This window comes from Agromyces sp. CF514, from assembly GCF_900113185.1.
Lineage (GTDB): Bacteria > Actinomycetota > Actinomycetes > Actinomycetales > Microbacteriaceae > Agromyces.
On the sequence record NZ_FOZD01000002.1, the window covers coordinates 516,199 to 976,004 of the forward strand.

At 71.0% G+C, this 459,806-nt stretch carries 414 protein-coding genes, 2 tRNA genes, 1 pseudogene and 1 riboswitch (2 of these 418 only partly in view); of the genes and pseudogenes, 272 read left to right on the forward strand and 145 right to left on the reverse strand.

The window, feature by feature from the left end:
- Window positions 1-639: the 5' portion of a LysR family transcriptional regulator substrate-binding protein gene (locus BM342_RS15150; RefSeq protein ID WP_092967636.1), read on the reverse strand. 81 nt of this gene lie to the left of the window's left edge; 639 of the gene's 720 nt are visible here — the first part of the coding sequence; its start codon is at window positions 637-639; its stop codon lies beyond the left edge, outside the window.
- A 125-nt stretch (window positions 640-764) separates the two neighbouring features.
- On the opposite strand from BM342_RS15150, the gene BM342_RS15155 reads away from it, so the two are divergent.
- On the forward strand, window positions 765-1,175 hold the full coding sequence (locus BM342_RS15155; RefSeq protein WP_092968723.1) for a DUF5997 family protein: 411 nt from the start codon (window positions 765-767) through the stop codon (window positions 1,173-1,175).
- 21 nt (window positions 1,176-1,196) lie between these two features.
- Here the strand turns inward: BM342_RS15155 and BM342_RS15160 are convergent, their stop codons facing one another.
- A complete protein-coding gene (locus BM342_RS15160; RefSeq protein ID WP_092967638.1) occupies window positions 1,197-1,850 on the reverse strand; it encodes an alpha/beta hydrolase in 654 nt (217 codons plus the stop codon).
- Window positions 1,851-1,885: 35 nt separating this feature from the next.
- On the opposite strand from BM342_RS15160, the gene BM342_RS15165 reads away from it, so the two are divergent.
- Window positions 1,886-2,473, forward strand: coding sequence for an NUDIX hydrolase family protein (locus BM342_RS15165; RefSeq protein WP_092967640.1), 588 nt, complete (start codon window positions 1,886-1,888; stop codon window positions 2,471-2,473).
- Window positions 2,474-2,480: 7 nt separating this feature from the next.
- Here BM342_RS15165 and BM342_RS15170 read toward each other — a convergent pair whose 3' ends face one another.
- Together BM342_RS15170 and BM342_RS15175 are read right to left on the reverse strand one after the other, a co-directional pair.
- Window positions 2,481-2,969, reverse strand: a complete 489-nt coding sequence (locus BM342_RS15170; RefSeq protein ID WP_092967642.1) for a nitroreductase/quinone reductase family protein — start codon at window positions 2,967-2,969, stop codon at window positions 2,481-2,483.
- A gap of 156 nt (window positions 2,970-3,125) precedes the next feature.
- Window positions 3,126-4,169 carry a LacI family DNA-binding transcriptional regulator gene (locus BM342_RS15175; protein WP_092967644.1) on the reverse strand — a complete coding sequence of 348 codons (1,044 nt, stop codon included), beginning with the start codon at window positions 4,167-4,169 and terminating at the stop codon, window positions 3,126-3,128.
- Window positions 4,170-4,617: 448 nt separating this feature from the next.
- Between BM342_RS15175 and BM342_RS15180 the strand changes: the two genes are divergently transcribed.
- The 3 genes from BM342_RS15180 (at window position 4,618) to BM342_RS15190 (ending at window position 10,787) form a co-directional block, all read left to right on the forward strand.
- Window positions 4,618-6,870 (forward strand): discoidin domain-containing protein, encoded by a 2,253-nt coding sequence (locus tag BM342_RS15180; protein WP_255368841.1) that lies wholly within the window; start codon window positions 4,618-4,620, stop codon window positions 6,868-6,870.
- Between the two features lie 240 nt (window positions 6,871-7,110).
- The gene (locus BM342_RS15185; protein ID WP_092967648.1) at window positions 7,111-8,556 is read left to right on the forward strand and encodes a DUF1996 domain-containing protein; all 1,446 of its coding nucleotides are present in this window, start codon (window positions 7,111-7,113) and stop codon (window positions 8,554-8,556) included.
- A 41-nt stretch (window positions 8,557-8,597) separates the two neighbouring features.
- A complete protein-coding gene (locus BM342_RS15190) occupies window positions 8,598-10,787 on the forward strand; it encodes a discoidin domain-containing protein (protein WP_255368842.1) in 2,190 nt (729 codons plus the stop codon).
- 184 nt (window positions 10,788-10,971) lie between these two features.
- Here the strand turns inward: BM342_RS15190 and BM342_RS15195 are convergent, their stop codons facing one another.
- The 5 genes from BM342_RS15195 to BM342_RS15215 form a co-directional block, all read right to left on the reverse strand.
- On the reverse strand, window positions 10,972-11,931 hold the full coding sequence (locus BM342_RS15195; RefSeq protein ID WP_092967652.1) for a nucleoside hydrolase: 960 nt from the start codon (window positions 11,929-11,931) through the stop codon (window positions 10,972-10,974).
- A 57-nt stretch (window positions 11,932-11,988) separates the two neighbouring features.
- Complete coding sequence (locus tag BM342_RS15200) at window positions 11,989-12,495, reverse strand: GNAT family N-acetyltransferase (protein WP_092967654.1); 507 nt, start codon at window positions 12,493-12,495, stop codon at window positions 11,989-11,991.
- Between the two features lie 150 nt (window positions 12,496-12,645).
- Window positions 12,646-14,211, reverse strand: a complete 1,566-nt coding sequence (locus BM342_RS15205) for a DEAD/DEAH box helicase (protein ID WP_092967656.1) — start codon at window positions 14,209-14,211, stop codon at window positions 12,646-12,648.
- A gap of 274 nt (window positions 14,212-14,485) precedes the next feature.
- Complete coding sequence (locus tag BM342_RS15210) at window positions 14,486-15,115, reverse strand: DUF1684 domain-containing protein (protein ID WP_092967658.1); 630 nt, start codon at window positions 15,113-15,115, stop codon at window positions 14,486-14,488.
- Complete coding sequence (locus BM342_RS15215; RefSeq protein ID WP_177232219.1) at window positions 15,112-15,687, reverse strand: hypothetical protein; 576 nt, start codon at window positions 15,685-15,687, stop codon at window positions 15,112-15,114. Before BM342_RS15215 ends, BM342_RS15210 begins: the two co-directional genes overlap by 4 nt.
- 228 nt (window positions 15,688-15,915) lie before the next feature.
- Here BM342_RS15215 and BM342_RS15220 point away from each other — a divergent pair, with 228 nt between their 5' ends.
- Entirely contained in the window at window positions 15,916-17,286 is a 1,371-nt protein-coding gene (locus BM342_RS15220) for a hypothetical protein (protein WP_092967660.1), read from the forward strand.
- Window positions 17,287-17,364: 78 nt separating this feature from the next.
- A complete protein-coding gene (locus BM342_RS15225) occupies window positions 17,365-18,051 on the forward strand; it encodes a 2-phosphosulfolactate phosphatase (RefSeq protein WP_092967662.1) in 687 nt (228 codons plus the stop codon).
- 96 nt (window positions 18,052-18,147) lie between these two features.
- On the opposite strand, the gene BM342_RS15230 is transcribed toward BM342_RS15225, so the two are convergent.
- The 3 genes from BM342_RS15230 to BM342_RS15240 all read right to left on the reverse strand — a co-directional run bounded on the left by BM342_RS15230 (window position 18,148) and on the right by BM342_RS15240 (window position 20,764).
- Window positions 18,148-18,825, reverse strand: coding sequence for a CGNR zinc finger domain-containing protein (locus BM342_RS15230; RefSeq protein ID WP_255368843.1), 678 nt, complete (start codon window positions 18,823-18,825; stop codon window positions 18,148-18,150).
- Window positions 18,826-18,930: 105 nt separating this feature from the next.
- Window positions 18,931-19,428, reverse strand: coding sequence for a SprT-like domain-containing protein (locus BM342_RS15235; RefSeq protein ID WP_092967664.1), 498 nt, complete (start codon window positions 19,426-19,428; stop codon window positions 18,931-18,933).
- A gap of 115 nt (window positions 19,429-19,543) precedes the next feature.
- A complete protein-coding gene (locus BM342_RS15240; RefSeq protein ID WP_092967666.1) occupies window positions 19,544-20,764 on the reverse strand; it encodes a PQQ-dependent sugar dehydrogenase in 1,221 nt (406 codons plus the stop codon).
- 52 nt (window positions 20,765-20,816) lie between these two features.
- Between BM342_RS15240 and BM342_RS15245 the strand changes: the two genes are divergently transcribed.
- The 3 genes from BM342_RS15245 to BM342_RS15255 are packed head-to-tail and all read left to right on the forward strand — an operon-like array spanning window position 20,817 to window position 23,064.
- Window positions 20,817-21,578 (forward strand): LamB/YcsF family protein, encoded by a 762-nt coding sequence (locus tag BM342_RS15245; RefSeq protein ID WP_092968727.1) that lies wholly within the window; start codon window positions 20,817-20,819, stop codon window positions 21,576-21,578.
- Complete coding sequence (locus BM342_RS15250; protein ID WP_092967668.1) at window positions 21,575-22,198, forward strand: 5-oxoprolinase subunit B family protein; 624 nt, start codon at window positions 21,575-21,577, stop codon at window positions 22,196-22,198. The genes BM342_RS15245 and BM342_RS15250 overlap by 4 nt, the downstream gene beginning before the upstream one ends.
- Entirely contained in the window at window positions 22,198-23,064 is an 867-nt protein-coding gene (locus BM342_RS15255) for a 5-oxoprolinase subunit C family protein (RefSeq protein ID WP_092967670.1), read from the forward strand. Before BM342_RS15250 ends, BM342_RS15255 begins: the two co-directional genes overlap by 1 nt.
- 54 nt (window positions 23,065-23,118) lie before the next feature.
- Here the strand turns inward: BM342_RS15255 and BM342_RS15260 are convergent, their stop codons facing one another.
- The 3 genes from BM342_RS15260 to BM342_RS15270 are packed head-to-tail and all read right to left on the reverse strand — an operon-like array spanning window position 23,119 to window position 25,708.
- On the reverse strand, window positions 23,119-23,979 hold the full coding sequence (locus BM342_RS15260) for a spermidine synthase (protein WP_092967672.1): 861 nt from the start codon (window positions 23,977-23,979) through the stop codon (window positions 23,119-23,121).
- 56 nt (window positions 23,980-24,035) lie between these two features.
- Entirely contained in the window at window positions 24,036-24,791 is a 756-nt protein-coding gene (locus tag BM342_RS15265; protein ID WP_092967674.1) for a spermidine synthase, read from the reverse strand.
- A 38-nt stretch (window positions 24,792-24,829) separates the two neighbouring features.
- Window positions 24,830-25,708 (reverse strand): hypothetical protein, encoded by an 879-nt coding sequence (locus BM342_RS15270; protein WP_092967676.1) that lies wholly within the window; start codon window positions 25,706-25,708, stop codon window positions 24,830-24,832.
- Window positions 25,709-26,012: 304 nt separating this feature from the next.
- Between BM342_RS15270 and rpoB the strand changes: the two genes are divergently transcribed.
- The 17 genes from rpoB to BM342_RS15355 all read left to right on the forward strand — a co-directional run bounded on the left by rpoB (window position 26,013) and on the right by BM342_RS15355 (window position 49,588).
- On the forward strand, window positions 26,013-29,501 hold the full coding sequence (gene rpoB / locus BM342_RS15275; RefSeq protein ID WP_092967678.1) for a DNA-directed RNA polymerase subunit beta: 3,489 nt from the start codon (window positions 26,013-26,015) through the stop codon (window positions 29,499-29,501).
- A gap of 43 nt (window positions 29,502-29,544) precedes the next feature.
- Complete coding sequence (gene rpoC / locus BM342_RS15280; RefSeq protein WP_092967680.1) at window positions 29,545-33,441, forward strand: DNA-directed RNA polymerase subunit beta'; 3,897 nt, start codon at window positions 29,545-29,547, stop codon at window positions 33,439-33,441.
- Window positions 33,442-33,605: 164 nt separating this feature from the next.
- Entirely contained in the window at window positions 33,606-34,790 is a 1,185-nt protein-coding gene (locus BM342_RS15285; protein ID WP_092967682.1) for a hypothetical protein, read from the forward strand.
- A 161-nt stretch (window positions 34,791-34,951) separates the two neighbouring features.
- Complete coding sequence (locus tag BM342_RS15290; RefSeq protein WP_092967684.1) at window positions 34,952-36,193, forward strand: RDD family protein; 1,242 nt, start codon at window positions 34,952-34,954, stop codon at window positions 36,191-36,193.
- A 3-nt stretch (window positions 36,194-36,196) separates the two neighbouring features.
- Window positions 36,197-40,708 carry an FtsK/SpoIIIE domain-containing protein gene (locus tag BM342_RS15295; RefSeq protein ID WP_092967686.1) on the forward strand — a complete coding sequence of 1,504 codons (4,512 nt, stop codon included), beginning with the start codon at window positions 36,197-36,199 and terminating at the stop codon, window positions 40,706-40,708.
- A 93-nt stretch (window positions 40,709-40,801) separates the two neighbouring features.
- Window positions 40,802-41,089 carry a WXG100 family type VII secretion target gene (locus tag BM342_RS15300; RefSeq protein WP_055860250.1) on the forward strand — a complete coding sequence of 96 codons (288 nt, stop codon included), beginning with the start codon at window positions 40,802-40,804 and terminating at the stop codon, window positions 41,087-41,089.
- Window positions 41,090-41,195: 106 nt separating this feature from the next.
- Window positions 41,196-41,531: a WXG100 family type VII secretion target gene (locus BM342_RS15305; RefSeq protein WP_092967688.1), complete on the forward strand. Its 336-nt coding sequence runs from the start codon at window positions 41,196-41,198 to the stop codon at window positions 41,529-41,531.
- A gap of 34 nt (window positions 41,532-41,565) precedes the next feature.
- On the forward strand, window positions 41,566-42,957 hold the full coding sequence (locus BM342_RS15310; RefSeq protein WP_092967690.1) for a hypothetical protein: 1,392 nt from the start codon (window positions 41,566-41,568) through the stop codon (window positions 42,955-42,957).
- 64 nt (window positions 42,958-43,021) lie between these two features.
- Window positions 43,022-43,600: a hypothetical protein gene (locus BM342_RS15315; protein WP_143109903.1), complete on the forward strand. Its 579-nt coding sequence runs from the start codon at window positions 43,022-43,024 to the stop codon at window positions 43,598-43,600.
- On the forward strand, window positions 43,597-44,211 hold the full coding sequence (locus BM342_RS15320) for a hypothetical protein (protein ID WP_143109904.1): 615 nt from the start codon (window positions 43,597-43,599) through the stop codon (window positions 44,209-44,211). Before BM342_RS15315 ends, BM342_RS15320 begins: the two co-directional genes overlap by 4 nt.
- Window positions 44,208-45,098 (forward strand): hypothetical protein, encoded by an 891-nt coding sequence (locus BM342_RS15325; RefSeq protein ID WP_092967696.1) that lies wholly within the window; start codon window positions 44,208-44,210, stop codon window positions 45,096-45,098. The genes BM342_RS15320 and BM342_RS15325 overlap by 4 nt, the downstream gene beginning before the upstream one ends.
- A complete protein-coding gene (locus BM342_RS15330; RefSeq protein ID WP_092967698.1) occupies window positions 45,095-45,562 on the forward strand; it encodes a hypothetical protein in 468 nt (155 codons plus the stop codon). The genes BM342_RS15325 and BM342_RS15330 overlap by 4 nt, the downstream gene beginning before the upstream one ends.
- A 57-nt stretch (window positions 45,563-45,619) precedes the next feature.
- Complete coding sequence (locus BM342_RS15335) at window positions 45,620-45,904, forward strand: hypothetical protein (protein ID WP_092967700.1); 285 nt, start codon at window positions 45,620-45,622, stop codon at window positions 45,902-45,904.
- Window positions 45,904-47,727: an alpha/beta hydrolase gene (locus tag BM342_RS15340; RefSeq protein ID WP_092967702.1), complete on the forward strand. Its 1,824-nt coding sequence runs from the start codon at window positions 45,904-45,906 to the stop codon at window positions 47,725-47,727. The genes BM342_RS15335 and BM342_RS15340 overlap by 1 nt, the downstream gene beginning before the upstream one ends.
- Window positions 47,728-47,741: 14 nt before the next feature.
- Window positions 47,742-48,176 (forward strand): hypothetical protein, encoded by a 435-nt coding sequence (locus BM342_RS15345; protein ID WP_092967704.1) that lies wholly within the window; start codon window positions 47,742-47,744, stop codon window positions 48,174-48,176.
- Between the two features lie 81 nt (window positions 48,177-48,257).
- Complete coding sequence (locus BM342_RS15350) at window positions 48,258-48,998, forward strand: hypothetical protein (protein ID WP_092967706.1); 741 nt, start codon at window positions 48,258-48,260, stop codon at window positions 48,996-48,998.
- Window positions 48,999-49,111: 113 nt separating this feature from the next.
- The gene (locus BM342_RS15355) at window positions 49,112-49,588 is read left to right on the forward strand and encodes a DUF6121 family protein (protein ID WP_092967708.1); all 477 of its coding nucleotides are present in this window, start codon (window positions 49,112-49,114) and stop codon (window positions 49,586-49,588) included.
- A gap of 11 nt (window positions 49,589-49,599) precedes the next feature.
- On the opposite strand, the gene BM342_RS15360 is transcribed toward BM342_RS15355, so the two are convergent.
- Window positions 49,600-50,241: a YigZ family protein gene (locus tag BM342_RS15360; RefSeq protein WP_092967710.1), complete on the reverse strand. Its 642-nt coding sequence runs from the start codon at window positions 50,239-50,241 to the stop codon at window positions 49,600-49,602.
- Window positions 50,242-50,355: 114 nt separating this feature from the next.
- On the opposite strand from BM342_RS15360, the gene BM342_RS15365 reads away from it, so the two are divergent.
- The 6 genes from BM342_RS15365 (at window position 50,356) to BM342_RS15390 (ending at window position 56,973) form a co-directional block, all read left to right on the forward strand.
- Window positions 50,356-51,003 carry a spermidine/putrescine ABC transporter substrate-binding protein gene (locus tag BM342_RS15365; RefSeq protein WP_092968728.1) on the forward strand — a complete coding sequence of 216 codons (648 nt, stop codon included), beginning with the start codon at window positions 50,356-50,358 and terminating at the stop codon, window positions 51,001-51,003.
- 232 nt (window positions 51,004-51,235) lie between these two features.
- Window positions 51,236-51,610: a 30S ribosomal protein S12 gene (gene rpsL, locus BM342_RS15370; RefSeq protein WP_022889720.1), complete on the forward strand. Its 375-nt coding sequence runs from the start codon at window positions 51,236-51,238 to the stop codon at window positions 51,608-51,610.
- A complete protein-coding gene (gene rpsG / locus BM342_RS15375) occupies window positions 51,610-52,080 on the forward strand; it encodes a 30S ribosomal protein S7 (protein WP_022889721.1) in 471 nt (156 codons plus the stop codon). Before rpsL ends, rpsG begins: the two co-directional genes overlap by 1 nt.
- An 86-nt stretch (window positions 52,081-52,166) precedes the next feature.
- Window positions 52,167-54,281, forward strand: a complete 2,115-nt coding sequence (gene fusA, locus BM342_RS15380) for an elongation factor G (RefSeq protein WP_092967712.1) — start codon at window positions 52,167-52,169, stop codon at window positions 54,279-54,281.
- Between the two features lie 134 nt (window positions 54,282-54,415).
- The gene (gene tuf, locus BM342_RS15385) at window positions 54,416-55,606 is read left to right on the forward strand and encodes an elongation factor Tu (protein WP_092967714.1); all 1,191 of its coding nucleotides are present in this window, start codon (window positions 54,416-54,418) and stop codon (window positions 55,604-55,606) included.
- A 140-nt stretch (window positions 55,607-55,746) separates the two neighbouring features.
- A complete protein-coding gene (locus BM342_RS15390; RefSeq protein ID WP_092967716.1) occupies window positions 55,747-56,973 on the forward strand; it encodes an acyltransferase family protein in 1,227 nt (408 codons plus the stop codon).
- A gap of 90 nt (window positions 56,974-57,063) precedes the next feature.
- Here BM342_RS15390 and BM342_RS15395 read toward each other — a convergent pair whose 3' ends face one another.
- Entirely contained in the window at window positions 57,064-57,528 is a 465-nt protein-coding gene (locus BM342_RS15395; protein WP_092967718.1) for an OsmC family protein, read from the reverse strand.
- Window positions 57,529-58,138: 610 nt separating this feature from the next.
- Here BM342_RS15395 and rpsJ point away from each other — a divergent pair.
- The 34 genes from rpsJ (at window position 58,139) to glmM (ending at window position 79,380) form a co-directional block, all read left to right on the forward strand.
- The gene (rpsJ, locus tag BM342_RS15400; RefSeq protein ID WP_017201594.1) at window positions 58,139-58,447 is read left to right on the forward strand and encodes a 30S ribosomal protein S10; all 309 of its coding nucleotides are present in this window, start codon (window positions 58,139-58,141) and stop codon (window positions 58,445-58,447) included.
- A gap of 8 nt (window positions 58,448-58,455) precedes the next feature.
- Window positions 58,456-59,112: a 50S ribosomal protein L3 gene (rplC, locus tag BM342_RS15405; RefSeq protein ID WP_092967720.1), complete on the forward strand. Its 657-nt coding sequence runs from the start codon at window positions 58,456-58,458 to the stop codon at window positions 59,110-59,112.
- Between the two features lie 3 nt (window positions 59,113-59,115).
- A complete protein-coding gene (gene rplD / locus BM342_RS15410; RefSeq protein ID WP_092967722.1) occupies window positions 59,116-59,778 on the forward strand; it encodes a 50S ribosomal protein L4 in 663 nt (220 codons plus the stop codon).
- Complete coding sequence (rplW, locus tag BM342_RS15415) at window positions 59,775-60,077, forward strand: 50S ribosomal protein L23 (protein WP_022889726.1); 303 nt, start codon at window positions 59,775-59,777, stop codon at window positions 60,075-60,077. Before rplD ends, rplW begins: the two co-directional genes overlap by 4 nt.
- A gap of 16 nt (window positions 60,078-60,093) precedes the next feature.
- On the forward strand, window positions 60,094-60,933 hold the full coding sequence (gene rplB, locus BM342_RS15420) for a 50S ribosomal protein L2 (protein WP_092967724.1): 840 nt from the start codon (window positions 60,094-60,096) through the stop codon (window positions 60,931-60,933).
- A gap of 12 nt (window positions 60,934-60,945) precedes the next feature.
- Complete coding sequence (rpsS, locus tag BM342_RS15425; protein WP_022889728.1) at window positions 60,946-61,227, forward strand: 30S ribosomal protein S19; 282 nt, start codon at window positions 60,946-60,948, stop codon at window positions 61,225-61,227.
- Between the two features lie 25 nt (window positions 61,228-61,252).
- Window positions 61,253-61,618, forward strand: a complete 366-nt coding sequence (gene rplV, locus BM342_RS15430; protein WP_092967726.1) for a 50S ribosomal protein L22 — start codon at window positions 61,253-61,255, stop codon at window positions 61,616-61,618.
- Entirely contained in the window at window positions 61,618-62,370 is a 753-nt protein-coding gene (gene rpsC, locus BM342_RS15435) for a 30S ribosomal protein S3 (RefSeq protein ID WP_092967728.1), read from the forward strand. Before rplV ends, rpsC begins: the two co-directional genes overlap by 1 nt.
- A 2-nt stretch (window positions 62,371-62,372) precedes the next feature.
- A complete protein-coding gene (rplP, locus tag BM342_RS15440) occupies window positions 62,373-62,792 on the forward strand; it encodes a 50S ribosomal protein L16 (protein WP_092967730.1) in 420 nt (139 codons plus the stop codon).
- Window positions 62,792-63,115 carry a 50S ribosomal protein L29 gene (gene rpmC, locus BM342_RS15445; protein WP_092967732.1) on the forward strand — a complete coding sequence of 108 codons (324 nt, stop codon included), beginning with the start codon at window positions 62,792-62,794 and terminating at the stop codon, window positions 63,113-63,115. The genes rplP and rpmC overlap by 1 nt, the downstream gene beginning before the upstream one ends.
- A 2-nt stretch (window positions 63,116-63,117) precedes the next feature.
- Entirely contained in the window at window positions 63,118-63,423 is a 306-nt protein-coding gene (gene rpsQ, locus BM342_RS15450) for a 30S ribosomal protein S17 (protein ID WP_067878910.1), read from the forward strand.
- 32 nt (window positions 63,424-63,455) lie between these two features.
- Window positions 63,456-63,824 carry a 50S ribosomal protein L14 gene (gene rplN / locus BM342_RS15455; RefSeq protein ID WP_055860166.1) on the forward strand — a complete coding sequence of 123 codons (369 nt, stop codon included), beginning with the start codon at window positions 63,456-63,458 and terminating at the stop codon, window positions 63,822-63,824.
- 2 nt (window positions 63,825-63,826) lie between these two features.
- Window positions 63,827-64,186: a 50S ribosomal protein L24 gene (gene rplX, locus BM342_RS15460; RefSeq protein WP_055860164.1), complete on the forward strand. Its 360-nt coding sequence runs from the start codon at window positions 63,827-63,829 to the stop codon at window positions 64,184-64,186.
- Window positions 64,186-64,773 (forward strand): 50S ribosomal protein L5, encoded by a 588-nt coding sequence (gene rplE, locus BM342_RS15465; RefSeq protein ID WP_092967734.1) that lies wholly within the window; start codon window positions 64,186-64,188, stop codon window positions 64,771-64,773. The genes rplX and rplE overlap by 1 nt, the downstream gene beginning before the upstream one ends.
- A gap of 167 nt (window positions 64,774-64,940) precedes the next feature.
- Entirely contained in the window at window positions 64,941-65,339 is a 399-nt protein-coding gene (rpsH, locus tag BM342_RS15470) for a 30S ribosomal protein S8 (protein ID WP_092967736.1), read from the forward strand.
- Window positions 65,340-65,343: 4 nt separating this feature from the next.
- Window positions 65,344-65,880, forward strand: a complete 537-nt coding sequence (gene rplF, locus BM342_RS15475) for a 50S ribosomal protein L6 (RefSeq protein ID WP_092967738.1) — start codon at window positions 65,344-65,346, stop codon at window positions 65,878-65,880.
- Between the two features lie 2 nt (window positions 65,881-65,882).
- On the forward strand, window positions 65,883-66,242 hold the full coding sequence (gene rplR, locus BM342_RS15480; RefSeq protein WP_092967740.1) for a 50S ribosomal protein L18: 360 nt from the start codon (window positions 65,883-65,885) through the stop codon (window positions 66,240-66,242).
- A gap of 26 nt (window positions 66,243-66,268) precedes the next feature.
- Window positions 66,269-66,940, forward strand: coding sequence for a 30S ribosomal protein S5 (rpsE, locus tag BM342_RS15485; RefSeq protein ID WP_255368844.1), 672 nt, complete (start codon window positions 66,269-66,271; stop codon window positions 66,938-66,940).
- On the forward strand, window positions 66,940-67,125 hold the full coding sequence (gene rpmD, locus BM342_RS15490) for a 50S ribosomal protein L30 (protein WP_055860148.1): 186 nt from the start codon (window positions 66,940-66,942) through the stop codon (window positions 67,123-67,125). The genes rpsE and rpmD overlap by 1 nt, the downstream gene beginning before the upstream one ends.
- A complete protein-coding gene (gene rplO, locus BM342_RS20085) occupies window positions 67,125-67,796 on the forward strand; it encodes a 50S ribosomal protein L15 (protein WP_092967744.1) in 672 nt (223 codons plus the stop codon). The genes rpmD and rplO overlap by 1 nt, the downstream gene beginning before the upstream one ends.
- 116 nt (window positions 67,797-67,912) lie before the next feature.
- A complete protein-coding gene (gene secY, locus BM342_RS15500; protein WP_092967746.1) occupies window positions 67,913-69,232 on the forward strand; it encodes a preprotein translocase subunit SecY in 1,320 nt (439 codons plus the stop codon).
- Entirely contained in the window at window positions 69,229-69,861 is a 633-nt protein-coding gene (locus BM342_RS15505; RefSeq protein WP_092967748.1) for an adenylate kinase, read from the forward strand. The genes secY and BM342_RS15505 overlap by 4 nt, the downstream gene beginning before the upstream one ends.
- A 6-nt stretch (window positions 69,862-69,867) precedes the next feature.
- A complete protein-coding gene (map, locus tag BM342_RS15510) occupies window positions 69,868-70,695 on the forward strand; it encodes a type I methionyl aminopeptidase (RefSeq protein WP_092967750.1) in 828 nt (275 codons plus the stop codon).
- A gap of 183 nt (window positions 70,696-70,878) precedes the next feature.
- Entirely contained in the window at window positions 70,879-72,573 is a 1,695-nt protein-coding gene (gene ptsP, locus BM342_RS15515; protein ID WP_092967752.1) for a phosphoenolpyruvate--protein phosphotransferase, read from the forward strand.
- 125 nt (window positions 72,574-72,698) lie between these two features.
- On the forward strand, window positions 72,699-72,920 hold the full coding sequence (gene infA / locus BM342_RS15520) for a translation initiation factor IF-1 (RefSeq protein WP_011186713.1): 222 nt from the start codon (window positions 72,699-72,701) through the stop codon (window positions 72,918-72,920).
- Window positions 72,921-72,987: 67 nt separating this feature from the next.
- Window positions 72,988-73,101, forward strand: a complete 114-nt coding sequence (rpmJ, locus tag BM342_RS15525; RefSeq protein WP_047561540.1) for a 50S ribosomal protein L36 — start codon at window positions 72,988-72,990, stop codon at window positions 73,099-73,101.
- A 170-nt stretch (window positions 73,102-73,271) separates the two neighbouring features.
- Window positions 73,272-73,652, forward strand: a complete 381-nt coding sequence (gene rpsM / locus BM342_RS15530; protein WP_055860129.1) for a 30S ribosomal protein S13 — start codon at window positions 73,272-73,274, stop codon at window positions 73,650-73,652.
- A 32-nt stretch (window positions 73,653-73,684) separates the two neighbouring features.
- A complete protein-coding gene (gene rpsK / locus BM342_RS15535; protein WP_055860122.1) occupies window positions 73,685-74,083 on the forward strand; it encodes a 30S ribosomal protein S11 in 399 nt (132 codons plus the stop codon).
- Window positions 74,084-74,257: 174 nt separating this feature from the next.
- Complete coding sequence (locus BM342_RS15540) at window positions 74,258-75,244, forward strand: DNA-directed RNA polymerase subunit alpha (protein WP_055860115.1); 987 nt, start codon at window positions 74,258-74,260, stop codon at window positions 75,242-75,244.
- 48 nt (window positions 75,245-75,292) lie between these two features.
- Complete coding sequence (rplQ, locus tag BM342_RS15545) at window positions 75,293-75,826, forward strand: 50S ribosomal protein L17 (RefSeq protein WP_092967754.1); 534 nt, start codon at window positions 75,293-75,295, stop codon at window positions 75,824-75,826.
- 123 nt (window positions 75,827-75,949) lie between these two features.
- Window positions 75,950-76,888 carry a tRNA pseudouridine synthase A gene (locus tag BM342_RS15550; protein WP_092967756.1) on the forward strand — a complete coding sequence of 313 codons (939 nt, stop codon included), beginning with the start codon at window positions 75,950-75,952 and terminating at the stop codon, window positions 76,886-76,888.
- A 135-nt stretch (window positions 76,889-77,023) separates the two neighbouring features.
- Entirely contained in the window at window positions 77,024-77,470 is a 447-nt protein-coding gene (rplM, locus tag BM342_RS15555; RefSeq protein ID WP_092967758.1) for a 50S ribosomal protein L13, read from the forward strand.
- Window positions 77,471-77,511: 41 nt separating this feature from the next.
- Window positions 77,512-77,997: a 30S ribosomal protein S9 gene (rpsI, locus tag BM342_RS15560; RefSeq protein WP_092967760.1), complete on the forward strand. Its 486-nt coding sequence runs from the start codon at window positions 77,512-77,514 to the stop codon at window positions 77,995-77,997.
- Between the two features lie 15 nt (window positions 77,998-78,012).
- Window positions 78,013-79,380 carry a phosphoglucosamine mutase gene (gene glmM / locus BM342_RS15565; RefSeq protein ID WP_092967762.1) on the forward strand — a complete coding sequence of 456 codons (1,368 nt, stop codon included), beginning with the start codon at window positions 78,013-78,015 and terminating at the stop codon, window positions 79,378-79,380.
- 110 nt (window positions 79,381-79,490) lie between these two features.
- On the opposite strand, the gene coaA is transcribed toward glmM, so the two are convergent.
- Window positions 79,491-80,396, reverse strand: coding sequence for a type I pantothenate kinase (coaA, locus tag BM342_RS15570; protein WP_218154964.1), 906 nt, complete (start codon window positions 80,394-80,396; stop codon window positions 79,491-79,493).
- Window positions 80,397-80,582: 186 nt separating this feature from the next.
- Between coaA and glmS the strand changes: the two genes are divergently transcribed.
- From glmS to BM342_RS15625, 10 genes are all read left to right on the forward strand, one after another.
- A complete protein-coding gene (gene glmS / locus BM342_RS15575; protein ID WP_092967764.1) occupies window positions 80,583-82,433 on the forward strand; it encodes a glutamine--fructose-6-phosphate transaminase (isomerizing) in 1,851 nt (616 codons plus the stop codon).
- A 16-nt stretch (window positions 82,434-82,449) separates the two neighbouring features.
- Window positions 82,450-82,815 (forward strand): holo-ACP synthase, encoded by a 366-nt coding sequence (locus BM342_RS15580; RefSeq protein ID WP_092967766.1) that lies wholly within the window; start codon window positions 82,450-82,452, stop codon window positions 82,813-82,815.
- Entirely contained in the window at window positions 82,812-83,960 is a 1,149-nt protein-coding gene (gene alr, locus BM342_RS15585) for an alanine racemase (RefSeq protein WP_092967768.1), read from the forward strand. The genes BM342_RS15580 and alr overlap by 4 nt, the downstream gene beginning before the upstream one ends.
- On the forward strand, window positions 83,957-84,478 hold the full coding sequence (gene tsaE / locus BM342_RS15590; protein ID WP_092967769.1) for a tRNA (adenosine(37)-N6)-threonylcarbamoyltransferase complex ATPase subunit type 1 TsaE: 522 nt from the start codon (window positions 83,957-83,959) through the stop codon (window positions 84,476-84,478). Before alr ends, tsaE begins: the two co-directional genes overlap by 4 nt.
- 9 nt (window positions 84,479-84,487) lie before the next feature.
- Window positions 84,488-85,108, forward strand: a complete 621-nt coding sequence (gene tsaB / locus BM342_RS15595) for a tRNA (adenosine(37)-N6)-threonylcarbamoyltransferase complex dimerization subunit type 1 TsaB (RefSeq protein ID WP_092967771.1) — start codon at window positions 84,488-84,490, stop codon at window positions 85,106-85,108.
- Window positions 85,105-85,686 carry a ribosomal protein S18-alanine N-acetyltransferase gene (rimI, locus tag BM342_RS15600; protein ID WP_092967773.1) on the forward strand — a complete coding sequence of 194 codons (582 nt, stop codon included), beginning with the start codon at window positions 85,105-85,107 and terminating at the stop codon, window positions 85,684-85,686. The genes tsaB and rimI overlap by 4 nt, the downstream gene beginning before the upstream one ends.
- Window positions 85,683-86,738, forward strand: coding sequence for a tRNA (adenosine(37)-N6)-threonylcarbamoyltransferase complex transferase subunit TsaD (gene tsaD / locus BM342_RS15605; RefSeq protein WP_092967775.1), 1,056 nt, complete (start codon window positions 85,683-85,685; stop codon window positions 86,736-86,738). The genes rimI and tsaD overlap by 4 nt, the downstream gene beginning before the upstream one ends.
- Before the next feature lie 154 nt (window positions 86,739-86,892).
- Complete coding sequence (locus BM342_RS19685; RefSeq protein WP_143109905.1) at window positions 86,893-87,342, forward strand: DUF4190 domain-containing protein; 450 nt, start codon at window positions 86,893-86,895, stop codon at window positions 87,340-87,342.
- 28 nt (window positions 87,343-87,370) lie between these two features.
- Complete coding sequence (locus tag BM342_RS15620; RefSeq protein WP_092967781.1) at window positions 87,371-88,051, forward strand: DUF4190 domain-containing protein; 681 nt, start codon at window positions 87,371-87,373, stop codon at window positions 88,049-88,051.
- 2 nt (window positions 88,052-88,053) lie between these two features.
- The gene (locus tag BM342_RS15625; protein ID WP_092967783.1) at window positions 88,054-88,584 is read left to right on the forward strand and encodes a DUF4190 domain-containing protein; all 531 of its coding nucleotides are present in this window, start codon (window positions 88,054-88,056) and stop codon (window positions 88,582-88,584) included.
- Here BM342_RS15625 and BM342_RS15630 read toward each other — a convergent pair.
- Window positions 88,575-89,783, reverse strand: coding sequence for a class I SAM-dependent methyltransferase (locus tag BM342_RS15630; protein WP_092967785.1), 1,209 nt, complete (start codon window positions 89,781-89,783; stop codon window positions 88,575-88,577). The two genes, BM342_RS15625 and BM342_RS15630, sit on opposite strands and share 10 nt — an antisense overlap.
- Window positions 89,784-89,928: 145 nt before the next feature.
- On the opposite strand from BM342_RS15630, the gene groES reads away from it, so the two are divergent.
- The 3 genes from groES (at window position 89,929) to BM342_RS15645 (ending at window position 92,923) form a co-directional block, all read left to right on the forward strand.
- Complete coding sequence (gene groES, locus BM342_RS15635; RefSeq protein ID WP_022889766.1) at window positions 89,929-90,225, forward strand: co-chaperone GroES; 297 nt, start codon at window positions 89,929-89,931, stop codon at window positions 90,223-90,225.
- Between the two features lie 165 nt (window positions 90,226-90,390).
- Window positions 90,391-91,323 carry an EamA family transporter RarD gene (rarD, locus tag BM342_RS15640; protein ID WP_092968730.1) on the forward strand — a complete coding sequence of 311 codons (933 nt, stop codon included), beginning with the start codon at window positions 90,391-90,393 and terminating at the stop codon, window positions 91,321-91,323.
- Window positions 91,324-91,636: 313 nt separating this feature from the next.
- Window positions 91,637-92,923: an ABC transporter substrate-binding protein gene (locus BM342_RS15645; protein WP_092967787.1), complete on the forward strand. Its 1,287-nt coding sequence runs from the start codon at window positions 91,637-91,639 to the stop codon at window positions 92,921-92,923.
- A 606-nt stretch (window positions 92,924-93,529) separates the two neighbouring features.
- Here the strand turns inward: BM342_RS15645 and BM342_RS15650 are convergent.
- The 4 genes from BM342_RS15650 to BM342_RS15665 form a co-directional block, all read right to left on the reverse strand.
- Window positions 93,530-94,270 (reverse strand): ABC transporter ATP-binding protein, encoded by a 741-nt coding sequence (locus BM342_RS15650; protein WP_092967789.1) that lies wholly within the window; start codon window positions 94,268-94,270, stop codon window positions 93,530-93,532.
- Complete coding sequence (locus BM342_RS15655) at window positions 94,267-95,226, reverse strand: ABC transporter ATP-binding protein (protein WP_092968731.1); 960 nt, start codon at window positions 95,224-95,226, stop codon at window positions 94,267-94,269. Before BM342_RS15655 ends, BM342_RS15650 begins: the two co-directional genes overlap by 4 nt.
- 91 nt (window positions 95,227-95,317) lie before the next feature.
- Window positions 95,318-96,298, reverse strand: a complete 981-nt coding sequence (locus BM342_RS15660; RefSeq protein WP_092967791.1) for a branched-chain amino acid ABC transporter permease — start codon at window positions 96,296-96,298, stop codon at window positions 95,318-95,320.
- Between the two features lie 9 nt (window positions 96,299-96,307).
- Complete coding sequence (locus BM342_RS15665) at window positions 96,308-97,591, reverse strand: branched-chain amino acid ABC transporter permease (RefSeq protein ID WP_092967793.1); 1,284 nt, start codon at window positions 97,589-97,591, stop codon at window positions 96,308-96,310.
- Between the two features lie 376 nt (window positions 97,592-97,967).
- Here BM342_RS15665 and guaB point away from each other — a divergent pair, with 376 nt between their 5' ends.
- Window positions 97,968-99,470 (forward strand): IMP dehydrogenase, encoded by a 1,503-nt coding sequence (gene guaB / locus BM342_RS15670; RefSeq protein ID WP_092967795.1) that lies wholly within the window; start codon window positions 97,968-97,970, stop codon window positions 99,468-99,470.
- A 168-nt stretch (window positions 99,471-99,638) separates the two neighbouring features.
- On the opposite strand, the gene BM342_RS15675 is transcribed toward guaB, so the two are convergent.
- The gene (locus tag BM342_RS15675; protein ID WP_092967797.1) at window positions 99,639-100,811 is read right to left on the reverse strand and encodes a MalY/PatB family protein; all 1,173 of its coding nucleotides are present in this window, start codon (window positions 100,809-100,811) and stop codon (window positions 99,639-99,641) included.
- Window positions 100,812-100,979: 168 nt separating this feature from the next.
- Here BM342_RS15675 and BM342_RS15680 point away from each other — a divergent pair, with 168 nt between their 5' ends.
- The 7 genes and pseudogenes from BM342_RS15680 (at window position 100,980) to BM342_RS15705 (ending at window position 110,701) form a co-directional block, all read left to right on the forward strand.
- Window positions 100,980-102,719 (forward strand): ABC-F family ATP-binding cassette domain-containing protein, encoded by a 1,740-nt coding sequence (locus tag BM342_RS15680; RefSeq protein WP_092967799.1) that lies wholly within the window; start codon window positions 100,980-100,982, stop codon window positions 102,717-102,719.
- A gap of 55 nt (window positions 102,720-102,774) precedes the next feature.
- Entirely contained in the window at window positions 102,775-103,902 is a 1,128-nt protein-coding gene (locus BM342_RS15685; RefSeq protein WP_092967801.1) for a GuaB3 family IMP dehydrogenase-related protein, read from the forward strand.
- Between the two features lie 112 nt (window positions 103,903-104,014).
- A complete protein-coding gene (locus BM342_RS15690; RefSeq protein WP_092967803.1) occupies window positions 104,015-105,817 on the forward strand; it encodes a glycerol-3-phosphate dehydrogenase/oxidase in 1,803 nt (600 codons plus the stop codon).
- 158 nt (window positions 105,818-105,975) lie between these two features.
- Window positions 105,976-106,842, forward strand: coding sequence for a glycosyltransferase family protein (locus tag BM342_RS19690; protein WP_177232220.1), 867 nt, complete (start codon window positions 105,976-105,978; stop codon window positions 106,840-106,842).
- Window positions 106,843-106,892: 50 nt separating this feature from the next.
- Window positions 106,893-108,191 (forward strand): annotated as a pseudogene (locus BM342_RS15695) (methyltransferase domain-containing protein); the annotation flags it as partial.
- Between the two features lie 467 nt (window positions 108,192-108,658).
- Window positions 108,659-109,834, forward strand: coding sequence for an acyltransferase family protein (locus tag BM342_RS15700; protein WP_092967807.1), 1,176 nt, complete (start codon window positions 108,659-108,661; stop codon window positions 109,832-109,834).
- Window positions 109,835-109,891: 57 nt separating this feature from the next.
- Window positions 109,892-110,701 carry an SURF1 family cytochrome oxidase biogenesis protein gene (locus BM342_RS15705; RefSeq protein ID WP_092967809.1) on the forward strand — a complete coding sequence of 270 codons (810 nt, stop codon included), beginning with the start codon at window positions 109,892-109,894 and terminating at the stop codon, window positions 110,699-110,701.
- Between the two features lie 40 nt (window positions 110,702-110,741).
- Here the strand turns inward: BM342_RS15705 and BM342_RS15710 are convergent, their stop codons facing one another.
- Window positions 110,742-111,149, reverse strand: a complete 408-nt coding sequence (locus BM342_RS15710; RefSeq protein ID WP_255368849.1) for a VOC family protein — start codon at window positions 111,147-111,149, stop codon at window positions 110,742-110,744.
- 148 nt (window positions 111,150-111,297) lie between these two features.
- Between BM342_RS15710 and BM342_RS15715 the strand changes: the two genes are divergently transcribed.
- The 4 genes from BM342_RS15715 to BM342_RS15730 all read left to right on the forward strand — a co-directional run bounded on the left by BM342_RS15715 (window position 111,298) and on the right by BM342_RS15730 (window position 115,122).
- On the forward strand, window positions 111,298-111,966 hold the full coding sequence (locus BM342_RS15715; RefSeq protein ID WP_092967813.1) for a TetR/AcrR family transcriptional regulator: 669 nt from the start codon (window positions 111,298-111,300) through the stop codon (window positions 111,964-111,966).
- A 9-nt stretch (window positions 111,967-111,975) separates the two neighbouring features.
- A complete protein-coding gene (locus tag BM342_RS15720) occupies window positions 111,976-112,470 on the forward strand; it encodes a DUF3817 domain-containing protein (RefSeq protein ID WP_092967815.1) in 495 nt (164 codons plus the stop codon).
- Window positions 112,467-114,050 carry a glutamine-hydrolyzing GMP synthase gene (gene guaA / locus BM342_RS15725; protein ID WP_092967817.1) on the forward strand — a complete coding sequence of 528 codons (1,584 nt, stop codon included), beginning with the start codon at window positions 112,467-112,469 and terminating at the stop codon, window positions 114,048-114,050. The genes BM342_RS15720 and guaA overlap by 4 nt, the downstream gene beginning before the upstream one ends.
- A 124-nt stretch (window positions 114,051-114,174) precedes the next feature.
- Window positions 114,175-115,122 carry an L-lactate dehydrogenase gene (locus BM342_RS15730; protein WP_255368851.1) on the forward strand — a complete coding sequence of 316 codons (948 nt, stop codon included), beginning with the start codon at window positions 114,175-114,177 and terminating at the stop codon, window positions 115,120-115,122.
- 99 nt (window positions 115,123-115,221) lie between these two features.
- Here the strand turns inward: BM342_RS15730 and BM342_RS15735 are convergent, their stop codons facing one another.
- The gene (locus BM342_RS15735; RefSeq protein WP_092967819.1) at window positions 115,222-116,028 is read right to left on the reverse strand and encodes a Bax inhibitor-1/YccA family protein; all 807 of its coding nucleotides are present in this window, start codon (window positions 116,026-116,028) and stop codon (window positions 115,222-115,224) included.
- Between the two features lie 156 nt (window positions 116,029-116,184).
- Here BM342_RS15735 and BM342_RS15740 point away from each other — a divergent pair, with 156 nt between their 5' ends.
- Entirely contained in the window at window positions 116,185-117,261 is a 1,077-nt protein-coding gene (locus BM342_RS15740) for a glycerophosphodiester phosphodiesterase family protein (protein WP_092967821.1), read from the forward strand.
- Between the two features lie 95 nt (window positions 117,262-117,356).
- Here the strand turns inward: BM342_RS15740 and acs are convergent, their stop codons facing one another.
- A complete protein-coding gene (acs, locus tag BM342_RS15745) occupies window positions 117,357-119,312 on the reverse strand; it encodes an acetate--CoA ligase (RefSeq protein ID WP_092967823.1) in 1,956 nt (651 codons plus the stop codon).
- Between the two features lie 582 nt (window positions 119,313-119,894).
- Between acs and BM342_RS15750 the strand changes: the two genes are divergently transcribed.
- Genes BM342_RS15750 through BM342_RS15770 form a run of 5 tightly spaced genes read left to right on the forward strand, consistent with a single transcriptional unit; the run spans window position 119,895 to window position 123,110 of the window.
- Window positions 119,895-120,911, forward strand: coding sequence for a TadA family conjugal transfer-associated ATPase (locus BM342_RS15750; RefSeq protein WP_255368852.1), 1,017 nt, complete (start codon window positions 119,895-119,897; stop codon window positions 120,909-120,911).
- Window positions 120,908-122,014 carry a type II secretion system F family protein gene (locus BM342_RS15755; protein WP_255368853.1) on the forward strand — a complete coding sequence of 369 codons (1,107 nt, stop codon included), beginning with the start codon at window positions 120,908-120,910 and terminating at the stop codon, window positions 122,012-122,014. The genes BM342_RS15750 and BM342_RS15755 overlap by 4 nt, the downstream gene beginning before the upstream one ends.
- A gap of 58 nt (window positions 122,015-122,072) precedes the next feature.
- The gene (locus BM342_RS15760; protein WP_092967827.1) at window positions 122,073-122,390 is read left to right on the forward strand and encodes a DUF4244 domain-containing protein; all 318 of its coding nucleotides are present in this window, start codon (window positions 122,073-122,075) and stop codon (window positions 122,388-122,390) included.
- Between the two features lie 16 nt (window positions 122,391-122,406).
- Window positions 122,407-122,715, forward strand: a complete 309-nt coding sequence (locus BM342_RS15765; protein WP_143109908.1) for a TadE family type IV pilus minor pilin — start codon at window positions 122,407-122,409, stop codon at window positions 122,713-122,715.
- A complete protein-coding gene (locus BM342_RS15770; RefSeq protein WP_092967831.1) occupies window positions 122,715-123,110 on the forward strand; it encodes an Rv3654c family TadE-like protein in 396 nt (131 codons plus the stop codon). The genes BM342_RS15765 and BM342_RS15770 overlap by 1 nt, the downstream gene beginning before the upstream one ends.
- A gap of 61 nt (window positions 123,111-123,171) precedes the next feature.
- Here the strand turns inward: BM342_RS15770 and BM342_RS15775 are convergent, their stop codons facing one another.
- Window positions 123,172-123,408, reverse strand: coding sequence for a hypothetical protein (locus BM342_RS15775; protein ID WP_092967833.1), 237 nt, complete (start codon window positions 123,406-123,408; stop codon window positions 123,172-123,174).
- A 208-nt stretch (window positions 123,409-123,616) separates the two neighbouring features.
- Here BM342_RS15775 and topA point away from each other — a divergent pair, with 208 nt between their 5' ends.
- The 13 genes from topA (at window position 123,617) to BM342_RS15840 (ending at window position 136,797) form a co-directional block, all read left to right on the forward strand.
- On the forward strand, window positions 123,617-126,538 hold the full coding sequence (topA, locus tag BM342_RS15780; protein WP_092967835.1) for a type I DNA topoisomerase: 2,922 nt from the start codon (window positions 123,617-123,619) through the stop codon (window positions 126,536-126,538).
- Window positions 126,535-127,155, forward strand: coding sequence for a dTMP kinase (gene tmk, locus BM342_RS15785; RefSeq protein WP_092967837.1), 621 nt, complete (start codon window positions 126,535-126,537; stop codon window positions 127,153-127,155). The genes topA and tmk overlap by 4 nt, the downstream gene beginning before the upstream one ends.
- A 108-nt stretch (window positions 127,156-127,263) precedes the next feature.
- Window positions 127,264-128,442, forward strand: coding sequence for a DNA polymerase III subunit delta' (locus tag BM342_RS15790; RefSeq protein WP_092967839.1), 1,179 nt, complete (start codon window positions 127,264-127,266; stop codon window positions 128,440-128,442).
- A complete protein-coding gene (locus tag BM342_RS15795) occupies window positions 128,439-130,007 on the forward strand; it encodes an alpha/beta hydrolase (RefSeq protein WP_092967841.1) in 1,569 nt (522 codons plus the stop codon). The genes BM342_RS15790 and BM342_RS15795 overlap by 4 nt, the downstream gene beginning before the upstream one ends.
- A 77-nt stretch (window positions 130,008-130,084) precedes the next feature.
- A tRNA-Thr gene (locus tag BM342_RS15800) sits at window positions 130,085-130,160 on the forward strand.
- A 53-nt stretch (window positions 130,161-130,213) separates the two neighbouring features.
- Complete coding sequence (locus tag BM342_RS15805; RefSeq protein WP_092967843.1) at window positions 130,214-130,603, forward strand: PPOX class F420-dependent oxidoreductase; 390 nt, start codon at window positions 130,214-130,216, stop codon at window positions 130,601-130,603.
- Between the two features lie 60 nt (window positions 130,604-130,663).
- Window positions 130,664-131,182, forward strand: a complete 519-nt coding sequence (locus BM342_RS15810; protein ID WP_143109909.1) for a hypothetical protein — start codon at window positions 130,664-130,666, stop codon at window positions 131,180-131,182.
- Window positions 131,183-131,195: 13 nt separating this feature from the next.
- The gene (locus BM342_RS15815) at window positions 131,196-131,600 is read left to right on the forward strand and encodes a DMT family transporter (RefSeq protein ID WP_092967847.1); all 405 of its coding nucleotides are present in this window, start codon (window positions 131,196-131,198) and stop codon (window positions 131,598-131,600) included.
- Window positions 131,597-131,929: a DMT family transporter gene (locus tag BM342_RS15820; RefSeq protein ID WP_092967849.1), complete on the forward strand. Its 333-nt coding sequence runs from the start codon at window positions 131,597-131,599 to the stop codon at window positions 131,927-131,929. Before BM342_RS15815 ends, BM342_RS15820 begins: the two co-directional genes overlap by 4 nt.
- A gap of 122 nt (window positions 131,930-132,051) precedes the next feature.
- Window positions 132,052-133,035, forward strand: coding sequence for a Gfo/Idh/MocA family protein (locus BM342_RS15825; protein ID WP_092967851.1), 984 nt, complete (start codon window positions 132,052-132,054; stop codon window positions 133,033-133,035).
- 91 nt (window positions 133,036-133,126) lie between these two features.
- Complete coding sequence (locus tag BM342_RS15830; protein ID WP_255368858.1) at window positions 133,127-134,908, forward strand: D-alanyl-D-alanine carboxypeptidase/D-alanyl-D-alanine-endopeptidase; 1,782 nt, start codon at window positions 133,127-133,129, stop codon at window positions 134,906-134,908.
- Window positions 134,909-135,052: 144 nt separating this feature from the next.
- Window positions 135,053-135,625: an isochorismatase family protein gene (locus tag BM342_RS15835; protein ID WP_092967853.1), complete on the forward strand. Its 573-nt coding sequence runs from the start codon at window positions 135,053-135,055 to the stop codon at window positions 135,623-135,625.
- 257 nt (window positions 135,626-135,882) lie between these two features.
- Window positions 135,883-136,797 carry a type IV toxin-antitoxin system AbiEi family antitoxin domain-containing protein gene (locus tag BM342_RS15840; RefSeq protein ID WP_177232221.1) on the forward strand — a complete coding sequence of 305 codons (915 nt, stop codon included), beginning with the start codon at window positions 135,883-135,885 and terminating at the stop codon, window positions 136,795-136,797.
- Window positions 136,798-136,889: 92 nt separating this feature from the next.
- Here BM342_RS15840 and BM342_RS15845 read toward each other — a convergent pair whose 3' ends face one another.
- Entirely contained in the window at window positions 136,890-137,861 is a 972-nt protein-coding gene (locus tag BM342_RS15845) for an AraC-like ligand-binding domain-containing protein (RefSeq protein ID WP_092967857.1), read from the reverse strand.
- A gap of 206 nt (window positions 137,862-138,067) precedes the next feature.
- On the opposite strand from BM342_RS15845, the gene BM342_RS15850 reads away from it, so the two are divergent.
- A complete protein-coding gene (locus BM342_RS15850; protein ID WP_092967859.1) occupies window positions 138,068-139,591 on the forward strand; it encodes an APC family permease in 1,524 nt (507 codons plus the stop codon).
- Between the two features lie 44 nt (window positions 139,592-139,635).
- Here the strand turns inward: BM342_RS15850 and BM342_RS15855 are convergent, their stop codons facing one another.
- Window positions 139,636-140,208 carry a hypothetical protein gene (locus tag BM342_RS15855; RefSeq protein WP_092967861.1) on the reverse strand — a complete coding sequence of 191 codons (573 nt, stop codon included), beginning with the start codon at window positions 140,206-140,208 and terminating at the stop codon, window positions 139,636-139,638.
- A 74-nt stretch (window positions 140,209-140,282) separates the two neighbouring features.
- Here BM342_RS15855 and BM342_RS15860 point away from each other — a divergent pair, with 74 nt between their 5' ends.
- Window positions 140,283-142,325, forward strand: a complete 2,043-nt coding sequence (locus tag BM342_RS15860; protein WP_092967863.1) for a primary-amine oxidase — start codon at window positions 140,283-140,285, stop codon at window positions 142,323-142,325.
- A gap of 112 nt (window positions 142,326-142,437) precedes the next feature.
- Here BM342_RS15860 and BM342_RS15865 read toward each other — a convergent pair whose 3' ends face one another.
- The 10 genes from BM342_RS15865 to BM342_RS15910 form a co-directional block, all read right to left on the reverse strand.
- Window positions 142,438-143,025, reverse strand: a complete 588-nt coding sequence (locus BM342_RS15865; RefSeq protein WP_092967865.1) for a TetR/AcrR family transcriptional regulator — start codon at window positions 143,023-143,025, stop codon at window positions 142,438-142,440.
- 142 nt (window positions 143,026-143,167) lie between these two features.
- A complete protein-coding gene (locus tag BM342_RS15870) occupies window positions 143,168-144,601 on the reverse strand; it encodes an aldehyde dehydrogenase family protein (protein WP_092967867.1) in 1,434 nt (477 codons plus the stop codon).
- Between the two features lie 283 nt (window positions 144,602-144,884).
- Complete coding sequence (hpaD, locus tag BM342_RS15875) at window positions 144,885-146,045, reverse strand: 3,4-dihydroxyphenylacetate 2,3-dioxygenase (protein ID WP_092967869.1); 1,161 nt, start codon at window positions 146,043-146,045, stop codon at window positions 144,885-144,887.
- A 66-nt stretch (window positions 146,046-146,111) separates the two neighbouring features.
- Window positions 146,112-147,620 (reverse strand): 5-carboxymethyl-2-hydroxymuconate semialdehyde dehydrogenase, encoded by a 1,509-nt coding sequence (hpaE, locus tag BM342_RS15880; protein WP_092967871.1) that lies wholly within the window; start codon window positions 147,618-147,620, stop codon window positions 146,112-146,114.
- Between the two features lie 92 nt (window positions 147,621-147,712).
- On the reverse strand, window positions 147,713-148,387 hold the full coding sequence (locus BM342_RS15885; RefSeq protein WP_092967873.1) for a GntR family transcriptional regulator: 675 nt from the start codon (window positions 148,385-148,387) through the stop codon (window positions 147,713-147,715).
- Complete coding sequence (locus BM342_RS15890) at window positions 148,384-149,922, reverse strand: fumarylacetoacetate hydrolase family protein (RefSeq protein WP_092967875.1); 1,539 nt, start codon at window positions 149,920-149,922, stop codon at window positions 148,384-148,386. Before BM342_RS15890 ends, BM342_RS15885 begins: the two co-directional genes overlap by 4 nt.
- Window positions 149,923-150,004: 82 nt before the next feature.
- A complete protein-coding gene (locus BM342_RS15895) occupies window positions 150,005-150,835 on the reverse strand; it encodes an HpcH/HpaI aldolase family protein (protein ID WP_092967877.1) in 831 nt (276 codons plus the stop codon).
- Entirely contained in the window at window positions 150,820-151,605 is a 786-nt protein-coding gene (gene hpaH / locus BM342_RS15900) for a 2-oxo-hept-4-ene-1,7-dioate hydratase (protein ID WP_092967879.1), read from the reverse strand. The genes BM342_RS15895 and hpaH overlap by 16 nt, the downstream gene beginning before the upstream one ends.
- 132 nt (window positions 151,606-151,737) lie before the next feature.
- Entirely contained in the window at window positions 151,738-153,408 is a 1,671-nt protein-coding gene (locus BM342_RS15905; RefSeq protein WP_092967881.1) for a thiamine pyrophosphate-binding protein, read from the reverse strand.
- A 177-nt stretch (window positions 153,409-153,585) separates the two neighbouring features.
- Window positions 153,586-154,854, reverse strand: a complete 1,269-nt coding sequence (locus tag BM342_RS15910) for an acyl-CoA thioesterase/BAAT N-terminal domain-containing protein (protein ID WP_092967883.1) — start codon at window positions 154,852-154,854, stop codon at window positions 153,586-153,588.
- Window positions 154,855-154,917: 63 nt separating this feature from the next.
- Here BM342_RS15910 and BM342_RS15915 point away from each other — a divergent pair, with 63 nt between their 5' ends.
- Window positions 154,918-155,232, forward strand: a complete 315-nt coding sequence (locus BM342_RS15915; RefSeq protein ID WP_092968737.1) for a hypothetical protein — start codon at window positions 154,918-154,920, stop codon at window positions 155,230-155,232.
- On the opposite strand, the gene BM342_RS15920 is transcribed toward BM342_RS15915, so the two are convergent.
- A complete protein-coding gene (locus BM342_RS15920) occupies window positions 155,220-156,371 on the reverse strand; it encodes a VanZ family protein (RefSeq protein ID WP_092967885.1) in 1,152 nt (383 codons plus the stop codon). The genes BM342_RS15915 and BM342_RS15920 overlap by 13 nt on opposite strands.
- A gap of 82 nt (window positions 156,372-156,453) precedes the next feature.
- Entirely contained in the window at window positions 156,454-157,662 is a 1,209-nt protein-coding gene (locus BM342_RS15925; RefSeq protein ID WP_092967887.1) for an FAD-dependent oxidoreductase, read from the reverse strand.
- 90 nt (window positions 157,663-157,752) lie between these two features.
- On the opposite strand from BM342_RS15925, the gene BM342_RS15930 reads away from it, so the two are divergent.
- Entirely contained in the window at window positions 157,753-158,382 is a 630-nt protein-coding gene (locus tag BM342_RS15930) for a PadR family transcriptional regulator (protein WP_092967889.1), read from the forward strand.
- Between the two features lie 220 nt (window positions 158,383-158,602).
- Entirely contained in the window at window positions 158,603-160,162 is a 1,560-nt protein-coding gene (locus BM342_RS15935) for a glyceraldehyde-3-phosphate dehydrogenase (RefSeq protein ID WP_255368861.1), read from the forward strand.
- Between the two features lie 68 nt (window positions 160,163-160,230).
- On the opposite strand, the gene BM342_RS15940 is transcribed toward BM342_RS15935, so the two are convergent.
- The gene (locus BM342_RS15940) at window positions 160,231-162,231 is read right to left on the reverse strand and encodes a hypothetical protein (protein WP_092967891.1); all 2,001 of its coding nucleotides are present in this window, start codon (window positions 162,229-162,231) and stop codon (window positions 160,231-160,233) included.
- Between the two features lie 101 nt (window positions 162,232-162,332).
- Between BM342_RS15940 and BM342_RS15945 the strand changes: the two genes are divergently transcribed.
- Together BM342_RS15945 and BM342_RS15950 are read left to right on the forward strand one after the other, a co-directional pair.
- The gene (locus BM342_RS15945) at window positions 162,333-163,508 is read left to right on the forward strand and encodes a thiolase family protein (protein WP_092967893.1); all 1,176 of its coding nucleotides are present in this window, start codon (window positions 162,333-162,335) and stop codon (window positions 163,506-163,508) included.
- Window positions 163,509-163,674: 166 nt separating this feature from the next.
- The gene (locus BM342_RS15950) at window positions 163,675-164,463 is read left to right on the forward strand and encodes an SDR family NAD(P)-dependent oxidoreductase (RefSeq protein ID WP_092967895.1); all 789 of its coding nucleotides are present in this window, start codon (window positions 163,675-163,677) and stop codon (window positions 164,461-164,463) included.
- A gap of 174 nt (window positions 164,464-164,637) precedes the next feature.
- Here the strand turns inward: BM342_RS15950 and BM342_RS15955 are convergent, their stop codons facing one another.
- The 3 genes from BM342_RS15955 to BM342_RS15965 all read right to left on the reverse strand — a co-directional run bounded on the left by BM342_RS15955 (window position 164,638) and on the right by BM342_RS15965 (window position 167,545).
- Window positions 164,638-165,657 carry a permease prefix domain 1-containing protein gene (locus BM342_RS15955; protein WP_092967897.1) on the reverse strand — a complete coding sequence of 340 codons (1,020 nt, stop codon included), beginning with the start codon at window positions 165,655-165,657 and terminating at the stop codon, window positions 164,638-164,640.
- Window positions 165,654-166,028: a PadR family transcriptional regulator gene (locus BM342_RS15960; protein WP_092967899.1), complete on the reverse strand. Its 375-nt coding sequence runs from the start codon at window positions 166,026-166,028 to the stop codon at window positions 165,654-165,656. The genes BM342_RS15955 and BM342_RS15960 overlap by 4 nt, the downstream gene beginning before the upstream one ends.
- A 74-nt stretch (window positions 166,029-166,102) precedes the next feature.
- Window positions 166,103-167,545, reverse strand: a complete 1,443-nt coding sequence (locus BM342_RS15965) for a helix-turn-helix transcriptional regulator (protein WP_092967901.1) — start codon at window positions 167,543-167,545, stop codon at window positions 166,103-166,105.
- A 138-nt stretch (window positions 167,546-167,683) separates the two neighbouring features.
- Between BM342_RS15965 and BM342_RS15970 the strand changes: the two genes are divergently transcribed.
- Together BM342_RS15970 and BM342_RS15975 are read left to right on the forward strand one after the other, a co-directional pair.
- Complete coding sequence (locus BM342_RS15970; protein ID WP_092967903.1) at window positions 167,684-169,552, forward strand: phosphoenolpyruvate carboxykinase (GTP); 1,869 nt, start codon at window positions 167,684-167,686, stop codon at window positions 169,550-169,552.
- A gap of 262 nt (window positions 169,553-169,814) precedes the next feature.
- Complete coding sequence (locus BM342_RS15975) at window positions 169,815-170,231, forward strand: DUF1622 domain-containing protein (protein ID WP_092967905.1); 417 nt, start codon at window positions 169,815-169,817, stop codon at window positions 170,229-170,231.
- A 280-nt stretch (window positions 170,232-170,511) separates the two neighbouring features.
- Here the strand turns inward: BM342_RS15975 and BM342_RS15980 are convergent, their stop codons facing one another.
- From BM342_RS15980 to BM342_RS16005, 6 genes are all read right to left on the reverse strand, one after another.
- The gene (locus BM342_RS15980; protein ID WP_092967907.1) at window positions 170,512-171,336 is read right to left on the reverse strand and encodes a hypothetical protein; all 825 of its coding nucleotides are present in this window, start codon (window positions 171,334-171,336) and stop codon (window positions 170,512-170,514) included.
- A gap of 173 nt (window positions 171,337-171,509) precedes the next feature.
- Window positions 171,510-171,980: a GNAT family N-acetyltransferase gene (locus BM342_RS15985; protein WP_092967909.1), complete on the reverse strand. Its 471-nt coding sequence runs from the start codon at window positions 171,978-171,980 to the stop codon at window positions 171,510-171,512.
- A gap of 154 nt (window positions 171,981-172,134) precedes the next feature.
- Entirely contained in the window at window positions 172,135-174,021 is a 1,887-nt protein-coding gene (locus tag BM342_RS15990; RefSeq protein WP_092967911.1) for an ABC transporter ATP-binding protein, read from the reverse strand.
- Window positions 174,022-174,133: 112 nt separating this feature from the next.
- A complete protein-coding gene (locus tag BM342_RS15995; RefSeq protein ID WP_092967913.1) occupies window positions 174,134-174,361 on the reverse strand; it encodes a hypothetical protein in 228 nt (75 codons plus the stop codon).
- 33 nt (window positions 174,362-174,394) lie between these two features.
- Window positions 174,395-175,330 (reverse strand): carbohydrate kinase family protein, encoded by a 936-nt coding sequence (locus tag BM342_RS16000; protein WP_255368862.1) that lies wholly within the window; start codon window positions 175,328-175,330, stop codon window positions 174,395-174,397.
- Window positions 175,331-175,334: 4 nt separating this feature from the next.
- Window positions 175,335-176,252, reverse strand: a complete 918-nt coding sequence (locus BM342_RS16005) for a pseudouridine-5'-phosphate glycosidase (protein WP_092968743.1) — start codon at window positions 176,250-176,252, stop codon at window positions 175,335-175,337.
- A gap of 143 nt (window positions 176,253-176,395) precedes the next feature.
- Between BM342_RS16005 and BM342_RS16010 the strand changes: the two genes are divergently transcribed.
- A complete protein-coding gene (locus BM342_RS16010; protein ID WP_092967915.1) occupies window positions 176,396-176,749 on the forward strand; it encodes a hypothetical protein in 354 nt (117 codons plus the stop codon).
- Between the two features lie 58 nt (window positions 176,750-176,807).
- Here the strand turns inward: BM342_RS16010 and BM342_RS20020 are convergent, their stop codons facing one another.
- A complete protein-coding gene (locus BM342_RS20020) occupies window positions 176,808-177,017 on the reverse strand; it encodes a four-helix bundle copper-binding protein (RefSeq protein WP_177232222.1) in 210 nt (69 codons plus the stop codon).
- Here BM342_RS20020 and BM342_RS20025 point away from each other — a divergent pair.
- On the forward strand, window positions 177,004-177,357 hold the full coding sequence (locus tag BM342_RS20025; protein ID WP_177232223.1) for a hypothetical protein: 354 nt from the start codon (window positions 177,004-177,006) through the stop codon (window positions 177,355-177,357). The genes BM342_RS20020 and BM342_RS20025 overlap by 14 nt on opposite strands.
- Window positions 177,358-177,463: 106 nt before the next feature.
- On the opposite strand, the gene BM342_RS16020 is transcribed toward BM342_RS20025, so the two are convergent.
- The 7 genes from BM342_RS16020 to BM342_RS16050 all read right to left on the reverse strand — a co-directional run bounded on the left by BM342_RS16020 (window position 177,464) and on the right by BM342_RS16050 (window position 184,427).
- The gene (locus tag BM342_RS16020; RefSeq protein WP_092967917.1) at window positions 177,464-178,837 is read right to left on the reverse strand and encodes an MFS transporter; all 1,374 of its coding nucleotides are present in this window, start codon (window positions 178,835-178,837) and stop codon (window positions 177,464-177,466) included.
- A gap of 275 nt (window positions 178,838-179,112) precedes the next feature.
- Entirely contained in the window at window positions 179,113-179,466 is a 354-nt protein-coding gene (locus BM342_RS16025) for a Fe-S protein (protein WP_092967919.1), read from the reverse strand.
- A 71-nt stretch (window positions 179,467-179,537) separates the two neighbouring features.
- Window positions 179,538-180,008: a 6,7-dimethyl-8-ribityllumazine synthase gene (gene ribH, locus BM342_RS16030; RefSeq protein WP_092967921.1), complete on the reverse strand. Its 471-nt coding sequence runs from the start codon at window positions 180,006-180,008 to the stop codon at window positions 179,538-179,540.
- Window positions 180,005-181,309, reverse strand: coding sequence for a GTP cyclohydrolase II (gene ribA / locus BM342_RS16035; protein ID WP_092967923.1), 1,305 nt, complete (start codon window positions 181,307-181,309; stop codon window positions 180,005-180,007). Before ribA ends, ribH begins: the two co-directional genes overlap by 4 nt.
- Window positions 181,306-182,004, reverse strand: a complete 699-nt coding sequence (locus BM342_RS16040; RefSeq protein WP_092967925.1) for a riboflavin synthase — start codon at window positions 182,002-182,004, stop codon at window positions 181,306-181,308. Before BM342_RS16040 ends, ribA begins: the two co-directional genes overlap by 4 nt.
- A gap of 1 nt (window position 182,005) precedes the next feature.
- The gene (gene ribD, locus BM342_RS16045) at window positions 182,006-183,121 is read right to left on the reverse strand and encodes a bifunctional diaminohydroxyphosphoribosylaminopyrimidine deaminase/5-amino-6-(5-phosphoribosylamino)uracil reductase RibD (RefSeq protein ID WP_369823177.1); all 1,116 of its coding nucleotides are present in this window, start codon (window positions 183,119-183,121) and stop codon (window positions 182,006-182,008) included.
- A gap of 72 nt (window positions 183,122-183,193) precedes the next feature.
- Window positions 183,194-183,338: riboswitch (FMN riboswitch) on the reverse strand.
- A gap of 96 nt (window positions 183,339-183,434) precedes the next feature.
- Complete coding sequence (locus BM342_RS16050) at window positions 183,435-184,427, reverse strand: sugar-binding transcriptional regulator (protein ID WP_092967927.1); 993 nt, start codon at window positions 184,425-184,427, stop codon at window positions 183,435-183,437.
- A 129-nt stretch (window positions 184,428-184,556) separates the two neighbouring features.
- Between BM342_RS16050 and BM342_RS16055 the strand changes: the two genes are divergently transcribed.
- The 3 genes from BM342_RS16055 to glpK all read left to right on the forward strand — a co-directional run bounded on the left by BM342_RS16055 (window position 184,557) and on the right by glpK (window position 188,796).
- Window positions 184,557-186,344 (forward strand): glycerol-3-phosphate dehydrogenase/oxidase, encoded by a 1,788-nt coding sequence (locus BM342_RS16055; protein WP_092967929.1) that lies wholly within the window; start codon window positions 184,557-184,559, stop codon window positions 186,342-186,344.
- 183 nt (window positions 186,345-186,527) lie between these two features.
- Window positions 186,528-187,229, forward strand: coding sequence for an MIP/aquaporin family protein (locus BM342_RS16060; protein WP_369823198.1), 702 nt, complete (start codon window positions 186,528-186,530; stop codon window positions 187,227-187,229).
- 52 nt (window positions 187,230-187,281) lie between these two features.
- Complete coding sequence (gene glpK, locus BM342_RS16065; RefSeq protein WP_092967933.1) at window positions 187,282-188,796, forward strand: glycerol kinase GlpK; 1,515 nt, start codon at window positions 187,282-187,284, stop codon at window positions 188,794-188,796.
- A gap of 214 nt (window positions 188,797-189,010) precedes the next feature.
- Here glpK and BM342_RS16070 read toward each other — a convergent pair whose 3' ends face one another.
- From BM342_RS16070 to BM342_RS16090, 5 genes are all read right to left on the reverse strand, one after another.
- Window positions 189,011-189,778: an HAD family hydrolase gene (locus tag BM342_RS16070; protein WP_255368866.1), complete on the reverse strand. Its 768-nt coding sequence runs from the start codon at window positions 189,776-189,778 to the stop codon at window positions 189,011-189,013.
- Window positions 189,775-190,368 carry a GNAT family N-acetyltransferase gene (locus BM342_RS16075; RefSeq protein WP_092967935.1) on the reverse strand — a complete coding sequence of 198 codons (594 nt, stop codon included), beginning with the start codon at window positions 190,366-190,368 and terminating at the stop codon, window positions 189,775-189,777. The genes BM342_RS16070 and BM342_RS16075 overlap by 4 nt, the downstream gene beginning before the upstream one ends.
- Entirely contained in the window at window positions 190,368-191,378 is a 1,011-nt protein-coding gene (gene trpS, locus BM342_RS16080) for a tryptophan--tRNA ligase (protein WP_092967937.1), read from the reverse strand. Before trpS ends, BM342_RS16075 begins: the two co-directional genes overlap by 1 nt.
- An 81-nt stretch (window positions 191,379-191,459) precedes the next feature.
- Window positions 191,460-192,287 (reverse strand): exodeoxyribonuclease III, encoded by an 828-nt coding sequence (locus BM342_RS16085; RefSeq protein WP_092967939.1) that lies wholly within the window; start codon window positions 192,285-192,287, stop codon window positions 191,460-191,462.
- Between the two features lie 36 nt (window positions 192,288-192,323).
- Window positions 192,324-193,631 carry a YihY/virulence factor BrkB family protein gene (locus tag BM342_RS16090; RefSeq protein WP_177232224.1) on the reverse strand — a complete coding sequence of 436 codons (1,308 nt, stop codon included), beginning with the start codon at window positions 193,629-193,631 and terminating at the stop codon, window positions 192,324-192,326.
- Window positions 193,632-194,014: 383 nt separating this feature from the next.
- Here BM342_RS16090 and BM342_RS16095 point away from each other — a divergent pair, with 383 nt between their 5' ends.
- On the forward strand, window positions 194,015-203,152 hold the full coding sequence (locus tag BM342_RS16095; RefSeq protein WP_092967943.1) for a VWA domain-containing protein: 9,138 nt from the start codon (window positions 194,015-194,017) through the stop codon (window positions 203,150-203,152).
- Between the two features lie 146 nt (window positions 203,153-203,298).
- Here the strand turns inward: BM342_RS16095 and BM342_RS16100 are convergent, their stop codons facing one another.
- From BM342_RS16100 to sdhC, 4 genes are read right to left on the reverse strand one after another with little or no spacing between them, the layout of a single operon-like run.
- Window positions 203,299-204,060 (reverse strand): succinate dehydrogenase iron-sulfur subunit, encoded by a 762-nt coding sequence (locus BM342_RS16100; protein ID WP_092967945.1) that lies wholly within the window; start codon window positions 204,058-204,060, stop codon window positions 203,299-203,301.
- Between the two features lie 2 nt (window positions 204,061-204,062).
- The gene (sdhA, locus tag BM342_RS16105) at window positions 204,063-205,874 is read right to left on the reverse strand and encodes a succinate dehydrogenase flavoprotein subunit (RefSeq protein ID WP_092967947.1); all 1,812 of its coding nucleotides are present in this window, start codon (window positions 205,872-205,874) and stop codon (window positions 204,063-204,065) included.
- A 7-nt stretch (window positions 205,875-205,881) separates the two neighbouring features.
- Entirely contained in the window at window positions 205,882-206,328 is a 447-nt protein-coding gene (locus BM342_RS16110; RefSeq protein WP_092967949.1) for a succinate dehydrogenase hydrophobic membrane anchor subunit, read from the reverse strand.
- Window positions 206,329-206,340: 12 nt separating this feature from the next.
- Window positions 206,341-206,763, reverse strand: a complete 423-nt coding sequence (gene sdhC, locus BM342_RS16115) for a succinate dehydrogenase, cytochrome b556 subunit (protein WP_092967951.1) — start codon at window positions 206,761-206,763, stop codon at window positions 206,341-206,343.
- Window positions 206,764-206,963: 200 nt separating this feature from the next.
- On the opposite strand from sdhC, the gene BM342_RS16120 reads away from it, so the two are divergent.
- The 11 genes from BM342_RS16120 (at window position 206,964) to BM342_RS16170 (ending at window position 218,666) form a co-directional block, all read left to right on the forward strand.
- Window positions 206,964-208,088, forward strand: a complete 1,125-nt coding sequence (locus tag BM342_RS16120) for a mannose-1-phosphate guanylyltransferase (protein ID WP_092967953.1) — start codon at window positions 206,964-206,966, stop codon at window positions 208,086-208,088.
- A gap of 58 nt (window positions 208,089-208,146) precedes the next feature.
- The gene (locus tag BM342_RS16125; RefSeq protein ID WP_092967955.1) at window positions 208,147-209,202 is read left to right on the forward strand and encodes a BMP family lipoprotein; all 1,056 of its coding nucleotides are present in this window, start codon (window positions 208,147-208,149) and stop codon (window positions 209,200-209,202) included.
- Between the two features lie 188 nt (window positions 209,203-209,390).
- Window positions 209,391-210,491 (forward strand): BMP family lipoprotein, encoded by a 1,101-nt coding sequence (locus BM342_RS16130; protein ID WP_092967957.1) that lies wholly within the window; start codon window positions 209,391-209,393, stop codon window positions 210,489-210,491.
- A 182-nt stretch (window positions 210,492-210,673) separates the two neighbouring features.
- A complete protein-coding gene (locus BM342_RS16135; protein WP_092967959.1) occupies window positions 210,674-212,191 on the forward strand; it encodes an ABC transporter ATP-binding protein in 1,518 nt (505 codons plus the stop codon).
- Window positions 212,188-213,513: an ABC transporter permease gene (locus BM342_RS16140; protein ID WP_092967961.1), complete on the forward strand. Its 1,326-nt coding sequence runs from the start codon at window positions 212,188-212,190 to the stop codon at window positions 213,511-213,513. Before BM342_RS16135 ends, BM342_RS16140 begins: the two co-directional genes overlap by 4 nt.
- On the forward strand, window positions 213,510-214,826 hold the full coding sequence (locus tag BM342_RS16145; protein WP_092967963.1) for an ABC transporter permease: 1,317 nt from the start codon (window positions 213,510-213,512) through the stop codon (window positions 214,824-214,826). Before BM342_RS16140 ends, BM342_RS16145 begins: the two co-directional genes overlap by 4 nt.
- 54 nt (window positions 214,827-214,880) lie before the next feature.
- Window positions 214,881-215,300 carry a cytidine deaminase gene (locus tag BM342_RS16150; protein ID WP_092967965.1) on the forward strand — a complete coding sequence of 140 codons (420 nt, stop codon included), beginning with the start codon at window positions 214,881-214,883 and terminating at the stop codon, window positions 215,298-215,300.
- The gene (locus BM342_RS16155; protein ID WP_092967967.1) at window positions 215,297-216,598 is read left to right on the forward strand and encodes a thymidine phosphorylase; all 1,302 of its coding nucleotides are present in this window, start codon (window positions 215,297-215,299) and stop codon (window positions 216,596-216,598) included. Before BM342_RS16150 ends, BM342_RS16155 begins: the two co-directional genes overlap by 4 nt.
- 97 nt (window positions 216,599-216,695) lie before the next feature.
- Window positions 216,696-217,808, forward strand: a complete 1,113-nt coding sequence (locus tag BM342_RS16160; RefSeq protein ID WP_092968746.1) for an adenosine deaminase — start codon at window positions 216,696-216,698, stop codon at window positions 217,806-217,808.
- Between the two features lie 118 nt (window positions 217,809-217,926).
- On the forward strand, window positions 217,927-218,385 hold the full coding sequence (locus BM342_RS16165; protein WP_092967969.1) for a PTS sugar transporter subunit IIA: 459 nt from the start codon (window positions 217,927-217,929) through the stop codon (window positions 218,383-218,385).
- Complete coding sequence (locus BM342_RS16170; protein WP_092967971.1) at window positions 218,382-218,666, forward strand: PTS sugar transporter subunit IIB; 285 nt, start codon at window positions 218,382-218,384, stop codon at window positions 218,664-218,666. The genes BM342_RS16165 and BM342_RS16170 overlap by 4 nt, the downstream gene beginning before the upstream one ends.
- Before the next feature lie 57 nt (window positions 218,667-218,723).
- On the opposite strand, the gene BM342_RS16175 is transcribed toward BM342_RS16170, so the two are convergent.
- Both BM342_RS16175 and BM342_RS16180 read right to left on the reverse strand, forming a co-directional pair.
- Window positions 218,724-220,475: a phospho-sugar mutase gene (locus BM342_RS16175; protein WP_092967973.1), complete on the reverse strand. Its 1,752-nt coding sequence runs from the start codon at window positions 220,473-220,475 to the stop codon at window positions 218,724-218,726.
- 9 nt (window positions 220,476-220,484) lie between these two features.
- Window positions 220,485-221,312 (reverse strand): purine-nucleoside phosphorylase, encoded by an 828-nt coding sequence (locus BM342_RS16180; RefSeq protein WP_092967975.1) that lies wholly within the window; start codon window positions 221,310-221,312, stop codon window positions 220,485-220,487.
- An 85-nt stretch (window positions 221,313-221,397) separates the two neighbouring features.
- Here BM342_RS16180 and BM342_RS16185 point away from each other — a divergent pair, with 85 nt between their 5' ends.
- Complete coding sequence (locus BM342_RS16185; protein WP_092968747.1) at window positions 221,398-222,828, forward strand: NAD(P)H-quinone dehydrogenase; 1,431 nt, start codon at window positions 221,398-221,400, stop codon at window positions 222,826-222,828.
- 42 nt (window positions 222,829-222,870) lie between these two features.
- A complete protein-coding gene (locus BM342_RS16190; RefSeq protein WP_092967977.1) occupies window positions 222,871-224,382 on the forward strand; it encodes an APC family permease in 1,512 nt (503 codons plus the stop codon).
- 45 nt (window positions 224,383-224,427) lie between these two features.
- On the opposite strand, the gene BM342_RS16195 is transcribed toward BM342_RS16190, so the two are convergent.
- Both BM342_RS16195 and BM342_RS16200 read right to left on the reverse strand, forming a co-directional pair.
- Entirely contained in the window at window positions 224,428-226,197 is a 1,770-nt protein-coding gene (locus BM342_RS16195) for an acetyl/propionyl/methylcrotonyl-CoA carboxylase subunit alpha (RefSeq protein ID WP_092967979.1), read from the reverse strand.
- Between the two features lie 106 nt (window positions 226,198-226,303).
- The gene (locus BM342_RS16200) at window positions 226,304-226,945 is read right to left on the reverse strand and encodes a Maf family protein (RefSeq protein ID WP_092967981.1); all 642 of its coding nucleotides are present in this window, start codon (window positions 226,943-226,945) and stop codon (window positions 226,304-226,306) included.
- 45 nt (window positions 226,946-226,990) lie between these two features.
- Here BM342_RS16200 and BM342_RS16205 point away from each other — a divergent pair, with 45 nt between their 5' ends.
- The 4 genes from BM342_RS16205 to BM342_RS16220 are packed head-to-tail and all read left to right on the forward strand — an operon-like array spanning window position 226,991 to window position 231,328.
- Window positions 226,991-228,367, forward strand: coding sequence for a class I SAM-dependent RNA methyltransferase (locus BM342_RS16205; RefSeq protein WP_143109910.1), 1,377 nt, complete (start codon window positions 226,991-226,993; stop codon window positions 228,365-228,367).
- Window positions 228,368-228,391: 24 nt separating this feature from the next.
- The gene (locus BM342_RS16210) at window positions 228,392-229,084 is read left to right on the forward strand and encodes a response regulator transcription factor (RefSeq protein ID WP_255368871.1); all 693 of its coding nucleotides are present in this window, start codon (window positions 228,392-228,394) and stop codon (window positions 229,082-229,084) included.
- 40 nt (window positions 229,085-229,124) lie between these two features.
- Window positions 229,125-230,306, forward strand: coding sequence for a sensor histidine kinase (locus BM342_RS16215; protein WP_143109911.1), 1,182 nt, complete (start codon window positions 229,125-229,127; stop codon window positions 230,304-230,306).
- The gene (locus tag BM342_RS16220) at window positions 230,303-231,328 is read left to right on the forward strand and encodes a hypothetical protein (protein ID WP_092967987.1); all 1,026 of its coding nucleotides are present in this window, start codon (window positions 230,303-230,305) and stop codon (window positions 231,326-231,328) included. Before BM342_RS16215 ends, BM342_RS16220 begins: the two co-directional genes overlap by 4 nt.
- A gap of 326 nt (window positions 231,329-231,654) precedes the next feature.
- On the opposite strand, the gene BM342_RS16225 is transcribed toward BM342_RS16220, so the two are convergent.
- Window positions 231,655-231,903, reverse strand: a complete 249-nt coding sequence (locus tag BM342_RS16225) for an acyl-CoA carboxylase epsilon subunit (protein ID WP_092967989.1) — start codon at window positions 231,901-231,903, stop codon at window positions 231,655-231,657.
- Between the two features lie 8 nt (window positions 231,904-231,911).
- Window positions 231,912-233,534, reverse strand: a complete 1,623-nt coding sequence (locus tag BM342_RS16230) for an acyl-CoA carboxylase subunit beta (RefSeq protein WP_092967991.1) — start codon at window positions 233,532-233,534, stop codon at window positions 231,912-231,914.
- Window positions 233,535-233,618: 84 nt separating this feature from the next.
- Here BM342_RS16230 and BM342_RS16235 point away from each other — a divergent pair, with 84 nt between their 5' ends.
- The 3 genes from BM342_RS16235 to BM342_RS16245 all read left to right on the forward strand — a co-directional run bounded on the left by BM342_RS16235 (window position 233,619) and on the right by BM342_RS16245 (window position 236,210).
- Complete coding sequence (locus BM342_RS16235) at window positions 233,619-234,470, forward strand: biotin--[acetyl-CoA-carboxylase] ligase (RefSeq protein WP_092967993.1); 852 nt, start codon at window positions 233,619-233,621, stop codon at window positions 234,468-234,470.
- 34 nt (window positions 234,471-234,504) lie between these two features.
- On the forward strand, window positions 234,505-235,206 hold the full coding sequence (locus tag BM342_RS16240; protein ID WP_143109912.1) for a PH domain-containing protein: 702 nt from the start codon (window positions 234,505-234,507) through the stop codon (window positions 235,204-235,206).
- Window positions 235,207-235,391: 185 nt separating this feature from the next.
- Window positions 235,392-236,210 (forward strand): DarT ssDNA thymidine ADP-ribosyltransferase family protein, encoded by an 819-nt coding sequence (locus BM342_RS16245; protein ID WP_092967997.1) that lies wholly within the window; start codon window positions 235,392-235,394, stop codon window positions 236,208-236,210.
- On the opposite strand, the gene BM342_RS16250 is transcribed toward BM342_RS16245, so the two are convergent.
- Window positions 236,197-236,814, reverse strand: coding sequence for a GtrA family protein (locus BM342_RS16250; RefSeq protein ID WP_255368873.1), 618 nt, complete (start codon window positions 236,812-236,814; stop codon window positions 236,197-236,199). The two genes, BM342_RS16245 and BM342_RS16250, sit on opposite strands and share 14 nt — an antisense overlap.
- A gap of 102 nt (window positions 236,815-236,916) precedes the next feature.
- On the opposite strand from BM342_RS16250, the gene BM342_RS16255 reads away from it, so the two are divergent.
- From BM342_RS16255 to BM342_RS16265, 3 genes are all read left to right on the forward strand, one after another.
- Window positions 236,917-238,068 (forward strand): 5-(carboxyamino)imidazole ribonucleotide synthase, encoded by a 1,152-nt coding sequence (locus BM342_RS16255; RefSeq protein ID WP_092968751.1) that lies wholly within the window; start codon window positions 236,917-236,919, stop codon window positions 238,066-238,068.
- Window positions 238,069-238,221: 153 nt separating this feature from the next.
- The gene (purE, locus tag BM342_RS16260) at window positions 238,222-238,689 is read left to right on the forward strand and encodes a 5-(carboxyamino)imidazole ribonucleotide mutase (protein ID WP_092968753.1); all 468 of its coding nucleotides are present in this window, start codon (window positions 238,222-238,224) and stop codon (window positions 238,687-238,689) included.
- Window positions 238,686-240,047 (forward strand): LCP family protein, encoded by a 1,362-nt coding sequence (locus BM342_RS16265; protein WP_092967999.1) that lies wholly within the window; start codon window positions 238,686-238,688, stop codon window positions 240,045-240,047. The genes purE and BM342_RS16265 overlap by 4 nt, the downstream gene beginning before the upstream one ends.
- A 57-nt stretch (window positions 240,048-240,104) precedes the next feature.
- Here the strand turns inward: BM342_RS16265 and BM342_RS16270 are convergent, their stop codons facing one another.
- Together BM342_RS16270 and BM342_RS16275 are read right to left on the reverse strand one after the other, a co-directional pair.
- Window positions 240,105-241,241 (reverse strand): glycosyltransferase family 4 protein, encoded by a 1,137-nt coding sequence (locus BM342_RS16270; protein WP_177232225.1) that lies wholly within the window; start codon window positions 241,239-241,241, stop codon window positions 240,105-240,107.
- A 58-nt stretch (window positions 241,242-241,299) separates the two neighbouring features.
- Window positions 241,300-242,250, reverse strand: a complete 951-nt coding sequence (locus tag BM342_RS16275) for a glycosyltransferase (RefSeq protein ID WP_092968755.1) — start codon at window positions 242,248-242,250, stop codon at window positions 241,300-241,302.
- 83 nt (window positions 242,251-242,333) lie between these two features.
- Between BM342_RS16275 and BM342_RS20030 the strand changes: the two genes are divergently transcribed.
- Entirely contained in the window at window positions 242,334-242,573 is a 240-nt protein-coding gene (locus tag BM342_RS20030; RefSeq protein WP_177232226.1) for a hypothetical protein, read from the forward strand.
- Window positions 242,570-244,075, forward strand: a complete 1,506-nt coding sequence (locus BM342_RS16280) for a glycosyltransferase family 2 protein (protein ID WP_177232227.1) — start codon at window positions 242,570-242,572, stop codon at window positions 244,073-244,075. Before BM342_RS20030 ends, BM342_RS16280 begins: the two co-directional genes overlap by 4 nt.
- 103 nt (window positions 244,076-244,178) lie before the next feature.
- Here BM342_RS16280 and rfbD read toward each other — a convergent pair whose 3' ends face one another.
- The 3 genes from rfbD to BM342_RS16295 are packed head-to-tail and all read right to left on the reverse strand — an operon-like array spanning window position 244,179 to window position 246,783.
- Window positions 244,179-245,024 (reverse strand): dTDP-4-dehydrorhamnose reductase, encoded by an 846-nt coding sequence (rfbD, locus tag BM342_RS16285; protein ID WP_092968005.1) that lies wholly within the window; start codon window positions 245,022-245,024, stop codon window positions 244,179-244,181.
- 4 nt (window positions 245,025-245,028) lie between these two features.
- On the reverse strand, window positions 245,029-246,027 hold the full coding sequence (rfbB, locus tag BM342_RS16290; RefSeq protein WP_092968007.1) for a dTDP-glucose 4,6-dehydratase: 999 nt from the start codon (window positions 246,025-246,027) through the stop codon (window positions 245,029-245,031).
- A gap of 9 nt (window positions 246,028-246,036) precedes the next feature.
- The gene (locus tag BM342_RS16295) at window positions 246,037-246,783 is read right to left on the reverse strand and encodes a class I SAM-dependent methyltransferase (RefSeq protein WP_092968009.1); all 747 of its coding nucleotides are present in this window, start codon (window positions 246,781-246,783) and stop codon (window positions 246,037-246,039) included.
- 106 nt (window positions 246,784-246,889) lie between these two features.
- On the opposite strand from BM342_RS16295, the gene BM342_RS16300 reads away from it, so the two are divergent.
- Window positions 246,890-248,041: a glycosyltransferase gene (locus BM342_RS16300; RefSeq protein WP_092968011.1), complete on the forward strand. Its 1,152-nt coding sequence runs from the start codon at window positions 246,890-246,892 to the stop codon at window positions 248,039-248,041.
- Here BM342_RS16300 and BM342_RS19695 read toward each other — a convergent pair.
- Both BM342_RS19695 and BM342_RS16310 read right to left on the reverse strand, forming a co-directional pair.
- Window positions 247,934-248,896 (reverse strand): hypothetical protein, encoded by a 963-nt coding sequence (locus BM342_RS19695; RefSeq protein WP_143109913.1) that lies wholly within the window; start codon window positions 248,894-248,896, stop codon window positions 247,934-247,936. The genes BM342_RS16300 and BM342_RS19695 overlap by 108 nt on opposite strands.
- The gene (locus BM342_RS16310; RefSeq protein ID WP_092968757.1) at window positions 248,877-249,818 is read right to left on the reverse strand and encodes a glycosyltransferase family 2 protein; all 942 of its coding nucleotides are present in this window, start codon (window positions 249,816-249,818) and stop codon (window positions 248,877-248,879) included. Before BM342_RS16310 ends, BM342_RS19695 begins: the two co-directional genes overlap by 20 nt.
- A gap of 220 nt (window positions 249,819-250,038) precedes the next feature.
- On the opposite strand from BM342_RS16310, the gene BM342_RS16315 reads away from it, so the two are divergent.
- Window positions 250,039-252,822, forward strand: a complete 2,784-nt coding sequence (locus tag BM342_RS16315; protein WP_092968014.1) for a hypothetical protein — start codon at window positions 250,039-250,041, stop codon at window positions 252,820-252,822.
- Window positions 252,823-252,906: 84 nt separating this feature from the next.
- On the opposite strand, the gene BM342_RS16320 is transcribed toward BM342_RS16315, so the two are convergent.
- A complete protein-coding gene (locus BM342_RS16320; RefSeq protein ID WP_092968758.1) occupies window positions 252,907-253,752 on the reverse strand; it encodes a glycosyltransferase family 2 protein in 846 nt (281 codons plus the stop codon).
- A gap of 132 nt (window positions 253,753-253,884) precedes the next feature.
- On the opposite strand from BM342_RS16320, the gene BM342_RS16325 reads away from it, so the two are divergent.
- The gene (locus BM342_RS16325) at window positions 253,885-254,493 is read left to right on the forward strand and encodes a dTDP-4-dehydrorhamnose 3,5-epimerase family protein (protein ID WP_092968016.1); all 609 of its coding nucleotides are present in this window, start codon (window positions 253,885-253,887) and stop codon (window positions 254,491-254,493) included.
- A complete protein-coding gene (gene rfbA, locus BM342_RS16330) occupies window positions 254,493-255,368 on the forward strand; it encodes a glucose-1-phosphate thymidylyltransferase RfbA (protein WP_092968018.1) in 876 nt (291 codons plus the stop codon). Before BM342_RS16325 ends, rfbA begins: the two co-directional genes overlap by 1 nt.
- A 114-nt stretch (window positions 255,369-255,482) precedes the next feature.
- On the opposite strand, the gene BM342_RS16335 is transcribed toward rfbA, so the two are convergent.
- Both BM342_RS16335 and BM342_RS16340 read right to left on the reverse strand, forming a co-directional pair.
- Entirely contained in the window at window positions 255,483-256,730 is a 1,248-nt protein-coding gene (locus BM342_RS16335; RefSeq protein ID WP_092968020.1) for an ABC transporter ATP-binding protein, read from the reverse strand.
- 4 nt (window positions 256,731-256,734) lie between these two features.
- Window positions 256,735-257,616, reverse strand: a complete 882-nt coding sequence (locus BM342_RS16340) for an ABC transporter permease (protein WP_255368874.1) — start codon at window positions 257,614-257,616, stop codon at window positions 256,735-256,737.
- A 210-nt stretch (window positions 257,617-257,826) separates the two neighbouring features.
- On the opposite strand from BM342_RS16340, the gene BM342_RS16345 reads away from it, so the two are divergent.
- Window positions 257,827-259,863 carry a DUF7657 domain-containing protein gene (locus BM342_RS16345; RefSeq protein ID WP_092968024.1) on the forward strand — a complete coding sequence of 679 codons (2,037 nt, stop codon included), beginning with the start codon at window positions 257,827-257,829 and terminating at the stop codon, window positions 259,861-259,863.
- A gap of 12 nt (window positions 259,864-259,875) precedes the next feature.
- On the opposite strand, the gene BM342_RS16350 is transcribed toward BM342_RS16345, so the two are convergent.
- Together BM342_RS16350 and BM342_RS16355 are read right to left on the reverse strand one after the other, a co-directional pair.
- The gene (locus BM342_RS16350; protein ID WP_092968026.1) at window positions 259,876-262,800 is read right to left on the reverse strand and encodes a hypothetical protein; all 2,925 of its coding nucleotides are present in this window, start codon (window positions 262,798-262,800) and stop codon (window positions 259,876-259,878) included.
- Between the two features lie 177 nt (window positions 262,801-262,977).
- Entirely contained in the window at window positions 262,978-263,853 is an 876-nt protein-coding gene (locus BM342_RS16355; protein ID WP_092968763.1) for a glycosyltransferase family 2 protein, read from the reverse strand.
- A 75-nt stretch (window positions 263,854-263,928) separates the two neighbouring features.
- Between BM342_RS16355 and BM342_RS16360 the strand changes: the two genes are divergently transcribed.
- From BM342_RS16360 to BM342_RS16370, 3 genes are read left to right on the forward strand one after another with little or no spacing between them, the layout of a single operon-like run.
- Window positions 263,929-265,251 carry a lipopolysaccharide biosynthesis protein gene (locus BM342_RS16360; protein ID WP_092968028.1) on the forward strand — a complete coding sequence of 441 codons (1,323 nt, stop codon included), beginning with the start codon at window positions 263,929-263,931 and terminating at the stop codon, window positions 265,249-265,251.
- A gap of 28 nt (window positions 265,252-265,279) precedes the next feature.
- On the forward strand, window positions 265,280-266,446 hold the full coding sequence (locus BM342_RS16365) for a glycosyltransferase family 2 protein (protein ID WP_092968030.1): 1,167 nt from the start codon (window positions 265,280-265,282) through the stop codon (window positions 266,444-266,446).
- Window positions 266,443-267,420 (forward strand): glycosyltransferase, encoded by a 978-nt coding sequence (locus BM342_RS16370; RefSeq protein ID WP_092968032.1) that lies wholly within the window; start codon window positions 266,443-266,445, stop codon window positions 267,418-267,420. The genes BM342_RS16365 and BM342_RS16370 overlap by 4 nt, the downstream gene beginning before the upstream one ends.
- 58 nt (window positions 267,421-267,478) lie before the next feature.
- Here the strand turns inward: BM342_RS16370 and BM342_RS16375 are convergent, their stop codons facing one another.
- The 3 genes from BM342_RS16375 to BM342_RS16385 all read right to left on the reverse strand — a co-directional run bounded on the left by BM342_RS16375 (window position 267,479) and on the right by BM342_RS16385 (window position 271,430).
- Window positions 267,479-268,750, reverse strand: a complete 1,272-nt coding sequence (locus BM342_RS16375) for an O-antigen ligase family protein (protein ID WP_092968764.1) — start codon at window positions 268,748-268,750, stop codon at window positions 267,479-267,481.
- On the reverse strand, window positions 268,747-270,132 hold the full coding sequence (locus BM342_RS16380; protein ID WP_092968034.1) for an O-antigen ligase family protein: 1,386 nt from the start codon (window positions 270,130-270,132) through the stop codon (window positions 268,747-268,749). The genes BM342_RS16375 and BM342_RS16380 overlap by 4 nt, the downstream gene beginning before the upstream one ends.
- Before the next feature lie 119 nt (window positions 270,133-270,251).
- Window positions 270,252-271,430, reverse strand: a complete 1,179-nt coding sequence (locus BM342_RS16385) for an acyl-CoA dehydrogenase family protein (RefSeq protein ID WP_092968036.1) — start codon at window positions 271,428-271,430, stop codon at window positions 270,252-270,254.
- Window positions 271,431-271,534: 104 nt separating this feature from the next.
- Between BM342_RS16385 and manA the strand changes: the two genes are divergently transcribed.
- Window positions 271,535-272,788 (forward strand): mannose-6-phosphate isomerase, class I, encoded by a 1,254-nt coding sequence (gene manA / locus BM342_RS16390; protein ID WP_092968038.1) that lies wholly within the window; start codon window positions 271,535-271,537, stop codon window positions 272,786-272,788.
- Between the two features lie 19 nt (window positions 272,789-272,807).
- Here the strand turns inward: manA and BM342_RS16395 are convergent, their stop codons facing one another.
- Window positions 272,808-273,794: a GlxA family transcriptional regulator gene (locus tag BM342_RS16395; protein WP_092968040.1), complete on the reverse strand. Its 987-nt coding sequence runs from the start codon at window positions 273,792-273,794 to the stop codon at window positions 272,808-272,810.
- A gap of 82 nt (window positions 273,795-273,876) precedes the next feature.
- Between BM342_RS16395 and BM342_RS20035 the strand changes: the two genes are divergently transcribed.
- From BM342_RS20035 to BM342_RS16415, 5 genes are all read left to right on the forward strand, one after another.
- Complete coding sequence (locus BM342_RS20035) at window positions 273,877-274,017, forward strand: hypothetical protein (protein WP_177232228.1); 141 nt, start codon at window positions 273,877-273,879, stop codon at window positions 274,015-274,017.
- Between the two features lie 35 nt (window positions 274,018-274,052).
- Window positions 274,053-275,021, forward strand: a complete 969-nt coding sequence (gene galE, locus BM342_RS16400) for a UDP-glucose 4-epimerase GalE (protein ID WP_092968042.1) — start codon at window positions 274,053-274,055, stop codon at window positions 275,019-275,021.
- Between the two features lie 191 nt (window positions 275,022-275,212).
- A complete protein-coding gene (locus tag BM342_RS16405) occupies window positions 275,213-275,533 on the forward strand; it encodes a WhiB family transcriptional regulator (protein ID WP_082462249.1) in 321 nt (106 codons plus the stop codon).
- Window positions 275,534-275,655: 122 nt separating this feature from the next.
- Window positions 275,656-278,853 (forward strand): glycosyltransferase, encoded by a 3,198-nt coding sequence (locus tag BM342_RS16410; protein ID WP_092968044.1) that lies wholly within the window; start codon window positions 275,656-275,658, stop codon window positions 278,851-278,853.
- A complete protein-coding gene (locus tag BM342_RS16415) occupies window positions 278,843-280,300 on the forward strand; it encodes a DUF5719 family protein (RefSeq protein WP_092968046.1) in 1,458 nt (485 codons plus the stop codon). The genes BM342_RS16410 and BM342_RS16415 overlap by 11 nt, the downstream gene beginning before the upstream one ends.
- A 39-nt stretch (window positions 280,301-280,339) precedes the next feature.
- Here the strand turns inward: BM342_RS16415 and BM342_RS16420 are convergent, their stop codons facing one another.
- Window positions 280,340-280,780 (reverse strand): hypothetical protein, encoded by a 441-nt coding sequence (locus BM342_RS16420; RefSeq protein WP_092968765.1) that lies wholly within the window; start codon window positions 280,778-280,780, stop codon window positions 280,340-280,342.
- Between the two features lie 45 nt (window positions 280,781-280,825).
- On the opposite strand from BM342_RS16420, the gene BM342_RS16425 reads away from it, so the two are divergent.
- From BM342_RS16425 to ahcY, 3 genes are all read left to right on the forward strand, one after another.
- The gene (locus tag BM342_RS16425; RefSeq protein WP_092968048.1) at window positions 280,826-281,044 is read left to right on the forward strand and encodes a DUF3499 family protein; all 219 of its coding nucleotides are present in this window, start codon (window positions 280,826-280,828) and stop codon (window positions 281,042-281,044) included.
- Window positions 281,041-282,474, forward strand: a complete 1,434-nt coding sequence (locus tag BM342_RS16430) for a phosphomannomutase/phosphoglucomutase (protein ID WP_092968050.1) — start codon at window positions 281,041-281,043, stop codon at window positions 282,472-282,474. The genes BM342_RS16425 and BM342_RS16430 overlap by 4 nt, the downstream gene beginning before the upstream one ends.
- A 168-nt stretch (window positions 282,475-282,642) precedes the next feature.
- Complete coding sequence (gene ahcY / locus BM342_RS16435) at window positions 282,643-284,121, forward strand: adenosylhomocysteinase (RefSeq protein WP_092968052.1); 1,479 nt, start codon at window positions 282,643-282,645, stop codon at window positions 284,119-284,121.
- Window positions 284,122-284,265: 144 nt separating this feature from the next.
- Here the strand turns inward: ahcY and BM342_RS16440 are convergent, their stop codons facing one another.
- Window positions 284,266-285,114 (reverse strand): RDD family protein, encoded by an 849-nt coding sequence (locus tag BM342_RS16440; RefSeq protein ID WP_092968054.1) that lies wholly within the window; start codon window positions 285,112-285,114, stop codon window positions 284,266-284,268.
- Window positions 285,115-285,131: 17 nt separating this feature from the next.
- Here BM342_RS16440 and BM342_RS16445 point away from each other — a divergent pair, with 17 nt between their 5' ends.
- Entirely contained in the window at window positions 285,132-286,127 is a 996-nt protein-coding gene (locus BM342_RS16445) for a stage II sporulation protein M (RefSeq protein ID WP_092968056.1), read from the forward strand.
- Between the two features lie 93 nt (window positions 286,128-286,220).
- Here the strand turns inward: BM342_RS16445 and BM342_RS16450 are convergent, their stop codons facing one another.
- The 6 genes from BM342_RS16450 to BM342_RS16475 all read right to left on the reverse strand — a co-directional run bounded on the left by BM342_RS16450 (window position 286,221) and on the right by BM342_RS16475 (window position 292,885).
- Entirely contained in the window at window positions 286,221-287,000 is a 780-nt protein-coding gene (locus BM342_RS16450) for an aquaporin (RefSeq protein WP_092968058.1), read from the reverse strand.
- 202 nt (window positions 287,001-287,202) lie between these two features.
- Entirely contained in the window at window positions 287,203-288,540 is a 1,338-nt protein-coding gene (locus BM342_RS16455) for a DUF58 domain-containing protein (protein ID WP_092968060.1), read from the reverse strand.
- A gap of 1 nt (window position 288,541) precedes the next feature.
- Entirely contained in the window at window positions 288,542-289,525 is a 984-nt protein-coding gene (locus BM342_RS16460; protein ID WP_092968062.1) for an AAA family ATPase, read from the reverse strand.
- Window positions 289,522-290,880, reverse strand: a complete 1,359-nt coding sequence (locus BM342_RS16465) for a DUF4350 domain-containing protein (RefSeq protein ID WP_092968064.1) — start codon at window positions 290,878-290,880, stop codon at window positions 289,522-289,524. The genes BM342_RS16460 and BM342_RS16465 overlap by 4 nt, the downstream gene beginning before the upstream one ends.
- The gene (locus BM342_RS16470; protein WP_143109914.1) at window positions 290,877-291,581 is read right to left on the reverse strand and encodes a DUF4129 domain-containing protein; all 705 of its coding nucleotides are present in this window, start codon (window positions 291,579-291,581) and stop codon (window positions 290,877-290,879) included. Before BM342_RS16470 ends, BM342_RS16465 begins: the two co-directional genes overlap by 4 nt.
- The gene (locus tag BM342_RS16475) at window positions 291,578-292,885 is read right to left on the reverse strand and encodes a hypothetical protein (RefSeq protein WP_092968066.1); all 1,308 of its coding nucleotides are present in this window, start codon (window positions 292,883-292,885) and stop codon (window positions 291,578-291,580) included. The genes BM342_RS16470 and BM342_RS16475 overlap by 4 nt, the downstream gene beginning before the upstream one ends.
- A gap of 196 nt (window positions 292,886-293,081) precedes the next feature.
- Here BM342_RS16475 and mtrA point away from each other — a divergent pair, with 196 nt between their 5' ends.
- The 6 genes from mtrA (at window position 293,082) to secA (ending at window position 301,986) form a co-directional block, all read left to right on the forward strand.
- Window positions 293,082-293,762, forward strand: a complete 681-nt coding sequence (gene mtrA, locus BM342_RS16480; protein WP_092968068.1) for an MtrAB system response regulator MtrA — start codon at window positions 293,082-293,084, stop codon at window positions 293,760-293,762.
- A 5-nt stretch (window positions 293,763-293,767) separates the two neighbouring features.
- Window positions 293,768-295,465, forward strand: coding sequence for an MtrAB system histidine kinase MtrB (gene mtrB, locus BM342_RS16485; RefSeq protein ID WP_092968070.1), 1,698 nt, complete (start codon window positions 293,768-293,770; stop codon window positions 295,463-295,465).
- Window positions 295,458-297,146 (forward strand): GerMN domain-containing protein, encoded by a 1,689-nt coding sequence (locus BM342_RS16490; protein ID WP_143109915.1) that lies wholly within the window; start codon window positions 295,458-295,460, stop codon window positions 297,144-297,146. The genes mtrB and BM342_RS16490 overlap by 8 nt, the downstream gene beginning before the upstream one ends.
- A gap of 112 nt (window positions 297,147-297,258) precedes the next feature.
- Window positions 297,259-298,074 carry a ComF family protein gene (locus BM342_RS16495; RefSeq protein WP_143109916.1) on the forward strand — a complete coding sequence of 272 codons (816 nt, stop codon included), beginning with the start codon at window positions 297,259-297,261 and terminating at the stop codon, window positions 298,072-298,074.
- A 101-nt stretch (window positions 298,075-298,175) separates the two neighbouring features.
- Window positions 298,176-298,877 carry a ribosome hibernation-promoting factor, HPF/YfiA family gene (gene hpf / locus BM342_RS16500; RefSeq protein WP_092968075.1) on the forward strand — a complete coding sequence of 234 codons (702 nt, stop codon included), beginning with the start codon at window positions 298,176-298,178 and terminating at the stop codon, window positions 298,875-298,877.
- Between the two features lie 322 nt (window positions 298,878-299,199).
- Window positions 299,200-301,986 (forward strand): preprotein translocase subunit SecA, encoded by a 2,787-nt coding sequence (gene secA / locus BM342_RS16505; RefSeq protein WP_092968077.1) that lies wholly within the window; start codon window positions 299,200-299,202, stop codon window positions 301,984-301,986.
- A 108-nt stretch (window positions 301,987-302,094) separates the two neighbouring features.
- Here secA and BM342_RS16510 read toward each other — a convergent pair whose 3' ends face one another.
- Complete coding sequence (locus BM342_RS16510; RefSeq protein ID WP_092968079.1) at window positions 302,095-302,532, reverse strand: Rv3235 family protein; 438 nt, start codon at window positions 302,530-302,532, stop codon at window positions 302,095-302,097.
- Between the two features lie 181 nt (window positions 302,533-302,713).
- Between BM342_RS16510 and BM342_RS16515 the strand changes: the two genes are divergently transcribed.
- Entirely contained in the window at window positions 302,714-303,322 is a 609-nt protein-coding gene (locus tag BM342_RS16515; RefSeq protein ID WP_092968081.1) for a hypothetical protein, read from the forward strand.
- 78 nt (window positions 303,323-303,400) lie between these two features.
- Here BM342_RS16515 and BM342_RS16520 read toward each other — a convergent pair whose 3' ends face one another.
- Complete coding sequence (locus BM342_RS16520; protein ID WP_092968083.1) at window positions 303,401-303,694, reverse strand: helix-turn-helix domain-containing protein; 294 nt, start codon at window positions 303,692-303,694, stop codon at window positions 303,401-303,403.
- Between the two features lie 120 nt (window positions 303,695-303,814).
- Between BM342_RS16520 and BM342_RS16525 the strand changes: the two genes are divergently transcribed.
- From BM342_RS16525 to BM342_RS16535, 3 genes are all read left to right on the forward strand, one after another.
- Window positions 303,815-304,438 (forward strand): flagella basal body P-ring formation protein FlgA, encoded by a 624-nt coding sequence (locus BM342_RS16525; RefSeq protein ID WP_143109917.1) that lies wholly within the window; start codon window positions 303,815-303,817, stop codon window positions 304,436-304,438.
- Window positions 304,435-305,697, forward strand: coding sequence for an AAA family ATPase (locus BM342_RS16530; protein WP_092968087.1), 1,263 nt, complete (start codon window positions 304,435-304,437; stop codon window positions 305,695-305,697). Before BM342_RS16525 ends, BM342_RS16530 begins: the two co-directional genes overlap by 4 nt.
- A gap of 81 nt (window positions 305,698-305,778) precedes the next feature.
- Window positions 305,779-307,272: a sensor histidine kinase gene (locus BM342_RS16535; protein WP_092968089.1), complete on the forward strand. Its 1,494-nt coding sequence runs from the start codon at window positions 305,779-305,781 to the stop codon at window positions 307,270-307,272.
- Between the two features lie 237 nt (window positions 307,273-307,509).
- Here BM342_RS16535 and BM342_RS16540 read toward each other — a convergent pair whose 3' ends face one another.
- Window positions 307,510-307,758, reverse strand: coding sequence for a WhiB family transcriptional regulator (locus BM342_RS16540; protein WP_055859573.1), 249 nt, complete (start codon window positions 307,756-307,758; stop codon window positions 307,510-307,512).
- Between the two features lie 203 nt (window positions 307,759-307,961).
- Here BM342_RS16540 and BM342_RS16545 point away from each other — a divergent pair, with 203 nt between their 5' ends.
- Complete coding sequence (locus BM342_RS16545; RefSeq protein WP_255368877.1) at window positions 307,962-308,420, forward strand: hypothetical protein; 459 nt, start codon at window positions 307,962-307,964, stop codon at window positions 308,418-308,420.
- Window positions 308,421-308,487: 67 nt separating this feature from the next.
- Here the strand turns inward: BM342_RS16545 and bcp are convergent, their stop codons facing one another.
- The 3 genes from bcp to aroA form a co-directional block, all read right to left on the reverse strand.
- Window positions 308,488-308,964: a thioredoxin-dependent thiol peroxidase gene (bcp, locus tag BM342_RS16550; protein WP_092968091.1), complete on the reverse strand. Its 477-nt coding sequence runs from the start codon at window positions 308,962-308,964 to the stop codon at window positions 308,488-308,490.
- Between the two features lie 139 nt (window positions 308,965-309,103).
- Window positions 309,104-310,138, reverse strand: coding sequence for a ribosome small subunit-dependent GTPase A (rsgA, locus tag BM342_RS16555; protein WP_092968092.1), 1,035 nt, complete (start codon window positions 310,136-310,138; stop codon window positions 309,104-309,106).
- Window positions 310,135-311,505, reverse strand: a complete 1,371-nt coding sequence (gene aroA, locus BM342_RS16560) for a 3-phosphoshikimate 1-carboxyvinyltransferase (RefSeq protein ID WP_092968094.1) — start codon at window positions 311,503-311,505, stop codon at window positions 310,135-310,137. Before aroA ends, rsgA begins: the two co-directional genes overlap by 4 nt.
- 154 nt (window positions 311,506-311,659) lie before the next feature.
- Between aroA and BM342_RS16565 the strand changes: the two genes are divergently transcribed.
- From BM342_RS16565 to BM342_RS16575, 3 genes are all read left to right on the forward strand, one after another.
- Entirely contained in the window at window positions 311,660-312,304 is a 645-nt protein-coding gene (locus BM342_RS16565) for a sigma-70 family RNA polymerase sigma factor (RefSeq protein WP_177232229.1), read from the forward strand.
- Window positions 312,301-312,558: a zf-HC2 domain-containing protein gene (locus BM342_RS16570; protein ID WP_067878250.1), complete on the forward strand. Its 258-nt coding sequence runs from the start codon at window positions 312,301-312,303 to the stop codon at window positions 312,556-312,558. The genes BM342_RS16565 and BM342_RS16570 overlap by 4 nt, the downstream gene beginning before the upstream one ends.
- A 133-nt stretch (window positions 312,559-312,691) precedes the next feature.
- Window positions 312,692-314,998, forward strand: a complete 2,307-nt coding sequence (locus BM342_RS16575; protein WP_092968096.1) for an MMPL family transporter — start codon at window positions 312,692-312,694, stop codon at window positions 314,996-314,998.
- A gap of 133 nt (window positions 314,999-315,131) precedes the next feature.
- Here BM342_RS16575 and BM342_RS16580 read toward each other — a convergent pair whose 3' ends face one another.
- A complete protein-coding gene (locus BM342_RS16580; RefSeq protein WP_092968098.1) occupies window positions 315,132-318,896 on the reverse strand; it encodes a multifunctional oxoglutarate decarboxylase/oxoglutarate dehydrogenase thiamine pyrophosphate-binding subunit/dihydrolipoyllysine-residue succinyltransferase subunit in 3,765 nt (1,254 codons plus the stop codon).
- A gap of 144 nt (window positions 318,897-319,040) precedes the next feature.
- Here BM342_RS16580 and BM342_RS16585 point away from each other — a divergent pair, with 144 nt between their 5' ends.
- From BM342_RS16585 to BM342_RS16600, 4 genes are all read left to right on the forward strand, one after another.
- Entirely contained in the window at window positions 319,041-320,480 is a 1,440-nt protein-coding gene (locus BM342_RS16585; protein ID WP_092968100.1) for a GMP reductase, read from the forward strand.
- Between the two features lie 113 nt (window positions 320,481-320,593).
- Window positions 320,594-321,922, forward strand: a complete 1,329-nt coding sequence (locus BM342_RS16590) for a hemolysin family protein (RefSeq protein ID WP_092968102.1) — start codon at window positions 320,594-320,596, stop codon at window positions 321,920-321,922.
- The gene (locus tag BM342_RS16595; RefSeq protein ID WP_092968104.1) at window positions 321,919-322,956 is read left to right on the forward strand and encodes a hemolysin family protein; all 1,038 of its coding nucleotides are present in this window, start codon (window positions 321,919-321,921) and stop codon (window positions 322,954-322,956) included. Before BM342_RS16590 ends, BM342_RS16595 begins: the two co-directional genes overlap by 4 nt.
- A 156-nt stretch (window positions 322,957-323,112) precedes the next feature.
- On the forward strand, window positions 323,113-323,547 hold the full coding sequence (locus BM342_RS16600) for a VOC family protein (RefSeq protein ID WP_177232230.1): 435 nt from the start codon (window positions 323,113-323,115) through the stop codon (window positions 323,545-323,547).
- A 54-nt stretch (window positions 323,548-323,601) separates the two neighbouring features.
- Here BM342_RS16600 and BM342_RS16605 read toward each other — a convergent pair whose 3' ends face one another.
- Both BM342_RS16605 and BM342_RS16610 read right to left on the reverse strand, forming a co-directional pair.
- On the reverse strand, window positions 323,602-324,735 hold the full coding sequence (locus tag BM342_RS16605; protein WP_092968106.1) for an NADH:flavin oxidoreductase/NADH oxidase: 1,134 nt from the start codon (window positions 324,733-324,735) through the stop codon (window positions 323,602-323,604).
- Window positions 324,732-325,373 carry an HAD family hydrolase gene (locus BM342_RS16610; RefSeq protein WP_092968770.1) on the reverse strand — a complete coding sequence of 214 codons (642 nt, stop codon included), beginning with the start codon at window positions 325,371-325,373 and terminating at the stop codon, window positions 324,732-324,734. The genes BM342_RS16605 and BM342_RS16610 overlap by 4 nt, the downstream gene beginning before the upstream one ends.
- 24 nt (window positions 325,374-325,397) lie before the next feature.
- On the opposite strand from BM342_RS16610, the gene BM342_RS16615 reads away from it, so the two are divergent.
- Complete coding sequence (locus tag BM342_RS16615) at window positions 325,398-326,255, forward strand: ADP-dependent NAD(P)H-hydrate dehydratase (protein ID WP_092968108.1); 858 nt, start codon at window positions 325,398-325,400, stop codon at window positions 326,253-326,255.
- A 64-nt stretch (window positions 326,256-326,319) separates the two neighbouring features.
- On the opposite strand, the gene BM342_RS16620 is transcribed toward BM342_RS16615, so the two are convergent.
- The 3 genes from BM342_RS16620 to BM342_RS16630 form a co-directional block, all read right to left on the reverse strand.
- Entirely contained in the window at window positions 326,320-327,111 is a 792-nt protein-coding gene (locus tag BM342_RS16620; RefSeq protein WP_218154952.1) for an amino acid ABC transporter ATP-binding protein, read from the reverse strand.
- A complete protein-coding gene (locus BM342_RS16625; RefSeq protein WP_369823184.1) occupies window positions 327,108-328,025 on the reverse strand; it encodes an amino acid ABC transporter permease in 918 nt (305 codons plus the stop codon). The genes BM342_RS16620 and BM342_RS16625 overlap by 4 nt, the downstream gene beginning before the upstream one ends.
- A gap of 72 nt (window positions 328,026-328,097) precedes the next feature.
- The gene (locus BM342_RS16630) at window positions 328,098-328,940 is read right to left on the reverse strand and encodes an ABC transporter substrate-binding protein (RefSeq protein ID WP_092968112.1); all 843 of its coding nucleotides are present in this window, start codon (window positions 328,938-328,940) and stop codon (window positions 328,098-328,100) included.
- A 96-nt stretch (window positions 328,941-329,036) separates the two neighbouring features.
- On the opposite strand from BM342_RS16630, the gene BM342_RS16635 reads away from it, so the two are divergent.
- The 4 genes from BM342_RS16635 (at window position 329,037) to BM342_RS16650 (ending at window position 333,081) form a co-directional block, all read left to right on the forward strand.
- The gene (locus tag BM342_RS16635; RefSeq protein WP_092968114.1) at window positions 329,037-330,296 is read left to right on the forward strand and encodes a glycosyltransferase 87 family protein; all 1,260 of its coding nucleotides are present in this window, start codon (window positions 329,037-329,039) and stop codon (window positions 330,294-330,296) included.
- Window positions 330,297-330,318: 22 nt separating this feature from the next.
- Entirely contained in the window at window positions 330,319-330,633 is a 315-nt protein-coding gene (locus BM342_RS16640) for a thiamine-binding protein (protein ID WP_092968116.1), read from the forward strand.
- A gap of 169 nt (window positions 330,634-330,802) precedes the next feature.
- The gene (locus BM342_RS16645) at window positions 330,803-331,669 is read left to right on the forward strand and encodes a CPBP family glutamic-type intramembrane protease (protein WP_092968118.1); all 867 of its coding nucleotides are present in this window, start codon (window positions 330,803-330,805) and stop codon (window positions 331,667-331,669) included.
- A 137-nt stretch (window positions 331,670-331,806) separates the two neighbouring features.
- Entirely contained in the window at window positions 331,807-333,081 is a 1,275-nt protein-coding gene (locus tag BM342_RS16650) for an MFS transporter (protein ID WP_092968120.1), read from the forward strand.
- Between the two features lie 60 nt (window positions 333,082-333,141).
- On the opposite strand, the gene BM342_RS16655 is transcribed toward BM342_RS16650, so the two are convergent.
- The 6 genes from BM342_RS16655 to BM342_RS16680 form a co-directional block, all read right to left on the reverse strand.
- Window positions 333,142-333,792 (reverse strand): response regulator transcription factor, encoded by a 651-nt coding sequence (locus BM342_RS16655; RefSeq protein ID WP_092968122.1) that lies wholly within the window; start codon window positions 333,790-333,792, stop codon window positions 333,142-333,144.
- Window positions 333,785-335,089, reverse strand: coding sequence for a hypothetical protein (locus tag BM342_RS16660; protein WP_092968124.1), 1,305 nt, complete (start codon window positions 335,087-335,089; stop codon window positions 333,785-333,787). The genes BM342_RS16655 and BM342_RS16660 overlap by 8 nt, the downstream gene beginning before the upstream one ends.
- A complete protein-coding gene (locus tag BM342_RS16665; protein WP_092968126.1) occupies window positions 335,086-336,246 on the reverse strand; it encodes a sensor histidine kinase in 1,161 nt (386 codons plus the stop codon). The genes BM342_RS16660 and BM342_RS16665 overlap by 4 nt, the downstream gene beginning before the upstream one ends.
- A 132-nt stretch (window positions 336,247-336,378) precedes the next feature.
- Window positions 336,379-337,584: a homoserine O-acetyltransferase MetX gene (locus tag BM342_RS16670; protein WP_092968128.1), complete on the reverse strand. Its 1,206-nt coding sequence runs from the start codon at window positions 337,582-337,584 to the stop codon at window positions 336,379-336,381.
- A 214-nt stretch (window positions 337,585-337,798) separates the two neighbouring features.
- Window positions 337,799-339,124, reverse strand: coding sequence for a bifunctional o-acetylhomoserine/o-acetylserine sulfhydrylase (locus BM342_RS16675; RefSeq protein ID WP_092968130.1), 1,326 nt, complete (start codon window positions 339,122-339,124; stop codon window positions 337,799-337,801).
- A 170-nt stretch (window positions 339,125-339,294) separates the two neighbouring features.
- Complete coding sequence (locus BM342_RS16680) at window positions 339,295-340,395, reverse strand: acyltransferase family protein (protein ID WP_092968132.1); 1,101 nt, start codon at window positions 340,393-340,395, stop codon at window positions 339,295-339,297.
- Window positions 340,396-340,559: 164 nt separating this feature from the next.
- Between BM342_RS16680 and BM342_RS16685 the strand changes: the two genes are divergently transcribed.
- The 6 genes from BM342_RS16685 (at window position 340,560) to BM342_RS16710 (ending at window position 344,831) form a co-directional block, all read left to right on the forward strand.
- On the forward strand, window positions 340,560-341,342 hold the full coding sequence (locus BM342_RS16685; protein ID WP_177232231.1) for an SDR family NAD(P)-dependent oxidoreductase: 783 nt from the start codon (window positions 340,560-340,562) through the stop codon (window positions 341,340-341,342).
- The gene (locus tag BM342_RS16690; RefSeq protein WP_092968134.1) at window positions 341,342-342,109 is read left to right on the forward strand and encodes a potassium channel family protein; all 768 of its coding nucleotides are present in this window, start codon (window positions 341,342-341,344) and stop codon (window positions 342,107-342,109) included. Before BM342_RS16685 ends, BM342_RS16690 begins: the two co-directional genes overlap by 1 nt.
- A gap of 9 nt (window positions 342,110-342,118) precedes the next feature.
- Complete coding sequence (locus tag BM342_RS16695; RefSeq protein WP_092968136.1) at window positions 342,119-342,670, forward strand: phosphoribosyltransferase; 552 nt, start codon at window positions 342,119-342,121, stop codon at window positions 342,668-342,670.
- The gene (locus BM342_RS16700; protein WP_092968138.1) at window positions 342,667-343,383 is read left to right on the forward strand and encodes a Type 1 glutamine amidotransferase-like domain-containing protein; all 717 of its coding nucleotides are present in this window, start codon (window positions 342,667-342,669) and stop codon (window positions 343,381-343,383) included. The genes BM342_RS16695 and BM342_RS16700 overlap by 4 nt, the downstream gene beginning before the upstream one ends.
- 94 nt (window positions 343,384-343,477) lie before the next feature.
- Window positions 343,478-344,182 (forward strand): uracil-DNA glycosylase, encoded by a 705-nt coding sequence (locus BM342_RS16705; protein ID WP_092968774.1) that lies wholly within the window; start codon window positions 343,478-343,480, stop codon window positions 344,180-344,182.
- Between the two features lie 70 nt (window positions 344,183-344,252).
- Window positions 344,253-344,831 carry a GNAT family N-acetyltransferase gene (locus tag BM342_RS16710; RefSeq protein ID WP_092968776.1) on the forward strand — a complete coding sequence of 193 codons (579 nt, stop codon included), beginning with the start codon at window positions 344,253-344,255 and terminating at the stop codon, window positions 344,829-344,831.
- 45 nt (window positions 344,832-344,876) lie between these two features.
- Here the strand turns inward: BM342_RS16710 and BM342_RS16715 are convergent, their stop codons facing one another.
- Window positions 344,877-345,521 carry a hypothetical protein gene (locus tag BM342_RS16715; RefSeq protein ID WP_092968140.1) on the reverse strand — a complete coding sequence of 215 codons (645 nt, stop codon included), beginning with the start codon at window positions 345,519-345,521 and terminating at the stop codon, window positions 344,877-344,879.
- Window positions 345,522-345,568: 47 nt separating this feature from the next.
- Between BM342_RS16715 and BM342_RS16720 the strand changes: the two genes are divergently transcribed.
- From BM342_RS16720 to BM342_RS16745, 6 genes are all read left to right on the forward strand, one after another.
- Window positions 345,569-346,990 (forward strand): amidase, encoded by a 1,422-nt coding sequence (locus BM342_RS16720; RefSeq protein ID WP_092968142.1) that lies wholly within the window; start codon window positions 345,569-345,571, stop codon window positions 346,988-346,990.
- 49 nt (window positions 346,991-347,039) lie between these two features.
- Window positions 347,040-348,026: a siderophore-interacting protein gene (locus BM342_RS16725; RefSeq protein WP_092968144.1), complete on the forward strand. Its 987-nt coding sequence runs from the start codon at window positions 347,040-347,042 to the stop codon at window positions 348,024-348,026.
- Between the two features lie 14 nt (window positions 348,027-348,040).
- Window positions 348,041-349,135: a FecCD family ABC transporter permease gene (locus BM342_RS16730; protein ID WP_255368882.1), complete on the forward strand. Its 1,095-nt coding sequence runs from the start codon at window positions 348,041-348,043 to the stop codon at window positions 349,133-349,135.
- Window positions 349,135-350,229 carry a FecCD family ABC transporter permease gene (locus tag BM342_RS16735; RefSeq protein WP_092968146.1) on the forward strand — a complete coding sequence of 365 codons (1,095 nt, stop codon included), beginning with the start codon at window positions 349,135-349,137 and terminating at the stop codon, window positions 350,227-350,229. The genes BM342_RS16730 and BM342_RS16735 overlap by 1 nt, the downstream gene beginning before the upstream one ends.
- A complete protein-coding gene (locus BM342_RS16740; RefSeq protein WP_092968148.1) occupies window positions 350,226-351,113 on the forward strand; it encodes an ABC transporter ATP-binding protein in 888 nt (295 codons plus the stop codon). Before BM342_RS16735 ends, BM342_RS16740 begins: the two co-directional genes overlap by 4 nt.
- Before the next feature lie 107 nt (window positions 351,114-351,220).
- Complete coding sequence (locus BM342_RS16745; RefSeq protein WP_092968150.1) at window positions 351,221-352,252, forward strand: iron-siderophore ABC transporter substrate-binding protein; 1,032 nt, start codon at window positions 351,221-351,223, stop codon at window positions 352,250-352,252.
- A 68-nt stretch (window positions 352,253-352,320) separates the two neighbouring features.
- On the opposite strand, the gene BM342_RS16750 is transcribed toward BM342_RS16745, so the two are convergent.
- The 10 genes from BM342_RS16750 to BM342_RS16795 all read right to left on the reverse strand — a co-directional run bounded on the left by BM342_RS16750 (window position 352,321) and on the right by BM342_RS16795 (window position 362,001).
- Window positions 352,321-352,728 (reverse strand): Fe-S oxidoreductase, encoded by a 408-nt coding sequence (locus tag BM342_RS16750; protein ID WP_092968152.1) that lies wholly within the window; start codon window positions 352,726-352,728, stop codon window positions 352,321-352,323.
- Window positions 352,725-354,218, reverse strand: coding sequence for a dihydrolipoyl dehydrogenase family protein (locus tag BM342_RS16755; protein WP_092968154.1), 1,494 nt, complete (start codon window positions 354,216-354,218; stop codon window positions 352,725-352,727). Before BM342_RS16755 ends, BM342_RS16750 begins: the two co-directional genes overlap by 4 nt.
- 238 nt (window positions 354,219-354,456) lie before the next feature.
- Complete coding sequence (locus BM342_RS16760) at window positions 354,457-355,347, reverse strand: arginase family protein (protein ID WP_092968156.1); 891 nt, start codon at window positions 355,345-355,347, stop codon at window positions 354,457-354,459.
- Between the two features lie 113 nt (window positions 355,348-355,460).
- Window positions 355,461-356,195, reverse strand: coding sequence for a PspA/IM30 family protein (locus tag BM342_RS16765; protein ID WP_092968158.1), 735 nt, complete (start codon window positions 356,193-356,195; stop codon window positions 355,461-355,463).
- 114 nt (window positions 356,196-356,309) lie between these two features.
- Window positions 356,310-358,334: a TPM domain-containing protein gene (locus tag BM342_RS16770; protein WP_092968160.1), complete on the reverse strand. Its 2,025-nt coding sequence runs from the start codon at window positions 358,332-358,334 to the stop codon at window positions 356,310-356,312.
- Window positions 358,335-358,421: 87 nt separating this feature from the next.
- Window positions 358,422-359,264 carry a hypothetical protein gene (locus BM342_RS16775; protein WP_092968162.1) on the reverse strand — a complete coding sequence of 281 codons (843 nt, stop codon included), beginning with the start codon at window positions 359,262-359,264 and terminating at the stop codon, window positions 358,422-358,424.
- Entirely contained in the window at window positions 359,254-359,799 is a 546-nt protein-coding gene (locus BM342_RS16780; protein ID WP_092968164.1) for a sigma-70 family RNA polymerase sigma factor, read from the reverse strand. Before BM342_RS16780 ends, BM342_RS16775 begins: the two co-directional genes overlap by 11 nt.
- 97 nt (window positions 359,800-359,896) lie before the next feature.
- Window positions 359,897-359,969: transfer RNA gene (locus tag BM342_RS16785), tRNA-Arg, on the reverse strand.
- A 160-nt stretch (window positions 359,970-360,129) separates the two neighbouring features.
- Window positions 360,130-361,323, reverse strand: coding sequence for an ROK family transcriptional regulator (locus BM342_RS16790; RefSeq protein ID WP_092968166.1), 1,194 nt, complete (start codon window positions 361,321-361,323; stop codon window positions 360,130-360,132).
- Window positions 361,324-361,353: 30 nt separating this feature from the next.
- Window positions 361,354-362,001: a hypothetical protein gene (locus BM342_RS16795; RefSeq protein WP_092968168.1), complete on the reverse strand. Its 648-nt coding sequence runs from the start codon at window positions 361,999-362,001 to the stop codon at window positions 361,354-361,356.
- Between the two features lie 37 nt (window positions 362,002-362,038).
- On the opposite strand from BM342_RS16795, the gene BM342_RS16800 reads away from it, so the two are divergent.
- From BM342_RS16800 to prfA, 8 genes are all read left to right on the forward strand, one after another.
- Window positions 362,039-363,712, forward strand: coding sequence for an arginine--tRNA ligase (locus BM342_RS16800; protein ID WP_092968170.1), 1,674 nt, complete (start codon window positions 362,039-362,041; stop codon window positions 363,710-363,712).
- A gap of 55 nt (window positions 363,713-363,767) precedes the next feature.
- Window positions 363,768-364,820, forward strand: coding sequence for an LmeA family phospholipid-binding protein (locus BM342_RS16805; RefSeq protein ID WP_177232232.1), 1,053 nt, complete (start codon window positions 363,768-363,770; stop codon window positions 364,818-364,820).
- A 155-nt stretch (window positions 364,821-364,975) separates the two neighbouring features.
- Entirely contained in the window at window positions 364,976-366,412 is a 1,437-nt protein-coding gene (gene lysA / locus BM342_RS16810) for a diaminopimelate decarboxylase (RefSeq protein ID WP_092968174.1), read from the forward strand.
- Entirely contained in the window at window positions 366,409-367,719 is a 1,311-nt protein-coding gene (locus tag BM342_RS16815; protein WP_092968176.1) for a homoserine dehydrogenase, read from the forward strand. Before lysA ends, BM342_RS16815 begins: the two co-directional genes overlap by 4 nt.
- Window positions 367,716-368,816 (forward strand): threonine synthase, encoded by a 1,101-nt coding sequence (gene thrC / locus BM342_RS16820; protein WP_255368883.1) that lies wholly within the window; start codon window positions 367,716-367,718, stop codon window positions 368,814-368,816. Before BM342_RS16815 ends, thrC begins: the two co-directional genes overlap by 4 nt.
- Window positions 368,813-369,772: a homoserine kinase gene (gene thrB, locus BM342_RS16825; protein WP_092968178.1), complete on the forward strand. Its 960-nt coding sequence runs from the start codon at window positions 368,813-368,815 to the stop codon at window positions 369,770-369,772. Before thrC ends, thrB begins: the two co-directional genes overlap by 4 nt.
- A 255-nt stretch (window positions 369,773-370,027) precedes the next feature.
- Window positions 370,028-372,172, forward strand: a complete 2,145-nt coding sequence (gene rho, locus BM342_RS16830; RefSeq protein ID WP_092968180.1) for a transcription termination factor Rho — start codon at window positions 370,028-370,030, stop codon at window positions 372,170-372,172.
- A 7-nt stretch (window positions 372,173-372,179) separates the two neighbouring features.
- Window positions 372,180-373,256, forward strand: coding sequence for a peptide chain release factor 1 (gene prfA, locus BM342_RS16835; protein WP_092968182.1), 1,077 nt, complete (start codon window positions 372,180-372,182; stop codon window positions 373,254-373,256).
- A gap of 217 nt (window positions 373,257-373,473) precedes the next feature.
- Here the strand turns inward: prfA and epsC are convergent, their stop codons facing one another.
- On the reverse strand, window positions 373,474-374,052 hold the full coding sequence (gene epsC / locus BM342_RS16840) for a serine O-acetyltransferase EpsC (RefSeq protein ID WP_092968184.1): 579 nt from the start codon (window positions 374,050-374,052) through the stop codon (window positions 373,474-373,476).
- A gap of 4 nt (window positions 374,053-374,056) precedes the next feature.
- Window positions 374,057-374,992 (reverse strand): cysteine synthase A, encoded by a 936-nt coding sequence (cysK, locus tag BM342_RS16845; protein WP_092968186.1) that lies wholly within the window; start codon window positions 374,990-374,992, stop codon window positions 374,057-374,059.
- Between the two features lie 96 nt (window positions 374,993-375,088).
- Between cysK and prmC the strand changes: the two genes are divergently transcribed.
- Window positions 375,089-375,973, forward strand: a complete 885-nt coding sequence (gene prmC, locus BM342_RS16850; RefSeq protein WP_369823187.1) for a peptide chain release factor N(5)-glutamine methyltransferase — start codon at window positions 375,089-375,091, stop codon at window positions 375,971-375,973.
- Window positions 375,974-376,039: 66 nt separating this feature from the next.
- Here the strand turns inward: prmC and BM342_RS16855 are convergent, their stop codons facing one another.
- Window positions 376,040-377,077, reverse strand: a complete 1,038-nt coding sequence (locus BM342_RS16855) for a TetR/AcrR family transcriptional regulator (RefSeq protein WP_092968190.1) — start codon at window positions 377,075-377,077, stop codon at window positions 376,040-376,042.
- Window positions 377,078-377,201: 124 nt separating this feature from the next.
- On the opposite strand from BM342_RS16855, the gene BM342_RS16860 reads away from it, so the two are divergent.
- From BM342_RS16860 to BM342_RS16930, 15 genes are all read left to right on the forward strand, one after another.
- Complete coding sequence (locus BM342_RS16860) at window positions 377,202-378,143, forward strand: ATP-binding cassette domain-containing protein (protein WP_092968192.1); 942 nt, start codon at window positions 377,202-377,204, stop codon at window positions 378,141-378,143.
- Between the two features lie 5 nt (window positions 378,144-378,148).
- Window positions 378,149-378,985, forward strand: a complete 837-nt coding sequence (locus tag BM342_RS16865; RefSeq protein ID WP_092968782.1) for an ABC transporter permease — start codon at window positions 378,149-378,151, stop codon at window positions 378,983-378,985.
- A 124-nt stretch (window positions 378,986-379,109) separates the two neighbouring features.
- The gene (locus tag BM342_RS16870; protein ID WP_092968194.1) at window positions 379,110-379,955 is read left to right on the forward strand and encodes an L-threonylcarbamoyladenylate synthase; all 846 of its coding nucleotides are present in this window, start codon (window positions 379,110-379,112) and stop codon (window positions 379,953-379,955) included.
- A complete protein-coding gene (locus BM342_RS16875) occupies window positions 379,952-381,304 on the forward strand; it encodes an MraY family glycosyltransferase (protein WP_092968196.1) in 1,353 nt (450 codons plus the stop codon). The genes BM342_RS16870 and BM342_RS16875 overlap by 4 nt, the downstream gene beginning before the upstream one ends.
- A 31-nt stretch (window positions 381,305-381,335) precedes the next feature.
- Window positions 381,336-381,806, forward strand: coding sequence for a hypothetical protein (locus BM342_RS16880; protein WP_092968198.1), 471 nt, complete (start codon window positions 381,336-381,338; stop codon window positions 381,804-381,806).
- Window positions 381,807-382,001: 195 nt separating this feature from the next.
- Window positions 382,002-382,799: a F0F1 ATP synthase subunit A gene (gene atpB, locus BM342_RS16885; RefSeq protein WP_092968784.1), complete on the forward strand. Its 798-nt coding sequence runs from the start codon at window positions 382,002-382,004 to the stop codon at window positions 382,797-382,799.
- A 45-nt stretch (window positions 382,800-382,844) separates the two neighbouring features.
- A complete protein-coding gene (atpE, locus tag BM342_RS16890) occupies window positions 382,845-383,078 on the forward strand; it encodes an ATP synthase F0 subunit C (RefSeq protein ID WP_022888426.1) in 234 nt (77 codons plus the stop codon).
- A gap of 28 nt (window positions 383,079-383,106) precedes the next feature.
- On the forward strand, window positions 383,107-383,673 hold the full coding sequence (locus tag BM342_RS16895) for a F0F1 ATP synthase subunit B (RefSeq protein ID WP_092968200.1): 567 nt from the start codon (window positions 383,107-383,109) through the stop codon (window positions 383,671-383,673).
- A gap of 3 nt (window positions 383,674-383,676) precedes the next feature.
- Entirely contained in the window at window positions 383,677-384,474 is a 798-nt protein-coding gene (locus tag BM342_RS16900; RefSeq protein ID WP_092968202.1) for a F0F1 ATP synthase subunit delta, read from the forward strand.
- A gap of 77 nt (window positions 384,475-384,551) precedes the next feature.
- Window positions 384,552-386,192: a F0F1 ATP synthase subunit alpha gene (atpA, locus tag BM342_RS16905; protein ID WP_092968204.1), complete on the forward strand. Its 1,641-nt coding sequence runs from the start codon at window positions 384,552-384,554 to the stop codon at window positions 386,190-386,192.
- A 47-nt stretch (window positions 386,193-386,239) separates the two neighbouring features.
- Window positions 386,240-387,136: a F0F1 ATP synthase subunit gamma gene (locus tag BM342_RS16910; RefSeq protein WP_092968206.1), complete on the forward strand. Its 897-nt coding sequence runs from the start codon at window positions 386,240-386,242 to the stop codon at window positions 387,134-387,136.
- A 23-nt stretch (window positions 387,137-387,159) separates the two neighbouring features.
- A complete protein-coding gene (gene atpD, locus BM342_RS16915) occupies window positions 387,160-388,620 on the forward strand; it encodes a F0F1 ATP synthase subunit beta (RefSeq protein ID WP_092968208.1) in 1,461 nt (486 codons plus the stop codon).
- A gap of 2 nt (window positions 388,621-388,622) precedes the next feature.
- Window positions 388,623-388,883: a F0F1 ATP synthase subunit epsilon gene (locus BM342_RS16920; RefSeq protein ID WP_092968210.1), complete on the forward strand. Its 261-nt coding sequence runs from the start codon at window positions 388,623-388,625 to the stop codon at window positions 388,881-388,883.
- Window positions 388,884-388,894: 11 nt separating this feature from the next.
- Complete coding sequence (locus BM342_RS16925) at window positions 388,895-389,467, forward strand: P-loop nucleotide/nucleoside kinase family protein (RefSeq protein WP_092968212.1); 573 nt, start codon at window positions 388,895-388,897, stop codon at window positions 389,465-389,467.
- Window positions 389,468-390,226 carry a YaaA family protein gene (locus tag BM342_RS16930; protein ID WP_092968214.1) on the forward strand — a complete coding sequence of 253 codons (759 nt, stop codon included), beginning with the start codon at window positions 389,468-389,470 and terminating at the stop codon, window positions 390,224-390,226.
- A gap of 107 nt (window positions 390,227-390,333) precedes the next feature.
- On the opposite strand, the gene BM342_RS16935 is transcribed toward BM342_RS16930, so the two are convergent.
- Window positions 390,334-390,942: a DNA-3-methyladenine glycosylase I gene (locus tag BM342_RS16935; RefSeq protein ID WP_092968786.1), complete on the reverse strand. Its 609-nt coding sequence runs from the start codon at window positions 390,940-390,942 to the stop codon at window positions 390,334-390,336.
- Between the two features lie 5 nt (window positions 390,943-390,947).
- Window positions 390,948-391,439 carry a methylated-DNA--[protein]-cysteine S-methyltransferase gene (locus tag BM342_RS16940; RefSeq protein WP_092968216.1) on the reverse strand — a complete coding sequence of 164 codons (492 nt, stop codon included), beginning with the start codon at window positions 391,437-391,439 and terminating at the stop codon, window positions 390,948-390,950.
- 188 nt (window positions 391,440-391,627) lie between these two features.
- Between BM342_RS16940 and BM342_RS16945 the strand changes: the two genes are divergently transcribed.
- A complete protein-coding gene (locus BM342_RS16945; RefSeq protein ID WP_143109918.1) occupies window positions 391,628-392,791 on the forward strand; it encodes a DUF4192 family protein in 1,164 nt (387 codons plus the stop codon).
- A 59-nt stretch (window positions 392,792-392,850) separates the two neighbouring features.
- Here BM342_RS16945 and BM342_RS16950 read toward each other — a convergent pair whose 3' ends face one another.
- Window positions 392,851-394,239: an aspartate aminotransferase family protein gene (locus BM342_RS16950; protein ID WP_092968220.1), complete on the reverse strand. Its 1,389-nt coding sequence runs from the start codon at window positions 394,237-394,239 to the stop codon at window positions 392,851-392,853.
- A gap of 12 nt (window positions 394,240-394,251) precedes the next feature.
- Window positions 394,252-394,734 carry an Lrp/AsnC family transcriptional regulator gene (locus BM342_RS16955; RefSeq protein ID WP_092968222.1) on the reverse strand — a complete coding sequence of 161 codons (483 nt, stop codon included), beginning with the start codon at window positions 394,732-394,734 and terminating at the stop codon, window positions 394,252-394,254.
- A gap of 156 nt (window positions 394,735-394,890) precedes the next feature.
- Between BM342_RS16955 and BM342_RS16960 the strand changes: the two genes are divergently transcribed.
- From BM342_RS16960 to BM342_RS17020, 13 genes are all read left to right on the forward strand, one after another.
- Window positions 394,891-395,994 carry an FHA domain-containing protein gene (locus tag BM342_RS16960; RefSeq protein WP_092968224.1) on the forward strand — a complete coding sequence of 368 codons (1,104 nt, stop codon included), beginning with the start codon at window positions 394,891-394,893 and terminating at the stop codon, window positions 395,992-395,994.
- Entirely contained in the window at window positions 395,991-396,821 is an 831-nt protein-coding gene (locus BM342_RS16965; protein WP_092968226.1) for a PP2C family protein-serine/threonine phosphatase, read from the forward strand. The genes BM342_RS16960 and BM342_RS16965 overlap by 4 nt, the downstream gene beginning before the upstream one ends.
- Before the next feature lie 164 nt (window positions 396,822-396,985).
- Window positions 396,986-398,392 carry a serine/threonine-protein kinase gene (locus BM342_RS16970; protein ID WP_218154953.1) on the forward strand — a complete coding sequence of 469 codons (1,407 nt, stop codon included), beginning with the start codon at window positions 396,986-396,988 and terminating at the stop codon, window positions 398,390-398,392.
- Window positions 398,392-404,256, forward strand: a complete 5,865-nt coding sequence (locus BM342_RS16975; RefSeq protein WP_092968228.1) for an Ig-like domain-containing protein — start codon at window positions 398,392-398,394, stop codon at window positions 404,254-404,256. The genes BM342_RS16970 and BM342_RS16975 overlap by 1 nt, the downstream gene beginning before the upstream one ends.
- Window positions 404,257-404,273: 17 nt before the next feature.
- Window positions 404,274-405,245: an AAA family ATPase gene (locus BM342_RS16980; protein WP_092968230.1), complete on the forward strand. Its 972-nt coding sequence runs from the start codon at window positions 404,274-404,276 to the stop codon at window positions 405,243-405,245.
- Window positions 405,242-406,666, forward strand: a complete 1,425-nt coding sequence (locus BM342_RS16985) for a DUF58 domain-containing protein (RefSeq protein WP_092968232.1) — start codon at window positions 405,242-405,244, stop codon at window positions 406,664-406,666. Before BM342_RS16980 ends, BM342_RS16985 begins: the two co-directional genes overlap by 4 nt.
- Window positions 406,663-409,095 carry a transglutaminase TgpA family protein gene (locus BM342_RS16990; RefSeq protein WP_092968233.1) on the forward strand — a complete coding sequence of 811 codons (2,433 nt, stop codon included), beginning with the start codon at window positions 406,663-406,665 and terminating at the stop codon, window positions 409,093-409,095. The genes BM342_RS16985 and BM342_RS16990 overlap by 4 nt, the downstream gene beginning before the upstream one ends.
- Window positions 409,092-409,757 carry a zinc-ribbon domain-containing protein gene (locus tag BM342_RS16995; RefSeq protein WP_143109919.1) on the forward strand — a complete coding sequence of 222 codons (666 nt, stop codon included), beginning with the start codon at window positions 409,092-409,094 and terminating at the stop codon, window positions 409,755-409,757. The genes BM342_RS16990 and BM342_RS16995 overlap by 4 nt, the downstream gene beginning before the upstream one ends.
- A gap of 123 nt (window positions 409,758-409,880) precedes the next feature.
- The gene (locus BM342_RS17000) at window positions 409,881-412,880 is read left to right on the forward strand and encodes an FtsK/SpoIIIE domain-containing protein (RefSeq protein WP_092968237.1); all 3,000 of its coding nucleotides are present in this window, start codon (window positions 409,881-409,883) and stop codon (window positions 412,878-412,880) included.
- Between the two features lie 187 nt (window positions 412,881-413,067).
- Window positions 413,068-414,213 carry an ABC transporter substrate-binding protein gene (locus BM342_RS17005; RefSeq protein WP_255368887.1) on the forward strand — a complete coding sequence of 382 codons (1,146 nt, stop codon included), beginning with the start codon at window positions 413,068-413,070 and terminating at the stop codon, window positions 414,211-414,213.
- Window positions 414,214-414,227: 14 nt separating this feature from the next.
- Window positions 414,228-415,427 (forward strand): ABC transporter ATP-binding protein, encoded by a 1,200-nt coding sequence (locus BM342_RS17010; RefSeq protein WP_092968241.1) that lies wholly within the window; start codon window positions 414,228-414,230, stop codon window positions 415,425-415,427.
- A gap of 2 nt (window positions 415,428-415,429) precedes the next feature.
- Window positions 415,430-416,341 (forward strand): ABC transporter permease, encoded by a 912-nt coding sequence (locus BM342_RS17015; RefSeq protein ID WP_092968243.1) that lies wholly within the window; start codon window positions 415,430-415,432, stop codon window positions 416,339-416,341.
- Window positions 416,342-416,454: 113 nt separating this feature from the next.
- Complete coding sequence (locus BM342_RS17020; RefSeq protein ID WP_255368926.1) at window positions 416,455-417,237, forward strand: ABC transporter permease; 783 nt, start codon at window positions 416,455-416,457, stop codon at window positions 417,235-417,237.
- A 114-nt stretch (window positions 417,238-417,351) separates the two neighbouring features.
- Here the strand turns inward: BM342_RS17020 and BM342_RS17025 are convergent, their stop codons facing one another.
- Window positions 417,352-418,341, reverse strand: a complete 990-nt coding sequence (locus BM342_RS17025) for an asparaginase (protein ID WP_092968245.1) — start codon at window positions 418,339-418,341, stop codon at window positions 417,352-417,354.
- Window positions 418,338-419,714, reverse strand: coding sequence for a 4-aminobutyrate--2-oxoglutarate transaminase (gene gabT / locus BM342_RS17030; protein ID WP_092968247.1), 1,377 nt, complete (start codon window positions 419,712-419,714; stop codon window positions 418,338-418,340). Before gabT ends, BM342_RS17025 begins: the two co-directional genes overlap by 4 nt.
- A 113-nt stretch (window positions 419,715-419,827) precedes the next feature.
- Between gabT and BM342_RS17035 the strand changes: the two genes are divergently transcribed.
- Window positions 419,828-420,307 (forward strand): OsmC family protein, encoded by a 480-nt coding sequence (locus tag BM342_RS17035; RefSeq protein WP_092968249.1) that lies wholly within the window; start codon window positions 419,828-419,830, stop codon window positions 420,305-420,307.
- Between the two features lie 93 nt (window positions 420,308-420,400).
- On the opposite strand, the gene BM342_RS17040 is transcribed toward BM342_RS17035, so the two are convergent.
- Both BM342_RS17040 and BM342_RS17045 read right to left on the reverse strand, forming a co-directional pair.
- Complete coding sequence (locus BM342_RS17040) at window positions 420,401-421,300, reverse strand: hypothetical protein (RefSeq protein ID WP_092968251.1); 900 nt, start codon at window positions 421,298-421,300, stop codon at window positions 420,401-420,403.
- Between the two features lie 65 nt (window positions 421,301-421,365).
- Window positions 421,366-422,142, reverse strand: a complete 777-nt coding sequence (locus BM342_RS17045; RefSeq protein ID WP_092968253.1) for a lysophospholipid acyltransferase family protein — start codon at window positions 422,140-422,142, stop codon at window positions 421,366-421,368.
- 72 nt (window positions 422,143-422,214) lie between these two features.
- Between BM342_RS17045 and BM342_RS17050 the strand changes: the two genes are divergently transcribed.
- From BM342_RS17050 to BM342_RS17075, 6 genes are all read left to right on the forward strand, one after another.
- Window positions 422,215-422,862, forward strand: coding sequence for a 4'-phosphopantetheinyl transferase family protein (locus tag BM342_RS17050; RefSeq protein ID WP_092968255.1), 648 nt, complete (start codon window positions 422,215-422,217; stop codon window positions 422,860-422,862).
- 53 nt (window positions 422,863-422,915) lie between these two features.
- Entirely contained in the window at window positions 422,916-424,001 is a 1,086-nt protein-coding gene (gene dxr / locus BM342_RS17055) for a 1-deoxy-D-xylulose-5-phosphate reductoisomerase (protein ID WP_092968257.1), read from the forward strand.
- Between the two features lie 120 nt (window positions 424,002-424,121).
- On the forward strand, window positions 424,122-425,447 hold the full coding sequence (locus BM342_RS17060) for a M50 family metallopeptidase (protein ID WP_177232234.1): 1,326 nt from the start codon (window positions 424,122-424,124) through the stop codon (window positions 425,445-425,447).
- Between the two features lie 118 nt (window positions 425,448-425,565).
- A complete protein-coding gene (locus tag BM342_RS17065) occupies window positions 425,566-426,780 on the forward strand; it encodes a sensor histidine kinase (protein WP_143109920.1) in 1,215 nt (404 codons plus the stop codon).
- Window positions 426,777-427,445, forward strand: a complete 669-nt coding sequence (locus tag BM342_RS17070; protein ID WP_092968794.1) for a response regulator — start codon at window positions 426,777-426,779, stop codon at window positions 427,443-427,445. The genes BM342_RS17065 and BM342_RS17070 overlap by 4 nt, the downstream gene beginning before the upstream one ends.
- Window positions 427,446-427,575: 130 nt before the next feature.
- The gene (locus BM342_RS17075; protein ID WP_092968261.1) at window positions 427,576-427,881 is read left to right on the forward strand and encodes an SHOCT domain-containing protein; all 306 of its coding nucleotides are present in this window, start codon (window positions 427,576-427,578) and stop codon (window positions 427,879-427,881) included.
- A 62-nt stretch (window positions 427,882-427,943) separates the two neighbouring features.
- Here BM342_RS17075 and BM342_RS17080 read toward each other — a convergent pair whose 3' ends face one another.
- Window positions 427,944-429,197 (reverse strand): low temperature requirement protein A, encoded by a 1,254-nt coding sequence (locus BM342_RS17080; RefSeq protein ID WP_218154954.1) that lies wholly within the window; start codon window positions 429,195-429,197, stop codon window positions 427,944-427,946.
- A gap of 101 nt (window positions 429,198-429,298) precedes the next feature.
- Window positions 429,299-430,483 carry an acetyl-CoA C-acetyltransferase gene (locus tag BM342_RS17085; protein WP_092968263.1) on the reverse strand — a complete coding sequence of 395 codons (1,185 nt, stop codon included), beginning with the start codon at window positions 430,481-430,483 and terminating at the stop codon, window positions 429,299-429,301.
- 137 nt (window positions 430,484-430,620) lie between these two features.
- On the opposite strand from BM342_RS17085, the gene BM342_RS17090 reads away from it, so the two are divergent.
- From BM342_RS17090 to ispG, 13 genes are all read left to right on the forward strand, one after another.
- A complete protein-coding gene (locus BM342_RS17090; protein ID WP_092968265.1) occupies window positions 430,621-431,823 on the forward strand; it encodes a substrate-binding domain-containing protein in 1,203 nt (400 codons plus the stop codon).
- Window positions 431,824-431,923: 100 nt separating this feature from the next.
- Entirely contained in the window at window positions 431,924-432,679 is a 756-nt protein-coding gene (locus BM342_RS20215) for an ABC transporter ATP-binding protein (RefSeq protein ID WP_092968267.1), read from the forward strand.
- The gene (locus BM342_RS20220; protein WP_092968269.1) at window positions 432,676-433,470 is read left to right on the forward strand and encodes an ABC transporter ATP-binding protein; all 795 of its coding nucleotides are present in this window, start codon (window positions 432,676-432,678) and stop codon (window positions 433,468-433,470) included. Before BM342_RS20215 ends, BM342_RS20220 begins: the two co-directional genes overlap by 4 nt.
- On the forward strand, window positions 433,467-434,342 hold the full coding sequence (locus BM342_RS17105; protein WP_092968271.1) for a branched-chain amino acid ABC transporter permease: 876 nt from the start codon (window positions 433,467-433,469) through the stop codon (window positions 434,340-434,342). The genes BM342_RS20220 and BM342_RS17105 overlap by 4 nt, the downstream gene beginning before the upstream one ends.
- Window positions 434,342-435,616, forward strand: coding sequence for a branched-chain amino acid ABC transporter permease (locus tag BM342_RS17110; RefSeq protein ID WP_092968273.1), 1,275 nt, complete (start codon window positions 434,342-434,344; stop codon window positions 435,614-435,616). The genes BM342_RS17105 and BM342_RS17110 overlap by 1 nt, the downstream gene beginning before the upstream one ends.
- A complete protein-coding gene (locus BM342_RS17115) occupies window positions 435,609-437,234 on the forward strand; it encodes a class I adenylate-forming enzyme family protein (protein ID WP_092968275.1) in 1,626 nt (541 codons plus the stop codon). The genes BM342_RS17110 and BM342_RS17115 overlap by 8 nt, the downstream gene beginning before the upstream one ends.
- On the forward strand, window positions 437,231-437,926 hold the full coding sequence (locus BM342_RS17120) for a TetR/AcrR family transcriptional regulator (protein WP_092968277.1): 696 nt from the start codon (window positions 437,231-437,233) through the stop codon (window positions 437,924-437,926). The genes BM342_RS17115 and BM342_RS17120 overlap by 4 nt, the downstream gene beginning before the upstream one ends.
- Window positions 437,923-438,669: a 3-hydroxybutyrate dehydrogenase gene (locus BM342_RS17125; RefSeq protein WP_092968279.1), complete on the forward strand. Its 747-nt coding sequence runs from the start codon at window positions 437,923-437,925 to the stop codon at window positions 438,667-438,669. Before BM342_RS17120 ends, BM342_RS17125 begins: the two co-directional genes overlap by 4 nt.
- The gene (locus tag BM342_RS17130; protein WP_255368889.1) at window positions 438,666-439,577 is read left to right on the forward strand and encodes an alpha/beta fold hydrolase; all 912 of its coding nucleotides are present in this window, start codon (window positions 438,666-438,668) and stop codon (window positions 439,575-439,577) included. Before BM342_RS17125 ends, BM342_RS17130 begins: the two co-directional genes overlap by 4 nt.
- Window positions 439,574-440,347, forward strand: a complete 774-nt coding sequence (locus tag BM342_RS17135; protein ID WP_092968283.1) for a CoA transferase subunit A — start codon at window positions 439,574-439,576, stop codon at window positions 440,345-440,347. Before BM342_RS17130 ends, BM342_RS17135 begins: the two co-directional genes overlap by 4 nt.
- A 1-nt stretch (window position 440,348) precedes the next feature.
- On the forward strand, window positions 440,349-440,990 hold the full coding sequence (locus BM342_RS17140) for a CoA transferase subunit B (RefSeq protein WP_177232235.1): 642 nt from the start codon (window positions 440,349-440,351) through the stop codon (window positions 440,988-440,990).
- A 1-nt stretch (window position 440,991) separates the two neighbouring features.
- Complete coding sequence (locus BM342_RS17145; RefSeq protein ID WP_092968285.1) at window positions 440,992-442,047, forward strand: alpha/beta fold hydrolase; 1,056 nt, start codon at window positions 440,992-440,994, stop codon at window positions 442,045-442,047.
- 175 nt (window positions 442,048-442,222) lie between these two features.
- Window positions 442,223-443,353 (forward strand): flavodoxin-dependent (E)-4-hydroxy-3-methylbut-2-enyl-diphosphate synthase, encoded by a 1,131-nt coding sequence (ispG, locus tag BM342_RS17150; protein ID WP_092968287.1) that lies wholly within the window; start codon window positions 442,223-442,225, stop codon window positions 443,351-443,353.
- A 9-nt stretch (window positions 443,354-443,362) separates the two neighbouring features.
- On the opposite strand, the gene BM342_RS17155 is transcribed toward ispG, so the two are convergent.
- Window positions 443,363-444,622 (reverse strand): FAD-dependent oxidoreductase, encoded by a 1,260-nt coding sequence (locus tag BM342_RS17155; protein WP_092968289.1) that lies wholly within the window; start codon window positions 444,620-444,622, stop codon window positions 443,363-443,365.
- 237 nt (window positions 444,623-444,859) lie between these two features.
- On the opposite strand from BM342_RS17155, the gene BM342_RS17160 reads away from it, so the two are divergent.
- The 4 genes from BM342_RS17160 to BM342_RS17175 all read left to right on the forward strand — a co-directional run bounded on the left by BM342_RS17160 (window position 444,860) and on the right by BM342_RS17175 (window position 449,582).
- On the forward strand, window positions 444,860-445,450 hold the full coding sequence (locus BM342_RS17160) for a PadR family transcriptional regulator (protein ID WP_092968799.1): 591 nt from the start codon (window positions 444,860-444,862) through the stop codon (window positions 445,448-445,450).
- A gap of 159 nt (window positions 445,451-445,609) precedes the next feature.
- The gene (locus BM342_RS17165; RefSeq protein ID WP_092968291.1) at window positions 445,610-446,623 is read left to right on the forward strand and encodes a hypothetical protein; all 1,014 of its coding nucleotides are present in this window, start codon (window positions 445,610-445,612) and stop codon (window positions 446,621-446,623) included.
- A gap of 56 nt (window positions 446,624-446,679) precedes the next feature.
- Window positions 446,680-448,446, forward strand: coding sequence for a proline--tRNA ligase (locus tag BM342_RS17170; protein WP_092968293.1), 1,767 nt, complete (start codon window positions 446,680-446,682; stop codon window positions 448,444-448,446).
- 113 nt (window positions 448,447-448,559) lie between these two features.
- Window positions 448,560-449,582: an LOG family protein gene (locus BM342_RS17175; protein WP_092968800.1), complete on the forward strand. Its 1,023-nt coding sequence runs from the start codon at window positions 448,560-448,562 to the stop codon at window positions 449,580-449,582.
- 25 nt (window positions 449,583-449,607) lie between these two features.
- On the opposite strand, the gene BM342_RS17180 is transcribed toward BM342_RS17175, so the two are convergent.
- Entirely contained in the window at window positions 449,608-450,417 is an 810-nt protein-coding gene (locus BM342_RS17180) for a DUF1206 domain-containing protein (protein WP_177232236.1), read from the reverse strand.
- A 224-nt stretch (window positions 450,418-450,641) separates the two neighbouring features.
- Here BM342_RS17180 and nusA point away from each other — a divergent pair, with 224 nt between their 5' ends.
- From nusA to rbfA, 4 genes are all read left to right on the forward strand, one after another.
- Complete coding sequence (gene nusA, locus BM342_RS17185) at window positions 450,642-451,640, forward strand: transcription termination factor NusA (RefSeq protein WP_092968295.1); 999 nt, start codon at window positions 450,642-450,644, stop codon at window positions 451,638-451,640.
- Window positions 451,641-451,724: 84 nt separating this feature from the next.
- Window positions 451,725-451,988 carry a YlxR family protein gene (locus BM342_RS17190; RefSeq protein ID WP_092968297.1) on the forward strand — a complete coding sequence of 88 codons (264 nt, stop codon included), beginning with the start codon at window positions 451,725-451,727 and terminating at the stop codon, window positions 451,986-451,988.
- Window positions 451,989-452,071: 83 nt separating this feature from the next.
- Window positions 452,072-454,885 (forward strand): translation initiation factor IF-2, encoded by a 2,814-nt coding sequence (infB, locus tag BM342_RS17195; RefSeq protein ID WP_092968299.1) that lies wholly within the window; start codon window positions 452,072-452,074, stop codon window positions 454,883-454,885.
- Window positions 454,886-454,945: 60 nt separating this feature from the next.
- A complete protein-coding gene (gene rbfA, locus BM342_RS17200; RefSeq protein WP_092968301.1) occupies window positions 454,946-455,428 on the forward strand; it encodes a 30S ribosome-binding factor RbfA in 483 nt (160 codons plus the stop codon).
- A 178-nt stretch (window positions 455,429-455,606) separates the two neighbouring features.
- Here rbfA and BM342_RS17205 read toward each other — a convergent pair whose 3' ends face one another.
- Window positions 455,607-456,485 (reverse strand): HhH-GPD family protein, encoded by an 879-nt coding sequence (locus tag BM342_RS17205; RefSeq protein ID WP_092968303.1) that lies wholly within the window; start codon window positions 456,483-456,485, stop codon window positions 455,607-455,609.
- 56 nt (window positions 456,486-456,541) lie between these two features.
- Here BM342_RS17205 and BM342_RS17210 point away from each other — a divergent pair, with 56 nt between their 5' ends.
- Entirely contained in the window at window positions 456,542-457,144 is a 603-nt protein-coding gene (locus BM342_RS17210) for a nucleoside/nucleotide kinase family protein (protein ID WP_092968305.1), read from the forward strand.
- 312 nt (window positions 457,145-457,456) lie between these two features.
- Window positions 457,457-459,806, forward strand: partial view of a hypothetical protein gene (locus BM342_RS20225; protein WP_255368891.1) — the 5' portion only. 524 nt of this gene lie beyond the right edge of the window; the window shows 2,350 of its 2,874 coding nt (coding positions 1-2,350); the start codon lies at window positions 457,457-457,459; its stop codon lies off the right edge, out of view.

Below are 459,806 nucleotides of genomic sequence, written 5' to 3' on the forward strand. Positions count from 1 at the left end.
ACCCTTGCCGGAGCCCTTGCCGCCCTTCGCGGCCTCGGCGGCCCGGCGTTCCGCCGCGGCCTTCTTCGCGGCCTTCGCGGGGGAGAGCGCGGGTTCGTCGTCGGCCTGTCCGCGCGAGCTCTGCGCCTTGCGTCCGCGCACGACCCCCACGAACTCCTGGATGTCCGCGTCGTCGCGCTCGAGGGTCCAGACGAGCGCGATGCGGGTCGTCGCGGCATCCGTCACCGGGATCGCGACCACGTCCTTGCGGGCGTGCAGGCGCGCGACGCCGTGCGGCACGAGGGCCATGCCCGTGCCCGCGGCGACGAGCTCGATCGTCATCGCGACGTCGTCCTGCACAGGGGCATGGGGCTCGTCGGCCAGGTCGGCGAGCGTGAGCGACGCCTCGTCGGCGAACGCGTGCTCCTTCGCGAGCACGGCGACCGGCTGCTCCTCCCAGAGGGCGATGACGTGCAGTCCGTCGGTCTCGACGGGCAGGCGCACGAACGCGAGGTCGACCTCGCCCTCGCGCACGCCGTCGAGCTGCGCGGATTCGTCGACGCGTTCGGCGGCGAGCGGCAGGTCGGGTCGGCGTTCGGCCCAGACCCGGAGCCACTTCGCGGGACTCACTCCGGCGACGTAGCGCAACTGCAGGGTCATCTCGCCCCCTCCTGTCGCACGGAATCGCCCAGGACAGGCTATCGTGACCGGCTGCGCCGCACGGGCGCGCGGATGCCGCACACAGGCGGACCGGCTAACGTGTGAGGGTGAACGCCTCCCAGTCGATGAAACCCGAGACCGCCGCCAAGAAGCTCGGGATCCTCCTCGACGCGACCCCTGAGGAGTTCCGCGAGGGCACCGTCACGCGCGACGAGGTCGCCAAGCTGCAGGCCGACCCGCCCGAGTGGCTCGAGACGCTGCGTCGCGAGGGCCCGCACCCGCGCACCGTCGTGGCCGCGAGGCTCGGCGTCTCGAACTCCGGCCTCGCCCGCGGCGGCGTCACCGAACCCCTGACCAGCGCCGAGATCAAGGCGCTGCTCGAGGCTCCGCCCGCCTGGCTCGTGCAGGAGCGCGCCACGCAGGCCGCCGTTCGCGCCGAGAAGATCCGCGTCGCCGAGCGCGACAAGGAGCGCGCCGCGCGTTGGGCCGCCGAGGGGCGCGCCCCTGGCGGCGGTGGAGCGGGCTCCGGCGTCTGACGCCCGGCGGTCCGTTCGGCGCTAGGCGCCCGGCGCGACCTGCGTGCGCACGAACGCCGCGACATCCGCGAGCTCGCGCTCCGAGACCGAGTGCGCGACGCCCTCGTAGATGCGCTCGTCGAGCGTCGAGTGCGACGGCAGCCACGCGCGCGTGCGCTCGACCGAGGCATCCGGGATCACCTGATCGGCCGTGCCGCGACCCCAGAACACCGGCGGCAGCGCATCGGCGAGCCGTTCGTCGCCGTCACCGGCGCGCTCGCCCGGCAGCACGAATCCGGCGAGGTTGACCACGTACGCGAACCGCTCGGGCGTGCGTCGCAGCAGCTCGAGCGAGATCGCGCCGCCCTGCGAGAAGCCGAGCAGTCCCACGGATGTCACGCCCGCCGCCACGCGGTCGAGCCAGTCGAGCAGCGCGTCGACCGCGGCATCCGCACCCTCGACGGCCTCGTCGACGCCCTGCGCGAGCAGCGGGAACCACGCGTACCCGTACCCGGCGTCGATCGGGGCGCGCACCGACGCGACGACCGGCTCGAGCGGCAGGTAGGGCGAGAGGCCGAACAGGTCGCCCTCGTTGGAGTTGTAGCCGTGCAGGAGCACGAGCAGCGGCCGCCCTTCGCGGTCGGCCTCCGAAGCCGACCAGAGCACGGCCTCGTCGTCGATCTGCACACGCGTCATGTCTCAACGCTAGCGTCGTGGGGCAGAATCGAGGCATGAGCGTGCGCACCCCCGACCCCGACTGGAACGGCGACGACGAGCCGACGGGCACGCCGGCGCCCAACACGAACCCCGGGTGGCTCAGCGATCTCGAGCTCGCAGAGATCCGCGGACGCCTGCCGCTGCTCTACGTCGAGGCCGTTCCGGTGCGCGTCGACGGGCTCGGGCAGGTGACCGAGGTCGGCGTGCTGCTGCGTGCCAACGCGGTCGGCGAGATGACCCGCACGCTCGTCTCCGGACGCGTGATGTACGGAGAGACGGTGCGCGACGCGCTGTTCCGCCACCTCGAGAAGGACCTCGGGCCGATGGCGTTCCCGCTGCTTCCCGCGAGCGCGGTGCCCTTCACCGTGGCCGAGTACTTTCCGCTGCCCGGCATCTCACCGTTCACCGACGACCGCCAGCACGCCGTCTCACTCGCGTTCGTCGTCCCGGTCACCGGAACATGCGAGCCGCGGCAGGACGCGCTCGAGGTCACGTGGATGACGCCGACCGAGGCTGCATCCGACGCCGTGGCCGACGAGATGGAGGGCGGTCGCGGGCTCCTCGTGCGCCAGGCCCTCGCCTCGGTGGGCGCGCTGCGCTGATCGTCGGTCAGCGCGGTTCGAGCACGACGACCGCGGTCTCGCGCGTGCGCCGCGCCGCGAGGCCGTCGACGTCGTCGCCGAACGTGCGCCACGCGGCCCACAGCCGTTCGCGCTCGACCCCGGTCGCGGCGTGCGCCCGGACCTCGCGAGGCCCGGTCGGCAGCATGACGCGAGCCTCGGGATCGGCCAGCAGGTTGAGCCACCAGGCCGGTTCGGGCTCGGCCCAGCCGTTCATCGCGAGGGTGACGAGGTTCGGGCCGTCCTCGAAGTACGCGACGATGACCGCCCGCTCCCGGCCCGTGCGGCGGCCCGTCGTCGTGAGCTGCATCGCCCCCCAGCGCTCCGGCCGTGCCGCCCAGAGACCTCTCCGTCCGCGCGTCGCCCGGTAGAGCCCGCGGTGCACGACCCAAGCGGTGCGCACGAACCATCGCGGAGGGATACGCGGCGGCCGTGACGTCGCCGGCGTGGTCGGGTCGAGCTTGCTCGGGTCGTCCATCGTGCACCGTTCCTGCCCGGGTTCGGCGGGCGCACCCAACGCTCGTCGAACGGGCGTGGCGCGTCAATCGGCCGATCGGCCGAATCGTGGCGGTCGCCTCGACCGATCGGCGGAGCGGCACGGCCTCGTCGCGTCGACGCGATCGGCGTCTGCGCGTCAGGCGCTGCCGCGCGTCACGAGCACCGGATCGAAGATCACCGAGGAGGGCCGCAGGGTCGGATCGTTGATCTGGGCGACGAGGATGCGCGCCATCTGCGCGGCCATCTCCTCGATCGGCTGGCGCACGGTCGTGAGGGCCGGGCGGGCGATCGTGGCGATCACGGAGTCGTCGAAGCCGACGATCGCGACGTCGCCGGGTACGCGCCGGCCCCGCGCCTGCAGCTCGTGCATCGCGCCGAGCGCCATCAGGTCGTTCGCGGCGAAGACGCCGTCGACGTCGGGGGCCTGCGCGAGGATCTCGGCCATCGCGCGCTCCCCGCTCTCGAGCGTGAAGTCGCCGTACGCGGTCGGGGGGAACGCCTGTCCGCGACGGGCCATGGTGTCGCGGAATCCGCGCGCTCGGTCCTGCGCGCTCGGCACGTCGTCGGGCCCCGCGATGAGGGCGACGCGCTGGGCGCCCGTGGCCGCCAGGTGCTCGGCGGCCAGGCGTCCGCCGTCGTGGTTCGCGATGTCGACGAAGCTGAGCGGCGCGCCGCTCGCCGGCCGGGCGAAGGTCACGGCGGGCAGGCCGGCCGCGGCGAATGCGGCGGGGAGGGGGTCGTCGGAGTGGGTCGACACGAGGAGCGCGCCGTCGGCCGCGCCCTGGCGGACGTTCGCGAGCACGTCGGCGCGATCGGTGTCGCTCTCGACGAGCAGCAGCACGGGCTGCGTGTCGAGCGTGCGCAGCGTGCGCACGACGCCGCTGATGACGCGGCTGAAGAACGGATCGGCGAAGACGTCGGTCTCTGCGACCCCGCCCTGCTCGGCGTCGGTGCCCGAGACGGCGACGAGCACGCTGCCGGTGCGGCCGCTCGCGAGCGATCTGGCCGCCCGGTTCGGCACGTACCCGGTCTCGACGATCGCGCGCCCGACGACCTCCTTCAGCTCGGCGGCGACGCCTCGCGTGTCGCGGATGGCGCGCGAGACCGTCGCCCTGGAGACGCCGGCGACTCGGGCGACGTCGTCGAGGGTCGGGGTTCGTACCTCAGTGGGCTTGTCCACGCGACGACCCTAGCACCGAAGGGATCGCGCTCTCCGAGGATCGCCGTCGAACGCGAACGTTTCGGGAACGGTTCCCGGACTTCGCGGTCGATTCACGGTGGATTCGGCCGATTGTGCATGATTCCGGGTCTTCCAACCGGCGTCCAGAGAGCGCTATCCCGATCGCGAGCGAGATGCTGGGCGGAGTCATCTCGTACGCCGTGTGCCGTCGCGATGCCCGAAATCTCGCGGAATGTCGGGTGTCCTATGTGGGACTCCGCGCCGACGCAGCCGGCGAACCGTGACGAATGCCCCCTTGACAGGGGACAAAACCTCGGACGATACTCGGTCGCGCTGGTGTAAGAGCGCTATCCAAGGCATCACGAGTGCCGCGGGCGTGCTGCTCGATGACGAGACGACCAGCCGATCGCGTTCGCGCGGATCGGCGCGACCAGAGGAGACCCTCACCGTGATTTCCCATCCGCCGATCCAGGCGAGGCGCCGTGCGCCGATCCGCCTGCTCGCGCTCGGCGCCGCGATCGCCGCGACGCTCGTCGCGAGCGTGCTCGCGGCACCCCCGCAGGCGGCCTTCGCCGCCCCGGTCAACCTCTCGCAGGGACATCCGGCGACCGCCTCATCGGTCGAGAGCGCCGACTACACGCCCGCGTCGGCCGCGTTCGACGGCGACCCCGGCACGCGCTGGTCGAGCGTCTGGAGCGACCCCCAGTGGATCCAGGTCGATCTCGGCCAGCGCTCGAGCATCGACCGCATCGAGCTCCGCTGGGAGGGCGCCTACGCGAAGGCGTACGAGATCCAGGTCTCCGACACGGGCACCGGCGGATGGACCACCATCCACTCGACCACCACTGGCCCCGGCGGCAACGAGACACTCGACGTCGACGGCACCGGGCGCTACGTGCGCATGCACGGCACGACCCGCGCGAACGGCTACGGCTACTCGCTCTGGGAGTTCCAGGTCTTCGGCACCGCCGGTGAAACGGACCCCGGCACCGACCCGGGCACCGACCCCGAGCCCGGCGAGGTCGACCCCGGCTACCCCAACGAGCCCGGTCCGTTCACGACCCCGAGCGTCGTGAAGGTCGCCGGCGGCAACGGCAACTGGTCGCTGCAGGTGAACGGCAAGCCGTACACGGTCAAGGGCTTCACGTGGGGCCCCTCGTTCGCCGAGGCCGACACCTACATGCCCGGCCTGACCGGGATGGGCGCGAACACCACCCGCACCTGGGGAACCGGCGCCGACACGAAGACGCTCCTCGATTCCGCGGCCAAGCACGGCGTGCGCGTCATCAACGGCTTCTGGCTGCTGCCCGGCGGTGGCCCCGGGTCGGGCGGATGCATCAACTACACGACCGACGCGAACTACAAGTCCACGACGAAGGCCGACATCCTGAACTGGGTGAACGTCTACAAGTCGCACCCCGCGACCCTCATGTGGAGCGTGGGCAACGAGTCGCTCCTCGGCCTGCAGAACTGCTTCTCGGGCGCCGTGCTCGAGGCCGAGCGCAACGCCTACGCGGCGTTCGTCAACGAGGTCGCCGTGGCGATCAAGCAGATCGACCCGAACCACCCGGTCACCTCGACCGATGCCTGGACCGGTTCGTGGCCGTACTACAAGGCCAACACCCCGGCGCTCGACCTGCTCGCGGTGAACTCCTACGGCGACGTCTGCAACATCCGCCAGACCTGGGAGGACGGTGACTACAACTGGCCGTACATCGTGACCGAGGGCGGCGCGGCCGGTGAGTGGGAGGTCCCCGACGACGCGAACGGCGTTCCCGACGAACCCACCGACATCGAGAAGGGCGAGGCGCTCCGCGACTCCTGGCGCTGCATCTCCGAGCACAAGGGCGTCGGCCTCGGCGCGACGTTCTTCCACTACGGACTCGAGGGCGACTTCGGCGGCGTGTGGTTCAACGTGAACCCGGGCGGCAACAAGCGACTCGGGTACTACACGGTCGCCGACATGTGGAACGGCTCCGCGGCCGGCGGCAACACGCCGCCGCGCATCAGCTCGATGTCGATCCCGGGTTCCGGCTCGATCGTGGCCGGTCAGCCGTTCACGTTCAACCTCTCGGTGACCGACCCCGACGGCGACGCCCTGAAGTACGTCACGTTCTTCAACTCGAAGTACATCGACGGCAACGGCGGCGTGCAGTACGTCGAGCACCAGCGCAGCGGCGACTCGATCACCGTGGTCGCGCCGCAGAAGCTCGGCGTCTGGAAGGCGTACGTCTTCGTCGAGGACGGCAAGGGCAACGTGGGCGTCGAGACGCGCTCCTTCAAGGTCGTACCCCCGGCCGTGCCCGGCACGAACGTCGCACTCGGCAAGCCCGCGACCGCGTCGAGCTTCCAGACGTGGGGCGACAACTACACGCCCGGACAGGCGTTCGACGGCAACACCGCGACCCGCTGGTCGGGCGAGTGGGCGCCGACCGGATGGATCCAGGTCGACCTCGGATCACCGAAGGCGTTCGACCGGTTCCAGCTCGTCTGGGAGGCCGCCTACGCGAAGTCGTACGAGGTGCAGACCTCCAACGACGGCTCGAACTGGTCGACCATCAAGACGGTGACCGGCGGCGACGGGGGCATCGATACGTTCGATGCCGCGGGCACCGCGCGCTACGTGCGCCTGAACCTCACCGAGCGCGGCACCGAATGGGGCTACTCGCTCTTCGAGGTCGGCATCTACGACCTGCCCTGACCGCCGCACCCGATCGGCTGCCCTGACCGGCAGCCCGACCGTCCACCCGGGCCGGTGTCCTCTCCTCGCCGGCCCGGGTTCCCCCGGCATCCCCGCGAGTCGGGCGACCTCCGACGTCGCCCGACCCGTCACAGGCGCGCCCGCGCGCCATCCCGAGCCCGATCCCACGGGATCGCAACGCTTCGGCCGCGCCCGACCCGGCGCGCCCGGACCATCCGTCGAATCGAAGGACGTGCATCGATGTTCCCCCTTCCCACCCGCCGGCCGACGCCGGCCCCCGCTGAAGGCGAGCGCACGGCGCCGTCGTCGCGGACCGAACCCATCCGCCGGCCGCTGCCCTTCGCGATCGCACTGAGCGGCCTCGCGGCGCTCGGCCTCGTCGCGGGCTCGCTCGTGGCCGCGAACGCCGCGAACGCGGCATCCGGAACGCTGCTCTCGAAGGGTGCGCTCACGAGCGCCTCGAGCTCCGAGTCGGGCGGCCTCGGCCCCCGCTTCGCGGTCGACGGCGACCGCTCGACCCGCTGGGCGAGCAACCCCACCGACGACGAATGGCTCAGGATCGACCTGGGCGCGAGCCATCCGCTCGAGCGCGTCGTGCTCGACTGGGAGGCCGCGTACGGTTCCGCGTTCACCGTCGAGGTCTCCGACGACGGGCAGTCGTGGGACACGGTCGCCGCCGTCACCGCCGGGACCGGCGGGGTGCAGACCCTCGAGTTCACGGGCGCCGGCCGCTACGTGCAGTTCGTCGGATCCGACCGCGGAACCGGGTACGGCTACTCGCTGTACGAGTTCTCGGTCTACGGCGACGGCGAGGTCGTCGACCCCGAGGACCCGCCCGTGTTCAACGACGAGGTCACGCACCACGAGTTCCAGGCGAACTGCACGTTCTCGCACAACCGCCCCGACGACCCGATCGTCTTCCCCGGGCAGCCGGGCGCGTCGCACCTGCACACCTTCGTGGGCAACCGGTCCACCGACGCGTTCACGACGACCGACTCGCTGCTCGCGAACGCCGGCTCGACGTGCACCGTGCCGCAGGACCACTCGTCGTACTGGTTCCCGGCGCTCTACAAGGGCACCCAGGTGATCGAGCCCGACATCCCGATGACGATCTACTACAAGTCGGGCATCGACGACTATCGCAAGGTGCAGCCGTTCCCGCAGGGGCTCCGCTTCGTCGCGGGCGACATGAAGGCCACCGTCGACCAGTTCCGCACCGCGCCCGGCGCGGTCGAGGGCTGGGAGTGCGGCGGCATCTCGAAGAGCTGGGAGATCCCCGACTACTGCGACCCGGGCACCGAGCTCAACATCCGCTACCAGGCGCCGTCGTGCTGGGACGGCATGCACCTCACGCCGCAGGCCGCGAAGGAGATGGGCCACGGCCCGCACATGGCGTACCCCGTGAACGGGCAGTGCCCCATGACGCATCCGATCGCCGTGCCCATGATCGAGTTCAAGATCGCCTGGCCGGTGAGCGGAGACATGTCGGACGTCCGGCTCGCGAGCGGATCCGACCAGTCGTGGCACTACGACTTCTTCAACGCGTGGGAGCCCGAGGTGCTCGACCGTCTCGTCGAGCAGTGCATCAACGGCGGACTGCAGTGCAACCCGCGCGGGTACGACCTGTACAAGCCGCACCGCGGCGCCGTGCTCGACGAGCAGTACCGACTGATTCCGAAGGCGTGATGACGATGACACGAGACATGACACGAGACATGACACGAGACATGACACGACGACCGGCGGGCATCCGGCGACGAGGTGCGCGGGCCAGGGCGCTCGCGGCGCTCGCCACGGCGGGCATCCTGGGCGGCGGGCTCGCGCTCGCGGGCCCGGGCGCCGCGAACGCCGCCGACTGCGACGCGCTGCCGGCGGGTGCCGCCACGGCGACGGCCTCGAGCTCCGAGGGCCCGTTCACCGCGAACCTCGCGGTCGACGGCAATCCGCAGACCCGGTGGGGTTCCGCGTTCAAGGACGCCGAGTGGCTCGCGCTCGACCTCGGCGAGGACCGCGACATCTGCTCGGTGCAGATCGCGTGGGAGGCCGCCTACGGGCGCGGCTACCGCGTGCAGGTCTCCGACGACGGCTCGAACTGGACCACGGCGGCGACGGTCACGGCGGGCGACGGCGGTTCCGATACCGTCGAGGTCGGTGCGCACGGCCGGTGGCTCAGGATCGACGGCACCCAGCGAGGCACCGGATACGGCTACTCGATCTTCGAACTGGAGGTACTCGTGGGAGAAGGCGGCGACCCGCCCGTCGGCGAGATCCCCGGAGGTGGCGACCTCGGGCCGAACGTGCACGTGTACGACGACCAGACGCCCGACTCCACGATCCAGGCCGAACTCGACGCGGCGTTCACCGCGCAGGAGACCGACCAGTTCGGGCCCGCGCGGTCGCAGTTCCTGTTCAAGCCCGGCAGCTACGACGTGCACGCGCACGTCGGGTTCAACACGTCGATCAGCGGCGCGGGGCGCAACCCCGACGACGTGACGATCAACGGCGGCGTCTGGGCCGACGCGCAGTGGTTCGGCGGCAACGCCACGCAGAACTTCTGGCGCTCGGTCGAGAACCTCGCGATCGTGCCGCACACGGGCGAGGCGAGGTGGGCGGTCTCGCAGGCCGCGCCCATGCGTCGCGTGCACGTGAAGGGCGCGCTCAACCTCGCGCCCTCCAGCTACGGCTGGGCGAGCGGCGGGTTCATCGCCGACTCGAAGGTCGACGGCGCGGTGCGCTCGTACTCGCAGCAGCAGTGGCTGAGCCGGGACTCGACCTTCGGCTCGTGGGAGGGCTCGGTCTGGAACATGGTGTTCTCGGGTGTCGAGGGCTCCCCGGCCCCGCACTTCCCGAACCCGTCGCACACCGTGCTCGACACGAGCCCGGTGACGCGCGAGAAGCCGTACCTCTACTGGGCCGGCGACGACTGGGCCGTCTTCGTGCCGAGCCTCGCGACGAACACGCGCGGCACCACGTGGGAGGGCGGGCAGACGCCCGGCGAGTCGATCCCGATCGACGAGTTCTACGTGGCGAAGCCCGGCGACTCGGCCGAGCGCATCAACCAGGCGCTCGCGCAGGGGCTCAACCTGCTGCTGACCCCTGGCATCTACCACGTCGACGAGACGATCGAGGTCGACCGGGCGGGCACCGTCGTGCTCGGGCTCGGGTACGCGACGATCGTGAACGACGGCGGGGTCGCCGCGATGCGCGTCGCCGACGTCGACGGCGTCAAGCTCGCGGGCGTGCTCTTCGACGCGGGCACCACGCACGCGCCGGTGCTGCTCGAGGTCGGCGAGCCCGGGGCATCCGCCGATCACTCCGACGACCCGATCTCGCTGCACGACGTGTTCCTGCGCGTCGGCGGCGCGGTCGCCGGCAAGGTCGACGACGCGCTCGTGGTGCACGCCGACGACACGATCGTCGACCACATCTGGTCGTGGCGAGGCGACCACGGCGAGGGCATCGGCTGGAACCTGAACACCGCCGATCGCGGCCTCGTCGTGACCGGCGACGACGTCATCGCGTACGGGCTGTTCGTCGAGCACTTCCAGCAGTACAACACCGTGTGGAGCGGCGAGCGCGGGCGCACGGTGTTCTACCAGTCGGAGCTCGCCTACGACCCGCCGAACCAGGCGGCGTGGATGAACGGCGCCACGCTCGGCTGGGCGGGCTACAAGGTGGCCGACCAGGTCGACCAGCACCAGGCCTGGGGCGTCGGCGTCTACTCGTACAACAACGTCGATCCGAGCATCGTCACGCACAGCGCGATCGAGGCTCCCGACAAGCCGGGGATCCGTCTCCGCAACCTCCTCGCGGTGTCGCTGGGCGGCAACGGCATCATCAGCCACGTCGTCAACGACCTCGGCGACGAGGCGAGCGGAACCGACACGATCCCGAGTTACCTGGCCTCATTCAACTGACCAGGACCAGCAGGACGGGCGGCGCGGTGATCCCGCGTCGCCCGTTCGTCATGCCGGTGGCGGATGCCGCGGCATCCGCTGCGCCGGTGTGTGCCGGTGTTCCGGTGTGTCGCTGTGCCGGTGCTCCGGTGCCTCGCGCGCGCCGCACCGGCAGGGCGCGAGGTCCCGGATGTCGCGGAACGGGCTACGGCGCTGCGGGAAGCCCGATCGACTCGAGGAACACGCGCACGAGCCGAGGCGCGTCGACCGTGAGCGCGACCTCGACGGGCGTCCACTCGACGGCGAGGCCGTGCACGAGGTCCTCGCCCGGACGTGTGCGCAGGTCGACCAAGGTCTGCCCGCGTGCGTACCCGGCGAGCTCGACGTGCACCGGCAGGAGCCGGGTGCCGAGCGCGCCGGGGTCGACGAGGGAGCACACCGCACCGGCGTCGCCGATGAGCCCGCTGTACTCGGGCTCGCCGCCGTGGGCGCTCGAGACGCGGTTGCCGAGCAGTGCCCCGACGACGCGGCCCAGCGGGTCGTCGCCCGACGCGAGGCATGCCGCGTGGTCCTGCGCCACGGCGACCGCGTTGAAGACGTCGAGGCCGTACATGTAGGTCGGCACGCCGGAGTCGAGCACGATCGCCGCCGCCTCGGGGTCGTGCCACACGTTGAACTCGGCGACGGCCGTCGCGTTGCCGACCGAAGCCGATCCGCCCATGAAGACGATGCGCTCGATGCGATCGACGACCTCGGGATGCGTGCGGAGCAGCAGCGCGAGGTTGGTCTGCGGCGCGAGGGCGACGAGCGTGATGCGGTCGGGCGACGCGAGGATCGTGCGGCGCAGGAACTCCACGGCGTGGTCGGGTTCGACTCGGCGCGGGGAGGGTTCGAGCGCGACTCCGCCGAGCCCGTCGATGCCGTGCACGGTCGCCGCGCGAGGCGCCTCGATGAGCGGGCGTCGTGCGCCGGCGGCCACCGGCACGTCGGTGCGTCCGGCGGCGGCGAGCACGCGCAGGGTGTTCTCGACGACGCGGTCGAGCGAGACGTTGCCGGCGACGCAGCTCACGCCGAGCAGGTCGAGACCGGGATGGCGTGCCGCGACCAGCAGGGCGAGGGCGTCGTCGACCCCGGTGTCGACGTCGAGGATGACGGGAATGGGCATCCCGTCAGAGTAGCGGTGCACGACCCGTGGTCGGCCGTGCCCGCTCCCTGGTTCGCGTCAGCGCACCATCCGGATCTCGTGGATCGTCTCGCCGAGGAACGGCTCGTCGTGCGACGCGCCGTCGGCCGTGAAGCCGTTGCGCTCGTAGAACCCGATGGCGTGCGTGTTGGCCGAGGGCACCCAGAGGGTGACGGCGTCGTCGCCGACGGTGGCGTCGAAGAGCTTCTGCCCGATGCCGTGGCCGTGGTGGGAGTCGAGCAGGTGGATGAAGAACAGCTCGTGCTCGCGGGGGGCGTCGTCGTCGCGAGCGGGCCCGGCACCGGCGAACCCGACGATCTCGCCGTCGACGAGGGCGGCGAAGTACGTGTGGTCCTCGTTCGACCCGAGGCGGTGGGCCCATAGCTCGGCCATGCGGCGGGGCGAGAGGTTCGCGAGGGTGGCCTGGTCGACCAGCTGGTCGTAGTCTTCGTGCCAGCACTGGGCATGCACGCGCCCCAGCGCTTCGGCGTCGGAATCGCGGACCGGACGGATCACAAGGGCTTCGGCAACGACTTCGGTGCTCATACCCAGAGGCTAAGCCAGGGTGCGGCCAGCGACAAATCGAGGCGATCGTGCCTCCCGATCGTTGTACATCGGTGACAGTCACGGGGCCCGGCGAACGACGAGAACGGCCCCGACGAGCGGGTGCTCGTCGGGGCCGTCTGGAAGCGGGCGTCAGCCCTGCGCGCGACGGTTCGTGCGTGCGTTCTGGTTCACGAGGCTGCCGACGCGGAGCGGCTGCTTCGCGGGGCGACCGGATGCTCCGCGCTGCGCGCCCGTGGTCTGCGCGCCACGGCTGTGGCCCGAGCTCTGCTTGGGGGCGTTCGCCTTGGCCTCGGCGGGGCGGCCGGACCGGTCGCGCCGCGGAGCGCCGGGAGCGACGTCCGAAGAACCGGCGCCGCCGTTGCCGCGTCCGCGACGACGGCGTCCGCCGCCCTCGGTGCGGGCCTCGCCCGACTGGGGAGCGCCGTCGCGAACCGCGCGCTTGCGCTGCGCGTTCGCGCCCTGCGAGCGACCGCCGCCGCCCTGCTGCTGCACGGCAGCGCGGGGCAGGGGCTTGACGTACGCGGCGACCTCGCCGATGAGCGCGACGACCTGCGGCGACTTCGCGGTCACGCGCTCGGGCACGACCTGGATCGCGGCCTTGCGCAGCAGGGTCTTGAGGTCCTGCTTCTGCGAGGGGAGGCAGATGGTGACGACGTCGCCCTCGCTGCCGGCGCGGGCCGTGCGGCCCGAGCGGTGCAGGTACGCCTTGTGCTCCATGGGCGGGTCGACGTGGATCACGAGCTCGACGTTGTCGACGTGCACGCCGCGAGCCGCGACATCCGTCGCCACGAGGACCTTGGCCGAGCCGTCGGCGAATGCGGCGAGGTTGCGGTCGCGCTGCGGCTGCGAGAGGTTGCCGTGCAGGTCGACCGCGGGGATGCCCTGCTCGGTGAGCTTCTTCGCGAGCTTCTTGGCGTGGTGCTTGGTGCGCATGAAGAGGATGCGGCGGCCGGTGCCCGAGGCGAGGGCCGTGATGAGGTCGTTCTTCGCGTCGACGTCGTCGACCTCGAACACGTGGTGGGTCATGGCGGCGACGTGCGAGGTGGCCTCGTCGACCGAGTGCAGCACCTCGTTGTGGAGGAAGCGCTTGACGAGCTTGTCGACGCCGTTGTCGAGCGTCGCCGAGAAGAGCAGACGCTGGCCGGACTGGGGGGTCTTGTCCATGATGCGCGTGACGACGGGCAGGAACCCGAGGTCGGCCATGTGGTCGGCCTCGTCGAGCACGGTGATCTCGACGGCGTCGAGGGTCACGTGGCCCTGCTTCATGAGGTCCTCGAGGCGGCCGGGGCAGGCCACGACGATGTCGACGCCGGCGCGCAGGGCGTCGACCTGGCGCTTCTGGTTGATGCCGCCGAAGATCGTGGTGGTGGTCATGCCGTACGCCTTGGCGAGCGGGGCGAGCACGGCGTCGATCTGGGTGGCGAGCTCGCGCGTGGGGGCGAGCACGAGGCCGAGGGGGCGGCCCGGGCGACGACGACCGCCGGAGAGCTCGCCGCCGAGGCGCGCGGCCATCGGGATCGAGAATGCGAGGGTCTTGCCCGAGCCGGTCTTGCCGCGGCCGAGCACGTCGCGTCCGGCGAGCGTGTCGGGCAGGGTGTCGACCTGGATCGGGAACGGGCTGGTCTTGCCGTCGGCGGCGAGGCTCGCGACGATCGGCGCGGGAACGCCGAGGTTTGCGAAGGTGGTGTCTGTCATGGGTGCCTTTCGGGGCAGGGCGCACCGCACGGGGAAATGCCGCTGCACGGCGTTCGCAAGCTGCGTTGCGCGGTGCGGCGGTCTCGGCCCGGCGGTGGGAGTGGCGAAGGCGCCGGTCGGCGCATCCGTTCGCCGTATGAGAGTCAACGGGCGCTCGGTGAGGAGTCGGCCCGGAAAGCGTTTCTACGACGCAGGCGGCGCGTTCGTCGCGCACACCGTCCATCAGCATAGCGGATGCCGCGGGGCGGCGGCTGTGAGTCCGGTGCCGCGGGGCTCAGCGCGGCAGGCGCTCGCCGACCGGCACCTCCTCGCGCAGGGTGTTGCCCGGCTGCGCGAGCGGGCACGACCACGAGGGATCGTAGGCGCACGACGGGTTGTAGGCGAAGTTGAAGTCGACGATGAGCGTGTCGAGCCCGGCGCCGGGTCCGAGATCGGCGCCCTTGATCGTGTCGAGCAGGTAGCGCCCGCCGCCGTACGTGCCGCCCGGCGCACCCGCGAGCCGGTCCTTCACGGGCAGGAACAGCCCGCCCGCGTACTGCGTGAGCCGCCAGACGTCGAGCGTGCCGAGGTAGGGCACGCGCACGGTGCCCACGAGCGAGAATCGGATCTTGCCGTCGGTCGCGCTCTCGACGACGAGCCTCTGCGGCTCCTCGGGGCGGCGCACCTCGAGCTCGAAGCGCCAGTCGGGGTCGTAGCGCGCGATCGTGAGGCCCGTGAAGGAGGCCCGGTCGTCGGGCAGCAGCGGCGACTGGGGGTGGCCCGCGAAGAGCTCGTCGCGGCCGGACTTCCACAGCTCGTGCCCTGCAGCAGGGTCGTGCGCGCTGAGCTGACGCACGCCTGCGTACAGGCCGGACACGCGCCGTCGCCAGTCGGCGAGCTGGAGCGACGGGTTCGAGCTGGTCATGCGGTGCTCCCTTCAGGGCGAGCGGATGCCGCGGGCGGCCCGTCTGCAGTCGGGCGGGCCGCCGCGGCATCCGCTCCGGCATCCGCCGTGCCCGGCGGGTCGAACGCCCACGTCGGTGCGAGTCGTCGCAGGCGGGCACCGCGCCACTGCCAGAACGCCCAGGTCGGATACCACGCGAGCGCGCCGAGGGTGCCCGCGTCGAAGCGCAGCCGGTCGCGGTAGAGCGTGCGGCCGTCGGGCAGGGCGGAGACGGCCATGCGGTGGTCCCATCGGTCGAACATCGCGAACGGGCCGGTGAGCGCGCCACCGCCGTCGCGCAGCATGCGCACGCCGGGAGGCAGGCCTCCGGGATGGCTGAGGTCGACGACCTCCTCCCCGACGGGCAGGAGGCCGAAGGCGAGCGGCTGCAGGCGATGCCGCCCCTCGGACCACGCCGTCGGCAGTCCGCCGGGTTCGAGCGACGCGAAGTCGAGCCAGGGCGCCACGACCTCGCGCAGCACGGCGGGACTGTGGAGCGCCCGCCACGCGGCATCCGGCGTGCAGTCGAGCTCGAGCTTCAACATGACCCGCATGAGCCGACACTAGGACCGACGGATGCCGCAGCCAAGCAACTTCGCCGCATTCCCGGCGTGCTGGTCGCCGTGTGCGGCCTGACGGGTGCGTCCGACATGCCGGCGCGACGCTGCCGCGCGAAAATCAGGAGATCCCGGACTCGGGCGTCGTGTGGAGAGCCCGGAGGCCGACTCCTCCTGAATTTCGGGACCGGGGTGTTCGCAACTGCACCGCCTAGACTCCGGCGCATGTCCGACGGACTCTGGTGGGTGCCCTCGCTCGTGGTGGCCGGGGTCGCCGTCGCTGCCCTCGTCGGGGCCGTGCTCGGCTTCCGGAGGCTCGGGCACCAGCGCGAGCAGGCCGCGCTCGCCGCGTCGCGCCCGCTCGAGATCGAGGCGAAGTCGCTCATCGTGCAGGCTGACACCGCAGTGCGCGACGGACTCGCCGAGGTCGCCTACGCCGAGGCCCAGTTCGACGAGCCGACCGCGCGCACGGTGCGCGCTGCCGTGGATTCCGCGCAGCGGTGGCTGCGTGAGGCGTTCCTGCTGCAGCAGCGCCTCGACGACGCCGATCCGGACACGGCGGCCGAGCGCCGAACGTGGAGCGCTCGCATCGTCGACCTCTGCCGGCAGGCGCTGCGCACCCTCGACGAAGCGGATGCCGCGCTCGCCGCACGGCGTCGCGCCGAGCACGGCGCGAGCGTCGAGGGTCCGGCGATGCAGGCTCGGGCACGCGAACTCGCCATGCGCAGGCGCGAGGCGGCCGGGACCCTCGAACGTCTCGCACGGAGGTATGCGCGCTCGGCACTCGGCGGCGCGTACGGCGACCTCCAGCGGGCGGATCTCGCGCTCGCCGCAGCCGACGAGCGCCTGGCCGAGGCCGCCGCGGCGATCGCCGGAGCCCGACCGGCCGCCGCCGCGAGCGCCGGAGCCGCCGAGGCCCTCGACCGGGCCGAGCGGGCGCTCGGCGCGGTCGACGCCGTCGAGGCCGAGCTCGCGGCAGCGACCGAGGCGGAGTCCGAACTCGCGCGACGCCTCGAACTGGAGGCGTCGGCCGCGCGCGCCGAGCGGGACGGGGCCGTGCGAGATGCCGCCGGTCGCGACGCCGCCGGTCGAGATGCCGCGCGGGGGAGTGGGGCGGCCGAGGGCGCCGGCCCCGGCGGGACGCCACGCGCCGCCGCCCGGTCGCCGATCGACGCCGGCGCGGGCGACGCCCTCGCGACCGCGATCGCGGAGGCGAACGCCGCGCTCGCCTCCCGTGCACAACGCGCGGCGGACCCGTTCGCAGCGCGCGACCGACTCCGCATCGCCCATGATCGACTCGATGCGGCCCGGGCCGCGGCGCGGGCGGCGCAGTCGAGGCTCGACGGGGCCACCCGTGCACTCGGCGGCGCCCTCGCGATCGCCGAGAGCCAGCTCCGTGCGGCCGACGCGGCGATCGCCCACGGCGGAACTCGCGTCGGCGCAGACGCGCGCACGCGCCTCGCGGAGGCCGAACGCCAGCTCGCGATCGCCCGTCGGGAACCCGACCCGGTCGCGGCACTCGACGCCGCGCGTCGCGCGACCTCTCGTGCGAGCGACGCCGAGGCGCTCGCCGCGTACGACGCCATGCAGGGCTGACCCACCCCGCCTGCCGTACGGCGTCACGAACTCCCACGCGGGTTCGAGACCGGCACCCGACGGCGCTAGCCTGTCGCGGTGAGCGATTCGACGAACGCCCTCGGGCAGGCGAAGTACCAGGTCCGGTTCGACTGGGGCCGCGACGGCGCCGCGCGCCTGCTTCCGGGCGCGCACGTCGTCGTGCTCGTCGACGCGCTGCTCGTCACCACGCAGGCCGTGCTCGCCGCCGAACACGGCGGCTCGCTCCCGATCGCCGACGGCGCGGCACCGGATGTCGCCGCCACCGAGACGGCCGAACTCGCCCGGGAACTCGGCGCCCACGACGTCGTCGTGCTCGCCGCGTCGCTTCGCAACCGCGAGGCGGTCGCCCGCCGCATCCTCGCACTGCAGGAGGCGCGCGGCGAACGCCTGTTCGTCGCCGTCGTGGCTGCGGGCGAACGAGCGGGCGAGCGAGCCGCCGAGCCGGGGGAGCGGTCCGATGGGGCGCCCGCCGCCGGCATCCGCTTCGCGATCGAGGACCAGCTCACGGCGGGTGCGGTCATCGACGCCCTCGTCCGGCTCGGCATCGACCACACCTCGCCAGAGGCCGCGGTCGCGTGCGCCGCGTTCGAGGGCCTGCGGCACGCCGCCGTGCACCTCATCGGAGCTGCGGGAACCGGGGCCGGGCTCACCGCCGACGGGCGCCGTGACGAGGTGCGTCAGGCGACGCAGCGCGACGTGACCGACGTCGTGCCGGTGCTGCGCGACGGCGTGTTCGGGCCGTAGACCCCGACCGGACCGCCGAGCAGCGACAACGGCGACCGCACCGGCCCGTGAGCGGACTGGCCAGCAACGTACCGGCCCGCGACGGACCGGCCGGTGTCAGGCCGCGGTCTGGTCGAGCTCGACGCGTCCGTTCGCGCTCGCCTTGCGGGCACGGTGCGCGCGCACCTTCGCGCGGTTGCCGCAGCGCTGCATCGAGCACCAGCGACGGGTGGCGGCGCGCGAGGTGTCGAGGTAGATCATGTGGCAGTCGGGGCCGTCGCATTCGCGGAGACGGCCGGCGTTCTCGGCCGAGAACACGTCGACGGCGTCGCGCGCGATCGTCGCGAGCGCCTGCGGCACGGTGTGCACCGAGCGGCCGGCCTGACGGGTGCCCCCTCCGAGCGACGGCGGGATGTCGGGGGTGGCCGCATAGAGGTTGACGACGTCGACGTCGGAGCCCCGCAACTCCTCGCCGTGCGCGGCCGCGCGGGCCATGCGCACGATCGCGTCGCGCAGCGACACCGCGTCGAACAGGTCGCGCGAGCGCGCCGACCCGACGGCCACCGGGAAGCGCTCGCGCAGCCACCCGGTCAGGTCGTCGGGTGCGTGCAGCCGCTCGTTCGCCGGCGCGCCGTTGGCCGTCGGGTTCGAGGTGCCCGATGCGCCGGCCGGTTCGCCGAGCGCGCCGGTCACGGCGAAGTCGAGTGCGAACGACCCGGAGTCGAACCACCAGCGCACGCCCTCGAGGGAGACGAGCCATTGTCCGACGGGGATCGACACGGTTGAGACGGGCACCCGGCAATGCTAGCGGGCCGGACGGCCGTCGGATGTCGCGATCCGCTCTCGTTCGCACGAGCGTTTGTGGTCGCCCCGACCTCGTATGCCGGTCGGCGTATGCGCTCAGTCGGCTGCGGCGCTCGCGGCTCGTCGTCGCACGGCGGCCGTGATCTCGCGGCGGTGCCACACGATGAGGTTGGCGCGGTCGAATCCGCGGTGGCAGACCCCGCAGCTGAGCGGCCGCGTCGGTGCGCGGTAGCGGAAGTGCTCGTGGCCCGCCGGGCATCGCCCGACCCACGGTGCGAGCTCGTGCGCGACCTCGCCGTCGTGCGTGCGGCGCCCGACGTAGCCGATCTCCGCCGCGGTGCGGCGCCACTTCGGACCGTGTCCGGCACGGGGTCCGGCCATGGCGTGCGCGACCTCGTGCAGCAGGATCTGGTGGATCTCGTCGTCGTCGTACCTGGCGGCGAGGTAGCGCGACACCGAGATGCGCTTCGAGGTGTAGTTGCAGAGCCCGGCGCGCTTCTTGGCATTGTCGAAGCCGAAGCTCCAGACCTGCTCGTCGAGGTGCAGCACGATGAGCGCGTCGGCCCACCGTCGCACCCGTTCGAGATCCGCCATGAGTCAGAGAATAGTCCCGGATGACGCGCGAGCGGCAGGTTCCGGGCGCCTGCGTCCGGCGCGGTTCGAGTCCGTTCCGCCCGCCCGCCCGTGCCATGCACGCCGTGCGTCGGCCTCAGCCGGCCGGCGCGAGCCGCACGCGGAGCAGCCGGTCGTCGCCCGTGCCCGGCGACCCGCGGCCGTCGGTGTTGTTCGTGAGCATCCAGAGCTCGCCGTCGGGCCCGGGTGCCACGTCGCGGATCCGGCCGAACTCGCCGACGAACCATGAGGTGGACGGCAGCAGGCCGCTCGACGCCGGCGCTGCGACGAGCAGTCGTTCGCCGCGGAGCGCCGCGAGGAACAGCGTGTCGCCGACGACCGCGAGCCCGCTCGGGCTCGCCTCCGAGGTCGGCCACTGCAGCACGGGGTCGACGTATCCTGCGACGCCGCCCCGCCCCTCGACGACCGGCCAGCCGTAGTTCGCGCCGGGGGTGATGCGGTTCAGCTCGTCCCACGTGTTCTGGCCGAACTCGGCCGCCCACATGGCGCCGGTCGCATCCCACGCGAGGCCCTGCGGGTTGCGGTGCCCCATCGAGTAGACGAGCGAGCCGAACGGATTGCCCGGCGCCGGCTTCCCCTCGGAGGTCATGCGCAGGATCTTGCCCGCGAGCGAGGCGGGGTCCTGCGCCGGGTCGCGGCGTCCGCCGTCGCCGACGGTCGCGTAGAGGAATCCGTCGGGCCCGAACGCGATGCGCCCGCCCTGGTGGTTCGCGTCTCCGCGCGGGATGCCGGCGAGCACGGTCGTCGGCGCGCCGAGCGCGTACGAGCCGGGTGCGCCCGACAGCGGCATCCGCACGATGCGGTTCTCGGATGCCGCGGTGAGGTATGCGTAGACGTAGGCGGGCGCACCGCGCCCGGCCGGCAGGTGCGCGAGGCCGAGCAGCCCGCCCTCGGCGCCGGTGACGACGTCGGGGACGGTCGCGGCGACCCGCAGGGATCCGTCGGCGTTCACCTCGACGATCCGCGCGGTGTCGCGTTCGCTCACGAGCGTTCCCCCGTCCGGCAGGCGCAGGATCGACCAGGGTGCCTGCAGTCCTTCGGCCATGGTCTCGACGACGCCGGTCGGCACCATCACGACCGGCGCCGCCTGCGGGGTGGGCGTGGGCGTGGGCGCCGGTCCGGTCGCCGACGGCGACGGGGTCGGCGTGCCGGGCGGGCTCGACGGGGGCGCAGTCCGCGACGCCGGCGCGGAGCACGACGCGAGGGCGAGTGCCGCTGCGAGGGCGAGTGCCGCCGCGGGCGCGAACACGTTCGTCGCCCCGCTGCCGGCCACGCGACCGCCCGCCCTGGTACGCATACCCCTAGTCTGTGCCGCGCTCCGGGAGAACGGAACCGGCAGAATGGATCGCATGCAGCCGACGATCGACCTGAACAGCGACCTCGGCGAGAGCTTCGGGGCATGGCGCGTCGGCGACGACGACGCGATGTTCCGCGTGGTCACGAGCGCGAACGTGGCTTGCGGGTTCCATGCGGGCGACGCGCTCACGATGGCGCGCAGCACCGCGTCGGCCGCGCGCGAGGGCGTGACGCTCGGCGCGCATCCGGGCTACCGGGACCTCGCCGGGTTCGGTCGCCGTGCGCTCGACACGAGCCCAGCCGAGATCGCGGCCGAGCTGCTCGTGCAGCTCGGGGCGCTCGACGGCGTCGCCAGGGCCTCGGGCATCCGGGTGCGGTACGTGAAGGCGCACGGTGCGCTGTACCACCGGCTCGCGTCCGACGCGGCGGCCGCCCGCGCGTTCGCCGAGGCGGTCGCGGCGTACGACCCGACGCTGCCCGTGCTCGGCCCGCCGACGAGCGAGATCGAACGGGCGACGGATGCCGCGGGGCTGCGGTTCGCGCGAGAGGCCTTCGTCGACCGGGGCTACGCCGCCGACGGCTCGCTCGTGCCGCGCGGCGAACCCGGAGCCGTGATCGACGACCCCGCGGCCGCCGCGGAACGCGCGCTCGAGCTCGTCGAGACCGGAGGCATCCGCGCCGACGACGGCAGCCGGGTCGAGCTCGCGCCCGACTCGCTGTGCCTGCACGGCGACACCCCGGGCTCGGTGGCGATCGCTCGAGCGGTGCGCTCGGCCCTCGAGGGCGCCGGAGTCGCGATCGAGGCCTTCGCATGACCCGGCGCCTGCTGCCGAGCGGCGAGGCGGCGCTGCTCGTGGAGTGCGACTCGCTCGACGAGGTGCTCGCCCTGCACGACGCGCTCGAAGAGGCGCGGCCCGCCGGCGTCGTCGAGCTCGTGCCCGCCGCTCGCACGCTGCTCGTCGCGGTCGACCCAGAGCGCATGCCGCTCGAGTCCGCGGCGACCTGGGTGCGCCGCATCCCCGCCGAGGCGGGTTCCCGGCTCGCCGGCGCGCACGCCGAGGTCGTGCACATCCCCGTGTCCTACGACGGCGACGACCTCGCGAGCACGGCGGCGCTCCTCGACGTCTCGATCGAAGCGCTCGTCGCACAGCATTCGGGCATCGAGTGGAGGGTCGCGTTCGGCGGCTTCGCCCCCGGATTCGGGTACCTCGTGAGCGACGCGTGGCCGTTCGAGGTTCCGCGCCTCGAGGCGCCGCGGGCGCGCGTGCCCGCGGGGTCCGTGGCCGTCGCCGGAGCGTTCGGCGGCGTCTACCCCCGGCAGAGCCCAGGCGGCTGGCGGCTGCTCGGGCGCACCGACGCGACGCTGTGGAACCCGGCATCCGACGATCCGGCCGCGCTCGCGCCCGGCCGCCGGGTCAGGTTCGAGTCAGCCTGATGGTCGCGCCCACGCTCACCGTCGAGCAGCCGGGAGCCCTCGCCCTGCTCGAGGACCTGGGCCGACCCGGCCTCGCGCACCTCGGCGTCTCGTCGTCGGGTGCCCTCGACCGCGGCGCCCTCGCCCTCGCGAACCGTCTCGTCGGCAACCCCGCGTCGTCGGCCGGGCTCGAGGTCGTCATGGGCGGCCTCCGCGCCCGCTTCGACGCGGAGACGTGGTTCGCGGTCGCGGGCGCATGGGGCGAGCTGCGCCTCGACGGGCGCCGCATCGCGCCCTACACGGCCGTCCGTGCGCGGCCCGGCTCGGTGCTCGAACTCGGGATCGCGACGCGCGGCGTCCGATACGTGCTCGCCGTGCGCGGCGGCTTCGACGCCGCCCCCGTGCTCGGCTCGCGGTCGCGCGACACGCTCGCCGGGCTCGGACCGGCGCCCGTGCAGGCGGGCGATGCGCTGCGCATCGGCGCCGAGCCCGCGGCATCCGTCCCCCTGCTCGATCAGGAGGCCGCGTTCCCGCCGCGCGAGGGCGTCGTGACGCTGGGCCTGCTGCCGGGCCCGCGCGCCGACTGGTTCACGGATGCCGCGCACGCCCGCCTCTTCGACGGCGCCTGGCGCCTCTCGGAGCAGGCCGACCGCATCGGCGCGCGCCTGCTCGGCGACCCGCTCGAACGCCGAGTGCCCGGCGAGCTGCCGAGCGAGGCGACCGTGCCCGGATCGATGCAGGTCGCGGGCGACGGCCTGCCGACGATCCTGCTCGCCGACCGCCCGGTCACCGGCGGGTACCCCGTCATCGCGATCGTCGCGTCGGCCTCGCTCGACGCGCTCGCGCAGGTGCGGCCGGGGCAGGCAGTGCGGTTCCGGCACGCGTGAGGCGCGGCATCCGCTCGACCGGAGACCTGGGAGCGGATGCCGGCGGCCGGCGCGTCAGCGCTTGAGGAACACCGACCGGGCGGGTGGCGGCGAGGGCACCGCGGTCGCGTCGGTGACCGCGGGCGCCCCGGCGATGAAGCGGCGCAGCTCCTCGCCCTCGACGAGGCGCGCGGGGGCCGGATCGCTCGCGAGGCGTCGCGGCAGGCCCGCGAACGGCAGCTCCGCGTGCGACGCGTACATGACGACGTTGCCGAACCGGCGACCCTTCAGCATCGACGCGTCGGCCGCGATCGCGACGTGTTCGAACAGTTGCGACAGCGTCGCCGCCTGCGCCCTGGCGAACGCGAGCCCCGCACCGTCGGCGACGTTGGCCGCGACGATGCCGTGCGGGGCGAGCCGGCGCTCGAGCAGTTCGTAGAACTCGAGGCTCGTGACGTGCGCGGGCGTGCGTGCACCGGAGAAGATGTCGACGACGGCGAGGTCGACCGCGCCGTCCAGGCCGGCCGGGAGCTTCGCGAGCACCTCCCGGGCATCGCCGTGGCGCACGCGCACCTGCGCACCGCGCGGAAGCGGCAGGTACTCGCGCACGAGGTCGACCAGGTCGGACTCGAGCTCGACGACCTGCTGGCGCGAGCCCGGCCGGGTCGCCGCGACGTACCGGGGGAGGGTGAGCGCGCCGCCGCCGAGGTGCAGCGCGGTGATCGCCTCGCCTTCGGGGCGCACGAGGTCGATCGCGTGGCCGATGCGCCGCACGTACTCGAAGCCGAGCCAGTCTGGGCGGTCGAGCTCGACGTGCGACTGGGGCGTGCCGTCGACGATCAGGGTCCACGAACCCGGCACCTGGCGCGACTCCTCGAGCCGGGCGAGGTGGCCGCTGATCGAGAGGCGGCGTTCTGGCGAGAGGTCTTCGGGCACGTGGCCACGCTACCCCGCGCCCGTCGGGTCGTTCCCGCGCCGGAGCGGTCAGGCGTTCAGCAGGCGCCCCAGAGCGCGAAGTCGAGGTCGGCGCCGGCCAGGACGGTGGCGGGGAAGGGCCCGCCCGCCTCGAGCCGGGCGACGACCGACGCGGGCATCGGCCCGGATGCCGCGACGAGCACCGTGTTGCCCTCCTCGCTGCCGTCGACCACGTGAGCGTCGCCCGCCACGACGAGCGCGGCGCCCGGATCGGCCCTGGCGAACGCACGCGCCGAGGTCCGCAGCCTCGCGAGCCCCGCGGCATCCGCGATGTTGACCGCGACGACCCCGCCCTCGCGCAGCAGGCCGAGGCAGGAGGCGAGGAAGCCGTGGTCGTCGACGAACGCCGGCGCGTCGAGGTGCGTGTACACGTCGATGACGACGAGGTCGTACCGCTCGCCACGGTCGCTCGCTTCGCGCACGGCATCCGCCGCGTCGGCGATGCGCACCTCGATCCCCGATGCCGGCCAGGGCGCCTTCGCCCGCACGACCTCGATGAGCTCGGCGTCGTGGTCGACGACGATCTGCACCGAGCCCGGGCGCATCGCGTCGATGTAGCGGGGGAGCGTGAGCGCCCCGCCGCCGAGGTGCAGCACGGCGATCGGCGCGCCGGGCAGCGCGATCGCGTCGACGACGTGGCCGATGCGCCGGAGGTACTCGAAGAACAGCCTGGTGGGGTCTGAGAGGTCGACGTGCGACTGCGCGGAGCCGTCGACGAGCAGGGTCAACCCGTGCGGGCTGAACACGTCGGCCTCGAACTCGATGCGGGTCATGCAGGCATCGTCCCACGCACCGGCGGGCGGCGGCGGCTTCAGCCGCGGTCGGGGTCGATGCGCGCCTCGAATGCGTCGAGGGCGGCGCCGATCAGCGCCGCACGCTCGAGTCCGGTGCGTGCGGCCAGCTCGGCGATGCGCTGTTCGAGCGCGTCGGGGGCGGATGCCGCGGCCGGGCCGTCCGTCGCAGCAGGCGCGGCCTCGAGCACCGTCGCCGTCGCGGGCTGCTCGCGGATGAGGAGGGCGACCACCGGGAGCACGATGGTGCCGAGCGCGTCGACGATCGCGATCACGCCGAACCACCGCCAGTACGTCTCGCCCTCGTCGCCCGGGACATTCCAGTCGGTCAGCAGCGGGATCACCAGCATCACCGCGACGACCGCGATCGCCGCGAGCGTGATCCAGAGGGAGACGCGGACGGCTCGGCGACGCCGGCCCGAGAGCTGCAGGAGCAGGTTCGCATGCGCGAGGCTCACCGCGACGATCGACGTGATGCCGAACCATCGCCAGAGCTCGGCGGGCCATCCGCCGCCGTTGTCGTACCAGGGGGTCCAGATGAGCACCAGGCCGATGACGAGCACGACCGCGCTCGCCGCGAGTCCGACGAAGCCGACGACGCGGACGGGGCGTGCGAGGACGGTGAGGTGGCAGAGGGCGAGGATGCTCGCGCCCGCGATGAGGAGCGTCGTGCCGAGCACCCGGCCCTGCACCTCGCCGAAGTCGCCGCTCAGGAGCGTCACGATGCCCACGACGGCCGTGATCGACAGCGAGGCCACGAGCACCACGATCGCCGTTCGGCGGTAGCCCCGAAGGGTCTTCGCCGCAGGCGTCGCTCGCGGCGTCGGCGCGTCGATCGGCTCCTCGGCCGGTGCCGCGGGCGCTGCCGCGTCCGGTCGGTCGGGGGTGTTCGGGCTCACTCGGACCTCCTCGTCGATGGGGTCAGCATAGGGGCCTGATCAGCGGGTTTGCGCGTGCGCGACGTGCGCCGCGGCATCCGGAAGCTGGGTTATACCTGAGTCCGGCGAACAAATCAAGAATCAGCTGGACACGGCGGGTCGCAAAGTATATGGTTAACCTTTGCGCTCCCAGACCCACTATGCCTTCATATTGCGGTCGGCTTCGCATGTCGGGTTCATTCCCCGGCATCGGCACGCGTCTCGGGGCTTTTCTCACCGCTACCGACAGTGAACCGGCCCGACGGGGCCGATGGAGGTTATTCACTTGGCTGCTGCGCGCAACGCGACCACGCCCACTCCCAAGAACGGACGCGGTGCAAGCCGTCTCTCGTTCGCCAAGGTCACCGACACCCTCACCGTACCCGACCTGCTCGCCCTGCAGACCGAGTCCTTCGACTGGCTCGTCGGCAACGACGCATGGAAGGCACGTGTCGAGGAGGCCGTCGAGGCCGGCCGCAAGGACCTGCCCGAGGCGACCGGTCTTGAAGAGATCTTCGAGGAGATCTCCCCGATCGAGGACCTCGGCGAGACCATGCAGCTCTCGTTCACGAACCCCGAGCTCGAGCCGCCGAAGTACACGATCGACGAGTGCAAGGAGAAGGGCAAGACCTACTCCGCACCGCTCTACGTGAACGCCGAGTTCATGAACCACCTCACCGGCGAGATCAAGACGCAGACCGTCTTCATGGGCGACTTCCCGCTCATGACCGCGCGCGGCACGTTCGTCATCAACGGCACCGAGCGCGTCGTAGTCTCGCAGCTCGTGCGTTCGCCCGGCGTCTACTTCGAGCGCACCCCCGAGAAGACCTCCGACAAGGACATCTACTCGGCCCGCGTCATCCCGAGCCGTGGCGCATGGCTCGAGTTCGAGATCGACAAGCGCGACCAGGTCGGCGTGCGCATCGACCGCAAGCGCAAGCAGTCGGTCACGGTCTTCCTGAAGGCCCTCGGCCTCACGAGCGAGGAGATCCTCGAGCAGTTCGCCGGCTACGAGTCGATCGCCCTCACCCTCGAGAAGGACAACATCCTCACGAAGGAAGAGGCGCTCAAGGACATCTACCGCAAGCTCCGTCCGGGCGAGCAGGTCGCAGCCGAGGCCGCACGTGCGCTCCTCGACAACTTCTACTTCAACCCGAAGCGCTACGATCTCGCCAAGGTCGGCCGCTACAAGATCAACACCAAGCTCGGCCTCGAGGCTCCCCTCACCGACTCGGTGCTGACGGTCGAAGACATCGTCGCGACGATCAAGTACCTCGTCGCCCTGCACGACGAGCGCACCACGCTGCCCGGCCGTCGCAACGGCCAGGCGATCGAGCTGCGCCTCGACGTCGACGACATCGACAACTTCGGCAACCGTCGCATCCGCGCGGTCGGCGAGCTGATCCAGAACCAGGTCCGCACCGGCCTCTCGCGCATGGAGCGCGTCGTCCGCGAGCGCATGACCACGCAGGACATCGAGGCGATCACGCCCCAGACCCTGATCAACGTGCGACCCGTCGTCGCGGCGATCAAGGAGTTCTTCGGAACGTCGCAGCTGTCGCAGTTCATGGACCAGAACAACCCGCTCGCGGGCCTGACCCACAAGCGTCGCCTCTCGGCGCTCGGCCCCGGCGGTCTCTCGCGAGACCGCGCCGGCGTCGAGGTCCGTGACGTCCACCCCTCGCACTACGGCCGCATGTGCCCGATCGAGACCCCTGAAGGCCCGAACATCGGCCTGATCGGCTCGCTCGCGTCGTTCGCGCGCATCAACTCGTTCGGTTTCATCGAGACGCCGTACCGCAAGGTCGTCGGCGGCAAGGTCACCGACGAGATCGAGTACCTCACCGCCATGGAGGAGAACGGCGTCGTCGTCGCACAGGCGAACGCACCGCTCAAGTCCGACGGGCACTTCTCCGAGGAGCGCGTGCTCGCACGTGAGGCCGGCGGCGAGGTCGACATGGTCCCCGCCGACGAGATCAGCTACATGGACGTCTCGCCGCGCCAGATGGTGTCGGTCGGCACCTCGCTCATCCCCTTCCTCGAGCACGACGACGCGAACCGCGCCCTCATGGGTGCGAACATGCAGCGTCAGGCCGTGCCGCTGCTCCGCAGCGACTCGCCGTTCGTCGGCACCGGCATGGAGGGCTACGCGGCCATCGACGCCGGTGACGTGGTCACCGCCGACAAGCCCGGTGTCGTCACCGAGGTCTCGGCCGACTCGGTCACCGTGCAGCTCGACGAGGGCGGCACGCAGACCTACTGGCTGCGCAAGTTCGACCGCTCCAACCAGGGCACGTCGTACAACAACCGCGTCATCGTGACCGCGGGCGAGCGCATCGAGGCCGGCGAGGTCATCGCCGACGGTCCCGCGACCGACAACGGCGAGCTCGCGCTCGGCAAGAACCTGCTCGTGGCGTTCATGCCGTGGGAGGGCCACAACTTCGAAGACGCGATCATCCTCAGCCAGAACCTGGTGAAGGACGACGTGCTCTCCTCGATCCACATCGAGGAGTACGAGGTCGACGCCCGCGACACGAAGCTCGGCAAGGAGGAGATCACGCGTGACCTCCCCAACGTCAGCCCCGACCTGCTCTCCGACCTCGACGAGCGCGGCATCATCCGCATCGGCGCCGAGGTCCGCCCCGGCGACATCCTCGTCGGCAAGGTCACGCCGAAGGGCGAGACCGAGCTGTCGGCAGAGGAGCGACTCCTCCGCGCGATCTTCAACGAGAAGAGCCGCGAGGTCCGCGACACGTCCCTGAAGGTGCCTCACGGCGAGCAGGGCACGATCATCGCGGTCAAGGAGTTCTCGGCCGAGAACGACGACGAGCTCGGCTCGGGCGTCAACCAGCGCGTGGTCGTCTACATCGCCCAGAAGCGCAAGATCACCGAGGGCGACAAGCTCGCCGGCCGCCACGGCAACAAGGGCGTCATCTCGAAGATCCTGCCGGTCGAGGACATGCCGTTCCTCGCCGACGGCACCCCCGTCGACGTGATCCTCAACCCGCTCGGCATCCCGGGCCGAATGAACTTCGGCCAGGTGCTCGAGACCCACCTCGGATGGGTCGCCAAGCAGGGCTGGAAGGTCGAGGGCAACCCGGCCTGGGCCAAGAAGCTCCCGAAGGACGCGCACGAGGCCGCGCCCGGCACCAAGGTCGCGACCCCCGTCTTCGACGGCGCCCTCGAAGAGGAGATCGCGGGTCTGCTCGACTCGACGCTCCCCAACCGCGACGGCGAGCGCCTCATCGACTCGAGCGGCAAGACGCAGCTCTTCGACGGCCGCTCGGGCGAGCCCTTCCCGTACCCGGTCTCGGTCGGCTACATGTACATCCTGAAGCTGCACCACCTCGTCGACGACAAGATCCACGCGCGTTCGACGGGCCCGTACTCGATGATCACCCAGCAGCCGCTCGGTGGTAAGGCGCAGTTCGGTGGACAGCGATTCGGTGAGATGGAGGTGTGGGCCCTCGAGGCCTACGGCGCCGCATACGCGCTCCAGGAGCTCCTCACGATCAAGTCCGACGACATCCTCGGCCGCGTCAAGGTGTACGAGGCGATCGTCAAGGGCGAGAACATCCAGGAGCCCGGCATCCCCGAGTCCTTCAAGGTGCTCATGAAGGAGATGCAGTCGCTCTGCCTGAACGTCGAGGTCCTCTCGGCCGACGGCACCGCGGTCTCGCTCCGCGACACCGACGACGAGGCCTTCCGCGCAGCGGAAGAGCTCGGCATCAACATCTCCGCGCGCTTCGAGTCGTCGAACATCGACGAGATCTAAGCCTGGCCAGTAGACGACTACAGAGACTTTCCAAGGAGAGAAATTGCTCGACGCAACCACATTTGACGAGCTTCGCATTGGCCTCGCGACCGCAGACGACATCCGCAAGTGGTCCTACGGTGAGGTCAAGAAGCCCGAGACCATCAACTACCGCACCCTGAAGCCCGAGAAGGACGGTCTGTTCGGTGAGCAGATCTTCGGACCGAGCCGCGACTGGGAGTGCGCGTGCGGCAAGTACAAGCGCGTGCGCTTCAAGGGCATCGTGTGCGAGCGCTGCGGCGTGGAGGTCACCAAGTCCTCCGTCCGTCGTGAGCGCATGGGCCACATCGAGCTCGCCGCTCCCGTGACCCACATCTGGTACTTCAAGGGCGTCCCCTCGCGCCTCGGCTACCTGCTCGACATGGCGCCGAAGGACCTCGAGAAGGTCATCTACTTCGCGGCCTACATGGTCATCGACGTCGACGACGAGGGTCGTCACGCCGACATGCCCGGCCTCGAGAACGAGATCCGTCTCGAGATCAAGACCATCGGCGACCAGCGCGATGCCCGCATCGCGACGCTCATGGCCCGCAAGGAGGAGGAGCTCGCAGCCCTCGAGGCCGACGGCGCCAAGTCCGACGTGCGCAAGCGCGCCGAGGCGGCCGCCGACAAGGAGATGGCCGGCGTGCGCAAGTCCGCCGACGAGCAGGTCGCGCACCTCGAGCGCGTGTGGGAGGACTTCCGCACCCTCAAGGTCGGCGACCTCAAGCCTGAAGACGCCGTGTTCCACGAGCTCCAGGACCGCTACAGCATGTACTTCACCGCCTTCATGGGCGCTGAGGCCATCAAGAAGCGCCTCCTCGCGTTCGACCTGGCCGCCGAGGCCGAGGACCTGCGCCTGCAGATCGCCGAGGGCAAGGGTCAGAAGAAGATCCGCGCCATCAAGCGACTGCGCGTCGTGAGCTCCTTCCTGCAGACGGGCAACTCCCCGGCTGCGATGGTGCTCGACGTGGTTCCGGTGATCCCGCCGGAGCTGCGCCCGATGGTGCAGCTCGACGGTGGCCGCTTCGCGACCTCCGACCTCAACGACCTCTACCGTCGTGTGATCAACCGCAACAACCGACTTCGTCGTCTGCTCGACCTCGGCGCCCCCGAGATCATCGTCAACAACGAGAAGCGGATGCTGCAGGAGGCCGTCGACGCGCTGTTCGACAACGGTCGTCGCGGCCGCCCGGTCACCGGTACTGGCAACCGCGCCCTCAAGTCCCTGAGCGACATGCTCAAGGGCAAGCAGGGTCGCTTCCGTCAGAACCTGCTCGGCAAGCGCGTCGACTACTCGGGCCGTTCGGTCATCGTCGTCGGCCCGCAGCTGAAGCTGCACCAGTGCGGTCTGCCCAAGCAGATGGCGCTCGAGCTCTTCAAGCCGTTCGTGATCAAGCGCCTGATCGACCTGAGCCACGCTCAGAACATCAAGGCCGCAAAGCGCATGGTCGAGCGTTCGAACCCGCACGTGTGGGACGTGCTCGAGGAGATCATCCGCGAGCGTCCCGTGCTGCTGAACCGTGCACCCACGCTGCACCGTCTCGGCATCCAGGCGTTCGAGCCGCAGCTCGTCGAGGGCAAGGCCATCCAGCTCCACCCGCTCGTCTGCGCGGCGTTCAACGCCGACTTCGACGGCGACCAGATGGCCGTGCACCTGCCGCTCTCGGTCGAGGCCCAGGCCGAGGCGCGCATCCTGATGCTCGCGTCGAACAACATCCTGAAGCCGTCCGACGGCCGTCCGGTGACCCTGCCCACGCAGGACATGATCATCGGTCTGCACCACCTGACGACCGAGAAGCCGGGCGCGGCAGGCGAGGGCCGTGCGTTCTCGTCGATTTCCGAGGCGATCCTCGCGTTCGACCAGAACAAGCCGGGCGACATCGCGCTCGACCTCAACGCGAAGGTGCGCATCCGTCTCGACGGCGTGCACTTCGCCGAGGGCGAGGCTCCCGAGAACTTCGTCGAGGGCAAGCCGTACCTCATCGAGACCACGCTCGGCCGTGCGCTCTTCAACGAGGCGCTTCCGGTGGACTACCCGTTCTTCAACGAGCAGGCCGGCAAGGGCCAGATCTCGGCGATCGTCAACGACCTCGCCGAGCGCTACCCGAAGACCGAGGTGGCTGCGACCCTCGACCGGATCAAGGACGCCGGCTTCCGCTGGGCGACCCGTTCCGGCGTGACCGTCGCGCTCTCCGACATCCTGACGCCGCCCAACAAGGGCGAGATCGTCTCGAAGTACGAGAAGCTCGCCACGAAGGTGCAGTCGCAGTTCGAGAAGGGTCTCACGACCGACCTCGAGCGTCGTCAGGAGCTCATCCAGATCTGGACCAAGGCCACCGACGAGGTCGCCAAGGCCATGCAGGAGAACTTCCCGACCGACAACACCATCAACCGCATGGTCACGTCGGGCGCCCGTGGTAACTGGCTCCAGGTTCGCAACATCGCCGGTATGCGCGGTCTCGTGAACAACCCGAAGGGTGAGATCATCCCGCGCCCGATCATCTCCTCGTACCGCGAGGGGCTGTCGGTGGCGGAGTACTTCATCGCGACGCACGGTGCCCGCAAGGGTCTGGCCGACACGGCCCTCCGTACCGCCGACTCGGGTTACCTCACGCGTCGTCTCGTCGACGTCTCGCAGGATGTCATCATCCGCGAGGAGGACTGCGGCACCGGCAAGGGCCTCGAGCTCCCGATCGGCACGGTCGACGCCGCGGGCGAGCTCGTGCGCGACCCCAACGTCGAGAACTCGGTCTTCGCCCGTTCGCTCGCGGCAGACGCCGTGAACGACAAGGGCGAGGTCGTCGCCGAGGCCGGCGAAGACGTGGGCGACGTGCTCATCGACAAGCTCATCGCAGCGGGCGTCGGAACCATCAAGGTCCGCTCCGTCCTCACCTGCGAGTCGGCCGTCGGTGTCTGCGCGAAGTGCTACGGCCGTTCGCTCGCGACCGGCAAGCTCGTCGACATCGGCGAGGCCGTCGGCATCATCGCGGCCCAGTCGATCGGCGAGCCCGGTACGCAGCTCACCATGCGTACCTTCCACACCGGTGGTTCGGCCTCGGCCGACGACATCACGCAGGGTCTTCCCCGCGTGCAGGAGCTCTTCGAGGCCCGCACCCCCAAGGGTGCGTCGCCGATCGTCGAGGCCGCGGGTCGCATCACGATCGACGAGACCGACCGTCAGCGCAAGGTCATCCTCACGCCCGACAACGGCGACGAGCCGATCGCGTACAACGTGCTCAAGCGTTCGACCCTCCTGGTCGAAGACGGACAGCACGTCGAGCTCGGCCAGCAGCTGATCGTCGGCGCCGTCGACCCCAAGGAGGTCCTCCGGGTCAAGGGCGTGCGCGAGGTGCAGAAGCACCTCGTCAACGGCGTGCAGGACGTCTACCGTTCGCAGGGCGTGCCGATCCACGACAAGCACATCGAGGTCATCGTGCGCCAGATGCTGCGCAAGGTCACCGTCGTCGACCACGGCGACACCGACCTGCTTCCGGGTGAGCTGGTCGACCGGTCGAAGTACCAGGAGATCAACCGCGCCACGATCACCGAGGGCAAGAAGACCGCCTCGGCTCGTCAGGAGGTCATGGGTATCACCAAGGCCTCGCTCGCGACCGAGTCGTGGCTGTCGGCCGCGTCCTTCCAGGAGACGACCCGCGTGCTCACGCAGGCCGCCATGGAGGGCAAGTCCGACCCGCTGGTCGGCCTCAAGGAGAACGTGATCATCGGAAAGCTGATCCCCGCTGGCACCGGTCTGAACAAGTACCGGAACGTCGCGGTCGAGGCCACCGACGAGGCGAAGGCGGAGCGCTACCCGAACCGCATCTTCACCGACGACGCGGCCTTCACCGAGGGCGACCTGAGCTTCGTCGACTTCGACGCGTTCTCGAACGACGACTTCACGCCCGGCAACTACAGCTAGGCGCGAATCGCTCCACGAACGGCCCCCGATCCCCTGCGGATCGGGGGCCGTTCGGCGATTCGGACTTCCACGAAATGCACCGCGCGCGCTCCCGGGTTCGCGCGGTGCTCGTTGTTAGCATGAGCCAACGACCGCGGGTGCGTGGCGCCCGGAAGGAGCGCATCATGAGCGACACGACGAAGGGCCCAGACGAGACGGGTGCCGCCGCGTCCGACGAGGCCGATGTGAACGTGCCCGATGGCGAGGCTGCCGCCGACGCTCCCGTCGAAGACGAGCCGACCACGGATGCCGCGGGCGAGGCGCCCGTGGCGGACGAGCCGATCGCGGAGCCCGAGCCCGAGCCGGCGCTCCCTGCGGCCACGGCCGCGGACGACGTGCCCGTGCCCGCCGCGGCTCCCGTCGCACCGCCCGCACCGCCTGCGCCGCCTGCGCCGCCTGCGCCCGAGCCCGTCGCGCCGGAGCCGCCCGTCGATGCGGAGGCGGCCCGCACGGCCCGGCTCGACGAGGCCGTCGAGCGCGCGAACGCCGGCACCGCGACATCCGCCGGCTCCGACTCCGACGACTTCGACCCGAGCCTGTACGAGGCGGCACCCTCCGTGACCCCGTCGGAGCCCGTGCACGAGCACGACGCGACGGCCGAGCCGTTGCCCGAGCCGATCGCGGCGGGCAGCGTGCGCCGCGAGACGTACGTGCCGCCGGAGCCGGCCGCCGTCGCCGCCGCGGCCGGTGCCGCGACCCTCGCGCCCGAGCCGCAGTACGCGCCGGCGGCGGTTCCCCAGACCGTCTACGTGCAGGCGCCGACCCCGCCGAAGAACGCGGGCAACCGCGGGTTCGGGGTGCTGGTCGCGGCGATCGGCGCGGTCGCGTTCGCGTTGCTCTACGCAGGGGTGACCTACCTGCTGCTGCTCGGCCGCGGCGACCAGTCGGCCGCGACCGAGGAGTTCCTGAAGTTCCTCGGCGGGCCGTACTGGGCGCTGTTCTGGGTGCCCACGATCGCCGTCTTTGTGGGTTTCGCGCTGCTCGCCGCGATCATCAACCGCGGGCCCTGGTGGACGTATGCGGTCTTCGGCCTGCTCGTGGGCGTGCTGGTCTACTTCTCGTACATCGGCGCGTCGCTGCTCGCCGTGCAGGCGTGGACCCTCACGTTCGCCGAGGCCCAGAAGTTCATCGGCGACCGCTGGCTCGACCCGTTCGCGATCGTCGCGGGCGTCATCGCACGCGAGATCCCGATCTGGTTCGGCGGATGGATCGCCGCACGCGGCCGCACCGTGACCGAACGCAACCGGCTCGCGCTCGAGGCCTACGACCGCGAGCTCGCCGCGGGTCCGCGACCCGTCGTCACCGGCTGAGGAGGATGCGGCGGCGCCGGGTCGTGCACAGGGTGCACCCCCGGCGCCGACACTCGTTTAGGGTTGTGCGGAGACGGACGCCGCCATGGTGACCACTCCCCATCGACAGCACCCGCCTGATCGGGTTTGCTGACTCGTTGACCCTGCGCACGAGGAGCCCTGTGAGCATCACGATGCACGTCGACGACGAGCCCACGCCCGGACTCGGCGCCGACGGACGACCCGATCCCGCCTACGCGGCCGCCCTCGGCCTGATCCCGGCACCGAGCGGGCGCCGGGCGGCGGCGTTCGCGCTCGACGCCGCGATCTGGGTCGTGCTCGCCCTGCCGACGGTGTTCGGGGTCGTCGCACTGGCGAACGCGCTCGTCGCCGCCGGAGCCTCGTCGGCGACCGATCTCGCGGCGCTCGGGCCGGGCGAGCTCGCCGGGCCGTTCATCGCGATCGCCGTCGGGCAGGCCCTCACGGGCGTCTTCGGAGTCGTGCAGCTGGTCACGCACGGGTTGCGCGGCGTCACGGTCGGCAAGGCCTCGTTCGGCGTCCGCTCGGTCAGCGTGGTCGACTTCGGCAAGGCCGGGTTCTGGCGCATCGTGCTCCGTGCCCTCGTGCTCTGGGCGAGCTGGGTCGTGCTGCTCGTCATCGGCCCGGCGCTCATGTTCCTCTCTGGCAACTGGGATCCCGAGCAGCGGGGGCGCTCCTGGCTCGACCGCATCGGCCGCTGCTACGCGGTCGACAGCCGACGCGGTCTCGACCCGTTCGACGCGAAGGCGATCCGCCACGCGCGCCGACTCCTCGCCTCCTCGCCCGACGCGGGCGCTGCGAAGCCGCCGTCGCTCGCCAGCGACCGGCCCGCCGGCGAGTTCCTCATCCCCTCGCAGCGCTCGAGCTCTGGCGTGGTCTCGGCCGGCGGTTCCGTCGAGACCGGGCAGTGGACCCCGCCGCCCGTCGGTACGACGGCACCGCCCGTGCAGACCGTGCCCCTGCCGCCCACGGCGCCCGCACCGGCCGCCGCACCGGCGCCCGCGCCGGCCGCTCCTCGGCCTTCCGATTCCGTCCCGGCGCCGGCATCCGACCGCATCGTGCTCGTCTTCGACGACGGCACGCGCGTCGCCCCGGCCGAGTACGGCCTGATCGGCCGTGCGCCAGGCGGAGGCTCAGGCGACGGCGCCCAGCTCGTGCCGCTCGCCGACCCGTCGATGCTGATCTCGAAGGTGCACGCCGAGTTCGGCGTCGACGCCTCGGGCTTCTGGATCGCCGACCGCGGCTCCACGAACGGCACCGACGTGCGGCATCCCGACGGTCGGGACGAGACGCTGCCCGGCGGCGTGCGCACCCCGCTCGCCGTCGGCAGCGTGGTCGCGGTCGGCGGCCGCAGCTTCACGATCGCACGCGAATCCGGAAGGTAGGGCATGAAGCTCAAAGTCGGACTCCGGCGCCAGCAGGGGGCGCCCGTCGACCTCGTCATCACGACGGATGCCACCGCCACCGTCGGCGACGTCGCCACCGCGATCGCGCACAACGACCCGGCTTCTGCCGGACTGCGCGGTGCGACGGGCCTCAGCCTCGCGGTCGCGCCGCCGACCTCGAGCGAGCCGATCGTGCTCGACCCGCAGGTGCTCATCGGCGATGCCGCGATCGGCTCCGGCTTCAACGCGGCGGTCGTCGCCGGCCATGCCGCGGGTTCGCAGGGCGGACAGCCAGGGGTCGGCGCCGTGCTGCGCGTGCACAACGGTCCCGACGCCGGCCGCGACTACCCGCTGCCGCGAGGTGCGAGCATCATCGGCCGCGCCGCAGGGGCGGACATCGTGCTGGTCGACGCGCTCGCCTCCAAGCGCCACGCGCGCGTCGAGGTCGACCAGTCCTCGATCGAGCTCGTCGACCTGAACTCGGCCAACGGGCTCGTCGTCGACGGCGGTCTCGTGCAGCGCGTCCGCGTGATCCCCGGCCAGAAGATCACGATCGGCGACACCGACATCTCCTTCTCGCTCGTCGCCCCGAGCGACGCCGCCCCAGCGGCCGACCCGGTGCTCGAACGCGGCGGGTCGCTCATGTTCAACCGTTCGCCGCGCGTCGAGGAGCGCTACCCGGGCACCGAGCACCGGCATCCGACCGTTCCGAACGAGTCCGAGCCACGCCTGTTCCCGTGGCCCATGATCGTCGCGCCCGTCATGCTCGGCTTCGCGATGTACGTCATCACCGGGCGCGCGACATCGCTCATCATCGTCGCCATGTCACCGCTCATGATGCTCGGCAACTTCATCGGCCAGCGCACCCAGCAGGGCAAGAAGCTGCGGCTCGAGATCGACACGTTCGAGACGCAGATCGAGGACCTCGAGGAGAGGCTCGCGAAGGAGACCGTGGTCGAGCGTGCGCGACGCCATGAGGAGTCGCCCGCAGTCGCCTCCGTCTACGAACAGGCCATGCGCCTCGGCCCGCTGCTCTGGACCCGTCGCCCCGAGCACTGGAACTTCCTCGCGCTGCGACTCGGCGTCGGGCGTGCCCGCAGCCGCAACACGGTCGCGCAGTCCAACGAGCTCAAGGGCATCGCCCGGTTCGCGCGCCAGGTCGACGTGCTGCGCGACCGGCACGAGTTCATCGACGACGTCCCGCTCGTCGAGATGCTGCCGAGCTCGGGCGCCATCGGCATCGCAGGCCCCCGTCATCTCGCGGCCGACGTGCTGCGCGGCCTCGGAGTGCAGCTGTTCGGCCTGCACGCGCCGAACGAACTCATCACCGCGGCGATCGTCGACCCCGCGTGGGCGCGTGAGATCGAGTGGATGAAGTGGCTCCCGCACACCACGAGCCCGAAGTCGCCGTTCGCCGACCTCGCCCTCGCCGACAGCCAATCCGCGGGCACCGCCCTGCTCAATGCGCTCGAAGAGACGATCCTCGGGCGGCTCTCGGGCACCGCGAGCCGCCGCGGGCCGCTCAGCACCGACGACTCGACCATGTCGCTCGGCGCCCGTGTCGGCGGCTCGGGCGGCTCGCCGGGCGATCTCGACGGCGACCTCGCCCTCGTGCTCATCGTCACCAACGACGCCCCCGTCGACCGGCCCCGCCTCACCCAGGTCATCGAGCGCGGTGCGGATGCCGGCATCTTCACGATCTTCCTCGCGCCCACCGTCGAGTCGCTGCCCGCCGCGTGCCGCACGTTCATCGACGCGACCGACGGACTCGAGCACGCCCGCGTCGGCTACGTGCGCGCGGGCGAGGACTATCGCGAGGCGGTCATCGAGGGCGTCTCGAACCAGTACGCAGAGGTCTTCGCGAAGCGGCTCGCGCCCGTCGTCGACTCGAGCTCGGTCACCGCCGACTCGACCGACCTGCCGCGCAGCGTCTCGCTGCTGCGCCTGCTCGGCACCGACCTCGCGGCGCAGCCCTCGACCGCGGTCGAGCGCTGGCGGCAGAACAACTCGATCCTCGACCGCACGCGCGGCACCCGACCGCGCCTGAAGCGCGCCGGCACGCTCAAGGCCTTCATCGGCCAAGGCAGTCCCGACGCGATGTCGCTCGACCTGCGCACCCAGGGTCCGCACGCGCTCGTCGGCGGCACCACGGGTTCGGGCAAGTCCGAGTTCCTGCAGGCGTGGGTGCTCGGCATGGCCGCCGAGTACAGCCCCGACCGGGTCACGTTCCTCTTCGTCGACTACAAGGGCGGGTCCGCGTTCGCCGACTGCGTCGAGCTGCCGCACTGCGTCGGGCTCGTGACCGACCTGAGCCCCCACCTCGTCCGCCGCGCGCTCACGAGCCTCCGGGCCGAGCTGCACCACCGCGAGCACCTGTTCAACCGCAAGAAGGCGAAGGACCTCCTCGAGCTCGAGAAGCGCCAGGATCCCGAGACGCCCCCGGCGCTCGTGCTCGTCATCGACGAGTTCGCGGCCCTCGCGGGCGAGGTGCCCGAGTTCGTCGACGGCGTCGTCGACATCGCGCAGCGCGGTCGCTCGCTCGGCATCCACCTGATCATGGCCACCCAGCGGCCCGCCGGCGTCATCAAGGACAACCTGCGCGCCAACACGAACCTCAGGGTCGCGCTGCGCATGGCGGATGTCTCCGACTCGAACGACGTCGTCGGCGACCCCGTCGCGGGCACGTTCGATCCCTCGATCCCGGGTCGCGGCATCGCCAAGACCGGGCCAGGGCGACTCGTGCCGTTCCAGTCCGGCTACGCCGGCGGATGGACGAGCGAGGCGCCGGAGGTCGCGCAGGCGAAGGTCGCCGAACTCCGGTTCGGCGGCGCGATCGTGTGGGAGGGCGAGGCCGAGGGCGAGTCCGACACCCACGATGAGGACCTCGGCCCGAACGACCAGAAGCGGCTCGTGAAGAACCTCATCGCCGCGGCGTCCGAGGCTCGGATCCCGGCTCCTCGCCGGCCGTGGCTCGACGACCTGGCGACCACCGTCGACCTGCGCGCGCTGCCGCAGGACGGCGACTCCCGGATCCCGCTCGGCCTCGCCGACATCCCCGAGCGCCAGCTCCAGGAGCCGATGTACTTCACGCCCGACACCGACGGCCACATGCTCGTCTACGGCACGAGCGGTGCCGGCAAGTCCACCGCACTGCGCTCGATCGCGATCGCCGTCGGTGCGCGGCCCGACCTGTCGCGCGCAGTGGTCTACGGCCTCGACTTCGGCACCGGATCCCTGCGCGCGATCGAGGACCTGCCGCACGTCGGCTCGATCGTGCCCGGCGACGACGCCGAGCGCGTGCAGCGGCTGCTCCGCAACATCCGATCGGTGCTCGATGAACGCGCCAAGCGGTTCTCGGCCGTGAACGCTGCGACACTCTCCGAGTACCGGGCCATCACGGGCCGCACCGACGAGTCGCGCATCCTGCTGCTCATCGACGGCTTCGGCACCTTCAAGCAGGAGTGGGAGACCACGTCGGCGCGTTCGCCGTTCTACGCGATCTTCATGCGACTGCTCGGCGAGGGGCGCCCGCTCGGCATCCACGCCATCGTCACGGCCGACCGCTACGGCGCCGTGCCGACCGCGGTCAGCGCGAACGTGTCCAAGCGCATCATCCTGCGGATGTCGGATGACGGCGCGTACGCGATCCTCGGTGCCCCGAAAGACGTGCTCAACGAGCGCAGCGCCCCGGGGCGCGCCATCGTCGACGGGTTCGAGACGCAGATCGCGGCCATCGGCGGCACCGCGAACGTCGCCGAGCAGACGAGCGCCATGCAGGAGTTCGCGGCAGCGCTCCGCGCACGCGGAGCCGTCGAGGCGTCCGAGATCGGCGCGCTGCCGACTTCGCTGGTGCCGACCGAACTGCCCGACCAGGTCGACGGGCAACCCGTCATCGGCGTCTCCGACGACCTGCTCGGTCCCAAGGGCTTCGAGCCGATCGGCACGTTCGTGATCGCCGGACCGCCGAAGAGCGGCAAGTCGAACGCGCTGCGCGCGCTCGTGACGTCGATGCGGCGGTTCGACCCGGCGGCCGAGCTGTTCCACTTCGGCGGACGCCGGGCGGTGCTGCGCGAGTTCGCGCCGTGGCGGCGTTCGGCGACGAACATCGAAGACGCCAGGGCGCTCGCGAAGGAACTCGTGGGCATCGTCGGCGACGAGTCGATCCCCGGCCGCATCATGATCGTCGTCGAGAACGTCACCGAGTTCGGCGACACCGACGCCGAGCGCCCCCTCAAGGAGCTGTTCCAGGCGATCAACCGCAGCGACCACTTCCTCGTCGGCGACGGGGACGTGTCGCAGCTCAGCTCGGGGTACGGCCTCGTGGGCGAGCTCAAGGCCGGTCGTCGCGGCATCGCGCTCCGCCCCGAGACCTACGACGGTGACTCGCTGTTCAAGGTGCCCTTCCCGAAGGTCGCCCGCCACGAGTACCCGGAGGGCCGTGGCATCTTCGTCGAGAACGGCGCATTCGTGACCGTGCAGCTGCCGCTCGTGGGCGAGCAGCCGCTCGGTGGGTAGTCCTCCCCATTGGGTGCGTCACCGGGATGCACCTATCTTGGGGGAGGCAGGGCGCGCCGAGGCGGGCCGAGACATCAAGGAAAAGGGTGCAAGATGGCAGACTTCAAGGCTTCTTACGGCGAGATGGAATCGATGGCCGGCAAGCTCGACAGCGGTCGTGAGGACATCGGCGACGTGCTCCGCCGCCTGAAGGACGACGTCGACCGCCTGCTCGGCGACGACTTCAAGACGCAGCACGCGTCGGGCAAGTTCGGCGAGGGCTACACCGAGCTGACCACCGGCCTCGAGAAGGCGATCGAGGGCATCAGCGACATGGGCGACTCGCTCCGCAAGATGATGCAGGCGATCAAGGACACCGACCAGGCGCTCGCCGGCAACTGATCATTCGCTGCGCCCGAGGGCGACGCGCGACAGGGGAGGGCCGTTCGGTCCTCCCCTCGGCAGCCCCCGGAGTGCCTGAACGACTCCGAGCGGAAGGAACGAGCACATGGCCGGACCCGATGTCGACCTCGACTTCGACGATCTCAAGCAGATGACGTCCGATCTCGGCACGTTCGTGACGGAGTTCGAGAACATCGGCGATGCGACCGACGACGTGCAGGACGCGGTCGGTCAGCCGCAGGGGCGCGGAACCCTTCGCAGCCGCGTCGGCGACTTCGAGAGCGGGTGGAACGGCAATCGCGAGGTCATCCTCGAAGGGCTCACCAACATCCGCGACCACCTCAAGGCCATCGTCGACGGGTTCACGGAGACCGATGTGAAGCTCGCGACCCCGTCGCCGTCGCCCGGCCCTGCGCCGACCCCCGCGGGCGGACCGCGATGACGATCGACGACCACACCAGACGCGGAGGCATCCGATGACCTACGGCGGAACGCTTCGCTCCCCGAACCGGCACTACCTGCTCTCCGAGCTCGACGGCTCGCCCTCGAAGATCGAGGCCGCGGGCAACCACTACATCGAGATCGGCGAGCGCATGTCGGCCACCGCCGACGAGTTGAAGAAGCTCGGCGACGGCGAGAAGTACAAGGCCGAGAGCCTCGACAAGGTGCGTGAGTCCGCCCGGGAGATGCAGGGCGAACTGCGCAAGGTCGGCGCCCGCTACGAGAAGACGGGCCCGGTGCTGGTCACGTACGCCGGCGCGCTGCGCACCGCGCGGAACACCACGGTCGACCCGTACGTCGAGCGCATTGCCGCCGCGCATCAGGCGCACCTCGACGCCGAGGCCGATCGCCGCCACGCGCAGGGCGAGGTCGACGACAACAACACGACGTGGGTCTGGGAGCAGGAGGCGACCGACCAGCAGAAGGCCGTCGCCAACGCCGCACTGGCCGAGGCCAAGGGTGCGGCCAAGGCGGCGGAGCACGCCCTCGAAGACCTGTGGGAGTCGTTCGAGAGCGGCTTCTCGGCCTGGGACGAGGCGTACGACAGGGCCGTCGGCGGCATCGAAGACGCGATGGAGGCCTCCGGGGTCGACGACAGCTGGTGGGAGGACCTGCTCGACGGCATCGCGACCGTCGCGACCGTCGTCGCCACCGTCGCCGTCATCGCGGCCCTGATCATCGGCGGCCCGATCACGCTCATCGTCGCGACCATCGCGGGCATCGTCGCCCTCGCCGCGCATTGCATCATGATGGCGGCCGGCTCCAAGCGCGTGAGTTGGACCGACATCGCGTTCGACCTGATCGGCGTGCTCCCGTTCCTCGGCGCGTTCGGAAAGGGACTCAAGGCCGGGCAGGGCGCCCTCGGAGCGTTCAAGGCCGGACTCGGCTTCGGCGGCACCGCGAAGGGCTTCCTGGCGATCGGGCGCAACGCCGTCGTCCGCGACCTCCGCACCGTCGTGGGTGCCGGCCGAGGCGCGGGCAACCGCGCACTGCGCGAGGCGATGGCGTCGGGTCTCGCCGACGACATCCTGAAGGGCACCCGCGGCACCTGGTACGGCAACGCGTGGAACGCGCTCCGCAGCGGGGGCTCGCGCTTCGACGGCGAGGCGTACACGGTCAGCCAGCGGCTCGCGACCGCGTGGACGGGCGGCGGCGTCATGCCGACCGGCGGCCGTGCCGTGACCTGGGCTGCGCAGTACAGTGCGATGCCCTCGATCGCCGGGCAGGGCCTCAACCTCTGGAACACCGGTTACGGTGGGTACCAGACCCTGCAGGCCGCGCAGGTCCCGTTGCCCGACATCCCCGACTTCGTCGGCGCGGGGTTCGACCTGATCGGCGATGGCATCGACGCGATCCGCGGCCGCTGACCTGCACCAGAACCGCTGAAAGACGAGGGCCCGCTTGAGCTCGCTGCGCGATGAACTCACCGGCGTGACGGCACCGAAGGTGTCGTACACGCTGCTGTGCCCGCCCGGATGGACCAAGGTGCCGCCGGCCGCGCTCACCGACGAGGCGGTCTCCGCGCACGCGCTGAACGCCATGAGGGGTGCCGGCCGTGCGGATCTCGTGCTCGAGTTCCGCACGATGCTGTCGCAGCTCAAGTCCTCGCTCCGCGAGCGCGGCGTGTTCGAGGTGTACGTCGCACCCGAGCGCGAGGGCGTGCCCATGCCCGCGATGATCGCGGTCTCGCCGTTCGTCCTCCCGTCGGGCGTGACGTGGGATGCAGCGCTGGCTCGCCTCGCGAAGGGCGGCGAGGTCGAGGTCGCCCCCGCCGACGTCGTCATGCACCTCATCCGCCGCCGTTCCGAGTTCCGCGACGCGTCGGCGGCGGTGAAGACCGACGAGCTCATGTACGTCGTGCCCGTGCCGGGCGGCGACGGGCGTCGATCGCTCGTCTTCCAGGTCTCGGTGCTCTCGGTCGACGACGAGAACTCCGCCGAGCTCGCCAAGGGCCTCGTCTTCGCATGCGAGGCGATCATGTCGACCTTCGCGTGGGTGACCGCGGCATGACGACGAACGCCTTCCCGATCTCGTTCGACGCCGAACGGTGGATCCGCGTACCCGTCGCGTTCGCCGACGAGCAGTGGGCCTCCGGCGCGGAGTGGGCCGAGTGGATCGCCGACGAGGTCACGCAGGGCCGCGAATCGGCGGCCGGGTTCCGCGACCCGATCCGCGATCAGGCGGCCGCGATCGCCGCGTTCCCGACCGAGCACGTGAGCGCACGGTTCTGGTGGTTCCCGGTCGACGGCGATCCTGCCGGATGGGTCGACGTCTACGTGCAGCAGCGCGACCACGACGGTGCGGCTGCCGCCTCCCTGCTGCCAGACGCCGGTCGCACGCTCATCGAGCCCGCCGTCGAGCCGCTCACCGGGCCGTTCGACGACGCCGTTCGCCGGCTCTCGCTGGCGCCGGTGGCACCGGCGGTCGATGCCGAGCCGGATGCACGCCCTGGCGTGCTCGCGAAGGGCGAGTGGGCTGCGGTCGTCGACGACTGGGCGGTCTACCTCGTCTCGATCGACGAGGATCCCCGCGTGCTCACCCGGAGGCTCGACGACATCGACGCGTTGCTCTCGGGCATCGACCCACGTGCCGCCGCCGCGATGGACGGGGACATCCGATGACCGATCGCGGAGCCCCGACCGACGCGACGCACGCTCGACTGGTCGAAGCGGTGCGCGGGCTGCCCGCGGATGTCTCGGCCGACGAGGCGCTCGACCGGATTCCGGTCATGGCGCTCGTCGCAAGTCACGAGGACGCGGCGAAGGCCTATGCCGGGGTCGTCTCCACCCTCGAGCGCGCAGAGCTCGATCGGGTGCGCCCGATGCCCGACGCGGCGCCGAAGAAGACCTCTCGTGCGTACCGGTGGTGGAGCGTCATCGCGATGATCCTCGCCTTGATCGCGCCGGCGCTGCTGATGACGAGCCGCACGGGCGACGCGGCGTTCGACCCGGTCGTGGGTGCGCTGCCGTCGGGTGTCCTGATGGCGGTCTCGCTCGGGCTCTTCGCGTTCCTCGAGCCCAAGCGCACCTCGAATCCCCTCTTCCATCGCGGAGACTTCGGCGCCGCGATGTTCGTGTTCTTCCCGGTGCTCTGGGCGATCGCCGCGTTCGTCGTGGCCGGTGCGGGTGAAGAGCTGGCGTACGAGCCCCTTGCGGTGATCGGCCTGGTGCTGCAGATCGTGTCCATCGTCGGATGCCTCGTGCTCGCCGTGTTCGCGTTCCGCCATGACCGCGAGCGGCCGCAGTGGGCCGAGGGTCGCAAGGTGCGGGAGGCGACCGCGCTGCCCGCCGACATCGCCGCGTCGCCCGAGTACCGGGCAAAGCTCGACCGCCGCCTCACCGAGTGGCGTCGCCATGTCTACCGGGTGAGCACGGCCGACGAACGGGCGGCGTTGCTCGCCGCCGAACTCGAGGCCGTGCGGCTGCTCGCCGAACGCGGGACGCTCGACCCCGCGGCCCGGGCGCAGGCGGAGCAGGTCGTCCGCTCGCGGTCCGCGTGGGTCGGATGACGGCCGCCGGTTCGGGGCGCGAGCGCACCCGCCGTTCCGACCCGACCGTCGAGCAGCAGGCGCGGAACTTCCTGTTCGACGCCGTCGGCGGTTTCGCCGCAGCCGGGGCTGCCGTGCTCGCGGTCGACGCCGGACGGCAATCCGGCGGATGGACGCAGCAGCCCGATGTGCTCGCGCCGCTGGTCTCCGGGCTCCTGGTCGTGGCGATGCTCGCGCATGCCGTCGCCCAGGTGCTCGGCCGACGCTCAGGCCACGCGGCATCCGGGTCGCGATTCATCCTGCTGCTCACCGGCGGCTTCGCGATCGTCGCCGGCGCCGCGCTCGCGATCCGCGCGGCGACGGGCCAGGAGCTCGAGTGGCTCGCGGCGGCCGTGTGCATCGCCGCCGGTGCCGCCGTCCTCGCCGCGGTGCTGTGGTGGCGCAGGGGAGCGGTACCCATTCCGCGGCCTCCGAGCGCGCCGTAGGGTCTTCAGAGTCCGGAGTCCCCAGACGAGCACCGAGCGACCGAAAGGCGAACGCGCATGGCCGACATGGTGTCCCTCGACCTGAGTGCGATCGGGGGTGCCGCGAGCGACGCCCGCACGATCAAGCGGGTGTTCGAGCAGAGCGAGCACACGGCGCAGGCCGCGGCCGCGGCCGCCGGCCACGCCGATCTCGCGCACGCGATCGAGCGGTTCGCGTCGACCTGGGACGACCGCCGCCGAGACTTCGCCGAGAACCTCGGCAGGCTCGCGGGGGTGCTCAGCGAGATCGATCGCGCCTTCTCCGAGCTCGACCGTTCGCTCGCCACTCGTGAGGAGCACTGATGCACCCGCTCGCCGGTGACCCCGTCGTGCTGCGCCGCACCGGCCAGCGCTACGCGGAGACCGCTTCCGCGATCCGCGACGCGGTCGCGACGCTCGATCGCATCGCCGAGCCGTCGGCGATGGTGAGCGTCGCCGTCGACCGCGTCCGAGCGGATGCCGAGCGCCTCTCCCACGACATCGCGGCCGCCGAGCGGCGTTACGGCGAGACCGGCGACGCGCTCGTCGACTACGCGGCCGCCCTCGAGCGCGCGCAGGACGACGCCGATCGCGCGATCCACGACGCCCAGGACGCCCAGGAGCACTCGGCGGGGCTCCAGGCACGCGAGCGCGCGCTGCAGTCGAAGTCCCGCGCCCTGCCCGACGACGCGCCGGATGCCGACCTGCGCGCGCTCCAACGCTCGATCAGCTCGGTCGGCGCCGATCTCGATCGGAGCGAAGCCGCCGCGGAGTCGGCTCGTCGACGCTGGGAGGAGGCGGTCGCCGATCGGGATCGCGCTGCCCGGATCGCGATCGACCGCATCCGCGGGGTCGTCGACGGCAGCGACCTGAACGACTCGTTCTGGGATGACCTGAAGGGCACGATCGGCGCGGTGTTCGAGGCCATCGGCGACGTGCTCAGGGTGATCGCGGCCGCTGTGGTCGCGGCGGTCATGGCCGTCGTCGAGGCCGTCATCGTGCTCGTCGCGGCCGTGCTCGTGGTGATCGCCGCGATCGTGCTCCTCGGTCTCGCGGTGGTCGCCGCGCTCATCGTCGCGGCGCTGGCGATCGCGGCGCTGCTCGTCGTCGTCGTCGCGGCGGCGCTGCTCGCGTTCGTCGCGATCGCGCTGATCGCCGGCCTCCTGCTCGTCACGGCCGCGCTCGTGCTGCTCGTGGCTGCAGCCATCGCGGTGATCCTCGCTGCGGTCGTCGGCCTCGCCGTGCTGCTGCTCAGCAGCCCGCTCTTCTGGGCGCTCGTGCTCTCGGCGGTGACGCTCCTCGGACTCGTGCTCGCGTGGCGCGTGGCGATCGAGATCTTCGCGCCGACGCCGGAGGTCACGCCGTTCGAGCCCGGCTCCGACGAGAGCCGGGAGTCGCACGCGGCATGGGAGGACGCGAACGCGGTCACCGAGATCGACAGCCTCGACGACCTCGTCATGCTCGAGGGGCTCTCGGATTCGATGGGCGGTGAATCGCAGACCGTCGTGGACATCGTCCGCATGGAGGGCGAGCCGGCGCGCTACATCGTGACCCTGCCGAGCACGCAGGACTGGCAGGTCGCCGGCGTCTTCTTCGGTCAGGACATGAACGGCGACGGCGCCGTCAACGACCTCGACACCAACATCGTGCTCCGTCTGTTCCCCGATGTGCGCACGCAGTACGAGCGTGCCGTGCTCGATGCGATGACGAAGGCCGGCATCGGGCCCGACGACCCCGTGCTGCTCGTCGGGTTCAGCCAGGGCGGCATCCTCGCCGGCCACCTCGCGGCGAACCGGTCCGACGCGTTCAACTTCGAGGGCGTGGTCGCCTACGGCGCCCCGATCGACGACATGGCGATCCCGTCGAAGACGACGGTCGTCTCGATGCAGCACGAGGGCGACATCGTGCATCAGCTCGACCTCACGGGGCCGCCTCGAGCGACCGATACGTGGACCACCTATTCCCGCGACGTGCCGCCCGGGGTCAATCCGTCGACCGGGGAGCCCTACTCGGCCCAGCCGCACAACAACGTCGCCTACCAGCAGACCGCGCGCGACCTCCTGGTCGAGGATCCGACGATCGACGACGGGCTCGCGCAGTTCTTCGGCACGGTCGACGACAGCGCGCAGTACACGTTCGCGGAGTAGATAGGGTGCTCAGCATGGTGAATCGTCTCGGCAGGGTCGCGTTCGGCGGCATCGTGGTCGCCCTGGTGCTGGCGCTCGGCGCGTGCGCAGCCCGGCCGAGCGGAGCCGAGGCCCACGACGAGGTCGCCGACGCCGTGCGCGACGCGTCGCCCGAGATCGCGGACGTCGTCGTCGAAGACGGTGTCGACGGCCTCTCCCGCTACCTCTTCGTCGAGCTCGACATGGCCGGCGACATCCTGCCCGCCGATGCCCTGACGGCCGCCCTCGGCGCGGTCGGGGCGACGGTGCCGGAGCAGTACGAGACGGTACGGGTGGTCGCCCGCACGGCATCGGGTGATCGCCTCGAACTCGAGGAGCCGATGCAGCAGACGGGGGTCGACGGCGTGTTCATGATCAACCCGCGGCTCGCGAGCGTCCAGGCTGCCGCACTGCGCGGCCTGGACGGGTGAGGGTCGGCGCATGATGAGTCGTTCCGACAGCCTCGTCGCGCTCCGCGACGCAGTGCGCGAACCGCGGGTCCTCGGCTGATCGTGGCCGACTCGACCGCAGCCCGACTCGAGTTCGCACTGCCGGGCGACTGGTGGCGTGCGCCGCTCGAAGCCGACCCCGAGACCCGAGCCCGGGCGATCGCCGAGTTCGTCCGCGCCCGGTACGGCCGTCGCGACGACCTCGCGCGAACGCGCGCCGAACACCGTGCGCGGCTGGCCGGCTCGCTCGACGCGGCGGTTCGCGCCGGTGCCACGGCGATGCACGTCTCCGAGTCCAACGACGGCGGAATCGCGTTCGCATCGACGCTCACCGAGTACGCCCTCCCCGGAGTCTTCGGGTCGAGTCCCGAGCCGGCGGTGCTCGCCGACCGCGTGGTCGGGGCGGTGACGCGCGCCGCCGGGGCTTCGACGTCCGACCCGTGGTCGGCGTTCGCGGCCGAGGGCGGCGTCGCGTTCGCGAAGGGCGAGTCGATCGTGCTGCGTCGCGTCGTGCGGCGAGGGCCCGCCGACGCTGCCGATGCCGCGACAGCCGATGCTGCGACAGCCGATGCCGCGACATCCCATCCTGCGGGCCCCGATGCCACGACCTCCGCGGCCGTCGAATCCCTCACCGCCGACTACTGGATCACGGTTCCCGGCAGGCCCGAGGTCGTGCTCGTGAGCCTGTCGACCGCGCTCGGCCCGCTCGAACCCCTCATGCTCGAGCTCTTCGACCGCGTCATCGCTGCGGCGACCTGGCGCGCGGCGCCGTCGTTGCGCGACGAGCTGACGGACGCTCGCTGACGGACGCCGGCTGAGGGCGCCCGGCGCTGACGGCGCTGACGGCGCTGACGGCCCACGCCGACCGCGACCAGCCGACGGCGCACGCCGACCCGCCGGCGCGTACGCTCGAACACATGGACCCCCGACGCACGGCCTGGGTCGTCGCCGGGTTCGCGGCGGCGCTCTACGTCGCCGTCGTCGTCTGCGCCTACGGGTTCGTGAGCCTGCTGGCCGACGTCGAGGTCGTCGCCGACCCGCAGGTCGGGGTGCTCGTCGTGCCCGTCGCGGTCGGGGCATCCGCCCTGGCGCTGCTGCTGACGCTCGGCCTGCGCCTGGCGCGCCCCGAGCGCATGTCGGCGACCGTCGTGCTCGCCGCGTTCGCGAGCTGGGCGACGCTCGTGGTCGTCGCCGTCATCGGGCACGTGGCCGCCTCGACGGGCGACGTGCTCGAGAGCGTGGCGTTCGGCATTCTGTTCGGGCTGGGCTGGTTCGGCCTGCTCGTGCCGGTCGCGGCTGCGGTCGTCACGGGGTTCGCGGTGCTCGTGGCCCGGGGCCGCGACCACGGCATGCGACGTCCGCGCTGGCCGTGGGAGCACGACGACGAGGAATGACGGATGCCGCGTCAGGCCGGGTCGTCGACGTAGACCGTGCCGCGGGGCACTGCACGTGCCGCGCCACCCGTGAGCTCGGCGACGCGCGCGACGAAGGCGTCGGTCGCCGAGGGCGGCACGCCGACGTCGATGCGCATGCCGTCGCCGTACTCGACGTGCAGCGGAGGGTGCCCGATCCGGCGGAGCTCGGCCTCGAGCGCAGGCCCGCGCTCGTAGTCGGCGTGCACCTCGACCGTCGTGCGCAGGCTGCGCGTGACGCGCACCGCGGCCCTCGCCGACTCCTGCACCGACGCGGTGTACGCGCGCACGAGCCCGCCCGTGCCGAGCAGCACGCCGCCGAAGTACCGGCTGACGACGGCCACGACGTCGGAGAGCCCCTCGCCCCGCAGCGCCTCGAGCATGGGCTGCCCGGCCGTGCCGGACGGCTCGCCGTCGTCGCTCGACCTCGCGAGCTCGCCGCGGGCTCCGATGACGAACGCCGTGCAGTGGTGCCGCGCCTTGGGCTCGGCCGACCGCACGGCCGCGACCACCGCACGCGCGGCATCCTCGTCGCCCGCGCGATCGAGCACGCAGATGAACCGCGAGCGCTCGATCTCGAGCTCCGTCCGAACGCGCGCCGCGACGGTCGTGTAGGCCCCGGATGTCGCGTGCATGCCGCCATTCTCCCCGAGCGCGCAGCCCGAGTGCTCGACCGGGCGGGCTCGGCCCGGCGCCGACCGTTCGCCCGACGGCGACGCCGCGGCATCCTGCGCAGTATCGTGAACCACGTGGAGGGATCGGTCGAGGCGCGCGTGAGCCACGAGGTCGACCGCTGGCTGCAGTGGCTGCCGCGGTGGCGCCCGGGCACGCATCGCTCGCGCGTGCGCCTGTGCCAGCGCTGCTTCGGCTCGCCGATCCTGGCCGCAGCCGGCCTCGACGTCGACGTGCCGCATCCGGTGCAGCACTCGTTCTCGATGCGCATGAAGGGCGTGATCGACCTCGCGGTCGACGACTACACGGCTCGCAACCTGCCGATGCTGCACCGGGAGATCCGCCTCGCCGAGGAACGCAAGGCGCGCCGCCCGTACCGCGCCGGCGAAGGACTCGACCCCGAGTTCGCCGGCCTCGAGGTCGACCCCGAGCCGGTCGCCGACCAGCCGTTCCTGTTCACGCTCGGCGGACTCGAGCAGGAGACCGCGGCCGAGGCGGCCGAGCCCGCGCCGAGGCCCTTCACGCCCGACGAGAAGGACGCGCTCCGCGAGGAGGTGCGCCTGGCCGACGAGTTCGCGAAGCAGCTCGGACGCCGCATCTGCGTCGAGCTCGCGCAGCACCGGTACCGCATCGGCAACGCGATCGAGCGGCTGGTCGAACCGCAGGTCGCCGAGATGCTGGCCGACCTCGACCGGGAGCTCGACGCGCCGGGCTGGCCGAGCTGAGCAACACCTGCGAGAACGCTTCGGGGCCGCCCGCGGCATCCGCCGTCATTTGACCGCAACGTTACGCGGCATTACCATAGATCGGGTGTGCGCGTTTCGACGTGCGCATTCAGGGCGTCTCGCCCCCACGGCATACCCACCACACCAAGACTGCGCGGCTTCGTGCAGTCGGTGGGTCGTGATGTGAAATCCATCAAACGCTGTCACCGTGCAGCACCAACAAGGAGAAGCAGTGCCAACGATTCAGCAGTTGGTCCGCAAGGGTCGCTCGCCGAAGGTCACCAAGACCAAGGCTCCCGCCCTGAAGGCCAACCCCCAGCAGCGCGGCGTGTGCACGCGCGTGTACACCACCACCCCGAAGAAGCCGAACTCCGCGCTCCGCAAGGTCGCCCGTGTGAAGCTCTCCAACGGCACCGAGGTCACCGCCTACATCCCCGGTGAGGGCCACAACCTGCAGGAGCACTCGATGGTGCTCGTTCGCGGCGGTCGTGTGAAGGACCTCCCGGGTGTCCGTTACAAGATCATCCGCGGCGCCCTCGACACGCAGGCCGTGAAGAACCGCAAGCAGGCTCGCAGCCGCTACGGCGCGAAGATGGAGAAGAAGTAATGCCTCGCAAGGGACCCGCTCCGAAGCGCCCCGTCGTCGCAGACCCCGTCTACGGCTCGCCGGTCGTCAGCCAGCTCGTCAACAAGATCCTCGTCGACGGCAAGAAGGACCTCGCTCAGCGCATCGTGTACGAGGCGCTCGAGAACGTGGCCGCCAAGTCCGGCCAGGACGCCGTCGCCACCCTCAAGAAGGCGCTCGACAACGTGCGCCCCACCCTCGAGGTGCGCTCGCGCCGCGTCGGCGGTTCGACCTACCAGGTCCCCGTCGAGGTCAAGCCGCACCGCGCCAACACCCTCGCCCTCCGCTGGCTCACGAGCTACGCGAAGGCCCGTCGCGAGAAGACGATGACCGAGCGTCTCACCAACGAGATCCTCGACGCGTCGAACAGCCTCGGTGCAGCCGTCAAGCGTCGTGAAGACACGCACAAGATGGCCGAGTCGAACCGCGCATTCGCCCACTACCGCTGGTAGCAGGCCGAGCGGATGCCGCGGCCGAGCGTCGCGGCATCCGCTCCACCCCTTCCCCCTTCCGTTCCTGAACATCCGGAGGAACCCCCGTGGCACAAGACGTGCTCACCGACCTGAGCAAGGTCCGCAACATCGGCATCATGGCCCACATCGATGCCGGCAAGACCACCACCACTGAGCGCATCCTGTTCTACACGGGCGTCAACCACAAGATCGGCGAGACCCACGACGGCGCCTCGACGACCGACTGGATGGAGCAGGAGAAGGAGCGCGGCATCACGATCACGTCTGCCGCCGTGACCTGCTTCTGGAACAAGAACCAGATCAACATCATCGACACCCCCGGCCACGTGGACTTCACGGTCGAGGTCGAGCGCTCGCTCCGCGTGCTCGACGGTGCGGTCGCCGTCTTCGACGGCAAGGAGGGCGTCGAGCCCCAGTCCGAGACCGTGTGGCGTCAGGCCGACAAGTACAACGTCCCCCGCATCTGCTTCGTCAACAAGATGGACAAGCTCGGCGCGGACTTCTACTTCACGGTCGACACGATCATCAGCCGTCTCGGCGCCAAGCCGCTCGTGCTGCAGCTCCCCATCGGGTCCGAGTCGCAGTTCGAGGGCGTCGTCGACCTCATCGAGATGCGCGCGCTCACGTGGCGCGGCGATGCCAAGGGTGACGTCCAGATGGGCGCCAAGTACGAGATCGAGCCCATTCCGGCCGACCTCGTCGAGAAGGCCGAGGAGTACCGCACCGCGCTGCTCGAGGTCGTCGCCGAGTCCGACGACGCGCTGCTCGAGAAGTACTTCGGCGGCGAGGAGCTCACGATCGCCGAGATCAAGGGCGCGATTCGCAAGATGACCGTCAACTCCGAGATCTACCCCGTGCTGTGCGGCTCCGCGTTCAAGAACCGCGGCGTGCAGCCGATGCTCGACGCCGTCATCGACTTCCTGCCGTCGCCGCTCGACGTGCCCGCAGTCGAGGGCCGCAACCCGCGCAACGAAGACGAGGTCATCGAGCGTCACGCCGACGCCAACGACCCGTTCTCGGCGCTGGCCTTCAAGGTCGCCGTGCACCCGTTCTTCGGCCGCCTCACCTACGTGCGCGTCTACTCGGGTCACCTCGACTCCGGTGCCCAGGTCATCAACTCGACCAAGGGCAAGAAGGAGCGCATCGGCAAGATCTTCCAGATGCACGCCAACAAGGAGAACCCGGTCGACTCGGTCACCGCCGGCAACATCTACGCCGTCATCGGTCTGAAGGACACGACGACCGGCGACACGCTCTGCGACCCCGACAACCAGGTCGTGCTCGAGTCGATGACCTTCCCCGACCCCGTGATCGAGGTCGCCATCGAGCCGAAGACCAAGGCCGACCAGGAGAAGCTCGGCACCGCGATCCAGAAGCTCGCCGAAGAGGACCCGACGTTCCGCACCGAGCTCAACCCCGAGACCGGCCAGACCGTCATCAAGGGCATGGGCGAGCTGCACCTCGACATCCTCGTCGACCGCATGAAGCGCGAGTTCAACGTCGAGGCCAACGTGGGCAAGCCCCAGGTCGCGTACCGCGAGACCATCAAGCGCGCGGTCGAGAAGCACGACTACACCCACAAGAAGCAGACGGGTGGTTCGGGCCAGTTCGCGAAGATCCAGTTCGCGATCGAGCCGCTCGAGGTCACGGCCGAGAAGACGTACGAGTTCGAGAACAAGGTCACCGGTGGCCGCGTTCCCCGTGAGTACATCCCCTCGGTCGACGCCGGATTCCAGGACGCCATGCAGTACGGCATCCTCGCCGGTTACCCGATGGTCGGCGTCAAGGCCATGCTCCTTGACGGCGCCGCTCACGACGTCGACTCCTCGGAGATGGCGTTCAAGATCGCCGGCTCGATGGGCTTCAAGGAAGCCGCTCGGAAGGCGAACCCGGTTCTGCTCGAGCCGCTCATGTCCGTCGAGGTCCGCACCCCTGAGGAATACATGGGTGATGTCATCGGCGACCTGAACTCGCGTCGCGGTCAGATCCAGTCGATGGAGGATGCCGCAGGCGTGAAGGTCGTGCGTGCGCACGTCCCGCTCTCGGAGATGTTCGGCTACATCGGCGACCTGCGGTCGAAGACCTCGGGCCGCGCGGTGTACTCGATGGAGTTCGAGAGCTACGCGGAGGTCCCGAAGGCTGTCGCCGACGAGATCGTCCAGAAGAACAAGGGCGAATAACCTCCCTGGCGGGGGCCTTGGCCCTCTCCGACGCACGAGCCAGCCGGTTCGCGTAACATATCTACAAACCCCGTAGCACGCCGGTCGCAATCCAGCGCCCGGAGGTTCTACACGAGTCCTGAGGAGGACCCACAGTGGCTAAGGCCAAGTTCGAGCGGACCAAGCCGCACGTCAACATCGGAACGATCGGTCACGTCGACCACGGCAAGACCACGCTCACCGCGGCGATCTCGAAGGTGCTTGCTGACAAGTACCCCTCGGCGACCAACGTTCAGCGCGACTTCGCGTCGATCGACTCGGCTCCCGAAGAGCGTCAGCGCGGCATCACGATCAACATCTCGCACGTCGAGTACGAGACGCCGAAGCGCCACTACGCGCACGTCGACGCTCCTGGTCACGCCGACTACATCAAGAACATGATCACCGGTGCGGCTCAGATGGACGGCGCGATCCTCGTGGTCGCCGCCACCGACGGCCCGATGGCTCAGACGCGTGAGCACGTGCTGCTCGCCAAGCAGGTCGGCGTGCCCTACCTGCTCGTCGCGCTGAACAAGTCCGACATGGTCGACGACGAGGAGATCCTGGAGCTCGTCGAGCTCGAGGTCTCCGAGCTGCTCGCCAGCCAGGGCTTCGCCGAGGACGCCCCCGTCGTTCGCGTCTCGGGCCTCAAGGCTCTCGAGGGCGACGAGAAGTGGGTCGAGTCGATCGTCGAGCTCATGGACAAGGTCGACGAGTTCATCCCGGACCCGATCCGCGACAAGGACAAGCCCTTCCTCATGCCCGTCGAGGACGTCTTCACGATCACCGGTCGTGGCACCGTCGTCACGGGTCGCGCCGAGCGTGGCACGCTGAAGATCAACTCCGAGGTCGAGATCGTCGGCATCCGCCCGACGCAGAAGACCACGGTCACGGGTATCGAGATGTTCCACAAGCAGCTCGACGAGGCATGGGCCGGCGAGAACTGCGGTCTCCTGCTCCGTGGTACCAAGCGTGAGGACGTCGAGCGCGGCCAGGTCGTCGTGGCCCCCGGCTCGGTCACCCCCCACACGGACTTCGAGGGCACCGCGTACATCCTGTCCAAGGATGAGGGTGGGCGTCACAACCCGTTCTACGCGAACTACCGTCCGCAGTTCTACTTCCGCACCACCGACGTCACCGGCGTCATCACGCTGCCCGAGGGCACCGAGATGGTCATGCCCGGCGACACCACCGACATGACGGTCGAGCTGATCCAGCCGATCGCCATGGAGGAGGGCCTCGGCTTCGCCATCCGCGAGGGTGGCCGCACCGTCGGCGCCGGTACCGTCACGAAGATCGTCAAGTAACGACTTCGCGACAGCGACCTTGAACGGGGTCGGACCTTCGGGTCCGGCCCCGTTCTGTCGTTCCGCTCGGATGGGATGCACGGGGTCGCGTAACCCCCTCGACATGTACCGGACCCCCCGAGCGGGTTACGCTGGGTCGGATGGCATCGTCCCCTGCGGTACCGAGCACGACCACGGTGCGGCCCGAGATCCAAGCACTCCGGGCCGTCGCCGTCGCCGCCGTGGTGCTGCATCACGGCTGGCCGGCGGTCGCACCCGCGGGCTACATGGGCGTCGACGTGTTCTTCGTCGTCTCGGGCTACCTGATCACGGCCCTGCTCCTGCGTGAGGTCCATCGCACGGGCGGCATCTCGTTGCGCGAGTTCTACGTGCGTCGAGCCCGACGCATCCTGCCGGCCGCGATGGCCGTGCTGCTCGCCGTCTCGGCCGCGACGCTCGCATTCGCGCCGTACCGCGACTGGGCGGCGTTCTTCCGCGAGATCGTGGCGAGCGCCTTCTACGTCGAGAACTGGCGCCTCGCCGCGGACTCCCAGTCGCCGGCCTCCGCCGATCTCGAGTCGACGCCCGTGCAGCACTTCTGGTCGCTCTCGGTCGAGGAGCAGTTCTACCTGGCCTGGCCGCTGCTGATCCTCCTCGCGCTGTGGATCTTCCATCGTCGGGGCGCCCCGCTGCAGCGAATCCTGTGGATCGTGCTCGGGACGGTGTCCGTGCTGTCGTTCGCCTGGTCGCTCGTGCTGACGGTCGACGATCACAACCTCGCCTACTTCTCGACGCTCTCGCGAGCGTGGGAGTTCGGCGCGGGCGGGCTGCTCGCGCTGCTCGCGACCAGGGTCGCGCGCGCCACCGGCGCGCACTGGAAGATCGCACGCTCCTGGGCGTCGTGGACCGGGATCGCCCTCATCGCGGTGCCCATCATCACGTTCCAGGACACCGAGGCGTTCCCGGGCCTGTGGGTGCTGCTTCCGGTCGCGGGCACGCTCGCGATCATCTGGGCCGGCATGCCCGAGATGCGCTGGTCGACCGCGCGGCTCGTGGGCCTGCGGCCGGTGCAGTGGGTCGGCGACATCTCGTACTCGCTGTACCTCTGGCACTGGCCGATCTTCATGTTCGCGCCGATGATCACCGGCGTGCCGAGTCCGCCCGCGCTCATGGTCGCGCTCGTCGGGTTCGCGCTCGTCGTCTCCGCCCTGTCGAAGCGGTTCATCGAGGACCCGTTCCGGCGACGCGTGGGACCGGTCGGGTCGCACCCCCGGGTGCTCGCGGGGGCCCTGGCCTTCGCGCTCGCCGGCGTCGTCACGCTCGGCTCGGTCGCGCCCGGCATCGCGGCCGAGGAGCTCGTGTGCCGCGGGCAGGGTCCGCGCGACTGACCGAGCGGATGCCTCGCGGCGGCCCTCGGCGCGCGGCATCGGCCCAGGCATCCGTCGTCCGTGAAGCGGGGAGCGGATGCCGCGGGCGGCTCACTCGCCCACGTCGACGATCTCCTTCGCGATGTCGATGTCCTGCTCGACGCTGCGCGCCACGGTGCAGCTCCTGGCGATGGAGGCGTCGATGAGCTTCGCGAGCTTCGCGCGCTCGTCGTCGGTGAGCCCGGCGAGCGGGATCAGGAGCTCCTCGTCGATCCGGTCGTAGCGGTTGTCGGGCTCCGAGTCGCCGTGCGCCCAGACAGTGAACGCGACGTCGTCGCCGAGCCGGCGCGAGATGACGGCGTCCGCGCTCATGCCCGAGCACGCCGCCAGGGCCAGCTTGAGCAGCTCGCCGGGGGAGAAGTGGCCCGGAGTGCCCATCGGGCCGACGTTGACGCTCGCACCCGAGGCATTGCGTCCCTCGAAGGTGCGTACGCCGGTGCGCGCGGCCGAGACGCTGCCGGCGACGGCGCGCGCGCTCTCTCGGTGGTGGATGCCGGTGGCGGGAGTCTTCGTCATACCGACATCCTCCTCGTCGGACCGTGCTCGCGGGAAGGCGGCGCCCGATGCCCGGAAGACTCTCAGGCCCTCGTGGGACCATGGAGGTGCACCGAGGATGCAGGGGTTCGCACCCGCTCGATCGGGGCGACGCGTTTCCGGCTTTCGCCCGGAATCATGCGCGACACGCCCGGGTTGCAGCAACGTGCCGAATATGGCAAACTTGGTGAGTTCAACATTTCGGGCGTGCGCTCTGCGTGCGTCCGGATCACTGCCAGGCAGTGCATAACCACCCGCGCAGCAGCGCCGAGGGCCTCGAGCTCTCCGGTCACCGCGCGCCAGGGGTCAGGTTAGGCCGCGGGCAGCAGAACACGACTGAACCGAAACCAACACAGCCTTGGGCGAATCATGTCTTCCGCGAGGACGACACGCCCGAGCGCGGGGGTCGGGGATTGGCTCGCGGTCGAGCGTGCCGAGGTCACCGAAGTGCAGATGCGAATCCGTGCGGTGGTTTCGACAGGCTCGATCACGGGCATTGACAGAAGAACAGTGGTTGCTTCACCAGAAGTCGCTACGCGGCGTCCGATGCCCTCGGAAGGGGTAAGACGCCTTGACAGAGAGAGAGTTCGACATGGCGGGACAGAAGATCCGCATTCGACTGAAGTCGTATGACCACGAGGTCATCGACACCTCGGCGCGCAAGATCGTCGACACGGTGACCCGCGCGGGCGCCACGGTCGTCGGCCCCGTGCCGCTTCCGACCGAGAAGAACGTGGTGTGCGTCATCCGTTCGCCCCACAAGTACAAGGACAGCCGCGAGCACTTCGAGATGCGCACCCACAAGCGTCTCATCGACATCGTGGACCCGACGCCCAAGGCCGTCGACTCGCTCATGCGTCTCGACCTCCCGGCCGACGTCAACATCGAGATCAAGCTCTGAGGTACCCGATGTCTTCCGCTACCAAGAACGTGAAGGGTCTGCTCGGCACCAAGCTCGGCATGACCCAGGTGTGGGACGAGAACAACAAGCTCGTGCCCGTGACCGTCATCGAGATCGCCCCCAACGTGGTCACCCAGCTCCGCACCGTCGAGAACGACGGCTACGAGGCTGTGCAGATCGCCGCCGGCGCCATCGACCCCCGCAAGGTCAACCAGCCCGCAGCCGGCCACTTCGCCGCCGCAGGTGTGACCCCCCGCCGCCACGTGACCGAGGTCCGCACCGCGGACGCCGCGTCGTACGCGCTCGGCCAGGAGCTCCCCGTCGAGGGTGCCTTCGAGGCCGGCCAGCTCGTCGACGTCGTCGGCACGAGCAAGGGCAAGGGCTTCGCCGGTGTCATGAAGCGCCACAACTTCAAGGGCGTCTCCGCTTCGCACGGTTCGCACCGCAACCACCGCAAGCCCGGTTCCATCGGTGCCTCGTCGACGCCCAGCCGCGTCTTCAAGGGCATGCGCATGGCCGGCCGCATGGGTGGCGAGCGCGTGACCGTGCTCAACCTCCGCGTGCACGCCGTCGACGCCGAGAAGGGCCTGCTGCTCGTCAAGGGCGCCGTCCCCGGTGCGCGTGGCCGTCTCGTTTTCGTCCGCAACGCAGTGAAGGGGGCGTAGTCCATGGCTACCGCGACCAACACCATCGACACCCTCGACGTCACCGGCAAGAAGTCCGGCACGGTTGAGCTCCCCGCCGAGCTCTTCGACGTGCAGACCAACGTGCCGCTGATCCACCAGGTCGTCGTCGCCCAGCTCGCCGCAGCGCGTCAGGGCACCCACAAGACCAAGACCCGTGGTGAGGTCTCCGGCGCCGGCCGCAAGCCGTTCAAGCAGAAGGGCACCGGCCGCGCTCGTCAGGGCTCGATCCGCGCTCCTCAGATGACCGGTGGTGGCATCGTCCACGGCCCGCAGCCGCGTGACTACTCGCAGCGCACCCCCAAGAAGATGATCGCCGCCGCTCTGCTCGGCTCGCTGTCCGACCGCGCACGCGGTGGCCGCGTCCACGCAGTCGAGGGCTTCGTCGCCGGCGACGTCGCGAAGACGAAGGACGCCCTCGCGCTCCTCACGTCGATCGCGCCGGCCAAGCGCTACCTCGTGGTGCTGACCCGCGGCGAGGAGCTCTCCGAGCGCGCCGTGCGCAACATCCCGACCGTGCACGTGCTGCCGGTCGACCAGCTGAACGCCTACGACGTGCTCGTCTCCGACGACATCGTCTTCAGCACCGCTGCGCTCGAGGCGTTCGTCGCCTCGAAGACGGCGAAGAAGGAAGAGGTCGCCGCATGAGCGCCGCACACAACAAGGACCCGCGCGACATCATCATCGCGCCGGTCGTCTCGGAGAAGAGCTACGGCCTGATCGACGAGGGCAAGTACACGTTCACCGTGGACCCCCGCTCGAACAAGACCGAGATCAAGCTCGCCATCGAGAAGATCTTCAACGTCCAGGTGGCGTCGATCAACACCCTGAACCGTCAGGGCAAGACCCGCCGTACCCGGTTCGGCATGGGCAAGCGCAAGGACACCAAGCGCGCGATCGTCACCCTCAAGTCCGGCTCGATCGACATCTTCACGGCTGTCGGCTAAGGAGCAGAGGAAGAACATGGCTATTCGTAAGTACAAGCCGACGACCCCGGGTCGTCGCGGTTCGTCCGTCGCCGACTTCGCTGAGATCACGCGGTCGACGCCCGAGAAGTCGCTGCTCAAGCCGCTCTCGAAGACCGGTGGTCGCAACAACCAGGGTCGCATCACGACCCGTCACATCGGTGGTGGCCACAAGCGCCAGTACCGTGTGATCGACTTCCGTCGCAACGACAAGGACGGCGTGCCCGCCAAGGTCGCTCACATCGAGTACGACCCCAACCGCACCGCCCGCATCGCGCTGCTGCACTTCGCAGACGGCACGAAGCGCTACATCCTCGCACCGGCCAAGCTGCAGCAGGGCGACCCGATCGAGTCGGGCCCCGGCGCCGACATCAAGCCGGGCAACAACCTGCCGCTGAAGAACATCCCGACCGGTACCGTCGTGCACGCCATCGAGCTGCGCCCCGGTGGCGGCGCGAAGATGGCCCGCTCGGCCGGCGCCTCGGTGCGTCTCGTCGCCAAGGACGGCCCCTACGCGCAGCTCCGTCTGCCGTCGGGCGAGATCCGCAACGTCGACGCGCGCTGCCGCGCGACCGTCGGCGAGGTCGGCAACGCCGAGCAGTCGAACATCAACTGGGGCAAGGCCGGCCGCAAGCGCTGGAAGGGCGTCCGCCCGACCGTGCGTGGTGTCGCCATGAACCCGGTCGACCACCCGCACGGTGGTGGCGAGGGCAAGACGTCCGGTGGTCGTCACCCGGTCAGCCCCTGGGGCAAGGCCGAGGGCCGCACGCGTCGCCCCAACAAGGAAAGCGACAAGCTCATCGTCCGTCGTCGCACCGTCGGCAAGAAGCGCAAGTAGGAGTAAGAGAAGATGCCTCGCAGTCTTAAGAAGGGCCCCTTCGTCGACGAGCACCTGCTTCGCAAGGTCGTCGTCCAGAACGAAGCCGGTTCCAAGAACGTCATCAAGACGTGGTCCCGTCGCTCGATGATCATCCCGGCCATGCTCGGGCACACGATCGCCGTGCACGATGGCCGCAAGCACATCCCGGTGTTCGTCACCGAGACCATGGTGGGTCACAAGCTCGGAGAGTTCGCCCCCACCCGCACCTTCCGTGGACACGTGAAGGACGACAAGAAGGGTCGCCGCCGCTGACGCGGGGGCGAAAAGGAGGAGAGAAATGGTGGAGTCGATCGCACGCGTGCGTCACATCCGCGTGACCCCCATGAAGGCCCGTCGCGTCGTCAACCTGATCCGCGGCAAGCAGGCACAGGAGGCACTCGCCATCCTGAAGTTCGCACCCCAGAGTGCGAGCGAGCCGGTGTACAAGCTCGTCGCCTCGGCCATCGCGAACGCTCGCGTCAAGGCCGATGCAACGAACACCTACCTGGACGAGCAGGACCTCTACGTCAGCCGCGCATTCGTCGATGAGGGCACCACCCTCAAGCGTTTCCAGCCGCGTGCGCAGGGTCGTGCCTTCCGCATCAACAAGCGAACGAGCCACATCACCGTCGTGCTCGCCACGCCCGAGGAGGGTACGAAGTAATGGGTCAGAAAGTAAACCCGTACGGCTTCCGTCTCGGCATCACCACCGACCATGTGTCGCGGTGGTTCTCCGACTCGACCAAGCCCGGACAGCGCTACGCCGACTACCTCGCCGAGGACGTCAAGATCCGTCGCCTGCTCCAGACGTCGCTCGACCGCGCGGGAGTCTCGCGCATCGAGATCGAGCGCACCCGTGACCGCGTGCGTGTGGACATCCACACCGCGCGTCCCGGCATCGTGATCGGCCGCCGCGGCGCCGAGGCCGAGCGCATCCGCGCCGACCTCGAGAAGCTGAGCGGCAAGCAGATCCAGCTCAACATCCTCGAGGTCAAGAACCCCGAGGCCGACGCTCAGCTCGTCGCGCAGGGCATCGCCGAGCAGCTCTCCGCACGTGTGGCCTTCCGCCGCGCGATGCGCAAGGGCCTGCAGGGCGCCCAGCGCGCCGGCGCCAAGGGCGTCCGCATCCAGGTCTCCGGCCGCCTCGGCGGCGCCGAGATGAGCCGTTCGGAGTTCTACCGCGAAGGCCGTGTGCCCCTGCACACGCTCCGCGCGAACATCGACTACGGCTTCTACGAGGCGAAGACCACCTTCGGCCGCATCGGCGTGAAGGTCTGGATCTACAAGGGCGACATCACCAACAAGGAGCTCGCCCGCGAGCAGGCTTCGCAGAAGTCGTCCCGTGGCGACCGCAATGACCGTCCCCGCCGTGCGCCCAAGGCGCAGGAGCCGGTGGCAGCAGGAGTTGAGGCATAACCATGTTGATTCCCCGTCGAGTCAAGTACCGCAAGCAGCACCACCCCGGCCGCTCGGGCCAGGCCACCGGTGGCACCAAGGTGTCGTTCGGTGAGTACGGCATCCAGGCGCTGACGCCCGCTTACGTGACCAACCGTCAGATCGAGTCCGCTCGTATCGCCATGACGCGTCACATCAAGCGTGGCGGCAAGGTGTGGATCAACATCTACCCCGACCGTCCGCTCACGAAGAAGCCCGCCGAGACCCGCATGGGTTCCGGTAAGGGTTCGCCCGAGTGGTGGGTCGCGAACGTCAAGCCGGGTCGCGTCCTCTTCGAGGTCTCGGGCGTCTCCGAGGAGCTCGCCCGCGAGGCCCTGACCCGTGCCATCCACAAGCTGCCGCTCAAGGCACGCATCATCAAGCGCGAGGAGGGCGACGCATAATGTCCGTCGGAACGAAGGAGCTCGCCACCGTCGAGCTCGACACCTTTGAAGACGAGCGACTCGTCGACGAGCTGAAGAAGGCCAAGGAAGAGCTGTTCAACCTGCGCTTCCAGTCGGCCACCGGCCAGCTCGAGAGCCACGGCCGCCTCCGTGCGGTCAAGCGCGACATCGCCCGCATCTACACGGTCATCCGTGAGCGCGAGCTCGGCATCCGTGCCACTCCCGCACCGGTCGAGGCTCCGGCCAAGGCTGAGAAGAAGACGAAGAAGGCCAAGGCCGAGGCTGCTGCCCCGGCCGAGGCCGAAGAGACGAAGGAGGCCTGATCATGGCTGAGACCAAGAAGGCTGCTGCAGCCGAGGTCGCCGAGTCGGCCGAACTCGTTCGCGGGTACCGCAAGGTGCGTCGTGGCTACGTCGTCAGCGACAAGATGGACAAGACCATCGTCGTCGAGGTCGAGGACCGCGTGAAGCACCCCCTGTACGGCAAGGTCATCCGCCGGACCTCGAAGATCAAGGCTCACGATGAGGCGAACTCCGCCGGCATCGGCGACCTCGTCGTGATCTCCGAGACCCGTCCGCTCTCCGCCACGAAGCGCTGGCGCCTCGTCGAGATCGCCGAGAAGGCCAAGTAAGCCTCTGGCTTGCTTGAGAGAAGGAGACAACAGTGCTTCAGCAGGAATCACGAGTCAAGGTCGCCGACAACACCGGCGCCAAGGAGCTGCTCACCATTCGCGTGCTCGGCGGGTCGAAGCGTCGCTACGCCGGCCTGGGTGACGTCATCGTCGCCACGGTCAAGGACGCGATCCCCGGCGGCAACGTCAAGAAGGGCGATGTGGTCAAGGCCGTCATCGTCCGCACCGTCAAGGAGACCCGTCGTCCCGACGGCTCGTACATCAAGTTCGACGAGAACGCCGCGGTGATCCTGAAGAACGATGGTGAACCCCGTGGCACCCGTATCTTCGGACCGGTCGGTCGCGAGCTTCGCGACAAGAAGTTCATGAAGATCATCTCGCTGGCACCGGAGGTTATCTAGTCATGGCCAACATCAAGAAGGGTGACCTCGTTCAGGTCATCTCGGGCCGCAGCCAGGCCCGCGGCGGAGACCGCGGCAAGCAGGGCAAGGTCATCGAGGTGCTCGTCGCCGAGAACCGCGTCGTCGTGCAGGGTGTGAACTTCGTCACCAAGCACGTGCGCGTCGGCCAGACGCAGCGCGGTTCGAAGACCGGCGGCATCGAGACCCACGAGGCTCCCATCCACGTCTCGAACGTCGCGCTCGTCGACCCCGAGACGAAGAAGCCGACGCGTGTCGGCTTCCGCGAAGAGCAGATCACGAAGGACGGCGTCACCAAGACGGTCCGCGTTCGTTACGCAAAGAAGTCAGGCAAGGACATCTGATGACCGACACGGCTACGCAGGCTGGCAAAATCCAGCCGCGACTGAAGACCAAGTACCGCACCGAGATCGCCAAGGCCCTCACCGAGGAGCACGGCTACACCAACGTGCACCAGGTTCCGGGTCTCGTGAAGGTCGTCGTGAACATGGGTGTCGGCGAGGCAGCACGCGATGGCAAGGTCATCGACGGCGCGATCGCCGATCTCACCAAGATCACCGGCCAGAAGCCGCAGGTCACCAAGGCCCGCAAGTCCATCGCGCAGTTCAAGCTGCGCGAGGGCCAGGCGATCGGCACGCACGTCACGCTGCGCGGCGACCGCATGTGGGAGTTCCTCGACCGCCTGATCTCGCTCGCCCTGCCCCGTATCCGCGACTTCCGCGGCCTCTCGGACGCGCAGTTCGACGGCAACGGCAACTACACCTTCGGTCTCACGGAGCAGTCCGTGTTCCACGAGATCGACCAGGACAAGATCGACCGCGTTCGCGGCATGGACATCACTGTGGTGACCACTGCCAAGACCGACGCCGAGGGCCGCTCGCTGCTCAAGCAGCTGGGCTTCCCCTTCCGGTCGAACGAGGCCGCTCAGTAATTCGTAGTAGAATCTACGGGTTTGCGCCAGAGCCGGCGGGCCTCGGAGTCATCCGAGGCCCCGCCGGCACCGGCGTTCGGCGGATCGCACCCGCGTTCCGCCACCACCACAGGTCAACACTCGTGTAACGGGTGCTGAAACCTGGTGAACGTAAGGAAACATCTGACATGACGATGACCGACCCGGTCGCTGACATGCTGACCCGCCTTCGCAACGCGAACTCGGCGCACCACGACTCCGTGACGATGCCGAACTCCAAGCTCAAGGCGCACATCGCCGAGATCCTCACCAAAGAGGGTTACATCACCGGCTTCGAGGTGACCGACGCACGCGTCGGCAAGGACCTCACACTGACTCTCAAGTTCGGCCCGAACCGCGAGCGCTCGATCGTGGGCATCAAGCGCGTCTCGAAGCCCGGCCTCCGCGTCTACGCGAAGTCCACCGAGATCCCCAAGGTGCTCGGCGGCCTCGGCGTCGCGATCCTGTCCACCTCCAGCGGTCTTCTGACCGACCGCCAGGCCGAGAAGAAGGGCGTGGGTGGGGAAGTCCTCGCCTACGTGTGGTAATTCCATGTCACGAATCGGACGACTCCCCATCGACATCCCCGCGGGTGTCGAGGTCAAGGTCGACGGCTCCGCCGTCGCCGTCAAGGGCCCCAAGGGCGAGCTCGCGCTCGTCGTTGCCTCGCCCATCGAGGTCAAGGTCGAGGCGAACCAGGTGCTCGTCACCCGCCCCGACGACGAGCGCGCCTCGCGTTCGCTGCACGGCCTGACCCGCACGCTCATCGCGAACCAGATCATCGGCGTCACTGAGGGCTACTCCAAGGGCCTCGAGATCGTCGGTACCGGTTACCGCGTCGCGCAGAAGGGTTCCGCGATCGAGTTCGCGCTCGGTTTCTCGCACCCCGTCACCGTCGAGGCGCCTGCCGGCATCACGCTGACCGTCGAGGGCAACAACAAGCTCACGGTCGCGGGTATCGACAAGCAGGCCGTCGGCGAGACCGCCGCGAACATCCGCAAGATCAAGAAGCCCGAGCCTTACAAGGGCAAGGGCATCCGCTACGCCGGCGAGGTCGTGCGTCGCAAGGCCGGAAAGTCAGGTAAGTAATCATGGCTGTGAAGACCAAGACGGCAGCGCGTTCGCGCCGCCACACCCGCCTTCGCAAGAAGGTCGTCGGCACCGAGCTGCGCCCGCGCCTCGTCGTCACGCGTTCGGCCCGTCACGTGTTCGTGCAGGTCGTCGACGACAGCAAGGGCCTGACGGTCGCCAGCGCCTCGACCATGGAGGCAGACCTCCGCGTGTTCGACGGTGACAAGACCGCCAAGGCCAAGAAGGTCGGCGAGCTCGTCGCAGAGCGCGCGAAGCAGGCCGGCGTCGAGTCGGTCGTCTTCGACCGCGGCGGCAACAAGTACGCCGGTCGTGTCGCAGCGATCGCCGATGGAGCGCGAGAGGCAGGGCTCAACCTGTGAGTGAGAACACCGTTAAGGAGACCGAGGTGACTGCAGAGGCACCCGTCGAGACGGCTGCTGCCTCTGAGCCGGCTCGCAACGAGCGCGACAACCGCCGTGGCGGCGGTCGCGACCGCAACCAGGGTGGCCGCGACCGCGGTGGCCGCGACGCCGAGAAGAGCCAGTTCCTCGAGCGCGTCGTGACCATCAACCGCGTGTCGAAGGTCGTCAAGGGCGGTCGTCGCTTCAGCTTCACGGCGCTCGTCGTCGTGGGCGACGGCAACGGCCTCGTGGGCGTCGGCTACGGCAAGGCCCGCGAAGTCCCGACCGCGATCTCGAAGGGCGTCGAGGAGGCGAAGAAGAACTTCTTCCGCGTCCCGCGCGTCGGCGCGACCGTTCCCCACCCCGTCCAGGGTGAGGCTGCGGCCGGTGTCGTGCTGCTTCGTCCGGCCTCGCCCGGTACCGGTGTCATCGCCGGTGGTCCGGTGCGTGCCGTGCTCGAGTGCGCCGGCATCCACGACGTCCTGAGCAAGTCGCTCGGTTCGTCGAACACGATCAACATCGTGCACGCCACGGTCGAGGCGCTCAAGCAGCTCGAAGAGCCGCGCGCCGTCGCCGCCCGTCGTGGTCTCGACTACGACGAGGTCGCACCGGCCCGTCTGCTGCGTGCCGAGGCTCAGGCGGCCGAGGCCGCCGCAGCAGCGAAGGCAGGTGCCTGATGGCCAAGCAGCTCAAGGTGACCCAGATCAAGTCCAAGGTGAGCGAGAAGCAGTACCAGCGTGACACGCTGCGCAGCCTCGGGCTCAAGCGAATCGGCCAGTCGGTCGTGCGTGAAGACAACCCGCAGAACCGCGGGTACGTCAACACGGTCGCGCACCTCGTGAAGGTTGAGGAGATTGACTAATGGCTGACGAGAACATCGACGCCACCGCAGAGGCCCCCAAGAAGGCTCCCGCGAAGAAGGCTGCGGCCAAGCCCGCCGCCGAGAAGGCTGCAGCTCCCAAGGCTGCCGCCGCGAAGAAGGCGCCGGCCAAGGCCGCCGCTTCGAAGGCCGACGACGCGGCTGCCGAGAAGGCTCCCGCGAAGAAGGCCCCCGCGAAGAAGGCCGCTCCCAAGGCCGACGTCGCCGAGGCGCGCGAGAACGTGCTGAAGGTGCACCACCTTCGCCCGGCTCCCGGTGCCAAGAAGGACAAGACCCGCGTCGGACGCGGTGAGGGTTCGAAGGGCAAGACGGCCGGTCGCGGCACCAAGGGCTCGAAGGCCCGCAACAACATCCGCCCCGGTTTCGAGGGTGGACAGCTTCCGTACCACATGCGTGCGCCGAAGCTGCGCGGCTTCAAGAACCCGTTCCGCGTGGAGTACCAGGTCGTGAACCTGGAGAAGCTGGCCGAGCTCTACCCGAAGGGCGGCGATGTCACCATCGCCGATCTCGTCGAGAAGGGCGCAGTCCGCAAGAACGAGCGCGTCAAGGTGCTCGGCAACGGCGACATCCAGGTCAAGCTGACCGTGGCTGTCGACAAGGTCTCCGGCTCGGCTGAGCAGAAGATCGTCGCCGCCGGCGGCTCGGTCAAGTAAGACCAAAGCACCACAAGCGGTTCGAGCCTGTCGGGACCTCGCGTATGATTCACGGGGGTCTCGACAGGCTCGAGCCATATTTGGACTGACTCCACGACGGAGCAACAGGAGGACGAGTGTTCAACGCCATCGGGCGGATCTTCCGCACGCCGGATCTTCGCCGCAAGCTCGGGTTCACGCTGGGCATCGTCGCCCTGTTCCGACTCGGCTCGTTCATCCCGGCGCCGTTCGTGGATTTCGGCAACGTGCAGGCATGCCTCGCGGCCAGCCAGAGCACCACGGGCCTCTACGAACTCGTGAACCTGTTCTCGGGCGGAGCGCTGCTCCAGCTGTCGATCTTCGCGCTGGGCATCATGCCGTACATCACGGCCTCGATCATCGTGCAGCTGCTGCGCGTGGTCATCCCCCACTTCGAGACCCTCTACAAGGAGGGCCAGGCGGGCCAGGGCAAGCTCACGCAGTACACGCGCTACCTGACCATCGCCCTCGGCGTGCTCCAGTCGACCACGCTCATCACCGTCGCCCGCTCGGGCGCGCTGTTCCCGTCGGGTGACCCGTCGTGCTCGCAGCTGATCACGAACGACGCCTGGTACGCGATCCTGCTCATGGTCATCACCATGACCGCCGGCACCGGCCTCATCATGTGGATGGGCGAGCTCATCACCGAGCGCGGCATCGGCAACGGCATGTCGCTGCTCATCTTCACGTCGATCGCCTCGACGTTCCCCGGCTCGCTGTGGTCGATCGCCCAGGCCCGCGGCCTCGACACGTTCTTCGTGGTACTCGCGGTCGGACTCCTCGTGGTCGTCGCGGTCGTGTTCGTCGAGCAGTCGCAGCGGCGCGTGCCGGTGCAGTACGCCAAGCGCATGGTGGGCCGTCGCACGTACGGCGGCAACAACACGTACATCCCGATCAAGGTCAACATGGCCGGTGTCGTGCCCGTGATCTTCGCGTCGTCGCTGCTCTACCTGCCGGCCCTGATCGCGCAGTTCAACCAGCCCGCGCAGGGCGAGGAACCGCAGGCGTGGGTCGTCTGGATCACCAACTACCTGACCAAGGGCGACCACCCGCTGTACATGCTCCTGTACTTCGTCCTCATCGTCGGATTCACGTACTTCTACGTCGCGATCACGTTCAACCCCGACGAGGTGGCCGAGAACATGAAGAAGTACGGCGGCTTCATCCCGGGCATCCGTGCCGGGCGCCCGACGGCCGAGTACCTCGACTACGTGCTCACGCGCATCACGCTCCCGGGCTCGCTGTACCTCGGTCTGATCGCCCTGCTGCCGTTGATCGCCCTCTCGGCGTTCGGCGCGAACCAGAACTTCCCGTTCGGCGGCGCATCCATCCTCATCATCGTGGGCGTCGGCCTCGAGACCGTGAAGCAGATCGACGCGCAGCTGCAGCAGCGCCACTACGAAGGGCTCCTCCGATGACGGCCGAATCGACCGCCTCCGCCCGACTGCTCATCGTCGGTCCGCAGGGTTCCGGCAAGGGCACGCAGGGCGAGCTCGTCGCCGAGGCCTTCGGTGTTCCCCAGGTCGCCACGGGCGACATCTTCCGGGCGAACGTCTCCGGCGGTACCGAGCTCGGCAAGCGGGTGCAGGCGATCATCGAAGCCGGCGACCTGGTTCCCGACGCGCTCACGAGCGAGCTCGTGCGCGATCGCCTCGAGCAGCCCGACGCCGCATCCGGGTTCCTCCTCGACGGCTACCCCCGCAACCGCGGGCAGGTCGACGACCTCGCGGGCTTCCTCGCAGGCCGCGGCGAGGCCCTCGACGCCGTGATCGAGCTCGAGGTCCCGCGCGACGAGAGCATCGCCCGCCTGCACGACCGCGCGGTCAAGCAGGGGCGCACCGATGACACCGAAGAGGTCATCGCGAACCGCCTGGCGATCTACGAGCGCGAGACCGCTCCCATCCTCGACGTCTACCGCGCTCAGGGCCTCGTGCTCACGATCGACGGCGTCGGCACGCTCGACGAGGTGACCCGCCGCATCTTCGACGCGCTCGCGGGACGCGGGCTCGTCGCCCAGGGCGACGGCGGCAACGGCGCGGCAGCCTGACCCGGCGTGTTCCGGCGTTCGATCTACAAGTCCGCGCAGGAACTCCGGGCGATGCGTCCGGCCGGAGCGGCGACCGCCGCGGCCCTGGCCGAGGCGCGCCGCCTCATCGTGCCCGGCGCGAGCGGACTCGAGCTCGACTCCGCAGCTGAGCGCGTGATCGCGGACCTCGGCGGGCGCCCGAACTTCAAGCTCGAGCCGGGCTACCGTCACACGCTCTGCGTGTCGGTCGACGACGACGTCGTGCACGGCATCCCGACCGACCGGCCGTTCCGGCCGGGTGCGATCGTGTCGGTCGACGGCGGTGCAGAGCTCGACGGCTGGAACGGCGATGCGGCGTTCACCGTCGTGATCCCCGACCCGGCGAGACCCGACGTCGTCGCGGCACGCGCCAGGCTCAGCCAGGTCACCGAGGGATCGCTCTGGTGCGGCATCGCCGCGTTGGCCGGAGCACGTCGGCTCAACGAGGTCGGCGACGCGATCGAGGAGTACGTCGAGGACGCGGGGGAGTACGGCATCCTCACGGACTACGTCGGTCACGGCATCGGCCGGTCGATGCACGAGGAGCCCCCGGTCTTCAACTACCGGGTCGACCGGCGCGGTCCGGCCGTGCGCCCCGGGCTGGTCGTGGCGATCGAGCCGATGGTCGTCGCCGGATCGATCGAGACCTTCGTGCGCGATGACGGCTGGACCGTCACGACCGCCGACGGCGCCAACTCCGCGCACTGGGAGCATTCCGTCGCCGTCCACGACGAAGGCGTCTGGGTCCTGACCGCCGAAGACGGCGGCGCCGCCGGTCTGGCGCCGTTCGGCGTCGTGCCCGTACCGATCCCGTGACCCCGCGCCGCGGCATCCGCTGAGATGCTTCGAGGCCCTCGCCAGCCCGTCGCCAGCACCGCGACCGCCACGGAAACCGCCCCCGACGGCATCGCCTGTCGCGGCCGCGCTGGGTAGGGTGAAAGGCGGGGAGTCACCGGAGCTGGTGCAGCGCCGGTCGACCGTGACGGGGAGGAGCGGGGCATGCAGCTCAGGGGAACCGGGGTCGGGGGCGGCATCGCGGTCGGCACGGTGGTGCGCATGTCGGATCCGCTGCCGGAGCCGCCCGACCGGCCGAGCGGGCTCACCCCCGAGGCGGAGCTCGAGCGGGCTCGGACATCGCTCGCCGCGACCGCGGCCGATCTCGCCGAGCGCGGCCGCGAAGCCGGCGGCGCGGCGAAGGACGTGCTCGAGGCGCACGCGCTCATGGCTGCCGATCCCTCGCTCGCGACCGAGGTCGAGACCCGTGTGCGCAGCGGGTCGACGGCCGAGCGCGCCGTCTTCGACGCGTTCGTCGGGTATCGCGACATGCTCGCCGGCATGGGCGGTTACCTCGCCGAGCGCGCTGCCGATCTCGACGACGTGTCGCAGCGCGTGCGCGCCCACCTGGCAGGCGTGCAGGCGCCGGGGGTGCCGGCCCCGGGGCATCCGTTCGTGCTCGTCGCACGCGATCTCTCGCCGGCCGACACCGCGACCCTCGACCTCGAGCAGGTGCAGGCGCTCGTGACCGCCGAGGGCGGGCCGACCTCGCACACGGCGATCCTCGCGAGGGAGAAGTCGATCGTCGCCGTCGTCGGCGTGGCCCAGGCGCTCAGCCTCTCCGACGGCGACCTCGTCGTGGTCGACGCCGGCTCCGACACCGTCATCGCCTCTCCCGACCCCGAGGAGCTCGCCGAGGCCGAGCGGCGCATCGGGGCCCGTGCCGCACGCGCCGAAGCGCCCATCGAGCCGGGGCGCCTGTCCGACGGCACGCCGGTGCCGTTGCTCGCGAACCTCGGGTCTGCAGACGGCGCAGCCGAGGCGGTGCGACTCGGCGCCGAGGGCGTCGGCCTGTTCCGCACCGAGTTCCTCTTCCTCGACGCCGACCGGGCGCCGACCGTCGACGAGCAGCGATCCGAGTACGTGCGCCTGCTCTCCGCGTTCCCGGGGCGCAAGGTCGTCGTGCGGGTGCTCGACGCGGGCGCCGACAAGCCGCTGGCGTTCGTGAACGACGACGTCGAGCCGAACCCGGCGCTCGGGCTCAGGGGCATCCGCGCGCTCCGGGTCGCCGAGGCGGTGCTGCGCGACCAACTGACCGCGCTCGCCCAGGCGGACGCCGAGACCGAGGCCGAGCTCCAGGTCATGGCGCCCATGATCGCGACCGTCGAGGAGACCGGGTTCTTCGTCGGGCTCGCGCGCGAACTCGGCGTCGGCGTGGCCGGCGTCATGGTCGAGACGCCCTCGGCCGCGCTGATCGCCGATCGCGTGCTCGCCATCGCCGACTTCGCCTCGATCGGCACGAACGACCTGACGCAGTACACGATGGCCGCCGACCGGCTGCTCGGTTCGGTGGCGTCACTGCAGGACCCGTGGCATCCCGCGGTGCTGAGGCTGATCGGCGAGGTCGGCGATGCGGGCGCGAAGGCCGGCCGACCCGTCGGCATCTGCGGCGAGGCCGCCGCGGATCCGCTGCTGGCGCTCGTGCTCGTCGGGCTCGGCGCGACGTCGCTCTCGATGTCGCCGTCGGCCATCGCCGACGTGCGTGCGTCGTTGCTCGAATTCGATCGAGCGGATGTCGCGAGCCTCGCTCGCACGGCACTCGCGGCCGACGGTGCGGCCGAGGCGAGGGCGGCTGTGCGGGCCGCCGCGGACGCACTTCGGGCGGGGGCCGAGCTCGGTTCGCTTAATCACGCGGAATGACGTAATGTTGACCCTTGGTGCTCTGCACGTGCGCCTTGGCATGCCCGACGTCCCGTCGAGCGGACCGGGCCATTCCGAGCATCATCGCACGACCAGCATCCAAAACTCCAAGCGATAGTGAGGCTATGGCCAAGAAAGACGGCGTCATCGAGATCGAGGGCTCGGTCATCGAGGCTCTCCCGAACGCGATGTTCCGGGTTGAGCTCACGAACGGGCACAAGGTTCTCGCACACATCTCAGGCAAGATGCGTCAGCACTACATCCGAATCCTCCCCGAGGACCGCGTGATCGTGGAGTTGAGCCCCTACGACCTGACGCGCGGACGCATCGTCTACCGCTACAAGTAAGCCTGCTGGAAAGTAACGGCCCGAGGCACCCCACGGGCACGAAGACAGCGAAATCAAGGAACCACTCATGAAGGTCAACCCCTCCGTCAAGCCCATCTGCGACAAGTGCAAGGTCATCCGCCGCCACGGCAACGTCATGGTGATCTGCGAGAACCCGCGCCACAAGCAGCGCCAGGGCTAGTCAGAAGACTTCGAGCCGACCCTCGGGACCGGCTCGCTCCCCATAACTGAACACTGCATTCGGCAACACCAGAACCGAGGCATCTCCGGATGCCGCGGGGACACCTCGGGGCGGAGGCCCGGGCACCGGTGTTGCTCCACACCTCCACTCGAACACAGGAGAAGCCGAACATGGCACGTCTTGCAGGAGTCGACATCCCGCGCGAGAAGCGCGTGGAGATCGCACTCACCTACATCTACGGCGTCGGCCGCACGCGCGCGCTCGAGACGCTCGCGGAGACCGGTATCGACGGGAACATCCGCGTCAAGGACCTCAGCGACGACCAGCTCGTCGCGCTGCGCGACTACATCGAGGGCAACTACAAGGTTGAGGGCGACCTCCGCCGCGAGGTCGCCGCCGACATCCGCCGCAAGGTCGAGATCGGCTCGTACGAGGGCATCCGCCACCGTCGCGGCCTCCCGGTCCGCGGTCAGCGCACCAAGACCAACGCTCGTACCCGCAAGGGCCCGAAGCGCACCGTCGCCGGCAAGAAGAAGCCCGGCCGCAAGTAACCGCTCGTCGCCAGATCTAGGAGATTTCACACATGGCAGCATCCAAGGCGGCTACTCGCAAGCCGCGCAAGAAGGAAAAGAAGAACATCGCCGTGGGCCAGGCCCACATCAAGTCGACGTTCAACAACACGATCGTCTCGATCACCGACACCAACGGTGCCGTGATCAGCTGGGCCTCCTCCGGTGGCGTCGGCTTCAAGGGCTCGCGCAAGTCGACCCCGTTCGCCGCGCAGCTGGCCGCCGAGTCGGCCGCCCGCCAGGCGCAGGAGCACGGCATGAAGAAGGTCGACGTCTTCGTCAAGGGCCCCGGCTCGGGCCGTGAGACCGCGATCCGCTCGCTCCAGGCCGCGGGCCTCGAGGTCGGCAGCATCAACGACGTGACGCCGCAGGCTCACAACGGCTGCCGCCCGCCGAAGCGCCGCCGCGTCTAAGCACTCCTCGTCGGTCGAGCAGGGCGCATCGCGCCCGTGTCGGACCCCGCGGCATCCGCGAGTCCCGATACGGCGTGGGCGCCCTGCCCGGCCGGCGGACCAGTTCTCTCACAACTCAAGATCCTCGAACTCGCAGGTGTCATATAGCGGACACCCTGCCGAAAGGAATCCACAGTGCTGATCGCACAGCGTCCGACGCTCACCGAAGAGAACATCTCGGAGTTCCGTTCGCGTTTCGTGATCGAGCCCCTCGAGCCGGGCTTCGGTTACACCCTGGGCAACTCGCTCCGGCGTACGCTCCTCTCGTCCATCCCCGGCGCGGCCGTCACCAGCATCCGCATCGACGGCGTGCTGCACGAGTTCTCGACCGTTCCCGGTGTGCGTGAAGACGTCACCGAGATCATCCTGAACATCAAGAACCTGGTCGTCTCGAGCGAGCACGACGAGCCCATCACGGCCTACCTGCGCAAGCAGGGTGCCGGCGAGGTCACCGCGGCGGACATCTCCGCTCCGGCCGGCGTCGAGGTGCACAACCCCGAGCTCGTCATCGCCACGCTCAACGAGTCGGCGAAGTTCGAGCTCGAGCTGACCATCGAGCGCGGCCGCGGCTACGTCTCGGCCAGCCAGAACCGCAACGAGTACTCCGAGGCCGGCCAGATCCCGGTCGACTCGATCTACTCGCCGGTGCTCAAGGTCACCTACCGCGTCGAGGCCACCCGTGCCGGCGAGCGCACCGACTTCGACCGCCTCGTGGTCGATGTCGAGTCCAAGCCCGCCATCAGCCCGCGTGACGCCATCGCGTCGGCCGGCCGTACGCTCACCGAGCTGTTCGGCCTCGCCCGCGAGCTCAACGTGGCGGCGGAAGGCATCGAGATCGGCCCCGCGCCGGTCGACGCCGTGCTCTCGAGCGAGCTCTCGATCCCGATCGAGGACCTCGACCTCTCGGTGCGCAGCTACAACTGCCTCAAGCGCGAGGGCATCAACACCGTGTCCGAGCTCGTCGCCCTCTCGGAGTCGCAGCTCATGAACATCCGCAACTTCGGTCAGAAGTCGGTGGATGAGGTCAAGGACAAGCTCACCGAGATGGGTCTTTCGCTGAAGGACTCCGTTCCCGGTTTCGACGGCGCCCACTTCTACACGGGCTTCGAAGAAGAGAACTAGTCCTCCGCGCCCGCCGCACTGAACCCCCACTACTGGAGATAACGAACCATGCCGAAGCCCACCAAGGGCCCCCGTCTCGGAGGCGGACCCTCGCACGAGCGGCTCATGCTTGCGAACCTCGCAGCTGCGCTGTACACGCACAAGTCGATCACCACGACCGAGACCAAGGCGAAGCGCCTTCGTCCGCTCGCCGAGCGTCTCATCACGTTCGCCAAGCGCGGCGACCTGCACGCCCGTCGTCGCGTGCTCGCCGTGATCGGCGACAAGGCCGTCGTCCACGAGCTGTTCACGGTCATCGCTCCCCAGGTCGCCGACCGTGAGGGCGGGTACACCCGCATCACGAAGATCGGCAACCGCAAGGGCGACAACGCGCCCATGGCGGTCATCGAGCTCGTCCTCGAGCCCGTGACCCCGAAGGTGCGCGCCGCGAAGCCGGCCGCCGCTGCGCCGGTCGCCGAAGAGGCCCCCGTGGCCGAGGAGACCGTCGAGGTCGCCGAGGTCGAGGAGACCGCTGAGGTCGAGGCCGCCGAGGTCGAGGTCGCTGACGAGGCTCCCGCCGAGGAGTCCGCCGACGCCAAGTAGTCGACGCTGCTGTTCGGAAGGCCCCGGTGCACCCGCACCGGGGCCTTTCGCTGTCCCCAGTGCGGGGCGCAAGCGGCCGTCGGCGGCATGGACGGGCTCGTGGCTCGTTCTAGGCTGGTCGGCATGACCCGTGACGACGAGCAGGCGCCCGCGGTCGCGGAGGGCGCGACTGCGGACTCCGTCGTGCGCATCCGTCTCGGCATCGCCTACGACGGCACCGACTTCAGCGGCTGGAGCCGACAGCCGTCGCTGCGCACGGTGCAGGGCGTCATCGAGGAGGCCCTCTCGACGCTGTTCCGGCGAACGGGAGTCGCCCCGCGGCTCACCGTGGCCGGGCGCACCGACGCCGGCGTGCACGCTCGCGGCCAGGTCGCCCATCTCGACGTGCCCGAGGCCGCGCTCAGTTCGGTGACGAAGGGCCGTCGCGGCCATGCGGGCGAATCGTCGACGCCTGCCGGGGTGCTCGCGCGCCGTCTCACGGGCATCATCGGCGCCGATGCCGACGTCGTGATCACGTGGGCGGACGTCGCTCCCGCCGGGTTCGACGCTCGCTTCTCGGCCGTCTGGCGGCGCTACGAGTACACCGTGGCCGATTCGGAGGCCTCGCGCGATCCGCTCGTCAGGCGGTCGACCGTCGCCCATCCGCGGGTGCTCGACGTCGAGGCGATGGATGCCGCGGCCGGTTCGCTGCTCGGCCTCCACGACTTCGCGACGTACTGCAGGCCGCGCGAGGAGGCCACGACGATCCGCACGCTCCAGCACTACGGCTGGCGCAGGCGGGCCGACGGCGTGCTCGTGGCCTCGCTGCAGGCCGACGCGTTCTGCCACTCGATGGTGCGCGGGCTCGTCGGAGCATGCGTGGCGGTCGGCGAGGGGCGGCTCGAGGCATCCGATCCGCTGGCGCTGCTGCGCGCCGCCGAGCGGACGAGCGCATTCAAGGTGATGCCTGCGAAGGGACTCGTGCTGACCGAGGTCGGCTACCCGGCCGACGATGAGCTCGAGGCTCGCGCGATGCAGACGCGGGCACGGCGCGAATTGCATGTCGAAGGGGTCATCGGCTAGGCTGACTCTTTGGTGCCGCCATCTGCGCCGGCACCCGAAGTTGAGCCCTCCACCGGGCGGCTCGTCCGCATCGCGGTCGAACACCCACGGAGTGGGATTCACGAACCCCTCACTCGATCAGAAAGCAGCACGACAGTGACGCGCACCTACACCCCCAAGGCGAACGAGATCCAGCGCGACTGGGTCATCATCGACGCCACCGACATCGTTCTCGGCCGCCTTGCGAGCCACACCGCAGCCCTGCTGCGCGGCAAGCACAAGCCGACCTTCGCGAACCACATGGACACCGGTGACTTCGTCATCATCGTCAACGCCGAGAAGGTGGCCCTCACCGGCCAGAAGCTCCTCCAGAAGAAGGCGTACCGCCACTCGGGCTACCCGGGCGGACTCAAGGCGGTCGGCTACGCCGAGCTCCTCGAGAAGAACCCCGTCCGCGCCGTCGAGAAGGCGATCCGCGGCATGCTCCCGAAGAACTCGCTCGGCCGCGCCCAGCTCAAGAAGCTGAAGGTCTACGCAGGCTCGGAGCACCCGCACGCGGCTCAGCAGCCCAAGCCGTACACCCTCACCCAGGTCGCCCAGTAATTCCGGCACCCTCGACGTTCTCGAAAAGGATTCACACCACCATGGCGAAGATCGCAGACCAGCTCGACGCGGCTCCGGAGAGCTACACCACCGAGAGCGCCCCCGCGGCAGCTCCCACGACCCCCCGTGCCGTCCTCAACGTGTCCGGCGCAGCCGTCGGCCGTCGCAAGCAGGCCATCGCCCGCGTGCGCGTCGTTCCCGGCAACGGCGACATCAAGGTCAACGGCCGCGCGTTCGCGGACTACTTCCCGAACAAGCTGCACCAGCAGCTCATCACCGACCCGTTCACCGTGCTCGAGCTCACCGGCTCGTACGACGTGATCGGCAAGATCACCGGCGGCGGCCCCTCGGGCCAGGCCGGCGCGCTGCGCCTCGCCATCGCGCGTGCGCTCAACGAGATCGACCGCGAGAACAACCGCCCGACCCTGAAGAAGGCCGGCTTCCTCACCCGTGACGCCCGCGTCATCGAGCGCAAGAAGGCCGGTCTCAAGAAGGCCCGCAAGGCTCCCCAGTTCTCGAAGCGCTAAGCTTCGGAACCCTGGATGCCTCGGCTCTTCGGAACCGACGGGGTCCGGGGCCTGGCCAACCGTGAACTCACGGCTGACCTGGCCCTGGGCCTCGCCCAGGCGGCTGCCGCCGTGCTCACGCAGGGACGGCACGCCGATGAACTCCGCGCAGCGGGTCGTCGACCCGTCGCGGTGGTCGCGCGCGATCCGCGCGTCTCCGGTGAGTTCCTCACCGCCGCCGTCTCGGCCGGCCTCGCGAGCTCCGGTGTCGACGTCCTCGACGCCGGTGTGATCCCGACGCCCGCCACGGCGTTCCTCATCGACTCGATCGACGCCGACTTCGGCGTCATGATCTCGGCGTCGCACAACCCGGCGCCCGACAACGGCATCAAGTTCTTCTCGTTCGGCGGCACGAAGCTCCCCGACGAGGTCGAGGACCGCATCGAGTCCTATCTCGGTCGTCAGAAGCTCGCGCCCATCGGCGGCGGTGTCGGCCGGATCCGTCGGTTCGCCGACGCCGAGGACCGATACGTCGTGCACCTGCTCGGCACGCTCCCGAATCGTCTCGACGGCATCCACGTCGTGCTCGACTGCGCCCACGGCGCGGCGGCCGGCGTCTCGCCCGAGACCTTCCGCGACGCGGGCGCCAAGGTCACCGTGATCGGCGCCGACCCCGACGGCCTGAACATCAACGACGGCGTCGGCTCGACGCACCTCGACCACCTCGCCGCCGCCGTGCTCGAGCACGGCGCAGACCTGGGCATCGCGCACGACGGCGACGCCGACCGCTGCCTCGCCGTCGACGCCGACGGCAACGTCATCGACGGCGACATGATCATGGCGATCCTCGCCGTGGCCATGCACGAGCGCGGTGCGCTCACCGACGACACGCTCGTCGTCACGGTCATGTCGAACCTCGGCCTGCGCCGGGCGATGGCCGAGCGCGGCATCCGCGTCGTCGAGACCAAGGTGGGCGACCGGTACGTGCTCGAGGCGCTCGCGGCCGAGGGCCTCGCGCTCGGCGGCGAGCAGTCGGGCCACGTCATCATGAGCGAGTTCGCGACGACCGGCGACGGCGTGCTCACCGGGTTGCACCTCGTCGCGGAGATGGCGCGCACGGGAAAGACCCTCGCGGAGCTCGCGTCGGTGATGACCGTCTACCCCCAGGTGCTCGTGAACGTTCGCGGCGTCGACCACCACGCGCTCGCCGGCGACGACGAGATCGCCGCCGCCGTGGCCGCCGCCGAGGCCGAGCTCGGCGAGTCCGGCCGCGTGCTGCTCCGCCCGTCGGGCACCGAGCCGATGGTGCGCGTCATGGTCGAGGCCCTCAGCCAAGACGACGCCGAGCGCCACGCGGCATCCCTCGCGGCGATCGTCGAATCGCGCCTCGCGCTCTCGAGCTGACGCCTGCGGCGATCGGCTCACGCTCGCGCGCACACTGAGACGGCCGCACGCGGCATCCGATTCGGATCATCCCGACCGCCGGATGCCGCGTGCGGCCGTGCGGCTTCGCCTCAGAGCTTGCGCAGCAGCACGGTCGACACGGTGTGGTCGGCGCTCTTGCGGAGCACGAGCGAGGCTCGCGACCGGGTGGGCCGCACGTTCTGGAGCAGGTTGGGCTCGTTGATGCTGCGCCAGATCTCGCTCGCGCGGGCGCGGGCCTCGTCTTCGGTGAGACTCGCGTAGCGGTGGAAGTACGAGCGCGGGTTCGTGAAGGCGCCGCGCTGGAGCTTGAGGAACCGCTCCTCGTACCAGCGCGCGATGTCGCTCGTGCGCGCGTCGACGTAGATCGAGAAGTCGAAGAGGTCGCTCACGGCGAGGCGGTGGCCGGGCCCGGGGGGCTGGAGCACGTTGAGGCCCTCGACGATGAGCACATCGGGTCGGCGCACCGTGATCTGCGCGTCGGGCACGATGTCGTAGGCCAGGTGCGAGTAGAAGGGGGCCCGCACCTCGGGGGCGCCGGCCTTCACCTCGCTGACGAAGCGCAGCAGCGCGCGACGGTCGTACGACTCGGGGAAGCCCTTGCGCGCCATGAGCCCGCGACGCTCGAGCTCGGCGTTCGGGAACAGGAACCCGTCGGTCGTGATGAGCTCGACGCGGGGCGTGTGCTCCCAACGGGCCAGGAGCTCGCGCAGCACGCGCGCGATGGTCGACTTGCCCACCGCGACCGAACCGGCGACGCCGATGACGAAGGGCGTGGTCTCGACGCGTTCGCGCAGGAACTCGCCGGTCGCGTTGCGCAGGGCCTTCGTGCCGCCGACGTAGAGGTTCAGCAACCGGCTGAGGGGCAGGTAGACCTCGGAGATCTCGCGCAGGTCGAGCGGTTCGCCGAGCCCGCGGAGCTGCACGATCTCGGTCTCGCTGAGCGGGGCGGGCACGGACGGCGCGAGCGCGGACCAGTCGGCGCGGGGGAGTTCCATGAACGGCGAGATCTGCGCGATGGGAGTCGACGAGGTCTGCGGATCCGGCACCCGCACAGTCTACTGTCGGCGTGCGCTCGCCCCGTGGCGGGGTGCTCGGGGCGCGTCCTCGGGCGCCCGCCCGCGGCATCCGCTCGCCGTGCTCGTGGAGCGACCGCTGAGCAGGCCCGACGTAGAATCGAGCCCATGTGTGGAATTGTCGGCTACGTCGGGCAGCGCAACAGCGTCGACGTGCTCATGGGAGGCCTGAAGCGCCTCGAGTATCGCGGTTACGACTCGGCGGGAGTGGCCGTCGTCGATGACGACGGTGCGATCGAGACGGCCAAGCGGGCCGGCAAGCTGCAGGTGCTCGCCGACGAGCTCGCCGCCCACCCGCTGCACGAGGGCCGCACCGGCATCGGGCACACGCGGTGGGCGACCCACGGGGGGCCGACGGACCGCAACGCGCATCCGCACCTCGGCGACGAGGGGCGCCTCGCGCTCATCCACAACGGCATCATCGAGAACTTCGCCGAGCTCAAGCAGGAGCTCCTCGACGAGGGCTTCGCGTTCGAGTCCGAGACCGACACCGAGGTCGCCGCCGTGCTGCTCGGCCGCGAGATGCACCGCACGGGTGACCTGCGCGAGGCGTTCCGGCACGTCGTGAACCGCCTCGAGGGCGCGTTCACCCTGCTCGCCGTGCATCGCGACGCCCCCGGTCTCGTCGTCGGCGCGCGCCGCAACTCGCCGCTCGTGATCGGCCTCGGCGAGGGCGAGAACTTCTTCGGGTCGGATGTCGCGGCCTTCGTCGAGTACACGAAGCGCGCCGTGGCGATCGGGCAGGACCAGATCGTCGCGATCACGGCCGACGACGTGGTCGTCACCGACTTCGACGGCGCACCCGTCGAGGTGGAGCCGTTCGACGTCGCGTGGGACGCCTCGGCCGCCGAGAAGGGCGGCTGGTCCTCGTTCATGCGCAAGGAGGTCGCCGAGCAGCCCGATGCGGTCGCGAACACCGTCCGCGGGCGCATCGTCGACGGCGAGGTGCACATTCCGGAGCTCGAGTCGTTCGGCGACGACGAGCTCCGCGGCATCCGTCGCATCACGATCATCGCGTGCGGCACCGCGTCGTACGCGGGCCAGGTCGCGAAGTACGCGATCGAGCAGTGGGCGCGCGTTCCGGTCGAGGTCGAGCTCAGCCACGAGTTCCGCTACCGCGAGCCGGTCATCGACGACGACACGCTCGTGCTCTCGATCAGCCAGTCGGGCGAGACGATGGACACGCTCATGGCCGTGAAGTACGCCCGTGAGCAGGGCGCCCGCACGATCTCGATCTGCAACACGCAGGGCGCGACGATCCCGCGGGAGTCCGACGCGGTCGTGTACACGCATGCCGGCCCCGAGGTCGCGGTCGCGTCGACCAAGGCGTTCGTCGCCCAGATCACGGCGCTCTACCTCTTCGGCCTGCACCTGGCGCGCGTGCGCGGCACGATCCCGTCCGACGTGCTCGCGGCGGCACTGGGCGAGCTGCAGGCGGTCCCGGCCAAGCTCGAGACCGCGCTCGGCCAGTCGGCGCGGGTCGCCGAGCTCGCGCACTGGATGGCCGACACGCGATCGGTGCTCTTCCTCGGTCGCCATGTGGGCTATCCGATCGCGATGGAGGGTGCGCTGAAGCTCAAGGAGCTCGCGTACATCCACGCCGAGGGCTTCGCCGCGGGCGAGTTGAAGCACGGCCCCATCGCGCTGATCGAACCGGGCCAGCCGGTGTTCGTGATCGTGCCGAGCCCGCGGGGTTCGGCGAACCTGCACTCGAAGGTCGTCTCGAACATCCAGGAGATCCGGGCGCGCGGTGCCCGGGTCATCGCGATCGCCGAAGAGGGTGACGCAGCGGTGCTCCCGTACGCCGACGAGGTCATCCGGATCCCGCTCGCGGCGCCCCTGTTCGAACCGCTGCTCGCGGTCGTGCCACTGCAGGTGTTCGCGATGGAGCTCTCGCAGGCGAAGGGCCTCGACGTCGACCAGCCGCGCAACCTCGCCAAGTCGGTGACGGTGGAGTGACGTCGGGGGTGTTCGCGTGATCGTCGGCATCGGCATCGACGTGGTCGACATCGTCCGCTTCGAGCGGTCGATCGCGCGGACCCCCGCGCTCGTCGATCGCCTGTTCGCCGAGAGCGAACGCGGCAGGCCGGCGCGGTCCCTGGCCGCCCGGTTCGCGGCCAAGGAGTCGCTCATCAAGGCGCTCGGCGGCCACGCCGTCGTGCGCTGGCACGAGATGAAGGTCGTCCAGGACGCCGAGGGCAACCCCGACTTCGAGCTCAGCGGGGGCCTCGCCGATCACGTCGCCGCGCTCGGCATCGACCGCGTGCACCTGTCGATGAGCCACGACGCGGGCATCGCGAGCGCCTTCGTGATCCTCGAGTCGAGCGGAGCCGCCGCATGAACGAGCACGCCGCGAACGCATCCTTCCGCGAGGCCGTCGTCGACCTCGACGCCGTGCGCGCGAACGTCGCGACGCTCGCCGCGCAGGTCGCCCCTGCCGAGATCATGGCCGTCGTGAAGGCGAACGCGTACGGCCACGGCGCCGTGCCGGTCGCGCACGCGGCCCTCGACGGCGGCGCGACCTGGCTCGGCGTCGCCGACCTCGACGAGGCCTTCGAACTGCGCGCCGCGGGCATCACCGCGCCCGTGCTCGCGTGGCTGCACGGACCCGACGCATCGTTCGCCGAGGCGATCGCGGGCGACGTCGACCTCGGCGTGTCGTCGATCGACCAGCTCCGACGCATCTCGGATGCCGCGGGCGGCCACGGCCCGTCGGGCGGGCGCGCCTCGGTGCACCTGAAGATCGACACGGGGCTCAGCCGGAACGGCGTGCCCCCCGAGGAGTGGGTCGAGGCGGTGGCGTTCGCCGCGATCCTCGAGGCGCAGGGCCGCATCCGCGTGCGTGGCGTCTTCAGCCACCTCGCCAACACCGACGACGCCGCCGACCGCGCGCAGCTCGCCGCCTTCGACGACGCGCTCGCCGCGGCATCCGCTGCCGGGCTCGACCCCGAGCTGCGACACCTGGCCTCGACGGCCGCAGCCCTGCGCATGCCCGCCTCGCGATTCGACCTCGTGCGAGCGGGCATCGGCACCTACGGCATCCCGCCCTACGGCGACGGCACCACCTCGGCCGACCTCGGCCTGCGCCCCGTGATGACCCTGCGCGCGTGCGTCGCCGCGGTGCGCCGCGTCGAGGCGGGCGTCGGCGTCTCGTACAGCCACACGTGGCGCGCCGAATGCCCCACGACCCTCGCCCTCGTGCCGCTCGGCTATGCGGACGGCATCCCGCGTCAGGCGTCGGGCCGCGCCGAGGTGCTCCTCGCGGGTCGACGGCGGCCGATCGTCGGACGCATCGCGATGGACCAGTTCGTGGTCGACGCCGGCGACGCCGAGGTCGCGGTGGGCGACGAGGTCGTGCTGTTCGGCGACCCGCAGACGGGTGCGCCCTCGGCCGACGACTGGGCCGACGCCGCCGACACGATCGGCTACGAGATCGTCACGCGCATCGGCCATCGCGTGCCCCGCACCTACACGGGGCGCGCATGAGGCGCATCGAGGTCGCGGATGCCGCGGCCATGGAGGAGTTCGGCCGCGAGCTCGGCGCCGGGCTGACGGCCGGCGACCTGCTCGTGCTCTCCGGGCCGCTCGGCGCGGGCAAGACGACCCTGACCCGCGGGCTCGGCGCCGGCCTCGGCGTGCGCGGACCCGTGCAGTCGCCGACCTTCGTGCTCGCCCGCACCCATCCGAGCCTCGTGGGCGGGGCGCCGCTCGTGCACGTCGATGCCTACCGACTCGGCAGCGCCGAGCTCGTCGAGGACCTCGACCTCGACTTCGCGCGCTCGGTCGTGGTCGTCGAGTGGGGCTCCGGCCTCGTCGACGACGTGAGTGAGTCGTGGCTCGAGGTCGACATCGAGCGGCCGCAGGGTGCGGCCGTGACGGAGGCCGGCACCGGCGCAGGCAGCGACTCCGACGCCGAGCTCCTGGGCGCCGACGAGCCCCGCGTCGTCACGGTGCGCGGCTTCGGACCGCGCTGGGCGGGCACCGCCTACGCCGACGCTCGGTAGGCTTGGACCATGCTGCTCGCGATCGACACCTCGACGGGCACGAGCGTCGCCGTCGTCGACCACGACGCCGGGGTGATCGCCGAGGTCGGCACGGCCGACACCATGCGGCACGCCGAGGTCGTTGGCGAACTCATCCGCGAGGCGCTCGAGTTCGCGCACGTCCGGCCGGGCCGGCTCTCGGGCGTCGCCGCCGGCATGGGGCCGGGGCCGTTCACCGGTCTGCGCGTCGGCATCGCCGCGGCGCACGCGTTCGCGGTCGGCATCCGCAAGCCCTTCGTGCCCGTGGTGAGCCACGACGCAGTGGCGTTCACGTGGTACCGCGACGGTGGTTCGGGCCCGATGCAGGTCGTGACCGACGCTCGCCGCCGCGAGTTCGCGGTGTCCGCGTACGACGGCCTCGATGCCGACGGGCTGCCGATCCGCGTGCACGGGCCTGCCCTGCACCCTCGTGACGACGTGCCCGAGCGCACGGGCACGCGCCTCGACGCCGCCATCGTCTCTGCAGGCGGCATCGGCATGGTCGCCGAGCTGGCCTTCGCCGCCGGGCGCCTGCCGCTCACGGGCGACGCGCCGCTCTACCTCAGGGCGCCCGACGTGACGCCCTCCGCCGGGAAGCGCGTGCTGCGATGAGCGTGTTCATGCGGCGCGCGCGCCTTTCCGACGTCGATGCGATCATGCTGCTCGAGCGCGCGACGTTCATCACCGACGCCTGGTCCGAGGACCTGATGCGGGCCGAGATCTCGGGCGAGCACGGCTACTACCTCGTCGCCGTCGACGAGGAGGCCGAGCCCGAACGGCGCCTCATGGGGTATGCGGGCCTGTATGCCCCGGCGGGCACGGGCGACGCCGACGTGCAGACCATCGCGGTCGCACCGTTCACACGCGGCGTCGGGCTCGGGCGCGGCCTCATGCACGCGCTCATCACGCACGCCCGCCGCGTGCACGTCTCGCGGGTCTTCCTCGAGGTGCGCGCCGACAACCCGATCGCCAAGGCGCTCTACGAGTCGCTCGGCTTCGTCGAGATCGGGGTGCGCAAGGGCTACTACCAGCCCGACGGCGTCGATGCGATCAGCATGCGGCTCGACGTGCCCGAGGCGGTGGCGCAGCCCGCCGCGGGCGGAAGCGGCGCCCGGCACGGCCGCCCCGCGGCATCCGGGCCCGCATCGAAGCCGGCGAACCCCGCGTCGCCCGCCGGAGGAGCGAGATGAACCGCGAAGCCCCCCTCGTGCTCGGCATCGAGACCTCGTGCGACGAGACCGGCATCGGCATCGTCCGCGGCACCGAGCTGCTCGCGAACGTCATCGCCTCGTCGATGGACGAGCACGCGCGCTACGGCGGCGTCGTGCCCGAGGTCGCGGCCCGCGCCCACCTCGAGGCGCTCGGGCCGAGCATCGAGGCCGCGCTCGAGGCATCCGGAGTCTCCCTCGACGAGCTCGACGCCGTGGCCGTCACCAGCGGACCCGGCCTCGCCGGAGCGCTCATGGTCGGCGTCGGCGCGGCCAAGGCGCTCGCGCTCGCGCTCGAGAAGCCGATCTACGCCGTCAACCACCTCGTCGGACACGTCGGCGCCGACCTGCTCGATGCCGAGGCGCCCCTCGAGACGCCCACGGTCGCGTTGCTGGTGTCCGGCGGGCACACCTCGCTGCTGCTCGTGCGCGACCTCGTCTCGGACGTGGAGCTGCTGGGCGAGACGATCGACGATGCCGCGGGCGAGGCCTTCGACAAGGTCGCGCGCGTGCTCGGGCTGCCCTACCCGGGCGGGCCCGAGATCGACCGCGCCGCGATCGGCGGCGACCCGAACGCGATCCGCTTCCCGCGAGGCCTCACACAGCCGAAGGACCAGGCGGCGCATCGCTACGACTTCAGCTTCTCGGGCCTGAAGACCGCGGTGGCGCGCTGGGTCGAGCAGCGCGAGGCGGCCGGCGAGCCCGTGCCCGTCGCCGATGTCGCCGCGAGCTTCCGCGAGGCCGTCGCCGACGTGCTCGTGACCAAGGCGATCGCCGCATGCACCGAGCTCGGGGTGCCGCGCCTGCTGCTCGGCGGCGGCGTGGTCGCCAACGCCCGTCTCCGCGAGCTCGCGCAGGAGCGGGCGGATGCCGCGGGCGTAGCGCTGCGCGTCCCGCCGCTCTCGCTCTGCACCGACAACGGGGCGATGATCGCCGCGCTCGGGTCGCAGCTCATCATGGCCGGGCACGACCCGTCGGGACTCGCGTTCGGCGCCGACTCGACGCTGCCGGCGACCGAGATCCAGGTCGCCTGAGCCGCGCCCGACCGCGCCATGCGGTCGGCGGCATGGGGTGTGCTCGATCCTGCGACAGCGCTAAAGTGGCGAACGGGGGCGGATGTCGCTCCTGCACGCATTCGAGCCGACACGGTTGTCCCATCGTGGCCGGTACAGCATCGAGGAGATCACCGTGAGCGATCCGAACCTTCCCAACCAGTCCGACCCGACGCCCGAGGTTCCGGCAGCGCCTCCCGCACCGCCTGCCCCGCCCGCGTACACGGCCCCCGCGGCTCCGGCTGCGCCCGCGGCTCCGGCTGCGCCCGCGTACGGCGCACCCGCCTACGACGCCTCGGCGCCCGCCTACGGCGCACCGACGCCGGCCAAGACCAACGTGCTCGCGATCGTCTCGCTCGTCGCCTCGCTCGTGGGCTTCTTCACGGGCATCGGCTTCCTCGTCGGCATCGTCTGCGGCCACATCTCGATCAGCCAGATCAAGAAGACCGCCGAGCAGGGCCGCGGCATGGCCGTCGCCGGCCTCGTGATCGGGTACATCGGCCTCGTGATCTCGATCATCCTCACGATCGTGTTCATCGTGCTCATCGCGATCGCGGCGTCGTACGACTCCTACAGCACGTACTGATCCGCCTCCCCTCACGAAAGGTCGAACCATGAGCGATCCGAACCCTCCGGCCGACGGGGCCGACGCGAAGGCCCCCGGCGGTCCCGACGCTGCGGCCGCGGCGCCCGGGGCCGCTGCATCCACGCCGTCCGAGGCTGCGGCGTCCACGCCCGACGTGCCCGAGGTTCCGAGCGTGCCAGAGGTTCCCGGCGCGCCGACGACGCCGGCTGCGCCCGAGCCTCCGGCGCCGCCCGCACCGCCGGCTCCGCCCGCACCGCCGGCCTACGGCGCGCCCGTGGCGCCGCCTGCCGCCCAGCCGCCCTACGGCGGCGCACCCTCGGCGCCTCCCGCCTACGGTGCAGCGGTGCCGCCCGCCGCGGCTCCCGCGTACGGTGCTCCGGCGGCGGCCCCGGCTGCCAACGCCTATCAGTCGGGTGCGCCCGCGAAGCCCACGCCCGTGTACAGCCTCATCTCGCTCATCGCGGGAATCGTGGGCCTCGTGGGCTTCTTCGTGGTGTTCATCCCCTTCGTCGGCGGCATCATGCAGCTGCTCATCCCGGCCGCCGCAGTCGTGCTCGGCTTCATCGGCCGCAAGCGCGAGCCCGCGGCGAAGGGCATGTGGCTCACCGGCATCATCCTCGGGTTCGTCGGCGTCGCGATCGGCCTCATCTCGTTGCTGTTCTGGGCGATCATCTTCGCCTCCGCGTCGAACTCGGTCTACTACTACTGACCGTGACCGACCTGCCCGCTGAACCACCGCGACCCGGTCCGGTCCCGGATGCCTCGCCCGAGGCATCCGGGACCGAACCGGCGCGGCCGCCCATCGACGAGTCGGCGCTCCGGGCCGCCGCGCCGTCGACCGATGGGGTGACCCTGCCGATGGCCGTCGCGCCGCGCCAGTGGGACATGCCGCTCGACACCGGTGAGCTGCGCACCGTCCCGACGGGTCAGCTGCTCATCGTGCACCGACCCGAGGCGTTCGCCGAGGCATCCGAAGAGGTCGAAGAAGAGGAGACCCAGCGGCGGGTCTACAGCTGGGTCGGTGCCGTCCTGGGCGTGATCGGCGCGGCGGCTTCGCTCTTCGTCGGGTGGATGCTGCCCCTCTCGATCGTCGCGATCATCTTCGGCGTGCTCGGTCTGCGGCGCGAGGAGACGGGGCGCACGCTCGCGTTCGTCGCGATCGGCACCGGAGTCGGCGGACTCGTGTTCTCGGCCGTCTGGATCGGCTACTACGCGATCGTGTTCGGCACGCTTCAGATCTGAGCGCCGCCGCGGGGCAGCCGCTCGACGAGCAGTGCCACGTGGCGCCCCTCTTCACGGGTCAGCACGAGCGTCGCGGATGCCTCGCCCTGCAGCTTGAGCTTCGTGCGAAGCACCGCGGGGTCGACGTCGATGCCGCGCTTCTTGATCTCGAGCGTGCCGATGCTGCGCGCGCGCAGCGCCTGTCGCAGTTGGCGTTCATCGACCGGCAGGCGCTCGATCACCCGGAATCCCTGCGCGAACGGGGAGTCGAACGCGGTGTCGCCCGTGAGGTACGCGATGCCCTCCGAGAGCATCCACGCGCCGTGCGCGCGCGCGAGGTCGCCGATGAGCCGGGCGCGGATCACGGCCCCGTCGGGCTCGTAGAGGTACTCGCCGAGCGGTCCGACGGGTGCGTCCTCGCTGTCGGCGGCGGCGGTGAGCTCGTCGGCGCCGCGCTCGCCGACGACGAGCGCCGCGCGGCGGATGCCGGGGCGCGCGACCTGGCCGAACCAGACCCCGAGCTCGACGACGTCGCCGCCGACCGAGACCCACTGCGCCTCGGCGCCGGCCGGGATCACGCCGCGATCGGTGCCGGGGCCGAGCTTGACCCCGACGGCCATGCGGTCGGCCAGTCCGAACGCGAAGTCGAGGCTCGGCGTGTAGTCCGCGGCATCCGCGAGCCTGCGCGTGCGCCCGCCGCTCGTGACCCGACGCGCGGGGTCGAGCCACGCGCCGCCGATGCCGCCGAGGTGCACCTCTTCGGCGGTGGTGTGCAGCACGCGCGCCTGCTCGAAGGGGGCCAGGTTGAACGCGGCGATCGTCGCGGTGACCTCGTCGGCCTCGGCGGCGGTGACCTCGAGGTCGACGGCGGAGAGCGCGAGCGAGTCGCCGCCGATGCCGCAGCCGAGGTCGGCGACGTGACGGATGCCTGCGCGGGCGAACCGACCCGCGTGCAGGGCGGCCACCTGCAGCCTGGTGGCCTGTTCGAGGCCCGCCTCGGTGAAGAGCATGCGCTCGGCGAACTCGCCGAACTTGCCGCGGGCCTTGGCGCGGAGCTTGGACTGCGTGAGCACCGCGGCCACGAGCGAGGGGGAGTGGCCCTGGCGCCGCAGGTCGGACACGACGGCGACGATGTCGGTCTTGGCGTGCCATTCGGGCAGCGAGTCGAGCAGTCGCAGCCCTTCGGGAGAGAGGAGTTCGACGAGCTCGGAGCGGTCCACCCGGCCACGCTAGCACCCTGCCCCTCGGCGTTGGCACTCACGTTGCACGAGTGCCAAATCGCGCCTAGACTCGCTTTAGCACTCTCGCTCTGAGGCTGCTAATCAGTCTTCTGAAGACAGTCCTTCATCAAGAAAGAGGTCAACCGTGTCGGTTTCCATCAAGCCGCTCGAGGATCGCATCGTCATCAAGCAGGTCGAGGCCGAGCAGACCACCGCTTCCGGTCTGGTCATCCCCGACACCGCCAAGGAGAAGCCCCAGGAGGGCGAGGTCGTGGCAGTGGGCCCCGGCCGCATCGACGACAACGGCAACCGCGTTCCGCTCGACGTCGCCGTCGGCGACAAGGTGATCTACTCGAAGTACGGCGGCACCGAGGTCAAGTTCGGCGGCGAGGACTTCCTCGTGCTGTCGGCTCGCGACGTGCTCGCGGTCGTCGTCCGCTAGTCGACCCGCACTTCCGAGGCCCGGATGCCAGACGGCATCCGGGCCTCGTCGCGTCTGCGGGCCTCGTCTGCGGCGGGATCTCGTCGGAGGACGGCAGTCGCGCAGCGTCGTCGGGTCGGCGGGCGGGCGTACGGTTGACCGGTGAGCTCCAGCACCGAACCCGCGATCGCCGACACCGCCTCGACGGGCAGCGGGCTCAGCCGGCCCGGCCTCGCATACGCGATCGGCTCGTACGTGCTCTGGGGGTTCCTGCCGATCTACTTCATCGCGCTCGCGCCGTCCGGGCCGTTCGAGATCGTCGGATGGCGCGTCGTGCTCTCGCTCGTCTTCTGCGCGCTGCTGCTCACCGCGACGCGCGCGTGGCGGCCGTTCGTCGCGCTGCTCGGCGACCGGCGCATCGTGCTCACCATGGGCCTCGCCGGTGCGCTCATCTACGTCAACTGGCAGACCTACGTCTACGCGACCGTCTCCGGCCAGGTGGTCGAAGCGGCGCTGGGCTACTTCATCAACCCGATCGTCACGGTGTTCCTGGGCGTGCTCGTGCTGCGCGAACGCCTGAACACGACCCAGTGGGTCGCGGTCGGCATCTCGATCGTCGCGGTCGTGGTGCTCGCCATCGGCTACGGCCAACTGCCGTGGATCGCGCTCGTGCTCGCGTTCTCGTTCGGCACGTACGGACTCATCAAGAAGCGCGTGGGCCCGAAGGTCGACGCCGTTTCGGGGCTCACGCTCGAGACGGCCTGGCTCACTCCGATCGCCGCCGTCATCCTCATCGTGGTCGGCTCGACGACGGGCCTCACCCTCGGCAGCTCGGGCACGTGGCATGCGGTGCTCCTGCTCTGCGCTGGAGCGGCCACCGCGGTGCCGCTGCTCCTGTTCGCGGCGGCGGCCCGCCGCCTGCCGCTCATCTACATGGGGTTCATCCAGTACTTCGCCCCCTTCATCCAGTTCATCGTCGGCGTCGTGGTGCTGCAGGAGCCGATGCCCGCCGAACGCTGGGTGGGCTTCGGACTCGTCTGGCTCGCGCTCGTCGTGCTGACCTTCGACCTCGTGCGCGGTGCGCGCGCGGCGAGGCGCCAGGTCGTCGACCTGACCTGAGCGACGGATGCCGCGTGGCGGCCGTTCGCGCCGGCTCGCGCAGCTCGGGGCCGGCGGCGCGGCGCCCGCCCGCCGACCGGACTGCTGGGCGCGTCACCCCCGAATCGGGGCCGTCGATCCCCGCGCAGACGGTGGAATCCTGCGTGAAAAGGCCCCGAGACGGTCGAATTGTGACGGTGAGGTAACACTTCGGACAGTGTTATCGGGTTGTGACCGGGATTCCTTTGCACGGGGCCGCTCGCCGAATACTGTGACAGAACGGCGAGCCTCAGCCCGCTGGTTTGAAACATTTCCTTCAGTCCCAAGGAGCAACATGAGCGTATTCGGCACGTCCCGACCCGCTCGTTCGCGCGGCAAGGTCTGGGCAGGGGTCGCGGTCGCCGCGACGAGCGCCCTCCTCCTCTCCGCCTGCGCGAGCGGCGAGACCGATTCCGGATCGGACGGCGGCTCGGGCCAGCGCGACGAGCTGGCCCTCACCATCGGCACGGCCCTGCCCCAGACCGGCAACCTGGCCTTCCTCGGCCCGCCCGAAGAGGCCGGCGTCGCCTACGCGACGTCGCAGATCAACGCCGCGACGGCCGACACCGGGCTGACCCTCGACGTCGTCTACGGCGACTCGGGCGACACCGACAACAAGGCCTACGAGACCGAGATTCCCCGCCTCCTCGGCGAAGACGTCTCCGCCATCATCGGCGCCGCGTCGTCGGGCACCTCGCTCCAGTTCATCGACCAGGTCGTCGGTGCGGGCGTCATCCAGTTCTCGCCGGCGAACACGTCCGACGCGTTCACCACGTACGACGACAACGGCCTGTACTTCCGTACGGCTCCGTCCGACGTGCTCCAGGGCGAGGTCCTCGGCAACCTGATCGCCGAAGACGGCAACCAGACGCTCGGCCTCATCGTGCTGAACGACTCGTACGGCACCGGCCTCGCGAAGTACATCACCGAGGCCTTCGAGGCCGCCGGTGGCGAGGTCGTCGCAGCACCCACGTACAACACGGGTGACACGACGTTCGACGCACAGGTCAGCGAGGTCCTCGCGGCCGACCCCGACGCCATCGCACTGGTGACGTTCGACGAGGTCTCGACCATCCTCCCCAGCCTCTTCGGGGCGTTCCCGGCCGACAAGCTCTACTTCGTCGACGGCAACCTGAAGAACTTCGCCGACGCGTTCCCCGCCGGCTCCCTCACGGGCGCCAAGGGCACGCTGCCGGGTCTGACGATCGACTCGATCTCGGACTTCACCGGTGAGCTCGACGCGTTCCTCGAAGAAGAAGGCACCCCGGCACTCGAGGACTACAGCTACGCTGCCGAGTCCTTCGACGCCACGGTGCTGCTGGCCCTCGCATCGCTCGCTGCGAACTCGACCGACCCGGCCGACATCGCAGAGAAGCTCATCGAGGTCTCCGGCGGCTCGGGCGACGGCGAGAAGTGCTCCACGTACGCAGAGTGCGCGGACATCATCGTCGGTGGCGGCACGGCCGACTACGACGGCATCTCGGGCCCGATCACCTTCGACGAGGTCGGCGACCCGACCGAGGCGTCGATCGGCATCTACCAGTACGGCGACGACAACAACTACGTCGCGTACGAGGGCTGAGTCCGACTCAGTCCGACCCGAACACGGAAGGGCCCCGGTCTTCGGACCGGGGCCCTTTCGTGTCCCCTGGTGGTGCTCGGCCGAGCACCACCAGCTCGCCACGCGGTGTCGACGTGCGGTGTCGACGTTCGTGCCAATGCGCCGAGCCCGCGCGAAGGGTCACGCGTGCGTCTTCACGGCGGCCTTGCCGTCCGGCACGCACGCTGGCGTGACCCGAGCGCCCTCGCGGGCGGCACTCGGAGGGCGCAGCAGCCGGCCCTGCGGCCCTGGCCCTGCTGCGCCGGCGTCCCGTTCGGGCGGGACGTTCGCGCCCGTCTCGCGCACCGGTCACGGGGCCGATCTCTCCGAGCGCGGTGAGACAGCAGGACGCGATCGCTGGGGCCTGAGCGCACGCGCGGTGTCGCGCTGCGTCGCTCGCCAGGTGCGGCGGGCACCGCTCGAACGGTACGTGCCGAGCACGTTCGAAGGGGCGGGAACCTCGATCGGGCGCTCGTTCGGCAAGCCCTGCGAGCCGAGCCGAGCCGAGCCGAGCCGGATGTCATGCGGCACACGAAACGGGCGGGCCCTCGCGCTCGCGAGGACCCGCCCGTTCGGTGCGGCTGCCGGCTACTTGCCGAGTGTTCCGAGGTAGAGCTCGGTGACCTTCGGGTCGTTCAGCAGTTCACGACCGGTGCCCGTGTAGGCGTCGCGGCCCTGGTCGAGCACATAGCCGCGGTCGCAGATCTGCAGGCATCGACGAGCGTTCTGCTCGACCATGATGCAGGTCACGCCCGCCTTGTTGATCTCGGACACCCGGATGAACGCCTCGTCCTGTCGCACGGGCGACAGGCCGGCCGAGGGCTCGTCGAGCAGCAGCACCTTCGGGTCCATCATGAGCGCGCGGCTCATGGCGACCATCTGGCGCTCACCGCCCGAGAGCGACCCGGCGCGCTGCTTCAGGCGCTTGCCGAGCTCCGAGAAGATGCCCGTGACGAACTCGAGGCGTTCCTTGTACATGCCGGGGGCCTGGAAGAGCCCCATCTGCAGGTTCTCCTCGATGGTCAGGCTCGGGAACACGTTGTTCGTCTGGGGGATGAACCCGACGCCTCGTGCCACCAGCTTGTTCGCCTTGAGGCCCGTGATGTCCTCGCCCTCGAGCGAGACCGTGCCCTGTCGGATGTTGACCTGGCCGAAGATCGCCTTGAGCAGCGTCGACTTGCCGGCGCCGTTCGGGCCGATGATGCCGATGAGCTCGCCCTGTTCGGCGACGAGGGAGCATCCGTTCAGGATGTTGACCCCGGGCAGGTAGCCGGCGTGCACGTCGTCGATGAAGACGACGGGCGTGCTGGTCGCAGTCGCGTTGCTCACTGGTCCTTCTCCTTGCTGTCGGCTCCGAACTCCGCCTCGGCCTCGGCGATGCCCGCGTTCGCGAGGTCTTCCGCGTCGACCGACACGGATGCGGAGGCATCCGTCGTCGGGTCGGCCTCCTCTGCGGTCACACGACCGGTCACGACGCCGAGGTCGAGCTCCTGGTGCGCACCGAGGTAGGCGTCGATGACGGCGGGATCCTGCATGACGGTGTACGGGTCGCCTTCGGCGACCACGCGGCCCTCGGCCATGACGACGACCCAGTCCGCGATGTGGCGGACCATGTGCATGTCGTGCTCGACGAAGAGCACGGTCATGCCCTCGTCCTTCAGATCGAGGATGTGGTCGAGCAGCGACTGCGTGAGCGCCGGGTTGACGCCGGCCATCGGCTCGTCGAGCATCACGAGCTTGGGCTCGCTCATGAGCGCCCGCGCCATCTCGAGCAGCTTGCGCTGACCGCCCGACAGGCTCGCGGCGAAGTCGGGGGCCTTCGTGTCGAGCTTGAACTTGGCGAGCAGCTCCATCGCGCGCTTCTCGATCTGGGTGTCCTGCCCGCGCCAGGCTGCAGGGATCAGGCTCTGCCAGAACCGTTCTCCGCGCTGGCCCTTGGCGCCGAGCTTCATGTTGTCGAGCACCGTGAGCAGGCCGAGGGCCTTGGTCAGCTGGAACGTGCGCACCTGGCCCATTCGGGCCATCTTGAACGCGGGCACGCCCGAGATCGAGCGGCCGTCGAAGGTCCAGGCGCCCTCATTGGGCTTGTCGAACCCGGTTAACAGGTTGAACAGCGTGGTCTTTCCGGCGCCGTTCGGGCCGATGAGGGCCGTGATGACCCCTCGCGGGATCTCGAGGTGCTCGACGTCGACGGCCGTGAGGCCGCCGAAGGTGCGGCGCACGCCGTCGACCACGATGATCGGGTCGACCTTGGCCACGCCGGGCTTGGCGTCTCCGACGTGCAGGCCCGTCGACTTGGGGCGGGCGACGGGCGCCGATGCGGTCGAGGTGTCGGCCGCGGCATCCGTCGTCGTGGGCTCGGTGGGAGCCGGGATCTCACTTGACAAAGGTCAGCTCCTTCTTGTTGCCGAGGAGGCCCTGCGGCATGAAGATCACGAGCAGCATCAGCGCGACACCCACGAGGATGAAGCGCAGCGTGCCCGCCTGGATCTGCGTCATGAACGGCAGCACGCCGGCCTGCACGAGTGCGGGCAGGAAGTTGCTGAGGAAGGTCTGCAGGACCCAGAAGATGAGCGAGCCGAGCAGCGGGCCGAAGACCGTCGCCGCGCCGCCCAGCAGCAGGGCCGTCCAGACGAAGAACGTGAGCGAGGTCACGTAGACGCCGGGGCTGACCGCGGAGGGCAGCGCGTAGACGATGCCGCCCGCTGCGGCGAGGACACCGCCGAGCACGAGCGCCTGCAGCTTGTAGGCGAATGCGTTCTTGCCGAGGGCGCGCACGGCGTCTTCGTCTTCGCGGATGCCCTTGAGCACGCGGCCCCAGGGACTGCGCATGAGCATCCAGACGACGAGCACGGCGATCGCGAGCGTGGCCAGGCCGAGGATGCGGACCCACCAGTCGTTCGCGTTGTAGACCCACGGGCCGAACCCGTACGTGCCTTCGGGGATCGGGTTCGAGGCGCGGAAGCTCTGGTGGTAGCCGCTGAGTCCGTCGGCGGAACCCGTGACCTCGTCGAACGCCGTCGTCAGGAACAGGAGCCTGACGACCTCGGCCGCCGCGATCGTCACGATCGCGAGGTAGTCGCCTCGCAGTCGCAGGGTCGGCACACCGAGGATGAGGGCGAACACCGCGGCAGCCGCCAGGCCGATCATCGCCGCCAGCCACCAGGGCAGGTCGAACGTCAGAATCGAGATCGCGTAGCCGTAGGCGCCGATGGCCATGAAGCCCGCGATGCCCATGTTGAGCAGGCCGGCGTATCCGAAGTGCACCGCGAGGCCGAGGGCCGCCAGTGCGTAGCCGATCGTGGCGGGGCTGAGGATCGACGATGCCGTATTGGAGAAGATCTGAATCCAGTCCATGATGCGCGCCTAACCGATTCTCTCTCGTCGGCCCAGGATGCCCTGTGGCCGGAACAGCAGGATGACGATGAGGATGACGAGAGCACCCGCGTACTTGAGGTCGTCGGGGATCCAGAGGCCGGACACCTCGACGATCACGCCCACGATGAGCGAGCCGATGAGGGCGCCATAAGCCGTGCCGAGACCGCCGAGGGTGACCGCGGCGAACATGAGCAGCAGCACCTGCGCGCCCATGTCCCACTTGATGCCCGGTCGGTAGTACGCGTACAGGATGCCGGCGAGGCCCGCGAGCGCGCCTGCGATGATCCAGACCACGCGCACGACGTGGTCGACGTCGATGCCGGATGCCGATGCGAGGGACGGGTTGTCGCTGATGGCGCGCGTGGCCTTGCCGAGCCGGGAGCTCGTGAGCCAGATCGCGAAGCCGACGATCACGATGATCGAGATCGCGATCGACGCGATGTCGATGCCGCTCAGCTGGATCGGTCCGAACGACATCTTCGGTGCCGTCGCGTAGGGCAGCTGGGTCGTGCCGCCGCCGATGAAGAACTGGAAGGTGTAGCGCATGGCGAGCGAGAGGCCGATGCTCACGATCATGAGCTGCACGACGCCGACGCGCTTGCGCCGCAGTGGTCGCCACAGGATCACGTCGAGCAGGAGCCCGAGACCCGCGCTCAGGACGACGGCGAGCGGGAGGCCGATCCAGAGCGGCAGCGCCATGGACCCCGCGCTCACCAGGAAGGACGCCGCGACCGCGCCGAACGTGACCATCTCGCCGTGCGCGAAGTTGGAGATGCCCGTCGTGCCGAACACGAGCGAGAGGCCGACCGCCGCGAGTGCGAGCATCAGGCCGAAGTTGATGCCCTGCACGAAGCGCTGGATGAACTGGTCCCAGATGCTCGTGACGTTGCGCTCGCCCTCGCCGATGAAGAAGTTGACGGTCACGCGCCCACCGGCGCCCACCGTGACCTCCTTCTCGTTCGGGCTGTCGTCTTCGGGGTCGACGACCGCGATGCCCTCGGGCAGGGTGTCCTCGTCGAGCGTCACGGTGTAGTCGTCCTTCTCGGGGACGCTCACCTTCCACTGGCCGTTCTCGTCGGTCTCGACCTCTTGCTCACCGCCCGGACCGTCGATCGTGAGCTTCACGCCTTCGAGCGGCTCTCCGTCGAGTTGGACGTTGCCGCTGATGCGATACGGATCGCCCTCGGCGGCCATGGCCGGTGATGCGGACAGTGCGAGGACGCCGAGCAGGACCGCGACGACGGCGAGGAACACGCCGATCAGTCGGATCATGCGCCCGGGCGGGTACGCGACGACAGGGGATGGGGATCTCACGAAACCTCCAGGTTGGGACACCACGGCGACAGGAGTCCCATCGACCGTGAAGGAGACGTTATGAGCGTAGTGTGTCGTCCGTGTTTCGCATCCCCCACGTTCGGGAACCGCAGCCGAATCGTGAGAAACGCAACGGAAATGCGGTCCGAGGGGGATACCGCGCACGAGACCTGCGTGCACCGCTCGCGCGCACGCGCGTGTGCGCCCCCGGGCGCGGATGCGCGCGGGGAATACTCTCAGCGCCGCCTCGATTAGACTCGGTAGACACCGTGCAAGGCCCTTCGCGCCGGCGGTGCACTTCGATGCCGACCACGCGATAAAAGGGGCGCCCCACATGGAACAGCACGATCCGTTCGGATTCATCGGACTCACGTACGACGACGTGCTGCTGCTGCCCGGGCCCACCGACGTCATCCCGAGCGAGGCCGACACGAGCTCGCGCCTCACGCGTCGCATCACGGTGGCCACTCCGCTGCTGTCGGCGGCCATGGACACCGTGACCGAGGCGCGGATGGCGATCGCCATGGCCAGGCAGGGCGGCATCGGCATCCTGCACCGCAACCTCTCGATCGCCGACCAGGCCGACATGGTCGACCGCGTCAAGCGCAGCGAGTCGGGCATGGTCTCCAACCCCGTCACGACGACGCCCGACGCGACCGTGGCCGAGGTCGACGCGCTGTGCGCGACCTACCGGGTCAGCGGCCTGCCCGTGGTCGACGAGGGCGGCATCCTCGTCGGCATCATCTCGAACCGCGACATGCGGTTCGTCTCCGAGTTCGAGAAGTCGAGCACGAAGGTCGCCGACGTCATGACGAAGGCGCCGCTCATCACGGGCAGGGTCGGAATGAACCCCGACGAGGCCCTCGCGATCTTCGCGAAGCACAAGGTCGAGAAGCTGCCCCTCGTCGACGACGACGGACGCCTCACGGGCCTCATCACGGTGAAGGACTTCGACAAGTCCGAGCAGTACCCGAACGCCACGAAGGACAGCGAGGGCCGCCTGCGCGTCGGCGCCGCGATCGGCTTCTTCGGCGACGCATGGGAGCGCGCCGAGGCGCTGCGCGATGCAGGCGTCGACGTGATCGTCGTCGACACCGCCAACGGCCACTCCGCGGGCGTCATCGAGATGGTGCGTCGCATCAAGTCCGACCCCACGTTCGCGCACATCGACGTGATCGGCGGCCAGGCGGCCACCCGCGAGGGCGCGCAGGCGCTCATCGACGCGGGCGTCGACGCCGTCAAGGTCGGCGTCGGCCCGGGTTCGATCTGCACCACCCGCATCGTCGCGGGCGTCGGCGTGCCCCAGATCACCGCGATCTACGAGTCGTACCTCGCCGCGCGCGAGGCCGGCGTGCCGATCATCGCCGACGGGGGCCTGCAGTACTCGGGCGACATCGCGAAGGCGCTGGTCGCGGGTGCCGACACCGTCATGATCGGTTCGCTGCTCGCGGGCACCGACGAGTCGCCCGGCGACGTGGTGTTCCAGGGCGGCAAGCAGTTCAAGCTCTACCGCGGCATGGGCTCGCTCGGGGCCATGCAGACGCGCGGCAAGAACACCTCGTACTCGAAGGACCGCTACTTCCAGGCCGACGTGCCGAGCGACGACAAGCTGATCCCCGAGGGCATCGAGGGCCAGGTCGCCTACCGCGGTTCCGTCGCGGCGGTGACGCACCAGCTCATCGGCGGGCTGCGCCAGTCGATGTTCTACGTCGGCGGCCGCACCATCGCCGAGCTCAAGGCGAAGGGCAAGTTCGTGCGCATCACGGCTGCGGGGCTCAAGGAGTCGCACCCGCACGACGTGCAGATCGTCGTCGAGGCGCCGAACTACAAGCGCTGACGGTCAGCGCTGCAGGTCAGTGTGGCGCGGAGCGACGCACTTCCTGCAGAAAGGCGGCAGCCGTAGCGTCGCGGCGCGTACGGCGGAAGTGTGCATGACGCGAGCCCCGCGGCCGCGAAGCGCCGGCGTGCCAGCGCCGCGACTGGTCTCGATACGGCGCTGGCGCGCCTACTCGACCGGCGAGCGAGCGTCGGCCAGTCGCGTGATCGCCTCGCCGAGCACCTCGGGCGAGCAGGCGAAGTTGAGGCGCGCGTGCCCGCGTCCGACCTCGGCGCCGAACGCGGGTCCGCTCATGAGGGCGACCTTCGCCCGTTCGAGGGCGACGGCCGCTGGGTCGTCGCCCCAGCCGAGAGCCGAGAGGTCGAGCCACGCGAGGTAGGTGGCATCCGGAATCCGGTAGCCGACGCCGGGCAGCTCCTCGGCGAGCAGGTCGGCGAGCAGTCGCCGATTGTCGTCGAGGCTGCCGAGCACGCCGTCGAGCCACGGCCCGCCGTCGGCGAAGGCGGCGACGGTCGCGATCGAGCCGAACTGGCTCATGCGCCACGACACCTCGTAGGGCATCGTGGCGCGGAGGCGGTCGCCCCGCTCGCTCGCGGTGATGATGAGTGCGGCCTTCAGCCCGGCGATGTTGAACGCCTTGGTCGCCGCGGTGACGGCGACCCCGTGCTCGCGCGCGGCATCCGACACCGTGAGGAACGGCGTGTAGGGCGTCGCGGGCTGCGCGAGCGGGCCGTGCACCTCGTCGCTCACGACGGTCGCGCCGAATGCGGCGGCGAGCTCGGCGAGGGGCGCGAGGTCGTCGCGGGTCGGCACCCAGCCGATCGGGTTGTGCGGGTTGCAGAGCAGCATCGCGCGCACGCCGGAGGCGAAGGCCGCCTCGATCGCGTCGAGGTCGAGCGACCAGCCGTCTCGGATGCCGCCGCTCATCGGGATCTCGGCCACGACGCCGCCGGCCTCGGTGACGAGGTCGAAGAACGGCGGGTAGATCGGCGAGGTCACGATCACGCGATCGCCGGGTGCGATCACCTGCCGCAGCACCTCGACGAGGCCCATCGACACGTCGGCCGTGCAGGTCACGCGCGTGGGATCGAGCTCCCAGCCGAAGCGTGCCGCGGCGAAGCCTTGGAACGCCTGCGCGACGGCGTCGGGCCCGGCGTTGTACCCCGTGTCGGAGCGGTCGATCGCCCGGTGCAGGGCGTTCGCGATCGGCTCGGCGAGCGGGTAGTCCATCTCGGCGACCGGCAGCGGCAGCACGTCGGCGTCGTACGAGCGCCACTTCGCGCTCGTGCGCGTGCGCAGCAGGTCGATCGGGTCGGCTTCGATGCGGTGCAGGCTCTGCATGCCTCCAGCATGCTCCATCTCCGCGGCGCGCGCTCGAGCACGTACCCGGGGCGCGCAGGGCGGACTCCGGGTGCGTCATCCGCCCACGGCATGTATCCTGATCGGCTGCCTCGGCGCCGCGACGCGTGTCGGAACGACATCGGTCGCGAATCGGAAACGGATCGCCCCATGGGTTTCATCGACGTCAACGGCGTCTCCTTCTCGCTGCCCGACGGCAGGCCGCTGCTCGCCGACCTCGCGTTCCGCGTCGTCGACGGGCGCACGACCGCGCTCATCGGCGCGAACGGTGCGGGCAAGTCGACCCTGCTGCGGATCATCCGCGGCGACCTCCGCCCCGACGAGGGCAGCGTGCAGGTCGACGGCGGCCTCGGCGTCATGGACCAGTTCATCGGGCGGACGCCCTCCGAGTCTGTCGGAGCGCCGGATGCCGCCGGCGGCACGACTGCGGCGGACACCCCGTCCACCGTGGCCGGCCTGCTCGTCTCGGTCGCGCCGACGCGCATCCGTGCCGCGGCGCTCGAGCTCGAGGCATCCGAGAACGCGCTCATCGAAGCGGATGACACGGCGAACCAGATGCGGTACGCGACCGCGCTCGCCGAGTACGCCGAGGCGGGCGGGTACGAGCAGGAGGTCGTGTGGGACCACTGCACGTCGGCCGCGCTCGGCATCCCGTTCGAGCAGGCCAGGTGGCGCGAGCTGTCGACGCTCTCGGGGGGAGAGCAGAAGCGGCTCGCGCTCGAGGCGCTGCTGCGCGGACCCGAGCAGGTGCTGCTGCTCGACGAGCCCGACAACTCGCTCGACGTGCCGGGCAAGCGCTGGCTCGAGGCGGCGCTGCGGGCGACGCCGAAGACGGTGCTGCTGGTGTCGCACGACCGCGAGCTGCTCGCGCGCGCCGCGGACCGCATCGTGACGCTCGAGGCGTCGCCCGCGGGCAGCAGCGCGTGGGTGCACGGCGGCGGCTTCACCGGGTACCACGCCGCGCGCGAGGAGCGCTTCGAGCGGCTCGACGAGCTGCGTCGCCGATGGGACGAGCAGCACCTCGCACTGAAGACGCTCGTGAACACGCTCAAGGTCAAGGCCACGTACAACGACGGCATGGCCTCGCGGTACCAGGCCGCGGTCACGCGACTGCGCAAGTTCGAGGAGGCTGGCCCGCCCGAGGAGCGCCCGCCCGCTCAGGCGGTCTCGATGCGCCTGCGCGGTTCGCGCACCGGCAAGCGCTCGGTCGTGTGCGAGCAGCTCGAGCTCAGCGGACTCATGAAGCCGTTCGACCTCGAGGTCTGGTACGGAGACCGGGTCGCGGTGCTCGGCTCGAACGGGTCGGGCAAGTCGCACTTCCTGCGCCTGCTGGCCGGCGGCGGCACCGAGCCCGATCGCACCCTCGGACACGTCACGAGCGTGGGGGAGGCGCTCGCGCGCGTGCTGCACGAGGGGCGGGCGGTGCTCGGCGCTCGCGTCGTGCCCGGATGGTTCGCGCAGAACCACCAGCACCCCGAGTTCCGGGGGCGCACGCTGCTCGACATCCTGCACCGCGGCGACGCGAACCGCGACGGCATGGCGCGCGAGGCGGCGAGCTCTGCGCTCGACCGGTACGGTCTCGCGGGCGCGGCGCTGCAGCGGTTCGACGAGCTCTCGGGCGGGCAGCAGGCGCGCCTGCAGATCCTGCTGCTCGAGCTCTCGGGCGCGACGCTGCTGCTGCTCGACGAGCCGACCGACAACCTCGACCTCGTCTCGGCCGAGGCGCTCGAGGACGCGCTCTCGCGCTTCGACGGCACCGTGCTCGCGGTGACGCACGACCGTTGGTTCACGCGGAGCTTCGACCGGTTCGTCGTGTTCCGCTCCGACGGGCGGGTCGAGGAGACGGATGCGCCGGTGTGGGACGAGGGTCGGGTCGAGCGGGTTCGGTGAGCGGGCGCCCGCGGGCGGCGTCCGTTCGCCCGCGGCATCCGTTCGGTAGGCTGTCATGGTGACTCAGGAGATCGAGATCGGCCGTTCCAAGCGGGGCCGTCGTGTCTACGCATTCGACGACATCGCCATCGTGCCGAGCCGGCGCACGCGCGATCCAGAGGATGTCTCGGTCGCCTGGTCGATCGACGCCTACCAGTTCGACATCCCGTTCATCGCGGCGCCCATGGACTCGGTCGTGTCGCCGCAGACCGCGATCATGATGGGCCAGCTCGGCGGCCTCGGCGTGCTCGACCTCGAGGGCCTCTGGACCAGGTACGAAGACCCCGAGCCCGTGCTCGCCGAGATCCGCAACCTCGCGCCCGAGCAGGCGACGGCGCGCATGCAGCAGCTGTACTCCGAGCCGATCAAGCCCGAGCTCGTGACCGCGCGTCTCGCCGAGATCCGCGCCGCGGGCGTCACCGTCGCGGGCGCGCTGTCGCCCCAGCGCACGCAGGAGCTCTACGAGACCGTCGTCGCCGCGGGCGTCGACCTCTTCGTCATCCGCGGCACGACCGTCTCGGCTGAGCACGTCTCCAAGAACGTCGAGCCCCTGAACCTCAAGAAGTTCATCTACGAGCTCGACGTACCCGTCATCGTCGGCGGCGCGTCGACCTACACGGCCGCACTGCACCTCATGCGCACGGGCGCCGCGGGTGTGCTCGTCGGCTTCGGCGGCGGCGCTGCGTCGACCACGCGCGCGACGCTCGGCATCCACGCGCCCATGGCCACGGCGGTGGCGGATGTCGCGGGCGCGCGTCGCGACTACCTCGACGAGTCGGGCGGCCGCTACGTGCACGTCATCGCCGACGGCGGCCTCGGCACGTCGGGCGACGTCGTGAAGGCCATCGCCTGCGGCGCCGACGCGGTCATGCTCGGAGCAGCGCTCGCGCGGGCGACCGACGCCCCGGGCGGCGGGTACCACTGGGGCGCGGAGGCGCACCACGCCAAGCTGCCGCGCGGCCGTCGCGTGCACGTCGGCCAGATCGGCGCGCTCGAAGAGGTGCTCTACGGTCCGGCCCCCGGGGCCGACGGCAGCGCGAACCTCGTCGGCGCGCTGCGTCGCTCGATGGCGACCACGGGCTACTCAGACCTCAAGGAGTTCCAGCGCGTCGAGGTCGTCGTCGCGCCGTACCAGTCGGTCTGATCGCCGTTTCCCGCGATCGCGCTGTGAACCCCTCCTGATCGGGCCGACGCTCGGGTAGCGTTGAACCTGGATCACGCGGTCGCCGTCTGCGATCGCGAGGATGGGGACGACGATGGCGACACAGAAGTCCGAAGCGGCGGGGCCCGCGACGAAGTCGAGGGCGAACGCGGGGGCGAAGGCGACGACGGAGGCTCCGGCATCCGTCGCCCGCTCGACCAAGCTCGGCCCCGACGAACGCGATGCGGCGATCGCGCGTCTGAAGGAGAAAGAGCTCGACATCCTCGTGGTCGGCGGCGGCATCGTCGGCACCGGTGCCGCGCTCGACGCCGTCACGCGAGGGCTCTCGACCGGCCTGCTCGAGGCCCGCGACTGGGCGTCGGGCACCTCGAGCCGATCGTCGAAACTCGTGCACGGCGGCATCCGCTATCTCGAGCAGCTCGACTTCAGGCTCGTGCGCGAGGCGCTCATCGAACGCGGACTCCTGCTGCAGCGCATCGCGCCGCACCTCGTCAAGCCCGTGCGCTTCCTCTACCCGCTGAAGAAGCGCGTGTTCGAACGCCTCTACATCGGTGCGGGCATGCTGCTGTACGACGTCTTCAGCTACACCGGCGGTCGGCCTCCGGGGGTTCCGCACCACCGCCACCTCTCGAAGCGCCAGGTCATGCGGGCGATCCCGTCGCTCTCGAACGACGCGCTCGTCGGCGGGCTCACGTACTACGACGCGCAGGTCGACGACGCCCGGTACGTGGCATCCCTCGCCCGAACCGCCTCGTCGTACGGCGCGCACGTGGCGTCGCGCGTCAAGGTCGAGGGATTCATCAAGGTCGGCGAACGGGTGGTCGGCGTGAAGGCGCACGACCTGCAGACCGACGAGCACTTCGAGATCCGTGCCAAGCAGGTCGTGAACGCGACCGGCGTCTGGACCGACGACACGCAGCGCATGGTCGGCGAGCGGGGCACGTTCAAGGTGCGCGCCTCCAAGGGCATCCACCTCGTCGTGCCGCGCGACCGCATCCAGTCGGCCATGGGCATGATCTTCCGCACCGAGAAGAGCGTGCTCTTCATCATCCCGTGGGGCCGGCACTGGCTCATCGGCACGACCGACACCGACTGGAACCTCGACAAGGCCCACCCGGCCGCGACGGCCGCCGACATCGACTACCTGCTCGAGCACGTGAACGCGCTGCTCGCCATTCCGCTGACGCGTGAAGACGTCGAGGGCGTCTATGCGGGCCTGCGCCCGCTGCTCGCGGGCGAGAGCGACCAGACGTCGAAGCTGTCGCGCGAGCACATCGTCGCGCACACGGTGCCCGGGCTCGTGGTCGTCGCGGGCGGCAAGTGGACCACGTACCGCATCATGGCGAAAGACGCGATCGACGCGGCCGCCGATGCGCTCGACGGCCGCGTGCCCAAGTCCACGACGCAGGACATCGCGCTGCTCGGCGCCGAGGGCTACCAGGCGGCGTGGAACAAGCGGGCGAAGATCGCACGTGCGTTCGACGTGCACAAGGTCCGCATCGAGCACCTCCTGAACCGCTACGGCACCCTGACCGACGAACTGCTCGACCTGATCAGGGCGGATGCCTCGCTCGGCGAACCGCTGCCCGGCGCCGACGACTACCTGGCCGCAGAGGTCGTGTACGCGGCATCCCACGAGGGCGCATTGCATCTCGACGACGTGCTCGCCCGCCGCACACGCATCTCGATCGAGGCGTGGGACCGCGGGGTCTCCGCCGCTCCGGTCGCCGCGAAGCTCATGGCGGGCGTGCTCGGCTGGGATGCCGCGCGCGAGCAGCTCGAGGTCGAGCGGTACCTCGAGCGCGTGGCCGCCGAACGCGACTCGCAGCTGCAGCCCGACGACGAGTCCGCCGACCGCGTGAGGCTCGGCGCGCCCGACATCGTCAAGGTCGACTGACACCCGGTTCGGCGCATACCACCTGGGGAACGTAGTATGCAGGTTCATGTGCGCCGCTGAACGGCCGAGGGTCTTCAGCGCGCTCTCGCCGTTCGCCCACGATCCGATGGACACCGATGCCAGCCCAACGTGAACAGCCGTCGATCACCATCCAATCGGTGTTGTTCCATACGCGTCCGGATGCCCTCGAGCGTGCGCTCGGATCGATCAACCGCGCGGCCGAGTACGGCTGGCAGCACGGGACGACGAGCGTCGTGCGGGTCTCGTACGGCGATTGCTCGCCGACGCCGATGGTCGATGAGGAACTGCTCGAGAGCTGGCGCGCGCGATTCGAGGCGATCGAGCGCATCGACGTCGCCTTCTTCGGCGAGAACCTGGGGCACGGCGGGGCGCAGAATCGCGTGTTCGACACCACGGAGACCGACCTGATGGTCATCGCCAACCCCGATGTCGTCGCGTCCGCCGACGCGCTCAGCGGACTGGCCGAGGTCCTCCGCGATCCGACGGTCGGCATCGTCGAGGCGAAGCAGCTGCCCATCGAGCACCCGAAGGACTACGACTCCCGCACCGGCGCGACATCCTGGTGCTCGGGCGCGTTCTCGATGCTCCGGACCTCGACGTACCGCGAGGTGGGCGGGTTCGACGCCGAGCGTTTCTTCATGTACGGCGACGACGTCGACCTGTCGTGGCGGATCCGGCTGGGCGGTCTGGGCGCGGTCGTGCAGCCCGCGGCCGCGGTGTTCCACGACAAGCGCCTGACTCACGACGGGTCGTGGAACCCGACCGATGCCGAGCGGTACTACTCAGCCGAGGCCGCGTTGATCCTCGCCCAGCGCTGGTCGCGCTTCGACATCGTCGACGACCTGGTCGCGCAATTCGAGCACGGCGGCCCGATCGAACGCCGCGCACTCGCGGAGTTCAGACGGCGGCTCCTGGACGGTTCGATGCAGGAGTCGTTGGATCCCCATCACCAGACCGCCGACTTCACCGATGGCACCTATGGAAGGCACCGGTACGCGCTGTGAGCAGGGCCCGTTACGACACCAGCTTCGGCGTGAACACCGTGCACGCGAACGTGCTCCGATTGGTCGGACGCTACGCCGACCCGTCCCGACCGGGCCTCGTCCTCGACCTCGCAGCCGGCTACGGCGCGATCGCCGCGGAGCTCGATCGGGAGGGCATCGGATACGTCGGGGTCGACATCGAGTCGCGATCGGTGGAGACGCTCCGCGACCAGGGGGTGGAGGCGCATACGGTCGACCTCTCCGCCGACGACGTCCTCGATTCGCTCCGGCGGATTCTCGGCTCCCGCCGAGTGGCGGCCATCACGATGCTCGACGGCCTCGAGCACCTGTCGCCTCCGCACGGCATGCTCGATGTGATCGCGGAACTGGCGCGGGAGCACAACGCGATCGTCGTGCTGAGCGTCCCGAACGTGACGCACCACGATCTCGGCGTGAAGCTGGCCTTCGGCCGCTGGGACTACACCCCGACGGGCCTCCTCGACGAGACGCACGTCAAGTTCTTCAGCGAGGCCGAGCTGACCGCGTCGCTCGAGGCGGCAGGCCTCCACCGCGTCGCCCGCGACGACTTCGTGCTGTATCGGAGCGACCAGCACTTCCCATCGGATCACCCCGCACTGTCCGCCTCGACGAGCCTCGGGAAGTTCCTCAGACGACGACGGGATGCCGCCGAGCCGAACGGCTCGGTGAACCAGTTCGTCTGGGCCTGCGTCCCGGGGCCCGTCGTCGAGCGGCAGGCACCCGCGCCCGAGGTCCCCGCACCGTTCGTGAGCGTGATCGTCCGCACCCAGGGGCGGCGCGAGAGGGAGCTCGGCGAGGCCCTCACCTGCCTCGCCAGCCAGACGAGCGCGGACTTCGAGGTCCTGATCGTGGCGCACGACGTGAACGAAGGACAGCGCGCGATCATCGATCGCGTCGTCGACGAGTGCCCGTCGGACCTCCGCAGCAGATGTCGGGTCATCCCGGTCGACGGCGGCAATCGCGCGCGACCGCTCAACGTGGGCTTCGGCGCGGCGGTGGGAGAGTACGTCGTCGTGCTCGACGACGACGACCTGGTGTTCGCGCACTGGATCGAGGTCTTCGGCGGCCTTCGCCGGAAGCACGACGGCAAGCTGCTCCGCTCGCGGGCCAGCGTGCAGGAGAGCGAGCGGCTCGCGGTTCGGGATGCGCCGGGCACGAGGGGCGTCGGCACCCACCAGACGCCGCACGAGCGCGAGTTCTCGTTCGTGACGCACCTCTACGCGAACCAGACCCCGTTCATGACGGTCGCGTTCCCGCGCGGCGTCTTCCACGATCTCGGCGAGCGGTTCGACGAGACCCTGACGACGACCGAGGACTGGGACTACCTGCTGCGGGCCGCATCCCTCCTCGGCGTCGCGGACAGCCCCGAGATCACCGCCGTATACCGTCGGTGGCCACGCGAGGATTCGTCTGCGACCGAGCACGACGCCGACGAGTGGCGCCTGAACATGTTCGAGGTGTTCCGCAAACTCGACAGCCAGCCGGTGCTCCTCCCCGCCGGGGAGACGCGGGCGATCCGCCACCTCGCCCAGCGGCCTGTGGCGGCGGCGGCGATCGATCGATCCGACCCGTTCGAGCCATCGCGGGAGGACCTCGTTCGCGCGCTCGCCATCCTCGAGTCCAACTCGTGGCGCATCACCGCGCTCGGGCGACGGTTCATGACCGCCGTCCGGCGTGGAGCCCCCGTCACGGCGACCCAGCTCGCCATGATGAACTCCGACGAACTGCGAGGCGCGGTGCAGAGCCTCGAGGGGTCCCGTTCGTGGCGGTACGCGCGGGTCTTCCGCCGAGGCAGGCGATGAGGCAGGCTGCTCCGCCCCGCAACAACTTCAGCTTCGTGCTCGTCGTGGCATCGCTGCTCATCGTGGTCCGGCACTCGGCGATCCTCCTCGGCGCCGACGCCGCGACCGGCCAGCTCATCTCGCCGCCGTTCGGGGTGTTCGCCCTGTTCGCGGCGAGCGGCTACCTCGTCGTCCCGAGCTGGCAGCGACGCCCGAAGCTCGGTCGGTACGTCACCGATCGGGTCGCGCGCCTCCTGCCCGGACTCTTCGCCACCGTCATCCTCACCATCTGCATCGTCGGTGCGCTCGCGACCACGCTCCCGCTCCGCGAGTACTTCAGCGATCCGCTCACGCGTCGTTACCTGCTCAACCTGCTGCTGAATCCCCAGTACTCGCTTCCGGGGGTCTTCGTCGACAACCCGGTCAGCTCGGCGGTGAACGGCACGCTCTGGTCGCTTCCCGCGCAGTTCGCCGCATACCTCGCCGTTCCGCTCGTCGCGCTCCTTCCGTCTCGATGGGTTCGTGGGATCGGCTGGATCGCGATGGCGGTCGTCGCGGCATGGGGTTCGGGCCTCGAGAGCTCGTCCGAGGTCGTCTTCTGGGGCAGCCAGCTCTCGCAGTGGCTGACCGTGCTGCCCTGCTTCTTCGTCGGTGCCGCCGTCCGTGAGCTGATGCCGAAGCCGCATGCCCTGATCGGCCCGATCGGGTTGGTCGTGGTCGTGATGGTCGCGATCCTGGCACCCCAGTGGTCGATGGTCGCGAACTGGAGCCTCGTGCCCCTGGCGACGATCGCGATCGGAGCCGCGGCGACGCCCGTGCTCCGCGACTTCGGCAGATGGGGCACCCCGTCGTACGGCGTCTTCCTGGTCGGATTCCCGGTCCAGCAGTTCCTCATCGCCGGCTTCGGCATCGATCACGCCTGGGTCAGCATGGTCGCGACCGTCCTGATCAGCCTCCTGCTCGCGTTCGCCTCCCTCCGCCTGGTGGAGGCGCCTGCGCTCACGTTCGTCCACCGGTGGACGCGACCGTCGAACGCGGCGCCCGAGCCGAACCGCACCGTGGTGCCGTCGGCCGAGGCCGACGCCGAGGCCGACGCCGATGCCGGTGCCGGCGGAGCCGAGGCGGGTGCCGGACCCCTGGCCCCGACGTCGCACACGCCGTCCATGGACGATGCCCGCAGCGCCGCGACGTAGACTTGACGGCATGCCCGAAGCCCAGTCCGCCGACCATGCGCGAGGCATCGGGAACTGATGCTGCAGATGATGCTGCGCCCCAGGTGGGTGCTCGCGCTCCTCTTCGCCCTCGCCGTGGCAGCCGCCTTCGCGCTGCTCGGTCAGTGGCAGATCGAACGCGCGGTCGAGCAGTCGACGACCGTCGACCGACCCACTGAAGACGTGCTCCCGCTCGGTGACCTCGTGCAGCCCGACACCGCGACCGAGCAGGTCGCCACGGCGCAGCGCGTCGAGGTGCGGGGCATCTACGTCCCGGGTGACACCGTGCTCGTCGAGGGGCGCCTCAACGACGGCGTCGCGGGGTACTGGGTCGTCGCCCACCTCGAGGTGACGGATGCCGCGCCGGGCGGCCTGCCCGTGGCCCTCGGCTGGGCGGCCGACCGTGACCGGGCACAGGCCGCCGCCGACGCGTTCGAGGCCGACGTCGTGGCAGGCGGGGGCGTCGAGGCGCACGTCGTCGGACGCTTCCTTCCGAGTGAGGCGCCCGTCGCCCCCGACGAAGACGGTGACCCGTTCGCGATGACGACCGTCGCGGTCGCGCAGCTCATCAACGTGTGGGCCGACTACGACGACCGCCCCGTCTACTTCGGCTACGTCACGGCGACGGATGCCGCGCCCGGCCTCGAGGTGATCGCCTCGCCGGCGCCCGAGCAGACGTTCGAGCTCAACTGGCTGAACGTCTTCTACGCGGTCGAGTGGGCGGTGTTCGCGGGCTTCGCGGTGTACCTCTGGTACCGCCTCGTGCGCGACGCGGTCGAGCGCGAGGAGCAGGAGGCCGAAGAGGCCGCCCAGGCAGCCGCCGGCGCCGAAGAGCCCGCCGCGCACTGACCCTCGACGCTGCGCGGCGTGCGACGCGGTGCCGGTGCGGTCACGCCGGCGACGCGAAGGCGTCGACGTACTCCGCCGAGGGCGGGATCTCGGTGATGACATCCACGAGCACGCCCCCGGGGTCGCGCACGATCACGTGCCGCTGTCCGAAGGCCTCGCTTCGCAGCGCCTGCACGACCGGCACGCCCGCGGCGTCGAGACGGGCGGCGATCTCGTCGACGTCGTCGACCTCGATGTTCACGAGCGTGCCGCGGGCGCGCTCCCGGTAGCCCTCGGGGATCGAGGGGTGCTCATCGTCGAGGAGTGCGATCTCGGCGTGCGGCGCGAGCGGATGCCGCAGGCTCACGTACCAGTCGGCTTCGAACGTCGGCGCGAAGCCGAAGTGCTCGCGGTAGAAGCCGGCGCTCGCGGCGACATCCGCCGTCTGGAGCACGGGGTAGAGGTTCACGGCGACTCCTTCGATGCGTCGGCGGAACGCGCCGCCGTGGCCGATCGACCGACGCAGATAGATACGTACAGTGTGTATGTATTGTGAATCCCGTACAGTGTGCATGTCAAGTCCCCGGGATGGCACTCGAGCGCGCGAACGGAGCACCATGGCGACCAAGGCGGAGCAGCGGGAACGCACGCGCGCGGCGATCATCGAGATCGCCGGGCGCCGGTTCGCCGACGACGGCTACGCCGGCGTCGCGCTCGAAGACGTCGTCGCCGAGGCGGGCCTCACGCGGGGCGCGATCTACCACCACTTCGGCAGCAAGGAGGGACTCTTCCGTGCGGTCGTCGAGCACGCGCAACGAGGGGTCGCCGAGCGCGTCGAGCACGCGGCATCCGTCGACGCCGACCCGCTCGTCGCGTTCCTCGCCGGCTGCCGGGCCTTCCTCGAGGCGAGCCTCGCCCCGCGCGTGCGACGGATCCTGCTGATCGACGGCCCGGCGGTGCTCGGCTGGGGGGAGTGGCGCGAGGGCGATCTCGACACGAGCGTCCGTCTGCTCGACGAGGGCGTGGCCGAGCTGGCCGCGGCCGGGGCGATCCGCGACGAACGCCTCGGAACGCTCGCGACCATGATCTCCGGCGCACTGAACGAGGCCGCGATCGCGAACGCCGGAGCTGCGGATGCCGCGGCGGAGGTCGACGCCGTGATCGAGGTCCTCGGGCGGCTGCTCTCGGGGCTGGCGCCTCGAGACGCCCGACCCCGGGCGGTGCCGGCGGCCCGACGTCGGGCCGTCGCCCACGGGGCGGCCTCGTCCGCTGCCGAGGGCACGTAGACTGATCCCATGCCCCTCGAGCCGAAATCCGCCGATCTGCCGCGCATTCGCGGGGCGCTGAAGCTCTACAAGGTCACCTCGGTCATCACCGGCGTGATGCTGCTGCTGCTCTGCGCCGAGATGATCCTGAAGTACGTGTTCCACTACGAGCTCTTCGGGTTCGGCCCGACCGGCTTCCTCACCTTCGCGCCCGTCGTCGAGACGCCCGCCGGGCTCGTCTCCACGGGCGAGGGCGTGAACCTCTCGACCGGCATCCTCATCGCGCACGGCTGGTTCTACGTGCTCTACCTCTTCAGCGACTTCCGGCTCTGGAGCCTGATGCGCTGGCCGTTCTCGAAGTTCCTGCTCATCGCGCTCGGCGGCATCATCCCGTTCCTGTCGTTCTTCCTCGAGGTGCGCATCGCCCGCGAGGTGACGGGCTACCTCGACTCGCGCGAGGCCCGTGAGGCCGAGGCCGCCGTTCTTCCCGCATCCGACGCCGACCCCGTGGAGGCCCAGCCGTGACCGACCAGCCCACCGAGCAGCGCCCAGTCCTCGTCGTCGACTTCGGCGCGCAGTACGCGCAGCTGATCGCGCGACGCGTGCGCGAGGCATCCGTCTACTCCGAGATCGTGCCGCACACGATCACGGCCGAAGAGGTGCGTGCGCGCAACCCGATCGGTATCGTCCTCTCCGGCGGCCCGTCGTCGGTCTACGAAGCGGGCGCACCCTCGCTCGACGAGGGCATCCTGCAGCTCGGCGTGCCCACGCTCGGCATCTGCTACGGCTTCCAGGTCATGGCGCAGCAGCTCGGCGGCGAGGTCGCGCACACCGGTCACCGCGAGTACGGCGCGACCGAGACCACGCTCCGCACCGACGACGAGAACGCGCTGCTCGGCGGCCAGCCCGACCACCAGGTCGTGTGGATGAGCCACGGCGACTCCGTCGCGGTCGCCCCCGAGGGCTTCGAGGTGCTCGCCTCGACCGCGACGACCCCCGTCGCAGCCTTCGCGAACGACGAGCAGGGCTTCTACGGCGTGCAGTGGCACCCCGAGGTCAAGCACTCGCAGTTCGGCCAGCAGGTCATCGAGAACTTCCTGCACCGCGCTGCGGGCATCCCCGCCGACTGGAACTCGGGCAACGTCATCGCCGAGCAGGTCGCCCGCATCCGCGAACAGGTCGGCGACGCCCGCGTCATCTCGGCGCTGTCTGGCGGCGTCGACTCGGCCGTCTCGACCGCGCTCGTGCAGCAGGCCGTCGGCGACCAGCTCACCGCCGTGTTCGTCGACCACGGGCTCCTCCGCCAGGGCGAGCGCGAGCAGGTGCAGAACGACTACGTCGCCGCGACGGGCGTCCGCCTCGTCACGGTCGACGCCGAGGACACCTTCCTCGACGCGCTCGCCGGAGTCACCGACCCCGAAGAGAAGCGAAAGATCATCGGCCGCGAGTTCATCCGCGCGTTCGAGCAGGCGGAGCGCGACCTGATCGCCGAGGCCGCCGCCGACGGACGGCCGATCAAGTTCCTCGTGCAGGGCACGCTCTACCCCGACGTCGTCGAGTCCGGCGGGGGCACGGGCACGGCGAACATCAAGAGCCACCACAACGTGGGCGGCCTGCCAGAAGACCTGCAGTTCGAGCTCGTCGAGCCGCTGCGCCCGCTCTTCAAGGACGAGGTGCGTGCCATCGGCCGCGAGCTCGGCCTGCCCGAAGAGATCGTGGGGCGCCAGCCGTTTCCGGGGCCAGGCCTCGGAATCCGCATCGTGGGCGAGGTCACCCGTGATCGTCTCGATCTGCTCCGCCAGGCCGATGCCATCGCGCGCGCCGAGCTGAGCGCGGCAGGGCTCGACGCGGAGATCTGGCAGTGCCCCGTGGTGCTGCTCGCCGACGTGCGATCGGTCGGCGTGCAGGGCGACGGCCGCACCTACGGACACCCCATCGTGCTGCGCCCCGTCTCGTCCGAAGACGCGATGACCGCAGACTGGACGCGGATTCCGTACGACGTGCTCGCGAAGATCTCGAACCGCATCACGAACGAGGTGCGCGAGGTCAACCGCGTCGTGCTCGACGTCACGTCGAAGCCGCCGGGAACCATCGAGTGGGAGTGATCGTTCCCTGATGCGCGAAGGGCGCCGACCGAACAGGGTCGGCGCCCTTCGGCTTTCCGGGAGTGCCCTGCGAGAGGACCGGGGGCGCTTGACGCTGTCGATGCCGCCTCGGGAGTATGGCAACGTGACTGCGAACCGGGGAACCAAACTGACCGTCGTCGGCGCTGGCAGCGTCGGCTCGAGCCTCGCCTATGCCGCGCTCATCCGCGGCTCGGCCCACGAGGTGGCGCTCTACGACATCGCGACGGCCAAGGTCGAGGCCGAGGTGCTCGACCTCGCGCACGGCACGCCGTTCACGGAGTCGAGCATCAGCGGCGGCGACGACATCGCGGTCGCCGAGGGCAGCGATGTCATCGTCATCACGGCGGGCGCCAAGCAGCAGCCCGGCCAGACGCGCATGGACCTGCTCGCGACGAACGTGCGGATCCTCGATAGCCTGCTGCCGCCGCTCGTCGAGCGTGCGCCCGACGCGACCATCGTGCTCGTCACCAATCCGGTCGACGTGCTCACGGTGGTGGCCCAGCAGATCACCGGCCTGCCGAGCACGCGCGTGTTCGGGTCGGGCACCGTGCTCGACACCGCGCGCCTGCGCTGGTTGCTCGGGCGTCGGCTCGGGGTCGCGACGTCGAGCGTGCACGCCCACATCGTCGGCGAGCACGGCGACACCGAGTTCCCGCTCTGGTCGAGTGCCACGATTGGGCCGGTGCCCTTGCTCGAGTGGCACGCCGCCGTGCCCATCACGACCGACGAGCTCGACCGCATCGCCGTCGACGTGCGCGATGCCGCGTACAAGGTCATCGAGGGCAAGGGCGCGACGAACTACGCGATCGGGCTCTCGGGCGCGCGCATCGTCGAGGGCCTGCTGCGCGACGAGCGCGCGGTGCTTCCCGTGAGCACCGTGCTCGACGACTACCGGGGCATCTCGGGCGTCGCGATGTCGGTGCCGTCGATCGTGGGTGCGAGCGGCCCCGTGCCGGTCGAGGGCACGCCGTTCTCCGCCGAAGAGGATGCCAAGCTGCACGCCTCGGCCGAGGCGATCGCCGGCGCGCTGGCCAAGCTCGGCGCGAACTGACCCGAAGATCACCGAACGCCGCCTCGCGGCATCCGCCCTGACATGCAGAACGGGCCGCTCCCTTGAAGGGAGCGGCCCGTTCTCGTCGTGCTGAGGGCGCTAGTCGCGCGCGATGGCGAGGAAGCGCAGGATCTCGAGGTAGAGCCAGATGACGGTGACCATGATGCCGAACGCACCGGTCCAGCCGTACTTCTTGGGTGCGCGGTTGCGGACGCCCTGCTGGATCGCGTCGAAGTCGAGCACGAGCGAGTAGGCGCCCATGAGGATCACGAGCACGCCGACGATGAGGCCGAGCGGGATGCCGGCGATCTGCAGGCCGAGCAGGCCCCACGGGTCGTTGTTGATGCCGGTCCACATGAGGATCATGTTGACGAGCGAGAACACGAGGTAGCCGACCATCGCGACGAGGAAGATCTTCGTGGCCTTCTTCGATGCGCGCACCTTGCCGCTCGCGAAGAGCGCCAGGGTCACGCCGACCACCGCGAGCGTGCCGATGACGGCCTGCGCGACGATGCCCTGGTAGGCGGACTCGAACATGAGCGAGATGCCGCCGAGGAACACGCCCTGTGCAGCGGCGTAGGCGAGGATCAGGGCCGGCGACGGCTCCTTCTTGAAGATGTTGACGAGCGCGAGCACGAAGCCGACGAGCGAGGCGATCCAGAACAGCGCGGGCATGGCCGGGGTCACGGTCCAGCCGATCGCGGCCGTCACGAGGAGCACGGCGAACGCGCCGACGGTCTTCGCGATGGTGTTCTCGTAGGTCATGACCTCGCGGTCGGGCAGCGTCGCGGGCTGGTTGTAGATCTCCTGCAGCTGCTGTGCCGACATGTCTTGCGCGACGGCCACGGCTCCCTGCTTGGAAGAGAAGGCGGCACTCCGCGAGAAGGCGGGATTGTCGAGAGCCATGGGGTGTTCCTCTGCTTTCGGCTGTCGTCGGTGCGGGGGAAGGTTCGGATGCGGGATCCGGTGCTCGTTTCAATCTAGTCGAGAATGCCGTGATCACGCCGAGAGTTCACCCAAGGCGAAGCAGATCTCATCCTCACGACGGATACGCTGAGGCGCATGCCGCCCCAGACGACGCCGCATCCGCTCGTGATCGGCCACCGCGGTGCATCGGGCTATCGACCCGAGCACACCAGGTCGGCCTACGAGCTCGCGTTCGCGCTCGGCGCCGACGCGGTCGAGCCCGACCTGGTCGCCACGCGCGACGGCGTGCTCGTGCTGCGCCACGAGAACGAGATCTCGGGAACGACGGATGTCTCCTCCCGACCGGAGTTCGCCGGCCGGCGAACGACCCGCGAGATCGACGGCACGCCGCTCACCGGCTGGTTCACCGAGGACTTCACGTGGGCGGAGCTCTCGACGCTGCGCGCGACCGAGCGGCTCGGCGCGCTGCGCGGGTCCAGCGCGAGCTTCGACGGCCGGTACCCGGTGATCCGTTTGCGCGACCTGTTCGAGATCATCGACCGTGCGACCGCCGAGCGGGCGCGAACGCTGCGCATGGTCGCCGAGTTCAAGCACGCGTCGTACTTCGCGGGCATCGGGCTGCCGCTCGACGAGCTGTTCGCGGCCGAACTCGACGCGGCCGGCTGGGGCGACGGTGGTGAGCGCCTCATCATGGAGGCGTTCGAGCCGACCGTGCTCGATGCCCTCACGGCGCGCGGCATCCGCGGCCCCAAGGTGCTGCTCGTCGAGAACTCGGGCGCGCCGGCCGACCTCGTGCGCACCGACGGCGCCGCCGCACCCGCCTACGACTCCTTCGTCACCGGGGTCGGGCTGCGGACGCTCGTGGGCCGGTTCGACGGGGTGAGCGTCGGCGTGCCGAGACTGCTCGAGGCGGATGCCGCGGGCGGGCGCGGCGGCGGTGCCTCGCGAGGTGACGGCTCGCCCGCCGAGACCCCGCTGCGGGGTTCGGCGCTCGTCGAGGCCGCGCATGCGGCCGGGCTCACGGTCTTCACCTGGACGCTCCGCCCCGAGAACAAGTTCCTGCCCGCCCGCTTCCGCCGGGGCAAGGGCAAGGGCACGTGGGGCGACTGGCAGGGCGCGTTCGGCGAGGTGCTCGCCACGGGCGTCGACGGCATCTTCGTCGACCAGCCCGACCTCGGGGTCGAGCTCCGCGACGGGCTCTCGGCCGAGTAGCCGGCCCGCCCGCCCATGGGCGACCTCGCCGGCCACGGACGACGGATGCCGCGGCGGGATCGCTCCCGCCGCGGCATCCGTCGTTCGAATCGGCGTTACTTCACCTGGTCGCTGATGACCTGCATGATCGAGGTGTCGGCGAGCGTGGTGGTGTCGCCGACCTCGCGGCCCTCTGCGAGGTCGCGCAGCAGGCGCCGCATGATCTTGCCCGAGCGGGTCTTCGGCAGCTCGTTGACGATGAACACCTGACGCGGGCGGGCGATGGCGCCGATCTGCCCGGCGACGTGCTTGCGCAGTTCTTCGCTCGCGGCGGCGACGTCGGTGACCTGCGCGGCCTGGCTGGCCTTCAGGATCACGAACGCGACGACGGCCTGGCCCGTGGTCTCGTCGGCGGCGCCCACGACGGCCGCCTCGGCGGTCCAGGGGTGCGCGACGAGCGAGGACTCGATCTCGGCGGTCGAGAGGCGGTGGCCCGACACGTTCATGACGTCGTCGACGCGGCCGAGCAGCCAGATGTCACCGTCGGCGTCGCGCCGGGCTCCGTCGCCGGCGAAGTACTTGTCGCCGAACTTCTCCCAGTACGTCTCCTTGAAGCGCTCGGGGTCGCCCCAGATGCCGCGGAGCATCGACGGCCACGGCTCGGTGACGACGAGCAGGCCGCCGTCCTCGCCCTCGACGGGCGTGCCGTCGTCGGCGAGGATGTCGATCGAGATGCCGGGCACCGCGACCTGCGCGCTACCGGGCTTGAGGTCGGTCACGCCGGGCAGCGCCGAGATCATGATCGCGCCGGTCTCGGTCTGCCACCACGTGTCGACGACCGGGATCGAGCCGCCGCCGATGACGTGGCGGTACCAGATCCAGGCCTCGGGGTTGATGGGTTCGCCGACCGAGCCGAGCAGGCGCAGCGAGCGCAGGTTGAACGCGTGCGGGATCTGCCGGCCGAGCTTCATGAACGAGCGGATGGCGGTGGGCGCCGTGTACAGGATCGAGACCTTGTACTGCTCGACGATCTCCCACCAGCGGCCGGGGTGCGGCGTGTCTGGCGTGCCCTCGTAGAGCACCTGCGTGGCGCCGTTCGCGAGCGGGCCGTAGACGACGTACGAGTGGCCGGTGATCCAGCCGACGTCTGCCGTGCACCAGTAGACGTCGGTCTCGGGGTGCAGGTCGAACACGTTCTTGTGCGTGAACGCGGCCTGGGTGAGGTAGCCGCCGCTCGTGTGCAGGATGCCCTTGGGCTTTCCGGTGGTGCCCGACGTGTAGAGGATGAAGAGCGGGTGCTCGGCCTCGAACGCCTGGGCTTCGTGCTCGCTCGACGCGGTCGCGACCGTGTCGTGCCACCAGAGGTCGCGGCCCTCGGCCCACTCGACCTCGTTCTCGCCGCGCTTGACGACGAGCACGTTGCGCACGCTGCCGCCGACCGACTTGGTCAGGGCGTCGTCGACGACGGGCTTGAGGGGGAACACCTTGCCCTTGCGGTACCCGCCGTCGGCGGTGATGACGACGGATGCCTCGGCGTCGTCGATGCGCGACGCGAGGCTGTCGGCGCTGAAGCCGCCGAACACGACCGAGTGGATCGCGCCGATGCGGGCCACGGCCAGCATCGAGACGACGGCCTCGGGGATCATCGGCAGGTAGATGGCGACGCGGTCGCCCGAGCCGACGCCGAGGTCGGTGAGCACGTTCGCGGCGCGCTTGACCTCGTCGGTCAGCTCGGCGTACGTGATGTCGCGGGTGTCACCCGGCTCGCCGACCCAGTGCAGCGCGACGCGGTCGCCGTTGCCGGCTTCGACGTGGCGGTCGAGGCAGTTGACGGCGACGTTCAGCTCGCCGTCCTCGAACCACTTCGCGAACGGCGGGTTGGTCCAGTCGAGGGTCTTGGTGAAGGGCTTGTCCCAGTGCAGCAGCTCGCGCGACTGGTCGGCCCAGAAGCCGAGCCGATCGGCGTGGGCGGCCTCGTAGAGACCGGCGTCGGCGACGGCGTTGGCGGCGAACTCGGGGCTCGGGCGGAATCGCCTGATCTCCTCGAGCGCGTGATCGATCTGAACGGTCATGGTTCTTCAGTCGCTCCTTCGCGATATGGATCATCGGTGGGTCGCCTGCCCCAAGAGCACCCTACCTTCCACATGAGGGACCCACGACTTCGCGCATGACGGCGTGCGTCACACAGCCTTTCCTTGTGGAGAATCGGGCGTTACTGTGCCTTTGCGCAGAGAAATCTGTGTGTCCGCACAAATGAGGACAAAAAGTACTTGCGAATGCATCCGCAGGCCCTATGCTGAATACCGCCCGATCATTCGTTTTCGTGGCCTGCAGCGCCTGCGATTCCCCCCAATCCTTGCGCTGCCGAGGCGGCACCTGTTCCCCCCAATGGGTGCCGCCCCCTTTCGTTAAGGGGTACCGCTCGCGAGCGGTGCTGCACGATCGAGTCCTCCTCCACAACGGCGTGGGGGAGGCTCTTTCCATTTCCGCAGCAGAACGGATGCCGCGGGCGGGCGTCGCTCCGTAGCGTCGCCGTCATGTCCGCCGCACCGTTCGTCGCCAGCCCTTCGTGGCAGCATCCGCCAGCGCCGTCGTCCGTGCCCGTCCCGGCTCTGGTGCCTGCGCCGGCGCCGGTGGCTGCGCCGGCGCTGCCTGTGCCCCTGCCTGCGATCGATCCGGGTCTCCAGCGCGCGGGGGCCGACGACGCGTCGCCCGGTGGCGCGGCCGACGGCGTCGACCACGATCTCGGCGACCTGGGCCCGCTCGCCCGATTCGCGGCATCCGGCGACGTCACCGATCTCTTCCTCAACGGCTCCATGGGGCTCTGGGTCGATCGCGGAGCGGGACCCGAGCGAGAACCCGGCTGGGTCGCCGACGAACCGGAGGTGCGCGCGCTCGCCGTGCGGCTCATCGCGCGCGGCGGCCGGCACATCGACGAGGCGACGCCGGCCGTCGACGTGCGGCTCGGCCGGGGCATCCGGGTCCACGCCGTGCTTCCCCCGGTGTCGACCACCGGAACCCTGCTGTCGATCCGCATCCCGCGCGCGAGCGGCGTCCGCCTCGACGGGCTCGCGCGATCGGGCATGCTCTCGCCCGACGACGAGCTCGTGCTGCGCGCGGCGGTCCGCGATCGACAGAACCTGCTCATCACGGGCGCCGGCGGCACCGGCAAGACCACGTTGCTCGCGGCGCTGCTCGCCGAGGCGCCGGCGCATGAGCGCATCGTGGTCATCGAAGACGTCGCAGAACTGCAGGTCTCGCATCCGCATGTGGTCGCGCTCGAGGCCAGGCAGCCGAACCTCGAGGGCACCGGTCGCATCGGTCTCGATGCCCTGCTGCGCGAGGCCCTGCGCATGCGCCCCGACCGCCTCGTGGTCGGCGAATGCCGGGGGCCCGAACTGCGCGAACTCCTCGGTGCGCTGAACACGGGGCACGACGGCGGGGCGGGCACGCTCCACGCCAACTCGCTCGACGACGTCGCCGCGCGGCTCGAGGCGCTCGGCGCTGCGGCCGGGCTCTCGCCCGAGGCGGTCGCACGCCAGGCGGCCAGCGCGTTCGACCTCGTCGTGCACCTCGAACGTGCCGATGGGCTTCGCAGGGTGGCCGGGCTCGGTCGTCCCAGGCTCGTCGACGGCGCCCTGACGATCGAGCGGGTCGGGGCGCCGGCATGAGCGCGCGCCCCGACGGGCCTTCGGGTGCACTGCCCGTCGCCGTCGCGAGTGCGGTCGAGGCCGTGCGTGCGCGTGCGCCGATGCTTCGCAGGAGCCCCGATGCCGCGGCCGGCATCGATCACGTCGCGGGCGTCGTCGAACGGTTGGCGGTGCTGCTGTCCGCGGGCGTGGCGGCCTCCGCGGCCTGGCGTCATCTCGCCGAGTCGGGCGAGCGCGACCCGGTGCTCGTCGCCGCCGCCGAAGCAGGCGAGCAGGGCGCGCCGATCGCCGAGGCGATCGCGAAGGCGCGTGCGGGCCTTCCTGCAGAGGGCGGATGGGCGGTGCTCGCTGCGGCGTGGCAGGTCGCGAGCACCGCAGGCGCGCCCCTCACGGTGAGCCTGCGAGACCTCGCGGCGGCGATGCGCGACGAGGCGCAGGTGCGACGCGAGGTGCGCACCTCGCTCGCGGGGCCGGCCGCCAGCGCGCGCATGGTGCTCGCGCTGCCGCTCGTCGCGCTCGTGTTCGGATCGGTGCTCGGCTTCGACACCGCGACCGTGCTGCTCGGCAATCCGATCGGACTCGCATGCCTGGTCCTCGGCCTCGCCTTCCTGTGGATCGCACTGCGCTGGAGCCGAGCGCTCGCCGCGCGTGCGGCGGCCTTCGACGAGGGCGCGGGCCTCGAGCTCGAGCTCCTCTCGATCGGGATGGCCGGGGGAGCGTCGGTCGAACGGGCCCGCGAGCTCGTCGACGCGGCGCTCCGGATGCACGGGCTCGGTTCCGACGCCGCGCCGCCCTCCGCCGCTCGGGCCGCGACGCGGGCGCGCGTCGGACCCGGTGCCGCGGGAGCCGGTGCGACCGGGGTCGGGCGAGCCGCTGCATCCGCTCGCCTCGACGAGACCGTCCGCCTCGCCGAACGGGCTGGAGCCCCGCTCGTCGAGCTCTTGCGCGCCGAGGCGCAGCGCGGCCGGCGCATCGCCCGCACCGATGCCGCGACGCGGGGTGCCGCGCTCGGCGTTCGGCTCATGCTGCCGCTCGGGCTGTGCGTGCTTCCCGCGTTCGTGCTGCTCGGCGTCGCGCCGCTCCTCATCTCCGTCGTCACCGGCACCCTTGGCGGCGCCGCGTGACTCCGCCGACTCGTGCCGCCGTTCGCCGGACCTCCGGCCCCATCGAAAGGACCCATCCATGCTCGACTCCCTCACCATCGCCGCGAACGTCGCGACGGACGACGAGGCGGACTCCGTCGCGGACTCGCCCGGACCCGAGACCGACTCCCGTCCAGCCGTGCCCGACGCCGCGGCCCCCGCGGCGGCAGCGCCCCGCGGGCCGCTGCGACGGCTGCGTGCACGCCTCTCGGGCGATCGCGGCGCCGCGACCGCCGAGTACGCCGTCGCGACCATGGCCGCCGTCGGCTTCGCGGGCCTGCTCGTCGTCATCCTGCGCGGCGACGAGGTGCGCGGCATCCTCACCGATCTCGTGCGGAATGCGCTCACCGTCGGGTGACGCCGATCGCGGCAGCGTGACGGCCGAGTTCGCCGTCGCGCTGCCCGCGATCATGCTCGTGCTGGCGTTCTGCCTCGCCTCGGTGCACCTGGTGACCCTGCAGGTGCGGCTGACGGATGCCGCTGCCGCCGCAGCTCGCGCGCTCGGCCGGGGCGAGGGGGTCGACGTCGCATCGGGCATCGCGAACCGCATCGCGGGCAGCGCCGGGCTCGCTCACAGCGACGACGGAACCTTCACGTGCGTGACGCTCGACGCATCGGGCGGGGGACTTCTCGCCCCGATCCGGCTCACGAGCGAGGCGTGCGCGATGTCCGGGGGGCACTGATGGCGCACGCGTCGGAACGAGGCGCGACCGCGCGCGATCCGACCGACCGGGCTGCGGTCGACCGAGGTGCCGCTTCCGTCGTCGCGGTGGCCCTCGTCTCGGCGGTCGTGCTGCTCACGACGACCGCGCTCGGCGCGGCGGCGGGCTACGTCGACGCGCGCCGCGCCGCGACCACGGCAGACGCGGCCGCGCTCGCCGCGGCCGACGCCGCGAGCGGGGCCGCACCGGGCATCCCGTGCGAGGTCGCGGAGTCGATCGCCCGGCGCGCGGGCGCCCGGCTCGTGTCGTGCGAACTCGACGGCATCGTCAGCACGGTCGCCGTCGTGGTGCCCGGATCGATCGCCGGACTCGATGCGACGGCGTCAGCGCGCGCTGGACCGCCCGGGAGCACCTGACCTCGTCGAGGGCGAACCTCGAGGCGGACGTGAGCCCACCTCGGGGCCGCGAGCGGCGTGGTCAGTCGAAGACGGTCTCGAGGAAGCGGTACTCGACGGCCGAAGGGCGGTCGTCGTTCTCGGCGGCGAACTCCAGCCCGGCCCCCCGGCCGTAGACATAGCGTTTGCCGTGCTCGGCGCTCAGCTCGAGCCTCGGACGTGGTTCGCCCGAGTCGAGGAAGGCGGTCGCGACCGTCTTGCCCTCGAGCGGACCATCGATCAGTTTCGCGGTGTAGGAGCTCGTCGTAGAGGTTTCCATACTTCGATTGTCCTCCGGTCGCGCAGGATCGCAAGGGGTCGGCGCGCCGCATCCGGAGCCTGGTCGCCGGGGCGGGAATTCGGTGCGCTCCCGGTCTCTATGTGTATGGTGTGGCTTGTCGGGCGGCGATCGAAGCCGTTCGGCGGCACACCGCTCGGGGGCGCGGTCCGCGTGCGATCTCCATCACGGAACATATAAGAGGAGTCTGGTGTCAGGCGCGAAGAAACTGGTCATCGTCGAGTCGCCGACCAAGATGAAGTCGATCGCCCAGTACCTGGGCGACGGCTACGAGGTGCTCTCGTCGGTCGGTCACATCCGCGACCTCATCGAGCCGAAGAACCTGCCGCCCGAGCTCAAGAAGGGCGGCCTCGGCAAGTTCTCGGTCGACGTCGACAACGGCTTCGAGCCCTACTACGTGGTCTCCGACTCCAAGAAGAAGACGGTCGCCGAACTCAAGCGCGCGCTCAAGGACGCCGACGAGCTCCTGCTCGCAACAGATGAGGACCGCGAGGGCGAGGCCATCGCGTGGCACCTGCTCCAGGAGCTGAAGCCGAAGATCCCCGTGCGCCGCATGGTGTTCCACGAGATCACGAAGGACGCGATCCAGAAGGCGAAGGACAACACCCGCGAGCTCGACACCGCGCTCGTCGACGCGCAGGAGACCCGCCGCATCCTCGACCGCCTCTACGGCTACGAGGTCTCGCCCGTGCTCTGGCGCAAGGTCGGCCCCGGCCTCTCCGCCGGTCGCGTGCAGTCGGCCGCGACCCGTCTCGTCGTCGAGCGGGAGCGCGAGCGACTCGCCTTCGTCTCGGCCGAGTACTGGGACCTGCTGGGGCGCTTCGCGCCCGCGACATCCGGTTCGGCATTCGATGCGAAGCTCGTACGACTCGGTGGCGACCGCATCGCCGCCGGTCGCGACTTCGACGACCTCGGCAAGCTCAAGTCGAAGGCGGCCGTGCTCGACGAGGCCACCGCGCGCGCCCTCGTCGTAGCGCTGCAGGCGCCCGGCGTTCGCCGTGTCGTCTCGAAGCTCGAGCAGAAGCCGTGGACCCGACGCCCCTCGGCACCGTTCACGACGTCGACGCTGCAGCAGGAGGCCGGCCGAAAGCTGCGCCTCTCGGCGAAGGACACGATGCGCGTCGCGCAGTCGCTCTACGAGAACGGCTACATCACCTATATGCGAACCGACTCGGTCTCGCTCTCGAAGCAGGCGATCGACGCCGCCCGCGCACAGGCGACCGCCCTGTACGGCGCCGACTCGGTGCCCGACGCTCCCCGCACCTACGCCGGCAAGTCGAAGAACGCCCAGGAGGCGCACGAGGCGATCCGCCCGTCGGGCGAGGAGTTCCGCACGCCGGCCTCGCTCAAGGGCTCGCTCCGCGGCCGCGAGTTCGACCTCTACGACCTGATCTGGAAGCGCACCGTCGCCTCGCAGATGGCCGACGCCAAGGGCCAGACGGCCACCGTGACCATCGAGGTCGGGCCCACCGACGCCGATGCCGCGACCCCCGAGGGTGCGACCGCCGCCATCGGCGGCACGATCGCCGAGTTCACCGCGAGCGGCACCGTCATCACGTTCCCCGGGTTCCGCGCGGCCTATGAAGAAGGACGCGACGAGGAGCGCAACGCCGACGACGCGTCGGGCGAGGCGAAGCTCCCGCCCTTGAAGGAAGGCCAGGAGATCGCGCTCGAGGGACTCGAGGCCAAGGGCCACGAGACCTCGCCGCTGCCGCGCTACACCGAGGCCAGCCTCGTGAAGCGACTCGAGGAGCTCGGCATCGGGCGCCCCTCGACCTTCGCCTCCATCATCTCGACGATCCTCGACCGCGGCTACGTCACGCAGCGCGGCCAGGCGCTCGTGCCCAGTTGGATCGCGTTCTCGGTCGTCCGCCTGCTCGAAGAGCACTTCGGCGACCTCGTGCAGTTCGACTTCACCGCCGAGATGGAGGACGACCTCGACCGCATCGCGGCTGGCGAGGCCGACCGCGTCGACTGGCTCAACGGGTTCTACTTCGGCAACGACACGCACCGGGGCCTCCGTCAGGTCGTCGACAACCTCGGCGACATCGACGCCCGCGAGATCAACTCGATGCCCATCGCCGACGGGGTCACGCTGCGCATCGGCCGGTACGGCCCGTACCTCGAGGTCGTCGAAGCGGATGCCGCAGCAGACGCGCCCGTGCGCCGGGTGAACCTGCCGGAGGGCCTCGCACCCGACGAGTTGACCGCCGAGAAGGCGCGTGAGCTCATCGATGCGCCCGTGCAGACCGACCGCATCCTCGGCACCAATCCCGAGAGCGGCAAGCAGGTCGTCGTGAAGGACGGCCGATTCGGCCCGTACGTCACCGAGCTCGAGCCCGAGGCACCGGCCGCCGAGGCGACCGTCGACCCCGCCACGGGCGAGGTCATCGAGGCCCCGAAGCCCAAGCGAGGGGCGAAGAAGCCCGCGGCCGTCAAGCCGCGCACCGCTTCGCTCTTCAAGAGCATGCAGATCGAGGAGGTCGACCTCGAGACGGCGTTGAAGCTGCTCGACCTGCCCCGCATCGTCGGGCTCGACCCCGAGTCGGGCGACGAGATCACCGCGCAGAACGGCCGCTACGGCCCGTACCTCAAGAAGGGCGCCGAGACGCGCACCCTGCCGAGCGAGGACGCGATCTTCGACATCGACCTGCCTGGCGCCCTCGAGTTGCTTGCGCAGCCGAAGTACGGTGCGCGCCAGGCGTCGAGCGCGCTCAAGGAGTTCGCAGAGGACCCGGTGAGCGGAAAGCCCATCAAGGTGAAGGACGGCCGGTTCGGTCCGTACGTCACCGACGGCACGACGAACGCGACGATCCCGAGAGCCGAGTCGGTCGAGGAGATCACCTTCGAGCGCGCGGTCGAGCTGCTGCAGATCAAGCGCGACAAGGGTCCGGCGGCGCCGCGTGCGAAGAAGGCTCCCGCAGCGCGCAAGCCGGCGGCCAAGAAGCCCGCCGCGAAGAAGACGACGGCTGCCGCCGCGAAGAGCACGACGGCCGCGAAGACGACCGCCGCGAAGAGCACGACGGCCGCGAAGACGACCGCCGCGAAGACGACGGCGACGGCGAAGAAGCCGACGGTGCGCAAGACCGCGACGAAGCCGAGCGAGGCGTGACCCGCGGCGTCTTCATCACCCTCGAGGGCGGCGACGGCACCGGCAAGACCACGCAGTCCGAACTGCTCGCCGCCTGGCTCGGCGAGCAGGGCCGCGAGGTGGTGCGCACACGCGAGCCCGGCGGAACCGAGGTCGGCATCGAGGTGCGCGAGATCGTGCTGCACCACCGCGGCGACATCGCCCCGCGCGCCGAGGCGCTGCTCTACGCCGCCGATCGCGCCCACCACGTCGCGACGCTCGTGCGCCCGGCGCTCGAACGCGGCGAGGTCGTGATCCAGGACCGCTACATCGACTCGTCGGTCGCCTACCAGGGCGCCGGTCGGGTGCTCGACCCCGAGGCCGTGCGCGGGCTGTCCGAGTGGGCGACCGAGGGCCTGCAGCCCGACCTCACGGTGCTGCTCGACCTCGACGCGGTGACCGCGCGGGCGCGCCTCGACGGTGCACGCACCAGGTACGACCGGCTCGAGGCCGAGGCATCCGAGTTCCACGACCGCGTGCGCGCGGCCTACCTCGGTCTCGCCGAGCGCGAGCCCGAGCGGTTCCTCGTGCTCGACGCCTCGGCGCCCGTCGACGAGATCCAGGCGCTGATCCGCGCACGGGTCGCCGGCCTGCTCTGAACGGGCGTCGTGCCGGCGGGCGTCGACGGGGCGCCACGGCGGCGGCCCGCGACATCCGGAGCACGAGGACGGCGGGCGGATGTCGCCAGCGGAAGGTAGCGTGAATCCGTGAGCGTGTGGAGCGAACTGACCGGCCAAGACCAGGCGATCGCCGTCTTCAGGTCGGCTGCCGAGGCATCCGCCGACCGCTCCGGAACCGCTTCGCAGCAGATGACGCACTCGTGGCTCATCACCGGCCCGCCGGGGTCCGGCCGTTCGAACCTCGCGTACGCGTTCGCCGTGGCGCTCATCTCGGGGCAGCCCGACGGCGATGACACGACCCGGATCCAGGTCGAGGCGCGCAGCCACCCCGACCTGCACGTGCTCGCGACCGAGGGCGTCATCATCAAGCGCGACGACGTGCGCGACATCGTCAAGCGTTCGCACTACGCACCGTCGATCGGCCGCCACCGCGTGATCATCGTCGAAGACGCCGACCGCATGACCGAGCAGACCTCGAACTTCCTCCTGAAGGAGCTCGAGGAGCCGCCGGAGCGCACGGTCTGGATCCTGTGCGCGCCGAGCGAGGCCGACCTGATCCCGACGATCCGGTCGCGCGTGCGCTCGGTGCGGCTGCTCATGCCGAGCATCGCGGATGTCGCGGACCTGCTCGTGCGCCGCGACGGCGTCGACCCCGTGCTCGCCGAGCGCTCGGCGCGAGAGGCCCAGAGCCACATCGGGATGGCCCACCGACTGGCCACGAGCGAAGACGCACGTCGGCGACGCGAGGAGACCCTGCGGCTCGCGCTGCAGGTGCGATCGGCGGCGACGGCCGTCTCGACCGCCGCCCGTTTCCTCGAGATCGCGGGCGACGACGCCAAGGCGATCACCGCGCTCCGCGACGCCGAGGAGCGCGAGCACGCGCTGCACTCGCTCGGCATCGCACCGGGGCAGGCGGTGCCCGCGGCCCTCCGCCCGCAGATCAAGGCCCTCGAAGACGACCAGAAGCGCCGCGCGACGCGGAGCCTGCGCGATGGCATCGACCGGATCCTCGTCGACCTCACCTCGCTCTACCGCGACGTGCTGCTGCTGCAGCTCGGGGCCGACGTCGAGCTCGTCAACCGCGAGCTCGCCGGCGAGCTCGGCCGCGCCGCGGCATCCGTCGCTCCGATGCGCACGCTCGCGACGCTCGACGCGATCCAAGAGGCACGCGAGCGCATCGAAGGCAACGTGGCGCCGGCGCTCGCGCTCGAGGCCATGCTCGTGACCGCCATCCGCCGACCCGATTCCGAACGAGGGGCCGCATGACCGTGACACCGACCGACCAGACGTCGAAGGGGCGCTTTCGCCGCTCCGGGGGCCGCGCCGCAGCGATCGCCGGTGCGCTCGTGGCGGTGATCGTGCTCGCGGGGTGCGTGCCGTCCTTCCTGAAGCCCCAGACGTCGGAGTCGACGCCGACGGGCGAAGACGTCGCGGCCGACCTGCAGCCGTACTACGGCCAGGTGCTCGCCTGGGAGAACTGCGGGGGAGAGTTCGACTGCGCGACGGCCAAGGCTCCGCTCGACTGGGAGTCCCCCGCGGACGGCGAGATCGAGCTCGCGCTCGTGCGGCACCGGGCGACGGGCGAGCGCATCGGCTCGCTGCTCGTGAATCCGGGCGGCCCCGGCGGCTCGGGCTACGACTTCGTCAAGGACTCGCTCGACTACGCCGTGGGCGAGCCGCTGCAGCAGAGCTTCGACGTCGTCGGGTTCGACCCGCGAGGGGTCGGGCGGTCGTCGGCGGTCACCTGCTACGACGCCGCAGGCATGGACAGCTTCCTCTTCGACATCGTGCCCGGAGAACGCGGCAGCGACGAGTGGATCCAGAACGTCGGCGAGGTCAAGGCGGACTTCGGCGCGGCCTGCGGTGAGAACACCGGCGCGCTGCTCGGCGAGGTCGACACGAAGAGCGCGGCACGCGACCTCGACATGCTGCGCGCCGCCCTCGGCGACGAGCAGCTCAACTACCTCGGCTACTCGTACGGCACGTTCCTCGGGGCGACGTACGCGGGGCTCTTCCCCGAGAACGTCGGGCGACTCGTGCTCGACGGCGCAGTCGATCCGTCGGCACAGGAGGAGGACGTCTCGCGCGAGCAGGCCGTCGGCTTCGAGTCCGCGCTGCGCGCCTACCTCGCGGATTGCCTCGCCGGCACCGACTGCCCCTTCACCGGCACGGTCGACGCCGCGATGGACGAGATCAGCCGACTGCTGGCCTCGGTCGATGCGAGCCCCATGCGCGGCACCGACGGCCGCGAGGTCGGGGCCGACACCCTCGTCACGGCAATCGTGTACCCGCTCTACAGCGCGGACTCGTGGCCGTACCTCAGCCAGATGTTCGACGCCGTCATGCTCGGCGACGCCGATGCGGCCCTGAGCTTCGCCGACGGGTACTACGGTCGAAACGCCGACGGCACCTACAACGACAACTCGACCGAGTCGTTCCTCGCCATCAACTGCCTCGACTTCACGTACCAGTCCGACGTCGCGGTCATGCGCCAGAAGGCGGCCGACATCGCCGCGGCCGCCCCGGTCATCGGCCCGTACTTCGGCTACGGCGACCTCGGATGCATCTCCTGGCCCGACCCGTCGACCGCGGAGCGTGCGCCGATCACCGCGGCCGGCGCCGCGCCGATCGTCGTCGTCGGCACCACCAACGACCCTGCGACGCCCTACAAGTGGGCCGTGTCGCTCGCCGAGCAGCTCGAGAGCGGCGTGCTGCTCAGCTACGAGGGCGAGGGGCACACGGCGTACAACAAGTCCAACGACTGCGTGAACGGGGCGGTCGAGAACTACCTCATCGAGGGAACCCCACCGACCGACGGCACCAGTTGTTGAGAGTGGTCAAGAGAGCCTCCGACATCCGGTAACATGGTCTCTCGTGCCGATCGGTGCTGAAAGCATCGGTCATGCACGCCGCCTTAGCTCAGTCGGCAGAGCATCTCACTCGTAATGAGAAGGTCGTGGGTTCGATTCCCACAGGCGGCTCCACTCGAAGGCCCGGACACTGTCCGGGCCTTCGCCGTATCTCGGAGGAGCGGGCGATGACGGTGTTCGACGACATCACGGCTGGCAAGTACGTCTCGCTCACGACCTTCCGTAAAGACGGCACCCCGGTGCCGACGCCCGTGTGGTTCGCGCTCGACGGCGTTCGGGTCGTGGTGCAGACGCCCGCCGGCACGGGCAAGCTCAAGCGCCTGCGGCGTGACGCGCGCGTGGTCGTCGCACCGTGCGACATGCGCGGGCGGGTGCCGACCGGTGCGCCCGAGCGCGCCGGCACGGCAGAGATCGTCACCGACACCGCCGAGGCTGCGCGCCTGCAAGGACTCCTCCGTCGCCGCTACGGCTTCATGTACACGCTCGCGCATGCGATCATCCGACCACGAGGCGCGAACGCCCCGGCCGACGTGCTGCTGCACATCTCGCTCGACTGACGGATCAAGCGGAATCTGGCAAGGTGATGCCGGTGCGGATCGCCGAGGAGGCGAGTGTGCATGATGAGCCGTGAACGAGCGTCCGGACGGTTCGAACGTGTGCCGCGAACCGGAACCGCGGCACAGGTGACCGCCTTCGTCGTATGCGGCGGATGGTTGGCCGGTCTGCTCATCGGGTCGGGCAGCTCGATCGACTGGTCGTCGCCGATCACTTGGCTGGTCGTCGCGTTGCCGGCCGTACTGTTGCTGCGGAGCCTCTTCTTCGGGGTCTATCTCAATGCCGACCAACTGAGGATCGTTTCCTGGTATTGGTCCTACACAATTGATCGCGCAGAGGTGAGCTCGCTGTCCTTGCAGAACTACAACGGGTTCGTGATCGGATGGTCGGGTGCGGTCGACCTCTACAGCTCGAACGTGCTCATGATCGCAATCCAGACAGAAGACGGCGAAAGGCGTTTTCCGGCGACGGCGATGCGCCGGTCGACGGCGCAGAGAGCGATTACATATCTCGGGGAGGCTCTCGGCCTCCACGGTCACCACCCAGTGAGTCGGCGCTCACCACGTCGGCACCTCAAATAGCAAGGGAGCACGGATGCCACACGCAGGCGCCTGGGGCGTGCTCGCCGCCACGATCGCGCTCGAGGTCACGGCGACCCTGAGCCTCGACGCCGCCCAGCGGCATCCGTGGCTCTACGCGGTCGTGGTCGTCGGGTACGCCGGGTCGTTCGTGCTGCTCTCGCAGGTGCTGCGCATGGGCATGCCGCTCGGCGTCGCGTACGGAATCTGGGGAGCGACCGGGGTCGCGCTGACCGCCGTGCTCGCGTGGGCGCTGTTCGGCGATCCGCTCACTCCCACGATGCTCACGGGCATCGGCCTCATCGCGGCGGGCGTGCTGCTCGTCGAGGTCGGGTCGCAGCGGGCCGCGCGGCGCGCGGAGGCATCCGTCGCTCCGATCGTCCGGGGCGATGCCGGGACCGCGGGCGAGGCGAGCGCATGAGCTGGGTGCTGCTCGCGTGCGCGATCCTGAGCGAGGTCGGCGCGACGCTGTCGCTGCGCATGGCGACGCACGCCGAGCGGCGCCGCCGGCTCTGGATCATCCCCGTCGTGGTCGGCTACCTGCTGTCCTTCATGCTGCTCGCGGCGACGCTCGCCCAGGGCATGCAGGTCGGGGTCGCGTACGGCGTCTGGACGGCCGTCGGCGTCGTGCTCACCGCGCTCGCCGGCCGCCTGCTGTTCCGCGAGCCGTTCACGTGGGTGATGGGCGCGGGCGTCGCGCTCATCGTCGGCGGCGTGCTGCTCATCGAGCTCGGCACGCCGGGGCACTGACCGCGCGGGCGTGGGTCGACGGGGCGGAGACGAGCGGATGCCGCCGGCAGGCCGCACCCTCTGTAGGCCCGCCGGCGGCATCCGCTGCCCGGCGGTCGGTGCGCGTCGCTAGGCTGGCACGCATGACGGAACGACTGCGCTGGGGCATTCTCGCGACGGGTGGCATCGCCCACTCCTTCACCAACGACCTGAAGCTCAACGGGTTCACCGTGCAGGCGGTCGGGTCGCGCTCGCAGGCGGGCGCCGACGCGTTCGCGGCCGAGTTCGGCATCCCGAACGCGCACGGCAGCTACGAGGCGCTCGTCGCCGACCCCGAGGTCGACGTCATCTACGTGTCGACGCCGCATCCGGTGCACGCCGAGAACGCCAGGCTCGTGCTCGAGGCCGGCAAGCACGTGCTCGTCGAGAAGCCGTTCACGCTGAACGCGGCCGAGGCGCGCGAGATCGCCAACCTTGCAGCCGAGAAGGGCCTGCTCGCGCTCGAGGCCATGTGGACCCGCTACCTGCCGCACATGGTGCGCATCCGCGAGATCATCGCCGCCGGCACGCTCGGCGAGGTGCGCACGCTCATCGCCGACCACACGCAGAAGCTCTCCGACGACCCCGCGCACCGCATCAACGCGCTCGAACTCGGCGGCGGCGCGCTGCTCGACCTCGGCATCTACCCCGTCTCGTTCGCGTGGGACCTGTTCGGCGCACCCGTCACGGTCCAGAGCACTGCGACGTTCAAGTCGACCGGCGCCGACGCGCAGATCGCGACCGTGTTCGGGTACGACGGCGGGCGCGTCGCCTCGACCCTCTCGGCGAGCGACACGCGCGGCCCGAACGTGGCCACGGTGCTCGGCACCGAGGCCCGCATCGACATCGACGCGGTCTGGTACACGCCGACCTCGTTCCGGGTGGTGTCGCACGACGACACCGTGCTCGAGTCCTACGCCTCCGAGGTCGTCGGCCGCGGCATGCACTACCAGGCCGAGGCGGTCGAGCGGCTCGTCGCCGCCGGCACGCTCGGGGGCGACCTGCTCACGATCGACGAGACCGTCGCGATCATGGGCACCCTCGACGCCATCCGCGAGCAGATCGGGCTGCGCTACCCAGGCGAATGAGCGGCTCGGCACGGCCCCGCCGCGCACGATGTTCAGGGGATTTTCGGGCTGTGATCAGGCTTCGGTCTGGTGCGCCGCGTAGGCTGCCCGAATGACCGACGAGACGGATGCCACGGGCGAGCCCGAATCCGTCGGCGAACCTGCAGGGGTCGACGGGGCCGAGGCCGAGCAGCCGACCGAGCTTCTCGACGCGGCCGAAGGGGCAGGCGAAGGTCTTGAGGCTGCGCAGCCGACCGAGCTCCTCGAGGCGGCCGATGGCGCAGGCGACGGTCTTGAGGCCGAGCAACCGACCGAGCTCCTCGACACGGCAGCGGCCGCAGAGGTGGGCTCCGCGGCCGCCGCCGCAGAGGCGGGTTCCGAGGCGGGCGACGTCGGCGCACCGGCATCCGTCGCCGACGCGTCCTCCGACCCTGAGGCGGCTGCTGTTGCCGTACCGGTCGGCCGCGCGGCCTCGATGCGGGCCTTCGCCCGCAGGCACAAGCTCGCGCTCTCGGTGACCGCGGGCGTCGTGGCCTTCGCCCTGCTCGGCGCGGGAGCCGTCTTCGCGGGCGCGAACCTGAGCGCCCAGCGCGCCACCCCGGTCGCGCTCGCGAGCGAGACTCCCACCCCGACGCCGACCGAGGAGCCTGGGCGTCCCGTACCCGCGGCCCTGGCAGCGCCGAGCGCGATCGACACGAAGATCCGCACGTGCTCGGTCGCCGATCGCGCCGCCGACCCGCGACTGGCGAACCTGCAGGCCCAGGTGCGCAACGCGGCGACGGGCGAGGTGCTCTACGACCGAGGCGGCGACACTCCGTCGCGCACGGCGAGCGTCATGAAGGTGCTGACCTCGGCTGCCGCGCTCGACGTGCTCGGCCCCGACTACCGCACGACGACGACGGTCGTGAAGGGCTCCGAGCCGGGTTCGGCAGTGCTCGTCGGCGGCGGAGACGTGACGCTCTCACGCACTCCGAGCGGCACCGAGACCGTGTACCCGGGCGCGGCGCACCTCGACGACCTCGCCGCGCAGGTGCAGGCCGCGTGGGCCGCCGACCCGTCGAACCCGCCGCTCACGAAGCTGATCCTCGACGCGGGCTACTTCGGCGGCGACGAATACCAGGCCAGCTGGGACACGGTCGAGCGCGACGACGGCTACATGTCGAACATCACGGCGCTGCAGGTCGACGGCGACCGCGACGACCCGTCGGCGAACACGTCGTTCCGCAGCGGCGACCCGATCGGGCGAGCCGGCCAGGCGTTCGCCGACCAGCTCGGCGGCATCGCGGTCATCGAGCGAGGCACGGCACCCGCGGGCGCGCAGCAACTGGGCGCCGTGAGCTCGCCGACCGTGGCGCAGCTCGTCGACAAGGCGCTCGTCGTCTCCGACAACACGGTCGCCGAGATGCTCGCCCGGCTCGTGGCGATCCAGACCGGGTCGGGCAATTCGTTCGACGCGATCAACGCGGGCGTGCTGCAGGGCCTCCAGGCGTACGGCATCGACACCGCTGGCATCTCGATCGTCGACGGCTCGGGCCTGAGCGACGACAACGCCGTTCCGCCGTCGTACCTGACGCAGCTCTTCATCAAGATCAATGCGCGCGAGGGCAACCTCGGCGTGCTCATGGACGGCCTGCCCGTGTCCGGCCAGCGCGGCTCGCTCTCGTACAGCGACCGGTTCGCGGGCGACAACGCCGTCGCGGCCGGTGCGGTGTCGGCGAAGACCGGGTGGATCAACAGCGGCTACACCCTCTCGGGCGTGATCCGCGCCCAAGACGGCTCGACGCTCACCTTCGCGATCTACGCGCTCGGCGACGTCACCGACGAGGCCAAGCAGGCCATCGACACGCTCACCACGGGCTTCTTCCTCTGCGGCGACGACCTCTCGAACGCGTGAGCCGGGCGACGCCCACGGTCTGAACTGCGGTCGCACGCGGCATCCGATCGCCGCCCCGGCCGTTCGTCTGCACCTCGAGGGCGAGCGGATGCCGCCGCCTGCGGCGAGAATGGAGGCACGCGACCACCGAAACGGGAGGCGGCCATGACCCGGGCCCTGTTCATCATCGACGTGCAGAACGACTTCACCGAGGGCGGCGCGCTCGGCGTCGACGGGGGAGCGGCGGTCGCCGCGGGCATCACCCGCCATCTCGAGGCGCATCGCGACGACTACGCGCTCGTCGTGGCATCCCGCGACTGGCACTCGGGCGAGAACGACAACGGCGGCCACTTCGCGACCGACGCCGAGCCCGACTTCGTCGACACCTGGCCCGCCCATTGCGTCGCTGGCACCGACGGCGCCGAGTACCACCCCGCGCTCGACGTCGCGGCGATCGACGTGCACATCCGCAAGGGGCAGGGCGTGCCCGCCTATTCGATCTTCGAGGGCACGGATGACGCGGGCGCGACCATCGCCGAGGTGCTCACCGCGCACGGGGTCACCGAGGTCGACGTCGTGGGTATCGCGACCGACTACTGCGTGCGCGCGAGCGCGCTCGACGCGCTCGAGCACGGGCAGCACGTGCGCGTGCTCACCTCGCTCGTCGCGGGCGTCGCCCCCGAGTCCTCGGCCGCCGCGCTCGCCGAGCTCGGGCACGCCGGCGCCGCGATCGTCTGAGGCTCGCCGGCCGGCTGCCCCGCCCGTCCGACTAGCTGCCCCGGCGTCGGCGGCAGGCGACCCCGACCCACTCTGCGCAACTCCGGACGCCGGCCACGACTCGCCGAGCGCCGGGTTCGGTGGCACGGCGTGGCGCTCGGGGCATCCGGAGTTCGGCCGGATCGACTCCCCCTCGACAGGGCGAGCGGATGACCCGGCCCGACCGGTTTCCGGTCTCGGCCGATCTCCCTGCGTGCGCCGTCCGTCAGGGTCGGACGATGTTCGACCTCGCACGAACGCTCCGCACGCATCACGGCGTGTGCACGACCGCTCAGCTCACCGCCTCGGGCCTCGGCAGGCACGCCATCGCCGCGGCCGTGCGGCAGGGCCGACTCGAACGCGCGTATCGCGGGATGTTCGTCGATCCGGGCCTGCCGCTCGAGGTCCGTCGTGCCGTGCGGGTCGGCGGACGGCTGTCGTGCATCTCGGCGGCCGGCCTCCACGGGCTGCGCGTGCTGAATCCGCCCGAGGTGCTTCACGTCGCCGTGGCAGCGGACGCATCGCGGCTCCGGACGCCGCGGGCGCCCGAGTCACCGGTGCGGCTGCACTGGACCGGGGGTCCGGGCTTCGACGCCACGCCGATCGCCCCGCTCGAGCAGGTGCTCGCCGACGTGCTCGGATGCGTTCCCGAGCTCGATGCCCTGTGCGTGCTGGATTCGGCGCGAGAGCAGGTCGCCTGGCAGACGGACCCGCCGATGCTCGGCGATGAGGCATTCGCACGGCTCGTCGCGCGGCTTCCGGGCCATCTGCGTGTGGTCGCGCATCGCTCGACCACCGCCAGCCAATCGGTGGGTGAGACCATCGCCCGCGTCCGGTTCGAGGGATCGGGCATTCCGGTGCAGCCGCAGGTCGCCCTGCCCGGCGGGGTGCACGCCGATCTGCTCATCGGCGAGCGGCTCGTGTTCGAGGTCGACGGCGAAGCGCCGCACTCCCTCCCGGGTGCCTTCGATCGGGATCGAGGGCGTTGGGCTTGGCTGAAGGCTGCGGGGTACGCGCACGTGTCGTTCAGCCATCGGCAGGTGGTGCACGAGTGGGATTCGGTCGGCGCGACCGTGCGGATGCTCGTGCGCCGAGGCGAGCACCTGTGGTCGGCTCGGCCGAACTCCGGAGCGGAACGCGGACTCGCCTGGTGAGGGGCCCGACCGCACGGCGTGGCGTGCGCGGCATCCGGAGTTGCGCCGTCGGAAGGAGGGCGATGGGCGGGCGAGTCCGCCCGAGGCTGAGCTCAGGCGCTGATGGCTCGCGCGCGGAACGCGCTCGGCGGCTCGCCGAACTCGGCTCGGAACGCGCGGCTGAAGTGCGCGGCATCCGTGAACCCCCACCTGGTGGCGACCTGACCGACCGGGCGGTGCGCTGCCAGCGGGTCGGCGAGTTCGCGGCGGCACCGGTCGAGGCGGCGCGAACGGATGTACGTCGACACGGTGAGGCCCTCCTCGTGGAAGAGTGCGTGCAGGTGCCTGGTCGAGATGTACGCGGCCGCCGCGATGCTGCCGGGCGTCAGATCGGGGTCGCCGAGATGGTCGTCGATGTGCGCCTGCACGCGCCGGAGCATGACGCGGTGCGGCCGGTCGGCGTCGCGCGCGACGTCGAGCTCGCGCGCGTAGAGCGTGGTCACGAGGTCGACGGCGTTGCGCGCGAGCCGCCCGCCGATCGGGCCGTCGAGCTGTCCGAGGTCGCATGCGAGCTCGCCGAGGAACCGCGTGACGACACGAGCGAGCCCGTCGCCGCCGTCGATCGTGGCCGCGGTCATGCCACGCACCGCGTCGGTCGGCAGCTCCAGCACCCGGTGCGGAACCATGAGCACGAGCGTGCTGAAGCCCTCCTCGAACACGAGCGTGTACGGGGAATCGGTGTCGTAGACCGTGAGGTCGCCCGGGCGCAGCACGGCTTCGCGGTTGTCCTGGATGAGCAGGCCGGTGCCGGCGAGCTGCAGCCCGACCTTGAAGCAGCGGTGGCTCGAGCGGGCGACGAGCTCGGGCGTGCGGTGGATCTCGTGGCCGTCGGCCGTGACGACCGAGACGTGCACGTCGTCGGTGGTCGCGGCGCGGATGTCGCCGCGGAACGAGTCCTGGTGATCGGAGCGCACCTGCAACGGCACGAACGACCGCGAGACGAGTGCGCTGAACGCGCCGAACCCCAGTGGCAGGCTCGCCGTGTCGAGTCGGGGGGAACGCGCGGATTCGCGGAGCACGGGCATGCACCTCATCTCTCGGGGCGGACGTCGATGTCCATGGGGTGGGGAGACTCTACGCCTGTCGAGACAAAAGAGGTAGCGCGAGCCTGCGTTCGGGGACAACCGGCCTTCGCTGTGCGACAAGGCGCATCGCCTCGCGCGCGGAATCATGAGCCGGAACCGGGCGACGCCGCCGTGGCTCGCTCCCGTCGGAAAAGGAACCCCCAGCCATGACCGCAACGACGACCACCCCGCCGAAGCAGAGCGGCGGCCTCGGCCACCGCCGCCTGGGCGTGCCATCCGTCACCCTGATGATCATCGCGGCCTCGGCGCCGCTCACCGTCGTCGCCGGCGGCGTCACGACCACGTTCGCGGTCACGGGCGTGATCGGCGTGCCGATCGGATTCATCGTGCTCGCCGCAGCACTCGCGGTGTTCGCCGTCGGCTACGCCGCCATGAGCCGGTACGTCACCAACGCGGGCGCGTTCTACGCCTACATCGCGCAGGGCCTCGGTCGGCCGTTCGGCGTCGGAGCCTCCCTCGTCGCCCTCGTCGCCTACAACGCGATGCAGGTGGGCATCTACGGCCTCTTCGGATTCCAGATGTCGATGTTCCTCGAGGCGAAGCTCGGCATCGCGACCCCGTGGTGGCTGTGGATTCTCGTCTGCATCGCGGTCGTCGCCGTGCTGGGAGTGAACCGCGTCGACCTGTCGGCGAAGGTGCTCGGCATCCTCGTGGCGCTCGAGTTCGCCGCCGTGCTCGTCTTCGACATCGTGTCGTTCTCGGTCGCGCCCGAGGGCGTGAGCACCGCCGGCCTCGAGCTCTCGAACCTGTTCGTGCCGGGCGTCGGCGCCGTGCTCTCGTTCGGCATCGCCGCGTTCATGGGCTTCGAGTCTGCCGCGATCTACGGCGAGGAGTCGAAGGACCCCAAGCGCACGGTCGCGCGCGCCACCTACGCGGCCGTCGCCATCATCGGCGTGTTCTACGCGTTCAGCGCGTGGGCGTTCACCGTCGGCATCGGCCCGTCGCAGATCGCCGAGGCGTCGGCGACCTACGGTCCCGACCTCATGTTCGTGTTCATGAGCGAACACGCACCGGTCATCATCAGCGACCTCATGCAGGTGCTCTTCCTCACGAGCCTGTTCGCAGCCCTCCAGTCGTTCCACAACGCGGTCGCCCGGTACCTCTACTCGCTCGGACGCGAGGGCGTGCTGCACCGCAGCCTCGGCTCGGTTCGAGCGGTCTCGCGCGCCCCGTGGGCGGGCTCGGTCGCGCAGACGGTCATCGCGCTCGTCGTGACGCTCGGATTCGTGTTCGCCGGCGAGGTCATGGGCCTCAAGAACGACTTCGCCCCGACGGAATTCCTCTACCCGGTGCTCACGATGTTCACCTGGCTCACGAACACGGGAGCCATGGGGCTCGTGCTGCTGATGTGCATCATCGCCGTCTCGGTCATCGGCTTCTTCCGGCGCGACCGGCGCGGGCTCGGCAGGTGGTCGACGCTCATCTCGGCGGTCGTGCTCTTCACGGTCTTCGTGCTCATCGTCGCGAACTTCAACGTGCTGCTCGGCCAGGCCGAGACGACCCCGGTGACGTTCGTGCTGCCCGCCCTGCTCATCGTGCCCGGGGTGTTCGGCGTGATCTGGGGCTTCGTGATCCGCAAGCGGAACCCCGAGCTGTACGCCCGCATCGGACACGGCATCGAGGAAGCCGAGGCCGACATGATCGACGGCGAGGGGCACCGCGGGCTCTGACCGGCGGGGTTCGGGCGGTTCGGGCGGTTCGGGCCGCCCGCGGGCTACGAGCCGAGGGCGGTGACCGCGGCCGGCGCGGCCATGGCGGCGAGCATGAGCGACATGCCCGCCGCCATCGCCCCGTGTCGCAGCGCAACCCGGCCCGATCGCACCGCCCGGGCCGCCACCCATGCCCCCAGCACGACCACGGCGAGCACGGCGAGCGACTGGAGCGGCAGCACGGGTCCGGCGTGGTGGGCGGCGGAGGTCGCGTCGGACGTCGCGCTTGCACTTGCGGCCCCGGTGCTCGACGCAGCGACGCCGGCGAGGAGCCATCCGGTCGCGATCAGGGCGAGGGCGTGGTGCAGGTCGGCGAGCGGGCGGCCGCACCGGGCCATCGGCTCCGGTCGACGGATGTCGCGGCGGGCCCGGACGCCGATGGCGAGGCCCGCGGCGACGAGGAGCGCCGACCAGGCGAGCCCGGGCAGCAGGCGCGTGAAGGCCGTGTCGAGCATGGCGGCAGCCATGACGACGGCGGCCAGGGCGTCGAGGACACGCATCCGGCGGCCGGGCGCGAGCGCGGCGACGGTTCCCGCCACTGCTCCGAGGAGCATCACGCCGTGCACGATCTCGACCATTCGTCTTCCGAATCTTCCCTGTTCCGGTGCGTGGGGTTATATTACTCGACAAACGTAGAGAAAAAAGGTGCCACATGACAGCGACGTCCACCCTCCACTCGATCGGCCGGCGGCCCGACGCTGCGTCGCACGCCATCGCGAACGACCCGCTGCGCGGACTCACCGCGGCCGAGATCGACGGGGCCCGCGACATCCTGCACGAGGCCGGCCTCATCGGCGAGCACACCCGTTTCGTGTACCTCGGGCTCGACGAGCCGGCCAAAGCCGACGTGCTCGCGGGCGTCGAGCTGCCCCGCGTCGTGCGCGCCCTGGTGCTCGACCGGTCGACGGGTGCCTCCGCCGACCTCCGCGTCTCGGTCACCGACCGCGCCGTGGTCTCGAACGAGGCGATCGACACGGCGAACGGCCATGTGCCGATCCTCGACGTCGAGTTCGAGGCGATCTACGACCTGCTCGGCGCCGAGCAGGAGTGGCACGACGCCTTGGCCAAGCGCGGCATCACGCACGAGCAGGTCGCCCTCGCGCCGCTCTCGGCCGGCAACTACGGGTTCGAGGCCGAGACGGGGCGCCGGGTCATCCGCGTGCTCGCCTTCATGCGCGAGAACGAACAGGACCACTGCTGGGCGCACCCCGTCGACGGACTCTGCGCCTACGTCGACATGGTCGAAGGCCGCATGTTCGAGCTCATCGACCACCGCGTCTACGACATCCCGGCCGAGGGCGGCAACTTCGACGACCCCGCGGTGCAGGGCGCACCGCTCGACACCCTGAAGCCGATCGAGATCACCCAGCCCGAGGGGCCGAGCTTCACCGTCGAGGGCGATCACGTGAGCTGGGCGAACTGGCGACTCTCGCTCGCCTTCGACGCACGCGAGGGCCTCGTGCTGCGCCGCATCCGCTACGTGGATGCCGACCAGGGCGGCGAGGAGCGCGACATCGTCTACCGCGCCTCGATCGCCGAGATGGTCGTGCCCTACGGCGATCCGTCGCCGTCGCGGTTCTGGCAGAACTACTTCGACACCGGCGAGTACGTCTTCGGCCGCTATGCGAACTCACTGCAGCTCGGATGCGACTGCCTCGGCGAGATCCGCTACTTCGACGCGACGATCGCCGACGAGTTCGGGCACCCCCGCGTCATCCCGAACGCCATCTGCATGCACGAGGAGGACTACGGCACCCTCTGGAAGCACACCGACATCTACACGGGCTCGAACGAGGTGCGCCGCCAGCGCCGGCTCGTGATCAGCTTCTTCACCACCGTCGGCAACTACGACTACGGCTTCTACTGGTACCTGTACCTCGACGGCACCATCGAATGCGAGGCCAAGCTCACCGGCGTGCTCTTCACCTCGGCCTACGACGCCGAGGCCGGCGACCACGCGAGCGAGGTCGCACCCGGTCTCGGGGCGCCGTACCACCAGCACCTCTTCAGCGCCCGGCTCGACATGATGGTCGACGGCCTCGCCAACGCCGTCGACGAGGTCGACGCGGCACGCGTGCCGATGGGGGAGGGCAACGCCTACGGCAACGCCTTCACCAAGCACAGCACCCGCCTGCGCAGCGAGTCCGAGGGGGCTCGCGACGCGAACCCCGGCGTCGGGCGCACCTGGCACATCGTGAACACCGAGAAGACGAACCGCCTCGGCCGGCCCGTCGGGTACGAGCTCATCGCGCAGGGGTCGCCCACCCTGCTCGCCGATCCCGAATCGGTCATCGCCCAGCGCGCCGGCTTCACGCGCAAGCACCTCTGGGTCACGCAGTACGACCGGGCAGAGCGCTACCCCGCCGGCGACCTCGTGAACCAGAACCCCGGCGGCGACGGCCTGCCGCGGTACACGGCCGCCGACCGCTCGATCGACGGAGACGACATCGTGCTCTGGCACACGTTCGGCCCGACCCACTTCCCGCGGGTCGAGGACTGGCCCGTGATGCCGGTCGACACGGCCAAGTTCACGCTCAAGCCGTACGGCTTCTTCGGCCGCAACCCGACGCTCAACGTGCCCTCGTCGGCCGCGCTCGGGATGGCCTGCCACACCGGGGCGGCTCACGAAGGCCACGACGCGGACGGATGTCGGTGCGAGGCCGGGGCGTGCACGTGCGCCGGGCACGGGCACTGACCACGCGCTGACGCGCCAGGGGGCCGGATGTCGCAGCCGCGGCATCCGGCCCTCATCGCGTCGCCCGGCCGAACGCGCGCAGCGGCCGCACGCAGCGGGCCGCACGCCGTGGCTACCGCAGCAGGTCGAGGTACCCCTCGAGCAGGCGCGTGAGGCGAGCGGGGTCTGCGCTCGCCGGGGAGACGACGGCGATCACCTGCACGCCGTCGACGAAGGCCATGAGGTGGTCGGTCGCGACCGCCACGTCGAGGTCGGCGCGCGCCTCGCCGAGCTGCTTCGCACGCTCGAGGTGATCGGCGATCTCGACCCGCCATTCGTCCATGGTGCGCTCGTGCAGGGCCAGCAGGTCGGGTTCGTTGGCCGCGTACTCCCAGAACGGAATCACGATGCGCGCCTCGAGGATGCGCTCCTCGTCGAGCGGGAAGATCTGCAGCATGAGCTCGCGCAGTGCGGGCATGCCCTCGAGGTCGGCACGCACGGCCGCGAACCTGGCGTTGGTCGCCGAGTAGACGTGCTCGAACGTGGCCCCGATCAGCTCCTCCTTGTTGCGGAAGTACGGGAAGAGCCCGCCGTTGGCGACGCCGGCCGACCTCGCGATCTCGCGCATCGTCGTGGCGCGGAACCCCTTCTCGGCGATGAGTCGCCAGGTCGCGCGCACGATCTCGAGTCGGCGCTCGTCGTGGTCGACGATCTTCGGCATGGTCCCCTCTCGCGACCCTCGGCGGAGCGGTCACGGGCGCCGTGGTCGCCGTCCACGATACGCGTGCGGCCTCCGACGACGGGGACGCACGCGGACGGGCCGGGAGCGACTCGCGCTCCCGGCCCGCCGGTGTGCTCGCGGATCAGCCGTTGACGACCTGCGGCACGCCGAGCGCCTTCAGGCCCTCGACGCCGAACTCGAGCCCGTAGCCCGACTGCTTCGCGCCGCCGAACGGCACCATCGGGTGGATCGTGCCGTGCGAGTTGATCCACACGGTGCCGGCCTCGATGCGTGCGGCGACGCGTCGCGCCTCGTCGCGATCCGACGCCCACACCGAGGCGCCGAGCCCGACCTCGACGTCGTTCGCGAGGGCGATCGCCTCGTCGACGTCGTGGTAGCGGATGATCGGCAGCGCCGGGCCGAACTGCTCCTCCTGCACGAGCGGGTTCGCGTTCTCGATGTCGGCGATGAGCGTCGTCGGGTAGAAGTGACCCGGCTGGTCGCGGTCGGGCTCGCCGCCGAGCAGCACGCGAGCGCCAGACGCCTTGGCCGACTCGACCAGCCGGTCGACGATGTCGAACTGCTGGCGGTTCTGCAGCGGGCCGAGCACGTTCGCCTCGTCGAGACCGACGCCCATGGGCATGGCGGCCGCGACCTCGACCAGGGCCTCGCACACCGCGTCGTAGACGCTGTCGTGCACGTACAGGCGCTTCAGCGCGGCGCAGGTCTGGCCCGTGTTGATGAACGCGCCCCAGAACAGTCCCTCGGCGATCGCCTTCGGGTCGACGTCGGGCAGCACGATGCCCGCGTCGTTGCCGCCGAGTTCGAGCGAGAGCCGCTTGACCGTGTCGGCCGAGCTGCGGATGATCGCCTTGCCCGTCGCCGTCGACCCCGTGAACATGACCTTGCCGACGGCGGGGTGCGACGAGAGCGCCGCTCCGATCTCGCGGCCGCCCGAGACGATCTCGACGACGCCTTCGGGCAGCACCCGGTTGATGACCGCGATGAGTGCGAGCACGCTGAGCGGCGTGTACTCCGACGGCTTCACGACGACGGTGTTGCCCATGCGCAGCGCGGGGCCGACCTGCCAGACGGTGATCATCTGGGGCCAGTTCCACGGGCCGATCGCGCCGACCACGCCGATCGGCCGGTACGTCAGCTCGGCGTGCGTCTGCCCGTCGTCGAAGACGACCTCCGTCTCGAGCGGGGTCGCGGCGGCGGCGCGCAGCCATCCGGAGGCCCCGCCCACCTCGAACCGCGCGTTCGGGCCGTTCAGCGGCTTGCCCTGCTCGCGCGAGAGGATGCGGGCGAGCGCCTCGGCTTCGGCGTCGATCGCGTCGGCGGCCTGCATGAGCAGCTCGCTGCGCCGCTCGTGGCCGAGCGCGGCCCACGCCGGCTGGGCGGCCTTCGCCCGGGCGACCGCGGCTTCGAGGTCGTCGACCGAGTGCACGGGCGCCTGCCCGATGACCTCGCCGGTGGCGGGATCGAGGATGTCTCGGCGCTCGCCTTCCTGCGGCGTGATCTCGGCGAGCAGGTCGTCGGTCGTCGGTTCGAGCACGGGGGTCGGGCTGTCCATGGTTCCTCCACGTTGAGTCGGGGTTCCACGGTAGGCAGGGCGACGCGCTGGGGCCTTGCCCCTGCGTGCGGCGCCCTTGACCCTGCGCGCAGGGAGCGCGCGGGCACGAGCAGGCGCCCGCACGCGACATCCGCCTGCACTCCTCGACGGGAGGAGATGACGTCGAGCGGAGGACCGGATCTGCGAAACGGTCCTCCGCTCGCGGCGAAGTCCTCCCGTGCGGCCGTCGCCCGGCGGGACGGCGCGCAGGCGGGCCTGACCGCCGGGAGCGGGGCGGGCGCGCCTACAGGGTGTTGCCGAGCTTGAAGCCCTTCGCCTCGTCGCCCTGGCGGGTGTACGAAAAGCCGTCGGCGCCGATCGTCACGGCCATCTCGGAGGAGTCGGTGCGGGCGACGACGGGCTTCGGGTTGCCGTCGAGGTCGAGCACGAGCGAGGCCTCGGTGTACCAGGAGGGCACGACGGGGTTGCCCCACCAGTCGCGGCGCTGGTTGTCGTGCACGTCCCACGTGACGACGGGGTTGTCGGGGTCGCCAGTGTAGTAGTCCTGCGTGTAGATCTCGACACGGTGGCCGTCGGGGTCGCGCAGGTAGAGGTAGAACGCGTTCGAGACGCCGTGGCGCCCGGGGCCGCGCTCGATCGCGTCCGATCGCCGCAGCGCGCCGAGCTTGTCGCAGATCGCGAGGATGTTGTGCTTCTCGTGCGTGGCGAACGCGACGTGGTGCATGCGCGGGCCGTCGCCGCCGGTCATGGCGGTGTCGTGCACGGTGGGCTTGCGCCGCATCCACGCGGCGTAGACGACGCCCTCGCCGTCCTGGATGTCCTCCGTCACACGGAACCCGAGCGTCTGCATGAAGTTCACGGCGCGGGGCACGTCGGGCGTGACCTGGTTGAAGTGGTCGAGGCGCACGAGCTCACCCGGCGTGTGCAGGTCGTAGCGCCACGAGAGGCGCTCGACATGGGTGGTCTCGTAGAAGAACTCGTACGGGAAGCCGAGCGGGTCCTCGACGCGCACCGAGTCGCCGATGCCCTTGGTGAAGCCCTCGGCCCGGCGTTCGACGCGGCATCCGAGCTCTGTGTAGAAGGCGACGGCCTTGTCGAGGTCGTCGTTCGAGCGCACCCGGTACGAGAATGCGGCGACGGCGGCGACGGGGCCGACCCGCAGCACGAGGTTGTGGTGGATGAACTCCTCGGTCGAGCGCAGGTAGATCGCGGTGTCGTCCTCTTCGGTGACGTAGAGGCCGAGCACGTCGACGTAGAACTCGCGCGAGGCGGCGAGGTCGGTGACGACGAGTTCCATGTACGCGCAGCGCAGGATGTCGGGGGCGGGCACCGAGGGCGTCGGCACCGGGTCATCGGTGTGGATCGGGGCCTCTTGCGAGACGTAGAAGCCCGACGAGGTCAGGGTCATGCCATCTCGGTGCGATGGTGCGGTGCGGTCGGTCATGTCAGCGTCCTTGCGTGATGATGTGCGGTGGTGCCGGCGAAGCAGGAGCGGGGCGGATGCCGCGGCTCACGCCTTGCCGAAGGTCGGGTTGTGCGGGGCGCCGAGCGTGATGTGCACGCTCTGCTGGTCGGTGTAGAAGTCGATCGAGCGGTAGCCGCCCTCGTGCCCGAGGCCCGACGCCTTGACGCCGCCGAACGGCGTGCGCAGGTCGCGCACGTTGTTCGAGTTGAGCCACACCATGCCCGCCTCGACGGCCTGCGCGAAGTTGTGGGCCCGACGCAGGTCGTTCGTCCAGATGTAGGCGGCGAGGCCGTACTTCGTGTCGTTCGCGAGGGCGAGCGCCTCCTCCTCGGTGTCGAACGGGGTGATCGCGACGACCGGCCCGAAGATCTCCTCCTGGAAGATGCGGGCGTCGGGGGCGACATCCGCGAACACCGTGGGGGCGACGTAATTGCCGGTCGGGAAGCCCTCGGGGCGTCCGCCGCCGGCGACGAGGCGGCCCTCGGTCTTGCCGAGCTCGACGTAGCCCATGACCTTCTCGTAGTGCTCGGGGTGCACGAGTGCGCCGACCTCGGTCTTCGGGTCGTGCGGCGCGCCGACGACCACGCGCGCGGCCTGCGCGGCGTAGCGCTCGACGAACTCGTCGTAGACCTCGCGCTGCACGAGGATGCGCGAACCTGCGGTGCAGCGCTCGCCGTTCAGCGAGAACACGCCGAAGATGGTCGCGTCGATCGCGGTGTCGAGGTCGGCGTCGGCGAACACGATCGCGGGGCTCTTGCCGCCGAGCTCCATCGAGAGGCCCTTGAGGAACGGCGCGGCGTTGCCGAAGATGAGCTGGCCGGTCGAGCTCTCGCCGGTGAACGAGATGAGCGGCACGTCGGGGTGCTTCACGAGCGCGTCGCCGGCGTCTTCGCCGAGGCCGTTGACGAGGTTGAAGACGCCCTTCGGCAGCCCGGCCTCCTCGAAGATGCCTGCCCAGAGCGACGCCGACAGGGGCGTGAACTCGGCGGGCTTCAGCACGACGGTGTTGCCGGTCGCGAGCGCGGGGCCGAGCTTCCACGACTCGAGCATGAACGGCGTGTTCCACGGCGTGATCAGCCCGGCGACGCCGATCGGCTTGCGGTTGACGTAGTTCATCTGCTTGCCGGGCACCTTGAAGGCATCGTCGGCCTGGGCCACGATGAGGTCGGCGAAGAAGCGGAAGTTCTCGGCCGCCCGTCGTGCCTGGCCGAGTGCCTGCGTGATCGGCAGGCCCGAGTCGAACGACTCGAGCTCGGCGAGGCGGGCGTCGCGCGACTCGACGATGTCGGCGATGCGGTGCAGCACGCGCGAGCGCTCGCGGGGCAGCATGCGCGGCCACGGGCCCTCGGTGAACGCGCGGCGCGCGGCGGCCACGGCACGCTCGACGTCGGCCTGCTTGCCGGCGGCGGCGAGCACGTAGGTCTCGTTCGTGACGGGGTTCAGCACCTCGAACGTGTCGCCGTCGATCGAGTCGACGAACTCGCCGTCGATGTAGTGGCGGATGCGGTCGGGCAGGCCCTCGGGCACGTACGCGGTGGTGGGGGCGTCGGTCATGCGGTGCTCCTTCGTCGGAAGTCGTTCGGCGCCGCGGGGAGGCGTGCGCGGCTGGGTGAGGCGGTCGGAGGTCGGTGTCGGTCGGTGGTCGGTCAGACCCCCGCGGGCGCCGGATGCTTGTGCTCGGCCTGGTAGGCGAGCACGGCGTCGAGCGTGGCGGTGCGGTGGGCGCGAGCGCAGAGCTCGATGTCGAGCGGGTCGGCACCGTCGGCGATCAGGTCGAGGATGCGCTCGTGCTCGGCGACGGACTCGTGCGCGCGGCCCGGCACGAAGCTGAACGACGAGTCGCGCAGGGCCTTCATGCGGCTCCAGCCGCGGTGCACGAGGTCGAGGATGTGCGGGTTGGGGCACTCCTCGAACAAGACGGCGTGGAACTCGAGGTTGAGCTCGGTGAAGCGCACCGGGTCGAAATCGTCGAGCGTCTGGCGCATCCGCTCGTTGACCTCGCGTGCGCGACGGAGGTGATCGGGCCTGAGCGTGGGCGCCGACAGCGCGGTCGCCGCCCCCTCGACGAGCGCGAGGGTCTGCATGGTGTGCAGGTACTCGGTCTCCTTCAGCAGCGCGACCTGCGCGCCGACGTTGCGCTCGAAGGTCACGAGTCCCTCGGCCTCGAGGCGGCGGATGGCCTCGCGCACCGGAACGACGCTCATGTCGAGCTCGCCCGCGATCTGGCCGAGCACGAGACGGTAGCCCGGCACGTAGCGGCCGCTGTCGATGCGCTCGCGGATGAACCGGTACGCCTGCTGCGACTTGCTCTCGGCGCTCATCGGGCGCCCCGCTCGGCGTCGTACCGCGCGCGCCAGGCGGCGTTCATCGGGAACAGCCCGTCGACGGATGCCCCGGCGGCGACCTGCTCGGCGACCCACGCGTCTTCGGCCTCCTGTGCGGCGGCCTCGGCCACGACCTCGGCGAGCAGGTGCGGCGGGATCACGATGACGCCGTCGCCGTCGCCCACGATGACGTCGCCCGGCTGCACGGCCGCGCCGCCGCAGGCGATCGTGACGTCGACCTCCCACGGCACGTGGCGCCGGCCGAGCACGCTCGGGTGCGGGCCCTGCGAGAACACGGGGATCTCGAACCCGGCGACGGCCTCGAAGTCGCGCACGCCGCCGTCGGTCACGATGCCGGCCGCTCCGCGCACCTGCGCGCGCAGGGCGAGCACGTCGCCCACGGTTCCGGTGCCGCGCTCGCCGCGGGCCTCGACCACGAGCACCTCGCCGGGCGCGACCGTGTCGAACGCGAGCTTCTGCGCGTTGAACCCGCCGCCGTGCGACGCGAACAGGTCGGGCCGGAACGGGATGAAGCGCAGGGTCTTGGCGATTCCGACGATGCGGTCGCCGGGGTGGTTCGCGTGCACGCCCTCGATGAAGATGTCGTGGTAACCGCGCTTGCGGAGCGCGACCGAGAGCGTCGCGACGGCCACACCGGCGATCGTCTCGCGCAGTTCGTCGGTGAGGGGGGAGACGGATGCCGCGGGCTCGCCGGCCCGCGCATCCGCTGCCGCGTCGAGCGGGCTCGCGAGTCCGGCCTCGACGGCCGCGGCGTGCTCGGCCTCGCTGCCCCAGGCCTCGATGCGCTGCGCGTCGTCGATCGCCGGCTTCGAGCCGAAGTCGCCGAACGGCACGGCGCCCTGCGTCACGGTCGTGACGAGGCGCCCGCTCGTGGGCGAGCCCGGGGCATCCGGGGCGTCGACCTCGACCTCGACGACGTCGCCGGGCACGACGACGCTCGAACCCGCGGGCGTGCCGGTGAGGATCACGTCGCCGGTCTCGAGGGTGAGGTGCTGCGAGAGGTCGGCGACGAGGCGTCCGAACGGGAAGAGCAGCGTGTCGCTCGTGTCCTCCTGCACGAGGGTGCCGTTGACCCAGGTGCGCACGCGCCAGCCGTCTTCGCCGGCGACGTTCGCGGGGATGAGCGTCGGGCCGAGCGGGGTGAAGCCGTCGCCGCCCTTGTTGCGCACGTTCGAGCCCTTGTCGGCGGCGCGCAGGTCGTAGAGGCCGAAGTCGTTCGCGGCGGTGACCGAGGCGACGTGCCGCCAGCCGTCGGCGGGGGAGACGTGCCGGGCCGGTTCGCCGATGACGAGGGCGATCTCGCCCTCGAAGGCGAGGAGCTCGGTGCCGGCGGGGCGATCGATGGTGCCGCCGGTGCCGGCGAGCGAGGACGCGGGCTTGAGGAAGTAGCTCGGCTGCGCCGGCGTGCGGCCGCGCTGTGCGGCCCTCGACGGGTAGTTGAGGTGCACGGCGATGATCTTGCCCGGGGTGCTCGGGCCGGCGCCCGTGGTGGCGGTGGCATCGGTGGTCATTGACGTCCTCGTCTCGTGATATTTCAAATGATATACGATCTGCCGAGCGATGCAAGGGTCGTGCACTGCGCCCGACCCGCGGTCAGTAGCTCGCGCGCGGCGCCTCGTCGGCGGAGTCGTCGGCAGCGGGCGGCGACCCGATGTACCGGTCGGCGAGGGCTTCGGTCGCGCGGGCGAGCAGCGCGACATCCGCCCCGACGACGACGAACGACGCGCCCGCGGCGAGGTAGCGGTCGGCCGCGGCGGGCACGAACGCGTTCACGGCGGCCGGCTTGCCCGCGGCCACGGCCGAGGCGATGCCCGCCAGCACGGCGGCGACGACCTCCGGATGCTCCTGCTGGCCGATGAGCCCCATCGAGGCCGCCAGGTCGGCCGGCCCGAAGAACACGCCGTCGACGCCGTCGACGTCGAGGATGCGCTCGACGTTCGCCGCGGCCGTCGCGGACTCGATCTGCACGAACAGCGAGATCGTCGACGAGGCCCCGGCGAGGTATCCGTCGACCCGGTTCCACCTCGCCGAACGGGCGAGGGCGCTGCCGACGCCGCGAACGCCGAGCGGCGGGTAGCGCACGGCTCGCACGATCTCGGCGGCGTGCTCGGCGGTGTCGCACATGGGCACGAGCAGGTTCTGGGCGCCGAGGTCGAGCATCTGCTTGATCGTCACGGTGTCGCCGTAGGGCACCCGCACGAGCGGCGTGGCCGGGTAGGCCGCGATGGCCTGCAGCTGCCCGAGCACCGACTCGAGGCCGATGGGCGAGTGCTCGGCGTCGACGAGCACGACATCGAGGCCGGAGCCGGCGACGATCTCGGCATTGACGGCGCTGCCGCCCGACGACCAGGCGCCGAAGAGGGGCCGGTCGGAGGCCGCGATGCGGGCCGCGAGCGTCGGCGGGAGGGTCATTCGAATCGGCATGTGACGCTCCCCAAGTCGCGGTAGTCGGCGTGCACGGTGTCGCCGCGCTCGACCCACATCGGGCGCGTGAACGACCCGGCGAGGATGATCTCGCCCGCGCCGAGCGACTGGCCGTGCTGGGCGAGCTTGTTCGCGAGCCACGCGACGCCCATGGCCGGGTTGCCGAGTACCGCGGCGGCGACGCCCGACTCCTCGATCGTCTGGTTGCGATACAGCAGCGCCGAGATCCACCGCAGGTCGACCTCGTCGACCTTCACCGGGCGGCCGCCGAGCACCATCGCGCCCATCGCGGCGTTGTCGCTGATCGTGTCGACGATGGTGCGACCCTGCATCTCGATGTGCGAGTTCAGGATCTCGAGGGCCGGCACCACGTAGGCGGTGGCGTCGAGCACGTCGAAGATCGTCGTGTTCGGTCCGCTGAGCGGCTTGTCGAGCACGAAGGCCAGTTCGACCTCGATGCGCACGTTCGAGAACCGGTCGAACTGGACGGTCGCGCCCGACTCGATGACCATGTCGTCGAAGATGACGCCGTAGTCGGGCTCGGTGATGCCGGTGGCGACCTGCATGACCTTCGAGGTGAGGCCGATCTTGCGTCCGACGAGGCGCGCGCCGGCGTCCTGGCGGCGTTTCGCCCACTCGCTCTGCACGGCGTACGCGTCTTCGACGATCATGTCGGCGTTGCGTGCGGTGAGCAGGGGCACGGTCGTGCGGTCGCGATCGGCGGCGAACAGTTCGTCGGCGATCGCGGCGATCCGGGATTGGTCTAGCACTGGCGCTCCACTTCATCGAGGTGTCGTCACAGATCGTATACGATCAGGTCGGATGTCGGGAGTGGGCCGCCGTCGCGAGAGGCCGCCGTCGCGAGACGCCGCCGTCGCGAGAGGCCGCCCCGCAGCATCCGCTCAGCTGTTCACGCGGATGATCTCCTCTTGGTACGGCGCGACGACCGAGCCCGAGATGCGGCAGTCGAGCAGCAGGAACGGCCGCTCGGGCGCTGGGCGCGACGCCCACTCGGCCAGTGCATGGAGGTCGGCGAGCGATCGCACGACGACGCCCTCGGCGCCGACGGCCGCCGCGAGCCCGGCGAAGTCGACCTCGGGGATGAGCATCGGCTCGCGGGCGAGGCCCTTGAGTCCGTAGAGGTTGACCTCGGCGCCATAGGCCGCGTCGTTCCAGACGACGGCGAGGCCGCGTCCGCCGGCCGTGCACACGGCCGACTCGAGGTCGGCGAGCGCCATGAGCCCGCCGCCGTCGCCGGTCGTGAGCACGATCGCCGAGCCGGGCCGCGCGGCTGCGGCGCCCGGAACGCTCGCGAATCCGAGCCCGATCGACTGGAACGCCGTGCCGACCATGATCATGCGGTCGGGCGAGGCCACGGGCCAGTACATGTTCGCCCAGCCGATGAAGTGCCCGCCGTCGCTCACGACGACCCGGTCCTCGGGCAGCAGTTCGCCGATGCGCCGGGCGACCGCGCGCGGGTCGAGGCGCCCGTCGTCGGCCAGGCCGTCGGCACGGGGTGCCGACGGCTGCTCGCGCAGTGCGGCGACCGCGACCGATTCGCGCCATCCGGATGCCTCCGCGCCGAGCACGTCCAACTCCTCGACGACGGCTCGGGCGACCAGGCCGGCGTCGCCGCGCACGAAGCCTCCCACGTTCGGATGCGTCGCCGCGGGCAGGATGTCGACCTGGAACACGCGGGTGCCCGGCGCGAACAGGTCGCCGAAGCGCATCGTGAACTGGTTGAGCGAGGCGCCGAACACGACCGCGACGTCGGCCTCGCGCACGAGCTCCATCGCGCCCTCGGCCCCGAACCCGCCCGTCACGCCGAGGTCGAACCGGGTGTCGGGGAACACGCCGCGCCCGAGCGCGGTCGAGGCGGTCACGGCGCCCGTCGCCTCGGCGAGGTCGCCGAGCGCATCGCCCGCCCCCGCCAGCCAGGCGCCGCGGCCGGCGAGCAGGAACGGCCGGCTCGCGCCGGCGAGGGCCGCCGCGATCTCGGCGACGACGCCGCCGGCGAACGGGCCGCGCGGCGCGAGCGGCGTCGGCAGGCGCAGCTCGGGAGCGGGCTGCACGGCCCCGGCCTCGAGTGCGGCGACGTCGTACGGGATCGCGAGCACCACGGGCACCCGGTACGAGAGCGCGTGCTCGATCGCGAGGATCGTCGTGGCCGCGGCATCCGTTCGTCCGACCGTGTAGGTTCGGGCGCCGACCGCCGAGGCGAGCGCGATCTGGTCGACGTCCCACGGACGCGGACCCGAGGTCGGCTCGTCGCCGACCACGAGGACCAGCGGCACATGCGCCTGCGCGGCCTCGGCGAGGGCCGTCAGGGTGTTCGTGAACCCCGCGCCGTACGTCGCCGTCGCGGCGGCGATCCGGCCAGAGGCGCGGAAGTGCGCGTCGGCCGCGACCACCCCGCCCGCCTCGTGGCGCACGGCCGTGAAGCGCACCTCGGTCGCGCGCTCGAGGGCGTCGAGGAAGTACGCGTTGCCGTTGCCCATGACGCCGAAGACGTGGTCGACGTGCGTGGCGAGCGCCGCGGCGACGTGGGCGGAGACGGAGGTGGTCGTGGGCATGGCGAAGTCCTTCGAGACGTGACGGATGCGGATTTCCGTATGTGTCTCGCGCGGCCGGCGACTGGTCGACCGGGCTTCGTGCCCCTTTTGCGAGCACCGGCGCGACGTGGCGCCTGGACGTGACGAGTATACGACCGCGTCGAGGGTGCGCCGCACGGGCGTCGTGCTCTCGGCCGATCAGGCGGCCGGACCCAGCGCCTCCACCACGTCGGCCCAGAACGCGGCACGGGCGGCGGAGTCGGCAGCGGCATCGGTGTCCGCGAAGTGGGGGAGGTAGGGGTTCAGCGGCACGAAGTGGCTCGCACCCTCGCCCTCGGAGGCGAACACCTCGACGCCCCCGCCCTCGAGCCGCTCGAGCGTTCGGTGCTGCAGCGGGCACGACGGCCAGACCGCGTCGGCCGTGCCGCACGCGAGCACCACGGGGCCGTCGACCGTGTCGACTCCGATGACCGAGGCGGCGGGCGGGTCACCCGACACGTCGGTCGTGCACGGCAGGGGCTCGCCGTCGAGCGTCCACGCCGAACGCGTCACATCGGGGTACCCGCAGAAGAGCTCGCCGGCCCCGACGGGCAGGATCGCGCCCCGCGCGAGTTCGGGGTGCGTCGCCGCGAGCCAGAGGGCGACCTCGCCGCCGCGCGAGACGCCGAACGGGGTGACGCGGTCGGGGTCGACGCCGGGTTGCGCTCGCAGCCACCCGACGGCCTCGAGCACCGGATCGAGCGGCACCTCGGCGAGCTCGTCGGGCTGCCCGGGCGAACCGAACAGGCTCACCGCGAGGGCCGGGTAGCCGAGGGCCGCGAGCTGCATCGAGAGCAGCCGGGCGCTCTCGCTGCCGCCCTCGCTGCCGCCCATGACGAGCAGCGCGGGTCGGGCGTCGCCGGGGTCGAGGTCGGCCGGCGTGGCGTAGAACGCCGAGACGCCGGCATCCGGTGCGGTGACGATGTCGAAGGCGCCCTCGGGGAAGCCGCGCAGGACGCTCGTCGACGTGAGTTCGATGCCGTCGGCGCCGTCGTCGACCGTGCCGTCGAGCACTTCGAGCTGGACGGTGTGCTCGCGGTCGTACTCCTGGAACGCCGTGGTCACGGTGCCGTCGCCGAACGAGTAGAACGGGGCCATCGGGTCGGCGACGGTCCATGCGCCGTCCGTCGGCACGTCGCGCGCGAGGTCGATCACGCCGGCGGCGTCGGCCGTGAACACCGCGCGCGACTCGTGCGGCACGTATCCGATGTCGCTCGAGGCCCGCAGCGTCACGGTCGCGCCGGGCGTGAGACCGAGCACGCGGATGCCGAGCGGTTGGAACGGGCCGCCCAGTTCGGTCACCTCGATCGAGGGGGTCAGACCGGTCGGGAGGGGGGTGCAGGCCGAGAGGGCGGCGGTCGCGAGGGCCGCCGCCAGGGCGACCGAGGCCACGCGCCTGCCGCGGCGAGGGCGGGGGCGGGCGGGCATGGCTGCACGCTATCGACGGGCGCCGATCGGGGTCAACCGCGGGAGTACGGCATCATGGATCGGGTGAAGACCATCCAGCTGCGCCGCTACACGCTCGTCGACGGGGAGTACGACGCCTTCGTCGCCTGGTGGGAGTCCACCATGCCGACCGTCCGGCCTGCGGCCGGGTTCGCGATCGAGTTCGCCTACGGCGTGCGCGAGACGAACGAGTTCGTGTGGGCCGTGAGCGCCGAGGGCGATCGCGAGGCCTTCCTCGAGCTCGAGGCGACCTACCTGGCGTCGCCGGGGCGCGCCGCCGCGTTCGAGGGCGTGCCGCAGCGCGTCGCCGTCTCCCAGACCCAGTTGATCGAGGACGTCTCGCCCGGTCAGACCGCCTGATCGGATGCCGCGTCGCGCCGTCCGCGCGACCGCTCGTCGCCTTCGGGCTCGCGCGCGACGGCGTCCATGCCGGCGACCAGCTGTGCGAACCCGCGGTGGCCTCGCGTCGTGAACGCCCCGACGGCGGCGCAGATCGCGATCGCCGTGGCGACGAGCGACCACGCGCCGGGCAGCTCGCTGAAGACCGCGTAGCCGCCGATGCCCGTGGCGAAGCGCACGAGCCGCCAGACCGGCGTCGGGCGCCGTGACTCGCGTGCCGCGATGAGCACGGCGCGCTCGCCGAGGGTGACCGCGCCCGCGAGCACCGAGACGAGCTGTGCGATGGCGACCGTCGCCGTCGCGAACGCGGCCGACCAGCCGTCGAGGGCGTCGTCGGCCGCGAGCAGCGCGTCGCGGCCGAACGAGAGCAGCACGACGGCGTTCACCGCGATCGACACGGTGACGACGACGACCCAGAGCAGCACGAGGTCGACCGTCATCGCGAGCCACCGGCGGGCCGCACTGATCGACCGGTCGCCGCCCGCAGCGACCTGCGAGGAGATCGTGCCGCCCGCGGCATCCGTCCCTCGTATCGCACCGGCACGCACGAAGCGGACCGGGATGAGCGCGAACAGCGAGCCGAGCACGGCGCCGAGCGTGTTCGCCGCGAGGTCGCCGGTGTCGAAGAGCCGGTATGCGCAGGGGTAGACGCCCCAGACGCCCGTGAGCTGGGTCAGCTCGATCGCGAGCGAGACCGCGAAGCCGGTCGCGAGGGCCGCGACGACACCGCGGTGGAACAGCAGCCGTGCGAACACCCCGAGCGGCACGAACAGCAGCACGTTCAGCGCGACCTGCTGCACGGCCGCGTTGCCGAGCAGGGATCCGCCGTCGCGGGCCTGCACGGTCGCGATGTCGAGCACGGCCTGCAGGGGGTTCAGCACGACGCCGACGCACCGGTAGTCGCCCGACTCCGGAAGCGGCAGCAGCGTGTACGCCCAGAGCGCGAGGGCGTAGAAGAGCAGCGCGATCCAGCCCAGCATGCGAGCGCCAGAGAAGCCGCCGCGCCGGCGGTAGCTGAGCGCCACGAGCGGGGCGAGGACGACGAGGAGCACGACGAATCCGACGGCGATCGCGATGAGGCCGGGCATGACGTGGTCCACCCGGGCAGCCTAGCCGCGGCGATCCCTCCGGACCGGAGGGCGTGCCGCCGGAGCGGGTGTGCCGCCGCCGCGTGTCGACGGGCTACGCGCGAGCCCCGGCCACGGCGTCGGCGACGCGGTACTCCCACAGCCACGCCGTGTCCGTGGTCGCGCGCGGCTTCGAGAAGTACGCGCGGAGCATCGCGTCGCGCACCGGGCGGAACGCCCCGGGCGCCTTGCCCGAGCTGCTGGCCTTGCCCTGCGCGATGACGCGCTCGACGCGCGGTCGGCGGAGCGCCTCGTAGCGCGCGAGGGCTGCGGGGATGCCGGCCCGCGGGCCGGTCGTACCGGTCATGCCGGTTCCGCCCCCGGCGCCGGCCTCGGCGAGCAGCAGCCCCAGCGCGAGGCCGTCTTCGAGCGCCATCGACGCGCCCTGCCCCGACGAGGGGGAGGCCGCGTGCGCGGCGTCGCCGATGAGCACCGCGGCTCCCCGGTGCCAGACCGGCACGCGCGGGAAGTCGTACATCGGCCAGGCGGGGAGGAGGTCGTCGCTCGCCTCGAGCACCCGGGTCGCGACGGGGTCGTCGCGTCGTACGAGGTCGAGGAGGGTGCTCCGCCAGGCCTCGCCCGAGATGCCGGCCAGCTCGGCCCGGTCGGGTTCGCGACGGCGCGCGGGGTTCGCGAACCACCACACGTCGCCGTCGTCCGAGGCGAGCCACGAGAAGAACGTGTCGCGGCCGAACATCATGTGCATGAGGCCGGGCGGGGTCGGCACCTCGATGCCCGAGGCGAATCCGCCGGTGTTGAGGAGTCCGAGGTACCTGGCCTTCGGGGCGCGCGGGTCGAGGAGCGAGCGCACGGTCGAGCCGATGCCGTCGGCGCCCACGAGCAGCGAGCCGGTCGCCGTGGCGCCGTCGGCGAAGTGCGCGGTCGCCGACGAGTCGGTCGTGTCGAGCCCGACGATGCGCCGGCCGTAGTGGATCGGGATGCCGGCTTCGCGCACCGCGTCGAGGAGTGCGCCGTACAGCTCGGTACGCCGCACCGACATGGTGCCCTCGCCCATCGGGAACTCGGTGAGCGCGGTGCCGTCGCCGAGGCCGAGCTGCATGCCCGGGGTCGGGATGCCGGCGAGCGGACGTACTCCCAGCTCGCGCAGCACCGCGACGCCGTTCACGGCGAGGGTGAGCCACGCGCCGACACCGTCGGACGGCGTGGGCCTGGCCTCGTAGACGGCCGTCTCGACGCCCGCTCGGTGCAGTGCCAGTGCCGCGGCGGCGCCCGCGACGCCTCCGCCGATGATGATCGCGTTCATGTGCCGTTGCCTCTCCGAAGTCGCCGGCGATCAGCGCCGGGTGGCTATAGTCAATCATTAACTATTCATTGACGCAACTATGATGGAGTCATGCCGCCCGCCGCGAACCGCCGGTCGCCGACCGCTCTCGTCGTGCTCGCGACGCTCACCGAGCGCCCGCTGCACACCTACGCCCTGCACCGACTGCTGCAGGAACGCGGCAAGACCGAGGTCGTCGCGATCCCCACCCGCGCATCGCTCTACCCCGTGCTCGACCGCCTCGAGCGCAGCGGGCTGATCGCCGTCGACCGGGTCGAGCGCGAGCCGGGTCGCCCCGAGCGCACGGTCTACCGGGTCACCGACCTCGGCGCGTCGACGGTCGCCGAGTGGCTCCGGCACTACCTCGCCGGCGAGTCGTCCGAGCGGCCCGGGTTCACCGCCGCGCTCTCGTTCGCCATGCTCCTCCCGCCCGTCGAGGTCGCCGACGCGCTCGACCGGCGGCGGGCCAGGCTCTCGACCGAACGCTCCTCGCTCCTCGACGGGCTCGCCGCAGGCGACGAACTCGGCCTGCCCGAGCTCTTCCAGCTCGACGAGCGCTACCGGATCGCGGTGCTCGACGCCGATCTCGCGCACCTCGCCGAGTTGATCCCACGGCTCCGGGCAGGCGAGCTGGGTTGGGACCGCGAGTGGATCGCCGAGGTCGCCGAACGCCTCGGCGCCGAACGGCCGCCGCAGGACTGATCCGCCCCCGCCGCGGCATCCGATCACGTCACGACCTCCCGCGCGTCGGTTTTCGTGGCCGAGCCGTGACACGCCGTACAGTGCGCGACCAGCATCGATTCCGTACGCTCGAAGCATCCCCCGGAAGTGAATGCGGCCGACGCTGCCCACCGGCATGCGCGACCGCGGAGACTGGTCGACGACGCCCACCGCAGGTGCCTCGCGACCGAGAGAGAAGATCGTGAGCCTCGAATTCGACGCAAGCCGTGCCCGATGGACCGCCCGAGAGGAGCTCGCCGAGCGGATGATCCCGCTCATCGGCGGCCTCTACCGCGAGCACGGGGTGGTCACCTCGATCCACGGCCGCCGCCTCATCAACCGCTCGCCGATCGAACTCCTCAAGGCGCACCGCTTCGCCCGCCAGGCCGGCGACGTCGAGCTCGACCCCGCCGACACGATGCGCGTGCTCGAGGCGCTGCGCGAGATCGCACCCGGCCCGGCCTCGCTCGACCTCGCACGTCTGGTGGCCCGGTACGCGGCATCCGGTGTCGAAGGCGCACACGGCGGCGAAGGCGAGCGGATGCCGCTGGCCGACTTCCTGCGCACCGAGCTCGCCCCCGTGCTCGCCGCCGACGGCGCCGAGCGCCCCGTGCGCGAGGGCACCAACGTCGTGCTCTACGGCTTCGGCCGAATCGGACGCCTGCTCGCGCGCATCCTGATCGCGCACTCGGGCGACGCGACCGGGCTGCGGCTGCGCGCGATCGTCGTGCGCAAGGGGTCGGCGAACGACCTCGTCAAGCGTGCCAGCCTGCTGCGCCGCGACTCGGTGCACGGCCCCTTCGCGGGCACGATCGAGGTCGACGAGCAGGCCAACACGATCCTCGCGAACGGCACGCTGATCCAGGTCATCCACGCGAACGACCCGGCCGCGATCGATTACACGACCTACGGCATCCACGACGCGATCGTCGTCGACAACACGGGCCGGTGGCGCGACGAAGAGGGGCTCTCGCAGCACCTCCGTTCCACGGGCGTCGCGCGCGTGCTGCTCACGGCACCCGGCAAGGGTGCGATCAAGAACATCGTGCACGGCATCAACGACGGCGACATCGAGGCATCCGACCGCATCCTCTCGGCCGCGTCGTGCACGACGAACGCCATCACGCCCGTGCTGAAGGCCGTCGAAGACGCCTACGGCGTCGTACGCGGACACGTCGAGACCGTGCACTCGTTCACGAACGACCAGAACCTCATCGACAACTTCCACTCCGGCGACCGCCGCGGCCGCTCGGCGGCGCTGAACATGGTCATCACCGAGACGGGCGCGGCGAAGGCCGTCGCCAAGGCGCTGCCGTCGTTCGCGGGCAAGCTCACCGGCAGCGCGATCCGCGTGCCCACGCCCGACGTGTCGCTCGCGATCCTGAACCTGCAGCTCGAGCGCCCCACCTCGAAGGACGAGATCAACAGATACCTGCGGCAGGTCTCGCTGACCTCGCCGCTGCGCCAGCAGGTCGACTACATCGAGTCGGCCGAGGTCGTCTCGACCGACTTCGTGGGCTCGAGCCGCGCCGGCATCGTCGACGGGCTCGCCACGATCGCCGACGGCACCGACGCGGTGCTCTACGTCTGGTACGACAACGAGTTCGGCTACTCGTGCCAGGTCGTGCGGGTCATCGAGGCCATGGCCGGCACGCACCCCGTCGTGCTGCCCGTGCGCGAGCCGGTCGTGCTCGGTTCCGTCGCACCCGACGCGGCGTCGGCTGCGGACGCCGACGCGCAGCCCGAGCTCGTCGCCGGCTGAGGCTCGGGAGTCCCAGAGGCGCGGATGCCGCGGGCACGGGTTGCGCCCGCGGCATCCGTCGTTCCGGCTCAGCGGTCGACGCGAAGCGCACCGCCCAGTCGCAGCGATTGCTGCGCGCGGAGCCTGCCGACGTCGATCGGTCGCTCGACCGTGAGCCCCTCGGTGACCTTCACGCCTTCGGCCACCTTCAAGGACTCGGCGGTCTTCAGTGCCTCGGCCGTCTTCAGTGCCTCGGCGACCCGCAGGCCCTCCTCGGCCTTCAGGCGCTCCGTGACCTTCAGTGCCTCGGCCGCCGCGGCGCGCTCGAGCACGACCGCGTCGCCGAACTCGATCTGCAGGCGGGTGATCTCGCGCGGGTCGAACTTCGGGTCGGGCGTCGGCTTCTCGAACGGGCCCGGCTTCACCCGGACGTCGAGGTCCTTGAGCCGCCGCGTCCAGCAGGCGAGCACCTTCGGGAAGTCGTCGGGGTGGTACCCCTCGAACCAGCCCCCGGCCTCGAAGCGCGTCTGCCCGATGGCGGAGCCGACCTGGTCGGAGACCGTGCAGACCAGGTCCGCCCCGAGGCGGATGCCGCCGGGGGAGGTCAGCCCGAGCTCGAACGTGACGGGGTCGATCGTGTAGTCGACCGCGAACGTCGACCCGTCGAACGGCACCTGCACCACGCCGCTCGTGCCGGAGATCGGCACGCCGCCGACCGTCCAGCTCGCGGTCGGCGCCGTCGCGGTCGGTTGCCCGACGCCGCCGAAGCCCGCCGTCGACACGGTGAAGATCTCGAGCGTCGAGGTCGCGTACGTGCCGCGGCGAACGGTGTCGCCGCAGGGCGTCTCCTCGGTCGTCTCGGCGCCGACGACCCCGAGCGTGTCCTCGCTGCGCAGCCGCGATGCGACGGTCACCGCGCGGTTCGCCGGCCCGTTCGAGACGCGCAGGTCGACCCAGGTGCGGTCGGGATCCACACCGACGATCGTGACGGTGAGGTTGCTGGAGTCGACCGCAACGTCGGTGTCGATCGAGTTGAGCGGCACGACGCCGCGGTACCAGATGCGCGGACCCGTGCCCGGGACATCCGTCAGCGAATGCACGACGACGCCCTCGCGCGACAGGTCGGTGCCGACCGGGTCGAGACCGGCATCCCATCCGGTGGCCGTGCGGAACTCGACGTAGATGCGACCGACGCCGCTCGCCGGCTCGCCCGCCGGGTGGAGCACGAGCAACGTCGGCTGTCGCCCCGAACCCTGGCGTGCGACATCCGCCGACGCGCTCCGCAGTCGAACCGACACCGAGCCCGACGTCGGGAACGGTCGCTCGACCACCGAGCCGGCCATCGCGTCGGGCAGTTGCCGATGCAGGTGCGCGCGCGAGAGGTTCGGGCCGGCCGACCCGAACGCTCCGGGCGTCGGCCATCCGTTCACCGCCGGGATGCTGCGCGTCGGCGTGGACTGCCAGCGCGGCCCCGTGCCGAGCCACCTCGAGCCGAACGACGCCGACGACATCAGGTCGAACGGCGAGCCGTAGACCGGGTCGACGATGACGTTCGCGTCCTTCGGATCCCAGTCGGAGCCGTTGTTGAGCAGCCCGTAGCTGTGCTCGAAGCCGAGCACGTGCCCGACCTCGTGGCACATGAACGTGTGGTTGCCGGTGGCGGCCGCGATCACCGCGACCGGGAACCCGCGCACGCTCGTCGCGCCGGCGTCGAAGTTCTGCGTGATCGTCGCGGCCTCGCCGGGCTGCCCGGCCTTCGGGTTCGGGATCTGCCGCTGCCCCGGGTACATGAGCACGACGACGCCCTGGAACCCGGCGAGGGGGTCGTGGTCGGGGAACTTCGCACGCAGCGCGTCGATCGCGAGCTCGGCCTGCTTGGCGCGCGAGACGTCCTCGCCGAGGCTCACGACGACCCACGGCATGAGCGCCGAGTCGACGAAGTCGAGGTGCTTGCGGGTGGTGTCCTCCCAGTACCGGAGCACCGAGGAGGAGCCGACCATGAACAGGTCGATGAAGGGGCGATCGCCGACTGCGGGCGCGGCGCTCTCGTGCCGGGCGCGGATGACGGCGAGTTTCACGGGCTTGGTCATGCGCCGATCCTCCGCCGTGCGTGCGTCCGCGAGATCAGGACCATCCCTGAGTGATCCTCCCCGACTCGGCCGGCGCTCAGACCCGCACGTAGGCTGGGGGCATGAGCGCCGAAGCCGTCATCGTCGATGTGATCCGCACCCCCGTCGGCCGTGGCAAGCCCGGCGGAATGCTCTCCGGCGTGCATCCGGTCGACCTGCTCGCAGGCGTGCTCGACACGCTCGTGAACCGCAACGACCTCGACCCCGGGCTCGTCGACGACGTGATCGGCGGATGCGTCAGCCAGGTCGCCGAGCAGTCGTACAACATCACCCGCAACGCCGTGCTGGCCGCGGGGTTCCCCGAGCACGTGCCCGGCACGACGATCGATCGCCAGTGCGGATCGAGCCAGCAGGCCGCGACGTTCGCCGCGCAGGCGGTCATGGCGGGCCAGGCCGACATCGTCATCGCGTGCGGCGTCGAGTCGATGAGCCGGGTGCCGCTCGGCTCGAGCGCTGCGGGCGCAGACCCCTACGGCTCGCGCATCGCGGCGCGCTACCCCGACGGCCTCGTGAACCAGGGCGTCTCGGCCGAGCTCATCGCGGCGAAGTGGGGGTTCTCGCGCGCCGACCTCGACGAGTACGCCGCACGTTCGCACGCGCTCGCCGCGGCGGCGGGGGAGTCGGGGGCGTTCGCGACCGAGGTCGTGCCCGTGCCCGGCGTCGCCAGCCTCGCCGACGAGACCGTGCGGCCCGGCACGACCGCCGACGGGCTCGCCGGCCTCAACCCGGCGTTCCGCAGCGACGCGTCGGCCGAGCGGTTCGCCGAGCTCGACTGGCGCATCACGCCGGGCAACTCGTCGCCCCTCACCGACGGGGCGTCGGCCGCGCTCATCATGAGCGCCGACGCCGCCGAGAAGCTGGGGCTCACGCCTCGGGCGCGGTTCCGGTCGTTCGCCGTCGTCGGCAGCGACCCGCTGTACATGCTCACGGGCGTGATCCCCGCGACCGAGCGCGTGCTGGAGCGCGCGGCTCTCACGCACGACGACATCGACGCCTACGAGGTCAACGAGGCGTTCGCGTCGGTGCCGCTCGCCTGGCTCGCCGAGACCGGGGCGGATGCCGCGAAGCTCAACCCCCGCGGCGGCGCCATCGCCCTCGGCCACGCGCTCGGCTCCTCGGGCACGCGCCTGCTCACGACCCTCGTCAACCAGCTCGAGGCCACCGGCGGGCGGTACGGACTGCAGACCATGTGCGAGGGCGGCGGCATGGCCAACGCCACGATCATCGAACGCCTCTGAGCGACCCACCCCGCTCACGCGCCACCCCGCCCCACCAGACCACCGCCCCACCAGACCACCGCCCCACCAGACCACCGCCCATCGAGATGACACCAGTCGTCGGGCCCCAGCGTCCGATGCCGACCACTTCTGCCCCCTCGATGAGGTCCAACCGAAAGGAATCCGCATGAGACTCGACGGCGCATCCGCGATCGTCACCGGAGGGGCCTCGGGCCTCGGCCGGGCCACCGCCCGCGCACTCCTCGAGGGCGGCGCCTCCGTCGTGCTCGTCGACCTGCCCGGCCCGCGCGGCGAGGAGGCCGCGGCCGAGCTCGGCGAGCGGGCGCACTTCGTCGCGGCGGACGTCTCGAACGAGGCCGAGGTGCAGGCGGCGGTCGCCGCGGCATCCGCGCTGGGTCCGCTGCGGGTCGCCGTGAACTGCGCGGGCATCGCGACGGGCAACCGCACCGTCGGACGCGAGGGCCCCGCGCCACTCGACGTCTTCGAGCGCACGATCCGCGTGAACCTCATCGGCACGTTCAACGTGACCCGGCTCGCGGCGGCCGCGATGGCCGCGACCGAGCCGACCGTCGGGCAGGTGCCGGGCGGGCCCGAGACCGCCGAGCGCGGCGTGATCATCAACACCGCGTCGGTCGCCGCCTTCGACGGGCAGATCGGGCAGGCCGCCTACTCGGCCTCGAAGGGCGGCGTCGCGGCCATGACGCTGCCGCTCGCGCGCGACCTGTCGAAGCTGCTCATCCGCGTCGTCACGATCGCGCCGGGCATCTTCGAGACGCCCATGATGGCCGGCATGGCGCAGGAGATCCAGGACTCGCTCGCCGCGCAGATCCCGCACCCGTCGCGGTTCGGCTCCCCGGCCGAGTACGCGGCGCTCGCGCGCTCCATCATCGACAACCCGATGGTGAACGGCGAGACGATCCGCCTCGACGGCGCGATCCGCATGGGCCCGAAGTAGGGCGAGGGCCGCGTCGACTGCGGAACTCCGGATGCCGCGGCCGCACCGTCGGCGTGTCGCGTCACCTGTGCGGGGTGTCGCTGCCGGCATCCGGAGATCAGCAGTGTGCACTCCGGCGCACGACGAGGCCGGATGCCACGGGGCCGACCCCGTGGCATCCGCCCCGCTCGTGGACTACGCGCGCACCTGCGAGCGCGGGCTGCGATTGCCCGGGAAGTCTAGCGTGCCGCGGCCGCCGCCCCGCGCCGCCTTGATGATGCCGTCGATCGCATCCCAGGCGCAGACGCCGACGATCACGGCGACGAAGAGCACCGACAGCACCCATTGCGCGTCGGCGTCGAGGTGCGGTTCGATCAGTGCGAGGAACTCGGCGCTGAACAGGCGTCCCTCGATGAACAGCCAGATCACCGGGATCGCGAACGCGGCGTTCAGGGCGACGTTGACGAGCGCGTTGGCCCAGTTCCAGTCGCTGCGGAAGATCCACACCGCGAAGGCGGCCTCGAGCGCGATGAGCACGAACAGGTACGGGATCCAGAACGACCACAGGTCCGGCGAGAGCAGCGGCTCCGGAGAACGCTCGCCGCCGATCCACACGACGCCGAACTGCTGCCAGATCAGGAACGCCGCGGCGATGCCGAGCCAGACCAGGGTGGCGATGAGGTCGGCTCGCCGATGCGGGCGCCGGAGCTCCGGAAGCTGCGGCAGCTGCTCGGGCGTCCAGCCCAGCGCCTCGTCGACGTCGGTGCCCGCTGCGGTGCCGTATCGCTCGATCAGGGCGAAGACGAGGGTCGTCCAGAACGCGAGGTGGACGGCGACGGTGACGCCGATGCCCACGGCCTGACCGATGACCTCCCAGCCGCCGCCGGCGATCACGAGGCCGAGCGCCGATGCGGCCGCCGCGGTCGCGGGAACGAAGGACTCGAGGAACACCAGCAGCCGCTTCCAGATGAGGAAGTACCGCGGCCCGATGAGCATGAGCGGCCGGTCGCTGTAGCTCGCCGCGAGCGCCGCGGGGTGGCCGAGTTCGACGAGGGCGTCGCGCTCGGCCGTCTCGGGCGTCGAGGCACCCGACTCGATGCGTGCCTCGATGGTGTCGGCGATGCGCTCGGCGAGGTCGCGCGAGAGGTCCTCGCGCTGCGAGGCGGGAAGGCTGCGCGTGGCCGCGAAGAGGTAGCGGTCGGTGAGCTCGGTCATGATGCGTCTCCAGTGGCGTCGGGACCGGTGCTGCCGGCCTGGTCGGTCGTGAGTCCGCCGAGGGCGTCGTCGATGCGACGCCAGTCGGACATGAGGGCGATCGCGAGCGCGTCGCCGGTGGGGCTCGTGCGGTAGAACTTGCGAGGCCTCGCCTCGTCGGTGTTCCACTCGCTCGTGAGCAGGCCCTGCTTCTCGAGGCGGCGGAGCAGTGGGTAGAGCGTGTTGGCGTCGACGAGGATGCCGAGGCCGTTCAGCGACTCGAGCAGGGCGTACCCGTAGTCGGGCGTGCGCAGCCGCACGAGGCAGGCGAGCACGACGGTGCCGCGGCGCAGCTCCTGCAGGTGCGCGTTGGTCGTCTCTTCGGTGTCCATGTGTCACACGATACTGTGTGTCGCACACTATTGCAATGGTCACTTCATAGTGACGGATGCTGCGGCGCGGCCGCCTACTGGCCGGCGTGCGCCTCGAGGAACGCGTACACCTCGGCGTCGTCGACGCCCGGGAACGTGCCGGAGGGCAGCGGCGAGAGCACGTGCGCGTGCAGGCGGGCGCTCGGCCAGGCGCGCCCCGCCCAGCGCTCGGCCAGGCCGGCCGGCGCCCGGCGGCAGCACGCCTCGTCGGGGCACGTCGAGACCGCGCGCAGGGTGGTCTCGCGCCCGCGGAACCACTTGGCCTGCGCGAACGGCACGCCGACCGAGATCGAGAACTCCGCGGCATCCGTTCGACCGGTCTGGGTGGCGCACCAGAAGGTGCCTGCGGGCGTGTCGGTGTACTGGTAGTTCTCGGTCGTGCGATTCGTGTGCTCGAACGCGGTGCGCGCGCTCCACTTCTTGCAGACCCACTGACCCTCGATCGAGCCGGTCACGTCGGTCGGCAGCGGCAGCCCGTCGTTCTCGTAGCCCTTGAGCAGCGCGCCGTCGCCGGCCACGCGCAGGAAGTGCACGGTCATGTCGAGGTAGGTCGTGCCGAGGTTCGTGAAGCGCAGCGCCGCGGCCTCGTGCGTCACGCCGAACGCGTCGCGGAAGTCCTCGATGGCGAGTCGCTTCTCCTTCTTGGCCTGCTGCAGGAACGCGACGGAGGCATCGCGCGGCATCAGGCAGGCGGCGGCGAAGTAGTTGATCTCGAGTCGCTGCCAGAGGAACTCGTCGTAGCTCGCGGGCGGCTGGTGGCCGAGCAGGCGGTGCGCCATGGCCTGCAGCGCCATCGAACGCAGGCCGTGCCCGCCCGGGATCGACGCGGGCGGCAAGTAGATGCGTCCGTTCGCGAGGTCGGTGATCGACCGGGTCGAGTCGGGCAGGTCGTTGACGTAGATGAGCTGGAACCCGAGGCGCTCGGCCATGACGCTCACCTCGCGGTGGGTCACGGCGCCCGTGCGATGACCCGCTGCGCGCACCTGCTCCTCTGCGAGCTGCTCGATCTCGGGCAGGTGGTTGTCGCGTTCGCGCATGCGTTCGCGCAGGTGCGTGTTGGCCCGGCGCGCCTCCTCGGGCGTCGCGATGGCCTGGCTGGCCCGGCGCTGCAGCTCGCGGTGCAACCCGACGATCGCCTCGAGGGTGTCGTCGCCGATGCCGCGTCCGGCGCGGATGGGCGGCAGCCCGAGGCTCGCGTACAGCGGGCTCGCCTGGGCGCGCCCGAGCTCGAGCTCGAGCGCCGCACGCGGGCTCGGCGCCTCGCGGGAGAGCAGGTCTTCGAGCCCGATGCCGAACGCCGAGGCGAGCGCGTCGAGTGTCGAGAGCTTCGGCTCGCGCTTGCCGTTCTCGATGAGCGAGAGCTGCGAGCCGGCGAGTCCGACCGCCTCGCCGGCCTGGTCGAGGGTCATGCCGCGCTCGCCGCGGAAATGGCGGATGCGCTGGCCGAGCGTCGCGAGATCGGTGCTTCCGGTCTTCATGGCTTAAGACTATCGAAAGAACACACATTCTTAACACGGGAAATGGTCACTCGGATGCCGCAATCCGCCGCATTCTGGAAACACGAACCGATTCCGGGGCCGCTGCGAGGCGGAACCGGCACCACAGAAGGGACGACGATGACCATCTCCGAGTTCACGCCCGGCACCGAGGCATCCGTCGAAGCATCGGCCCCCGTGCCGCACGGCACCACCGACCACGACCTGCGCGCCTGGGTCGCCGAGATCGCCGCGCTGACCAAGCCCGACGAGATCGTCTGGTGCGACGGCTCGAAGCACGAGGCGGACCTGCTGACGAAGCAGCTCGTGGCCGAGGGCAAGCTCATCAAGCTGAACCCCGAGTGGCGTCCCAACAGCTATCTCGCACGCACCGACCCGCGCGACGTCGCCCGGGTCGAGGATCGTACGTTCATCTGCTCGACCTACGAGGAGGACGCCGGCCCCACGAACAACTGGCGCGACCCCAAGGCCATGCGCGGCGAGCTCGACGACGTCTTCGACGGCTCGATGAAGGGCCGCACGATGTACGTCGTGCCGTTCTCGATGGGTCCGCTGGGCGGCCCCATCAGCCAGCTCGGCGTCGAGATCACCGACTCGCCCTACGTCGTGCTCTCGATGGGCATCATGACGCGCATGGGCGAGCAGGTCTACCGCCTCATCGAGGCGGGCGAGCCGTGGGTGCGCACCGTGCACTCGGTCGGCCACCCGCTCGTCGACGGCGTGGGCCACCGCGTCGCCGAGGCCGAATGGCCCTGCAACGAGACGAAGTACATCGTGCAGTTCCCGGATTCGCGTGAGATCTGGTCGTACGGCTCGGGCTACGGCGGCAACGCGCTGCTCGCGAAGAAGTGCTTCGCGCTGCGCATCGCGAGCGTGATGGCGCGCGACGAGGGCTGGCTCGCCGAGCACATGCTGCTCATCAAGATCACCTCGCCCGAGGGCGGCGTCTACCACGTGGCGGCGGCGTTCCCGTCGGCGTGCGGCAAGACGAACCTCGCGATGCTGCAGCCCACGATCCCCGGCTGGAAGGTCGAGACGATCGGCGACGACATCGCCTGGATGCGGCCCGGAGCCGACGGCCGCCTGTACGCGATCAACCCCGAGGCCGGCTTCTTCGGCGTCGCGCCCGGCACGGGTGCGTCGACGAACCCGACCGCGGTCGACACGCTCTGGGGCAACACGATCTTCACGAACGTCGCGCTCCGCCCCGACGGCGACGTCTGGTGGGAGGGCCTGACCGACGAGGTGCCCGCCGAGCTCACCGACTGGGAGGGCAACCCGTGGACCCCGGCCTCCGGCCGGCCCGCGGCGCACCCGAACTCGCGCTTCACGGTGGCCGCGCAGCAGTGCCCGCAGATCGCCGACGACTGGGACGCCCACGACGGCGTGCCGATCGACGCGATCCTGTTCGGCGGACGCCGCGCGACCAACGTGCCGCTCGTGGCCGAGGCCCGCTCGTGGAAGCACGGCGTGTTCATGGGCGCGACCATCTCAAGCGAGAAGACCGCGGCCGCCGAGGGCACCGTCGGCGAGCTGCGCCGCGACCCGTTCGCGATGCTGCCGTTCTGCGGCTACAACATGGCCGACTACTGGAGCCACTGGGTCAAGATGGGCCGCACGCTCGGCACGAACGCGCCGCGCATCTTCCAGGTCAACTGGTTCCGCAAGGGCGCCGACGGCGACTTCCTCTGGCCCGGGTTCGGCGAGAACGCCCGCGTGCTCGAGTGGATCGTCGGGCGCCTCGAGGGCAAGGCCGACGTGCAGGAGACGCCGATCGGCCTGCTCCCGGCATCCGACGCCCTGAACCTCGACGGCCTCGAGATCGAGGATGCCGCGCTCGAGCAGCTCTTCGACGTGGACCGCGACTCCTGGCTCGCCGAATGCGCACTGACCGAGGAGTACTTCGAGCAGTTCGGCGATCGCGTGCCGGCGGCCCTCCGCGCCGAGCTCGCGAGCCTGCGCTACCACCTGGAACACCAGGGCGCGTAGCGCACCGCACTCGACGACGCGCCCAGGGGGACGGGCGCGTCGTCGGGTGCGAAGAGCGGATGCCGCGGGCCGGCGTGCACGGGAAGGTGCGCCGGCCTGCGGCATCCGCTCTTCATGTCTGCGGGTGCCGTCTGCGGCGTTCGGCGCGCGGCCTGCGTTGTTCGGCGTTCGGCGCGCGGGCGTGCGGGCGTGCGCCGCGGGATCGGCACGTCGCGCCCCGGCTTCGCGTCCGCGCCGCTAGCGTGTGGCGCGAGGGGGCGACATGGGCGAGTTCGCATTCGGCAGGTTCATCGAATCGGTCGGCGAGGTCATCGACGTGCTCGGCGTCGTCGCCATCGTGGTCGGCGTGCTCTACGCGAGCGTGGACGCGGCGTTCCGCGGGCTCCGGCGGCGCAGCCCCGTCTACACGCGGTTCCGGCGCGTGCTCGGGCGGGCGATCCTGCTCGGCCTCGAGCTGCTCGTCGCGGCGGACATCATCAAGACCGTGGCCGTCACGCCGACGCTCGAGTCGGTCGGCGTGCTGGCGATCATCGTGCTGATCAGGACGTTCCTCAGCTGGTCGCTCGAACTCGAGATCTCGGGACGGTGGCCGTGGCAGAAGCGCGCCGGTGCCGGCGAGGCCGAGCCCGGTGATTCGGACCCCGCCGAGGCGGCCGGGGCGCGCCCGACCACCGCCTGAGCGGCGGCGACGCCCGCGCGGGCCATCTGCGCGGACGCAACTCCGGATCCCGGGCCCGTCTCGCGGCGTGTCGCCGTTCGTCGGCGGCGCGTCGTGCTGGCCGCCCGGAGTTGCGCACGCTCGGGATCCGCGACGAGCGGCCGGCGACGTGCGCGGCCGGGGCGGCGGGGAGACGCCGATCGGTCGCGATCTGCCGCTTCTCCGGGTCTGAAGCGGCAGATCGTGACCGATCGGCGAATGGCCGACGCCGTGGCGTGGCGTGGCGTGGCGCGGCGGGGCGTCAGTCGAGGTGCCCGAGCACGCGCAGCAGCGCGGTGGGCGCGTAGCGGTACTCGACGGTGCCGGTCGCGCCGGGCTCGACCGGGCCGATCCACGTGCTCGTGCCCTCGTGCACGCGCACCCAGCCGTTCTCGAAGAGCAGCTCGGTGCCGATGACGAAGGCGAGCGCGGGCGTCTCGCCCTGGCGCACGGCGATGGAGCCCTCGAACACGTGCGATGCCGAGGCGTCCTGGTCGGCCTTGCACGTCACGCCGACGAGCGGGCGCACGATGGGCGTCTGGAACCCGGGGGTCTCGAACGGGCTGGCCTTCGCGGCATCTGCGACGACGCCGAAGTTCACGCTCGTCGACACGAGGCCGAGGTCGGCCTGCCCGTCGAGCACGAGGCGGCTCGAGACGCGGAACCGGTAGAACAGTCGACCCGACTCGCGCGCAGGCGGCAGCACGGCGATGCTCGCCCAGTTGCGCGACCAGGCGAGGGCGCCTTCGCCGCGGTTGGGCGGGTCATAGAGCGAGGCGGTCAGCCGCACGGCGCCGTCGGGGGCCGAGGGCGAGGACCGCAGCGCCGAGGCCCCGGCGAGGCCGGTCGGCGCGACGTCGCGCACGGGGGTGAACGCGGGCAGCCGCTGCGGCTGCCACGTGCGCAGCCAGGCCTGCAGGCTGGACTGCACGCGGTCGAACGAATCGCCGTGTCCGCGCCGGGCGGTGCTCTCGTCGGCGACGGCGTTCGGCAGGTCCTCGATGAGGTCGACGGGCAGCCGGTCGAGGCTCGTCGCGGCGCGTGCGTCGCGGACGTCGCGCAGGTCGGTCACGGGGGCGATGCTCATGATGGGGTTCCTTCGGTGCGGATGTCGCTGGCATCCGGACTTCGGACGCAGAACCACACGCTACGAACGCGCGGCTCGACCTCCATCCGAGCAGACCCTGAGGTTTGCTCGGGTCAGCCCCGAGATTCCGTCGCGCCCTACCGCCCTACCCGTCGATCAGCTCTGCCCGTCGATCAACCGGGGACCTTCGCCAGGTAGACCAGTTCCACGCCGGGATGCAGCTCGACCCGACGAGTTCGGCGGTAGCCCTCCCGCTCGTAGAGCCGGAGGTTCGCCTCGCTGAGGTGCCCGGTGAACAGCTCGAAGCGCTCGGCTCCGCTCGCCAGTTCGGCGCTGCGGAGCAGGGCCGTGCCGATGCCGCGGCCCTGCAGATCGGGCGCGACGACGAGCCGGCCGATGCGGGCCACCCCGCCGTCGAGCGTCCAGCGGACGGCGCCGACCAGCCGCGCGCCGAACTCGACGCCGAGTGCGGGGCCGGTATCGAGCTCCGCGCGCAGGTCGTCGAGCGTCTGCGTGAGGGCGGGCAGGAACGGGTCGCGGTAGAGCTGGGCCTCCGAGGCGTACGCGGCTCGCTGCAGGGTGAGCAGTTCGCCCGCGCGTTCGGAGGTGAGCGGCTTCGGCGTGAGGTCGTCGCGTTCGGGCATGGAAGGCAGCATCGCAGGCGACTGCGGCCACGCGCCAGTCGAGTGTCGATCGCGGGGCGGGCACGCACGACGCGCCTGCCGAGGGTCGCCCGAGACGACGGATGCCGCGGGCGCATAACGCGCGCCGCGGCATCCGCCCTGCCGAAGGGTCGGCTCAGACGAGCAGCTGGTGCTCGGCGAGCTCACGGTAGAGCGGCACGGTGGCGACGAGCTCGCCGTGCGTGCCCTCGCCGATGACGCGGCCGCCGTCGAGCACGACGATGCGGTCGGAGTCGACCACGGTCGAAAGTCGGTGCGCGATCACGATGAGCGTGCGGCCGGCGGAGACCTGGTCGATGGCCTCGCGCATCATGCGCTCGTTGACGCCGTCGAGCGACGAGGTCGACTCGTCGAGCAGCAGGATCGGCGGGGCCGCGAGCAGTGCCCGCGCGATGGCGAGCCGCTGGCGCTCGCCGCCCGAGAGCATGATGCCGTCGTCGCCGACGGGTGCCGAGAGGCCGCGCGCGTCGCGGTCGAGCACCGTGCCGAGGTTGACGGCGCGCAGCACGTGCTCGCACTCGTCGTCGGTCGCGTCGGGGCTTCCGAGCAGCAGGTTGTCGCGCAGGGTTCCGGCGAGCACCGGCGCGTCCTGCTCGACGTAGCCGATCTGCGCGCGCAGCTCGCCGCGGTCGAGGCCACGCAGGTCGAGGCCGCCCATGCGCACGCTGCCCACCGACGGGTCGTAGAACCGCTCGATGAGGGCGAGGATCGTCGACTTGCCTGCACCGGAGGGGCCGACGAGCGCGATGCGCTGACCGCGGGGCACGTCGAACGAGACGCCGCGCAGCACCGGCTGGCGGTCGGTGACCGACGGTTCCGCGGCGACGGAGTCGGCCGAGTCGTTCGCCGGATCGGCGGGGTCGCTGCGGGTGGCCGCGTAGGCGAAGTGCACGTCGTCGAAGCTGATGGCCGCGGCATCCGGGAGCACGCCCGCGTTGGCTTCGCCGACCATGAGGGCGAGGGGTGCGAGGTCGCGGTCGTTCGCGTCTTCGTCGGGCAGGTCGAGGATCTCCTGGATGCGGCCCAGCGCGCCGAGGGCCTGGTTGACCGAGCTGATCGCGCCGAAGAACAGGCCGAGCGGCATGATCATCATGAACAGGAAGAGGATGAACGTCACGAGGTTCGCGACCGTGATCGAGCCGTCGGCGACGCGGTAGCCGCCGACGCCGAGCACCACGAGGAACGACACCTGCATGGCGATGCCGGCGACGGGCACGATGAGCGCCGAGAGCTTGGCGACGTCGACGCCCATCTTCCATGCGCCCTCGGCCTCGACCTCGATGGAGCGGATCTCGCGGTCGGTCGCGCCGGCCGCCCGGATGGTGCGCACGGCGCCGATCGCACGTTCGACGGATGCCGCGACGTCGCCCACCTTCGTCTGCGCGGCCTGCGATGCGCTCCGCACGCGCTGGGAGAGCAGGGTGACGGTGACGAGCGCGATCGCGATGACGAGCACCGTGAGTCCGAGCAGCACCGGGTCGATGATGAGCATGGCGATGAGCGCGCCGATGAACGTGACCGTGCCGCCGATGGCCTCGACGAGGCCCTGCGTGAGCACCGCCCGCAGCATCGTGGTGTCGCTGCCGACTCGCGAGACGAGGTCGCCGGTGCGGCGCGTGTCGAACTCCGAGACGGGCAGGTTCAGCAGCTTCGCGACGAGGCGCTTGCGGCTGGAGAGCACGACGCCCTCGCCGGTGCGCTGCAGCAGGTAGTGCTGGTAGCCCGTGATCACGGCGTTCACGACGACGAGCGCGATGAGCGCCCAGACGATGGGGCCGATCACCTCGCCCGACTCGACGACCGTGATGACCTGGCCGACGAGCAGTGGCTGGGCGAGGCTCGCGAGCGCGGCGATGATCGAGAGCACGGCGACCCAGATGAGCACTGGCCGGTGCTCGAAGATGAACGGCAGCAATTGCTTGAACGAGGCGCGCGGGCCCTCGGTCTTGGCGGGCCTCGCGAAGGGGCTGCGGCGGGCTGGGCGGTTCTGCGTCTGGCTCATCGTCTCTTCCTGGGCGCGGCGCGCGGAGCCCGTGGTCGGTCGGCCCGCGCGGATCGCCCGAACCAGCCTACGACTCCGCACTCTGATGGTCCGCCGTATGCGCGGATCGAGCTCAGCTGCGACCGTACTTCTTGTGCACGGCCTGCTTGGACACCTCGAGTGCGAGCGCGATGAGCTGCCAGCTGGCTCCGGTCGCGCGGGCGCGGCGTACCGCGACGGTCTCGGCGCGGTCGAGCTCGCGGAGCACCTCGACGCGCGCGTGGTGCAGGTCGCGGAGCGCTCGGTAGGGGTCGTCGCCGTCGGCGGCGGCGATCGCGGTGCGGAGGGTGGTGTCGTCCATGTCGTCAACCGTAATTGACGATGCGCGCGTTCGTCAACTCTCGTTGACGCGAAGGTCGCCCGTCGCGTGCGCGCCCGGATTCCGAAGCACGGATGCCGCGGCGCGATGCCCGGCGAGCGCGGCCGCCGCGGCATCCGCACCGCGCAGCATCGCCGCGAGGAACCCGGCCGCGAACGCATCGCCCGCACCCGTGAGGTCGCGGATGCCGGTCACCGGCTCGACGTCGATCCGAGCCGCGAGGCGCCCGCCGACGATCACGTCGGTGGGCAGCGCGCCGTGCTTCACCACGACGGTCGGGGCGACGGATGCCGCGGCGGGCCCGCCGCCCGTCAGCCCGAGCAGCTCGGCCTCGCCCTCGTTGGCGAAGAGCACGTCTGGCCGGATGCCGCCGATGAGCTCGAGCGCGAAGCCGACGCCGAGCCCCTCGAGCAGGCCGGTCGACGAGGCGTCGACCGAGACGGCCCCACCGCCCGCATGCGCGAGCGCCGCGAGTCGCGCGAGCTCGCCGCGCATGGGCTCGCGCTCGAACCCGTAGGCGGGCAGGTGCAGCCAGGCGACCCCGTCGAGCCACGCGGGGTCGACGTCGGCGAGCTCGGCCGAGGCGCCGCGATCCGGGTACATCGTGCGTTCGCCGTCGACGTCGACGAGCAGGACGACCGTGCCGGTGCGGCCCGCCCGTTGCACGCGCACGTCGACCCCGCTCGCGACGAGGGCGGCCTCGAGCGCGTCGCCCGCGGCATCCGCACCGACCCTGCCGACGAACCGGGTCGGCACGAGTGCGGCCGCGAGGGCGGCGACGTTCGCCGCGCTGCCGCCGCGCGCCCGGTGCACGCGGGCTGCGGTGTCGGTCGCGTGGTGCACGGGCTCGCTCGCCCACACGACGATGTCCTCGACGAGGTCGCCCGCGACGGCGAGCACGCGGCGGTCCGATCCGGCGGCCCGCTCCGCTGCCAGATCGCGGGCCGTCACGGCCTCATCCGGCGACGGCACGTGCGATCTCCGCACCGAGCGCGACGTTGCCCCGGTACACCTCGAGGTTCACCTCGAGGCTCGCGCCCCCGGTCGCACGCTGCACGTGGTCGAGCAGGAACGGCGTCGTGTCGTGCCCCGTGATGCCCTGGGCGGATGCCGCGGCCAACCCCTCGGCGAGGGCCCGATCGTGCAGCTCGGGGTCGAGCTGCTTCGCCGCGTCCACCGGGTTGGCCACGAGCACGGCCTGCGGCAATCCGAGTTCGTCGCGTGCGAGCGCCAGGGCGGCGGCATCCGACGGGCTCTCGACGCGGTAGTCGAGCGCGAAGCCCGAGTCGGTCACGGTGAAGGCCGGGAACCGATCGGTCCGGTAGCCCACCACCGGGATGTTCAACGTCTCGAGGCGCTCGAGCGTCGCGCCGATGTCGAGGATCGACTTGACGCCCGCGCTCACGAGCGTGATGGGCGTCGTGGCGAGCGTGCCGAGGTCGGCCGACTCGTCGAACGTCTCGCTCGCGCCGCGATGCACGCCGCCGAGCCCGCCCGTCGACATCACGCGGATGCCGGCGCGGTGCGCGAGCCAGGCCGTCGCCGCGACGGTCGTGCCGGCGTCGAGCCGCTTCGCCCGGGCGATCGGCAGGTCGCGCAGGCTCGCCTTCACGACCGTCTCCGACGTGCACAACCGTTCGATCTCGGCGGGGGAGAGCCCGACCACCGGGGTGCCGTCGACCACGCCGATCGTGGCAGGCGTCACGCCGAGCTCGCGCACCTGCACCTCCGACGCGAGCCCGACCTCGAGGTTGCGCGGGCTCGGCAGCCCGTGGGTGAGGATCGTCGACTCGAGCGCGAGCACCGGCCGGCCGGCCGCGAGCGCGTCGCGGACCTCGTCGCCGATGCGGATGCCGGGGGCGGGTGCCTGCATGAGCGTCATCGTAGGGCTCGGCGTCCTGCCCGGGGCCGGACGGCCCGCCGTGCGGCGTGTTTCCGCGTGTGACGCGGCCACGCGACATCCGGAGGTCGCGAGCGTATCGTCGCCTGCACCGCATCGAACCCCGAGGAGCCCTCATGTCGCACCGCGAGCCGCACGCCGCCACCACGCCCCGCACGGGCGAGGTCTCGGTCATGCGCGGCTGCGTGCACGCCGAGGAGTGCTCGAGCGATCGCCCAGGACACGGCATCAACGCCGTGCAGGCCCGCCTCGCGGCGGCGACCGCGAGCAAGTGGGTCGACGCGATCGTGACCTCGGTCGACGCGACGACCGGGTTCGCCTGGCTCGCGACGCTCGACGGCGGCATCCGCCGCGTCTGGCATCACGAGGCGTTCGCGGGCGCGCTCGCAACCGGCGACCCGATCGCGCTGCACGGCCTGTACGGCGTGCTCGTCGCGGGCGAGCAGCGCTTCAGCGTCGCCGACGCCTGACCTCTCGCCGATTCCTGACCCCTCGCCGATTCCGCCTCGCGACACGGGCCGGGCGAACTCACGCCATCGGCATGGCCTCGCTCATCATGCCCATCATCTTCTCCATCGACATGACGACCTGATCGCAGGCCATCGCGCACATGCGGCAGTGCTCGCTCATCTCGGCGTGCATCATGCACTCGGCCGAGCAGGCGCGCGCCATCATCGCGGTCGACTGCATCATCGACATCATCACGCCCATGTCCCAGCCGTGCATGCGCAGCATCATCTTCATCATGGTGTCGCACATGTCGGCGCAGTTCGCGCACATCGACGCGCAGCGGCCCATGCCCTCGGCCGCGTCGGCATCGCCGCACATGACGCACGCCTGCATGCACGCCGAGAGGGCCTCGAGACACTCCTGCATCATCATCGGATCCATGCCCTGCATGGGCATCTCCGACGACGACATCGCGCCCTTCATCATGTCCATCGTCATGTTCATCGCTGCACGCTCGCTTCCGGGCTTCGAGCGCCGGGGGATGGCGGCGGATGACTCGGCGGCCCTGTTACGTCATGTTACGTCGGGCCGGTTCGGGCGTGAAGTCCCGTCCGTGACGTTCGTGTGAACGGTTCCTCACCTCGGCGCGGACGCACGCGCAGAGGGGCGGATGCCGCAGCATCCGCCCCTCCGTCGCGCATCACGGATGCCGCGGCATCCGTTCGCCCGAAGCGCTACGCGTCGATGTCGACGTCCTTCGTCTCCTTCGAGACGAGGAGCGCGATGAGGGTCAGCACGGCCATGACCGAGAGGTAGATGCCCACCCAGAACGGGCTGCCGTCGCCGGCCTGCCAGAGCGCCACCGCGATGAAGGGCGCGACTGCGGCGCCGAGGATCGACGACACGTTGTACGAGATGCCCGAACCCGTGTAGCGCACGTTCGTCGGGAACAGCTCGGGCAGCAGCGCGCCCATGGGCCCGAACGTGAGGCCCATGAGCGAGAAGCCCACGACCAGCCAGACCATGACGCCCGCGAAGCCCGCGTCGAGCAGCGGCACCCAGGCCAGGCCGAACACGATGATGCCGAGCGTGACCCAGATGAGCGTCTTGCGACGACCCCAGCGGTCGGCGAGCGGACCCGAGACCAGCGTGAACACGCCGAAGAAGAGCACGCCGCCGATGAGCATGAGCACGAACGTGCTGTACGAGTAGCCGAGGCCCGGGAGGGCGCCGTCGGCGGCCTCGACCGGCGCGCGGCCGTAGCTCAGCGAGAACGTCGTCATCAGGTAGAAGAGCACGTAGGTGGCGAGCATGAAGAAGGTGCCGCGGATCAGCTGCTTCCAGTAGCTCTTGAACACCGTCGCGAGCGGCAGGCGCTTCAGCTTGCCCTGCGTGGACGCCTTCGTGAAGGCCGTCGACTCGACGAGGCGCAGGCGCACCCAGAGGCCGACGGCGACCATGACCACCGAGAACAGGAACGGGATGCGCCAGCCCCAGTCGAGGAACGCCTGCGACGGCATCGACGGGTCGTCGGAGGGGAGCACGGCCGCGATGATCAGGAAGAGCCCGTTCGCGATGATGAAGCCGATCGGAGCACCCAGTTGCGGGAACGTGCCGTACCAGGCGCGCTTGCCCTTCGGGGCGTTCTCGGTCGCGACGAGCGCGGCGCCCGACCACTCGCCGCCGAGCGCGAAGCCCTGCGCGATGCGGAGGATCACGAGCAGGAGCGGAGCGAGCCAGCCGACGAGCGCATAGGTCGGCAGCACGCCGATGAGGAACGTCGCGATGCCCATGGTGAGCAGCGCGCCGACGAGCGTCGCCTTGCGTCCGTGCTTGTCGCCGAGGTGGCCGAAGACGATGGCGCCGAGCGGGCGGGCGACCATGGCCGCGCCGAACACGGCGAACGAGGCGAGCAGCGCGGTCGTCGGGTCGCCGGTCGGGAAGAAGAGGTGCGGGAACACGAGCACCGCGGCCGTGGCGTAGACGTAGAAGTCGTAGAACTCGATCGTCGTGCCGATGAGGCTCGCGAGGATGACGCGACTGCGCGGATTCGCGGGGGTGGTCGGTGCTGCGGGGGATGCGGCCGTGGCCGCGGGTGTTGCTGGCATTGCTGGCGAGACTCCAAACGATGATCGGGCGAGCCGAGCTCGCGCGATCGGTGATCGAACGCTGCGCCCCGAGGCGTGTCGGTCTGGCTGGGAACGGGGGCAGGCGGGGGAATCGTCGCTTGTGGCAACCGACCAACCCTACGTCGGGCCTGCTGCGGCGACCCCGCGAGCGCCGGCCCCCGTCGACGAGCGGCGTCGATGATGCGACGAACGGTCGGATGCCGAGGCATCCGACCGTTCGGTGGTCTGCGTGTGCGAGCTCGTGCTCGGGCGGGTCAGCGCCAGATGACGGCGAGCGCCGCGTTCAGCGCGGTCAGGATGCCGATCGCCCAGAACATCCAGCGCGGCACGGCCTCGTTTCGGCGCTGGCGGGCCGAGCCGATGCCGATGAAGGCGCCGATGATCACCAGCACGATGAGCTTCGTGCCGATCTTGGCGTAGTTGAGGTCGTACGAGATGCCCCAGGGTGCGGCGAGCGCGAGGCCCGCGACACCGGCGATGAGCAGGCCCCAGTTCATGAGGCGGGTCACGCCGTAGCGGCGGTTCACCGCCTCGACCGCCCAAGCACCGAACAGCAGTGCGAAGCCGATGAGGTGGATGAACACGACGATGTGGCGCAAGATCTCCATATCGCGAGTCTAGGTTCTACGGCTCGTCGAAGTCGACCATCGAAGGATTGAGAAACGGCCCGGGCGGCGACTCAGCCGCGAACGGCGCGCAGCGCCCGCGCGGTCGCGATGGCCGCCTCGGCCGCCTCGCGTCCCTTGTCCTCCTTCGAACCGGGCAGGCCGGCACGGTCGAGCCCCTGCTGCTCGTCGTCGAGGGTGAGCACGCCGAAGCCGACGGGCTTGCCCGTGTCGAGGGCGACGCGCGTGAGGCCGTCGGTCGCGGCCGCGGACACGTACTCGAAGTGCGGCGTGCCGCCGCGGATGATCACGCCGAGGGCGACGACCGCGTCGGCGCCGGCCTCGAGGGCCGCCTTCGACACGACGGGCAGCTCGAAGCTGCCGGGCACCCGCACGAGGGAGAACGACGCGCCGGCCGCCTCGAGGGTGCGCGTCGCGCCGGCGATGAGCGCGTCGGTGATCACGTCGTGCCAACTGCCCGCGACGATGACCACCTCGAGCCCGGTGCCGTCGACGTCGAGGGTGGGGGAGCCTGCTCCGCTCATGATGCGTGTCCTTCCAGAAGGGCCTCAGCCGCGGCATCCGCGAGCTGGGCGTCGTCGATCGCGTGGCCCATGCGGCGACGCTTGGTCTCGAGGTAGCCGGTGTTGACCGCGCCGACGCCGACGACGAGCGGCAGCCGCTCGGTCACCCGGATGCCGTGGATCTCGAGCTGGCGCACCTTCTCGGGGTTGTTCGTCAGCAGCCGCACGCGTTCGATGCCGAGGTCGGCGAGGATCGCGCTCGCGGCGCGGTAGTCCCGCGCGTCGGCCGGCAGCCCCAGCGCCACGTTCGCGTCGAGCGTGTCGAGGCCGTCCTCCTGCAGGCGGTAGGCCCGCAGCTTGTTGATGAGGCCGATGCCGCGCCCCTCGTGCCCGCGCAGGTACACGACGACGCCGCCGTCGTGCTGGATCTCCTGCAGCGCGGCGTCGAGCTGCGGCCCGCACTCGCACTTGAGCGACCCGAAGGCCTCGCCGGTCAGGCACTCGGAGTGCACGCGCACGACGGCGCCCGCGGCATCCGTCGCCGGATCGCCGGCGATGAAGGCCACGTGGTCGGCGCCGGTCTCCTGGTCGCGGTAGGCGCGCACCCGGAAGTCGCCGTGCACGGTCGGCAGGCCGGTCTCGACCTCGAAGCTCACGGGCGAGGACTCGGGCACCGAGGTGAGCACGGGGCCGCCGGCCAGGTCCTGCCCGGCGTGCCAGGTCTGCAGCCACTCGATGAGCGCGGCGACGGTCGTGACGGGCAGGCCCTCGCTCGCGCCGAACTCGATGAGGCCGGGCAGGCGCATCATGTCGCCGTCGTCGGTGACGATCTCGCCGATGACGCCGACCGGCGAGAGCCCCGCCAGGCGCATGAGGTCGACGGCGGCCTCGGTGTGCCCGGCGCGCTCGCGCACGCCGCCCTCGACGGCGCGGAGGGGGATGACGTGCCCGGGGCGCACGAGACGGTCGGGCGTGGACTCGGGGTCGGCGAGCACGCGCAGCGTGTGCGCCCGGTCGCTCGCGCTGATGCCCGTCGACGTGCGGTCGGCCGCGTCGACCGAGATCGTGTAGGCCGTGCCGCGCAGGTCCTCGTTGCGCTCGACCATGAGGGGCAGCTCGAGCCGGTCGGCGTACGAGTTCGGCATCGGCGCGCAGAGGTAGCCGCTCGTGTGCCGCACCATCCAGGCGATCCACTCGCGCGTGGCGAACTCGGCGGCCATGATGGCGTCGCCCTCGTTCTCCCGGCCCTCGTCGTCGGCGACGATCACGGGCTTGCCGGCGCGCAGCGCCTCGAGCACCTCCGGCATGGTTGCGAGGCTCATCGGGTTCCTCCGATCGTGGCGGGCGAGGGTTCGGCGACGGGCGCCACGGCCGGCGCCGCGGGCGCCGCGAGCGACGACGGCAGCGATCGGTGCGCGTCGAGGCGCAGCATCCGCTCGACGTGCCGCGCGAGGATGTCGGTCTCGATGTTCACCCGGTCGCCGACGGCGAGTGCGCCGAGCGTCGTGGCCGTGAGCGTCTCGGGGATGAGCGACACCTCGAACCACGAGCCGTCGGGCTCGTCGCCGAGCGCGCTCACGGTGAGCGAGACGCCGTCGACCGCGATCGAGCCCTTGTCGACGACGAGGGCCGCGTGCGCGGCGTCGAGCGAGAAGCGGATGACCCGCCACGCGTCGCCGGGACGGATCTCGAGCACCTGCGCGGTGCCGTCGATGTGGCCCTGCACGATGTGGCCGCCGAGGCGGTCGCCCACGAGGGCGGCACGTTCGAGGTTGACCCGGCGGCCGACCTCGAACGTGTCGAGCGTCGACATCGCGAGCGTCTGGGCCATGACGTCGGCCGTGAACGACTCGTCGTCGAACGACACGACCGTGAGGCAGACGCCCGAGACCGAGATCGAGTCGCCGTGCTTGGCGCCCGTCACGGCCAGCGGGCCGCGCACGGTGATGCGCGCGGCGTCGGCCGTGTGCTCGACGCCGGTGACGGTGCCCAGGTCTTCGATGATTCCGGTGAACATGTCAGTTCCCTTCCGTGGTGCCTGCCGAGTCGCGCGGGGCGCGGCTCGAGATCGGGTGCGCGACGAGCAGCACGTCGTCGCCGAGCCGCTCGACGGCGGCGAAGTCGTAGCGGCGGGCTTCGCCGATGGTGGTCACGCCGAGGTCGCCCAGTGCGAGGCGGCCGCCCCCGAGCAGGGCGGGGGCCAGGTAGACGAGCACCTCGTCGGCGAGGCCGGCCGCGATGAACGCGCTCGCGAGCGTGGGCCCGCCTTCGACGAACAGCGAGCGGATGCCGCGGCTCGCGAGGTCCCGGAGGTCGGCGACGAGGTCGGTGCCATCGAGCAGCACGAGCGAGGCGGCTCGGGGGTGGCGCTCGAGCGCCGCGCCGGCGGGTACCTCGCGTCGTCCGAACACCACCGGGATCGGCTGGGCGTCGAGCAGGCCGCCGTCGGCCTCGCGCGCGGTGAGGGACGGATCGTCGGCGAGCACGGTGCCCGTGCCGACGGCGATCGCGTCGGCGGACGCTCGCCGCAGGTGCACGTCGGCGCGGGCCTCGGGCCCGGTGATCCACTGGCTGGTGCCGTCGTCGGCCGCGGCGCGCCCGTCGAGGCTCGACGCCCACTTCACGATGACGCGCGGGCGGTGCGTGCGGGCGGTGAACAGCCAGTCGCCGAGGAACGACTCGGCCTCGTCGACGAGTGCAGCGTCGGCGCGCTCGACCTCGACGCCCGCGGCGCGCAGGCGTTCGGCGCCGCCCGAGGAGTGCTCGCCCGGGTCGGCGACCGCGTAGATCACGCGTGCGACGCCCGCGGCGATGAGCGCCTCGGCGCACGGGCCGGTGCGACCCGTGTGGTTGCAGGGCTCGAGGGTGACGATCGCGGTCGCGCCCGCGGCGGCGCCCGGTCGCAGCCGGCTCAGGGCGTCGACCTCGGCGTGCGCGGTGCCTGCACCGCGGTGCCAGCCCTCGGCGAGCACGGCGCCGTCGGGCGAGAGCAGGACGCAGCCGACCTGCGGGTTCACGCCTCGTTCGGGGCCGTTCGCCGCGAGTTCGAGGGCACGGCGCATGGCTCGGGTCTCGCGTGCGGAACGGCCGTCGGGCGCGTCGCCCGTGCGATCGTCGTGCGCCGCCGTCGTCATCCGTGGTCCTGTCGTCAGGCTCCGGGGGATGTTCGGCAACGCCGAGAACGCCGACGGTGCACAGCACCGCCGACACGTGCCGCCTCCCATCCGGACTTTCACCGTCGGTTCCGGAATTCCACCGGATCAACCAGGGGCGAGAGGTCGAGGACCTCGCACCCGCAGTTCGCGGACTGTCACCGCCGGCTCGGAATTACACCGACCCCGGAGCACGTTGTTCGTGTCGATTCTACTCAACGCGCCATCGGCCGACGTATTCCCCGTCGTTCGGCGCAATGCGGGCGACGGCCGCCCGCGGCATCCGCTCGCCCGGTCAGTGCTCGAGGAGCGCGCGGGCCGTGCCCTCGTCGACGATGAGGTCGGTGATCAGGTCGGCCGCGAGCGCGCCCGAGAGGCTCGCGAGCTTCGCGCGGCCCGAGACGACGCACACGCGTCTGGGGGCGCGGCGCAGCACGGAGAAGTCGGGGCCGGTCGCACGTTCGTTCAGCGCGATGCCCTCGGTGCTGCCGTCGGCCCGGTAGAAGACGGTGGCGACGTCGCCGACGGCGCCCTCGCGGCTGAGCCCGGCGTAGTCGGCCGGGTCGAGGTAGCCGCCCTGGTAGACGTGGCTCGGCACCTCGGCGAAGGGGGAGCCGACACCGAAGAGCGCGACGTCCATGCCGGCCTGCAGGTCGAGCAGGCGCTGGGTGCTGCGTTCGCGCCAGAAGGCGCGGCGGGTCTCGGGGTCGTCGAAGAACGCCGGCACCGGGAACTGCTGCACGCGCGCGCCGAACGCGTCGCCGAAGCGCCGCAGCAGCTCGCTCGCGTAGACGATGCCCGTGGTGCGGCCGTTGCCCGCGCCGTTCAGCTGCACGATCTCGGTGTTGTGCGTCGACTTCGGCACGAGGTGGCGGCTCATCGCGCTCATGGTCGAGCCCCAGGCGACGCCGATCACCTGGTTCGAGTCGACGAACCGCCCGAGAATCCGTGCAGCCGAGAGCGCGACCCGGTCGAGGCGGTCGACGTCGCTCGCATGGTCGGGCACGGGCACGACGTGCGCCACGATGCCGAATCTGGCGAGGATCTCCTGCTCGATGCGGCTCGGCAGGTCGTGCGGCGAGTGGATCGAGATCTCGACGAGCCCGCTGGCGCGTGCATGGCTCAACAGGCGCGAAACCGAGGATCGCGAGGTGTGCAGCTCGTGCGCGATGGCGTCCATCGTGAGGTCCTGCATGTAGTAGAGGTGGGCGGCGCGCAGCGCTTCGCGGGTCTTGTCCGAGACCGTCGCAGCCCCCTCGGCCGCATCCGGCCCGTGCTTCTCGTTCATGTTCCTACCCTTGCACGTTTGTGCACGCGGCTTGCAACTGCGTGCGGTCGAGTCGACGATGTATTCATCCACATCGGGGCGTCGGGCGCAAGCCGCGCCGCACCCCGCGCTCGAACCGAGAGGACAGCGATGTCATCGCACCCGATCCCGCAGCCGAACACCCCCGCGAACGGCTCGCCCGTGACCGCTCCCGCGACCCGCTCGACCGCGCCGGCGACCCGCGCCGAGGTCACGGCGCTCCGCGCACGCCCGAACGCCTCGGTCGTCATCATCGGCGGCGGCATCAACGGCATCGCCACGTTCCGCGACCTCGCCCTCCAGGGCGTCGACGTCGTGCTCGTCGAGCGCGACGACTTCGTCTCGGGCGCCTCGTCGGCCTCGTCGCACATGATCCACGGCGGCATCCGCTACCTCGAGAACGGCGAGTTCCGACTCGTGAAGGAGTCGGTCACCGAGCGCAACGCGCTCATCCGCATCGCCCCGCACTACGTCAAGCCCCTCGAGACCACCGTGCCGATCTACTCGACGTTCTCGGGCATCCTCTCGGCGCCCATGCGGTTCCTCACGCACAAGCAGGGCAAGCCCACCGAGCGCGGCGCCGCGCTCATCAAGACCGGCCTCACGATCTACGATGCGTTCTCGCGCGACGGCGGGTCGGTTCCGCGCCATCGCTTCCACGGACGCAAGCGCTCGCTCGCCGAGCTGCCGGCGCTCGACCCCGCGATCAAGTACACCGCCACCTACTACGACGCGAGCATGCACGACCCCGAGCGCCTCGCGCTCGACGTGCTCTTCGACGGACTCGCCGCCGGGGCGCACGCCCGAGCGGTCAACCACCTCGGCGTCGTCGGCTTCGACGCCTCCGGTGTCCGCGTGCGCGACGGGCTGACCGGCCAGGAGTTCTCGATCGCCGCCGACGTGGTCGTGAACACCTCCGGGCCGTGGACCGACCTCACGAACGCCGACCTCGGCCGCGACACCCGGTTCATGGGCGGCACCAAGGGCTCGCACATCGTGCTCGACCACCCCGAGCTGCTCGAGGCCACCGGCGGACGCGAGATCTTCTTCGAGCACGAGGACGGCCGCATCGTGCTCATCTACCCGCTCAAGGGCCGCGTCATGGTCGGCACGACCGACCTCGAGCACGACATGCGCGAGCCCGCGGTGTGCACCGAGGCCGAGGTCGACTACTTCTTCGAGCTCATCGCGCACGTTTTCCCAGCGATCGCCGTCGACCGCTCGCAGATCGTCTACCGGTTCTCGGGCGTGCGGCCGCTGCCGCGCCACGACGACACCCAGCCCGGCTTCGTCAGCCGCGACTACCGCATCGAGCGAGCGGATGTCGCAGCCCGCCCGGGCACGACCCTGCTGAGCCTCGTCGGCGGCAAGTGGACCACGTTCCGAGCGCTCGCGGAGCACCTCTCGAACGAGGTGCTCGAGCTGCTCGGCGCGACGCGAGTGCGCTCGACCGAGGGCCTCGCGATCGGCGGCGGCGCGGGCTACCCGACCACCGACGACGCACGCCTCGTGTGGCTCGTCTCGCACGACGACGAGGTGGGCCGCCAGCGCGCGGACGCGCTCCTGGAGCGGTACGGCACCCGTGCCGAGGCCTACCTCTACGAGGTCGACGGCGACTGCGAGCGCGCGCTCGAGCACCACGCGGGCTACACGCGCGGCGAGATCGCCTGGCTCGTGCGCAACGAGCGCGTCGTGCACCTGACCGACCTCGTGCTGCGACGCACGAGCATCGCGTTCACGGGCACGCTCACCGCGCCGCTGCTGGCCGAGCTCGCGGGTCTCGCGGGCGACGAGCTCGGCTGGGACGCCGAGCGTCGCGAGAACGAGATCGCGGCGACCCGCACCCTGCTGGCCGAGCGCCACGGGGTCGTGCTCGAGCAGCTCGCACCCGCGGCGTAGGAGCAGCGGCCCCGATCGAATCTGCACGGATGTGCACGCCGAAACGCCCGGCATCGGGACTTTCGCCGGTTACGTTTCATCGGGGCCGCTCGGCTCGCTGGGCCGCTCGGCTCGCAACACACCAGAAAGGTCAACGTGGACAATCTCGGAATCGACTTCCTGTCGGAACTCGTCGGCACGGCCATGCTCGTGCTCCTCGGCTGCGGCGTGGTCGCCAACGTCATCCTCGCGAAGACGAAGGGCTTCGGCGGCGGCACCCTCATGATCAACATCGGCTGGGGCCTCGCGGTCTTCGCCGGCGTCGTCGTCTCGTACGCGTCGGGCGCGCACCTCAACCCGGCGGTCACGCTCGGACTCGTCGCGAACGGCGCGACCGAGTTCGGCCAGGGCGTTCCCGTCGACGGCCTGTCGGTGCTCACCTACATCGGCGCGCAGATGATCGGCGCCATGCTCGGTGCGGCCTTCTGCTGGCTCGCGTACAAGCAGCACTTCGACGCCGAACCGGATGCCGCGACGAAGCTCGGCGTGTTCTCGACCGGCCCGGCGATCCGCTCCTACGGCTGGAACCTCGTCACCGAGATCATCGGCACGTTCGTGCTCGTCTTCGTCATCATCGGCTTCACGAACGGCGGTACCCCCGCCGAGCTCGGTGCGATCCCGGTCGCGTTCCTCGTGATCGCGATCGGCGCCTCGCTCGGCGGCCCGACCGGCTACGCCATCAACCCCGCTCGCGACCTCGGCCCCCGCATCGTCCACGCCCTCCTGCCCATCAAGGGCAAGGGCGGCAGCGACTGGTCGTACTCGTGGGTGCCGGTCGTCGGCCCGATCATCGGCGGCGTGCTCGCCGGTTTCGCAGCGATCCCGCTGCTGCCGCTGCTCGGCTGAGCGCGGCATCCGCACCACCCAACCCATTCACTGACAGCAACGGAGTTCTCAGATGAGCGACTACATCCTCGCGATCGACCAGGGCACCACCTCGTCGCGCGCGATCATCTTCGACAAGGCCGGATCGATCGTCTCGACCGGGCAGCTCGAGCACGAGCAGATCTTCCCGAAGGCGGGCTGGGTCGAGCACGACGCCGCCGAGATCTGGCGCAACACGGGCGAGGTGATCGGCCAGGCCCTCGGCAAGGCCAACCTGACCCGTCACGACATCGCCGCGGTGGGCATCACCAACCAGCGCGAGACCGCGGTCGTGTGGGACAAGAACACGGGCGAGCCCGTCTACAACGCGATCGTCTGGCAGGACACGCGCACCCAGTCGATCGTCGACCGGCTCGCAGCCGACGGCGGCGTCGAGCGCTTCAAGGCCAAGGTGGGCCTGCCCCTCGCGACCTACTTCTCGGGAACCAAGATCGTCTGGATCCTCGAGAACGTGCCCGGTGCGCGCGAGAAGGCCGAGGCGGGCGACCTGCTCTTCGGCACGACCGACACATGGGTGCTCTGGAACCTGACCGGCGGCGTCGAGGGCGGCGTGCACGCGACCGACGTGACGAACGCCAGCCGCACGCTGTTCATGGACCTCGAGACCCTGCAGTGGGACGACGAGATCCTCGCCGCGTTCGACGTGCCGAAGTCGATGCTGCCCGAGATCCGGTCCTCCTCCGAGGTATACGGCGTCGCCAACGAGCACTCGCTGCTCCGCGAGACGCCGATCGCCGGCATCCTGGGCGACCAGCAGGCCGCGACCTTCGGTCAGGCCGCCTTCGAGGCCGGCGAAGCGAAGAACACCTACGGCACCGGCAACTTCCTGATCTTCAACACGGGCACCGAGATCGTGCACTCGAAGAACGGGCTGCTCACGACCGTCGGCTACAAGCTGGGCGACGAGCCCGTGCACTACGCGCTCGAGGGGTCGATCGCGGTCACCGGATCGCTGATCCAGTGGCTGCGCGACAACCTCGGCCTCATCTCCTCGGCCTCCGAGGTCGAGGAACTCGCGAACAGCGTCGAGGACAACGGCGGCGCGTACTTCGTGCCGGCATTCTCGGGCCTGTTCGCTCCCTACTGGCGGCCCGACGCGCGAGGCGCGCTCGTGGGCCTCACGCGCTACGTGAACAAGGGGCACATCGCGCGTGCGGCACTCGAGGCGATCGCGTTCCAGACGCGCGACGTGGTCGAGGCGGTGAACGCCGACGCGGGCATCGACCTGAGCGAACTCCGCGTCGACGGCGGCGCCACGTCGAACGACACGCTGCTGCAGTTCCAGGCCGACATCCTCGGCGTGCCGGTCGTGCGTCCGGTGGTAGCCGAGACCACGGCGCTCGGTGCGGCGTACGCGGCCGGTCTCGCGGTCGGCTTCTGGTCGGGTCTCGACGACCTGGCCAAGAACTGGCAGGAGGACAGGCGTTGGACCCCGTCGATGGACGAGGCCGAGCGCGAGCGCCTCGACCGCAGCTGGAAGAAGGCCGTCACGAAGACCCTCGATTGGGTCGACGGCGACGTCGCGTAGCGTCGCAAACCCGTCCCACCGGTTAGGGTGGGACCGCGGGCCGGTCGCATGGGGGTGCGACCGGCCCATTCTCGTTCCTGCGCGCTGCGTTCACGCCGTGCTCGGGCACGAGATCCGGCGCGGGCTCGGGCCTGGGATCCGGGGCGAGCGGATGCCGCGTCGCGCCGTCGCTGCTCGTCGCCAGACCGCCGAGCTGCGTGCGCAGCGGGTCGATTCAGACGTCGCCCGCCGGTGCGCCCCACCGCTTGCCGAGACGCGACGTCAGGTCGGCCAGGCTCGGGATCACGATGACCTGCGCCTCGCGCACCGCGGTCGCGTCGTCTTCGTCGAGCTGCGTGTCGTGGCGGTCGAGCCACACGCCGACGAGGCCCGCGTCGGCGGCGCCGAGCGCGTCGGTGCGCAGGCGGTCGCCCACGTAGGCGGCCCGCTCGACGGGTGCGGACTCGGAGAACAGCTCGATCGCCGCCGCGAAGATGCGCCGGTCGGGCTTCGTGACGCCGAGCGCGCCGGAGGCGACCACGTGCTCGAACCGGGCGGAGACGCCGAGCCGGTCGAGCTTCGCGCGCTGGAAGTCGGGTTCGCCGTTCGTGATGATGCCGAGCCGGACGCCCGGGAACCTGGACTCGAGTTCGTCGAGCGCGGGCAGCGCGTCGTCGTGCAGTCGCCACTCGTCGCGATAGCGCTCGAAGTAGCGGTCGAACCAGACCCCGGCCGCGGGGTCGTCGAGCTCCTCGCCGTGCGCGAGCGCGAAGTCGCGCGCACGGGCGCGTCGCTGGCCCTCGAAGGTCAGGTCGCCCGCGAGGTAGGCATGGTAGTGCCGCTCCTCGAGCTCGTGCCAGAGGCGCTGGGCCGCCGCTGCATCCGCCAGGTATGCGCGCTCGCGCATGTGCTGCACGATGCCGCCGGCGACCGCCTCACGGTGAGCCATGAGCGTGTCGTCGAGGTCGAAGAGCACCACGGTGCCGTGCTGCAGGGAGGTCACGACCGCTCACCGAGGATGCCGTGCCAACTGGCCTCGGCGCGGGGGTCGACCACCGTCTCGCGCACGCCGAACCAGGCGGGCAGCGTGCCGCGGCCGTCGCGCGTGGGAACGGTGGGGTTCTCGGGCTCGATGTGCCGGAATCCTGCGGACCGGGCGACCTTCGCCGAGCCGAGGTTGCCCTCGACGGCACGCCAGAACACCGTCGAAGCGCCGCCGATGCCGCCGGAGAGCACCCACTCGCAGACCGCGTTCGCGGCCTCGCTCATGAGCCCCGCGCCGCGATGCTCGGAGCCCATCCAGAAGCCGATCTCGTGCTGCGCCTCGCGCACGCTGATCACCCCGAGCAGCGGGCCGCCGCGCTCGGTGCGGATCGCCCACGTGAGCTCACTGCCCGAGGTCCAGCCGGCGGGCACATGCTCGCCGAGGAATGATTCGGCGTGCGCGTGCTCGTAGGGCCACGGCGTGGTGAGGTACTGCTCGAAGAGCGGGTCCTGGCAGTACCGGGTGACGAGGTCGGCGTCGCTCGGCACCGGCAAGTCGAGCACCAGTCGCGGCGTCTCGAGCTCGACGGGCTCCACGACGGCGCCCATCAGCGTCGGCGCACGAAGCCGACGCGGTCGTAGACCGTGCGCAGCACGGTCTCGGCACGCTCGGCGGCCTTGTCGGCCCCCACGCCCAGGAGCCGGTCGAGCTCGGCCGGGTCGTCGAGCAGTTCGAGCGTGCGCGCGCGGATCGGCGTGAGCCGCTCGACGACGATCTCGGCGAGGTCCTTCTTGAAGTCGCCGTAGCCGCGACCGTCGTACACGGCCTCGATCTCGGCGATCGGGCGCCCGGTCAGCGCCGAGGAGATGTCGAGCAGGTTCGAGATGCCCGGCTTCTCGTCGCGGTCGTAGCGCACCTCGCGACCGGTGTCGGTGACCGCGCTCTTGAACTTCTTCGCGGTGATCGCCGGCTCGTCGAGCAGTTTCACGAGGCCCGCCTCGGAGGCAGCCGACTTCGACATCTTCGAGGTGGGGTCCTGCAGGTCGTAGATGCGCGCGGACTCCTTCGGGATCAGCGCCTCGGGCACGACGAAGGTGTCGCCGTACCGGGAGTTGAACCGGCCCGCGAGGTCGCGGGTGAGCTCGAGGTGCTGGCGCTGGTCGTCGCCGACGGGCACCGCGTTCGTGCCGTAGAGCAGGATGTCGGCGGCCATGAGCACGGGGTAGGTGAAGAGGCCGACGGTGGTCGCATCGGCCCCCTGCTTGGCGGACTTGTCCTTGAACTGGGTCATGCGCCCGGCCTCGCCGAAGCCCGTGATGGTGCTGAGCACCCAGGCCAGCTCGGCGTGCGCCGGCACGTGCGACTGCACGAAGAGGGTCGAACGCTCGAGGTCGACTCCGGCGGCGAGGTACTGGGCCGCGGTGCGGCGCACGTTCTCGTGGAGCAGCTTCGGGTCCTGCTGCACGGTGATGGCGTGCAGGTCGACGACGCAGTAGATGGGGTCGTAGTCGTCTTGCAGCGCGACCCAGTTGACCAGGGCGCCGAGGTAGTTGCCGAGATGGAGCGAGTCGCTCGAGGGCTGCATGCCCGAGAAGACGACGGGGCGGGCGGAGTTCATGTGCGTGGCTCTTTCATCGAGAGGGAGAGGTCGAGGTGTGGGCGGTTGTCGTGACCGGATGCGGCTCGCCGCGGCATCCGCTCAGATCGCGTAGTCGACGACGACGGGGGAGTGGTCGGAGAAGCGCGCGTCGTAGGTCGCCGCGCGATCGACCGTGTAGTCGGTGACGAGCTCGGCGAGGGCGGGCGTCGCGAGCTGGTAGTCGATGCGCCAGCCGCTGTCGTTGTCGAACGCCTTGCCGCGCCACGACCACCACGTGTAGGGGCCGTCGACGTCGCCCGCGAAGCGGCGCCCGACGTCGACCCACCCGAGGCCGTGGTCGTCGGAGCCCTCGGCGCCGACGAACCGGTCGAAGTACGCGCGCTCCTCGGGGAGGAAGCCGGCGCGCTTGACGTTGCCCTTCCAGTTCTTGATGTCGAGCGTGCGGTGCCCGACGTTGAGGTCGCCCACGACGAGCGCGAGCTCGGAGTGCGCCGCGAGCTCGGGCAGGCGCGCCTGCATGGCGTCGAGGAACTTGAACTTCTCGACCTGCTTGGGGGTGTCGACCTCGCCGGAGTGCACGTAGGCGCTCACGAGGGTGACGATGCGGTCGCCGACCTCGTAGTCGGCCTCGAGCCAGCGGCCCGCCGAGTCGAAGTCGTGCGCGCCCAGCTCGACCCGGTGGATGGTGGCACGTCGCCGGCTCGCGATCGCGACGCCCGCGCGGCCCTTCGCGGTGGCAGGGTCGTGCAGGATGCTCCACTCGTCGCCGAGCAGGCCCTGCAGGTCCTCGGTCGAGGCGCGCACCTCCTGCAGCGCGAGCAGGTCGACGTCGCGGGCCTCGAGCCACTCGCCCATGCCGCGCCGGTAGGCGGCTCGCACTCCGTTCACGTTGACGCTGGCGACACGGAGACGGGAGGTCGAAGGCATGCCCTCGATCCTATGGGAGCCCCCTGACACGGGCGTTCAGACGTCGAGCGTGCGCTTCGGGCGCCGCACCCGCTCGGCTGCGGCCTGGGCCTCGTCGAGGTCGAGCTGCGCGCGGGCGACGGCCCGCCGCGCGCGGAACCCGCCGAGCCAGTTCGCCGACGCGGCATCCGCCTCCGCCTCGCGAAGGCGCACGCGTGCGACGGTGACCGCCGCCTGGGCCTCGATCGCTCGGCGCTCGGCCTCGAGCTGCTCGGGAGTGAGCTCGCGCAGGCTCTCGTTCGCATCGGAGGCCTCGACGGCGATCCAGCTCGCGGCCACGAGGATCACGATGCTCGTCATGCGGAACCAGAAGAGCAGTGCGATGAAGACCGCGAAGGTCGCGAGCAGCGGATTGCTGCTCGCGAAGGTGATGAGGAATCCGCCGAGCAGCTGCATGACCGAGAGCGCGGCCGACCCGAGCAACGAGCCGACGACCATGCGCCGCCACGGCATCGCGGCGCCCGAGAGGAACCGGAACAGCACGGCCAGGGCGACCGTGTCGATCACGAAGACGACGATGACCGCGCCGACCTGCACGAAGAACGCCGTCCAGCTCGAACTCGGGTCGAGCCCGATGAGGCTCATCAGCCACTGCATGAACCCGGTGGTCGCGACCGAGAGCGCCGCGGCGACGATGAGCACGATGCCGAAGCTGAGGCCCGCGAGCAGGTCGCGCGCCTTCAGGAGCAGGTAGGAGCGCTCGTCCTTCGGCAGCCCGAAGGTGCTGCGCACGCCGATGCGCGTGTAGGTGACCCACCCGATCGCCGTCCAGGCGAGACCGAGCAGCGCCACACCGCCCGTGATGCCGAGCGCGCTCGAACTCGAGCTCGCGATCGCATCGATGTCCTCGTCGGTGATGATGCCCTGCGGGCCGATCAACCCCGGCGCGTAGGTGTTGAGCAGCCCCACGAACGCGTCCAGGGTCTCGTCGTTGGCGGTCAGCCAGATGCCGAAGACGGCGAACACCACGTAGATCGCGGCGAAGATGCCGAACAGCGCCTGATAGCTCATGCCCGACGAGAGGATGAAGCCGTTCTGCGCCAGGAAGTACCGCCACACCCGCACCGGGAAGAGCTCCATCGTGCGGCGCGTCATCGTCGTGACGCGGCTGATCGGCTCCTCGAGCCGGTCGCGCAGCGGGCTGCTGAGCTCGTCGAACCGCTCGCGCGCGGTCAGCGGCGTCGGGTCTTCCAGCGGAGGGGCGGGGGATGTCGCTCCCGGAGGCCCGCCGGGAGCAGCGGCGTCGGTCGCATTCCGGCCCGAGCCCTGCCCGGAGCCGCGGCCGGTCGAGGTGCGCGCGTTCACGCTCCAACAGTACTGAGCGGGTCGGGTCGAGCCGGGGAGCCGGGCATACCGATGCGTTCGAATAGACCTGAGCATGTCTCGGATACCCCGCTTTCGGGTGACACGGGCGCCGGTTCCCCGCGAGCCCGGGGCGATTGCGGAGGGTGTCCCCCGTTTTGGTCACAGGCGAAGCCTGTCGCGCGCTCGCCCCGCAGTGCTTGACTCGACAGACCTGCGAATTCCTCAACATTTCCGGCAGTCTGACCCGACGCGAAGGTTCAATGATGAAGAACAACTGGTTCGGTACTCGAGACGACGAGCGCGCACAGCATCCGCGCCGCTCCCGACGCCGACGTGAAGCAGCTCGCTCCCGATCTCTCCGCGGTCTGATCTCGTCGATCGCCGTGGGCGCGCTGCTCGTGGTGGGACTGCCGACCATGGCGCTGGCCGAGGCGACCGACCCTGCGACGGACCCCGCCACGACGACCGAGGCGACCGACGCGGCGCAGCCGACGGATGCCGCCGCGCCGACCGACCCCGCGACGGAGCCGCCGACCGACCCTGCGACCGATCCGCCGAGCGACGAGCCGTCCGAACCGCCCACCGAGGAACCGTCCGAGGCCCCGGTCGAGCAGGCGCCGAGCGAGGAGCCCGAGCCGACGCAGGCGCCGCTCAAGTCCGCGAAGGCCGCGGCGCCGCAGATCGAGCAGGCCGCCGCGGCCGTCCTCGCGGCGCCGCCGGCGAACACGCCCAACGCCTCGGTCGTCGTCGTCAAGGTCGGCGACGACCGCGACCTGGCGAACGCCGGCACGATCAACCCGCTCGAGGGCGTGACGCTCGCGCTCTTCACGACGCAGACGGGCGGCAGCCAGCTCGCCGACGCGTGGGCGACCTGCGTGTCCGACTCCGCAGGCGACTGCTGGTTCCAGATCCCGAACACGGGCACCGCTCCCAACAACGCCAACCGCGACCGAGAGCTCTGGGTCCGCCAGGTCGGCACGCCGACCGGCTACTTCGCGAACCCGCTCATCCGTACGGGCGATGCCGACGGCGGCAACAGCCAGCAGACGCCCTACAGCTTCCGCATCGGCAACGCAGCGAACTCGTACCAGCTGCGGGGCAACACCACCTACAACAGCACGTCGCAGTTCATGGTCGGCACGGGCAACACGAACCGCTCGGCCTCGGGCGGCACGTGGCAGAACTCGCGCGACAACATCGCGCTTCCCCAGCAGTGCGGACTCGACGTCGCCCTCGTCATGGACCTCTCCGGCTCGGTGTCGCCGTCGATCGTGCAGGCGCGCGCCGCGGGCGTGAGCCTCGTGCAGGCCCTCGAGGGCACGCCCTCCCGCGTCGGGCTCTTCACGTTCGGCCCGACTGCGCCGCAGGCCGGAGCCAACAACATCAACCGCCCGATCACCGCCGTCTCGACGCCGGCCGGCGTCTCGACGGTCTCCGGATGGATCAACGGACTCACCGCGACGGGTTCCACCAACTGGGACCGCGGCATCTACCAGGTCGCGTCGAGCGCGGCGAGCTACGACGTCGCCATCGTCCTGACCGACGGCAACCCGACCGTCTACGGCACCGAGACGGCGCCGGGCAACTTCACCCGCATCCGCGAGGTCGAGAACGCGATCTTCTCGGCGAACGCCGTGAAGAAGGAGGGCACGCGCGTCATCGCCCTCGGCGTCGGCAGCGGCGTCACGGCGCCCTCGACCGCGCTGAACCTCGCGGCGATCTCCGGTCCGACCAAGTACAACGGCTCGAACTCGGCGACGGCCGACTACTACCAGGAGGCCAGCTACACGGCTGCGGCCGCCGCGCTCCGCGCGCTCGCGCTCGGCAACTGCAAGGGCGGCGTCAGCGTCGTCAAGCAGGTCATCCCGCCGGGCGGCACCACCGCGAACGCGCAGCCGGCCGCCGGCTGGGCGATCGGCGCGAGCAACGCGACGAACGGCATCACGGTCGGCACGCCGAACCCCGCCACCGGCCAGACCGACGGCACGGGCGCGATCAGCTACCCGCTGGACTTCCCCGGCGGCGTGACGGGCTCCGTCACCATCCGCGAGACCCAGCAGGCCGGGTACACGAACGAGCAGCAGGCCGGCATCAACGCGGTCTGTCGCGACCTCTCGACGGACCCGGCGACGAACGTGCCGGTCACGAACGCCCCGGATGTCCCCGGGCAGCCGGGCGTGGTGGTACCGGTGTCCGCGACATCCGCCATCAGCTGCACCTTCTACAACAGAGCCCCGAATCCCGCGGCACAGATCGTGGTGAACAAGCTCTGGGCGGTGAACGGCGCGCCCGCCGTGCCGCACGGGTCGCAGGACCCGAGCCTGACGGGCATCTCCACCATCAACGGCTCGCAGGTCGGATTCGGCAACCAGCAGGGCGGGTTCTCGCAGGGCCAGGTCGTCCCGGTCGGCGAGTCGCTCGGCCAGCTGCCGCTGCTCTGCACGATCACGAGCCAGATCCTGACGAAGGCGAACGGCGTCGGCACCAACGTCGACGTGTCCGCGGGCAAGACCTACGCGGCGACGCTCGCCGCGGGCCTGAACACCTACGAGATCACGAACACCGTCTCGTGCCCGACCAGGCTGACCCTGTTCAAGACCGTGCAGGGCGGCCCGGCCGCGAAGGGCGACTGGACGCTGACCTCACTGCCTCCCGTCGACGGCCCGGGTGGGCCGTACCTCCCGGGCCCGACGGGCGCCGACACCGGTACCGGCGTCGTCGCGAACGTCACGCCGACCGCGTACTACCCGCTGACCGAGACGGGCAACACGGCGAACACCGCGCTCTACGTGCAGCCGTTCACGGGTGACCCGGCGCAGCGCGTCCCCGGCTCGAGCGGCACCTGGAACTGCGTCACGCTCAACGCCGACGGCGGAACCACCGGTGCTGGCAACAACGCGGGCGGCCTCAACGGCGGCGTGCGCGTGCCCTTCGGCACGTGGGTCGGCTGCACGGCGGTCAACCAGACGTCGCAGGTGCAGCTGAACAAGGTGGTCGACCCGAGCAACGGCGGCACCGCGGTGCCGAACGACTGGGACCTCCGCACGACTCCGGCCAGCACGGCGAACGGCGAGGTGACCTCGACCGTGAAGAGCGGCTCGACGGTCTACCTGCGCCCGGGTTCGACCTACGACCTCTCGGAGCTGAACGGCCCCGCCGGCTACGACCAGAAGTCGCTGCAGTGCAACACCGGTCCGAACGGCACGTACGTCGACGCGACCAGCGTGAACCTGCCGCCCACCGATGCGGCGATCTGCGTGTTCACGAACATCGCGAAGCTGCCGAAGCTCTCGCTCGACAAGGTCGTGGCGCCGTCCGGCGTCGCCGACAAGACCTCGTGGACGCTGAGCGCGTCGCGCGCCGACAACGCCGCGGTCGTGGCGAGCGGAGCTGGCGGCACCGGCGGATACGTGGACGTGCCCTCGGGCGTCGCCTTCAACCTCGCGGAGAGCACCGGACTGCCGAACTCGGGCGAGTTCCAGGCCGGGACCTGGCAGTGCACCGTCAACGGCGGAGCGCCGATCGGCGGCCCGCTGCTCCCGGCGCTCGCGCCGGGCGATCAGGCCGCCTGTGTCGTGACGAACACGCTCAAGCCGGTCGTTCCGACCATCACGAAGACGGCTGCGATCCCGACGCCGAACGCGGACGGCTCGTGGACCGTCGGCTACGACATCGTCGTGACCAACCCGAGCAACTTCCTCGACCTCACGTACGCGCTGAGCGACCAGCTGGACTTCGGCGGCGACGTCACCGTGAACGGTGCGTCCTACCAGCGCACCCTCCCGGCACCGCCGGGTGCGAGCACCCCGTGGAGTGCCGCCTTCGACGCGGTCCAGGACTTCGCCGGTGAGCCGACGCTCGCCAAGGGCACCTCGCACACGTGGCACGTGACGGTGAACGCCACGGTCGCACCGGGCGCCGACTTCGGCGGCACGAGCCCGACCGCGTGCGACGCGGGAACCCCGGGCACGGTCGGATTCCTCAACACGGCCGTCATGACCGTCGCAGGGGTGGACTACCCGGCGCAGGACTGCTCGATCCCGGTGAAGCCGACGATCGCCAAGGTGGGCGGCACGGCCGTCGACAACGGTGACGGCACGTGGACGCTCCCGTACACGATCACCATGACGAACCCGTCCGCCACGACCGGCGTCGTGTACGACCTCGAGGACACGCTCGACCTCCCGGCCTCGGCCGAGCAGGTCGGCCCGCCCACGGTCGTCTCCAAGCCGGCCGGCGTGACGACCGAGCCGGGCTGGACCGGTGCGGTGCCGAACGAGCTGCTCGCCGACGACATCGCGCTCGCGGGCGGCGCCGCGGCCCATGTGTACCAGATCTCGGTCACGGTGCGCCTCGGCGCCGACGACCCGGCCTACACGTGCCCGAACCCCGACGGCCTGAACAACACGGCGACGCTCGTCTCGGGCAACCAGACGACCGACGCGACCGGTTGCGTGACCGTCAACCCGCCGACCATCACGCACACCAAGACGGTCGTGCCCGGTTCGGTCGTGCAGGGCAGTGACGGCACGTGGACGATCGCGTACGACATCGTCGTGACGAACGGCGGCGCCGTCGGCGGCACCTACTCGCTCGCCGACTCGCTGCACTTCGGAACCGGTGTCGACCTGGGCGGCGCGACCTACGCCGTGACCAAGGACGGCGCGCCGTACGCCACGCCGTGGGCGGGCAGCGGCGACCTCGCCGTCGACGCGTACCTGGCCGCGGGCACCGCGACCACCTACCGCATCACGGTCGCGGGCATCGCGCTCGACGGACCCGACCTGACGCCGGCGCAGTCGGCCTGTCCGTCCGACAGCTCGAACGGTGCGTTCAACAACACCGCCACCCTCGAGGTCGCGGGCGTCTCGACCGACGAGTCGGCCTGCGACTCGCCGAGCGCCCCGAAGATCGTGAAGTCCGGCGCGACCTCGGTGCAGCAGCTCGACGGCACGTGGAACGTCTCGTACACCCTGACGGTGTCGAACACCGACCCGGGCGCAAAGCCCTCGTTCTACACGCTGACCGACGACCCGGCCTTCCCGGCGGGCGTCGACTACCTCAGCTACCAGATCGACGCGAACCCGCCGGTGTCCCCGTACGACGGCTCCGAGTTCACGGTCGTGACGAACCAGGCGATCGCCGCCGGTGCGACGGACGTCTACACCGTGCTGCTCAACGTCGACGCCCCGGTGGGCGACATCGAGCCCGAGCAGTTGGAGTGCGCGACCGAGAACAACCCCGACGGCGTCGGCTTCCTCAACGAGGCGACCGTCACGTCGGGCGAGATCGTGCGCTCCGACGACGACTGCACGAACATCAGCCGGGGCGGCGAGCCGACGGTCGTCAAGGACGACCCGACGGTCACGCAGGGCGGCGACGGCGTCTGGACGATCGTCTACGACATCACGGTCACCGGCAACTCCGAGTTCGTGTCGCGGTACACGCTCGACGACACGCTCCGGTTCGGCCCCGAGATCGACATCCAGTCGGCCTCGTGGACCGGCGAGACGAGCGGCTCGTGGGCCGACCCGACCGCAGACCCGACCGCCGAGCTCGTTCCGACGAACAAGGTGATCGGCATCGACGCCGTGCACACGTACACGGTGACGGTGACGGCCACGGTCGACGCCGCGGCATTCGAGGACCCGACGACGAACACCTGCGCGTTCACCGAGAACGACCAGAACGTCGGATTCCTCAACGAGGCCGCGCTGACGTCCAACGGCATCGTCTCGACCGACACGGGTTGCGCCCTTCCGGCCGAGCCCGAGATCGAGAAGAGCACGGTCGGCGACGTGACCCAGGTCGGCGACCACTGGGAGGCGACGTACGAGATCACCGTGACGAACCTCAGCGCCGATCAGGACCTCGTGTACGACCTCGACGACACCCCCGACTTCGCGGGCGGCGTCACGATCACCGATCGCGAGGTCACCAGTGCGGATGTCACGGTCGACCCGGCCTGGAACGGCGCATCGCCCTCGACGGACACGATCGTCGAAGACGAGACGCTGCCCGGCGGCGCGACGCACACGTTCACCGTGGTCGTCTCGTTCACCGTCGACGACGTCGAGGGCAGCGATGAGCTGCTCTGCGAGGGCGACGGCGGCAAGGGCCTGCTGAACGGGGCGGAGGTGGTGTCCGGCGACACCTACACCGACGACGCGTGCTACGACGTCCCGATCGTCGTCGAGCTGCACAAGGACTGGGTGATCAACGGCAGCGACCCGATCGCCTGGGACAGCGATGACCTGCCCGATGGCTTCACCGCCCAGGCGGTCCTCGACGGGGAGCCCGTCTCGTGGGACGTCGAGTACGGCCCCTATGCGCTGCATGACGAGGTGAACGTCGCCGAGAGCGACGTCGTGATCCCCGAGGGCTGCACGCTCGAGGACACGACCGGCACCGGCGACCAGGAGTTGGTCGACCCGCACAACACCTTCACGGTGACGAACGTGGTCGAGTGCACGCAGACGGTGACGCTCACCAAGGTCGTGCAGAACCCCAACGGCGGCGACGGCGTCGCGGCGGACTGGACGGTCTCGGCCAGCAGCCTCGACGACGGATTCGGCGGACCGGGCACCACGAGCGGGCCGGTCGCCGTCGGCGTCGGCTACACCCTCAACGAGGTCTCGGTCGTCTGGGAGAACGGCGTCGAATACGAGGTCACGGCGACCTGGACGTGCGAGTCCGAGAGCGGCGAGGACGCGTTCACCCTGGTGAGCACGCCCGGTTCCGTGAACGCCACCCTCACGGTGAACACCTATGGTGCGAACGTCGACTGCGAGATCGAGAACTCGGACATCGCGCCGACGCTCGAGCTCGAGAAGATCGTCGCTCCCGACGAGGTGGCCGCGGACTTCCCGCCGACGCTCTGGCACCTGAGCGCGAGCGACAACGGCACCCCGGTCATCGAGGGCGACGGCGGTGCGAGCGGCGACGTCATGTCCAACACCCCGTACGACCTCGCCGAGTCCGCCGACTTCCCCGAAGCCGACGAGTTCGAAGCGGGCGACTGGATCTGCGTCGACGACAGCCAGGATCCGCCGGCACCGGTGATCCTCGACGACGACGCGGTGACGCTCCAGCCCGGACAGGACGTCTCCTGCTCGATCACGAACACGGCCCAGCCGGCGACGTACGTCGTCGAGAAGACCGTCGACTCGGCCGAGCAGCAGCCCGACGGCACGTGGCTGATCGAGTACACGATCACGGTCGAGAACACGAGCGGCGTCTCGCCCCTCGAGTACGACCTGAGTGACGACCTCTCGAACTTCGGCGAGGGCATCACGATCGATGAGGCCTCGTGGAGCTCGTCGTACGGCGACGACGGAACGTGGGACGGACTCCCCGACACGCTCGAGGAGACGCTCGCGACCGACCAGCCGCTCGGCGCAGGCGACACCGACACCTTCGAGGTGGAGGTCGTCGCGACGGTGACCGAAGACGCCTGGACCGAGGAGACCACGGTCTGCACGACGGGCGAGATGTTCGGCGAGGGCGGGTTCCGGAACGTGGCGACCGTCACGATCGACGAACTGCCCACGGTCGTCACCGACTGCGACGAGCCGGGCACGTCGACCGCGGTCAAGACGGTCCTGGGCGCTCCGCTCTACAACGGCGACGGCACGTTCGACGTCTCGTACGAGATCACGGTGACCAACGACAGCGAGAAGGACCAGTACTACGACCTGAGAGACACCCCGGCCTTCCCGGCCGGCACGACGTTCACGGCGTCGGCGCTCGATCCCGACGGCGACCGCGTCGCCGACTGGACCGGCGTCGCGAGCGATCCCGACGGCACGCTGCTCGCCGACGGCCGCGCCCTTCCGGCAGGCACCACCGAGGTCTGGACCATCAGCGCGACCGTCGAAGTCGACACGATCTCGAACACCGACGATGCGAAGTGCCTCGAGAACACCGAGGGTCACGGCTTCTACAACGGCGGCGAGTTCAGCACGGGCACGATCACCACGCCGATCTCCGGCTGCGTCGACATCCCCATCGTCGACGTCGGCATCGAGAAGACGGCCGAGCTCCCCGAGGGCGTGACCGCGGTGGACGACACCGAGGACGCCGACTTCAACTGGGTGCTCACGGTGACGAACCACGGACTCCCGGTGCAGGACCTCGAGGTGACGGACCTCATCGATCCGACGCTCGAGATCACCGGACCGGCGACGTTCGAGGCTCCCGAGAACTGGACGGAGTCGACCGTGGGCAACCAGTTCACGGCGAACTACACCGGAACGTTCGAGGAGGATCAGGTCACTACGATCACGATCCCGGTGCGGGTGCTCCCGGCCGAGGTCGAGGCTCCGCCGGCGGTCGGCCCGGATGACCCGCCGCCGGTGATGCCCCCGTTCCCCGAGAACCAGGTGATCCCGAACACGGCCTGCGTGGCGACCAGCGGCTACGAGCCTCCGGTTCCGGAGATCGCGGCACTGGCGCTCGAGGTCCCCGAGGGCAACATCGGCGACATCTTCCCCGACAACGACTGCGCAGACGCCGACGTGCCGGTCAAGAAGGTCGATGCCGGCGCGTACGTGCGATGCGTCGCGGATGTCCCGTGGCTGTACTTCGACGTGCGGGCGACCGAGAACGTCACCCCCGGTGACATCACGGTCACCTGGAAGTCGGCCGACGGCACGCTCACCAAGGTGCAGACCATTCCGTGGGACCAGCGGAACTCCCGACTGCTCTGGCCGGGCGCGGCCGTGGACGCCGACGGCATCCCGTACGCGTTCCCGGGCTGGCGTCCGATCACCGAGGAGGATCTCGCCAACCCCGGATCCGTGGTGCCGGGTACCAGGTTCCTCGACCTGATCCTCGACGAGACGGTCGACACGTACCCGTGGCGCGACACGGAGAACCCGGCGTCGATCACCTTCTCGGTGAACCCGAGCCAGTCCGTGCTCGCGGTGTACCCGCAGGCCCTTCCGACCTGCGCGATCGACCGTCCGGCCGAGCTCCAGATCGACAAGACGGCGAGCGTCACCGACACGAAGGCTGGCGCGGACTACACCTACTCGCTGCAGGTCACGTCGGTGGGCACCGGTGCGACGAACCCGACCGAGGTGTTCGACGAGATCCCGAGCGACCTCCGGGTCGATGCGATCACGACGGCTCCGGCTCCGGCGTTCCCGCGCTGGGAGGACTGCGAGGTGACGGGCAAGGATTCGGCCGGCTACGGCGGCACGCTGCACTGCGCGCTGCTCGGCCAGCTGGGACCGAACTTCGTCACGGCGCCGGTGATCGACCTCGCGGTCCACGTGAGGGAGGGCACGAAGCTCTCGTCGATCGACAACACGGGCGAGGTCTGCTGGCAGACCGCCGACGATCCCGACCCGGCGACCGAGTGCGCCGATGACACGGTCACCGTGCTCCTCGGCGGAACGGCCGTCACCGGGTTCGCCGGCGGGCCTTGGGTCTGGGGGGCAGCGGGGCTCGTGATCCTCGGCGGCCTGGCGGTCACCTGGGTGATGATCAGGCGGCGCCGGGAGGCATCCGGAGGCTGATCGGCGTCGGCCCGGCGGTGTGCGCACCCGCCGGGCCGATGCGGCCGGACACCTGATCGCGAGGGGGAACGCGATCGGGAACGAGGAAGGGCCGATGCGAATCGCATCGGCCCTTCTTCACTGCGACCACGTCGCGTTCGGGTTCGTCAGGGCTTGCCCCGCATGATGGCCTGCTTGACCTCGGCGATGGCCTTGGTCACCTCGATGCCGCGCGGGCATGCGTCGGTGCAGTTGAAGGTCGTGCGGCAGCGCCACACGCCCTCCTTGTCGTTCAGGATGTCGAGGCGGACGTTCGCCGCGTCGTCGCGGTCGTCGAAGATGAACCGGTGCGCGTTGACGATCGCCGCGGGGCCGAAGTACTGGCCGTCGGTCCAGAACACGGGGCACGACGAGGTGCACGCGGCGCACAGGATGCACTTGGTGGTGTCGTCGAAGATCTCGCGCTTGGCGATCGACTGCACGCGCTCCTTGCCGGCCTCGGGCTTCGAGTTGGCGATGAGGAACGGCTGCACCTCGCGGTAGCTCGCGAAGAAGGGCTCCATGTCGACGACGAGGTCCTTCTCGAGCGGCAGGCCCTTGATGGCCTCCACGTAGATGGGCTTCGAGATGTCGAGGTCCTTGATGAGGGTCTTGCACGCGAGCCGGTTGCGGCCGTTGATCCGCATCGCGTCGGATCCGCAGATGCCGTGCGCGCACGACCGGCGGAACGTGAGCGAACCGTCCTGCTCCCACTTGATCTTGTGCAGGGCGTCGAGCACGCGGTCGGTCGCGTACATCTCGACGTCGAAGTCCTGCCAGCGCGGTTCGGTGTCGACGTCGGGGTCGAACCTGCGGATCAGGAACGTGACGGTGAACGCCTGGATGGCGGCCTCTGCGGCCGGCGGCTGCTCGAGCGTGGTGGTGCTCACGATCAGTACTTCCTCTCCATCGGCTGGTATCGGGTGATGGTCACGGGTTTCCAGTCGAGCCGGATGTGGTCGGCCGCGTCGGCCGAGTGCGCATCACCCGAGAGGTAGGCCATCGTGTGCTGCATGAAGTTCTCGTCGTCGCGCTTCGGGAAGTCATCGCGCATGTGGCCGCCGCGGCTCTCCTGCCGGTTGCGGGCCGAGAAGACGACGACCTCGGCGAGGTCGAGCAGGAATCCGAGCTCGACGGCCTCGAGCAGGTCGGTGTTGAACCGCTTGCCCTTGTCCTGGACGGCGACGTTCTTGTAGCGCTCGCGGAGCCCGGCGATGACGTTCGTGACGTGTGCGAGGGACTCGTCGGTGCGGAACACCTGGGCGTTCTTGTCCATCTCGTCCTGCAGTTCCTTGCGGATCGCGGCGATGCGCTCGGTGCCGTTCGAGTCGCGCAGCAGCTGCAGCATGTCGCGGATGCCGGCGGCGGGGTCTTCGGGCAGCGGCGTGAAGTCGACGCCGGAGTTGACGTACTCGACCGCGTTGCGGCCGGCGCGCTTGCCGAAGACGTTGATGTCGAGCAGCGAGTTCGTGCCGAGGCGGTTGGAGCCGTGCACCGAGACGCACGCGCACTCGCCCGCGGCGTAGAGGCCGGGCACGACGGTGTCGTTGTCGCGCAGCACCTCGGCCGCGACGTTGGTCGGGATGCCGCCCATGGCGTAGTGCGCGGTGGGCATCACGGGGACGGGCTCGTAGACGGGGTCGACGCCGAGGTACGTGCGGGCGAACTCGGTGATGTCGGGGAGCTTCGTCTCGAGCACCTCGGCCCCGAGGTGCGTGCAGTCGAGCAGCACGTAGTCCTTGTGCGGGCCGGCTCCGCGGCCCTCTGCGACCTCTTGGACCATGCATCGCGCGACGATGTCGCGGGGCGCGAGGTCCTTGATGGTGGGGGCGTAGCGCTCCATGAACCGCTCGCCGGAGGCGTTGCGGAGGATCGCGCCCTCACCGCGGGCGCCCTCGGTGAGGAGGATGCCGAGGCCTGCGAGGCCGGTGGGGTGGAACTGGAAGAACTCCATGTCCTCGAGGGGGAGTCCCTTGCGCCAGATGATGCCGACGCCGTCGCCCGTCAGGGTGTGGGCATTGGAGGTCGTCTTGTAGATCTTGCCGAAGCCGCCGGTGGCGAAGATGATCGCCTTGGCCTGGAAGACGTGCAGCTCACCCGTCGCGAGCTCGTAGGCGACGATGCCGGAGGGCTGCTCGACGCCGTCGACCTCGGTCATGATGATGTCGAGCGCGTAGTACTCGTTGTAGAACTCGATGCCGAGCCTGACGCAGTTCTGGAAGAGCGTCTGCAGGATCATGTGGCCGGTGCGGTCGGCCGCGTAGCAGGCCCGGCGCACGGGCGCCTTGCCGTGGTCGCGCGTGTGGCCGCCGAAGCGGCGCTGGTCGATCTTGCCCTCGGGCGTGCGGTTGAACGGCAGGCCCATGTTCTCGAGGTCGATGACCGCGTCGATCGCCTCTTTCGCGAGGATCTCGGCCGCGTCCTGGTCGACGAGGTAGTCGCCGCCCTTGACGGTGTCGAAGGTGTGCCACTCCCAGCTGTCCTCTTCGACGTTGGCCAGGGCCGCGGCCATGCCGCCCTGCGCGGCGCCCGTGTGGGAGCGCGTCGGGTAGAGCTTCGAGATGACGGCGGTCTTCGCGCCGGGGCCGGCCTCGATCGCGGCACGCATGCCCGCGCCGCCGGCGCCGACGATCACGATGTCGTACTGGTGGTAGTGGACTCCGTCGACGACCTTCGTCTCGACGTGTGCGCTCTGGGACGTCACGGTTCTCCTAGGCAGCGGGGCAGAACGAGGGAAGCAGGTCGGCGGGGGAGCCTGCGGGGCACGGGTCGAACGTGAAGACCACGAGCGTGCCGAGCACGATGAGCACGGTCGCCGCGAGGAACAGCGCGCCCTTCAGCACCTTCTGCGTCGTGCCGGGGTTCGTGTAGTCGTTCACGATGGTGCGCATGCCGTTGGCGCCGTGGATGAGGGCGAGCCACAGCATCAGCACGTCCCACCACTGCCAGAACGGGTCGGCCCACTTGCCGCCCACGAACCCGAAGTCGATGGCCTTGACGCCCTCGCCGACGAGGAGGTTGACGAAGAGGTGGCCGAAGATGAGCACGAGCAGCACGACGCCGCTCGCACGCATGTAGATCCAGCCCCACTTCTCGAGGTTGGGCCCGCGGGTGCGGGTGCGGGGTGCCTGGCTGCGAGGCGCTTCGATGACGGACATGTCGGCGGCTCCTTAGTGGCTGAAGACGTTCATGAGGTGGCGGGGCGCGAAGCCGAGCATCGTGACGACCCAGAGGGCGATGACGATGTAGAAGAGCACCTTCTGGTTCCGCGTGGCCCAGGACCAGAGGTCTACGAGGATGATCCGGATGCCGTTGAAGGCGTGGAACACGATCGCGCCGACGAGGGCGACCTCGCCGAGGCCCATGATGGGCGTCTGGTACGTGCCGATGACGGCGTTGTAGGCCTCGGGGCTCACCCGCACCAGCGCGGTGTCGAGGATGTGCACCAGGAGGAAGAAGAAGATGGCGACACCGGTGATCCGGTGCAGTACCCACGACCACATTCCCTCTCGGCCGCGATACAGCGTGCCGCCCGGCTTCTGTTTCGCCGGCTTCGCGGGTGCGGCCAGGGTTCCTGCCGAGTTCTCTGGCATGAACAACCCTCCCTGGCTGTGTGAAAGGCCCTGCGACTTCAGGGCGCGAACGGGCCGAACGACCCGATGCGATTGTAGTCCGGGGGCCGCGGGACCGCCGCTTAGGGCCGCCTAACTCTCTCGACGTCGAGATATCGTCCCGGTTCGGGCCGGGAAATTCCGCGGGTCGGATGTCGAGGGCGCCCGGTATCCTCTGACTCATGTCTCCGCGTGCAGAACCTCTCGACGACTTCTACACCGTGATCCCCGCGGGCGGGGTCGGGTCGCGGCTGTGGCCGCTCTCCCGAGCCGACGCCCCGAAGTTCCTGCACGATCTCACCGGCTCCGGGCAGACCCTCCTCAAGGACACGTGGGATCGCCTCGCGCCGCTCTCGGGCGACCGGCGCGTCATGGTGGTCACGGGCCGGGCGCACCGCGCCGCGGTCGAGGCGCAGCTGCCCGACCTCGTCGACGAGAACGTCGTGCTCGAGAGCGAGCCCCGCGACTCGACGGCCGCCATCGGCCTCGCCGCCGCGATCCTCGAGCGGCGCGAACCCGGCGTGATCATCGGGTCGTTCGCCGCCGACCATGTGATCTCGGGCGAGGCGCTGTTCCGGTCCGCGGTCGTCGACGCGGTCGCGGCGGCGCGCGCCGGCTACATCGCGACGATCGGCATCACGCCGACCGAGCCCGCGGTGGGTTTCGGCTACATCGAGTGCGGCCCCGAGCTTTCGGTACCCGGCGCCAAGCGGGTCGAGCTCGTGCAGAGCTTCGTCGAGAAGCCCGACCTCGACACCGCGCGCCGATACGTCGAGGGCGGCGCGCACCTCTGGAACGCGGGCATGTTCATCGCGAAGGCGTCCACGCTCCTCGACGAGATCGCCCGAACGCGGCCCGAGCTGCACGCGGGCCTCGTCGAGCTCGCAGCGGCGTGGGACGACACCGCGACGCGCGGCCCGGCGGTCGACCGCATCTGGCCGAGGCTCGAGAAGATCGCGATCGACTACTCGGTCGCCGAGCCCGCGGCCGACGCAGGCAGGCTCGTGGTCGTGCGCGGCCACTTCCAGTGGGACGACGTCGGCGACTTCGCGTCGCTCGCCAAGCTCAACTCGTCGGGTCGATCCGGCGAGCTCGCGATCCTCGGCGAGCACGCGCGGGTGCTCGCCGACGCCTCGAGCGGCATCGTGGTCAGCCGTTCCAAGCGCGTCATCAGCCTCATCGGCGTGCAGGACATCGTCGTGGTCGACACGCCCGACGCGCTGCTCGTGACCACGAGCGAGCACGCGCAGCGCGTGAAGGCCGTCGTCGACGCGCTCCGCCTCGGCGGCTCCGGCGACGTGCTCTAGCCGCCGCAGCTCCGGATCGCGGGAATCGAACGCACAGCACGAGTCGTAGGGAGAGCGGATGTCGCACACGAGGTTCGGATTCGGGATCGCGCTCGTCGCGGCATCCGTCGCACTGGTCGGCTGCCAGGCCGCCCCCGGCGGAACGGAGCCGACCGAGAGCGCTGGCTGCGTGCGCATGGTCACGAACTCGGGCGGTCTCGAGGACCGCTCCTTCAACCAGTCGAGCTGGGAGGGCCTGCAGCAGGCCGAGTCCGAGCTCGGCGTCGAGGCCGAGGCGATCGTCTCGACCGGCGAGACCGACCTCGCGCCGAACGTCGAGCAGGCCGTCGACTCGGGGTGCGGCCTGATCGTGACCGTCGGCTGGGAGCTGGCGGATCCGACCCTCGACGCCGCGGGCGCGAACCCCGACGTGTCATTCGCGATCGTCGACGAGACCGTCGAGGCCGAGAACGTCAAGCCCGTCGTGTTCGACACCGCGCAGGCGGCCTACCTCGCCGGATACCTCGCCGCCGGCGTCACGAAGACCGGCGTCGTCGCGACGTTCGGCGGCGGAAACCAGCCGCCCGTGACGCTCTTCATGGACGGCTTCGTCGACGGAGTCGCGAAGTACAACGAGGTGCACGGCGCGAGCGTGCGCGCGCTCGGCTGGGACAAGGCTGCGCAGGACGGCGCGTTCACGGGCGACTTCGAAGACGTGAACAAGGGCAAGACCCTCACGCAGGGCTTCATCGACCAGGGCGCCGACGTGATCCTGCCGGTCGCGGGCCAGGTCGGCGAGGGCGCGGCCGCGGCGGCCTCCGAGCACGACGGCGTCTCGGTGATCTGGGTCGACAGCGACGGCTACGACACACTTCCGGCCGAGTTCCGCCCGATCGTGCTCACGAGCGTGCTGAAGAACACGCAGGACGCGATGGTCCAGATCGTCGGCGACGTGCAGCAGGGCGCGTTCACGAACGACCCGTACATCGGCACGCTCGAGAACGGCGGCGTCGAGATCGCGCCGTACCACGATCTCGCGCCGCTCGTGAGCGTCGACCTCGACGCCGAGATCGAGGGGCTCCGACAGGCGATCATCGCCGGGGACATCGTCGTCGAGTCGCCGAGCGCGCCCTGAATCCAGCCCGCATCGGCGGGGACACCCCCGCGCGGGGGTGTCCCTGCGTGCTCATATGAGCAGAATGTCGCGTCTTCATAACCATTGCATGACGCGTCCGCAAAGTCGTGGGAGGGCGCGTGCAACATTCGGTAACGTGTGCCCACAGCCCCCGCTCTCTGTCCGGGGCGCACTATTTGGAGGACACAGTGAAGGTCACGACCAAGAAGGCCGGAATCGCCGGTCTCGCGCTGCTCGGCAGCGTCGCTCTGCTCGCCGGTTGCGCGTCGGCGCCCGAAGAGTCCGCGGCTCCCACGGCCGAGGCGATCGAGGGCTTCCAGCCCTGCATGGTCTCCGACGCGGGCGGCTTCGACGACAAGTCCTTCAACCAGCTCGGCTTCGAGGGCATCACCAAGGCGTCCGAGGAGCTCGGCGTCGAGGCGATCACGGTCGAGTCGAAGGACGAGACCGAGTACGCGCCGAACCTCGCGAGCCTCGTCGACCAGGGCTGCACCGTCATCGTGACCGTCGGCTTCGCGCTCTCGGCCGCGACGGTCGAGTCGGCCACTGCCAACCCCGACATCGAGTACGTCATCATCGACGACGCCGCCGACAACGACTTCGACGGCACCGTCGACGCCGACAACATCAAGCCGATCCTCTTCGACACCGCCCAGGCCGCGTTCCTCGCCGGCTACGCGGCGGCCGACTTCACCGAGACCGGCGTCGTGGGCACCTACGGCGGCATGAACTTCCCGACCGTGTCGATCTTCATGGACGGCTTCGCACAGGGCGTCCAGTTCTACGACGAGGCCAAGGGCACCGACGTCAAGGTCGTCGGCTGGGACACCGCCAAGCAGGACGGCTCCTTCACCGGCGGCTTCGAGGCCAACGACCAGGCCCGCCAGACCGCGCAGGCGCTCATCGACCAGAACATCGACGTGCTGCTGCCCGTCGGCGGCCCGATCTACCAGTCGGGTGCCGCCGCCATCCGCGACTCCGGCCGTGACATCGCGATGATCGGCGTCGACGCCGACCTCACCGAGACCGACCCCTCGGTCGCCGACCTGATCCTCACCTCGATCCTCAAGGGCATCGACGTGGCGACCTACGACTCGGTGCTCGCCGCAGGCAAGGGCGACTTCGACCCGTCCGCCTACATCGGCACGCTCGAGAACGAGGGCGTCGGCATCGCGCCGTTCCACGACTTCGAGTCCAAGGTCTCCGACACGCTCCAGGGCGAGCTCGACGACCTGCAGGCCCAGATCATCTCGGGTGACGTGGCCGTCAAGTCGTACCTCAACCAGTAGGTCCGACGCATGAAGATCGGGGAGGCCGGTTCGCCGGTCTCCCCGATCTGCGTTCCGGTCGGCGGGCGCACGACGCATGCGCATCCGCTGCTCGGCTGCGCATCTGAGCGAGACGCCCTGCGGGTCTTCGACATCCGCGCAAAACCTGCTGCACATGCAGCCCTCTCACTAGGATCGGGGACATGAAGCTCGAACTCCGCGGTATCACGAAGCGGTTCGGCAGCCTGGTCGCGAACGACCATATCGACCTCACCGTCGAGGCCGGCGAAATCCATTGCCTGCTCGGCGAGAACGGTGCGGGCAAGTCGACGCTGATGAACGTGCTCTACGGCCTCTACCAGGCCGACGAGGGCGAGATCCTCCTCGACGACGAGGTGCAGCACTTCGCCGGTCCGGGCGATGCGATGGCGGCCGGCATCGGCATGGTGCACCAGCACTTCATGCTCATCCCCGTGTTCACGGTGGCCGAGAACGTCATGCTCGGCAACGAGGCGACCAAGGGCGGCGGGTTCCTCGACCTCGACTCCGCGCGGCGCCGCGTGCGCGAGATCAGCGAGCGGTTCGGGTTCGACGTCGACCCCGACGCCCTGGTCGACGACCTCCCGGTCGGCGTGCAGCAGCGCGTCGAGATCATCAAGGCGCTCTCGCGCGACGCCAAGGTGCTCGTGTTCGACGAGCCGACGGCCGTGCTCACGCCCCAGGAGACCGACGAGCTCATGCAGATCATGCGCCAGCTCAAGTCCTCGGGCACCTCGATCGTCTTCATCACGCACAAGCTGCGCGAGGTGCGCGAGGTCGCCGACCGCATCACGGTCATCCGCCTCGGCAAGGTCGTCGGCGAGGCGTCGCCGACCGCGTCGAACAGCGAGCTCGCCTCGCTCATGGTCGGCCGCGCCGTCGAGCTCACCGTGCACAAGGACGAGCCGAAGCTCGGCGAGCCGCTGCTCGTGGTCGAGGGCCTCACCGTCATCGACGCGATCGGCCAGCTCGTCGTCAACGACGTGAGCTTCGAGGTCCGCCAGGGCGAGATCCTCGCAGTCGCCGGCGTGCAGGGCAACGGCCAGACCGAGCTCACCGAGGCGCTCGTCGGCCTGCAGCCCCGTGTGCGCGGCTCGATCAAGCTCGACGGCGTCGAGCTCACGACCGAGGGCGTGCGCAAGATCCTCGACTCCGGTGTCGGGTTCGTGCCCGAAGACCGCAATGAAGACGGCCTGGTCGGCGAGTTCACGATCGCCGAGAACCTGATGCTCGACCGCTCCGACGGAGCCCCCTTCGTCAAGGCGGGCAACATCCAGCGCGGCCTGCTCGCCGAGTTCGCCCGAGACAAGGTGAAGGAGTTCGACGTCCGCACCCAGGGCATCGACGAGAAGGTGCGACAGCTCTCGGGCGGCAACGCGCAGAAGGTCGTGCTCGCACGCGAACTCAGCCGCGACCTCAGCCTGCTCGTGGCCGCACAGCCCACGCGCGGCGTCGACGTCGGTTCGATCGAATTCATCCACAAGCGCATCGTCGAGACCCGCGACCGCGGCGTCCCCGTGGTCGTCGTGTCGACCGAGCTCGACGAGGTCGCCGCGCTCGCCGACCGCATCATGGTCATGTACCGCGGCAAGGTGGTCGGCATCGTGCCGGGCGACACCCCGCGCGATGTGCTCGGCCTCATGATGGCCGGCGAGCAGCCTGCAGAAGGAGCGGCAGCATGAGCGACGCCCAGACCCCGGCCGAAGGCAAGCCCGCGGCATCCGAGGTTCCGAACGGCGGTGCCGCCCCCACGACCGACGAGGCGCCGAAGCCGCAGGCTCCCGAGGTGCCCGAGCCCTCCCGCTGGCACACGACGTGGCAGCAGATCGCCACCGGCAACGCGATCATCTCGGTGCTCGCGGTCGTGCTCGCGCTCATCGTCGGCGCCATCATGATCGCGTTCACCGACGAGGAGGTGCAGCAGGCGAGCGTCTACTTCTTCGCACGCCCCGGCGACACGTTCATCGCGATCTGGAACTCGGTCTCCGGCGCGTACTCCGCGCTCTTCCAGGGCTCGATCTACAACTTCCGGCGCGACACGTTCGCGCTCGGCATCAAGCCGCTCACCGACACCCTCACGTTCGCGACGCCGCTCATCGCGGGCGGCCTCGGCGTGGGCCTCGCGTTCCGCGTCGGCATGTTCAACATCGGCGGTCGCGGCCAGATGCTCATCGCGGCATCGGTCGCAGGCTGGATCGGCTTCGGCTTCGACCTGCCGCCGGGCATCCACATGTTCGTCGCTCTCGTCGGCGGCCTGCTCGGCGGTGCGCTCTGGGGCGGCATCGCGGGTCTGCTGAAGGCCAAGACCGGTGCGCACGAGGTGATCGTCACGATCATGCTCAACTTCGTCGCGTTCTACCTCGTCTCCTGGATGCTGCGAACCCCCGGCCTGCTGCAGGCCCCTGGATCCTCGAACCCGAAGACGCCGGCCATGAACGACAACGCGATCTTCTGGAATCTCAAGGGCATCGGCTACAACCTGCACTTCGGATTCGTGCTCGCGGTGGCGGCCACCATCCTCGTGTGGTGGATCCTCAGCCGCTCGAGCCTCGGCTTCCGCTTCCGCGCGGTCGGCGAGAACCCGAACGCGGCACGCGTCGCGGGCATCAACGTGCCCTCGATGTACGTCTACGGCATGCTCATCTCGGGCGCGCTGCTCGGCCTCGCCGGCGTGAGCCAGGTGCTGGGCACCGTGACCACGGGCTTCACGGCCGGCATCGACGCGGGCGTCGGGTTCGACGCGATCACCGTGGCGCTGCTCGGGCGATCGACGCCGGGCGGCATCTTCCTGGCCGGCATCCTGTTCGGCGCGTTCAAGGCCGGCGGCTACTCGATGCAGGCCGCAGAGGGCGTGCCGATCGACATCGTGCTCGTCGTGCAGTCCCTCATCGTGCTCTTCATCGCGGCGCCCCCGCTCGTGCGCACGATCTTCCGCCTGCCCGACCCGACGCGAGGGCCGAAACGACCCCGCCCGATCGTCACGAAGGAGGTGGCGGCGAAGTGAGCACGGTCACCGAGCACCACAAGGTCGCACCCCAGCCCGACGCCCTCGCGACGACCGTCGTCGTGAGCTGGAAGGTCGCGATCGCCTACGGCGTCTTCACGCTCGTCGCGCTCGCCCTCGCGGTGTTCGCACCGCGCGAGGGCGACACGACCTACCGCCTGGTCGCCAGCGACGACGACGCCATCAAGATCGCGAACATCTCGGTGCCCGCCATGCCGGCACTCTGGACCGTCGTCGTGCTGCTCGCCGCCATCACCGCGTACGCGGTCTGGGCGACCACGGCGAAGCGGCGCGTGCCGCTCTGGGTGACCGTCATCTTCGCGGTGCTGTTCCTGTTCGGGTTCCTCACCTGGGCCGGCGCCGGCGCCACGCTGCCGATGATCGGCCTGCTCTTCGGCTCGCTCAGCCTCGCGGTACCGCTCATCTTCGGTTCCCTGGCGGGCGTCATGGGCGAGCGGGTCGGCGTCGTCAACATCGCGATCGAGGGCCAGCTGCTCGCCGGCGCGTTCTCGTCGGCCGTCGTCGCCTCGGCGGTGGCGTCCGCCACCGGATCGCCGTGGATCGGCCTGCTGTCGGGCTCCATCGGCGCGATGATCGCGGGCATGCTCGTCGGCATGGTGCTCGCGACCTTCTCGATCAAGTACTTCGTCGACCAGGTCATCGTGGGTGTCGTGCTGAACGTGCTCGTCACGGGCCTCACGAGCTTCTTCTTCTCGCAGGTGCTCTCGAACAACGCGGCCGTGCTGAACTCGCCGCCGCGGTTCCCGCGCCTGCCGATCCCGCTGCTCAGCGACATCCCCATCATCGGGCCGGTGTTCTTCCGCCAGACCCTGGTGGTCTACATCATGTACATCGCGGTGGCCGCGGTCTACATCGGCCTGTTCCACACCCGCTGGGGCCTCCGCCTCCGCGCGGTCGGCGAGCACCCGCAGGCGGCCGACACGGTCGGCATCAACGTGAACCGCACGCGCTTCTGGAACGTCGCGCTCGCGGGCGCGATCGCGGGCTTCGGCGGCACGTTCTTCACGATCGGCTCGGGCATCGCGTTCAACAAGGAGATGACCGCGGGTGCGGGCTTCATCGCCCTCGCCGCCGTCATCTTCGGCGGCTGGGACCCGATCAGGGCGACCCTCGCGGCCCTGCTGTTCGGCTTCGCGTCGAACCTGCAGAACACGCTCTCGGTCATCGGGTCTCCCGTGCCGAGCGAGTTCATGCTCATGCTGCCGTACGTCGTGACCATCGTCGCGGTCGCCGGCCTCGTCGGCAAGGTCCGCGGGCCGGCCGCGGCGGGCAAGCCGTACATCAAATCCTGACCGGATGCCTCGGCGACCCCGGGGCATCCGTCGCCCATCTCGAGGGGGAGCACCATGACCGCAACGGATGCGATCGACTGGACCGACCTGCGCGACCGCGCACGCGAGGCGATGGCGAAGGCCTACGTGCCGTACTCCGAGTTCCCCGTCGGAGCCGCGGCGGTCGTCGACGATGGCCGCATCGTGAGCGGGTGCAACGTCGAGAACGCGTCGTACGGGGTGACCCTCTGCGCCGAATGCTCGCTCGTGTCGGCGCTCGTGATGTCGGGCGGTGGCAAGCTCGTCGCGTTCTCGTGCGTCGACGGCCACGGCAACGTGCTCATGCCCTGCGGCCGCTGCCGCCAGCTGCTGTACGAGCACTCGGCCGACGGCATGCTGCTCGAGACCGTCTCGGGCATCAAGACCATCGACGAGGTGCTGCCCGACGCGTTCGGTCCGCGGCAGCTCGCAGAATTCAAGGGAGCCGGCGCATGAGCGGCATCGAGGCATTCGACGCGGTCGATCTGATCCGCGCCAAGCGCGACGGGCACGAGCTCGACACGCCCGAGATCGGCTGGCTGGTCGACGCGTACACGCGAGGCTACGTCGCCGACGAGCAGATGTCGGCCATGACCATGGCGATCTTCCTCAACGGCATGACCCGACGCGAGATCCGCGACCTCACGATGGCGATGATCGCCTCGGGCGAGCGCATGGACTTCAGCGGGCTCGGCAAGCCGACGTCCGACAAGCACTCGACGGGTGGTGTCGGCGACAAGATCACGCTGCCGCTCATGCCGCTGGTCGCGAGCTACGGCGTCGCGGTTCCGCAGCTCTCGGGCCGAGGACTCGGGCACACGGGCGGCACGCTCGACAAGCTCGAGTCGATCCCGGGGTGGCGCGCCGACCTCACCAACGAGGAGATGTTCGCCCAGCTCCGCGACATGGGCGGCGTGATCTGCGCCGCCGGGTCGGGCCTCGCACCCGCGGACAAGAAGCTCTACGCCCTCCGCGACATCACGGGCACGGTCGAGGCGATCCCGTTGATCGCGAGCTCGATCATGTCCAAGAAGATCGCCGAGGGAACGGGCGCTCTCGTGCTCGACGTCAAGTTCGGCTCCGGCGCGTTCCTGCAGGACATCGACCGCTCGCGCGAGCTCGCCCGCACGATGGTCGCGCTCGGCGAAGACGCCGGCGTCGCGACATCCGCGCTCATCACGAACATGAACGTGCCCCTCGGGCTCACGATCGGCAACGCGAACGAGGTCCGCGAGTCGGTCGAGGTGCTCGCGGGCGGTGGGCCCGCAGATGTGCGGGCCCTGACGGTCGCGCTCGCACGCGAGATGCTCGATCTCGCCGGCGTGCACGACGCCGACGTCGAGGCCGCGCTCGACGACGGGCGGGCCATGGACTCCTGGCGCGCGTTCGTCGTCGCGCAGGGCGGCGACCCCGATGCCGACCTGCCCGTCGCACGGGAGACCCACACCGTGGTCGCCGACCGCGACGGCGTGCTCGTCGAGCAGCAGGCGCTGCCGTTCGGCATCGCGGCCTGGCGCCTGGGCGCCGGGCGCGCACGCAAGGAGGACCCGGTGCACCACGCCGCCGGAATCGACCTGCACGCCAAGCCCGGCGATACGGTGCGCAAGGGCGAGCCGCTCTTCACGCTGCTCGCCGACGAGCCCGCCCGGTTCGCCCGAGCGCTCGACGCGGTCGACGGCGCGTACCGCATCGGCGACGCCGGCGAGCCCGTGCTCGACGGCGGTCCGCTCATCGCCGACCGCATCACGCGCTGACCCGGCAGCCGTCGCGGCGGGTGCTGCACGGCGGCCCAGCTTCGAGATTGCCGAGACTTCGCGGCGGCCTCGCCGCTATCGTGGACACGTGAACACGATTCCGACGGAATACCGGCTCGAGGGCGACGGCGCGAACATCCAGGCTCTGCCGAAGGTGTCGCTGCACGACCACCTCGACGGGGGCCTGCGCCCGCAGACCATCATCGAGCTCGCCGACGCCGCCGGCGTCGACGTGCCCGTGCACGACGCCGACGAGCTCGGCACGTGGTTCGCCGACAAGGCCGACTCCGGCTCGCTCGTCGAGTACCTGAAGACGTTCGACCTGACGACGGCCGTCATGCAGACGCGCGAGGGACTCACACGGGTCGCCCGCGAGTTCGTGCAGGACCTCGCGGCCGATGGCGTCGTCTACGGCGAGATCCGCTGGGCGCCCGAGCAGCACCTCGCACGGGGCCTCAGCCTCGACGAGGCCGTCGAAGCCGTGCAGGCCGGGCTCGACGCGGGCATCGACGACGCCCGCAACCTTGGCCACGCGATCCGCACGGGTCAGCTCGTCACCGCCATGCGTCACGCCGACCGGGGGCTCGAGATCGCCGAACTCGCCGTCCGCCACCGCGACCGCGGCGTCGTCGGCTTCGACATCGCGGGCGCCGAGGCCGGCTTCCCGGCGAGCCGCCATCGCACGGCGTTCGACTTCCTGGCCGGCCAGTACCTGCCCGTCACCGTGCACGCGGGCGAGGCAGACGGCCTCGAGTCCATCCGCAGCGCACTCTTCGACGGCCGCGCCCTGCGGCTCGGTCACGGCGTGCGCCTCGCCGAAGACCTCACGATCGAGCGCCAGGACGACGAGAACACCTACGTCTCGCTCGGCCCGATCGCCCAGTGGGTGCGCGACCGCGAGATCGCGCTCGAACTCAGCCCGTCGTCCAACCTGCAGACCGGGGCGATCGAGGCCTGGGGCGACGAGCTCATCGACCACCCCTTCGACCTGCTCTACCAGCTCGGGTTCCGGGTCACGGTCAACACCGACAACCGCCTGCAGTCCGCGACGTCGCTCACCCGCGAGCTCGCACTGCTCGCCGACGCCTTCGGCTACGACCTCGACGACTTCGAGACGTTCCAGCTGAACGCCGCTGCGGCCGCGTTCCTGCCCCTCGACGACCGGGACGAACTCGCCGAGGTGATCCGCGAGGGCTTCGACGAAGCCTGATCCCGTCCAGAACGGCTCGCGAGGGGTTCCTCCGAACCGCAGCTCCACGACCCGCAGAACCGACGAACGACCACCACTCGAGCTCGATGCGCGAGTCCGTGCCGGAACGGAACCACCCATGACCACGACGCCACTGCCAGACACGGCGGTCGTCCTCGGCGCCGACGTCGACGACTGGCGCGCCGCGGTGCGCGAGTCCGGCCGTGCGCTCACGCGCGCCAAGGTGACCACGCCCGAGTACACCGAGCGCATGATCGGCGTGATCGAGGAGTTCGGCGCCTACGTGGTGATCGCCCCGGGTCTCGCCCTCGCGCACGCCCGCCCCGGCCCCGATGTGCTGGGCGAGGGACTCTCGGTCGTGACGCTCGCGACGCCGGTCGACTTCGGCCACCCGCACAACGACCCGGTTCGGGTCGTGATCGGCCTCGCCGTCTCGAATGCCGAGGAGCACGTGGCCTCGGTCGCGCGGCTCGCGAACGTCTTCAACGACCTCGCCGTCATCGATCGCCTGGCTGCCGCCACGAGCCCCGATGAGGTCCGCATGCTGCTCGGCGTCCAGCCGGAGGCGGGCGCATGAGGATCGTCGCGGTCTGCGGCGAGGGCATCGGTACTTCGGCGATCCTCAAGGTCAACGCCGAGCGCGCCCTCGACCGGCTCGGCCTCACGGCTTCCGTCGATGCGAGCGACCTCGCCTCGGTGGCGGATGCCGCAGCCGACGCCCAGGTCGTGCTCACGTCGAGCGAGCTCGCCGCAGCCGTGCGCGAACGCCTGGGGCGCACGTTCGCCGAGATCATCGAGATCGTCAACTACTTCGACGTCGAGGAGATCGGCACGAAGCTCGAGCGCTCGCTCGGCTGATCGGAGCCGGGCCCGTGGCACGAGCGTGCGACACGGACCCGACTGCGGAGGGCGGGTTCAGGCCGTGAGGTCGCGCATGCCCGCCTCGAGCGTCGCCAGCGTGGCGGCTGCCGCGGTGCGCCGCTCGGCGACCGACCCCTCGTGCGAGACCACGTCGAGGTAGATCTTGAGCTTCGGCTCGGTACCGCTCGGGCGCACCATGATGCGCGAACCGTCTTCGAGGATGATGCGCAGCACGTCGCTGGGGGCGAGCGATCCAAATCCGTCGGAGAGGTCCTCGATGCGGTCGACCGCGATGCCGCCGACCGCCGAGGGCGGTTCGGCGCGCAGCCGCGACATGATGGCGCCGATGCGGGTGAGGTCGGTGACGCGCAGGGAGATCTGGCCCGAGTCGTGGCATCCGAACCGTTCGACGAACTCGTCGAGGTGGTTCGCGACCGTGCGGCCCGTGGCGTGCAGGTCGGCCGCGAGCGAGAGGAACGCGACGGCGGCCGAGATGCCGTCCTTGTCGCGCACGGTGCCCGGGTTCACGAGGTAGCCGAGCGCCTCCTCGAAGCCGAACACGAGGTTCGGCGCGCGCGAGATCCACTTGAAGCCGGTGAGCGTGGCCTCGAAGCCGAGGTCGTACGCCTTCGCGATCGCCTCGAGACCGGGGGAGGAGACGATCGAGCACGCGAGCGTGCCGTCGGACGCGCCGTCGCCGCTGTCGTCGGCCGCCCTGCGGGCCGCTCGCCATCCGAGCAGCAACCCGACCTCGTTGCCGGTGAGGCGTCGATACCCCTCTGCGGCGCCGGCATCGGGGATCGCGATCGCGAGCCGGTCGGCGTCGGGGTCGTTGGCGACGATGAGTTCGGCGCCGACCTGGCGGGCGCGCGCGAACGCGAGGTCCATCGCGCCGGGCTCCTCGGGATTCGGGAACGACACCGTCGGGAACGCCGGGTCGGGCTGGATCTGCTGCTCGACGAGCGCCGGGGTGTCGAAGCCCGCCGAGGTCAGCACGCGGGCCGTGGTCTCCCAGCCGACACCGTGCATGGCGGTGTAGACGACCGAGGGCTGTACCGGAGGGGCGTAGCCCGCCTCCTGCGCCGTCGCGTGCACGTAGGCCTCGACGAGCGACTCGTCGGCGGTCTCGAACTCGCCGCGCGGCAGGTCGGGCACGAGGGCGGTGGCCGCGACGCCGGCGATGTGCGCGGCGATCTCGGAGTCGGAGGGCGAGACGATCTGCGAGCCGTGGTCGGGGCCGCCGAGGTAGACCTTGTACCCGTTGTCGTTCGGCGGGTTGTGCGAGGCCGTGACCATGATGCCCGCCGACACGTCGAGCTGGCGTACGGCGAACGCGAGCACGGGCGTCGGCAGCAGGCGCGGCAGCAGGATCGCGCGGACGCCGGCGCCGGCGAGGATCTCGGCCGAGTCCCGTGCGAACACCGCCGAGTTGCGGCGGCCGTCGTAGCCGATGACGACCGACGGCGTCGTGCCGGGCGCGCGCTCGAGCAGGAACGCCGCGAGCCCGGCCGCGGCCTGGGAAACGAGCACCCGGTTCATGCGGTTCGGGCCCGCCGCGATCTCGCCGCGGAGGCCTGCGGTGCCGAACGCGAGCCGCTGGTCGAACCGGTCGGCGAGGTCGGCGGATGCCGCCGCGTCGCCCGCCTGCACGCGCGCGACGATCTCGTCGAGCTCGACGCGCGTCTCGGGGTCGGGGTCCTGCGCCGCCCACGCTCGGGCGAGTTCGATGCGGCGTGCGTCGTCGGAGGGGATCGACGGGCCGCCCGACGATGCGGCGTCGGGCGATGAGGCGTCTGGCTGCGACATCCGGTGCTCCTAGAGTTCTGCGACGATCTTCGCGAGCAGGGAGGAGATGACGGGTTCGGCCGCCTGGCCGGCCTCGATGACCTCCTGATGGCTCAGCGGGGTCTTCTGGATGCCGGCGGCGAGGTTGGTGATGAGCGACATGCCGAGCACCTCCATGCCGGCCTGGCGGGCGGCGATCGCCTCGAGCGCGGTCGACATGCCGACGATGTGGCCGCCGATGACCTTCGCCATCTGCACCTCGGCGGGCGTCTCGTAGTGCGGTCCGCGGAACTGGCAGTAGACGCCCTCGTCGAGCGACGGGTCGATCGTGCGGGCGAGGTCGCGCAGGCGCTTCGAGTACAGGTCGGTGAGGTCGACGAACGTGGCGCCCTCGAGCGGCGAGTCGGCCGTGAGGTTGATGTGGTCGCTGATGAGCACGGGGGTGCCGGGCTTCCAGTGCTCCTTGATGCCGCCGGCGCCGTTCGTGAGGATCATGGTCTTCGCGCCCGTCGCGGCCGCGGTGCGCACCGAGTGCACGACGCGGCGCACGCCGTGATCCTCGTAGTAGTGGGTGCGCGCGCCGATGACGAGGGCGCGCTTGCCGCTCGGCAGCAGCACCGAGCGCAGCGTGCCGACGTGGCCCTCGAGTGCGGGCTTCGAGAAGCCGGGAACGTCGGTCGCGGCGAGCGTGTGGGTGGTCTCGCCGATGAGCTCGGCTGCACGGCCCCAGCCGCTGCCGAGGGTGAGGGCGATGTCGTGGCGCTCGACCCCGGTGAGCTCCGCGATGCGGGCCGCGGCGTCGGCGGCGACGGCGAAGGGATCTGCGGCGGGGTCGTCGAGCACGTTTGCTTCGGTCATCCCTCCACTCTAATGAGGGCGCGGATGCCGCGGCAGGGCGCCGCTCGTGTGTTGGCCGTGGCACGTGGACTGGCAGAATATGAGCATGGTCTCCGAGTTCGAGCGCACCCAACGGATCACCGTCCTCGGCGGCGGCCCCGGCGGTTACGAGGCCGCCCTCGCCGCTGCCCAGCTCGGCGCCGAGGTGACCCTCGTCGAGCGCGCGGGCGTGGGCGGCTCGGCGGTGCTCACCGACGTCGTGCCGTCGAAGTCGCTCATCGCGACGGCCGAGGCCTCGAACGCGGTCAAGGAGGCGGCCGACCTCGGCGTGCAGTTCTACGCCAAGGGCGATGCGGACAAGGCCGTGAAGCCGAAGGTCGCCATCAACCTCGCCGCAGTCAACAAGCGACTGCTCGGCCTCGCCGCGCAGCAGTCCGACGACATGCGTCGCAACCTCCTCGACGCCGGCGTGCACCTCGTGCACGGCGAGGGCCGCCTCGACGGCCCGAACGCGGTCATCGCGTCGACGGCGAAGGGCGGCACCGACTTCGATCGCATCGAGGCCGACACCATCGTGATCTCGGTCGGCGCGTCGCCGCGCGTGCTGCCGACCGCGGTGCCCGACGGCCAGCGCATCCTGACTTGGACCCAGCTCTACAACCTGCAGCAGGTGCCCGAACACCTCATCGTCGTCGGCTCCGGCGTCACGGGCGCCGAGTTCGCGTCGGCGTACCGCGCGCTCGGCGCGAAGGTGACGCTCATCTCGAGTCGCGACCAGGTGCTGCCCGGCGAAGACGCCGACGCGGCATCCGTCATCGAGAAGGTCTTCACGCGCAACGGCATGAAGGTGCTGAACAAGGCGCGAGCCGAGTCGGTCGTGCGCGACGGCGACGAGGTCGTCGCGACGCTCGGCGACGGGCGCGAGGTGCGCGGCTCGCACTGCCTCATGGCGGTCGGCTCCGTGCCGAACACGCGTGAGATCGGCCTCGAGCAGGCGGGCGTGCAGCTCTCGGACTCCGGTCACATCCGGGTCAACCGGGTCGCGCGCACGTCGATCCCGAACATCTACGCGGCGGGCGACTGCACGACGTTCATGCCGCTCGCCTCGGTCGCGTCGATGCAGGGCCGCACGGCAGTCTTCCACGCCATGGGCGACGTCGTGAACCCGCCCGAGAACCGCAACATCACCTCGAACATCTTCACGCAGCCCGAGATCGCCACGGTCGGGTGGACCCAGCGCGAGATCGAGGACGGCGTGGTGTCCGGTGCGATCTACAAACTGCCGCTCGCGTCCAACCCGCGCGCGAAGATGATGGGCATCCGCGACGGCTTCGTGAAGCTGTTCGCCTCGACCGGTTCAGGGTCGATCATCGGCGGCGTCATCGTCGCACCGAAGGCGTCGGAGCTCATCTTCCCGCTCGCGCTCGCGGTCGAGCACCGGCTCACGGTCGACCAGTTCGCCGAGGCGTTCCCCGTATACCCGTCGCTCACGGGGTCGCTGACGGATGCCGCGCGGGCCATGCACGTCGTACGCTAGGCCCACGAGCGCTGCGGGGGCGGCGCGGTTCGGGGGAACGACATGAACCTGCGGGTGAAGTCCGTCGAGGCGTCGCTGGCCGACGCCGACGACACCGAGCGCAGCCTCAAGCGCTCGCTCGGCACGTGGGACCTCGCGCTCATGGGCATCGCGGTCGCCGTCGGCGCGGGCATCTTCTCGGTCGGCGCGCAGGCTGCGGCGAACTTCGCCGGGCCGAGCGTGATCGTCTCGTTCGTCCTCGCGGCCGTCACGTGCGGGCTCGCGATCATGTGCTACGCCGAGTTCGCCTCGACGGTGCCCGTCGCGGGCAGCGCGTACACGTTCACGTACGCGACCATGGGCGAACTGCTCGCGTGGATCATCGGCTGGGACCTCATCCTCGAGATGTTCACGGCGGCCGCGGTCATCGCGAAGTACTGGGGCGTCTACCTCGGCGAGGCACTGCTCGCGTTCGGGTTGCCCTTCCCATCGACCTTCACGATCGGCGGGCTCGAGGTGAGCTGGCCCGCATTCCTCGTCGTGGCGGTGTTCACCGCGCTGCTCGTCGCCGGCACGAAGCTCACGGCCAGGGTCGGCGCGGTCTTCACCATCATCAAGGTCGCGATCGTGCTGTTCGTCATCGTCGTCGGCTTCTTCTTCGTCAACGCCGCGAACTACGTGCCGTTCATCCCGGAGGCGGTGCCGACCGAGGGCGGGTCCGCGGATGTCTGGACGCAGTCGCTCGTCTCGTGGGCGACGGGTGCCGCCCCGGCGCAGTACGGCATCTTCGGACTGCTCGCCGCGGCATCCCTCGTCTTCTTCGCCTTCATCGGCTTCGACGTCGTGGCCACGAGCGCCGAGGAGGTGCGCGAGCCGCAGAAGCGCCTGCCGCGCGGCATCTTCCTCGGGCTCGGCATCGTGACGCTGCTCTACGTGCTCGTCTCGATCGTGATGACCGGCATGGTCTCGTACGCCGATCTCGCCGAGGAGGAGGCGCCGTCGCTCGCGACCGCCTTCCGGCTCGTCGGACAGGACTGGGCCTCGGCCGTCATCTCGGTCGGCGCGCTCGCCGGACTCACGACCGTGATCATGGTGCTGCTGCTCGGACTCTCGCGCATCGTGTTCGCGTTGAGCCGCGACGGGCTGCTGCCGCGCTGGCTGTCGAAGACGACCGAGCACACCAAGACGCCCGCGCGCATCCAGATCATCGGCGGCGCGACGGTGGCCTTCGTCGCGGCGTTCACCGATGTCGGACTGCTCGAGGAGATGATCAACATCGGCACGCTCTCGGCGTTCGTGCTCGTGAGTCTCGGCATCGTGGTGCTGCGTCGCACGCGCCCCGACCTGCCGCGCGGCTTCCGCGTGCCGTGGTCGCCCGTGCTGCCGATCCTCTCGGCCGTGCTCTGCTTCTGGCTCATGCTGAACCTCACGACGCTCACCTGGGTCCGCTTCCTGGTGTGGCTCGCGCTCGGCATCGTCGTGTACCTGCTCTACGGGCGTCGACACTCCCGCATCGCGGGCGAGCGGGTCAGCGAGGTCGAGCTGCCGACCCCGCAGGGCTCGGTCGAGCGCTGACGGGCGCGCACGAATTCAGGACGAGCGGATGCCGCGGGCGGCCGCTCAGGCGTCGGCGATCGAGAGCAGCAGGTGGCCGCTCGAGACGGTGGCGCCGGGCTCGGCGTTCACGAGGCCGACGACGCCGTCCTTGTGCGCGACGATCGGCTGCTCCATCTTCATGGCCTCGAGCACGAGCACGAGGTCGCCCTTGACGACCTTGTCGCCCTCGGCGACGGCGACCTTCACGACGGTGGCCTGCATGGGCGCCTTGACGGCGTCGCCGGTCGCGGTGCCGGCCACGTGCGACGTGGTGCGCCGACGGGGGGCCGCACCGGCGGTGGGCGACGACGAGGTACCGCCGGCGAGCTTCGCAGGCAGGGTCACGCCGATGCGGCGGCCGCCGACCTCGACGACGAGGCTCGTGCGCGCGGTCGCCGCGGTGGGTGCGGCGAGCTCGCCCGACCACGGCTCGAGCCGGTTGTCGTACTCGGTCTCGATCCACCGGGTGTACACGGTGAACGGCTCGTCGCCCGCGGGCGCGAACGCCTCGTTGCGCACGATGTCGCGGTGGAAGGGCAGCACGGTCGGCAGGCCGATGACCTCGAACTCGTCGAGTGCGCGGCGTGCGCGCTCGATGGCGTCCTTGCGGGTCGCGCCGGTCACGATGAGCTTCGCGAGCAGCGAGTCGAACGCGCCCGAGATCTCGTCGCCGCTCGTCACGCCCGAGTCGATGCGGATGCCGGGGCCGCCCGGGAAGCGCAGCTGGTGCACGGGCCCGGGGGCCGGGAGGAAGTTGCGGCCCGGGTCCTCGCCGTTGATGCGGAACTCGATCGAGTGGCCGACCGCGACCGGGTCGGTGTAGTCGAGCACGCCGCCCTCGGCGATGCGGAACTGCTCGCGCACGAGGTCGATGCCCGTGACCTCTTCGGAGACGGGGTGCTCGACCTGCAGGCGCGTGTTGACCTCGAGGAACGAGACCGTGCCGTCCTGGCCGATGAGGAACTCGCACGTGCCGGCGCCGACGTAGCCGACCTCCTTGAGGATGGCCTTCGACGCCGTGTAGAGCGCCTCGGTCTGCGCCTCGGTGAGGAACGGCGCGGGCGCCTCTTCGACCAGCTTCTGGTGGCGACGCTGCAGCGAGCAGTCGCGGGTCGAGATGACGACGACGTTGCCGTGCTCGTCGGCGAGGCACTGGGTCTCGACGTGTCGGGGCTTGTCGAGGTACTTCTCGACGAAGCACTCTCCGCGGCCGAACGCGGCCACGGCCTCACGGGTGGCCGAGTCGAAGAGCTCGGGCACCTCCTCGCGGGTGCGGGCGACCTTGAGGCCACGGCCGCCGCCGCCGAACGCGGCCTTGATGGCGACGGGCAGGCCGTGCACATCGACGAACTCGAGCACCTCGGCCGCATCGGCCACGGGGTTGAGCGTGCCCGGGGCGAGCGGCGCGCCGACCTTCTCGGCGACGTGGCGCGCGGAGACCTTGTCGCCGAGGCGCTCGATGGCCTCGGGCGACGGCCCGATCCAGGTCAGGCCCGCGGCGATGACCGCGCGGGCGAAGTCGGGGTTCTCGGCGAGGAAGCCGTAGCCGGGGTGCACGGCGTCGGCGCCCGAGCGGCGGGCGATCGAGAGGATCTTGTCGACGACGAGGTAGGTCTCGGCGCTCGTGGTGCCCTCGAGCGCGTACGCCTCGTCGGCGAGCTTGGCGTGCCTCGCATCGCGGTCCTGGTCGGCGTAGATCGCGACGGAACCGAGTCCGGCGTCGCGGGCGGCGCGGATGATGCGGACGGCGATCTCGCCGCGGTTGGCGATGAGGACCTTCGTGATACGCGGCATGCCTTTCAGCCTATTCAACTGAGTTTCATTGCCTTTGGGGTGATCCCACAAGAAAGGGGGCCGACCCTTTCGGGTGTCGACAAAGCCCGGGCAGGTCGAGCCCGGGTCAGGGGCGGTTCCAGAACGCGGTCCAGTCCGCTCCGAGCTCGCGCACGAGGTCGCGGAGGGTCGAGAGCGAGAGCCCGACCACGGTCGACGGGTCGCCCTCAACGCGGCGGATGAACGGGCCGCCGAGGCTGTCGACGGTGAACGCCCCGGCCACGAGCAGCGGCTCGCCCGATGCGATGTACGCGTCGATCTCGGATTCGTCGAGGGCCGCGAACCGCACCGTCGCGACATCCGCCCGCCCCACCGCGCCGTTCACCCGGCCGCCGCGGTGGTCGATGAGCCAGTGTCCCGACCAGAGGTCGCCGTGCGAGCCGTTCTGCTCGAGCCAGCGCGCCTTGGCGACCTCCGGCAGGTGCGGCTTGCCGTGGATGCTCCCGCCGACGAGGAACGCCGAGTCGCCGCCCAGGATGAACCCGTCGATCGGCTCGCCGTCGACCTCGGCGCCCACCACGGCCTCGGCCTTGGCCTGCGCGAGCAGCTGCACCATCTCTGGCGCCTCGAGCGCATGCCCGGCCTCGGCCTCGGCCGCGGCGACGGCGGCCTCCTCGTCGACCCCCGGCGAGATCGGGATCGGCTCGACGCCTGCGGCGCGGAGCGTCTGCAGGCGGGCGGGCGACGTCGAGGCGAGGTAGAGGCGCATGGGTCCATCCTGCCGCTCCCAGCCGGGCTGTGGAATGCTCGATGCATGCCCCGCCAGCAACGCCCCGCCCGCGCGAACTCCACGCGCGCGAAGTCCTCCCGCGCGAAGCCCGCCGGCCCGCCGGCCGCAGCTCGCGGACGTCGCCCCTCGACCCCCGTCGCGACCGACGGGCCCGTGCTCGAGCTCGACGTCGAGCGCATCGCGCACGGCGGCGTCGCGGTCGCCCACCACGAGGGCCGCGTCGTCTTCGTCGCCGACGCGATCCCGGGCGAGCGGGTCAGGGCGAGGGTCACGGATGCCGCCCACACGCGCTTCTGGCGAGCGGACACCCTCGAGGTGCTCACCGCCTCCGACGACCGTCGCCCGCACGTGTGGGCCGAGGCGTCGGTCGAGCGTGCGCCCGATCGTCGCGCCGGCGGCGCGGAGTTCGGGCACATCGCGCCCGAGCGCCAGCGCGCCTTGAAGGCCGAGGTGCTCGCGGACGCCCTGCGTCGCATGGGCGGCGTCGACCGCTTGGTCGAGGTGCTGCCCGTCGATCAGGCGCTCGCACCGGGCGTGCGCGCCGACGGCACCGGATGGCGCACCCGGGTGCGCCTGCAGGTCGACGGCGAGGGCCGCGTCGGGCCGTACGCGGCACGGAGCCACACGGTCGTGCCGGTGTCGTCCGTGCCCCTGGCCGTCGACGAGCTCGCCGCGCTCGCGCCGCTGGCCGACCGCTTCCCGGGCGCGCGAACGGTCGACCTCGTCGCGCCGAGCGGCGCCGACCCGCAGGTGATCGTCGTCGACGAGGGCGAGCGGATGCCGCGCGACCGCCGCCCGGTGACCGCCGAGATCGTCGGCGACCGCAGCTTCGCCGTCGACCGCGACGGGTTCTGGCAGGTGCATCGCGGAGCGGCGGCGACGCTGTCGAAGGCCGTCCAGGACCTCGTCGACGCCGACCGCTTCGACCCGCGCGCGGCGAACCTCGACCTGTACGGCGGCGTGGGCCTGCTCGCCGCCGCCGTCGGGGACCGCTTCGGCGAGACCGTTCGCATCACGAGCGTGGAGTCCGACGAACGCGCGACGACACACGCGGGTGCCAACCTCGCCGACTGGGTGGGGGCCAGGGCCGTGACTGCTCGGGTGGATCGCTACCTCGCCCAGCTCGAGGCCGACGCGGGTCCGGGCGAGCGTGCGCGGTTGCGGGACGCGACCGTCGTGCTCGACCCGCCGCGTTCCGGCGCCGGACGCGAGGTCGTCGAGCGGCTCGTCGCGCTCGGGCCGCGGCAGCTCGTCTACGTGGCCTGCGACCCGGTCGCACTCGCCCGCGACATCGGGCTGTTCCGTGAACGCGGATACGAGCTCGAGGCGCTGGAGGCGTTCGACCTGTTCCCGAACACGCACCATGTCGAGGCGGTCGCCCGGCTGGCCGCTATCGTGTGACTGACCGGTCAGAAGGGGGATCCGTTGTCGGGTGCAGCACAGGCAGAGCGAGCGACGGTCGCGATCGTCGACGACCACGAGGCGGTGCGGCTCGGGCTCCGGGCGGCGTGCCGCGATGCGGGATACGACGTCGTCGCCGAGACGGCCGACGTGCCCGACCTGCTCGCAGCGCTCGCCGCTCGTGAGCGCCGGCGGTGCGACGTGGTCGTGCTCGACCTCTCGCTCGGCGACGGATCGAGCGTGACCGAGAACGTCCGAAGCATCCTCGCCACGGGCAGCGCGGTGCTCGTGCACAGCATCGCCGATCGGGTCGCCGCGGTTCGCGAGGCGCTCGCCGCGGGGGCGGCGGGCGTGATTCCGAAGGCGTCGCCGATGGCCTCCGTCATCGCGGCCATCGCGACCGTGGCGCGCGGGGACGCGCTGAACAACGTGGAGTGGGCGAGCGCGATCGAGGCCGACCGGGAGTTCGCCAAGGCGCAGCTCGGCCGCCGCGAGCACGACGTGCTGCACCTGTACGCCTCCGGCCTGCCCCTGAAGCTCGTCGCGGCCCAGCTGGGCATCGCGCACTCGACGGCCCGCGAGTACCTCGACCGCATCCGCGCGAAGTACGTCGAGGTCGGGCGCCCTGCGCCGACGAAGGTCGACCTGCTGCGTCGCGCGGTCGAAGACGGCATCCTCCCGGGGCTCGACGGTGACGGCGGGGACCCCCGGCGCTGAGGCGCGCGCATCACGTGCGGTGGTGCGGCGCCGGACGGCGGTGACGCGGGAGCAGGTCGAGACCGTCGCGAGCCGCGCGCTCGGCATCTTCGGCGTCGTGTTCGGCCTGCAGGCGCTCCCGCTCGCGCTCGACCAGACGGCGGGCCTGCGACCGGGCGCGGGCGCCGCGATCATCGCGTTCCTCTACGGCGCGATCCTCGCGATCGGACTCGCGGCGCTCAGCCGCACGGCCATGCGCAGCGCCGCGTTCACGTTCGCCGTGCTCTATGCCGCGTCGATCGTCGTCTGGCCGTTCGTGGTCGAGGATCCGAGCATCGTCGCGGCGGCGCCGCCGTGGTTGTACTATCTCTGCACCGTCGCGACCACCGCGGCCGCGGTCGCCCTGCCGATGCCGTGGGCCGCGGCGTATACGGCGCTCGTGCCCGCGATGTACGGCGTCGTGCGGCTGCTGCCGACCGGCGGATCGGCGACGCCGCTCGTCGCGCTGCTCGACGCGATGTACGCCCTGATCCTCGGCGCCGTCGTGCTCATCATCGTGACCATGCTCCGCAACGCGGCCAAGACGGTCGACATCGCGCAGGAGGCGGCACTGCAGCGGTACGAGCACGCCGTGCGCCTGCACGCCTCCGAACTCGAGCGTGCGAAGGTCGACGCGCTCGTGCACGACAGCGTGCTCACGACGCTGCTCTCGGCTGCGGCCGCGGATTCGCCGGACGAGCAGGCGCTCGCGGCCCGGATGGCGCGGGACGCGATGCACCGGCTCGACGAGGCGGGCGCCGCGCAACCGCTCGCCGACGACCGCATGCGGCTGCCCGTGCTCGTTCGCCGGCTGCGGGCCGCGCTCGCCTCGTTCGCCGCGCCGTTCACCGTGCGCGTGGTGAACACGGGCGGCGTCGACCTGCCCGCCGACGCCGGGGAGGCGCTGTACGCGGCAGCCGTCCAGGCGATGGTGAACAGCATGCAGCACGCCGACGAGCCGGGGCGCGCCGTGCGGCGCGAGCTGCGCGTTCGCGGCATCCGAACCGGCGGCTGCATCATCGAGATCGGCGACAACGGCGCCGGGTTCGACGTCGAGGCGATGCCGGCCGAGCGTCTCGGCGTGCGGGTCTCGGTCCTCGAACGCATGGCGAACGTCGGCGGTTCTGCGACGATCGAGTCGACGCCCGGGCTCGGCACCACGGTCTCGCTCTCGTGGCCAGCCGGAGCGGAGGGCGGACGATGATCGGGATCCCCCGTTCCCTGCTCCTGCTGCTCGCGGCACTGTTCTCGGCCTACCACGTGGCGCTCGCGATCTCGTCGATCGAGGTGCCCGCCTCCCCGTGGCCGACGGTCGTCGCGCTCGTGCTCTACGCGGCCGCCACGATCGCGAGCCTGTCGGTCGGATCGCGCGTGCGCATGCCGGACTGGCTCGCCGCGTTCGACCTCGCCGTGAGCATCGTGCTGCCCCTGCTCGTGACGAGCCAGCTCGACCCCGACGCGGCGAACGGGTACGCGACGTGGTACGTCGCCGCGGTCGGAACGCTGATGACCATCGCCGCGGCCCGCCGCCAGCTCACGGCGGCCTGGCTGGGCGTGATCGCGCTCGCGGTGCAGACGGTCGTCTGGGACGGACCGCTCGCGCTCGGCACGCTGGGCGTCATCGGCAGCATCGCGTGGGTCGCGATCGCCCACATGCTCTCGGCTGCGCTCGGAACCGCCGCGCGCGAGGCCAGGCGCTACGCGCACGCCGAGCGCGAGGCCGCGGAGTGGCAGGCCGCGCAGGACGCCCACCTGTTCGTCGGCCAGACCCGGCTCGTGCAGACCAACCGCATCGCCGCGCCCATGCTGCGACGCATCGCCGATCGCGGCGGCGTGCTCACGGCGCAGCAGCGTCGGGAGTGCCGCATGCTCGAGGCGGCGATCCGCGACGAGATCCGAGGGCGGATGCTGCTCTCCGACGACGTGCGGATGCGGGTGCAGGCCGCGCGCGAGCGCGGCGCCGTCGTGACCCTGCTCGACGAGGGCGGCATCGACGACCTCGACGCCGTCGAGCGCGAGCGCGTGCTCGCACTCGTCGCGGAGGCGATCGGGGCGTCGCAGGCCGACCGCATCGTGGTCCGCACGGCTGCCGAGACCTCGTCGACCGCCGTGACCGTGGTCGGCCTCGTGCAGCCCGACCCGGCGGCGCACGTCGACGACCCCGACGACCTCGACGTCGAGCTGTGGCTCGAGATCCCGCGACAGGCGCCCATCGGCAGCGCCTGACGTCCGCGCGACGGTCGGCCTCCGCGGACGCAAGGCGAGCGAGGCGAGCGAGGCACCGATCGCGGGCGCCGGATGCGCCCCGGAAAGAAGGTTGGGGGGCCGACCGATGGTCGAACCCCCCAACAAGCCCGAGCCACGGCGACAACCCGAATATCGCCCTGACTCGCCCCCAACCACTCGCCGGTTACCCGACCGACGAGGGTGGCGGCTCCCTGAGGGAGCCTGCAGAAACCATGTTCACAAACGTGCCGTGACCTCGACAGTCGGCTTTTCGGGGGACACGCGTGGGGGACATGCGCGTTCGAGGTCGCCCGAGGCCTCGCGGCTCAGCCTGCGCTGCGGTTCCAGCGCGTGCTTCGGAGGTCTGCTCCGCGCATCGAGCCCGCACTGCGCGTCCATGCGCTGCGCCCGGGTTCGATGGCCTGCGCGGCGTCGGCCTCGGCGTCGATCGCGGCCAGCAGCACCGCCGTCACGGCCGCAGCCTCTTCGTCGGTGACCCCGCGCGTGGTGAACCGGATGGCCGCAGCGCGCGCCGCGGCATCCGATTCGGTGGTGTTCTCGTCAAGCGTGCTCATGTCGCCCCTTACAGCGGGATGTTGCCGTGCTTCTTGGGCGGCAGGCTCGCACGCTTGGTGCGGAGCGAGCGCAGGGCCTTCAGCACCGCGACGCGAGTGGCCGCGGGCTCGATCACGCCGTCGAGCTCGCCGCGCTCGGCGGCGAGGAACGGCGAGGCCACGTTGTAGGTGTACTCGTTCGCGAGCTTCGTGCGCACGGCGGCGACGTCTTCGCCGGCCTCTTCGGCGCGCTTGATCTCGCCGCGGTAGAGGATGTTGACCGCGCCCTGGCCGCCCATGACGGCGATCTCGGCGGTCGGCCAGGCGAGGTTGATGTCGGCGCCGAGCTGCTTGGAGCCCATGACGATGTACGCGCCGCCGTACGCCTTGCGCGTGATGACGGTCACGAGCGGGACGGTCGCCTCGGCGTACGCGTAGAGGAGCTTCGCGCCGCGGCGGATGACGCCGGTCCACTCCTGGTCGGTGCCGGGCAGGTAGCCGGGCACGTCGACGAGCGTGAGGATCGGGATCGAGAACGCGTCGCAGAAGCGCACGAAGCGCGAGGCCTTCTCGCCGGCGGCGATGTTGAGGGTGCCGGCCATCTGGCTGGGCTGGTTCGCGATGATGCCGACCGAGCGGCCCTCGATTCGTGCGAACCCGATGAGGATGTTCGGCGCGAACAGCGGCTGCACCTCGAGGAAGTCGCCGTGGTCGACGATGCCCTCGATGACCGCGTGCATGTCGTAGGGCTGGTTCGGGGAGTCGGGGATCACCGTGTTGAGACGGAGGTCCTCGTCGGTGGTCTCGAGCGCGGACTCGGTGTCGTACACCGGCGCGTCGGTCATGTTGTTGTCGGGCAGGAACGAGATGAGCGTGCGCGCGTAGTCGAGCGCGTCGGACTCGTCGCTCGCGAGGTAGTGCGCGACGCCCGAGACCGAGTTGTGCGTGAGCGCGCCGCCGAGCTCCTCCATGCCGACGTCTTCGCCGGTGACGGTCTTAATGACGTCGGGGCCGGTGACGAACATCTGGCTGGTCTTGTCGACCATGATGACGAAGTCGGTGAGCGCGGGGGAGTAGACCGCGCCGCCGGCCGCAGGGCCGCAGACGATCGAGATCTGGGGGATGACGCCCGATGCGGCCGTGTTGCGGCGGAAGATCTCGCCGTACTTGCCGAGCGCGACGACGCCCTCCTGGATGCGGGCTCCGCCGGAGTCGAGGATGCCGATGATCGGCACGCCCGTCTTCAGGGCGAGCTCCATGACCTTGATGATCTTCTCGCCGGCGACCTCGCCGAGCGAGCCGCCGAAGATCGTGAAGTCCTGCGAGTACACGGCCACCTGGCGGCCGTGGATCGTGCCGGTGCCCGTGACGACGGCGTCGCCGTAGGGGCGCTTGGCCTCCATGCCGAAGGCGTGCGTGCGGTGGCGCACGAACTCGTCGAGCTCGACGAACGAGCCGGGGTCGAGCAGCTCGGCGATGCGCTCGCGCGCCGTCATCTTGCCCTTGGCGTGCTGCTTCTCGATGGCGGCCTCGCCGCTCGCGGTCACCGCCTCGTGGTAGCGCGCACGCAGGTCGGCGAGCTTGCCCGCAGTCGTGAAGAGGTCGGGGCCGTCAGTCGCATCGGTCACGCGATTCACTCTACCGTCGCCCATCCGGCGGCCTTCGTTGAGGGATTCCTACAAATCGGCGCCCCGCAAGTGTGCGTTCCGCGCGGCCGCCTGCGGGAGACTGTCGGCATGGACCTTCCGAAGTCGCGCGCCGTCGCCCCCCGTCTCGAGTTCCTGGTCACCGCCACGTCGACGAACGACGCGCTCCGCGAGGCCGCGGGCGGGGCGGATGCCGCGGGCTGGCCCCACGGCTCGGTGCTCGTCACCGACGACCAGACGCAGGGGCGCGGGCGCCTCGGCCGTACCTGGCTGGCGCCCACGGGCAAGACCCTCGCGATCTCCCTGCTGCTGCGCCCCCAGGACGTCGAGGGCGGGCCGCTCCCGGCCGACGCCTACGGCTGGATCCCGCTCATCGCGGGTGCGGCGATGACCGAGGCGGTGACGCGCGCCGTCGCGGCGGCCGCCGAGGCATCCGCCCCGCTCGCCGACCCCGACGACCGGTCCGGCGGGGTGGAGGTGGCGCTGAAGTGGCCGAACGACGTGCTCGTATCGGGCTACAAGGTGTGCGGCATCCTCTCGGAGCTGCTGCCAGAGTCGGGCGCCGTGGTCGTCGGCGCCGGCCTCAACCTCACGCTCGACGAGCACGACCTGCCCACGCTCACCTCGACCTCGCTGCTGCTCGCGACGGGGGTCGCGCCCGACGCCGACGCGGTGCTCGCGGACTACCTCTCGGGGTTCATGCGCTTGTTCGACGCGTTCGTCGCGGCAGGCGGCGACGCGGAGACGAGCGGCGTCGCACCGGTCGTGTCGGCGCTCTGCGGCACGCTCGGCTCCGAGGTGCGCGTCGAGCTGCCCGGAGACGAGGAACTGCTCGGAACGGCCGAGCGCCTCGACTCCGACGGGCGCCTCGTCGTGCGCGACCGTGAGAACGGCGAGGAGCAGGCTGTCGCCGCCGGGGATGTGACCCACCTGAGGTATTAATGGGCGTATGGCGAGGGGGAGCGATTCGCGCGCGGTGAAACGGGCCGCGAGCCGCGCCGCGCGCGGTGACGCCGCGGCCGCATCCGGTGCGACGCCGCCCGCCCCTGCACGGCCGCGCGCCACCGCCGGGACCGCGGCAGGCAGCGGCACCGGTACGCCGGGCCTCCCGTCCGCGACGGCGGCCGGGTACCCGCCGGGCGGCACCGCGCCCGTGATGCGTCCCGAGCGGGTCGTCGCGCGCGTGCGCTCGCACGCGAGGCGCCTGATCCCGTCGGCGCTGCTGCTCATCGCGGTCGTCGGAGCGACGACGTACGCGGTCGGCGTGTTCGACGATCCGTGGGTGCGGCTCGGCATCCTGGTCGCAGCCGTGCTCGTGCTGCTGGTCGGGTGCGTGCTGCCGCTCATCGCCTGGCTCGCCCGGCGCACGACCATCACCACCAGGCGGGTCGTGCTGCGCCACGGCGTGTTCTCGCGCGTGCGCCAGGAACTGCTGAACAGCCGCGCCACGGACGTCGACGTGCGCGCCGGTTGGATCGCGTCGATGTTCGGGTCGGGCGACGTGCGCATCAACACCGCCCACGACCGCACGTTCGTGCTGCAGGACGTCCCGCGCCCCGAGCTCGTGCAGGCCGCGCTGCAGGAGCTCATGGATCCCTCGAGCCCCGCCGCGATCGAGCATCGGCGCGCCGTCCGCGCCGGTCTCGACGGCGACACCGTCGCCTGGCATCGGCGCTGAGTTCCGCACGGCGACGGGCTTCTCGGGCCTCGCCAGCGCACCCCGCGGGGTCGAGGCCGAAGCGGCTCGCACGCGGCATCCGGTTTCAAGGCTTACCCTAGAAGGTCGGACTCGTGCGCCCCCGAGCGCGAGCCGCACTATGGAGGTCTCCCGTGGACGAATGCAGGCACGGTTTCGAAGCAGGCATGTGCGCGACGTGCTTCCCGCCGCCCGAGCCGGTCGCCAAGCCCGCGGCCGCCGCGGTGCGCACGACCCGCACGACCACGTCGCTGCGCGGCGTGACCACGCGCACGTCGACCCGCCCGCCGGCGCGGGTGCCCGGCACGCGCGCCGCCGCGACGTTCACGCCGATCGACCCGAAGACCGTGCGCATCTACCACGTGACCCACGTCGAGAACCTCGCGTCTATCTTCGGCGCGGGCGCGATCCTCGCCGACGCGTCCGGCGCGCAGCCCGAGGTCGACCTCTCGGCCCCGGCCGCGCGCGAGTTCCGCCGCTCGGCGCCCGTCGCGGGCACCGAGCACGTCGTCGCCGACTACGTGCCGTTCCTGCTCTCGACCGACGCCCACGTGTGGGAGTCCGTGCGCACGGGCTCGCCCGACCCGCGGCTCGCCGACAGTGCGGTCGCCCGCCCCGCTGCCGACCACGTGCTGTTCGTGACCTCGATCGAGAAGGCGGTCGGCGCCCGCACCGACCAGGTCGGCGCGGTCGCGGTCACCGGCTCGGATGTCGCGGCCACCGGCTCGGTCGTCGACTCGGCGTGGCCCGACGTGCTGCGCGCGCTGCAGCGCATCCACCGCGACGACGACGGCGCCCAGCTGACCTCGGCCGAGTTCCTCGTTCACGACGCGCTCCCGCTCGAGCGGGTGCTGCTCATCGCGGTCGGCAACGACCGGGTGCGCGACCGCGTCCGCGCGGTGCTCGACACCTTCGACCTGCGCACGCGCGTCGCGGTGCACCCGCCGTACTTCCAGCCGAACGGCGGCGCCGTCAGCGAGAGCTGAGCGCCGCCGGGCCCTGGCCGTCGGCGGCATCGGGGCCCGCGGGCGTCGAAGGGCCGCCCGCGGCATCCGCGTGCTCGTGCTCCGGTTCTTCGAAGATCGTGCGCTGCGCCTCCTCGACCCGGTCGAGGTTCGAGAGCCCGTCGCTGCGGTGATGGCCGTAGACCCAGTAGCGGTACAGCACGAAGCGGAACGCCGTGCCGAGCCCGAGGCCGACGACGTTCGTCGCGATGTTGTCGGCCACGAGGCTCGTGTACCCGAGCCAGTGGTGGCTGACCCACAGGCAGCCGAGCGCGATCGCCATGCCGCCGAGCGAGACGACGACGTACTCGACGAACTCGCGCAGGTAGTTCTTGCGACGATGGCTCCGGAACGTCCAGTAGCGGTTGCCGAGCCAGTTGAAGATGATCGCGACGCTCGTCGAGATGGTCTTCGCGCCGATCGCGGACTGCGCCCAGTGGTCCTCGCCGAAGACGCCGATGCGCAGCAGGTTGAACAGCGCGACGTCGATGACGAGGCCGATGAGCCCGACCACGCCGAACTTCACCAGGTAGGCGAGCAGGCCCTCCCATGCTCGGGAGAGTGCGCTGCGGGCGGTGCTGGACACCGCCACATCCTATGCCGTGAGGATGCCGCCTAGACTGAACTGGTGCCGCGCAGACGGCTCCGGCGGGCGCCAGCGACATGCGGACCCCGCGAACAGAACCCCCTGAAGCAGAGGAGCGACCGCGTGCGAGTCGGAGTGATCGGCGGCGGACAGCTCGCCCGGATGATGATCCCCGCGGCCATCGAGCTCGGCGTCGACATCCGCGTGCTCGCCGAGGCCGACGGCATGTCGGCGGCGATCGCGGCCGACCGCGTCGGCGACTACACCGATCTCGCGACGGTGCTCGAGTTCGCCCGCGAGGTCGACGTCATCACCTTCGACCACGAGCACGTGCCGCAAGACGTGCTCCGTGCGCTCGTCGACGCGGGCGTGGCCGTGCGCCCCGGCCCCGATCCGCTGCGCTTCGCACAGGACAAGCTGCTCATGCGCGAACGCCTCTCCGAGCTCGGCCTGCCCGTGCCCGACTGGGCGCGCATCGAGTCGCCGGCCGAGCTCGACGAGTTCATCGCGGCGCACGGCGGCGCGGCGGTCGTGAAGACCCCACGCGGCGGCTACGACGGCAAGGGCGTGCGGGTCGTGCGCACCGCGGCCGAGGTCGCCGAATGGTTCGCCGCGGCATCCGAAGACGGTCGTGACGGCGCCCTGCTCGTCGAGGAGCTCGTCGACTTCCGTCGAGAGCTCGCCCAGCTGGTCGCGCGCCGGCCGTCGGGCGAGACCGTCGCCTGGCCGCTGGTCGAGACCGTGCAGGTCGGCGGGGTGTGCAGCGAGGTCATCGCCCCCGCCCCGCATTCGGCCGGCAAGATGTCCGACGTCGCGGCCGAGATCGCGTTCGCCGTCGCCGAGGGGCTCGGGGTGACCGGCGTCATGGCCGTCGAGCTCTTCGAGACGACCGACGAGCGCATCCTCGTGAACGAACTGGCCATGCGCCCGCACAACAGCGGCCACTGGTCGATGGACGGTGCCACCACCGGGCAGTTCGAGCAGCACCTGCGCGCGGTGCTCGACCTGCCGCTCGGCGGCACCGGCACGCACGCCGACTGGTCGGTCATGGTCAACGTGCTCGGCGGGCCCGTCGAGGGATCGCTCGCCGACCGCTACGCCGAGGCGCTCGCGCAGCACCCCACCGTCAAGCTGCACAACTACGGCAAGGCGCCGCGCCCCGGGCGCAAGGTCGGGCACGTCACCGCGATCGGCGACGACCTCGACGCCGTCGTCTACGAGGCGCGCGCCGCCGCGGCGGCCTTCCAGGACTGAGCGGATGCCGGTGGCCGCCCGCGTGCGGCGGCCGGCTCCGGCTTCGCTCATCGGCGACGCCCGCATCGGTGTCGTTGCGGGCATCTCCCAGCGCTCGGCCGTACACTCGATCAAGTGACTGAGACGAACACCGCCCCGCTCGTGGGCGTCGTGATGGGTTCCGACTCCGACTGGAACATCATGCGCGAGGCATCCGCCCTGCTCGACGAGTTCGGCATCGCCCACGAGGTCGAGGTGGTCTCGGCGCACCGCACGCCCGAGAAGATGATCGCCTACGGCAAGCAGGCGGCCTCGCGGGGGCTCAAGGTCATCATCGCGGGTGCCGGCGGAGCCGCGCACCTGCCCGGCATGCTGGCCTCGGTCACCACGCTGCCCGTGGTCGGCGTGCCCGTGCCGCTCTCGCGGCTCGACGGCCTCGACTCGCTGCTCTCGATCGTGCAGATGCCCGCCGGCGTGCCCGTCGCGACCGTGTCGATCGGCGGCGCGAAGAACGCGGGCCTCATCGCCGCGAAGATCCTCGCGACGGCCGACCCCGCGCTCACCGAGGCGCTCGCCGCCTACGCCGAGGCGCTCGCCGCGCTCGTCGAGGAGAAGAACGAACGGTTGAAGTCGACCAGATGACCCTCGCCGCCAGCCCGATCCGGTACCCCGACGCCGCATCGCGCACCGTGATGACCCGGCGCGCGTGGTGGCTCGTCGTGCTCAACTTCCTGGTTCCGGGCTCCGCCCAGGTGCTCGCGGGCGACCGTCGGCTCGGCCGGTTCGGCCTCGGCGCGACGCTCACGCTCTGGACCCTCGCCGTCGTCTCGCTCGTCGTCTGGCTGCTCTGGCCGGCCGTGTTCTACACCGTGATGTCCACGAGCCTCACCCTCTGGATCGTCGCGGCCGTCGCACTCTTCTACGCCGTGCTGTGGGTCGTGCTCACCCTCGACACCCTGCGCCTCGTGCGCCTCGTGAAGACGGCCCCCTCGGCCAGGGCCTGGGTCGCGCTGCTCTCGGTGGCCGCGATGGTGCTCGTCTCCGGAACGGCCGCGTACGGTGCGTTCATCGCGACGACGACGAGCGGATTCCTCTCCTCGGTGTTCGTCGCAGGACCCAGCGAACCGCCGGTCGACGGCCGCTACAACATCCTGCTGCTCGGCGGCGACGCCGGCCCCGACCGCGACGGACTGCGGCCCGACAGCATCCGGGTCATGAGCATCGACGCCGAGACCGGGCAGGCGGTCACCATCGGCCTGCCCCGCAACATGGAGGACGTCCCGTTCAACGAGGACTCCCCGTTGCACGACCTGTACCCCGAGGGCTACGGCGCGATCGACGGCTGCGAGGTCGACGCGTGCATGCTCAACTCGATCTACACCGAGGTCGAGCTGAAGAGTCCCGAGATGTACCCCGATGCCGACGCGAACGGCAGCGAACCGGGCATCGAGGCCATGCGCGACGCCGCAGAGGCCATCACCGGACTCGAGATCCAGTACTACGCGCTCATCGACATGGCGGGGTTCCAGCAGCTCATCGACGCTCTGGGCGGGGTCACCATCACCGTGCCAGAAGACGTGCCGATCCACGCAGACGAGACGTTCACGACCGTCGCCGAGTGGATCCCCGCCGGTGAGCAGCACCTCGACGGCTACCACGCGCTCTGGTACGCGCGCTCGCGGCACGGCACCAGCGACTACGACCGCATGGCCCGCCAGCTGCAGCTGCAGGAGGCGGTGCTCGCCCAGTTCAATCCCGCGAACGTGCTGAGCAAGTTCCAGGACATCGCTGCGGCCGGTGCGCAGGTCGTGAAGACCGATGTGCCGCAGTCGATGCTCGGCTACTTCGTCGACCTGGCGAGCAAGACGAAGGAACTGCCCGTCGTCGATGTCGAACTCGTGCCCGAGAACGGGTTCGACCCCGAGGACCCCGACTACGACTACGCCAGGCAGCTGGTGCAGGAGGCTGTGACGCCGCCAACCGCCGAGCCCGCCGAGTAGCGATCGCGGCAGGCCGGCGACTCCGCCGCGCACCGAACGGATGCCCTCGCGGGGGCCTCAGAGATCGGCGTGCAGCTGCCAGACGCGCTCGGCGGAATCACGCCAGGTGAACGCCTTCGAGCGGTCGTGCCCGGCGATCGTCAGGCGTCGCGCGAGGTCGTGGTCTTCGACGACGCGGGTCACGGCGGAGGCGAGGCGGTCGGCGAAGCCGTCGCCGACACCGATGGGAACCGACAGTGCGGCGCCACCGGCGATCTCCGAATACGCGGGAATCTCGGCGTGCACGACCGGTACGCCGAGCGCGAAGGCCTCGATGAGCGCGGTCCCGGATCCGTCGTCGTGGCTGGGGGCCACGAAGGCGAGCGACCCCGAGACGACCGCGGCCAGGTCGGCCGGGTCGAGTCCGTCGAGGCGGCGGATGCGATCGCCCGCGAGGCCTGCGTCGGTCGCCGCGGTCTCGAGCGGCTCGTCGTCGCTGCTGTCGGGTCCGAGCAGCACCAGCGGCAGGTCGGGCACGCCCGGGCGGGCGAGTGCGTTGAGGAGGTCGCCGATGCCGTACCTCGGCTCGAGCGTGCCTGCAGCCACGAGGTAGGCCGAAGGCAGTCCGAGCCGTGCGCGACGGCCGGCGGCATCGTCGCCCACGACGAGCCCCGACCTCGGGGCCGTCGGGATCACGCGGATGCGGTCGGTGAAGCCGACGAAGCTCGCGAGCTGCTCGGCGAGCGCGTGCGTGGGCACCACGACCGCGTCGGCGTGCTTGTGGGCGCGCTTCATGACGGCCTTCTGCCAGGCTATCGCCGAGGCGCTCAGGGATTCCGGGCTCGTCCACGCGAGCAGGTCGTGCACGGTCACGACCACCTGGTCGCCGTGATCGCGACGGTGACGTCGAAGCGGCGCGAGCAGGCTCGGAGCGTGGATGAACCCGCCGCCTGGCGAGGTGCCGACGCCCAACTGCCACGCGGCCGCGAGTTCACGGCGCGACAGCGACGTCTTGTAGAGCTCGCTCAACCCCGGCACGGTCTCGCGGACGAACGCGTAGTCGCTCTCGGGCGAGGACGAGACGATCCCGGCGACCTCGCATCCGGCGGGAGCGGTCGCGACGAGCGCTCGCGCCAGGTCTGCCGTGTAGCGCCCCAAGGCCCCGGGTGCGGGAGCGACGAGCTGGTCGACGACGAGTCGGAGAGTGGTGGTCACAGAGGTCCTGCCGGTCCGGGGGTTGAGTGCTGCCACCCTATCGGGTGACACGCCGTGGTCAGGCGACGAGTCGGCGAAGCCAACCCGGGATCATCCCGCGTCGGCGGATCAGGCCGTGGAACGTGCCGGTGGTGATCGCGATGAGCTGTGCCAGTCGCTGCGGACCGCTCACGATCGAGGTGACCATGCCGCCCGTCTCGCGCTTCGTGACCTGCAGCACCCAGCGCGGGTGCGTGCGCCAGTACCGGAAGATGAGGTCGATGTTGTTTCGCGCGATGTAGTAGCGCCGGAACGGCGAGTGGTACTGGTACGTGGAGATGCGTCCGTCTGCGTGGCGCATGGGGATCCCGAAGGGGCGCAGCTCGGCGCGCCGGCCGATCGCGTGCCGGATGTCGGTGCCCTTCGCCACGGCGATGCGGAACCCGGCGTCGCGCACGCGGAGGCAGTACTCGGTGTCGACGGTGTCGATCACGAGACGCTCGTCGAACAGGCCGGCCGTCTCGAGGCATGCGCGGCTGATGACGAATCCGGTCTGGATCGCCTCGGGCACCAGCCCGAATCCTTCGGGCGACGTCCAGGTCGGAAGGGCCGGGGCGCCGTTCACGGCGTCGACGCAGACGATGCCGAGGTTCGTGACGGCGTTGGCGCGTGCGAACACGTCGAGCGCAATCGCGACGTAGTCGGCCGGGAGCGTGGTGTCCTGATCGAGGTTCACGACGTAGTCGGCGCCCTCGGCGAGTGCGACCCGCACGCCCTGGTTCAGCGCCGTGGCGATGCCGGCGTTGCGTTCGAGCCGAATCACCGTGTGCCCTGCGTCAGCTGCTGCCGCGAGCACCTCGTCCGCCCCGGGACCCGACCCGTCGTCGACGATGATCACCCGGTCGACCTGTGCCGCGAGCAGACCCAGGCGCGCCTCGAAACCCTCATCGGGGTGGAAGGACGGCACGATCGCGACGACGTTCGGACGGGCGTCGGCATCGAGGGAACGAGGGGGGCGCTGCGAGGGCATTAGGCTAGTTTATGTCCGTCGACGAAAGGAAAGCGCTCGTGACTTCCGCCCCGAAGCAGACTTGGCCGGAAGGACGAACCGACGTGTTGCCGACCGCCGAGCAGGTGCTCGCCGAAGAACGACTCGCGTTCACCGACCGCATCATCGGTCTCGAACAGCAGGTCCGGGAGCTCCAGCAGACGCCGCTCGCGACGCCGAGCGAGGCCGTCGCGATGGAGTCGAGCTACGCGCTCCTGACCTCCACCACCACCTGGCGCGCAGGCCGCGTCGTCATGCTCCCCGTCCGCGTCCTCCGTGCGGTGCAGCGGCGGGTGATCCGTTGAGCGTCGATCCTGCGCTCAGCGCTCGCGTCGAAGCCTGGCTCGACACCGTCGGCAGCACGGTCGACGAGACCGAGGCCGCGATCGCGGGGCTGCGGCAGGCCGGGTTCGCGGCCGAGGGCATCCGGATCGTCGTCGACGATCCCGACGACGCATCGGAGGCGATCGAGCTCGCGCGCGCGGCCGGCCTCGACGTGCTGGTCGACGGCGGCCAGGACTTCGAAGCACGTCTCGCGCAGACGCAGGCGGACACGCTGTTCCTGGTCCGCTGGGGCGTCGTGCGCTCCGACGTGATCCCCAGCGTCGTCGGATTCATGGATCGCAACCCCGGCTCTCCGATGGTGTACGCGGACTCCGCGTCGGTCCAGGGCGTGCCGCTCTTCCGCCCGGTCTCGTCGCCGCTCCGTCTGCGAAGCAACGACTTCCTCGGACCGGTGGTGGCCGTCGAGGTCGAGGCGCTCCGCCGGCTCGGCGGGTTCCGCGCCGAAGCCCGCGGCGCGCACGTGCTCGACCTCGGGCTGCGGTTCTCCGAGCAGGGCGACACGCCCCTGCTGCTGCCGCTGGCGCTCGCGACCGAGAAGGTGCTGAACGACGACGTCGCGGGCGTCTACGACGCCCAGAGCCGGGTGGTGCAGGACTCGCTCGAACGAGTCGGCGTCTCCGGTCGGATCGAGCAGGTCGACACGTTCGTTCGCCGTGTGCACTACGACATCGAGGGCGACCCCCTCGTCTCGATCATCATCCCCACCCGAGGCGGATCCGCGAGGATCGCCGGCAAGGATCGCGTGCTCGTGGTCGAGGCGATCCGCGGCATCGTCGAGCGGTCGACGTACACCAACCTCGAGTTCGTCGTCGTCGCCGACGCCGAGACGCCCGAATCCGTCGTGACCGAGCTCGAGGAGCTCTGCGGTGATCGACTCCGCCTGGTCCTCTGGAGCGAGGCGTTCAACTTCAGTGCCAAGATGAACCGCGGCGCGGCCGTCGCGTCCGGCGAGTACCTGCTCCTGCTCAACGATGATGTCGAGGTCGTGAGCGACGACTGGATCGAGAGCATGCTCGGACTCGCGCAGCAGCGCGGGGTCGGCATCGTCGGCGCGATGCTCTACTTCGAGGACAGCACCATCCAGCACGCGGGCCAGGTCTACACCGGCGGTGTCGCCGGCCACGCCGCGTTCGGCTGGACCGGCGGTCGCGACGACTCGATCAAGTCGCTCGTGACCGACCACGAGGTCTCAGGAGTCACCGCCGCATGCGCGCTCCTCAGCCGTGAGCTCTACTTCGAGATCGGGGGATTCACCCTCGCGCTCCCGGGCAACTACAACGATGTCGACCTGAACATGAAGGTGCGCTCGACCGGCCGTTCGGCCGTGTTCACGCCGTGGGCGAAGCTGTACCACTTCGAGTCCAAGACCCGTGACCCGAAGGTGCTTCCGACCGACATCGAGACGCTCCAGGCGCGGTGGCGACGGCGCATGCTGGTCGAGCTGCACTCGCGCATGCTCTGAGCCGTCGTCGGAAGGGCGCTGCCACGCGCCGAGACCACGAGGAAGCCCCGGCGCGAACAGCTCCGGGGCTTCCTCGATCGACACCGCACTCGGCGGGAATCGCTCAGGCGACGGCTCCGGTGACGACCGCCTCGTGCAGCGCGGCGCGCCAGTCGCGCATCGGCGCGAGCCCGGCGGCAGCCCATGCGTCGTGGCCGAGTACCGAGTAAGCAGGTCGCGGAGCGGGGCGCACGAAACTGGAGCTGTCGGTCGGGGTGATGCGCTCGGGGTCGAGCCCGGACTCCTCGAGCACGGCGCGAGCGAACTCGTACCAGCTCGCCTGACCGCTGTTCGTGCCGTGGTAGATGCCGGCGGGTGCGTCGCCGTCGAGCAGCGCGACGATCTGCGCCGCGAGATCTGCGGTCCACGTGGGCTGGCCGATCTGGTCGTCGACGACCGACCAGGTCTCCTTCGACGCGGCGAGCTTCAGCATCGTGCCCGCGAAGTTCGGGCCGTCTGCTCCGTAGAGCCACGCGGTGCGAACCACGAACGTGCCCTCTGGGTGACGTGCGATCGCGAGCTCCTCGCCCGCGGCCTTGGTGCGGCCGTACGCGTTGATCGGGTCGCGCTGCAGGTCTTCAGGGTAGGGCTCGGTCGCGTTGCCGTCGAACACGTAGTCGGTCGAGATCGTCACGAACCGTGCACCGTGTGCTGCGCACGCGGCGGCGAGGTTGGCCGGGCCGGTCGCATTGACGGCGTAGGCGTCGGCTTCGTGAGACTCGGCGTCGTCGACCTTCGTATAGGCGGACGCGTTGATGACGACATCGTGACCGGCGACCGCGGCGTGCACCGCGGCCTCGTCGGTCACATCGAGCTCCGCGCGAGCGAGTGCCGTGACGTCGCGCCCCTCGAGGGCCCGGAGCAGGTCGTGGCCGAGCATGCCGGCAGCGCCGGTCACCAGGTAGCGCATGGCGCTACTGTCCCTGCTGGCGGTAGCGCGCCTCGGTCGCGTCCTTCTGCGGGGCCCACCACGCCTCGTTGTCGCGGTACCAGGCGATCGTGTCGGCCAGGCCGGACTCGAAATCGGAGAACTGCGGCGACCAGCCGAGCTCGGTGCGGAGCTTCGTCGAGTCGATGGCGTAACGCAGGTCGTGGCCCGGACGGTCGGTCACGAGGTCGTACGCGTCGGGGCTCTGGCCGAGCTGCGAGAGGATGAGCTCGACGACGTCCTTGTTGTTCTTCTCGCCGTCGGCGCCGATGAGGTAGGTCTCGCCGATGACGCCCTTGTCGAGGATCGTGAGGACGGCCGACGAGTGGTCGTTCGCGTGGATCCAGTCGCGCACGTTCTCACCGGTGCCGTACAGCTTCGGTCGCTCGCCGCGGAGCACGTTCGTGATCTGACGGGGGATGAACTTCTCGACGTGCTGGAAGGGACCGTAGTTGTTGGAGCAGTTCGAGATGGTGGCGCGGAGCCCGAACGAGCGCACCCAGGCGCGCACGAGCAGGTCGCTGCCGGCCTTGGTCGAGGAGTAGGGACTCGACGGGTTGTACGGTGTCGCCTCGGTGAACCGCGCAGGGTCGCCGAGCTCGAGGTCGCCGTAGACCTCGTCGGTCGAGATGTGGTGGAACCGGACGTCGTGACGTCGGGCGGCCTCGATGAGGGTGTACGTGCCGATGATGTTCGTCTCGAGGAACGGGCTCGGGTCGTCGAGGGAGTTGTCGTTGTGGCTCTCGGCCGCGTAGTGCACCACGGCGTCGTGCTGCGAGACGAGCTCGTCGACGACCGCTGCGTCAGCGATGTCGCCCTTCACGAACCGGAATCGGTCGGCGGGCAGGCCGTCGAGCGACGCGAGGTTGCCCGCGTAGGTGAGCTTGTCGAGCACCGTCACGAAGTGATCGGTGTTCTCGAGCACGTAGTGGACGAAGTTCGAGCCGATGAAGCCGGCACCGCCGGTGACGAGGAGTTTTGACACCCGGTCATCTTACCCGGCGGGTCGGGTGCCGACCGCGACGAGACCGGTTCCGCGGCGACGGTTGAGACGTTGGAGCACGAGGAACGGGGACGTGCCGATCAGGATCGCGGCACCGAGCAGTCGCGACCTCGGCTGTCCCGTTCGGCCGCTCGCGGCCGTGAAATCCTGGATCGTCGCCTCGGAGGCGGCCACGATCCTTCCGTCGCGACGATTGCGCACCGCCTCGAGCAGGTAGCCCAACGGCCACGCGTAGACCTCGACGCGCACGTCGACCAGGCCGGCCTGCTGCATCAGTTCGCGGAGCGCCTCGGGTTCGTACCTGCGGAAGTGCCCGGAGCGCACGTCGGACGCGCCGAATCGGTGCGCGAACGCGGGCACCGAGAGGAGCACGCGTCCGCCGGGCTTGGCGGCGGCCACCCACTCGCCCAAGGCCGTGGAGTCGTCGTCGATGTGCTCGAGCACCTCGAAGGCGCACACGAGGTCGGCGGGCTCGCCGAGATCGACGCTCGACGGGAACGCGTTCAGCACCCGGCCTCCGGCCGGCGACACGACCTCGGTCGCACGGGCGGCGGATGTGCTGTCGGGTTCGACCCCGAGGTAGTCGCGGCCCGGCGCGAGCCTGGCACCGACCGAGCCCTCGCCGCAGCCGAACTCGATGATCCGGACGGGGTCGATCCGATCGACGTGGCGGCGGACCAGGCTCCATCGGAGGAGGGCCCTCGGGGCGAGCGGCGGCGGTGTCGGGGGCTTTCCCATGCAGAGGAGTCTGTCAGGGATCGGCCGCGAGGAGGAGGGCGGATCGGAAAGTCGGCGAACGGGCTCCTAGACTGGTGAGGCCCTGCACCAGAACCCGGAGGACGAATTGCACGAGCGCCCGGAGCGGAGCATCGCGATCATCACGTGCTACAAGCACCCAGACTACGTGCGCGCGGCTTCGCTGCGCGCCGCAGCGCGGAGCAGCGGCCTCTTCGACGAGGTCGAGGTGGTCAAGAACCGTTCGCGCGGGCTCTCCCGGTATCCGCAGGTCATCGGCGCACTGGTCCGCATGATGCGCCGCCCGCCATCGGCGTACCTGGTGACGTTCCGCGGCTACGAGATCCTCCCGTTCGTGCTGCTCCTCTCCCGAGGGCGTCCCGTCTACTACGACGAGTTCATCAACCCGGTCGAGTGGTTCGTGCACGAGCACGGCAAGTTCCGCGAGGGTTCGATTCCCGCACGCCTGATGCGGTCGTTCTTCCGGCGCCTGATGCTCCGCTCCGCCGGCGTGCTCACCGACACCGAGTCCCACGCCGATCGTTCGGCCGAACTCATGGACCTGCCGCGGTCGCTCTTCACGGCCGTGCCGGTGGGAACCGACGAGGCGGCGTTCCGGCCCGCTGTCGACGAGGGTGCCGCGCGGGCGTCGGGCACGGGCGACGGCGTCTTCCGGGTGCTCTACTACGGCTCGATGCTGCCGTTGCACGGACTCGAGGTCGTGCTCGAGGCGGCCGAGCAGCTGGCGGGCGAGTCCGGCATCGCGTTCGGCTTCGTCGGCGGGGACGACGCCGATGCCGCGCTCGTCGAGCGGGCGCGGGCGGCGGGCGCGCAGGTCGAGCACCGCGCGTGGGTGCCGTACGAGGAATTGCCGCAACTGTTCGCCCGACACGACCTGATGCTCGGGGGGCCGTTCGGCGGCACCGAGCAGGCCCAGTACGTCATCACGGGCAAGACCTACCAGTTCCTGGCGTCCGCACTGCCGGTCGTGGTCGGCGCGAATCTCGAGAGCGGTGTCCTCACCGACCGCGTCGACGCCCTGATCGTGCCCCAATCGGACCCGGCCGCGCTCGCGCAGACGATCCGATGGGCGCGCGAGCACGGGTCGGAGCTCGACCGCATCGGAGCGAACGGTCGGGCCACCTACGAGCGGCTATTCTCCGTCGACCGCGTCGCCGACCGGCTGCGCATCGCTCTTGGTGCGGAGCATGCGGCCGAGGTGGAACATGCTCGAGATGCCGAAGAGCACCGCCAGGAATAGCGCGTAGAACGCCCGGTCGACGATGCCCGCGGCGACGATGATGTCCAGCGGCACGCCGTGCAGTCCCTGGGCGAACACCAGGAACGCCTCGCGGATGCCGATCGCGCCGGGCGTGATCGAGACGAACAGCGACAGGTTGGCGCTGCCCGAATACACGAGGATCTGCATCGGCGAGTACTCGCCCGGCGAGCTCACCGCAGCGATCTCGACGCCGAAGATGACCGTCATCAGCGCGAACTGCACGATCGTGACGAGGGCGATGGCGACGACCCACGGCCAGGCGTGCACGAGCGACATGCGTCGCACCGCGACGATCACGACCACGATGCCGACGACGACGATCAGGGCGGACAGCCACGGCATGGTCGTCAGGAACAGGGCGGCGGCGTTGATCACGCCGAACACGAAGAAGTAGTACACCGTGGCGAGCAGGTAGTCGCGGAACCGCATGCCGATGCGCGACTTGAGATACACCGCACGGATGCCGGGGCCGCTCTGCATCGGGCCGAAGAAGTTCGACACCGTCGAGTAGACGGTGAGCAGGAAGCTCTCGCCGACCGGGAGCCTCGCTCCGGCGAGGCGCACCGTCGACACGAGGACGCCGAAGTGGGTCACCAGGACGGCGCTGTAGAGCACCAGCAGCAGGGCGAGGTTCGCCCAGCCGATCGCCAGGGCGTCGATGACGATGCCCGGGTTCAACGCCACGTACGTCGCGAGCAGTGCCGTGAAGGTCACCAGGATGGCGATCGCGAGCGCACGCTTGTGCGCTCGGATCCACGCCACCGGGCGCGACGCGACGATCCGCTCCCAGAGCCTCCTGGCCCGGGCGAGCCCGTCAGCGACCGTAGCGTTCATGCTTCAGCAGCGTGAGTGCGTCTTCGTTCAGCGAGCGAACGATCCTGATGAGGTCGGCGATGACGCCGAGCGCCATCGAGAGGAGCGCGCCGATCGCCAGGATCATGCCGATCATCAGCGACTGGAGGTTCTCGCCCTGCGTGCCGAGGACCACGAGGGCGAGGTACCGCACGAACGGCACCAGGGCGCAGATCGCGAGGAGCGCGCTCAACCAGGAGAACAGCACGTACGGGCGGTACATGAGATACGAGCGGAGGATGGCGGAGCCCGATCGGAACATGTGCTGCCAGATGTTCTTGAACAGCCGCGACTCGCGGGTCTTCGCGTTGGTCTCGACCGGGACGCTCACGATCGCCATGCGCTTGTAGCCGGCCTGGATGATCGTCTCCATGCAGTAGCTGAACCGCGTGACGATGTTCAGGCGGATCAGCGCGGAGGCCGTGTACGCGCGGAAGCCGCTCGCCGCGTCGGGGAGGTCGGTGCTGGCCGCCTTGTTGACGACCCAGCTGCCGAAGCGCTGCATGACCTTCTTGAACGGCGAGAAGTGCGTGATCTTGCTGGTCTGCCGGTCGGCGATGACGATGTCCGCCCGGTCCTCCATGATCGGCTTCAGCAGGTCGGGGATGCGGTCCTGGGGGTACTGGTTGTCGCCGTCGGTGTTGACGACCACGTCGGCGCCGTGGCGGAGCGCGTAGTCGACGCCGTCGGCGAAGGACTGCGCGAGGCCCATGTTGCGGGCGTGCCTGACGAAGTGGGTGACTCCGTGTTCACGTGCGATCTCGATCGTGCGATCGGTCGAGCCGTCGTCGATGACCAGGATCTCGATGGAGTCGACGCCCGGGATCGATTTTGGGATCGACTGGAGGACGAGGGGGAGGGTCTCCTCCTCGTTGAGGCAGGGGATCTGAACGAATACGCGCATGAACACTCTCGGAAAGCAGGGAAGCCCCGGGGGGTCGCGGGGCTCGCGTCATCATACCCGCTCAGATCGAGCGGGAACCGGGCCGCGGCTCGGGCCGACTACACTCATTGAGCCGACCGGTGCACCCGAACCGGTCGTTCGAAGAGCGCCTGCCGAGACATCCGCGCGGAAAGCACCCGGCTCCGTACACCCCGGCACGCGCGCATGACGGAGGAACTGCATGAAGGCCGTGTCGACCAGGCGACGCTCCGCGATCACCCTGATCACCGAAGTCGTCGCATGGGGTGCGCTCGTGGTGTTCACCGTCCTGTCGCTCGGCAGCTCGCTCATCGGCACCAGCACATTCCTGCGCACCGACATGTTCGCCAACTGGGCGCCGTGGACCTCGACCCTCGAGGACAGCCCGCTGCAGTTGCCGTTCTGGGGCGACACCGTCGACTCCGGCGCGTCGCAGACCATGCTCCTCACCGAGAGCGCCCACGATGGCGTGCTCGCCGAATGGAACCCGTACGTCGCGGGCGGCGCGGAGCTCGGCGGCCTGCCGAACTCCGGCGCGTACTCTCCGCTCTCTGCGCCGTGGTGGATCCTCCCGTCCGAGTTCGCGCCCGCCGCCGTGAAGGTCCTCGAGATCGCCGTGATCGCCGTCGGCATGTCGCTGCTGCTGCGACGCCTCGGCGCGAAACGCGTGACCTGGCCGCTGGCGGCGTTGGCCTACGCCTCGAGCGGCTTCATGATCGCCTGGACGAACTGGCCGCAGACGAGGGTCGCGGCGCTCGTGCCGCTGCTCTTCTGGGCCCTCGACCGGGCCGCCGTCCGACGACGCGCCCGCGACGCGGTGCCCGTCGCGGCTGCACTGGCCGGCATGCTGCTCGGCGGGTTCCCGGCCGTCGTCGCCTACGCGCTGTACGCCGGCGGAGCCTACGTGCTCGTCCGGGCGGCCGCGACATCCGGGCGTGTGAAGGCCGTGCTGCGTGCGAGCATCGTCGCCCTCGCGGGCGTGGTCGGCGGTGTGCTGCTGTCGGCCTGGCAGATCGTGCCCTTCGCGATCAACGCGGCCAACGTGATCGACTTCGGCGTCCGCGAACAGACCGGCGACAGCCATTCCGCATTCTGGAACCTCGCCTCGGCGTTCGTCCCGGACATCAACGGCGGCCCCGACGGCGTCGGCATCTGGCGCCAGGGCCATCCCATCGAGGCGTTCTCGTACGCCGGCATCGCGGTCGTCGGTCTGGCCGCCTGCGCGGTCGTGATCCGCGCGCGCCGGCGCTCGCGGGTGTCCGCCGTCGGGTTCTTCGCGACCGCGCTCGCGATCTGCGTCGTGCTGACCTACGTCGGCGGGTTCGCACTCGAGCTGGCGCAGGAACTGCCGATCATGTCGACCAACTCGATCGGCCGGCTGCGTTCGATCATCGGCTTCTTCGTGGCGGTGCTCGCCGCCCTCGGAATGAGCAAGCTCCTCGACCCCGTTCCGCTGAAGGTCGAGTGGCGCCTCGCACGGGCGAGCCGCACCCACCTGATCGGGCTGGTCCTGCGCATCGTGTTCGCCATCGCGCTCGCCGTCGGCACGGTCGTGATCGTGCGCGAGGCCTACGACCAGGTGCCGCTCGACGACCGCTTCGCGATGCTGCGCCATCAGGCCAGGTGGATCGCCGCCGGCGCGCTCGTCGTGATCGCGCTCGTCATCGGCGCATACCTCTGGACCCGGCGCGCCCAGCCGGTCCGGGTCCTCGTGACCGTGGCGGCGCTCGCGGTCGTCACGACCGTGCCCGCGGTCGGGGTGACCGACCTCTGGTGGAAGACGAGCAGGCTCGACACCTTCTTCGTGGTGACCGACACCCATGAGTTCCTCGCAGACGAGCTCGGCGGATCCCGATACGCGACGGTCAACAACGCCATGATGCCCGGATCGAGCTCGGCCTACCGGCTGCGCGCCGTCGACGGGCACGCCTTCCACACGACCCAGTGGCGCGACCTGCTGCTGGCCGTCGACCCCGACATGATGCCGACACCCACCTACTCGTCGATGAACGGCGACAACCTGCCCGAGTCGATCACCTCGCCGGTGCTCGACCGACTCGCCGTCGAGTACGTCGTGGCCCCGCCAGGACTGCCCGTGATCGGCTCGACCGAGACCCCGGGGCCGGCAACCGGCACCGTCGCGCTCGCATCGGGCGAATCGGCCTCCACCGCGGTCGGCACCGGTCCGCTCCGCGGACTGGTCCTCACCGCGCCCGAGCAGCTCGGCGGAGCCAACGGCATCCGCCTGAACGTCGATCTCCTGGCCGCCGACGGAAGCACGATCACGTCCACGTCGACGTGGATGCCGCACGCCCAGAACGAGGTGCGGATCGCCGTCATGGGAGACGACCTCGATGCCTCCACGCAGTGGACGGCGCGGGTGACCGTCGAGGGCGACGACCTCCGCGGTGCGTTCGCGACCGCGGACGACGGCACGCTGACCGCCGCGATCGTGCGACCCGAAGCCGACGGACTGCGCATCGCGCACACGGGGGACTCGACGGTCTACGAGCGCACCACCGCGCTCGACCGCGTGCGATGGGCGTCCGATTCGATCGTCGAGGAGGATTCCGATCGACAGGTCGAGATGCTCGCGTCCGGCGAGATCGGCGACGACACCGTGCTGCTCGACGACGCGGCCGACGAACAGCCCACCGAGCCCGGGTCGAGCGCGACCGTCGTGGAGACCGACGGCGACGACCGCATGCAGCTGCAGGTCGACGCCGACGGACCCGGCTGGGTCGTCGTCGCCGACTCCCTCGACCGACCGGGCTGGTCGGCGACGCTCGACGGCGAGCCCGTCGAGTTGGCCGGCGCCGAGCACGCCGCGGCGGCCGTGCACGTCGACGAGGCGGGGCAGCACGAGATCGTGCTCGAGTACCGCACCCCCGGTCTGACGGCCGGGATCGCGGTCACCGCGCTGACACTGCTGGGCCTGCTGGCCTGGGGCATCGTCGGCTTCGTGGTCCGGCGCCGTCGGAGCTGATCGCCGGGGCCGCGCCCCACGGCCCGCTCTCGACGTGCGCAGGCCCGCTCGTGGCGTCCGCACGGTCGGGCGCCGCGAGAGCGCTCAGTGCGCCGACATCCTCGCCCGTACGCCGAGGCCCACGCGGAGCACCTGCCGCAGCGGCCAGAGCCACCAGCCGTGGTACCGCTTCTCGAGGAACCGGTACGCGCTGTCGTGGTGGGCGCGCGTCATCGCCGTGAGCGACTTCTCGGTGGAGTGCGCGCCGGTGTGCACGACCGACGCGTGCGGTTCGTACCGGTTGCGGTAGCCGGCATCGAGGAGCCTCGCCCCGAGGTCGACGTCCTCGAAGTACATGAAGAAGCCGTCGTCGAAGCCGTCGATCTCGTCGAAGGCCGAACGGCGCACCAGCACGCACGCGCCGGAGAGCCATTCGGCGTCACGGGGTACCGGAGCCTCGTTCGAGCGCCGGTAGGCGGCGGTGAACGGGTTGCCCGGCCAGATGTTGCGCAGCGCTGCGTGACCCGTGCCGCTCAGCAGCCGCGGAAGCTGACGCGCCGAGGGGTAGACCGTGCCGTCTTCGTCGGTGATGAGCGGGCCGATCGAGCCGATCGCGGCATCGTCTGCGGCCGCGAGCAGGCGGTCGATGGATGTCGCGCCCAACGTGACGTCGGGGTTGACGACCAGCACCCACTCGGTGTCGGCGCCGAACGCCCGCACGGCCGCGTTGACGGCTCCTCCGTAGCCGGGATTCGGCAGCGCCAGGTACTCGGCTCCGGCGTCGGCCGCGATCGTGCGGACGGACTCGGTGCCGAGGTTGTCTGCGACGACGATGCGCACCGGCTGGGAGGTCGCGTCCGCGACGGACTCGAGCAGGCCGGGGAGGACGGCATCGGAACCGTAGCTCACAGTGACCACGAGCACGCGTGGGGGAGGAGTGCGTTCGTTCATCAAGACACCGATCATAGGCGGTTCCGCTGTGCGACGACGGCGTCCGCGCGCCCGCGCCCGCGCACCCCGTGCGGCACTCGGGCGGTGCCCGCACGAAACGGTCGCGAGTCGGCGCGATGGTAGGATTGCGCGGTGCAGATCCGCGAACTGAAGATCCCCGACAGCTACGAGATCACGCCGAAGCAGTTCCCGGACGACCGGGGAGTCTTCCTCGAGTGGTACCGCTTCGATCGACTCGCCGAAGCGGTCGGACATCCGCTCGACCTCGCTCAGGGCAACACCTCCGTCTCGAAGCGCGGTGTGGTGCGCGGCATCCACTTCGCCGACGTCCCCCCGAGCCAGGCGAAGTACGTGACCGCCACGCACGGCGCCGTGCTCGACTTCGTGATCGACATCCGGGTCGGTTCGCCGACGTTCGGTCAGTGGGACTCCGTGCTGCTCGACGACGTCGACCGCCGCGCGATCTACATCTCCGAGGGACTCGGCCACTGCTTCGTCGCGCTCACCGACGACGCGACCGTGAGCTACCTGGTCACGTCGACGTTCAACGCCGGCCGCGAGCACGGCATCAACCCCCTCGACCCCGACGTCGCGCTCGACTTCGGTCTCCCGATCGAAGAGCTCCTGCTCTCGCCCAAGGACACCGAGGCACCGAGCCTCGCCGAGGCCGCTGCGAGCGGGCTCCTGCCCACCTGGGAAGCGGCGCGGGCCTACTACACGGAACTGAACGGAGCTCGCTGATGCGCGGCATCATCCTCGCCGGTGGGTCCGGCACCCGACTCTGGCCGATCACCAAGGGCATCTCCAAGCAGCTGATGCCCATCTACGACAAGCCGATGATCTACTACCCCCTGTCGACGCTCATGATGGCCGGCATCCGCGAGATCCTCATCATCACGACGCCCGAGTACAACGACCAGTTCAAGGCGCTCCTCGGCGACGGCTCCCAGCTGGGCATCCGGCTCGAGTACGCCGTGCAGCCGTCGCCCGACGGACTCGCGCAGGCGTTCATCATCGGCGAGGAGTTCATCGGCGACGAGTCTGTGGCCCTCGTGCTGGGCGACAACATCTTCCACGGCACCGGCCTGGGCTCCTCGCTCCGCGACAACGGCGAGATCGAGGGCGGCCTCGTCTTCGCGTACCACGTGTCGAACCCGAAGGCGTACGGCGTGGTCGAGTTCGACGACGACATGCGGGCGATCTCGATCGAAGAGAAGCCCGCGGAGCCCAAGAGCAACTATGCGGTGCCCGGGCTCTACTTCTACGACAACTCCGTCGTCGAGATCGCGAAGACGATCGAGCCGAGTGAACGCGGCGAACTCGAGATCTCGACGGTCAACGAGCGCTACCTGAACGACGGCAAGCTGCAGGTGCAGGTGCTCGCGCGCGGCACCGCGTGGCTCGACACCGGCACGTTCGAATCGATGATGCAGGCGTCCGACTACGTGCGCGTGATCGAGGACCGCCAGGGATTCAAGATCGGATGCATCGAGGAGATCGCGTTCCGCGCCGGATGGATCGACGACCGTCAGCTCGAGGAGCTCGCCCGCCCGCTCGTGAAGAGCGGGTACGGCAACTACCTGGTGACGCTGGCCCAGTCGGAGCGCCGAGGCTGAGCGGCCGCGCGCCGGTCGGCATCCCACCGATCGGCGCGACCCGCTGAAACGAGGACGGCGGCGATGTCATCGACATCGCCGCCGTCGTCGTCTCGGTCGGTCCCGTTCTCGCGATCAGGCCCGGATGGGGTGGCTCTGCGACACCTCGAGCGTCGCGTCGAACTGCACCATGCCGGCTCCATGCGGATCGGCCTCGAAGTCGAGGTACCCGGCGGGATCCATCTGGTCGACCGTGAGCCCGTCGAGGGTGGTCGCCCCGGCGCTCACGATCAGGCGATCGCGCCCGAAGTTCGCCGACGGCAGGCGGAACCGGACGGTGTAGACGCCTCGTTCGGTCGGCAGATCGATCCCGAAGCCCTCGGTGTTGAGCCGGTAGACCATGGTGCCCAGCACGGACGAGAGCGTGAAGCCGGTGATCCACTCCATCGGCTCGATGACCTCTGCGCGCACCTCGATGTCGAGGGTCGTGTTGCGGGGGATCGCCTTCTGGTCGAGCCTGCGGCCCGCGGCATCACTGATGACGACGTCGAGCACCTTCACTCGGCCGGGAGGCGGTGCGCTGGGCGCGCCTTCCTCCTCGGAGACGGCGGCGCGGACCGCAGCGGCCTCCTGCGCCATGATGCGATCACGCTCGTAGCCCTCGCGGAGGACGCGGATGCCCTCGCCGACCCCGCCGTCGTGGACGACGCTGCCCCCGTCGAGGACGATCGTGCGGCTGCACACCTCCGCGACCTGTTCGGCGGAGTGGCTCACGAGGAGGATCGATCGGCCTTCGCGCTGGAACTGGCGGATCTTGGCCATGCACTTCTGCTGGAACGGTTCGTCGCCGACGGCGAGCACCTCGTCGACGAGGAGGAGATCGGGGTCGGAATGCACCGCGACCGCGAACGCCAGACGCACGTACATGCCCGATGAGTAGAACTTGACCTGGGAGTCGATGAACTCGCCGATGCCCGAGAAGTCGACGATGTCGTCGAAGACCTTGTCGGTGTCGGCCGTCGACATACCGAGGATCGCGGCGTTGAGGTAGACGTTCTCGCGCCCCGACAGGTCGGGATGGAATCCCGCGCCGAGCTCGAGCAGCGCGGCGACCCGTCCGCGCCGGTACACGTGGCCCGAGGTCGCGTCGATGATGCCGCCGACCACCTTGAGCAGCGTGCTCTTGCCGGAGCCGTTGTGGCCGATGATGCCGACGGTCTCTCCGAGGCCGAGCTCGAAGTCGACGTCGCGGAGTGCCCAGAAGTCGGACTTGGACGACTCCCGGTGACGGAAGTAGAGGACGCGATCCTTGAGCGACTTGTCCTTGTGCAGGACGAATCGCTTGGAGACCCCCGCCACGCGCGCGATGGGTTCGGTGTTCATACGGTCACAACTCCTGGGCGAAATTACTCTGCAGGCGCGAGAAGATCCGCTGCCCGATCCACAACAGCACCACGCCGACGACCAAGGCCACCAGCATGCGGAGCCAGAGCAGGTCCGGCCAGTACTGGGTGGGGTCGTCGGCTCCGGCGGCCCACATGCCCTGCTGCATGCCGATCACGGCGAGGGTCATGGGGTTCGCGAGGTACACCGCTTCGAGCCAGGTGCCGCCGATCGCCTGGTGCACGAATCCCGCGGAGTAGACGATGGGCGAAGCCCAGAAGGCGACGAGGAGGAAGACCTCCACGAGGTGCTGCACGTCGCGGAAGTAGACGTTCACGGCGGAGAGGACCAGCGCCAGCCCCGTCGCGAAGACGACCGCGAGCATGATGGACAGCGGCACGTAGAGGAGCTCGATGGACAGCGGCGGCCGTCCGAGCACGATCGTGGCGGCCACGAGGATCGCGAACTGCACGACGAAGTTGAAGAGCGCGCCGCCGACGGCCGCGAGGGGGAAGATCTCGCGTGGCAGGTAGACCTTCTTGATCAGTCCGGCGTTGGCCACGATCGAGCCGGTGCCCGCGCTCACGATCTCGCTGTAGAGGCCCCAGATGGTGAGGCCGGTGAACACGAAGATCGCGAAGTCGGGGATCGATCGGGCGGCGCCGAGGAACTGGCCGATGGCGACGTAGTAGATGAGCAGCTGCACCAGCGGTCGCACGAGCGACCAGAGGATGCCGAGCGAGCTGTCCTTGTACTTCGCGCGCAGCTCGCGGCTCACCAGGCGGCCGAGCAGTTCGCGCGCGCCCATGATCTCTCGGGTCGCAACGATGAAGCCGCGAGGCCGACCCTTGACCCGGCCGATCTCGTGCAACGGCTCGTCGATCACCCGCCGGGTCGTTACTGGGGAATGCGGATCCATCTTCTCGCTCTCTCTCGGACACTGCATCCTAGCCCGATCGACCGAGTGCAGACTGAGGCCCAGTACACTGCTCTGGGCGACCGCCGGTGTCGCCACTCTGCCGCCGTCGCCGAACGAGGAGCGAACACCAGTGGAACAGACTCAGCACGTGACCGGTGTCGTACGCGGACGGACTTCGTGACCGAGGGCACGGTCGTCGGCCGTCTCCGTCGTATCTGGTCCGCGTGGGTCGAGCGATATCGGGACTTCACGGTGCCGCGAGCCGACGGCCTGCCGAATCGGCGGGTGCTGCTGGCCGGCCCTGCGCTCGTGCTGGTCTTCGGCGTGCTCGCCGTGGGGCTCGCGATCAACGGAACCTCCTCCGGCATGTTCCACCCCGAGCTCTCCACCTCGAAGGACCCCGACCTCATCGCGGGCTCGCCTGCGGCGATCCGCACCGATGAATGGAACGTGCAGACGGTCTGGGCGATCGCGCAGGTCGAGCAGGGCCTCCCCGTGATCAACGAGTCGATGGTCGGCGGCATGGATGCGACCCTGCCGCAGGACCTCCCGCGGGTGGACTGGTCGGTCGCGTTCCGGCCGCACCTCCTCGGGTTCCCGGTCATGGACCTCGACCACGCCGTCGCGCTGAAGTGGTGGTTGCCCGCGCTCGGACTCATCGCGGCGCTCTACTGCTTCGCGGTGACGGTACTGCCGCGGCGTCCGATCACCGCGATACTGCTCGCGACGGGCTTCTACTTCAGTCCCTTTTTCCAATGGTGGTTCCTGCAGACCACGCTCTGGCCGGTCGCGTGGGCGCTCGTCGTGCTCACCGCGCTCATCTGGTGCCTGAGATCCTCGACCAGGATCGCGCCGATCGTCTGGTGCGCGATCGTCGGGTACCTCACGGTGGTCATGGCGATGGGCATCTACGTGCCGTACATCGTGCCTGCGGCCCTCGTGGTCGCGGGGGTCGGCATCGGCATCGTCGCTCGGGCCGCCGGCGACGGCATGCGATGGGCGGATGTCGCGAGGCGGGTCTCCGGCATCCTGATCGCCGGGGTGGTCGGCGCGGCCGTCGTGGGACTGTGGCTGTTCCTCAAGCGCGACACCGTCGCGGCGTTCCTCGGAACCGCGTATCCGGGCGAGCGGCTGTACCCGACCGGGCAGTCCGATCTGACCTACCTCGCCCAGACGGTGTCGTCGTCGTTCGCCCTCGCGTTGAAGTCGGGCGGATGGCTCGGCCTGAACTCGTCGGAGGCGTCGACCTTCCTCCTCGCGGGCGCGTTCCTGATACCGGTGGTCGTCTGGCTCGTCATCCGTCGCGTGCGCGCGCGCGGGCCGGTGCCCTGGGCCATGGTCGGCGCATCCGCGGTGATCCTCCTCCTCATCGCGTTCCTCTACGTGCCGGGCTGGGATGCCGTTGCGCACCTGCTGTTCCTCGATCGCACGCTCCCGCCGAGACTGCGCGCCGGCATGGGCCTCGCGTCGATCATCATCGTCGTGCTGCTGCTGGCCGAGCTGAGCGAGCGGATGCGGCCAGGGCGCGTGCTCGTCGGTGCGGTCGCGGGGCTCTTCCTCGCCTCGCAGATCGCCATCGCGATCGCCGTGCTGATCGGCGGCGGGCCGGACACGCTCGCCACTGCCCGGTACTGGTGGATCCTCGCACCGCTCTCGGCGCTGGCCCTGTACCTGCTCGGTCGAGCGCACGGCACCGCGGGCGTCGCCCTGTTGCTGGTCGTCGGGTTCATCACGTCGGCGACGGTGAATCCCGTGTATCGCGGGGTGCTCGACCTCCGCGAGACGGATGCCTCGGCCGCGATCCGCGCGTACGACGCCGAGGTGCCCGGTGCCCGGTGGGTCGGCGTCGGCGAGGGCATCACGACGGCCATGCTGCTGGAGTCCGGGGTGCAGGGGTTCAACGGCTTCCAGGGCGCGCCGTCACGCGACCTCTGGTCGGAGGTCGACCCGTCGGGCCAGTACGAGTTCAACTGGAACCGCCTCGCAGGAGTGTCGTGGAAGCCGGGCGAGGGTGAGCCGGTCGTCGCGAACCCGTACCCCGATCAGATCCTGTCGACGTTCGACGCGTGCAGCGCGTTCGCGCAGGAGTCCGTGGACTTCGTGCTCTCCGACGAGAGCGTGTGGCTGCGTTCGGACTGCCTGACGAAGGAGCAGACCTTCACGGGCGGCAAGGCCGACTCGCTCACGATCTGGCGGGTGGTCCCCACGAACTGAGGCGGCCGCGGCTCAGGGGATCGCCGTCCCGGTCGGGAACCGCGAGACGCTGTAGGCCGAGACGTCGATGACCTGATCGGTTCCGCCCAGGTTCGCGAGCGTCGCGATGCTCATCACCTGGCGCTTCGTACCGTTCTCGATGAGGTACACCTTGCGATCCGGCGCTCGGAGGAACCGGCTCAGCGGTTTCGCAGGCTGGGCGAAGGCGGTGCACGTCGCAGCGTCGACCTGCACGAACGGTCCGGGGTAATGGGCGCTCAGCGCCGCCGGGATCGGGTAGATCCTGCCGCCGAGCCCGATGGACGGCACCGTTCCGCACCTGAGCCGGTCGGTCAGCGCGGGCGCATCGCCGAGGGCATCGGTCGTGGCGGTGGTCGTCGCCTGAACGGCCGGCGCTCCGAGGGCGGTCGAGATGTCGAACGACGTCAGGTGGTGCTTGGTGCCCGCATCGACCACGAACACCTCGGGGCGTCCATTCGCGCGGACCATCGCACCTGACCGGAACACGTCGGCACCCCTTCCGAACGCGGCGATCGTCGCAGCGGGAACGACGTAGACCTGGTCGTCGCCGGTGGTCAGGCGCGCGGCCGCGAGATCCGCCGGCGTGGGGATGTGCCGCAGTTCGGAGCCGTCGACGAGGTAGACGGGCGAGGTGCCCTTCGCCTGCAGCAGTTCGGGCCGCACGGCGAGGTCGGTGCTGACGATCGGCGTCGCGACCTCCACTCGGGAGAGGAGCTCGGCGTCGCCGGGGGTCACGGGTGTCGAGCCGGCGAGGCTCGTGAGCAGGCCCGGTGCGACGATGTGACGGCGGGTGCCGTCGGCTGCGCGGTAGACGGCGCCGCCGGGTTCGCGGACGAACTCGGTCAGACGGCCGGCGGCGGCCCCGAGGGCGGTGCACGTGGGGCCGCTCAGCGCGCGGGCCGACTCGTCGATCGCCCAGGTGTTCTTGGCGGCGGCCGAGACGGTGTACCGGCGTCCTCCGATGGAGAGGAGCTCGCCGCTCGGGCACGAGAGGAAGGTCTGCATCGACGGGCCCTCGGTGAGGCTCGCGATCGCGGCCTCGTCGAGCACGCGCACGGGTGCGGTCGTGAGCGAGGCGAGCATCGCAGGCGACGCGACGTGCATGCGCTTCGTGCCGTCGACGAACCAGACCTTGTCGGAGGCCGTCGACTTGACGAGCGAGGCCGGTGCGATCCAGGCCGGGCCGGTGGTGAACGCACCCATCAGGGGGTCCGCGACGGGGACGACCGCCCCGAGACCCGGCGTCGCCTGCGCCGCTGCGAGGTCGGTCGGCGACGGCACGTGCCGTTTCGCGCCGTCCTGCACGACGTACACGGGCGCCGTGAGCGGCGACCGCAGGAGCGCCGGGTTGCCGATCCGCGCGGTGGCGGGCAGCTTGTCGAGGATCGCCGCAGGGAGCTTCGTCGCTGCGGGCAGCCCCGCGGACGAGGTGAACGGGCTCTTGCCGCCCGGCGTCAGCGCGTAGAGGGTGCCGGTGGTCGTCGAGACGACGGGCGAGAGCGCCGCTCCCTTCTGGAGGAGATCGAAGCTGCCCGCCTCGAGTCTTCCGAGGCCGAGCTTGGAGGCCAGTGCGGTCGACCGGTGCATCGCGTCGGACACCGGGGCGAGCAGCTTGCCGCTCCAGAGCCCGTACTGGGCACCGGTGCCGCGCTGGATGTACACGTCGTCGCGCATGATGGGCGTGCCGAGTCGCAGCGGGGCGATCGTCGAGCTCGCCGCGAGCGCGGAGGTGCGCTCGGTGTACCCCGCGTTCTTCATGGCGATCGCGTCGACGGCCTGGGTGCGCGCGCCGCCGGAGATGCGGTAGAGGCCGTCCGGCGTGGACACCGTGTTCGTGAGGTCTCCCCGGTTGGCCAGGCGGGAGACCTGGCCGGCGAGGAGCTGGATCGAATCAGGGCACTTGTACCCGAAGTCCGCGACCTGGGTGCAGGTCGTGAAGTGGAAACGCCCCACCGGGTCGATGAGGAACAGGTTTCCGGATGGGTCGCTGATGAGCCTCGTCATGTTCCGCCCGGTGGTCAGGCCGTCGACGAAACTCTGCGAGACGTAGGCGAGCGGTGCGATCGCCGCGAGCGACTTGTACGTGTCGCCGTCGAGGATCGGGTACTTGACGGAGCCGACGACCAGGTAGACCCGCGTCGACGCCGCGGTGCGCACGAGGTCGGTGCGCTGGATGGTGTTGCCGAACCAGTCGTTGAACAGCCGCCAGAAGTTGCGGTTGCCGTACGCCGAGCAGGCGTCGCCGGTGCCGTAGAGGTTCGCGAGCGCCGCCGCGTTCGGGCGGTAGGGCGTGTAGAGGTAGAGCCCGGCCGTCGCCTGGTTCTCGATGTAGACCTGCGACGAACCGCACGCGGCGTTGGGGTGCCATTGGATCGTGTTGACCCGGCCGGCCTGGTACTGGCGGCCGCCCGGGTTGTACCGGTACTTCTTGAACTGCCAGGCCGCGTTGTAGAGCTGGTTGAAGAAGCCGTAGTACTGGGTGTCGCAATCGGCGGTGTCGGGGCATCCGTAGCCGGTCGCCGATCGGTACTGGCGACTCGACGGGGCGGAATCGGTGACGAGCGCCTGCTCCTTCTGGAGCAGCACGATCAGCACCTGCGGGTTGATGCCGCACGCGAAGCTCACGTCGGCGATGATCGACGCCGCGGTCTGGTTGGCCACCGCGTTGTACTGGCGGCATCCCTCGACCTTCGCCCCGATCGTCCTGGACGTCTCGCGGTAGTTCTTGAGGCAGGTGTAGCCGGCCGCGCAGCTCGGAACCTGCTGGTTGAGGAACGTCTGGATCTGCGCGGTCGACATGGTGGTCGCGTTGTAGAACACCGAGTCGCTGATGATGTTGCCGGCCTGGAACTGGGAGCCGGTGACCGCCTCGGCCGACTGTTCGCCGCCGAGCGACGCGAAACTCAGGGTCGCCACTGCGACCACCAATGCGACGACCCCTGCGATGGTACGACGAACCTGATGCATGTCTTGCCCCCCGGGTCAACGTAACCCGAACACGGGGGCTTTGGAAAGCACCGCGCCACGGGCGGCGCCGATCGCGCGGGCGATCCCGCGGTGGTCCGCGCGCCGACGCGGACGGAGGATCGCGGCTCAGCCGCCCGTCGTGAACGTGTGACGCAGCAGGGATCGCGCGCTGGCCGTGTCGCGCACCGAAAGCGCCGACGGCACCCTGGTCAGGGCGTTGATACGGCTCGAGAGATGCGTGCGCGCCGCCCGGGCGGCGCGCGGCCATCCGATCGTCCGATACCGCTCGGCGAGCTCGAGGAAGAACGCACGCTCCTCGATGAACCGGGAGCCGTCGGCCGCCTTCCACGATGACACGCTCGCCGAGTGGCGGCGGTAGTCGAAGGTCACGACCGGGTCGATGACGAGCGAACCGCCCGACGTGCAGAGGTCGATGACGAGCGCCAGATCCTGCACGACGTCGTAGCCGGCGCGGAAGCCGGTCGCCCTGAGCATCGGTCCGTTCCACGCCACCGCCGGGAAGTTCATCCAGTTGCCGCGGGTGACGCTCACGGCGAGGTCCTCTCCGGTGAGGACGACGGTGCCCGCCGAGCTCGGCCGGTACCAGCCCTTCGCGGTGTCGACCAGCGTGCGCACCGGGCTGCCGTCCTCGTCGATGATGCGGACGCCCGGATGCAGCATGGCCGCGTCGGGGTGGGCTTCGACCAGCGTGCGGATGCGGGCGACGAAGCCGGGGTGCATGACGTCGTCGCACCCGAACACGACGACCCAGTCGGCCGTGGAGCGCTCGACGCTCTCCTGGAAGTTGCGGTTGATGCCCACGTTGGACTCGTGTCGGACGTACTCGATGCGAGGGTCGCCGATGTCGAGGAGCCACCGTCCGGCCTCGGGTGACGGATAGTGGTCGTCGATGACGACCAGCCGCCAGTCGGGGTCGGTCTGCGCGAGCACGCTCTCGACGGCCGCCTCGAAGTGATCGACCCGCCCGTAGAAGGGCATCATGATGTCGATGGTGGCAATGGCGGGCTGGGCCCCGCGTTCGTCCGGACGCACAGTTCAGCAGGGTAACATTCGGCGGTGCGCAGATCCCTCTTCAGCCAGTCGGTGCTCTCGACGGCAGGGGTCCTTTCGCAGGGCCTGGCCAGGTTCGGCTACTCGATCCTGATTGCCCGGTTCGTGGGCGCGAGCGAGCTGGCCGTGGTCAACACCCTGATCTCGCTCTCGATCATCCTCTCGCTGCTCTGGCCAACGGCCGCGGGCAACGCCGCGGGCGCATTCCTCGCGCGGGCGAGGGCGCGCGAGGCCTCGACCGCACCGGTGCTCAGGGCGCTGTGGCGCTCGTTCGCCGTCTCGGCGGTGATCCTCGTGGTGCTCGGGGTGCCCATCGCGCTGATCGCGACCGGCGCCGACGGCGGTCGGCTCGCGGCCTTCGCGGCGCTCACGGTCGCCTGGTCGGCGTACATCATGACCCGCGGCATCCGCATGGGCCTCGGCCAGATCGCCGAGACGGCCGTCTGGGACACGATCAGCGCGGTGATCTCGCTCGCGCTGCTCGCGGCGGTCATCGCCGCAGGCGCCGACCCGCTGCTGCTCTGGCCGCTCGCGATCGGATACCTCGTGTTCGTGATCGCCGCGCTGCCCGGCATGCGGTCCTCGACCCGCACCTCCGACCCGACCGCTCAGGCGGCCGCGAGCCGGATCACGGCCGCTCCCGAGGGGCTGTGGCGGTTCATCGCGACGAACTCGGTCGCGCTGCTCGCGACCAACGGCCTGCTGCAGTTCGCGATGGTCTTCGCCTACGCGAACGCCGACCCGGTGCAGGCGGGCATGTTCGCGGCGGCCATGGCATTGGCGACCCCCGCCTCCATGCTCGCTCAGGCCGTGTCGCAGGTGCTGATCCCCAGGTTCGCGTTCTGGCTGCACGAGGACCCTGCTGCGGCGCGGCGCCGCTACGGGCTCGTGCTGCTCGTGCTCGTCGGCGTGCTCGTCGCCGCGTTCGGCCTGGTGGCGGTGCTCGCCGGGTGGTTGGTGCCGTTCGTCTACGGCGGCGGGTACGAGGGATCGGTGCAGGTGCTGCGCATCCTGCTCGTCGGCGCGTTCCTCTTCTCGGTCGGCATCATCGCGTCGTCCTTCCTCATCACCTCGTGGCGCACCGGGCTCGCGACCGCCTCGGCGGTGGTCGGCACCGCCATCGGCGTCGTCCTGATGTACGCCCTCCTGCCGGCGCTGACCGCCTCGGACGCGGCAGCTTGGGGAGTGGTCGCCGGAACGGCCGTCACCGCGGTGTCCTCGGTGGCGCTGAGCCTGCGCCGGTCGCCCGCGGAATCCGGCTCATGGACCGGCTCGGCGTCCGGGGCCGGGTCCTCACCCGGTGAAACCGGGACCCGTACCCCTCGATAGACTGACTCGCCACTACGAAAGGGTCTCGATGTCCACCCGCCAGATCGAACTGACGATCCTCATGCCCTGCCTCAACGAAGCGGAGACCCTCGCGATCTGCATCGAGAAGGCGAACGGCTATCTCGAGCGGTCCGGAGTCGTCGGCGAGGTCCTCATCGCGGACAACGGCTCGACCGACGGATCGCAGGAGATCGCCACCGCGCTCGGCGCACGCGTGGTCGACGTCGCCGAGAAGGGGTACGGCAACGCGCTCATGGGCGGCATCGTCGCCGCGCACGGCACCTACGTGATCATGGGCGACGCCGACGACAGCTACGACTTCTCGTCGCTCGACGCGTTCGTCGAACGCCTTCGAGCGGGCGACGACCTCGTCATGGGCAACCGATTCCGCGGCGGCATCGAGCCGGGCGCCATGCCGCCCCTGCACAAGTACCTCGGCAACCCGGTGCTCTCGTTCGTCGGGCGACTGTTCTTCCCGTCGCAGATCCGCGACTTCCACTGCGGACTCCGCGGCTTCAACCGGGAGTCGATCCTCGCGATCGGCCTCATCACCACCGGCATGGAGTTCGCGAGTGAGATGGTCGTGAAGTCCACCCTCTCCGGCCTGAAGATCAGCGAGGTCCCGACCACGCTGAAGAAGGACGGCCGCTCCCGGCCGCCGCACCTGCGCAGCTGGCGCGACGGGTGGCGCCACCTGCGGTTCCTCCTGCTCTTCAGCCCGCGGTGGCTGTTCCTCTACCCCGGCCTCATCGCGTTCGCGATCGGGGCCGTGGTCAGCGCGGTGCTGGCGCTCGGGCCGATCGGCCTCGGCGCCGTCGGCCTCGACGTCTCGACCCAGGTGTACGCGATGGCGCTCACCGCCGTCGGCTACCAGGCGGTGATGTTCGCGCTGCTGACCAAGCTCTACGCGAGACACGAGGGGTTCTTCATCCCCAGGAGCAAGGCCTTCGAGCGGGTGGCCGAACGGGCGACGCTCGAGTCCGGTGCGCTCATCGGCGTCGGCCTCTTCGTGGCCGGCCTCATCATCGGCATCGTGCAGTTCTCCGCGTGGGCGGCCGGCGGCTTCGGTACGCAGGACGCCGTCGACACCGTGCGACTCGCCATCCCCGCCGCACTGCTCATGATCCTCGGGGTGCAGACGATCATGGCGGGAATGTTCCTCGGCGTGATCTCGATCCCGGTCAGGCGTCATTGACCCCGCGGATCTCGGTCGCTCTGGGCACCCGCAACGGCGCCGCGTACCTGGCCGACCAGCTCGGCAGCGTCCTCGCGCAGTCGACGGCCGTCGACGAGGTGGTGCTCTCCGACGACGACTCCTCCGATGACACCGTCGCCCTCGCCGAACGGCTCATCGCGACCCACCGCGACCGCGGCGGCCGTACCGAGCTTCGCGTGCTACGCAACAGCCCGGCGCTCGGGGTCACCGCGAACTTCGAGCAGGCCCTGCGCGCCGCGACCGGTGATCTCATCGCGCTCTGCGATCAAGACGACGTCTGGCGATCCGACCGCATCGCCGCGGCAGTCGCGCGATTCGAAGCCGACCCCGACCTGCAGCTGGTCGCCTCCGACGCCAGGCTGGTCGACGCCCAGGGCGAGCCGCTCCCGCACACCCTGTTCGACACGCTCGGCGTCGACGCTGCCTTGCGGGCCCGATTCGCCGGCGGCGGCGCGACCGACGAGATGCTGAAGCGCAACATCCTCACGGGGGCGACCATGATGGTGCGCCGCGAACTCGTCGAGCTGGCAGTGCCGTTCCCGGCGAGCTGGGTGCACGACGAATGGCTCGGCATCGTCGCCGCAGCGAGCGGGGGAGCGCTGATCCTCGAGGAGCCGTTGATCGACTACCGCCAGCACGGGGCGAACGAGATCGGCGTCACCAAGCTCTCGCTCGACGGCAAGCTCGGTCGGCTCCGGCAGCCGCGCACGAATCGCGACGCCCGCTTGCTCAGCCGTGCCGACGACCTGCACGCCCGTGCCGGCGGCTTCGCCGACGCGGCGTTCGTGGCGGCGACAGCCGAGAAGCTCGAGCACGAGCGCGTCAGATCGGCGCTTCCGGCCGCACGCCCCGCACGGATCGCACCCGTGCTGCGCGAGGCCCGCACCGGCAGGTACTCGCGGTACGGCCTAGGCGCGCAGGACATCCTGCGCGATCTGGTGCAGCCGGTCTGATCCGCCGCTCGGTCCGCGTCCCTGCGCGCGCTGGTCTGCGCGGTGGTCAGCGCGGTGGTCAGCGCGCGCTGGCCAACGCGTCGCGCCAGCTCATGTCGCGGGCCGACTTCACCGCGCAGACCACCAGGAGCATCCAACCGCCCTCGACGAGCACGAAGCTCTCGGCGAACGAGGTGATCGCGATCGCGACGAGCATGAGCGCCGGCCACAGGTAGACGACGCTCCGCCGCCCGGTGGCGAGCAGCCAGGCGCGCACGAGCGCGGTGCCGATGAGCGCGGCGAACAGCAGGAGGCCGATGACGCCGACCTGGAAGTACACGTCGACGTAAGCGCTGAGCGCCGAGGTGTGCTGTCGACCCGTCGCGGCCTCGATCCAGAGGTAGGGCGACGAGGCCGGCCATGAACCGACCCACCCCCAGCCCTGCAGCGGGTTCAATGCGAGGTAACGGGATGCCTCGCGCCACAGGTCGAGGCGCACGTCGAACTCGGCGCGCGCGTCGAGCAGTTCGATGATGCGGATGCGGATCAGCCAGACCGTCACGAGCACGACGACCGTGGTCGCGAGCAGGGCGATCTGCCACCGCCATCTCGTCGCCGGCTCGACGCGACGCAGCCCGTAGATCGCCGCGAGTGCGACGAGTGCGACCGCGAGCGTGACCCAGGCCGTCGGCGAACCCGAGAGCACCACGCAGACGAGGGCGAGCACGATCGACGCGATCGCCCGACCTTTCGGCACGATGTGGGTGCGCCATTCGACGATGAAGGTGAGCAGTGCGATGACGGCGATGAATCCGAGCAGGTTGCGCGAGCCGAAGATGCCCTGGATCGGGCCGAGCGACGTGATGTCGCCCTGGATGCCGAGGAACCGGATCGGCAGGTCGAGCAGGATGCCAGAGAGGATCTCGAGCGCGAGCGAGACGCCGAGCAGCACCCTGGCGACGTCGCCGTAGGCGCGCACGATCTGGATGGTGTCGCGCATGAGCGCGACGTACACGCCGATGATGGCGAACGCGATGAGGTAGACGACCCTCGCGGCGCTCGCACCGGGCGTCGTGCTCCAGAGCACGGACACGGCGCACCAGCCCACGAAGACGAGGATCGAGAGCGGCAGGATGCCGTACCACTCGACCGCCCGCCATCTCGCGACGAGCGAGGCGGCGCACAGCGCGAGCAGGCCCGCGAGGATCGCGAGCAGGCCTGGCCATCCGATGAGGCTGCGGATCAGGTGCGTCGAGAGCGCGACGCCGATCGCGGTCAGCGAGAGCGCCTGCGCGAACCGGGCCGATCCGACGAATTCCCGCAGCGGCTTGAGCGAGCCGGTGTCGCTCATGCGGACGGCGGCGGTGTCGGCGTCGGCGGCTCGGCCAGCGCCACCGCACGCGAACGGGCGGGACGGGGCACGGCCGGCAGCGGGTCGTTCGTCCACTGTCTGCGCTTGGTGCCCCAGGCGATCGCGATGAGCAGCAGCCAGCCGATCTCGATGAGCAGTCGGCTCTCGGCGAGGCTCTGTCCGAGCAGCGCGAACAGCACGAGCAGCGGCAGCAGCGACGCCGTGGAGTAGGGAAGGGGCCGGCCCGCGGCATCCCGTGGCTGGTCGACCGCGAGGAACCATGAGCGCCAGACCGCGCCGATGACGATGGAGAGGAACGCGATCAGGCCGAGCACGCCGAGCTGCATCCACACGTCGAGCCAGGCGTTGTGCGCCTGCAGGTAGGTGACGCCCTTGCGCACGGCGAGATCCTTGAACGGCTCGACCCACGGCACCCAGTAGCCCACGTAGCCCCAGCCCGCGATCGGCCGTTGCTGCGCGAGGTCGATCACGCTCGCCCAGATGTCGGTGCGCCCGGTCAGGTCCTCGCCCTTGCCGAAGAGCTGCAGCAGCAGGTTCCACGAGAGCGCGAGCAGGGTGACGGATGCCGCGACGACGCCGGCTGCGGCCCAGTAGACCTTGCGGCGGTGCTGGGCTCCGACCCGCCGCGTCCAGAGGGCGAACACGAGCACGACGGCGACGAGCGCGGCGACGAGGATCATCGTCGACGAACGGGTGAGGGCGAAGACGAGCCCGGCGACGACGAGCCAGGAGATGCCGGGCGCTCGGCGCATGCTGCCGGCCGCGAGCAGGCAGCCGAAGACGATGAGGCCGAGCAGGGCGATCATGCCCAGCAGGTTCCGGCTGGCGACGATGCCCTCGATGGGGCCGCCGTGCAGCAGCAGGCCGCGCGACCAGTAGAAGGCCATCGGGAGCTTCTCGCCCGTGACGTCGAAGTCGGGGAAGTTCGGCAGCAGCGGTTCGCGCACGAACACCGCGACCCAGAGCTCGAACGCGATCGAGAGCGCGAGGATCCACTTGATCGCCGATGCGAGCGACATGACGATGCGCGACCAGGGCAGGCACAGCACGAGGGTCACGGCGGCGAACGTCGTGACGAGGAGGATCGCGAGTCCGAGGGCGGTCGCCCCCGGATAGAACGACCAGAGCAGCGAGAGCGCGGCCAGGAGCAGGAACGCGAGCGTCGACTTCGGTGTGCGGCGCCACTTCCAGCCGGGGCGCACGTGCACGAGGAGCACGATGCCGCCGACGACCACGATCGCGACGGCGGCGCCGAACCCCCACCAGCCCAGCAGGTTGCGCCAGAACTGGCCGGCGAACGCGGTGAACAGCACGAACGTCGCGTACGCGCCCGCGAGGGCAGGGCGTCGGGCCGGGGTCATGCGGTCAAGGCTATCGCGCCGGGTCGGGCGGTCACGCGAGGCGACCGGTCGCGTGCCCGGACGGAGGATGCCGCGGGCGAACGTTCGCCCGCGGCATCCGATCGCCGTCGTGGTGGAGCTCAGACGAACGCGGCCTTGCCGGTGATCGAGCGGCCGACGATGAGGGTGTTCATCTCGCGCGTGCCCTCGTAGGAGTAGAGCGCCTCGGCGTCGGCGAAGAATCGCGCGACGTCGTACTCGAGCGTGATGCCGTTGCCGCCGCACGCCTCGCGCGCCCAGGCGACGGTCTCGCGCATGCGCGCCGTCGTGAATGCCTTCGCGAGGGCCGAGTGCTCGTCGCGCTGCTCGCCGCGGTCGAGCATCTCGGAGACGCGCACGACCATGCCGAGCGACGCGGTGATGTTGCCGAGGCTCTTCACGAGCAGGTCCTGCACGAGCTGGTGCGAGCCGATGGGCTTGCCGAACTGCACGCGCTCGCCCGCGTACTTCACCGCGGCCTCGTAGGCGCCCATCGCGGTGCCGACGGCGGCCCACGCGACCTCGGCACGGGTCAGGCGAAGCACGCTCGCGGTGTCGCGGAACGAGTTGGCGTTCTGCAGGCGGAGGGACTCGGGCACGACCACGCCGTCGAGCACGATGTTCGCGTTCTGCACGGCGCGCAGGCTGATCTTGCCCTCGATCTTCGTGGCCGAGTAGCCGGGCGTCGAGGTGGGCACGATGAAGCCCTTCACCTGGTTGTCGTCGACGTCCTTCGCCCAGATGATCGTGATGTCGCTGAAGGTGGCGTTGCCGATCCAGCGCTTCTCGCCGTTCAACACCCAGCTGTCGCCGTCGCGCTTCGCGGTGGTGCGCAGGCCCTGCGCCGAGTCGGAGCCCGACAGCGGCTCGGTCAGGCCGAAGGCGCCGATGACCTCGCCGCTCGCGAGCTTGGGGATCCATTCGTCGCGCTGCTCCTTCGAGCCGCACACGCTGAGGGTGCCGGTCGCGAGACCGTTCTGCACGCCGACGAAGGTCGCGACCGACGCGTCGACGCGCGCGAGCTCCATGGCCACGAACCCGCGGAACACCGCGGAGTTCTCGAACGGCTTCGTCTCGTCCCACGCGTACGACAGGGTGCCGAGCTCGGCGAGCGGCTTCACGATCTGCATGGGGAACTCGGCGCGGTCCCAGTAGTCGCCCACGATGGGCTTCACGTCGGCCTCGAGCCACGCGCGCAGCTCGGCGATCGCCTGCTGCTCGCGTGCGGTGAGGAGGGATTCGTACGAGTAGAAGTCGCTCGCGAGCGGCTCGAAGGTCATGACTGCTCCAATGCATCGTCGGATGCCACGAGCCTACGTCCGCGGTCTCGCGGGCCTTCGGCCGTTGGTAGTTTTGACTGAATTCTCGGAAGGGGCCACCTCGGATGTTTGTGTCCATCGGCAATACCCCGCGCGACTACGCGTGGGGCTCGACGACCGCGATCGCAGGCTTCCGCGGGGTGCCCGCATCGGGAGGCCCCGAGGCCGAGCTCTGGCTCGGCGCGCACGCCGGGTCGCCCGCGCGCATCACGCACCCGGAGGCGCTCGGTCACGCAGACCTGGCCGAGTGGATCGCGGCAGACCCCGTCGCGGCGCTGGGCCCAGACCACGCCGCGAAGGGCGCACGGCTGCCGTTCCTGCTCAAGGTGCTCGCCGCCGCCGAGCCGCTGTCGCTCCAGGCGCATCCCACGCCGGAGCAGGCGCGCGCCGGGTTCGCACGCGAGGAGGCCGAGGGTCCCGAGCTGACGGCCTTCGACCGCAACTACAAGGACGCGTTCCACAAGCCCGAGCTCATCGTCGCCGTGAGCGACACGTTCGACGCGCTCTCGGGCTTCCGTCCCCTCGACGAGATCGCCGGCGTGCTGCGGGTGCTCCGCGAGGCGGATGCCGCCTCCGCGGCCGGTGAGCCCGAGCCCGGCGCGCTCGACCTCCTCGCCGAGCACCTCGACACGGCGGAGCCCCTCCGGGACACGGTCGAATGGCTGCTGCGCGACGGGCGCGGCGGCGACACCGGCGAGGTCGCGTGGGTGACCGAGCGCGTGACGGCACTCGCGGCATCCGCCGTCGCCCTCGATTCCGCCTACGCCCGCTCGTTCGAGACCGTCGGCGCGCTCGCCGAGGTGTATCCCGGCGACCCCGGCATCGTGATCTCGCTGCTGCTGAACCGCGTGCGACTGGTGCGCGGCGAGTCGCTGTTCCTCGCCGCCGGCAACATCCACGCGTACCTCGAGGGCCTCGGCATCGAGCTCATGGCCGCGAGCGACAACGTTCTGCGCGGCGGCCTCACGCCCAAGCACATCGACGTCGACGAACTGCTCGACGTGCTCGACTTCACGCCGATCGCCCCGCCCCGCCTCTCGCCCGAGCGGGTGGGCGAGCGCGTCGAGGCGTTCCGGCCCGACGTGCCCGACTTCGTGCTCTACCGGGTCGACGGCGCGGGAGCCTCGGATGCCGCGTCGGCGCCCATCGCGCTCGACGGCCCCGCCATCGTGGTCGCCGAGGGCGGCGACGTCGTCGTCACGGGCGCCTCGGGCGCGGCACCCGTCGCGCGTGGCGAGTCGCTCTACGTGACACCCGACGAGTCGCCGGTCTCGGTGACCGGTGCGGGCATCGCGTGGATCGCGACGACCGGGCGCTGACCGGCGACGCGCCCCGCGCTCAGGCCGGCTGCGCGACGAGTCGCTCGTCGGCCGACGAGGGCCGCCCGCCGAACACCCGGCGGTAGGCCGTCGGGGTGGTCTGCAGCACCTTCACGAAGTGGTGGCGCATGACCGCGGCCGCACCGAACCCGGTCTCGCGCGCGATCTCCTCGAGCGGGAGGTCGGTCTCCTCGAGGAGCTGCTGCGCGCGCAGGAGGCGCTGGCGGTTGAGCCAGGCGTTGGGCGTCGTGCCCGTCTCGGCGCGGAACCGACGTGCGAACGTGCGCGGCGACATGAGCGCCTTGCGGGCGAGCAGGTCGACCGTGAGGTCCTCGTCGAGGTGCTCGAGCATCCAGGCGGTGACCGTCGCGAACGAGTCGGTGCGGCATTCGGGCACCGGGGTCTGGATGAACTGCGACTGGCCGCCGTCGCGCTGCGGGGGCACGACCATGCGCCGCGCGACGATGTTCGCGGCGGCCGCGCCGAGCTCGGTGCGCACGATGTGCAGCGCGGCATCGATGCCCGCGGCCGTGCCGGCGCCGGTCACGACCTTCTCGTCCTGCACGAAGAGCACGTCGGGATCGACGACCGTGTCGGGGAAGGTCTCGGCCATGAGGTCGGTGTACATCCAGTGCGTGGTCGCACGGCGACCAGCCAGCACGCCGGCGTGGCCCAGCGTGAACGCGCCGGAGCAGACCGAGAGCACCCAGGCGCCGCGGGCGACGGCCTGGCGGATGACGTCGAGCACGCGCTCGTCGGGCTCGCTGCCGATGAGGGAGGCGGGCACGGCCACGAGGTCGGCCTCGTAGGCGAAGGAGAGGTCCTCGTGCACGACGACGTCGAAGCCGAGCTTCGTCGAGATGGGGCCGGGGTCGGCGGCGACGACGTGGAAGTCGAACGTCGGCCCGCCCTGCGCGGAGCGGTCGATGCCGAACACCTCGCACACGACGCCGAACTCGAAGGGCGCCATCTGGTCGAGGGCGATGCAGGCGACGGATCTGAGCACGAGGCCTCCTTGGCAGAAAGTGGTCGGTAGTTGTCAACACTGCCACTGTCGGCAGGATATGACAAGAGCGAGACTTTCTGCCATGACCATTCTCCTGATCCTCACCATCGCCGCGCTGGCCGTCTGGGCGGTCGCCGGAGCAGCACTCTCGGCCTCGCGCGACGGCTACCACCGCCTCGACGCACGCGACGCGTCCCGCAGAACCCCCGTTAGCATCGACTGAGGCCTGCCGACCGGGCGCGCCCGGAAAGGCAGGACATGAGCTGGCTCGTCACCGGAGGCGCCGGGTACATCGGAGCGCACGTCGTACGCGCGTTCCGCGCGCAGGGCATCGACGCGGTCGTGATCGACGACCTCTCCTCCGGCAAGGAGGCGTTCGTGCCCCACGGCGTCCCGCTCGTGCGCGGCTCGATCCTCGACGGCGCGCTCCTCGAGCAGGCCATGTCCGACCACGGCGTGCAGGGCGTCGTGCACCTCGCGGGCTTCAAGTACGCGGGCGTGTCCGTGAACCGGCCGCTGCACACCTACGAGCAGAACGTGACGGGCACGGCGACCCTCCTCGCGGCGATGGCGAACTCGGGCGTCGACCGCCTGGTGTTCTCGTCGAGCGCGGCGGTCTACGGCACGCCCGACGTCGACCTCGTGACCGAGTCGACCCCGAAGCACCCCGAGTCGCCCTACGGCGAGTCCAAGCTCATCGGCGAATGGCTCATCGCCGACCAGGCGAAGGCGGCGGGGCTCCGCCACACCAGCCTGCGGTACTTCAACGTCGTCGGCTCCGGTTCGACCGACGTCTACGACGCGAGCCCGCACAACCTGTTCCCGCTCGTGTTCGACGCGCTGCTCGAGGGGCGCACCCCTCGCATCAACGGCACCGACTACCCGACGCCCGACGGCACGTGCGTGCGCGACTACATCCACGTCGCCGACCTCGCCGAGGCGCACGTCGTCGCGGCGAGGCGGCTCGACGCGGGCGAGCCCCTCGAGCCCGTCTACAACCTCGGCTCGGGCGACGGCGTCTCGGTCGGCGAGATCATGACCGCGGTCGCCGACGCGACGGGCATCTCGTTCGTCCCGGATGTCGCGCCCCGCCGCACCGGCGACCCCGCCCGGATCGTCGCCTCCGGCGAGCTCGCCGCGCGCGATCTCGACTGGCGCATGCGGCATTCGCTCGCCGACATGGTGACGAGCGCATGGGAGGCACGCCGGGCGGCGACCGACGCGTAGGCGCCGACGCGCGACATCCGCCCTGCGCTCAGATCACAACTCTCCAACGCCCTCGGCGTGTCGATCGCGTGTCGAAGCCTCGACGCCCGATCGAGGGTTTACGATCTGCGACTTGACTCTCGCGAACTACACCGGTGTAATTGGTCATGACACACCCTCTGGGTGGTCGGTACAACTGGGTGGGAGACGATATGAGCAATCCTGAATATCGTTCTGGAGTACCTGACGATTGGTTCGTCGATCCGGTTCGGCTCGGCGTTCCTGGGGTTCGTCCGGGAGCCGGCGACGACAATCCGCTGGCATGGCAGAGCGACGCACTGTGCGCGCAGACCGATCCGGAGGCGTTCTTCCCTGAGAAGGGCGGTTCCACGCGCGACGCGAAGAAGATCTGCACGGGCTGCGAGGTCCGGGCGCAGTGCCTCGAATACGCGTTGGGCAACGATGAGCGGTTCGGCATCTGGGGCGGACTGTCCGAACGCGAACGCCGCAAGCTCCGCAAACGGGCGGTCTGAGCGAACACGCGCCGTCACCTCTCGAAGGTGACGGCGCGTTCGTCGTGTGAGGCCCGAATCGGATTCGGGGCGCGCCCGCGCAGTTCCGGATCCCGCGCATCGCGCCGCCTAGGCTGTCCCCGATGTTCCCCAGAGTCACCGCCGTCCTCGTCGCTCGCCACGGCGGCGACCGCCTACGGCACACGTTGGACGCCGTCCGTGCGCAGGGCCGACGGCCCGATGCGCTCGTCATCGTGCTCACGAAGCCCGAGGGCGACGCGCGCGAGATCGCCGCCTCCGCCGGCGCGACGCACCTCGTCGAGTCGAACGAGGCCCTGTCGTTCGGCGAGGCCGTGCGGGCAGGGGAGCGCGTGCTCGAGCCTCCGGCCGACGAGGCCGACGCCCTGTGGCTGCTCGCCGAGGACTCGGCTCCCGAGCCCGACGTGCTCGAGGCGCTGCTCGCGACGCTCGTCAACGGCCGCTCGATCGCCGTCGCCGGGCCCAAGCTCGTGCGCTGGGACGCGCCCGACCGGCTCGTGGGCCTCGGCCGCACCATGACGCGACTCGGCCGATCGGTGCCCGTCGTGCCGGAGGAACTCGACCAGGGGCAGCACGACGACCAGAGCGACGTGCTCGGGCTCGACCCCGCCGGCCTCCTCGTACGCCATCAGGTCTGGCAGGCGCTCGACGGATTCGACCCCGCGCTCCCGGTCGTCGACGACGGACTCGACCTCGGCGTCCGGGCGCGCCTCGCCGGACACCGGGTCGTGGTGGTGCCGCAGGCCCGCATGCGCTTCGCGCGCGACGGCATCGCGGGCCCGCAGGCCGGCGACCGCGCATCATCCCGCCGCCGCACCGACCGGCTCGCACGCGCCGCCGCGCTGCATCGACGGCTCGCGTACGCGCCCGCGGCCGCGGTCCCGCTGCACTGGCTCACGTTCCTCCCGCTGGCGCTGCTGCGGTCCGTGGTGGCACTGCTCGGAAAACGCCCCGGCGCGATCCCCGGCGAGTTCGCTGCGGCCTTCGCCACGATGTTCGGCGGCATGCGGGTGCCCAGGTCCCGACGCGTCCTCGCGTCGGCGAAGACCACGGGCTGGTCGGCCGTCGCCCCCCTGCGCCTGCAGCCCGACGAGGCGCGCCGACGCCGCGAGGCGGCCGCCGAGGAACGCCGCATCCGCGCTCGTGGCCGCACCGACGACGTGGCGTTCATCGGCACGGGCGGCGGCTGGGTGCTGCTCGTGTCCGCCGTGGCATCCGTCGTGCTGTTCTCCTGGTTGCTGGGTGCGGGCGGAGTCGGCGGCGGAGGACTGCTGCCGCTCTCGAACGGCCTCGCCGAACTGTGGCGCAACGCGGCCTACGGCTGGCGCGACATCGGAGCCGGGTTCGTCGGTGCCGCCGATCCGTTCGCCGGACTGCTGGCCGTGCTCGGATCGATCACGTTCTGGGCGCCCTCCGTCGCGCTCGTCGGCGTCTGGCTGCTCGCGTTGCCCGCCGCCGCCCTCGGCGCCTGGTTCGCCGCGTCGAGGCTGACCGAACGCGGCTGGGTGCGCGCGCTCGCCGCCGTGGTCTGGATGCTCGCCCCGATGTTCCTCACCGCGCTCGCCGACGGCCGACCCGGTGCCGTGCTCGCGCACGTGCTGCTCGGCTGGCTCGCGTTCGCGATGCTCGGGGCCGCCAGGTCGTGGTCGGCGGCGGCGACCGCATCGCTGCTGTTCGCCGCCGTGATCGCCGTGGCCCCGAGCCTGACGCCCGCACTGCTGCTCGGCTGGATCGTCGCTCTGGCGACGAGCGGTCGCGCGGCGGTGCGCTTCGCCTGGCTTCCGGTGCCGGCCCTCGCACTCGCGCTCCCGCTCGTGTTCGGGCAGGTCTCCCGGGGCACGCCGCTCGGCCTGCTGGCCGATCCCGGTCTCCCGGTCGGCAGCACGGCGCCGACCCCCTGGGAGCTCGCGCTGGGCCTGCCCCAGGCCGGCTGGGGAGGCTGGCCCGACGCCGTCGCGTCGATCCCGGCGCTCGCGGGCCTCGATGCGCGCACCCTCGCGTTGGTGTTGTCGGGCCTGCTCGTGCCGCTCCTGCTCGTCGCCCTCGGCGCGTTCTTCGCGCGCGGGATCCGCACGGTGCTCCTCGCCGTCGTGACCGCGATCGCGGGCTTCGCGACCGCGTTCGCCGCGACGCTGCTCTCGGTCGCGACCGCGGGTTCCGAGTCGGTCGCGATCTGGGCGGGCGCCGGGCTCAGCCTCGCCTGGCTGGGCGTGCTGGTCGCGGTCGTGGTGGGCGCCGACGCGCTCCGCCGCTTCCGCGGCTGGGTGGTCGCGGTGCTGACGGTCTGCGCGGTCGTCGCCGTGATGCCCACGCTCGGAGCGCTCGCGACGGGTTCCGCCGTCGTCGGTCCCGCGGCCGAGCGTTCGGTGCCCGCGTACGTGGTCGCCGAAGCCGACGCCGACCCCCGCGTCACGACGCTCCGCATGCAGCCCCTCGCCGACGGAAGCCTCCGCGCAACGCTCGTGCACGGACTCGGCGAGACCCTCGACGACCAGTCGACGCTCGCGCAGACCCGTACCGAGCTCACCGACGACGAGCGCGAGATCGCCGACATCGCTGGCAACCTCGCCAGCCGCAGCGGGTTCGACGCCGACGCCGCGGTCAGCGAGTACGGCATCTCGTTCGTGCTGCTCGCAACGGTCACTGACGACACCGACGCCATCGCCGAGCGTGCCCGTGTCGCCCTCGACGGCAACGCTGCGCTCACGCCGGTCGGCGACACCGACTACGGGACGCTGTGGCGCTTCGTCGACGCGGAACCGGATGCCGCGGCCGCCCAGATCCCGGCCGACACCGGTTGGGCGGGCGCGGTCATCACCGGCGTGCAGCTCCTCGTGCTGCTCGTGACGCTGCTGCTGTCGATCCCGACCGGTGCGGGGCGGGAGGTGGATCGGCGGCCCCAGCGTGCGGCGCGTGCGCGGCGCACGAAGCGCGAGGCCGCCGCGCCGCCGGAGCCGGGCGAGCAGGCGTCCGGGTTGGAGACCGACACGGGCTCGGAGCCCGATGCCGTGGACGAGCGCGAAGCGGATCCAGAACGGGGGACCGAGCCGAACGCCGAGGTCGGGCCGGAACTGGCCGAGCCGGAAGCGAGCGGGCCGGAAGCGACCGACCCCGAACTGACCGGACCCGAAGTGACCGAGCCCGAACGGACCGGGCCCGAAGCGAGCGACCCGGAAATAACCGAGCCTGCCGCCGAGCCTTCGGCACCCGACCGCTCGAGCCCCGAGTCCGACTCCCGAGTCGAGCCCGAGGCAGGACCAACCGACCGACCCGATGCAGGGGAGGCCCCCGATGCCCGTTGACCGCAGGAACCTCGTCCGCGCCGGAGTCCGCTCGATCGCGGCCGTCGCGACCGCGGCGGTCGCCGTGGGCCTCGTCGGCGCCGCGACCCTCGGCACCTGGCCCTCCTACCGGGTTGAGGCGCCGTCGACGGTGGTGCAACCCCAGGCGGTCAGCCAGCAGCGCGTCTGCCCCGGACCGATCCTCGCGCTCGGTGCCGACGCGGCCGAGGCGACCGCGATCGACCAGGTCGGCACGGCATCGGTGGTGACCGCGACCGAGCCCGACGATGTCGACCTCGGGCTGTCGTGGCTGGCGCTGGCCGACGACCCCGAGGCGGCGGAGGACTCGGGCCCGCTCGTGATCGATGCCGCGGCCGGTGCGGTGGACGCGGGCATGCTCGCGGGCGCCCAGTCGCAGACCGAGAGCTCGGAGACGATCGGCGGCTTCGTCGCGGCATCCTGCACCGAGGGCATCGCGGAGTCGTGGCTCGTCGCGGGCGCGACGACGGTCGGCCGCAGCAGCCTCGTGCTGCTCTCGAACGCGAGCGACGTCGCCGCGACCGTCGACGTGCGGGTGATCGGCGAGGCTGGGCCCGTCGAGGCCCGCTCGGCGATCGGCATCACGGTGCCCGCGAGGACGCAGCGTGTGCTCTCGCTCGCGGGCCTCGCCCCGAACATCGCGTCGCCCGTCGTGCACGTCACCAGCACGGGCGGTGCGATCGCGGCCTCGCTCGAGCAGTCGGTGGTCGAGGGGCTGACGCCCGCGGGCGTCGAGATCTCCGGCCCGACGGCGCCCCCCGCCGAATCGCAGGTGATCCCCGGCCTCCTGATCGCGGGCGGCACCGGGGTGCACGCCGACGAGGACCACGCCGAGGGCGATGCGTTCCCGGCGCTGCGGCTCTACAGCCCGAGCGGCGAGCAGGTCGAGGCGTCCATCTCCGTCGTCCCGATCGGCGGGGGCGCGGGCGACTCCATCGACGTCGACCTGCAGGCCGGCAAGGTGAGCGACATCCCGCTCGGCGAGCTGGCGGAGGGCACCTACACCGTGCGCGTCGACGCCGACGGTCCGATCGTGGCCGCGGCCCGCTCGACGGTCGCCGCGCCCGCGGACGACGATGCCGGGACGGATGCCGAGGTGCCGGCCGATCTCGCCTGGTTCGCCGCTGCGCAGCCGCTGCTCGACTCCGCCGTGATCGCGGTCCCCTCGGGGCCGTCGCCGACGCTGCAGCTCGCCGCCGGCACCGATGCGGTCGACGCGGCATCGGTGACCGTCACGGTCGACGGCGACGAGGTCGAGGTGCCGCCTTCGGGTGCGGTCTCGGTGCCGCTGCAGCGCGGAACGGCGGTGCTCGGAGGCGTCGAGGGCCTGCGTGCGTCGGTCAAGTTCCTCGGTGCCGACGCGCTCGCCTCGTTCGCGGTCGCCCCGCCGGGGCCGCTCGACTCCCCGATCCGCGTGTATCCGCGCTAGATCGGGCAGCGCCGATCGGGCGCCCTACCCGTGCGGGGCTCAGAGATGGCGGTAGCGACCCGGCGCGAGCTCCCACGGGTCCTTGTCGAGGAATTCGGCGACGGCGCGGAATACGCAGCTCTCGATGAGCAGCTTCTCGTCGCGCTCCTCGCCCTCCTGCAGGCGCAGGAAACGCACGATCGGCAACCGGTGGAACGTGATGCGGCGCTCGTCGTGCGCCACCTTCCAGCGGTCGACGTGATCGCCGTGGATCGCCTCGGCCGGTGCCTGCGTCACCTCGAACACGACGCCGTCGAGCTCGGGCCAGAGGCCCCGCAGGTACGACGCCGTCGCGGCGACGGTGGCGTCGAAGTCCTCGATGCGCGTCGTGAGCGGCTCGAGGTGGGGACCGGTGACCGCCGAGCGCATGCCGCGACCGTGCCGATCGCGGGCCAGCCGCCGGGGCGAACGCGGGGTGGCGACACGACGGGATCGGGGCATGCCCTCCATCGTAATGTCCGGCTGCGTCGCTACCATGGTCGAGCCATGAAGAGACGATGTTCGCGCACCGCGTGCCCCGCCGAGGCGGTCGCGACCCTGACCTTCGACTACGCCGACTCGATGGCCGTGCTCGGCCCGCTGTCGGCGACCCCCGAGCCCCACGGCTACGACCTCTGCGCCATCCACGCCGATCGCACCTCTGCACCGGTGGGCTGGCAGGTTGTTCGATATGTCACGCCCGGTCGGGTAGATTCCACCGCATGACGAACGCCTCGAACCCCGTCGACCGCGAGCGCCTCAGCTCGATCGTGAAGGCCTACGACGTCCGTGGAATCGTGGGCGACGCCCTCACCGAGCAGTCGGTCGAAGCACTCGCCGCCGCGTTCGTCGACGAGGTCGGCGCTGCCGGGGGCAGGGTCGTGGTCGGCCACGACATGCGCGACTCGTCGCCCGTGTTCGCCGAGGCGTTCGCGCGCGGCGCGACGAGCCGCGGAGCCGATGTCGTCGCGATCGGCCTCTGCTCGACCGACGAGAGCTACTACGCCTCGGGCGCGCTCGGCGCCCCGGCGGCGATGTTCACGGCCAGCCACAACCCCGCCGCCTACAACGGCATCAAGTTCTCGCGCGCCGGCGCACAGGGCATCTCGCTCGACACGGGCCTCGCAGCGATCCGCGACCGTGCGGCCGACTACCTCGAGCAGGGCATCGTGCCCGTCGACGCCCCCGGCTCGGTGCAGCCGCTCGACGTGCTCGCCGAGTACGCGGCCTACCTGCGCTCGCTCGTCGACCTGAGCGGCATCCGCCCGCTCAAGATCGTCGTCGACGCGGGCAACGGGATGGGCGGGCTCACCGTGCCGGCCGTGCTCGGCACGGCCGCCGGCCTGTCCGAGCTGCCGCTCGAGATCGTGCCGCTCTACTTCGAGCTCGACGGCACGTTCCCCAACCACGAGGCGAACCCGCTCGAGCCGGCGAACCTGGTCGACCTCCAGAAGGCCGTCGTCGAGCACGGCGCTGACCTGGGCCTCGCGTTCGACGGCGACGCCGACCGGTGCTTCGTCGTCGACGAGCGCGGTGGAGCGGTCACCCCTTCGGCGGTGGCGGCGATCGTCGCCGTGCGCGAGATCGCCCGCGTCGCAGCCCTCGGCGAGACCGACGTCAACGTGATCCACAACCTCATCACGTCGCGCTTCGTGCCCGAGACGATCGAGGCGGCCGGTGCGAACCCGGTGCGAACCCGCGTCGGCCACTCGCTCATCAAGGACCGCATGAAGGAGACCGGTGCGGTCTTCGGCGGCGAGCACTCGGCTCATTACTACTTCCGCGACTTCTGGGGCGCCGACAACGGCATGCTGGCCGCGATGCACGTGCTCGCCGAGTTCGGCGCCCAGCAGGCACCGCTCTCCGAGCTGGCCGACCGCTTCACGCCCTACGCGCTCTCCGGCGAGATCAACTCGGTCGTCGACGACGTGCCGTCGGCCTACACCCGCGTGGTCGAGGCGTTCACCGGCCGCGGCGAATTCGACGAGCTCGACGGCCTCACGGTCTTCGGCACGACCGCCGAAGACGAGCCGTTCTGGTGGTTCAACGTGCGTCCGTCGAACACCGAGCCGCTCCTGCGCCTCAACGTCGAGGGCGCGGATACCGCGACCATGGCGGTCGTGCGCGACGAGGTGCTGGCGCTCATCCGCGCGTGAGCCCGCGCGGCGCGTAGCGAAGCGCGGCCCGAAGGGGGAGGCCCGACGACGGGCGGCCCGCCGAGGGGCGGCACCGCAGCGCGAGGCGAGCCGGCGCCGAGCGCATCCACGGCGGACTCGTGAACGCGACCCGTGCGGAGCTCGTCGCGATCCTGCGACAATGGACGCATGACGCTCGCCGAGACATCCGCCCTCCCGTTCAAGGTCGCCGACCTCTCCCTCGCCGAGGCAGGGCGCCACCAGCTCCGCCTCGCCGAGAACGAGATGCCCGGCCTCATGGCCCTCCGCGAGGAGTTCGGCCCGTCCCAGCCGCTCGCGGGTGCACGCATCGCCGGCAGCCTGCACATGACCGTGCAGACGGCCGTGCTCATCGAGACGCTCGTGGCCCTCGGCGCGCAGGTGCGCTGGGCGAGCTGCAACATCTTCTCCACGCAGAATGAAGCCGCCGCGGCGATCGCGGTCGGCCCCGACGGCACGCCAGAGGCTCCCGCCGGCGTGCCCGTGTTCGCGTGGAAGGGCGAGACGCTCGAAGAGTACTGGTGGTGCACCGACCGCATCTTCGACTGGAGCGCCGAGGCCGCCGCAGCCGGTGCCGACTGGATCGGCCCGAACATGATCCTCGACGACGGCGGCGACGCGACGCTGCTCGTGCACGACGGCCGCGCGTTCGAGCTCGCGGGCGCGGTGCCCGCGACCCCCGCCGACGCGAGCCACGAGTACGGAGTCGTGCTCGACACGCTCCGCCGTTCGCTCGAGGCGAGCCCCGACCGCTGGACCCGCATCGCCGACGAGCTCAAGGGCGTCACCGAAGAGACCACCACCGGCGTGCACCGCCTCTACGAGCTGCACGCGAAGGGCGAGCTGCGGTTCCCGGCCATCAACGTCAACGACTCGGTCACGAAGTCGAAGTTCGACAACAAGTACGGCATCCGCCACTCGCTTCCCGACGGCCTGAACCGCGCGACCGACGTGCTCATGGGCGGCAAGGTCGCATTCGTCGTCGGCTACGGCGACGTCGGAAAGGGCGCGGCCGAGGCGCTGCGCGGGCAGGGCGCTCGCGTCATCGTCTCCGAGGTCGACCCGATCTGCGCACTCCAGGCCGCCATGGACGGCTACCAGGTGGCGCGCGTCGACGACGTGGTCGGCGAGGTCGACATCTTCGTCACCTGCACGGGCAACAAGGATGTGCTTCGCCTCGAGCACATGCTCGCCATGAAGCACCTCGCCATCGTCTCGAACGTCGGCCACTTCGACAACGAGATCGACATGGCCGGCCTCGAGGCGCTCGAGGGCGCCGAGAAGGTCGAGATCAAGCCGCAGGTGCACGAGTGGCGACTGCCGACGGGCCGGTCGATCCTCGTGCTCTCCGAGGGCCGCCTCATGAACCTCGGCAACGCCACCGGCCACCCGTCGTTCGTCATGTCGAACTCGTTCACCAACCAGGTGCTCGCCCAGATCGAGCTCTGGACCAGGCCCGAGCAGTACCCGGTCGGCGTCTACGTGCTGCCGAAGCACCTCGACGAGAAGGTCGCCCGACTGCACCTCGACTCCCTCGGCGTCCAGCTCACCGAGCTCAGCCCCGAGCAGGCCGCCTACATCGGCGTCCCGGTCGAGGGCCCCTACAAGGTCGACCACTACCGGTACTGATCGGTCGCCTCTCGCATCGAGCGGGGCGGATGCCGCGGGCGCGCGCCTGCGGCATCCGCCCCGCTCTTGCGTGTCCGGCGCAGCGTGCTCGTGCGCCGGGCCGGCACGCCGTGCGCGCAGCGAGGAGCGTGCCGGCCCGCGGACTCAGCGCCGGGGGAAGCCGGTCGGCGCTGCCGTGAGCACCGGCTCGAGCGCCGCGAGGCGGACGCGTTCGAGCTCGAGCGCACGCGCGTCGCGAGCGCGGCGCAGGGCGACGACGCCCGCCAGGAACGGCTCGGGCGCGGCGTCGGGCATCGGCGAGACGAACGGCGCGACCTCGGCTGCGAGCGATGCGGCGAGGCGTGCGCGGCTCTCGGGCGCGAGCTGCGCGACGTTCTCGAAGAACGAGGCGACGCGGCGCGCAAGCGGATCGGGCAGGCGCGCGACGTCGGCGATCGACGCCCACGGGACGAGCGAGGTCGGCACGTCGAAGGGGTTCGAGGGCACGGCGGGCACGCGCTCGACCTGCGCGTGGGTGCCGGCGAGCAGGTCGCCCAGTCGCTTGGACGAGGGGTTCAGGAAGCCGACGAGCACCGCGAGGCCGCCGAACGTGAGGTAGATCTCGAGCACCCCGGTGAGGGCGCGGATGAACGCGTGCCGGAACCCGATCGCGCCGCCGTCGTCGCGCACGACGCGCAGGCCCATCGCCAGCTTGCCGAGCGACCGGCCGCGCGAAGCGGTCTCCACCGCGGTCGGCACGACGATGATGACGAGCACGACGCCGCCGATCGCGATCGCGCGGAGCGCGGCGTCGTCGACCGTGAGCCCCGCACCGGTGGCGATGAGCGCCATGCCCACGAGGAGGGCGATCGAGACGAGCACGTCGATGATCGTGCCGCCGCCGCGGATGAGGGCGGACGCCGGTCGCAGGTCGAGCGCGACGGCCTCGCCGATGACCACGCCATCGTCGTCGTGCCGGGCGGCGCCGGTGCGGGCGTGGGTGGCGTCGACCATGGCTAGTATTCAAGCAGATGGACCTCGACGCGCTCGCCTCAGCACGCCATGACGAATGGCAGCGGCTCGACGCGCTCGGCCGTGCGAACCGGCTCACCGGCCCAGAGGCCGATGAGCTCATCGAGCGCTATCAGGGTGTCGCCTCAGATCTCTCGCTCGTGCAGACGACCGTCGGGTCGACCGCGCTCGGCGACCGGCTCTCGATCTCGCTCGCGAAGGCGCGCCTGAAGTTCACCGGCGCGTCCGAGAACCCGCTGAAGCTCTTCACCCGCTTCGCGGTGGTCGACCTGCCCGCGGCCCTCTACCGGGTGCGCTGGCTGACGCTCGCGGTCGCCGTCGCGACCGTGGTCGTCGCCGGGCTGTACGCCTGGTGGATCGCCGCCGACCCGCGGGTGCTGGCGACGCTCGGCGACGAGGCCGAGTTGCAGCAGCTCGCCGACGAGGGGTTCGTGGCCTACTACTCCGAGAATCCGGCGGCGTCGTTCGCGGGCTCGGTCTGGACGAACAACGCGTGGATCGCCGCCCAGTGCGTCGCGTTCGGCATCACCGGCGTCTGGGTGCCCGTGGTCATCATGCAGAACGCGCAGAACCTCGGCGTCACGGCGGCGATCATGTTCGCCTACGACGAGGCCGACACGTTCTTCCTCTACATCACGCCGCACGGCCTGCTCGAGCTCACGTGCGTGTTCGTCGCGGCGGCCGCGGGCCTGCGCATCTTCTGGGCCTGGGTCGCTCCGGGCCGGCGTCCGCGCGGCGTCGCCCTGGCCGAAGACGCCAGGGCGCTGTTCACGGTCGCGATCGGACTCGTGTTCTTCCTCTTCGTCTCAGGACTCATCGAGGGTTTCGTGACCCCTGCACCGTGGCCGTGGCCGGTGAAGATCGGCATCGGCGTGCTCGCGCTCGGCGGATTCCTCGCGTACATGCTCGTCCTCGGGCGTCGCGCGGCGAAGGCCGGGGCGACCGGCGACCTCGACGAGTTCGAGGCGGGGGCGACCCGCATCGTCGCCGGCTGAACGCACGGCCCGTCGCCGCGGCATCCGCGGCCCGAGAAGCCGAATGGCGGATGCCCCGTGAGGACATCCGCCATTCGCGACCGCGTGCGCGGACTACGCCGAGAGCTTCGCGGCCCGGTCGAAGACCGCCTTGAAGATGAACCCGCCGATGACCGCGCCGAGGATCGGGGCGACGATCGAGAGCCAGACCTGGCCGAGCGCCTCGGTGCCGCCGTAGATCGCGGTCGCGATCGAACGGGCCGGGTTGAACGAGGCGTTCGTGATCGGGATCGCGATGAGCGCGAGCACCGTGAGGGTCAGGCCGATCGCGAGGGGCGCGAAGCTCGCCGCCGAACGCCCGGCGCTCGTGACGCCGAGGATCACGAAGAGGAAGACCGCGGTGGTGAAGGTCTCGGCGAGGAACGCCGAGACGACGCCGTAGCCGCCGGGGGAGAGCTCGTCGTACCCGGTCGAGGCGCCCTGGAAGACCGCCGAGTCGTAGCCGGTCGGGCCGTTCGCGACGATCAGGAGCAGCAGGGTGGAACCGAGTACCGCGCCGACGAGCTGGGCGGCGATGTAGGGGAACGCCTCCTTCCAGCCGAAGCGACCGGCGACCGCGAGCCCGAGGGTCACCGCGGGGTTGAAGTGGCCGCCCGAGATCGGACCGAACGCGTAGGCCGCGACGAGCACGCTGAGGCCGAGCGCGAGGGCGACGCCGAGGAACCCGACGTTCAGCCCGCCCTCGCCGCCGGCGAACCCGGCCGCGAAGATCGCGGTGCCGATGACGCCGAAGACGAGGATGAAGGTGCCGAGCACCTCTGCGGTGAGTTTCTGGGCCGTCGACGGTGCAGCGACGGCGGGAGCCGTGGCGACGGCGGGAGTCGTATCGGACATGACCGATCCTTTCGTAGGGATGGTGGGGAGAACACGAGTGATGCGTGTGGAACGGCGCGCCCCCCAGCTGCCGTTCGATGCGACGATATCCACCGCGCTGCGGCATGCACGGCACATTCACCCTCCATGTCCGAATCGTTATCCGAACCGACGCGCGGGCGACACACGTCGACGCATCGTGTCATCCGCGGCCCGGCGGCCGTCAGAGCAGGCCGGCCGACTTCAGCTCGAGATAGCGGTCGGCGAGCGCCGGGGGCAGGTCGTGCGGGGCCGCCGACACCGCGTGCGCACCCGACTGGCGGATCGCCGCGGCCACGCGGTCGACGTCGAGGCGCGCGCGCTCCGCGGAGGCGGCGAGGTAGGCCTCGTCGAGGGTCTCGCGGCGCCCTGCCGAGGCATCCGTCTCGGGGTCCTGCACCGAGGCGACGAGCACGGTGTGCCTCGCCGTCAGCTGCGGCAGCACCGAGAGCAGGCCGCGCGTGGACCCGGGGGAGTCGGCTGCCGTGAGCAGCACGACCAGCGCGCGTCGGCTCGTGACGGCTCGGATCTGCGCGGGCAGCCCGGTCCAGTCCGCCTCGATGAGCTCGGCCTCGACCCCGGCCATGGCGTCGACGAGGCGCGGAAGCAGCTGCGGGCCCGTGACCCCCGTCACGCGAGCGCGTGCGCGGCGGTCCCAGGCGAAGAAGTCGACGCGGTCGCCCGCATGGGTCGCGAGTGCCGAGAGCAGCAGCGTGGACTCCCACGCGGTGTCGAGTCGCGGCTCGTCGGCCACGCGCGCGGCCGCCGTGCGCGAGGTGTCGGCGACGATCACGATGCGACGGTCGCGCTCGGGCCGCCACGTGCGCACCATGAGCTTCGTGCCGCCGCGGGCCGCCGGATCGACGTGCCTGGCGGTCGCCCGCCAGTCGATCGAGCGCACGTCGTCGCCGCGCACGTACTCGCGGATCGAGTCGAACTCGGTGCCCTGGCCGCGCACGAGCATGGGCGTGCGCCCGTCGAGCTCGCGCAGGCGCGTGAGCCGCGACGGCAGGTGCACGCGAGAGTGGAACGGCGGCAGCACGCGCAGGCGCCCGGGCGCCGCGAGCGTCGCCTGACGGCACCACAGTCCCATCGGGCCCGCCGAGCGGATCGTCACCTGCTCGGTGCGCCGGTCGCCTCGGCGCCACGGGGTCAGCTGCAGTCGCAGGCTCCGTCGCTCGCCCGCGGCGATGCGGAGCCGGGTGCGGTTCGGACCGGCGACCCCGGCGGACGGCTCCCACCCGTCGCGCACGGTGGCGCGCAGCATCCGCTCGCCCGTGTTGACGACCGCGAGCGTCGAGGTGACGGGTTCGCCGAGGCGCACCCGCTCGGGCAGGTCGCGCTCGAGCGAGACCCGTCGCGGCGAGCCGGCGAGCGAGAGGTCGAGCACGCCCAGTCCGATCGACACGGCGAGCCACCCGAGCAGCGCGAGCCACGCGGCATCCGACCCTGAGAACCCCGCGACGACGACGGGCACGACGCCGAGGGCGACGAGCAGCACGAACCGACCGGTTACCTCCATGTCAGAGCGGCACCTGCACCTGCTGCATGATCGCGCGCAGCACCGCGTCGACCGAGACGCCCTCGAGTTCGGCCTCGGGCCGCAGCTGCACGCGGTGACGCCACACGGGCAGCAGCATCGCCTGCACGTGGTCGGGCGTCACCGACTCGTAGCCCGAGAGCCATGCCCACGCCTTCGAGGCCGCGAGCAGGCCGGTCGACGCGCGCGGGCTCACGCCGAGGCGCAACGACGGGCTGAGCCGGCTCGCGCGGGCCAGGTCGACGAGGTAGGCGAGCACGTCGTCGGAGACGCGCACGGATGCCGCGGCGAGCCGCGCGGCCTCGAGCTCGTCCGCGTCGAGCACCGCCTCGACGCCGGCCGCAGCGAGGTCGTGCGGGTCGAAGCCGTCTGCGTGACGTCGGAGGATCGTGAACTCGGCGTCGCGCTCGGGCACGTCGAGCACGAGCTTCAACAGGAACCGGTCGAGCTGCGCCTCGGGCAGCGAGTAGGTGCCCTCGTACTCGATCGGGTTCTGGGTGGCCGCGACGAGGAACGGCTCGGGCAGCGGGCGCGTGACGCCGTCGGCCGAGACCTGTCGCTCCTCCATGGCCTCGAGCAGCGCCGACTGGGTCTTCGGCGGCGTGCGGTTGATCTCGTCGGCGAGCAGGATGTTCGTGAACACCGGCCCCTCGCGGAACGCGAACTCGCCCGTGCGCGGATCGAAGGCGAGCGAACCCGTGACGTCGCCCGGCATGAGGTCGGGCGTGAACTGCAGGCGCCGGGTCTGCAGGTCGAGCGTGCGCGTGAGCGTGCGCACGAGCAGCGTCTTCGCGACGCCGGGCACGCCCTCGAGCAGGACATGCCCGCGCGCGAGGAGCGCGATGATGAGGCCGGTGACGGCGCCGTCCTGGCCGACGACGGCCTTGCCGACCTCGAGGCGCACGCGGTTCAGCGCCTCGCGCAGCCGGGCGTCGTCCGTGGTGCTCGTGGGGGTCGTGTCGGTCATCGCTGCCTTCCTGGCGGATCGTCGGTGGAGGTCTCGGCGGCCGGGCCGCCGTGCACTGCTCGGGCGGGGCGGACGGCCGCCGCCACGTCGTGTTCGAGGTCGTCGAGGGCGCGGGCGAGTGCGACGAATCGGCCGTCGCCGTCGGGCGCCTCGTCGACGAGCAGGTGCACGACGGATGTCGCCTCGCGCCCGGTCGCGGAAGCGGCGGCCTGCGCGATCGCCGTCGCGTCGGTCGTGCGCGGCAGGCGCAGCAGGGTCGCGAGCCGCCCGATCGCGGCCATGCGCATCTGGTCGAGCGCGTGCGTGCGCTGCGCGGAGCGCGCGTAGAGCCGGGCGCGACCCTGCGTGCTCTCGCCGGCGCGCACCGTGACGGGCAGTCGCTCGACGACGAGCGGGCCGAACCGGCGGCCGCGCCAGAGACCCGCCACCACGGTCACGACCGTCGCGAGCACGAGCACCGGGCTGACCCAGCCCGGCGTGAGCTCGCCGAGCGTGGGTGCGTCGACGGCCTCGGCGTCGCCGGGGCCGGGCAGGTACCAGACGAGGTCGCGCGTCGCCCCGAGCAGTCCGATCGCGAAGGCGGCGTTGCCCGCCTCGTCGATGCGCGAGTTCTCGAACACGGTGGTCGACGCGACGAGCGACACGGCATCGGATGCCCCGGCGACGCCATCGTCGCCCGCGCGGATCGCCGCGGCGAAGCCGTCGCCCTCGGCGAAGCAGCCGTTCCAGCCGGCCTCGCGGGCGTCGCCGTCGATCGTCAGCAGCCGCTGACCGTCTGAAAGCTCCTCGGCCCGTGTCGCGGCGCCGACCTCGCACGAGACGTCGTCGAGCGCGCCCTCGGCGGCACCGGCCAGCCGCACGCCGGGGGCGAGCTCTTCGAGCGCGCGGAACCCCGGCTCGACGACCACGAGCCGAGCGCCGCTGCCGGCCAGCTCGTCGAGGCGCGCAGCGTCGAGCGTGCCGAACTCGTCGTAGAGCAGCACCGTGGCGTCGCCGGCCCGGTCGACGGCGTCGAGCGCCGTGCCCAGCGAACGCGCGACCGCGACGTCGACGTCGTGCGCGCGGAGCACCTCGACCAGTGCGCCCGAGCCCGCAGCGCCCGGACTCTCGGGGTCGAGCCGGCCGCCGGGTGCGCCGATGCCGCCCTGCAGCACGAACAGCGCGACGACGCCGACCGCGAGCACGGCGGCGAGCACGACCCACGTGCGCCCGCGTCGGAACTGCGCGCGGGCCGTCGGGGTGATCGCCGCAGCGTCGCCCGCGCCGCCCGATCCGCCTGCGGGGGCCGGCGGAGTCGTCGACACGGGAGCGCCGGACGCCTCGGCCGAGGTCTCGACGGTGGGGGAGGCGCTCATCGGACCGCCCGGAATCCCGCGACGGATGCCGCGTCGGGGGACTCGGCGGCAGCAGGCGTCGGCCGGGCCGAGCGCAGTCGAGCGTCGAGCGCCGTCATGCGCTCGGACGCCGTCGCGTCGCCCGCGTCGCCCAGGTAGCGCACCCGGTCGAACGCGTCGGCCGCCGCGGACAGCTCGACGCGCAGTTCGGGGAAGGGCCGCGCCGCGGCATCCGCCACCGCGTGGGCCGTCGTGCCGGGGTGCACGTGCACGAGCTCGCGCTCGACCAGTTCGCGCACGATCGCCCGGAATCGCTCCTCGATCGCGAGCGGCCAATCGAGCGCGCGTGCGGCGGCCTCTGCCGCACGCCGGATCGTCGCGGCGTCGCGCAGGTCGCCCTCGAACGCCGGAGCCCCGACGGAACGGCGGCGACGACGGAGCCGAGGCAGTCCGAAGACCAGCAGGCCGACGAGCACGAGCACGAGCGCGACGAGCACGACGATCAGGGCGACGACCTCGCCGGGCACCGCGCCGGCGCCGTTCAGCAGGTCGGCGAACCAGTCGCGGACGGCCTGGGCGAAGCGGTCGAGCGCGTTCGGCTCGGCTGCCCGGTATCGCGGCTTCGAGAGCTCGTCGAGCACCCAGCGACGGGCCTCGTCGGCGTCGGGATCGAGCGGATCCGCCCGGACGCCGAGCGCGCGCACCGCCGCGACCGCGATCATGCGAGGGCGCCGCCCGACGGCACCGGGCCGGACTCCGGCGCCGCGCCGGGCACCGCCCATGGGTCGCCCACGGGCTGCCCCGCGTCGCGGAGCTCGACGTATCGGGCGAGCTCGAGGTCGAGGCCCTCGGTGCGCATGCGCAGGTCGATGTAGATGACGCCGATGACGGCCGCCTGCACCACGGTCGTGATCGCCCCGATGATCACCGACAGCACCGTCGTCACGACCGCCAGCACGATCGTGATCGCGATCGCCGAACCCGCGTTCGTCGGATCGATGAGTGCCGGAAGCAGGCCGCCGATGAAGGAGATCGGCTGCACCACGACCTGGGAGGCGACGTTCAGGATGAGCCCGACGAGCAGCAGCGTGCCGAGCGTGCGCCAGAAGTACCCGATCGTCAGCCCCCATGAGCGCCGCATGGCCGTCGCGATGCCCGCTCGCTCGAGCACGATGATGCTCGGCACGAGTGAGAGCCGCACGCCGATCCACCAGCCGAGCACGGCGAGCCCGAGGGCGAGCAGCACCACGATCACGATGCTCACGGCCAGCCCGACGGGCGAGGCGGTGATCGCGCCGAGCACGACGATGCCGATGAGCAGGGCCAGCACGACGAGCAGGGCGAGCGAGACGAGCAGGGTCCACCCGATCAGCGCGCCGATGCGCGGCAGGGCGCGGCGCCACAGGGCGCCGAGCGCGAGCTTCTCGCCCAGCGTGCCCGTGGCGACCTCGACGACCATGACCCCCTGCAGGAATGCGCCGGCGACGATCGAGACGCCCACGGCGAACAGCATCGCGAGCACGACGGCCGCGATCGACCCCGGCAGCAGCTCGTCGACCTCGGAGGGCTTCGCCCCGTCGAGCCGGCCGATGAACCACACGACGACCGGCACCATGACCGCGGCACCGAGCACGACGGCCGCGAGCTGCACGAGCAGGCCGCTGCCGAACGTGGCGGCCGGATTGCGCCGCAGCGTGCGGAACGGAGCCCAGAGCAGCGTGCCGAAGCCCAGCGGACGCAGCGGCAGCAGGCCCGGCTTCGGGGGAGCGGTCCAGGTCGGCCCGCCCTGGGGGCCGTATTGCGGCGGGGCGCCGTAGGGGGGCGGGGGCGCTCCGTAGGTCGGCTGCGCCACGGCATAGGGCGGCTGCGTCGCAGCATAGGGCGACTGCGGCGACTGCGGCGACTGCGGCGACTGCGGCGGCAGCGGAGGCGGCACCGGCACCACCGGCGCCTCGCCGAACTGCGGTGCGGCGGGCTCGGGCTGCGGCTCGGGCGCTCCGGGCGCTCGCCAGTCGTGTTCGGCCACCTCGTCGAGCTCCTTCCGCTGCGCATTCCCATGCTCGCATATCCGGAGGGCGGGGCACCGTTCGCGGTCGACCTCCCCGCGCTCCGAGCGCGCGTGCAGCGCCCGCCCGCGGCATCCGCCCCCATGACGGAGCGAGCGACTACGCTTGTGTGACCGGTCCACCGTGCCGGAAGGCGCAGATCACAGGAAAGAACCGATGACTTCACGCGTACTCGTCGTCGACGACGACACGGCCCTCGCCGAGATGATCGGCATCGTGCTGCGCACCGAGGGCTTCGACCCCGTGTTCTGCGGCGACGGCGCGAGCGCGGTCGCCGCCTTCCGCGAGAGCCGTCCCGATCTGGTGCTGCTCGACCTCATGCTGCCCGGAATGGACGGCATCGAGGTCTGCGGGCGCATCCGCGCCGAGTCGGGCACGCCGATCATCATGCTCACCGCCAAGAGCGACACCGCCGACGTCGTCAAGGGCCTCGAGTCCGGCGCGGACGACTACATGGTCAAGCCGTTCAATCCGAAGGAGCTCGTCGCGCGCATCCGCACCAGGCTGCGGCCGACGCCCGAGTCGTCGGCCGAGACCTACGCGGTCGGCGACCTGACGATCGATGCCGCCGGCCACGAGGTGCGCCGCGGCGACGACCGCATCTCGCTCACGCCCCTCGAGTTCGACCTCCTCCTCACGCTCGCGTCGAAGCCGCAGCAGGTGTTCACGCGCGAGATGCTGCTCGAGCAGGTCTGGGGCTACCACTACAAGGCCGACACGCGCCTGGTCAACGTGCACGTGCAGCGCCTGCGCGCCAAGGTAGAGCACGATCCCGACAACCCCCGCATCGTGATGACCGTGCGCGGCGTCGGCTACCGCGCCGGCGCGACCACCTGACCGGAATGGCCGCCGCCGACGACACCCGCGCCACCGGCTCGTGGCGGGGTCTTCCGCGGCGCCTCAGGGCCGCCGTCGCGTCGACGTGGCGACGGTCGCTCCAGGTCCGGACCGTCTTCATCACGCTCGGGCTGTCGAGCCTAGCGATCCTCGTCATCGGCCTCTACATCTCGTTCAGCGTCGCCTCGAACCTGTTCCAGGACCAGCGCTCGCGCGTGCTCGAGGCGTCGAACAACGCGACCACGGCCGCGCAGCTGATCCTCGACTCCTCCGACGCCGCCGACCGCGGGTCGCTGCAACTGCTCATGAAGGCGACGCTCGACACCGTCACGAGCATCGCCGGCACGAACGTCGTCGCGATCTTCCGCGACCCCGATGCCGCGGCGAACAGCATCGCACCGCCCGACCAGCTGAGCCCCGACCTCGCGGGGGTCATCTCGCCCGAGCTGCGGGAGCAGGTGCAGCGGCACGCCGAGGGCCAGTACTGGCAGTCGGTGGCGCTCGACAACGCCTCGGGCGGCACCGATCCCGGCATCGTGGTCGGCAGCGTGCTGCAGGTCCCCGCCGGTGCGGGGCGCTACGAGCTCTACCTGGGCTACAACCTCGCCGAGGCCCAGCAGACCCTCGCGTTCATGCAGATCACGGGCATCGTCGGCGCGATCGCGCTCATCGCGCTCCTCAGCGCCATCACGCTCGTCGTCGTGCGCGGCGTGATCGAGCCCATCCGCACGACCGCCTCGACGAGCCGCCGCCTCGCCGCCGGCGATCTCGGCGTGCGCATCCCCGAGCGCGGCGAAGACGAGCTGGCCTCGCTCGCGGCATCCTTCAACGGCATGGCCGACAGCCTGCAGGCGCGCATCAGGGAACTGGCCGAGCTCTCGGTCATGCAGCAGCGCTTCGTCTCGGATGTCTCGCACGAGCTCCGGACGCCGCTCACGACCATCCGGCTCGCCGGCGACGTGCTCTACGGGCAGCGCGAGGACTTCGCCGGGCCCACCGCACGAACGGTCGAACTGCTGCACACCCAGACCGAGCGGTTCGAGCGACTGCTCGGCGACCTGCTCGAGATCAGCAGGTACGACGCCGGATCCGTGACCCTTGCGACCGAGCCGACGAACCTGGTGCACCTCGCGGGCGACGTCATCGAGGAGATGAACGGGCTCGCGCGCGAGCGCGGTTCCGAGGTCCGGCTCGAGGCGCCGGGCGGGCACCTCGACGCCGACGTCGATCCGCGCCGCATCCGCCGCATCGTGACGAACCTGCTCGGCAATGCGATCGAGCACGGCGAGGGGCGTCCGATCGTCGTCGCGGTCGACAGCAACGCGACCGCGATCGCGCTGTCGGTGCGCGACTACGGCCTCGGCATGTCGGCCGAGGCGGCCGAGCGCGTGTTCGACCGGTTCTGGCGCGCCGACCCGAGCCGCGTGCGCACCATCGGCGGCACCGGGCTCGGCCTCGCGATCTCGCTCGAAGACGCGGTCGCGCACGACGGCCGCCTCGACGTCTGGTCCCACCCGGGTCAGGGCAGCGTGTTCCGGCTGACGTTGCCGCGCTCGGCGGAGGCGCGTGCCGATGCGCGAGCGGCCGAGGTCGAGTCCCCGCTGCCGCTCGAACCCCACGATCCCGAGGCCTCTGCACCGCCTCCCACGGCGTCAGTGGGTGCGATCAGGCTCGACGACGAGCGAGAGGTGCACGATGCGTAGACGATGGCTCCTTGCATCCGCCGCGGTGCTCGCGCTGCTGCTCAGCGGCTGCGTGTCGATCCCGAGCTCCGGCAAGGTGCAGCAGGGCGACCCCGCGCCGACCGACGCGTCGTCGCTCGACCTCGACATCATCGTCGATTCGCCGAAGGTCGACGGAACCCAGCGCGAGATCCTCGACGGGTTCCTGACGGCCGCCCTCAGCCCGCGCAACAACTACCAGACCGCCTACACCTTCCTGACCCCGACGTTCGCCGAGGAATGGCGCGCCGACGGCGGCACGACCGTCGACGTGTTCGCAGACCGCGAGTTCGACGAGGTCTCCGACACGCAGATCGACATGACGGCGACACCGGCCGCTTCGCTGCGCAACAACGGCCAGTACGAGGTCGCCACGTCGGCCACGCCGTTGCAGCTCAAGTACTCCTTCGAACAGGTCGACGGACAGTGGCGCATCTCGAGCGCGCCGCAGGGCATCGTGATCGACCAGGCGAACTTCTCCCAGGTGTTCCGCGAGTACACGCTCTACTTCTTCGACCCCACCTATCGCTACCTCGTTCCCGACTCGCGGTGGTTCGCCGGGCGCGATTCGGCGCAGACGAGCGTCGTGCAGGCGCTCCTCGGCGGTCCTGCCGAGTGGTTGGACCCTGGCGTCGAGACGGCGTTCCCAGAGGGCACCGAGCTCTCGCCGGCTGCCGTGCCGGTCTCGTCCCGCGTCGCAGAGGTCTCGCTCACCGGCGCGGCGTTCGACGACCTCTCGGCGGCGCAGCGCATGCAGCTGCAGCTCGACGAGAGCCTCATCGGCAGCGTTCGCAACGTCGGCAAGGTCGAGCTGATCCTGAACGGCGTCGAATCCGATGCCGGCGAGCCCTCCAACCCGGCCGTGCGCGACCCTCGCGTCGATCCCCGCCCGGTCGTCTTCGACGGCGAGGCGCTCGGTTACCTCTCCTCCTCCGGCGACGGCATCACGCCGATCGACGGGCTGTCGGAACAGGTCGTGCAGGCGGGTGCCGTCGGCGCTGCGATCGGGCCCGATGCCGAGTCTGCGGCGATCCTCACCTCCGACGGGGTCTCCGTGCTGACCGTCGGGGAGGACCCCCGTCCCCTCGACCCGCGCGCGGGACTCATCACGCCGGCGTACGACCGAGCCGGGATCATCTGGACCGTGCCTGCCGATTCGCCGAGCGACCTGGCCTGGTTCAGCTCCGACGGCCGCCTGAACGGACGCGTCGAGGTGCCGTGGTCCGGTACCTCGATCGCCGCGATCGAGGTGTCGCGCGACGGCACGCGGCTCCTCGCGCTGCTCGCCGACGGCACCGGAACGTCGTTCGTCGTCGCGGCGATCCATCGCGACGCCGATGGATCGCCCATCGAACTCGGCAGCACGGTGCTGCGGCTGGCCTCGGTCGACGGCGTTCCGCTCGACGTCGCCTGGGTCGACGGCCGCACTGTGGCCTCGCTCACGCGCACCGGAGGCGACGCCACGCGCATCGTGACGCAGTTCCTCGGCGGCGTCGCCTCCACGCGCGACGGGCCCGAAGGCGGCGCGCAGCTCGACGCGGCCAACAGCGTGCGCGACGTCCGGGTACGGCTCGGCTCGGGCGACCTGGTCGTGCAGAGCGGCGTCGGATGGCAGCCGCGGGCGACCGGCATCCGGTTCGTCGCGGCGCAGCTGCCGGGCTGATCCGCGCTCGACCGACGCGACCGGTCCTCCCCAGCACTCCCGAGATGCGGGGATGCGACCGACGTCGAACCTGCCCGATCGGATGCCGCGGCGGGCCGTCATGCTCGAGCCCGTGTCCGATGCATCCCGCGCTCAGAGCCTGCTGTCTCGTTCCTGGGCCGCGGGCGGCCGCATGGTCGTCGGCACGGCGTTCGCCGATGCGGTCGCAACCCTCCTGCCGGTGCGCTGCGCGGGGTGCGGCGTGCCCGACCGCGCGGTGTGTCCGCCGTGCCGTGCCGCCGCCCACGCCCGCCCGGCGCTCGTCGTTCGGGGCGACCTCGAGGTGCATGCCGGTCTCGAGTACGAAGGGGTCGTCGCCGCGCTCATCGGCGTCTACAAGGACGCCGGTCGGCCGGACGTCGCGAAGGTGCTCGCGCCGGCGCTGGCCTCGGCCGTCGGTGCGGCGCTCGCCGCAGCCCGCGCCGCGGCCCGCGCCGTCGCGGACCCGGGCCCGCCCGCCTCGGCGTCCGCGCCCGGCCCACCGTGGGGCCCTGCCTCCCGGTCGGGTCGAAGCGCGCCGTCCGGCATCCTCATCGCGACGGTTCCTTCGACTGCAGGCGCGTTGCGTACGCGCGGCTACAGCCCCGTGTCGATGCTCCTCGCCGCATGCGGCCTGCGTGCTGCCCCCGTGCTGCGGCTCGCCCGCGAACGCGATGACCAGGCAGGGCTCGGTGCCGAGGCGCGCGCGGCGAACGCCGCAGGCGGGCTCGTCGCGCGCCGACGCCTCGACGGGCATCGGTTCCTGCTCGTCGACGACGTGCTCACCACGGGCTCGACGCTTCGCGAGGCGCGTCGGGCGCTGACCGCCGCAGGCGCATGCGTCGACGCCGTCGCCGTGCTCGCCGAGACCCCGCTCCGGCACGGGAGACGTTCAGGATCCTCTCGGTGAACGGGAGGTGACATCCGGAGGTTCGCAGACTACGGTGGCAGGACAGGCGTGGTCCTACCACCCTTCAGAACCGGGTGACACGTCGGTGGATGGAGGTCGTCATGGAACTGAACATCGTCGGACGAAACCTGGGGATCACTGATCGATTCCGCACCTATGCGACTGAGAAGTCGGAGAAGATCTCCAACCTCGCCGACCGTGCCATTCGCCTCGACGTGAAGCTCACGCGTCACCACGAGAAGAACGGCAACACCGGGCCCGACCGCGTCGAGCTCACGCTCGTCGGCAAGGGGCCCGTCGTCCGGGCCGAAGCCGACGGTTCCGACAAGTACGCGGCGTTCGACGTCGCCCTCGGCCGCCTGCTCGAACGCATCCGCCGAGCGAAGGACCGGCGCAAGGTCCATCGAGGGCAGCATCGACCCACGTCGATCCGCGAGGCCACCGATCTCGGATTCGCCGAGGTGGGCGTGCAGGCTGCACGGCCCGAGGTGCTCGAGCAGGTGCGAACCGGGTCGATCCCGGTGATCGAGGAGAGCGCACCGGTGCTCGAGGAGGACGACGTCTACTGCCCGGTCGTCATCCGTCGCAAGATCTTCGCGACGGCACCCATGACCGTCGACGACGCGCTCTCCTTCATGGAGCTCGTCGGTCACGACTTCTACCTGTTCGTCGACTCCGAGACCGGGCGACCGAGCGTCGTCTACCGTCGCAAGGGCTGGGACTACGGTCTCATCGGCCTCGACGAGAACGCAGATGCGTTCGACGACGACGAAGAGGTCCCGCTGCAGCGCGCGAGCGCCTGACAGCCGCATCCGTCGCCCCGAGGAGGGCGGGCAACGCCACCGACGCCGGTCATCGACGTCGGTGGCGTTCGTCGTTCGGGGCGCGAGGCCGCCCGAGGCCGGCCGAAGTGGCCTGATGCGACGGCGTTGCGCGGCCCGCCGCGTTCGCGACGGGCGAAGTCGACGGGGCGCGTCACAGGCCGCTCGCCGGGGTCGCCCAGCCCGGTGCCCGCTAGCATGGCTATGATGCCGTCGATACGGCGAAACCGGCGCGCCTTCGGCCGTTCCACCCGAGGGACGCTCCACCGAGAACATGGTGCGCCGCAATGACAGGAGAACATTCGTGGCTTCGATTCTGGAGAAGGTCCTCCGCGTCGGAGAGGGCCGAACCCTCAAGCGACTGCAGAACTACGCGGCGGCCATCAACGCGCTCGAAGACGACTTCAAAGACCTCAGCGACGAGGAACTGAAGCACGAGACCGTCGAGTTCCGCGAGCGCTACGCCAACGGCGAGTCGCTCGACGACCTGCTGCCCGAGGCGTTCGCCGCGGTGCGAGAGGCGAGCCGCCGAACCCTCGGTCTGCGCCACTTCGACGTGCAGCTCATGGGCGGTGCGGCCCTGCATCTCGGCAACATCGCCGAGATGAAGACCGGTGAGGGCAAGACCCTCGTGGCGACGACGGCCGCATACCTCAACGCGCTCGCGAGCCGCGGTGTGCACGTCATCACCGTGAACGACTTCCTCGCGAGCTACCAGTCCGAGCTCATGGGGCGCGTGTTCCGCGCGCTCGGCATGACGACCGGATGCATCGTGGCCGGCCAGACCCCGCAGGTGCGACGCGAGCAGTACGCCGCCGACATCACCTACGGCACGAACAACGAGTTCGGCTTCGACTACCTGCGCGACAACATGGCGTGGCAGGCCTCCGACATGGTGCAGCGCGGCCACTTCTTCGCGATCGTCGACGAGGTCGACTCGATCCTCATCGACGAGGCGCGCACGCCGCTCATCATCTCCGGCCCCGCTTCGGGCGAGGCCAACCGGTGGTTCGCCGAGTTCGCGAACCTCGCCAAGCGCCTCGTGCCCGGCGAGGACTACGAGGTCGACGAGAAGAAGCGCACCGTCGGCGTGCTCGAAGAGGGCATCGAGAAGGTCGAGGACTACCTCGGCATCGACAACCTCTACGAGTCGGCCAACACTCCGCTCATCTCGTTCCTCAACAACTCGATCAAGGCGAAGGCGCTGTTCAAGCGCGACAAGGACTACGTCGTGATGAACGGCGAGGTGCTCATCGTCGACGAGCACACCGGCCGAATCCTCGTCGGTCGCCGCTACAACGAGGGCATCCACCAGGCGATCGAGGCGAAGGAGGGCGTGCAGGTCAAGGCCGAGAACCAGACCCTCGCGACCGTCACGCTGCAGAACTACTTCCGCCTGTACGACAAGCTCTCGGGCATGACCGGTACCGCCGAGACCGAGGCCGCCGAGTTCATGTCGACCTACAAGCTCGGCGTCGTGCCCATTCCGACGAACAAGCCGATGCTGCGCATCGACCAGTCCGACCTCGTCTACAAGAACGAGGAGATCAAGTTCGCGCAGGTCGTCGAGGACATCGTCGAGCGGCACCAGAAGGGCCAGCCGGTGCTGGTCGGAACCACGAGCGTCGAGAAGAGCGAGTACCTCTCGAGGCTGCTCGCGAAGAAGGGCGTCCGCCACGAGGTCCTGAACGCGAAGAACCACGCTCGCGAGGCGGCGATCGTCGCGCAGGCCGGCCGCTACGGCTCCGTCACGGTCGCCACGAACATGGCAGGCCGCGGCACCGACGTCATGCTCGGCGGCAACGCCGAGTTCCTCGCCGTGCAGCAGATGCACGAGAAGGGCCTCAGCCCGGTCGAGACCCCCGAAGAGTACGAAGCGGCCTGGGACGACGTGTTCGACGCCGTCAAGGCCGAGGTCTCGACCGAGGCGGAGCGGGTGCTCGAGGCCGGCGGGCTCTACGTGCTCGGAACCGAGCGCCACGAGTCGCGCCGCATCGACAACCAGCTGCGCGGCCGTTCGGGCCGCCAGGGCGACCCCGGCGAGAGCCGGTTCTACCTCTCGCTCACCGACGACCTCATGCGGCTCTTCAACGCCGGCGCGGCCGAGAGCCTCATGGCGCGCGGCGTGCCCGACGACGTGGCCATCGAATCGAAGGTCGTCTCGCGGGCCATCCGTTCGGCGCAGTCGCAGGTCGAGGCGCGCAACGCCGAGATCCGCAAGAACGTGCTCAAGTACGACGACGTCCTGAACCGCCAGCGCGAGGCGATCTACGGCGACCGTCGGCACGTGCTCGAGGGCGACGACCTGCACGAGCGCACGCAGCGGTTCCTCGAAGACGTCATCGACGAGGTGCTCGACTCCCACACCGCCGAGGGCAACCCCGACGAGTGGGACTTCGATGCGCTCTGGACCGAGCTCAAGACGCTCTACCCGATCGGCATCACGATCGACGAGGTCGTCGCAGAGGCCGGCGAGAAGGGCCGCGTCAACCGGCAGTTCATCCGCACCGAGATCATGTCCGATGCGAAGCTCGCGTACGAGCGGCGCGAGCAGCAGCTCGGCAGCCCGGCGATGCGCGAACTCGAACGCCGCGTCGTGCTCTCGGTGATCGATCGCCGTTGGCGCGACCACCTCTACGAGATGGACTACCTGAAGGACGGCATCGGCCTGCGCGCCATGGCGCAGCGCGACCCGCTGGTCGAGTACCAGCGCGAGGGCTACGCGATGTTCCAGCAGATGATGGGCTCGATCCGCGAGGAGACCGTCGGGTTCCTCTTCAACCTCGAGGTCGAGGTCGCGCCGCAGGGCGTCGGCACGATCGAGGCGAAGGGGCTCACTCGCTCCGATGCCCCCGCCGACAAGCTGAGCTACACCGCGCCGAGCGACTCCGGTGGCGTCGAGGTGCGCAACCAGCGCGGCCAGGTGCAGCAGGCGGCCACCCAGCGCGCCCGCCGTGCCGTCGCCCAGTCCCAGACGCAGCCCGAGGCGCCCGCCGAGCAGGCACGCGGTGCCTTCGGGCAGCGCGGCGACGGAACAGCGGCCCCGCAGAACCGGTCAGAGCGTCGTGCCCAGGAGCGCAAGGGCAACTGAGCATGCTGAGAGCGGGCCGGCCATCCGATCGGATGGCCGGCCCGCTCTCGTTGTCGCTTGCGGTTCTCGTCTTCGACGTTCAGCGCTTCGGGCGCTCGTCGTCGACGGTCAGAGCACCGTGATCGCGCTCGCGCGCCAGCGCTGGTCGAGCCCCTCGAGGCGGATGGCCACCGCACGCGCCCGGTGCGGCTGATGCACCATCACCACCGCTTCGACGACGCCGTCGGCGGGTTCGGTGCAGATCACGCGACCGATGCGGAAGACCGGGCGCTGGGGGGCCACGCCCTTCGCCCGTCGCGACCGATTCGCGAGCACCACGCGCATCGACAGGCTGCGGTAGACGTCATCGGTGACCCACCTGGCCAGCTGCTCGAGATCGCGCGCTCCGGCCATGACCTCGACGACGCAGTGCGTCAGGCTCTGCAGCACGGCACCGGGGTCGGGCAGTTCGTCGCGCCGCGAGGCCTGCGGGCCGAAGAACTCGTCTTCGTCGATGTACGAACCGGAAGTGCGAGCGTCGGCGAGCAGGGCGGGGCGTGCGGGCATCTGTGCTCCATCGGGAGGGCGGTGAGGGCATCGAGGGCGGTGGGGGCATCGCCCCCGAACGGGGGTCGCGTCGGGCTGCCCTGCGACGAATGTATGAGCGCCGCGGAATACGTGTCAAGAGCGTCTTTCGACCTGTGGAGAACCGGGCTCCGGGCGTGGTCATGAACGGTAACGTGCCTGCATGCGGTGGGACCTCCTGTTCGACGACCTGGAGGCGCGACTCGATCAGGAGCAGCGCGACGAAGAGCGCGCCCTCGCCCTCGAGGAGGAGCGGCTGCGTCTCGGCAGGTTGAGCCTCCGCGACCGCCTCGCCGGCATCGCCCGTGCGATCGACGACGGCGTCGCGGGCTTCGTCCGCATCGAGGTGCGAACGGGGCAGACGCTCGCCCTGAGGCCCTCGGCGTTCGGCCGCGACTGGGTGACCGGCGATCATCTCGACGGCGACCGCACCGGGCGACACTGCATCGTGCCGCTCGACGCGATCGCGGCGATCCTCGCCGGCCCGACCCTGCTCGAACGGAGCCTCGAGCCGAACGGCACGGCTGCGTCGGGTCTGACCGACCGCATGGGCATGGCCATTCCCCTGCGCGATCTGAGTCGTCGTCGGGCTGCGGTCCACGTGCTCACCGAGGGCGGCAGAGTGCACGGAACGATCGACCGGGTCGCGCGCGACCATCTCGATCTCGCGGTGCACCCCGCCGGCACTCCGCGTCGCGAGCGCGAGGTGCAGGGATACCGCATCGTGCCGTTCGACCGGATCCTGCTCGTGTCGTTCGGACCGCCGGCCTGAATCGTCGCAGGCGAGGCGCGTGCGAGGCGCGTACGACGCGCCCGCTAGGTCGCCCCGTGCGGCAGCGGAGGGACCGCGTCAGCTGTGCAGGCGACGCGGACCGAGCGTGGTCACGTTCGAGAAGTCGGCCACGTCGGCGAACTCGCCCTGCTGCCACAGGGCGGCGCGGCGGGTCTGCTCGAGCCGGAAGTCGATCCAGATCTCGAGCTGCGTGCGCTCGATGCGCCAGGGCCCGGCGTCGCCGACGCGGATGGCCGGGAGCTCGCCGGACCGGATGAGCTCCGTGATGGTGGCCGCATCGACCTCGAGCAGCTGCGCGGCGTCGGCGATCGACAGGAAGCGCCCCAGTTCGCTCGCATCGGATGTGCTCATTTCTCGATTATCGACCGGGCGAGGTCACCGGCGACCCGGTGTGGATAACTTCACGGCGATTCGGCAGGCATCCGGAACGATGGTCCGAGTGCGGCGGTGGACGCCGCCGAAGGGAACATCATGCCTCGTCGCCCGGAGCGCGGATCCGTCCGCATCGACCCGCGCCTCATCATCGGCGTCGTGCTCATCGTGGGCTCGACGGCCGGCGTCTTCGCCCTCGTCAGCGGCCTCGACGAAGCGACCGAGGTGTACACGGCAGCCGAGACGCTCACCCCCGGCGATCGCGTCCGCGCGGGCGACCTCGTGGTCGAGCGCGTGCGGTTCGGCTCGAGCGAGGCGCGCTACCTCGAGCCCGACGCGCTGCCCGAAGACGGGCTGATCGTCACGAGCACCGTGCGCGAGGGCGAACTGGTTCCGCTCGCCTCGGTCGACGACCTCGACCGCGCGGGCCTGGCCACCGTGGTGGTCACGAGCCGCACGGCGCTGCCCGGGGGCGTCGACCGGGGCAGCGTCGTCGACGTCTGGTCGGCACGTCGGATCGAGCGCGGCGAGTACGAGCCGCCCGCCGTGCTCGTGCCCGAAGCCGAGGTCGCCGAGGTCGCCGGCGGCGGTGGCATGGTCGACGACGGCAGCATCACCGTCGAACTGCTCGTGCCCCGCGATCGCGTCGCGGCGCTGCTCCAGGCGCTCGCGGCCGAAGACGTCATCGACCTGATCCCCGCGCGACCGTCGGCCGAGCGGTGAGCCGGCTCGCCTTCGCCCTCGATCCGTCGACCGAGGATCGACTCCTGCCCGACGCGGTCGAGCACGGTCACCTCGTGGTCGCGCGAGCGCTCCAAGTCGACGAGCTCATGCGGGGCCTCGACGCGATCGCGCCCGACGTCGTGCTCGTCGGCGCCGGCCGCGCGTCGCTGAGTCCCGACCTGATCGAGGCCTGCGACGTCCGCGGCATCCGAATCGTCGCACTCGCGGCGAACGATGCGGAGCGGGGGCAGGCGCGTGGACTCGGATTGCACGAGGTGTTCGACGTCTCCGCCGGGTGGCGGGAGCTCGAGCCCATCGTCAGCGGCGGGGTGCCGGTCCCGGCGCGATCGTCCGGTGGGCCGGCGCCCGACGCCGTCGGGCCGGCCCCTGCGACCGTCATCGCCGTGTGGGGCCCGGCCGGCGCGCCCGGACGCACGACCGTGGCGGTGAACGTCGCCGCCGAACTCGCGGCCGCCGGACACCGGGTCGCGCTCGTCGACGCCGACCCCTACGGCGGCGCCGTCGCACCCTCGCTCGGGCTGCTCGACGAGGCGCCCGGGTTCGCATCGGCCTGTCGCCTGGCCGGGGCGGGAGCGCTCGACCACGCCGAACTCGAGCGCATCGCGCAGCGATACTCGTCGCCGCGGGCGTCGTTCGAGGTGTTCACGGGCCTCGTCGGGCCCAGCAGGTGGCCGGAGCTCGCCCGCGACCGGGTCGCGACCGCGCTCGGCGTGATCAGGGAGTGGGTCGACTACGTCGTGGTCGACACCGGATTCAGCCTCGAGCACGACGAAGAGCTCACGAGCGACCAGTTCGCGCCACGCCGCAACGCGGCGACGTTCGCGGTGCTCGGCCTGGCCGACGAGGTGATCGCCGTCGGCCTCGCCGATCCGGTCGGGCTGTCTCGCCTGCTCCGAGGCCACGTCGAGCTCCTCGACCTCGTCGACGCCGCCCGCGTGCGCGTGGTCGTGAACCGCGTGCGCACGAGCGCGCTGGGCATCGACGCCTACGGCCAGGTGCGCCAGACCATGCGACGGTTCGCCGGACTCTCCGACGTCGTCATGCTGCCGCACGACGGTCGGGCGGTCGATGCCGCGATCCTGACGGCGCGCACCCTCCGCGACGCCGCTCCGAGGTCGCCGCTGCACACCGCCGTGCGGGACTTCACGCAGGACGCGTTCCTGCCGGCGGCGCCGGCGGGGCTCCGCCGTCGACGCTTCGCGCCGGTCCGTGCCTCGGCCGGGATTCCGGCGACCTGATCGAGCCTCGGCGCGTCGAGCCGAGAAGGCCGACGAACCGCGAACACGGTGGCCGCGGCATCCGACCAGTACGCTTGAGGGGTGTCGACCCTCAGTGATCTCGTCCTCGCCCAGGGCCGCAGCAGTCAGGCCGATGTCGACTGGCTGCACATGCTCGTCGGCGACCTGCAGCTGCTCTCCGATCTGGCGTTCGCGGACATCGTGCTGTGGGTGCCCTCAGACGACGGCGAGTTCGTCGCCGTCGCCCACTCTCGTCCCTCGGGCGCTGCGACCCTCTTCTACCGCGACTTCGTGGGGCAGCCGATCAAGCCGCAGTGGCTCGAGCTCGTCGGCGAGGCGTTCACCGGCACTCGCATCGCCGACTCGTCGGCGCCCGACTGGTACGAGGAGATGCCGACCCGCGTCCGCGCGGTACCCGTGATGCGCCGTCTCGCCGCGACCGGCACCAAGGTGGCGCCCGAGCCCGTTGCGGTGATCACCCGGCACACGAACCTCGGCGCGACGCGTCCGCAGAGCCGGCAGGAGCTCACGTTCAACGAGTGCGCCGACGAGCTGTTCGAGATGATCGCCTCCGGCGACTTCCCCGACCTCGGCGCCCCCACCGGACCGCGGCGCGGTGCCCCGCGCGCCTCCGACGGGCTCATCCGGCTCGACGTCGACGGCATCACGACCTTCGCGAGCCCGAATGCGCTGTCGGCGTTCAACCGCATGGGCTTCGACGACGAGCTCGAGGGTGAATCCCTCGCCGCCGTGACGACGCGCCTGCTCACCGGAAAGCTCGTGGTCGACGAATCGCTGCCGCTCGTCGTGACGGGCCGGGCGCCGTGGCGCACCGACGTCGAGTCCCGGGGGGTCACGGTCTCGCTTCGCGCGATCCCGATCCGCAGGCGGGGCGAGCGCATCGGCGCCATCGTGTTGAGCCGCGACGTGACCGAGCTGCGCCATCAGGAGCAGGAACTCATCACCAAGGACGCGACGATCCGCGAGATCCACCACCGCGTCAAGAACAACCTGCAGACCGTGGCCTCGCTGCTGCGCATCCAGGCCCGCCGCACGCACTCCGACGAGGCGCGCGAGGCGCTGACGCAAGCCATGCGCCGAGTCGGCGCGATCGCGGTCGTGCACGACACCCTCTCCGAGGGGCTCACCCAGAACGTCGACTTCGACGCGGTGTTCGACCGCGCACTGCTGCTCGTGGCCGAGGTCGCGTCCGCGCACAACACGACCGCCCACCCCAAGCGCACGGGGTCGTTCGGGGTGCTGCCCAGCGAGTACGCGACGCCGCTCGCGCTCGCGCTGACCGAGCTCGTGACGAACGCGGTCGAGCACGGCCTGGCCGGTCAGGAGGGCGACGTCGAGATCAGCGCCGACCGGTCGGACACCATGCTGACGGTGCAGGTGCGCGACACCGGCTCCGGACTGCCCGAGGGCAAGGTCGGCGAAGGGCTCGGCACGCAGATCGTGCGCACGCTGATCCAGGGCGAGCTGGGCGGCACCATCGACTGGCACACGGTCGTCGGCCGGGGTACGGAGGTCACGATCGAGGTGCCGTTGCGCTGGATCAAGCCGGTCTGACGGGCGGATGCCGCGCGGCGGCCGAACGGGTGTGCCGCAGCGGCGTCGTCGTGCACGGGACATCCGCGGGGGTCGCCCGGTGCGCGACCGGCGCGCGCCCCCGGTCGATGGAGTGAGGCTCCGGTCGGTGCAATGAGGGCGGACCCGAGCAGACCGAGGGCGGGAAACGCCGTGGGCATGAAACGACGCCGCGGCCCGAAGGCCGCGGCGTCGCTCGGTGCTGTGGTGCAGGCTGGGTCAGCCGGCGCGGCGTGCGCGCGCGGCACGGCGCTTGAGGGCGCGGCGCTCGTCTTCGCTGAGTCCACCCCACACGCCCGAGTCCTGGCCGGTCTCGAGGGCGTACTGGAGGCAGATCTCGGTGACGGTGCATCGGGCGCACACGGCCTTCGCCTTCTCGATCTGGTCGACTGCGGGACCAGTGTTGCCGACCGGGAAGAAAAGCTCCGGGTCAGCCGTGAGGCAGGCGGCCTTGTCGCGCCAATCCATGAAGATGCTCCTTGCGATGTGTTTCGTTTGCAGACGCGCACGATTGCGCAAGCCGAAGCCGGCTGTGCTGCTTGGGGGAAAGGCCGAATCACGGGAAGTAGGATCGGTATCGATCGGCTCACGTCCCTGTGAGCATCAATTCGGCCTCATAAATGTTCGCATAGCGACGAGGCCGAATCAATAGCCGTGAATGGGATATCGCTGTGAATACCGACGAGAACGACGCGAACATGCCGCAGAACGCATCCGATGCGGGCGGCGTGCGCGCCGCACTGGCCACGGTCTCGATCGTGCTCTTCCTCGAAGCGGCCGGCCTGGCGGCAGTCGTCGTCTGGCTGGTCGTCGACCTGCTCTCGCTCGCACCGTCGTCGTATGCCACGGCGATCGCCCTGCTCGTGCTCGTCGTGCTCGCGGCCGCGTGGGTCGGCGCAGCGGCGATCGGTTCGCTGCGTCGCGCACCGTGGGCGCGTGCGTCGGCGATCGTGTGGCAGGTGCTGCAGGTCTCGATCGCCGTCGGGGCCTTCCAGGGCATGTTCGCCCGCGCCGACATCGGGTGGGTGCTGCTCGTGCCGGCGATCACGGTGATCGGGCTGCTGCTGTGGACCCCGGTCCGCATGGCGTACACGCGCGACGACGCGGAACGGGCGCCGCACGGCGCGTGAACGTCGTGGGGCGCCCGTGGGGCGCCGGTCCCGGCCCGCGCGATCGCGTCGGGTGCCGGAGGCGGTGCTAGCCGTCGAGTCCCAGCTCTCGTCGCACGCGCGCGACGTGCCCGGTGGCCTTGACGTTGTACCAGGCGTGCTCGATGACGCCGTCTGCGCCGATCACGAGCGTCGAGCGGATGGATCCGACGTAGGTCTTGCCGTAGTTCTGCTTCTCGCCCCAGACGCCGTAGCGCTGCTGCACGGCGACATCCTCGTCGGAGAGCAGCGTGAAGTTCAACCCGTCGCGCTCGGCGAACCGGGCGAGCTTCTCGACCGGGTCCTTCGAGACGCCGACGACGCGTACGCCGGCCGAGGCGAACGAGTTGAGGTTGTCGCGGAAGTCGCAGGCCTCGGTGGTGCAGCCGGGGGTCATCGCCTCGGGGTAGAAGTAGAGCACGACGCGTTCGCCGCGCAGCTGCGAGAGGGTGACGGGGGTGCCGTGCTGGTCGGTCAGGGTGAAGTCTGGTGCGAGGTCGCCGGGGGCGAGTCGTGCGTCGGTCATGCCTCCATCGTGACACGGGTTCGATGGGGGAGTGCCGGATGCCGGTGGCCGGCGCACGGCGCGACGCGTCCCTCTTGCGGCCGTGCGGACTGCAGACGCGCGCGACGGTCGGCATGCTCCGCGACCGCGCCGGCGCGGTTCAGCGGAACGTCTCGAGCAGCCGCTGGAGGGAGTCGAGCCGCGCACGACCGGTGTCGCCGAGTTCTCCGGCGTCGACGGCCTCGATGATCGCGCAGTCGGGTGCGTCGGGCAGGTGCGTGCACCCGCGGGGGCAGTTCTCGGCGACCGCGGCGAGGTCGCTGAACGCGCCGAGGATGTTCGACGGGTCGACGTGTCCGAGGCCGAAGGACCGCACGCCGGGAGTGTCGATGACCCAGCCGCGCCCCGCGGAGGATTCGAGGCGCAGCGACACGGTCGAAGACGAGGTGTGCCGTCCGCGCCCGGTCACGGTGTTGACGACGCCGGTGGCACGGCGGGCGCTCGGCACGAGCGCGTTGACCAGAGTGGACTTGCCGACGCCCGAATGGCCGACGAAGACCGTGCGATGGTCGACGAGTTCGGCGGTGATCTCGTCGAGCGGCATGTCGTCGGTGCGCGAGCGGACGATCGGGAGGTCGAGGCCCGCGAAGTTCTCGAGGAACTCGGTCGGGTCGGCGAGGTCGGTCTTCGTGATGCAGAGGATCGGCTGGATGCGCGCGTCGTAGGCGGCCACGAGGTAGCGGTCGACGAGGCGGATGCGCGGTTCGGGGTTGGCCGCGGCGACGACGATGAGCATCTGGTCGGCGTTGGCGACGATGACCCGCTCGACGTCGTCGGTGTCGTCGGCGCTGCGCCGCAGGAGCGTGCTGCGTTCGCGCACGCGGACGATGCGGGCGAGCGTGCCGTCTTCGCCGGTGGTGTCGCCGACGAGATCGACGTGGTCGCCCGTGACGACGGACTTGCGGCGCAACTCGCTCGCGCGAGCCGCCGTGAGCGTGCGCTCCTCGGGCTCGTTCTCCTCGACGAGCACGGTGTACCGCCCGCGGTCGACGCCGAGCACGAGCCCCACGACGGCGTCGGCGTGCTGCGGGCGCGTCTTGGTGCGCGGCCGACTGCCGCGCCGATTGGGACGCACGCGCACGCTCGACTCGTCGAACTCGGGTTCGTCGTCGTCGCCGTCGTCCCACCAGCTCATGCGAGCATCTGCTCCCAGAGGCCGGTGAACTGCGGCAGGGTCTTGCCCGTCGAGCCGATGTCGTCGACGATCACGCCGTCGACGGCGAGACCGACGATCGCGCCCGTCGTGGCCATGCGGTGGTCGGCGTACGCGCGCCAGGGCCCGCCGTGCAGCGGCGCGGGCACGATGTGCAGGCCGTCGTCGAGTTCGCGCACGTCGCCGCCGAGCCCGTTCAGCTCGGCGGCGAGCGCGGCGAGCCGGTCGGTCTCGTGATGGCGGATGTGCCCGATGCCCGTGATGGTGCTTGGGCCGTCGGCGAAGGCCGCGAGCGCGACGAGGTTCGGCACGAGCTCGCCGGCCTCGGACAGGTCGAGCTCGACGCCGTGGATGCCTCGGCCGCCGTCGGCCGAACGCGCGGGCGCGTGCACGGTGAGACGGTCGCCCGTGCGCTCGACGCGGGCGCCGAAGCGGGGGAGCAGGTGCTCCAGCTGCGCGCCGACCTGCGTCGTCTGCTCGGGCCAGCCGGCGATCGTGACGCTGCCGCCGGCGACGACTGCGGCGACGAGGAACGGGGCGGCGTTCGAGAGATCGGGCTCGATGGCGACGTCGATCGCACGGATCGGGCCGGGCTCGACGACCCATCGGCCGGGTTCGGGAGAGGAGACCTCGATGCCGCGCGCGCGGAGCGTCTCGATGGTCATCTCGATGTGGGGCAGGCTCGGCAGGCGTTCGCCCGTGTGCCGCAGGTCGAGGCCGCGCTCGAAGCGGGCCGCCGAGAGCAGCAGGCCCGACACGAACTGGCTCGACGCCGAGGCGTCGAGTTCGACCACGCCGCCCTCGACGCGGCCCGTGCCGTGCACGGTGAACGGGAGGGCGCCGCGGCGGTCGTCGTCGAGGTCGACGCCGAGTGCGCGCAGCCCTTCGATGGAGCCGCCCATCGGCCGACGCCGTGCCCCCTCGTCGCCGTCGAAGGTCGTCGGCCCGAGCGCGAGCGCGGCGACCGGCGGCACGAACCGCATGACGGTGCCGGCGAGTCCGCACTCGACGGTCGTGGAACCGAGCAGCTCGTCGGCCGGGATCACGCGGACGTCGTCGCCGAAGCCGCCCGCCCCCGGCATCCGCTCGAAGGTCGTGCCCAGGGCGCGGAGCGCGTCGACCATGAGTTCGCTGTCGCGGGACCAGAGCGGTGCGTGCAGCGTCGACGGGCCGTCGGCGAGGGCGGCGAGCACGAGTTCGCGGTTCGTCAGCGACTTCGAACCGGGCAACGCGAGCACCGAGTCGAGGGGGCCGCTCGCGACGGGCGCGAGCCAGCCCGGGTCGGGCTCGGTCTCTCGGCGGTCGCCGTACGGATCGAACTCGGGCTCGGAATACTTCGAGATCTGCATCGGTTACCAACAGTAGCGTTCGCGAACGCAGAAGGAGTTGATGCGCGTGCCGGTGGCAGAACTGCGGAACCCGATGACCTCGGCGTCGGTCGTCCCCCGATCGACCCGTCGGCGCAGGGTGGCGGCTCAGGGCGACAGCCTAGGATGGCCGGTGATGACTGGCGACGAGATCGACACCGCACCGGAGTCCGAGCGTCCGCTCGGCGAACTGTTCGAGGAGCAGGCGCTGCCCTTCCTCGATCAGCTGTACGCCGCTGCGCTGCGCATGACGAAGAACCCCGCTGACGCGCAGGACCTCGTTCAGGAGACCTTCGTCAAGGCCTATGCCGCCTTCGGCCAGTTCACGCAGGGCACCAACCTCAAGGCGTGGCTGTACCGCATCCTCACGAACACCTTCATCAACACGTACCGCAAGAAGCAGCGCGAGCCGTATCAGGGCACGATCGACGAGCTCGAGGACTGGCAGCTCGGCGGCGCCGAGTCCACGACCGCGCGCTCGACGCGATCCGCCGAGGCCGAGGCGATCGACCACCTGCCCGACAGCGCCGTGAAGGACGCACTGCAGGCGCTGCCCGAGGACTTCCGCCTCGCGGTCTACTTCGCCGACGTCGAGGGGTTCTCGTATCAAGAGATCGCCGACATGATGAACACCCCCATCGGGACCGTGATGAGCCGACTGCATCGTGGCAGGCGGCTGTTGCGCGAGTCCCTCGCCGAGTACGCGAGCGAGCAGGGCATCGCCACCGCCGCGTCGGCGTCCACCCCCAAGAGGCAGAAGATGCCGAGGAGCCCGAAATGAACGACTGCGGCTGTGAGAAGGCCCGCGCAGAGCTCGAGGAGTACCTGCACCACGAATTGGCCAGTGCCGATGCCGCGGACATCCGTGCGCACGTCGAGAACTGCCCAGACTGCTCGAACGAGGTCCGCGTCGGCGTCGCCATCACCGAGGTGATGCAGCGCGCCTGCAAGGAGAGCGCTCCCGAGACGCTGCGCACGCTCGTGCTCGCGCAGATCCGCACGGTGCAGGCCGGCCACGGGGTCGCCGCCGACTGACCCGCCCGGCCGGCTGACCCGCCGACGGGACGGTGCCGGGTGCATCGCCCACGCCTCGAGGGCGTCGAGCGGATCGACGTTCAACCATTCGACGGACGCCCGTGCACGCGCCTCGCGCGTAGCGTCGAGGGCGATGAACGAGAATGCTCCCGCCTCCACCCGTTCAGGTCGCGTGCCGACCTGGCTCAGGGTGCTCCTGCCCACCGTCTTGATCCTCGTCTGGTTCGCCGCGTTCGGCGCGGGAGGCGCCTCCTTCGGCACGCTGAGCGACGTCGTCGAGAACGACCAGGCGCAGTTCCTCCCGTCCTCGTCGGAGTCCGCCGAGGTGCAGGCGCTGCAGTCCGAGTTCCGGGGCGACGACGCGATTCCCGCGATCGTCGTCTACGCCCGTGACGGCGGGCTCACCGAGGGCGACCTCGCCGCCATCTCCGACGACGCCGAGGCGTTCGCCTCGATCGACGGCGTGCTCCCCGACGGCGTCTCGCCCGCGGTCGAGTCCGACGACGGCGAGGCGGCCGAGGTCTTCGTGCAGGTCGACACGGGTGCCGAGGTCAAGGAGGTCGTCGGCGAGGTGCGCGAGCGGGTCGCCGAGACATCCGGATCCGGCCTCGAGGCCGCGGTCACCGGACCGGCGGGCTTCACGACCGACCTCTCTGCCGCATTCGCCGGCATCGACGGGCTGCTGCTGCTCGTCGCGTTCGGCGCGGTGTTCCTGATCCTCGTGATCGTGTACCGCTCGCCGCTGCTGCCGTTCATCGTGCTCGGCACGAGCCTGACGGCCCTCTGCGCCTCGGTGCTCGTCGTCGTCTCGCTCGCGCAGGCCGACGTGCTCGTGCTGAACGGCCAGACGCAGGGGATCCTGTTCATCCTCGTGATCGGCGCCGCGACCGACTACTCGCTGCTCTACATCGCGCGCTACCGCGAGGCGCTGCACCAGCACGACCGGAAGTGGGATGCCACGTGGGCCGCCCTGCGCGGTTCGTGGGAGCCCATCCTCGCCTCGGGCGGCACGGTGATCGCCGGCCTGCTCATGCTGCTCGCGAGCGACCTCACCTCGAACAAGCTCCTCGGTCCGGTGTCGGCGATCGGCATCGCGTTCGCGCTGCTGACCTCGCTCACGCTGCTGCCCGCCCTCATGTTCTGGGCCGGCCGCGCGGCGTTCTGGCCCGTGCGTCCCAAGTTCGGCGCGCATGTCGAGGCCGACGACGTCGTCGCCCGCAAGGGCATCTGGCCCAAGGTCGCGCGGCTCGTGGCGCGCCGCCCACGTGTGACCTGGATCGTCTCGACCCTGCTGCTCGCCGTCATGGCGCTCGGCGTGACGCAGCTGAAGGCCGACGGCGTTCCCTCGAGCGAGTTCGTGCTCGGCCATTCCGAGGCCCGCGACGGCCAGGCGCTGCTCAGCGAGCACTTCCCCGGCGGCTCGGGCACGCCCGCCGTGATCATCGCCCCCGAAGCCGATCTCGACGCGGTCGCCGAGGTCGTGCTCGCGACCGCCGGCGTCGACTCGCTCTCGGTCGTCTCGGAGGACTCCCCGAGCGGATCGCTTCCGGTCACCGAGGACGGCATCCAGCCGCTCGGCCCTCCCGGAACCCCGGCGGGTGAACCGACCGTGGTCGACGGACTCGTGCAGCTCGACGCGACGCTCGCCGACGCGAGCGACTCGGATGCGGCCGAGGCGACGGTCGTCGCCCTTCGCGAAGGCCTCGAGGGCGTCTCGACCACCGACCAGCCCGTGCTCGTCGGCGGGGTCACGGCCGTCGCGCTCGATACGAAGGTCGCCTCGATCCACGACCGGAACCTCATCATCCCGCTCGTGCTCGGCGTGATCCTGCTGATCCTCATGCTGCTGCTCCGCGCGGTCGTCGCGCCGCTGCTGCTCATCGGCACGGTCGTGCTCTCGTTCGCCGCAGCGCTCGGCGTCTCGGCGATCGTGTTCAACGACGTGTTCGGCTTCGCCGGGGCCGACCCGGTCGTGCCGCTCTTCGGGTTCGTGTTCCTCGTCGCGCTCGGCGTGGACTACAACATCTTCCTGATGACGCGCGTGCGCGAGGAATCCATGAAGCACGGCACGCGCCAGGGCGTGCTGCGAGGCCTCGTGGTCACGGGCGGCGTGATCACGTCGGCCGGTCTCGTGCTCGCGGCGACCTTCGCGGCGCTCGGGGTGCTGCCGATCCTGTTCCTCGCGCAGCTCGCCTTCATCGTCGCGTTCGGCGTGCTGCTCGACACCTTCCTGGTGCGGTCGCTGCTCGTGCCCGCGCTCGCCTACGATCTCGGCCGGGTGATCTGGTGGCCGTCGAAGCTGTGGCGCGCCGGCCCCGACGTGGGCGAGCGTCGAGCGGATGTCGCCGCCGGCCTCGATGCCGACGTCGAACCGGAGTCCGGGGCGGCCGTGCACCACGCGGAGCACCGGGCCGACGACCGCGCGGAACACCGCGTCTGAACCGTCGGGCCCGGGCGGCCGAGGAACCGCCGGGGCCCGACGCCCGCGACCCGACCGGGGACGAGTCGCCGGGAACGAACGCAGAAGAGGGCGGATGCCATGCGGCATCCGCCCTCTTCGGGTGTTCAGTCGATCAGAGCGTGAGCGCGCGGCTCACGATGTCGGCCTGCTCGCCTGCGTGGCGCTTGGCCGAACCCGTCGCGGGAGAGGCCGACGCGGCGCGCGAGACGACGCGCACGGGCTTGTCGCCGAGCTTGTTCGTCTCGACGATGAAGTACGGCCAGACGCCCTGGTTCTCGGGCTCGTCCTGCGCCCACACGAACTCGGCGTTCGGGTAGCTGTAGGCGATGCGCTTCAGCTCGTCGGAGGGCAGCGGGTAGAGCTGCTCGAGCCGGACGAGCGCGATCTCGGGGTTCGGGTTCTTGTCGAGCTCCGAGAGCAGGTCGTAGTAGAGCTTGCCCGAGACGAAGACGATGCGCTTGACGGCGTCCTTGTCGGTGATGCGGGCGTCGTCGATGACCGGCTCGAAGCGGCCGCTCGTGAAGTCGGCCACCTCGCTCGTCGCGCCGCGCAGGCGCAGCATCGCCTTGGGCGTGAACACGACCAGCGGGCGGCGCGGGCGGGCGTACGCCTGACGGCGCAGCAGGTGGAAGTACGACGCGGGCGTCGACGGGCGCGCCACGGTCATGTTCTCTTCGGCGCAGAGCTGCAGGAACCGCTCGATGCGGGCGCTCGAGTGGTCGGGACCCTGGCCCTCGTAGCCGTGGGGGAGCAGCAGCACGACGCTCGAGCGCTGGCCCCACTTCTGCTCGGCCGACGAGATGAACTCGTCGATGATGGTCTGCGCGCCGTTGGCGAAGTCGCCGAACTGCGCCTCCCACAGCACGAGCGCGTCGGCGCGTTCGACCGAATAGCCGTACTCGAAGCCCATGGCCGCGTATTCGCTGAGGAGCGAGTCGTAGATCCAGAAGCGGGCCTGGTTCTCGGCGAGGTTCTGCAGCGGCAGCCACTCCTGGCCGTTGACCCGGTCGTGGAGCACCGCGTGACGCTGCACGAACGTGCCGCGACGGGCGTCCTGACCGGCGAAGCGCACGGGCGTGCCCTCGATGAGCAGCGAGCCGAGCGCGAGCAACTCGCCGAAGCCCCAGTCGATCTTGCCGTTGCGGCTCATGTCGACGCGCTTGGTGAGCAGCTGCTGGATCTTCGGGTGGGTGGTGAAGCCGGCCGGCTTGTTGCCGAACGCGTCGCCGATGGCCTGCACGACCTCGGTCGACACGCCGGTCGTCTCGAGCTCGCCCGTGGCCGGCGCCTCGTGATCGAACGACTCGGTCGCGCCGATGATCGGGATCGAGCCGGTCTGCGCGGCGTGGGTCTCGGCGAACGCCCGCTCCAGGCGGTCCTGGAAGTCGCGGTGCGCCTCTTCGTACTCCGCCTCGGTGATGTCGCCGCGACCGACGAGCGCTTCGGTGTACAGCTTGCGGACCGAGCGCTTGGCCTCGATGAGGGTGTACATGAGCGGCTGCGTCATCGAGGGGTCGTCGCCCTCGTTGTGGCCGCGGCGGCGGTAGCACACGAGGTCGATGACGACGTCGCGGTGGAACTCCTGGCGGTAGCGGAACGCGAGCTCCGCGACCCGTACGACGGCCTCGGGGTCGTCGCCGTTCACGTGGAAGATCGGGGCCTGGATCGTCTTCGCGACATCCGTCGAGTAGATCGACGACCGCGCGTCGCCCGGGACCGTCGTGAAGCCGACCTGGTTGTTGATGTTGACGTGGATGGTGCCGCCCGTGCGGTAGCCGCGCAGCTGCGACATCTGCATCGTCTCGACCACGATGCCCTGGCCGGCCATGGCCGCGTCGCCGTGGATGAGGATCGGCAGCGTCGAGAACGTGCCGATCGGCTTGCGGTCCTGCTTGGCGCGCACGATGCCCTCGAGCACGCCGTCGACGGCCTCGAGGTGCGAGGGGTTCGCGGCGAGCGACACGGGCACCTGGTTGCCGTCGTCGGCGGTGAACGTGCCCTCGGTGCCCAGGTGGTACTTGACGTCGCCCGAGCCCTGGCCCGAGGTGGTGCCCTCGAACTCCATGAACACCTGGCCGTACGTCTTGCCCGCGATGTTCGTGAGCACGTTGAGCCGGCCTCGGTGGGCCATGCCGATGGCGACCTCGTCGAGGTTCTCCTTGGCGGCGCCCTGCAGGATCTCGTCGAGCAGCGCGATGACGGACTCGCCGCCCTCGAGGCTGAAGCGCTTCTGGCCGACGTACTTCGTCTGCAGGAAGGTCTCGAACGCCTCGGCCTCGTTGAGCTTGCCGAGGATGCGCATCTGCTCGTCGTGCGTGGGCTTCTCGTACTTGCGCTCGACCTGCTCCTGGATCCACTTGCGCTGGTCGGGGTCCTGGATGTGCATGTACTCGATGCCGATCGTGCGGCAGTACGAGTCGCGCAGGACGCCGAGGATGTCGCGCAGCAGCGCCGTGCGGGTGTTGCCGAACCCGCCGGTCACGAACTCGCGGTCGAGGTCCCAGAACGTGAGGCCGTGGTTCTCGATGTTCAGGTCGGGGTGCGAGCGCTGCTGGTACTCGAGCGGATCGATGTCGGACATCATGTGGCCGCGCACGCGGAAGGAGTTGATGAGCTCCTGGACGCGAGCGGTCTTGTCGACGGCGCTCGCGATGTCGACGGCGATGTCGGGCGCCCAGTGGATGGGCTCGTACGGCAGCCGCAGCGCGGCGAAGAGGTCCTCGTAGAACCCCCGCTGGCCGATGAGCAGCTCGTGCACCTTCTTCAGGAACTCGCCCGAGCCGGCGCCCTGGATCACGCGGTGGTCGTAGGTCGAGGTGAGGGTGATCGTCTTGCCGATCGCGAGGTTCGAGAGCACCTTCTCGGATGCGCCCTGGAACTCGGCCGGATACTCGAGGGCGCCGGCGCCGATGATGCAGCCCTGGCCCTTCATGAGGCGCGGCACCGAGTGCACGGTGCCGATGCCGCCCGGGTTCGTGAGCGAGATCGTCGCGCCCGAGAAGTCGTCGGCCGTGAGCTTGTTCGTGCGGGCGCGCCCGACCAGGTCTTCGTAGGCGTTCAGGAACTCGTTGAACGTCATCGTCTCGGCGCGCTTGATGGCGGGCACGAGCAGGGCCCGGCTGCCGTCGGGCTTGGGGACGTCGATCGCGATGCCGAGGCCGATGTGGGCGGGCTTGACGAGGCTGGGCTTGCCGTCGACCTCGCTGTAGAAGACGTTCTGGCTCGGGAACTCCTTGAGCGCCTGGATGAGCGCCCACCCGATGAGGTGCGTGAAGCTGACCTTGCCGCCGCGCGTGCGACGCAGGTGGTTGTTGATCACGATGCGGTTGTCGATCATGAGCTTCGCCGGCACGGTGCGCACGCTCGTCGCGGTCGGCACGGTGAGCGAGGCGTCCATGTTCGCGGCGAGGGCCTTCGGCATGCCCTTCAGCGGCACGACCTCGTCGGTGCGCTCGCCGTCGTCGATGATCGGCTGCGGGCTGGTCACGGGCACGTCGGCCGGCACCGGGGTCGAGCGCGGGGCCACCGAGGTGGTGCGTGCGGCCGGCGCCTGGCCGATGACCGCGTTCGGGGTCGTCGCGGGGGCGGATGCCGCGGGCGCGGCCGGTGCGGCGGCTGCGGCCGTCTCGGGGGCGGCCGGGGCTGCGGGGGCCTCGGCGGGTGCCGGCGAGGGCGCGGCATCCGTCGGCTGTGCAGCAGGCTGGGCGGCGCCGGACCGGGCGTCGCGGTAGGACTCGAGCACCGGCCACCAGGACCTGTCGACGGATTCGGGGTCGACGATGAACTTCTCGTACATCTCGTCGACGAGCCATTCGTTGGCTCCGTATTCGCCTGCCGCGGTCTCTTCAGACCCCGACCCGGTCAATTGGCTCGACACAGCCGATCGCCCACTCTCTCCGTTGATTCTGGATTCTCTCGCGCGATCGCTACACTTTGCCCTTCGCAGAGCGCCGATCGCCTCGACAAGCCTAAACCCCTTCCACGGGCTCGGCTTCCAGCAGGCCGCGGTAGCGTGAGGGCCATGGAGTTCTACCGCACCGAACCCAGCCACGACCTCACCTATTCGGACGTCTTCCTCGTGCCGAGCCGGTCGGGGGTCACGAGTCGCCTCGACGTCTCGCTCGCACCCGACGACGGGTCGGGCGCGTCGGTGCCGATCGTGTCGGCGAACATGAACTCCATCACCGGGCCGCGGCTCGCCTCGTCGCTGGCGCGGCGCGGGGGCATCGGCGTGCTGCCTCAGGACCTGCACCTGCAGGACCTCGCGGAGTCGATCCGGTGGGTCAAGGCGCAGTCGCCGCGGTTCGACACCCCGTACTCGTTCGCCCCCGATGCGACCGCGGCCGACGCGCTCGCGGTGCTTCCGCCGGTCGCCGGCCAGGGCATCGTGCTGCAGGACGCCGAGGGCGCCTTCGTCGGCAGCATCCTGGCCGAGCGCCTCGCGACCGCGCTGCCCGACGCGCGGCTCGGCGACCTCGTGCACGGCGGCCTCGCCTCGCTCGACGCCGACGACGTCGACAGCCCGCGTCGCGCGTTCGACCTCATGGTCGACGCCGGACTCGAGTTCGCACCCGTGCTCGAGCACGGGCGGGTCGTGGGCACGCTCAGCAGGCGCAGCGCGCTGCGCGGCACGATCTACGAGCCGAACGTCGACGCCGAGGGTCGCCTGCGGGTGGCCGCCGCGGTCGGCATCAACGGCGACGTCGCGGCCAAGGCGGCGGCGCTGGTCGATGCGGGCGTCGACATGCTCGTGCTCGACACCGCGCACGGCCACCAGGAGGGCATGGTGCGCGCGGTCTCGATCGTGCGCGACCTCGGCCTCGGGGTTCCGATCGTGGCGGGCAACATCGTCACCGCCGACGCGGTCGCCGACCTGGTCGACGCCGGGGCAGACGTGCTGAAGGTCGGCGTGGGTCCCGGCGCGATGTGCACGACCCGCATGATGACCGCCGTCGGGCGCCCGCAGTTCTCGGCCGTGCTCGAGACCGCGGAGGCGGCACGCGAGCTCGGCGCGAGGGTGTGGGCCGACGGCGGCGTGCGGTACCCGCGCGACGTCGCACTCGCCCTCGCGGCCGGCGCGTCGTCCGTCATGATCGGGTCGTGGTTCGCCGGCACCATCGAGGCGCCGGGTTCGCTCGCCCGCGACGCGAACGGACGGCTCTACAAGGAGAGCTGGGGCATGGCGTCGACGAAGGCCGTGCGCGAGCGCTTCGACCGGCTCTCGCCCTACGAGCTGGCCCGCAAGGAGCTCTTCGCCGAGGGCATCTCGTCGTCGTCGATCTACCTCGACCCGCTGCGCCCCTCGCTCGAGGACCTGCTCGACATGATCACCTCGGGCGTGCGCAGCTCGTTCACGTACGCGGGCGCGCGCGACCTCGAGCAGTTCCGCGAGCGGGCCCGGGTGGGCATCCAGTCGGCCGCGGGGTACGAAGAGGGCAAGGCGCTGCCCGTCAGCTGGTGATTCACCCGGAGATCACCGGGATCGCGCCGATATACTCGATCGCACAATGGACGATCCTCCCTCTGCCAATCCCAGTCATAGACCCTCGCCCGTGATCGACCGGGGAGGTGGCGATGTCTGAGTGGATCCTGCTCGGAATCGGACTCCTCCTCACGGTCGGCACGGGCTTGTTCGTTGCGAGCGAGTTCGCGCTCGTCAACCTCGATCGCGCCGATCTCGAAGCGCGCCGTTCGCGAGGTGAGACGAGGCTCTCGCTCACCATCTCGGCGCTGAAGATCACCTCGACGCACCTGTCGAGCGCCCAGCTCGGCATCACGCTGACGACCCTGCTCACCGGCTACACGATGGAACCCGCGATCAGTTCGCTGCTCGCCGGGCCGCTGGCCGCGATCGGCGTGCCGGAGGCGGTCATCCGTCCGGTCGGCGCGATCACCGCGGTCGTCGTCGCGACGCTGCTCTCCATGGTCATCGGCGAGCTCGTGCCGAAGAACTTCGCGCTCGCGCTGCCGCTCGCGACCGCCAAGGTCGTCATGCCCTTCCAGACCGCGTTCACCTGGGTCTTCCGCCCGGCGATCGTCGTGCTCAACGGCAGCGCCAACGGCGTGATCCGCGCCTTCGGCATCGAGCCGAAGGAGGAGCTCTCCGGTGCGCGCTCGGCCGAGGAGCTCTCCTCGCTCGTGCGCCGCTCCGCGAGCGCGGGCCTGCTCGAGCAGGACACGGCGACCCTGCTCGGGCGCACGCTGCGCTTCGCCGACCACGACGCATCCGACGTCATGACCCCGCGGCCCGCGGTGTCCGCCGTGCAGCGACAGGACTCCGCGGAGACGGTGCTCGAGCTCGCCCGCCAGACGGGCTTCTCGCGCTTCCCGGTGTACGACGAGAACCTCGACGACGTCGTGGGGCTCGTGCACGTCAAGCAGGCGGTCGCGGTGCCCCGTGAACGGCGTGCGGACGTCCCGGCGTCCGCCCTGCAGTCCGAGGCGCTGCGCGTGCCCGAGACGATGACCCTCGACGTGCTGCTCGGCGAGCTGCGCGGCCGGGGGTTCCAGATGGCCGTCGTGGTCGACGAGTACGGCGGCACCGCCGGCGTCGCGACCCTCGAGGACCTGGTCGAGGAGCTCGTGGGCGAGGTGGCAGACGAGCACGACCGCACCCGCGCGGGCATCGTGCGCCGCGAGGGCTCCGTGGCCTTCCCCGGCATCCTGCGGCCCGACGAGCTCGTCGACCGCACGGGCATCCGCGTGCCCGAGAACGGCGACTACGAGACCGTCGCGGGCTATGTCATCTCCGAGCTCGGCCGCCTTCCGGCGGTCGGCGACGAGGTGCGCATCGACGGCGGAACGCTCACGGTGCAGCGCCTCGACGGTCGCCGCATCGACCGGTTGCGGTTCATCCCAGATCCGGTGCCGGCCGACGACGACGAAGCAGGTGGTGAGCGATGAGCGACTGGATGGGCATCGTCTGGCTCGTCGTGCTGCTGCTGGCGAACGCCTTCTTCGTGGGCGCGGAGTTCGCCGTGATCTCGGCGCGTCGCTCGCAGATCGAGCCGCTCGCCGAGCAGGGCAGGCGCAGCGCCAAGACGGCGCTCTGGGCCATGGAGCACGCCACGCTCATGCTCGCCATGAGCCAGCTCGGCATCACGATCTGCTCGCTGCTGATCCTGAACGTCTCCGAGCCGGCCATCCACCACCTGCTCGAGGTGCCGCTGCACCTCACGGGCTGGTCCGAGGCCGTCATCTCGACGGTCGCGTTCGTCGTCACGCTCGTGCTCGTCTCGTACCTGCACGTGGTGTTCGGCGAGATGGTGCCGAAGAACCTCTCGTTCTCGCTTCCCGAGCGCGCGGTGCTGCTGCTCGCACCGCCGCTCGTGTTCATCGCGCGGATCTTCCGTCCGGTGATCGTGGCGCTGAACGCGACCGCGAACGGCGTGCTGCGGCTGTTCCGCGTCGAGCCGAAGAGCGAGGCCAACTCGACCTTCACGCTCGACGAGGTGCAGACCATCGTCGACCGTTCGCGCGCCGAGGGCATGCTCGCCGATGCGAGCGGCACGCTGAGCGCGGCCTTCGAGTTCACGACCAAGCGGGTGGCGGATGTCGCGCTGCCGCTGTCGGCGCTCGTGAGCCTGCCGCAGACGGCGACGCCCGCCGACGTCGAGCGGGCGGTCGCCCGCCGCGGCTACTCGCGCTACGTGATCGTCGACGCCGAGGGCGACCCCGAGGGCTACGTGCACCTGAAGGACGTCATCGACCTGCGCGACGAGGAGTTCGACGACCCGATCCCCCCGAAGCGCATCCGTCGTCTCGTGTCGATCTTCGAGGGCACCGATCTCGAGGACGCGCTCGCCACGATGCGCCGCCTCGGCACGCACGTCGCGCGGGCGTTCGACGAGCAGGGGGCGACGACCGGCGTGATCTTCCTCGAGGACATCATCGAGGAGCTGGTCGGCGAGGTGCAGGACGCCACCCGGCGGGGCTGAGCGCCCCGCATGAACGGCCGGCCGCGGCATCCGTCTCCGGATGCCGCGGCCGTCGTCGTCTCGGTCGTCTCGGTCGTGCCGTTCGTTCCGACCTGGGTCGCGGGCGATCCCGCCGGGCGTAGACTCTCGGCCGACCCGAGGATCCGAGGAAACATCATGTTCGAGAAACTCATGGCGACGGCCGTCCTCCCTGCGTCGGACCTCGGCCGAGCCAAGACCTGGTGGCACGACGTGCTGGGCTGCGATCCCGCGTACGAGGACACCGAAGGCGAGGCCCTCTTCTACGAGATCGGCGGCGTCACCGTCATGGTCTACCGCACCGACTTCGCCGGAACCGCGCAGAACACCGCGTTCAACCTCATGACCGACGACCTCGACCGCGACATGACCGCGTTGCGCACCCACGGAGTCGTGTTCGAGGATTACGACCTGCCCGGCCTCAAGACCGTCGACGGGGTCGCGGACTTCGGCACCGAGCGGAGCGCGTGGTTCATCGACACCGAGGGCAACATCTTCGCGATCGGCCAGATGTCGGACGAGCGCATGGAGCAGGCGATGCGGATGAGGGGGTCCTCCGCCGGGACCGCCTGATGCCGGACCGCCTGATGCCGGGACCGCCTGGCCACGGCGCTCAGGCGGAGCCGCTCACCACTCGCCGTCGTTGACCTCGGGCCTCGCCCGCAGGTACTGCACGGGCCACATGCCGCTGCCCGCGCCGAGTTCGTGCGCGGCCCGCAGCGCGAAGTGCGGGTCGCGCATCATGGCCTTGCCGAACATCACGGCGTCGGTCGCGCCCGAGGCGACGAGCTGCTCGGCGTGCGCGGCGTTCGTGATGCGCCCGACGGCCGACACCGGGACGTCGCCGTGCTCGCCGACGTACTCGGCGTGCCCGGCCTGGTATCCGGGACCGACCGGGATGTCGGCATGGGCGACGAGGCCGCCCGTCGAGACATCGAAGAAGTCGGCGCCGGCGTCTTCGCACCAGCGGGCGACGGTCGCGGTCTGGGCCTCGTCCCAGCCGCCCTCGACCCAGTCGGTCGCCGAGAAGCGCACGAACATCGGCACCTGCTCGCCGATCTCGGCGCGCACCTCGCGCACGATCTCGAGCAGCAGGCGCGCACGGCCCTCGAGGTCGCCGCCCCAGCCGTCGTCGCGCAGGTTCGACAGCGGCGAGAGGAACTGGTGCACGAGGTAGCCGTGCGCGGCATGCACCTCGACGAGGTCGAAGCCCGCGTCGAGCGCGCGCCGGGCGGCGGCACGGAAGTCGGCGATCACCTGTCGGATGCCCGCCTCGTCGAGCGCGACGGGTTCGCGCAGCCCATGGAACGCCTGCGCCGATGCGGAGACGGTCTGCCAGCCGCCCTCGTCGAGCGGCTGCGACCCGCGCCTGCGCACGGTCTCGGGCCACACGGACGCCTTGCGGCCGGCGTGCGCGAGCTGGATGCCCGCGGCCGCCCCCTGCGAGCGGATGAACCTCGTGACGCGCGACCACGCCTCGGCCTGCTCGTCGTTCCAGAGGCCCGTGTCGTAGTCGGAGATGCGGCCCTCGGGGCTCACGGCCGTCGCCTCGGCGATGACGAGGCCCGCGCCGCCGGCCGCCATCGAACCGAGGTGCACGAGGTGCCAGTCGTGCGGCACGCCGTCGCGCTCCGTCACCGAGTACTGGCAGAGCGGCGGCACCCACACGCGGTTGCGGATCGTGAGCGCCCTGATGGTCAGGGGCGAGAAGAGGGCGGATGCCGCGGGCGCGACGTCGTCCGCCTCGAGTGCGGGGCTCATGCGGCGAGCCCCCTGAGCCACGACTCGAGCGAGGCGGCATCCGTGAACACGTGCGCGTCGCCGCCGACGGCGAGCGAGCCCGCCACGTTCTCGGCCTTGTTGTCGACGAACACGAACTGCGACGGCTCGATGCCGAGCTCGGCGATGACGTGCTCGTAGATCTCGGCGCCCGGCTTCACGAGCCCGAGCTCCCCGCTCACGAACACGCGCTCGAAGAGCGGTGCGAACGAGCCCGACCGGAGCCAGCCCGAGAAGTCGGCACCCGCATTCGAGAGCAGGGCGAGCCGCGTGCCGCCGGCGCGCAGCGCGTGCAGCACACCCAGCGTGCCGGGGTCGACGCTCAGCCAGCTGCGGTGGTCGAGCGCCCACAGCTCGTGCACGTCGACCGGACCCCAGTCCGCGCCGAGATCGCCCGCGACGGCCGCCCAGTACGCGGCGATCGAGACGGTGCCCTGGTCGAGGCCCTCGCGATGACGCCAGTACGCCTGCCAGAACGCGGACTCGTCGTCCGTCGCGCCGGCCCGGAGCACGAGCGCGGCACGATCGACGTCGCTCGGCGCGCGAGAGACGACCTCGCCGTAGTCGAAGACCACGACGCGAGGGGAGAGGTCGATGGGTTCGAGGACTGTCGCAGACATCGCCATCCAACCTATCGTTGGAGCATGGCCACCGAGTGGAGAACCTGGTCCGCAGCCGATGCCGCCGCATGGATCTCGCCGCCCGGCGTCGACGACGACAAGTACACGCGCGGCGTGGTCGGGCTCGTGTCGGGCTCCGTCGAGTTCCCGGGGGCCGCGGTGCTCGGCGTCGAGGCGGCGCACCGCACGGGCGTCGGGCTCGTGCGCTACATCGGCCCGCGCGGAGTCCGAGCAGCCGTGCTCCTGCGCAGGCCCGAGACGGTCGTCGGCCGCGGTCGGGTGCAGGCGTGGGTGCTCGGCTCGGGCATCGACCCGACGCGGCGCTCGTTCGTGCTGCTCGGTGACCTGCAGCACGCGCTCGCCGACGGCGTTCCGGTGGTGCTGGACGCCGGCGCGCTCGACCTCGTGGGCACGCACACCGCGCCGACCGTCATCACGCCGCACCAACGGGAACTCGCCAGGCTGCTCGCCGCGCGCGAGGTGCCCTCGAGCCTCGACGAGATCCGCGACGATCCGGCGGCCTGGGCCGAGCGCGCCGCGCACGAACTCGGCGTCGTCGTGCTGCTGAAGGGGGCGACGACACGCGTGTGCGATCCGGACGGCAACCGGTACGTCGTCGAGGCGCCGACGCACTGGCTCGCGACCGGCGGCACGGGAGACGTGCTCGGCGGCATCCTCGGCGCGCTCGCCGCGACGCATCATGCCCGGCTCGCCGACGACGCGGCCGCCCTCACCGCGCTCGCCGCGACGGCCGCATGGATCCAGGGGGAGGCGGCGCTGCGGGCGAGCACCGCGAACGGCGGGGGGCCCGTCGTCGCGCTCGACATCGCGCAGTCCGTGCCGGGGGTGGTCGGCGACCTGCTCGCGCACCGCGCGGGCTGATCCGCGGGCGTTCCTCGGGTCGATCCGCACGTGCGAACCGCGCCGCATGGCGGCTGCCGCGCGGCTACGCCCCGAGGAACCTCGTCAGGAACTCGCGCGTGCGGGCCTCGCGCGGTGCGGTGAAGAACTCGAGGGCCGGCGCGTCCTCGATGATGCGGCCCGCGTCGAGGAACACGACCCGATCGGCGACCTCGCGCGCGAAGGCCATCTCGTGGGTCGCCATCACGATCGTCGTGCCGCGTTCGGCGAGCGAGCGCACGAGCGCGAGCACCTCGCCGACGAGCTCGGGGTCGAGCGCGCTCGTGACCTCGTCGAGCAGCAGCAGCTCGGGCCCGGTGGCGATGGCGCGGACGATGGCGACGCGCTGCTGCTGTCCGCCCGAGAGCCGGTCGGGGAACGCCTTCGCGAAGTCGGCGAGCCCCACCGAGTCGAGCAGCTCGAGCGCCTTCGCCTCGGCGGCCGCCCGCGGCATCCGGTGCACGAGCCGCGCGGCGAGCGTGACGTTGTCGAGCACGCTGAGGTGGGGGAAGAGGTTGTAATGCTGGAAGACCACGCCGATGCGCGCGCGTAATGCGTCGGCGTCGACGCGCGGATCGCTCACGTCTTCGCCGTCGAGCAGGATCACGCCGTCGTCGATGGTCTCGAGCAGGTTGATCGTGCGCAGCAGCGTCGACTTGCCCGAACCCGAGGCGCCGACGAGCGCGACGACCTCGTGCGCGTCGACGTCGAGGTCGACCCCGTCGAGCACGAGCTTCGGACCGTACGAGCGACGGATCCCGCGGAGACGCAGGAGCCCCGGAGCGGCGTGCTGCGTGGCGGATGAGCCGGGCATGCCCGCCGTGGACGACTCGCTCATACGATGCTCCCGCCCTGCTCGCGCACGCGCATGCGCGCCGAGAGCCAATCGGTCAGCCGGATCATGGGCCAGGCGAGCAGCACGAAGAGCAGCCCCGCCACGACGTACGGCGTGAAGTTGAAGTAGTGCGCGACCTCGATCTGCGCGGCGCGCACCGCGTCGATCGCGCCGAGCACCGAGATGAGGCCGACGTCCTTCTGCATGGCGACGAAGTCGTTCATGAGCGCCGGAGTGACCTTGCGCAGCGCCTGCGGCAGCACCACGCGACGCATGGTCTGGCCGTGGCTGAGGCCGAGCGAACGCGCGGCGAGCCGCTGCGACGGGTGCACGGCCTCGATGCCCGCTCGGAACACCTCGGAGACGTACGCCGAGTAGGTGAGGATCAGCGCGATCGTGCCCCACACCGCGACGGGGACGCGCGGGAAGAAGTCGAGGCCGGGGATGCCGTAGCCCACGAGGTAGAGCACGATGATGAGCGGAACGCCGCGGAACAGGTCGGTGTACCCCGCCGCGAGCGCCCGCAGCGGGAAGAACACCGGACCGCGGAGCGTGCGCAGCGTCGCGAGCAGCAGCGCGACGATGACGACGCCGATCGCCGCGACGACGAGCACCTGGATGTTCAGCCAGAGGCCCTCGAGGATGCGCGGCAGCGAGGCGATCGCGACCTCGGGGTCGAAGAACGACTCGCGCACCTTCGCCCACCCGGGCGAGCCGGCGACGGCCCAGACCAGCAGGGCCGCGAACACGATCGTCGAGACGATGCTGACGAGCACCGAGCGTCGCGTCTGCTTGCGCCGGAACGTCCGGCGCGAGAGCTCGAGCTCGCTCGGCCGCCACCCGGGCTCGTTCGACGCACCCGTCGCGTCGAGTTCGGTCGGGCCGCGCGACGCGCCCGCCTTCGTAGATTCAGCCACCATGCAACGGTAGCGGCGCACGCGATCGCCCGCGTGCGCCGCCGGTCGTCTCAGTCGATCGGACCGGATCGATCAGTCGAGCAGCGGGGCCGCGTCGCCGCCGAGCCACGTGGTCGCGAGCTCGTCGAGCGTGCCGTCCTCGCGCAGCGCGTCGACGGCTGCCGTCACATCCGCGGTGAGCGGGGAGTCCTTCGCGAGCACGAGGCCGAACTCGTCGCCGCCCGTGGTCGCGGGCAGCTGGCCGACGATCTTGCCGCCGTCGAGCTCGGCACCGGTCAGGTAGAACGCCGTCGGCAGGTCGACGACGATCGCGTCGACCGTGCCGTTCTGGAGCGCGAGCTTCGCGTCGTCGTTCGTGTTGAACACCTGCGCCCCCGCGGTCGGCGCGATCTCGCTCTCGATCGCGTCGAAGCTCGTCGTGCCGACCTGGGCGCCGATCAGGAGGTCCTTCAGGTCGGCGATCGAGGTGGCGGATGCCGCGGGCGAGCCCTCGACGGTGACGACGACCTGCGTGGTCTCGTAGTACGGCGACGAGAAGTCGACGTTCTCGGCGCGCTCGGGCGTGATCGAGAACTGCTGGAGGTTGATATCGAAGTCCTTCGGGCCCGGCGCGATGGCCTGGTCGAAGGTCGTGCGCACCCACACCACGTCGGCGGCGTCGAACCCGAGCTGCTCGGCCACCGCGTAGGCCACGGCCGGCTCGAAGCCCTCGCCCGACTCGGGGGCGTCGTCGATCACCCAGGGGAAGTACGCGGGCTCGCCCGTGCCGACCGTGAACTTGCCGTCGGTGACGTACCCCGACGCGGAGGCGTCGTCGGACGAGCCGCCGTCGCCGGAGCCGCCGGACGAGCAGGCGGCGAGGGCGAGTGCTGCGGATGCCGCGACGAGGATCGCGGCGAGTGGGCGTCGGGTCATGGCTGCCTCCGGTGGGGTCGTGCTCCAAGCTTCGCCGATCCGCGGTCCGCCCGCGGGAAGCGTGGCGGAATGTGACACTCGGATAGGCTCGCCGTCATGACGGACGGGAGCGAGCGCGGTGCGCCCGCGGCATCCGTCCGTCGTCTGCTCGGCACGCGCGCGGCCCTCTGGGTGGCCTTCGTGCTCGTGCACGCGCTGCTCGTCTGGCTGAACCTCGCGGCGCCCGGCCTGCCGCTCGGCGACGTCACCGGCGTCTACCGGGTGTGGGCCGAGAACGCCTCGAACGGCTGGCTGCGCATGGGCATCGACGCGCCGTGGGTGTACCCGATCCTCGCGTTCGTGCCCATGGCGGCCTCCCTCGCGTTCGGCACCGCGTGGTACGCGCAGGCCTGGCTCGCGATCGTGGCCGCGCTCGACGCCGTCGCCTTCTCGGTGCTGCTGGGGTCGGCGCGCCTGTCGCGCACGCGACGTGCCGCGGCGTGGTGGTGGCTGGGGTTCCTGGTGCTGCTCGGCCCGATCGCGCTCGGCCGCATCGACGCGGTCACGGTGCCGATCGCGATGCTCGGCCTGCTCATGGCGGCGGGGCGTCCGAGGGTCGCCGCGGTGCTGCTCACGATCGGCGCGTGGGTGAAGGTGTGGCCCGCCGCCCTCGTCGCCGCGTTGGTGATCGCCTCCCGTCGCCGCCTCGAGGTCGTGGGCATCGCAGCGGCGCTGAGCGTCGGCATCCTGGGCGTCAGCGTGCTCGCCGGCGCGGGCCTGAACGCGTTCGGCTTCATCGAGGAGCAGGCCGGTCGCGGCCTCCAGGTCGAGGCACCGCTCGCCGTGGCGTGGCTGTGGCAGATCGTCGCAGGCTCGCCCGACGTGCACGTCGTGTATTCGCAGGAGATCCTGACGTTCCAGATCGACGGGCCAGGAGCGGATGCCGCGGCGGCGCTCACGACGCCCCTCATGGCGGTGGGCGTGCTCGTCGTCGTGCTGCTCGGGGTGCGCGCCGTGCGTCGGGGTGCGGTGTTCGCGCGCGTGCTGCCGCCTCTCGCGCTCGCGTTCGTCGTCGTGCTCATGCTCGCGAACAAGGTCGGCTCTCCGCAGTTCGTCACGTGGCTCGCGGCGCCCGTCGTGCTGGGGCTCGTCTACCGGCCGAGGCGGTTCGCGGTGCCGGCGCTGATCGCCGCGGCGACCGCGCTCTGCACGCAGATCATCTACCCCTACTGGTACGGCTGGTTGCTCGCCGCCGACCCGGCGTTCGTGCTGGTGCTGTCGCTCAAGGTCGCGCTGCTCGTCGCACTGCTCGTGTGGGCGGTCGCGACCCTGTGGCAGGCTGGAGTCAGGCGGGAGCCCGCGCCCATCACCGGGTGATCGCGCCCCGCGAGGAGGACTCATGCTGGTGGCATTCTCGGTCGCACCGAGTGGAACCGGACGCAGCGACGGCAGCGTGCACGACGCCGTCGCCGCGGCCGTCAGGATCGTGCGGGAGTCCGGCCTGCCGAACCGCACGTCGTCGATGTTCACGGAGCTCGAGGGCGAGTGGGACGAGGTGTTCGACGTCGTGCGCCGGGCGACCGAGGCGGTGGGCGAGTACGGCTCGCGGGTCTCGCTCGTGCTGAAGGCCGACATCCGGCCGGGCTACACCGGCGAGCTCGACGCGAAGGTCGAGCGGCTCGAGGCCGCGATCGACGAGGTCGCGGCCGAATAGGACGCGACCGAAGAGGGCGCGACCGACGAGGCCGCGACCGAATAAGGCGCGACCGAAGCGGGCGGCGGGGCGTACTCGGAGCCCGATCGCGCGGGTCGTTGCCGCGCCTCTCGACCCGTCGGCCCGGTCGCGTCCATACTTGGCGGAGTCGATCGAGGGGAATGGCTGCATGACCGAGCACGCGGAGCAGGGATCCGTCTGGAGGCGCTTCTGGAATCGGGGCGGCTGGTGGCGGGCGCTCCTCATCACCGTCGTCTATGCGATCGTCTACCAGCTGATGGGGCTCCTCGTCGGAGCGCTCTTCGGCGGACTGATCGACCAGGACGCCCCGTTCGGCGACCCCGCGGGGATCTTCTTCGGCGTCGCGCTGCCCATCGTGCTCGCCGCGGCGCTGCTGACCGTCTTCGTCTGGTCGGTCGGCTGGTGGCCGAGCCTGCTCGGCCGTCAGCCCATCGCAGGCCGCCCGTGGATGTGGCTGGCGGTGGCGCTCGTGGTCATCCCGATCGTCATCAGGCTGTTCGCCACGAACTGGTCGGCGTACTCGATCGCCGTGGTGCTCACGACGCTGTTCATGGGGTTGTGCGTCGGGTACGCCGAGGAGCTGATCACGCGTGGCGTCGGCGTGAACCTGCTGCGCAAGGGCGGGTACAGCGAGCGCGTGGTCATGCTGCTCTCCTCGCTGCTGTTCGGGCTGCTGCACTCGACCAACGTCCTGAGCGGGCAGCCCGTCGTGAACGTCGCGATCACCGTCGTGTACGCGTTCGGGTTCGGCGCCATGATGTACCTGTCGATGAGGGTCACCGGCAGCCTGGTCTACGCGATGCTGCTGCACGCGGCAACGGATCCGACGACGTTCCTCGCGACCGGCGGCATCGATGCGCACGGTGCGGCCGGCGGTAGCGACGGCCTGCTGTCGATCGCGGGCCTGTTCAACTACGCGTACATCCTGTTCGCGATCGTCGCGATCTTCCTCGTGAAGGGCAGGGTGCGGCCGAAGCTCGCCGCGACCGCCGACGAGGCGGCAGAGCTGGGCTGACGCCGGCGATGCGCCGGCGAGGCCCGTCACGACGACGAGCGCGCCGGCTCGGCAGGCTGCCGGAGGGAGGGCGACCCTGAGCGCCCCGATCCGGAACCCGGATCGAATCGATTCGATTCCTGTGCGACAATCGACGGATGAGCAGCCGAACCGATCAGACGTCGACCCTTTCGCCGACCCGCGTCCGCCTCGCGCTGCTCGCGCTCGCGCTCGGCGGGTTCGGCATCGGATCGACCGAGTTCGTCGCCATGGGCCTGCTGCCCGAGATCGGCCGCGACCTGCTGCCCGCACTCGCCGCGAGCTCGCCCGACGACGCGAACGCGCAGGCCGGCTGGATCATCTCGGCCTATGCGCTCGGCGTCGTCGTGGGCGCTCCGACCATCGCCGCCGTCGCCGCACGGTGGCCGCGCAAGCGCCTGCTGCTGACGCTGCTCGTCGTGTTCACGCTCGGCACGATCGCCTCGGCGCTGCTGCCGACGTTCGAGCTCGTGCTCGCCGCGCGGTTCCTCTCCGCGCTGCCGCACGGCGCCTACTTCGGCATCGCCTCGCTCGTCGCCGCGAGCCTCATGGGTCCGGGCAAGCGAGCTCGGGGCGTGGCGCTGGTGCTGTCGGGCCTCACGATCGCGAACGTCATCGGGGTGCCGCTCATCACCTGGCTCGGCCAGGCGCAGGGCTGGCGCACGGCGTACCTCGCCGTCGCGGGCATCTTCGCCCTCACGTTCGTCGCCGTCGCGGTCGCGGTTCCCTGGCAGGCGGGCGACCCCGGCGCCACGCTCGCCCGCGAGCTGAAGGCCTTCTCGCGCGTGCAGGTCTGGTTCGCCCTCGCGATCGGCGCCATCGGCTTCGGCGGGCTGTTCGCCGTCTACAGCTATGTCGCCCCGCTCGCGACCGAGGTGACCGGCCTGCCCGCGTCGATGGTGCCTGTCGTGCTCGTCGCCTTCGGCCTCGGCATGACCATCGGCAACTTCGTCGGCGGTCGCCTCGCCGACTGGAGCGTGCGCCGCAGCATGTACCTGTTCTTCGCAGTGCTCGCCGTCGCCCTGTTCGTGCTCGGGCTCACGGCCGCGAACCCCGTGGGGCTCTTCGTCGGCGTGTTCCTGATCGGCGGCTCGTCGGCCGCGCTGTCGCCGACGATCCAGGCACGGCTCATGGATGTCGCGCGCGACAGCCAGTCGATCGCCGCCGCCCTGAACCACTCGGCGCTGAACATCGGCAACAGCCTCGGCGCGCTGCTCGGCGGCCTCGCGATCGCCGGCGGACTCGGCTACGTCGCGCCCATCTGGATCGGCCTCGGGCTCACCTTCGCCGGCATCGCGCTCGCGATCGCGTCGTTCGCGATCGACCGGTCGCGCGGGCGCCGCGGCGTCGTCGTGCCGTACGCGACCGGGGCCATGGCGGCCGTCGAGGTCTGAGCGCCGGGCGGTGCACGCGGCGACGACGGCGCCGGACGCCGCGCCGCGGCATCCGCCCGCTCAGTCGGACTGCAGCAGGATGCCGTCGAGGATCGCGCGCTTGCGCAGGGCGACCTTGGTGCCCACGTCGAAGCCCGACAGGCGGTACTTCTCGCGGATGCGCTTGAGGTAGCTCTTCGCCGTCTCTTCGGAGATGCCGAGCTGGAAGGCGACCGCCTTGACCGGCTGGCCGGCGCCGTAGAGCGCCATGACCCGGCGCTCCTGCGCCGACAGCTTGGGAACCGTGCCCTCGGCCGCGAGCGCGACCGCGAGCTCGTGCGTGAGGTAGGTCTCGCCGTTGCGGGCCGCGCGGATCGCCTCGACGATGTTCTCGACCGGTTCGGACTTGACCAGGTAGCCGAGCGCGCCGGACCCGAGCGCCTCGCGCACGACGGCCGGCTCGGAGTACGTGCTCATGAGCATGGTCTGCACGCCTGCCGACTTCAGCATCGACAGCTTGAGCGAGACCGGGATGTTGTCGCGCAGGTCGAGGTCGAGCAGCACCACATCGACGGGGAACGCCGGATGGGCGAGCAGTTCGGACCACGACGGCACTGCGGCGACGAGGTCGATGTCGGCCGCCGTGCCGCGGAGCCACTCGGAGAGGGCACCGAGCAGCATGCGGTGATCGTCGACGATCGCCAACCGGATCGGTTCAGCGGTGTCAGCCATTCGACTTCTCCTCAATCGGTCGGCCAGACTGGTGGAACTGGCCTGGCGCGTGCGCCTCGGGTTCGATGCGACAGGTGATCTCGATGCGGAACCCCGAGGCAGCGGTGACCAACTGGTGCACTCCGACACTAGCGACTGCGTCCCACGTTGCGGGATCGACGCGTCGATGTGTGACTCCGTCGACGTGGATCGTGATGTCGACGGAGGTCGCGAGGTGGCCGTCATCGGCGTCGGGATCGGCGTCGTCGGGCATGGCGTCGTCGGGCTCGCGGCAGCTCACCTCGACCGAGGCGGGCACCGCCGACGGCTTGGACGGATCGGCCACGAGCAGCCACAGGGCGAGCAGCAACCCCTCGCGCTGCGCAGCCGAGAGCGGTCCGGCGAGCCCCGTCGGATCGTCGACCTGCACGCGCCCGCTGAGGTACTGCGACTCCGCGACCGCGTGCCGGAGCCAGGTGTCGTTGCGGCCCTCGATGAGCCGGATGCGCAGTCGCGCGGCGAGGTCGCTCGCGTGCGCGGCGTCCGCGTCGGAGAGCGGCAGGCCGATGCGCCCCGCCGCGACGTCCTCGAGCAGGTTCTCGGCGTCGAAGTCGAGTCGGGCGAGCTCCTCGGAGGCGCGCATGCCGACCGCCGATCGCGCCGTGCCGACGGTGCTCTGCACGAGCGAGAGGTCGGCCTCGTGCCGCACGACCCGGCTGAAGCCGCGGAGCATCGCGACGGTCACCGCCACGGGCAGCACGGTGGCGACCGCGAGTGCGAACAGCGGCACGGCGGCACCGCCCGCGACCGGGATCTGCACGGCCGCCTCGACCAGGATCGCCGCCGCGACCCCGCACGCGACCACGAGCGGGACGACGCGCGAGCGGATCGTCGACACGGGCATCAGCACGGCGCCGACCGCAGGGGCGGCGGTCGGCAGCACCCCGATCTGCGCGAGTCCGGACGTGGCCTGGATGTCGAGCCAGGCCGGAGCGATGAGCCCCGCGAGCAGCAGCACGTACAGCCAGTCGGGCATGCCGCGGAACACCTGCCAGCCGACGCAGCCGACCGCGACGACCGCGGCGAGGGCGAACCAGCCCGCCCAGGGGCCGAGTCCGGGCGGGAAGTACGGCGCCATGGTCGCCGCGTGGACGAGGTGTCCGGCGATGATGATGCCGGCCGCGATCGTCGCGCCGATCGCGAGCCGGCGGCCGCCGTGGCTCGAGCGGATGTTGCTCGCGGCCCTGGCCGAACGCGCCGGCCGCAGGAACGAGTGCTCGCCGAGCGTCGAGGCGAGGGCTCCGGTGCGAGTGCTCACGGCTTCGGCACCTCCAGCATGACGGTCGTGCCGGATCCGGGGGAGGAGAAGACGCGCGCCCGCCCGCCGACGGCGGTGAGACGTCCGACCACCGACTCGGCGTACCCGAGCCGTGCCGGGTCGATGTCCTCGGGCTCGAAGCCCGCGCCGGAGTCCGTGACCATCGCACGCACGGCGTGCTCGTCGTCGGTGATGGTGACGTCGGCCTCGGACACGCCGGAGTGCCTGCGCACGTTCTCGAGGCACTCGCCGAGCGCGCCGACCAGGGCGTCGAGGGTCTCGCGGGGCAGCATGAGCTGGCCGGCGCCGTGCCAGTTCACGTCGAGGCCCATGCGCACGAAGCGCTGCCGGACGGATTCGAACGTGGTGCTCAGCAGGTCGTCGTGCGAACCGGGGGAGAAGATCGCGTTCGACCCGTTGTCGAGGGGGACGCCCAGGCGCAGCTGGCGCAGCAGTCGCGCGTCGTCGCCCGCCTGATCGCGCAGCGCGTTCGCACCGACGCCCACCCCGGAGTGCGCGAGCAGCGAGAGCGTCGCCAGCACGGTGTCGTGCAGCACGCGGGCGTCCTGCCGCTGCTGGGACTCGAGCTCGCTGGCGATGCGCTCGGCCTCGTGCGCGCGGCCGACCTCGCCGATGCGGACCTCGGCGATGCCGATGCCGTTGTCGAGCCAGGCGCCGAGCACGGCGAGCGAGGACCAGCCGACGACCGTGCTCAGCGCCACGTCGGCGAGGCCGTGCCCGGCGATGACGGAGGCGATCACGGTGGACGCGACGATGAGCGCGGCCGAGGCGCCGACGAGGAGCACGCCGTGCCGACGCACGACGAGCGGCGCGGCGATGGACGCCGAGGTGACGCCCCCGGTGACGGCGAGCGCGGTGACGGTGGCGGGGTCGGTCACGGGCGCGGACCCGAGCGTCAGCATGAGGGTGACGGATGCCACGACGACGCCCGCCGCGGCGGCGAGCGAGCCCCGCGTGGCGTACACCAGGACGAGCCCGGTGAGCACGATGGTCAAGGCCAGCGCGAGCGCGAGTTCGGGCGTGCTCGCCGATCCGGGCACGAGCAGGCAGAGGAATGCGCAGACGGCGCCGGTGGCGCCGGTGATGCGCGCGAGCCGCCTGAGCAGGCGGTCGCGTTCCTTGTGGATGCGCTTCATTGCACCCCCCGTCGGTGTGCGCCACACTTCATCGTCGGCCTTCGACGGCCGTCCCGATCTGGGGGGCCGGCCGTGCGGGGCACCGCACGAATCTTCCGTCTCCTCGAACTGTACCGGAGAGCTCGCCCGCGGTCAGCGGGAGAGCAGGTCGGTCAGTGCTGCGCCGACGGCCTCGTGCTCGATGAGGAACGCGTCGTGGCCGTATTCGGAGTGCACGACCACGGGCTCGGCCCCGTGGATGCTGTGCGGCAGGCCCGCGGCGAGCTCGACCTGCCCGGTCAGCGGGAAGTACCGATCGCTGTCGATGCCGAGCACGAGGCTCTTCGCCTCGACCCGCGCGAGGGCTGCGGACACGCTGCCCCGCCCGCGGGCGAGGTCGTGCGAGTTCATGGCCTCGGTGAGCACGAGGTAGCTGTTCGCGTCGAACCTGCGCGTGAACTTGTTGCCGTGGAAGTCGAGGTAGGACTCCACGGCGAACCGGCCGCCGCCGCCGAGCGGATCGAGGTCGCTCTGCCAGCTGCGCTCGAACCGATCGTTGAGCTCGGCCGCGGTGCGGTAGTTCAGCATCGCCATGCGGCGCGCGAGCGCGAGGCCGCGGGACGGGCCGACGCCGTCGGGTGCGTCGTAGTAGTCGCCGTCGCGGAACGCGGGGTCGGAGCGTACGGCCTCGAGCTGCACCGAGTTCAGCGCGATCTGGTCGGCGGTCGTCGCGGCGGGTGCGGCGAGCACGGCGATGCGCTCGACCGCGGCCGGTGCCTCGATCGCCCACTCGAGCACGTGCATGGCGCCCATCGAGCCGCCGACGACGGCTGCGAACCGCTCGATGCCGAGTGCGCGTGCGAACGCGATCTGCGCCCGCACCTGGTCGCGGATCGTGACGAGCGGGAACCGCGACCCCCACTCGGCGCCGTCGGGTGCGAGCGACGACGGCCCGGTCGAGCCCTGGCATCCGCCGAGCACATTCGGCGCGACGACGAAGTAGCGGTCGGTGTCGATCGCGAGGCCGGGGCCGACGACGCCAGGCCACCAGCCGGCGCTCGCGTGCGCGGGCCCGGCGGGGCCGACCACGTGGCTGTCGCCCGTCAGCGCGTGCAGCACGAGCACGGCGTTGTCGCGCGCGGGGGAGAGCTCGCCCCACGACTCGTACGCGATGCGGATGCCGGGCAGCGAGCGCCCCGACTCGAGCGCGAGGTCGCCGATCTGCACGAACCGGCGATCGCCGACCGCGTCGCCAGCGCGCCACGCGCCCGTCACGGGGGCGCGCCCGGCGACCGCGGCCGTCTGCGCCTCGGGGATGATCGGCACCGGTGTCGCGTCGGTCGTGGTCTGCCAGTCCATGTTCTCGATTCTCCCGAATGCCGGGGCGGCCCGGGGCTTTGTTACACGAGCGTGCCGCGTGATGGGCGGCGCGCGGGTGCGGTTCGGGCGTGTGGTACGGAGAACGGCGGATGCCGCGGGCAGGCGCTGCCCGCGGCATCCGCCGTTCAGGTCGTGCTCGGCGTGGTGGTGCTCGGCGCGGTCGACCTCGACGTCGTCGACCGCGCCGTCGGTGCTAGAGGCGCGCGGCCGCCGTCGCCGCGCGTGCCGCCGCGAAGCCGGCTTCGAGGTCGGACTTGAGGTCCTCGACGTTCTCGATGCCGACCGACAGGCGCACGAGGCCCGGCGTGACGCCGGTCGTGAGCTGCTGCTCGGGCGTGAGCTGGGAGTGCGTGGTCGATGCGGGGTGGATGACGAGCGAGCGCACGTCTCCGATGTTCGCGAGGTGGCTGAACAGGTCGAGGTTGTCGACGAGCGCGCGACCGGCGTCGACGCCGCCCTTGAGCTCGAACGAGAGCACCGCGCCGACGCCCTTGGGGGCGTACTTGTTGGCCGCGGCGTACCACGGGCTCGAGGGCAGCCCCGAGTAGTTGACGCTCGCGACGTCGGGGTGGTTGTCGAGCCACTCCGCGATCTCCTGCGTGTTCGACACGTGGCGCTCGATGCGGAGCGAGAGCGTCTCGATGCCCTGGATCAGCTGCCACGCGCTCGCCGGGGCGATCGAGGCGCCGAGGTCGCGCAGCAGTTGGACGCGCGCCTTGATGATGTACGCGAGGGGATCGCCGACCGCGGCCGTGTAGCTCGCCCCGTGGTACGACGGGTCGGGCTCGGTGAGGCCGGGGAACTTCTCGACGTTCTTCGACCACTCGAACGTGCCGCCGTCGACGATGATGCCGCCGATGACCGTGCCGTGGCCGCCGAGGAACTTGGTCGCCGAGTGCACGACGATGTCGGCGCCGTGCTCGAACGGGCGGATCAGGTAGGGCGTCGCGATCGTGTTGTCGACGATGAGGGGGATGCCGGCCTCGTGCGCGATGCCCGCGACGAGCTCGATGTCGAGCACGTTGATCTTCGGGTTGCCGATGGTCTCGGCGAAGAACAGCTTCGTGTTGGGGCGCACCGCGCGGCGCCACTCCTCGGCGTCGTCCTGGTTCTCGACGAACGTGGTCTCGATGCCGAGCTTGCCGAGCGTGTACTTGAAGAGGTTGTAGGTGCCGCCGTAGATCGAGCTCGACGAGACGATGTGGTCGCCCGCCTGCGCGATGTTCAGCACGGCGAACGTCTCCGCCGCCTGGCCGGATGCGACGAGGAGGGCGCCGGTGCCCCCTTCGAGCGCGGCGAGGCGCTCCTCGACGACCGCCTGCGTCGGGTTCATGATGCGCGTGTAGATGTTGCCGAACTCGGCCAGCGCGAAGAGGTTCTGCGCGTGCTGGGCGTTGTCGAACACGTACGACGTCGTCTGGTAGATCGGCGTCGCACGCGCGTGCGTCACCGGGTCGGGTGCTGCGCCGGAGTGCACCTGCTTGGTCTCGAAACGCCAGTCGGCGGCGCGTTCGCTCATCGTGTTCTCCTTCTGGGGCGTGCTCTGGTTCTGGGGCTGATCTGGGATCGGGGCACGGGTTCGCCGCGATGAGGACACGCTACGTTCGCCGTGCGCGGCCGGCAACGGGTGGCGAAACACGGCGTCACGGCACGTCTCGGCGGGTCGCGCCGGGTCGCGGAGCGACGCGGTCAGGGGTCGTTCGGGTGCGGCGGCAGCACGATGGTGCCGGTGGCCGTCGAGGGCTCGGGGCGGAACAGCCATCGCGCCCGCGGCTCGACGAGCGGCCGGAACACCCGGCGAACGGGCTTCAGCGCGAGCACGATCGAGATGCCGACGCAGAACAGCATCATCGCCGGCAGCACCCAGAACGGCTGGTCGCCCTCGAGCACCGGCGTCTCGCGGAACGGGTAGAGCACGAACGGGTGCAGCAGGTAGATGTACATCGTCGCGCCGCCGAACGCCGTGAACCAGTGCTTGCCGCGCGGCATGAGGATCAGGAACGCGACGGCGAGCACCATCGCGAGGAGCAGCAGCACGAGTCGGACCAGTCCGGTCCAGGGTTCGTCGTACCCGATCGCGACGTACGACTCGTCGTAGAGCATGAAGCGGCGCAGCTTGAGGTCGCGGAGCGTCTCGATCGTGGCCGGCATGAACGCGAGCACCGCGCCGAGCAGCACGATGGCGCCGGCCCGCCAGCGCCACGCGACCGCGGGGGACAGGTCGAGCCATCGGTCGGTGACCTGCCACTGCCGCAGCTTCCAGCCGAACACGAAGAACGGCAGCATGCCCAGCGTGCGCGAGAGCGCGAGCGTCGAGTCGATCGTCTCGGTGTAGCCGGCGCCGATCGAGATGAGGATCGCGATGAGCAGGGGATAGCGCAGCAGCACGAGGTAGGGCAGCACGATGCGCCAGACGGCGAGCGCGATGAGGAACCAGAGCGTCCATGAGGGGGTCGTGAAGTCGAGGGCGAACGGGCCGCCCAGCGCCCACTTCACGACCGTCCAGATCGTCTCGAAGATCAGGTACGGGAACACGATGTCGGTGAGGATCTGCTTCAGCGCCTTCGCGCTCGGCGGCCCGGACTTCGCGAAGTACCCGCTCACCGTCACGAACACGGCGACGTGGAACGAGTAGATGAACAGGTAGACGCTGTAGGCGCTGTCGGATTCGGCGATGAGCGGCAGGATCCCGTGGCCGATCACGACGAGCGCGATCGCGATCCAGCGCGCGTTGTCCCAGAGGGGCACCCGTCGCCTGGTGTGGGGCTTCGGCGCGGTGGTGCGGTGCATCGGTCCATTCAAGCGCAGCGGGGCGGATGCCGCAGGTCGGCGTGCGTGCGAACGGGCCCGCGTCGCGTCCACTGCCGCCGCACGCCGACCGATCCGCGGGCCCGGCGAGGATCGCTCGGGCGGGTGCGCGCGGCATCCGCCCCTCGCACGGCAGAATGGGGCCCATGGGTGAACTGCGTGTGGTCGTGACGGGTGCGAGTTCGGGCATCGGAGCGGCCACCGTGCGCGCATTCCGCGCCGCGGGCTGGCAGGTCGTCGGGGTCGCGCGTCGCGAGGATCGGCTGCGCGCGCTCGCCGCGGAGACCGGCGCCGAGGTGTTCGTGGCCGACCTCACGGTGCAGTCCGACGTCGATGCGCTGCGCGACCACCTCGAGGCCACGGGCCCCGTGCATGCGCTCGTCAACAACGCGGGCGGCGCGAAGGGGCTCGACAGCGTCGAGGGCTCCTCGGTCGACGACTGGGCGTGGATGTTCGAGGTCAACGTGCTCGCCGTCAAGCGCGTGATCTCCGCGCTGCTGCCGCTGCTGCGGCGCGGGGCGCTCGAACGCGGCGTCGGCGACATCCTGAACGTGACCTCCATCGCCGGTCACGCGGCGTACGTCGGCGGCGGCGGGTACAACGCCGCGAAGTTCGCCGCGCACGCGCTCACCGAGGTGCTGCGGCTCGAGCTGAACGGCGAGCCGCTGCGCGTCATCGAGGTCGCGCCCGGCATGGTCAAGACCGACGAGTTCGCGCTCGTGCGCTTCGGCGGAGACCGTGCACGGGCCGATGCCGTGTACAGCAGCGTGCCCGAGCCCCTGGTGGCCGAGGACATCGCCGCGGTCATCGTCGACGCCGTCACGAAGCCGCGCCACGTCGACCTCGACCTCATCGTCGTGAAGCCCGTGGCGCAGTCGGCGCCGTACCTCGTGGCCAAGGGCCCGCTGACCGTGCGCGCGGAGGAGTGATGGCCGACGGCGACGCGCTCGCCGCTCCGCGTCGCGAGGCGTGGGAGCGCGTGACGACCGTGCCGCTCGTGGTGCTCGGCGTCGTCTTCATCGTCGCGTACACGGTGTACGTGCTCGCCCCGTGGATTCCCCGGGGGCCGGGCTCGGTGCTGTTCTTCGCGCTCATCGTCGCGTGGCTCGTGTTCGTGACCGACGTGATCGTGCGCATCTCGCTTACCCCTCGGGGCGGACGGTGGCGCTTCGTGCGCACGCACCCGATCGACGTGCTCTCGGCGATCATCCCGGTGTTCCGTGCGTTCCGCGTGCTCACGCTCCTGCGAGAGGTTCCCTACCTGCAGCGACGCAACGGTGCGGCCGTGCGGGCGAACATCATCATCTACGGCCTCACGTACGCGGTGGTCTTCGTCTACTTCGTCTCCCTCGCCACGCTGCAGGCCGAGCGCGACGCGCCCGGCGCGACGATCACGACGTTCGGCGACTCCGTGTGGTGGGCCATCGTCACGCTCGCGACCGTCGGCTACGGCGACATGTACCCCATCACGACCGAAGGGCGTCTCTACGCGGTCTTCCTGATGGCCGGCGGCGTCGTCATCGTCGGCACGGCCTCGGCGACGGTCATCTCGTACATCGGCGATCGGGTGAGCCAGGTGCGCCGAGAGCGCACCGGCGGCACCGGGGCCGTGCTCGAACTCCTCGACCCGACCGAGGCCGACGAGGAGGCGACGGCGGCGCCGGACGCACCACGGGAGCCCGGGGCGGACGGCTAGCCTTGGTGCATGACGTTCGATGCGAATGACGCCGGCACGACCGGCGATGCGATCCGCAAGGAGATCCTCACCTGGGACGACTTCGCCGTCGCCTCGCGCAAGGTCGCGGCCGAGGTGCTCGGCTCCGGGTTCCGCCCCGACGTGGTGATCGCGATCGCACGCGGCGGCCTGCTGTTCGCCGGGTCCATCGCGTATGCGCTCGGCACCAAGGCGTGCGGGTCGATCAACGTGGAGTTCTACACGGGCGTCGACGAGCGACTCGAGGAGCCGATCCTGCACCCGCCCATGCTCGACGCGCCCGCCCTGAGCGGCAAGCGCGTGCTCCTCGTCGACGACGTGTCCGACTCGGGTCGCACGCTCGCCAAGGTCGTCGGCATCCTCGGCGACGCGGGCGCCGAGGTGCGCAGTGCGACCCTCTACACCAAGTCGCACACGGTGCTCGTGCCCGACTTCGACTACAAGCGCACCGACGACTGGATCGTGTTCCCGTGGTCGGCGCTGCCGCCGGTGCACGTGCTCGACGCCGGCGATGCGGCCGACGAGGCCGGGGCCTTCGCATGAGCGTGCATCTCGTCGGAGGCGGCGCGCTGAGCGCGGCACACGCCCCGCTGTACGCCACGTTCCTCGCGGAGGCCGCGGCCCGCGGCCGTGCGGCCGGTCGCGAGCGGCCTCGCGTCGCGGTGCTGTCCCTGCATCCCGCAGGGGTGCAGCAGGCCGAAGTGCTGGTCGACGTCCTGCGGGCCGCCGGCGAGTTCGAGCCCCACGTGACCGCCGCCGAGCGCGGCGGGTCCGTCGACCTCGCGTCGATCGCCGAGGTCGACGGCATCGTGATCGGCGGCGGCATCGTCGAGGAGGTCCGGGCCGGCATCGAGCCCGTGTTCGGGGAACTCCGGCGCCAGATCGCATCCGGCGTGCCCTACCTCGGCGTCTCGGCCGGCGCGATGATCGCAGGCGAGGGGGCGCTCGGCGGCGGATCGCGCATCGACGGCGTGGTCGTCTCGCCCGAAGACCCGTCCGAACCCGGCGAGGAGTTCGAGGTCGAGGCCGGCATCGGGCTCGTCGACGTCGCGATCGACGCGCACGTCGCCCAGCGAGGCAACCTCTCGCGCCTCGTCGCCGCGGTCGAGGCCGGGCTCATCGAGAGCGCCCTCGGCATCGACGAGCGCACCGCGCTCATCGTGGGCGAGGGCGGGCTGCGGGTCGTCGGCTCCGGCAGCGTCTGGCGCGTGCTCCCCGCCGACGGAGGCGTGCTCGTCTCGACCCTCGGCGCCTGACGTGCCGCACGCCGCGGGCGGCGAGCCGCTCGACGGCTTCGGGGTCTTCGACGGGCTCGAGGGGGCGCCCGTGCGCGGTGCATCCGCACCTGCCGTGCCGGCGTTCGACGGACTCGGCACGCTCGACGACCTCGTCGCGGAGGGGCGCGTCGACCCGGGCTGGGCTCGCGCGCTCGAACCCGTCGCGCCGGCCCTCGCCGAGATCGACGCGTTCCTCCGTGCCGAGTCGGCTGCCGGGCGCGGCGTGCTGCCCGCGGCCGACCTGGTGCTGCGCGCGTTCGCCGCGCCGCTCGACGAGGTCCGCGTGCTCGTCGTCGGACAGGACCCATACCCGACGCCTGGGCATCCGATCGGGCTCTCGTTCGCGGTCGACCGTCACGTGCGCCCGCTGCCGAGGAGCCTGGCCAACGTCTACGCCGAGCTCGCCGCCGATCTCGGCGTGGCGCCCCCGGCGCACGGCGACCTCACGCCATGGACGGCGAACGGCGTCATGCTGCTGAACCGCGTGCTGACCGTTCGGCCGGGCGAGGCGGGCTCGCACCGGGCGAAGGGGTGGGAGCAGGTGACCGACCACGCGATCCGCACGCTCGCGGCTCGCGGCACGCCGCTCGTCGCGATCCTCTGGGGGCGTGACGCGCAACAGCTGAGCCCCCTGCTCGGCGAGACGCCCGTCATCGAGTCCGCGCACCCGAGCCCGCTCTCCGCTCGACGCGGGTTCTTCGGGTCCCGGCCGTTCAGCCGCGCGAACGAGCTGCTCGCGGCCCAGGGCGCGGCGCCGGTCGACTGGGCGCTCGCCTGATCGCCGGGCGGATGCCGCGGCATCCGCCCGTGACATCCGCCCGTGACGTGCGCGGCGTATGGTGGTCGCCATGCTCGAGGAGGAATACCAGCCGCGCCGCGAACTGCCGCGGCACCTGCGCAAGCCCGCCGAAGCCGAGGCGCCGTTCGCCTACGAGATCCGCGATGCGGTGGCCGCCGACCTGCCGGCCGTGCGCGAGATCTACAACTACTACGTCGCGAACTCCACGGTCACGTTCGACGAGGACGCGATGACCCTCAGGGAGTGGAAGGCGAAGTTCGCCCACCTGTCGAAGCTCGGCATGCCGTTCATCGTCGCCGAGTCGCCCTCTGGCCAGTTGCTCGGCTACGCGCTCGTCGCGCCGTGGAAGCCCAAGCGCGCCTACCGGTTCACGGTCGAGAACTCGATCTACCTCGGCCCGGCGGCGGCCGGCAAGGGGCTCGGGCGCGCGCTGCTCGGCGAGCTCATCGAGCGTTCGAAGGCCGCGGGGCTCAAGGAGATGCTCGCGGTCATCGCCGACCAGGGCGCCGACGCCTCGATCGCACTGCACGAGAAGTTCGGCTTCACCGAGATCGGGCGCATGGGCCGCGTCGGGTTCAAGTTCGATCGCTGGCTCGGCACGGTGCTGCTGCAGCGATCGCTGAAGTAGCGGGCCTCGACCCGATGCGGTCGCCGGGCGGCGGGGCGATCCGCGTCAGAAGGTGATCTCGAGGGTGCCGACCGCCGACGGGCCTGCGATCGCGACGACGAGCCCGGTCGCGGCGAAGAGCGCCGGATGCGCCAGGCCGACCACGATCCGGCGGAGTGCCGGTCGGGACGCGAACAGGTGCTCCGGCACGCGGTCGGCCGTCGGCACTTCGGCCCAGCCGCGCACCCGCACCAGGAACCACGCGCAGCGCACCACGAACGCGGCCCAGAGCAGGGCCGCGACGAGCGGCACCACGACGAGCATGAGGTCGAAGCCGATGCCGATGATCTCGTCTTCGCGCTGCTCGGCCGCGAGCTGGATCGACTGCGAGATCGCCGCGCCGACGACGACCGACAGGCCCCAGGCGGTCAGGCCGAATACGAGCGCGAGGTAGCGCACGAAGAAGTGCGAGAACACCGAGCTCATCGCCTCGAAGTGGGTGCGGGGCGTCGCCGCCAGCACGAGCACGGTCGCGATCGTCGAGGGCAGCACGAGCAGGCCGATCAGGAGCCAGTCGATCAGGCCGTGCCAGTCGAGCATGACGGCGACGACGAGGGCGGCGCCGAACACGAGGCTCCACGCGACACCCCAGACGAGCGGATGTCGCGTGATCGAGGTGGTGATGCCGACCGTCACCGGGTTGCTGCTCACGGCGTCATGCTATCGGCCGTCGCGCGCGCGGGCCGTAGGCTCGGGGGGTGGAACTGCACGAGCTCACCGCACTCGAACTCCATCGACTGCTGCAACGCGGGGAGGTGTCGCCGGTCGAGCTGACGGGTCACTACCTCGACCGCTCCGAACGACTCGATCCTGAGCTCGGCGCGTTCGCGACCATTACGCCCGAACTCGCGCTGGAACGCGCGAGGTTCGTGACCGAGCACGTGCCGAAGGCCGCCCCGCTCTGGGGCATGCCGCTCGCCGACAAGGACCTGCACGACCGGGCGGGAGTCACGGCCGCGTACGGGTCGCGGGCGTTCGCCGGGTCGGTGCCCGAAGCCTCGGACGATCTCGTGCGCGCCGTCGACGCCGCGGGCGCGGTGAGCCTCGGCAAGACCGCGACGCCCGAGTTCGGCCTGCCCTCGTACACCGAGGCGCTCGTCGGGCGTCCGACGCGCAATCCGTGGGATCCGACGCTCGGAGCCGGCGGCTCGAGCGGGGGAGCCGCGTCGGCCGTGGCGGCTGGCATGCTGCCGTTCGCACCGGGCTCCGACGGCGGCGGGTCGATCCGCATCCCGGCCGCGGTCTGCGGGCTCGTCGGCATCAAGCCGTCGCGCGGGCGCGTGCCGGCCGGCTCCGGCCTCGGAGGGCTCGCCGGGCTGGGCGTGGCCGGCGCGATCGCGCGCACGGTCGCCGACGCGGCGCTGCTGCTCGACGGCATGATCGCCCCGACCGGATACCCCGCGGCGCACCCGTACGCCGTGCGCGCGCCAGGCGACGACGGGCCCTACCTCGGGGCGGCGATCCGCGGAGAGGGGCGCTTCCAGGTCGGCGTGATGACCGACTCCCCGTGGGACGACGCGTACGACATCGGGATCGCACCCGCGGCGCGGTCGGCGCTCGACCGGGCCATCTCTGTGCTCGACGGAGCCCGCCACGGCATCGAGGAGGTGGCGCCGGCACCCGAGCCGGGCTATCCAGAGGCGTTCCGCACGATCTGGCAGGCGGGGGCGGCGACGATCCCCGTCGACGACGAGCGGTTCGCGCTGCTCGAGCCGCTGACGCAGTGGCTCCTCGAACGCGGGCGGGCGATTCCCGCACGGCAGCTCGCCGAGGCGCTGTCGTGGCTGTCGGAGTTCGAGCGCCGGGTGATCTCGCGGTTCGCGTCGTACGACGCGGTCCTGACCCCGGCGCTCGCGCTCGAACCGCCCGCCGTCGGCTGGTACGACGCCGAAGACGGCGAACGCAACTTCGCGCAGCAGGTGCAGGTGACGCCGTTCACGTCGTTCGTCAACGTCGCCGGGCTGCCGGCGATCACGATCCCGGTCGAGTTCACCGAGGCCGGCGTGCCGATGGGCGTGCAGCTCATCGGGCGGCCGGGCGGCGAGGCGACGCTGTTCTCGCTCGCGGCGCACCTCGAGCGCCGGTTGCGGCGTGCGCCGCGGCATCCGCTCGTCTGGTGATCGACCGAGCGGTTCGGATGCCGCGGGGCCGATGTGTAAGACTTAGGTAATGCTTACCTCAGTCGCCGAAGCCCCCCGGCGCGACCGGCCCGCGTACCGCAACTTCGCCGTCACGGTCGCGCGCGTGGAACGCCGATCGCCGACCTTCGTGAACATCACGTTCACGGGCGACGACCTGGCCGACTTCGGCACCGCCGGACTCGACCAGCGGGTGAAGGTCGTGCTGCCGCTCGAGTCGACCGGATTCGCATCGTTCCCCGACGGCGAGGACTGGTACACGCAGTGGCGCGAGCTCCCCGGCGAGCTGCGCAACCCCTTCCGCACCTACACCGTTCGCGCCGTGCGGCCCGACGAGCGCGAGGTGGACATCGTCTTCGCCTGCCACGGCGACGTCGGACCGGCCTCGGCATGGGCGGGTCGCGCGGAACCCGGCGACGAGATCGTGCTCATCGGCCCCGACGAGTACGGCTCGGGTCGGACCGCCGGCATCGACTGGCGGCCCGGCGACGTCGGAACGCTGCTGCTCGCGGGCGACGAGACGGCGACGCCGGCGATCTGCGCGATCCTCGAGTCGCTGCCCGAGGACTCCGTCGGCGCCGCTTTCCTCGAGGTGCCCGCGTCCGGCGACGCCCTCGAGGTGCGTGCACCGGAGGGCGTCGACGTCCGCTGGCTCGCGCGAGACGGCGGCACCCATGCAGCCGGATCCGCCGGCCGGCAGGTCGAGCACGGAGCCCTGCTCGCCCCCGCGGTGCGGGACTGGGTCGTCCGCCACCTCGCCGACCTCGGCGTGACGCGGGCCGGGGGCGACGAGTCCGCAGCCGCGCTCGCCGCCGCGGAGCGCGCCGACCTGCCCGACACGCCGCTCTGGGACGTGCCGGCCGGCCAGAGCCTCGACGGCGCGTGCTACGCCTGGCTCGCCGGCGAGGCGTCCGTCATCACGGGCCTGCGCAGGTTCCTCGTGCGCGAGGCGGGCCTCGACCGCCGCCAGGTCGCGTTCATGGGCTACTGGCGCCGCGGACGCGCCGAGCTCGAGTGAGCGGGGCGATCGTCGTGCCTGCCCGAGACGCGGCGCCTGCCGTCGCCACGACTCCCGCCCTGCAGGCCCCGGGCGCGGCATCCTCCCCGACGGCCGCGCCCGTGAGGCGCCGCACGCGCCGCGTCGGCACCGGGCGTGCCGTCCTCGTGCTCGTCGCGAGCGCGCTCGCACTCCTGGCGATCGTCGCGGCGAGTCTCGCGTTCGGGGTGCGTTCGATCGATCCTGGCGTCGTCTGGCAGGCGATCGTCGCGCACGACCCCGCGAACGCCGACCACAACGTCGTCTGGCAGTTGCGCGTGCCCCGCACCGTCATCGGCCTGCTCGCGGGGGTCGCGCTCGGCCTCGCGGGCACCCTCATCCAGGGCGTCACGCGCAATCCCATCGCCGACCCGGGCCTGCTCGGCCTCAACTCGGGCGCCTCGCTCGCGGTCGTGCTCTGCATCGCGCTGCTCGGCGTCAGCTCCCCGCTCGGGTACATCTGGTTCGCGTTCGCCGGCGCGGCCGCCGTGGCCGCGATCGTGTTCTCGATCGGGCGCGGGCGCCCCGTGCGGCTCGCGCTCGTCGGCGCCGCCGTGACCGCGTTCATCACGCCGCTCATCGCGCTCGTGCTGCTGCGCGACACCGAGACGTTCAACCAGTACCGGTTCTGGGCCGTCGGATCGCTGACCGGGCGAGGGCTCGACGTCGCGGCCGTGCTGTGGCCGTTCATCCTCGTCGGCACCGTGGTCGCCTTCGTGCTCGCGAACCGGCTCAACCTCATCGCCCTCGGCGACGACGTCGCGAACTCGCTCGGGCAGCGGGTCGGCACCACGCGCGCCGTGTCCGGCATCGCGCTCGTGCTGCTCTGCGGCACGGCGACGGCGCTCGCCGGCCCCATCGCGCTCGTCGGCCTCGTCGTGCCGCACGCCGCGCGACGCCTCGTCGGCACCGACTACCGGTGGATCATGCCGACGGCGCTGCTGCTCGGCCCCGTCATGCTGCTCGCGGCCGACGTCATCGGCCGCCTCATCGTGCCGAACGCCGAGCTCGAGGCCGGCGTGGTCACGGCCTTCCTCGGGGCGCCCGTGCTCATCGCGATCGCCCGCAGCAGGAACGTGGCGGGCCTGTGATGACGGCGACCGACCTCACGAGGACCCCGGCGCCCGGCGCCGACCCCGGCGCCCGCGCATCCGTCGACGACGTGCGACTCGTCGTGGCATCCGTTCGCCGTCGCAACCGACGGCGGCTCGTCGCGACCCTCGCCATCGGCGCCGCGCTCGCACTCGTCTTCGCGCTGATCGCGATCTCGTCGGGTGCGGCGAGCGTCTCGCCCGATCGCGTGCTCGCGACCCTGTTCGGGCAGGGCGACCGCACCGAGCAGCTCGTGGTCTTCAAGCTCCGCCTGCCGCGGATCCTCGCGGCGATCTTCGTCGGCGCCGCCTTCGGCCTCGCGGGCGCGGTCTTCCAGGCCGTGCTGCGCAACCCGCTCGCGAGCCCCGACATCCTCGGCGTCTCGACCGGTGCGAGCCTCGGCGCCGTCTGGGCGATCCTCGGGCTGGGCCTGACCGGCGTCGTCGTGTCGGGCTTCGCGCTCGCGGGCGCGCTCGTCGTCGCGTTCGTCATCTGGGCGGCCGCGTGGCGGCAGGGCCTGCACGGCGTGCGCTTCGTGCTCGTCGGCGTCGGACTCGCGTACGTCTGCGGCTCGCTCATCGCCTGGCTGCTCGCGAGAGCCGAGGTGCGGCAGGCCCAGGCGGCCCTGATGTGGACCGTGGGCAGCGTCTCCGACGTGCGCGGCGACGCGCTCGTGGTGCTCATCGCGGGGGTGACGGTCGGATGCCTCCTCGTCGCCGCCTTCGCGAAGGGCCTGCCGGTGCTCGCGCTCGGCGACGACCACGCGATCTCGCTCGGCGTGCGCACCGACCTGCGCCGCGGCATCCTGCTGCTGGTCGCGGTGCTGCTCATCGCGATCGCGACCTCGGTCGCGGGGCCCATCGCCTTCGTCGCGCTCATCGCGCCGGCCATCGCGCGCAGGCTCGTCGACGACGGCAGTGCGGCGCTCACCGCCTCCGTCATGACGGGCGCCGTGCTCACGCTCGGCGCCGACGTGCTCGGCCAGTTCGCCCTGCCCCAGTTCACCGCGCCGGTCGGCATCGTGACCGGCCTCATCGGCGCGCCGTACATGCTGTGGCTGCTCGCCCGTTCCGAGAGAAAGGCCAGCGCATGAGCTCCGTGCCGGCATCCGTTCCGTCGCCGTCGCCGTCGCCCGCGCCCGCCGTTCACGCCGCGCCGGCCGGACTCGCCGCCGACGGTGTCAGCCTCGGCTACGACGGCCGTCGCGTGATCGACGGGCTCGACCTCGTCATCCCGACGGGCCGCATCACCGCCATCGTCGGCCCGAACGCGTGCGGCAAGTCCACCCTGCTGCGCGGGTTCGCGCGGCTGCACCAGCTCGACGGCGGCCGCGTCACGCTCGACGGCCGCGATGTCGCATCGATGCCGCGGCGCGAGCTCGCGCGGCGGGTCGGCGTGCTGCCGCAGTCCTCGATCGCCCCCGACGGCGTACGCGTGGCCGAGCTCGTCGGCCGCGGGCGCTACCCGCACCAGGGCTGGTTCGGCCGGCACTCGAGCGACGACGACCGGTTCGTAGCCGAGGCCCTGGCCGCGACGGGCATCGCCGACCTCGCCGAGCGTCGGCTCGAGGAGCTCTCGGGCGGCCAGCGCCAGCGCGTCTGGATCGCCATGGTGCTCGCGCAGCAGACCGACATCGTGCTGCTCGACGAGCCGACGACCTACCTCGACGTGACGCACCAGCTCGAGCTGCTCGACCTGCTCACCGAGTTGAACCGCGAGCGCGGCACGACCGTGGTCATGGTGCTGCACGAGCTCAACCTCGCGGCTCGGTACGCCGACCACCTCGTCGTGATGTCGGCGGGGTCGATCATCGCCGAGGGGCGGCCCGCCGACATCCTGACCCCTGAGACCGTGCATCGCGCCTTCGCGCTCGAAGCCTCGGTGATCCCCGATCCCGTGGCCGGGTCGCCGATGATCGTGCCGGTCGGGCGGTTCCACACGGCCGGGCTCGACGGATCGGTCGCAGACGCGCCCTGATCGTGACGCGTCTGCGATCGTGACGCGTCCGTGACCGCACGAGTTCGCCTGCGGCTACGATTAGGTTAGCCTTCCCTTATCCCCACTCATCGAACGAGGAGTTCTCCGTGCGTCTTCGACGTCCGCTCATCGCCCTGGCCGGCCTCGCCGCCACGGCACTGACCCTGACCGCCTGTGCCTCGGGCACGACCGAAGAGCCCACGTCGGCCCCCGACGCGGCCGTTGGCACCGGCTTCCCGATCACGATCGAGCACGCGTTCGGCGAGACCGTCGTCGAGGCGGCTCCCGAGCGCGTCGCCACGTGGGGCTGGGGCTCCACCGAAGCTGCGATCGCGGTCGGCGTGTACCCGGTCGCGGTCGCCGAGCAGAGCTGGACCGTCGGCGAGGGCAACCTCCTGCCGTGGGTCGAGGCGGCGTACGACGACGCCGGCGTCGAGCACCCCGTCGTCATCAACGACGACGAGGGCGGCGCGACCATCCCCTACGAGGAGTTCATCGAGGCGGCTCCCGACCTGATCGTCGCCCCGTACTCGGGCCTGACCGAGGAGCAGTACGACACGCTGAGCGACATCGCCCCGGTCGTCGCCTATCCCGAAGCCCCTTGGACGACCGACTGGGACGACACCATCTCGATCACCGCGAAGGCGCTCGGCCGTGAGGCCGAGGGCGAGCAGGTGCTCGCCGACATCGACGACACCCTCGCCGAGCAGGCCGCCGCCCACCCCGAGTTCGAGGGCAAGACCGTCGCAGGCATCTGGGACGGCGACGGCATGGTCTACGTTTACACCGCCGCCGATCCCCGCATCGGCATCCTCACCGAGCTCGGGCTCGAGGTCGCTCCGAGCGTCGCCGAGCTCGACACGAGCGACGGCGGCTTCTTCTACGAACTCAGCTACGAGCAGCTCGACAAGCTCGACGCCGACGTCATCATCAACTACTCGTCCGACGAGGCGACCGCCGCGACGCTGCTCACGAAGCCCGAGACGCAGGCGATCCCCGCGGTCAAGGCCGGGCGGGTCGCGCAGGTCTACGACCCGGTGACGGTGTCGTCGGTCTCGCCCCCCACCGCCCTCAGCTTCACGTGGCCGACCGGCATGCCCGCGCTCGTCGACTCGATCGCCGGCGCGCTCGCCGAGTAGTCGCGATGTGGTCGAAGGCCGGTGCTCCCAGTCGGGGGCACCGGCCTTCGTCGTGCGGCGGGCGTCGCTCAGGTCGCCTGCCGAGCGGCATCCGATCGCCGTCGTCGCTTCGGCAGGTAGCCGCCGGCCTCGAGCCCCGCCTCGATCTCGAAGCGGTTCCGCAGCGGATCGCGCCCCGCCAGCAGGTACAGGAACGGCAGCAGCATGCCGTACTTCAGCCACTGCTGCTTGTGCACCGCCTCGTGGCCGAGCACCGTGTCGGAGTCGTTGCGGTTCGTGAGGTAGCAGGCGCCGACGCACGAGCCGCCGCGTCCGAAGGTCCAGGCTGGCATTCCCGTGAAGACGAGGAGGCCGTTGCGGCGTTCGACGCGGCCCGTGCTCCAGAGCGTGCCCCACACGAAGCCGACGCACGTCGCCCACCAGAACCCGGCCCGGCTGATCGGTGAATCGGTCAGGCGGAGGGTGCGCCCGCTCATGCCTTCGCCTCGGGACGGCCGAGGTCCTCGAGCAGTCGCAGCCAGACCTCGCTCATGGTCGGGAAGGCCGGCACCGCGTGCCAGAGGCGGTCGACCGGCACCTCGCCGACGATCGCGACGGTCGCCGCATGCAGCAGTTCGGCGACGTCCTGGCCGGTGAACGTCGCGCCGATCACCGTGCCCCGGTCGGCGTCGATCACGAGCTTCGCCCGGCCCTCGTACCCGTCGGCCAGGATGCCGGCTCCGCTCGCCGAGGTCATGTCGACCTCTGCGGTGCGCACCCCGCGACCCGCCTGCCGGGCCTGCGCCTCGGTGAGGCCCACCGCGACGGCCTCGGGTTCGGCGAACACGACCTGCGGGACCGCGGCGTGATCGGCGGTGGCGGCGTGCACGCCCCATGCTCCGATATCGACCGGATGCCCCGTGGCGCGTGCCGAGACGAGGTCGCCGACCGCGCGCCCCTGGTACTTGCCCTGGTGGGTGAGCAGGGCGCGGTGGTTCACGTCGCCCGCGGCGTACAGCCAGGGAGCTCCGCCGTCGGCGTCGCCGTCCGTGCCCGACCCGGCGGCCTCGAGGCCCTCGACCTGCATCGCATCGTCCACGCGCAGCCAGTCGCCCGGCTCGAGCCCGATCGTCTCGAGTCCGATGGCGTCGGTGCGGGGCTTGCGGCCGGTCGCGACGAGCACCTCGTCGGCGACCACGGTCGACCCGTCGTCGAGCGTGAGCACGACCTCGCCGTCGTCGGTGCGCTCGACGGCCGTGGTCTGCACCCCGGTGCGCACCGTGGCACCGAGCGAGCGGATGCCGGCGGCAACGGCCTCGCCGACGAACGGCTCCATGCCGCCGAGCAGCCCGCTGCGTGCCAGCACGGTGACGTCGGTGCCGAATCCGGCGTACGCGGTCGCCATCTCGCAGGCGACCACGCCCCCGCCGATGATCGCGAGCCTGGCGGGCACGCGTTCGACGCTCGTGGCCTCGCGGTTCGTCCACGGCGAGGCCTCGGCGAGACCTCGGATCGGCGGGATCACGGGGTCGCTGCCCGTCGAGACCACGACGGCGTGCCGTGCGATGAGCGTCACGGATTCGGCGCCGTCGCCCCCGTCGAGGACGTCGCGCGTCACGACGACGCGGCGGAGCCCGTCGAGCCGCCCGTGGCCGCGCTCCAGCCCGATGCCCGCGCTCTCGAGCCATCCGGCCGCGCCGTCGTCGCTCCAGTCGGAGACCCAGTAGTCGCGTCGGCGGAGCAGGGCCTCGACGTCGAGGTCGCCGGTGACGGCCTCGGCGGCGCCCGGAACCCGCTTCGCAGCACGCAGTGCGGCCGCGCCGCGCAGGAGCACCTTCGAGGGCACGCACGCCCAGTACGAGCACTCGCCGCCGACGAGCTCGTGCTCGACGACCACCACTTCGAGTCCGGCGGCGCGCACCCGGTCGGCGATGTTCTCGCCCACCGGTCCGGCGCCGAGTACGACGACATCGACTTCGCGTTGCATCGGTCTCCTCTCGCGCCCGTGCGGCGCCCGTGGCCCAAGCCTAGGCAGCGGCATGGGCTGGGGGCACCCCTTGCGCCCAGGCGGGTCCGATGCCATGGGCTCGTCGGGCTCGTCGGGCTCGTCGGGTTGGTAAGGCCTGTCGGGCTCGTACGGCCCGTCGAGCTCCTTCGGCTCGTCGAGCTCCTACGGCTCGTCGACCTTCGGCGGCGGTCGTCTGGCGGTCGGCCGTGCTCGGGTGTCAGAGCGCGGCGGGTGCGGATGCCGCGGGGTCGCCGTCGCGCCCCTCGGCCGGCGCCCCGCTCGCGAGCGCTCCGAGCAGCCGGAGGATCGTGGGGAGGTCGTCGTCGGCGGCCTCGGGGGAGCTGGGCGCGAAGCCGGTGATCGCGGCCCCGGCGAGCGGGAACCGGTCGACGACGGCCTTCACGAGTGCGACGAGCGTCGTCGCGTCGACGCCGAACGGCATGGGGTACGACAACCCGGCCAGCGCCGAGGGATCGAGCACGTCGAGGTCGATGTGCACGAAGACGCGCGAGGCGCCGGTGGCCTCGAGTGATGCGATGACCACGGTCGGGTCGGAGAGGTCCTCGACGGTGAGCACGTCGATGCCGTGCTCCTCGATGAAGCGGTGCTCCTCGGCGTCGATCGCGCGCACGCCGCCGAGCACGAGCCGATCGGGGGCGACGCGGCTCTCGCCGTCGAGTGCGAGCCCGTCGGCGCCCTCGCCGGCGATGTGTCGCAGGGCCATGCCGCCGAAGCCGCCCGACGGCGAGGAGTCCGGCGTGTTCAGGTCGGGATGGGCGTCGAGCCAGAGCACGGTCAGTTCGCCGCTCCACCGCCTGGCCGCGTGCGCGACGCCGGGCAGCGCGACACCGCAGTCGCCGCCGACGGTGATCGCGGTGCCGGCGATGCCGGCGAGGGCCTCTTCGGTGCGCTCGCGGGTGCGTCGCACCGCGCTGTACCGGCGGATGCCGGTTCCGAGCGCCTCTCCGGCCTCGATCGGCACCTCGACGCTGACGGTGGCGGCCGCCGGGAGGTCTCCGAGGATCGCTGCGGCGCCGTCGGCGAGGCTCATCGCGCGGGAGGAGACGGAGCCCTGCCAGAGCGGGACGACGACGAAGGTAGCGGGCATGAGCCAAGTATCCCGCGATCGGCGGCGGCTGCGCGAGCGGAGTCGGCCCGAACGACCGCGGCGGGGTCGATCGCAGACGCGATCGACCCCGCCGCGGACGGGTCGTGAGGAGATCAGCCCGAGATCGCGCCCTGGCTGCCGCCGGACTTGAGCGCGGCGAGGCGGGCGTCGACCTCGGTGAGCTCGCCCAGGTCGTCGAGCTCGTTGAACTGGGCGTCGAGGCTCGAGGCCGCGAGTTCGGCCTGTCCGCGCACGACGGCCTCCTCGCGGCGGATCTTCTCCTCGAAGCGGCCGAGTTCGCTCGTCGGGTCGAGGATGTCGATCGACTTCACGGCGTCGTGCACCTGGCGCTGGGCCTCGGCGGTCTTCGCGCGGGCCAGCAGCTCGGACCGCTTGTTCTTTAGCTGGACCAGCTTCTCCTTCATGCCGTTGAGGCCGGACTTCAGCTGCTCGACGACCTGGGTCTGCGAGGCGATCTGCGGCTCGGCGGTCTTGGCCTCGTTCTCGGACGAGATCTGGCGACCGAGCGCGACCTTGGCGAGGTTGTCGAACTTGTCGGCACCCGCGGCGTCGCCCGCGGCGCGCAGCTCGTCGCCCTTGCGGCTGGCGGCGATCGCCTTCTCGCCCCACGTGCGGGCGGCCTCGACGTCTTCGCGGTGGTCGTCTTCGAGCAGGCGCAGGTTGCCGATGGTCTCGGCGATCGCCGCCTCGGCATCGGCGATGCTGTTCGTGAAGTCGCGCACCATCTGGTCGAGCATCTTCTGCGGGTCTTCGGCCTGGTCGATGAGCGCGTTGACGTTCGCGCGCAGGAGGGTGGAGATCCTCCCGAAGATGGACTGCTTGGTCATGGTGTTCCTTTCGTCAGGTGATCGTCAGGTACTGCACGTGTGTGGTGGTTCGTCTCGTCGCGCTCGGCGACCGATGTGGCGGCGCCTGCGTGGGCGAAGGAGGATCGAGGAGGCTCAGAATCGGCCTCCGCCCCCGCGTCGGCCGCGTGTGGAGCTTCCGCCGAAGCTGCCGGCCGAACGGCCGCCGCCGGAACGGCCGCCCCCGAACCCGCCGCCGGCCGAGCCGCCGCCGAATCCGCCGAACCCGCCGGACGAGCCGGAGCGCCCGCGCCCGCCGCCGAGCATGGAGTCGATGAGGATGCCTCCGAGCACGGCGCCCATGAGGTCGCCGCCCGAGCCGCCGCGCGCCGCGTCGCCGGTCGCGCCGGGGACGCCCATGCCGCCGAACCCGCCGCCGAAGCCCTCGACGTCGTTGCGGGCGAGCGAGAGCGCCTCGGCGGCGAGGCGTTCGGCGCGCTGCGCGGACTCGACCGCGACGGCGGCATCGGTGCTGGTCTGCGCCTGCTGCAGGAGTTGCGCGGCCGATGCGAGCCTCGTGCGGGCCTCGGTGCCCACCGCGCCGCGGCGCGCGACGAGGTAGTCCTCGGCGGTCTGCACCTGCACGCGGGCGCTGCCGACGGCGCGTTCTCGCAGTGCTTCGGCCCTGGCTGCTTGCTCTGCCGCCGCGCGGGCGCCCGCGATGACGGCGTCGATCTCCTGGTTGGCCTGCGTGAGGCGGGCGACCGCGGCGAGCGGGTCGCGACCGCCGGCGCCGGCGCCGGCCCGCAGCTCGGATGCGACGGCCGCGGTGCGCTCGGCCACCTGCGCGGCGTCGCCGCCCAGCGGCCGCGCGGCGACCACGTCGGCCTCGAGATCGGCGACGCCGGCCTCGACCGCGCGATCGGCCTGCGCCAGGTCGGCGGCGAGGCGGCCGACGGCGCCCGTGAGCAGCACGGCCTGGTCTGCCGACTCCTCGGCGGCCCGGATCGCGACGGCCGCATCGGCGGTCTGCGCCGCCGCGAGCGCGTCGCGGGCTCGTGCGAGCGCCTCGGTCGCGAACGCGAGGCGCGAGGTCGCCTGCGCCGGGTTGTCGGCGACGGCGGCGAGCGCGGATGCCGCGTAGGCCTGTCCGAGCGCGCGCAGGCGCTCGGCAGCCGGCGCGATCGCGGCCTCGGCCGTCGCGGCCTCGGCGGCGACGCGCTCGAGTTCGGCCGGCGCGTTGCGCTCGAGGTCGCGGAGGGCGTCGAACGCCTCGGCCTGGGCGTCGAGCAGCGCGTCGGCCTCGCCCGTGAGCCGGATGATGCCCTCGTAGGCGGCGCGGCGCTCGGCATCGGTGTCGGGCGTGTCGTCGTCGAGGCGCTGCTGCAGCCCGAACGCCTCTGCGACCTTCGCCTTCGCCTCGGCCAGCGCAGCACGGAACGTCGACGTCGCGTCGTCGCCATAGGAGGCCGTGGCGAAGCCGAGTTCCTCCTCGCTCGTCTTCATGGCGTCGTCGGCCTGCACGAGCGCCGACCCGGCCGTGCGGCGGAGGTCGTCGAGCGGCACCGGGGGAGCACCGGTCTCGCTGCCCGTCGCATCCGTTCGGCCGCCCTTGCGGCGCCGGGCGAGCACGATCGCGATGACGGCGACGATCGCGGCCGCCGCGACGAGGAACCAGACCCAGCCCCAGCCCGAGCCGCCGGAACCGTCGGTGTCGAGGGCCTCGGCCGCGGCGATGGCGGCGCCGGCCCAGTCCTCGTCGTGCAGCAGCGGCTCGATGACCTCGGCGCGGATGCGATCGAGCTCGTCGTCGGTGATCGACGCGTTGTCGGCGACGGAGAGGTCGTACGCGCGGCCGTCGACCGCGACGGCGAGCAGGTAGTCCTCGTCGCCCATGTTGTTGGCGACCGCGGTGTCGTTGGCCCAGGTGTCGGCCTGCTCGGGGTCCTCGAACTCGCTCACGTACGCGACGAAGAGCTGGCGGCCCGTGTCGTCGTAGGTCTTCTCGATGGCGGCGAGCACGTCGTCGGTGCGCCCGTCGAGCGCGCCGACCGTGTCGACGATCGGGCTCTGCCCGAACTCCACGGGCGTCTCGGCCCATGCCGGAGCGGCTCCCGCGAAGGCGAACGCGACCCCGAGCATGCTCGCGATGATCGCCGGACTACGACGGTTCGACGTCATGCACCAATGCCTTCCAGACCCCGGGAACGGACCGGATCCGAGTCTATGGGCACCCGCCGACGCCGTCCATGCCGCGCCGCCGTGCTCTCAGCGGACGGTCAGCGGGACGGTCGGGGAGACCACGAACGTCGCATCGTCGCCGGCCGAGGCGATGAACGACACGACCGCCGACAGCTCGTACGCGCCCGGCGCGAGCGGGGGGAGTGCGGCCGCGATCGTGCCGTCCTGTTCGTCGGCCGCGGTGCAGGATGCCGCGGCGAACCCGCCCTGGAGGTCGACGTGCTCGCCGGGCGCGAGCTGCACGGGCACGACCCCGTCGCCGATCGAGGCCGCCGGATGCCACACGGTCGTCCCGGCATCCGACACCGTGATCGACGGCTCCTCGCGAACGGATCCCTCGACCACCGCCGTGCCCGTGTTCGAGACGCGCACCCGCACCACGCCCTGCTCGCCGGGGGCAACGGGGTCGATCGGGGTGAGCACGGCGGCCGTGAGCGGGCCGTCCGAGGCCCGGGTCGCCGGAGCGACGGGCCCGCCGCAGCGATTCAGCGCGTCGGGCCCGACCACGAGTCCGTCGGTGCCGAACTGCTCGCCGTCCTGCGGGGCGACGAACGCGGGGCCATGGCCGGTCCCCGCATCCTCGCTCGCGGGTTCGGAGGCGGACTCGGCAGAATCGGCGCTCGAACCCGCGGTCGTCGACACGCCTCCGCCGAGGGATCCGACGCCGAACGCGAGCGCACCGACGACGAGCAGCCCCGCGACCGAGGCGGTGACGCCCACGACGGCGCGTCGCCGGCGGTGGCGCTGCGCGCGGCTGGCGCGCAGCACGGCGTCGAGGTCGACGGGGCGGCCCGCGCCGGCATCCGCCTCGCGGGCGAGCGCCCGCGAGATGTCTTCGGGGCCCAGCGGGCTGTCGGGGTCAGGCGACATGATCGCCCTCCGTTCGGGTGGGAGCCGGACGCGACGCGGTCGCGTCGGCGGCTCGGATCGAGGAGGAGAGCGCCCGCAGCGCGTCGCTCAGGTAGCGCTTCACGGAGCCCGAGCTGAGCCCGAGCGTCGCCGCGACCTGGTCGACCGTGAGGTCCTCGTAGTAGCGCAGCACGACGCAGGCGGCCTGGCGGGGCGCGAGCGCGCGGATGCGGTGCATGAGGTCGAGCCGTTCGTCGATGCGCTCCGACTCGGCCTCCGCGGCCGCGGGCGCGACCGCGAGGTGCCGCACGCGACGCCAGGTGCCGTCGCGGCGCGACCGGTCGATGACCGCGTTCAGGATCGCCCGGCGCACGTACGCGTCGGCTCGCGGCAGGTCGAGCTGGAACCGCGGGGTGCCGAACGCGCGCACGAGCGCGTCCTGCACGAGGTCGGCGGCCTCGTCGGCGTCGCCGGTCAGCAGATACGCGTAGCGCGTGAGCGCGTCACCGCGTTCGGCGACCAGTCGCGTCGCGACGGCGTCCCAGGTGCGGGCCAATCGGGGCTCCTCCCGACGGCGGCGGATCCGCCGTCACCTGAAGAGACGAACGAACGAGTCGTTTCGTTGGGTGACCGTCGTGGAAAGACGGAATCTGTGCCCCCGGAGGGATTCGAACCCCCGACCTACGGTACCGGAAACCGGCGCTCTATCCCCTGAGCTACGGAGGCGCACAGCCGTCAACACTAGCACCGTTTGCGGGGCCGCTCCGACTCCACGCAGCGGCGTCGTCCGCTGCGCGCGGGTGCCGTGCGGGTGCAGCGCCGGCACCGCGAGGGTGCCGTGCTGGCGCCGCCCGGCTGCCGCACGCGTGCCGGCCGGGACGGGTGCTCAGGCGCGGCCGAGCGCCGCGACCGAGTCGAGGAGTTCCTCGCGCACCCGGGTGCCGAGCAGGCTCCTCGCCCCGCGCAGCACTGCATCGCCCTCGACGCTCGTCGCACGCACCTCGGGGTACCAGCGGCTGATGCGACGGATGCCGCCGGCCACCGCCTGCGCGAACGCCTCGCCGCCGAGGTTGGCGGTCGGGCCCGCGAGCACGATCAGCCCGGGATCGAGCGTCGCGATGACGGGCAGCGCGATGTGCGCGACGCGTTCGGCGAGGTCGTCGAACACCGCGCGTCGCGCGTCGGCGGCGTCGGGGTCGGCGAGCGCCTCGCGTGCGGCGTGGAAGCCGTCGGCCTCGATGCCGTGCCGCTGGGCGAGCAGGGCGACCGCGCGGCCGCCCACGAGGTCCTGCACGGTTCGCGCGGCCGGGTCGAGCGCAGCCGCCTCGGCCGAGACGGGGAGGAACCCGATCTCGCCCGCCCCGCCGAACGAGCCGCGGTGCAGGTCGCCCGCGACGTCGAACGAAGCGCCGACGCCGTTGCCGAGCCAGAGCAGGGCGAACACGTCGCTGCCGACCGCGGCGCCGAACTCGCGCTCGGCCAGGGCCGCCAGGTTGACGTCGTTCTCGATGAGCACGGTGCGCCCGAGGTCGCCTTCGAGGATCGCGCGGAGCCCCCGCACGGGCCAGCCGGGGAGCGTCTCGCTGAACAGTTCGCCCGTGGCGCCCGGGTCGACGTAGCCGGGGATCCCGAGGCACACGGTGTGCACGGCGTCGGGCGAGGTGCCCGCAGCCTCGCTCGCGGCGTCGATGGCCCGGCGCACCTCCTCGACCGCGGAGCGCGCGGTGGGGTCGCGGGGGAGCGGCGTGCGCACCATCGGGCGCTCGCTGCCTGCGGCGTCGACGACGGTGGCCCGCAGCTCGAACGCGTCGAGGTCGAGCGCGACGCCGACGCGGCGGTCGGTGCGGGCCGCGTACACGACGGCGGCGCGACCGGCGGAGCCCGCGAGCAGCCCCTGCTCCTCGATGGCGCCGAGCTGCAGCAGGCGGCTCATCATCTGCGACGCCGTCGGCTTGGAGACGCCGACGAGCTCGCAGATGCGGTTGCGGGTGAGCGGCCCGTGGTCGAGCAGCACCGAGAGGCCGGCCCGATCGTTGACGGCGCCCAGCCAGGACGGGGTACCGGGCGTGTTGGCCGCCATGCGTCGCTCCTCTGCGGGTCGGGTGGTGCGTCAGCTCGTCGGCAGGTTCGAGATCACGGCCGCGACGAGCCCCTGCGCGTCGCCCGGTTCGAAGAACTCGGTCGAGTCGACCACGACCCAGTAGTCGCCGGTGAAGACCTGCACCTGTCCGTGGCTGCCGCTGTGCTCGAAGTAGCCGGAGACCTCGGGCGGGGTGCCGTAGGTGGGCACGGGGTTGCTGTTCGCTGCGGCGTCGTTCGCGTAGGCCATGAGCGCGTCGGCCGACGGGGTGGCCACCGCGATCTCGATGAGGTCGCCGCTCGTCTGGTTCAGGTATCCGCACGCGGTGCCCGCGGCATCCGTCGAAGCGGTCACGACCGTGGTCGCAGCGGGCTCGTAGTCGGGCGCCGCGCCGAAGTTCGGGTTGAACGCGTAGAGCTGGTCGGGCGTGACGAGCGCGTCGCAGGCGATCGCGAACGGCGTCGGCGGATCGGCGGTCTCGGTGGGGGTGGGCGCGGTCGAGGCGCCCGGCTCGGTCGGCGCGGGCGAGCCCGACGCGTTCGGACCGGTCGTCGACGTCGGGTCGGAGCCCGACGGACTGCACGCCGCGAGCAGGGCCACGGATGCCGCGACGAGCAGCGTCGCTCCGAGCGCGGAACGGAGTCGGCGGGCGGGGCGGAGCGTGGCAGGGCGAGGCATGGACAGACTGTACAACGCCGAACGGTAGGATTTGCGGGTGACTCCCGACGACCTCTCGCGTGCCCTGTTCGACCTCGTGACCGCCATGGTCGAGCGACGTCGGCAAGCCGGCGCCGAGGTCGAGCTCGCGCTCTCGCCCGAGCAGATCCTGCTCGAGCGCCCGAAGAACCGCGACCACGGCGACTGGGCGTCGAACATCGCGATGCGCCTCGCCAAGCCGCTCGGCTCGAACCCGCGCGAGATCGCGACCGAGCTCGCGGCGGGCCTCGCGGGCGTCGACGGGGTCACGAGCGCCGAGGTCGCCGGTCCCGGCTTCATCAACGTGCGCCTCGACGCCGCAGCCGCAGGCGCGCTCGCGAAGGCGATCGTCGACGCGGGCGCGGCGTACGGTCGCACCGAGAAGCTCGCCGGCGAGCGCATCAACCTCGAGTTCGTCTCGGCGAACCCCACCGGCCCGCTGCACATCGGCCACACCCGCTGGGCCGCGCTCGGCGATGCGATCTCGCGCGTGCTCCGCGCCGCGGGCGCCGACGTCGCGAACGAGTACTACATCAACGACGCCGGCAACCAGATGGACAACTTCGGGCTCTCGGTGCTCGCGGCCGCGAAGGGCGAGCCCACCCCCGAGGGCGGCTACCCGGGCAGCTACATCGCCGATCTCGCGACCCGGGTGCTCGAGCGCGAGCCGAACCTGCTCGCCCTGGCCGACGACATCGCGCTGCACACGGCGAAGGAGATCGCCTACGAGTTGCAGCTCGGCGAGATCCGCGAGTCGCTCGAGCGCTTCAACGTGCACTTCGACGTCTGGACCAGCGAGCGCCGCCTGCACGCGAAGAACGACGACGGCCTCTCCGACGTCGACACGGCCGTCGAGCGCCTGCGCGCGCAGGGCCACGTCTACGACGAGGACGACGCGGTCTGGGTGCGCACGACCGACTTCGGCGACGACAAGGACCGCGTGATCCGCCGCGGCAACGGCGTCTACACGTACTTCGCGGCCGACGCCGCCTACTACCTCGACAAGGGCGACCGCGGCTTCGGCCACAAGATCTACCTGCTCGGCGCCGACCACCACGGCTACGTGCACCGCCTCAAGGCGCTCGCGGGCGCCGCGGGCGACGACCCCGAGCGCGACATCGAGGTGCTCATCGGGCAGCTCGTGTCGATCAACGGCGCGAAGCTCTCCAAGCGCGCGGGCAACATCATCGAGCTCGACGACCTCCAGGCCTGGCTCGGCACCGATGCGCTGCGCTACACGCTCGCACGGTACCCGGCCGACTCGCCGCTCACGATCGACCCCGAGATCCTCACGCGCCGCACGAACGACAACCCCGTCTTCTACGTGCAGTACGCGCACGCCCGCACCTCCGCCGTCGACCGCAACGCGGCATCCGTCGGCGTCGACCGGTCGAGCTTCGCGCCCGAGCTGCTCGAGCACGAGACCGAGTCGGCGCTGCTGGGCGCGCTGCAGGAGTTCCCCCGCATCGTCGCGCAGGCTGCGGAGCTCCGCGAGCCGCACCGCGTCGCGCGCTACATCGAGGAGCTGGCGGGCCTGTACCACCGCTGGTACGACAACTGCCGTGTGCTTCCGCTCGGCGAGGAGCCGATCGGCGACCTCCATCGCACGCGCCTGTGGCTGAACGACGCCACCGGCCAGGTCATCCGCAACGGCCTCGACCTGCTGGGAGTCTCCGCGCCCGAGCGCATGTGACTCGGGTACGCTGCTCCGGCACGCACGGCCGGCCCCCACGAGCACGGAGGATCACGTGAGCACACCGCGCGACGGTCATGACGAGACGGATGCCGCGGGCGGCCGCGTGCCCGATGACGCCGCGGTCGCGGGCCAGGCGTCCGAAGCGCAGGCGCCCGAAGTACCGGCGCCAGAAGCGGATGCCGCACCCGACGAGCAGCTGCAGCCGACGGCGGTGCTCGAGCCCCTGTCGGCCGACCACCAGCCCACCGAGGTGATCCACGACGGCGCAGTCGCCGCCGCAGCGCCCGCCGCTGCGGTTCCCGCTGCCGTGGGCGCGGACGCGAGCGCGGGTGCGGGGTCGGCCGACGCCGCCGCGTCCGGGGCGACCCCGGAACGACGCCGAACGGGCCGAGGCTGGATCATCGCCGGCGCGATCGTGCTCGCCGTCGCGGCGCTCCTCGTGGTCGCCGACCTGGTCACGCGCTCGATCATCGAGCAGCGCATCGCCGCAGAGGCCGAGGCTGCATTCCCCGAGCAGGTCCAGGGCGACGTCGACGTCGAGATCGGCGGGTTCTCGGTGCTCGCCCAGCTGCTCACGGGTTCGATCGGGCAGATCACCGCCGACGCCCCCGACCTGCAGGTCGAGGGCAGTCCGATCGCCGTGCACCTCGTCGCGCACGGCGTGCCCGTGCAGCAGGACGGCACGGTCGACTTCGTCGAGGGCAGCGTGACCGCCGACGCGGCATCCCTCAACGCGCTCATCGACACGCCTGGCGTCGATGGCGAGATCACGCTCGGAGACGGCGTCGTCGGATACCAGGGCCAGATCCAACTGCTCGGCATCGAGGTCGACTACTCCGTGACGGCCGAGGCCGAGGCCGCGGGCACGTCGGTGCTGCTGACGCCCGTCGGCGTCGAGTTCGGCTCCGGCGACCGCACGCTGGCGCTCGACGACCTGCCTGGCCTGCTCCGCAATCCGCTCGACGTGTGCGTCGCGAAGTACCTGCCGCAGGGAGCCGAGGTCTCGGGCATCGAGATCACGCCCGACCGGGCCGTCGTCTCGTTCCAGGCGCGCGATCTGCCGCTCGGCGAAGAGGCGCTGCAGGTCACCGGCACGTGCGACTGAGGCCGACGTCACGCGATTCGGCCACTGCGTGAGCACTCGGTAGACTCGCCGGAGGCCGCTCCACAAGAGCGGTTCGCAGCAGGCTTCGCCGAATCGATCCGGGTTCGCTCGCCGCGAGCGAGGCTCACGATCCACCACGTCCCCGAAGGTTCCCCGTGGCAACGACCACCGCAGTCCCCGGATGGCTGCACGCGCCCGCCGATGCCAACGCGCTCGCCGAGCAGGTCTGGCCGATCGGCGCGCATCGCGACGACGCCGGCCGGCTCGTCGTCGGCGGCGTCGACGCCGAGACGCTCGCGGCGACCTACGGCACCCCGCTCTACGTGGTCGACGAGGCCGACGCCCGGGCCCGCGCCCGACGCCTGCTGGCCGCATTCGAGGCCGCCGCGGCATCCGTCGGCACCTCGGTCTCCGTCTACTACGCGGGCAAGGCGTTCCTCTCGAGCGAGATCGTGCGCTGGGTAACCGGCGAGGGCCTCTCGGTCGACGTGTGCAGCGGAGGCGAGCTCGCCGTCGCCCTCGCGGCCGGAGCCGATCCCGCCCGCATCGGCTTCCACGGCAACAACAAGTCGCCCGCCGAGATCGAGCGCGCGGTCGGCGCCGGCGTGGGCACGATCATCATCGACTCCGAGATCGAGATCGAGCGGGTCGCGGATGCCGCGGCGCGGGCCGGTCGCAGGCAGCGCGTGCGCCTTCGCGTGAACAGCGGCGTGCACGCCTCGACGCACGAGTTCCTCGCCACCGCCCATGAAGACCAGAAGTTCGGCGTCTCGCTCGATCGGGCGGTCGAACTCGGCACGCGCATCCGATCGCATGCATCGCTCGACTTCGTCGGCCTGCACTGCCACATCGGCTCGCAGATCTTCGACTCCGCCGGGTTCGCCGAGTCGGCCGAGCGGCTGCTCGCCGCGCACGCCGAGCTCGCTCGCGTCGCGCCGCTGCCCGAACTCAACCTCGGCGGCGGATTCGGCATCGCCTACACGTCCGTCGACGACCCCACGCCCATCGAGGCGATCTCGCAGCGCATCGCCGAGGCCGTCGCGAACGCCTGCCGCGCGCACGACGTGCCCGTGCCGAAGCTCGCCTTCGAGCCCGGTCGCTCGATCATCGGCCCCGCAGGCGTCACGCTCTACACGGTCGGCACCGTCAAGCCCGTGCCGATCGACGGCGGTTGGCGCCACTACGTGTCGGTCGACGGCGGCATGAGCGACAACGCGCGCACCGCGCTCTACGGCGCCGACTACACGGTGCGCCTCGCCGGCCGGGTCTCCGACGAGCCCGCGTCGCTCGTGCGCATCGCGGGCAAGCACTGCGAGTCCGGCGACATCGTCGTCGACGCCGACTACCTTCCGCACGATGTCGGACCCGGCGATCTCGTCGCCGTCGCGGCCACCGGCGCCTACTGCTGGTCGCTCGCGAACAACTACAACCACGTGCCGCGCCCGCCAGTGGTCGCGGTGCGCGACGGGGTCGCCCGCGTGATCGTGCACGGCGAGACGGTCGACGACCTGCTCGCCCGCGACGCCGGGCTCGCGTCGCGGCCCTCCGACCCGCATTCCGCACCGAACTCCACCGGAGGAACCACCGCATGATCGAGTACCGCTCCATCCGAGTCGGCCTCCTCGGAGCCGGCTCGGTCGGCTCGCAGGTCGCCCGTCTCCTCCTCGAGCACGGCGACGAGCTCGCGCAGCGCATCGGCGCGCGCATCGAGCTCGTCGGCATCGCGGTGCGCGACGTCGACGCGAAGCGCGACGTCGAGCTGCCCCGGGAGCTCCTGACCACCGATGCCGACGCGCTCATCCTCGGATCCGACATCGTCATCGAGCTCATGGGCGGCCTCGAGCCGGCGCGCACGCTCGTGCTGCAGGCGATCGCATCGGGTGCCGACGTGGTCACCGGCAACAAGGCCCTGCTCGCGACCCACGGCCCCGAGCTCTTCGCCGCAGCCGAGCAGGTCGGTGCGCAGCTCTCGTACGAGGCCGCCGTCGGCGGTGCGATCCCGATCCTGCGGCCGCTGCGCGAGAGCCTCGCCGGCGACCGCGTCGAGCGCATCCTCGGCATCGTGAACGGCACGACGAACTTCATCCTCGACCGCATGGACACCACGGGCGCCTCCCTCGAAGACGCCCTCGCGACCGCGACCGAGCTCGGCTACGCCGAGGCGGATCCCACGGCCGACATCGGCGGCTACGACGCCGCGCAGAAGGCGGCGATCCTCGCGAGCATCGCCTTCCACACCAACGTGCCCGTCGAGGCCGTGCACCGCGAGGGCATCACCGAGGTGAGCGCCGCCCAGGTCGACTCGGCACGTCGCGCGGGCTTCGTCGTGAAGCTCCTCGCCATCTGCGAGCGCCTCGTCGACGCCGAGACCGGCGAAGAGGGCGTCTCCGCCCGCGTGTACCCGGCGCTCGTGCCGCGCGAACACCCGCTCGCGTCGGTGCGCGGCGCGAACAACGCGGTCTTCGTCGAGGCATCCGCCGCCGGTCCGCTGATGTTCTACGGCGCAGGCGCCGGCGGAGTGCAGACCGCGTCGGCCGTGCTCGGCGACCTCGTGGCCATCGCCCGTCGTCACGTCATCGGCGGCCCCGGCATGGCCGAGTCCACGCACGCCGAGCTGCCGATGTTCGACATCGGCCGCATCACCACGCGCTATGCGATCACGCTCGAGGTCGTCGACGAGCCCGGCGTGCTCGAGCGCATCGCACGCGTCTTCAGCGAGCACGGCGTGTCCGTCGAGCAACTCCAGCAGACGGTGAGCGGAGGCTCCGAGCGGGCTACGCTGGTGATCGGGACGCACGAGGCGACGGAGTCCGCGCTCGCCGAGACCGTCACCTCCCTCGCCGAGAACCCCGTCGTCGCATCAGTCGCGTCCGTCCTCCGAGTCGAAGGAGCATTGTGAACACCCCCATCACCCCCAAGGCCGATTCGCGTCAATGGCGCGGCGTCATCCGCGAGTACGCCGATCGACTCGACGTCACCGAGGCCACGCCGGTCGTCACGCTCGGCGAGGGCGGCACGCCGCTCCTGCCCGCGCCGGCGCTCTCGCGCCGGACGGGCGCCGACGTGTGGGTCAAGTACGAGGGCATGAACCCGACCGGCTCCTTCAAGGACCGCGGCATGACCATGGCCGTCACGAAGGCCGTCGAGCGCGGCGCGAAGGTCGTCATCTGCGCCTCGACGGGCAACACGTCGGCGTCGGCCGCCGCCTACGCGACGCACGCGGGCATCAAGGCCGCCGTGCTCGTGCCCGAGGGCAAGATCGCGATGGGCAAGCTGAGCCAGGCCATCGCCCACAACGGCGAGCTGCTGCAGGTGCAGGGCAACTTCGACGACTGCCTCGACATCGCCCGCGACCTCGCGGCGAACTACCCGGTGCACCTCGTCAACTCGGTCAACAACGACCGCATCGAGGGGCAGAAGACGGCGGCCTTCGAGATCGTCGAGGCGCACGGCGACGCACCCGACTTCCACTTCATCCCAGTCGGCAACGCGGGCAACTACACCGCATACACGCGCGGCTACCGTGAAGACATCGCCGCGGGCAACGCCACGCGCATGCCCCGCATGTTCGGCTTCCAGGCTTCGGGCTCCGCGCCGATCGTGCGCGGCGAGCCCGTGAAGAACCCCGAGACGATCGCGAGCGCGATCCGCATCGGCAACCCCGCGTCGTGGGAGCTCGCCCTCGCGGCGCGCGACGAGACCGACGGCTACTTCGGTGCCATCGACGACGACAAGATCCTCGAGGCGCAGCGCATCCTCTCGGCCGAGGTCGGCATCTTCGTCGAGCCCGCGTCGGCCATCTCGGTCGCCGGCCTGCTCGAGCGCTCGGCCGCCGGGGTCATCCCCGCAGGCGCGCGCGTCGTGCTCACGGTCACGGGCCACGGCCTGAAGGACCCCCAGTGGGCGCTGCGCACGGCCGACGGCTCCGACGTGCAGCCCACGATCGTGCCCGTCGACACGGCACAGATCGCCGCGGTGCTCGGACTCACCTCATGAGCATGTCGACCGCACAGGCCACGACCGACCCGGTCGACCTCGTCGGACGTCGTGTCCACGTCAAGGTGCCCGCCACGAGCGCGAACCTGGGCCCCGGCTTCGACACCCTCGGGCTCGCGCTCGCGCGCTACGACGAGCTCGACGTCGAGGCGATCGACGCCGCGGCCCACGAGATCGAGGTCCACGGCGTCGGCGAGGGCGAGGTGCCGCTCGACGAGACGCACCTCGTGGTGCGCGCCATCGCGCACACGTTCGCCCGCGCGGGCGTCGAACTGCCGTCCATCCGGCTCGTGGCGAACAACAGCATCCCGCACGGCCGTGGACTCGGCTCGTCGGGTGCGGCGATCGTCGCAGGCGTGGTCGCGGCATCCGGACTCCTGCAGGGCGTCGTCGACTTCAGCGCCGACGACCTCCTCGAGATCGCGACGGAGCTCGAGGGGCACCCCGACAACGTCGCGCCGGCCCTCTTCGGCGGGCTCACGATCGCGTGGGTCACCCCCGAGGGCCCGCGGCACAAGAAGCTCATCGTGCACCGCGGCGTCTCGCCGCTCGTGCTCGTGCCCGAGCACGAGATGTCGACCGCGCTCGCTCGGTCGCTGCAGCCCGAGTCGGTCCCGCACGAAGACGCCGTGTTCAACGTGTCGCGTTCGGCGCTGCTCATCGCGGCCCTGATCCAGAGCCCCGAGCTGCTGCTCCAGGCGACCGAAGACAAGCTGCACCAGAACTACCGTGCGCAGGCGATGCCCGAGACCGACCGGCTGATCCGCGAGCTGCGTGCGGCGGGCCACCCGGCGGTGGTCTCCGGCGCCGGACCGTCGATCCTCGTGCTCGCGAGCGATCCGAGCGCACGGCTCGAGGCCATCAGGCTCGTCGAGGGCGCTGCCGAGACCGCATGGCAGCCGCTGCCGCTCGCGGTCGACTTCCTCGGCGCGACGGTCACGCCCGCGGCGGACTGACCGCGGGGAGCCGGCTCTCCGTTTCACTTCTCCACAGGCGCGTCCCGAGTCGGAGCAGCGCTCGTCGGGTGATAGCATTGACTCGCACCCGACGAGCGACGCACCGTTTGCGTTCAACGTCGCATCGTGCAATTCCCGCAATCCCATTGCTTTCGCACTCGCGCACGTCTGCGCTTCGCGCATGACCGCTGACGCGCCGGCGACCAGCTCTCCTGGGTCGGCAGCTCTTGCCACCAGGGGAAAGGAACATACCCAGTGACCAACGCACCCGACCACGCCGAACAGAGCGCGGCCAACCGCACCCGCCTTTCCGCCCTGAAGGTCGCCGAGCTCCAGGAGCTCGCCTCCTCGCTCGGCATCTCCGGCGCCTCCAAGCGCCGCAAGGGCGACCTCGTCGACCTCATCGTCGAGCACCAGGCGAGCGAGACCTCGCCCGAGGCCGACGCTCCGGCCGCGCCCGAGGCGCCCGCCGAGCAGGCCCCGGCAGCCGCCGAGCAGGCTCCGGCAGCCGCCGAGCAGGCTCCGGCAGCCGAGCAGGCCCCGGCCGAGGCGCCCGCCGAGACCGTCGTCGAGGCGGCTCCCACGGAGGCGCCCGCGGCCTCCGCCCGCACGCGCCAGGGCCGTCAGCCCCGTCGTGCGACCAGCGCGACCACCGCTGCCGCCCAGCACGCGAACGCCGGCGCCTCGGGCGTCGAGCTCGTGCCCGCGGCATCCGTCGCCGACACCGACGAGGCTCGCGAGGCCGCCCGCGCTGCCGTGCGCGAGGAACTCGCCGCGGCGACCGGTGAGGCCGGTCGTACCACGCAGGCCGACGGCGAGGCCGAGCAGCCCGCCGAGCAGCCCCGCCAGGGCCGCAGCCGCAACCGCGGACGCCGCGGAGGCGAGCGCGACCGCGCCGAGCGCGCGACCGGCGACGAGCAGAAGGACGCCGACACCCAGGGCCGTCCGAACGGCAACGGCCAGCAGGGCGGCAACGCCGGCAAGGCCGACGCGCGCAAGGGCGACGAGCAGCAGCAGGGCGGCCGACAGCAGCGCGAACGCCAGGGCGCAGACGCCGACGCCAAGCAGGGCGAGAACCGCCAGCAGCAGGGTCAGCAGAACCGCGGCGGCGGCGCCGTCGACCCGCTCGACGCCGACGGCGGCCGTCGCAACCGCTACCGCGACCGCAAGCGTCGCGGCCAGGCCGGCGGCGACGAGCTCGAGCCCGAGATCAACGACGACGACGTGCTCGTGCCCATCGCGGGCATCCTCGACGTGCTCGACAACTACGCGTTCGTGCGCACCACCGGCTACCTGCCCGGCCCGAGCGACGTCTACGTCTCGCTCGGACAGGTCAAGAAGTACAACCTGCGCAAGGGCGACGCGGTCGTCGGCTCCATCAAGCAGCCGCGCGACGGCGAGTCCAACAGCCGCCAGAAGTACAACGCCCTCGTCAAGGTCGACTCGGTCAACGGCCAGACGATCGAGGAGTCGGGCGCGCGCGTCGAGTTCCAGAAGCTGACGCCGCTGTACCCGCAGGAGCGCCTGCGCCTCGAGACCGAGCCCACCAAGCTCACGCAGCGCATCATCGACCTCGTCGCCCCGATCGGCAAGGGCCAGCGCGGCCTCATCGTCGCGCCCCCGAAGGCGGGAAAGACGATCGTGCTGCAGCAGATCGCGAACGCCATCTCGATCAACAACCCGGAGGTCCACCTCATGGTCGTGCTCGTCGACGAGCGCCCCGAAGAGGTCACCGACATGCAGCGCACGGTGAAGGGCGAGGTCATCGCCTCGACCTTCGACCGTCCGGCCGAAGACCACACGACGGTCGCCGAGCTCGCCATCGAGCGTGCGAAGCGCCTCGTCGAGCTCGGCCACGACGTCGTCGTGCTGCTCGACTCGATCACGCGCCTCGGCCGTGCCTACAACCTGGCCGCTCCCACCTCGGGCCGCATCCTGTCGGGCGGTGTCGACGCCTCGGCCCTGTACCCGCCGAAGCGCTTCTTCGGCGCCGCGCGCAACATCGAGAACGGCGGATCGCTCACGATCCTCGCGACCGCTCTCGTCGAGACCGGCTCCAAGATGGACGATGTCATCTTCGAGGAGTTCAAGGGCACCGGCAACAGCGAGCTGCGCCTGAGCCGTCAGCTCGCCGACAAGCGCATCTTCCCGGCGGTCGACGTCAACGCGTCGTCCACGCGCCGCGAGGAGATGCTGCTGAGCCCCGACGAGGTCAAGATCACCTGGAAGCTGCGTCGCGCCCTCGCGGGCCTCGACCAGCAGCCGGCGCTCGAGGCCGTGCTGGGTCGCCTGAAGGAGACCCAGTCCAACGTCGAGTTCCTCATGCTCATGCAGAAGTCGATGCCGGTCGGGGCCAACGGCCACGGCGCGTCGCACGCGAACGAGCACGACCACCGCTGAGGCATCCGTGTTCGAATCCGTCAAGGGCATGCTCGTCGAGCACGGCGAGCTCCAGGAGGCGCTCGCCGACCCGGCGCTGCATGCCGACGCCGCGCGCGCGAAGAAGGTGAACCGGCGCTACGCCGAGCTCAGCCGCATCGTCGCCGCGAACACGGCCTGGCATCAGGCGCAGGAAGACCTGGCGGCCGCACGCGAACTCGCGAAAGAGGACGACGCGTTCGCCGAAGAGGTGCCCGCGCTCGAAGCCGAGCTCGCGCAGGCTCAGGAGAAGCTCCGGCGACTCCTGATCCCGCGCGACCCAGACGACGGCCGCGACGTCATCATGGAGATCAAGGGCGGTGAGGGCGGCGCCGAGAGCGCCCTCTTCGCCGGCGACCTGCTGCGCATGTACATGCAGTACGCGCAGTCGAAGGGCTGGAAGGTCGAGCTCCTCGACCAGAACGAGTCCGACCTCGGCGGCTACAAGGACGTGCAGGTCGCGATCAAGTCGAATGCGACCGATCCCTCCCAGGGCGTCTGGGCGCACCTGAAGTACGAGGGCGGCGTGCACCGCGTGCAGCGCGTGCCCGTCACCGAGACGCAGGGCCGCATCCACACGTCGACCACGGGCGTGCTCGTCTTCCCCGAGGTCGACGAGCCCGAGGAGGTCGAGATCAACCAGAACGACCTCAAGATCGACGTGTACCGCTCGTCGGGCCCCGGCGGCCAGTCGGTGAACACGACCGACTCGGCCGTGCGCATCACCCACCTGCCCACCGGCATCGTGGTGTCGATGCAGAACGAGAAGTCGCAGCTGCAGAACCGAGAGGCGGCGATGCGCGTGCTTCGCGCCCGCATCCTCGCGCGCCAGCAGGAGGAGCTCGACGCTGCGGCATCCGATGCGCGCAAGTCGCAGATCCGCTCGATGGATCGCTCCGAGCGCATCCGCACCTACAACTTCCCCGAGAACCGCATCGCCGACCACCGCACCGGCTACAAGGCGTACAACCTCGACCAGGTCATGAACGGCGCGCTCGAGCCGATCATCGAGTCGGCCATCCAGGCCGACGAAGAGGCGCAGCTCGCGGGCCTCGGCGACGACTGAGGCACGACACGAAGCACCCCTCGCCGCAGCAGCGGTGAACGACGAAGGGGCGGATGCCGGCGGCATCCGCCCCTTCGTCATATCTGCCGTTCGAGCGCGAACGGATCGCACCGCCCGCCTTGCGCACGCGGAGGAGATTCGCGCCGGCGGAGGACGGATCCTGCGAGCGCGACCTCCTGTCGCGCGATGCTCCTCCGCCGGGATGGCCCGGGCGCGCTCAGATGTGCCAGTCGTGCACGCCGCGCGACGAGTCGGCCGCGGCGGCGCTCAGCGGGCGCGGCACGGCGGGAACGCCGACGAGCAGCGAGTGCGGGGGAGCGCTGCGCGTGACGACCGCGTTGGCGCCGACCGCGCTCCACTCGCCGATCGTGATGTCGCCGAGCACCTTGGCGCCCGCCCCGACCGTGACGCCGTCGCCGAGCGTCGGATGCCGCTTCGTGCCCGGCGCGGTGTGACGGGGCGCCTTGCCGCCGAGCGTGACGCCGTGGTACAGCATGCAGTCGTCGCCGATGATCGCGGTCTCGCCGATCACGACGCCCATGCCGTGGTCGATGAAGAAGCGTCGGCCGATGGTCGCGCCGGGGTGGATCTCGATGCCGGTGAGAAAGCGCGTGAGCTGCGAGATCACCCGGGCCGGGAACCGGAATCCGGCGACCCAGAGCCGGTTGGTCAGTCGTGAGGCCCACACCGCGTGCAGGCCCGAGTACACGAAGAAGACCTCGAGATCGCTGCGTGCGGCTGGGTCGTGCACACGAGCGGTCGCGAGGTCTTCTCTCAGTCGGGAGAAGATGCTCACCCGATCAGTCAAGCAGACCTTCGTACAGCACGGTCGACAGGTAGCGCTCACCGTAGCTCGCGAGGATCACGACGATGGTCTTGCCGGCGTTCTCGGGGCGCTTCGCGACCTGGATCGCGGCGTAGACGGTGGCGCCGGACGAGATGCCGCCGAGGATGCCCTCTTCGGTGCCGAGCAGGCGCGCGGTGGCGACGGCCTGGTCGATGTTGACGTCGAAGATCTCGTCGTAGACCTCGCGGTCGAGGATCTCGGGCACGAAGTTCGCGCCGATGCCCTGGATCTTGTGGGGTCCGGGGGCGCCGCCGTTCAGGATGGGGGACTCCTCGGGCTCGACGCCGATGACCTGCACCTCGGGCTTGCGATCCTTGAGCACCTGGCCGACGCCCGAGATGGTGCCGCCCGTGCCGATGCCGGAGATGAAGATGTCGACGCCGCCGTCGGTGTCGGCCCAGATCTCCTCGGCGGTCGTTCGACGGTGGATCTCGACGTTGGCCTGGTTCGCGAACTGCTTGGCGAGCACCGCGCCGGGGGTCTCGGCGGCGATCTGCTCGGCGCGTGCGACGGCGCCCTTCATGCCCTCGGAGCCGGGCGTGAGCACGAGCTGCGCGCCGTAGGCCTTGAGGAGCGCCTTGCGCTCGGCCGACATGGTCTCGGGCATCGCGAGGATGACCTTGTAGCCGCGCGCCGCGCCGACCATGGCGAGGGCGATGCCGGTGTTTCCGCTGGTGCCCTCGACGATGGTGCCGCCGGCGGCGAGCTCGCCCGACGCCTCCGCGGCGTCGACGATGGCGATGCCGAGGCGGTCCTTGACGCTCGCGGAGGGGTTGTAGAACTCGAGCTTGCCGAGCACGGTGGCGCCTGCACCCTCGGTGACGCGGTTCAGGCGCACGAGCGGGGTGCGACCGAAGGCCTCGGTGATGTTGTCGAAGATCTGGGCCATGGGTGGGCTTCCTCTCGGGTGTGGGTGCGTCGGCGGACGCCGTCGCCAAGCCTAGGGCGGGGGTTCTCCGGGGTCACGTGCATTACATTCCATTTCATGGATGAACGGATGCCGCAGCCCGCCGAGGACCGTTCGGCCCGGGGCGTTCGCGAGGCGGTCGTCGCCCGACTGCAGGCGGCGGGCGTGCCCGACGCCGAGGTCGACGCCGAGCTGCTGATGGGGCACGTGCTCGGGCTCTCGCGAGGCGGCGTGCAGGCGCGCCTCATCATGGGCGGCGAACTGGGCGAGGCGGATGCCGCGGAGCTGGCCGCGCTCGTCGAGCGCCGCGCCGCGCGGGAGCCGTTGCAGCACATCACGGGGCGGGCGCCGTTCCGGCTGCTCGACCTGCTCGTGGGTCCGGGCGTGCTCGTGCCCCGTCCCGAGACCGAGGTGGTCGCGCAGCTCGCGATCGACGCGCTGCGGGCGGTGCCGGCCGAGGCGCCGATCGCGGTGGATCTCGGCACGGGCAGCGGGGCGCTCGCGCTGGCGCTCGCGACCGAGGTGCCGCACGCACGCGTGCACGCGGTCGAACTCTCGCCCGAGGCGGCGGCCTGGGCGCGGCGCAACATCGACGAGGTCGGGGCCGATGTCGACCTGGTCGTGGGCGACCTCGCCGATGCACTGCCCGAGCTCGACGGCCGGGTCTCGGTGGTGGTGTCGAATCCGCCCTACGTTCCGGCGGCCGAGCTGCCGCACGACGTCGAGGTGCTCGTGCACGATCCCGAGGTCGCGCTCTACGGCGGCGACGACGGGCTCGACGTGATCCGGGCGCTGTCGGTGCGCGCGTTCGCTCTGCTGCACCCGGGCGGCACGCTCGTGTTCGAGCACTTCGAGACGCAGTCCGCGGCGATCGCGGAACTGCTGCGCGCCGACGGCTGGCGGGCGATCTCGCACCACCGCGACCTGACGGGGCGCGATCGGGCGACGACGGCGACGCGCTGACGCGGCGAATCGCTGACGCGGCGAAGCGCTGACGCGACGGTCGACGGCTGCGCGGCATCCGTCGGCTCAGCCTCGACGCTGGGCGCGCTCCTGCTCGCGGGCCTCTCGCTCGTGGGCACGCTCGGACCGCTCCCTCGCGCGCTTGACGGCCTCTCGTTCGCGCTTCTGCGCCTCGCGCAGCACCTTCTCGGCCTCGCGCACGCCCTTCTCGGCTTCGCGCCTGGCCTTCGCCGCCTCGCGCACCTCGGGATCGCGCGGGGGGTCGAGGGCGAGCATGGCCGAGTCGGCTGCCGCGGCATCCGCCCCATCGGGCCTGCCCTCGCCGCCGTGCCGCTCGACGTACGTCTCGATGCCGTCGAGGATGCGTGAGAGGCCGAACACGAAGTCGGGCGCGGAGTCGGGCGCCGGGTCGTCGGCACCGCTCGGCTCGGCGTACGAACCGGCCTGGAAGAGCGGCGCGAGGTCGGGGAACCGCTCGGGCGTGACGAGCTCCATGAGCGCGCTGAGCGACTGCTCGCCCGTCGCCTCCGCGATGGCGCCGGCGGCCGCCGCGGCCGCGATGTCCCGATCCTGGGCGCTCGTGGCGCGCGCGTAGCTCGTGCAGAGCAGCAACGTCGCCATCTTCTCGCCGTCATCGAGCGGCAGGTCCCGCACCTCCCGCAGGAACCAGTCGACGATCATGAGCGAGTTCGGCGTGAGCGGCGCGCCGGAGACGGGGATGTCGACGAGCCACGGATGCCGCTGGTAGCCGGCCCTGATGCCGAGCACCCATGCGGTGACGCCGTCGCGCCATCCGCGTTCGAGGCTCGCGTCGGGCACCGGCAGCTCGCTCGCGGCCTCCTGCATGAGCAGCACGAGGTCGTCCTTGCTCGTCACGTACCGGTACAGCGACATGGTCGTGAAGCCGAGCGTCGACGCGACCCGGCTCATCGAGACCGCGCCGAGGCCCTCCGAGTCGGCGATCTCGATGGCGACCTCGACGATGCGCTCGATCGAGAGCTCGCGTTTCGGCCCCCGCTGCGGGTGGGCTGCGACGCCCCACGCGAGCGCGATGCCGCGGGGGAGTTCGGGGTCTGGTCGCTGCTCGGGACCCGGTTCGGCCATGGACATCCGTTCGCTCGGTGTTGACGACAGTCTAGAACTGTGTATTACTAAAACAACCATGTATGCCATAAACAGTTTGCGTCGCACGCAGAACCGCGTCGCAGGCCAGACGATCGGAGACACCATGCCACTCGCCATCGACGCTCGCGGGCTCCGCAAGCGCTTCGGTCGCACCGAGGTGCTCGAAGGCCTCGACCTCGCCGTCCAGGCGGGCACGATCTTCGCCCTGCTCGGGCCCAACGGGGCAGGCAAGACCACGACCATCAACATCCTCACGACGCTCGTGCGACCCGACGAGGGCACCGCCTCGGTCGCCGGCCACGACGTGCGCTCGCGGCCAGACGAGGTACGCCGCCGCATCAGCCTCACCGGGCAGTCGGCCGCGGTCGACGAGGTGCTCACGGGCACCGAGAACCTCGTCATGCTCGGCCGGCTCTCGGGTCTGTCCGCACGGGGCGCGCGGGTCCGCGCGGCCGAGCTCCTCGAGCGTTTCGACCTCGCGGATGCCGCGGGCCGCCGCGTCGGCACCTACTCGGGCGGCATGCGGCGACGCCTCGACCTCGCGCTCAGCCTCGTCGTGCCGGTGCCGGTGATCTTCCTCGACGAGCCGACCACCGGACTCGACACGCGCAGCAGGCAGGAGTTGTGGTCCGTCATCCGATCGCTCGCCGACGACGGGGCCACCGTGTTCCTCACGACGCAGTACCTCGAGGAGGCCGACCGCCTCGCCGACCGTGTCGCCGTGATCGATCGCGGCCGGATCGCGGCGGAGGGCACCGCCGACGAGCTCAAGGCCAGGATCGGGGGAGAGGTCGTCGAACTGCGCGACGCCGCGGGCACCCTGCTGGCCGAGCTGCCCACCGACGGCACCGTGCACGGTCTCCGCGCCGCGGTCGAGCAGGTCGACCGCCTCCCGGCGTCGGCGGCGGCCGGGGCGACGGTCTCGATCAGGCGCCCCAGCCTCGACGACGTGTTCCTCGCCATCACCGGCCGCGACGCGGCATCCGCCATCGAGGACCCTGCCCAAGACGGCCGCCGCCGTACCGAACTCCAGGAAGTGAAGTGAGCACCATGACCACGACCGATCTCGGCACCCCGGGCCCGAGCGCCCCCGCCCTCGAGCCCACCCCGATCGCCGCGCGCCCGCGCATCGGAGCCCTCACCGCGGAGTCGGTGTTCATCGGCCGCAGCTTCCGGCACTCGGTGCGCGACGTCGAGTCGATGCTCATGGCCGTCATGCTCCCGGTGATGCTGATGCTGATGTTCACCTGGATCTTCGGCAACGCCATCGACCCGACCGGCGGCTACGTCGACTACGTCGTGCCGGGCATCATCCTGCTCTGCGCCGGCTTCGGAGCCTCGTCGACGGCCGTGTCCGTGTCGCGCGACATGACGACGGGCGTCATCGACCGGTTCCGCACGATGCCGATCCGCAGCGGGGCCGTGCTCACCGGCCATGTCGTCGCGAGCCTCGCCCGCAACCTCGTCGCGACGGCCGTCGTGATCTGCGTCGGCCTGCTCGTGGGCTTCAGCCCGACCGCCACGCCCGTCGAATGGGTCGGCGTGTTCGCCGTCGTCGCCCTGTACATCCTCGCGATCACGTCGCTGTTCGCCGCGATCGGCCTCGCGGCCGGCACGCCGGAGGCGGCGAGCGGCTACGGGTTCATCCTGCTGTTCCTGCCGTACGTCTCGAGCGCCTTCGTGCCCGTCTCCACGATGCCCGAGTGGCTGCAGCCCATCGCGGAGCACCAGCCGATCACCCCGGTCATCGAGACGATCCGCGCCCTGCTCACCGACGCGCCGATCGGAGACCAGGGATGGTGGGCGCTCGGCTGGTGCGTCGTGATCATCGTGGTCGCGATGGCCTGGGGCGCATGGCTGTTCGCGCGCAAGTCGGGTCGCCGCTGACCTCCGATCCCCAGGGCGATCGGAACGACGGATGCCGCGGGCCGGGCGCGGCTCGCGGCATCCGCAGCGCGTGGGCGGGGACGGCCCCGAGCCGCCCTGCCGGCTGGTCTAGAATCGAGCGGTCATGACTGCCATCTACGACTGTTCGGTCGAATCCCAGCTGCTCACCGGCCTCCGTCTCGCGCGCGGGGCGATCGGCCGAGGCCAGCTCGTCGTGATCCCGACCGACACGGTCTACGGCGTCGCCGCCGACGCGTTCGACCCGGCCGCGGTCACGCGACTGCTCGAGGCGAAGGGGCGCGAGCGCACGTCGCCGCCGCCGGTGCTGATCCCCGGCATCCCCACGCTCGACGCGCTCGCGAGCGAGGTGCCCGAGCCGGTGCGGCAGTTGGTCGGCGAGTTCTGGCCGGGCGGGCTCACCGTCATCCTGAACGCCCAGCCCTCCCTCACCTGGGATCTCGGCGAGACCCGCGGCACGGTCGCCCTGCGCATGCCCGACAGCCGCATCGCGCTCGAACTGCTCGCCGAGACCGGCCCGCTCGCGGTCTCCTCGGCGAACCTGAGCGGCCTGCCCGCAGCCACGACCGCCGCCGAGGCCGCCGACATGCTCGGCGAATCGGTCGCCGTCTACCTCGACGGGGGCTCGGCGGGCGCCGACTACGACGCGATCGGCGAGCGCCCCGGCGACACGAGCTCCACGATCATCGACGCGACCGGGCTCACGGGCGGCACCGGCACGATCCGCATCGTGCGCGCGGGCGTGATCTCGCGCGAGCGCATCGCCGCGGTCGTCGGCGACGAGCTGCTCGCGCCCGACGCGGTCGCTGCTCCGGCGCTCGCGGCTCCGGCGGTCGAGCCGGCCGAGGGCGGGCCGGCGGCCGCGCCGGCAGACGTCGCGTCGGCCGCATCCGCCGACGCCGACGTGCCGTCCGCGGCATCCGACGACTCCACGGGCGCCGCCGCCTCATGACCCTGTTCCTCGCGCTCGCGATCGTCGCCGCGCTCGTGACCCTCGTCGGGTCCTACGTCGTCTGGAAGCTGAGCCTGAAGTACCGGCTCTATCCCAAGATCCGCGAGCGCGACGTGCACACCCGCCCGACGCCGAGGCTCGGCGGCATCGCGATGTTCGTGGGCATCCTCGTGGCGTTCGGCGCGGCGTGGTTCGTCTCGAGCCTCGGTCCGACGCGGTTCGCGAACGTCGCGATCATCTTCCAGGACCCGACGCAGGTGCTCGCCATCCTCGGCGCGGCGCTGCTCATCGTGCTCATCGGCGTCGCCGATGACATCTGGGACCTCGACTGGACCACGAAGCTCGCCGGGCAGTTCATCGCCGCGGGCCTCATCGCCTGGCAGGGCGTGTCGATCGTCTCGCTGCCCATCGGCGGCATCCTGGTCGGCTCGTCGTGGATGTTCGCGACCCTGACGGTGTTCGTGATCGTGCTCGTGATGAACGCGGTCAACTTCATCGACGGCCTCGACGGCCTCGTCGCGGGCGTCTCGCTCATCGCCAACGGCGTGTTCTTCGTCTACACGTACCTGCTCGTGCAGCAGACCTCGCCGACGAACTACTTCAACCTCGCGTCGATGATCGCGATCATCCTGGTCGGCGCCTGCGCCGGATTCCTGCCGCTCAACTGGCGGCCGGCGAAGCTGTTCATGGGCGATGCGGGCGCGCTGCTCGTCGGCCTCCTCATGGCGACCTCGGCCATCGCGGTCACCGGACAGCTGAACCCCGCAGGCGTCGGCTTCAACCAGCTCTTCGCCGCCTTCATCCCGATCATCCTCCCCGTGATCGTGCTGCTCATCCCGCTGCTCGACTTCGGCCTCGCGGTCGTGAGGCGCCTCCGCGCGGGCAAGTCGCCGTTCGCGGCAGACCGCAAGCACCTCCACCACCGCCTGCTCGACATGGGCCATTCGCACCTGAACGCGGTGCTCATCTTCTACGGCTGGACCGCGGTCGCGTCGATCGGATGCCTCCTCACCTACGTGTTCCCGGTGTACTTCGGCATCAGCGCGCGCTGGGCCTTCCTGCTCCTCGGCGTCGGGTTCGTGGCGTGCGCGATCGTCACGCTCGCGCCGCTCGGCCGGCGCAAGCGCCTGACCGTCGCGGCCGAGGCCACGACGTACGCGCCGGTCGCACCGCACCTCGACGAGCTCGAGGGCGGCGCGGTGCAGGTCGCGGGCGCGGCGGATGCCGCGGCCGACCGTTCGAGCGACGAGGCCGTCGCCGACGAGCCGGCGACGGGCGAAGCCGAAGGCGAGGCGGCAGCCGGCGCGGGCGGCTCCGACGGCGGCCCGGCTCCGGCCCAGAACGCATAGGTAGAATCGGGCGACCCACGACTGGAGCCTGATGAACGACGCACGACCCGACAACACCCCGACCTCGAACCCCGTCCTGCGCCAGGCCCTCGTCTGGGGCGGCATCGTGGCCGCCGCGCTGCTCGTCGTGAGCGGCGTGCTCGGCTGGATCCTCGCGGGCGGCGAGGGGCTCGTCGGCGCGCTCATCGGCACCGCGATGGCGGTCGTGTTCATGGGCATCACCGCGGCGACGATCCTGATCGCGAACCGCTTCGCGTCGAGCGACCTCTTCGTCGGTGCGTTCTTCGGCATCGTGCTCGGCGGGTGGCTCCTCAAGTTCATCGTCTTCATCGTGCTCGTCGTGCTGCTGCGGGATGCCGCGTGGCTCGACACGACCGTGCTGTTCCTCAGCCTCGTGATCGGCGTGCTGGCCTCGCTCATCGTCGACGTCGTGGTCATCACGAAGTCCCGGATGCCGCACGTGAGCGACGTCGAACTGCCGCCCGCGCCCCACGAGGACTGAATTTCGACGTCTTGTCGAAAAACTCGGCTCAGACTCGCTCGGCGATTCGTCCGATGCCCGAAGTCTTGCTAGAGTAATGGAGATCCCCCCGGTGAACGCCTGCTTCGGCATGTGCGTTGAACCGTTCCGATGTTCGTCGTCGCGAGAGCAGAGCTCCACGCCCCGAAACAGGAGATAGCGCTGCTAGCTAACGCTCTGAGCCTTCTGGTTCCCCTTTCAACCAACGATGGTGAATTCCACGGGCCGTCGATCGACGAATTCTTCCCTGGAGCGCTCCTCTTCGAAGGCACTGCCTTCGAGATCAACCGCATCATGCTCGTCCGCTTCGTCGCGGTCGTCGCACTGCTCCTGGTCTTCTGGCTCGGCACGCGCCGTCTGCGCGTGGTGCCCGGCCGATTCCAGAGCCTCGTCGAGATGGGTCTCGACGTGGTGCGCGTCAACATCGCCGAAGACCTCCTCGGCAAGAAGGACGGCAAGCGGTTCCTGCCGATCCTCACGACGATGTTCTTCATGATCCTGTTCATGAACATCACGGGCATCATCCCGTTCCTGAACATCGCCGGCACCTCCGTCATCGGCGTGCCGCTGGTCCTCGCGATCGTCGCCTACGTGACCTTCATCTACGCGGGCGTCAAGAAGAGCCCCAAGAACTTCTTCAAGAACTCCCTCTTCCCCTCGGGTGTTCCGTGGCCGGTGTACATCATCGTCACGCCGATCGAGCTCATCTCGACGTTCGTGATCCGCCCGATCACGCTGACCCTGCGACTCATGATGAACATGATCGTCGGTCACCTCCTGCTCGTGCTCTTCTTCGCAGCCACGCAGTTCTTCGTCTTCACGATGGGCGGCTGGTGGACTCTCCTCGGTGCCGGAACCCTGGCCTTCGGGTTCGCGTTCACGCTGTTCGAGATCCTCGTCGCAGTACTGCAGGCATACGTCTTCGCACTCCTCACCGCGGTCTACATCCAGCTCGCGGTCGCAGAAGAGCACTGAGCCCGGGCACCCGCCCAGATACATCCCTAGGAAAGGAAACCCAACGTGGACGCAACCACCGTTCTCGCTGAGATCAACGGCAACATCGCGACGGTCGGCTACGGCCTCGCAGCCATCGGCCCGGCCATCGGCGTGGGCATCGTCGTCGGCAAGACCATCGAGGGCGTGGCTCGCCAGCCCGAGCTCGCCGGTCGCCTCCAGGTCCTGATGTGGATCGGTATCGCCTTCACCGAGGCGCTCGCCTTCATCGGTATCGCGACCTACTTCATCTTCGTCTGATCCACCCGTCGCAACTGAGGAGGCCAACGTGCTTCATGCAGTACTGAGCGCTGCAACCGAGGGTGGCGAGACCCACAGCCCGGTCATCCCCGAGGGTTACGACATCCTCTGGTCGTCGGTCTGCTTCATCATCATCCTCATCTTCTTCTGGAAGTACGTGCTGCCGCGCGTCCAGAAGATGCTCGATGAGCGCGGAGAGGCCATCGAGGGCAACATCGCGAAGGCCGACGAGGCCCAGCGCAAGGCCGAGGCCGCTCTCGAGGAGTACACCGCCCAGCTCGCCGACGCGCGCGCCGAGGCCGGTCAGATCCGCGAGACCGCTCGTGAAGACGGCAAGAAGATCGTCGCCGAAGCCAAGGACACCGCGATCTCCGAGGCGGCTCGCGTCACCGCGAGCGCGCAGGCGCAGATCGAAGCCGAGCGCCAGTCCGCGCTCGTGTCGCTCCGCTCCGAGGTCGGCACCATCGCGATCGACCTGGCATCCGGCGTCATCGGCGAGTCGCTGACCGACGACCAGAAGGCCCAGGCCGTGGTCGACCGGTTCCTCGCCGACCTCGAGGCGTCCGAGCAGGCCGCCGCAGGGGAGACGAAGTAACCCATGGGTAGCGCTACGAGAGAGGCCCTGGCCGCCTCGCGGGCCGGGCTCGCGTCGTCGGGCCGGGCCGACATGTCGGTCGCCGAGGACCTCCTCGCCGCGGTTCGACTCATCGCCGGTTCCGGCCACCTGCGCACCGCGCTCACCGACACCGAAGCCGATGACGCGCAGAAGAGCGCGCTGGTCGCCGGGGTGTTCGGCGGTCGCATCGTGCCCGGTGCGGTGTCGCTGCTCACCGCCGCGGCATCGCAGCGGTGGTCGAGCCAGGCCGACTTCCTCGACGGCGTCGAGGAACTGGGCCTCCGGGTCGCAGCCGATGCCGCGGGCGAAGGCGTCGATCTCGACGACGAGCTGTTCACGTTCGAACGCGCCGTCGCCTCCGACGCGGAACTCGAGCTCTCGCTCGGTTCCAAGCTCGGAGCGAACGACGCCAAGGCGCGTCTCGTCGAGCGGCTGCTCGGCTCGGGCAAGGCCGACCCGGCCACGCTCGTCGTGGTTCGCCACCTGGTGCTCTCGCCTCGCGGTCGCCGCATCGGTGCGATGCTTCGCGCCGCTGCCGGCGTGATCGCCGACCAGCGCGGATTCGAGGTCGCGACGGTCACGACCGCCGTGTCGCTGAGCGCCGCTCAGCTGGCGCGACTCGAGCAGGGACTCGCCGTCAAGGCGGGTCGCCGCATCCGATTCGACACCATCGTCGATCCCGCCGTGCTCGGTGGGGTCCGCGTGCAGATCGGCGACGACGTCATCGACGGCAGCGTCGCCTCTCGCCTCAGCTCGCTGAGGCAGAAGCTTGCCGGCTGACGCCGGACGACAACGACCGGCGTCCCGCGCCGCGACACACCAGTAGCTGTACAACCGGTACAGAAAAGGAAAAGACAATGGCAGAACTCTCCATCAGCCCCGATGAGATCCGCACGGCTCTCACGGAGTTCGCCGCGGCCTACGAGCCGGGCACGGCGCAGAAGACCGAGGTCGGATACGTCACCGATGCCGCCGACGGCATCGCGCACGTCGAGGGACTGCCCTCGGTCATGGCCAACGAGCTCATCCGCTTCGCGGACGGCACGCTGGGTCTCGCGCTGAACCTCGAGGAAGACGTGATCGGCGTCGTCGTCCTCGGCGAGTTCACCGGCATCGAAGCGGGCATGGAGGTGACCCGCACGGGCGAGGTCCTCTCGGTTCCCGTCGGCGAGGGCTACCTCGGCCGTGTCGTCGACCCCCTCGGCAACCCGATCGACGGTCTCGGCGAGATCACGGGCATCGAGGGCCGCCGCGCCCTCGAGCTCCAGGCTCCCGGTGTCATGCAGCGCAAGTCGGTCCACGAGCCGCTCCAGACCGGTATCAAGGCGATCGACGCCATGATCCCCGTCGGCCGCGGCCAGCGTCAGCTGATCATCGGCGACCGCCAGACCGGCAAGACGGCGATCGCGATCGACACGATCATCAACCAGAAGGCCAACTGGGAGTCCGGCGACGTCAACAAGCAGGTTCGCTGCATCTACGTCGCGATCGGCCAGAAGGGCTCGACCATCGCTTCGGTGAAGGGCGCGCTCGAAGACGCCGGTGCCATGGAGTACACCACGATCGTCGCGGCTCCGGCCTCCGACCCCGCAGGCTTCAAGTACCTCGCGCCGTACACCGGTTCGGCCATCGGCCAGCACTGGATGTACGACTCCAAGCACGTCCTCATCATCTTCGACGACCTGTCGAAGCAGGCCGAGGCCTACCGTGCCGTGTCGCTCCTCCTCCGTCGTCCGCCGGGACGCGAGGCGTACCCCGGTGACGTCTTCTACCTGCACTCCCGTCTGCTCGAGCGTTGCGCGAAGCTGTCCGACGAGCTCGGCGCCGGCTCGATGACCGGCCTGCCGATCATCGAGACCAAGGCGAACGACGTCTCGGCGTACATCCCGACCAACGTGATCTCGATCACCGACGGCCAGATCTTCCTCCAGTCCGACCTGTTCAACGCCAACCAGCGTCCCGCGGTCGACGTCGGCATCTCGGTCTCGCGAGTCGGTGGCGACGCGCAGGTCAAGTCGATCAAGAAGGTCTCCGGCACGCTGAAGCTCGAGCTCGCCCAGTACCGCTCGCTCGAGGCGTTCGCGATGTTCGCATCCGACCTCGACGCGGCGAGCCGTCGTCAGCTCGCCCGTGGTGCTCGTCTGACCGAGCTGCTCAAGCAGCCGCAGTACTCGCCGTACCCCGTCGAAGAGCAGGTCGTCTCGATCTGGGCCGGTACGAACGGCAAGCTCGACGAGGTGCCCGTCGAGGACATCCTGCGCTTCGAGCGCGAGCTGCTCGACTACCTCGGCCGCAACACCTCGGTGCTGACCGACCTGCGTGAGACGAACGTGCTCTCCGACGAGACCGTGTCGACCCTCGAGTCGTCGGTCGACAAGTTCAAGCTCGAGTTCCAGACGGGCGAGGGCAAGCCGCTCGCATCCGTCGGCTCCGAGCAGTTCGAGCCGATCGACGCTGAATCCGTCAACCAGGAGCAGGTCGTCAAGTCGAAGCGCTGAGCGCCTCGACACGACTGATCGATCGACTCTAGGACTACAGGAGAGACATGGGAGCGCAACTTCGGGTCTACCGGCAGAAGATCAAGTCTGCCCAGACGACGAAGAAGATCACGAAGGCGATGGAGCTCATCGCCGCCTCGCGCATCCAGAAGGCGCAGGCTCGTGTGGCCGCGTCGTCGCCGTATTCGCGAGCCATCACGCGTGCCGTCTCGGCGGTCGCGACGCACTCGAACGTCGACCACGTGCTGACCACCGAGCCCGAGCGCATCGAACGCGCCGCCGTCGTGATCCTCACGTCCGACCGCGGCCTCGCCGGCGCGTTCAACTCGCAGGTGCTCCGCGAAGCGGAGCAGCTCAGCGAGCTGCTCCGCTCGGAGGGCAAGGAAGTCAGCTACTTCCTCGTCGGGCGCAAGGCGGTCGGGTACTTCGCCTTCCGTCGTCGCGAATTCGAGCAGCAGTGGGTGGGCAGTTCGGAGAACCCCGACTTCGAGCTCGCGAAGGAGATCTCCGACGCAGTGCTCGAGGCGTTCCTCCGTGAAGCCTCCGACGGCGGCGTCGACGAGATCTTCGTGGTGTACAACCGGTTCGTCAGCATGATGACCCAGACGCCCTCGGTCGTGCGGCTCCTGCCGCTCGAGGTCGTCGAGGGCGTCGCCGAGGCGAACGCGCAGATCGAGCCGCTGTACGAGTTCGAGCCCGATGCCGAGACGGTGCTCGACGCGCTGCTTCCGGTCTACATCGAGAGCCGCATCTTCAACGCGCTGCTGCAGTCGTCCGCTGCCAAGCACGCGGCGACCCAGAAGGCGATGAAGTCGGCGAGCGACAATGCCGACAAGCTCATCACCGACTACACCCGCCTTGCGAACAACGCACGCCAGGCCGAGATCACGCAGCAGATCTCCGAGATCGTGGGCGGCGCCGACGCGCTCGTCGCCGCCAAGTAGCAACTCAGAAAAGAGAGAGCAGAATGACTGACACCGCAACCGCGCCGGTCGCCGAGCGTGCCGCCGGCGCCGTCGGGCGCATCGCACGCGTCACCGGCCCCGTCGTCGACATCGAGTTCCCGCACGACTCGATCCCCGAGATCTACAACGCGCTGAAGACCACCGTCACGATCGGTGACCAGAGCACGGTCCTGACGCTCGAGGTCGCACAGCACCTCGGCGACGATCTCGTCCGTGCCATCGCACTGAAGCCCACCGACGGCCTCGTCCGCGGCCAGGAGGTCACCGACACCGGCGAGGCCATCTCGGTTCCCGTCGGCGACGTCACCAAGGGCAAGGTCTTCAACGTCATCGGCGAGGTGCTGAACGGCGAGCCCGGCGAGGAGCTCGAGATCACCGAGCGCTGGCCGATCCACCGCAAGCCCCCGGCATTCGACCAGCTCGAGTCGAAGACGCAGCTCTTCGAGACCGGCATCAAGTCGATCGACCTCCTCACCCCCTACGTGCAGGGTGGAAAGATCGGCCTGTTCGGTGGTGCCGGTGTCGGCAAGACCGTTCTCATCCAGGAGATGATCCAGCGCGTCGCGCAGGACCACGGTGGTGTGTCGGTGTTCGCCGGTGTCGGCGAGCGCACCCGTGAGGGCAACGACCTCATCCACGAGATGGAGGAGGCGGGCGTCTTCGACAAGACCGCCCTCGTCTTCGGCCAGATGGACGAGCCGCCGGGAACGCGTCTGCGCGTCGCCCTCTCCGCGCTCACGATGGCGGAGTACTTCCGCGACGTGCAGAAGCAGGACGTGCTGCTCTTCATCGACAACATCTTCCGCTTCACGCAGGCCGGTTCCGAGGTCTCCACGCTGCTCGGCCGCATGCCGTCCGCGGTGGGCTACCAGCCGAACCTCGCCGACGAGATGGGCATCCTCCAGGAGCGCATCACCTCGACGCGCGGCCACTCGATCACCTCGCTGCAGGCGATCTACGTGCCGGCCGACGACTACACCGACCCGGCTCCGGCGACCACGTTCGCCCACCTCGATGCGACCACCGAGCTCTCGCGTGAGATCGCATCCAAGGGTCTGTACCCGGCCATCGACCCGCTGACCTCGACGTCGCGGATCATGGACCCCCGTTACCTGGGCGCCGACCACTACCGCGTCGCGACCACGGTCAAGCAGATCCTGCAGAAGAACAAGGAACTCCAGGAGATCATCGCCATCCTCGGTGTCGACGAGCTCTCCGAGGAAGACAAGATCACGGTGGCCCGCGCGCGCCGGATCCAGCAGTTCCTCTCGCAGAACACCTACATGGCCAAGAAGTTCACGGGTGTCGAGGGCTCGACGGTTCCGCTCAAGGAGACGATCGAGTCGTTCGACGCGATCGCCCGCGGTGACTTCGACCACGTCGCCGAGCAGGCCTTCTTCAACGTCGGCGGTATCTCCGACGTCGAAGAGCAGTGGGCTCGCATCCAGAAGGAGAACGGCTGAACATGGCCGCACTCAACGTGAGCGTCGTCTCGGCCGACCGGGAGATCTGGTCGGGCGAGGCGTCCATGGTCGTCGCTCGCACCGTCGAGGGCCAGATCGGCATCCTGCCGGGCCACGAGCCGATGCTCGCGGTCCTGGCGGCCGGCGAGGTTCGGGTCTCCCTGCCCGACGGTGAGAAGATCACCGCGAATGCTGAAGACGGCTTCCTCTCGGTGCAGTCGAACACCGTCCAGATCGTCGCCTCGCGCGCCGAACTGGCCTGAGGGTTCAGCGGATGCAGGGGGAGCAGCCGCTGGATCGACAGTTCGGAGAACTGTCGATCACCCAACTCGTCGTCATGGCGGGTCTGCCCGGAGCCGGGAAGTCGACGATCGCTGAGATCGTCGGCGCCCGGCTCGGGGCGACCGTCGTGTCGGTCGACCCGATCGAGTCCGCGATCCTGAGGGCCGGCATCGACGCCGACGAGCCCACGGGGCTCGCGGCATATCTCGTGGCCGAGGAGATCGCCGAGAAGGAACTCCTCTCCGGTCGTACGGTCATCGTCGACGCGGTGAACGCGGGAGAGGCGGCGCGCCTGCAGTGGCGCGACCTCGCGGTCCGCGCCGAGGTTCGCCTGCGCGTCGTCGAGGTCGTCTGCTCCGACGAGGAGCTCCACCGCTCACGGCTGGCCAAGCGGGAACGCAACCTGCCGCATCTCGAGGAGACGACCTGGCGCGCGGTCGAGCAGAGCCTCGAGGGCTACGCCGCGTGGACGGGACCGTCGTCGGCTCTGCCGCGTGTGACGATCGACAGCATCGAATCGCTCGGCTCCAACGTCGACGCGACGCTCGCGTTCCTCGCTTCGTAGATGTTGATCCTCCTGCCGCCTTCCGAGACGAAGCGCGCGGGCGGCGACGGAACGCCTCTCGACCTGTCGTCGCTCGCGTTCGCGGACCTCGAGCCTCTGCGTGCCCGGCTCGCTCATGGGCTCGTGGAGCTGAGCAGCGACGAGGCGGAGGCGATGCGGGCCCTCAAGCTCGGCCCGCGCCTGGCCTCCGAGGTCGAGCACAACCGCATGCTCTGGTCGTCGGCCACGATGCCGGCGCTCGATCGATTCACCGGGGTGCTCTTCGACGCGCTCGACGCGCCAACCCTCGACCCCGAAGCCCGCGCGTTCGCAGCCGACACGGTGTTCGTGCATTCGGCGCTCTTCGGCCTGGTCGGTGGCATGGACCCGATTCCCGCGTACCGGCTCTCCCACGATTCGCGGGTGCCGGGCTTCGCGTTGAAGCGCTTCTGGCGTGACGCCATCTCCGAGCGCATCGCCGCGCACGACGGGCTGATCATCGACCTGCGATCTGAGGCGTACGCCGAACTCGGACCCGCTCCGGTGCATGAGGCGAGCGTGTTCGTGCGCGTCGTGGCAGTCGGCGAAGGTGGGCGTCGGCGGGCGCTCAACCATTTCAACAAGCATGCCAAGGGGCACTTCACCCGGCGAGTGCTCGAGACCCGCCCGGTGCTCGGCTCGGTCGAAGATCTGCTGTCTTGGGCTGCCGCAGAGGGCTTCGAACTCTCGGTCGGCGCGGCCGGCGGGCGCGGCCCTGCCGAACTCGACCTCGTCGCCTGACGCTGGCCGTGGCCCTGGCCCTGACGCTGGTCTTGGTCTTGGTCTTGGTCTTGGTCTTGGTCTTCGGCCCGATGGCGCTATGCGCCTCGGCTCGCGAACGCCGGCGGTCAGCTCGCCTGCGCGGTCGCGGTCGGCACGCTCGCCGGAGCGCGGAAGCATCCGGCCAGGTGATCGTCGACGAGTCCGGCAGCCTGCATGAGCGCGTACATCGTGGTCGGGCCCACGAATCGGAAACCGCGCCTGCGGAGCTCTGTGCTGAGCGCCGTCGATTCGGCAGTGACTGCCGGCACCTCGGCGAACGAGGTCGGCTGAGCGTCGCGCTCGGTCGGGGCGAATGACCAGATCAGCTGCTCGATCGGTTCGTCGAGTTCGAGGGTCGCGCGTGCGTTCTGGATCGTCGCCTCGATCTTGCCGCGGTGCCTGATGATGCGCTCGTCGCCGAGCAGTCGCACGACGTCGGGCTCGCCCATCGCTGCGACGCGTTCGACGTCGAAACCGTGGAAGACCTCTCGGAACGCGGGCCGGCGCCTGAGGATCGTGATCCAGGAGAGCCCGGCCTGGAACCCCTCGAGACAGACCTTCTCGAAGAGGCGGACGGGATCGTGTTGGGGCGAACCCCATTCCTCGTCGTGATAGCGGCGGTACTCGGCGTCGTTGCCGCTCCAGCCGCAGCGCACGAGGTCGTCGACGCCGCGGATCAGCTCCGGACGCGGAATCACGCTCACGCGGCGAAGCCGATGTGCTCGTGTCCGAGGAGCCAGAGCTTGGTGGGCACGCCTTCGCCGCCGGAGTAACCCGTGATGCGCCCGTCTGAGGCGAGCACCCGATGGCACCCGACGATGATCGGCACGGGATTCGCGCCGACCGCTCCACCGATCGCACGCGCCGAGCCCGGCTTGCCGACGGCTTCGGCGAGGGCGCCGTACGAGGTGGCGTCGCCCCACTGCAACTGCTGCAGGCGTGCCCAGACTGCCTGCTGGAACGCGGTGCCGTGGAGGCGAACGGGCACGTCGAAGTCGGTGCGTGCGCCGGCGAAGTACTCGACGAGCTGCGCCACGGCCGTCTCGAGCACGGCGTTGCGCTGCTCGGGGTCTCCGTCGTGGGGGAGCGCGGCGTCGCGCTCGATGGTGAGCGAGGTGACGGCGTCGTCGTCTGCGAGGAGCTCGATGCGGCCGATGGGGCTGTCGAGTCGTGCCAGGAATCGTTCGGTCATGGTTCGAGCGTAGCCGCGGCATCCGACATCGACTCGCGGGAATCGGACATGGGGAGAGATCCGTGTGCGCGCCTCCCGTCGAGGAGCACCGGCCGACTGCTCCTCGACACCTTCGACCCCGGTGCCGACCGTCGGGCCGGTCGAATGCGGGCACCGCCGACGAGTGGATCGTGCTCGAGGCTCAGCGCATGACCGCCATCATCCGCGCGACCGCAGCGCACGACTTCCTCGCCCTCGTCCCCGTGCTCGCGGGTTTCGTGCCGGAGCACTCGCTCGTCTGCGTCGCCTTCGCGGGCAACCGCAGCGTCGGCGTGCTCCGCCACGACCTCCCTGATGCCCGGGCCGACCATGAGCGGCTCGTCTCCACCGTGATCGGCACCATCTGCCGGATCCCCGACGTCGATGCCGTCGTGCCGGTGGTCTACACCGCCGAGCGGTTCGACGAGCGCGGGCGGATGCCGCGGCGAGACCTGCTCGAACTCGTCGTCGCGCGTGCCGGGCGGGCCGGCTTCCTCGTGCGAGATGCGCTGTGCCAGGCCGCCGATGCCTGGAGCTCGCTGTTCGACGAGGAAGCGCCGGCCGCGGGACATCCGCTCGCACTCGTGGAATCGAGTGGTGCGTTGCGCGGAGTCCCGGAGGGCGACCGACCCGCGGCCGGGACGGGCTGGGCCGACCTCCCGCCGGCGGATGCGGCACGCGCGAGGCGCGTCGCCGAGATCCTCGAGGAGTTCGGGGACCTGCACCGGGTGGAGGGCGCGATCTCCGGACTCGCACGCGACGGGGATCCGGTCGCGTTCGTCGAGACACTGGTCGGACGGCCGAGGCGACGCGCGCTCGACCCCCGTCGACTCGCGTGGTTGCTGCACCTCGCCGGGCGGGCGCCGTTCCGCGACGCGATGATGCTGCAGATCGCGTTCGGCCGCATGCTGGGCGAGCTCGCACTCGACGTGCCGGATGCCGCGTCGGAATCTGCGGACCGCCGCGATCTCGACGTCGACGTTGACGTCGAGCATCCCGGCATCGACGTGCTCGCGAGGCTGATCATGGGGCATTCGATGCTGCGGCCCGAAACGGCACGGGTCGAGCGCGGCATCGACGAGTTGCGCGCGGCCGTCGCCCACGCGCCGGAGGAGGCGCGACCGGGGCCGCTCTGCATGGCGGCCTGGCTCGCCTGGTCGCTCGGTCGGGGCTCGGTCGCCGGCGCCCTGCTCGACGCGGCGCTCGCGATCGACCCGGCTCACTCGATGGCGAACCTGCTGAACGGGTACATCGGAACGGGCGCACTGCCCGAGTGGGCGTTCGCCCGCGCCACCGCGCGCGATGAGCACCACGGCTCGCACGGCGGGTCGTGAGCCCGGCCGACGGGGTCCTGCCGCCGCGACGGTCGTCGCAGCGGCAGGACGGAGCGACGTCAGATCTTCGTCGACGCCTCGGTGAGCACGCCGCGCAGGATCTGCTCGATCTCCTGGAACTCGGCGGGGCCGATGGTCAGCGGCGGTGCGAGCTGGATCACGGGGTCGCCGCGATCGTCGGCGCGGCAGTACAGGCCGGCATCGAAGAGCGCCTTCGAGAGGAACCCGCGGAGCAGCCGCTCGGCCTCGTCGTCGTTGAACGTCTCCTTGGTCGACTTGTCCTTCACGAGCTCGATGCCGAAGAAGTATCCGTCGCCGCGCACGTCGCCGACGATCGGCAGGTCGAGCAGCTTCTCGAGCTCTGCGCGGAAGAGGGGCGAGTTCTCGCGGACGCGCTCGTTCAGTCCCTCCTCCTCGAAGATGTCGAGGTTCTCGAGCGCCACGGCCGCGGACACCGGGTGCCCGCCGAAGGTGTAGCCGTGGTAGAACGAGGTCTCGCCCTTCGAGAACGGCTCGTAGAGCTTCTCGGAGATGATCGTCGCACCGATCGGCGCGTATCCCGAGGTCATGGCCTTGGCGCACGTGATCATGTCGGGCACGTATCCGTAGGCGTCGCACGCGAAGGTGTGGCCGATGCGACCGAAGGCGCAGATGACCTCGTCGGAGACCAGCAGCACGTCGTACTGGTCGCAGATCTCGCGAACGCGCGTGAAGTATCCGGGAGGGGGCGGGAAGCAGCCGCCCGAGTTCTGGACCGGCTCGAGGAAGACGGCCGCCACGGTCTCGGGACCCTCGAAGAGGATCTGCTCCTCGATGCGGTTCGCGGCCCAGATGCCGAAGGCCTCGATGTCGTCGGCCGGAGCGCCCATCTCCGCCGCGCGGTAGAAGTTCGTGTTCGGCACGCGGAAGCCGCCGGGGGTGACCGGCTCGAACATCTCCTTGATCGCCGGGATGCCCGTGATGGCCAGGGCGCCCTGCGGAGTGCCGTGGTACGCGACGGAGCGCGAGATCACCTTGTGCTTGGTGGGGCGACCCTGCAGCTTCCAGTAGTACTTGGCCAGCTTGAAGGCGGTCTCGACCGCCTCGCCGCCGCCGGTCGAGAAGAACACGCGGTTCAGGTCGCCGGGTGCCTCGCCGGCGAGGCGGTCGGCGAGCTCGATGGCGGCCGGGTGCGCGTACGACCAGATCGGGAAGAACGCGAGTTCCTCGGCCTGGCGGGCGGCCACCTCGGCGAGGCGCTTGCGGCCGTGGCCCGCGTTGACCGTGAAGAGGCCGGCGAGCCCGTCGAAGTACTTGCGCCCCTCGATGTCGAACACGTGGTGGCCCTCGCCCCTCGTGATGATCGGCACCCCGGAGGAGTGCAGCGTCGACTGCCTGGCGAAGTGCATCCACAGGTGGTCGTTCGCCATCTGCTGCAGCGTGGCGTTGTCCCGTACACGATCGGTCATGATCGATCCCTTCTAGCGAGTGCCCCAGTTGTAGAACTGCTTCTGGAGTTTGAGGTAGACGAACGTCTCGGTCGAGCGCACCCCCGGCAGGTTGCGGATGCGCGAGTTCAGCAGCGTGATGAGTTCGTCGTCGTTCTCGCACACCACCTCCGCGAGCACGTCGAAACTGCCGGCCGTGAGCACGACGTAGTCGATCTCGGCCAGTTCGGCGAGGCTCGCCGCGAGCTCGCGCGTGTCGCCGGAGGCCCGGATGCCGATCATCGCCTGTCGTGTGAACCCGAGTTGCATCGGGTCGGTCACCGCCACGATCTGCATCACGCCGGATTCCGTCAGGCGCTGGACGCGCTGGCGCACGGCCGCCTCAGAGAGGCCGACGGCCTTGCCGATGTCGGCGTACGACCGCCGACCGTCGGCCTGCAGCTGCTCGATGATGGCCTTCGAGACCTCATCGAGGTGCACCGGCCGCGCCGAAGCCGTTCGTGCCGTGTTCGTCATGCGACCGATTGTGTCAGTGTGAGTCCCCTTGAGCAAGGGATTCCGTTGAAAATCGTCCGGTTTGCAACGGATTCCCATCAAAACGCGCCCGAGGGGGCACTCATCTCGCGGCCGCCGAACGCGATCGATCCACCTGGTCTGGTGCAGACTGATCACATGGTCGCCGGAACCGTGACGAGTGCATCCAGAGTCGGAGCATCCGACTGGGACGTCGTCGTCGGCGACCGGTTCATCGCCGTGCTCGCCGCGCCGGCCGATGGTTCCGCCCTCACCGCACTGACCGCGATCACCGCCGACGCCGACGTCGCCATCGAGCAGCTCGTCCAGGCGATCCCGGGCGTCGCCGCCTCGGCAGACGGCGTCGATCAGGGGTTCGCCGTCGTGTGGTGGCCGCACGTCGCGAACGAGGTCATCGCGGCCGTGGCCGCCGATGGCGGCGCCGCCGCTACGACGTCCGAGGGCGCCACGGTCACGGCCGTCGTGCGTGGCGAGGCCGTCGTCGATCTCGACTCCCCGGGTGGATCCCGTCGGTTCGACGCGCGCGGCATCCGGCCCTGGCATCTCGCAGAGTTCCGCGACGTCACCGGCATCCGGATCACCGCAGCGGATGCCCCGTTGCGTCGCCGCAGCGATGCCGCCGAGCCGACTGCTCCGGCGCGCACCTCCTTCCGGGCGACGGACGTGGTCTGGTCGCCGCACGAGCGCGGACCGCAGACCGGGCGCGCGCCGGAACCCGAGCGCGGCGGGGCGACGACCGAGGACACGCACGGCACCCGCACCGACGAGCGCCGGCTCGACGACACGGTGGCGGACGCCTCAGCCGGACCCGAGGGCGACGCGCTCGCCGCAGACCCGGCACCCTTCGCTCCGGGTGCTGCGCCGCGTGTGCGGATCGGATCGGAGGACGTGCGCACGGTCACGGTGCCCATCCTGATCGGACGGCGACCGCTCGCCCCCAGGGCTCCCTCGTCCGCAGCGAACGCGCCGGAACTCGTGCCCGTGCGTTCGGCGACGGGGGTCGTCTCGGGTACCCATCTCGAGCTCCGCGTCGAAGGTGCCCGCCTCGTCGCGACCGATCTCCGGTCGACCAACGGGACCGTGCTCAGAACCCCGACCGGTGCGCGGCGCATGAGAGCGGGGGAATCCATCGTCGTCGGACCGGGCTGCTTCCTCGACCTCGGAGACGATACGATCATCGAGGTCCTCCCCGCCAGCGACGACACCGTTCGCCCGACCCGAACCGACAGGCCCCACTCGTGACTCAGATCGGAAACGGCAACTCCCGTCATCTGATCGTGCTGCCAGACGGCACGCGGATCACCCTCGCGTGGGCCGCCGTGACCGACACCGGACATCGCAGGCAGGTCAACGAGGACAGCTTCGTCGCACAGGCACCGCTCTTCGCGGTCGCCGACGGCATGGGCGGCCACGCGGCGGGCGATTTCGCGAGTGCGGCCGTCGTGACCAGGCTCGCCGAGCACGGCGGCAAGACGGTCGTCGGCACCGCCGACATCGACCAGTCGCTCCGGCTGGCCGTGCAGGACATGCACCGCGGCACCGGCGTGACCGACGAGGGCAGTGGCACGACCGTGACCGGCGTCGCGCTCGGACTCATCTCCGACGAACCGGCGTGGATCGTCTTCAACATCGGCGACTCCCGGGTGTACCGACTCGTCGGCGGCGTGCTCGAGCAGCTCACCGTCGACCACTCGATCGTGCAGGAACTCGTCGACGCCGGCCAGATCACCCGCGACGAGGCCGACACGCATCCGCATTCGAACGTGATCACGCGGGCCGTCGGCTTCCACGAGTCCCCGATCCCCGACTACCGTGCGATCGCCGTCGAGCCCGGCATGCGACTGCTGGTGTGCTCCGACGGGCTGACGAAGGAGCTCACGTCGTACGGGATCCGCCACTTCCTCGTCGCCGACCGTTCCGTCGAACGCGTCGCGGAGCACCTCCTCGACGCCGCGCTCGGCAACGGCGGCCGTGACAACGTGACGGTGCTCGTCGTCGACGTGCTCGAGGTCGTCCGCCCCGACACCACGGCGGCCGAGGGCGCACTCGACTCGCCCGCGGCATCCTGAGACCCGTCTTCGTCACCGGTCTCCGGCGGCCGCCGGCATCCCCCGGCCTCGGGCGTCGACGCCCCACCCTCGACGGGCGGCTCGCGACCTAGAATGAGCAGACCGGATGCCGCCGGCATCGAGCCGCGACCGCACCCGAACAGGCACCGAGGTCAGGGAGGATCGTGTCGAGACGACTGCCGTCCACTCCGCCCAACCTGCCGGGATTCTCGTTCGTCCGCATGCTCGGTTCGGGCGGGTTCGCCGACGTGTTCCTGTACGAGCAGAACATGCCGAGGCGCCTCGTCGCCGTGAAGGTCCTGCTCGCCGAGGTCGTCGACGACCAGGCGAGGCGCATGTTCCAGGCCGAGGCCGACGCGATGGCGCAGCTCTCGTCGCATCCGTCCATCCTGACGGTGTACCAGGCGAGCGTCGCCGCGGACGGGCGGCCGTACCTCGTGATGGAGTTCTGTCCGGCCACGCTCGGCCAGCGCTACCGCACGACGAGCCTCCCGCTCGCCGAGGTGCTCGCGATCGGCGTCCGCATCGCGAGCGCCGTCGAGACCGCGCACCGCACGGGAGTGCTGCACCGCGACATCAAGCCGTCGAACATCCTCACGACGGCCTACGGGCATCCCGTGCTCTCCGACTTCGGCATCGCGGCGAAGCTCGGTGCCCACACCGCCTCCGACGCCGTCGGCCTCTCGGTGCCGTGGTCGGCTCCCGAGGTGCTCGTCGACGATTCCGGCACGATCGCGAGCGAGGTCTGGTCGCTCGGCGCGACCGTCTACTCGCTGCTCGCCGGGCGCAGCCCCTTCGAGCAGCCGGGCGGCGACAACGCCGTCGCGAAGATCTCGAGCAGGATCCGAACCGCGCGCGTCCCGCGCACGGGGCGCGACGACGTTCCGGAGTCCCTCGAGCTGGTGCTCGCGAGGGCCATGTCCAAACGACCCTCCGACCGTCAGGCGAGCGCACTCGAGTTCGTCCGCGACCTGCAGTCCGTCGAGGAGGAGCTCGCACTGCCGCAGACGCCGCTCGAGGTGGTCACCGAGGACTGGGCGCTGGCCGTCGCGGTCGACTTCGACGAACGCACGCGGATCGTCGCCGCCCAACCCGCCGCTGCGGCGGATCGTCGTGTCCGCCGCACGCGGCGGGGTCCGGATCGACTCGCGGTGACGACGCAACGCGATGAGTCCGTGCCCGGCGCGACCGGCGTGCACCCCGGTCCGACGCGATCGACCCGACGCATGCTGTGGGTGTTCTCCTCCATCGCCGTCCTGCTCGTCGGGGCCGCGCTCGGCGGGGCGTACCTGGTGGCGTCGAGCACCTCGCCCATCCCCGTCGTGACCGACGTGCGGGCCGCCATCGCGGGCACGACGGTGACGTTCTCCTGGGACGACCCGGGCCTGCAGGGCGGCGACGCCTACATCGTGACCGTCGACGGCGGTGCCCGGCCCGTGCAGCGCGAGAGCCGGCTCGACGTCGCGGCGGCCGAAGGCGAGCACCTCTGCGCGAGCGTGGCCGTCACCCGCGACGGCAAGACCGGGCGCTCGAGCGAGGAGCGCTGCGTGGACGTCGATACGGAGGGCTGATGAGGCTGCCCACGATCGTCACCCGGCATCGATCCGCCGTCGCGACCGCGGCGGTCGGTATGGCCGTCGTCGCGACGATCGTGGCGGTCTCCGCGGCATCCGGAGGCTACTCCGCGGAGCGGGTGGATCTCGGCGACGCAGCCGTCTGGGTCGCGAACGACGACCTCGCCTCGGTGGGGCGGGCCAACACGGCGGTGCACGAGCTGAACTCGATCGTCGAGACGGGCGGATCGACGACCCGGATCGCGCAACGAGGCGAGACGGTGCTCGCACTGGACTCCGATCGCGCGACGGTGGCCGTCATCGACCCCACGACGTCGACCGTGGCAGAGACCGTCGCGGTGCCGCCGGCCAGCGACCTCGCGATCACCGGCTCCCGCGTGGTCGTGGTGTCCGACGGCGCGGTGTGGACGATGCCGGCGGATCAGGTCGTGGACCTCCAGGTCGACGCGGACCCGGCGCTGAACTTCGGGGTCGGAGCGGCCGTCTCGGTCGCGCCCGACGGAAGGCTCTTCGCGTTCACGCCGGCGACGGGCATCGTGCAGCGCGTCGACGTCGACGAGTCGGAGTCCGTCGTCGAGCAATGGCAGACGCAGGTTCCGAAGGATGCGACCGAGTACCAGATCACCTCGGTCGGCGGAATCTGGGCGCTGCTCGACGAGCGCGACCTCGTGCTGCACCTGAGCGACCAGACCGTCGATCTCAGCCCGTACCTCGCATCCTCGGATGCGCCGGTGGTGCAGGAGCCGTCGACCGACGGAGCAGTGCTGGCGATCGCATCCCGCGCCGGGCTGCTGACCGTCCGGCTCGATGACGGCACGGTCCGCGAGGAGCCCGTGCCGAGGCAGGCAGGGATCCCCGCGGCGCCCGTGCGCCACGGCGACTGCCTGCACGCGGCCTGGACCACCGGCATCGCGTGGCGCGCGTGCGACGGCACGGAGCCGAGGCCGTTCCGGATCGGCACCGACGCGACGGCCGATCTCGCATTCATGTCGAACGGGCGCTCGCTCGTCCTGAACGATCGGGCCTCCGGACGGAGCTGGGCGGCGGCGACCGACTACGGCGTCATCGACAACTGGTCGGAGCTGCTCGCGACCGAGACCGACCAGGAGGTCGTCGAGCGCCCCGACGCCGATCGTCCGGCCCCGCTCGAGCGCAGCCAGGTCGCGCCGAACGCGGCCGACGACACGTTCGGCGCGCGGCCGGGCCGATCGTCGATGCTGCCCGTTCTGATGAACGACTACGACCCCAACGGCGATGTGCTGGTCATCGAGAGCCTCGACGTGGTCCCGCCGCCGGGTGTGCGGCTCGACCTCGTCGCGGATCGCCAGCAGGTGCAGGTCACGCTCGAGGAGTCCGTGACCGAGGGGTTCACCTTCGACTACACCGTCGACGACGGGCGCGGCGGCACCGCGACGGCGTCCGTGGCCGTGCAGGTGCGGACGGGCGAGGAGAACGGCCCGCCTGCGCAGGTGCGCGACCGCAGCGCCACCGTCGCGACGGCCGGACGGTCCACGACCGCGGTGCTCGGCGACTGGGTCGACCCCGACGGCGACCCCTTCTCACTGGTGTCGGCGACGACCTCGGAGCCCGATTCCGTATCGTTCACGGCCGACGGCTCCGTCGTGTTCGACGAGCACCGCGAGAGCACCGGGACCCGCCAAGTCGCCCTGATCGCCTCGGACGGTCGCGACCCCGGCGCCGGCGCGCTCGCCATCGACGTGCGCCCGACGGGCGATGTGCCGCTCGTCGCAGAGCCCTTCGTCGTGCTCGCCACGGCGGGCGAGGAGGTGCGCATCGATCCGCTTCGGCACGTGCACGGCGGTACCGGCAACATCGTGCTCACGAGCGTTCCCGCCAAGCAGGACGTGCTCCTCACGCCCGACTACGACGGCGGGACGTTCCGCTTCGAGAGCACGGCGGAGCGCACGCACTACCTCGAATACGTCGTGACCGACGAATCGGGCGTTCCGGTCACCGGCACGATCCGCGTCGAGGTCGAGGCCGGATCCGATCGGGAGACGACGCCGATCACGGTGCCGCACACCGCGTTCCTCCGGCACGACCGTCCGTTGGACGTCGACGTGCTCGCCACCGACATCGACCCGACGGGCGGCGTGCTCGTGCTCACCGACCTCGTCGACGCGGACGCACCCGAACTGCGGATCGCGGTCATCGACCACAGGATCCTCCGCGTCGAACTGCTCGCACCGCTGCCGCTCGGATCCACCACCTTCGGCTATCGCGTGAGCAACGGGCTCGGTGACGCCGAGGGGACGGTCACGGTCGTCGAGGTGCCGGAGCCCGTGACGTCGCAGGCACCGGTCGCCAATCCGGACACGGCGTCGGTGCGGACGGGTGACGTCATCGACGTGCCCGTCCTCGCGAACGACGAGCACCCCGACGGGAGCCCGCTCGAACTGGACCCGGTGCTCGACCTCGAGCCCACCTCCGGCCTCCTGTTCGCCAGCGGCGACCGACTGCGCTACTTCGCCCCCGACACGCCTGGCGAGTACGAGGCCAGGTACCGGATCACCGGCCCCGACGGCCAATCCGCGTCGGCCGCGGTGCACTTCTCGGTGCGCGAGGCCGATCCGGAGACGAACGCGCCTCCCGTGCCGCCCGAGATCACGGCGCGCGCCCTCGCCGGCGACACCGTGCGCATCTCGGTCGCACTCGGCGGCACGGACCCCGACGGCGACTCGGTGCAACTCGTGGGACAGGAGTCAAGCCCGCAGCGAGGGACGGTCGTCGAGACCGGCCCCGACTGGCTCGAGTACCAGGCGGGCGACTACGCGTCCGGCACGGACACGTTCACGTACTCGGTGGTCGACGCCCTCGGTGCGCGGGCCACCGGAACGGTCAGGGTGGGCATCGCCGAGCGACCCGACGGCGCGAGGATGCCGGTCGCGGTCGAGGATGCGGTGATCGTGCGGCCCGGTCGCACCATCTCGGTGCGCGTGCTCGAGAACGACTCCGATCCCGACGGCGGCTCGCTCGAACTGACCGCTGTCGCCCCCGAGAGCGGCGGCGCGACCGCGTCGATCGAGGGGGACCAGATCGACATCGTGCTGCCCGACGCGGAGGGGGAGTACGGCTTCCCGTACACGATCACGAACGAGCGCCTCGGCACGGCCTCGACCTTCGTCAGGGTCATCGCGAGAGACGACGCGCCGCTCTCGAGACCCGAGGTGGGCGACGTGGTGCTGAACCTCGCCGACGTCCTCGACCGCGACCGGGTGGACGTCGACGTGCTCGCCGACGCGTTCCTCGCCGACGCCGACGTGGCCGATCTCGAGGTCGGGCTCCTGCCAGAGTTCGACGAGGGCGCCGAGGTGCTGCGCGACGGGAGCATCCGCGTGAACGTCGAGGATCGCAGCCGGATCATCCCGTTCTCGCTGACGCATCCCGAGGACGCGCGGGTCGTCTCGTACGCGTTCATCCGGGTGCCGGGCCGAGACGACGCGATCCCGCAGCTCCGCAGCGACGCGCCCGACGTCGTGGTCCGCAGCGGCGAGAGCGTGGTGCTCGACATCGAGGACTTCGTGATCGCGGCCTCCGGTCGCCCGGTCAAGATCACGGATGCCGCGACGGTGCGAGCCGCCCACAGCGACGGAACCGACCCGTGGGTCGACGAGAACACGCTCCGCTTCCGGAGCGAGGCCGGATACTTCGGGCCGGCGTCCATCTCGTTCATCGTGACCGACGGCGAGTCGGCCGACGATCCGACCGCGCGGACGGGGACCATCGTCATCCCGATCGAAGTGGAACCGACCACCAACCAGCCGCCGGTGTTCGCGGGCGGCGCGATCGACTTCGAGCCGGGGGAGCCGAAGACCATCGAGCTCGAGCGACTGATCACCTATCCGTACCCCGACCAGATCGACGAGCTGCGGTACCGGATCCTCGAGCCGATGCCCATCGGCTTCGGACTCGAGCTCGACGGCGATCTGCTCACCGTGACCCCGTCGGCGGCAGCTGTGGCCGGCACGCGCGCCTCGGCGACCATCGAGGTGACCGATGCCTCCGGCGCGAGCGATCCCGGCCGGATCGATCTGCGCGTCGTGCCGTCGACGAGACCGCTCGCGCAACCGGTCGCCGACCGGGCGGTCGTGCAGCGCGGCATGACGACGACCGTCGACGTGCTCGCGAACGACGACACCACGAACCCGTTCCCCAACACGCCGTTGAGGGTGGTCGCGCTGCGCGGACTCGAGTCCGTGCCCGACGGCGTCTCGATCACGCCGGACTCCGACGGCTCGACCCTGGTCGTGCGGGTCTCCGCGGACGCGGAGCCCGTGAACACGACCCTGCAGTACCAGGTGGCCGACGCGACCGAGGATCCCGACCGCTTCGCCTGGGGCACCGTGACCGTTTCGGTGCAGGACCGGCCCGACCCGGTGAGCGCTCCGAGGGTCACCGGGTTCGGCGATCGCAGCCTCGACCTGGTCTTCGGCGCCGGTGCATTCAACAACTCGCCCATCACGGGGTACGAGGTCAGCCTGCTGAGCCCTGGCACGTCCGAGGTGCTCGCGAAGGTGCCGTGCGCCTCGACGACCTGCAGCGTGCCGACCCTCGGCAACGGACGGGCCGACGCGGTGGTGCTGCGCGTGCAGGCGCGCAACGGGATCGGGCTCTCGGATCCGGTCGACGCGCCGGGGCCCATCTGGTCGGACGTGGTGCCGGCCGCGCCGAGCGGCGTCACCGCCAGCCCGCTCGACGGCCGGCTCGACATCGCGTGGTCGCCGGTTCCGCCGGGGGCGGGCAGCCCGGTGCATTCGTACGTGCTCGTCGTGGGCGGCGTCCCGATCGAGGTCGACGCCGCGTCGGTCTGCACGGCCTCGCGGTGCCAGGTCGAGTCCAGGGCGCTCGAGAACGGCAGCCTGGTCGAGTTCACGGTCAGCGCGCGCAACGAGGCGTACCCGGCCATGGCCGTGTGGGCCGAGTCCGGTGGCAGCGGCACGCCGTTCGGCCCGCCGATCGCGGGATCGATCAGCGTCGTGGGCGATGCGACGGCCGGCACGGTCACGGTGAGCTGGAGCCCCTTCGAGGGCAACGGCGATGCCGTCGGCGGGTACTTCGTGCAGCGCCTCGCCGAGGGCCAGACGTCGGTCCCGACCGGTCCGCAGAGTTGCTCGGTGACGTCGCCCGCGCCCGGAACCGTGGTGCCTCCGTCGCGCGGCGGGACCGTGGTCGACATGGTGGGGGTCGGTCCCGACGCCTCGAGCGTGCAGTTCAGCGGCACCACGGCGGAGGCCGCTCGCTACTCGTTCGTGGTCTGGGGATTCAACCGTTCGGCCTGCGTGAGCACGGGCGTCGGATCGCTCGTCGTGCGCGAGGCGCCCGGCGCGATCACCTCGGTGGACTCGAGCATGGACTGGATGACGTCCGACGCCTGGGATCGGTACATCTCGAGCGTCGAGCCGAAGAAGCGGCTCCAGATCGTCGCCGTCGACGGGCAGGGCGCGCAGATCGGTTCGCCGCGGGACTTCGCCGGATCGGGCTGGCTCCGTGCGGTGCTCGGGCGGCCGTTCGGCGAGGTCGCCCGCTTCCAGATCCGCACGTGCTCGCCGTGGGGCACCTGCGGACCGTGGTCGGAGATCCTGCCCGCCGACGCGGAGCCCTCGCTCACGTTCGCACTGCCTTCGCGCGTGTGGGACCCGGTTCGCGCCGAGTGGACGTGGGATTCAGAGCCCGACAACTCGGGCATCCCGGCGTCGTTCCGATGCGGCGTCCAGGGCGACGACGTGGGGGTCGCGGCGCAACGGTCCCGGAGCTGCCAGGTGCCGGGAGCGCAGCCTGGCGACCCGGTCTGGTTGGATGTTGAGGTCGCCGGCGTGAAAGTGAGGTATGTGAACCCGTGACTGCCGATGGAGCCCGCATGACGATGACACCAGACGAGGCCGCGCGCTTCGCCGCGAACCTCGACCGTCTGGTCGGCGCGGTCGAGACCGTGCTGCTCGGCAAGAACCTCGTGATCAGGCTCGCGTTCACCGCGTTCCTCAGCGAGGGCCACCTGCTGCTCGACGACGTCCCGGGCACGGGCAAGACCTCGCTCGCGAGGGCGATGGCGCAGTCGGTGCACGGCATCAGCAACCGCGTGCAGTTCACCCCCGACCTGCTGCCGGGCGACATCACGGGCGTCACCGTCTACGACCAGCGCAGCGGGGCGTTCGAGTTCCACCCGGGGCCGGTGTTCGCGAACATCGTGCTCGCCGACGAGATCAACCGGGCGAGCCCGAAGACCCAGTCGGCGCTGCTCGAGGTCATGGAGGAAGGCCAGGTCACCGTCGACGGCCAGACCCACCCCGTCGGGCACCCGTTCATGGTCATCGCGACCCAGAACCCCGTCGAGCAGGCCGGCACGTACCGACTCCCCGAGGCCCAGCTCGACCGATTCCTCATGCGCACCTCGATCGGCTACCCCGACCACGCCTCGACCATCCGGATCCTCGAGGGGGCCGATCACCGCGCGCACGGCGTGCAGGTCGAGCCGCAACTGGGCGCCGACGAGATCGTGCAGATGGCCGCCGCGGCGCGCACGGTGCACGTCGACCCGACGATCCACGACTACGTGTCCAGGCTCGTCGACGCCACGCGCACGACCAGGGAGGTGCGCCTCGGCGTGAGCGTGCGCGGCGCGCTCGCACTCATCCGCGCGGCGAAGACGCACGCGGCCGGACGCGGCAGGCACTACGTCGTGCCCGATGACGTCAAGGCGCTCGCCGAGCCCGTGCTCGCGCACCGGCTGATCCTCGACGCCGAGGCGGAGTTCGACGGGGTGACGGCGTCGAACCTCATCGCGCAGGTGCTCATCGAGACGCCGCCCCCGTCATCGAGGCAAGCGGTGTGAGTCTCGCCGAGACCCGCACCACGATGCCCGAGGACGCCCGTCGGGAGGGCTTCCTCGCGGCCTTCATCGCGCACCTGGTGCTGGCCGTCGGCCGCCTGCTCGGCGTGCTCGACGACTGGCGGCGCGCGGTCGCCTCGGTCGTCACGGCCCGTGGGTGGTCCGTGATCCTGGGTGCGGTCGTCGCCATCGTGGTCGGGTCCTCGTTCGGGTGGATGGAGCTCATCGCGCTCGGGTCCGGGCTCGCGATCGTCGCCGCCGTGGCATCGCTGTGGCTGCTCGGTCGAGGGGCGTCGACCATTGGACTGTCCCTGCCCGTTCCGCGTGTGGTCGTCGGCGAGCCGGCGCAGGCGAGACTGGTCGCCGAGAATCCCGGGCGTCGAAGGTGGGGCGGGGTCAAGCTGGAGGTGCCGGTCGGTCGACGCGTGATGGAGTGGGTGCTCCCCGGGCTCGCCCGAGGCGGCTCGTTCGACCGGTCCTTCAGGGTCCCGACCGATCATCGCGGCATCGTGCCGATCGGCCCGGCGCGCACCGTGCGTGCCGACCCGCTGGGGCTGGTGCGCCGCGAGATCGTGTGGTCGGAGGTGGCCGAACTGCATGTGCATCCCCGGACGGTCGCCATCGCGGCGCTCAGCTCGGGGTTCGTCCGCGACCTCGAGGGTTCGCCCACGCGGGACCTGACGGCGAGCGACATCTCGTTCCACGCCCTGCGCGAGTACCTTCCGGGTGACGACCGGCGGTTCATCCACTGGAAGTCGAGTGCGAAGACCGGCACGTTCATGGTGCGCCAGTTCGAGGAGACCCGGCGCAGCCGGCTGATGGTCGTGCTCGACCTCGATCCCGAGGCGTACCGCGACGACGCCGAGTTCGAGCTCGCCGTCAGCGCGGCCGCCTCGGTCGGGGCGAGGGCGATCCGCGACGCGCGAACGGTGTCGTTCGTCGTCTCGGGTGTCGTCGTGGCGCCCGGGCAGACGAGGACGTCGACCTCGGCGGCACGTCCGCAGGCGTCTCCGGTCCGGCCGGGCGTCGCGCTTCGGCGCGGAGGCGCGATGCGGCGTCCGCAGGGGCTCGGCCCGGCCGGGCTCGTGCGGGAGCTGCCGATCGTCACGCGCGACCGCCTGCTCGACGCGCTGTGCCTCATCGAACGCGATGACCGTGCGGCGATGCTCCCCGACGTCGCATCCGCCGCAGCGGAGTCGCTGCCGGGGGTCTCGCTCGCCTTCCTCGTCACCGGGACCGGACGGGGCTCGGCTCCGCTGCGCGCCGCTGCGTCGCGCCTGCCGATGGGCGTCGACGCGATCGCGGTGCAGTGCGCACCCGAAGGCGACGCGACCGTGCGCACGGTCGCGGGCCTGACCGTCTTCGGCGTCGGCTACCTCGAGGATCTGCGCGCGATGCTCGCGCGCAGGGCATCGGTCGCATGAGCGGGCAGCTCGGCGCCGCGCGGGGCGCCCGCCCCGGTGACGAGGCGGGCGTCTCGCGGCGTCCGCGCCGCACGGAACCGGCGCGCGACGGCGCCGTCCTCGGCGTCGCCGGCGGCGTCGGGCGGTCGCCCTGGTCGTGCGCGGTGTCCGTCGCGCTCATCTGGCTGCTGCTCGCGACGGCCATGATCCCGTGGTGGCCGGTGTACGAGAGCGGCGAGTTCCTGATCGCGGCGGCGGTTGCGATCGTCGCGGGAACCGGCATCGGACTCGTCGGCGCGTGGCGCGGCTGGCCCTCCTGGGCGGTGCTCGTGGCGCTGGCGATCGCCTACCTCCTGCTCGGCGTGCCGGCGGCCGTGCCGTCTCGCGCGATCGCCGGCGTGCTGCCCACGCCCGCCGGCATGCTCGACCTCATCGCGGCGACGGCGCTGTCATGGAAGCAGCTCGTGACCATCGCCGTGCCGGTCGGGTCGTATCAGGCGCTGCTCGTGCCGCCGTTCCTGCTCGGCCTGCTCGCCTCGACGATCGCGGTCACGATCGCGTTCCGCACGCGGCATCCGGTCGCCGCGACGCTCCCGCCTGCGTTCCTCATGACGGCCGGGATCCTCCTCGGCGTCGTGCACGGCGGCCTCGCGCTGCCCGCGGGGCTCGCCTTCCTCCTCGCGGTCGTGGCGTGGCTCGCGAACGTCGCGATCCTCGACCGGCAGGCGATCGGCTCGCGCTCCTCCGTCGAACGGGCGCTCACCGACGCGCGGCGCGTGTTCGGGGCATCTGCGATCGTCGCCGTCGCGCTCCTCGGCGCCACCGCGGCGGCCGTCGTGCTGCCGACCCCAGTTCGAACGGTCGTGCGGTCGGAGGTGCAGCCGCCGTTCCGACCCCACGAGTACGAGAGTCCGCTCGCGGCGTTCCGTGCGGCGTTCGAGCCTGCGAGGTCCGACGACGTCATGCTCGAGGTCGACGGCCTGCCGCCGGGTACGGGTCTGGCCGTCGCGACGCTCGACACCTACGACGGCATCGTCTACTCGGTCGGCGGTTCCGACGGCAACTCGGTGTCCGGCAGCTTCACCAGGCTGCCGTACCGGCTCGATCAGACGGGGGTGGAAGGCGATTCCGTGCAGATCTCGGTGGCCGTCGACGCCTACGAGGACATCTGGGTGCCCGGCGTCGGCCAGCTCGAACGGATCGACTTCGGCGGCCCCCGGGCGGAGACGCTGGCCGACGGATTCGTCTACAACGACACGACGGGCACCGGGGCCGTCGTCTCCGGCCTGTCGCGGGGCGACTCGTACGTCGCGTGGTCGGTGGCGATGCTCGATCCCACCGGCATCGCCTCCATGCAACCGGGCACGAGCGTGGTGCCCGCCGCGCCCGACCTGCCCGACGAGCTGACCGCCCTGCTCAACACGTGGGCGCCCGTCTCCGGGGCCCCGGGGGAGCGGCTCGCGGCCGTGGTCGACGGGTTCCGCAGCACGGGCTTCGTCAGCCATGGCATGCTGCAGGACGAGGCGCCGAGCCGCTCGGGGCACGCGCTCGATCGGCTCGAGCAGCTCGCGACCGACCAGCCGATGGTCGGCGACGGCGAGCAGTACGCCGTGGCCGCCGCCCTCATGGCGCGGAAGATCGGCTTTCCGGCACGCGTGGTGGTGGGCTATCTGGCGACGGATGCCGCGGGCGGCGGTTCCGACGGCGCCGCCACGGCCTCGGGCGGTTCGGCAGCGACGACCTCCACCACCGTGTTCCACCGCGACGACCTCCAGGCGTGGATCGAGGTGCAGCGCGACGACGGCGCGTGGATCGCACTGGATCCGAACCCGAGCCCGCGGCCCGTTCCCGAGCCCGCGCCCGAGCAGCCGGAGGAGGTCTCCCGACCGGAATCCGCCCTGCCGCCCCCGCCCGAGCGCACGCAGGTCGATGAGCAGGATGCGCCGGCCGACCACTCCGACGAACGCCCACAGGACGACCTCGGGCGGTGGCTCGGCGTGCTCACGACCGTCGCGACCGTCGCGGGCGTCAGCGTGCTCGTGCTCGCCCTGATCGCGAGCCCGTTCCTCGCGGTGATCGTGGCGAAGATCCGGCGTCGACGGGTGCGCCGCACCACCGGTTCCCCGGTCGAGCGGATCGAGGGCGGGTGGCTGGAGTTCGCCGACACGGCGGCCGACTACGGCTATCCGATCCGGTCGAACTCGACGAGGGCCGAGCAGGCCGCAACGGTCGGGGGGCTCTCGGCGCTGGTGCTCGCGTCGGTCGTCGACCGTGCCGTCTTCGCACCCGGCGAACCCGAGGCGGGCGACGAGGAGCGCGTGTGGCGCTCGGTCGACGAACTGCAGCAACGCCTCGCGGCACCGCGCACGCGTCGTGAGCGCTGGCGAGCGGCGATCTCGCTGACCTCCCTCGGCGGGTACGCTGTCAGCCGGAGAGGGGGTCGACGATGAGATGTCGCATCTGCGGTGCCGCGCTGCCCGACGGCGCGATGTTCTGCGGGCACTGCGGTTCGTCGACGAGCGCGACCCCCGAGTCGCGTCGCCGGCCCGATCCGAGGCCCGGTGACACGACCTCGCTCGGCAAGGGCTTCCGTCGCAGCGGCGTCGTCAGCGTGCCGGTGGGGCTCGAGATCGAGGATCCGGATGCCTCCACGTCCGCGGAGGCACCTGCGGGCCAGCCTGCCGCCGACGCCCTCGCGGGCAGCCCCGGATCCTCGGTCGACGCCGTGGCACCGACCGACGCCGGAGCCGGTTCGGGTTCGGCTTCCGAACCGGTCGCGGGCGAGCGGACCCGGTTCGTGCTGCGGTTCGCCACGGGCGAAGTGCGCGTCGTGTTCGGCACCGGACTCATCGGGCGTCGTCCGCTTCCGCAGCCGGGCGAGGCGTTCGACCATCTCGTGCACATCGAGGACCCGGGGCGTTCGGTGTCGAAGACCCACCTCGAGTTCGGCGCGCACGAGGGCACGCTCTGGGTCGCCGACCGCTTCTCGGCGAACGGCACCGTGATCCGTCGCGCCGACGACGACGTCGTGCGCTGCGAGCCCGGCCGCCGCTACCTCGTCGGGGCGGGCGCGGTCGTCGAACTCGCCGAGCAGTCCTTCACGATCGGCTGACGCGGGCGAGACGTCGGCGCCGATGGCCGGCACCGTCCCTCCACAGGGCGAGCGGATGTCGCGGGCGGGCCGCATCCCCGGGGTCGTGGCCGGGGTCGACACCCGTCGTGCTTGCATGGCGTGATGCCGCCCAGACTCTTCGCGCCGCCAGACGCAACCCGGCTGCCGCTCGCGTTGCCGCCTGCGGTCCCCGACCCGAGTCCGCCCGGATTCCCGATTCTCGCGGCCGTCGCGCCCGTCGCCGGTGCCGTCGTGCTGTGGCTGGTCACCGGCTCGATGCTCTCCCTGGGCCTCGCCGTGCTGGGGCCCCTGCTCGCGATCGCCACGTTGTTCGACGGACGACGGCAGGCACGCCGGTCCCGGCGGCGCGCGCGTGTGGAGCGCGAAGCCGCGTTCGACCGCCTTCGCGCGGAGGTCGTGGTCCGGCACGGGGTCGAGCGGGAGGCCGCCCGCGGCAGGCATCCCTCTTCGGCCGCCCTCGTCGCAGGCGGCGACGCGCCGACCTGGCGCGAGGAGAGGCCGGGCCCGGTCGTGCTCGGTGCCGCGGCGGTCGAGAGCGCGCTCCGCATCGAGGGCGCCCCGGTCGACGACCTCGACCGGAAGGCGCTCGATCACGCGCGGAGACTCGAGCACGCCCCCGTGGTGGTCGACCTCGCCGACGGCATCGGGTTCGCGGGGCCGGCCGTCCTCGTGCATGCGGCCGCGCGGGCCGTGCTCGTGCAGTGCGCGCACACGGTGAGGCCCGACGCGGTCTCGTTCGAGACGCCGGGCACCCCGGAATGGCGGTGGGTCGAGCACCTGCCGCACGTCGGATCCGGCGCGAGAGTCGTCGTGGCGGATCTCACGGGACCGCACGTCCCCGCACCGCCCGTCGTGCCGCCCACGATCGGGGGCACCTCGGCGTGCACGATCGCGCTCGCGGGCGAACCCGAGCACCTGCCGCCGGGGCTCGCATGCGTCGTCCGCATCGACGGTCCGCGATCGGCGACGCTGCTGCGTCGGGGCGCGGTCCTCGGAACGGCGCTCGAGCCGGACCTGATCGGCGAGGCCGAGGCGAGCGCCTGGAGCGTCGAGGCGCGACGGATCGCCGTCCGGGCCGGTCTCGGCCTCCGCTCGTCCGAATTGCCGGCGCTGGTGGGCGTCCGCGACCTCCCGACGATCGACTCGCCCCACTGTGGCAGGTCGACGCTGCGCGCACCCGTCGGGGCGACCGCCGACGGCGTGCTCGAGCTCGACCTCGTCTCCGACGGGCCCCATGCGATCGTCGCCGGCACGTCGGGGAGCGGCAAGAGCGAGTTCCTCCTGGCGTGGATCCTGCAGATGGCGGCCGTTCATCCACCCGAGCGCGTGTCGTTCCTCCTCGTCGACTTCAAGGGCGGCGCGGCGTTCGAGCCCGTCGCCGGGCTGCCGCACGTGGCGGGCATCGTGACCGACCTCGACGACGCAGAGGCCGAGCGAGCGGTGCAGAGCCTGACCGCGGAGCTCCGGCATCGAGAGCGTGCACTGCGCCTTGCGAACGTGCGCGACATCGCCGATCTCCCCGACGAGACCGAGCTGGCGCGGCTCGTCGTGGTCGTCGACGAGTTCCAGGCGATGATCCAGCGCTTCAGGGACCTCGGGCAGGTCGTCGCGGACATCGCGTCCCGCGGCCGCTCACTCGGGGTGCACCTCGTCCTCGCCTCGCAACGGCCCAACGGGGTGCTCGGCGAGCAGGTCACGGCGAACGCTCCGGTCAGGGTCTCGCTGCGGGTCATGACCAGGGCCGACAGCGTCGCGGTGGTCGGCATCGACACGGCCGCGGGCATCCCGGCGGACCGTCCGGGGCGCGGCGTGGTCGATCGGGGCGACGGCGTCGCGGTGCCGTTCCAGTCCGCGCTGGTCGATGCGGAGGCCGTCGACGCGGTGCGTCGCCGATTCGCGCACGCGGGCCCGGTTCGCAGGCCATGGACGGATCCGCTTCCGTCCTCGCTGCCCCCGGCCGAACTGGCGGCGGCACGACTGGCGGCGGCCGACCCGTCCGACGCCTCCGTCGCATCGTTCGCCCCGGTCCGGGCCAAGGCCGCGCAGGGCGCCGGCCAGGCGGTCCCGACCGTCGTCTTCGGGCTCCTCGACGAGCCCGACCTGCAGCGGCGAAGCCTCGCGGGCTGGACCGCCGCCGACGACGGACACCTGCTGGTGCTCGGCATGCCGGGCAGCGGCCGGTCGACGGCGCTCGGATCGATCGAGTCCGGCCTGCGGGCGATCGGGGGAGCGGCGTCGTCGGTGCTGCGGCTCGGCAACGACGCTCCATCCGACTGGCACCTGCTCGCCGACCTCGTCGTCGCGGCACGCGCCGGAACCTTCCGGCCGGGCGTGCTCGTCGTCGACGACCTCGACACGTGCCTCCTCGCGTGGCCCGACGAGTACCGGCATGCGGCCGTCGCGATGCTCGGCGAGCTCATGCGCGACGGCCGCCGCCGCGGGTTCGCCGTCGCGGCCTCGGCGGTGCTCGCGCACCGCCTCTCCGGGGGCCTGGGCGACCTGTTCGGTGCGGTCGTGCACCTGCGGCATCCGAGCCGCTCCGAGCTCGCGCACGCCGGGGGTGCCGGTGATCTCTGGCAGCGGGACTGCCCGCCCGGTGCGGGCCAGTGGCGCGGGCGGCGGCTGCAGGTCGTCGACGCATCGCCGCTCGGTCCGCGCACGGGCGGCGTCGACGCGCCCGCCCGCGCGCAGCTCGACCGTCCCCTCGTGGCGATCGTCTCGAGCACCGCGGCGCGCGACCTCGACGGCCTGCGCTCCGCCGGCCTGCCGGCCACGCGGCTCCTCGCCGGAGGGGAGCGCGACGTGCTCGCCGCGCGGGCACCCGATGCGCCGCTGCTCGTCGTCGGCGATGCAGACGCCTGGGCGGCGTCGTACGGGCTCGCCGCACGAATGCGGGAGTCGGGCACGATCGTCGTGCGAGGCGGGCTACGCGAGTTCCGGGCGCTGGCACCTGCGGCGGCGGGTCGCACCGGGTCGATCGCCCTGCCACCGCTCCTGGCCGACGACGGTCGGGAGTGCTGGGTGATCGAGCCCGGCGAGGTGGCGGTTCGTCGAAGCTGGCCGACGACGGAAACACTTGCATATCACGTTGAACGGCACTGAATCCGCATGTTCTGTTCCCAGAAATTAACGATTCGGACATCGACTCGTGAAATGCGGCCCTCAGTGTGGCAATATCGACGCACCCCATGGCAACGTCGCTGACCCGAATGGAGCACCCGTGACCTCTCGGCCCCTTCCCCAGGATCCGATGATCCGTTCGCTGATCGCACAGGCACGTGCGTCGCAGATGACTCGTCGCACCATGCTCGCCGGCGCCGGAGCCGGTGCATCCGCACTCGCGCTCGCCGCCTGCTCGACCGGCGGGGGCGCCGCGAAGCCGACTCCCGCCGCCGACAAGTCATCGACCGACAAGACGCTCAACTGGGCGAACTGGGCCGCGTACATCGACGAGGACGACGCGGGCAACTACCCGACGCTGCAGGCCTTCGAGGAGCAGACCGGCATCAAGGTCAACTACGACGTCGCCGTCGACGACAACAACACGTACTACGGCAAGGTCAAGGACCAGCTCGCGCTCGGTCAGGACATCGGTGCCGACACCGTGTGCCTCACGGACTGGATGGTCGGGCGCTGGATCCGGTTCGGGTACACCCAGGAGCTGAACCACGACAACATCCCCAACATCGCGAACCTGACCCCGGCGCTGCGCGATCCCGACTTCGACAAGGGCCGCTCGTTCTCGCTCCCGTGGCAGGGCGGCTTCGCCGGCATCTGCTGGAACAAGGAGGCCTTCCCCGACGGCCTCGCCTCCGTCGAGGACCTCTGGTCGTCCGAACTGAAGGGCCGTGTCGGCGTGCTCTCCGAGATGCGCGACACCATGGGGCTCATCATGCTGCAGAACGGCGTCGACATCGCGGGCGACTGGGGCGACGCGGAGTTCGATGCCGCGATCGACGTGCTGACCGAGCAGGTCGAGTCCGGACAGGTCCGCAACATCAAGGGCAACGCCTACCTCGAGGACCTCAAGAGCGGCGACACGCTCGCGGCGATCTGCTGGTCGGGTGACATCACGGTGATCAACGCCGAGGCCGGCGACAAGTGGGAGTTCGCGATCCCGACCGCCGGCGGAACGCTGTGGAACGACAACTTCCTCGTGCCCATCGGCTCGACGCGCAAGACCAACGCCGAGATGCTCATGAACTACTACTACGAGCCCGAGGTCGCGGCCGAGGTGGCGGCATGGGTGAACTACATCACTCCGGTGGTCGGGGCGAAGGAGGCGGCCGAGGCGATCGACCCCGAGCTCGCCGAGAACCAGCTCATCTTCCCGAACGAGGAGACGCTGTCCAACGCACACATCTTCCGCACCCTCACGGGCGCCGAGGAGCAGAAGTACCAGGCGCAGTTCCAGAGCATCCTGCTCGGCGTCTGAGAGGGATCGAGATCATGGCAGTACGCGAATTCGCCGAGCGGGGCGCAGACCTCGAACTCGTCGGTCTCCAGAAGCGCTTCCCCGGATTCACGGCGATCCAGAACCTCGACCTCAAGATCCCGGCGGGTTCGTTCTTCGCGCTCCTCGGGCCGTCCGGCTGCGGCAAGACCACTACCCTCCGCCTCGTCGCCGGACTCGAGGAGCCCACGCAGGGGCGCATCCTCATCGGCGGCAAGGACGTGACCGCGACCCGCTCGCACGAGCGCCCCGTCAACACGGTGTTCCAGAGCTACGCGCTCTTCCCGCACATGAGCATCATCGAGAACGTCGCGTTCGGGCTCAAGCGCCGTCGCATCGGAGACCCGCTCGCGAAGGCCCACGAGGCGCTCAAGCTCGTCGAGCTCGACCACCTCGCACAGCGTCGACCCCAGCAGCTCTCGGGCGGACAGCAGCAGCGCGTCGCCCTCGCGCGCGCGATCGTGAACCGTCCGGCGCTGCTCCTGCTCGACGAGCCGCTCGGAGCGCTCGACCTGAAGCTGCGTCGCCAGATGCAGCTCGAGTTGAAGACCATCCAGGAGGAGGTGGGCCTCACCTTCCTGCACGTGACCCACGACCAGGAGGAGGCCATGACCATGGCCGACACCGTGGCCGTCATGAACAAGGGCGCCATCGAGCAGATGGGTGCTCCCGAAGCGCTCTACGACCTGCCGCAGACCGTGTTCGTCGCGAACTTCCTCGGCCAGTCGAACCTCTTCTCGGGCGAGGTCGTCGGCGCGACCGACACGGCCGTCTCGGTCGACGTCGGAGGGGCTCGTCTCGTGGTGCCCAAGGCCAGGGCGCGCCGCCACAACGGCGCGGTCACGGTGGGCGTCCGCCCCGAGAAGGTCTCGCTCCACACCGAGGCGCCGATCGCCTCGGCCGAGCGCAACGTGGTCGGACCCGGTCGAGTGCTCGACGTGTCGTTCTCGGGTGTGAGCACCCAGTACCTCGTCGACATCCCGGGCCAGGGCACCGTGCTGGTGTTCGCCCAGAACACCGGTGCGGGCCCGAACGTCGGCGTCGGCGCGGAGGTCTACACGAGCTGGCAGATCGAACACGGATTCGGCCTCGACGACACCGTCGCCGCGACCGAGCGATTCACCGCCGACGACTCGACGACCGCGATCGCCGCGCAGCGGCGCGACGACCTGGTCGCCGAGCTCGAGGAGGGCTGAGCATGGCCTTCGCAGCGTTCGCGACCGCGGAGGCCCAGCCCCAGGCACCCCGCAAGACGAGCCGGATCGCGCTCCTCCTGCTGCTGCCCGGCATCCTCTACCTGGTGCTGTTCTTCCTGACGCCGCTCATCTCCCTGCTGCTCACCTCGCTGCAGGCGCCGCTCGAGTACGGCGACATCGGCCAGTACCAGTACGCGTTCAACTGGCAGAACTACGTCGACGTGATGACGACGTACTGGCCGCACATCCTGAGGTCGTTCGGCTACGCGCTCGCCGCGACCGTGTTCGCGCTGGCGTTCAGCTACCCGCTGGCGTACTTCATCGGCGTCAAGGCGAGGCGCTGGCCGCTGCTGCAGAGCCTCATGCTCGTGCTCGTGATCGCACCGTTCTTCATCAGCTTCCTGCTGCGCACCCTCGCCTGGAAGCAGATCCTCTCCGACGAGTCGTTCATCATCACCTCGCTCAAGGCGCTCTCGCTGCTCGCACCCGACGCGCACTTCACCGGCACGCCGTTCGCGGTCATCTTCGGTCTGACGTACAACTTCATCCCGTTCATGACCCTGCCGCTCTACACCGCACTCGAGCGGCTCGACCTGCGATACCTCGAGGCGGGCAGCGACCTGTACGCGAACCCGTTCACGGTGTTCCGCAAGATCACGATCCCCCTGTCGATGCCGGGCATCGTCGCCGGAACCCTGCTCACGTTCATCCCGGCAGCAGGCGACTACGTCAACGCCAGCCGCGACTTCCTCGGCGGTCCAGACACGCAGATGATGGGCAACGTGATCGAGGCGAACTTCCTCGTCCTGCTGAACTATCCTGCGGCCGCCGCCCTGTCGATCATTCTGATGGCCGCGATCCTCGTGCTCGTCGGCATCTACGTCAAGCGTTCCGGAACGGAGGACCTGCTGTGAGCGGAGAAGTCCAGGCGGCCGCCGTGCTCGGCGGGTTCACCGAGAGCCAGGAGGTCGAGGACCGTCGTCGTCCGCGGCCGCAGCGATCGTCGCGATTCGGGCTCGGCTCGTGGCTGCTGCCCGCCTACACGGTCATCGCCTTCGTGTTCCTGTTGATCCCGATCGTGTACACGTTCGTGTTCTCGTTCAACGACTCGGTGAAGTCGAACATCGCCTGGCGCGGATTCACGCTCGACAAGTGGCTGAACGTCTGCAACGTCGAAGGCGGCGCCGTCTGCCAGGCCTTCGCCAACAGCGTGATCATCGGCGTCGTGGCAACGGTCGTCGCCACGACGCTCGGCACGATGATCGCGATCGCGCTGGTCCGGTACCGGTTCCGTGCTCGGTCGGTGATCAGCCTGCTGCTGTTCCTGCCGATGGCGACTCCCGAGGTCGTGCTCGGCGCCGGCCTCGCCGCGCAGTTCCTGGCGGTCGGCGTGCCGAAGGACATGACGACGATCATCCTGGCGCACACGATGTTCTGCATCAGCTTCGTCGTCGTGACGGTCAAGGCGCGCGTCGCGAGCCTCGACCCGGCGCTCGAAGAAGCCGGGCGCGACCTCTACGGTTCGCCTGCGCAGGTGTTCTGGCGGGTCACGTTCCCGCTGCTGACTCCGGGCATCGTCGCGGCCGCGCTGCTGTCGTTCGCGCTCAGCTTCGACGACTTCATCATCACGAACTTCAACTCGGGCTCGGTCTCGACGTTCCCGAAGTACATCTACATCTCGGCTTCGCGCGGCATTCCCGCCGAGGCCAACGTCATCGCCTCGGCGGTGTTCCTCTTCGCACTCGTCCTCGTGATCGGCGCACAGGTGTCCCGTGCGGCGCGCGCGAAACGACTTGCGAAGCTCGGCTGACCCGAACCGAGCAACCCATCGGATGCCGCGCCGGACTCGTTCCGGCGCGGCATCCGTCGTCGGCGGGGCCCGCGACGCACTGCGGCGGAGGCCGCATTCGACGAACCGCCGGGGTCAGACGGTCGCGCGGACCTCGCCGACGCGACGGTCGCCGCCCATGACCCAGAGGTCGAGCTCGGTGGCGACCCGGTCGACCGCCGCGTCGTCGATCGCGCCGGTGCTCGCGAGCAGGCGCAGGCCGATGATCGTCGACGCCCGCGCCGAGCCGTCGAGCACCTTCAGCGCCGTGGTCGTGCCGTCGGGAGCGGTCATGACCATGACGCCCTCGGCGCCGAACTTCGCGAACACGCCGACGCGTTCGATGGCGACGGTGTCGGGCTGGCCGGGTCCGGCGATCGCCCAGGGGTTCTCACGCACGGCCTCGGTGAGCGCCGCGCCCTCGCGGAAGAGCGCGAACGGCGACGACGAAGCCGCGGTCGTGATCTTCTGGATGCCGCGGGCGAGCCCGGTGAGACTGATCGCGTGCACGGGGGCGCCGCAGCCGTCGATCGCGGTCGCGGTCGCACGCTCGCCCGTGAGGCGCTCGAGGACATCGAGGATGCGCCGTTGCAGCGGGTGCGCGGGATCGAGGTAGCCCTCGAGCGGCCAGCCGTTGGCGACGCATGCGAGGAGCATCGCGGCGTGCTTGCCGGAGCACGTCATGTAGACGCGCTCGGCTGCGCCGCCCGCACGGACGAGATCGTCGTGCGCGGTCTGGTCGGCGGGCCGCGCGGCGGGGCAGCCCAGCGCGCTCTCGGGCAGCGAGGCGCGCGCGAGCAGCCCGCGCACGAGCGCCACGTGCGCGGCGGTGCCGGAATGGCTCGCGGTGGCGATCGCGGCGTCTTCACCGCGCAGTGTGACACCCGAGGACATCACGGCGACGGCGATGAACGGCTTCAGCGCGGAACGTGGGAGGACCGGCGAGGCGACGTCGCCGAGGGTGCGCAGCACCTCGCCCTCGGGGGAGAGCACGACGGCAGAACCGGCGTGCCTGGACTCGGTGAAACCATTGCGTTCGACCACGGCGAGTTGGACGGCGTCTGCAGCGGAGAAGGTGCCGGTCATCCGAGTGCCGCGAGGCCGTCGTCGAGCACCTGCAGGGCGTCGTCGATGAGGGCGTCGCTCACCGCGAGACTCGGGAGGAAGCGGAGCACGTTGCCGTAGGTGCCGGCGTTCAGGAGCAGCACGCCGTGCTGTGCGGCGAAAGCCACGAGCGCGGTCACGGCCTCGGGGTTCGGTGCCTTCGTGGTGCGGCCGGTGCCCGGCTGGACGAGTTCGATCGCGATCATCGCGCCGATGCCGCGGATGTCGCCGATGACGTCGTAGCGCTCGGCCAGCCGTTCGAGGCCCGCGGTGAGCGTCGTCTCGATGCGCTTCGCCTCGCCGAGGAGGTCGTGCTGCTCGATCGACTCGAAGACTGCGACGGCGGCGGCGCACGCGACGGGGTTGCCGCCGAAGGTGCCGCCGAGGCCGCCCGCGTGGGCCGAATCCATGATCTCGGCGCGACCGGTCACCCCGGCGAGCGGCAGGCCGCCAGCGATGCCCTTGGCCGAGAGCACGAGGTCGGGCACCCAGCCGAAGTGCTCGCTCGCGAAGAACGCGCCCGTGCGGGCCATGCCCGACTGGATCTCGTCGGCGATCATCACGACGCCGTGCTCGGTGCACCAGGTCTGCAGCGTGGGCAGGTAGTCGTCGGCGGGAACGATGAAGCCGCCCTCGCCCTGGACGGGCTCGACGACGAGGCACGCGAGGTCGCTCGCCCCGACGACCTTCTCGAGGTACGCGATCGTGCGCGCCGCGGCATCCGCACCGCTCAGGCCGTCGCGGTAGGGGTACGAGTTGGGCGCGTGGTAGACATCGCCGGCGAACGGGCCGAACCCGGTCGCGTACGGGTGGGCCTTGTAGTTCATGGCCATCGTGAGGTTCGTGCGGCCGTGGTACGCGTGGTCGAGCACGGCGACGGCACGGCGACCCGTGAACTTGCGCGCGATCTTGACGCCGTTCTCGACAGCCTCGGCGCCCGAGTTCACGAGCACCGTGCGCTTGGCGTGCGTGCCGGGCGTGTGCTCGGCGAGGAGTTCTGCGACGCGCACGTACTCCTCGTAGGGCGTGACGGTGAAGAGCGTGTGGATGACGTCCTGGAGCTGGCTCGCGGCCGCGCGCACGACGTTGGCCTCGGTGTGGCCGACGGTGGTCACGCCGATGCCGCCGCCGAAGTCGATGAACCGGTTGCCGTCGACGTCGACGAGCACCGCGCCATTGGCCCGTTCGATGTACACGGGCAGGGCCGACGAGACGCCGGCCGACACGACCGCGGCACGTCGCTCGTGCAGCGCCTGCGACTTGGGGCCGGGGATCGCCGTCACGATGCGGCGTTCCTGCGGCACCGTGTAGACGGGGGCGGCAGCGGTCTCTGCGGGTGTCTGGGTGTCAGTCATGATGCCTTCCAGACTAGCGCCGCGGGGCCGCCGCCCGCGGGCTCGCGGGTCGGCGGCGTCGGCTAGCGTGGAGTCGACCGCGCGTCGGAGCGTGCGGCGGGGAGGCGGCACCGGTGAGGCTCGGCGAACACGCGTACACGGTCGAGGTCGAGTGGACGGGCGCACGCGCGGCGGGCACCACCTCGTACCGCTCATACGGTCGCGACCACGTCGTGCGCGCGGCGGGCAAGGCGCACGAACTCGAGGGCTCGAGCGACCGCGTCTTCCACGGCGACGCCGAGCGCTGGAATCCCGAGGAGCTGCTGCTCGCGGCGCTCGGCCAGTGCCACATGCTCTCGTACCTGCATGTCGCGACCCTGCACGGCGTGGTCGTCACGGCCTACACCGACGCCCCGACCGGGGTCATGGTCGAGGACGGCCGGGGCGGCGGTTCCTTCCGCGAGGCGACGCTGCGTCCGCGCGTCGTCGTGGCCGACGCGTCGATGCTCGCCCTTGCGCACGAGATCCACGCCGAGGCCTCGGCGAAGTGCTTCATCGCGGCATCCGTCGCGTTCCCGGTGCATCACGAGTCGGTCGAGGTCGTCGCGGACTGAGGCGTCGCTTCGCCGGGCGCGACGAGCGGCAGCCCCAGGCGGGCAGGGACGCAGGCGGGCCGGCACGAAGTCGGATGCCGCACCCTCGGCCGATCAGGGCGTGACGGCCACCGCGGGCAGCGTGGGTTCGGTGGGGCAGGCGTGCCCGCCGACGAGGCGCGTGCACGGCGAGAAGAACGCCGGGAACCGCTCGGCCGTCGGATCGCCGAACCAGCGGTTCCAGAGACGCCAGAAGTTGAGGTTGCCGTAGGCGCCGCACGCATCGCCGCCCGAGGGGTCGGCCAGCGTCGCTTCGTTCGGTTGGTACGGCGTGTAGTTGTAGAGGTTGGCGGTGGCCTGGTTGCGGATGGCCACGGTGCTCGCGCCGCACGCGGCATCGGGGTGGTAGCCGATCGACGTCTCGCCGATCATGTACCGACGCTCGGGCGCCTCGGTGTACTGCCGGAACTGCCAGGCCGCGTTGTAGACCTGGTTGAAGAAGCCGAAGTACTTCTGGTCGCAGTCGGCCGTGTCGGGGCAGGCGTACCCGGTCGCGCGCTCGTAGCCGGCCGTGGTCGGCCGGGTGAGCAGCGACTGCTCCTTCTGGAGGAGCACGAGCAGCGTGCGCGGGCTGATGCCGCAGGCGACGGCGGTCTTCGCGATGATGCGGCTCGCGGGCTCGTCGACCGCGCCGCGGTACTCGCCGCAGTGCGCGCCGCCGACGGCGGGTTGGGTGGTGGTGGTCTCGGTGTACTCGGCCAGGCACGGCACGCCGGCGTCGGCGCGGCACGAGACCCCCTCGAGGAACGCCTGGATCTGCTCCTCGCCCATCGCCCGGCTGTCGTAGAACGCGTCGTCGCTCACGATGAGCGAGGGGTCGAACTCGGTCGTCGGAGGCTCCGGCAGCGTGCGGTCGACCCGCTGGGGCCCGGTGTCTGCGGGGGCGCACGAGGACAGCAGCAGGATCGCCGCGGCCGCAGCGGAGAGGCGCGCGAATCGTCCGAGGGAGCTCATCGGCTCGACCCTACCGGGCGCGGGGTCGAGGGCGCTGGGAATCGACCGGATGCCGCGTGGCGGCGTCAGCGACGTTCGCGCGGCGCGATGCGGTCGGCGATCTTCGCGAGCGTGCCCTCCGGCGGCTTCTCGTTGTAGACGCCCGCGAGCTCCTGTTCGGAGAGCGCGTGGATCGCGGCCATGATCTCGTCGGTCGCGGCACGGCGGGCCCGGCCCGAGGTCGCGGCGCCGTGGTGCGAGACGTCGATCGGCTCGCCGAAGCGAACGGTCACGGGGCGGACCCTGGGCATCTTCGCGCCGACGGGCTGGATCTCCTGCGTGCCGATGAGGCCGACGGGCACCACGAGCGCGCCGGTCTGCAGGGCGAGCCACGCGACGCCGGTGCGCCCGCGGTAGAGGCGGCCGTCGAGCGAGCGGGTGCCTTCCGGGTAGATCGCGAACGCGTTGCCGGCCTCGAGGATCGATCGGCCGGCATCGAGCGCCGCCTGCGCGTCGGCTCCGGCTCCGCGCTCGACGCCGACCGCGCCGATCGCCGTGAAGAAGGTTCGCGAGACCCATCCGCGGAAGCCCGTGCCGGTGAAGTAGTCGTTCTTGGCGAGGAACTGCACGGGCCGCGGCGAGGCGATGGGGATCACGACGCTGTCGATGAACGACAGGTGGTTGCTCGCGAGGATGACCGGGCCGGTCGCGGGAACGTGCTCGGTGCCCGTGATCGTCGGACGGTAGATGAGCCGGGTCGACGGCCGCAGGATCCCGCGGAAGATGCGGTAGGCCGGACCCTGTCGAACGGGGTCGGCGGTCTCGCCCGCGCGCTGGGGGTCGTGCTCGTCGTGCTCTGTCACCCTCCGACCCTAGGCGTGCGGCCATTCCGCGGCAGGTATATGGCCAAGGCGCGTCGGTGGGAGGATGGGGGCGTGGACGTGACGGCCGACGGCGAGCTGATCGAGCTCGGGCAGACGGGCGCGCGCGCCCTCGTGCTCGCCGGGGGCAGGCGCCAGCCCGGCGTCGACCTCGCGCTCCGCGGCCTGATCGCGCATGCCGCGTCGGTGCCCGCCGACGACGTCGAGCTCGTACACGCGTGCTCGGAGTGCGGCGCACGCCACGGGCGCGTGCTCGTCGCGTATCCGCTCACGCCGTCCGGCGGGCCGTGGTTCGCCGACGTCGCCACGCACGGCGACACGATCGTCGCGGCGACCGGCACGCGGCATCCGCTCGGGGTCGCGGTCGAACCGGTCATGCCCGTCGACTCGGACCCGGGCGAGCGCCTCGACCAGGCCGCCTTCCACCCCGACGAGCGGGCGGCGCTGCGCGAGCTCGACGAGGACTGGAGCGCGGCCGTGCGCGCGGCGCTGTGGGCGCGCAAGACCGCGCTGCTGCGCGCGCTCGGGCACACCGAGTTCATCGAGCCGTCGCGGCTCGCGCTGTCGATCCCCGGTGCCGACGGCGGCCATGGGCGCATCCTGCGCAGCGTTCCGGAGTTCGGGTCGTTCTGGCAACGGGTCGCATTCCACGACGTGCCCGTGCCAGGGCCGCACGCGGCATCCGTCGCCGTCATCGGCTGACCCGACGCGTCGCGACCCCGACGACCCGCGACGCCTCGGCCTACAGTGGTCACGTGCGTTCAGTCATCATCCTCGGCTCCACCGGTTCGATCGGCACCCAGGCCCTCGACGTCATCCGCGCGAACCCCGGGCGGTTCGAGGTGGTCGGCCTCGCGGTCGGCTCGAACCGGGCGGTGCTCGAGGCGCAGGCCGCCGAGTTCGGCGTCGAGCACACGGCCGTCGGCATCGACGAGGCCGTGCAGTTGGTGCGGGATGTCGCGGCCGACGTCGTGCTGAACGGCATCACCGGTTCCGTGGGGCTCGGTCCGACGCTCGCGACGCTCGAACGCGGCACCACGCTCGCGCTCGCGAACAAGGAGTCGCTCATCGTGGGCGGCGACCTCGTGACGCGCCTCGCGAAGCCAGGGCAGATCGTTCCCGTCGACTCCGAGCACTCGGCCATCGCGCAGGCGCTGCGGTCCGGCACCGACGACGAGGTGCGACGGCTCGTGCTGACCGCATCGGGCGGCCCGTTCCGCGGACGCAGCCGGGAGTCGCTGGTCGACGTGACGCCGGCGGAGGCGCTCGCCCACCCGACCTGGGACATGGGCCTGGTCGTCACCACGAACTCCGCGACGCTCGTGAACAAGGGCCTCGAGATCATCGAGGCGCACCTGCTCTTCGACGTGCCGTACGACCGCATCGACGTGACCGTGCACCCGCAGTCGATCGTGCACTCGATGGTCGAGTTCGTCGACGGGTCGACGATCGCGCAGGCCTCGCCTCCCGACATGCGCCTGCCCATCTCGCTCGGCCTCGACTGGCCGAACCGGGTCGCCGCGGTCGGGCGGCCGCTCGACTGGACCGTCGCGTCGTCGTGGACCTTCGAGCCGCTCGACCACCAGGCGTTCCCCGCGATCTCGCTCGCCAAGCAGGTCGGCCGGGCCGGGGGCGACTACCCGGCCGTGTTCAACGCCGCCAACGAGGAGGCGGTGGCCGCCTTCCATGCCGGGCGCATCGGATTCCTCGACATCGTCGACACCGTGCACGCCGTCGTCGAGGCGCACGAGCCGCCCGAGCGCCGGCTCACGCTCGACTCGCTCGCCGAGTCGGAGCGGGCGGCGCGCGCCGCGGCGAACGCGCGCATCTCGAGGGCCTGAGCCGAGGCATCCGCTTCCGGCCTCTGCGCACCCGCGAGCGGTGCGGCTTCGCAGTCGGGCCATAGCGCGCTCACAGCGGAGCGTCAGGCGACACCCGGCCGCTCGCAGTACGCTCATCGGATGGATTCCGTGCTGCCGTTCATCCTCGGCGTGGTCGTCATCGTCCTCGGCCTCGCCGTCTCGATCGCGCTGCACGAGATCGGGCACCTGGTTCCGGCCAAGCTCTTCAAGGTCAAGGTGACCCAGTACATGATCGGCTTCGGGCCGACGATCTGGTCGAAGCGCCGCGGTGAGACCGAGTACGGCGTCAAGGCGATCCCGCTCGGCGGCTACATCTCGATGATCGGCATGTTCCCGCCCAAGAACGGCGCACAGGTGCACGAGGACTCCACCGGGTTCTTCAAGGGCCTCGCCCAAGACGCGCGCGATGCGAGCCAGGAGTCGATCACGCCGGGCGACGAGGCCCGCGCCTTCTACCTGCTGCCCGTCTGGAAGCGCATCGTCATCATGTTCGGCGGGCCGTTCATGAACCTCGTGCTCGCCGTGCTGCTGTTCGGCGTGCTGCTCGTGGGCTTCGGCGTTCCGCAGACGACCACCACGGTCGCCTCGGTCAACGAGTGCGTGCTGCCCGCGACGAGCGAGCGGCAGACCTGCGAGGCCGACGACCCCGCCGCCCCCGGCGCGGAGGCCGGCGTGCAGCCCGGCGACGTCATCACCTCGATCGACGGCGAGCAGATCACGTCGTGGGAGCAGTCCACGGCGATCATCCGCTCGCACCCCGGTGACCCGCTCACGGTCGTCGTCGTGCGCGACGGCGCCGAGCAGACCCTCACCGTCACCCCCGCGCTGAGCGAACGCTACGTGACCGATGCGAACGGCCAGGTCGTCGAGGACGAGAACGGCGACCCGGTCACCACCGAGGTCGGCTTCGTCGGCATCGGTCCGACGGCGGCGCGCGTGCAGCAGCCGGTCACCGCCGTGCTGCCCACCGTCGGCGAGAACATCGCGGGCGTCGCCGGCATCATCGTGAACCTGCCGCAGCGCATGGTCGACGTCGCGAACGCCGCCTTCGGCCCCGAGGAGCGCGACCCCAACGGCCCGATCAGCGTCGTGGGCGTCGGCCGCGTGGCCGGCGAGGTCGCCGCGACCGACCAGTTGGCGATGAGCGACAAGGTCGCCGGACTCATCGGCATCCTCGGGTCGCTGAACATCGCGCTGTTCGTGTTCAACCTCATCCCGCTGCTGCCGCTCGACGGCGGGCACATCGCCGGTGCGCTGTGGGAGGCGATCCGCCGAGGCTGGGCGAAGCTGTTCAAGCGCCCCGACCCCGGACCCGTCGACATGGCCAAGCTCATGCCGGTGACCCTCGCGGTCGTCGTCGTGCTCGGCGCCATGAGCGCGCTGCTCATCTACGCCGACCTCGTGAAGCCGGTGCAGCTGTTCTGATCGTGACGCCGCGCACCAAGCCCGCCCCGTCGACTGCGTCGGGGTACTCCCTCAGGAGCAGCCGATGAGCCTCCGCGAGGAGGACTCGGGCGCGGCATCCGATCGATACGCTCGGGGGATGCCTCCCTGGGAAGCCGGCGACGGCTGGAACGGACCCCCCTGGGCACGAGGCTGGGCCGACGGGACGTTCGACGGCGCGCGCGACGGTCGCCGTTTCCGCGCCTCTGCGCGGTTCCGCCTGCTCGCCCCCGTCGTGCTCAGCCTGCTGGTGCAGGTTCCGGCGGCGATCGGCATCGCGATCTTCACGAACGTCGGGTGGACTGCGGGCCTGCTGCAGGTGCTGCTCGCAGCCGTGGGCCCGCTCGCGCTGCTCGGCGCGCGACGATGGCCGGGCGTCACCGTCGCCGTCGTCGCGGCAGCCGCGCTCGCCGACGTCGTGCTCGTGCCCGTCGCGGGTCCCCCGTACCTCGCGCTCGCCTTCGCCATCGTCATCGCCGTCGCGCGCGGCGCCGTGGCGTGGGCCGTCGCGGCGGTGGCGACCGGTTGGGTCGCGGCCGTCGTGCTGGTGTCGCTCTGGGGCGAGCCGTGGCATCCGGTGCGCGTCGCCTTCACGACGCTCGCGCTCGCGGCGTGCTTCGGCATCGGCGCGTTCGTGCGCACGCGCGCCGAGCGCATGCGCCACTACCGGGCCGAGGCGCTGCAGCGGCGCCGCACCGCCGAGGAGCGCGAACGGGTGCGCATCGCCCGCGAGCTGCACGACGTCATCGGGCACGCGCTCTCGCAGATCAACGTGCAGGCCAGCGTCGGCCTGCACCTCATGGACCGCGACGCCGAACAGGCGCGCACCGCGCTCGCGAACATCAAGCAGACCTCGAAGACCGCGCTCGAGGAGGTGCGCAGCGTGCTCGGCGCGATCCGCAGCGACGCCGATGCGCCGCTCTCGCCGCAGGCCGAGCTCGCCGAGCTTCCTCGGCTCGTCGCGGGCGTCACGACCGCGGAGTTCGAGGCGACGCTCGATGATCGGCTCGGCGGCGACGCGCCCGGCCGCGCCGTGCAGTTCGCGGCCTACCGCATCATCCAGGAGGCGCTGACGAACATCGTGCGCCATGCGCGGGCGACGCACGCCGTCGTCGCGATCGAGCGCGTCGGCGACGAGCTGCGCCTCGAGGTCGTCGACGACGGCAGCTGGCTGCCCGCGGCCTCCGGCGAGGGGAGCGGCATCCTGGGCATGCGGGAGCGCGCGGCCCTGCTCGGCGGCACGGTGGAGGTCGCGCAGCTGCCCGACCGCGGCACGCGTGTCGAGGCGCGCCTGCCGTGGAGGGCGACGCCGTGATCCGGGTCGCGCTGGCCGACGACCAGCTGCTCGTGCGCGCGGGCTTCCGTGCGCTCCTCGAGGCCGAGCCCGGCATCGACGTGGTCGGCGAGGCGTCCACCGGCGCTGAGCTGCTCGAGATCGTGCGACGGCAGCCGGTCGACGTCGTGCTCATGGACATCCGCATGCCGGGCGGTGACGGGCTCTGGGCGACCGAGCAGATCGCCGCCGACCCCGCGCTCGCCGGCGTGCACGTCGTCATCGTGACCACGTTCGAGCTCGACGAGTACGTCGCGCGCGCGGTGCGGGCGGGGGCGAGCGGGTTCCTCGTGAAGGACACCGAGCCCGTCGACCTCATCCGCGCGGTGCGCGTCGTCGCGAGCGGCGAGGCGCTGCTCTCGCCCGGCGTCACGAAGCGCCTGCTCGAGCGCATGGCGACCGGACTCCGCGACGCGCCCGCCGCCGACCGCGAACGGCTCGCCGGACTCACCGAGCGCGAACGCGAGGTGCTACGGCTCGTGGGGCTCGGCCTCACGAACGACGAGATCGCCGCAGAACTCGTGCTCTCGCCGCTCACGGCCAAGACGCACGTGTCGCGCATCATGGCGAAGCTGCACGCGCGCGACCGGGTGCACCTCGTCGTCACGGCCTACGAGTCGGGGATCGTCGCGCCGGGCTGGCAGTAGTCCGCCCGTGCGGTCGTGCTCCCGCGGGAGCAGCCCAAGTGCCTCCCGGGGGCGGATTCGCCCGAAGCGCGCCACGACGAGACTCTGATCGACGGCCCGACCAGCGGGCCACGATCAAGGGATCTCCATCATGCTCTCCACCCTCGCCACGGCTACCGTGGTCGCACACGCCGGCCCATGGGCGGCCGGCTTCGGCTGGGTCTTCTTCCTCATCCCGCTCTTCTGGCTGCTCGTCGTCGGGCTCATCATCTTCGGTGTGAGCCGCGGACGCCGCCGGTACTGGGCGAACGGCGGGCCCGACGGCTACGGCCCGCCGTGGGCGCGCGGCGCGAGCGCCGAGCAGACCCTCGGCCAGCGCTTCGCGAACGGCGACATCGACGAGACCGAGTACCGCGCGCGCCTCGAGGTGCTGCGCGCGAACCGTCCGAGCGCCTAGCCCGCGAGCGTCGCAGGGACGAGGGGCGGATGCCGCGGCATCCGCCCCTCGTCGCATCGCGGTCAGTCGGGGAGCACCTCGCGCAGTGCTTCGGCCTGATGACGGTGCCCGATCGTCTCGAACGCGACCACCACCACGACGGGCGAGAAGGCCGCGATCAGGATGCCCGCCGGCAGGCTCGCCCCGCCGGCGACGGCGAGCACGGCGAGGGCCAGCACCGCGAGGCTCGCGACGAAGATCACGAGGTGGAACGGGTCGAACCGGCGCAGCAGGTACGAGTACAGCAGGAACAGCATGGCGAGGAACACCGCCACCGGCACCGCGATCGTGAGCAGTGCCTCGACGTCGGTGATGTGCGCCTCGCCCGCGATCGCATTCGCGGCGACGTGCAGGCCGGCACCGGTCGCGGCGAGCGACCCGAACACGACGATGTGCCCGTACCCCCACACGTACGAACGCGAGCGGTAGGCCGCGAGCAACCGCCCGGACGGCACCGTGAAGTAGCTCCACCACAGGCCGAACACGAGGAGCGTGCCGCCGAGCGCGACGCCGGCCGCCTCGGTCGACCACTGCTGCTCCTCGACGACGGCCGAGATCGCGAGGATCGTGCCGAGCACGATCTCGCCGAGCGTGATGATCACGAGCAGGCTGTACCGCTCGGCGATGTGGTGCGGATGCCACGGGGTCTCGCCCCCGCGACGCTCGGCGAACAGCGGCACGATCATCTCGCAGACCCCGAGCACGAACATGAGCCCGAGCGCGACGACGAGCGGCGGGTCGACGAAGATCATCGCGACCCACGCCACCTGGATGACGCCGAGGGAGATCGCGTAGCCGTGCGCGGTGCGCCGCGCGGAGGGGTCGTCGTGGGCGATGCGCAGCCACAGCGCGATCGTCGACACGCGCATGACGACGTAGCCGGCGATGACGACCGCGTTGTCGACGTGGTGGCCCTCGTCGATCGACTCGAAGAACTCCGGCAGCCCGAGGGCCAGCACGAGCACGCCGAGCATCTGCACCATGGTCGCGATGCGCAGGAACACGCCGTCGTTGTCGTAGGCGGAGGCGAGCCACGAGTAGTTGATCCACGCCCAGCAGATCGCGAACACGGCGAACGCGAACGCGATCGCGGCCGAGCCGAAGTGCCCGAGCTCGAGCAGGTGCGCGGCCTGGCTGCCGGCCTGGCTGAAGGCCACGACGAAGGTGAGGTCGTAGAGCAGTTCGAGCGGCGTCGCGGCGCGGTGCGCCTGGTTCGGGTCGCGGCCGACCATGCGGCGCAGGCGGTGGTGCAGCGGGGGCGGCGGGGCCTGGGTCATGGCGCTATCGTGACACGGCCGAGGCCCGCGACGAGCGGATGCCGCGGCATCCGTCGTGAGACGCACGCCGCCACGCGGCATCCGCTCGTCAGGTCGCGGGGTCAGCGCGAGAGCAGCAGCGCCTCGCCCTGGCCGCCGCCGCCGCAGAGCGCGACGGCCGCGCGACCGCCGCCGCGACGGGAGAGCTCGAGCGCGGCGTGCAGTGCGAGGCGCGCGCCCGAGGCGCCGATCGGGTGGCCGAGCGCGATGGCGCCGCCGTGGACGTTGACCGTGCTCGCGTCGAGGTCGAGGTCGCGCATGGACTGCAGGGAGACCGCGGCGAACGCCTCGTTGATCTCGACGAGGTCGAGATCGGAGGCCGCGAGGCCCTCGCGTTCGAGCGCGGCGGCGATCGCGTTGGACGGCTGCGAGTGCAGGGAGTTGTCGGGTCCGGCGACCTGGCCGGAGGCGCCGACGCGCGCGAGCCAGGGGAGTCCGCGGGATTCGGCCCACTCGCGGCTCGCGACGACGACGGCGGCCGCACCGTCGGAGATGGGCGACGAGTTGCCGGCCGTGATGGTGCCGCCCTCGGCGAAGGCGGGGCGCAGGCGCCCGAGCACCTCGGCGGTCGAGTCGGGGCGCACGCCCTCGTCGGCCGTGACGACGACGGGGTCGCCCTTGCGCTGCGGCACCTCGACGGGCACGATCTCGTCGTCGAAGAGGCCCTGCGCGGCGGCCTCGCCGGCCCGGCGGTGGGATGCCGCGGCGATCTCGTCCTGCTCGAGGCGCTCGATGCCGTATCGGCCGTTGAACCGCTCGGTGGACGCGCCCATCGACTCGCGGTCGAACGCGTCGGTGAGGCCGTCGTGCGCGGCGTGGTCGAGCATCTCGACGCTGCCGTAGGCCCAGCCCTTGCGGGAGCCGGGCAGCAGGAGGGGTGCCTGGGTCATCGACTCCTGGCCGCCGGCGACGACGACGGATGCCTCGCCGAGGCGGATGAGGCGCGCGGCGTCGGCGATCGCGACGAGGCCCGAGAGGCACACCTTGTTGATCGTGGTGGCGGGAACGCGCCACGGGATGCCCGCCGCGACCGCGGTCTGCTTGGCGGGGTTCTGCCCGGCGCCGGCCTGCAGCACCTGGCCGAGGATCACCTGGTCGACGTCGTCGGGGGAGATGCCGGCCTTCGCGAGCGCGCCGCGCACCGCGATCGCCCCGAGCTCGACCGCGTGCAGGCTGCCGAGGTTGCCGCTCATGCGGCCGAACGGGGTGCGGGCTCCGGCGATGATGACGACGTCGGTGGTGGGCATTCGGTGAACTCCTTCGTTCGAGGTCGCGGACGGGTTGCGTTCGCTCGGGTTCCGAGCCTATTGTACTTTCCTGAGACCTGAACCACCTGTCAGGTTCTCGCACCAGTCCCAGCCGTTCACTGTTGAGAGGCACTCCAATGCGGGTTACGAAGAAGTACCTCGCGACGGCCGTCATCGCCGCCGCGACCATTGCACTCGTCGGATGCGCGCCGAACGCGCAAGCCGGCGGCGACACCGGGTCGGGCGCGACGGGAGAGGCGGTCAAGGTCGCCATGCTCACGAGCCAGACCGGCCCGCTGGCCGCCTACGGCGCCGCGTACACCGCGGGCTTCGAGGCCGGCCTCGACTACGCGACCGACGGGACCGGCACGGTCGACGGCCGCGAGCTCGACATCGAGTGGGCCGACGACCAGGGCAACCCCGACACCGCGGTCTCCAAGGCCAAGGACTTCATCGGCCAGGGCTACCAGATCCTCGCGGGCACGGCCGCCTCCGGCATCGCCACCGCGCTCGCCGAACAGGCCGCGCAGAACGAGATCCTCTACATCTCGGGTCCGGCCGCGGCCGACGCGATCACGGGCGTCAACGAGTACACGTTCCGGTCGGGTCGCCAGACGTACCAGGACGTCGCGACCGCCGGCACCTTCATCGGCGACCCCGACGGCAAGAAGGTCGTCGTCTTCGCCCAGGACAACGCGTTCGGCCAGGGCAACCTCGCGGGCGTGCAGGCCGTGCTCGGCGGCCAGGGCGCGACCGTCGAGGGAGTGCTCGTCGCCGAGGACGCGACGGAGTTCACGCCGTTCGCCCAGCAGCTCATCGCCGCACAGCCCGACCTCGTCTTCGTGGCGTGGGCCGGCGCCTCGTCGGGCGCCATGTGGACCGCGCTCTCGCAGCAGGGCGTCTTCGACGCCGTGCCCGTCGTGACCGGCCTCGGCGACGTCGCCACCTACGGCGCCTACGGCGACGCGTCGAGCGACATCTCGTTCCTCAACCACTACTTCGGCGGCGCAGCGGGCACCGACGCCGAGGCCGCGATGATCGAGCACCTCGAGGCGGCGGGCGCCGAGGCAGACCTCTTCTCGCCCGACGGGTTCGTCGCCGCGCAGATGATCGTGCAGGCCGTCCGCGAAGGCGGGGACACCGTCGACGGCATGATCGACGCGCTCGAGGGCTGGACCTTCGACTCCGTGAAGGGCGAGATCACGGTGCGCGCCGAGGACCACGCGATGATCCAGCCGATGTACCAGGCGAAGCTCGTCAAGAGCGGCGACACCTGGGTGCCCGAGCTCGTCGACACGATCGACGCCGAGCAGGTCGCACCGCCGGTCGCCGGGGAGTGAGCCGGCCCTCGGTCGGCTGCACCGCTGCGGCCGACCGAGGCACGAGCTCCTCGCACGACCATGCACCCGACTCCCACCCCCGACACCGAGGGAAGCACCCATGACCGACCATCCGATGCTCGAGCTCGAGCACGTCGGCCTCCGCATCGGCGGCGCGCGGATCCTCCACGACGTCTCCCTCGCGGTGCGCCGGGGCGAGATGCTCGGCGTGATCGGCCCGAACGGCGCAGGCAAGACGACGCTGTTCAACGTGATCTCGGGCGTCATGCGACCCACCGAGGGCGCCGTTCGCCTCGACGCGCACGACGTCACGCGCGAGCCGATCCACCGCAGGGCCGCCGCGGGCCTCGGCCGCACGTTCCAGACGTCGAGCCTGTTCCCCGCACTCACCGTGCTCGAGAACGTGCGGCTCGCGGCCCAGGCGCACGCCGGCGGCGCGACATCCGTGCTCCGGATGCCGCGGCGCACCGACGACGCCACCGAAGCCGCACTGGCCGCGCTCGACGAGGTCGGCCTGGCCGGCCGGGCCGACGCCGAGGCCGCGGGCCTCGCGCACGGCGAGAAGCGCAAGGTCGAGATCGCGATGCTCATCGCGATGGACCCGAAGGTCGTGCTGCTCGACGAGCCGATGGCCGGCGTCGCCTCGGGCGACGTGCCCGCGATCACCGAAGTCATCCGGGGCCTGCACCACGGCGGCCGCACCGTGCTCATGGTCGAGCACCACATGGACGTGGTGCTGGGCCTCGTCGACCGCGTCGCGGTCATGCACCACGGCGAGCTCCTCGCCGCAGAGACCCCGGAGGCCGTCATGGCGAACCCCCTCGTGCAGTCCGCCTACCTCGGGGAGGCGGTGTGAGCGAGCCGATCCTCGTCGTCGAGCGCCTCTCGGGGCGCATCGCCGGCCAGCAGGTCGTCGAGGACGTCTCGTTCGAGGTGCCCGCGACCGGCGTCACCGCCCTGCTCGGCCGCAACGGTGTCGGCAAGACCTCGACGATCAGGTCGATCCTCGGCCTCATCGAGCGCACGGGCGAGGTCCGGCTCGACGGCCGGCGCATCGACCGGCTGCCGACGCACCGCATCGTGCAGCGCGGCGTCGGGTACGTGCCCGAGGACCGCGAGGTGTTCGGAGCCCTGACCGTGGCCGAGAACCTGCGGCTCGCCGAGCGCGACGGCGCACCCCGCCGCGAGTTGATCGCGCAGCTGTTCCCCGACCTCGTCGCGCGTCGCGCGCAGCGCGCCGGCACCCTCTCGGGCGGCCAGCAGCAGATGGTCTCGCTCGCGAGGGCGCTCGTGAACGAGAACCGCATCCTGCTCGTCGACGAGCCGACGAAGGGCCTCGCCCCCAAGCTCGTCGACGAGGTCGCCGATGCGCTCGCCGAGGCCGCGAAGGCCGTGCCGATCCTGCTCGTCGAGCAGAACCTGCACGTCATCCGCAAGCTCGCCGACCGCGTCGTCGTGCTCTCGGGCGGTCGCGTCGTGTTCACGGGCGCGGCGACCGACCTGCTCGACGACGACGAGCGCATCCACCGCTACCTCGGCGTGCACGACGCCGCCGACACCCCGACCGACGCCCCGACCGCCACGCCGACGGCTGCCGCCGTCGGTGCGACCCGCGCCGCAGCCGACCCCCTGGAGGAGACCCGATGAGCACCCTGCTCCTGCTCGTCATCACCGGACTCGGGCTCGGCGCCCTCTACTTCCTCGTCGCGAGCGGGCTCTCGCTCATCTACGGGCTCATGGGGGTGCTGAACTTCGCGCACGGCTCGTTCCTCACGATCTCGGCGTTCCTCGGCTGGGAGGTCGGGCGCCGCGTCTCCGACGGCACGTGGTGGGGGCTCGCCGTCTCGGCGTTCGTCGGCATCGCGGTCGGCGCGATCGTCGCGGCCCTCACCGAGTACCTCCTCATCCGCCGGCTGTACGAACGGCACATCGAGCAGGCGCTCGTGACCGTCGGCCTCTCGCTCGCGACGGTCGCACTCTTCGAGGGCATCTGGGGCACCGACCCGATCTACACCGAGAAGCCCGACTGGCTCGGCCAGACCACCGAGATCCTCGGCGCGAAGATCCCGAACGACCGGTTCCTGCTCATCGCGTGCGCGGTGCTCGTGCTCGGCGGCATCGTGCTCTTCCTGAAGCGCACGCGGTACGGCCTCATCATCCGCGCGGGCGTCGAGAACCGCTCGATGGTCACCGCACTCGGCATCGACGTGCGTCGCTCGTTCACCCTGGTCTTCGCGATCGGCGGCGCCGCGGCCGGCCTCGGCGGCGTGCTCGCGTCGGTCTACTACGGGTACGTCTCGGCGCACCTCGGCTCGACGCTGCTCATCTTCGCGTTCATCGTCACGGTCATCGGCGGCCTCGGTTCCCTCACGGGCGCCGCCGTCGCCTCGGTGCTCGTCGCGGTGCTCCAGCAGTTCGCCAACTTCTACCTCGGCGGCACGGGCGACCTGGTGGTCGTGGTCGCGCTCGCCGCGGTGCTGCTCGTCCGCCCGCGCGGACTCATGGGGAAGGTCGCCTGATGCACTCGCCTGACACCGATCGGCAGACGACGGATGCCGCGGCACCCGGATCCACGAACGAGGCCGCGGCGCCCGGCACCGCGACAGCAGGCGCCGAGACGACCGCCGAGACGACCGCCGAGACGACCGGCCGGGCGTCGCGCCCCGCAGGAGCGGCGGACGACGGGAAGTCGCGCGCCGCGGCATCCGTTCGACGTCCGAGGTGGCTGCTCGTCGGCGGCCTCGCGCTCGTGGTGATGCTCGCCGTGCTGCCGCTGCTCGCGATCGACATCCCGGGCGTGCTGCCCGGACCGACCTACACGCCGGGCACGCTGCAGCTGCTGGCCTACGCGATGCTCATCGCCGCGCTCTCGCTCAGCTACCGCATGATGTTCGGCCTGGCCGGGCTGCTCTCGTTCGGGCACGCGCTGTTCTTCGCGGCAGGCGCCTACGGGCTCGGAATGTCGCTCGAGGCGTTCGCGCCGGTCGAGTGGCCGAGCGAGCTCATCTTCGTGGTCGCGATCGGCGTGACGCTGGTGTTCGGGCTCGTGCTCGCGGCCTCGGTCGGGGCGCTCGCACTGCGAGTCACGGGCATCTCGTTCGCGATGGTCACGCTCGCGTTCGCCCAGGCCGGGTCGGTGATCATCCGCCGCAACCCGGGCGGAGCGACCGGCGGCGACGAGGGCCTCGCGCTCGACATCTCCAACGTTCCCGATGCCCTCGTGGGCGTGTTGAACACGCGCAACCTCTACTGGGTCGCGCTCGGCGTGCTCGTGTTCGTCTACCTCGTCGTGCTGTGGGTCGAGCGGAGCCGTGCGGGCCACGTCGCCGAGGCCACTCGCGAGAACGAGCTCCGCGTGCGGGTCATCGGCCTCCGCCCGTACACCGTCAAGCTGCTCGTGTTCGTCGTCGCCTCGGTGCTCGCCGCGATCGCGGGCATGGGCTACCTGCTGCTGCAGTCGGGCGCCTCGCCGCGCGTCGCGACGGCCGACTTCACGCTCACCCTGCTCGTCATCGTCGTGCTCGGCGGGGTGGGCTATCGGTGGGGTGCGATCGTCGGCGGTATCGTCTACACACTGCTCGACCAGCGGCTCACGGCGCTCGCGGGTTCCGACTTCATCGCCGGGCTGCCCGCCGTGCTCCGCGTGCCGCTGTCCGAGCCGCTGTTCATCCTCGGGACGCTGTTCATCCTCGTGGTGCTCTTCCTGCCCGGGGGCATCGCCGGGATCCCGCAGCGCATCCGCACGGGCCGCAAGCAGCACCCCGCCGAAGGGGAGGAGACCACCGATGCCTGACGGCCTGCACACCCTCGGACGCTGGACCCGGGACCGGGCCCGCGCGACGCCGGAGCGCGTCGCGATCGACGACCGGGGCGTCGCGCTCACCTACCGGGAGCTCGACGCGAGGGCCGAGCGCCTCGCCGACGCCTTCCGCGTCGCCGGGTACGCGATCGGCGACCGCATCGCCTCGATCACGGGCAACAGCGCCGACCACGTCGTGCTCTTCTTCGCCTGCGCGAAGGCCGGGCTCACGCTCGTGCCGCTGTCCTGGCGGCTCGCGCCGCGCGAGCTCGCCGAGCAGCTCGAGATCGCCGAACCGGCCCTGCTCCTCGTCGAGGACGAGTTCGAGTCGCTCGCGAAGGCGACGTCGGGCCGACTCGCCAGGCGCATCCCGAACGCGCCGCTCGGCGCCCACGGGGTCGAGGCCGAGGTGCCCGCACCGGCGGGTCCGGTCGGCCGCGAGGCGGCCGCGGTCCGGGCGGACGTGGCGCTGCGCCGCGACGTCGCCGACGACGACGCACTCCTCATCATCTTCACGTCGGGCACGACCGCGCGCGCCAAGGGCGCAGTGCTCACGCACCTCAACTGCTTCTGGACCAACCTGTCGCTCTCGCGCATCGCCGAGATCCGGGCCACCGACACCGTGCTCGCGGTGCTGCCGCAGTACCACGTCGGCGGATGGAACATCCAGCCCCTGCTCGCCTGGTGGACCGGCGCGACCGTCGTGCTCGAGCGCACGTTCGATCCGGGTCGTGTGCTGCACCTCATCGAGGACCGCCGCATCACGACCATGATGGGCGTGCCCGCGAACTACCTCTTCCTCGCCCAGCACCCCGACTTCGCCGGCACCGACCTCTCGAGCCTCGAGCACGCGATCGTCGGCGGTGCGCCGATGCCGCCCGCCCTGCTGCGCACCTGGCATGCGCGCGGCGTCGCGCTCTCGCAGGGCTACGGCCTCACCGAGGCGTCGCCGAACGTGCTCTGCCTGCCCGACGAGGACGCCCGCACCCACGCGGGTTCGGCCGGACGGCCCTACCCGCACGTCGACGTCGCAGTCGCCGACCCGGTCACCGGCGAGCACCTCGACAGCGAGGCCGAGGGGGAGCTGCTCGTGCACGGGCCGTCGGTCTTCGCGGGCTACCACCGCGACCCCGTCGCGACCGGTGCGGCCCTCGTCGACGGCTGGCTCCGCACGGGCGACCTCGTGCGGCGCGACGACGACGGCTACTACACGATCGTCGACCGCATCAAGGACATCTACATCTCGGGCGGCGAGGGCGTCGCGCCCGCCGAGGTGGAGGCCGTGCTCATGGCGCACCCCGCGGTCGCCGACGTCGCGGTCGTCGGGGTTCCCGACGAGCGCTGGGGCGAGTCCGGCGTCGCCTGGGTCGTGCTCCAGCGGGGCAGGCTCACGGATGCCGCCGAGCTCATCGAGTTCGCCTCAGCCTCGCTCGCGCGGTACAAGGTGCCGCGCCGCGTGCACGTCATCGACGAGCTCCCTCGTTCGACGGCGGGAAAGGTGCTGCGCCGTGCGCTCGTCGATCGAGACGCCTCCGGCCGGGAACTCTCCTCCGAAGCAACCGTCCCCGAACCATCCGACCGTGACGCATCGAAAGACGAGGTCCGCAGATGAGCGCCAAGCCGCGCACCGCCCGTGGCGAGCAGACGCGTCGCAAGCTGCTGGTGGCCGCCGAGCGCGTGTTCAGCGAGCACGGGTACCACGAGGCATCCGTCTCGCGCATCACCGACCGCGCCGGCGTCGGCCAGGGCACGTTCTACCTGTACTTCGCGACGAAGCTCGACATCTTCGACGAGCTCGTCGAGGACCTGAACCAGCGCGTGCGGCAGGCCATGAGCGAGGGCGCGAGAGGCGCTGCGAACCGGCTCGACGCCGAGCGAGCGGGCTTCGAGGCGTTCTTCCGCTTCACCGCGGAGCATCCGGCGCTGTACCGCGTCGTGCGCGAGGCCGAGCTCGTCTCGCCCGACGCACTGCGCCTGCACTACACGCGCATCGTCGAGGGGTACATCGACGGCCTGCGCGACGCAGCGGCCGACGGCGAGATCGGCGACATCGACCCCACGGTCGCGGCCTGGGCGCTCATGGGCATCGGCGAGATGATCGGCATGCGCTGGGTGCTCTGGGGAGACCCCGACGCCGAGCCCGGCGACGACGCCGACCCGACCGCGAGCGGCACCCGCGAGGTGCCCCAGCACGTGCTCGACGAGATGATGCGCTTCATCGGGGGAGCGCTCGGCCGGCCCGAACTGGCCGCCGGCCGCACAGCGACGGGGCGCGCGGATGCGCCAGAGAAGGGGGAATCGTGATCGACCTCAGCGGACGGCGCGCCGTCGTGACCGGCGGTGCGAGCGGCATCGGCGAGGCCTGCGCGCGGGCCTTCGCCGAGGCGGGGGCGCACGTCGTCATCGCCGACCTGAACGGCGAGGCCGCCGCTCGCGTGGCCGCCGAACTGGGCGGCGAGGCATGGCAGGTCGACCTCGGAGACACCGCCGCGCTCGCCGACCTCGACCTCGAGGCCGACATCCTCGTGAACAACGCCGGCATCCAGCACGTGCGGCCCATCGAGGACTTCGAGCCCGAGCGGTTCGCGCTCATCATGCGGCTCATGCTCGAGTCGCCGTTCCTGCTCATCCGGGCCGTGCTGCCCGGCATGTACGCGCGCGGCTTCGGCCGGGTGATCAACGTCTCGAGCGTGCACGGCCTGCGCGCCTCGCCGTTCAAGTCGGCGTACGTCGCCGCGAAGCACGGCCTCGAGGGCCTCTCGAAGGTGACCGCGCTCGAGGGCGGGCCGCACGGGGTGACGTCGAACTGCATCAACCCCGGATATGTGCGCACGCCACTCGTCGAGCGGCAGGTCGCCGACCAGGCGATCGCGCACGGCATCCCCGAGTCCGAGGTGCTGCCGAAGGTCATGCTCACCGAGTCCGCGGTGAAGCGCCTTGTCGAACCCGCCGAGGTCGCGAGCCTGGCGCTGTGGCTCGCAGGCCCCGACGCGGGCATGGTCACGGGCGCGAGCTACACGATGGACGGCGGATGGAGCGCACGATGACCGCCACGATCGCATCGACCTCGTTCGCGGCGCCGGTCGCGGGCGGCCGCCTCGCGGGCGGGCAGTGGCATCCGGATGCCGCGGGCACGCCGGTGCTCGCGGTGCACGGCATCACGGCCACCCACCGCAGCTGGGACCTGTTCGCCGAGGCGCTGCCCGACCGCCGCGTGATCGCGCCCGACCTGCGCGGACGCGGACGCAGCAACGCGCTGCCGGCCCCGTACACGCTCGTGCAGCACGCCGACGACCTCGCCGCCGTGCTCGACGCGCTCGGGGTCGACCGGGTGCACGTCGTCGGCCACTCGATGGGCGCGTTCGTCTCGGTGCGGTTCGCCGAACGCCACCCCGACCGCGTCGCGGGCCTCTCGCTCGTCGACGGCGGACTGCCCGTGCCCAATCCCGACGGCATCCCCGCCGACGAACTGCCGGCGGTGCTGCTCGGGCCGGCGCTCGAGCGCCTCTCGATGACGTTCCGCAGCCGCGCCGACTACGTCGCCTTCTGGCGCCGGCATCCGGCCCTCGGTCCGTACTGGAGCGACGCGATCGAGGCGTACGTCGACTACGACGTCGACGGCCGGGAGCCGGCGCTGCGCAGTTCGGCGAACGCCGACGCCGTGGCCGTGAACGCCGTCGAGCTCGACGGCTCGGGAGGCTACACCGCCGCGCTCGCCGCACTGCCCGGGCCGGTCGACGTGTTCCGCGCACCCCGCGGCCTGCTCGACGAGGCCCCGCTCTACCCCGAGGGGCTCATGGCGCGATGGGCCGAGCGGATGCCGCAGGTCGTCGTGCACGAGATCCCCGACGTCAACCACTACACGATCGTCATGTCCGACCGAGGCGCGGGTAGCGTGATCCCTGTGATCCGCGCCCGCATCGAGGCGGCCGAAACACAGGAAGGTGCAACGTGACACTCGACAAGGTCGTCGGGTCCGCTCAGGAGGCGGTCGCCGACATCCCATCCGGAGCCAGTCTCGCCGTCGGCGGATTCGGGCTCTGCGGCATCCCCATGGTGCTGATCCAGGCCCTGCTCGACGCGGGCGTCGACGACCTCAGCGTCGTCAGCAACAACTGCGGCGTCGACGACTGGGGGCTCGGCGTGCTGCTGGCGAACCGCCGCATCTCGAAGATGACCTCGTCGTACGTGGGCGAGAACAAGGAGTTCGAGCGGCAGTACCTGACGGGCGAGCTCGAGCTCGAGCTGACCCCGCAGGGCACGCTGGCCGAGAAGCTGCGCGCAGGCGGCAGCGGCATCGCCGCGTTCTTCACGCAGACGGGCGTCGGCACGCAGGTCGCCGAGGGCGGCCTGCCGCGCCGCTACCACCCCGACGGCACGATCGCCGTCGCCAGCCCCGTGAAGCCCGTGCAGTCCTTCGACGTCGCCGGCGTCTCGCGAGAGTTCGTGCTCGAGGAGGCCATCACGACCGACTTCGCGCTCGTGCACGCCCTCAAGGGCGACCGGTTCGGCAACCTCGTCTTCGACAAGTCGGCGCGCAACTTCTCGCCGCTCGCCGCGATGGCCGGCCGGGTCTGCATCGCCCAGGTCGAGCAGGTCGTCGACGCCGGAGAGCTCGACCCCGATGCCGTGCACCTGCCGGGCATCTTCGTCGACCGCATCGTCGTGGTCGGCTCCGACATCGAGAAGCGCATCGAGCGCCGCACCGTGCGAGAGGGGAACTGACATGGCGCTCACGCGTTTCGAGATGGCCGCAAGGGCGGCCCGCGAGCTCTCCGACGGCTCCTACGTGAATCTCGGCATCGGCCTGCCGACGCTCGTACCGAACTACGTGCCCGACGGGGTGACCATCCTGCTGCAGTCCGAGAACGGCATCCTGGGCGTCGGCCCGTACCCGGCCGACGACGCCGTCGACCCCGACCTCATCAACGCGGGCAAGGAGACCGTGACCGTGCTGCCCGGCGCCGCGTACTTCGACTCTGCGACGAGCTTCGGCATGATCCGCGGCGGCAAGATCGACGCGGCGATCCTCGGGGCCATGCAGGTCTCCGCCGCGGGCGACCTCGCGAACTGGATGATCCCCGGAAAGATGGTCAAGGGCCCCGGCGGCGCGATGGACCTCGTGCACGGCGCCCGCCGCAAGATCGTGCTCATGGAGCACGTCGCGAAGGACGGCTCGCCGAAGATCGTGCACGAATGCTCCCTGCCGCTCACGGGCAAGCGCGTCGTCGACCGCATCATCACCGACCTCGCCGTGATCGACGTCACGCCCGACGGGCTCGTGCTCGTCGACTGCGCGCCCGGGGTCACGGTCGACGAGGTCGTCGCCGCGACCGAACCGCCGCTCGACACGTCGGCGGTCGCCTGACATGGTCGAGACGCTCCTCCCGGGCATCCGAGCGCGCTCGGTGGTCACGCCGCGCCTGACGGCCAACGTGCTCGAACGCGAGGCGGATGCCGCATCCGCCGCCTCGCGCACGGTGCTGTTCGTGCACGGCAACGTCTCGTCGTCGCTGTTCTGGCAGCCGACGATGCTCGGCCTGCCCGGCGACATCCGGGCCCTCGCGGTCGACCTGCGCGGATTCGGCGACAGCCAGGCGCTGCCCGTCGACGCGACGCGCGGCGTGCGCGACTTCTCCGACGACGTGGCCTCGGTGGTCGACGCGCTCGGCCTCGGCGCCGTGCACGTCGTCGGCTGGAGCATGGGCGGCGGCGTGGCGATGCAGCTGCTGCTCGACCGACCCGATCTCGTGGCGAGCCTCACGCTGCAGTCGACCGTCTCGCCGTACGGCTTCGGCGGCACCGCGCTCGATGGCTCCCTGCTGGTGCCGGATGCCGCGGGCACGGGCGGCGGGGGAGCGAACCCCGACTTCGTGGCGCGCCTCGCGGCGGGCGACCGCAGCGATGAGCCCGGATCTCCACGCGCGGTGTACCGCTCGAGCTACGTCGCTCCCGGATTCGTCTCGGAGCACGAGGACGTCTGGGTCGAGTCGATGCTCTCGACGGTCACGGGCACCGATCACTATCCGGGCGATGCGGCGCCCTCCGAGCACTGGCCGGGCTTCGCCCCCGGCCGGCGGGGCGTGCTGAACACGATGGCGCCCACGGTGTTCGACACGAGCGGCATCGCCGACCTCGCGGTCAAGCCGCCGCTGCTCTGGATCCACGGTGCCCAGGATGCGATCGTCGGCGACGCCTCGTTCTTCGACCTCAACCAGCTCGGGGCGGCCGGCATCATCCCCGGTTGGCCGGGCGACGAGGTCGCGCCGCCCCAGCCGATGGTGTCGCAGACGCGGGTCGTGCTCGGCCGCTACGCGGCAGGCGGCGGCGCGGTCACCGAGGTCGAGCTCGACGGATGCGGGCACTCGCCGCACTTGGAGCACCCGGAGGCGTTCCGCGAGGCGCTGCTCGGTCTCATCGGGTGACTCGGTGCAGGTGAGCGAGTTCACGAACGACGTGGGCGTCGAGGTGGTCACGATCATCGCTCCCTTCACCTTCGGCGTCGGGCACGTCTGAGATCGGGGCGCCGGTTCGCCACGTCGCAGCCGACGCCCCGTCCCGCGGAAGTAGACTCGACCTGTGCCTGCTGTGAATCTCGGAATGCCGAAAGTCCCCGAAGTCCTGGCCCCGCGACGCAAGTCCCGCCAGATCAAGGTGGGCAAGGTGCTCGTCGGCGGCGATGCCCCCGTGAGCGTGCAGTCGATGACGACGACGCCCACGACGAACATCAACGCGACGCTGCAGCAGATCGCCGAGCTGACGGCATCCGGATGCGACATCGTGCGAGTCGCCGTGCCGAGCCGCGACGACGCCGAGGCGCTGCCGATCATCGCCAAGAAGAGCCAGATCCCGGTCATCGCCGACATCCACTTCCAGCCGAACTACGTGTTCCAGGCGATCGACGCCGGCTGCGCCGCGGTGCGCGTGAACCCGGGCAACATCCGCAAGTTCGACGACAAGGTCGGCGAGATCGCGGCCGCGGCGAAGGCCGCGGGCGTGAGCCTGCGCATCGGCGTGAACGCGGGCTCGCTCGACCCCCGCCTGCTCGAGAAGTACGGCAAGGCGACGCCGGAGGCGCTCGTCGAGTCGGCCGTCTGGGAGGCGTCGCTCTTCGAGGAGCACGACTTCCACGACTTCAAGATCTCCGTCAAGCACAACGACCCGATCGTCATGGTCAAGGCCTACCGCCTGCTCGCCGAGCGCGGCGACTGGCCCCTGCACCTCGGCGTGACCGAGGCGGGCCCCGAGTTCCAGGGCACCATCAAGTCGGCGACGGCCTTCGGCATCCTGCTCGGCGAGGGCATCGGCGACACCATCCGGGTCTCCCTCTCGGCGCCGCCCGCGCAGGAGGTCAAGGTCGGCCTGCAGATCCTGCAGTCGCTGAACCTCCGCGAGCGCAAGCTCGAGATCGTCTCGTGCCCGTCGTGCGGCCGTGCACAGGTCGACGTCTACAAGCTCGCGAACGACGTGACCGACGGCCTCGAGGGCATGACCGTGCCGCTGCGCGTCGCCGTCATGGGATGCGTCGTGAACGGACCCGGCGAAGCGCGCGAGGCCGACCTCGGCGTGGCATCCGGCAACGGCAAGGGCCAGATCTTCGTCAAGGGCGAGGTCATCAAGACCGTGCCCGAGTCCGAGATCGTCGCGACGCTCATCGAGGAGGCGAACCGCATCGCCGACGAGATGGGTGCGGATGCCCCGGTCGGCAGCCCGCAGGTGCTGACGCCGTAGGCGCCCGGCTCAACGTGGGCCGATGAGCGCCCGCAGCCGAGAGGTGTCGGGCGCGAGCGCGTGCGCGACGGCGACCGCCGAGCGCACGGCGCTCTCGTGCGAGTCCACGTCGTGCATGTACAGCCCGGCGAGCCAGAGCCCGTGCGCGCCGTTCAGCCCCTTGAGCCTCGACTGCGCGTCGAAGTACTCGGGCGTGATCATGCCGTGCTCGTACGTAGCGAGCGCGTACACCTCGTCGGGCAGTTCGTCGTCGTGGGTCACCCAGCTCTTGAAGACGGGCAGGCCGCGCCGCGGATTCCACACGGTCAGCGAGCTGTGCGCGCCGTCCCACCTGGCGTTCACGACCGACCAGGATGCCTCGTGCGGCGGCATGAACCGAGCGTCGCCGTGGATCGCGATGCGGGTCTCGAACGTGCGGAACCGCTCGAGCTGGGTGCGGGTGCGATCCAGTCCGGGCAGTTCCGCGATGAGCTCGGCCGCCTGCCTGGGGTTGCAGGCGAGCACCAGCCGGTCGAACTCGTGCACGCTCCCGTCGGCGGCGGTGACCCGGTAGGCGTCATCGGCGCGCGTGATGCGGGTGATCGCGGCATCCGTTCTCACCCGCGTCCGTTCGAGCGAGGCCGCGAGGGCGTCGACGTAGACCCGGAGGCCGCCCGGGATCTCGCTCTGCACGGGCGCTCGCAGGCCGCTCGTCGCGTTGACGCCGAGGTAGTGGAACGCGTTCACGGCCGCGAATCCGAGGAACTCCTCGCGCTCGACGCACCAGAATGCGAGCAGCAGCGGCACGAGGAACTCGTCGATGAACGGCTTCGGCAGGCGTGCCTGCTCGAGGTACTCCGCCACGGTGACGGTCGAGTCGCGCCGCGCGAGGAACTCGGGCAGGGGGTCGAGGAACGAGCGGAACCGAAGGAGGGTGCCGATCGCGTCGGGCGCGAGCGAGGGGAACGTGACCCGCGCACCTCGGATCGGGGGCATCGCGAGCGATCGGCTCGCGCGCGTGTCGGTCAGGGTGAGCGTCGCGGCGTACGACTCGCGCTCGACGCCGAGCGCGTCGAGCAGCCGGTTGAACGTCGCGTAGGCCGAACCGGGGGAGAAGAACTGGAAGCCGGCGTCGACCTCGACCGGTCGCCCGTCGACCTCGATCGTGCGCGTGTCGGCGTGCCCGCCGAGTCGGTGATCGCGCTCGAAGAGCGTGACCTCGTGCGCCTCGTCGAGCAGCCACGCGGTGACGAGGCCCGCGGCGCCGGCGCCGATGACGCCCACTCTCATGGGAGGGCGGGTTCGGTCGATCGGCGGAGTCGGCGCACGCGCTCACGATAGCCCGCGGCGGTCGACGGGGGAGCGCGACGCGTCGCCGGGTTGACTTCTCCGCCATAGCGATATATCGTTGACCCATCACAGAAGTTCTGTGAGTCATCTTCCAACCGAACGGAAAGGAGTTCGCACATGTCACGCGAACACTTCATCGAAGCAGACTTCCGCGGTGCCGCACGCCGTCACGACCGGATGTCCCACCAGTACCCCCAGCGCGGCGAGGGCCGCTTCCACCACGACCCCGGCTTCGGCCGCCCGCATCACGGGCCCGGCGCCTGGGGCGACTTCCCGGGCGGCCCCGGCGGCCCCGGATTCGGGTTCGGCCCGGGCGGCCGCGGCGGACGCCGTCGCTCGAAGGGCGACGTACGCGCGGCGATCCTCTCGCTGCTCGCCGAGAACCCGAGCAACGGCTACGCCATCATCAAGGCCGTCGCCGACAAGACCGAGGGCGCCTGGCGCCCGAGCCCCGGATCGGTGTACCCGACCCTCCAGCAGCTCGTCGACGAGGGCCTCATCGTGGCGGTCGGCGAGGGGCGCAAGACCGAGTTCCAGCTCACCGACGACGGTCGCGCCTACGTCGCCGAGCACGAAGACGAGATCGCCGGCGCCTGGGCATCCGTGCCCAAGCCGAGCGAGTCGGCCACCGAGCTCTTCCAGGCGGTCGGCAGGCTCATGGGCGTGGTCGGCCAGTTCCGCCACGGGGCGACCGACGAGCAGCGCGCGGCCGCGACCGCGAAGCTCGACGAGACGCGCAAGGCGCTCTACCTGATCCTGGCGGAGTAGTCCGAACCCGCAACGATCGATGCGCGGCATCCTGCGCCGGATGCCGCGCATCGCCGTGCCGGCTCTGATCGCGCCCGCTCGCCCGGCGGGCGCTCACCGTTATCGATTCGTCGTGCAGTTCGGATCGCGACTTACTCGGCCTCAGTACCATCGGGTCTCATGCGATTCCTGCCCATCGGTCCGCCACTCATCGCAATGCTGCTGGTCGTCGCGCTCTCCGGCTGCGCCGGCGAGCAGGCGACGGCTTCGAACGCGACGCCGAGCGCGACCGCTGAGCCCGCGACGCCGTCCGCAGAGCCCGCGGAAAGCGGACCCCAGAGCGCGTTCGGGGGTGACTGCGACGCGGTCGCGCCGGCCGAAGAGATCGCCGACGCGACGGGCGTGAGCGCGGTGCTGCAGCCGCGAGCAGACGACGGCAGCGCGAGCGACTGGTCGGTCGTCTCCCTCGGCGGCATCCGGTGCGTCTGGATCGACTCGGCCGGCAACGGCGCATGGGTCACCGCGATCCCCGTGGCGGCCGTCGCACCCGAGGTCGTCGACGCGGCCTCCGAGGGTCAGCCGTACTGCTACGGCTCAGGCTGCTCCTTCAGCGAGATCGTCGGCGACTGGTGGTTCGCGGGCGTCGTCTCCACCGGGCCGGATTCGGGCTCGCCGGCCGAAGCGGCCGTCGGCGCGCTCGTCGACGGCTTCGCGAGCCGCGCCGGTGCCGTCGCCGCCGTGGTCCCGACGGCGGCACCCGGCACGTGGTCGTCGGTTCCCGACTGCGCCACGTTGGATCTCGAGGTCGCGACGGTCGACGACACCGGGCTCGACCTCGACGCGAGTCCCGGCAACGGCCCCGCAGAAGCCGGCCCGGGCGTCTACGGCGCACTCAGCGCGACCGGCTCCTCGAGCTGCCTGTGGACCAAGGACGCTGTCCTGGTCTCGACCGCGCTGCTGCCGGGCGGGCAGTGGGTGCTCGACCGTCTCGCCGCTCGTGCTGGTGCGTCGGAGGTCGTGGTCCCGGGCGGCAGCGATGCGCTGCTCCTCCCCGACGCGGGCGATGCATCGGAGGTGGCGGGGCTGTACCTGACCGACGGGGTCAACCTCGTCTTCGGTCGGAGCGCAGATCTCACCACCGAACAGCTGGGTGCGATGCTCGGCTCGATCCTGGCAGCGGTCGAGGGCAGCTGAGCCCCGCCCGCGTCGGCGTTTCGGTCGCGGCATCCGTCGCTCACTAGAATCATCGGGTGCCCACACGCCTCTCCAACTACTTCCTCCGCACGCTCCGCGAAGACCCCTCCGACGCCGAGGTGGCCAGCCACCGCCTGCTCGTGCGCGCGGGGTACATCCGCCGACAGGCCCCGGGCGTGTTCGCCTGGCTGCCGCTCGGTCTCCGGGTCAAGGCGAAGATCGAGACGATCATCCGCGAGGAGATGACGAACGCGGGTGCGCACGAGGTGCACTTCCCGGCGCTGCTGCCTCGTGAGCCGTACGAGGCGACGGGCCGCTGGACCGAGTACGGCGACGGCCTCTTCCGCCTGCAGGACCGCAAGGGCGGCGACTACCTGCTCGCGCCCACGCACGAAGAGGTCTTCACCCTGCTCGTGAAGGACCTCTACAACTCCTACAAGGACCTGCCCCTCTCGATCTACCAGATCCAGGACAAGTACCGCGACGAGGCCCGTCCGCGCGCCGGCCTCCTGCGCGGCCGCGAGTTCACCATGAAGGACGCGTACTCGTTCGACATCTCCGACGAGGGCCTCGACGCGAGCTACCAGGCCCAGCGCGACGCCTACGAGCGCATCTTCACGCGCCTCGGCCTCGAGTACGTCATCGTGAAGGCGGATGCCGGTGCGATGGGCGGCTCGAAGAGCGAGGAGTTCCTGCACCCGACCCCCGTCGGGGAAGACACGTTCGTGCGCTCCGCGGGCGGGTACGCCGCCAACGTCGAGGCGTTCACGACCGTCGTGCCCGAGCCGACGTCGATCGAGGGGCTTCCCGAGGCCGAGGTCTTCGACTCGCCGAACACGCCCACGATCGCGACCCTCGTCGACCTCGCGAACGCGAACCACCCCCGTCCCGACGGGCGCGAGTGGACCGCTGCGGACACGCTGAAGAACGTCGTGCTCGCGCTCACCCACCTCGACGGCTCCCGCGAGATCGTCGTCGTCGGCCTGCCCGGCGACCGCGACGTCGAGATGAAGCGCGTCGAGGTGGCGTTCGCGCCCGCAGAGGTCGAAGCCGCCACCGAGGCCGATTTCGCGAAGCACCCCGGGCTCGTCAAGGGCTACATCGGCCCGTGGTCGCCCGAGGGCGCCGTGCTCGGCGAGGAGTCGAGCACCGGCATCCGCTTCCTCGTCGACCCCCGCGTCGTCGACGGCTCCGAGTGGATCACCGGCGCGAACATCGACCAGAAGCACGTCTTCGGCCTCGTCGCAGGGCGCGACTTCGTCGCCGACGGCACGATCGAGGCCTCGAACGTGCGCGCCGGCGACCCCGCCCCCGACGGCTCCGGTCCGGTCGAGCTCGCGCGCGGCATGGAGATCGGGCACGTCTTCCAGCTCGGCCGCAAGTACGCCGAGGTGCTCGGCCTCAAGGTGCTCGACGAGAACGGCAAGCTCGCGACCGTCACCATGGGCTCCTACGGTATCGGCGTCACGCGCATCCTCGCGATCATCGCCGAGGGCAACAACGACGAGAAGGGCCTCGTCTGGCCGGCCTCGATCGCGCCGTTCGACGTGCACGTCGTCGCCACCGGCCGCGACGCCGTCGCGTTCGAGCTCGCCGAGCAGCTCTCGGCCGAACTCGAGCGGGCGCGCCTCGACGTGCTTTACGACGACCGCCCGAAGGTCTCGCCTGGCGTGAAGTTCGGCGACGCCGAGCTCATCGGCGTGCCGCGCATCCTCATCGTGGGCCGCGGCGCGGCCGACGGCGAGGTCGAGCTCTGGGACCGCCGCACGGGCGAGCGCCAGACGCTCCCGGCAGCCGACGCGGTCGCGCAGCTCACGGCCTGACAAGCCGACCGCTCGCACATGCACGGCTTCCGCCGTGCATGTGCGAGGCTGGCGGCATGAGCGAGACGATGCCCGGCATCGAACCGGAGTCGCTTCCGTCGCAGCAGGCGGCGATGATCGAGCAGCTCGCGCGGGAGGCATCCGCTTCGGGACGCAACCGTGCGTTGGTCGCACGGATCCTCGCCGCCGGCGTGCAGCTGGGGCTCGACGACGCAGACCGGCTCGACCTGAAGATCACCGCGGCGGCGCTCGAGGAGATGCGCGAGGCGTTCCGCCTCTTCGCACCGTACGACGCCGTGCCGAAGGTCACCGTGTTCGGTTCGGCACGTACTCGGGCCGAGGATCCCGGCTATCGACAGGCGAACCAGGTCGCCGCGGCCCTCGCGCGCGACGGGTGGATGGTCGTCACCGGTGCCGGGCCCGGGATCATGGAGGCCGCCGGATCCGGTGCCGGTCCCAAGCAGTCGCTCGGCGTCTCGATCCGGCTGCCGTTCGAGGAGAGTCCCGACGCCGGCCTCGCCGAACCGAACCGGGTCACGATGAAGTACTTCTTCACCCGCAAGTTGATGCTGGTGAAGGAGTCGAGGGGGTTCGTCTGCCTGCCCGGCGGGTTCGGCACGCTCGACGAGGCATTCGAACTGCTCACGCTGCAGCAGACCGGCAAGGCCGAGCCCGTGCCGATCGTGCTGCTCGACGCGCCCGGCGGCGGGTACTGGCGCGCGCTCGCCGAGTTCGTCCGAGCCGAGCTCGGCGGCGGCGGATTCATCGCGCCCGATGACCTCGACCGCGTGCTGATCACCGATTCGGTCGATGCCGCGGTCGCCGAGATCACCGGGTTCTGGCGCAACTACGACTCGCTGCGCTGGGTCGGCGACCGTCTCGTGCTGCGCCTGAACGCCGAACCGAGCGATGCCGAGGTCGAGGCGCTGAACGATCGCTTCGGCGGCCTCGCCGCCTCGGGCCGCATCGAACACACCGGGCCGCTGGGGCCGGAGCGGGGCGACCACGACGCGCTCGCCAAGCCCAGGCTGGTGCTCCGCCTCGACCGGCACCGAGTGGGCGACCTGCATCGGCTGATCCGGGCGGTCAACGGCCTGGCGTCCGCGCCCGGCGCGGCCACGCCGCCGAGCGTCTAGCGGTCCTTGCCGATGACCGCCCCGGTCACACCTTGGCGAAGCGGGCCCGAGCGAAGCAGTAGACGCCGTACACGATGAGTCCGGCGCCCACCAGCCACAGGATCACCTGGCCGAAGGGGAGCACGGCGAGGCTCTTCAGTGCGGCGTCGAGGCCGCCGGCCTTCTCGGGGTCGTGCGTGAACGCGGCGACCACGAACAGCACGCCGACGACGGCCACGGCGACGCCCTTGGCGAGGTAGCCGACCAGGCCGAGCACTCGGACGCCGTCGCCGAGCCGACCGGCCGGCAGGGACAGATGCCGCTCGAAGGTCCGGCGCACGCCGCTCACCACGAAGCCGACTCCGATGCCGGCGACCGCGAGGCCGACGAGCACGAGCAGGAATACGCCGCCGGGCGTGGCGAGGAGGGTGGCGCTCAGGCTCGTCGTCGACTCGGAGGAGTCCGAGCTGCCGCCGAGCGCGTACACCGCCGCCGTGGCGCCGGTCGCGAAGTAGGCGACGGCGGTTCCCGCATCCTTCGCGCGTCGACCCCACTTCTGCTTCGCGTCCGGACCCTGCTCGAGGAACGCCTCGGCCACCTGCCACGCGCCGAGCGCGAAGAGGCCGAGCACGATCACCCAGAGCACGACCACCCCGAACGGGACGCGGGAGATCTGTTCCATGGCGCCGCCCTGGTCGGCCTCACCGCCGCCGGCTCCGACCGCCACGGAGACGGCGATCGCGCCGATCACGACGTGCACGAGGCCGAGCACCGCGAAGCCGGCTCGGGCCAGGATGCGGAACGTGCGAGAGCGCTGGGCAGCGCTCGCGGTCGACTTCAGGGTGTCCGGGGTCATCGGCACAGCGTATCGACGGCGACGTCCTGATCGCGGCCCCTTGCGCGGTGCCGCAGGTGAGGGTAACGGGCCGCCCGGCGGCCGGCCCGGTTACGTCGCGGCGCCGCGGGGTTCGCGCTCGCGACGCGCAAGATCACGTCACGCGCGGCCAGCGACATCCGCTAATCTAGAGAGTCGCCCGCACGTGGGGAGCGGCACTGAGAGCTGAATAGAGGAGGCCGGCGATGGATATCGACCTCAGCGTGCTTCGCATGATGGAGCGCGAGAAGGAGATCCCGTTCGACGAACTGGTGCAGATCATCGAACAGGCCATTCTCATGGCCTATCTCAAGCACACGCACCCTGACCAGCACGGTCACGCGAACCCCGACGGGGCGCGAGCCGAGCTCGACCGCAAGACCGGCCACGTGTCGGTGTTCGTGCCCGAGCTCGATGAAGAGGGCAACGTCATCGGCGAGAGCGAAGACAGCCCCACCGACTTCGGTCGCATCGCGGCATTCGCAGCGAAGCAGGTCATCAACCAGCGCCTTCGGGACCTGGCCGACGATGCGGTGCTCGGCGAGTTCCGCGGCCGAGAGGGCGACATCGTCGCCGGCATCATCCAGCAGGGTCCGAACCCGCGCATGATCCACATCGACCTCGGCACCGTCGAGGCGATCCTCCCGCCCGAGGAGCAGGTGCCCGGCGAGGAGTACCCGCACGGCCAGCGTATCCGCGTGTACGTCACGAGCGTCTCGAAGGGCACCAAGGGCCCCTCGATCACCGTGTCGCGCACGCACCCCGCGCTCGTGCGCAAGCTCTTCGCGCTCGAGGTGCCCGAGATCGCCAACGGCGTCGTCGAGATCGTCTCGCTCGCTCGCGAGGCCGGTCACCGCACCAAGATCGCCGTTCGCGCCAATCAGCCCGGCATCAATGCCAAGGGTGCGGCCATCGGCGAGCTGGGGCAGCGCGTGCGCGCCGTCACGGCCGAGCTCGGCGCCGAGAAGATCGACATCGTCGACTACTCCGACGACCTCGCGACCTTCGTCGCGAGCGCGCTCTCGCCGGCCAAGGTCACGAGCGCCTTCGTCATCGACGAGTCGACGCGCGCCGTCCGCGCGCTCGTACCCGACTACCAGCTGTCGCTCGCGATCGGCAAGGAGGGGCAGAACGCCCGCCTCGCCGCCAAGCTCACGGGCGCCAAGATCGACATCCAGCCCGACTCGGTCCTCGAGTCGAACTGATCGAGGCGTCTCGACCGGTCCGCGCGACCGGTCGAGACGTGCCCGCTCTCGGCGTCGGTGGGCGCCCAGCCTCGGAGGTGTAGGATGGAACCCGTCAGAACGTGCATCGGATGCCGTTCGCGCGCTCCAGGGTCCTCGCTTCTGAGGGTCGTCTCCCAGAACTCCCACGTCGTGGCCGATGTCACGGCTGTGCTTCCGGGCAGGGGTGCGTGGCTGCATCCGACCCCCGAGTGCTATCTGCTCGCCGTTCGGAAGCGCGCCTTCGGGCGTGCGCTCCGCATTCGCGGCGAGGTGGACACCGGAAACGTAGAGAACAGGCTGAACCCACAAGTGATGACCAATGAGTGACAACTGATGAGCGGCTCGAAATGAGTCCCGTCCGCCATTGATGGTTCGCCCCTGTCCGGGGTCGAACCCGGAACAGGAGAGAAGTGGCTGCCAAACCACGCGTACACGAGATCGCATCCGAACTCGGTGTCGACAGCAAGATCGCCCTTGAGAAGCTCAAGGAGATGGGCGAGTACGTCAAGGGACCCTCGTCGTCCATCGAACCCCCGGTCGCGCGCCGCCTGAAGGCCGCGCTCGAAGCAGCAGGCGCTGCGGCGAAGGATGCCGCCCCCGCTGCCGCAGGCACCCCTGCCGCGCCGGCTCGTCCGTCCTCGGCGAAGCCCGGCCCCAAGCCGGCTCCCAAGCCCGCTGCAGCCCCCGCGCCCGCCGCTCCGGCGGAGGCGCCCGCCGCAGCCGCAGCCGCACCCGCCGACGCGCCGCTGACCGTGGCCGAGCGCCAGGCCCAGGCCGAGGAGCGCGCCGCAAGTGCGGCCGCCGAGAAGGCCGCCGCCGACGCGCCCGTCGCCGAGACGTCCGACGTCGCCAAGCCCGGCTCCGCGCCCAAGCCCGGCGGCTCTGCGCCCAAGCCCGGCGGCTCTGCGCCGCGGCCCGGTGCCCCGCGCCCCGGCAACAACCCCTTCGCCAGCGCGCAGGGCATGGGCCAGAAGCCGGCCGCTCCGCGCCCCGGCAACAACCCCTTCGCCAGCGCGCAGGGCATGGGCCAGCGCCCGAGCCCCGGCAACATCCCGCGTCCGCAGGCTCCCCGTCCGGGCTCGCCCCGGCCGGGCGCCCCGCGCCCGGCCGGTGCAGGCGGTCGCCCCGGCGGCGGCTTCCAGCGCCCCGGCGGTGCAGGTGCCGGTGCCGGTGCACGCCCCGGCGGCGGTGGCGGCTTCCAGCGTCCCGGCGGCGGAGCCCCCGGTGCAGGCGGCTTCGGCGGCCCGCGTCCGGCCGGTGGCGGCGGTCGCGGTCGCGGCCCCGGCGGCGGCACGGCAGGTGCGTTCGGCCGCGGTGGCGGCAAGAGCAAGTCGCGCAAGTCGAAGCGCACGAAGCGCGCCGAATTCGAGATGCGGGAGGCCCCGTCGCTCGGCGGCGTGAGCGTTCCCCGCGGCGACGGCAACACCGTCGTGCGGCTGCGTCGCGGTTCCTCGATCTCCGACTTCGCCGACAAGATCGACGCGAACCCCGGTTCGCTCGTCACCGTGCTGTTCCACCTCGGTGAGATGGCCACGGCGACCGAGTCGCTCGACGAGGCCACCTTCGAGGTGCTCGGCGCCGAGCTCGGCTACAAGATCCAGGTCGTCTCGCCCGAAGACGAGGACAAGGAGCTCCTCGAGGGCTTCGACATCGACCTCGACGGCGAGCTCGAAGACGAGGGCGACGACGTGCTCGAGCAGCGTCCGCCGGTCGTGACCGTCATGGGTCACGTCGACCACGGCAAGACGCGACTGCTCGACGCGATCCGCAACGCCAACGTCGTCGCAGGCGAGGCCGGCGGCATCACGCAGCACATCGGTGCCTACCAGGTGCACACCGAGCACGAGGGCATCGAGCGCGCCATCACCTTCATCGACACCCCGGGTCACGAGGCGTTCACCGCCATGCGTGCCCGTGGTGCCCAGGTGACCGACATCGCGATCCTCGTGGTCGCGGCCGACGACGGCATCATGCCCCAGACGATCGAGGCGCTGAACCACGCCCAGTCGGCCAACGTGCCGATCGTGGTCGCGGTCAACAAGATCGACAAGGAAGACGCCAACCCGGCAAAGGTGCGCCAGCAGCTCACCGAGTTCGGCCTCGTCGCCGAGGAGTACGGCGGAGACGTCATGTTCGTCGACGTCTCGGCCCGCAACAACATCGGCATCCAGGACCTGCTCGACGCAGTGCTCCTCACCGCCGACGCCGGCCTCGACCTGCGTGCGAACCCCAACAAGGACGCGCGTGGTGTCGCGATCGAGGCGAAGCTCGACAAGGGCCGCGGCGCCGTCGCGACCGTGCTCATCCAGTCCGGAACCCTGCGCGTCGGCGACGCGATCGTCGCCGGAACGGCCTATGGCCGCGTCCGTGCGATGACCGACGAGAATGGCGACGCCGTGTCGGAGGCGACCCCGTCGCGTCCGGTGCAGGTGCAGGGCCTCTCGAGCGTTCCCCGCGCCGGCGACACATTCCTCGTCACCGAGGAGGACCGCACCGCGCGTCAGATCGCCGAGAAGCGCGAAGCCGCAGAGCGCAACGCGCAGCTGGCCAAGGCCCGCAAGCGCATCTCGCTCGAGGACTTCACCCGTGCACTCGAAGAGGGCAAGGTCGAGTCGCTCAACCTCATCATCAAGGGCGACGTCTCGGGTGCCGTCGAGGCGCTCGAGGAATCGCTCCTCAAGATCGAGGTCGACGACTCGGTGCAGCTGCGCATCCTCCACCGCGGTGTGGGTGCCATCACCGAGAGCGACGTCAACCTCGCGACGATCGACAACGCGATCATCGTGGGCTTCAACGTGCGCCCCGACACGAAGGCGCGCGAGCGCGCCGCTCGCGAGGGCGTCGACATCCGCTTCTACTCGGTGATCTACAACGCGATCGACGAGATCGAGGACTCGCTGAAGGGCATGCTCAAGCCCGAGTTCGAAGAGGTGCAGTCGGGTGTCGCCGAGATCCGCGAGGTGTTCCGCTCCTCGAAGTTCGGCAACATCGCCGGTGTCATCGTGCGGTCGGGAACGATCACGCGAAACGCCAAGGCCCGCGTCATCCGCGACGGCGTCGTGGTCGGCGACAACCTCACGATCGAATCGCTGCGTCGCTTCAAGGACGACGTCACCGAGGTGCGCACGGACTACGAGGCCGGCATCGGCCTCGGCAAGTTCAACGACATCCAGGTCGGCGACGAGATCGAGACGACCGAACTGCGCGAGAAGCCTCGCGCGTAGTCGAGTGCGGGGCGGCGACCTGGTCGCCGCCCCGCTTCGGCCCACCGAAGGGACTGACCAATGGCAGATCCGGCACGCGCCCGCAAGATGGCCGACCGCATCAAGGAGATCGTCGCCCGTCGCCTCGACAAGGGTCTTCGCGACCCGCGTCTCGGCTTCGTGACGATCACCGACGTGCGAGTCACGGGCGACCTGCAGCATGCGAGCATCTTCTACACGGTCTACGGCACCGATGAGGAGCGTCGCGACTCGGCGCTCGCGCTGAAGGCCGCGACCGGCATGCTGCGCACCGAAGTGGGGCGCAACATCACCGCGCGACTCACCCCGACGCTCGAGTTCATCCTCGATGCGATCCCCGAGAACGCCGACCACATCGCCGCACTGCTCCGCGAGGCGCGCGCGCGCGACGCGGAGACCGAGGCGTTCGCGAGCACGGCCGAGTACGCCGGCGATGCCGATCCGTACGTCAAGCCGCGCGAGATCGAAGACGACGAGTCCGACGACGACGAGTTCGAAGACGACGAGGCCGCCTCGGCGCGCTGAGCCCGTCCGACCCGTCACCGTGAGGAGCGCACGCCCGTGAGGGCGTGCGCTCCTCGTCGTCTCGGCCGGCGTCGACAGACGTCGTGGCCGTGGCCGGGGCCGGGGGTGTTCGATCTCGGGTCTCGGGCCTCGGGCCTCGGGCCTCGGGTCTCGGGCCTCGGGCTCCCGTCCTCGGGCCTCAGGCCTCGGGCAGGGTGAACCCGTCGCGCTCGCGCACGGCGAGCCCGTCGCCCAGCAGCGACTCGATCACCCCGTCGAGCCGTGCGGCATCGGCCCACACCGACGAGAGCTCGGTTCGCGTCACGGGCCGGTGCGCGGCCCGGAGCTCGCGCATGACGAGTCCACGGATCTGGCGGTCCGATCCCTCGAAGCGCGCCTGCTTCGCGCCGCGCGGCCCGTCGTACTCGGGGCTGCCGGCGAGCACCCACGCGCACCGATCCACGATGGGGCACGTTTGGCACGACGGCGCTCGCGCGGTGCACACGGTCGCCCCGAGCTCCATGGCGGCCGCGTTGAACGTGCGGGCCGCGGCATCCGACCCGGGGAGCAGCGCATCCATCTCGGCGAGGTCGCGCGCAGTCGACGGCGGACCGGGGTCGCCCTGTCCGAGGACCGCGCGGGCGATGACACGGCGCGTGTTCGTGTCGACCACCGGGTGCCGCTCGCCGTACGCGAACGCGGCGATCGCCCGCGCCGTGTACGGGCCGACGCCTTTCAGCGCGAGCAGGTCGTCGAGGTCGCGGGGCACCTCGCCGCCGTGACGTTCGACGATCTCGGTCGCGGCGGCGTGCAGCCAGAGCGCTCGACGCGGGTAGCCGAGGCGATCCCACGCGCGCACCGCGTCGGCGGGGGGAGCAGCCGCCATCACCGCAGGGGTCGGCCAGCGCTCGATCCAGGCCTCCCACCGGGGGACCACGCGCGCGACCTGGGTCTGCTGCAGCATCAACTCGCTCACGAGCACCGCCCACGGGGACACGTCGGCGGCGCGCCACGGCAGCGGGCGCGCGGCATCCGCGAACCAGTCGTTGACGACCTCGGCGAGTGTTCTGGCGGACATCCTCCAAGCCTAGGATCACGGATGTCTCCGACGGGCCGCGCGGCTACCATGAGCGCATGCAACTGGTGACCACGCCCCGCGTGACGTTCCTCCGCGAACTCGCCGACGCGATCCTGCGCCAGTACGGCCGAGGGCGGATGATCGTCGCGATCGACGGACCGCTCCGGAGCGGCAAGACCGCGTTCGGCGACGACCTGGCGGCGGTGCTGCGCGAGCGCGGACACCGGGTGTTCCGCGCGAGCATGGAGGACTTCCACCGTTCGCGCGAGGCGCAGGACGCCTTCGGCGACGACACGCCGGAGCGGTACTTCCGGTACGGGTTCGACGAGTCGGCACTGCGCCGCGTGCTCGTCGAGCCGTTCCGCATGGGCGGGTCCACGGCGTTCGTCACCGCGGTGTTCGATCCGGCCCGCGACGCATGGGTGCAGCCGAAGTGGCTCACGGGCCCGGCCGACGCGATCCTCGTGCTCGACGGCCGGTTCGTGCTGCGCCCGCGCCTCGCGGAACTCTGGGACGTGCCGATCGTGCTCGACGGGGATCCGGTCGACCCGGCCGACGTGCTCGCCTATGCCGAGGCCGACCCGCGGCACGGCGATGCCGTCGTGGTCGACGACCGCGACCCCGAGCATCCGCGGCTGGCCGCCGATCGCGGGCGCTGAGCGCGAGCGCTGACCGCAGGCGCCGGCGCGCTGCCTCGCCCGGCTGCGGACTTTCGCAGCACTCCGATGCCCCCATTTCGCGGGGCAAGTCGTCGACGATGCATGCACTGGTGGACGCCGACTCCGCCGAGCCGCCATACTGAAGGTTCACAGCCTTTTGCCCCCCGGCTGCGCGAGCCCCACCCGCACCACCCGAAGACCCGAATCTTCCGCCGAGCCCTCCCAAGCTCATCGGTCACTGCCGTGCTTTCGCGCGCGCGAAGCGGTTCTTCGCGGGTTCGCCGACGCCGGTTCGACCGATGGAGAACCCGAATGCCCAACCCCCGCGGTTCGGTACGAAGTGCGCTGCGCGCACGCCGCGCCCGCACTCGCCCCGACTCACCGAGCCTGTGGCGTCGCATCGCCGCAGTCCTGACCACGTTCGCGCTCGCCGGCGGACTCGCCGTCGTGGCGACGGCTGCACCTGCATCGGCTCACACGGGCGACCTGAAGGCGAACGCCGTCTGCAACACGACGACCGGCAAGTACGACGTCACATACACGCTCGCGCTCACGCAGGTCGGCAACGGGCTCACCGGCTCGACCAAGTGGAAGGTCGGCACGTCCGATTTCACCGGCACGCCGAGCAACGCCAACGGCATGGACCGCGGGCCGATCTCGTCGTCGGGCAACACCACGCTGACCCTCGGCACCGAGTCGCTTCCGGGCTCGACCGTGGGCAACGGCCCGTGGGTGTACGCCTACACCAAGTGGAACGACAACTACGGCAAGGGTTCCGACGGGCGCATCGAGGGGCTCAAGGGCGACTGCAGCTCCGACGCCGACAAGATCACGTACTGTCACGCCACCTCCAGCGACACGAACCCGTACAACAAGGTCACCACGTCGATCAACGCCTTCGTGAACTCGGGTCACATCGACCACGCGAAGGACATCTACCCGGCCTTCAGCTACAAGAAGAACGGCTACCCGGTCAACGTGCCCGCGAAGGGCGACCAGAGCCTGCTCCAGTACGCCGACTGCGCCAAGCCGTTCGACTGGAACTGGGAGTACGCGGCACCGACCTGCAAGGCGCTGACCGTCGTCTACCCGTCCGACCTCCCCGCCGGCCAGGCCAATGACGTCAACGTGCGGATCATCGCCGACGGCAAGGAGATCACGCTCAACTTCCACAAGGGCTCTGGCACCTGGTCGGGCACGAAGACGTTCACGTTCGACCAGCACGACAACTGGCCGGACCCCGACATCTGGTCGGTCGTCTGGGTGCAGGTCGCGGGTACCAACTACCACTGGCAGGGCAAGGTCGACTGCGGCGATGCCGTGACCGTCTGCCACTGGGACGCGACGAACGGGTACGACAAGGAGACCATCTCGGTCAAGTCCTTCCTCAGTGGCAAGCACGACACGCACGCCAAGGACATCTACCCCGCCTTCAAGTACACCGACTGGTGGATCATCTTCCCGGTCCAGAAGACCGTGCCCGCGAAGGGCGACCAGACGCTGCTCCAGTACCCCGACTGCACGAAGCCGCCGACCGAGGTGCCCGCACCGCCGGCGCCGGCCTTCTCCGACACGTGCGGTCCCGACAACGAGGTGTTCACCGAGCCCGTCGACACCGACACGCTCGACTGGACGACCACGTACACGGCGACGTCGATCACGGTGAAGCTCGCGGCCAAGCCCGGCTACGCACTGCCGGTCGGCGCGCAGACCGAGTGGACCTACCCGATCGACGATGCTCCGTGCGAGATCGGTCTGAAGGGCGTTCCGACGTTCTCCGACACCTGTGGTGCGGCGAACGAGCAGCTGACGGTTCCCGAGAGCACCGAGCAGGTGGCGTGGGCTTCGTCGCGTGAGGGTTCGGTCATCACGGTGACGGCGACCGCGAAGCCCGGCTTCGCGTTCCCGGCGGGCACGAAGACGTCGTGGACGTTCGATGTGAACGATGCTCCGTGCGAGATCGGTCTGAAGGGCGTTCCGACGTTCTCCGACAGCTGTGGTGCGGCGAACGAGCAGCTGACGGTTCCCGAGAGCACCGAGCAGGTGGCGTGGGCTTCGTCGCGTGAGGGTTCGGTCATCACGGTGACGGCGACCGCGAAGCCCGGCTTCGCGTTCCCGGCGGGCACGAAGACGTCGTGGACGTTCGACGTGAACGACGAGCCGTGCATCATCGAGGTCGTGGGCGAGCCCACGTTCGCCGACGAGTGCGGCGCCGACAACCACGAGCTGACCGTTCCCGAGAGCACGGACACGATCGAGTGGACCTCGGTCGAGGAGAACGGCGTGATCACCGTCACCGCGACGGCCAAGCCGGGCTCGAAGTTCACCGAGGGCGCGAAGTCGACCTGGATCTTCACGATCAACGACGAGCCGTGCATCACCGAGCTCGTCGGTGCGCCGACCTTCGCCGATGTCTGCGGCCCCGACAACGAGGTGCTCGTCGTCCCCGAGGACACCAAGACGGTCGACTGGAGCCAGAGCGAGTCCGAGGGCGTCGTGACCGTGGTCGCTGCGCCGAAGGCCGGGTACGCGTTCCCCGCAGGCGTCACGTCGACCTGGAAGTTCGCGCTCGACGACGCAGCGTGCATCGAGCCGACGCTCGAGGGCTCGTTCGCGACCGGCCAGTGCATCGCCGACGCCCCGTGGATCTTCTACGAGGTCG

Bases quoted from the DNA above. Each gene is read 5' to 3' on its own strand.
- BM342_RS15155 (WP_092968723.1), top strand. From the start codon at position 765: ATGAAACCCGAGACCGCCGCCAAGAAGCTCGGGATCCTCCTCGACGCG.
- BM342_RS15160 (WP_092967638.1), bottom strand. From the start codon at position 1,850: ATGACGCGTGTGCAGATCGACGACGAGGCCGTGCTCTGGTCGGCTTCG.
- BM342_RS15165 (WP_092967640.1), top strand. From the start codon at position 1,886: ATGAGCGTGCGCACCCCCGACCCCGACTGGAACGGCGACGACGAGCCG.
- BM342_RS15170 (WP_092967642.1), bottom strand. From the start codon at position 2,969: ATGGACGACCCGAGCAAGCTCGACCCGACCACGCCGGCGACGTCACGG.
- BM342_RS15185 (WP_092967648.1), top strand. From the start codon at position 7,111: ATGTTCCCCCTTCCCACCCGCCGGCCGACGCCGGCCCCCGCTGAAGGC.
- BM342_RS15190 (WP_255368842.1), top strand. From the start codon at position 8,598: ATGACACGACGACCGGCGGGCATCCGGCGACGAGGTGCGCGGGCCAGG.
- BM342_RS15195 (WP_092967652.1), bottom strand. From the start codon at position 11,931: ATGCCCATTCCCGTCATCCTCGACGTCGACACCGGGGTCGACGACGCC.
- BM342_RS15200 (WP_092967654.1), bottom strand. From the start codon at position 12,495: ATGAGCACCGAAGTCGTTGCCGAAGCCCTTGTGATCCGTCCGGTCCGC.
- BM342_RS15205 (WP_092967656.1), bottom strand. From the start codon at position 14,211: ATGACAGACACCACCTTCGCAAACCTCGGCGTTCCCGCGCCGATCGTC.
- BM342_RS15210 (WP_092967658.1), bottom strand. From the start codon at position 15,115: ATGACCAGCTCGAACCCGTCGCTCCAGCTCGCCGACTGGCGACGGCGC.
- BM342_RS15215 (WP_177232219.1), bottom strand. From the start codon at position 15,687: ATGCGGGTCATGTTGAAGCTCGAGCTCGACTGCACGCCGGATGCCGCG.
- BM342_RS15220 (WP_092967660.1), top strand. From the start codon at position 15,916: ATGTCCGACGGACTCTGGTGGGTGCCCTCGCTCGTGGTGGCCGGGGTC.
- BM342_RS15235 (WP_092967664.1), bottom strand. From the start codon at position 19,428: ATGGCGGATCTCGAACGGGTGCGACGGTGGGCCGACGCGCTCATCGTG.
- BM342_RS15240 (WP_092967666.1), bottom strand. From the start codon at position 20,764: ATGCGTACCAGGGCGGGCGGTCGCGTGGCCGGCAGCGGGGCGACGAAC.
- BM342_RS15245 (WP_092968727.1), top strand. From the start codon at position 20,817: ATGCAGCCGACGATCGACCTGAACAGCGACCTCGGCGAGAGCTTCGGG.
- BM342_RS15250 (WP_092967668.1), top strand. From the start codon at position 21,575: ATGACCCGGCGCCTGCTGCCGAGCGGCGAGGCGGCGCTGCTCGTGGAG.
- BM342_RS15255 (WP_092967670.1), top strand. From the start codon at position 22,198: ATGGTCGCGCCCACGCTCACCGTCGAGCAGCCGGGAGCCCTCGCCCTG.
- BM342_RS15265 (WP_092967674.1), bottom strand. From the start codon at position 24,791: ATGACCCGCATCGAGTTCGAGGCCGACGTGTTCAGCCCGCACGGGTTG.
- BM342_RS15285 (WP_092967682.1), top strand. From the start codon at position 33,606: ATGAGCGACACGACGAAGGGCCCAGACGAGACGGGTGCCGCCGCGTCC.
- BM342_RS15295 (WP_092967686.1), top strand. From the start codon at position 36,197: ATGAAGCTCAAAGTCGGACTCCGGCGCCAGCAGGGGGCGCCCGTCGAC.
- BM342_RS15300 (WP_055860250.1), top strand. From the start codon at position 40,802: ATGGCAGACTTCAAGGCTTCTTACGGCGAGATGGAATCGATGGCCGGC.
- BM342_RS15305 (WP_092967688.1), top strand. From the start codon at position 41,196: ATGGCCGGACCCGATGTCGACCTCGACTTCGACGATCTCAAGCAGATG.
- BM342_RS15310 (WP_092967690.1), top strand. From the start codon at position 41,566: ATGACCTACGGCGGAACGCTTCGCTCCCCGAACCGGCACTACCTGCTC.
- BM342_RS15320 (WP_143109904.1), top strand. From the start codon at position 43,597: ATGACGACGAACGCCTTCCCGATCTCGTTCGACGCCGAACGGTGGATC.
- BM342_RS15325 (WP_092967696.1), top strand. From the start codon at position 44,208: ATGACCGATCGCGGAGCCCCGACCGACGCGACGCACGCTCGACTGGTC.
- BM342_RS15330 (WP_092967698.1), top strand. From the start codon at position 45,095: ATGACGGCCGCCGGTTCGGGGCGCGAGCGCACCCGCCGTTCCGACCCG.
- BM342_RS15335 (WP_092967700.1), top strand. From the start codon at position 45,620: ATGGCCGACATGGTGTCCCTCGACCTGAGTGCGATCGGGGGTGCCGCG.
- BM342_RS15340 (WP_092967702.1), top strand. From the start codon at position 45,904: ATGCACCCGCTCGCCGGTGACCCCGTCGTGCTGCGCCGCACCGGCCAG.
- BM342_RS15345 (WP_092967704.1), top strand. From the start codon at position 47,742: ATGGTGAATCGTCTCGGCAGGGTCGCGTTCGGCGGCATCGTGGTCGCC.
- BM342_RS15355 (WP_092967708.1), top strand. From the start codon at position 49,112: ATGGACCCCCGACGCACGGCCTGGGTCGTCGCCGGGTTCGCGGCGGCG.
- BM342_RS15360 (WP_092967710.1), bottom strand. From the start codon at position 50,241: ATGCACGCGACATCCGGGGCCTACACGACCGTCGCGGCGCGCGTTCGG.
- rpsG (WP_022889721.1), top strand. From the start codon at position 51,610: ATGCCTCGCAAGGGACCCGCTCCGAAGCGCCCCGTCGTCGCAGACCCC.
- BM342_RS15390 (WP_092967716.1), top strand. From the start codon at position 55,747: ATGGCATCGTCCCCTGCGGTACCGAGCACGACCACGGTGCGGCCCGAG.
- BM342_RS15395 (WP_092967718.1), bottom strand. From the start codon at position 57,528: ATGACGAAGACTCCCGCCACCGGCATCCACCACCGAGAGAGCGCGCGC.
- rpsJ (WP_017201594.1), top strand. From the start codon at position 58,139: ATGGCGGGACAGAAGATCCGCATTCGACTGAAGTCGTATGACCACGAG.
- rplC (WP_092967720.1), top strand. From the start codon at position 58,456: ATGTCTTCCGCTACCAAGAACGTGAAGGGTCTGCTCGGCACCAAGCTC.
- rplD (WP_092967722.1), top strand. From the start codon at position 59,116: ATGGCTACCGCGACCAACACCATCGACACCCTCGACGTCACCGGCAAG.
- rplW (WP_022889726.1), top strand. From the start codon at position 59,775: ATGAGCGCCGCACACAACAAGGACCCGCGCGACATCATCATCGCGCCG.
- rplB (WP_092967724.1), top strand. From the start codon at position 60,094: ATGGCTATTCGTAAGTACAAGCCGACGACCCCGGGTCGTCGCGGTTCG.
- rpsS (WP_022889728.1), top strand. From the start codon at position 60,946: ATGCCTCGCAGTCTTAAGAAGGGCCCCTTCGTCGACGAGCACCTGCTT.
- rplV (WP_092967726.1), top strand. From the start codon at position 61,253: ATGGTGGAGTCGATCGCACGCGTGCGTCACATCCGCGTGACCCCCATG.
- rpsC (WP_092967728.1), top strand. From the start codon at position 61,618: ATGGGTCAGAAAGTAAACCCGTACGGCTTCCGTCTCGGCATCACCACC.
- rplP (WP_092967730.1), top strand. From the start codon at position 62,373: ATGTTGATTCCCCGTCGAGTCAAGTACCGCAAGCAGCACCACCCCGGC.
- rpmC (WP_092967732.1), top strand. From the start codon at position 62,792: ATGTCCGTCGGAACGAAGGAGCTCGCCACCGTCGAGCTCGACACCTTT.
- rpsQ (WP_067878910.1), top strand. From the start codon at position 63,118: ATGGCTGAGACCAAGAAGGCTGCTGCAGCCGAGGTCGCCGAGTCGGCC.
- rplX (WP_055860164.1), top strand. From the start codon at position 63,827: ATGGCCAACATCAAGAAGGGTGACCTCGTTCAGGTCATCTCGGGCCGC.
- rplE (WP_092967734.1), top strand. From the start codon at position 64,186: ATGACCGACACGGCTACGCAGGCTGGCAAAATCCAGCCGCGACTGAAG.
- rpsH (WP_092967736.1), top strand. From the start codon at position 64,941: ATGACGATGACCGACCCGGTCGCTGACATGCTGACCCGCCTTCGCAAC.
- rplF (WP_092967738.1), top strand. From the start codon at position 65,344: ATGTCACGAATCGGACGACTCCCCATCGACATCCCCGCGGGTGTCGAG.
- rplR (WP_092967740.1), top strand. From the start codon at position 65,883: ATGGCTGTGAAGACCAAGACGGCAGCGCGTTCGCGCCGCCACACCCGC.
- rpmD (WP_055860148.1), top strand. From the start codon at position 66,940: ATGGCCAAGCAGCTCAAGGTGACCCAGATCAAGTCCAAGGTGAGCGAG.
- rplO (WP_092967744.1), top strand. From the start codon at position 67,125: ATGGCTGACGAGAACATCGACGCCACCGCAGAGGCCCCCAAGAAGGCT.
- BM342_RS15505 (WP_092967748.1), top strand. From the start codon at position 69,229: ATGACGGCCGAATCGACCGCCTCCGCCCGACTGCTCATCGTCGGTCCG.
- ptsP (WP_092967752.1), top strand. From the start codon at position 70,879: ATGCAGCTCAGGGGAACCGGGGTCGGGGGCGGCATCGCGGTCGGCACG.
- infA (WP_011186713.1), top strand. From the start codon at position 72,699: ATGGCCAAGAAAGACGGCGTCATCGAGATCGAGGGCTCGGTCATCGAG.
- rpmJ (WP_047561540.1), top strand. From the start codon at position 72,988: ATGAAGGTCAACCCCTCCGTCAAGCCCATCTGCGACAAGTGCAAGGTC.
- rpsM (WP_055860129.1), top strand. From the start codon at position 73,272: ATGGCACGTCTTGCAGGAGTCGACATCCCGCGCGAGAAGCGCGTGGAG.
- rpsK (WP_055860122.1), top strand. From the start codon at position 73,685: ATGGCAGCATCCAAGGCGGCTACTCGCAAGCCGCGCAAGAAGGAAAAG.
- rplQ (WP_092967754.1), top strand. From the start codon at position 75,293: ATGCCGAAGCCCACCAAGGGCCCCCGTCTCGGAGGCGGACCCTCGCAC.
- BM342_RS15550 (WP_092967756.1), top strand. From the start codon at position 75,950: ATGACCCGTGACGACGAGCAGGCGCCCGCGGTCGCGGAGGGCGCGACT.
- rpsI (WP_092967760.1), top strand. From the start codon at position 77,512: ATGGCGAAGATCGCAGACCAGCTCGACGCGGCTCCGGAGAGCTACACC.
- glmM (WP_092967762.1), top strand. From the start codon at position 78,013: ATGCCTCGGCTCTTCGGAACCGACGGGGTCCGGGGCCTGGCCAACCGT.
- coaA (WP_218154964.1), bottom strand. From the start codon at position 80,396: ATGGAACTCCCCCGCGCCGACTGGTCCGCGCTCGCGCCGTCCGTGCCC.
- glmS (WP_092967764.1), top strand. From the start codon at position 80,583: ATGTGTGGAATTGTCGGCTACGTCGGGCAGCGCAACAGCGTCGACGTG.
- alr (WP_092967768.1), top strand. From the start codon at position 82,812: ATGAACGAGCACGCCGCGAACGCATCCTTCCGCGAGGCCGTCGTCGAC.
- tsaE (WP_092967769.1), top strand. From the start codon at position 83,957: ATGAGGCGCATCGAGGTCGCGGATGCCGCGGCCATGGAGGAGTTCGGC.
- tsaB (WP_092967771.1), top strand. From the start codon at position 84,488: ATGCTGCTCGCGATCGACACCTCGACGGGCACGAGCGTCGCCGTCGTC.
- rimI (WP_092967773.1), top strand. From the start codon at position 85,105: ATGAGCGTGTTCATGCGGCGCGCGCGCCTTTCCGACGTCGATGCGATC.
- tsaD (WP_092967775.1), top strand. From the start codon at position 85,683: ATGAACCGCGAAGCCCCCCTCGTGCTCGGCATCGAGACCTCGTGCGAC.
- BM342_RS15620 (WP_092967781.1), top strand. From the start codon at position 87,371: ATGAGCGATCCGAACCCTCCGGCCGACGGGGCCGACGCGAAGGCCCCC.
- BM342_RS15645 (WP_092967787.1), top strand. From the start codon at position 91,637: ATGAGCGTATTCGGCACGTCCCGACCCGCTCGTTCGCGCGGCAAGGTC.
- BM342_RS15660 (WP_092967791.1), bottom strand. From the start codon at position 96,298: ATGGACTGGATTCAGATCTTCTCCAATACGGCATCGTCGATCCTCAGC.
- BM342_RS15665 (WP_092967793.1), bottom strand. From the start codon at position 97,591: ATGATCCGACTGATCGGCGTGTTCCTCGCCGTCGTCGCGGTCCTGCTC.
- guaB (WP_092967795.1), top strand. From the start codon at position 97,968: ATGGAACAGCACGATCCGTTCGGATTCATCGGACTCACGTACGACGAC.
- BM342_RS15675 (WP_092967797.1), bottom strand. From the start codon at position 100,811: ATGCAGAGCCTGCACCGCATCGAAGCCGACCCGATCGACCTGCTGCGC.
- BM342_RS15680 (WP_092967799.1), top strand. From the start codon at position 100,980: ATGGGTTTCATCGACGTCAACGGCGTCTCCTTCTCGCTGCCCGACGGC.
- BM342_RS15685 (WP_092967801.1), top strand. From the start codon at position 102,775: ATGGTGACTCAGGAGATCGAGATCGGCCGTTCCAAGCGGGGCCGTCGT.
- BM342_RS15690 (WP_092967803.1), top strand. From the start codon at position 104,015: ATGGCGACACAGAAGTCCGAAGCGGCGGGGCCCGCGACGAAGTCGAGG.
- BM342_RS15700 (WP_092967807.1), top strand. From the start codon at position 108,659: ATGAGGCAGGCTGCTCCGCCCCGCAACAACTTCAGCTTCGTGCTCGTC.
- BM342_RS15705 (WP_092967809.1), top strand. From the start codon at position 109,892: ATGCTGCAGATGATGCTGCGCCCCAGGTGGGTGCTCGCGCTCCTCTTC.
- BM342_RS15715 (WP_092967813.1), top strand. From the start codon at position 111,298: ATGGCGACCAAGGCGGAGCAGCGGGAACGCACGCGCGCGGCGATCATC.
- BM342_RS15720 (WP_092967815.1), top strand. From the start codon at position 111,976: ATGCCCCTCGAGCCGAAATCCGCCGATCTGCCGCGCATTCGCGGGGCG.
- BM342_RS15735 (WP_092967819.1), bottom strand. From the start codon at position 116,028: ATGGCTCTCGACAATCCCGCCTTCTCGCGGAGTGCCGCCTTCTCTTCC.
- BM342_RS15740 (WP_092967821.1), top strand. From the start codon at position 116,185: ATGCCGCCCCAGACGACGCCGCATCCGCTCGTGATCGGCCACCGCGGT.
- acs (WP_092967823.1), bottom strand. From the start codon at position 119,312: ATGACCGTTCAGATCGATCACGCGCTCGAGGAGATCAGGCGATTCCGC.
- BM342_RS15755 (WP_255368853.1), top strand. From the start codon at position 120,908: ATGAGCGCGCGCCCCGACGGGCCTTCGGGTGCACTGCCCGTCGCCGTC.
- BM342_RS15760 (WP_092967827.1), top strand. From the start codon at position 122,073: ATGCTCGACTCCCTCACCATCGCCGCGAACGTCGCGACGGACGACGAG.
- BM342_RS15770 (WP_092967831.1), top strand. From the start codon at position 122,715: ATGGCGCACGCGTCGGAACGAGGCGCGACCGCGCGCGATCCGACCGAC.
- BM342_RS15775 (WP_092967833.1), bottom strand. From the start codon at position 123,408: ATGGAAACCTCTACGACGAGCTCCTACACCGCGAAACTGATCGATGGT.
- BM342_RS15795 (WP_092967841.1), top strand. From the start codon at position 128,439: ATGACCGTGACACCGACCGACCAGACGTCGAAGGGGCGCTTTCGCCGC.
- BM342_RS15805 (WP_092967843.1), top strand. From the start codon at position 130,214: ATGACGGTGTTCGACGACATCACGGCTGGCAAGTACGTCTCGCTCACG.
- BM342_RS15810 (WP_143109909.1), top strand. From the start codon at position 130,664: ATGATGAGCCGTGAACGAGCGTCCGGACGGTTCGAACGTGTGCCGCGA.
- BM342_RS15815 (WP_092967847.1), top strand. From the start codon at position 131,196: ATGCCACACGCAGGCGCCTGGGGCGTGCTCGCCGCCACGATCGCGCTC.
- BM342_RS15820 (WP_092967849.1), top strand. From the start codon at position 131,597: ATGAGCTGGGTGCTGCTCGCGTGCGCGATCCTGAGCGAGGTCGGCGCG.
- BM342_RS15825 (WP_092967851.1), top strand. From the start codon at position 132,052: ATGACGGAACGACTGCGCTGGGGCATTCTCGCGACGGGTGGCATCGCC.
- BM342_RS15830 (WP_255368858.1), top strand. From the start codon at position 133,127: ATGACCGACGAGACGGATGCCACGGGCGAGCCCGAATCCGTCGGCGAA.
- BM342_RS15835 (WP_092967853.1), top strand. From the start codon at position 135,053: ATGACCCGGGCCCTGTTCATCATCGACGTGCAGAACGACTTCACCGAG.
- BM342_RS15840 (WP_177232221.1), top strand. From the start codon at position 135,883: ATGTTCGACCTCGCACGAACGCTCCGCACGCATCACGGCGTGTGCACG.
- BM342_RS15845 (WP_092967857.1), bottom strand. From the start codon at position 137,861: ATGCCCGTGCTCCGCGAATCCGCGCGTTCCCCCCGACTCGACACGGCG.
- BM342_RS15850 (WP_092967859.1), top strand. From the start codon at position 138,068: ATGACCGCAACGACGACCACCCCGCCGAAGCAGAGCGGCGGCCTCGGC.
- BM342_RS15855 (WP_092967861.1), bottom strand. From the start codon at position 140,208: ATGGTCGAGATCGTGCACGGCGTGATGCTCCTCGGAGCAGTGGCGGGA.
- BM342_RS15860 (WP_092967863.1), top strand. From the start codon at position 140,283: ATGACAGCGACGTCCACCCTCCACTCGATCGGCCGGCGGCCCGACGCT.
- BM342_RS15865 (WP_092967865.1), bottom strand. From the start codon at position 143,025: ATGCCGAAGATCGTCGACCACGACGAGCGCCGACTCGAGATCGTGCGC.
- BM342_RS15870 (WP_092967867.1), bottom strand. From the start codon at position 144,601: ATGGACAGCCCGACCCCCGTGCTCGAACCGACGACCGACGACCTGCTC.
- hpaD (WP_092967869.1), bottom strand. From the start codon at position 146,045: ATGACCGACCGCACCGCACCATCGCACCGAGATGGCATGACCCTGACC.
- hpaE (WP_092967871.1), bottom strand. From the start codon at position 147,620: ATGACCGACGCCCCCACCACCGCGTACGTGCCCGAGGGCCTGCCCGAC.
- BM342_RS15885 (WP_092967873.1), bottom strand. From the start codon at position 148,387: ATGAGCGCCGAGAGCAAGTCGCAGCAGGCGTACCGGTTCATCCGCGAG.
- BM342_RS15890 (WP_092967875.1), bottom strand. From the start codon at position 149,922: ATGACCACCGATGCCACCGCCACCACGGGCGCCGGCCCGAGCACCCCG.
- BM342_RS15895 (WP_092967877.1), bottom strand. From the start codon at position 150,835: ATGCCGATTCGAATGACCCTCCCGCCGACGCTCGCGGCCCGCATCGCG.
- BM342_RS15905 (WP_092967881.1), bottom strand. From the start codon at position 153,408: ATGCCCACGACCACCTCCGTCTCCGCCCACGTCGCCGCGGCGCTCGCC.
- BM342_RS15910 (WP_092967883.1), bottom strand. From the start codon at position 154,854: ATGCCCGCCCGCCCCCGCCCTCGCCGCGGCAGGCGCGTGGCCTCGGTC.
- BM342_RS15925 (WP_092967887.1), bottom strand. From the start codon at position 157,662: ATGAACGCGATCATCATCGGCGGAGGCGTCGCGGGCGCCGCCGCGGCA.
- BM342_RS15930 (WP_092967889.1), top strand. From the start codon at position 157,753: ATGCCGCCCGCCGCGAACCGCCGGTCGCCGACCGCTCTCGTCGTGCTC.
- BM342_RS15940 (WP_092967891.1), bottom strand. From the start codon at position 162,231: ATGACCAAGCCCGTGAAACTCGCCGTCATCCGCGCCCGGCACGAGAGC.
- BM342_RS15945 (WP_092967893.1), top strand. From the start codon at position 162,333: ATGAGCGCCGAAGCCGTCATCGTCGATGTGATCCGCACCCCCGTCGGC.
- BM342_RS15950 (WP_092967895.1), top strand. From the start codon at position 163,675: ATGAGACTCGACGGCGCATCCGCGATCGTCACCGGAGGGGCCTCGGGC.
- BM342_RS15955 (WP_092967897.1), bottom strand. From the start codon at position 165,657: ATGACCGAGCTCACCGACCGCTACCTCTTCGCGGCCACGCGCAGCCTT.
- BM342_RS15960 (WP_092967899.1), bottom strand. From the start codon at position 166,028: ATGGACACCGAAGAGACGACCAACGCGCACCTGCAGGAGCTGCGCCGC.
- BM342_RS15965 (WP_092967901.1), bottom strand. From the start codon at position 167,545: ATGAAGACCGGAAGCACCGATCTCGCGACGCTCGGCCAGCGCATCCGC.
- BM342_RS15970 (WP_092967903.1), top strand. From the start codon at position 167,684: ATGACCATCTCCGAGTTCACGCCCGGCACCGAGGCATCCGTCGAAGCA.
- BM342_RS15975 (WP_092967905.1), top strand. From the start codon at position 169,815: ATGGGCGAGTTCGCATTCGGCAGGTTCATCGAATCGGTCGGCGAGGTC.
- BM342_RS15980 (WP_092967907.1), bottom strand. From the start codon at position 171,336: ATGAGCATCGCCCCCGTGACCGACCTGCGCGACGTCCGCGACGCACGC.
- BM342_RS15985 (WP_092967909.1), bottom strand. From the start codon at position 171,980: ATGCCCGAACGCGACGACCTCACGCCGAAGCCGCTCACCTCCGAACGC.
- BM342_RS15990 (WP_092967911.1), bottom strand. From the start codon at position 174,021: ATGAGCCAGACGCAGAACCGCCCAGCCCGCCGCAGCCCCTTCGCGAGG.
- BM342_RS15995 (WP_092967913.1), bottom strand. From the start codon at position 174,361: ATGGACGACACCACCCTCCGCACCGCGATCGCCGCCGCCGACGGCGAC.
- BM342_RS16005 (WP_092968743.1), bottom strand. From the start codon at position 176,252: ATGCAGGCACCCGCCCCCGGCATCCGCATCGGCGACGAGGTCCGCGAC.
- BM342_RS16010 (WP_092967915.1), top strand. From the start codon at position 176,396: ATGTCGCACCGCGAGCCGCACGCCGCCACCACGCCCCGCACGGGCGAG.
- BM342_RS20025 (WP_177232223.1), top strand. From the start codon at position 177,004: ATGCGCAGCATCATCTTCATCATGGTGTCGCACATGTCGGCGCAGTTC.
- BM342_RS20020 (WP_177232222.1), bottom strand. From the start codon at position 177,017: ATGATGCTGCGCATGCACGGCTGGGACATGGGCGTGATGATGTCGATG.
- BM342_RS16020 (WP_092967917.1), bottom strand. From the start codon at position 178,837: ATGCCAGCAACACCCGCGGCCACGGCCGCATCCCCCGCAGCACCGACC.
- BM342_RS16025 (WP_092967919.1), bottom strand. From the start codon at position 179,466: ATGGAGATCTTGCGCCACATCGTCGTGTTCATCCACCTCATCGGCTTC.
- ribH (WP_092967921.1), bottom strand. From the start codon at position 180,008: ATGAGCGGAGCAGGCTCCCCCACCCTCGACGTCGACGGCACCGGGCTC.
- ribA (WP_092967923.1), bottom strand. From the start codon at position 181,309: ATGAGCCTCGCAACCATGCCGGAGGTGCTCGAGGCGCTGCGCGCCGGC.
- BM342_RS16040 (WP_092967925.1), bottom strand. From the start codon at position 182,004: ATGTTCACCGGAATCATCGAAGACCTGGGCACCGTCACCGGCGTCGAG.
- ribD (WP_369823177.1), bottom strand. From the start codon at position 183,121: ATGACGACGGCGGCGCACGACGATCGCACGGGCGACGCGCCCGACGGC.
- BM342_RS16050 (WP_092967927.1), bottom strand. From the start codon at position 184,427: ATGAACGAGAAGCACGGGCCGGATGCGGCCGAGGGGGCTGCGACGGTC.
- BM342_RS16055 (WP_092967929.1), top strand. From the start codon at position 184,557: ATGTCATCGCACCCGATCCCGCAGCCGAACACCCCCGCGAACGGCTCG.
- BM342_RS16060 (WP_369823198.1), top strand. From the start codon at position 186,528: ATGCTCGTGCTCCTCGGCTGCGGCGTGGTCGCCAACGTCATCCTCGCG.
- glpK (WP_092967933.1), top strand. From the start codon at position 187,282: ATGAGCGACTACATCCTCGCGATCGACCAGGGCACCACCTCGTCGCGC.
- BM342_RS16075 (WP_092967935.1), bottom strand. From the start codon at position 190,368: ATGGGCGCCGTCGTGGAGCCCGTCGAGCTCGAGACGCCGCGACTGGTG.
- trpS (WP_092967937.1), bottom strand. From the start codon at position 191,378: ATGAACTCCGCCCGCCCCGTCGTCTTCTCGGGCATGCAGCCCTCGAGC.
- BM342_RS16085 (WP_092967939.1), bottom strand. From the start codon at position 192,287: ATGCCTTCGACCTCCCGTCTCCGTGTCGCCAGCGTCAACGTGAACGGA.
- BM342_RS16110 (WP_092967949.1), bottom strand. From the start codon at position 206,328: ATGTCCGTCATCGAAGCGCCTCGCAGCCAGGCACCCCGCACCCGCACC.
- sdhC (WP_092967951.1), bottom strand. From the start codon at position 206,763: ATGCCAGAGAACTCGGCAGGAACCCTGGCCGCACCCGCGAAGCCGGCG.
- BM342_RS16120 (WP_092967953.1), top strand. From the start codon at position 206,964: ATGTCTCCGCGTGCAGAACCTCTCGACGACTTCTACACCGTGATCCCC.
- BM342_RS16125 (WP_092967955.1), top strand. From the start codon at position 208,147: ATGTCGCACACGAGGTTCGGATTCGGGATCGCGCTCGTCGCGGCATCC.
- BM342_RS16135 (WP_092967959.1), top strand. From the start codon at position 210,674: ATGAAGCTCGAACTCCGCGGTATCACGAAGCGGTTCGGCAGCCTGGTC.
- BM342_RS16140 (WP_092967961.1), top strand. From the start codon at position 212,188: ATGAGCGACGCCCAGACCCCGGCCGAAGGCAAGCCCGCGGCATCCGAG.
- BM342_RS16150 (WP_092967965.1), top strand. From the start codon at position 214,881: ATGACCGCAACGGATGCGATCGACTGGACCGACCTGCGCGACCGCGCA.
- BM342_RS16155 (WP_092967967.1), top strand. From the start codon at position 215,297: ATGAGCGGCATCGAGGCATTCGACGCGGTCGATCTGATCCGCGCCAAG.
- BM342_RS16165 (WP_092967969.1), top strand. From the start codon at position 217,927: ATGACCACGACGCCACTGCCAGACACGGCGGTCGTCCTCGGCGCCGAC.
- BM342_RS16170 (WP_092967971.1), top strand. From the start codon at position 218,382: ATGAGGATCGTCGCGGTCTGCGGCGAGGGCATCGGTACTTCGGCGATC.
- BM342_RS16175 (WP_092967973.1), bottom strand. From the start codon at position 220,475: ATGTCGCAGCCAGACGCCTCATCGCCCGACGCCGCATCGTCGGGCGGC.
- BM342_RS16180 (WP_092967975.1), bottom strand. From the start codon at position 221,312: ATGACCGAAGCAAACGTGCTCGACGACCCCGCCGCAGATCCCTTCGCC.
- BM342_RS16185 (WP_092968747.1), top strand. From the start codon at position 221,398: ATGGTCTCCGAGTTCGAGCGCACCCAACGGATCACCGTCCTCGGCGGC.
- BM342_RS16190 (WP_092967977.1), top strand. From the start codon at position 222,871: ATGAACCTGCGGGTGAAGTCCGTCGAGGCGTCGCTGGCCGACGCCGAC.
- BM342_RS16195 (WP_092967979.1), bottom strand. From the start codon at position 226,197: ATGCCGCGTATCACGAAGGTCCTCATCGCCAACCGCGGCGAGATCGCC.
- BM342_RS16200 (WP_092967981.1), bottom strand. From the start codon at position 226,945: ATGCGCCTCTACCTCGCCTCGACGTCGCCCGCCCGCCTGCAGACGCTC.
- BM342_RS16205 (WP_143109910.1), top strand. From the start codon at position 226,991: ATGCCCCGCCAGCAACGCCCCGCCCGCGCGAACTCCACGCGCGCGAAG.
- BM342_RS16220 (WP_092967987.1), top strand. From the start codon at position 230,303: ATGATCGGGATCCCCCGTTCCCTGCTCCTGCTGCTCGCGGCACTGTTC.
- BM342_RS16225 (WP_092967989.1), bottom strand. From the start codon at position 231,903: ATGAGCACGCTTGACGAGAACACCACCGAATCGGATGCCGCGGCGCGC.
- BM342_RS16230 (WP_092967991.1), bottom strand. From the start codon at position 233,534: ATGGGCGACGGTAGAGTGAATCGCGTGACCGATGCGACTGACGGCCCC.
- BM342_RS16235 (WP_092967993.1), top strand. From the start codon at position 233,619: ATGGACCTTCCGAAGTCGCGCGCCGTCGCCCCCCGTCTCGAGTTCCTG.
- BM342_RS16245 (WP_092967997.1), top strand. From the start codon at position 235,392: ATGTGCGCGACGTGCTTCCCGCCGCCCGAGCCGGTCGCCAAGCCCGCG.
- purE (WP_092968753.1), top strand. From the start codon at position 238,222: ATGGGTTCCGACTCCGACTGGAACATCATGCGCGAGGCATCCGCCCTG.
- BM342_RS16265 (WP_092967999.1), top strand. From the start codon at position 238,686: ATGACCCTCGCCGCCAGCCCGATCCGGTACCCCGACGCCGCATCGCGC.
- BM342_RS16275 (WP_092968755.1), bottom strand. From the start codon at position 242,250: ATGCCCTCGCAGCGCCCCCCTCGTTCCCTCGATGCCGACGCCCGTCCG.
- rfbD (WP_092968005.1), bottom strand. From the start codon at position 245,024: ATGCGCTACCTGGTGACCGGCGCTGCCGGCATGCTCGGCCACGACCTG.
- BM342_RS16295 (WP_092968009.1), bottom strand. From the start codon at position 246,783: ATGGGAAAGCCCCCGACACCGCCGCCGCTCGCCCCGAGGGCCCTCCTC.
- BM342_RS19695 (WP_143109913.1), bottom strand. From the start codon at position 248,896: ATGAACGCTACGGTCGCTGACGGGCTCGCCCGGGCCAGGAGGCTCTGG.
- BM342_RS16310 (WP_092968757.1), bottom strand. From the start codon at position 249,818: ATGCGCGTATTCGTTCAGATCCCCTGCCTCAACGAGGAGGAGACCCTC.
- BM342_RS16315 (WP_092968014.1), top strand. From the start codon at position 250,039: ATGAAGGCCGTGTCGACCAGGCGACGCTCCGCGATCACCCTGATCACC.
- BM342_RS16320 (WP_092968758.1), bottom strand. From the start codon at position 253,752: ATGAACGAACGCACTCCTCCCCCACGCGTGCTCGTGGTCACTGTGAGC.
- rfbA (WP_092968018.1), top strand. From the start codon at position 254,493: ATGCGCGGCATCATCCTCGCCGGTGGGTCCGGCACCCGACTCTGGCCG.
- BM342_RS16335 (WP_092968020.1), bottom strand. From the start codon at position 256,730: ATGAACACCGAACCCATCGCGCGCGTGGCGGGGGTCTCCAAGCGATTC.
- BM342_RS16355 (WP_092968763.1), bottom strand. From the start codon at position 263,853: ATGATGCCCTTCTACGGGCGGGTCGATCACTTCGAGGCGGCCGTCGAG.
- BM342_RS16365 (WP_092968030.1), top strand. From the start codon at position 265,280: ATGTCCACCCGCCAGATCGAACTGACGATCCTCATGCCCTGCCTCAAC.
- BM342_RS16375 (WP_092968764.1), bottom strand. From the start codon at position 268,750: ATGAGCGACACCGGCTCGCTCAAGCCGCTGCGGGAATTCGTCGGATCG.
- BM342_RS16380 (WP_092968034.1), bottom strand. From the start codon at position 270,132: ATGACCCCGGCCCGACGCCCTGCCCTCGCGGGCGCGTACGCGACGTTC.
- BM342_RS16385 (WP_092968036.1), bottom strand. From the start codon at position 271,430: ATGACCTTCGAGCCGCTCGCGAGCGACTTCTACTCGTACGAATCCCTC.
- manA (WP_092968038.1), top strand. From the start codon at position 271,535: ATGTTTGTGTCCATCGGCAATACCCCGCGCGACTACGCGTGGGGCTCG.
- BM342_RS20035 (WP_177232228.1), top strand. From the start codon at position 273,877: ATGACCATTCTCCTGATCCTCACCATCGCCGCGCTGGCCGTCTGGGCG.
- galE (WP_092968042.1), top strand. From the start codon at position 274,053: ATGAGCTGGCTCGTCACCGGAGGCGCCGGGTACATCGGAGCGCACGTC.
- BM342_RS16405 (WP_082462249.1), top strand. From the start codon at position 275,213: ATGAGCAATCCTGAATATCGTTCTGGAGTACCTGACGATTGGTTCGTC.
- BM342_RS16410 (WP_092968044.1), top strand. From the start codon at position 275,656: ATGTTCCCCAGAGTCACCGCCGTCCTCGTCGCTCGCCACGGCGGCGAC.
- BM342_RS16415 (WP_092968046.1), top strand. From the start codon at position 278,843: ATGCCCGTTGACCGCAGGAACCTCGTCCGCGCCGGAGTCCGCTCGATC.
- BM342_RS16420 (WP_092968765.1), bottom strand. From the start codon at position 280,780: ATGCCCCGATCCCGTCGTGTCGCCACCCCGCGTTCGCCCCGGCGGCTG.
- BM342_RS16425 (WP_092968048.1), top strand. From the start codon at position 280,826: ATGAAGAGACGATGTTCGCGCACCGCGTGCCCCGCCGAGGCGGTCGCG.
- BM342_RS16430 (WP_092968050.1), top strand. From the start codon at position 281,041: ATGACGAACGCCTCGAACCCCGTCGACCGCGAGCGCCTCAGCTCGATC.
- ahcY (WP_092968052.1), top strand. From the start codon at position 282,643: ATGACGCTCGCCGAGACATCCGCCCTCCCGTTCAAGGTCGCCGACCTC.
- BM342_RS16440 (WP_092968054.1), bottom strand. From the start codon at position 285,114: ATGGTCGACGCCACCCACGCCCGCACCGGCGCCGCCCGGCACGACGAC.
- BM342_RS16445 (WP_092968056.1), top strand. From the start codon at position 285,132: ATGGACCTCGACGCGCTCGCCTCAGCACGCCATGACGAATGGCAGCGG.
- BM342_RS16450 (WP_092968058.1), bottom strand. From the start codon at position 287,000: ATGTCCGATACGACTCCCGCCGTCGCCACGGCTCCCGCCGTCGCTGCA.
- BM342_RS16455 (WP_092968060.1), bottom strand. From the start codon at position 288,540: ATGGAGGTAACCGGTCGGTTCGTGCTGCTCGTCGCCCTCGGCGTCGTG.
- BM342_RS16460 (WP_092968062.1), bottom strand. From the start codon at position 289,525: ATGACCGACACGACCCCCACGAGCACCACGGACGACGCCCGGCTGCGC.
- BM342_RS16465 (WP_092968064.1), bottom strand. From the start codon at position 290,880: ATGAGCGCCTCCCCCACCGTCGAGACCTCGGCCGAGGCGTCCGGCGCT.
- BM342_RS16470 (WP_143109914.1), bottom strand. From the start codon at position 291,581: ATGATCGCGGTCGCGGCGGTGCGCGCGCTCGGCGTCCGGGCGGATCCG.
- mtrA (WP_092968068.1), top strand. From the start codon at position 293,082: ATGACTTCACGCGTACTCGTCGTCGACGACGACACGGCCCTCGCCGAG.
- mtrB (WP_092968070.1), top strand. From the start codon at position 293,768: ATGGCCGCCGCCGACGACACCCGCGCCACCGGCTCGTGGCGGGGTCTT.
- BM342_RS16490 (WP_143109915.1), top strand. From the start codon at position 295,458: ATGCGTAGACGATGGCTCCTTGCATCCGCCGCGGTGCTCGCGCTGCTG.
- hpf (WP_092968075.1), top strand. From the start codon at position 298,176: ATGGAACTGAACATCGTCGGACGAAACCTGGGGATCACTGATCGATTC.
- BM342_RS16510 (WP_092968079.1), bottom strand. From the start codon at position 302,532: ATGCCCGCACGCCCCGCCCTGCTCGCCGACGCTCGCACTTCCGGTTCG.
- BM342_RS16515 (WP_092968081.1), top strand. From the start codon at position 302,714: ATGCGGTGGGACCTCCTGTTCGACGACCTGGAGGCGCGACTCGATCAG.
- BM342_RS16520 (WP_092968083.1), bottom strand. From the start codon at position 303,694: ATGAGCACATCCGATGCGAGCGAACTGGGGCGCTTCCTGTCGATCGCC.
- BM342_RS16525 (WP_143109917.1), top strand. From the start codon at position 303,815: ATGCCTCGTCGCCCGGAGCGCGGATCCGTCCGCATCGACCCGCGCCTC.
- BM342_RS16540 (WP_055859573.1), bottom strand. From the start codon at position 307,758: ATGGATTGGCGCGACAAGGCCGCCTGCCTCACGGCTGACCCGGAGCTT.
- bcp (WP_092968091.1), bottom strand. From the start codon at position 308,964: ATGACCGACGCACGACTCGCCCCCGGCGACCTCGCACCAGACTTCACC.
- rsgA (WP_092968092.1), bottom strand. From the start codon at position 310,138: ATGAGCTGGTGGGACGACGGCGACGACGACGAACCCGAGTTCGACGAG.
- aroA (WP_092968094.1), bottom strand. From the start codon at position 311,505: ATGCAGATCTCGAAGTATTCCGAGCCCGAGTTCGATCCGTACGGCGAC.
- BM342_RS16565 (WP_177232229.1), top strand. From the start codon at position 311,660: ATGACTGGCGACGAGATCGACACCGCACCGGAGTCCGAGCGTCCGCTC.
- BM342_RS16570 (WP_067878250.1), top strand. From the start codon at position 312,301: ATGAACGACTGCGGCTGTGAGAAGGCCCGCGCAGAGCTCGAGGAGTAC.
- BM342_RS16575 (WP_092968096.1), top strand. From the start codon at position 312,692: ATGAACGAGAATGCTCCCGCCTCCACCCGTTCAGGTCGCGTGCCGACC.
- BM342_RS16585 (WP_092968100.1), top strand. From the start codon at position 319,041: ATGGAGTTCTACCGCACCGAACCCAGCCACGACCTCACCTATTCGGAC.
- BM342_RS16590 (WP_092968102.1), top strand. From the start codon at position 320,594: ATGTCTGAGTGGATCCTGCTCGGAATCGGACTCCTCCTCACGGTCGGC.
- BM342_RS16595 (WP_092968104.1), top strand. From the start codon at position 321,919: ATGAGCGACTGGATGGGCATCGTCTGGCTCGTCGTGCTGCTGCTGGCG.
- BM342_RS16600 (WP_177232230.1), top strand. From the start codon at position 323,113: ATGTTCGAGAAACTCATGGCGACGGCCGTCCTCCCTGCGTCGGACCTC.
- BM342_RS16605 (WP_092968106.1), bottom strand. From the start codon at position 324,735: ATGAGCCCCGCACTCGAGGCGGACGACGTCGCGCCCGCGGCATCCGCC.
- BM342_RS16610 (WP_092968770.1), bottom strand. From the start codon at position 325,373: ATGTCTGCGACAGTCCTCGAACCCATCGACCTCTCCCCTCGCGTCGTG.
- BM342_RS16615 (WP_092968108.1), top strand. From the start codon at position 325,398: ATGGCCACCGAGTGGAGAACCTGGTCCGCAGCCGATGCCGCCGCATGG.
- BM342_RS16620 (WP_218154952.1), bottom strand. From the start codon at position 327,111: ATGAGCGAGTCGTCCACGGCGGGCATGCCCGGCTCATCCGCCACGCAG.
- BM342_RS16630 (WP_092968112.1), bottom strand. From the start codon at position 328,940: ATGACCCGACGCCCACTCGCCGCGATCCTCGTCGCGGCATCCGCAGCA.
- BM342_RS16635 (WP_092968114.1), top strand. From the start codon at position 329,037: ATGACGGACGGGAGCGAGCGCGGTGCGCCCGCGGCATCCGTCCGTCGT.
- BM342_RS16640 (WP_092968116.1), top strand. From the start codon at position 330,319: ATGCTGGTGGCATTCTCGGTCGCACCGAGTGGAACCGGACGCAGCGAC.
- BM342_RS16645 (WP_092968118.1), top strand. From the start codon at position 330,803: ATGACCGAGCACGCGGAGCAGGGATCCGTCTGGAGGCGCTTCTGGAAT.
- BM342_RS16650 (WP_092968120.1), top strand. From the start codon at position 331,807: ATGAGCAGCCGAACCGATCAGACGTCGACCCTTTCGCCGACCCGCGTC.
- BM342_RS16655 (WP_092968122.1), bottom strand. From the start codon at position 333,792: ATGGCTGACACCGCTGAACCGATCCGGTTGGCGATCGTCGACGATCAC.
- BM342_RS16665 (WP_092968126.1), bottom strand. From the start codon at position 336,246: ATGAAGCGCATCCACAAGGAACGCGACCGCCTGCTCAGGCGGCTCGCG.
- BM342_RS16670 (WP_092968128.1), bottom strand. From the start codon at position 337,584: ATGGACTGGCAGACCACGACCGACGCGACACCGGTGCCGATCATCCCC.
- BM342_RS16675 (WP_092968130.1), bottom strand. From the start codon at position 339,124: ATGAGCGAACGCGCCGCCGACTGGCGTTTCGAGACCAAGCAGGTGCAC.
- BM342_RS16680 (WP_092968132.1), bottom strand. From the start codon at position 340,395: ATGCACCGCACCACCGCGCCGAAGCCCCACACCAGGCGACGGGTGCCC.
- BM342_RS16685 (WP_177232231.1), top strand. From the start codon at position 340,560: ATGGGTGAACTGCGTGTGGTCGTGACGGGTGCGAGTTCGGGCATCGGA.
- BM342_RS16690 (WP_092968134.1), top strand. From the start codon at position 341,342: ATGGCCGACGGCGACGCGCTCGCCGCTCCGCGTCGCGAGGCGTGGGAG.
- BM342_RS16695 (WP_092968136.1), top strand. From the start codon at position 342,119: ATGACGTTCGATGCGAATGACGCCGGCACGACCGGCGATGCGATCCGC.
- BM342_RS16700 (WP_092968138.1), top strand. From the start codon at position 342,667: ATGAGCGTGCATCTCGTCGGAGGCGGCGCGCTGAGCGCGGCACACGCC.
- BM342_RS16710 (WP_092968776.1), top strand. From the start codon at position 344,253: ATGCTCGAGGAGGAATACCAGCCGCGCCGCGAACTGCCGCGGCACCTG.
- BM342_RS16725 (WP_092968144.1), top strand. From the start codon at position 347,040: ATGCTTACCTCAGTCGCCGAAGCCCCCCGGCGCGACCGGCCCGCGTAC.
- BM342_RS16735 (WP_092968146.1), top strand. From the start codon at position 349,135: ATGACGGCGACCGACCTCACGAGGACCCCGGCGCCCGGCGCCGACCCC.
- BM342_RS16740 (WP_092968148.1), top strand. From the start codon at position 350,226: ATGAGCTCCGTGCCGGCATCCGTTCCGTCGCCGTCGCCGTCGCCCGCG.
- BM342_RS16750 (WP_092968152.1), bottom strand. From the start codon at position 352,728: ATGAGCGGGCGCACCCTCCGCCTGACCGATTCACCGATCAGCCGGGCC.
- BM342_RS16755 (WP_092968154.1), bottom strand. From the start codon at position 354,218: ATGCAACGCGAAGTCGATGTCGTCGTACTCGGCGCCGGACCGGTGGGC.
- BM342_RS16760 (WP_092968156.1), bottom strand. From the start codon at position 355,347: ATGCCCGCTACCTTCGTCGTCGTCCCGCTCTGGCAGGGCTCCGTCTCC.
- BM342_RS16765 (WP_092968158.1), bottom strand. From the start codon at position 356,195: ATGACCAAGCAGTCCATCTTCGGGAGGATCTCCACCCTCCTGCGCGCG.
- BM342_RS16770 (WP_092968160.1), bottom strand. From the start codon at position 358,334: ATGACGTCGAACCGTCGTAGTCCGGCGATCATCGCGAGCATGCTCGGG.
- BM342_RS16775 (WP_092968162.1), bottom strand. From the start codon at position 359,264: ATGTCGCCTGACCCCGACAGCCCGCTGGGCCCCGAAGACATCTCGCGG.
- BM342_RS16790 (WP_092968166.1), bottom strand. From the start codon at position 361,323: ATGGCGGCCAACACGCCCGGTACCCCGTCCTGGCTGGGCGCCGTCAAC.
- BM342_RS16795 (WP_092968168.1), bottom strand. From the start codon at position 362,001: ATGCCTCGCCCTGCCACGCTCCGCCCCGCCCGCCGACTCCGTTCCGCG.
- BM342_RS16815 (WP_092968176.1), top strand. From the start codon at position 366,409: ATGATCGAGTACCGCTCCATCCGAGTCGGCCTCCTCGGAGCCGGCTCG.
- thrB (WP_092968178.1), top strand. From the start codon at position 368,813: ATGAGCATGTCGACCGCACAGGCCACGACCGACCCGGTCGACCTCGTC.
- cysK (WP_092968186.1), bottom strand. From the start codon at position 374,992: ATGGCCCAGATCTTCGACAACATCACCGAGGCCTTCGGTCGCACCCCG.
- prmC (WP_369823187.1), top strand. From the start codon at position 375,089: ATGGATGAACGGATGCCGCAGCCCGCCGAGGACCGTTCGGCCCGGGGC.
- BM342_RS16855 (WP_092968190.1), bottom strand. From the start codon at position 377,077: ATGGCCGAACCGGGTCCCGAGCAGCGACCAGACCCCGAACTCCCCCGC.
- BM342_RS16860 (WP_092968192.1), top strand. From the start codon at position 377,202: ATGCCACTCGCCATCGACGCTCGCGGGCTCCGCAAGCGCTTCGGTCGC.
- BM342_RS16865 (WP_092968782.1), top strand. From the start codon at position 378,149: ATGACCACGACCGATCTCGGCACCCCGGGCCCGAGCGCCCCCGCCCTC.
- BM342_RS16870 (WP_092968194.1), top strand. From the start codon at position 379,110: ATGACTGCCATCTACGACTGTTCGGTCGAATCCCAGCTGCTCACCGGC.
- BM342_RS16875 (WP_092968196.1), top strand. From the start codon at position 379,952: ATGACCCTGTTCCTCGCGCTCGCGATCGTCGCCGCGCTCGTGACCCTC.
- BM342_RS16880 (WP_092968198.1), top strand. From the start codon at position 381,336: ATGAACGACGCACGACCCGACAACACCCCGACCTCGAACCCCGTCCTG.
- BM342_RS16900 (WP_092968202.1), top strand. From the start codon at position 383,677: ATGGGTAGCGCTACGAGAGAGGCCCTGGCCGCCTCGCGGGCCGGGCTC.
- atpA (WP_092968204.1), top strand. From the start codon at position 384,552: ATGGCAGAACTCTCCATCAGCCCCGATGAGATCCGCACGGCTCTCACG.
- BM342_RS16910 (WP_092968206.1), top strand. From the start codon at position 386,240: ATGGGAGCGCAACTTCGGGTCTACCGGCAGAAGATCAAGTCTGCCCAG.
- atpD (WP_092968208.1), top strand. From the start codon at position 387,160: ATGACTGACACCGCAACCGCGCCGGTCGCCGAGCGTGCCGCCGGCGCC.
- BM342_RS16920 (WP_092968210.1), top strand. From the start codon at position 388,623: ATGGCCGCACTCAACGTGAGCGTCGTCTCGGCCGACCGGGAGATCTGG.
- BM342_RS16925 (WP_092968212.1), top strand. From the start codon at position 388,895: ATGCAGGGGGAGCAGCCGCTGGATCGACAGTTCGGAGAACTGTCGATC.
- BM342_RS16930 (WP_092968214.1), top strand. From the start codon at position 389,468: ATGTTGATCCTCCTGCCGCCTTCCGAGACGAAGCGCGCGGGCGGCGAC.
- BM342_RS16940 (WP_092968216.1), bottom strand. From the start codon at position 391,439: ATGACCGAACGATTCCTGGCACGACTCGACAGCCCCATCGGCCGCATC.
- BM342_RS16945 (WP_143109918.1), top strand. From the start codon at position 391,628: ATGACCGCCATCATCCGCGCGACCGCAGCGCACGACTTCCTCGCCCTC.
- BM342_RS16950 (WP_092968220.1), bottom strand. From the start codon at position 394,239: ATGACCGATCGTGTACGGGACAACGCCACGCTGCAGCAGATGGCGAAC.
- BM342_RS16955 (WP_092968222.1), bottom strand. From the start codon at position 394,734: ATGACGAACACGGCACGAACGGCTTCGGCGCGGCCGGTGCACCTCGAT.
- BM342_RS16960 (WP_092968224.1), top strand. From the start codon at position 394,891: ATGGTCGCCGGAACCGTGACGAGTGCATCCAGAGTCGGAGCATCCGAC.
- BM342_RS16975 (WP_092968228.1), top strand. From the start codon at position 398,392: ATGAGGCTGCCCACGATCGTCACCCGGCATCGATCCGCCGTCGCGACC.
- BM342_RS16980 (WP_092968230.1), top strand. From the start codon at position 404,274: ATGACGATGACACCAGACGAGGCCGCGCGCTTCGCCGCGAACCTCGAC.
- BM342_RS16990 (WP_092968233.1), top strand. From the start codon at position 406,663: ATGAGCGGGCAGCTCGGCGCCGCGCGGGGCGCCCGCCCCGGTGACGAG.
- BM342_RS16995 (WP_143109919.1), top strand. From the start codon at position 409,092: ATGAGATGTCGCATCTGCGGTGCCGCGCTGCCCGACGGCGCGATGTTC.
- BM342_RS17000 (WP_092968237.1), top strand. From the start codon at position 409,881: ATGCCGCCCAGACTCTTCGCGCCGCCAGACGCAACCCGGCTGCCGCTC.
- BM342_RS17005 (WP_255368887.1), top strand. From the start codon at position 413,068: ATGACTCGTCGCACCATGCTCGCCGGCGCCGGAGCCGGTGCATCCGCA.
- BM342_RS17010 (WP_092968241.1), top strand. From the start codon at position 414,228: ATGGCAGTACGCGAATTCGCCGAGCGGGGCGCAGACCTCGAACTCGTC.
- BM342_RS17015 (WP_092968243.1), top strand. From the start codon at position 415,430: ATGGCCTTCGCAGCGTTCGCGACCGCGGAGGCCCAGCCCCAGGCACCC.
- BM342_RS17025 (WP_092968245.1), bottom strand. From the start codon at position 418,341: ATGACCGGCACCTTCTCCGCTGCAGACGCCGTCCAACTCGCCGTGGTC.
- gabT (WP_092968247.1), bottom strand. From the start codon at position 419,714: ATGACTGACACCCAGACACCCGCAGAGACCGCTGCCGCCCCCGTCTAC.
- BM342_RS17040 (WP_092968251.1), bottom strand. From the start codon at position 421,300: ATGAGCTCCCTCGGACGATTCGCGCGCCTCTCCGCTGCGGCCGCGGCG.
- BM342_RS17060 (WP_177232234.1), top strand. From the start codon at position 424,122: ATGGATTCCGTGCTGCCGTTCATCCTCGGCGTGGTCGTCATCGTCCTC.
- BM342_RS17065 (WP_143109920.1), top strand. From the start codon at position 425,566: ATGCCTCCCTGGGAAGCCGGCGACGGCTGGAACGGACCCCCCTGGGCA.
- BM342_RS17075 (WP_092968261.1), top strand. From the start codon at position 427,576: ATGCTCTCCACCCTCGCCACGGCTACCGTGGTCGCACACGCCGGCCCA.
- BM342_RS17080 (WP_218154954.1), bottom strand. From the start codon at position 429,197: ATGACCCAGGCCCCGCCGCCCCCGCTGCACCACCGCCTGCGCCGCATG.
- BM342_RS17085 (WP_092968263.1), bottom strand. From the start codon at position 430,483: ATGCCCACCACCGACGTCGTCATCATCGCCGGAGCCCGCACCCCGTTC.
- BM342_RS17090 (WP_092968265.1), top strand. From the start codon at position 430,621: ATGCGGGTTACGAAGAAGTACCTCGCGACGGCCGTCATCGCCGCCGCG.
- BM342_RS20215 (WP_092968267.1), top strand. From the start codon at position 431,924: ATGACCGACCATCCGATGCTCGAGCTCGAGCACGTCGGCCTCCGCATC.
- BM342_RS17105 (WP_092968271.1), top strand. From the start codon at position 433,467: ATGAGCACCCTGCTCCTGCTCGTCATCACCGGACTCGGGCTCGGCGCC.
- BM342_RS17110 (WP_092968273.1), top strand. From the start codon at position 434,342: ATGCACTCGCCTGACACCGATCGGCAGACGACGGATGCCGCGGCACCC.
- BM342_RS17115 (WP_092968275.1), top strand. From the start codon at position 435,609: ATGCCTGACGGCCTGCACACCCTCGGACGCTGGACCCGGGACCGGGCC.
- BM342_RS17120 (WP_092968277.1), top strand. From the start codon at position 437,231: ATGAGCGCCAAGCCGCGCACCGCCCGTGGCGAGCAGACGCGTCGCAAG.
- BM342_RS17130 (WP_255368889.1), top strand. From the start codon at position 438,666: ATGACCGCCACGATCGCATCGACCTCGTTCGCGGCGCCGGTCGCGGGC.
- BM342_RS17140 (WP_177232235.1), top strand. From the start codon at position 440,349: ATGGCGCTCACGCGTTTCGAGATGGCCGCAAGGGCGGCCCGCGAGCTC.
- BM342_RS17145 (WP_092968285.1), top strand. From the start codon at position 440,992: ATGGTCGAGACGCTCCTCCCGGGCATCCGAGCGCGCTCGGTGGTCACG.
- ispG (WP_092968287.1), top strand. From the start codon at position 442,223: ATGCCGAAAGTCCCCGAAGTCCTGGCCCCGCGACGCAAGTCCCGCCAG.
- BM342_RS17155 (WP_092968289.1), bottom strand. From the start codon at position 444,622: ATGAGAGTGGGCGTCATCGGCGCCGGCGCCGCGGGCCTCGTCACCGCG.
- BM342_RS17160 (WP_092968799.1), top strand. From the start codon at position 444,860: ATGTCCCACCAGTACCCCCAGCGCGGCGAGGGCCGCTTCCACCACGAC.
- BM342_RS17165 (WP_092968291.1), top strand. From the start codon at position 445,610: ATGCGATTCCTGCCCATCGGTCCGCCACTCATCGCAATGCTGCTGGTC.
- BM342_RS17175 (WP_092968800.1), top strand. From the start codon at position 448,560: ATGATCGAGCAGCTCGCGCGGGAGGCATCCGCTTCGGGACGCAACCGT.
- BM342_RS17180 (WP_177232236.1), bottom strand. From the start codon at position 450,417: ATGACCCCGGACACCCTGAAGTCGACCGCGAGCGCTGCCCAGCGCTCT.
- nusA (WP_092968295.1), top strand. From the start codon at position 450,642: ATGGATATCGACCTCAGCGTGCTTCGCATGATGGAGCGCGAGAAGGAG.
- BM342_RS17190 (WP_092968297.1), top strand. From the start codon at position 451,725: ATGGAACCCGTCAGAACGTGCATCGGATGCCGTTCGCGCGCTCCAGGG.
- rbfA (WP_092968301.1), top strand. From the start codon at position 454,946: ATGGCAGATCCGGCACGCGCCCGCAAGATGGCCGACCGCATCAAGGAG.
- BM342_RS17205 (WP_092968303.1), bottom strand. From the start codon at position 456,485: ATGTCCGCCAGAACACTCGCCGAGGTCGTCAACGACTGGTTCGCGGAT.
- BM342_RS17210 (WP_092968305.1), top strand. From the start codon at position 456,542: ATGCAACTGGTGACCACGCCCCGCGTGACGTTCCTCCGCGAACTCGCC.